The following is a 453,739-nucleotide window of genomic DNA, read 5'->3' on the forward strand; positions in this document are numbered from 1 at the left end:
CCGCGCCTGCGCTCGGCCGTCCGCCGGGATCTGTCGCTTCGCAAGCTCGAGAAGGCGAAGGCGGTGGCCTGCGCCGTCGCGCTCATCGACGCAGCACACATTCGTGTCGGCGAGGAAGCGTATCTCAACAGCAGCGGCGCGCGCGGCGCGGCCACGCTCCTGAAGCGGCAGGCGACGATCGGGCGGAGCCGGATCACGCTGTCTTTCCAGGGCAAAGGGGGCGCGAAGGTGGAGTGCGGGGTCGAATGCAGCATGCTGGCGCGCGCCCTCGGTCGCATCGCGAGCCTTCCCGGCCGTCGCCTTCTCCAGTACCGGGACGAGCAGGGCGCGATCCGGCCGGTTCAGGCGAGGGACGTCAACAACTATCTGAAGGCGGCGTCAGGCATATCGGTCAGCGCAAAGGACCTGCGCATGCTGGCTGCCAGCGCCGCGGCGGCCGGTCTGCTGTCGGAGCTGGACCCCGGCGAGAACGAACTGGCGCGCAGCAGGCAGATCGCGGCGGTCATGCGCGACGTCTCCGAGGATCTCGGCAACACGCCGACGGTGGCGCGCAAGAGCTATGTCCACGATATCGTGCTGGATGCCTTCGAGGCTGGCGAATTGAGGGAACTGCGCCGGAAATGCCGCGCCGGCCGCGCGCGCAGCCGCGAGGAGAACCTTCTGCGCGAGCTTGTGGGATCACTGCTTCCGCCTGCCAAGTGACCCCCGTGGCCGGACAAGGAATCCGTTATGCCTGCACCATGCGTGCGCGGAAGCAGGGAACGAAGCAGGGCCGGTTCTGTTCTTCGTGCTTCAACGAACCGGAGACGACAGATGCCGATGCTGAAGACGCGCGACGCGACGGAACTCTATGTCAAGATCTGGGGCGAAGGACGCCCGGTGATCCTCATGCATGGCTGGCCGCTGTCTTCCAGCAGCTGGGACGATCAGGCGCTGGCGCTTGCCGAAGCGGGCTTTCGGGCCATCGCCTACGACCGGCGCGGCTTCGGTCGCTCCGATCAGCCCTGGCATGGCTACGACTATGATACGCTGGCGGACGATCTGGCGGATGTGATCGAGCAGACGGGCGCCGGCGACGCCGCCATCGTCGGCTTCTCGATGGGCGGCGGCGAGGTCGCACGCTACATGTCGCGCCATGGCGGCAAGGGCGTCGCGAAGGCCGCGCTGATCGCGTCCGTCGTACCGTACATGCTGAAGACCGAGGACAATCGCTACGGCGTCCCGCAGTCGACCTTCGACGAGATGATGCAGGGCATGAAGGAGGACAGGGCCTATTTCTTCGACGGCTTCTTCAAGGATTTCTACGGTGTCGGCTGGTTCGAAAGCCCGGTCAGCACCGAAGTCGTGGAATGGTCGCGCCAGATTGCCATGATGGCGGGGCTGCGTCCTACGCTCGCTTGCGCCGAGGCGTTCGCCACCACCGATTTCCGCCCCGACCTGCCGGCCTTCACGGTGCCGACGCTGATCATGCACGGTACCGCCGACAAGACGGTTCCGATCGACACCTCGGCGCGGCCTGCCGCGGCGGGCATCGAAGGCGCGACGCTCATCGAGTATCCGGAGGCCCCGCATGGCCTGCTGGCCACGCACAAGACGCAGGTGGCGCAGGACCTGATCCGGTTCCTCTCGGCCTAGGCTGTAGTGACGATTTAGGGATTCCAGTTAAGTCGCAAATCAGATTCCATTCTGGCTTTTGGAGGTCAGTCATGGATGTGGATGGGCTGAGCAATGAACAGTGGCTGCGGATTGAGCCGTTTGTGCCGGGTGGTCGCAAGGGTCGACGTGGTCCACGCACCAACAACCGGCGCTTTGTCGACGCTTTGATCTGGATGGCCCGCTCGGGTGGACGCTGGCGTGATCTACCCGAGCGTTATGGCAACTATCAGACAGCCAAGCGGCGTTACTACCGCTGGATCGAGATGGGTGTGCTCGAAAAGCTGTTCGAGGCACTGGCCAAAGAAGCCGACCTCGATTGGGTCGCGATCGATTCCACCTCCATCCGCGCACAGCCCCAAGCCGCCGGGGCACGGCGGAAAAGGGGGGAGCGGACGCCCAGGGTCTTGGCCGTTCACGCGGCGGGCTAGGAACCAAGATCCATGCCGCCGTCGATGCGCTCGGCCTGCCGGTGCGCTTCGTGCTCTCGCCGGGCCACCGAGGCGATGTGATCTACGGCAAGGACCTGCTGGAAGGCCTTAAACCTCGCCACGTCATCGCCGACCGCGCCTATGACGCCGAGGCCTTCCACGACATCATTCTCGATGCTGGAGCTATCCCCGTCATTCCGCCAAGGCCCGAACGAAGGCGTCCTCACGCTTGCGACTGGCGCATCTACAAGGAACGAAACCTCATTGAGCGCTTCTTTGCCAAACTCAAGCAGTTCCGCCGCGTCGCAACGCGATACGACAAGCTCCTCGCAAACTTCCGAGGCTTCGTCCTCATCGCAGCCATAGCTATTTGGATCAGATAGTTAAATCGTCACTACAGCCTAGCGCAATTCCGGCGAAATCCGGATCGCTCTGCCGGAGGACATTTGGCACAAGGTCGAGGGTTTCGGCGAAGGTCGTGGTGGTGCCACGGCCGAGCCGAAAGCCGAAGGAATTGGGCCCAAATGTACCCGGCCCGCAGGGTTTCCCGCTGGCGGACGCCCGCTTCGTCAGGCCGCTTGCCCGATGCACCACATCGGGGCGGCGCGTCCTTCCTCGCGGATCGCCTCGCCATCGGAGAAACAGAGCGAACCGGATTTCGCCGGAATTGCTCTAGGAATTGCCGTTCAGGATTTTGGGCGTGACGCCGGCCGCGCCTCCTGTGGTCAGGCTCGTCACGGTCCGACGGGCAATCGCGAACCAGCGCGCCAGCGCCTGTCTCCGTTCCGCCGAACGCAGAAGCGCGGCCCGGCGCGCGTAGAAATCGATGTTGATCGAGCCGTCCTGCCTGCGGCGGATGGTGGCTTCGTGGTCATGGGTCATCGCCAGTTCCTCCGGTGATGATCCTGTCTACGGTGACGGAGCCGGCTCCGCTTGACGGGACCCTTGCGGTCTTCTTGCCTTTCTCTTGTTTTTTCGCCGCTCGCTGTCCGCCGCTGCGACCGCCGTGGTAGAAGCGGGCATGCGCTATCGGTTCGGAGCCTTCATGCTGGTGCCGGATACCCGCGAACTCCTCGCGGCGGGCACAGCGCTTCCGATCGAGCCGCAGGTCTTCGACCTCCTCCATCATCTGGTGAGGGAGCGGGACAGGGTGGTCTCGCAGGACGAGCTGATAGAGGCGGTCTGGAACGGACGCATCGTCTCGGACTCGGCTATCGGCGCCCGCGTCAGCGCCGCTCGCTCCGCCATAGGAGACGACGGCAAGCGCCAGCAATGGATCAGGACGCTGCCGCGGCGGGGCTTTCGCTTCGTCGGCCCGGTCGAAGTAGTGGATTCGCAACCGCAAGGCACGGTTTCATCGCCGGGCGGTGCAGCCGGCCCGGACCGCCAGCGCGTCGCCTTCTGCCGGTCGGCCGACGGGACGCGGATAGCCTACGCGACGAGCGGCAGCGGCCATCCGCTGGTGAAGGCGGGCCATTGGCTCACCCACCTCGAACACGACTGGCACAGTCCGGTGTGGCGGCCGTTCCTGGACAGGCTGAACGCGCAGTTCCATCTCGTGCGGTATGACCAGCGCGGCAATGGTCTCTCCGAATGGGACGTGTCGGACTTCTCGCTCGACCGCTTCGTGGAGGATCTAGAAGCTGTCGTCGATGCCTGCGGAGTCGAGCGCTTCGCGCTCTACGGCACCTCGCAGGGCGCGCCGATTGCCATTGCCTATGCCTGCCGCCATCCCGACAGGGTGAGCCATCTGGTGCTGCAGGGCGGCTACGAGAAGGGGCGCCTCGTCAGAGCCACGGAAAGCGACCGGGCGCAGGCGGAGGCCATCCTCACGCTGATGCGCCACGGCTGGGGCAAGGCGAACAGCCCGTTCATCAACGCCTTCGCCACACTGTTCATTCCCGACGGCAGCCGCGAGCAGATCGGCTCGCTTGTCGATCTGCAGCGGCTGACCACCTCGCCGCAGAACGCCGTGGCCATACGCTCTGCGGTCGACGGCTTCGATGTAAGCGACCTTCTGGAACGGATCGGCGTGCCGACGCTGGTGATGCATGCCCGCGACGACGGCGTGCAGCCGCTCGAACAGGGATATGCGCTCGCGGCCCGGATTCCCAACGCGGAATTCCTCATGCTTGAAAGCCGCAACCATGTCATCCTGCCCGAGGAAAAGGCATGGTCCGTGCTCTTCAACGGCCTTGCACGGTTCATCCTCGAAGCATCCTGAACGATGTGTGCCGCGCTGTCGCGTCGATAAAACATCGCGGTTGTCGGCATCGGCGGTGCTGGTACGTCCTTGGGCCGTCAGTCGCGCCGGCGCGCCGGAATGGCGTCTGGCGACTACGGTACATCCCGGAGGATTTCATGAACCATTCCTATCGCTGGGTGATCGTGGCGGCAGGCGGCCTGCTGGGTTGCGTGGCCATCGGCGCCATGTTCTCGCTGCCCGTTTTCCTGCGGCCGATATCGCAGGATACGGGCTGGTCCGTCACCGGCATTTCCACGGCGATGACGGTGGGCTTCCTCGCCATGGCGGCAGCCAGCATGGTCTGGGGCGGCCTTTCCGACCGGTTCGGCCCGCGCCCGGTGGTGTTGGCGGGATCGGTCGTGCTGGCGGCGAGCCTCGCGCTCGCCAGCCGGGCAGGCTCGCTGGTCGAGTTCCAGCTTCTGTTCGGGCTTCTGGTCGGTGCGTCGACAGCCGCCATCTTCGCGCCGATGATGGCCTGCGTGACCGGCTGGTTCGACACGCAACGCGGCCTTGCCGTCTCGTTGGTGTCCGCCGGCATGGGCATGGCGCCGATGACCATGGCCCCGCTCGCGGCCTGGCTGGTGACGGTCCATGACTGGCGCACCTCCATGCTTATCATCGCCGGAATCGCCTCGGCCCTGATGATCCCCGCAGCACTTCTCGTGCGCCGCCCGCCGGCGCTGGAGGGCGGGCAGGAGGAGATGGCGGCGGACGAGCCGCAACCGGATATGACGGTTGCGCAGGCGGTCCGCTCGCCGCAATTCATCACGCTGATGCTGGCGAACTTCTTCTGCTGCGCGACCCATTCCGGCCCGATCTTCCACACGGTGAGCTATGCGGTGACTTGCGGCATTCCGATGATCGCGGCCGTGTCGATCTACAGCGTCGAGGGACTGGCTGGCATGGGCGGCCGCATCGCCTTCGGTTTGCTCGGAGATCGCTTCGGCGCACAGCGCGTGCTGGCGATAGGGCTTCTGGCGCAGGCTTTCGGCGTGCTTGCCTATGTGTTCGTCTCGACGCTCGGCCCGTTCTATGCGGTGGCCGCGCTGGTCGGTTTCATCTATGCCGGCACCATGCCGCTCTACGCCGTCATCATCCGCGAGAATTTTCCGCTGAAGATGATGGGCACGATCATCGGCGGCACGGCGATGGCCGGCAGCCTCGGCATGTCGACCGGCCCGCTGCTCGGCGGCCTGATCTATGACCGGTTCGACTCCTACGCGCTGATGTATATCGGCTCGTGGGGCATGGGGCTGGCGGCTGTGCTGATCCTGATGGCGTTCCGGCCGTTCCCAAAAAGGCAGACGGAGCCGGCTGCCTACGGCATGGCGGCATAGGGACGGCCGGCGCGGATCGGGCGCCGGACGCAGGAGGCGCCCAAGTGCCGGATGGCGATCGTGTCAGAATCGCCTGCGGTTCCGGGTAAAACCCGGAACCGTCGGTCCGCCGGCTATACAAACAGCATCATGACCACGGCTCCGACGACGACAAGCGCCAGTCCCCATATGAGCATCGGCAGCAGCGTGCTGTTCTGATCGTTCATGCCTGTTTCTCCCACCGGACACCCGGACGGGACGATTTACCGGCTGCGGCCGGCCCGGTCTTTGCGTCGGCGCAAACAAATCGGCTGCGGTCGTCCGCCTCCGGGAACGGCCTGCGCGCCGACACGTTCAATGCAGATGGACGATATCGGGAGACCATCATGGCAGATCAGAACGACTGGCTCGACCCCGGTGACGAGCGCGAAGCTGCCATCCGCTATCTGGTGGAGAACACCGACCTTTCGCCGCTGCAGGCGAAGGAACTGGTGGCAAGGCATGGACCGGCGCGGGAACGGCTTCTCGAACTCGCCAGGACAATGAAGGCGGAAAGCTGACAGGCCTTGCTGCGACGGGGCAGCAACCCGTGACTGAGCAGCGGAGTCCTGCCCAGCGCCGGTCAGACCTTACGAATTTGGGCGTAGTGCCCGGAGCCTGCAAAGTGCTGCTCGGAATCCGCCTGCACCTGCGCCTCGGATATGCGCGGCTCGCCGCTCCACATGTCGTCGAGATAGCCCATTTCCTTGCAGGTCCAGCAAAACGCCACGTATTGCGATCCGGGAGGCGGCGGCGGTGGCTGGTAGGCTGGCTCTCCACCTGAAACGGGCGTGGACTCTTCAGCCCAGTCGTCGCCCATGGTCGACGCGCCGTCGGGCACCGCCTTGTCTTCGAGCATTTTCGGTATTTTCGGCCTGTATGCCATCGCGCCATCTCCTCCTGGCACAGGCCGACACAATAACGCAGCCACGGGCAGCTTTCCAGCATCGCAAGGAAACGGACCCGATCCCACTGGAGACTGGTTCTCAGAGTGCTGTCCCGGTGGGGAGCGGCCTCGGGCGTATCATCGCGCCACCAGCACCGGCACCTTTGCCCCTGCGAGGACGATTGCCGTCTGGCTTCCCAAAAGAACCTGATTGATGCCGGTTCTGCCATGCGACGACATGACGATGAGGGAGCATTTCCTTTCGTCCGCGGCATCGATGAGGGCGCGGCCGGGCAGTCGCCAGGGGATATGAACGACTTCGATCGGAACGCCCGCGGCTTCGGCCTTGGCCTTCACGGCAGCGAGGATCTGCGCGGCGACACGGCGCTGGGCTTCGTCGTAGACTGCAACCTCCGCCTCGTTTGGCGACCAGAGGTCATGGGCGAACGCGAACTGCCCGCCCATCGGCTCGGTGACGGTTATGGCGGTCACCCGGCCTCCATGCTTCCTCGCCAGAGCAAGGCCTTGATCCACGCCGATCTGCGCCACCTCGGAGCCGTCCGTGGGTATCAGGATGTGATCGTACATGGCTTTTTCCTTCCACTGATCCATCTTGCCTCAGGCAGACCGGAGCATCCTTGAGCCATGTCAAACGCATCTTCCCGCTTCGGCTTGCCGGTTTTCGCGCCGAAGCTGCTGCGTGGAGCGGAAGCGTGCGTCGGCGTCGCGAGCCCGCGTCGACCCGCGGACGAGCATGGACGAAATGATATGTTGCCGGCCTTGATCTGGCTAAGCCGAAGCGGGGGCCAGTTCAAAAAGCCGCGCGCCGTCCTCCCTGCCGATCTCCGCATAGCCGATCACGGCGAACCACCGTGCGACAGATGGATCTTCCAGCCAGCTTCTGGACCGGATCGGGAGGTTTCCGGCAAGCGCCTGTATCCGCCGGATGTGACGCTTGCAGAAGCGCACGGTCGACGCGCTGAAGAACTCGTCCTGAGCAGCGAACAGCGTGTCGACGTGTCCGTCGCGTTCGTGCCACGCAATGATGGCTACAGGCTCGTCGTCGTCCAGCAGCGCATGCGCGCGGCCTTCCCATAAATTCATCATGAGATTGTCATAGGCGACCTGCGTACCCTTGCCCGCGGCGGCATATTCGTCGGACATACGTTTTGACAGATCGCGGAAGACTAGTTCCAGATCACCAACCGTCGCTGGTCGTGCTCTCATCGCTCCTCCTGAAGCCCACAGCATTTTGCCTTCGGGTTGGCGCTCGACCAAGCAAAAAGTTTCCACAACCGGCGCCTCGCCGCGGAGATTCTTTCCATCGCATCCCGGAAGACGGACGCCCGGCCCTGGCGCGTGCGGGCATCGCGCTATGTCGCCACCCGACGGCAGACGACATTTGTACCGGCCGCCGGCCGAGTAGTCCAATCGGCCCTCGCCGTTATCAAATGTCGAAGTGTTTCAGATTGACTTTACACAGGAGCCGTCATCTCCTGCATCCGTTGGGAAAACAGGTAGAGGAGAAGGATATGACGCGTTGCTTCTGGCATCAGATGGACACGAGCACCGCCATCAGCGGTCTCATCAAGCCGCGCTGATCGTCGCATGACACATGGCCCGCTCCAGCAATGGAGCGGGTTGGTCTTGTGGTTTCAGATTGACTTTACTTCGCGGCGGACGTCTCATTCCGCCGTTGAGGATCTGCAGAGGAGACCACAATGACCCGTTGCTTCTGGAACCCGACCGTATCGAACATGTCGGTCAGCGGATTGATCAAGCCGCGCTGATGTCCGTGTGCGGTGAAGAGCCCGCTCCGGTCCTCCGGCGCGGGCTTTTCGTCAGATGACGCCGACCACGGCCGCGAATGTCGCCATGAGGCCCGCGACGAGCAAGGCGGTCGCCAGACGTGCTGCGTGAAACGCTGTCATAATCTACTCCTGAGTGAATGCAGTGAACAATGCTGCAGTGCACAAAAAGTTGCTGAGCTCCTTCCGGCCGCGGTCTCCTGACTCAGGCCCTGCCTGGGGGAGTCCATGACGAGCATGTCTTCGGTGCGGACGCGGATGTTGGCGCAAGGCAGCTTCAAGCGCCTTGAGCGTTCATGGACGTTCTGTTGGTCGGCAGGTTTGCTGGAGGTCCATAAAGTACCTAAAGCATGTCGCCCGAAAGTTAGAACCGGTTTCGGGACAACGACATGCGAAAAAACAATAACTTAACGCGTATCGCCTGATTCCGGTTCGATGCGACACGCTTTAACGGGCCTCTCCGCGGCAGTACGCCTGTAATTTCCCGGCCGTGACTTTGACTATAGGGTAATCCCTCGTTTTGTGCTGATATGCCCGTCACGTTTTCCGCTTGCGAGAAGCGCACGAGCTGGAGGCCTCCGATGAGTATCTTCGAGTCCGACTATTTCTCTCAACCTGAATACAAAGCCCTGGAACTATGTGCCGTGGACGACGGCAGCAATATCGGCATAGGCCGCCGGGACACAGGCAATCACATCAAGCGCATACAGGATGCGCTTCAGGTGATCATGAATGTTGACCTGTCATCGGAATACGGGACGTTCAGGCAAAAGACGGCCGAGGCGGTGCGCGCGTACAAGGAAAGCAAGACGCCGCCCATCCGCCAGCCATGGCAAACGGGGCCTGACGATCCGATCGTCGGCAAGCGCACGATAAAAGCTCTCGACCTCGATATGCTGTCGCGCGAGCGCAATGCCCCGCCGCCGCCGCCGCCCAAACCGGCCAACCCGAAATTCAATCTCCTTCTCTATTTCAGCGGCTTCGTCGATCCGGGCGGCGAAGATATCACCAACGAGACGCCGGGAGACGGATTCTGGATGCTGGCGCCCATGCGGGCGATGACCCTGCAGCCCGTCTCCCGGAACGTTTTTCGGGCATGGCAGGGCTCGCTGATGGTCGACAAGGGAATAGAAGCCGCGGCTGCATTCATACAGGAGGACGTCGATGAGGATCGCGCCGCGAAGGTGATTGTCTACGGTTTCAGCGCGGGTGGCTCCAATGCGCTGGATCTTGGCCGCAAGCTGGAACAACTCAACGAGGGCAGAAAGGGAAGCAAGCCCCTGCTGAAGATCGATCTCCTGGTGACGGTGGATGCGGCGGAACGTACCGATCGTCCGCGAAAGATCGATCGCAGAGTGGCGGGCTCGATCGTCAAAAACGTCAATTACTTTCAAAAGAGAGGCGCGCCATCCGGCGGTGCTCGGGGCGACCTGCACATTCCCGTGCCATCAACAACAAGCGATCGCACGCCCCAGGTCGTGAACATCGACAAAAGCAAGGAGGTGGATTTCTTCGACAGACATTCCCAACACGGCCAGATCGAGAAGGTGACCGTGCCCAACGCGACTGCTGATATGCTTGCCGAGTTGGCCGAGTAGGGCCATCTCACGACTGGATCAATGCCCGTTGGGTGATTCAGGCAGCGAGTAGCTCATGGCCCTGATTTTTCCGAAAGAAAACTGGTGCCGCTTGCGTGACTCGAACACGCGACCCCATCATTACGAATGATGTGCTCTACCAACTGAGCTAAAGCGGCAGCCTTCCGCCGGTTGCCCGGCGGTGCATGTGAGCGCCTGATAGCCGCATTGCGGTTCAAGATCAAGTCGCCGCCATGCATTCTCGATCGGCGCGCTTTCGACCCTTGCGCGCATCGGAGAATAGGCTAGATTTTCGCCCAAAGCGCTTTGGAGATGCCGGATATGGCGATCAGGACAGTCGTTTGGGGCGAGAACGTCCATGAACAGATGGATGAAAGCGTGCGGGCGCTGTATCCGGAAGGCATGCACGCGACCATAGCCGCGGCGTTGCGGGAGGATCCCGGTCTGCAGGTTTCCACCGCGACGCTGCAGGAGCCGGAGCACGGCCTTTCGGAGGCGCGCCTGGCTGAAACCGACGTGCTGACATGGTGGGGCCACAGGGCCCATCAGGAGGTCGGCGACGAGGTCGTGGAGCGCGTCCAGCGCCGTGTATGGGAAGGCATGGGACTGATCGTCCTGCATTCGGGCCACTATTCGAAAATCTTCCGCCGGCTGATGGGCACGCCCTGCTCGCTGAAATGGCGCGAGGCCGGCGAGCGCGAAAGACTGTGGGTGGTGAACCGTGGCCATCCCATCGCGGCGGGCCTTGGCGAATATGTCGAGATCGAGAACACGGAAATGTACGGCGAGCCGTTCGCGGTGCCGGAACCCATGGAGACCGTCTTCATCTCCTGGTACGAGGGCGGCGAGGTGTTCCGCTCCGGCCTGACCTTCCAGCGCGGCGCGGGCCGGATCTTCTATTTCTCGCCCGGTCACGAGACCTATCCGATCTATCACAACAGGGATGTACAGCGGGTACTCCGCAATGCCGTGAACTGGGCGCACAATCCAACGCCGCGCTGGACGTCCATAACCAGCGCACCGAACGTGCCGATCGAGAAGGCGCGGGAAAAGCTGGTCGAAAAGGGTGCTCGGCTGGAGTCCCACGGCGAGGGTTCCCGCTGATCATGCCGCGCATCCTGCTTCTGGGAACCGGCGGCATCGCCGGCCAGCATGTCGAGGAATTCGGGGCGGCGCCGGAATGCCGCATCGTCGCCTGCGTCGATGCCGTTCCCGGCCGCGCGTCGGCCTTTGCGGCGCTGCACGGCATCGAGCGGTCGTTCGAGAGCCTGGACGAGGCTTTGGCCGCCGGCGGCTTCGATGCGGCGATCAACGCAACGCCGGATGGAGCGCACAAGGCGACCACGCTCCGGCTGGTCGCCGCCGGCAAGCACGTCTTCTGCGAGAAGCCGCTGGCGCCGAACCATGCCGACGCGCTTGAGATGACGGAGGCGGCCGAGGCCGCCGGTCTTATCAACATGGTCAATCTCACCTATCGCAATTCGCCGGCGCTCCAGCAGGCGCGGTCGATGGTGCAGGCCGGCGAGATCGGGTCGCTGCGCCATGTCGAGGCAGGCTACCGCCAGAGCTGGCTCGTCGCGAAGTCGTGGGGCGACTGGCGGGTCGAGGAAAAATGGCTGTGGCGGCTGTCGAGCGAGCACGGCTCGACCGGCGTGCTCGGCGATGTCGGCATCCATATTCTCGACTTCGCCACCTATGGCGCCGCCGACGAGGTGGCGAGCCTGCAGGCGGATCTGGTCACCTTTCCCAAGGCAGCCGGCAATCGCATCGGCGATTACACGCTGGACGCAAACGACAGCGTCGCCATGCTGGCGCGCTTCGGGGGCGGGGCGCTGGCCACGATCGTCGCGACCCGCTACGCCACCGGCAATCTCAACGAACTGACGCTCATGCTGCATGGAACTAAAGGCGCGCTGCGCGTCGAGACGGACGGCAAGCGTTCCCATCTTGCGGCCTGTCTCGGCGCCGCCGTCGACAAAGCGGTGTGGAGCGCGCTGCCGCTGGAACCGGTCAGACGCAATGCCCGGCGCTTCGTCGACGCCGTGCTGTCCGGCGAGAACGGGGACCCTTCGTTCCGACGGGCGGCTGACATGCAGCGCCTGATCGATGCGGCGTTCCAGAGCGACCGGGTCGGCCGACGGGTGGAAACGGCTGTGCCGGAGGCCCGAATCGCGCCATAGGCTGATGACGCCGCGCTGCCGGACTCGCGAGATCCGTCATGGAGCCGATTGATCGCGACCCCGGCTGCGGCTAACCATCGTCCGGAGAGCCTGGCGGAGAAGCCTGCATTGGACCCGATCGAGAAAGCGATCCGCACCGCCCTCGAAAAGGGCGATGTCGAGAATCCGGAGTTCCGCTCGCGCGTCTACCGTTCGGTGGAGGCGGCGCTGGACCGCGTCATTCAGGGCAATCCCCAGATGACCGTGGAGAAGGCGATCGCCCGGCGCAGGCAACTCCAGCAGAAGATCGCCGAGATCGAGACGGAATTCGTGCCGGCGAGGTCGGCCGACAGCGCTTCCGACGACGATCTCGACGCGGCGCTTCTCGACATACTGGAACATGCGCCGGGGGAGACGCGCATGGATGCCGGGCGTTCGGCCCCGCCCCCTCCGGATTTCCCGGCGGCGCCCGCCGGTGAAGCGCCTCTGGTGGAACTGGCCGGGCGGCGCGAGCCGGGCTTTTCCGACCCGGCTTTCAACCACGAAACGGGAACGGGCCGGCCGGAGCCCACACTGACCGGCGACGGCCGCTTCAGCGCCGCGGCGCGGCGTGCCGCCGGCGAGGTGCCCGCCGTCGAACTTGGCATGCCCTCCGCTGGCGCGGGCCATGCCGGCCGGGTCGCCGACGTGCCGGAGCCCGTTGCACCGTCGGTGGATATTGGTGTCATTCCCTCGGTGTCGGGCCGCATGGAGCCTGATCTCGATTTTCCCGCGACCATGCCGCCGCCGCTCGACGAGCCGGATATTTCCGCGCCCGTGCCGCCTGCGCCGCTGGAGGTCGCCGCTGCCGACCGCCGCGCACGCAAACGCGAGCGCCGGCGCCCGTTCGCTGCGGTCTTCTTCGGCCTGACGCTTGTCGCTCTGGCTGTCGTCGGGCTGCTGTTCGCCGTCCAGACCGGGTTGCTGAAGTCTCCGGCGGAACGCGACACCTCCGTGCCGAACCCGCCGCCGCAACTCGGCAGCGAGGATTTCGATCCGGGTTCGGCCGGCCCGCCGGCACTGGGCGACCAGCCGGCGTCTCAGCAGGACTGGATCGACGTCTTCGTTCCCGCCGACCCTTCGACCGCCAACGCGCCGGGTGGCACGACCGCCAAGGCCATGCAGGACGACAGCGGCGCGTTCCTGCGCATCCGTTCCGGCTCGGGCGATGCTGCCGTGAGCTTCGACGTGGGGCAGGGCGTCCTGGAGCAGCTTGCCGGCAAAAAGGCCGTGTTCAACATCACCGCCCGCGGCGAGGACGGCCAGCAGACGGAGATGTCGATCGAGTGCAATTTCGGCGATCTCGGCGATTGCGGCCGCAAGCGCTACGAGGTCGGCTACGAGAAGGGCGACTTCCTGTTCGAGATCACTTTCCCGGACAAGCAGCCGGGCTCCAGCGGCACCATCGCCATCAACTCGGATTTCTCCGGACAGGGCCGCTCGATCGATATTTACGGGATCAGGGTCGCGGCGCAGTAGCAGGCTCTCAGTCGAGCAGTGCCTGCAGCGTCTCGATGCGGTCGGCTTCGGCGGCGGGTTTGTCCCAGCGCAGGCGTGAAATGCGGGGGAAGCGCATGGCGACGCCCGACTTGTGGCGTGTCGAGCGATTAAGACCCTCGAAGGCGATTTCCAGCACGAGGCCCTGCTTGCGGTCCGCGCGCACCGAGCGCACGGGGCCGAAGCGCTCCAGCGTGTTGTCGCGGATGTATTTGTCGAGCTGCTTCAACTCCTCGTCGGTGAAGCCGAAATAGGCTTTCCCGACCGGCACCAGCTCCTCCTCGCCCTCGGGACCGGTCCAGACGCCGAACGTATAGTCGGAATAGAAGCTTGAACGCTTGCCATGGCCGCGCTGGGCGTACATCAGCACGGCGTCGACCGTGTGGGGATCGCGCTTCCACTTGAACCACGGCCCTTTCGGCCGGCCGGCGAGGTAAGGCGAATCCCAGCGCTTCAGCATCACGCCTTCGATGATGGGATGCGGCGGCTCGCCGCGCAGGCGCTCCAGCGCTTCCCAGTCGGAAAACGCCACCAGCGGCGAAAGATCGAAGCGGCTCGGCGGGAGCGTCGCGACGAATGCCTCCAGCCGGTTGCGCCGTTCGCGGAAGGGCAGGGCGCGCAGATCCTCTTCGCCGTTGCGGAGGATGTCGTAGCAGCGGATGAAGGCCGGATAGTGCTCCCGCATCTTCGGCGACACCGTCTTGCGGTTCAGTCGCTGCTGCAGGTCCGAGAAGGTGCCGGTCGCCGTCTGCGGATCGCCGACCAACAGTTCGCCGTCGAGCGCGCCGTCGAAATGCATGGCCTCGACGAGATCGGGAAACGCGCCCGAAATATCGTCGCCGGTGCGCGAATAGAGACGGCGTATGCCGCCCTCGCACACCGCCTGCACGCGGATGCCGTCCCATTTCCATTCGGTGGCGTAGTCGGACGGGTCGAGCTTTTCGAGGTCCCGGTTCTCCACCGGATGCGAGAGCATGACCGGCGTGAACAGCGCCTTCGCCGCCTTCTCCGGCTTGGGCGCATTGCCTTCGAGCCACGCGAACAGGGAGGCGTAGGGCGGCGTCAGCCCGTGCCACAGTTCCTCGATCTCGGCGACATCGACCTTGCCGAGGTCGGCGACCGCCTGCTTGGCGAGGCGCGCGGAAACGCCGATGCGCAGGCCGCCCGTCACCAGCTTGATGATGGCGAAGCGGGCCGAGATGCCGGCGCTGTCGAGGAGCTTTGAGAGCACTGAAGGGCCGTCCGACCGGCTGGCGTTCTGCAATCTTTCGACGACTTCCGAGAGCGTCGGCTCCCGGTTGGCGCGCAGGCCATGCTCGGGCTCCGGCCAGACAAGCGAGACGGTCTCGGCGAGATCGCCGACATAGTCGTAGGAGTAGCCGAACAGCACCGGGTCCATGCGTTCGACCACCAGCATGCGCAGCATGGCCGGCTTCACCGAGGCGATGTCGAGGTCGCCGGTGATGGCCGCCAGCGCCAGCCCGCGATCCGGATCCGGCGTCTCGCGGAAATAATCGGTGAGCAGCGTCAGCTTGCCGTTGCGCGACGGCGTCAGCACGAGGCGGTCAAGGAGTTCGGCGAAGCGGTTCATGGGGTGGTCTCTCCCCCTTGCGGGGAGGGTGGCTCGCGAAGCGAGCCGGGTGGGGTAGTTGCCGCAATGCGCGGCGCTGTTGCGTCGACAGGAAAGGAAAGGGCGTGCCGGCGGAGGTTACCCCACCCGGCCCTTCGGGCCACCCTCCCCGCAAGGGGGAGGGATCGCAGCGTGCCCTTCACCATCAATCCCCCTCGTCCTCGTAGCCGACGAGATGCAGCGCCTGGGCGGCGATGCCGTTCAGCTCGCACCAGCGCACCAGCGCTTCCTCGCGGCCATGCGTGACCCAGACCTCGGAGGCGCCGGTCTCCTCGATCGTCTCGATCAGCTCGTCCCAGTCGGAATGGTCGGAGATGATGAGCGGCAGCTCGACGCCGCGCTGCCTGGCGCGCTGGCGGATGCGCATCCAGCCGGAGGCGAAGCTCGATACGGGGTCGGGGAAGCGCCGCGCCCAGCGGTCGGCGAAGGCCGAGGGCGGGCCGATGACGATCGCGCCGGCGAACTGATCCTTCGCGCCGCCCTCGATCGTCGCGGGCGCGAGTGGTCCGAGCCGGACGCCCTGGCTCTCGAAATAGTCCGACAGTTTCGCCAGCGCGCCGTGGATATAGATCGGCCGGTCGTAACCGGCGTCGCGCAAAAGGCGGATGACGCGCTGCGCCTTGCCGAGCGCATAGGCGCCGACGAGATGCGTGCGCTCGGGAAACTGCTCGACGGACTTGAGCAGCCGGCCGATCTCCTCCGAGGCCGGCGGGTGGCGGAACACCGGCAGGCCGAAGGTCGCCTCGGTGATGAAGACGTCGCAGGGGATCGTCACGAAGGGCGCGCAGGTAGGGTCGGCGCGGCGCTTGTAGTCTCCCGATGCGACGATGCGCATGCCGCCATGCTCGACCAGGATCTGCGCCGAGCCGAGCACATGGCCCGCGGGTTGGAAGGTGACAGTGACGCCGTTGATGGTGATCGGCTCGGCGATCGCCGCCGCCTGCGTCTGGCCGGCAAAATTCTCGCCGTAGCGCAGCGCCATGATGTCGAGCGTCTGGCGCGTGGCGAGCACATGGGCGTGTCCGGAGCGGGCATGGTCGGAATGGCCGTGGGTGACCAGCGCGCGGTCGACCGCCCGCACCGGGTCGATGAAGAAATCGCCCGGGGGGCAATAGAGGCCCTCCGGCCGTGGCTGTAGCAGGTCGCGTGCGCGCATCGCCTGAAGATAGGCGCTTCGCGGCGATCTGGAAGCCTGCCGGAGGCGGCAACTGACAGTTTCGCACGGTGGCCTCTTGCGCGATGGGCGCTCGGTGAAATATCGCTTCGACCAATCCCATCTTTCGCGCCCGCGTGGTCCCATGAAGCCGCTGCAAACCTCATCCGGCGACGTGCTTGCCGACCGCCGCGCCGATTATGCCGAAATGCTGTTCGCTTCCGGCGACCATGCGGCGGCGGCGGAACTGATGCTCGGCGCGCTGGAACTGGCGCCCGACTGGTCGTTCGGCTGGTTCCGCCTCGGCGAGTTCCACGAGGCCGCCGGGGCGGCGGAGGCGGCGAAGGAAGCGTGGCGCATGGCGCAAAAGCTCGATCCGGCCGACCGGGTCGGGGCCGCGCTGAAACTGCGGCTTGCCGGCGAGGCGGTGGAAGCATCCCCGAGCGGTTTCGCCGAAACCCTGTTCGACCAGTATGCCAGGACGTTCGACGAGTCGCTTGTGGGAAAGCTCGGCTACCGGGTGCCGGAACTGCTGTTCGCGGCGATCCGCGATGTGCATCGGCAGGATTTCGCGCTTGCGCTCGATCTTGGCTGCGGCACCGGCCTGATGGGCGAGCGGCTGCGGCCTGTCGCCGCGCGGCTGGAAGGCTATGACATCTCGGCCGAAATGCTGCGCAAGGCGGATGCCAAGAAGGTCTATGACCGGCTCGAAAAGGCCGACCTGCTCACCATGAATTATTCCGGTCCGCCGGCCGATCTGGTCGTCGCGGCGGATGTGTTCATGTATCTTGGCGCGCTCGATTCCGTGGTGGCGCTGGCGCGCTCGATGCTGCGGCCGACGGGGCTTTTCGCCTTCTCGGTCGAGAGGCACGAGAGCGACGAGGATTTCGTGCTGCGCGCGTCCCGCAGGTTCGCGCATTCGGAAGACTATGTGCTGGACGTGCTTGGCTGGGCGAAGTTCGAGCCTGTTTCGCTCCGCACCGAGATCATCCGCCACGATCGCGGCGAGGGACTGGAGGGGCTGATCGTCGTGGCGCGGGTCGGCGGGTGACAAGATTGTTTGCATACCCCCACCCCTAACCTCTCCCCACAAGGGGGAGGGGAATCCGGAAGCGCCGACGCCAAGTCCCCTCCCCCTTGTGGGGAGGGGTTAGGGGTGGGGGTATGGACCGCTGATCCGAACGCATCAAACTCCCCCTTCCCGCCAGGCATGTTCTGCTTTAGTTCTATGGCGTGAGCCGCCTTCCAGTCATTGCGGAACCTGACGGCGTTCCGCCAGCCACCCTGCCGCCGCAATTCCTGAAATGGTTCGCGGAGCGCGGCTGGTCGCCGCGCGCGCATCAGCTTGCGCTGCTGGCCGAGGCGCAGGCGGGCAATTCGGCGCTGCTGATCGCGCCGACCGGGGCAGGCAAGACGCTGGCCGGCTTCCTGCCCTCGCTGACGGAACTCGCGGTGCGCCCGAAGCGCAGGCCGGGCGAAGCCTATCGCGGGGTGCATACGCTCTATATCTCGCCGCTGAAGGCGCTAGCTGTCGACATCGAGCGCAATCTCGGCAAGCCGGTCGCGGAAATGGCGCTGCCGATCTCGATCGAGACACGCACCGGCGACACGCCGACCCACAAGCGCCAGCGCCAGAAACTCGTCCCGCCCGACATCCTGCTGACCACGCCCGAGCAGCTTGCCTTGCTGCTCGCCTCGTCGGATGCGAAGCGCTTCTTCGAGGATCTGCGCTATGTCGTGCTGGATGAGCTGCACTCGCTGGTGACGTCGAAGCGAGGCCATCTTCTGGCGCTCGGCCTCGCGCGCCTGCGCCGCTACGTGCCGGATCTGCAGATGGTCGGCCTGTCGGCGACGGTGGCGGAGCCGGACGAACTGCGCCGCTGGCTGGTGGGGCAGAACCCGCCCGGCGACATGGCCTCGCTCATAACCGTGGAGGGCGGGGCGAAGCCGCATATCACCATCCTCGATTCCGACGAGCGTGTGCCATGGGCCGGGCACTCCGCCCGCTACGCCATCCCTGAAGTCTACGAAGCCATCAAGCGCCACCGGACGACGCTGCTCTTCGTCAACACGCGCAGCCAGGCTGAGCTGCTGTTCCAGGAACTCTGGCGCGTCAACGAGGATTCGCTGCCGATCGCGCTGCATCACGGCTCGCTCGACGTCGCGCAGCGGCGGCGCGTCGAGAAGGCGATGGAGACGAACAGTCTGCGCGCCATTGTCGCCACCTCGACGCTCGATCTCGGCATCGACTGGGGCGATGTCGATCTGGTCGTGCATGTCGGCGCGCCGAAGGGCGCGAGCCGGCTCGCCCAGCGCATCGGGCGGTCCAACCACCGCATGGACGAGCCGTCGCGCGCCATCCTCGTGCCGGCGAACCGTTTCGAGGTGCTGGAATGCCGCGCGGCACTTGAGGCAAATTATCTCGGCGCGCAGGACACGCCGCCGCTCGGCGCGGGCGCGCTCGACGTGCTGGCGCAGCATGTGCTGGGATCAGCCTGCGCCGAAGCCTTCGACGCCGACGAATTGTTTGGCGAGATCCGTTCGGCCGCGCCCTATGCCGCGCTCGGCCGCGAGACCTTCGACCGCGTGGTCGATTTCGTCGCGACGGGCGGCTACGCGCTCAAAAGCTACGAGCGCTATGCCCGTATCCGCAAGACGAAGGAGGGCAGGTGGCGCGTGTCGCATCCGCGCATCGCCCAGCAGTACCGGCTGAATGTCGGCACCATCGTCGAGGCGCCCTATCTGACGCTGCGCTATGCCCGTGCCGGTCGCGGCGTGGCGACGCGCGGCGGGCCTGTGCTCGGCAAGATCGAGGAGGGCTTTCTGGAATCGATCGCGCCGGGCGAGACGTTTCTGTTCGCCGGCAAGGTGCTGCGGCTCGAAGGCATCCGCGAGACCGAGGCTTTCGTGTCGAACGCCGCCGGGCAGGATGCACGCGTGCCGGTCTATGCCGGCGGAAAGTTTCCGCTCTCCACCTACCTCGCCGATCAGGTGCGCGGCATGCTCGCCGATCCCGACCGCTGGCAGGCCCTGCCGGAACAGGTGGCGGACTGGCTGCGCATACAGCGTGACAAGTCGGTTCTCCCGCCGCGCGAGAACCTGCTCGTGGAGACCTTTCCGCGCGGCAACCGCTCCTACATGGTGGCCTATCCCTTCGAGGGGCGGTTGGCGCACCAGACGCTCGGCATGCTTCTGACCAAGCGGCTGGAGCGGGCCGGCGCCGATCCGCTCGGCTTCGTCGCGACCGACTATTCGCTGGCGGTCTGGGGCCTGCGCGACATGGGCGCGCTGTTCAGGCAAGGGCGCCCGTCGCTGGACGATCTGTTCGACGAGGACATGCTGGGCGACGATCTCGACGCCTGGCTGGCGGACAGCTATCTCCTAAAGCGGACCTTCCGCAATTGCGCCATCATCGCCGGGCTGATCGAGAAGCGGCATCCGGGACAGGAAAAAACCGGGCGGCAGATGACCGTTTCGGCCGACCTCATCTACGACGTGCTGCGCACGCACGAGCCGGATCATATCCTGCTGCAGGCGACGCGCGCGGATGCGGCGACCGGATTGCTCGATGTCAGGAGACTTGGCGAGATGCTCTCGCGCATCCGCGGTCGAATCATGCATAGGGACCTTGAGCAGATATCGCCGCTCGCCGTTCCGATCATGCTGGAGATCGGCAAGGAACGGGTGAACGGCGATGCCGGGGAGTCGCTGCTCTCCGAAGCGGAAGAGATGATCGAAGAGGCTATGGGCAGGCCGTGACTGCGCTTTCGGCGATTCCGGTGGCAAGGATGCGCGAGACGTTGACGCTCGCGGGCGAGCGCGTCGTCTGCGACGAGCGCGGCGTGCTGTTCTTTCCCGACCTGTCGCTCCTCGCCGTCTCCGACCTCCATCTGGAAAAAGGATCGTCCTTCGCCCGGCGCGGCGCGCTGCTGCCGCCCTACGACACCGCCGCAACCCTGGCGCGGCTCGGCGCGATCGTGGCGGAATACGCGCCGCGCATGGTCGTCAGCCTCGGCGACAGTTTCCATGACGGCGGCGGGGCGGAGCGCATGCCGGATATTTTTCGCCGGCAAGTGGAGGCGCTTGCCGCAGGCCGCGACTGGTTCTGGATCGCCGGCAACCACGATCCCGACGCGCCGGCCGGCCTGCCGGGTGACAGCGTGCGGGAACTGACGATCGGCGCGCTTTCCTTCCGCCACGAGCCGTCCTTGTCCATCGTCGACGGCGAGATCGCCGGGCATCTGCACCCTTGCGCGCGCATCGTGCAGCGCGGCCGCTCGGTGCGCCGCCGCTGCTTCGCCAGCGACGGACACCGCATCGTCATGCCCGCTTTCGGCAGCTATACGGGCTCGCTCAACGTTCTCGACCGCGCCTATGCGGCGCTGTTCCGCTGGGAGCGCTTCTTCGCCTACATGCTCGGCCGCGACCGCGTCTTCGCCATAGCGCGACCGATGCTCAGGCCGGGTTGAACCTTCAGGCCGTCGCCACGAAGGCGAGCACCAGCGTCGCCACCGCGACAATGGTGAGCCTCACCCGCATCCGGCCATACCATTCGGGCAATGCACCGTTGCCGGCCGACAGCGAATCCCACGCGCCCTGCGCGGCATAGGCGACCGCAAGTATCGCAAAACAGTAGGGCTGGAGCACGAAGGGCGCGAGCCAGCCGACAAGAGCGGGAACAAGGCTCGGCGCGAGCGCCCTTGCGCCGCCTTCGCGCGTCTGCATGGCGATACCCCATCGTATCCCGCCAAGGAAGGAGAGCACGATGGCGGAATAGGCGACGAGCAGCGCTATGGTGATCGTGTGCCAGGGATGATCTTCGGCGATGCCGTAGAGCCAGAGCGACAGCACCACGAACGGGACGAGGCCGGCATAGCCGAGCAAGCGCACCCTGCGCTGAAAATCGCTTGCTTCGGCATCGTCCTCGACTGTCATCGACTGCCTCAATCCTTGCGGAAGATGATGCGGCCGAGCCAGCCCGTGATCATGGCGAGGCAGACGGCGAAAACCCCGTAGAGGAAGCTGTACTGGTGCGCCGTGTCGAACACGCGCTGCTCGAAGCCGGATTTCAGGATGGCGAGTTGGGCCGATGTCTCGCGCACGAAGCCGCCGCTCTTGAAAAGGAAGGCGCGCGCCCGGTGCGTGCCCACCGGGACGTCCGGCGACAGCCGCAGCGTGGCGCGGAACAGGTTCTGCGACAGGAATTCGACGCCGCCGATGCGCTGGGTGTAGAGGCCGGTCGTCTGCTTGAGTTCGCGCAGCGCCGCCGTGAAACGCTCGATGGTCGCCGCGCTGCGGAAATCCTCGCCGGAAGGCTGCAGGTAGATGTTGGCCGCGCCGAGCGAGAGCTGCTTGTAGGTGTTGGGATCGGTGACGTCCTGGAAGGCGCGCGTCGTCGCGACCGAATAGGACATCGGGATGTTCAGGAACTTATAGGAATCGAGATTGATCCAGACGCCGAGCAACCGCTCCTTCTCGCGCACGACCACGGGCCGCGGCGGCCCTTCGAGCACGACGATCACGTCGTAGCGTCCCTGCCGGCTGACCAGCGGGTCCGCATTGTCGATGGCGCCGAAGATCGTCAGGTCGGTTCCCGAGAAGCCGGCCGTGATCATCACATGGTCCGTCGACAGGCCCATCTCGATGGTTTCGGGATTCGCCAGTTGCGCGAACCCCGTCGCCGATGCCGCCAGAAGCGCGGCGATCCCGGTGATTGCCGAAAGGAGCAGGCGGCGCATCTCAGCCCGGCTCCTCGGCGGTCAGCGAATAGATGTTGGCCGGCTCGACGAAAAGGTCGAAGGCCAGACGCAGGCCGACGGCGAGGACGAGCAGGGCGAGAAGCGCACGCAACTGCTCGCCGCGCAGCTTCTGCCCCGCCTTGGCGCCATATTGCGCGCCGGCCACGCCGCCCACCATGAGGCAGAAGGCGAGCACGACATCGACCGTCTGGTTGGCGGTGGCGTGAAGGATCGTGGTGTAGGCGGAGACGAAGATGATCTGGAACAGCGAGGTGCCGACGACGACGTTGGTCGGCACCTTGAGCAGGTAGATCAGCGCCGGCACCATGAGGAAGCCGCCGCCGACGCCCATGATCGCGGCCAGGAAGCCGATGGCCGCGCCGAGCACCAGCACGGGGATGATGCTCACGAAGAGTTTCGACGTGCGGAACCGCATCTTCAGCGGCAGCCGGTGAATCCAGTTGTGCTGGCCCGACTTCTTGAGGGCGGGCGCAACGCCGGCGCGCGTCTTGCGCATGGCGTTGACGCTCTCCACCAGCATGAGCCCGCCGACGGCGCTGAGGAACACCACGTAGAAGATCGAGATGAAGAGGTCGAGCTGGCCGACGCTTCTCAGCAGCGCATAGACATAGGCGCCGAGCGTCGATCCGGCCATGCCGCCGAGCAGCAGTATGGTGCCCAGCTTGAAATCCAGCGTCTTGCGCTTGATGTGCGACAACGCACCGGAAAAGGAGGACGCGATCACCTGATTGGCGCCGGTGGCGACCGCGATGGCCGGCGGGATGTTGTAGAAGATCAGCAGCGGCGTGATCAGGAAGCCGCCGCCCACCCCGAACATGCCCGACAGGAACCCGACTGCTGCGCCCATGGCCAGCAGGACGAAGACGTTCACCGCCATCTCTGCGATCGGGAGATAAATGCCCACCCGGATAACCCGATTTTGATCGCATGAACGGAAACGCTCCGCCCTCCCGCGACCTTTCCAGACCCTATGCGGTACTTGCGCCGACAATGCGGCGAAGTCAAACAAACGGCCTGAAATTCCGGGCGAATCCTGAGCGTTTACGGGCACATGCGGCATTTGCGCCGCATCATGACGCAATCGGAAAACTCACTTGCGCGCGAGCAGTTCCTGAACGAGCTTTTCGGTGACCTCGCCGTTCTCCGGCAGGCCGTTGTCCTTCTGGAATGCGATGATGGCGTTCCGGGTCTTCTGACCCATGACGCCGTCCGCGCCGCCGGCGTCGTAGCCGTTCTTGTTGAGGATCAGCTGGATGGTCTTCACCGCCTTCTTCATGTCGACGCTGGCGGTCTGCTCGGCGCTTTCCTGCCACTCGTCGGGAACGTCGACGACGTTGGCGGCAGGATCGACCGGCTGCGCCTTCCACAACTCGGCGGCGGCGCGCGCCTTGTCCAGTTGCTCGGGACGCAGCGAATTGGCGATCTCGTCGCGCTTCGCGGCCGCGTCGCGGTCGCCGGTCTTGGCGACCAGCGCGAACCACTTGTAGCTTTCTTCCAGATTCTGCGGCATGCCGACGCCCTTGGCGTTCAGGATGCCGAGGTTGAACTGGCTGTCCTTGACGCCGAGTCCGGCGGCCTTGTTGAACCAGCGCGCGGCGGACTCGTTGTCGGTCGTGCCGTCCGCGCCCATCGCATAGAGCACGGCAAGGTTGTGCATGGCGCTCGCATTGCCCTGCTCGGCCGCCATCTGGTACCAGGTCTTGGCCTTCTTCAGGTCGCGGGTGACGCCGACGCCCTTCTCGTACATGTTGCCGATGCGGTACTGCGCCGGCGCGACGCCGAGTTCGGCCGCGCGCTCGTACCATTCGGCGGCCTTGGCGTTGTCCGCCTTCGTACCCCGGCCCTCGGAATAGCGTGCGCCGATCTCGAACATGGCCTTCGGATCACCGGAGTCCGCCGCCTCGCGCAATGCGATCGGTCCGGTATCGGCAGGAGCGCTCGCCACGGTGGCGGCCGGCGCGGTGACGACCGGCTCGGGCTCCAGCGCAGCCGAAACGGTCGACGGATCGACATCAGCGGCCGGCTTTGCCGGCTCGACCGTCGTGGCGGGGCCGGCCATTGCCACATTCGTCTCCTCGGCCATCGCCGGGGCCGGCTGCTGCTCGGCTGCGACGGAAGCGGTGCTGCTCTCGTCCATGTCTTCGGCCGCGCCCGAAACCGCCGGCTTCGGCTCGGCGACCGGCAACGCGGTGCTCTCGAACGCATCGCCATCCGGTTTCGCGGCCGCCTTGTCCTCCGCGGGCTTCGCCGGAAGTTCGGCGGTCTTCGCCTTCGTCGACTCCACCACCGCATTGCCGCCCGTCACGACGTTCTTGTCCGACAGGAAGGCCTTGCTGAGCTGCAGGCCGGCGAGCGCGATCATCACGGCCGCCGCGCCCATCAGGATGGTCTTGCGCCGGGCCTTGAGAAGCTGGCCCAGGCTGAAGCCCCGGCTCGGACCGGCGATATCGGAGTGGCGCTTCAGCACCTCGGCTTCGGCCGCCGCCGCCTGCGCGGCGCGCCGCGCCGCTGCGATGAAGTCCGACTTGGCGGCGTCGGCATCCTCGCGCCTGGCCGGCTGCTGTGCGCGTTCCTCGCGCACGCGTTTCATGATCCGGGACAGATCCGGCGTACCGGAGCCCGGCTGCATCGGACGGTTGGCGATCTTGGGATCGAGCGGCTGGTCGAGATCGACCACAACCGTCTCGCCCTCGGTCTGCAAATCCGCGCCCTCGGCCGCTGGCGCATCGGCCGCCTTCTTCTTCTTGCGGGAGAAGGCGCTGCCAAGGCCGCTGAACATCGACCGCCGCTTGCCCGCGGATGCCGCTTTGGCTTCGTCGGCCGCCGGAGCCGCCACCAGTTCCGCCGTGGCGTTTTCCGTTTCCACCACGGGTGCGAGGCTGTCGCCGGTATCGGGCGCGGCCATGATTTCCGTCGGAACGATGGACGGCGCATCCTTCACCGACACCTTCGCAGCGACGGGCGCCGGCATGGGCTCAGACGAGGAAGTTGCCGAGGCGGCTTCCACCGAGCCGAGACGGTCGACGATCTTGAGCAGCGTGTCGTGGATCGCCTCGAAAGTCTTGGAATTGCGGTCGTCCGACCGCTTGGTGATCGCTTCCAGCGCCTTCAGGTCCTGCGCCAGCCCTTCCACCGCGCTTGTATCCGCCTGCGGCCCGGAGAAGGTGCGTGCGACATCCTCCGCCGCGCGGCGCGCGGCATCCATGACCACGTCGCGATTGCCGCGGATCGCCTTTTCCATCTCGTCGAGGCGCGGCGCGATGTCGTCCAGCGCCGGCATCGGCTGTTCCGGCCTGGACAGGAAGGCGGAGAGGCCGGCGATCTGCGATTCCAGATTGCGGATGACGTCGGGATCGACCTGGGGTGCGAAAGCCGGGGCGCTGTCGAAGCGGCTGGAAATGGTGTCGATCTTGGCTTCGAGCTCGCGCACGGCCCGGTCGTCCAAAATGTCCGCCTTGCGGTCTTCGAGCCGCTGGGAAAAATCGGCCAGCCTTGCGTCGATCGCGTCCATCAGGCCGCTATTGTCGACGGCCGGCGGCTCCGGGCGCTGGTCGAGCTTCGAGATCACGTCGTAGAGGCGCGATTCCAGATCGCGGAACATGGCGTGGCTGGCTTCCAGCGCCGTGTCCTGCCGCCGCTCCATGATGTCCGCGAACTGGTCGAAGCGGTTCTCGATGCCGCGCATCAGCTCGTCGGCGTTCGGCAGGGTCGAGCCGGTGTCGATGCGGTCGGCGATGATGGCGAGCTGGCCTGCGAGCTTCTCGACCGACTTGGCCGGAACCTCCGCCTGGCGGGCGACGTCGTCGATGCGCAGCGACAGCGCGTTCAGCCGGTCGATGATCTCCGTCGAGGCGCCGCGCGTCGCCAGATCGTCGAGCTGTTCGGCAAGCGAGGAGATGCGGCGCTCTATACGGTCTATCGGTTCGAAATCGAGTGTCGCGGCCGGCGCGGACGCTGAAGCGACGATGGCGCGGGATATTTCGTCGAGCCGCTGCTCGATCGCGGCAAGCAGTTGCGGAGCGCGTCCGTCCTGCTGCGAGAAATGGTCGACCGAACCGGCCAGCGTCCGCACCTTGTCCTCGAGCGAGCACAGCGACAGCGATTCCGGCAGGTTGTTGACGGCATCCGTGATCTGCTGAAGCCGATCGGCGAGCGCCTGCAAGGCAGGGTCGGAGGCCGATTTCGCGTCGATGCGGTGTTCGAGTTCGTTCCACCGGCGGTCGAACTGGTCCCAGCGGCTGTCCATGGAGCGCACCGTGTCTTCGCGGGCGAGCGAATCGAGCTCGGCGCGCAGCTGCTCGATGTCGAGCCTCAGCAGGTTGACGCCCTTGTCGTCGCTGCGGCTGGAAAGCGTCCGGATGGAGTCCGAGATGCGCTCCAGTTCGTCGGCCAGCTTGCCGCCATTGTTCGGGCCGGATGCCGAATAGGCGCGGGAAAGATCGCTGCGCAGGCTGTCGAATTCGCGCTGCAGGCCTGCCGTCATCTGGTGGCGCAGTTCGTCGCGCAGGCCTTTCACTTCCGCTGCGAGCCGGCCCGTCGTGGCCTGATAGGCGTCGTCGCGCGACATGTTCTTCTCCTCCCGCCAGGAAGGAAGCGTCTTCGGCGCCGCCACGGTTTCCTCGACCGAAGACCAGCCCGGCCGGGCGTGGTGGCCCTGCGAGCCGCCCCGGGGCGCATCACCGCCGCGCCGCTCCAGCCTTTCGCCGAGCAGTTCGAGCGAGCGGTTCAGATCGTCGAGCGTGGTCGCCGCGCGCCGCTGCCGCCCGGCATTGAGAGTATCGAGATAGGTGCGCCTGCCGTCCATCATAGCGTCCGTTCGCCGTTTTGCTGGCTTGCCAGCTTCGCTCTTCCCTGTCGGGACGGACGTGACCGCGCGTTGCGGCGGAAGGGCATTCTTCCGGGGCTTTTAACCCCCCGTCCGAAAAGCCGTGAACAATTCGATACAGGATAAACACGGAGGACCGACACGCACACATTTCGCCGAGTGTGGTAAACAAGCCGTTAACCAATCTTACCTGAGCCTTTCCGCCGTTCAGGTTTTTTGCCCTTTTGTCGCATGCGGCAAGGCTTGCAGCCGTCGCGGCGATGCTCTACCTTTACGTAAACGTAACATTTGGCTTGCCGTGGGCTGTGCGTCGAAGGATGTGCGGCCCGTGTGCAATTTGCCCCCAAGGAAAAGGACGCGGGCCTCGCTCGCGTGATAGCGCCATGACTCTCCTAGCTTCGGCCGGCGTCGAGCCGACCGCGCATAATGAGCTTGTTTCCGAAAACGCCGACGATCGCGATGCGTTCTTCCGGATCGGCGATCTTGCCCGCCAGTTCGGCGTGTCGCTCCGCACGCTTCGCTTCTATGAAGACAAGGGACTTCTCAATCCGAAGCGCGATGGCGTGACCCGCCTCTACACGCGCCGCGACAAGACGCGCCTTCAGCTGATCCTGCTCGGCCGCCGCGTCGGATTCTCGCTGCGCGACGTCAAGCAGATGATCGATCTTTACGATCCCTCGGGCACCAATGCGCGCCAACTGCGCCTGACGATCGAAAAGTCGGAAAAGCAGCTCGCGCGGCTGCACAAGCAGCGGCAGTCGGTCGACGAGGCAATCGAGGAGCTGTCGGCGCTCGTGGCACAACTGCGCGAGAAGCTCGGCGGCAACGGCGCGGCGCGGCTCGCAAGCTGAATGCGCTTTCGGGCGTGAATCCGGTCGGCCGCCTTTGCGCCGGAACCTGATTTTCGGCGCGTGCGGCAATTGACGTTTACGCAAACGTCAATTATTTAGGATGCAGCGCCACGACGCCTTCCGTCGTGACGCGTCTCACGTGGAGGAACGCATGCCGAGCTACCGCGCGCCGGTCGAAGATACCCTTTTCGTGCTCAAGGACGTGCTCGGCTACGAGCGCTACGCGAACCTTCCGGGCTTTTCCGACGCCAGTGCCGATATGCTCGACACGATCCTCGCGGAAGGCGCGAAACTCGCCGAGGAAGTGATCCAGCCCACCAATCGTATCGGCGACATCGAAGGCTGCAAGCGCGCCGACGACGGTACCGTGACGACGCCTGCCGCCTTCAAGGATGCTTATCGCCAGTATCGCGACGGCGGATGGCTAGGCCTCGCGGTGCCTGCCGAGCATGGCGGGCAGGGGTTGCCCTACACCGTGCACTCGGCGGTCGGCGAATATATGAGTGCCGCCAACATGGCGTTCATGATGTATCCGGGGCTGACCCAGGGCGCCATCGCCGCGATCATCGCGCATGGCTCCGACGACCAGAAGGCAGCCTACGTGCCGAAGATGGCCGAGGGCGTCTGGACCGGCACGATGAACCTGACGGAGCCGCATTGCGGCACCGATCTCGGCCTGCTCCGCACCAAGGCCGTTCCGAATGGCGATGGCAGCTACCGGATATCTGGCCAGAAGATCTTCATCTCGGCCGGCGAGCACGATCTCTCCGACAACATCGTCCATCTGGTGCTCGCCCGCATCGAGGGCGCGCCGGAAGGCACCAAGGGCATCTCGCTCTTCATCGTGCCGAAATTCCTTCTCGGGGCCGACGGCAATCCGGGCGAGCGCAACAAGGTGTCCTGCGGTTCCATCGAGGAGAAGATGGGCATTCACGGCAACGCCACCTGCGTGATGAACTACGACGAGGCGACCGGCTGGCTGCTCGGCGCGGAGAATGGCGGCCTCAAGGCCATGTTCGTGATGATGAACGAGGCCCGCCTCGGCGTCGGCATGCAGGGGCTCGCGGTCGGCGAGGTCGCCTACCAGAACGCCGCGGCTTACGCGAAGGAGCGCATCCAGGGCCGTTCTCTGTCCGGTCCGAAGGCTCCCGACAAGAAGGCCGATCCGATCATCGTCCATCCCGACGTGCGCCGCGCGCTGATGACGATGAAGGCTTTCAACGAGGCCGGACGCGCGCTGGTGCTGTGGACGGCCATCCAGTCGGACGTCGCGCATCGCTCCGGCGATGAGAAGGAGCGGCAGGCGGCGGACGATCTGCTCGGTCTGATGACGCCGATCATCAAGGGCGTGCTCACCGACAAGGGTTTCGAGCATGCGGTGATGGCGCAGCAGATTTTTGGCGGCCACGGCTATATCGAAGAGCACGGCATGAGCCAGTTCGTGCGCGACGCCCGCATCGCCATGATCTACGAGGGCGCCAACGGCGTGCAGGCGCTGGATCTCGTCGGCCGCAAGCTGGCGCAGAACGGCGGCCGCGCCGTGCAGGCCTTCTTCAAGGAGGTTGGCGAATTCTGCGAGGCGGGCCGTTCCGACGAGAAGATGGCGCCTTTCACCAAGGCGCTGAAGAAGGGTCTCAACGACCTGCAGGCCGCGACCATGTGGCTGGTGCAGAACGCCATGGCGAAGCCGGACAATGCCGGCGCGGCCTCGACCGACTATCTGCATCTTTTCGGCCTTGTGGCGCTTGGCTACATGTGGGGCCGGATGGTCAGCACGGCCGAGGCGAAGCTTGCCGAAGGCGCGTCGGGAACCACATCTCTGTATGAGAACAAGATCGTCACCGGCCGCTATTTCATGGAACGCGTCATGCCCGAGACCGCCGCGCATCTCGCCCGCATCTCGACGGGCGCGGACACGATGATGGCGCTTCCGGCCGAGGCGTTCTGAGCCATGGCGGCGCCTTCCGAAATCCTTGGTCTGCCGAAGCCCGCCTGGGTAACCGAAGACGTCGCCATGCTCTACGACATGGCGATAAAATTCCTCGAAACGGAGATCGCGCCGAAATACGAGGACTTCGAGAAGGCCGAGATATTCGACCGCGAAAGCTGGTTGAAGGCAGGCGCGAACGGCCTGCTCTGCGCCTCCATGCCGGAAGAGTATGGCGGCTCGGGCGGCACCTTCGCCCATGAGAGCGCCATCATCGAGGCGATCAGCCATGTCGGCACGGACGGCTTCGGCATCGGTCTGCACAATTCGATCGTCGCGCCTTACATTCTTCATTACGGCTCGGAAGAGCAGAAGAAGAAATGGCTGCCGAAAATGGCGACCGGCGAACTGATCGGCGCCATCGCCATGACCGAACCCGGTGCGGGTTCCGATCTTCAGGGCGTGAAGACGCGTGCCGAGAAGAGCGGCAACCAGTACACGTTGAACGGCTCCAAGACCTTCATCACCAACGGCCAGCTCGCCAATCTGATCATCGTCGTCACCAAGACCGACCCGGCGAAGGGCGCAAAGGGCACGTCGCTGATCGTGGTCGAGACCGACGAGGTCGAAGGTTTCGAGCGCGGCCGCAACCTCGACAAGATCGGCCTGAAGTCGAACGACACTTCGGAACTGTTCTTCAACGACGTGCGCGTACCGACCGCCAATCTGCTTGGCGGCGCGGAGGGCCAAGGCTTTGTCCAGCTGATGCAGCAGCTTCCGCAGGAGCGGCTGCAGATCGGTACGACGGCCATCGCCATGGCCGAGCGGGCGCTGGCGCTGACCATAGATTATGTCAAGGAGCGGCAGGCCTTCGGCCAAAAGATCATCGATTTCCAGAACACGCAGTTCAAGCTCGCGGAACTGAAGACCGAGATCACCATCGGCCGCGTCTTCTACAATGACTGCGTGGCGCGCCACATCGCCGGCTGCATCGATCCCGCCACGGCGTCCATGGCGAAATACTGGCTGTCCGATCTGCAGGGCAAGGCCGTCGACGAATGTCTGCAACTTTTCGGCGGCTATGGCTATATGAACGAATACCCGATCGCCCGGATGTACCGCGACGCCCGCGTCCAGCGTATCTATGGCGGCACCAATGAGATCATGAAGCTGCTGATCGCGAGAGGTTTATAATTGAACGTGGTAAGTATTATGATTGGCACATTTGCTACGATAGTATCTGGAGGGGAGATACATGCGTGGCCAATGGACCGAGATCTTTTCCATGGTAGTTACAGAGCCGCAATCGAGGCATTGTATCTGGACGTTGAGTTTCTTTCGCACATGGAATTCGAGCTGCCGATGTTTCCGAAAGGCGTTCAGGATGTCTATTTCAACGACTTAGTCGTGATCAACTTAACCGAACAAGGATGTGCTGCGTTCCGGAAAGCAAGCTTGAGTTGGCATCCCTCCACTCGCGACGGCATAATATCGGGACTCCAGGGCATCAACGCCGGAGACACGGCGAGCGTCGTCAAACGCTTGTATGGGCAGGTCGATACGTCAGTTGACGACGAATGCGAGCGGGAGCGGCAGGCTCTCTCCCGGAGAGAGAATATCCAGAAACTAAATGAGAACCTGCTCTGGAGCAGTTCGGCATTCGTCTGGACGACCGAATATGAACGCGATTCAGTCCTGGCGCTGATCATGGAAAAGCAGGCGCATAACAAAGACAGGAGCAAATAATGTCCGACGCCTATATCTACGACGCAGTCCGCACGCCGCGCGGGCGCGGCAAGAAGGACGGCTCGCTGCATGAGGTGCCGGCAGTGCGCCTCGGTGCGAAGGTCCTCGAAGCCGTCCGCGACCGCAACGGGCTGGACACGTCGCAGGTGGACGACATCATCTTCGGCTGCGTCGATCCGGTCGGCGAGGCGGGTTCCGTGATCCCGCGCTCCGCAGCCTTCGAGGCGGGCTATGCGATGAGCGCGCCCGGCATGCAGATTTCGCGCTTCTGCGCGTCCGGTCTGGACGCGATCAATCTCGGCGCGGCCAAGATCGCCAGGGGGCTGGACGAGATCGTCATTGCCGGCGGGGTGGAATCGATGAGCCGCGTCGGCATGGGCATGTCGGGCGGCGCGTGGTTCATGGACCCGTCCGTCGGCTTGCCGGCCTACTTCATGCCGCAGGGCGTTTCCGCCGATCTGATCGCCACCAAATACGGTTTTTCGCGCGACGACGTGGACGCCTACGCGGTGGAAAGCCAGAAACGCGCGGCCAAGGCGTGGGAGAAGGGATATTTCAGGAAGTCGGTCGTTCCCGTAAAGGACCAGAACGGCCTCACCATCCTCGACCATGACGAGCATATGCGGCCTACCACCGACATGCAGGCGCTGGCGTCGCTCAATCCTTCCTTCGTGATGCCGGGCGAGATGGGCGGTTTCGCCGCCGTCGGCATCCAGCGCCATCCGGAGGTCGAGGAGATCAATTACGTCCATCACGCCGGCAATTCGAGCGGCATCGTGGACGGCGCGGCGGCGGTGCTGCTGGGCTCGAAGAAGGCCGGCAAGACGATCGGTGCGAAGCCGCGCGCCCGCATCCGCGCCTTCGCCAATATCGGCTCCGATCCGGCGCTGATGCTGACCGGACCGGTCGACGTGACGGAAAAGCTCCTGAAGCGGGCGAAGATGAAGCTTTCGGACATCGACCTGTTCGAGCTGAACGAAGCCTTCGCCGCCGTGGTGCTGCGCTACATGCAGGCCTTCGACATCGATCCCACGAAGATCAACGTCAATGGCGGCGCGATCGCCATGGGGCACCCGCTCGGCGCGACCGGCGCGATCATCCTCGGCACGGTGCTGGACGAACTGGAGCGCCGCGATCTGAACACGGCGCTGGTGACGCTCTGCATCGGCGCGGGCATGGGCACCGCCACGATCATCGAGCGCGTTTGAGCGGGCCGGAGGAAACTGAAGAATGGCTGACTACAACAACTTCCGCATCGAAACCGATTCCGACGGCATTGCGCTGATCACATGGGACATGCCGGACCGTTCCATGAACGTCTTCACCGTCGAGGTGATGGATGAACTCGACGCCATCATCGACGCGGTTGTCGCCGACGCTGCCGTCAAGGGCGCGGTGATCACCTCGGGCAAGGAGAGTTTTTCCGGCGGCGCCGACCTCACCATGTTCAAGGCCCTCCAGCAGCAGTATCTGGACGAGGTCGCGAAGGACCCGCAGACCGCGATGAAGATGCTGTTCGACGGCATCGGGCGCATGACCGGCCTGTTCCGCAAGCTGGAAACCTGCGGCAAGCCGTTTGTGTCGGCGATCAACGGCACCTGCATGGGCGGCGCGTTCGAGATGTCGCTGGCCTGCCACGGCCGGGTTGCGGCCGATGGCGACAAGGTCACCATGGGACTGCCGGAAGTGAAGGTGGGACTGTTCCCCGGCGCGGGCGGCACGCAGCGCGTCATGCGCCTGACCGACCCGCAGGCCGGTCTCGAAATGCTCACCAGCGGCAAGTCGCTGTCGCCTGCCAAGGCGAAGCAGATGAACCTGATCCACCAGATCGCCGCGCCCGACCAGTTGATCGAGACCGCGAAGAGGATGATCCGCGACGGGCTGAAGCCGGTCGCGCCGTGGGACGAGAAGGGCTTCAAGCTGCCCGGCGGTCCCGTTTACTCGGCGGCAGGAGCCAATCTCTGGCCGCCGGCCATCGCCATCCTGCGCCGCGAGACGGCCGGCAATTATCCCGCCGCCGCGGCCATCCTGAAATGCGCCTATGAGGGCCTGCTGGTTCCGTTCGATACCGGCCTTAGGATCGAACAGCGCTACTTCACCGAGATCGTGCGGACGACCGAGGCGCGGACGATGATCCGCTCGCTCTTCGTCTCGCTGCAGGAGCTGAACAAGGGCGCGCGCCGTCCGGCCGATGTGCCTGCGACGAAGTTCAGGAAGATCGCCGTTCTCGGCGCGGGCTTCATGGGTGCGGGCATCGCCTACGTCACGGCGAAGGCCGGCATTCCGGTGGTGCTGCTCGACCGCGACGTGGCGTCGGCCGAGAAGGGCAAGGCGCATTCGGACAATCTCATGCTCGGCGCGATCAAGAAGGGCCGCGCAAGGCCTGAGGAGAAGGAAAAGCTTCTCGGCCTGATCACGCCGACCGCCGACTATGCCGACATAGAGGGCGCAGACCTCGTCATCGAGGCCGTGTTCGAGGATGCCGAGGTCAAGAAGGGTGCGACCGGGAAAGCGGAGGCGGTGCTCAAGTCCGCCGCGATCTTTGCTTCCAACACCTCGACCATACCCATCACGTCTCTCGCGCAGAACTCCAAGCGCCCGAAGAATTTTATCGGCATCCACTTCTTCTCGCCGGTCGACAGGATGATGCTGGTCGAGATCATCATGGGCAAGAAGACGGGCGACAAGGCGCTGGCCACGGCGATCGACTATGTCCGCGCGATCAGGAAGACGCCGATCGTCGTCAACGACACGCGCGGCTTCTACGTCAACCGCTGCGTGCTGCGCTACATGGCGGAGGCCTTCCAGATGCTGATCGAGGGTGTGCCGGCGGCGATGATCGAGAACGCGGCGAAGATGGCCGGCATGCCGGTCGGCCCTCTGGCGCTGACCGACGAGACGGCCGTCGACCTCGCGCAGAAGATCATGAAGCAGACCATCCGCGACCTCGGCGAGAAGGCCGTGGACAAGGAGCAGTTCGCGCTCATCAACACCATGGTCGACAAATATGAGCGTTTCGGCCGGAAGAACGGCAAGGGCTTTTACGACTATCCCGCGAAGCCGGCCAAGAAGAAGCTCTGGCCCGGCCTTAAGGACCTCTACAGGCAGCAGGACCCGGACACGATAGACGTCGGCGAACTGAAGGAGCGCTTCCTGTATGTGATCGCTCTGGAAGCGGCGCGGGTCATGGAGGAGAAGATCGTCACCGACCCGCGCGAGGCGGATGTCGGCTCGATCCTCGCCTTCGGCTTCGCGCCTTACACCGGCGGCACGCTCTCCTATATCGACGGCATCGGCGCCAAGGCGTTCGTCAAGCGCGCCAGGGAGTTGCAGAAGAAATACGGCGCGCAGTTCAAGGCGCCGAAGCTGCTGGTCGACATGGCCGAGAAGGGCGACACTTTCTACAGCCGGTTCGATCCCTACAGGTCGGCGGAAACGAAGAAAGCGGCGTGACCGGCTTTTTCGCGCGGGCGGCGAGCAGCCTCGCCGCTCACGTTTCTTCCGGCATCCGGCGCTGGGTGGCGATGACGTTGTCGGTGTTAGCCAAGAGCCGAAGCACGGATTTCCGGGCTGCCGCGGGCCGCTGCAGCCTGATGTTCTTTTCGATCTCCTCGTGCAGGTCCTGCGCATGACGCAGATTGTTGACCTCGCGCGTCACGAAGGTGAATAGCCCTTCCAGCGCGGAGTCGATGAGCGCCCCGAGCGGCAAAAGCAGTTCGTTGCCGGCGGCGCGCAGGATCGCCATGTGGAAACGCGTATCTGCGGCGGTGCGTTCGCTTAGCGTGCGCGACATGCCCATTTCCGCGCAGGCGCGGCTTATCGCCTGCATCTCCTCATCGCTCCTGCGCATGGCGGCCAGCGCCGCCGCTTCCGGCTCTATGATGTGCCGGAACTCCTGAACCGTTTTCAGGAAGGTCTCGCGGTTCGGAGACGATGCGTACCAGTTGAGCACGTCGGGATCGAGCAGGTTCCAGCGTTCGCGGGGTTCCACCCAACTGCCGATCCTCGGCCTTGACGAGAGCAGGTTCTTTGCCGTCAGCATCTTGACGGCCTCGCGCACCGCGGAGCGGCTCGCGCCGAACATCGCCGACCATTCCGCCTCGTTGGGCAGGATGGTGCCGGGCGGATAGTCGCCGCGCACGATCCTGAGACCGATCTCGTTCGCCAGCGCGGAATGCACGGAGCCACCGGTCATGCGCGGCAGCGCGAGCCGGGCGGCCGGGATTCTCGCGCCGGTCCCCGGCGTTTCCTGTCTTGCCGGAACGCCTTTTTCTATACTGTATCGTCGCTTCTGCGCCACGTCGCCCCGCACTGACGGATCATTCTCGCGATAGGCTCGAATGCGGCTGAAAGCAATGGCGGGATGCCACGCCCGACCCTCTCTGGACAAAGGCATAGGACCTGACGGATCGGACGGCGTCAATAGCCGGTCTGTCTGTATTTGTATTATTTGTCAGATAATATCTTGACGGCCCGGATGCGCCCGCGCTTTAGTGGGAACCGGGAGGATTGCGCTGTTCAACCGTTTTAAATCGCTGGCAATCCGCCTTCGGCTGGCGCAATATGCCTCTGATGGCCGACCGTCCCGCGGGAGGGGAAACGGCGAGGTGCGACCATCTCACGATCCGTGAACGGATGCAAAAGGAGGAGATACGCATGAGGTACAGACTTGTTCTGGCGGCAGCCGCAGCAACCGGTTTGCTGCTCGGAAGCTCGGCCTTCGCACAGGAAAAGAAGCAGCTCGCGTTCGTGGTGAACGCCTCGTCCGACTTCTGGAAGCTCGCGGAAGCCGGCGTCAAGAAGGCACAGGGCGAATTGCCCGACTACGAACTCCAGTTCCGTTATCCGGCGCAGGGTACGGCCGCCGCGCAGAATTCCCTGATGGACGATCTGGTCACGGCCGGCGTCGACGCAATCATGATCTCGTCGGCCGATCCGAAGAATTCGATCGACGCCTTCAACCGCATCGCCGGTCAGGTGCCGCTCTTCACGACGGATTCGGACGCGCCCGAGTCCAACCGCATCGCCTATCTGGGCTCGTCCAACACCGATGCCGGCGTGCAGGCGGGCGAGGAGATGGTGAAGGCGATGGGCGGCAAGGAAGGCAAGTGCATGGGCTTCGTCGGCTTCCTCGGCGCCGACAACGCCAAGGAGCGCATCGCCGGCTTCAAGCAGGCGATCGAGGGCAAGGGCATCGAATTGGTCGACGTACGTGGCGACGACGTGGACTTCACCAAGGCCCGCACCAATGTCGACGACGTGCTTGTGGCCAACCCCGAGATCAACTGCATGGTCGGTTTCTATTCCTACAATCCGCCGAAGATCTACGAGGCGCTGCAGGCCGCCGGCAAGCTCGGCCAGATCACCGTCGTGGCTTTCGACGAGGACCCGGTCACGCTCGGCGCCGTCAAGGAAGGCTCCTTTGCGTCGACGGTTGTCCAGCAGCCCTTCGAATGGGGCTATCAGGGCATGAAGCTGATGGCGAAGTATCTCGAAGGCGACAAGTCGGGCGTGCCCGAGAACAAGCTGATCATCGTGCCGACCAAGGTGATCAACAAGGAGAACGCCGACGATTTCGAGGCCGATCTGAAGGCCAAGATCGCGAGCGCCGGCTGACCGGCATGTCCTTCGAACCGGCGCGGCGGCAATGCCGCGCCGCTCCTTGACGCCTGTGCCATGACCGTCATGCCTGCCCAGCCAGAGCCTGCCCCTGGACAGCCTTTCCTGCGGCTCTCCGGTGTGCGCAAGTCTTATCCGGGCGTGGTCGCGCTGTCGGGATTCGATCTTGAGGTTTTCCCGGGGGAAATCATCGGCATCGTCGGCGAGAACGGCGCCGGCAAATCGACGCTGATGAAGATCCTGGGCGGCGTGGTGAGGCCGGAGCGCGGCACCATAGAGGTGGACGGCGTGCCGCACGAGGCGCTGACCGTCGCCCAGTCGATCGGCGCCGGCATCGCCTTCGTGCATCAGGAACTCAATCTCTTCGACAATCTCGACGTCGCGGCGAACGTCTTCATCGGCCGTGAGCCGCGCAAATACGGCTTTCTCAATCTGGTGGACACTGAGCGGCAGCGCGCGGCCGTCGCGCCGTTGCTCAAGCGGCTCGGCGCCAATTTCGGCCCGGAAGCTCCCGTCCGGAAACTGTCGCTCGCGCAGCAGCAGATCGTCGAGATCGCCAAGGCGTTGAGCTACGACGCGCGGCTCATCATTCTCGACGAGCCGACGTCGAGTCTGCCGTTGCAGGAAACGGAGAAGTTGCTTGAGGTCATCCGCGGGCTGAAGCAGGAAGGCATAGCGGTCATCTTCATTTCGCATCGCCTGAACGAGATCGAGCGCGCCTGCGATCGCGTCGTCGTGCTGCGCGACGGCGTGCTGGCCGGCAGGCTGGATCGCACCGAAATAAGCTATCAGAAGATGGTCAGGATGATGATCGGCCGGGACCTCAAGGTGGTCTACACCGCGCCGGCGGCGTCGAGGGGCGAGGTGGTGCTTTCCGCCCGCGACATCCGGACTGCCGCCTATCCGCGCCGGGCGGTGAGCCTCGACCTGCACCGTGGCGAGATTCTGGGTCTTGCCGGGCTGGTCGGCTCGGGCCGCAGCGAACTGGCGCGCGCCATTTTCGGCATCGATCCGGTCTTCGGCGGTTCCCTCACGCTGGACGGAGAGCCGCTTGCCGTGAAGAACACGCGGGACGCCACGGCGCGGGGGCTCTTCCTCGTGCCCGAGGACCGCAAGGGCGCCGGCGTCCTGCTCGACCTTTCGATCGCGCAGAACATCACGCTGCCGAACCTCGAAGCCTACTCCCGGAGCGGAATCGTATCGGAGGCGGCGGAGATCAGCCGCGCCGAACGCAGCAAGGCCGAACTCGATATCCGCGCCCCGAACGTGCAGGTGAGCACCGGCGCGCTGTCCGGCGGCAACCAGCAGAAGGTGGCGCTGGCGAAATGGTTGGCGATGAACCCGCGCGTCATCATCCTTGACGAGCCGACGCGCGGCATCGACGTCGGCGCGAAGTTCGAAATCTACCGGATCATGCGCGGTCTGGCCGACGCCGGCGTGGCGGTATTGATGATCTCCTCCGACATGGAGGAGGTGATCGGCGTATCGGATCGCATCGCGGTGATGCATGAGGGGCGCATTTCCGGCATGCTGACGCGCGACCAGTTCAGCGAGGAGAACGTGCTGATGCTCGCTGTGGGCCATACGGGGAAGGGCGGAGGAACGGCGGCGTGAACAAGAAAGACCTGGGTCTCCTGATCCTGATCCTCGTCGTCGGGCTCGGCGTCTACCTGCGCAACCCGCTTTTCCTGTCGCCGAACAACCTCGCCAACACGGCGAACCTCATCGGCCTGTTCGGTCTGTTCTCGATCGCGCAGGGTTTCGTCATCATCACCGGCGGCATCGAGCTTTCCGTCGGCTCGATGATCGCGCTGCTCGGCGTGCTTTTCGTCGACATGGTCGGACGGCTTGGCGTCCCCTGGCCGATAGCCGCGGCGATCGTCATGGCGCTCGGCCTGCTGCTCGGCCTCGCGCACGGGCTCCTGATCACCAAGCTCAGGATGCAGCCCTTCGTGGTGACGCTCTGCGGCCTTCTCATCTATCGCGGCGCCTCGCGCGGCTACACGGCCGACGCCACCGCCGGCTTCCCCTTCGGCAGCATCTATCCCGGTCTCGATTTCTTCGTCGCGCGGCCGTGGGGCATCCCGACCTCCGTCTTCGTCCTCGCCGTGGTCGCGGTGATCGCGTGGATCGTGCTGCACCGCTCCGTCTTCGGCCGCTATCTCTTCGCCGTCGGCAAGAACGAGGAAGCGGCGAAGTTTTCAGGCATTCGCACCACGGCCGTCATCACCGCCGCCTATGTCATCTGCGCCGGCCTGACGGCGATCGCGGCGATCTTCTTCGCCATGTACACGCGCTCCGTTTCGCCGTCCTCGCATGCGAATTTCTATGAGCTCTACGCCATTGCCGCAGCCGTTCTCGGCGGCTTCTCGCTGCGCGGCGGCGAGGGCTCTATCGTCGGCGTCATCCTCGGCACCATCCTGCTCCAGATCCTGCAGAACCTCGTGAACCTGCTCGGCATTCCCTCGTCGCTCAACTTCGCCGTGATGGGCACGGTGATTCTGGTGGGCGTGCTGGTCGATCAGCAATGGGGCTACATGCGCGAGCGCAGACGGATACGCGAAGCGGCGCGCGCGCCGGCGGAGCAGCCGGCCGAATAGCCGGGCAAAAACTCCTCTTCCTGTCTTTCTCCGCATGGACAGGCGCGCCGGCGCGGGGTAATAGAAAAGGCATATTTTCCTGTCGAAAGGACGACGCGATGCTCTCCCACGAGCGCGTTTGGGCCGCGATCGACGCTCTTGCCGCGCGCTACCAGCTTTCCGCTTCGGGCCTTGCCAAGCGCGCCGGGCTCGATTCCACCGCATTCAACAAGTCGAAGCGCATGTCGGCGGACGGCCGTCCACGCTGGCCCTCCACGGAATCGCTTTCGAAGATCATGGAGGCGACGAACGCGTCGCTGGACGAGTTCATGGACCTCGTCAGGGTTGCGGCTCCTGAAGCGAAGTCCGCGCCGCGCCGGCATTCCGTGGTGCCCATGGTCGGTTTCGCCCAGGCCGGGGCCAACGGCTTTTTCGACGATGGCGGCTTCCAGCCCGGCGACGGCTTCGAACTGGTGGACTTGCCGGAAAATGCCGGGGAGGGCACCTTCGCCCTCGGCATTCAGGGAGATTCCATGCTGCCGCTCTATCGAAGAGGTGACATCCTCATCGTCAAGCCCGACGCGGCGCTGCGGCAGGGCGATCGCGTCGTGGTGCGCACGGTCGGTGGCGAGGTGATGGCCAAGGTGCTTGAAAAGCGCACGGCCAAGGCGATCGACCTGAAGTCGCTCAATCCGGAACATCCCGACCGCCATATCGCCGTCGCCGATATTGAGTGGATGGCCCGCATCCTCTGGGCGAGCCAGTGATGAAAGCGCCTGTCGCCGCCGGCGCGGTTGCCGGTTTCGTGCTTTTGAGCGCGCTTGCCTATGTCGGCGGCCGCTCGCTGGAACAGCCGGCGGTCACCATCGACATGGACGACCTGCCGACCGAGATTCCGGCCGATGATGACGAGCAGGCCAGCGGCGAGGCTCCGATGGGCCCCTCGGCCACGACACCCGAATCCGGCACGACCGACAGCACCGGAGCGACACCGGACACGTCCGGTTTCGAACGCGTCGCGCCGCGCGAGCCGCTGAGCGAACTGTCGCTGGCGCTGCCGCCGAAACCGAAGCCGCCGGGCGAGTGGAAGGGCACCATCCTGCACCGCGCGGTCGCGCCGTCAGCCGGCGTGATCGAGGCGATGGGTTACCGCGTCGCGATTGCCGGGATCGACCCGGTGACGGCGGGCGAGAGTTGCAGCTACGAAGGCAAGGACTGGGATTGCGGCGTCTACGCACGCACCGCCTTCCGCGCCTTTCTGCGCGGTCGCTCGCCGACCTGCGTCGTGCCGCCCGAGCCGGACCGCGAAATGATCGCCGCGGATTGCCGGATCGGCAAGGAAGACGTCGGCGAGTGGCTGGTCTCGAACGGATGGGCGCGCGCCGCCGCGACCGGCCCCTATGGCGAAGCCGGCAAGAAGGCGGAAGAGCGGAAGGCCGGCGTCTTCGGCCCGCCGCCGAGCAAGGCCGGCCTGCCGGCGCTGCCGCAATCCTACCCGCCTATCGATGCGACGGTGCGCGACACGCCGTCGATCGAAATCCTCGTGCCGGACGACGGTGGCTCGTCCTTCGAGGCGCCTACGCCGCCAACTGACCAGCCAGCGCCTGCCCAATGAGCGCGCGCGTGTTGTCGATGCCGTAGAGCGCCGCGAAAGAGCCGAAGCGCGGGCCGCGTTCCTGCCCGATCAACACCTGGTAGATCATCTGGAAGAAGGCGACCGACACGCCGGGACCGCCTTCCGGGCTCTGCTTGGAATGGTCCTGATAGCGCTCGATCCTGCGGGCTACGTTGAGCGCGGCGTTCTGGATCGCCTCGCCATCGGCCTGCGCCGGCAGTTCTGCCAGAGCGTCCGAGAGCGCGGCCAGCGCCTCGCGCTCCACCTCGTCCGGCGCACGGTAGACCTTGGTCGGCCGCACGAAATCCTCGAAGTAGCGGATGGCGTAGCCTGCAAGCCTGTCCAGCTCCGGATGCGTGTCCGGCGTCACGCCCGGCGCATGGCGCGAGATGAACCCCCATAGCACCGACCGGTCATGCGCGTTGGAAGCGCTGACGAGGTTGAGCAGCAGCGCGAAGCTCACCGGCAGGTCGATCGCCGGCGGTTCACCGCTATGGATGTGCCACACCGGATTGCCGAGACGCTCCTTCCAGGCCTGCTTCGGATAGGCGGAGAGGAAGGAGTAATATTCGTCCACCGCCTTCGGGATCACGTCGAAATAGAGCTTCTTGGCCTGTCGCGGCCGCTGGAACATGTAGAGCGCGAGGCTTTCGGTCGTGGCGTAGGTCAGCCATTCGTCGATGGTGAGGCCGTTGCCCTTCGACTTGGAAATCTTCTGGCCGTACTCGTCGAGGAAGAGTTCGTAGACGAAGTGCTCCGGCGCGCGTCCGCCAAGAATGTTGCAGATGCGGTCGTAGACTGGCGCGTTGGTCTGGTGGTCCTTGCCGAACATCTCGAAATCGACGCCGAGCGCTGCCCAGCGCATGCCGAAATCCGGCTTCCACTGCATCTTCACCTTGCCGCCGGTGACGGGAAGCGTTGTCTCGGCGCCGTCCTCGTCGTCGAAAGTGACGGTGCCGGCCTTCGCGTCGACATGCTTCATCGGCACGTAGAGGACTCGCCCGCTCTTCGGCGAGATCGGCAGGAACGGACTGTAGGTGGCGCGGCGCTCCTCGCCCAGCGTCGGCAGCATCACCTTCATGATGTCGTCGTACTTCTCGGTGGCGCGCAGCAGCACTTCGTCGAAACGTCCCGACTTGTAGTAATCCGTCGCGCTGGCGAATTCGTAGTCGAAGCCGAACGTGTCGAGGAAACGCCGCAGCATCGCATTGTTGTGATGACCAAAACTCTCGTAGTCGCCGCCGAACGGGTTCGGCACGACCGTCAGCGGCATCTGGAGATAGGGCTCCAGAAATGCGCGGTCCGGCACGTTGTCCGGGATCTTGCGCATGCCGTCCATGTCGTCGGAGAAGCAGAGCAGCTTCGTCTTCACCTGATCCCTGGTCAGCACGCGAAAGGCGTGCCGCACCATGGTGGTGCGCGCCACCTCGCCGAACGTGCCGATATGCGGCAGGCCGGACGGCCCGTAGCCGGTCTCGAACAGGACGGTTTCTGGAAAATCGCGGCCCTTGTAGCGGTCGATGATCTTTTTCGCTTCCTCGAACGGCCAGGCTTTGCTCTCCGCGGCTGCGGCAAGCATATCGGGCGACAGGTCGATCAGGCTGGATCGCGACATTTCTGGATTCCTGGGCTGAATTCCCGGTGGATAGCCGGCTTTGCGGCACGGGCGCATGCTCTATGCGCCGAAGCGCCATGCGTCAACGACGACCGGGAATTTCCTTGAACCCCCGCCACCGCATTCCTAGAGTCTGGACCATTCCAATCGAGGGACCACCGTGCCGCTGCCCACCGCTCATGAAGCCATCATCAACCTGATGGTGATCACCTCCGCGTCCGACCGTGACATGACCGATGTCGAACTGGCGCGCATCGGCGAGGTCGTGAAGACGTGGCCGATCTTCGCCGACTTCGACCAGAACGAATTGCTCAAGGCAGCGCAGGACTGTCAGGCGCAGCTGCAAAAGAAGGGCGGGCTGAACAAGGTGCTGACGGAAGCCGCGCAGGCGGTCCCCGTGCATCTGCACGATACGGCCTATGCGGCGGCTTTCGAGGTTGCGGCCGTCGATCTGGAAATGCGCATGGAGGAAGCCCGCATCATGCAGATGCTGCGCAGCCATCTCGAGGTCGAGCCCGAAATCTGCACCGCCATCGAGCGCGCGGCAAAGGCGCGGCACCGCATGCTTGCCTGAACTGATCGGAAAGATTCCGATCAGAAGAAGCCGACCGGGAAGTAGCGCAGGTAAAGCTCGGCGAAAATGCCTTTGACGCCGATCTCGCGCAGCGCATAGTCGAAGGCCTGTGCGAGCTCTGCGTCTTCGGGCTTTACCGCGATCGCCAGGCCTCGCCCGAGATATTCGGCCGCGAGATAGGGGCCGCCCGCAAATTTGCAGCAGGCGCTGCCGTCCGGCCCGGCCAGCCAGAAGCCGAGCCGCATGCCGTCGCCGAAGACGGCATCGATCTTGTTTCCCTTCAGATCGTCGAGCATCCACTCGATGCGTGAATAGGTGACGGCGCGCGCTTCGGGAAAATAGTCCCGGAGCATCCTCTCATGCGACGATCCCGCCACAACGCCGACACGGCGGTCCTTCAGTGTTTCGGCCAGCGGTTCCCCGCCTGTCGACGCCTTGCCGACGATGAAGCGCGCGGGAAACTGCAGGTAGGGTCGCGTGAAGGCGTATTTCGCCCGGTTCTCGGCCGTGATGGCGATGCCGGCGATGATCGCTTCCCCCTGACGCGCCGCGAGAACGCCGTCGAGTTCGGCCCATGGCACGGCCTGTATCTGGCACCGGTTTGAAACCTTGAGTTCCTTGCAGATCGCCCGGGCGAGATCGACATGGAAGCCGGACAGGCGGCCGCCGGCGTCGAGGAAGTTGAACGGGGCGAAGTCGGTTGTCGTCAGGAAGCGGATGCGCTCGCGACCGCTAAGGTCGGGATTTGGAAGCTGCTCCTTGTCGTTCCAGAAAACAGGGACGTCGGGCGATTGGGCGAAAGCCGGCGCGACCGATGCCAGCACCGTTAACGCTAACAGGAAAATCAATCTCACGTCTTGAACGATGCTCGGCGAAACAGACGCCTATTCTTAGCGGGAGCCGGCGCATGGTTCAATCGATTGCCGGCGCCTGAAATCCGCGGGTTTCGCGTCTCGCCGCCGTCCGGCGGAAAATACGGGGCGCTCCGCGCTCGCCTTTGGGTTGCATCGTATGCGAACTACGGGCAATCGTCGGTTGCTTGAAATCGGTCTTAACAAATCAATAATAAAATGAAGAAAAAACAAAGACTAGCGGCGACGGGGGTAAGAATCTTGCAGAATACGCATGTGGAATCGCTCGGCCTGTCCGTGCGCGAGATCGAATGTCTTGCGTGGGCGGCGGTTGGCAAAACCGAGCGTCAGATATCGCAGATAATAGGCGTTTCGGAGCATACTTCGGAGAAATATCTGCTCAGCGCAAAGTCGAAGCTGGGCGCCGTGAACCGCACGCACGCAGTCGCGGAAGCAATTCGCAGAGGGCTCATCTAGCAGACGATCGCGTCTTCCTCTGTTGCGGGTGCCGGTTTCATGCAGCGGAAGAGCCGTTCGCGTCTTTCGATGCGTCACCCTCATATCGTCTCCTGTTTGATTTTTCCCGCCGCGCCCGCCATGCGCGGCGATCCATCCAGCGCGGACGTCGAGGGCGATGGGCAGGGGCGGCGCGCACGGCGGAGAACAGGGGTGCGGGTGTGCGGATGAGCGGGATCGGCTGTTGTCGGTCTCTTCCGCCGGCGGACAATGGATTGTAACGGAGAATGCGCAGTTCCGGTCCAGACGTCTTTGGCGATGAGCGACCGGGTGGCCGCGGCGCGCTCCATGGCTTCGCACCGCGCCCGGAATACTCGGCGGCGCGCCTCGCAGCCGACAGGATCTTTCCTGAACTCTCGCAATGGTGGGGCGTTTTCGAACGGCTCGGCATTCCCGACGAGGATGCCGTCAGGATCGCGGCGGCCGCCGAACGCAACGGCACCTCCATCAAGGCGAATGTTCTGGCGCTGGAATATTCCGGCGAGGAGAAGCTCGCGCAGGCGATGGCCGACGAACTCGGGCTTGAGGTGCAGAAGGAGGTCGACCCGGACTCGCTGGTGCTGCCCGACAGGCAGGCGGCGGCGCTGCTTGCGACCACGAAGCCGACGATCGTGGTTCGCCTCACCGACGGCGCCGACACCAGGGTTCTGGTCGAGACGAGCCAGTTCGGCACGCTTGCCGATTACGCTCGCGCCGTTCCCGAGGCTGCACGCCGGCTTCGCCTCGTCACGGCAGGCGCGCTGCGGCGGGCTCTCGTAGAACGCTCGAAATCACTGCTTTCGGACATCGCCACATTCGATCTTTTCACCCGGCATCCGGCCTATTCCGCCCGAACGGTGGTGAATGCCTGGCAGGGCTGCGTTGCCGGGGCTCTGGCGATCGGACTGCCGATCGCCATGTGGACGTGGCCGGCGGCGACCTTCGGTATTCTGCACATCGTCTTCACCTTCTTCTTCCTGTCCTGCGTCGCGCTGCGCTTCGCGGCGCTGGCCGGCGGCGGCGAGACCCTGAAGCCGGATACCGAGCGCCCCTGTCCGGCGGATCTTCCGATCTACTCGGTGCTGGTCGCTCTCTATAAGGAGGCCGAGATCGCCGGCGACCTCGTCGCGGCTCTGCGCAAGCTGGACTGGCCGGCGAGCAAGCTGGACGTCAAGCTCGTCTGCGAGGCGGACGACGCCGGGACGATCGCCGCCATCCATGCCGCCCGTCCGCCCTCCTTCATGCAGGTGGTCGAGGTGCCGAACCATGGTCCGCGCACCAAGCCGAAGGCGCTGAACTATGCGATGCAAACCTGCCGCGGCGCGTTCATCGTGCTCTACGACGCCGAGGATCGACCGCATCCACGGCAGTTGATCGAGGCATGGCAGCGCTTTCAGGAGGCCGGACCGGAGGTCGCCTGCCTCCAGGCTCCGCTCGAGATCACCAATGGCGGCAGAAGCTGGATCGCACGTTCCTTCGCCTTCGAATATGCCGCGCTCTTCCGTGGGCTGCTGCCATGGCTGTCGAAACGGCGGTTGCTGCTGCCACTTGGCGGAACATCCAACCATTTTCGGCGGTCGGCCCTGGAAGAGGTCGGCAGATGGGACCCCTTCAACGTCACCGAGGACGCCGATCTCGGCGCGCGCCTGCTGCGTTTCGGCTATCGCACGGAGACGATCTCGCTTCCGACCCTGGAGGAGGCGCCGGAGCGCGCGCGCATCTGGATTCCACAGCGCACCCGGTGGTTCAAGGGCTGGTGCCGCCTTTGGCTTCAAATTGACAACTATCTGAAATTAAACGTCTTTATCCAAAGAAATCGGCTCGGATCGCTTTCTATGCCAACGACATAGCAACAATGGGTTCAAAACTGAGCCACGCTGAATGCTCCGCTTCACATCCCCGTGAATGAAATCATTGGCTCATGTTCTCATCCCACCGCCTGGCGATATACGGCGTGTGGGTGAACAGTGTGCATCCAGTCGTGCTGAAATTGTGAACAGGACGAAACCGGCCAGCGCCTCGCTCTTTTAGGCGTCATGATGATTTCCTCAATACGCGACGTGATGTCAGAAAAGTCATCGCGCGACTCCGTGGTAGCCTGCTTTTTAGGGGGTGACACATCGCCTTACCGCAGTCTGCCGGTCATTGCTTTTGGAAGTGGATTCCGCGAATATCATCGCGCGCAGTGTGTTGAAGTTTCAGCACTGGCATGCAAACGGTTGCCAATGTTCTCGCTTCTGCCGCCCGATCTACAATTGGCCCTACTACGCCTGCTGCCGACTTTTCTTCTCACCGAAGACGAGAAGGCACGCCGTGAAAAGGCGATCTGGCGCCTGAAGTAGCGAAAGCCAAGCTTTTGGGCATGTCCGTTCTGAACAAGCCGTATTTCCACGACGAAGCCGCTGCTTTCGAATACGTCGAGCATACCATCTGGCCGGGTGGGATGGCTTGTCCTCACTGCCGCTCGATGAAAAGACACTACCCGATCAAAGGAGTCCGCACGAAGGCTTCTCAGAAGCACCCGAATGGCGTTGAGCGCTACGGGTTATTCACCTGCTCCGACTGCGGGGTGCAGTTCACCATCCGAAAGGGGACGATTTTCGAGGAAAGTCACACCCCGCTGCACAAGTGGCTTCAGGCCATTCACCTCCTCTGCTCGGCAAAGAAGGAGATATCCTCGCACCACCTCCATCGAATCCTGGAAGTAACCCGCCGGACAGCTACTTTCATGTCGCGCCGTATCCGAGGCGCGAGCCCCTTCGATTATGAGCCCCGCGCTGCACCTGACTCTCCCGGTGAAATGGGCCAGCCTCAAGTTGAAAGGTTCCGGACCGCCGCGTGCGAGTTGAAGACACGCAATTCCCAAGCTGCATTTGACGCCATCGTGCGGCGCGTTGCCGTCCAGCCGTTCGACACCGGCACCGGACGCTCTATTGCTTCAGGAGTGGCGCGGGAAAATGGCCTCACCCCTCATGACAAAATTGACTTAATTGACAGAAATCGGGTGTGTGGCCCAAGCGCATCCTAAATCCGCCACGGTGGCGGATTTGCCGCCGTTGTGCCGCTCCGGTGTGGATTCGTCTCGAATGACCTTGAGGCACGGCCGTCCCTCATAGCCACCGTTGACGTTTCGCGGCCTCTGCCCACATCCTTCTCCACGGAGGAGCGCCATGTCCAGCATCACGCCTCAGCAGAAGCTACCGAAGCTGATTGTCGTCGTGGCCTTCGATGACGACGAGGAAGGCACGCTGCAGGTAGCATTCGGCCCGGCGGAGCAGCAGAGCGAGGAACGCGCGATCCGCACAGCAAGGCGTTGATCAACAAGCATGCCGGCGTGCTGGCTTGGTCCCGCGAGGCGAATCCTGCAATCGGCGAGTACGGCGAGCCGACGATCCTGTTTCAGGAAGGGCGCATCGGCGAGATGGAGTGAGAGGGGAGGAATCTATGAAAACTGCTTGGCAGTTTATTTTCGCCATTGGCGTGGCAACCGGTACCGCGACTGCCTCATACGGGGGCGCGCAGGTCAGCGGCGCCAGTTACGGCGATGACTGGCCTTTTCCGTTCGACAGCGCTGAAGTTACGTGTGATCCGCCAGGCAGTTCAGTTGTTATGAAGGCTGACGGGAAGACGTACGCCCTCAATGGGAAAGCGCGAGGACAAGCGGCGGCACGTGGCTACTTAGACCACCAAGACCTGATGAAGAGAGATAAGTATGGAGCGTTTACAAAAGGCGTGACAACCGTCTCGGATCTGATCGCATTGGGCTTGAAGCAATGTCATTGACGCTTGCAGGCCTTTTCGCCGCAACCGTGCTGTCATGCTCCACTCTGGTTGCGGTCGACGGCGACACCGTCCGCTGCGGCACAGAACGCATGCGAGACATGGGGCCTGGCGCTCCGAACAAGTCGGGCTATGACGCCCCGGAGATCGGCAACGCAAAGTGCGCAAAGGAACGGCTGCTGGGTGAGCAGGCCAAGTTGCGGCTGCAAGAGTTGCTGGACCAGCGCGGCACACAGGTTGAGGACAGCGGCAAGCGAGACAGGTATGGCCGGCCGCTTGTCGTGGTCAGGCTCGGCAACGGCACGACCGCAGGCGAAGTGCTGATGCGCGAGGGGTACGCCGTGCGATGGAAACCGGGCTATCGGTCAAATTGGTGCTGATTGAAAGACGGGAAGCGGCGCTGCGGGGAGAGTGACATGAGGGTGGCGCTGCGCACCGGGGCGAATTTTCGCACAATCGCCAGAACAGGCACCCTCAAAACCTTCAAAATCCCTCCCGCCACGCCGAAATCAGGACCGGGGCCTGCTACAGTTGCTACGGTTGCTACACTTCTCGACCGATGAGGCCCGGAAGAGGCCTCACCCCATAATGACAAAATTGACTTAAATGACAGAAATCCCGGGGGGCAGGAGCTAGCGAGCGGAATCAGCGGCAGGATCGGCGGTAGCGAGTAGAGTTGGGACGGGTACAAGCGCGTCAATCAATTCGGATCCCGAATGGCCAAACCGCGCAAAGATATTGGAGCAGTCGATTGGCTTCGGCTCGTCTGCACTCGCTGCCCGCATCTTGGAATTTTGATTGATCTCCATAAGCATCGTTGGCGTGGCGTTCGACCCGGCCGTTGCCAGAACATTCATAAGCCTATGGTCGTCTGTGAGATAACCGGGGCAGGCTTTGGAAACTTCCATAACCAGAAGCACTTTCGCCTCAAGGCCCCGCTGCTGTCTCGCCTGCTTCAATGCCTTTAGATCGGGTTCCGGCAAACCCATTTTCTGGAACTGCTCAAGGATAAATTTGTCCTCCTGAGCGTTGGCCGCGGGTATCACAGCCATGAACAAGGCAAAGGCCAGAAGTATCCTGCGCGTTCCGTCCCCCATACCTGTTACTCTCCCATATCGTTCTGCTGGTGGCAATTCGTTACAAGCATGGCGTTCAGGAGAGGTCGCATGGAGTAAATTCAGACGCGGCCGTCATGGCGGTGGGCTCAGCCTACCGATGGTTGGGCGAAAGAATACTCAGGTGTCGTCATATGATGCCCGGCGGCTGGCGGCGGGCCAGTTCCTCAAGCTCCTCCAGCGTCGTTCTCTCCAGCCGGCGGACGGCGCGGAACACATAATCGGTGTCATCGCCGACGAGCGTCTTGAAGAACGAGCCGTCCGCCAGCAGTCGGCGCTTCTCTCCGATCATCCTCGGCTCCTTGCGCGGCTTGGCCTTGCGCAGTTCCTTCTTTGCAATCGGATGCCCGTCGCCCCGGAAGTCGAGCGAAGGACCATCAATTGCGTCGCCCGCCGGATCGATGCCGGGCGCCGGCTTGCTGCCGGCGTCGTACTCATCCTGGCCCTGCCCGCAGGTTTCAGGCCAGCCGAGGAAGAGATCCCCACTTTCCGCCACACCGCCCCGCACGAGCAGCGACGTGGCCTGGTTGATGTCCTCGGTCCAGCCAAGCTCCGGTTCGGCGTCGGCCTTGTCCGCCTCGGCGTCGTGGCCGTCTTCGTCATCCTCGCAGGCAGCGCCGAAGTTGGCCCCGCTGTACCCCTCTGGCCAACTGGCGTCGCGTTCGTCGCCGTTCGCCTCAAGGTCCGGATCGCCCTCCATCCTGTCCAGCAGGGCCAGCAGGCGTTCTATCGCATCCTCGATGCTGCGGCGGGTGGAAGGCGTCGGTATGTCGGCGCGGATGTTCATGTCGCGCCTCCCTTCGGCTGATAGAGGCCGATGACCTGTCCGACGAGGCAGGAGCACAGATGCTCGTAGCTCTGCCCCGCATCCTGATAAGGGCCTTCGACCCATGCGCCGACGCCGAGATTGGCGCGGATGAAATAGTGGTTGAACTCCACGTCCGACATGCCTGCCGGGCGTTCCGCCTGCATCCTCGCTACGGCGCGGCGAGCGGCATCGTTCGACACCGCCCCGACCGTCCAGCCTCCGGAGCCGTGGGACATATCGCACCAGCGGATATTCTCGCGGCGGCGGACCATGCAGATGTGATGATGACCAAGCTCAGGACCGAACTTCACCACGAACAGTTCCCCGGCAATGGGCGTCCGCACGGCGGTATCGACCACCACGAACTCGCCGGGCCTGACATGCGGCATGGAACTCACGTCCTTGCACTGGAAGCTGATGCAGCCGGCCGGGAGCCGGTCGAACATCATCAGGGCGCGGTATTCCGGGGCGGATGCGAGGGCGCTCATTGCTCACCTCCTTCCTCGCCCTCGCACTCCCGGAACTGCACCGCAACAAGGCAGTGCACCGCGAGCAACCGGCTCGCCGGGATGGCTATTGTCCGCTTCGGATCGACCGGACTGTTCAGGATGAGCACCGGCTCGCATTCGGAGTCCGGGTCTATGTCGAACGGCAGGACGAAGCCGGGCGGCAGCGGCATGTGAACCCGATAGATCGCGACCTGGGATCGCCCTTCGTGCACATGCTCGGGGCGGAGCCATATCGCGACAATATCGCCCGCTCTCGGCTTCTCGGCGCTGTCGAAGACGAGCGTGTCGCCGTCGCAGAACTCGGGCTCGAACTCGTTGCCGGAATAGGTAAGGCCATAGGTGGCCGACAGATCATCGAAGCTATGACGGAGGGCGGGAGTGGTCATGACACCCTCCTGCCGATGAAGGTGTTCAGCCGAGGCTCGGCCAGAACCATGCGATCCATGGAGGTCCGCACATCGAAGGCTCGGTTCCCGTCGATGCAGGTTTTCAGCAACCGGACATGATATTTGGTTCGCCTGCCGTGGAAGTTCTCCGACGCCCCTTCGTAGATGCCGTCACCTTCATAACGGCCCGTCACGCGATGCGCGGAAATGGCGAGAGGACAGTGCAGATCAGCATCTTCCGCGCGGGTGACTTGCCAAGAACCAATACGCGGGTCCAACTCCACGGCCGCAGCCTTCAACCCCTCCAGATGAAATTGAAAGCGCTCTGCTGCCGACATCGGCGCCGTGGCTTCGACTGAGGTCGCAAGCGCCACGCTGCCCCCCGCAACAGCCGAGGCGGTCGATACCGCCGCGATGCCGCCGAGCAGGCGGCGACGGTTGATTGCAGGCAAGCCTTGGGTGTTTGCCGGAACGGTGTTCGGCATCGGTATTCTCCTCGATTGTGATGGTGTCGAAAGGCTAGGAGACTGGCGGGTACGGCAGCGCCAGAAGGTGCCGCACGATCTGATGCGCAAGCCGAATGTCGGTCGTGTGCTCGTCCATCAACGAAATGGGGTCGTCGCCGTAGCACCACTGAATGCACCGGGCTTTGATCTGAAGGCCCCGAAGCGTCGTGGCGCGGACAGCTTCGATTTCACGCACCACGGCTGAGGTCTCGGCATAAGCCGCGTCCCATGCGTCCCAATCGCCTGTTTCGCGACCGACGATGCGTGCGGCCTCCTCGGTCGCGAAATGCTCCTCGAAACGTTCACCGAGCGCGAGCAATGCGGCGTCGTCTTCCGGTGCGGCCGAATGTACCGGCATGTGTTCCGGCGGATTGACTGCGCTTCCTGCCGCCAGCGCCAAGGGCGGAGTCGCAACGACAGATATTCCAGCAAGAACGGCACGTCTGGTGATGGCGTTCATCGTCATCGTCTCCTATGCCGCCAGCGCCTGAAGCTGAGCCCGCAACGCCTGCTCACGCCGGCCGATATCGATGCGGAAGGATTTGAACTTCAGCATCTCGATCTCGCGCTCGATCTGCTGGCGACGGCGCTCCACCTCGGTCAGCATCTTGGCCTTGGCGCGATCCCATGCGCAGGCGAGGTAGAAGCCGAAGGTCTTGCGGTTGAAGGGACGGCCAGCCTGAAGGCGGCGATAAGTGGCCCAGGCATCGGCGAGAATGGCGGAGCGGTTGAGCATGGTGACATCTCCAAGACAAAAGCTGTGCATTCGCTCGGGAATACGAGCGTTGGACTGCCTCAGCGGCTTGCTTCAATTCGGTTACGAGTGTATGTATCGCATACGCTTGTATGCCCGTCAATAAAAAGTTACAAGTGTACGCAAATTTTAAGTTGGAGTTGCAGATGGCTGATCTCACGCCCGAAGCGAACCGAGCCGCGCGCGCTATATTGAAGTGGTCAGTGCGCGAGTTGGCTGACCACGCTGGGATAGCCTTCACCACAGTTCACCGGTTCGAGACCACGGGGACCGCGACCGAGACCACCAAGGATAAGATTAAACGGGCTTACGCGGCTCACAATGTGGAGATTACGAACGGGCGCGGTACGGGTGCCCGACTGATCACAAAGCCTGATCTTTCAGAATGATAGGGTCTGGCTGCAAGTGAATTGCATTTTCAGACGCGATGCTGAGATTTGACATAGGGAAATCTGGTTGCTTTCATTCGGCTTTCCTTGGGAGAGGGCGATGGCAACCTACGCAGCTTATCTGGCGACTGACATGGTTTTCGGCAGTTTGCCTGCCGGATATGTTACGCGGCTGAGTTCAACAGAAATCGTCGCGGTCAACGGCGCTTGGACGTTCGTCATCGCTGGTTACGGGATCAGCTATTCGGGCAATTACGTCACAGGCGGCACGGTTACCGAGGTCGTGTATTACTATGGAAGCGGCGTCGCCTACGAGGCGTACAACCTAAACGCCTCGGCTCCGTATGTAATCGACCGCATAGCCTACGGCGACACGCCGGGGCTGGCATCATATGTCCTAAATGGGAGCGACGACATCTTCGGCTCGTCCTATGGTGACCGCCTAGCCGGTTACGCCGGCAACGATTTCATCGCGCCTGGAACTGGAGATGACGAAATCTACGGCGGCCCTGGATTTGACACTGTGGTCCTGCCCGGCCGGCTCAGTGATTATTTGGTCACATACATAAGCCCAGGCGTTTATGACGTCCAAGATGTCAATTTCGCGAATGGCAACGAGGGTATCGACCGGTACTTCGACGTAGAAGCGATGGCAACGTTAGCCGATGGTTCGATTGTCATCTCCGATCTGTTTGGCGCTCCAGCCTGGTACAAGCAGTCCGGCAACGTTGAAATCGTCGCAGCAACCTACCAGTTCTTCGTTGGATGGATTCCGAACTCGGGCGGCTTCGCCTACCTGATCAATTCGCCGCAGAACTCCGCCGATCTATCCGACCCTTATTACTCCGCCTTCAACACCGAGAACCGGTACATCAATTTCGCCAGTAATCTTGGCACGGAAGGCGCTGGCAAATCGTTTTTCGATGCCGCTTTCGGATCACTATCGTTCGAGCAAACCGTGCGGCTCGCCTATGAGGAAATCATGGGCAAGCCGTTGACCGGCGGCGCCTACAATTTCTTCATGGGCGCGCATGGGTACTATGAGGACGTTGCTGAGCAGCGTGTGGTACGGCCCGGTGTCGATCTGGATGACGCCACGAAGATTGTTGCCATAGGTTCGATCCTGAACGAGGCGGTGAAAAGCGGTGCCGGACCATATTCGGATGCGATCGATGATCTGGTAGCTGACGTCTATCCGGACGGCTATTCGGTGATGCTGGGCGGTGACCTGTTCGCGTTCGCATAAGTCCGACTTCAGCCCCGTGGTATTTCGTCCCGAGAACGGTGGGGCATCGGCGTGAGAATGGCGAAATCAAAGGAGAGCCGCGCCTAGATGCTGGATATCGTGCTGCCTCTACTGCCACTCGCAGTGGCGGGATACTGCATATGGCGGATGTTTCGGCCGCCAAAGGACGGTGGCGAGGGTTGAAGCCATCCCAATTCGCTACATTCCCGGTATTTCAAGACATTCAATGATCTCCACGGCATCACCGGGGAAGATAGTAAAATGAGGATGGTTTTCGAAAAGGCGCGCTGCGGCCTCGTGCGTGTCCGCTTCAACGATGACATAGCCGGTTAGACTATTTCGGCCGTCCTCAATTCCAGACCGTGAGGTCTGCTTGGTTTTGCCGAGGGGGCCGCCGCCATCTTTGATATGAGCAGCGTTTTGGTTCATCCACTCGCCCCACGCGGACATACCTTCCGACTGCTTCTCGGGGCTGATCGGTGAAGCGGCCTTCTCCGCATCCGTCGCCGAACCGATGTAGAGAGCGAGGAACTTCGCCATGTTAACTCCTACGGTGTGGTGGCACTGTAGTGCAGCAAGAGCCCGCTTTCCACCTCCGCCCGCCATTCATGATGGATTTCGGCCTAACCGGCAGGGCTCCAGCACCAGCGCCAGCATGACCCTGATGCCATCCAGGGCGTAGATCGCAAATCCGTTCTCTACGGTGTCGATGACCACGCCATCACGCCACGCAACGAAATGCTGGGCAGGACCGCTGAGTTCGTCCCTCTTCCAAACTTGCAGGATCGCCCGCCGGCCGGAAAGCAGGTTCGCGAGTTCCCGTTTCTGCACCGCGACGCGGGCGGCGGCCGGAGCGCTGGTGTCAGCAACCAGCGATATGCCGTCACAAAACAGCAGCGTTCCGGTCCATCCGTTCCGCAGCAGCGGAGCGCCAAGCTCCAGCATCATCATGCCGGTGTCTATGCCTAGCACGGCCCCGGTGACGGGATCGCGAGTCAAGCCGAACACGGCGGCCGCTTCCTCGTATGTGGCGTCCATCGCGCTCGCCAGCGCTGCAATCGCGCAATCGTGGCCGCAACGCTGTCTAACCCATTCCTTCGGCGCATCGGCAGCGGCAATGATGTGCAGCGGCGTTGCTTGGCGTGGTGGCTCTGCCGCTGTCATCGAAGCCTCACGCCGCTCGCTTGCGGTCATTGATGCGCCGTCGCGAGCCGTCTCACTTTTGTCGCAAGAAACGCCATGGCCTTGGCGCGGTCGGTGTCAGAGACTTCACGCGTTTCTATGGGGCCGCCGTCTGGACCGGAGTGCTCGATAGCCGCCAGCTTCGGATGCACATAAGGCGCAGCAGCCTTCGCCGCCTCGAACCGCAATTCGACGGGCAGTTCTTCATCCCGCATGATGCCGAGAAGGTATTCCAGCGGCGTGAGACCGGAGGCTGCGATTTCAACCTGTCGCGCGGTCGTCGCCCGATTGGGCGTGCCTTTCTGACGTCCGCCTGTCTTCCTGCCGATTGCCATCTACTCATCCTCTAGTTCAGATCGTCATCACCGACGATGCTATCGATGAACGGTTGCAGCAGCCCATCCAGCTTCCGTATGCGGTCAACGAGTTCCGCATCGGACATGCCTTCGGCCGGCGACGAGATGTTGATATCGCGTGGTAGCAAGGATGCGACCACCTTCAGGTAGACGTCGGGCTTCGTCTCCATGACGCGCCGGATGACCGAAGGGCCTTCGCGCTCCCATGATACGAGCAGATCCTCCAGAAACGCCTCGCTTAGGCGGCAGCGAGCGCCTTTCGGTCTTCCCTTGGGGTTTCCACTCTGTCCGGGGAGCCAAGGGTCCATAAGTCCGTGTTTTTGCCGTGTATCAACACCGCTCATGACGCTGGTCCCCATACTCCGGATTTGGCGATGACGCGCGGCTCGCGTGGTGCGCACGACTGGCCCGGATGCGCTTCCACGAGGCCGACGATGACCGCACCCTCCTCCGGCGACAGATCGCCATCCGCCACCTGCCGGTTGATGGCCTCGATTGCCGCAGGCATCTCATTCAATCGGGAGATGGGCGGTAGGTCGAACTGAATGCGCGCGCTCCTGCGGGCAGGCCAGACGCGATCAAGGATGGTCCTGGCGGCAACGGCGTCACCTTCCTTGGCCTTTTCGATCATTGCCTGAGCGATGGCATTCGCTTCGCCCTCCGCAAGGGCGTCCAATGCCCGGTTGACCTTGTTGCGACAACCGGTCGGGCGACCCTGGGGATTGCCCGATTCTCCCGGCTTGAAGCGATGCTCGCTCAAAGCTGCGGCCTCCCCTGTTTTTGCCTGTAATCATCAAGGGTCAATGCAGCGTCTCCGGCCTGTCATCGCCTTTGACGGCCCGTGCAGCCATATGGCCGATCTGGCTCGCGACGATGAACAGGTAGCTCATCGCCATGCTGCGCAGCCATCGGGCCATTGCACGCTCTTCCGGCTCATCGCCATACAGCTCGGCGGCCGACAGGACCGCATGAGCGGTACACACCATGTCGAACACCTCCACGCCCGCCTCGTGATCGGGCCGCGCGTCGTCGCGGGGACGGCCGGCGATGTTCACCAGCGTCGCCATCAGATCGCTCACCTTGCCCGGATCGCGAACCGCGTCATGGGTGAGCTTCGTGTATTCATCGATCAGGCGCGGGCCGAAGACGCGCCATTCGTCGGGACTGACGGGCATATCCATGATTTCGTCTCCTATCGATTTCCTGCATGGTCGCGATCAGCGCCGGGCGAACCGACACCGCCACCGCGAGAAGAACCACCACCAACGCGACCACCCGCATTGCCGGCCGAGCCGCTACTGTCGCCACCCCCGAACAGGCCGGATATGAAACCGCCCAATCCACCAAGACCGCCTGATTTTTGCCCTGTCTGGCCCGACGCCCGGTTGCCGAGCGCATACCCTGCGACCGCGCCGGGGAAGCCGGCTATCGCTCCACCCACGACGGCCCCGACCATGCCCGGTGAAATCCGGTCCATGGCCTTGTCGAGCGCGCTGTTGATGCCTTTGCCGAGGTCGCTCCAATTGCCCATTTGCCGCCCGCTCGGGTCCGTCACCGTCGTCACACCGAAACTGTTGGTGACATGGGTGTTGCCGAACTGATCCCGGCTGACGAGATTGCCGCCCGTCGCCGGAGCCTGATAGCCAGCCGGAGCCTTGCCGGAATAGACGTCGAAGGCACTGAAGGACGGACGCGGCGTCGGTATGGAGGCCGTCGTCTGCGGACTGACGGGCTGTTTCGCAACCGGCGTCACCATGGGCTGGACGGTCGGGGTCTTTACTGCCGGCGGCGCTAGCGGGACAACGCTGGTCGGAAGCGTCGTCACCGGCGCTGTCACGATCTGCCCCTTGTAGTTTGTCATCGAGATGCTTGGGGCCGGGTTGAACGTGGATGCCGGGCCGAGCGGTGCCGAATACTTCGACGGGAGCATCCCCATCGGGCTCAGCGAGGCGCTGGAGAACGACACGCTGTGCGGTGCGGCCATCGATACGTGCGGGTCCTGGCTGAGACCGGCCGTCATCGTGTCCCGCATGTTCGACATCGGCGTCGCCGTGGACGGCGTGACCGTGCTGGAGAGCCTACCGGTCTTTTCCGTGCTGGTCATTTCCGCAGGGCCGAAGCGGGCCGGATCGGGCGAGGCTCTTGCGGCGATACCGCCGAGACCTCCCAAGCCACCCGCCTTTGCCTGCGAAGCGGCGGCAGGCGCATAGCCAAACCGCTCCGGGCTCGGCATGGAGGCCGGGGCCATACTGCGGGAGGGTTGAGGCCCGGCAAAGGCCGCCATCTGCGACGAGGCGGGGGACGGTGCGCCGGACGATCGGGAGGGCATCACGTCGCCGGCAAAGCGCGCCGTGTCGAAGCCGGCAGGGAGCCCGGAGGATGTAGCGGTGCGGCCCACGCCGAGCACACCGGCATTCGCCATGGAGGCCGCCATGTTGCCATAAGCCGCCGCAGCGTTGCGCTGCTCGGTCGGCGACATGGGGCGCGAGGTAGGAGTTGCGGCAAGGTCGCGCCGGGTGAAGTCCACCACATCCCTCGGGTTGACCGGCTGTCCGAGCCGGTCGCGCATCTCGAAATGCAGATGCGGGCCGGACACGTTTCCGGAAGCTCCTACACGGCCAATCGGCGTTCCCTTGGCAATCTCGTCGCCGACAGAGACATTGATGTCCTGAAGATGCCCGTAGACGCTGCTGAAGCCGTTCGGATGCTCGACCGTGACCGCAAGGCCATACCCGCCGAGAGGACCGGCGTGGGTCACCATGCCGGGGCCGGCTGCGTTCGCGGCGTATCCCACCTGTCCGCGCTCCGCGAGGTCTATGCCGGCGTGGTTGCTGCTGCCGACGCCGAGCGAGGTGTTCGGAGCGTCGCGGAGGCCGAACCCGCTGGTGGTGCGATCCGTGACCGCGCCGAGCGGGCTGGAGAATGTCCCGTCCCACTCCGCAGTCGGGCCGTCGTCCAGCGCGCCGAGCGCGAGGCCGGTGCTCGCCGTCGCGGCGGCCGTCCCGGTGCGAGGCCCGAAAACATCATTGAGGATGCCGGGCCGTGCCGATGGCGTCCCCGAGCCGAAGACCTGATCCGTCACCGACTGCCGGGATGCCTGCGGGCTTCCGAACACCTCCGAGAGGATGTCACGGGAGGCGGCCGTCTCCTCCGGCACGATGTCGTAGGCCATCTGCCCCGGCTGCCGCACGCCGACTGCGGTACGGATGCCCCGGTTCTGAGGGTCATCGAAGTAGACATGTCCCTTCGTCGTACTTCGACGGACCTTTCATATCGATGGTCGTGGCGCCGGACTTCGCCTTCAACTGCTGCCACTCATCGAGCCGATACCGGGGCAGGCCCTGCGCGTCGCGCTGCTGGTTGATCGCGGCGAGTTCGCGCAGCGACTCCGTGGGCTTGATGCGCTCTTCCTCGCGCTCGATCTTCGAATCGATGTTGTCGATGAAGACCTTCAGCTTCGAAAGCTGCTCCGCGTTCTTGGTGTTCCGGGCCAGATTCACATAGGCATCCCGGCGGCTGTAGAGCTGATCCAGCGTTCCCGATCCAGCGCCCGGCAACGCGACATCATCTGCTTGCGCGACCTGTCGGCGCTCGGACGAAGGGTCCGTGGCAATGGAGGACAGAGGCCGCCTGTCGGTCAGCGCGCTCGGAACCGGGGGAACGACACTACCAGCGAAAGGGCCGCCGGGGGTTTCCGTACCTCCCTGCCCGATGCCGGCGAGGCTGTCGTTGAACGCCTTGTCCGCCTCAAGGCTCTTCTGGTTGGTGCGCTGCTTCAGCCACAGCTCGGCGGCATTGCTGTTGTAGGAAAGCTGCTCCGCCTCCTGCTCCGATGCGCCGTACTGCATCAGCACGCGCTTGATGGCGGTGCGGTCGCGAAGGCCTTCCTGCTGCTTCTGATAGCGCTGGTCGTACCGGTCGTAGAACTCCGCGAAGTTCTGGAGTGCGTTGTTGCGCGGGCTCGTCATCAGGCTCGAACCGATGGCCTGAAGCATGTTGTTCACGCCGGGCCGCTGCAACCAGCCTCGGAACCCGCCTCCCTGCTGCTGTGGCGCTCCACCGAGCCCGCCGAGGCCGCCCATGGTGTTGTTGGGCATGGACGGGGCCGGCGGGAAGTAGTTTAGCGCCTGGGCGTCGATTTCGTTCAGGGCGTCCATGAAGCTTGCCATCAGGCGGCATCCTTCTTCTTCAGCATGGCGGCGAGCGCCTGCTGGCGGTCGGTGACGATGAAACCATGACCGGACGGAGCCGGAGCGACACCGGGCAGCGCGCCGGAGCGGGCCTCTGCAACCAGCTTGCCGATAGGACGGCATTCGTTGCGGTGAAGACGCCAGACCTGCATCAGCGTGGCGGGAGGCGCGACGGTGTAGCTCATCAGGCGGCAACCGCCTATTGCGCAGCTTCGAACGAGGTCTGGCGGATGAGGTCACTGATTGTGACGCCGCGTCTGCGGGCGGCATCGGCGAGAAGACGCTTCTCGTCAGGCGTCACCCGGATCTGAAGCATTCCCGTCTTCGTAGGGCAATTGCACATGGGATCATCTCCGATTTGCTGCCTCGCAGCCTATCAGAATCCGCACGTCACGACAATTGCGACAGAACAGAAAGATTAGCAATATCAAATGGTTGAGAACTCTCTCCCAGGCTGTCCCAGCGTGTCCGTACGTGTCCACGGGTGTTCGCCACGAATCGGACAATCTCACGGCATCCCGCAAAGGATGATCGACACGCGAGACCAACAAGGATACTCTCCTCGTGGGGTTTTAGGGTTTTTGTCGTGCGTCTGCTGCGGGCGATTGTGTTCTGGGCGATGGCGATACTCGTGGGGACGAGTATCTCTGCCCACGCTCGCTTGACTTTCGAACCCATCAAGACCTCCTCCGGAACGACCGTCGTAATCGTGTCCGGCGACTTCGATGTCTCCCAACAATTGAAAGACTTTTCGGACGTGGTTCAGACGCACGGAGCGACCGTCGTCGCGTTCAATTCGTCAGGAGGAAACGTTCTAAAAGCCATGGAACTGGGGCGAGAGATTCGACGCCTCGGTTTAATAACATTCCAGCCAAAAGGGCTGGAATGTGCGTCGGCATGCGCATTGGCATTCTTCGGAGGCAGGCGCCGGTGTCGTGACAGTAGAGCAGGCGGTCGCGGAATTTCTCCGTGAATGCCAGCGCCGCCGTATCCTCGGTGACGATATCCGGTTTCGGTGGGGCAATACGCGGGTCGGTCTGGACGAGGGAGAGTTTAGGCCGCTTAGCCATCAGGCCACCTCGCGCAAAAGGTCGTTGAGGTCGTCGCCGGGCTTTTCCGATGCCGCGTGAGTGACGGGACGATCTGCGGCCATCCAACGGGCGGTTGTGGTGCGACAGGCCCGAATACCGGCGTCGTCGTGATCGACGGCGATCCAGAGTGCTTCTATTCCGGGCAGGACAGGAAACTCGCCGAGCGGTCCGGCAGATAGCAGCGACCACACCGGCAGGTTCGGGACATCTGCAACGATGGGGAGCGACAAGACGCTCTCGATGCCTTCGCCGATACCGAGCGCAGTGGACACGTCCTCGTTCGGCGTGAGCTTGACCACCCCGCCACGGATCGGCGCCAACGTCAGCCGGCCGTTGGAGCCAAGATGCGAGAGCTTCTTGCCGTCCCGGCCTATCGCCGTCCTGTGGATCGCCTGCGGCTCGTCGGTGACGATGTTGCGGACAAGGGCCACCATGCAGCCGACACGCATGCCGCGACCGAACGGGCATCTTGGATGCCAGCGCAGAGCAGCGCCGTCATAAGACAGGCCGCGACTTGCGAGATAGGTTTCGGCAGGCGTACCCCGGATCGGAATTGCTTCGCTCCAGATGGCGAGCGCACGTTCCTTGTTCCGCTTCGTGTCGTCTGTTGGTTCGTCCGGCCGCTCGAAACGAGGGCGACGAATTTCGTCGGGCTGGCGCTCGCCGGGCCGGAACTGATCCAGCCCGAGGAAGTGGCGAACGTGGTCCTTGCATTCCTGCCAGTCGTCATTTGCGAACGACTGCACAAGGAACCCGTCCGGGGCATTATTGGAGAACCGGACGGAGAGGCTTCGGTCATGACGGCTGTGGCCGGGACCGGGGCAGAGAATGCGCCCGGCCGAGACTTCACCGCCAAGAAGATGAGCAGCGTGGCGGAGGTCGATCAAGACGCACCTCCCGAATAGTCCTTCCGCTCGCGCAGCACCCGAATAAGCGGCCGTGCCAGCAGTCGGGTCAACGGCGACGTAGCCTTTCGCGAGGCCCCAACGATACATCGCGCCTATGGTCTGACGCCGCTTTTCGGCCTCGCGATGGTGTTTCTCTGCCAGATCATCGAGCATCTTGGAGATGTCCGAACGCCTTATGGCGTCGGCACGCTTCACCATGTGTTTAGCCAGCGCTCGGCGAAGGCGCCGGTCGATATCATCAGCAGTCCTGAGCGCGCCGCCTTTCCGTCTGATGCTCTTCACCGACTTGACATATGCGGTAATCAGTCCGTCAACCGTCAGAGCCTCGTCTTTCTCGGCTTTGGCCTCCGCCTCTTCCGCGAGCAGGTCGCGCCCTTCGCGGGCCGACTTCACAAGCTCGGCTGCGCGCGTCCTGGCCTCGGCGAGTGAGCGGCCCTCCTTCCCGACAGGATCGCAGACGCCGAGCGAAATGCTCCTTGGCTTCGTTTGCCCCTTGATTCGGTATGTCACGTTCCAAGTGAGCGTTCCCGCAGCGGCGACGCGCACCCGTAAGCCGACCGCCTGTACGTCGGACACATAGTAGGGTTGAGGCTTCGCCTTCAGCCCCTCCAGAAACTGTAACGCGCAAGTTCAGATGGCACCTGGCGGGATTAGCCGGGATTAGCCGGGATCAGGCGAGCGGGCGCGGAAAAAGCCGGGATTTGCAAGGCGTTGAAGGGCGCTTGAAGGATCAGAGGCCGGCGGCGGGCAAAACGGCGGCGCGCAACTTCACTTGGCACCAAAACGGCCGTCGGCGGGCGACGCGCGCAACTTCGGATGGCACCTGAAAAACGGCGCGCGGCCTTGTGCCACAAGGCTTTGCGCGGAAAACGGCTGCGGCGCGGAACGGCGCGAACTCCGAAACGCGTTCGGAGTTTCCCGGCGAGGCGGGAAATCGGTTGGAAACGGCGGAAATCCAAGGCGTTGCGGCCAGCGAGACCAGCGATGGTCGGCGGTCGAACTCCGAAATCCGCGACGCCGGTAAACCGCATACAACTGACACAGGTGGACTAACGCGTCGCGGTTGCGTGCTGCGTGCCGAGACGGCATCCTTCCGGCGGGGCCGTGTGTTGGGTTTGGGAGTGAAGATGATGGCGACGCTGAACGCGACGTAGCTGGACGCGGCTGTTTACCCGATCGCAGAGACTTGTTGCCCGGCGGCCTGCCGGCGCGCGCGGAGCTTTGCCGTAGCGAAGCCCTGCACGCCTTAGCGGACGATCAGGAAACCTCGCGTTTGCCGGTACCGGGCGCGGCTGCAGCCGCCTGCAATTCCCTTCTGACCCTGTTTTCCAGCCATGGCGCCAGCGCGCGCGCCTCGGCGGCATCGGCCGGATCGTCCATGCGGTCGATCATCGCCTGGGTGTGGCGCAGCGTTTCCGGCATCAGCGCGTCGGCCGGCAGCTTCACGCCCTCCTCGCGGTAGACGCGCCGAAGAACCTCGTCGGCAACGCGCAACGCCTCGGCCGGCAGCACCGCTCGGCCGCTCATGCTCTGGCTTTGCGTCTGCCGGGGCGGCTCGCCGGCCAACTCTGCAACTGACATCCCAGCAGCCTCCGCGATCTTCGCCGCCTTGTCGAAGGACGGCATCGACGTGCCCGCCGTGTACTTGTTGAGCGTGCCGACCGGGATGCCGGTCTTCGCTGACATGGCTTTCACGCCTCCCCCGTCACCGATTGCCTGCCGAAGCCGCTCCAGCAGCTGCTGATCCTTCGATGGTTCCATATTAGGACAAATTTTCCCCATCACGTTCCTAATATGGCTTGACTGGATTCCATATTTGGAACAAAGCTACGTTTGTGGCCGGTGTTGTTGGGCCACTTTTGTACTGCGTCGATCAACAAAAAGCGGACCGCTCCACGCTCCGCTTTCCAATCGGGAAGTCCGATGGCCAAGAAGAAATGGAACCGACACACTATTCTTGCCGAGCTGCGCAGCCGGGGCATGACCCTTGCGAAGCTCGCCGAGATTTACGGCATCAGCCCTCACTCCGTGCGCCATATTTGGAACCGGCCCAACGTCAAAGCCGAGGCCGCGATCGCCGCTTTCCTGGGCGAGCCGGTCGAGGAGCTTTTCGAGGACCGCTATCCAAAGCGGACTGCCACCATCCTCTCTAGCAAATACGAGAAGCTGGGCGCGAGTCCGATTTCCCCGGCGCGGAGCGCCGCATGAGCGCCGCCATGCCCGACCTTTTCGAGCGCGCGCTTGAGATCGTGCGGAAGGACCTTGCCGTCACGCAAAGCTTGAAGACTGGCGTCGACCTTCCCGCAACCGATCCGACAGATAGGTCTCAATCATCACAAGGCGCTTGCGCTGCGCCTCGTCCTCTGCCCGGTCGAGGTGGCCTGTGATGCCGTCTCGCGGATACAACTCGTCGAGGGCGGTGCGAAACCGCGCGCTCCGTGCGATCTCGCTGCCGAGCAGCGTTTCCACCAGCAATTCCAGACTGCCGACGCGCGCGGCCAGCGCCGCGATACGCTTTTCCAGTTCCTGTTCCATCGCATTTCCTTTGCCCGATGGGATGGGTGGTGCCGGGCCATGTCGCCGCACGGCCCGGCACCGCGTTGCCTCTGCATCTAACGACGCGCCCGCCGCGCTGCATAGGCCAAATCGACAGGCCGGTTTTGACACTGGAGGCCGGCCATGACGGCCAATCCGTCAACGAACGGCGTCGCCGCTGACATAGAGATCGCGCTCGTCGACGTGCTGCCGGGCCGGCGCAAACTCGATCCGGCGCGGGTGGAAGCACTCTCGGACCTTTTCGGTTCGCAGGGCCAGACGACGTCGATCGAGGTGATCGAGAAGGACGGCCGATACCGGCTGGTTTTCGGCGGGCATCGCCTTGCCGCCGCGAAGCTGATCGGCTGGCGCACGATCCGGGCGACCATCAAACAGCCCTCGGACTTCGCCAGCGAGGCCGAGATCACGCTGCGGGAGATCACGGAAAACCTCGCGCACCGCGCTCTTTCCGTGCTCGACCGGGCCGTTGACATCGCGCGGTGGCGCGAAATCTACGAGGCGACCCACCTGCTGAACAAGGGCGGGCGAAAGCGCAAGGATGTCGATCCAGAAGAACTGAGTACAAAGTTTGGACTGAGTTTTTCCGAAGCAGCGCAGAAGGCTTTCGGTCTTTCCCGGGGCAGCATTTTCAACGCCGTGAAGATCGCGTCGATCGACGCAGAGACCCGCGACCTGATCGCGCTGCTTCCGATCGCCGACAACCAGTCGGAGCTGCTGCTTCTGGCCGCGCAATCCGCCGCCCGGCAGGCCGAGGTCGCGGAGCTGCTCAACGCGGTGCCGGACGCTCCGGCGAGCGTGACCGAGGCGATCGCCATCCTCGACCGGCTGCCGAAACCGCAGGCCGAGCCGCGCTGGCAGAAGCTCGCGGCGTCGTTCTCGGCGATGAAGCCGGCCGAACAATTCCGTTTCTTCGACCTGCACGAGGCGGCGATCCGCCTCTGGCTGAAAGAGCGAGGCGCATGATGCCGCCGCGCCGCCGCGACAGTTTTACCGTCGACCTTTTTCGCGAGTACCAGCCCGCGCCCGTGGTCGAGCGGTTCGAGGACGAGGCCGTGAAGGCCTACTCGCTGTCGGGGCGGCTGTCGAAGGCGGTGGCGCTGACGCTGGACGAGGCGGACATGCCGCGCGCCGACATCGCCGCCGCCATGTCCGACATCCTGAAAAGCTCGGTCTCCAAAGCGATGCTCGATCAGTATGCCAGCCAGGCCAAGGACCAGCATTCGATCCCGGCGCTGCGTCTCGCGGCGCTCATCCAGGTCACCGGCGACGCGCGCGCGCTCAACGTGCTGCTCGAAGACACCGGGCTGATCGTCATCCCCCAAAAATACGAGGCGCTGCTGCGCCGCGAGAAGGCGCGCGAACTCAGAGAACGCGCCGAACGAGAAGAACAGGCGGCGGATGCGGAGTGGAGAGCGAAACGATGAAGGGAATTTCGCCTTGGACACTTTTCAGGATTGTTGCGCGCTGGTGGCGGTCGTCGTCTTCTGCGCCGTCGTCGGCTTCGGCCTCGACACACTCACCGCAGTCGTTCTCGCAGCCCGGATGCTGCCATGACGATCCTCGGCTGGCTGACGCTCTACACGATCGGCTGGGCAGCGGTGCTGACGCCGCTGCACTTCCTCTTCATCCGGCTGGGGCGGAAGCAGGCCCGGCGCGAGATCGAGCAGCATCGCCGGGTACAGAGGCACGTTTTCGGGCGGCGGTAGACTGCCCGGCCTGCAACGGCACGGGCAGCTTCTTCGACTGCCACTGCTGGCCCTATTGCGGCTGCCCCGGCGGCACGATCGCGCCGGGCTGCCCCGGCCATACGCGCCTCTGCACCGTCTGCGGCGGGGTGCGGTCATGATCGTCTACAACGTCCAGCGGCGGTTCTTCGACATGAAGGCGGACGCCGAGAAGTATCGGGTCGCGGAGGGTTTGCCTCCGGCCGCGACGCTCAAACTGGAGGTGTCCGACCGCAGGCAGCTCGCGGCGCTGCTCACGGAACTGTGCGAGCCTGCCGCCAGCGGCGTCAGACCAGAAGCGGTCTCGGCCGGCGTGACGCCCGCTCTGCTGGACCGCGCCTTTGTCGATGCGGGCAAGGATGTCCCAGCCTTCCTGCGGGAGAGCTGGCGGCGGTTCATGGGGCCGGCCGGCCTTGTCGATGAGCAGGCAGGGGTCGACGAAGCTGCGGGAGCGCGGCCATGATGCCGCATCGCTGCGCCATGCCGGACTGCGACGGCGACGCCACCGGCGTCTTCTGCAGCCGGCACTATTTCCTGCTGCCCGCCAAGGATGCGCGATGGCTCGCCCGGCTGCAAATCCTGATCGCGCGGAGCGACGACGACGAGACCCGGCGGCATCTCACCGAACAGCTCGCCGGCTACACGGCGATCGCCATCCGCACCCTCCAGAAAACCGAGGCGTCTACCTCCTCCCAGGCGACCCCGGACAGCGCCCGTCCATCCTCCTCCTCCCGATGGACGGGCGCCTTCAATCGCGAGGTCCGGCATGGCTGACAAGATCTCCATCGCCGGTCAGATCGCCGAGGTGCACCGCGAGCTGGCGCTGCGTCAGAACGTGTATCCGTCGCGTGTCGCCGCCGGAAAGATGCGCCAGTCCGAGGCCGATCTCTGCCTCACCCGCATGCGCGCCGTGCTCGACACGCTGATGTTCTGCCAGCAGCACGAGCCCGCCATCCGCGCCTACATCGCCGAGAGGAAGACCAGAGAATGACTGCCATGCGGGTGCCGAGCGAAACATCGCCGGCGCGGGGAAGGGACGGCGAATGGCTGACGGCGCGGGAGATCGCCGCCGAATGCCTGCCGGACATACCGTCGACGGAACGGGGCGTGCAGCTGATCGCCGAGCGGAACGGCTGGGACGGCACGTCGCTGGCGCGCAAGCGCGGCGGCCGGGGCGGCGCGACGGAATACCATGTCTCGTTGCTGCCGCTGCTGGCGCAGGTCGCGTTCACGCAGAAGCGCATGCGGGTCGACATGCCGGAGCCGGCTCTGCCCGAGACGCCGGCCACGCCGTCGCTTTCGGCTCCCTCCCTAAGTGCAAGGGCGCAGCTGGCGCGCGATGCGCGGCTGGCGATCGTCGCCGCCTTCGACCGCTTCAGCCGGTCGGTGCAGCTCAATTTCGCGACGCGGGTGCAGATCTTCGTCGACAAGTACAATGCCGGTTCCCTCGCGGTGGACGAATGGGTGCGCGAGGCGGTGCCTTCGCTGTCGAAGCGCACGCTGATGCGCTTCCGCGCCAAGAAGCGGGCCGGCGGCACGGAGGCGCTGGCGCACGATCCGGCACAGTCGCGAAAAGGCACCGGCATCCTCGACCAGGCCAATGGCGGCAGGGTGCGCGCCTTCATGCTCGGGCTGATCGCGCACCAGCCGCACCTGTCAGCCGATGCCGTCCGCGTGCAATGCCGCGCGGAGTTCGGCGACATCGTGCATGTCGTCTTGAAGGGCGAGAAGACCTACATCGAGCTGCCGCCTGTAAGGACGTTTCAACACGTCTTGAAGCGGCTGAAGGAAGAGCACAGGGTCGAGCTGATCAAGCTCACCAATCCCGACCAGTACCGCTCGACGCTCGCCCTTTCCGGCGTCGGCACGCTGCGCCACGTCACCGAACCGAACCAGCTCTGGCAGATCGACGCCTCGCCGGTGGACGCGCTCTGCGTCGACGGCCGGCATTCAATCTATGGCTGTATCGACATCGCCACGCGCCGAACCGTCTGGCTCGTCTCGCGGACGCCGCGCGCCTCCGCCGTCGCGCTGCTCCTGCGCAAGGCCGTGCTGGAATGGGGCGTGCCGGACATGGTGGTCACCGACAACGGCTCGGACTTCGTCGCTCTGGAAACGAAACGCCTCTTTGCCTCGCTGGGCATCGATCCCGACACGTCGAACGCCTACTCGCCCGAGGAGAAGGGGCATGTGGAGCGCGTTATCCGGACCTTCCAGCATCAGGTCGGCCCGCTGTTGCCGGGCTATGTCGGCCATTCCGTCGCCGACCGGAAGGCGATCGAGAACCGCAAATCGTTCGCGAAGCGCCTCGGGGAGACGGAGGCCGAGACTTTCGGCGTGACGCTGACCGGCGCGAAGCTGCAGGCGCATGTCGACGGGTGGGCGCGGGACATCTACCAGCATCGGCCGCATGGGGGGCTGAACAAGGAGACGCCGCACCAGATGGCGCTGCGCTCGACGGCCGCCATCCGCCGTGTCGACGAGCGGGCACTCGACGTCCTGCTGATGCCGGTGGTGGGCCAGAACGGCCAGCGCACCGTCACGAAGTTCGGCATCCGGAACGACCACCGTTTCTATCTCGCGCCGACGCTGCTGCCCGGCACTGTCGTCTTCGCTCGGCAGGACCCGAACGACGCCGGCCGCATCTACGCCTTCACGGAGGACGGCGCGACGTTTCTCGCCGAGGCGATCTGTCCCGAGCTTTCGGGCCTGCATCCGGAGACGCTGGTCAAGGCGGCGAAGGAAATCCATCGCGAGCTGCTCGACGAGCGGACGCGCGAGATGAAGGCGGAGATGAAGCGCATCGCCAAGGGCGCGCCGCTGATCGAGCGCGCCCTCGACGTCGCGCAGCGCGACGCGGAGAAGCGCGCTGCCGAGGCCGGCAACGTGATCGCGCTGCCGAAACGCGAGGAGACGCATTCCACCCCGCAGATCGCCGCCGCGATCGAGGCAATGTCGGAACGCCGGATCGAGACGCGGGCGCTTTCGGCCCGCGAGGAGGCCGAGCAGCTCCGCATCATCGCGGAAATGGACGCCGCCAGCGTGACCCGCATCCACGAGGATGCCGAGGCGGTCGCCGCCGCGCGTGTCGCCGCGATCGAGACCGCGCGCACCGCCCATCTGCCGAAGGGCGCCAACATCGTCGCCCTGCCGGAAACGCCGAAGGAGCGGTACCGCCGCGCCGTCCTGTTCGAGGCGCAGCTGCAGGCGGACACACTGTGCGCCGCCGACGCGGTGTGGCTCGGCGGCTACCGGAAATCGGCGGAGTACAGCGCCCACAAGGGCATGCACGAGGAGTTCGGGGACACCTGGCTGGAGCCCTGACGAAAAAGGCCCGGCGTGGGACCGCCGGGCCGGGAATGAAAGACCGCGAAACGCGGCTCAGAACACGAGGAAGATGATGGCGGATTACACCAATGTCAATCGGGCGGCACCGCTGAGGAACGTTGCGGCGTTCTCGACGCTGCTGACCAAGATGGTGGAGCGGGACGGGGAACTGCCGGGGCTCGCCTGCTTCTACGGCCCTTCGGGCTGGGGCAAGACCAAGTCGGCGGTCTACGGCGCGAACCGCTACCGCGCGACCTATGTCGAGTGCGGCCAGTTCACCACGGCGCGCTCGCTTCTCGAAAACATCCTGATCGAGCGCGGCAACCGTTCGCCGCGCGGCTCGATCGAGCAGATGAAGACCAAGGCCGTCGAGATGATCGCGGCCGAACCGCACCGGCCTCTGATCGTGGACGAGGCCCACTGGATCGCGCAGAAGCGGTTCGTCGACCTGTTGCGCGAGATCTCGGACAAGTCGGGCGCGGCCGTCATCCTGATCGGCGAGGAGATGCTGCCGCAGTCGCTGGAGCAGTTCGAGCGCGTGCACAACCGGGTGCTCGAATGGGTGGCGGCCGAGCCCTGCGACGCCGGGGATTTCGCCCTGCTGGCCAAGGCGCGCTGTCCCGGCATCACGATCGCGCCGGACCTCGCCGCCGCGATCCTGCAACGCACGGAAGGCAACACGCGGCGCATCGTCGTCAATCTGGAAAAGGCCTCCGGCATCGCGCAGCTCACCGGCGAGAAGACGATCACGCTCGATCTCTTCGGCGGGCCGCAGGCCATCGTCGGCCGCACCAGCCTCCAGCCGAGGAGGTACAAGTGAAGCTGCCGAAGGATTTTCTGTCACGGCTTGAGATCAAGGCGCGCTACGCGATCGGCTTCGACGGCATCTGGTCCGTCATGCTCGATCTCGACCGTGAGGGGCCGTGGACGGCCGGCGACGTCTGCGCGATGACGACGGGCAATCCCGGCACGCCGCGCGACTTCATCCGCATGCTGAAGAAGGCCGGCTTCGTCGCCGTCGTTGGCGAACGCGCCGCCGGCGCGGCAAGGGCGAAACAGAAGGCTCCGCTTTACCGGCTCACGCAACGGCCGCTCGATCCGCCGCGCGTGCAGCGCGACGGCCGTGTGCTGCCGGAGCCGCTGATCGAGACGATCTGGCGCTCGATCAAGATGGCGAAGCAGTTCACCGCCGACGAACTGGTCGCGGTCATGTCGAAGCCGGGCGAACCGGCGGCCAGCCGCAACACCGTGATCAGCTATTGCGACCGGCTGGCGTCGGTGAAGGTGCTGACGAAGGTCGCCAAACGCGGGCAGGCAAGCCGCTACCGGCTGGCAAAGAACCTCGGCGCGAAGGCCCCGAAGGTGCTCGGCACGAAGGTCGTCTTCGACCCGAATGCGGGCGTCGTGATGGGCGAGGCGGAACTTTCCGAGGTCGCGCCATGAACCGCGGCCCGGTGAAATCCAGCCGGCCGGCCGGCCCGACCTTCGTCGAGAAGGCGAGCGCCGCCTGGGGAGAGCCGCTGCCCGACTGGATCGAGGAGCTGGCCCGGCTCGCCGATCGCGACGGCCTCGCCGGAGCCGAACAGGTCACCAACTACAGCCGCTCGGCCATCTCCTTCGCGCTCAACGGCAAATACACCGGCGACATCGGCCGGCTGGAGGAAATGGTGCGCGGCGCGCTGATGCAGTCGAACGTCGACTGCCCCGTGCTCGGTGAGATCGGCCGCGACCGGTGCCTGACCGAGCAGAAAGAGCCGTTCCGCGCCACGTCCCGGCATCGCGCCCAGCTTTTCCATGCGTGCAAGACCTGCGCGAACCGGAGGCAGCCATGACTGCGGCGGCAAATACCGACGCAATCGTGCGTCGGCGCACCGTGTTGCTCATCGAGCAGCTGGAGCCGTTGCTGCAGCGGGAACTGGCCGCATCGGAGAAGCGCGCGGCGGAGGCCGAAGCCCGGACGCTCGCGATGCTGGCGGTTTGCCGCGAGGTCGGCAAGGCGACCGATCGTCTGCTGCAAGCCAAGCACACATCGAAGGAAGGACCGGCCCGCGCCGCACTGGAGCGCGCCGTGATCAGGCTGCGTCAGGAAATGAGGAAACGAGATGGCCGATGAACGCTTTTCGCAGGCCGTGGCCTCCGTCGACGTGCTCGACCTCTGCGGCCGGGTCATCGCCAATCCCGACCGGGCGATGGTGAGCCTCGCCGGCAAGGTGGCGCTCGCCATGGCGGTCGAGCGGATGTGGGAGGTCTGCCTGGAGGCCGAGCTGCTCGTGCGGGCGCTGGCGCTGCCGACCGAGACCTTCACCAGCGAGGAACAGTTCGCGCTGCGCGACCACGCCATCCAGACGCAGGCCGACACGGTCGCCCGCCTGATGGCCGCCCTGCGCGGAGAAACAAACACCGAAACAAACAAACAGGAGAGCGAGCATGGCGAAGGCCAAGGCTAAGGCGTTGAAGCGCGTCCCGCAGAGCCGGGAGGATGCGGTCTGGACGGTCGGCCGCATCGGCACGCTGCGTCGCGAGATCGCGGCGCGCAAGGCGGCGGCGGATGAGCAGGTCAAGTCGATCGGCGAAAAGATCGAGGAGGCGCTGGAGCCGCTCGCCGCCGAACTCCGGGAACTGGAAGAGGGCGTCCAGGTCTATTGCGAGGCAAACCGGTCGACGCTGACATCGGACAACAAGGTCAAGTTCCACGATTTCGGGACCGGCCGCGTCAGCTGGCGGCTGCGCCCGCCCAAGGTTGGCATTCGCGGCATCGATGCCGTGATCGAAGGCTGCAAGCGCCTCGGCCTCCAGCGTTTCCTGCGGGTGAAGGAGGAGATCAACAAGGACGCCATGCTGGCGGACGCGGACACCGCGCGGCAGATCGCGGGCGTGTCGATCTCGTCGGAGGGCGAGGATTTCGTCGTCGAGCCGGCCGAACTCGAAACCGCTGCGGGGCGCTGACCATGGCCGACCTGACCATTCTGCAAAAACAGTATGAGGCCGCGCTCCGCGAGCTAGCTTGCGCCGACATGATCGACGATTTCGCGCGGCGCGAGCGCGAAATGCGGCGCTGGAAAGAGGAGGTCGACCGCCTTGAGCGCGAACTCCAGGCGGCTGCCGATCCGATCAATCTGGCGGGCTCCGGCCCCGTACCAATCGAGCCAAGGGAGAATTGACATGGACGATCTGGCGATGACCGAGGAATTCGAGCAGGCCCTCAACGAGGTAGAGACAGAGGGCGGCGATCGGCCGCTCGGCGAGGAGGTCGAGCAGTTTCTCGACCAGCAGCAGCGCACCGTGATGCGCGCCATACAGCGCATCGTCGTTGCGCGCCGCAAGGGCAAGGCGGCGATCGCCGCGATCGACGCGGAGAAGAAGAGCGCGGAGGCCGAATATCTCGCCGTGCTCGCCCGGCTGAACGAGGCCGAGGCGAAGGCCCGCTCGGAGATGGAGGCGGAGATCGCGACGGCGCAGAAGCTGGCGGCAGGCGGGCGCGCGGCGCTCCAGGCGGTGCAGCCGTGAGCAAGCAGCCGACAAAAATGCGCCTCACCGACCTTGAGCTGATGATCCATCACCAAACCGAGAAGGCGGTGCTGGTTTCGGCCGACGACAATCGAGAGGGCGCGGTCTGGCTGGCAAAGTCGCAGGTCGAATTCGAAGAGGAGCCGATCGCCGGGCGCGCGCAGATAGTCACGATGCCCGAGCAACTGGCGTTTGAGAAGGGGCTGGTGTGATGACGGGGAAGCAGAAGATCCGCGACCGCATCCGGCAGCTGCGCGAGATGACCTCGGCGCGTGGCTGCACCGAAGCCGAGGCGCTGGCGGCGGCCGACAAGGCCGCCCAGCTCATGCGCGACCACGGGCTTTCCGAGGCCGACATCGTCATGGAGGAAAAGCGCTCAGGCCGGGCCGGTATGGGCAAGGCCATCCGGGCGAAGCTATGGCCGGTGATCGGCGGCTGTACCAACACCGCCGTGCTGATCACGCAGGACGGCACGGGCGCGACCGTCGCCTTCATCGGCGTGACGCCGGGTCCGGACATCGCGGTTTATCTTCGCGATGTCTGTGAGCGCGCCCTCGACCGGTCGATCCGCGATTTCAAAACCGGGAAATTCTATCGCCGCCGGCGCGGGCTTGCCTCGAAGCGCGCGGCCGTCGCAGATTTCGCCGACGGCTTCGTGAACCGGCTGTCCCGGCGTCTTGTCGAAACCTTCTCGCCGGTCATGGACCGCGATGCCTATGAGGCAGCGCTCGTGGCCCGCGACCAGCGCTATGAGGACAGCTTCGAGTGGAAGCCGACTGCGGCGCCGCTGCGGCACAACGAGGCCCGCGCGGCGGGCTGGATAGCAGGCAAGGACGTGACGCTGGCGCATGGCGTCGGCGGTAGCGCTGCGCCGTTGCAGATCGGGGGCGGATCATGAAATCCCGCATCCTTACCGCCACCGAGGTCCGCATCGCGCAGCGCATCTGCGAGGCGCTGGCCGGCGAGAAGACCGGCGACGCCCTCATGGCGATGAACTCGGTCATGGCCGCGACGATCAACGATCGCGCCAAGTCTCACGACGAGGCGCGGGCGGATGCCAGCTGGTACGCCGAGCTGCTCGAAACCACCGTGCGGGCAGGCCTGAGCGGCAGGCTGATCCGCAGCGACGAAGGCCCGATCGACATGAGGTTCATCGTATGAGCCTCGCGCCGTCGAACTGCCCATGCTGCGGTCAGATGCTTCCGCCGGATGACAGCCTCCGCGTGGACGAGGCCGGCATCGTCGTGCGCAACGGCCGGTTCGCGGTGCTGACCAAACAGGAAAGCGAGATTTTCGCGCTGTTGCGGGCGGCGCGAGGGAAGATCGTCACACGGGAGCAACTGCTTACCGGCCTCTATCCGATCGATGCCGACGAAGCCGAAATCAAGATCATCGACGTGTTCGTGTGCAAGCTGCGCGCGAAGCTGAAGCCACTGGATGTGACCGTCCAGACTGTGTGGGGTCGCGGCTATCGGTTCGTACCAACCTTTTCAGAAGGATCAAGCCAATGACCGAGATCAACCGCCAGATCGGAGAGCGCCCGACGCTCGACTGGATCGGCATCGACGCAATCGAAGTAGACAGCAACTATCAACGCGAGCTGAAGCCGAACCTCGTTGACAAGATCCTTCGAACGTTCTCATGGGCAAAGTTCGGCGCGATCGTGTTGTCCCGCCAGCCTGACGGCAAGTTCACCGTCGTCGAGGGGCAGCATCGCTGGAAAGCCGCCTCCCTTCACCCGGACGTGACCGAAGTGCCGGCCGTGATCGTCACACATGATGACATTGCCGGCGAAGCGCAGAGCTTCCTGGCCATCAACCGCGACCGCATGGCGGTAACGACGGTCGAGCAGTATTGGGCAGGCTTGACGGCGGGCGACGAGAAGGTCCTGGCGATCTCGCGCGTTCTGCACGCAGCCGGCTGCGATGTCGTACCGGCGCAAGGGCACTACCGTCCGAACCTCACCAACAGCATCACGGCAATCGACCGTTGCCTCCAGCGGTATGGCCACGGAGCGACCCGCCGGGCGCTTCTGGTGATCCGTGCGGCCTGGCCCGACGAGGCGAAGGCACTGCGCGGCGTACTCATCACGGCACTCGCGCGCATCATCCGCGCCAACGAAAAGACCCTTGTCGACGCCGAACTGGCGAAGGCCATCCGGCAGGAGAGCTTTGCGAAGCTGACAGCGCACGCCGAGGCGTTCCGCAAGCTTTCCGGCGGATCGTCGGAGACCGCGCTCGCCCGCACCCTGACGGAACTCTACAATCGCGGCAAGCGCACCAACACCATCATGATCGGCGAGGCGCGCTGATGAGAACGCGGCTCCTCCAGATCGAAGACGCTCTGGCCGACACCCTGAAATATCGGTGTGGCGGCCTCTGCGATATCGTCGTCAACGAGGCCGGCGACCGCGTGGCGCGCATCTACGATCCGAACCTTGAGAGCCGGAACGGTGGCTGGGAGATCGTCGTGGCGCTCAATCTCGCCGACGCGGCGGCAGACATCGAACGGGCGCTTTCATGACGTCGATCCTTTCCCTCGCCGCTGTCCGCAAGGAACGCGAGCCCGATGCCGAATGCGTCCATGAACTGGAGGACGGCCGCAAGATGTTTCTGTTCTCCGCCGTCTATCAGCACGGCGAGGAGGAAGAAGACATCTACATATGGGCGTTCGACCTGCTCGATGCCGAGCGGCGGGTGCTGTCGATGGCGCGCACGCTCGTCATAGTCGGCCAACTGTCGAGGATGCCGGAATGAGCGCGATCCCCGCCATCCATTCCGCCCGCCGCCAGCTCGGCCTCGACGAGGACGCGGCGCGCGACCTCTACGAACGCGAGACCGGCAAGCGCTCGCTGCGGCTGATGTCGGCCGGCGAGCAGGGCAAGGTGCTCGACGCCATGCGCCGGGCCGGTTTCAAGCCGGCGAAAAGCGGCCTTGAAGGGCCGTTCGCGAAGAAGCTTCAGGCGCTCTGGATCGACGCCTGGAACCTCGGCATCGTGCGCGATCGCCGCGACGCCGCGCTGATCGCCTTCGTCAAGCGCCAGACGCGCGTCGACCACACGCGGTTCCTGATCGACGGCGAGGACGCAGCCAAGGCGATCGACGCGCTCAAGGCGTGGATGACCAGGGAGGCCGGCGTCGACTGGTCGAGCGCTCTCGACCGGCCGGCCTGGCTGCGGCTGCCCGGCGCGCAGATCGCGCTGGCGCAATGGCAAATCCTGATCAAGGCGGGGATGGAGCCGGCCGCGATCGAACCGTTCCGGGCCTTCGTCGCCGAACATGCCAAGCCGGTCGACCGCATGGAAGCCAAGGACTGGCAACCCGTCATGAACCTGCTCGGCGAGCGCGTACGCAAGGCGGTGACGTGATGGTCGCCTACAACTTCAAGGCAGTTTTCGCGGGACAGGTAGCGGCGCTTGCGAAGCTTCAGACGGTGCGTGCAGACCGGCGGCGTCATGCGCGGCCGGAAGAAGGCGTCCAGCTCTATTGTGGCATGCGGACGGTTCAATGCCGCAAGCTGGTAGAGCCCGATCCGATATGCCGCGACGTGCGGCCGATCACGATCGTCACCAACCCGCTTGTAGAGGATTTCATCGCTTCGATCGTCATCGGCGCCCGGCCGCTGGACCGGAGCGAGATCGAGGCGTTTGCCCGCGCGGATGGTTTTGCGCCGGACGTCGTCGGAGACTGGCGGTTCGAACGGACGGGCCATATCGGCTCGGCGCGCTGGAACATGGGCGCCTTCTGGCAGGCATCACACGGCGCCGGCCGGTTCGACGGCGTGCTCATCACATGGAGGCCCGCGTGAGCAGGCGTCGTGTCGGCCGGGTGCGCGTCGCCTTCGACGTGATCGAGCGCTTCGCCGCCGAGTGGAAGAGGTCCGGCGAGCTTGCGCCGGAAGGCGACGGCTGGACGCTGTCGCGGAAATCCTCGCTGCATCGGCGCAAGGACGGGACCATCACGCTCAACCTGATCTGGAAAGCCGGCGACGGCCAGTTCGCGGTGACGGTGCGCGGGCTCAGGATGGAAGCGTCGTGATGCCGTCAGCCGGACACGCCCGCGATGAAGCCGGAGGCGAAGGCCGCGATCGGCTGCCAGTATTTCCAGATCAGGAAGACCACGATCACGGCAGCGGCTGTCAGGACGAAACGCTTCATCGCGGTCTCCTACTTCGTAAAACCGTAGCTCTTCGCCACGCGCTTGATCTGCGCGCAGTGCGCCGTCTTGGCCGAGGCGGACATGTCCCCGATCTGCGCCTCGGTGCCCATGACCATCATGTTGAGCGTCGAGGCGAAGCTCATATCGTCGGCGGAAACCTTCTTGGCGATGAAGGCTTCGATCGCGGCCTGATCATAGGAAAGGCCACACACTTCCTCCGAGGCGATCACAGTGCCGAGTTCGTTTGCGATCTGCATGCTTTCGAGGCCCTGGGCGCTCGCGGCGCCGGCCGAAAGCGCCGTCGCCACAATCACAACAACAAATTTCATGGTCATTTCCCCTCCCACAAGCAGCAGAGGCTAGCCGGTGGACCGCACAACGGCAAGGTCGGAGCAGCGCGATGACCATGCGCGGCCGCAACTCGTCACTGCCGGGCGTGCTCCGCGAGATCGCGGACGTCGCCGGCGTCGAGGCGGCCTGGGCGCTGGCGCGCGCGCATGGCGGCACAACCGTCTACATTCCGCGTGACGTCGACGAAAAGCACTGGCTCGCGCAACTTATCGGCCTCGAACCGGCGCGCAGGCTCTGTGTCCACTTCCGCGTGAGGGTCGGCGTAGATGTCCTGATCCCGATGGCGCGTCTCGGCCAGCAGCAGGAACGCCTGCTGCGTTCCCTGGAGGCAGGTCTGTCCGCTCAGGAAGCCGCTTCGGTCGCGGGCATGCACGAGCGCACCGCCTACAGGGCCAGAGCCCGGATGAAGAAGGACGTCGTCCAACCCGACGACAAGCAGTTCAAGTTGTTGTAGGGGTTCTGCGAGGGGAGACGGCAATGGGTGCAGGGAAGGCTCCGGATGAGGGCTGGCTCGAAATGTGCGGCGACCGGCCATGGTGCCGGCGGTGCGGCGGCCCGGCTCCGCTCTTCACCGTCGCCTATCCGACGAAAGTCCGGCGCGTGCCGTTCACCGAGGTTCTGGTAACGCGTCCGACCGGTGAGACGATCGCGAGGGCCGAATGCCATGGCGAGCGTATCGAATGGTCGAGCCGGCGCGGCGTCGTCATCTGCGAAAAGGCCTGAAGCGTTGTCCGGGCTCGCCGTCCTGCTGGCCGCAACGCTCGCCATCCAGGTTGTGGACGGCGACACGCTGTGGATCGGCGAAGAAAAGGTCCGCATCGCCAACATAGACGCCCCCGAGATCCACGAGCCGAAATGCGATGCGGAGCGGCGGCTCGGCCTTGTCGCGAAACGGCGGCTGGAAATCCTGCTGAAGTCCGGCACTGTCTCGTTAAAACGCGGCGATCCCAAAGACGGCAGGCTGAAGGATCGTCGCGGCAGGACGCTGGGCGTTGTCGCAATCGACGGCCGCGACGTCGGCGACATGCTGATCGCCGAGAACCTTGCCCGCCCCTGGACCGGGAAGCGCCAGCCCTGGTGCGATCCACCCCCCTGACACTGTCAGGGTCACTGCGCGGCGCGGCTTACGGCACATAGAACGGGAGATTTCTTCCCTGTTCAAGGTGTCGCCGTGCAACAGAATTTCACGCCCTCGCTCTCGGTGACGCTCGCCTATGAGGGTGGTTGGGCCGACCATCCGAAGGACCCGGGCGGCGCGACCATGAAGGGCGTCACGCTGGCGACGTTCCGGCGGTTTTATCCGAAGGCGACGAAAGCCGACCTGAAGGCGATCTCCGATGCCGACATCGCCCGCATCTATCGACAGGATTACTGGCAGCCGGTGAAAGGCGACATGCTGGCCGCCGGCGTCGATCTCGCCACCTTCGACGCGGCTGTCAATTCCGGCCCGGCGCGCGCACGGAAGTGGCTGCTGGCCTCGGTCGGCGGCGCCGCGCCCGACACCGTGAAGAAGCTTTGCGCCAAACGCCTCGGCTTCATGCGGTCGCTCGCGATCTGGTCGACCTTCGGCAAGGGCTGGTCGCGCCGCGTCGCTGCGATCGAGGCCAAGGGTGTGGCCTGGGCGCTGGCGGCGACCGGCGACAAGATGGTCGTGAAGGAAGTGCTTCGGGACGAGCAGGCCAAGGCGGAAAGCACCGCCTCGAAACAGACTGGCGGCGCGGCGACAGCCGGCGGCGGCGCCACCGTAGGCGGTGGGGATGTCGTCGCCAACCCCGAACATCTCGACGCGATCTCGGGCTGGCTCGTCGGCGGTTTGCTGGGGGTTGCTGCGCTGCTGGTCGCCATCCTCGTGATCCGCGCAATCATCAACAAGCATCGCGCCGAAGCTTACCGCGCCGAGGCGGCAGGGAGCATCTGACCATGGTCTGGATCGCGCTTTCCGTTCTGCTCTTCATCGTCGGCGTTCTGATGCTGCTGGCGGGTATCGTGATGGGTGTCATGGGCATTCTCGCCGCTGCCAGTCATCCGACCGGCGGCAATGCCGAGATCAGTTCCTGGTTGCGCGGCGCACGCCTGCTGATCGTGCTCGGCGGCCTGTCGCTGGTAGTGTTTTTCAATCTCCCGGCTTCGGCCGGCGCGCATGACGCGCCAGCCGGCTGGCACATCAGGAGCCTCCTCGCATGAGCCTGATCGGAGGCGCGATCGCGAGCGCCATAGCCGGCGCCGCCGCGAAGGTCGGCGCGAAGATGGTCGGCAAGGTGGTGTCGGGCGTGCTCGGCGAGCGCGGCGGCCAACTGGCCGAGGCCGTGGTGACCAGCGTCGCCGAAAAGCTCGGCGTCGAGCCGGAGGCGATACCGGACGCTGCTGAAAAGGACCTCGGCACCGCCGTCTGGAAGACCGAGGCGGAAATGCCGGAGATGATCGCGCTCTGGTCGAAGGGGCTCGACGGGCAGTTTGCGCTGCTGGAGGCCGAGACGAAGGAGGGCCTTCTGCAGAGCGCCTGGCGCTGGGGCTGGATGTACCTGCTGGCGCTGATCTGGAGCTGCTATCTGCTCGTCTTTCCGGTGCTCGCCGTGTTCGGCGTGCATGTCGAGCGCGTCGACCTCGCGGTGCTGCTGACGCTCACCACCTGGTTCATCTCTCTGTACATGGGCGGACACACCGTGAAGGCGCTGGGCGAAAGCGCCATCAATGCCGTCAAGACGTGGAAGGACGGCAAGTGATCGACGAACTGAAGAATTGGCTCGGGCTCATCTCGCTCGCGATCACGGTCGGCGGATGGGTGTGGGTGCATCTGACGTCAGGGGGCAGCAAGGCCCTGGCGGCAGTCAGCGCGCTGGGCAAATCGGTGGACGATCGCTTCTCGGCCGTTCACGCGGAAGTCGAAGCCCGGTGCGACAAGATCGAGGCGGAACAACGCATCCGCGCAGAAGCCATCAACCAGCGCTTCGCAATGCAGGAGCTTCAGTTCGCCCGCATGGAGGAGGCGCTGAAGCACCTTCCCGACCGGGAGCAGGCGCACAGGCTTGAACTCTCCATGGAAAAGCTCGCCGGCCGGCTGGAGGCGATGGACCAGCGCTTCACCGGGCGCATGGAAGCGATGAGCGAGCGGCTTCAGCCGGTAGCCGCGATCTCCGACAGGTTGCAGGAATTCCTGCTCGATCAGGCGAGCGCGAAATCATGAACATGGACACGATGATCCGCGAGCAGGCGCGTCTCATCATCATGAAGGCGCTCGCGGAACAGCCCGACGAGACACTGAACAGCGACATCCTCGAACCGCTGCTGCGGACCTTCGGCATCAGGAAGCCGCGCTCGTGGGTGCACGAGGAAATGGCCTATCTGGCCGAGCACGGCGCAGCCGTCGTTGTGGCGGCTGGGTCGGTTCATGTCGCGACGCTTACCGACAAGGGGCAGCGTCACCTTCAGCGCGAGATCGCGATCGAAGGCATCAAGCGTCCTTCTCGGCCGGGAGAGTGACATGACGCGCGGGCGCGGCAGGCTCACGGCGATCGACCTCCTGCCGGAGGAATGTTCCGAGGCGATCGCGTGGGCGAGCCAGGAGTTGGCCAAGCGCGAGCGGACGCAGATCGACATCTATGCCGAGTTCAAGACGAAGCTGATCGCGCTGCAGGGCGAGTTCGGCCTCGGCTTCGACATCCCGTCCTTCTCCGCCTTCAATCGGCATTCGCTTAAGCTCGCCCAGATGACGAGGCGGCTTGAGCAGACGCGCGAGATCGCAGCGACCATTTCGGAGCGCTTCGACGCCGGGGCGTCGGACGAACTGACGCTGATCTCGGCCGAGGCGATCAAGACGCTGATCTTCGAGCTGCTGCAAGGCGCGGGCGAAGGCGGCATTTCGCCGAAGGGGGCGATGGAACTCGCGAATGCGCTGCGCGCGGCGACCGCCGCCCAGACCGTTTCGAGCGCCCGGCGCGAGAAGCTTGAAAACCTGCACAAGGCCAAGACGGACGCCGCCCTGAAGAAGGTGGCGAAGGAGGCGGGCCTCTCGAAGGAGACCGTCGCCCAGCTGCGGCGCGAGTTCCTCGGTGTCCGGCCGAAGGGCGAGGCAGGCGAGAAGGCGAGCGACGCCAAGGCGGGTGAATGACACCGACGCCGGAAATCCCGCAGGGCAAGTGGGTCGATCCGCCCGTGCTGTCGCGCGATCCCGACGATCTGCCGGAGGAGCTGCCGCGCGGCGCGGAGATCCCGGAGGAGTTGGACCCGTTCGCTGACGGCATCCTGATGCGGCATCAGGCCGAGTGGCTTGAAGACGACAGCGACCTGAAGCTGGGCGAGAAGGGGCGGCGCACCGGCATCACCTTCGCCGAGGCGCTCGACGACACGCTGATCGCGGCGGCCAAGCGCTCGGCCGGCGGCGACAACGTCTTCTATATCGGCGACACGAAGGACAAGGGCCGCGAGTTCATCGGCTACGTCGCCCATTTCGCCAAGGTGGTGGCGAAGGAACTGGTCGCCATCGAGGAGTTCATGTTCTCCGACCAGAAGGCGGACGGTACGATCGCGCCGATCCCGGCCTTCCGCTGCCAGTTCGCCTCCGGCTACCGTGTCGAGGCGCTGTCGTCGCGGCCGGAAAACATCCGCGGCTTGCAGGGCGTCGTCGTCATAGACGAGGCCGCCTTCCACAAGGACGTCCGCGCCGTGCTGGACGCGGTGAACGCGCTGCTGATCTGGGGCGGCAAGATACGCGTCATCTCCACCCACAACGGCGTGCTCAATCCGTTCAACGAGCTTATCCGCGAGGCGAAGGCCGGCAGGACGCCCTTCAGCCTGCATTTCATACCCTTTTCAAAGGCCGTTGAAAACGGGCTCTACAAGCGCGTCTGCCTCACGAAAGGCAAGGAATGGACGGCGGAGGACGAGGCCGCCTGGGAAGCGCGCATCCGCAGTTCCTACGGGCCGCGCACTGCCAAGATGCGCCAGGAGCTGGACGCGATCCCGACCGAGGCGGAAGGCGCGGCGCTTACTCGAGTGCAGATCGAGCGCTGCATGAAGGCCGGCATCCCGATCGTGCGCTGGGCCTGCACCGACGAGTTCAAGAACGCGGAGGAACATATCCGCACGGCGGACGCTCGCGACTTCTGCGAGCGAGAGCTGAAGCCGCTGTTGGAAAAGCTCAACCCACGCCGGCAGCATGTGTTCGGCGTCGACTTCGCCCGCTCGGGTGACGCCAGCGTGATCCTGCCGATGGAGATCGGGGCCGACCTCGTGCGGCGCAGCGTCTTTTCCGTCGAGCTGCGCAACGTGCCTTTCGACCAGCAGCGCGAGATCCTCTACTACATCGCAGACCGGCTGCCGCGCTTCTCGGGCGGGGCGCTCGACGCCACCGGCAACGGCGCATATCTGGCCGAGAAGGCCGCGCAGAAATACGGCGCCACCATTGTAGAGGTGAAGCTGTCTGAGGCCTGGTATCGCACCGAGACGCCGGCCTATGTCGAAGCCTTCGTCGACGCGACCATCGTCCTGCCCATGCACGAGGACGTGCTGCGCGACCATCAGGCGCTGCAATACGTCAACGGCATCATCAAGGTGCCGGACGATCATCGCTTCAAGGGCTCGGACGGCTTCGACCGGCACGGCGACAGCGCGATCGCGGGCGCGCTCGCCTATTTCGCCAGCCGGGCCGACCTTGAGGAGTTCGCCTACATGCGGGCCACCGATGACACGGTCGACCGCGATCGCATGTTCGAGCGGCCGTCAACCAACTCCCTTTTCCCGACCATCAGAGGACGGCTGCTCTAATGGCGCGCACTCCCGTCATCATCGACCAGTACGGCAATCCGGTCAGGCCGACGCAACGGCCCCTGGCGCGCGCCGAGTTCGCCGCGCCGACCTCGGGCGGCTTCCGGCCTGTCTGGAGCGAGACGGTGCTCACCGGCCTCGATCCGGTCGGCATGGCCGAGGTGCTGCGGCAGGCGGCGCGCGGCTATCCCGACCGCTTCTTCATCCTCGCCGAGGAGATGGAGGAGCGCGACATGCACTATCGCTCCGTGCTCTCGACGCGGAAGCTGGCGATCACCGGCGTCGAGCCGATGGTGGTGGCGGCGTCGGAGGACGCCAGGGACCAGAAGATCGCGGAGGCGGTGCGCGAGATCGTCGAGGCCCCGCAGTTCACCGACGACTATCTTTCCGATCTGCTCGACGCCCTCTCCAAGGGCTATTCGCTGGTAGAGACGATCTGGGACCGGCAGGGCGCGGAATGGTGGCCGATGGCCTACAAGTGGCGCGATCCCCGGCATTTCGTCATCGACCAGGTCGACGGCCGCACGCTCCGGATGAAGGACGGCATGTCGATGAGCGGCGTCGACTTGCCGCCCTTCGTCTTCTCGATCCACCGGCCGAAGCTGAAGTCCGGCCTGCCGGTGCGCGGCGGTCTGGCCCGGCTCGCCGCCTGGGCGTTCCTCTTCAAGTCCTACACGCTGAAGGACTGGATGGCCTTCCTCGAAGTCTACGGAATGCCGCTTCGCGTCGGCAAGTTCGGGCGCGGCTCCAGCCTCGACGATCGCCGCGTGCTGCTGGAGGCCGTCCGCGACATCTCGACCGACGCGGCGGCCATCATCCCGAAGGAGATGGAGATCGAGTTCGTCGAGGTTTCAGGCGGCACCGGCAACGGCCTGTTTTCCGCCAAGGCCGAGTATCTCGACAAGCAGGTGTCCAAGGGCGTGCTCGGTCAGACGATGTCCACCGACGACGGCGCGTCGCTCTCCCAGGCGCAGGTGCACGAGAACGTCCGCCACGACATCGCCCGCGCCGACGCGCGGCAGCTCGCCGCCACCGCTAACCGCGATCTGATCCGGCCCTTCGTCGATTTCAATTTCGGGCCGCAGGAGAAGTACCCGACGCTGGTCATCCCGATCACCGAGGCCGAGGACATCAAGGCCCTGTCGGAGGTGATCGCCAAGCTCGTTCCGCTCGGTCTGGAACTCTCCATGCCGAAGACGCGGGAGCGGCTCGGCTTCGAGGACCCCGACGAGGATGACGTGCTGCTGAAAGCGCCGGCCGCGCCGAAGCCGACGGTGAACGATCCGGATGATGGCGATGATGGTGAAGCCGATCCGAAAAAGCGGGCGGGGAAGAAGAAGCCGAAGCCCGGCGAGGAAGACGCCGCCACCGCGCGCCTTCAGCCGCGCTGCCCGCATTGCGGCGGCTTCCATGCGATCGCGGCCGAGGAGGCTGGCGAGCGGGATGAGCTGGACCTACTGGTTGAGGAAGCTCTCTCGGACTGGCAGACCGACCTCGCTCCGATGTTCGACCCGATCCGCGACGTGATCATGCGCTCGTCAAGCTACGACGAACTGATTGCCGGGCTGGATCGGCTGCCCCCTGCCGCTACCGCCGCTGCCCGCACGGCGATCGTCGAGCGCGTCGCTATGCTGATGATGAAGGCGCGTGGGCTCGGAGATACCGGCAAGGGACGCTGACAGGGTGGCGGACGATCTGTTCAAGACCGCGCCGGAAGAAGTCCTCCGCTATTTCCGCGCCAAGAAGTCGGTCCCGACCTTCGACTGGCGCGACATAGCGCCGGAGGAGCACGCCTATTCGTGGACCGTCGCGAAGTCGATGGAGGGCGACGTGCTGGAGGACATCCGCGCGGCCGTCGACGACGCCATCGCGAACCGGGTGCCCTTCGAGGACTTCCAGAAGAACCTGACGCCGATCCTCCAGCAGAAGGGATGGTGGGGCCGGCGCATCCAGGAGGACCCGAAGGACGGCGTGCCGAAGGTGGTGCAACTCGGCAGCCCGCGCCGGCTGCGCACCATCTATTGGGCGAACACCCGCACGGCCCACGCGGCCGGGGAGTGGGAGCGCACCGAGCGCAACAAGCGCTTCCTGCCGTTTCTGGTCTACACGCTCTCGACGGCCGAGCGCCGGCGGCTGGAGCATGAGCGCTATGTCGGCATCGTCGCGCCGGTCGACGATCCGATCTGGAACCGGCTCTATCCGCCGAACGGCTGGGGCTGCCAGTGCGGCGTGCGCCAGATCTCGCAGCGCGAGGCCGAGCGGCTGGGCTGGCGTCCGGACAGGGAGCCGGTCCAGCTTGTCGAGCGGCCCTGGCGCAACAGGCGCACCGGCCAGACCGTGATGGTGCCGGAGGGCGTCGATCCGGGCTGGGACACCAATCCGGGCAAGAACCGGGGGCGCAACGTCGCGGAGTTCCTGCACGGCAAGGTCGCGGCCATGCCGGCGAACCGGCAGCGCGTGGCGATCGAGGACATTGTGAATTCGCCGGCCATGACCGCCATGGCGATGAAGCGCATGCCGAAATCCTTCCTGCCCGTGGCGCAACTGCCGGAGGCGGTGGTCTCGGCGTTCGGCGCGCGCAGCAATCTGGCGCTGCTGTCGGATCACAGCGTTGACCACATTCTGCGCGACCATCCCGAGCGGGCGCTGACGGTCGACGAGCTGAAGGCCGCGATCGGCGTGATCGCCGCGCCGGTCGCCGTTTCCCGAAAAGGCGCCGCCGCTCTCTTCATCGGCTTCATGTCCGGACGGTGGTGGCGCGTCGTGACGCGCTCGACCGGCGATGGCGGGGAATGGTGGCTGGAGAGCTTCCATCCGAAGAGCGAGAAGGACGTGCGCTCGTTCCTCCGCTCGCAGCGTCGCCAGGGCCGTCTCGTGATCGATCGGGAGGAGTAAGGGGCGTGGAGGACCGTCAATTCCTCGCAGGTCCGGTTGCCCGTCCTGGTGTAACGCGAATGGCTCACGCCCCAAGCAAATATGCGCCTTTGCCGCATCCGATACAACCTCCCAAATAAACGCCCGGAAAACGCGTTGGGCCGTCGTCGTGGCCACAGACACCGGCGAAGGGGCCAACGGCGCTCCTGCCCCCTTGAAAACTGCTTTCTGAGGCGGTTGGCGCTTCGACCGGGACGGTATTACGGCGATTTCGGGAAGTGCGCGCCCCTGACACTGTCAGGGTGACGCGCGGACGGCGCCACGGCCAAAAGTGTCGCCCATGAAATCCGCCACCGCAATAGCCATTCTGCGAGCCGAGCTGGCAAGCACCGACCAGGGTGCTCCGGCCTGGATCGAGCTGTTTCCGGCGGGGCCACGGATCGATGCGCGCGACGGCCGCACGTTCTACGCCAACACCGCCGCCGTGCTCGCCGCGTTCCAGGCCAATCGCGGCCCGCTGCCGATCGACTATGAGCACGGGCAGGACCTTCTCGCGGCCAGGGGCGAGGCCGCGCCGGCCGCCGGCTGGATCGTCGCCGTGGAAGATCGCAACGGCGCGGTGTGGGGTCAGGTCGAGTGGACGGCCAGGGCCGCGCAGATGATCGCGGCGCGCGAGTACCGCTTCCTCTCGCCGGCCTTCAACCACACCAAGGACTTCAAGATCACGCGCCTTCTCGGCGCCGCGCTGGTGAACCGGCCGGCGCTGGAGCTGACGGCGCTTTCCCGCGAACAACCCAACCAGGAGAACGAAACCATGAAGGCAATCGCCAAGGCGCTCGGCCTGGCCGACGGCGCGTCGGAAGACGCCATCGTCGCCAGCCTTAACGCCTCCGGGGAGGAGCGCAAGGCCATCTGCCGGGCGCTCAGGATCGACGAGGCGTCCGATGCGGCCGCGCTGACCGCCGCGATCGCGGAGCTGGCGACGGCGAAGGGCAAGGCGGATGCCGACGCCACCGCGCTCGCCGCTCTGCAGACGCAGCTGAAGGACGCGCAGACGGCGCTCGCCGGCCTGCAGACGAAGGACGCCGATCGCGAGATCGCCATCGCCCTGGATAAGGCTGCCGCCGAGGGCAAGATCACGCCGGCCTCGCGCGAGGGCTATCTCGCCATGTGCAAGGTCGAGGGCGGGCTGGAGCGCTTCAGGGCGCTTGCCGCGACGCTGCCGGTCATCTGCGCGCCGTCGAAGATCGGCGACCAGCCGGCGACCGACGCCGGCGACGACGTGGACCCCGTCGCGCTCGCCGCCAGGGCGCGCAAGTACCAGGACGAACAGGCCGCCGCAGGCCGGACGATTTCCATCTCGGAAGCCGTCTCCATCGTGAGGGACCAGAAGTGAACCCGCTTCTCATCAAAAGCTTCAAGGCGTCGGCCGCGATCGGCGCCTACCTCATCGCCAAGGCCTCCGGCGACAAGACCGTCGCCACCGCCGCCGGCTCGACCGACAAGCTTGTCGGCATCACCCGCGAGATGGCGACCGACAGCGGCGGCATGGCCGACCTGACGCTTGCCGGCGCGGCCGAGCTGATCCTCGGCGGCACGGTCGGCTTCGGCGACCGGCTGACCTCGGACGCCAACGGCAAGGGCATCGTCGTCGCCAGCGTCAACGGCACGGTGGTCAACACCATCGCGATCGCGCTGGCCGATGGCGTCGCCAACGACCGCATCCCGGTCCTGCTCGCGCCCGGCCTCCAGTCGAAGCCGGCCTCGTAGCGGCCGGCCTCATCCGATCCATACCCGTCTTCGGGCGGGCCGTCGTCAACAAGGAAAGCACCCGTGGCAACCAAGCGCCCGTTTCCGATCGATCCGTCGCTGACCGCGATCGCGATCGCCTACCGCAACCCCGCCCACACGCTGATCGCGAAACGCGCCCTGCCGCCGCTGCAGGTGCTTTCCGAGCAGTTCAAATGGTCGGAATTCCCACTTGAACAGGGCTTCAAGGTTCCCGACGCCAAGGTCGGCCGGCTCGGCCAGGTCAACCAGGTCCTGTTCACCGGCACCGAGGCGTCGAGCTTCGTCGAGGATTATGGCCTCGACAGCCCGATCCCGCAGTCCGACATCGATGCCGCCGCCCGCGCCCGTGCCGAGAAGCGCTCGACCTACGATCCCGAACAGGTCGCGGTGGAGGGCATCGCCAACTACATCGACCTGAACCGAGAGGCCCGCGTGGCCGCCGTGGTGCAGGACGCCGGCAACTATTCCAGCGGCCGCAAGATCGCGCTGACCGGCACCGACCGCTTCGATGACTACGACGACAGCGATCCCTACGGCGTCATCTCGGACGGCTTTGAGGCGACGCTCGTCTACCGGCCCAACCATATCGTCATGGGCTTCCCGGTCTGGTCGAAGCTGCGCCGGAACCCGAAACTGATCAAGGCGGTGAAGGGCGGGCTTCAGGATGAGGGCGGCATCACCCGCGCTCAGTTCGCGGAGCTGTTCGAGATCAAGCCGGAGAACTTCCTTGTAGGCGAGGCCTTCCTCAACACCGCCAAGCCCGGCCAGGCGGTTTCCCTGTCGCGTATATGGGGCAAGAAGATCGCGCTGCTCTACCTCGACAGCTCCAAGGGCTCTGCCCAGGACGGCACCATCACCTGGGGCTTTACCGCCGAATATGGCAACCGCGTTTCCGGCTCGATCGAGGACCCCGACATTGGTCTTCGCGGCGGCAAGCGCGTCCGCGCCGGCGAGCAGTGCCGCGAACTCGTCGTGGCGAAGGACGTCGGCTACCTGATCGAGGACGCCGTTTCGTAACGCGTGGGGCGGGTCAGTAGCTGCCGATCAGCAAGCGGCGGCGAATGCCCAAGTCCCGTCCCGCCACCGCAATGGCGGGACGGTTCTTCCTCAAGCGGCCGGCACAGGCCGCTTCGGCAAGAACCGGAGACGATCATGGAAAACCCCGACGACATGAAGACCGGCACCGATCAGGGCGCTGGGGCTGACGAGGACAAGGCCGCGAAGGCCAAGCCCGCCAAGGTAGCCAAGACCGAAACCGTGGCGGCCGAGACGGCGAAGCCTGCCAGGGCCGGCCGCGTCTGCAAGGAAACGGTGCGCTGGAAGAAGAAGACCTATGCACCCGGCGAGCCGCTCCCGGCCAACGTGCCGGCCGAGATCATCGACCGGCTGGAAGAACTGGGCTTCGTCTGACCGATAGGCTTCGGCCTGGCGGTATGACTGCGGGAGCGTGCCGGCGACGGAAACACTCGCGGACCCAGCCGCCGAAGATACGAGGGGAAGCCGCTGCGCCCCGATTTGAGCAAGAGGCCGGATCTGAGGATTGCGGCCTCCCAGCGGACAGCCGGGCGGGAGACCGGCATCTCGAATACCCAGAGAGGGCGGTCTGGTACGGCTCGCGAGGCTCCCAGCACTCTTTGAGGACCGGCGCCACGGTGCCGTGTAGGGGCGATAGCCCGCCGCCCGTAGCCATCTTGCGGAGAGCGCCGTGGAAATCATGATCCCGCTGACGCCCGAGGCCTTCGCCGCCGCGAACCTTCGCGATCGCCTCGCTTCCGACCTCGCGGCCGAGACGGCGCGGTATCGCACATTGTTTGAGGCCGGGGCGCTCTTCGCCGCGAGACGGGAGCTTCTAGGCGCCATTGCGAGGCTGCGTTGATGGCCTACGCGACGCGGCAGAATATCGAGGACATCTGGGGCGAGCAGTTCTCGCTCGACCTCCTGCGTCCGGACACCGACGCGGATATCGCCTTCGCCCGCGCGCTCGACCAGGCGTCGGGCGAGATCGACACGCATCTGTCGGCCCGCTACCGCACGCCCATCGATGGACAGCCGGCCGCGCTGGTGACGCCCTGCGTCAACATCGCCGTCTACACGCTGGCGATCAGCCATGCCTCGCTCACCCCGACGATCGAGGAGCGCTACAAGCAGACCATCGCGCTCCTGCAACGCATCGCGGACGGCAAGGCCGGCCTCGGCGCGGATGAGCCGAGCGTCTCGACCGATGGCGACGCCTCGGCCGGCGGCGCGTATTTCACGGCCAACGATCGAAAATTCTCGCGGAGGACCTTGCCGTGAGCGTCTCGATCGAGGTGACGCAGACGGGCCTGCCGGAGGCGCTGCTCAAGATCGAGGGCATGGCCGACGCGCCGAAGGGCGAACTGATGGAGGGCATCGCCCGCCTGGTGCAGGAGCAGACGCGCCGCCGCATCGAGGTCGAGAAGACGTCGCCGGCCGGCGAGCCCTGGAAGAAGAACTGGAAGGGCAGCTCCACGCTCTATGAGAGCGGCGCGCTGTCGCGCTCGATCGACTATGCCGCGACCGAGACCACCGCCGAGATCGGCACCGGCATCGTCTACGGCCGCATCCATCAGCTCGGCGGCACCATCAAGCCGAAATCGGCGAAGGCGCTCGCCTTCATGATGGGCAACCGCTTCGTCATGACGCGGCAGGTCACCATGCCGGCGCGGCCCTATCTCGGTCTGTCGGCCGAGAACGAGCGCGACATCATCCAGGACGCCGAGGACTGGCTCGAAAGGCTTGTCGAATGACGGCGCGGATCGACACCTTCCGGCAGGCGGTCGCCGCCTCGATCAAGGCCATGGCGCCCGAGCTGCGGTCCTGCGAGGCGCAGTTTGGCCGTCTCAACCTCGACGAGTTCGAGAAGCAGATGATCGGCACGCCCGGCGTCCGCGTCGCCGTGCTCTCGGCCGACGCGCCGAACATGGCGGACGGCCGGAAGGAGGCGGTGCTTTCCTGCGCGGCCTTCGCCGTCTGCGAGGGCCGCGACCGCGAGCAGGCCGCCTGGGCGCTGGCCGAGGCGATCGCCGTGCATCTCCATTCGGCCCAGCAGTTCGGGCTGGTGCAGATAGCCGCGCCCACGGCCGTCAAGCTTCAGCCCGTTCTCACCGCGACAATCATGAACCGCGCCGTCGCCATCATCGCCGTGGAGTGGAAGCAGACGCTGCGTGGGCTCGGCTCGGCGCTGTTCGACGAAGAGGGCGTGCTGCTCACGGAGTTCTACGTCAACGACGAGGAGATCGAGCTGCCGGAGCCGCAGCCGCCGGAGGGCGACGATGGCTAGGCTCCGACCGAACCGTCCCGGCCGCGACGCGCGCATCGTCACCCGCGAGATGCGTCGCATCTACAAGCAGATCGACGATCTCGACCGGCGCATGGCTGCCATGATGCTCGCCGGGCCGATCGCCGCCATCGATGGCGATCGCGTCCGGCTGGAGCTGCTGCCGCGGGACAGCCGAACCGGAAAACCGTTCCTGTCGCCATGGGTGCAGGTGCAGGAAGCGGCCTCGGCCGATGGCGCGAGCGCCACGCACTTCCCGGTCAAGATCGGCGATCCGATGCGGCTCTTCTCGCCGAACGGCGAGCTGGGCTCGTCCTCCTTCGCCGTGCGCGACAGCTACACGTCCAATGCCGCCAACCCCACGGACAAGAAGCAGCAGGCGCTGGTGATCAGGCATGGCGGCTGTTCGATGGTCTTCGACGGCGACGACATCGTGTTCACGAGCCCCGGCAAGCTCATCCACAACGGCAAGAATACCGGCCACACGCACATCCATGGCGGCGTCATCACAGGTCCCGCCAACACAGACGTCCCCGCAAACTGAAGGAAGCCACATGGACACCCAGCTGAAAGACTACCTCGTGACCGACAAGGCCGGCCATTTCGTCGCCAGCGTCCGCAATCCCGGCGAAGGCAAGACCGTCCAGCTCACCCCGGAGCAGGCTCTGTTCGCCCTGTCCATGGGCCAGTTGGTCGATCCGAACGCGCAGCCGCGCAAGGAAAAGAAGAAGGGCAAGGCGGCCCCGGCCGAAACGCCCTCCGGCGAAGGGGCCTGACCGCATCATGCGCGCCGGCGTCGACGCGGAGACGGGCATGCTGTTGACCGGCTGGGCGCATTGCGTCCAGTCGATCGACAAGTGCGTCCGCACGCGTCTCGCCTCGCGCGTCATGCACCGCCACCTCGGCAGCTTCGTTCCGCATCTACAGGACGAGAACGCCGATCCGGAGACCATCTTCCAGGTCTATGTCGCGATCGCCGAGGCGCTCAACGATCCGGACGGCGGCGAGCCCGGCTTCAGCATGCAGGCCATCCAGCTGGTGCGCGGCGGTCGCGACGGCCGCTTCGTCTTCATCATGGACGGCATCTATTTCCCGCTCGGCCATGTGGGCGACTTCTCGGTGCGCGAGCTGCGGTCGGCGCGCGTCGGCGTCGACGTGGTGCTGTCATGACCGACACGCTCGACCTCTCCCGCCTGCCGGCGCTCCAGCTCGTCGCCGTCGACTATGGCGCGCTGAAGGATGAGCACATGGCGCTCTACAAGGCCGCCTGGGCGACCGAGCGGGCGCGCTTCCCGAACCTGCCGGTCTACGACGTCGACCGGACGGCGTTCGATCCGATCGTCATCGCCATTCAGGAATACAGCCACGTCCGCATGCTCGACCTGCAGACGCTGAACGACGCCGGCAAGCGCATGACGCTGGCCTTCAGCGACAGCACCTTCCTCGACCATGTGGCCGTCACCTATCACTCGACCGAGCGCCTGACGCTGGTCGAGGCGACCGGCGACGCCGACGCCATCATGGAAGGCGACGACGCCTACCGGCTGCGCGCCCAGCTCGCGCCCGAGGCGACGCCGCGCTTCGGCATCACGCGCGGCGGCTACGTCTACACCATCCTGTCGAATTTCACGGCGATCAAGGACGTCCGGCCGATCAGGCGCGGCGGCGGCGCGATCGAGATCCGCGTGCTCGGCCGCGACGGCGACGGCGCGGTCGCAGACCCGACGATCGCGGCCGTCATCCGCATGCTGGAGCCGGAGGACGGCAGCCAGTCCACCGACATCGTCTCGGTCTTCGCGGCCGAGATCGACCGCGTCACGCTGCGGCTGAAGCTGCTCATCCCGCGCGGGCCGGACCCGGCCGCCGTGATCGCGGCGGCGCTGCCGAGGGTCATCGCCTATCGCGACGCCATCCATCGGCTCAACGGCCGGCTCTATCCGGACGCGGTGCAGGCCGCCGCCCATGTCGGCCCGGTCATCTCCGTGGTCATCATGGAGCTTGACGTGCCGGCGCAGCGTCCGGAGGCGGCGCCCTGGATCGAGACGATCGAGATCGTCACGGAGGTGGTCGGTGGCTGAAGCCGTCTCCCTTTTGCCGGCCAATTCAAAGGCGTTTGAACGGGCCTTCTCGATCTCGGTCGCCGAGCTTCGGCGCATGCCGGCCGAGCTGATCCTGACGCTGTGGGACCCGTGGACGATCCCGGCCGGGTTCCTGGCCGTCCTCGCCTGGGGCCTGCATCTCGACTACTGGCGCGAGTGGTGGCCGGAGTTCCGCAAGCGACAGGTGATCGCCGAGAGCCGGGCCTTCCACCGGCTCAAATCGACGATCGCCGCCGACCGCATGGCCTGCGCCTATGCCGACGCCGAGCTGATCTCCTATCATCTCCCGCGCGACGGTTTCGCCATCGGCCGGGGCGTGACGCCGGAGGCCTATGAGCGCTGGGTGGCCGGCCTGCCGGAGATCCGCGTCTACCAGCTGCCGCCGCGCGAGAACCGCTTCCCGCCGCTGGGCGGCGCGATCGGCCGCCATCCGTTCTGCCGGGGCGGCCAGATGCAGCGCGCCCGCCGCGCCGAGCTTCGCCAGGGCGACCGCATCGTGCCGCTCGTCGTTTCCGGCGAGACCACCGGCACGGACGGCGAGACGCTGTCCGACATCGAGCGCGTCTCCGTGCCGAAGCCGCCGGCCGCGACGCTCGCGGTCGGCCGGGGCGCGTTCTCGCTGCCGATCGGCAAGGTGCCGTCGTCGCGCCGCGTCTTCTCCTTCCGCTGGCAGCCGACCTCGCGCGATCCGTTCGACCTGGTGCCGGGCGTGCCGTCGCTGATCCCGGTCGAGGCCACGCCGCGCAAGGAAGGTCTGTTTCGGCCGCACCGGCCGTGGCGGTTCGTCGTCGGCCGCACGCCGGTCACCGGCTCCTTCGGCTGGCCGCGTCCTGACGACTGGTATCTGGCGCTCCGCGTCGCGGACGGCTCCGGCCCGTCCGGCGTGAGGCCGCGATCGGGCGCGATCGGCCGCGACCGGCTGCCGCGCGAGCGCTATTCCAAGGAACTGGCCGTGCTGCTCACGCGCCCCGCCCGGCGCGGCTTCCCGTTCTCGTCGGGCCGCATCGTGCCGTCGCCCGACGCCAAGGTCGCCGACGTGCTGGAGGCGATCGGCTCGGCGCAGTCGCTGCGCGATCGCGTCTCCGTGAACCTCAACGTCTACCGGCCGCTCACCGTGGCCGACCTCGAAACCGTCACCGACCGGACCCGCGTCGGCGACTACCGCCTCATGACCAGGAGATAGAGCATGTTCCGTCGCGTCGTCGCCGAGCAGGACCAGCATTTTCGCATTGACGATGTCACCAACCTCAATCTGTTCCCGCAGCAGGGCGCGGAGCAGACGACGAAGGACTGGCTGGGCACGCTGCGCTATCGCGGCCTCACCGTCGTCAAGGACAATTCCAATCAGGTCACCGTCGCGGTCGGCGCGGCCTATATCGACTATCGCCAGTTCGCGCTCACCGCGCCCTGGCAGGTGACGCTGACCGACGAGAAGCCGCTGATCGCCGGCCAGAAGCGCGTCGTCATCCTCTCGGCGCAGGGCAGCCCGGACATTCCGGCTCCGGCCGTCACCCGCGACAAGACCGTCGAGGTGCCGGACGGCAATGGCGGCTCGGTGGTGCAGGACACGACGCAGTCGACGGCGCCCTATGTCGAGAACAAGGTGCTGGTCGCCAAGATCGCCGGCGGCCTGTCGACGCAGGAGGTCGAGCCCTCGGTGCCGGCGAACGTGGTGCCGTTCTGCCGCATCGTGCTCGATCTCAACGGCATCGTCGGCGATCCGGTCATGCTGACCTCGCACCGCATCAACTCGGTCAGCGAGCTGGACGCGATGATCAACCAGCAGGGCCGCCGCATCGACAATATGTGGGACGAGGTGCTGGCGCTGCGCAGCGACCTCGTCGGCCTCCAGGGCTGGCTCCGCTCGACGGTCAGCCACGAGACGATCGGCCAGCTGATCTACGACGTCGCCACGCTCAAGGACATGCAGGACATCGACGATGCCGGGGCGCCCTACGCCATCGACCGTTTCGAGCGGGCGAGCGAGAGCGCGACGGGCCATCCCGACTTCAAGGGCCGCGTCACCGACCAGGGCTTCCAGCTGCCCTACGCCAATGAGAACCGTTCGGCGCTGGCGCTCTACAACGTCAACGACCCGCGCTACATGCACGCCAATGCCGGCGTGCTGTTCCCGGCCTACGATCCTGTCGTCGGCTTTGCCGTGCACTCCTCCGGCGACACCATGCCGCTCGGCGGCACCGTCACGCAGTCGCTCGAACTGGTGCAGATGACGAGGACGCGCGTCCGCGTCCGCTACGGCGGATACTTCCACTACCACTATCTCAACGTCGCGGCCTATCACCCGCTGCGCGGCACCACCGACGTCGTTCATCAGGTCTTCTGCAAGCACAACGAGGTGCTCGCCTATCCGGTCGGCTTCTTCGCCACGGCCTATCTGCTGTGGGCCTCGATCTTCCGGCCGCGCGTGATCGTCGACACCTATCAGGAGCCTTACGACGTCTGGCAGAAGACCGACGTCACCATGAACGGCGTCATCAAGGCGCAGTCCTGGCTGCAAAGCCAGGAGCGCTACGTGCCTGCGCTCAGGCTGGGCATCACGGCGTGGGAAGCGGGCTCCGAAGTGACCATCGCGGCATGCGAGTTCGGGGAAGACGGCATGCCCGACCCGAAGAAGGTGCTCGCCACCAAGACGCTGACCGCCGCCGCCTTCCAGAAGTACGTGCCGGGCGACGTCAGCACGATGACGCGTTTCGCCTTCGCGGTGCCGATATTCAACAAGCGGGCGCGCTTCGGCTACATCACCTCCGTCACCGGTCAGGTGACGATCGGCAAGGCTTCCGGCGACCGCTTCACCGGCGGCAACAGCTTCGAAAGCACGGACGGCAATCTGTTCGTCGCGTCGATCCTCAACGACCATGCTTTCGCGGTGGAGTATTGCAACTTCCGCATGACGTCGTTCGAGGCGCGGCTCGCCAATCTCAATCTCGACGGCGGCATCCAGAACGTCGACATCGTCGCGCCGGCGACCGTGCCGGACAATTGCAGCGCAAAATTCCGCACCTTCTCCAGCGGCGCGTGGAAAGAGGTCGCGCAGGTGCCGGAGGACCCGGCCGCCGTCGCCACGGAGACGGACGAGGTTTTTGGCAACGGCCTGACCGCGACCTACGATTTCCAGGTGCTGCTGTCGGGCAACGAATGGGTCATGCCGGTGCTCGACCTCGGCAATTCCGAGGTCACCGTCTTCCGCTCCGACGACGACTGGCACCATGTCGGCATCGTGCGGGACGTCCCGGCCGGGCCGACATGGGTGCGTGTCCGGGCGCGCGCCCGCATCGCCGGCTACGACGCTGTCCGCCACACGCTCGACGCCTGGATACAGCATGGCGCGACGCTGGCGACGCAGAAGCTGAAGGATGGAGCGCCGACCGTCACGCCGGTGCCGGGCAACAACGCGGTCGATGTCGAGTGGACGTTCACGGTCGACCCGACCGGCGACAAGTACCAGCTCCACATCACGGGCGCGACGAACAACATCGCCTTCCCGCTGGCGATGCTCCAGGTCTACTCGGCGGTCGAAGCCTGATGACGACGAACCCGGCCGACCTTTTCGACGACAGCAGCGCCAACCTTCGGCAGATGCTGAGGACGGCGTTCGGCAATGTGCAGGAGCGGCTGCTGTCCAGCGAGAACAGCGTGTCGCGGCTGCTCGCCAACCAGTCGGACGTGGTCGACAGTCTGGTCGGCCAGATCACGGCGCAGTTCTCGCAGCTGTTCACCGACGCCGACCAGCTGGTGACGGCGATCCGCAACGCCGAGTTCCTGTCGGCGGCGACGGAAACGCCGATCTCCTTCACGGTCGGGCTGGAGGCGACGCTGCTGCTCGACGCCGGTGCGAACTTCCCCTTCAGGCCGACCTCCGTCGTGGCGCTGACACTTGAGGGGAACAGCGACGATTACGCCTTCGCCAGGGTTTTGGGCTGGCAACCCTCGACCAGGGCGCTGTCGATCGAGATCTTCGCCACAGCCGGCGAGACCGGCCCGCACACCGGCGTCACGGTCGAGATCGCCGCGATCGACACGCTTGCCATCCAGACGATGCGCGACGACGTCGCGGACAAGCATGCCGCGATCGTGCCGATGCACGCGGCTGTTGCCGCTGCAACGCCGCTTGTCCTGCAGGCCGCCGACGAAGCCGGGCAGGCGCGCGACGATGCGGTTGCCGCCGCCGCCGCTGCGGCGACCTTCGACCCGTCGAGCTACTGGCCGAAGGCGCAATCCTACTCGGCCGCGCAGATAGACGCGCTGCGCAGCCTCGACCGCGATCCGCTCGACCGCATCGCCATGCAGCCGGTCAGCTATCTCGATTTTTCGGGCGACTATGCCGTCGCGTCCGGATGGCTCACGCGCGGCGGCACGGCGCTTTCGCGAAAGGTCAACGGCCTGCTGGCCTCGGTCGCCGCCAACACGCTGCGCATCGACCACGCCCAGGGCAAGGTCAAGGGCGCGCTGCTGGAGCCGGCCGCGACCAATCTGGCGCTGCACAGCCAGGACCTCTCCAACGCCGCATGGACGAAGGTGCGGTGCTCGATCTCGGCCAACACCGGCCTTGCCTCGGACGGCACCACGACGCTCGACAAGATCGTGGAGGACGGCACGGCCGGCAACACCCATGTCGCCGAGCAGAGCGTCAATTTCGGCGGCGCGGGCATGAAGACCATCAGCGTCGAGGCGCGGGCCGGCGAGCGCACATGGTGCTATCTCTCCGCCTATGACAGCACGGCGGCCGGCGTGTGCGGCGTCTACTTCGATCTCGCCAACGCGGTGAAGGGAACCATCGTTTCCGGCAGCGGCGACATCGAGCTGCTCGACAACGGCAACTGCCTGATCAGCGTGACCGGCAACTTTGCTGCCGGCACGGGCGGCGTCGACATCTTCCTTGCGGCCGGCGACGGCGCGGCCGTCTACACCGGCAACGGCGTGTCCGGCGCTTCCTTCGGAGAAGTACAGGTCGAGGAAGGCCGGGCCGCGACGTCGCGCATCCGCACGGCCGGCGCAACCGCGACCCGCAACGCCGATGTCCTGACGATCTCCGGCACCGATTTCTCCGAGGACTGGAATGCGCTGGAATGCAGCGTCGTCATCGACTTCGAAGTGCGTGCCGCGCTCGGTGCGTCCGTCGCCTACATCTGGTCGATCACGAACGGCACCGGCGCCAACGTGCTCGGCCTGCGCATCAACGGCGCGACCGGCAACCTTGAGCTGATCGTGCTGCTTTCCGGTGGCGCGGAAGCCTATCTGCCGGTCTCGGCCGTCGCGCCGGGCCAGCGCCATCGCGTCGCTGCGTCGTTCGCCAAGGACGCCTTCCGCGTCAGCCTCAACGGCGGGGCGGTCCAGTCCGACACGGCCGGCTCGATGCCGACCGGGCTCAGTCAGGAGTGCGTCGGCCACCTCAACGGCGGCTCGCATCTTTATGGCGGCGGCCATATCCGCCGCCGCGCCCGTTACGGCAAGGCCATCGCGTCTGCCGATCTTCCGAAGGTATCCGCACTATGAACCTGATCGCGACCGCAAAGCGTGCCGGGCTGTTTTCGCCCGGCTTGTGGCAGAGGCTGATGGACACCTACCGGAAGACGGAGACGTTCTCGCAGGCCGAAATCACCGCCATCGTGGCGGCGCTGCCAATCCTGCAAGTCAACGAGTTTCTGGCATCGGGAACGTGGAACAAGCATGCCGAGGCGACCATCATCCTTGCGGAATTGATGGGCGCGGGCGGGCCGGGGGCGGCGGGACAGGCGGGCAATAACTCCTCGCACCGGTTTGGCGGCGGTGGCGGCGCGGGGGGCGAGCGCGCGTTTCAGTTCTTTCTCGCGGCTGACCTGCCAGGCAGCGTTTCCGTCACAATACCGGCAGCGCCAGCCGGCGGTGTGTATGGCGTCGCGTCCGGGATTGGCACCACTGCGGGCGACGCCACGTTCGGCACGCTGCTCCGGGCCTGCAGTGGTAATCGCGGGGCCTACGGCACTGTCAACAACAACACCACAAGATACGATCCGGCATCCAAGGAGGGAGAAGGCCCGCAAGGCCCCAACAGTGACGCTTCGGGGAACGCCATTTATTTCGGCAAGTTCGGACAGCGCGGCGGCCCGAGCGGCGGCGCGGGTGCCGGCGTCAGCACGGCAAGCGCTACAGGCGCTGGCGCTCCAGGCGGGTCCAACAGCAATTTCGCCGATGGTTCCGGGGCGGCAGGCGGCGCCAGCGGCGGCGGCAACGGCGCTGACGCGGCCGGCCCGCTGATCGGTGGCGGTGGTGGCGGCGGCTCGACAGGCGCGCTCGGCGGCAAGGGCGGCAACGGCGGCAGGGGAGCTGGCGGTGGTGGCGGCGGTGCATCGCGAACCACCGGCGGCAACGGCGGCGATGGCGGGCCGGGATGGGGACGGGTGATCCAATGGTAGACGTGAAACGCAAGGCCGTCATTGACGGAACGTTTGTCGAGAACGTCATTCTCGCCGACGACGATTTCGAGCTTCCGGATCGTCTGCTTCTCACCCTGCCGGAAGGCTCGACCGTCGCGCCGGGCTGGACCTATGACGGCGAGGATTTCGCGCCGCCTGTGCCGACGACGCCGATCGTCATGGAGGTGACCATGCGCCAGGCGCGGCTGGCGCTACTCTATGCCGGCCTCGGCGCGCAGGTCGACGCGGCGATCGACGCCTTGCCCGAGCCGCAGAAGTCCGCCACCCGTATCGAGTGGGACTTCGCCAAGACCCTCCGGCGCGACCATGCCATGGTGCCGATGCTGGCGGCCGCGCTGTCGCTCACCGAGGAAGACCTCGACATCCTCTTTTATGAGGCCTCGCAGATCGTCTGATCGGAGCCAACAGTCCCTCAAAATCCACCGCTGCCCCTGACAGTGTCAGGGTGACGGGTGCCCGCGCGCGCGTCGTAAACGTCGCTCCACGCCATTTCACGCGGCCTGGAGAGCGCTTTCATGCCCACAGCTGAATTCAACCACGGCACGCGCGTCCTCGACGCCGGCAGCGAGAGCCGGCCGCTTGAGACAGCCGACCGTTCGTCGATCGCCCGCGTCTTCTGGGATGCGACGGCCGACAACACCAAATTCCCGCTCGACGAGCCGGTCGACTTCTTCACCCACGAAACCGACATGGTGACGGCCATCGGCACCGGTGCCGACAATGAGCTGCTGCACCAGGTCAACGCACTGAAGGCGCAGGGGATCGAGGGCCATATCGTTGCCGTCCGCGTCGCGCACTCCACCGAGACCGATCCCGAGGACAAGCGCGAAGACCAGATGGAGAAGGTCATCGGCTCGGCCGCGTCGATGTCCGGCGTCCACGCGCTCACCTATGCGCGCGGCCATGTCGGCGTCGAGCCGGACTTCGTCGTTCCCGGCGCGCTCGGCTGCGGGCGCGTCTCCAACGCCAAGAACCCGGTGGCCGACGCCTTCGCCCAGGTCGCCGCCAAGCTGAAGGCGATCAACGTCGTCGACACCGGCGGCCCGAACCGCACCGCGAGCCTCGCTTACCGCGCCGACTTCTCCGACCGCTTCACCTTTCTGGTCGACCCGTTCGTGCGCGTGCAGTCCGGCGTCTCCATCGTGGAGCGCCCGGCCGGCAGCTTCGCGGCCGCCATGTTCGTCAAGCGCGACAAGCAGAAGGGCGGGCCGTACTGGTCTCCCTCCAACCAGGAAGTGCTCGGCATCCTCGGCACCGCGCGGCCGATCTCCTATTTCGACGGCGAGACCGACCACGAGGCGAACTTCCTCAACGAGAACGGCATCGCCACCTTCATCCCGTCCCGCATCGTGCAGGGCGCGGGCGGCGCGTTCTCCCCGAACGGCCGCATCCTGTGGGGCAACCACACCACCTCCGAGGACCCGCTGTGGCGCTTCGTCAACGTGGTGCGCACGCGCTCCACGATCGAGAAGGCCATCATCAACGGCTTCCGGCCCTGGGCGATCGACGAGAACATGACGGCCCAGCACGTCATCGCCGTCATGCGCTCCGTGCAGGCGCTGCTCGACGAGCTGACCGCGATCGGCGCGATCCTCGGCGGCCGCGTCTTCTGGGACCGCGACATGAACTCCAACGCCAGCCTGCGGCTCGGCAAGCTGCGCGTGGAGTTCGACGCCGAGGAAGTGCCGCCGCTCGAAGACCTGATCTTCGGCTCGCGCCGCAACGAGGCCTATTTCGACAACCTCGCGGCCGACATCCAGCGCCGCGTCACCGTGGCCTTCGGCGGCACCATCGCCGACTACATGGCCGCCTAGGAGAGACCGATGGAAGAAGCGCTCCGCATTCTCCGGGGGTTTACCCTCGTCGCCAACGACAACATCAATCTCGCCCTTGAGATCGAGGAGATGGAGCTGGCGACGCTGGAGGAGCATGCCGAAACCTACCAGCCCGGCGGCTCCGATCTGGAGGTCGAGATCACAGGCACCGGCGTCAAGGCGCTGTCGGTGAAGTTCAAGCTCAAAAGCCACACGCCGGAGATCATCGGCCTGTTCGGCGGCGCTCCCGGCATCCGCCAGAACTGGACCGGCCGCAAGCTCGTCGTCTCGGAGGAGACCGGCAAGGAGCACGAGCACGCCATCGATATCCAGGGCCGCCTGTCCAAGGTCGGAGCCGAGAGCATGAAGGGCGGCAAGCCGACCGGCTACGATCACGAGATCAAGGGCATCTGGACCTATACCGAGTATTGGGACGGCAAGCCCATGCACCGCTTCGCCTTCAAGCGCGGCGGTTGGGACATCCGCAACTTCGTGCCGATCAACACGGCCCGCCGCCGCATCCTGTTCGGTTGAGGTGAGCGATGACGCCGAAAGCCTCGATCGAGATCACGCTCACCTACCCGGTACCCGTCAGGGACGCTGATGGAAAGGAGCGCGCCGTCACCAGGATCACGCTCGGCCGGCCGCGCACCAAGCATGCCAAGCGGCTGGCCGCCGCCATCGGCCCGGACCTGCTCAAGGGCTTCCTCGCCGACACGCCTGACGGCAACATCGACAAGGAGGCGCTGGCGGTCGACGTCGTCACCGCGCTCGCCTCGGCCGACCGCCTCGACGCCATCACGGCGATCGTCGCCGACATGTGCGGCGAGGACGTCGCGATTATCGACGATCTCGATCTGGTCGACCTTCTCGCGGTCGGGAAGGCCTTCGCCGGTTTTTTTCCGGCACTCCGGTCCTTCACGCTCTCCAGGTCTGCGCCGGAGTAGCGGCCTTCTACCGCTGGTCGCCGGCAGCGATCGACCGCACCGACTGGCACGAACTCATCGGCTACCACCGCGCCATAAGGCGTCTGGCCGGAACGCGTCAGCCGCAGTTTGGTGAGCCCTGATGGAAGCCTCCCTCCTCATAAGGCTGATCGACCAGTTCTCCGCGCCGGCGCAGACCGTGCGGGAGAAGATGCGCGGCCTCACCCAAGGCTTTCGCGAGTTTCGCGACGGGGTGAAACAGTCCATCCGTGACGGCTTTTCCGAGGCCAATATCGAGCAGGCGACGAAGAACGCCGAGGCGAAGCTCAATCAGGCCCGGCAGCGCATGCGCGGCGCGATCCTCACCGGACTGGCGCTCGCCGCGCCCCTGAAGTCGATCGGCGATTTCGAGGAACGGCTGACCGCCTTCGGCAACACAGCCGGCGTCTTCGGCGACGATCTGAAGAAGATGGAGGCGCAGATCCGGGCGCTGGGTCCCGATATCAACCAGACCGCGACCGAGACGCTCGGCGCGCTGGAGTATCTGGTCGGCAAGGGACTTTCGCCGGAACAGGGCATGGCCGCGCTCCGGGCGGTCGGCATGACGGCCACCGCCGCCGGCGCCGAGATCGAGGACACGGCCGCTTCCGGCTTCTCGGTGCTCGACAATCTGAAGGTGCCGGCCGATCAGCTGCAGCTCGCCTTCGACGCCATGGCGCAGGCCGGCAAGTCGGGCGGCTTCGAGCTGAAGGGCATGGCGCAGTATTTCCCGCAGCTCACGGCTTCCGCCCGCGCGCTCGGCATGGACGGCGTCGACGCCGTCGCCGAGCTGGCCGCCGCGCTCCAGATCGCCATGAAGGGCGCAGGCTCCGAGAGCGAAGCCGCCAACAACATGCAGAACTTCCTGTCGAAGCTGTCGTCGCCGGAGACGGTGAAGCGCTTCAAGGATTTTGGCATCGACATAAAGAAAGAGTTCGCAACGGCCGAGAAGAACGGCGTCTCGGTCTTCGAGCACATGCTGAAGCGCATCAACGAGGCGACCGGCGGCGACCAGTTCAAGATCGGCGAGCTGTTCGGCGACCAGCAGGTACTCAATTTCCTCAAGCCGATGCTCCAGAACATGGAGGAGTTCAACGAGATCAGGAACGCGGCGCTCTCGGCCGAGGGCGTGAACGCCGCCGACTATGCCCGCGTGATGGAGACGCTGAACGCGAAGCTGAAGGGCGCCGTGATCGAGATCGGCAACCTCGTCTCCGCCGGCTCGCCGCTGCTCGACATCGCGAAAGAGCTGGTGACGCAGTTCACGGCGCTGCTCAAGGCCGTCAACGACTTCGCCACGGCCAATCCGGAGCTGACGAGGAACATCGTCTACGGCGTCGCCGCGCTGCTCGCCATGAACGTCGCCGTCCGCACGCTCGCCTGGGGCTTTGCCGCCGCGCGCGTCGGCGCGATCGGCCTCTCCTCCTTCTTCCTGAAATTCGCGGCGGATGGAACCAACATCGCCGCCGGCTGGCGTCTGCTCTCCAGCGCCGGCTGGATGCTCTCCGGCGCGCTGGCGGCGGTAAAATTCGTCGCGGTCGGCGTCGGCTCGATCCTCGCCGGCATCACGGCGCCGGCATGGGCGCTGATCGCCGCGCTGATCGCCGCCGGCTTCGCGCTCTGGAAATACTGGGACCGGATCAGCTCCTTCCTCGCCGGCTTCGCCGCGCCGTTCAAGGAGCTGTTTTCGCCGGTGGTGCAGGGTGCGATCGACCTCGTCTCCGGCCTCATCGACACGATCGGGCGGCTGTTCGGCATCTCCCCGGAGAATATCGAGGGCTTCAAGGCCGCGATCGGGAAGATGTTCGACATCTCCACCCATATCGACGCGGCGAAGATCGCGCTCAACGAACTGTGGGATTGGATTTCCTCCTTCTTCAGCCAGGAGCAGCTGACCGGCGAGGAGAAGGCGGCGATGTACGCCTCCGGCCAGGCGCTCGCCCAGCAGCTGATCGACGGCATCAAGTCGATCTTCGACGCCTTCATCGGGCCGTTCAGGGAAGCCTTCAATTTCGCCGTCAGCATCGAATGGCCGGAGCCGCCGGCCTGGGTGAAGTGGATGATGGAACGCGCCGGCGCGGCCGCCGATGCCGCCGGCGGCCTGATCGGCGCCGGTCGCGATCAGGTGTCCGGCTGGCTGGGCGCTGGCGAGGGGGCGGAGCCGCCAGCCACTACTGCCGGCGCGGCAACCTCAGCACCATCTTCCGGGTGGCTTTCGAACCTCTTCAACTGGACCGGCAGCGCTTCGGAAGATCTCCAGCAGGGCGGTCAGGCCGTGGCCGATGGTGGTCAGGCGGCCGGCGCGGCGCTCAACGAGGCGGCCGCAGCCGTGCGCGGCGCGGCAAGCGCCATGTCAAGCGCGGCCGCCGGCATCAACACGGCAGTCAGTCGCGCCAACCGCAGTGGCGGTAGCGAAGGCGGCTACGGCCAGGCCATGCGCAACGCCCGCGCCGAAGCCCTTCACGACGGGACGGAATGATGCCGCTGCTTGCCCTTGGCCCGCACCGTTTCGAGATCGAGCCGCTCAACTTCCAGGCGATCGAGCAGGAGTTCGAGGTGAAGTGGCCGGCGATCAGCCGCTTCGGCGGCCGGCCCGGCCGGCAGATGACGGGTTTTGGCGAGGACCCGATCCGCATCTCCGGCCTGCTGCACACCCACGAGTTCGAGGGCAGCCGGGAGGCGCTGGACAGTCTAGTGCGTACCCACAAGGCGGCGAAGCCGCTGATCATGATGGGCTGGGCGGACGAGGAGAGCCTGAAGGCCGATGTCTATGGCCTCGTCGTCATCCTGAAGGTGACCCATCGGGGCACGAAGATCGGCGGGTCCGGCAAGCCTCGCCGCATGGAGTACGACATCGAGATCGCCCCGATCCCCGAGGCGGCCGGCAAGCCGATAGGCATCTTCCTGTGAGCGAGGCGAACACCATCCCTGCCGTGACCGTCGTTGTCGTCAAGGAGGACGTGACGGTCGAACTGCTCTGCTTCGAGCAGGCGCTGTCCGCGCTGGGAGACCGTCGCCGCGCGGGCAAGCTCTGGGCCTATGTGCAGGCGGCCCTCGACGCCAATCCCGGCCTTGCCTCGAAAGGCATCGTCCTGCCGCTCGGCACCCGCGTCTCGCTGCCGCTCTTCCGGATAGAGACCTCGGCGTCCAACAGCCGCAAGCTTTGGGACGGCGCTGCATGAGCGGGCTTTATCCCTTCATCAACGTGTCGATCGGCGGCCGGCCGGTCTCCGACTTCTTCTACCAGCGTCTCGTCAGCGCTTCGATCCACGACGCGCCCGGCCAGGACAGCGACAGCTGCGATCTCACCTTCGACGACGCCGGCAACGAGATCGAGCTGCCTTCGGCCGACGACATCATCGACGTGCATTTCGGCTACCGCGACGTGGGCGGGGCCGAGAAGATGGGCCAGTTCATCGTCGAAAAGCCGACCATAGAGGGCGGAGACGACGGCGAGTTCCTGATCGTGCGCGGCCGTTCGGCCAAGACGTCGGAGGCCGCCAAGGAAGCGCTCTCCGAGCATTTCGACGACATGACCATCGGCCAGATCGTGCGCCAGCTCGCCGGCCGCCACGGCCGTCAGGCGAAAGTGGATGCGGCCTATGCCAGCGAGCGGATCGAGTACGTCGCCCGCACCGGCCAGTCGACGCGCGACTTCCTCACCCGCCTCGCCGACCGCTACGGCGCGCTTTTCGCCGAGAAGAACGGCGCGTTCCTTTTCCTCCAGCACGGCCAGATGCCGACGCAGATCATCACGAAATCCGACTGCGAGAGCTGGAGCTTCGAGATCGAGCCGCGCCAGCGCTACGGCAAGGTCGAGGCCGGATGGTTCGACCGGGCGACCGGCCAGACGAAATTCGAGACCTTTTCAACGGGCCTTGAAGGGCCGGTGAAACGGGTGCGGACGCTGTTCTCGACGCCGGCGGCGGCGAAGGCCGCTTCGAAGGGTGAAGGCGAGCGACTCGGCCGCTCCACCGGCTCCGGCAGCCTGACGCTCGCCGGCCGCGCCGGCCTGCTCGCCGACTTCCCGATCGTCACGGCCGGCTTCCGGCCGGAATGCAACGGGCTTTGGCGCGTCGCGTCGATCGAGCACAGCTTCGAGGACGCCTACACCATGACGGTCGAGATCGAGGCTCCAGAGGAGGGCAAGGAACTATGACGAAGATCATCAACGAAACGAACTTCTGCCATATCGAGCAGCTTCCTGACGGCCGCCGCATCCTCTTCTATGCGGAGCATGACGGCGACAACATCGTCATCCATCAGGTCACGCACTGCGCGCTTGGCACGGTGGATATCAAAGTCGAGGGCGGCGCCGACTGGATCGAGGCCGCCTGGCCGCCGGATTTTTCTGCCCGCGCTGCGGATGTCGTGAAGAGCCTGCAGCAGATGGGCCTGGTCGGTTCGGTCGAGAGCGAGGGAGCGCCCATGACGTGAAGGCAGCGGAGGCCGCGTCAATTCGCGGCTGCGGGCTCGGTCGGCAAACTTCAACCCGCATGGCTAGCTGAACGCATCATCGCCACCCCGGCGGCAGAGCCGCAGCGACAGGGTGGATTGATTCGAGAGCATTCCACCATGACGAAATTCGAGATGCGGGACGTTGTCCCCGTCAAGCCGGCCGCACCGTGGGTCGGCGGCAAGAAGCAGCTCTCCAGGCGGCTCGCCTGGATGATCGAGGCCGCGCCTCACGACGCCTATGTCGAGGTCTTCGCGGGCATGGCGGGTGTCTTTCTCAAGCGCCGCCGCGCGCCCAAGACCGAGATCATCAATGACCTTAGCGGCGACGTCGCCACCTTTTTCCGCGTGCTCCAGAACCACTACCAGGCGCTTATGGATGAGCTGAAATGGAAGCTCACCAGCAGAGACGAGTTTGAGCGCTTGAACGGCATGGATCCGGAACGCCTGACCGACCTCCAGCGGGCGGCGCGCTTCCTCTATCTCCAGCGGACAGCGTTTGGCGGCAAGGTCGCCGGCCGTAGCTTTGGGACCAGTTCGACAGGCGGCGGCCGCTTCGACGTGACCAAGCTCACCCCGATACTCGCAGCCGTGCACGAGCGCCTCGCCGGCGTCATCATCGAATGCCAGCCCTGGCAGAAGCTGATCGACCGCTGGGACCGGCCCGGCACTCTCTTTTATATGGACCCGCCGTACTACGGCACCGAGCACTACTACGGCCGGGGCATGTTTGAGCGGTCGGAGTTCGAGGCGATCGCGGCCCGTTTAAGAGCCCTTGAAGGGACGTTTATCATGACCTTGAACGATGTCCCCGAGGTCCGCGCCATCTTCGACGGCTTCTCGATCGAGGCGGTGGACGTGACCTATGGCGTCGGCGGCGGCGACAATGCCAAAAGGGTGGGAGAGATCATCATCACAGGAGGAAGGGCGTGACCAAGATTTCCGAGCAAGGGCTGGCTGTCTACCGCCACAGGAGGCGCGGCACTGAATACCTGTTGGTGGGCTTCGGCCGCATGCAGGCAGAAAGCTGGCTCGACGGCAGTTCGCCGGAACGCAACGCCGGAGACCTCTACTCCATCGACATGCGCGAGGTCGCCATCTATCGCGGGGTCGCGGACGGGCGACTATGGGTCAGGCCACGAGAGGAGTTCGAGGGTCGATTTGATCTGGTAACGGCGCGCGAAACTGGTGCCAAGTGAAGTTGCGCGCAGGTGCCAAGTGAAGTTGCGCGCTACAGAAACTGCGCAGTCAGCTTGGCTTTCATTTGGGGATGGAAATTGTTGCTATGGGCATCTCGTGCCAACGCCATAGCAACATTTTTCGCGGCTTTAGGCAATCAGCGGCGAACAGTGGCGGACGAAATCCCCATAATAATCAAGGGGTATGGCTTCATAGGCGAATGACAGCGAACAGCTGAAAACACTGGTTCAAGGGCTGGTGCCAGACCTGGCTGGTCCACATGCGCAGTCCCGCCGCCTTTTACCGCGAGATCGGCCCGCGCTCGTTCATGATCGCGCAGATCCTGTTTGGTGGCATGGTGGTTTCGGCCGCCGTGCATCCCGTCTTCATCGGGACCCTGGGCTGGGTCGGCTACAACCTTGCGATCGGCAGCCCGCTGAGCACCTTCCAGTCGGCGCTGCTTGTGGTCGATACCGTCAACATCGTCGCCGGCTATGTGTCTTTCTGGCTCCTGGGGCGGCAGTCGACGCCGCCCGAGCGCCGCGGCGGAACGTGGAAGATCGTTCTCGCGACACCGGTCTACTGGATGCTGATGTCCTATGCCGCATGGCGTTCGCTCGTGCAGCTCTACCGGAAGCCGCATCTGTGGGAGAAGACGCCGCATGGCGCAAGCGCGGCGGCGCCCGACCGGCAGCCGGCGGCCGGACTGCCGCTGGGGCAGGCGGCGGAATGATCGCCGGACGCTATTCCTTCAGGAAAGCTGGCCCGTCGCCGATGATCTTCGGGTCCGCCTTGCCGATCGCATTGAGGTCCCGTCCGGCATAGGGAAGGCTTTGCAGCACACGGCGCATCGCCGCGATGCGGGCGCGGCGCTTGTCGTTCGCGCGGATCACGATCCATGGCGCATAGGCCGTGTGCGTGCGGCTGAACATCAGGTCGCGCATTTCCGTATAGGCGTCCCACTTGCTCATGCCGGCCACGTCCATAGGCGAGAATTTCCAGTTCCGCAGCGCGCTGTGCCGCCGGTCGTGGAAGCGCTTCAGTTGCATTTCCTGGCCGATGTTCAGCCAGAATTTGAAGAAGTGGACGCGCTCGTCGACGATCATCTTCTCGAAGGTCGGCGTCGCTTCGAGGAAATCGTGATGCTGCTCGGGCGTGCAGAAGCCCATCACCGGCTCGACGCCTGCCCGGTTGTACCAGGAGCGGTCGAAGGTGACGAACTCGCCAGCGGTCGGGAAATGCGTCACGTAGCGCTGATAGTACCACTGTCCCTGTTCGGTAGGGGTCGGCTTGGTCAGGGCGACATTGCGTGCCGTGCGCGGATTCATGTTCTGGCGAAGGGCGTTGATGGTGCCGCCCTTGCCGGCCGCATCCCGTCCTTCGAAAATCGCCAGCACGCGATGACCGGTCGCCTGCTGCCATGCCTGCACCTTCACCAGTTCGACCTGCAGCCGTTCCAGCGTCTCCTCGTATTCGTCCTTGTCCATCTTCTCGGAATAGGGATAGCCGCCCGACGTCAGCGCGCGTTTCCTGACCCAGTCCGGCAATACGGGGTCGTCCACGTCGAACACGCGTTCCTTGCCGTTGATCTTCAGCTTCAGCGCGGACGAGGGAGCCTTGCCGTCATTCCTGGGTTTCATTTTGTCACCTTTCGCACGACAAGCTCATGCTATTGGGTGCGCGGAGTGCGGTCCAGAGTGAAGTCGCGATGGTGTCTGGGAACGAGGTGAGTGCCGGGGAGACTCGGGCGGGAGGCAGGTTCCTCAACCGGGTTGGCACCGCCGCCTACCGCGAGCGCTACGTGCTTGCCCTCGCCGCTGCCGGCGTCGCCGTCGCAGCCGCTGTTCCGTCGCTGGCGGCGCTGATACTGGGAGCGACGGCCGCAGTTCTGGCCTGTCGGCTGCTGCTGGGCGAGGGGCCGGCTCGGGAGCCGGCGTCGCCGGCTGCGAACATGGATGCAGTGACCGCCCGCCAGATCTCGGCGATCGACCTTGCCGCGGCCATGCCGGAGCCGGTGATCATCTTCGAGGCGTCGTCCGCCGTGGCTTATGCGAACGCCGCCGCGCAAAGGTCCTTCGGTACGCTTCAGGACGGCATGCCGCTGCTCCTGAAATTCCGCGCTCCGGAGATGCAGGATCTGATCTCTTCCGTTGTGGCCTCCGATTCCGCGCCGCGCACGGCGGATTATTCGGAACGCGTGCCTGTCGAGGCGAGCTATAGGGTGACGGCCGGCCGCATCGGCGTGAACTCCGATCTCTTCTTCCTTCTGTTCAAGGACCAGAGCGAATCCCTTCGTATCGACCGCATGCGGGCCGACTTCATCGCCAATGCCAGCCACGAGATGCGGACGCCGCTCGCCTCGATCAGCGGTTTCGTCGAGACGCTGCGCGGTCCGGCGAAGGACGATCCCGCCGCACGCGAACGCTTTCTCAAGATCATGCAGGATCAGACGGCGCGGATGTCGCGGCTGATCGACGATCTCTTGTCGCTGTCGCGCCTCGAAATGAAGTCCCACAGCAAGCCGACGGCGGCGGTCGACGTGCTGCAGGTCGTGCAGGGCGTGATCGACACGCTGAAACCGCTTGCCGCCGACCTGTCGGTGAACATCGAGACGGAATTTGCCGTAGCCGACGCGATCGTTCCGGGCGACCGCGACGAGCTGTTCCAGGTCTTCGAGAATCTTGTCGAGAACGCCTGCAAATACGGGCAGTCCGGCGGTCGCGTCATCGTCTCGGTCGAGCGCGTCGAGACAGGCGCGCAGTCCGAGATTTGCGTCAGCGTGCGCGATTTCGGCCCCGGTATTCCGGAAGAGCATATTCCGCGCGTCACCGAACGCTTCTACCGCGTCGACGTTCAGTCCAGCCGGGCGCAGAAGGGCACGGGCCTCGGCCTCGCCATCGTCAAGCACATACTGACGCACCACAATGCGCGGCTGGTCATCAAGTCCGAACCGGGCGCCGGCGCCCGGTTTTCGGTCTACCTCCCGGCCCGTTAGCCGCGCTTCCTCCGAGGCTTTTTCCCGCAGGAAAGGCTTCTTTTTTCTGTCATGCCGGTGGCTTATGTATTGCTGGTGCGACTCCTTTCACCCGAGGTCGCCTCAAACTGCTCCGAGGAGCAAAAACGTGACTGCTACGCCGCACATCTACCGGGCTTATGACGACGAGCTGAAATTTCTCACCCGGCGTATCGCCGCCATGGGCGGGCAGGCGGAGCGTATGGTCGATCGCGCCGTCGCGGCGCTGGTCAACGCGGATGCGGAACTGGCGCAGCAGGTGATGGGCGACGACGCCATGCTCGACGCCGCGCAGCGGGAGATCGATGAGAAGGCCATCGTGATAATCGCCAGGCGCCAGCCGGTGGCGGGCGATCTTCGCGAGATCATCGGCGCCATCCGCATCGCGTCGGACCTCGAACGGGTGGGGGACCTGGGCAAGAGCATCGCCAAGCGCGTCGTCGCCGTGACTCAGGTGCGCCAGCCGGTGAGCCTTTTCCGCGGCCTGCGCGGGCTGGCGGAACTGGCGCTGACCCAGTTGAAGGATGTGCTGGACGTCTACGCTTCGCGATCCGTGGACAGCATCGCGGCCGTCCGCGACCGCGACGGCGAGATCGACGCCATGTACACGTCGCTGTTCCGCGAACTGCTGACCTACATGATGGAAGACCCGCGCAACATCACGCCCTGCACGCATCTTCTCTTCTGCGCCAAGAACATCGAGCGCATCGGCGACCACGCGACCAATATCGTCGAGACGGTCTATTATGTCGCGACAGGCGAGCAGATGCCCGCCGAACGACCGAAGAGCGACAAGAGCCACCGGGTGACGCTTGTGCCTGTTCCGCAGGCAAAGGGCTGACGCCCACTGCCGCTATACGATGATGCCGCTTTTCGGCGATCAGCGGTTGCGACGCCGCTCGGCCGCGGGCTGGAACGCCACCGAGGCATGGAACGAGCAATAGGGGCCGCTGTCGCCAACGTCGTTGCCGCAGAAGCTGAAATCTTCCGCCAGCGGGTCGCCGTTCGGCCACTTGCAGGTCTTTTCGCTGAGCTGGATGAGCTGCAGCTTGCGTGAAATAGGCACGACCACATCGGTGGACGGGCGCGGCTGATGCCGCAGCGTCGGCTCGGCGGCATCGAATTGCGCCTGGAGCGCGGTGGCGCCGATCGTTGCGGTGACGATGCGCGCGCTGGTCACCGGCTTCGCTGCGGGCTTGGCGCTTCCGTTGCCGGAGGCCTTCTTCGGCCGCGATCCGCTGCTGGTGGAACGGCCGCGACTCGACAGGTGGAGGCGGTGCACCTTGCCGATGACGGCGTTCCTGCTGACGCCGCCAAGCTGCGCCGCGATCTGGCTTGCGCTCAGACCTTCAGCCCAAAGCTTTGTCAAGAGTTCAACGCGTTCGTCAGTCCACATGGGACACGCTCCTTCGCCAGTAGCGTGCGCAATCGGAATCCAATCCCCAGCCCGGGCTTCCGCCAAGGCTGTGGCACCACATTTACGCAGTGATTTGGTCCGCCGCACGAAATCTTGTTTTCGTTGGCAAGAATCTAACTACCCCGTGACTCCGTGACAAGAGTCCCAAAAGCCACACGAATCGGTTTTTGCAGTTTTCCCCAACTTGCCGGACAGCGCCGGCATGGCGGGGGCGGTTCTGCGGGCGGCTGGTACAGCACGTTTTCGTTGACTTCATGGCCGAAAACCCCAATATGCCGCCCAAAGCCGCGGTCCAGCGGCTTTTTTAGTTCTCGCCGGCTGATAACGTCGCAACGGCCGATTTGTTCGGCGGGAGGGTTCTGGAGACGAAAATGAGTGGCTCGCCACTGTACGAGACTTTCGCGCGTGCGCCTCTTGCCTTCGAGCGGGGCGAGGGCTGCTGGCTGGTGACGGCGGACGGCGAGCGATATCTCGACCTGGCGGGCGGCATCGCCGTGAACTCGCTGGGCCACAGCCATCCGCATCTCGTCGCCGCGCTCACCGAGCAGGCCGGCAAGCTCTGGCATGTGTCGAACCTCTACCAGATCCCGGAGCAGGGCCGGCTTGGCGAAAGGCTCGTGGAAGCCACTTTCGCCGACAAGGTGTTCTTCACCAATTCCGGCGCCGAGGCGCTCGAATGCGCCGTCAAGACGGCGCGCCGCTATCATTATGTGAAAGGCCATCCCGAGCGCTTCCGCATCATTACCTTCGAGGGCGCCTTCCACGGCCGCACGCTGGCGACGATCGCTGCCGGCGGGCAGGCCAAGTATCTCGAAGGCTTTGGCCCGAAGGTCGACGGTTTCGATCAGGTTCCGTTCGACGACATCGATGCGGCGGAGAAGGCGATCACGCCCGAAACGGCGGCGATACTTCTGGAGCCGGTCCAGGGGGAGGGCGGCATCCGCTCGTTTCCGTCCGCTTCGCTGAAGCGGCTGCGCGAGCTGTGCCAGAAGCACGGCCTGCTGCTCATCTTCGACGAGGTGCAATGCGGCATCGGCCGGACCGGAAAGTTGTTCGCGCATGAATGGTCGGGCGTGACCCCCGACATCATGGCCATCGCCAAGGGTATCGGCGGCGGCTTCCCGATAGGCGCGTGCCTCGCCACCGACGAGGCAGCGGTCGGCATGACCGCGGGTGTTCATGGCACGACGTTCGGCGGCAATCCGCTCGCCATGGCCGTCGGCAACGCGGTGCTCGACGTGGTGCTGGCCGACGGCTTCCTGGAAGACGTGGCGCGCAAGTCGCTGCTCTTCAAGCAGGGTCTTGCCGCGATCGCCGACGAGTTTCCCGATGTGATCGCCGGCATTCGCGGCGAGGGCCTGATGCTCGGGCTGAAATGCGTCGTCCCCAACACGAAGGTCGCGGCGGCGCTGCGCGAGGAGAGGCTGCTCTCGGTCGGCGCGGGCGACAACGTCGTGCGCCTGCTGCCGCCATTGATCATAACCGATGCGGAAATCCGCGAAGGGCTGGACCGCATTCGCGCGGGCGTTGCGGGCGTCTCGCGGGCGCAGGCGGCAGCGGCGGAATAGCAATCATGACGATCAGACATTTCACCGATCTGTCGGCCGTTTCCGCCGTGGACCTGCGCGCCATGCTCGACGACGCGATGGCGCGGAAGAGCCGTCTCAAGGCAGGCGAGCGCTCGAAGCCATTCGAGGGCAAGGTGCTCGCGATGATCTTCGACAAGCCGTCCACGCGCACCCGCGTTTCCTTCGATGTCGCCATGCGTCAGCTCGGCGGCGAGACGATCATGCTGACCGGCGCCGAGATGCAGCTCGGGCGCAGCGAGACCATCGCCGACACGGCCAAGGTGCTGTCGCGCTATGTCGACGCCATCATGATCCGCACCACGGCGCACGAACGCCTGCTCGAATTGACCGAGAACGCGACCGTGCCCGTCATCAACGGCCTGACGGACGACACCCATCCCTGTCAGCTTATGGCCGATATCATGACCTTCGAGGAGCATCGCGGTCCGGTGAAGGGCAGAACCTTCGCCTGGTCCGGCGACGGCAACAACGTGCTGCATTCGATGCTGGAGGCGTCGGCCCGTTTCAGCTTCAACCTCAATGTCGCCGTGCCGGAAGGCAGCGAGCCACGCGCGGATTTCGTCAAATGGGCGCGCGACAATGGCGGCGCGGTCAATTTCACGCGGAGCGCCGAGGAAGCCGTCGAGGGCGCCGATTGCGTCGTCACCGATTGCTGGGTGTCGATGGGTCAGGAGCATCGGGCGCGCGGCCACAACGTCTTCCTGCCCTATCAGGTGAATGCCGCGCTGATGGCGCGCGCCAGGCCGGACGCGCTGTTCATGCACTGCCTCCCGGCCCATCGCGGCGAGGAGGTGACCGACGAGGTCATCGACGGCCCGCATTCGGTCGTCTTCGACGAGGCCGAGAACCGGCTGCATGCCCAGAAGGCGGTTCTCGCCTGGTGCCTCGGCGCTTGAATGCGATACCGGCGGCCCCTATCTGAGCCGCATCACGGAATGAACGATAAAGCGTCGTCCGGGCCGCCGCTCTTTGCGGTCGCCCGGACGACCGCGTTTTGGAGTCGCGAAATTGGCTGAAGCAGGAATAAAGCTCGGTGAATTCGGCTTTGCCGGAGACGATCACGTCGTGCCTTTCGAGGTCGCGGCGCTGGATATGCGCGGCCGTACCGTCCAGGTTGGGCCGCTGCTCGACCAGATCCTCGGCCGGCACGACTATCCGGAGCCCGTCGCGCGCCTGCTGGCCGAGGCGGTCGTCCTCACCGCGCTGCTCGGCACGTCGCTGAAGTTCGAAGGCAAGTTCATCCTGCAGACGCGGACGGACGGCCCGGTCGACATGCTGGTCGCTGACTTCTCGACGCCGGATGCGATGCGCGCCTATGCGCGCTTCGATGCCGAGCGTCTTGCTGCGGCGGTCGAGGCCGGCGAGGATGCGCCCGCCGATCTGCTCGGCAAGGGCGTGCTCGCGCTGACCATCGATCAGGGCGCACACACGCAGCGCTATCAGGGCATCGTGCAGCTCGACGGTACGTCCTTCGAGGACGCCGCGCGCAGCTATTTCCGCCAGTCCGAGCAGATCCCGACGGATGTGCGCCTTGCCGTCGCGCGGCAGCGCCTGCCGGGAGCCGGCGGCGAGCACTGGCGCGCCGGCGGCCTCATCGCGCAGTTCCTTCCCGATGCGCCGGAGCGCCTTCAGCGTCCCGACCTGCCGGGCGGCGACGGCGACAATGGCGATGACGACGGTCAGGTCGACGATTCCTGGCGGGAGGTTCAGGCGCTCATCAGCACCATCGAGCCGACCGAGCTGATCGATCCGACGACGGGCGCAGAGCGCCTGCTCTACAGCCTGTTCCACGAGCATGGCGTGCGCGTTTTCGAAGGCGTGCGCATTGCTGACCGCTGCAGTTGCTCGCGCGACAAGATCCGCGGCATTCTCGACGGCTTTTCGGCCGAGGAGATCGGCGACAGCGTGGAGGACGGACGGATCAAAGTCGACTGCGAGTTCTGCTCGAAGTCCTACGAGTTCGATCCGGCGGAATTCGTGGCGGCCGAATAGGCCCGCTCAGTTGACCGTCCGGGAGTCGCCCGGCAGATCGAGCGAGAAGGCGGGGATGGCGACGTCGAAAAGCTCGCCCTGCTTGTTGCGCATCGTGTAGCGCCCGATCATGATTCCCGACGGTGTCGAGAGCGGACAGCCGGACGTGTACTGGTAACTGTCGCCCGGATCGAGTTCCGGCTGTTCCCCGACCACGCCCGGCCCGCGCACTTCCTCGATGCGTCCGTGCCCGTCGGTGATGCGCCAGTAGCGCGTCAGCAGCTGCACGAAATCGTCGGACTGGTTGTCTATCGTCACGCGATAGCCCCAGAAATACCGGCCTTCTCCCGGATCGGAGCGGTCCGGGAGATAGAACGGCTCGACCGTGACCTCGATCTGGCGCGTGACGGCGCGATACATGCCAGCTCCTTTCGTGGAAGAGTAGCAGGTTCCCCGCCCGTCGGTCGAGACGGCGCTACGACTTCAGGGCCGCGTCGAGGTCGGCGATCAGATCGTCGGCATCCTCCAGCCCCACCGAAAGGCGCAGCGTGCCGGGCCCGATGCCGAGTTCGGCGCGCGCGGCGTCCGCCAGATTCTTGTGCGTTGTCGTTGCCGGATGGGTTATCAGGCTCTTGGCGTCGCCGAGATTGTTGGAGATCTTGATGATGCCGAGACCGTTCTGCAACCGGAACGCCGCCTGTTTGTCCTTCATGTCGAAGCAGATCAGCGTCGAGCCTCCGGTCATCTGCCTCTTCACGAGATCGGCCTGCGGATGATCCGGCCGTCCGGGATAGATCAGGCGCGTGACGGTTTTTTGCCCCGCGAGGAAATCCGCGATCTTCGCCGCGCTTTCCGTCTGCTGCTTCACCCGGATCGGCAGGGTCTCCAGCCCCTTCAGCAGCGTCCAGGCGTTGAAGGGCGAAAGGCTCGGCCCCGTGTGCCGGAAATAGTCGTGCAGGTTCTCGTCGATCCATTTCTTGTCCGACAGCACGATGCCGCCGAGACAGCGGCCCTGGCCGTCTATGTGCTTGGTCGCCGAGTAGACGACGACATGCGCGCCGAGTTCCAGCGGCTTCTGCTGCAGCGGCGTCGCGAACACATTGTCCACCACCACGCGCGCGCCGATGGCGTTTGCGATCTTCGTGACGGCCGCGATGTCGATCACTTCGAGCGTCGGGTTGGTCGGGCTTTCGAGGAAGAACAGTTTCGTGTTCGGCCGCACCGCCCTTTCCCAGTTGGCGATGTCGGTGCCGTCCACCAGCGTGGATTCAATGCCGTATTTCGGCATCAGCGTCTCGACCACCCAGCGGCAGGACCCGAACAGGGCGCGCGCCGCCACCACATGGTCGCCGGCCTTGACGCTGCAGAGCAGCGCCGCGCTGACCGCCGCCATGCCCGACGCCATGGCGCGCGCGTCTTCGGCCCCTTCCAGCGCGCACATGCGCTTCTCGAACATGTCGACGGTCGGATTGGCGTAGCGCGAATAGATGAAGCCCGGCTCCTCGCCCTTGAAGCGCGCTTCAGCCGCTTCCGCCGTGTCGTAGACATAGCCCTGGGTGAGATAGATCGCTTCGGAAGTCTCGCCGAAGCCCGAGCGTAGCGTGCCGCCATGAACCATCGCGGTCTGCGGCTTCCAGTTCCTGTCGTCAGTGCCCATCGCCATATCCAAAACAAAAAAACCGGCCGCGAAAGTCGCAACCGGTCCATACGGCCTTGCGGCCCACGGTCCTTTAGCGACTTGTTTAACGTGGCTGCAAGCCGACCGGCCAAATCACCACGGGATAAGCTTCCCTTAGACCTCGGCCGGGCTTGCGTCAATTCCCGTCATCATTAAACGTCCCTCCGCATTGGACGTCCCGGCCGGGACTGGAGTTCGCGTTGCGGCAGACAGGCATTCTTCCGGACGAACATATTGCGGCGCTCTTCTCGAAGGGCGCGCTGGCGTCCGCGCGGTCGCTGGATGCGGACCAGATCCAGCCCGCCAGCCTCGACCTGCGCCTCGGAGAGAAAGCCTATCGCGTCCGCGCCAGCTTCCTTCCAGGCCCGGACAGCCTCGTCGCCGACAAGCTCGACCGGCTGAAATTGCACGAGATCGACCTGACGCACGGTGCGGTGCTGGAGACGGGTTGCGTCTACATCGTCCCGTTGCTGGAGACGCTGGCTCTGCCGGCAGATGTTTCCGCTTCCGCCAATCCGAAAAGCTCCACGGGGCGCCTCGACATATTCACCCGCGTCATGACCGACCGGGGAGGTGAGTTCGACAAGATCGCCGCGGGCTATCACGGCCCTCTCTACATGGAGGTCAGCCCGCGGACCTTCCCGATCGTGGCGCGCACCGGTTCGCGCCTCTCGCAGATACGCTTCCGCACCGGGCATGCGCTGTTGTCGGAGGGCGAGCTTGCGGATCTGCATCGCACCGAGACGCTGGTGGCCGTCGATCCGCCCAACATCAATGGCGGCGGCATCGCGCTGTCCATCGACCTGCGCGGAGGCGCGGACGATCTGATCGGCTATCGCGGCAAGCATCACACATCGGTCGTCGACGTCGACAAGCGCGCCGCCAACGACTTGCTCGATTTCTGGGAGCCGCTTTACGGTCGAAATCGCGGCGAGCTGATCCTCGACCCCGACGAGTTCTACATTCTCGTCTCGCGCGAAGCCGTGCACGTGCCGCCGCTCTACGCCGCGGAGATGACGCCCTTCGATCCGCTGGTGGGCGAATTCCGCGTCCACTATGCCGGCTTCTTCGATCCCGGTTTTGGCCACTCCGCCGCCGGCGGCACCGGCAGCCGCGCGGTGCTTGAGGTGCGCAGCCACGAAGTGCCTTTCATTCTCGAACACGGGCAGATCGTCGGCCGTCTGGTCTACGAGCATATGCTGGCGCGCCCGAAGGCGCTTTACGGCAGCGACCTCGGCTCGAACTACCAGGCGCAGGGCCTGAAGCTCTCGAAGCATTTTCGCGCGTCCTGACATTCTTTCCGGCTGGATTTGGCACTGGCGTCCTGGCGGCTTTCGCCGTATCAAGCCGCGCGTTCTCACGAGGTGCACTGATGTTCGAGACATTGCAGCCGGCCGCGCCCGACAAGATCCTCGCCCTCATCGGCATGTTCCGCGACGATCCGCGCCCGAACAAGGTCGATCTCGGCGTCGGCGTCTACAAGGACCCCGAAGGCCGCACGCCGGTCATGCACGCGGTGCGCGCCGCCGAACAGCGCCTCTATGGCGAGCAGACGTCCAAGGCCTATCTCGGCCTTGCCGGCGATCCGGCCTTCAACGCCGCAATGATACGCCTGACTTTCGGCGGTGACGCCGACACGTCCCGTCTTCGCGCAGCGCAGACGCCGGGCGGTTCCGGCGCGCTGCGCCTGATCGCGGAACTGCTGCACCGCTCCCGGCCCGACGCCACGGTGTGGATATCCGATCCCACCTGGCCGAACCATGTGCCGATCATCGCCGCGGCCGGTCTGAAGACCGCGACCTATCCCTATTTCGATGCCGCCACGGGCGGATTGCGGTTCGACGCCATGCTGGCGGCGCTGCGTGGCGCCAGGCGCGGTGACGCCGTGCTGCTGCATGGCTGCTGCCATAACCCGACCGGCGCGAACCTCCATGAAGGGCAATGGAACGAATTGGCTGACCTGCTCGTCGAGCACGGCCTCTTTCCCTTCGTCGACATCGCCTATCAGGGTTTTGGCGACGGGCTGGATGCCGACGCCGCCGGCTTGCGCCTGCTGGCCGGCAAGGTGCCGGAACTGGCGGCTGCTTCCAGTTGCTCGAAGAACTTCTCGGTCTACCGCGACCGCGTTGGCGCGGCGATGCTGCTAGGGTCTACGCCGGCCGAGGCGGATGTCGCGCTGAGCCAGATACTCTCCGTGGCGCGTTCCATGTATTCGATGCCGCCGGACCACGGCGCGGCCGCCGTGCGCATCATCCTTTCCGACGAGGCGCTGCGCGCCGACTGGGAAGCGGAGCTCGACGCCATCCGCGATCGCATGATCCGCCTGCGCGAAGGTTTTGCGGAAGCGCTCCGCCGGCAGTCGAACTCCGACCGTTTCGACTTCGTCGCGCACCATCGCGGCATGTTCTCGCGGCTCGGCCTGACGGTCGAGCAGGTACGACGCCTGCGCGACGAACACGCCGTCTACATGGTCGATGACAGCCGCATCAACGTCGCCGGCTTGCCCGAAGACCGGCTGGACGACCTCGCCAAGGCGGTCGTTTCGGTTCTCGGCTGAGCCGACGCTTCCTCCTGCACATCCGCGCGGGGACGGCCGAGTGCGGGAAGGAACGCTGGCGGAACAGCCACTGTAAAAGTGCTGTAAAATCGCCTATCCCACGAAGCTCTGAAAATGAGCGCAAACCCGCGTGCGGCAAGGTGGAGCGGGTAGCGGGAATCGAACCCGCGCGTTCAGCTTGGGAAGCTGACAGGCTACCATTACATCATACCCGCGTCGGCGACGTGGTTAGCATGGCGACCGTCAACCGGGCAATTGCAAAAGAGGGCAGGCGGGACTGCTGGGACAACGGATCAAGACGGTTGTCGAAGGCGCCTCTCAAGCCATTGGACGCCTGTGGCCCGTTTCCGATCTTTGCCGCTCAATTCTCGGCGGGATAGCGCGTGTAAGCGAGACGGGATTTGCCCGCGGACTTCCCGTGGGTCGTACGTCCGACCAGCCTAGCACTGCATATTGGACGGAGAGTGTCAGTATTTCGCGGCAACAAAGCCGTAGAAGTGGTCAAGGAAATTCTGTTTGCTAAGAGCCATTTTCTTTGACCGGTCTCCCAGTTTTATCACATGCGCCCAGGTGAACACTTTTAGTTCGACGGTCTCTCTCGCTATCCGAATTGGTGATTCAAGCACAACCCAGTGGTTCGGCCAGACGGACCATGAACTGTTTTGGTCGTTGAGGATGGCTGAGTGAATGCTTAAGAACACGCGATGCTTTTGCATGTAGTAGGCGTGCGCCCCGTGGAGAAGGTCTTCTTTTCCGCCGTAAAAGGCCGTTCGGTCCACTACCTGTTGATAGCCGCCGATCCGCCTCAGCCAATGGGCGATGTCCGGCGAATATGTGCCGCCGGCAAATACGTTGTCCGTAGGCGTTCCGTAGTCCAGGAAGGAATTTGACGAATCCCTCAACGAAGCCATGGCGATCCAGTCGGCCGGCTGAAACGGGTCGGGTGGCCGGTAGTTCTTCAGATGGACGCCCGGTCTGATCCAGACCCCTACCGCGAGCTGAGGCCATTCACTGCTGTATGTCGCGCCGGTATCATAGAGTTCCGTGACAAGCTTTGCGTATTTGTCTGGGTGATCGCCGAGCAACACGTACATGAACGCCGCAGGACCACAAACCCCCGCCGTGCGCTGGTTCACGCCGCTAGGATCACTGACCCGATGTCGGATCGCCAACGCTACTTCATCCCGTGAGAAGGCCGTGAACCAGCCGGGTGTCTTTTTGGATGCAAACGTCTCGACTATTTGAAGTGCGCGATCCTTCCGATGCTGTGAAGCCATTTTCGCCTCCCAAGCCCTCGTCCGCATACCAATACTAACACATTTCGAAAGAGACGGTATTCGTTCTTCAGACCTTCAGAGATAGACCAAACGAACTTATGCAGGTAACCTGGAACCGGGTTGGCCGTCTGTGAAAAAGTTGCCCGGTGTCCGGCGGGCAGAGGGGCAGGGCGGCTGGACGACCAGGAATAGAGATCAGCAATTCGATACGGAGATCAGGTCCTCTATCGCAGAGCCGATCTTCAGAACCTGTAGATCGCAATATCGGCGTCCCACGATCTGCAGTCCGGTTGGAAGGCCGGAGCGCGTGGTGCCGCTCGGGATCGACAAAGCCGGACATTGTCCAATGAGATTGAAAGGCGCCGTCATGTCCAAGCCATGATACCGGCCATTGGAGTCGATCGTCCCGAAATCACGATCTGTCATGGTTGCCGCCGGGGCGGGGATGGCAGTCGTCGGGCAAAGCAGCGCGTCGTAATTCTGCAGAATGGGGCGAAAACCGTTCCAGAATTTGGTGCGCGCGATTTCCAGTTGCTTGTAGTGCACTGCGGAAATCCCGCGCCCCTGTTCGATCAGCTTGCGTACCGCCGGATCGAGCAGGGAGGCCCTTTCATCATAGGCTTCCTTGAAATAGGCCGCCATGAAGACGCGCCAATAGTTCATCCAGACTTCGAGAATTTGCGTTGACCACCCCAATTCGATCTCGTCGACGATCGCACCTGCCTGCCGCAGTCGATCGACGGCGCGTCGAGTGTTGCATTCGACTTCCGGATCTATCGCGTAAAATCCGAAATCCAGCGAAAGGGCGAGCCGAAGCCCTCGCGCGTCTATTTCAAGCGAGCCGTCATAGCCGAAGGGTATCGGCAGCGACTGGATATCGCAATCGTCCGGACCCTGGGTGGCTCCGACGAACAGCGCGGCGTCGGCACAACTGCGCGCCAGCGGGCCGAAATGGGAAATGTTGTCGAAACTGCTCGGCAATATATCGAATGGAATTCTGCCGAGACTGGGCTTGAGTCCGACGACGCCGCAAAGAGCTGCGGGGATGCGTACGGACCCACCCATGTCGGTTCCCTCCGCCAGGAAAACCGCTCCGGTTGCGACAGCGACGGCGGAGCCCCCCGAACTGCCGCCGGATGTACGGCTTTCGTCGTGCGGATTGCGCGTGATTCCGAATAACGGGCTCTGGGTAAAGCTGGAGAAAGCGAATTCGGGCGTTGTCGTCTTGCCGACGATGATCGCTCCCGCCCGCCGCAACGCGGATACGATCCACGCATCGTCCGTCGCGATCTGATGCTCGAAAACACGCGAGCCCAACGTTGTCATTTTGCCTTTTACAGGCGTCATGTCCTTGATGGCGATTGGAACGCCGTGCAGCAACCCGGCTTTGTCCCCCCTGTGAATTGCCGCGTCTGCGGCCGCAGCCTGCGCAAGAGCATCTTCACGGTAGATCGCGGTGAAGGCATTATAGCGAGGATTGATCTCTGAGATGCGATGAAGGCTCGCTTCGACAGCCTCGCGGGCGCTGAGTTCTCCGGAGCCGGTCAGCCGTGCCAGTTCGCCTGCGGAGAGCGAGAGAATCCGATCTTGATGCTCTGGACTCATGGTTTCCTCGTTCACGCGCCCAGACCGAGCCGATCACGAAGCCGGTAGTAGCTTATCGCTGCCGCCAGCATCGGCTGCCGCACGGAACGCCACGGTATGCCTGAGAGCTTTGTCACAGGAATCGCATCCGCCAACGCACCACCAGCGATCCGATCCGCGATAACCTTTCCCATCACGGTTGCCGCTGCGACGCCACGACCATTATAGCCCAGACCTATGTGAAGCCCCGGCTCGGGTTCGTGGAGGTGGGGGAGTTCATCAGAGGTGAGCCCGACTTTCCCTTGCCAGCGGTATTTGACTTGCAGGTTGCGGACAGCCGGGAAAATTTTCACCAGTTGACTGTGGATGACTCGATACAGCGAGTCCGGCCTTCGATTGCCGACCGGCCCACGACCGCCGATCAGAAGCTCGCCCCGAGGCCCCTTGCGCATATAGACCGCGACCTTTCTGGTTTCGGACAGACAGGCTCCGGCCGGAAGGATCGCGGCATCGATTTCGGCAGGAAGGGGTTCCGTCGCGATTTGCAAGCTGCTGACCGTCAACAGCGACCGTTCCAGCGCTGGAAGCAGCGACCCCGAATAGGCGTCGGTCGCGATCACTACGCGCTCCGCGCGTATGTCGAAATCGCTGCCTCCTAGCCGCCACGCTCCGCCTTCCCGGAGAAGGGAATGCGCTCTGGAATTTTCGAACAGGACGACTCCATTTGCCTGTGCGGCACGTGCCAGGCCGCGCGCATAGGCAAGAGGCTGAATCGAGCCGGCTCTGCGATCGATGAGACCGCCGGCATAGGCATTGCTCCCCGTCAACATCTTTATGTCGTCGATGGAAAGGAGTTCGACGTCGGCGCCGCGCGAATGCCAGTCGCGCCAACGTGCGCCTATCATGGACAACGCGCCCGGCGAGTGGGCGGCGAGAATCCAACCCTTTCTTGACGGCGCACATCGAATGGAATGGCGATCTATGAGAGCGAATACCGACTGGGCCGCATCGCCGAAAAGCTCGATCAGGGAGGAGGAGGCTGCGCCAAAAATCCTCTCCAGATCCCGAGGGTCCTGCTTCAGCCCCGGAATAACCTGTCCGCCATTGGCACCGGATGCCCCACTGCCGACATCTCCGGCCTCGACGACAGTCACGTCAAATCCTCTCTCTGCCAAGTGCAGGGCGGCGCTGAGGCCTGTATAACCTGCTCCCACGATCGCAATGTGGGTGTGCAGCGCTCCTTTCGCTGCCGACGCGTCGAGCGGAGGTTCTTCGGATGTCGCTGACCAAAGGGACTGATGACGCTGCAAGGTCACGGAGCCCACCATCGAACGACCTCAATTGCAAAAGACTCGTTGCATTTTGAAAACGTGATTGCAATAAGACTAAAAGATAGCGGAGTCAATTTAATGGACGGCGACATGACCCCCAAACCAACGCAAGCCAGAGAGGAGGGGGCGGCGAAAGAGGTATCCGCTGCCGATCTCTGGCTGGGCCTCCAGTTGCGCACGTTGCGGAAAGCCGCCAAGCTTTCGATGAGCGAACTTGCCCAGAAGGCCAATCTGTCCGTTGGGATGATCAGTCAGATCGAACGCGGAGTCGCTTCGCCTTCTATCCGCTCGCTTCGCCAGATCAGCGATGCGCTTGGTGTCGCTCCCGCCGAGTTCTTTCACGACGGTTTGCAGCCGCCATTGGAGGAAATGGGCAAAATCGTGCGGAAAATGGCCCGCCGGCAACTCACTTTGCCGCGAAATGGCGTTTCCAAGCAGTTGCTGACACCCGATCTGGATGGCGCCACCGAAATGCTGCTGGTGATCGTCGAGCCCGGCGGAACATCTGGTCCCGAGCATTATGTTCACAAGGGTGAGGATGCGGGCCTAGTGCTTTCCGGCTCGCTGGAGTTGTGGATCGAAGGCCGCATGCATCTTCTCAATGAAGGCGACAGCTTTCGTTTCAAAAGCACCTTGCCACACCGGTTCGCCAACCCGACCGAGTCCGAGACGCAGGTCCTTTGGGTGATCACCCCGCCCTTGTACTGATCCAGATCACTAAAAATTATGCCATAAATTTAAATGGTGTTGCAATTATCTCGGCTCCGTGCAACGAGTCTCGATGACTAGGAGAATTGATGATGGACTATCGGGACGACGTCTATTTCAACAGCAAGCCGGAAAACGAGGCGCCATTCAGCGTTGAGGAGTTCGCGGGCAGGCTGAATCGGCTTCGCCGTAAAATGGCTGAAGCCAAGATCGACATGCTCTATCTGATGGCGCCGGAAAGCATGTATTACCTCTCCGGATATCAGAACGAGTGGTATCAGGCCCAGTCGCCCCAGCAATGGCCGGCCAGTTCCGCCATCGCCGTTCATGTCGATCACGACCACTACATTCTGTTCGATAGCGAGCGCGAGGCGGTGCTCGGACGGATATTCACCAAGTCTACCGATACGCGCTATTTCCCGCGCGAAGCGCTGCGCGGCAGCGCGGATTTCATCGCCACGGAACTCAGGCGGGAAGGCTGGCTGGATGGCACGGTGGGTATGGAATTCTGGAGCTACCGCCCCAATCGTGTGATCAGCCATCGACTGGAGGATGCGTTCGTATCGGCTGGCGCCAAAGTCGTCGACGGAACCCAGCTTCTGCGTGAACTGCGTTGGGTGAAGTCGCCGGCCGAGATCGAATGCCTCAGGGAAGCGGCACGCATCGCCAATATCGGCATGGCTGCGGCAAGGGCGACAATAGGCTCCGGCGTCACCGAACTCGAAGTTTACGGCGAAATGGTGTGCGCGATGGCGCGCGCCGGCGGCGAGAATCCTGGCATCACCATGCCCGTCCTGTCCGGTACCAAGACCAACGCGCTGCATGGCCTCGCCACGCGCCGCAAGATGCAGCATGGCGAAATGGTCCTCGTGGACCTCTCAGGCGTATTCAAGCGCTATCACATCAACATGGCGCGGACGTTCTCGATTGGCGAGCCAAGCGCCGACGTGCGTGATCTGACCGATCGCGCGGCCCGCTCGATGCAAATCATAAAATCCATTTTGCGACCGAATCTGCCGGTGAGCGAGTTCAACGCGACGGTGATGAACTATTTCCGCCAGGAAGGCCTATGGGAGCGCCGCGGGTGGGTCGGCGGCTACGAAATGGGAATCGCCTTCCCTCCGGACTGGGTCGGAAATTTCGTTGTCGATCCGCTGTCGGAAACGAATGCCGACAAGGTCCTCGAACCCGGCACGGCGATCAACTACGAGAACCAGTTCTTCATGCCCTCGCATCAGGGGCAGTATTTCACGATCGATTCCTTTCTCTTCGAGGAAGAGAAGGCCAGCATGCTTTCCGAGCAGCCGTTCGAATTGATCGTAATCGATTGATATGCCGAATCTCAAACCGAATGGGGAACGTAAAATGAACGGACTGAAGCTTTCCGCCTGGAGCCTGGCTCTTTGCCTGCTGGGGTCGACGGCAATGGCGCAAGCAGAATGTCTGCCCGCCATCAAATCCGCCGGCGTGCTCAAGGTCGGCGTCGGCATCATGGGGCTTAAGCCCTGGATCTGGCAGGACGACAAGGGCGCCTATACCGGCCTGGAAAAGGAAATTCTCGACTTCGTTGCCAGCGATATCGGCGTGCCGAAGTATGAGTATGTGGTGACCGAATGGTCCACTCTCATTCCCGGACTCAAGGCCGAACGCTGGGATGTCGTGATGTCGGCGATGTCGAAGACACAGCAGCGTATGCAGGAAGGCGGAGTCATCTTCTCCGACCCCTACTTCATGTACAACGACCGCATCATCGTGCTCAAGGACTCCGCCTACAAGGAGCCGGCCGATCTCAAGGGTCAGATTGTCGGTTCGGTGATGGGATCGATGGATTCGATCGTGGCTCACTCGCTGTCCGAGAAGGGTGAAGTCGGCGAAGTGCTCGACTTCAACAATTTTGGCGAACCGTTCCAGGCGCTGCGCAACGGACAGGTGCAGGCGGTGATTCTGGATCAGGCCACGCTGTTGGGTCAGATGTCCGAGAACTCCGATCTGCGTGTTGTCGGCGAACCTCTGTTTTACGTTCCCGGCAAGGAATGGGAGGATGCTGAAAGCAAGGCCGACTACAAGCTAGGCGCTGTCGGCGTGGCGATGCGTCCGGAATGCACCGATCTTCAGGCTGCCATCGATCAGGCTTTTGAAAAGCTCGACCAGCAGGGGCTGCGCAAGGAAATTCTGGAGCGCTACGGCCTGTGGGACAACACCCAGGCGCAGCTTCTCAAGTAAGGGCACGCCAATCGGTTCGGCCGGCTTCCGGCCGGACCCGTTCTGGCCACGGTGATACGTATGTACGAGCTATTCTTTGTCCTGGTGCCAAGGTATTTGCCGCGCCTGCTCGACGGTGCGTTGGTCACGATCCAGCTTTCGATAGTGAGCATGGCGATCGCGACCGTCCTCGGTCTGTTGGTGGCACTGGGAAGAATGGGTCGGTCGCGGCTGCTGCGTATCTTGCTGAACGCTTATGTCGAGATTTTTCGTGATATCCCACTCATCGTGCAGCTTCTCGTCATCTATTTCAGCCTGCCGAGTATCGGAATTTCCCTGCCGGCGTTCTGGGCAGGTGTTCTTGGGCTCAGCCTGAATCTCGGAGCCTACATGTCCGAAGTATTTCGGGCGAGTATTCTGTCAATCGATCCCGGCCAGCGCGAGGCGGGGCTCTCGATCGGCATGTCCGGTGCTGCCATCCAGAGACGCATCATCCTGCCACAGGCGTTTCGGGTCGCGCTTCCCACCATGGGCGGATACTTCATTGCGCTTCTGAAGGACTGTTCCTTGGTGTCCTTCATCGCCGTCAACGAATTGCTTCGGGAAGGCAGCATGATCATCGCCTCGACTTTCAGGAGCATGGAAATATATCTCCTTGTCGCAGCAATATATTTCGTGATGAGTTTCGTGGCCTCGCGCCTCGTTGGCCTTGTCGAGTGGTGGTTGACGCCGGCCTATCTGCGAACGCCATCGCTGGTGGCACGCGTGGCTGATGGACGGGTGCGCCAGTGACGACAGCGCGCGACGAGACCCTGATAGAGATCAGTAACCTTGAAAAATCGTTCAAGGGCGTTCCTGTCCTGCGCGGCGTCGATCTCCGTGTGCGGAAGGGCGAGGTCGCCTTCGTCATCGGCCCCAGCGGCGGCGGAAAATCCACACTGCTGCGATGCATGAACTTTCTGGAAACGCCTGATTCAGGCACCATTGTCTTCGGCAATCAGAAGTTGTGTGAAGGCAGCAGGGAGAATTTCCGGCGTGCTTCTGACTCCGAGTTGCGGAAAGCCCGGGCCAGGATGCCTATGGTTTTCCAGCACTTCAACCTGTTCAATCACATGACGGTGCTGGGCAACGTCATCGAAGGGCCGGTGATCGTGCAGGGCCGCGACAAGGCGGAGGCGACGGCGAATGCAAGGCGCCTGCTCGCTCAGTTCGGATTGGCTGAGCACGAGAGCAAATATCCGGCGCAGCTCTCCGGTGGACAGAAGCAGCGCGTGGCGATCGTGAGGGCCCTTGCCCTGCAACCGGATGCTATACTTTTTGACGAGCCGACATCGGCGCTTGACCCCCAGCTTGTCGGCGACGTCCTCGAAGCCATGCGCGAATTGGCCGGGTCAGGCCTCACGCTCGTGGTAGTATCCCACGAAATGGCCTTTGCCCGCGCTCTGGCAGACAGCGTGCATTTCGTCAGCGGCGGCCTCATTGCCGAAAGCGGCGACGCCGAACAGATCTTCGAGCGGCCTCAGACAACCGCATTGAAGCAGTTCATGGATGCGATTCAGCGCTCGCGCTGAAATGTCATCCCAGCGCCATGCATATCATTGGAACTGCCCGGCGTGATGACTGCTGTTTGAGCAATGGAGCGGATAAGCATCACATTTGGCCGTGACCTTTCAGGTGAAAATCCTGGCGGTCTTTTGGCGTGCACCTGGTCGTTGTGGATACATCCAGCAGCCGGGCGACGAGCGACAGACCGCCGAACAGATACGCCAGCGCGCCGTATATCGCTTAAAGAAACGGACGCTTCCGATTGTCAGTTCTCAGCTAGTAGTCGACCATAGAGGCAAGCGTTCCCCCAAGCTAAAAGCTGGCATTCTGTTTGGTGAACCCAAAGGGGCATGGATTCGCCCGACATCGGGAGAAGGAGGATTCCGTGAAGAGGTCGAAGTTTTCGGAGGCACAGATCGCGTTTCGCGCGGACTGCAGCGTTGAATGATGGTCTGAAGTATCGATCAGGCCGCCAGCATCCACACCGCCGTCACCGCGATGACGGCGGCCGTTGCCCGGCTGAGCATGCCGGATGATCTGGGGGACGCGATGATCCTGTTGAACTGCCGGGCCAGCAGGATCGCTCCGAAGAAGACGACGCCAACCGCGGCGAACGTGACCAGAAGCACGACGGAGAGCTGCTGTGCGCTGCGAATGCCAGCCGGCGCAACGCTCGGCAGCAGGAGCATATAAATCAGAACCGTCGAAGGATTCCCCAGGCAAAGCGCGACACCAGCGCCGGTCGAGGCGAGCCATCCTCCGTTTCGCGTCTGTTTCGCGCTCATCATGGAATTGTCGCTCCAGATCCGGATGGCCAGCCAGAGCAGGTAGGCGATGCCTGCGTATTTCGCCGCGGCAAACCATTCAGGCCTACTTTCGGCCAAGCCTCCGACGCCCATCGCGATCGCGCAGACCGCAAGCACGTCGCCGAGGCACAGGCCCGTTGCGAAAGCGGTCGCGCCCCTTGCGTCGCTGCCGAGAGAACGCGCCACGAGGACGGCGACAATCGGACCAGGGGCCGCGGTCAGCGCCGTCAACGCTGCGAAATAGGCCATCAGAGCCGTATAATCCATGCTCCCCTCCCAGGCACGACCGGCCGTCCAAGGCCGTCGACATGCGTGAGTTGAGCGGAAAGCGACCGTTCGTCCCATCAGGCGATCACCTGAATTGCCGCTGCGTCATGTGCGGAGAGTTGAGAAACAGGATGCAGCTCAGCGGATGCTTGCGGGGTCCAGAAGCCCCGCCTTGACCGCAGCGAGAAGAAGGCTGGCCGACGTGCTGACGTCGAACTTGCGCATCAGGCTGGTGCGGTGGCTATCGACCGTCTTGGGGCTGATGCCGAGGCTTTCCGCGGCGCTGGCGTTGGTATGGCCGCGCGCGATTGCCTGCAGGACGGCAAGTTCGCGGTCCGTGACCGCGACAGTTTCGACGGGCAATTTCATCAGAAGGCGCGCGCTGGCGCCGATCGCGGTCTTTCCGGCGCAGACCTGACGCACGATCTCGACGATCTCGGATTCCGTACCGTCCTTGAGAGCGACGCCGTGAATGCCGGCGTCGACCAGCGCGTTGATGGTCTGCGTCGTCGCCGAGCCGGTCAGGAGCACGAAGCGGGTATCGGGCGACCAGCGCTTGGACTCCAGGAAGACTTCCAGACCGTTCGCACCTGGCATATTGTAATCGAGGATCGCGCAGTCCGGCTTGGCCTTTCGGATCTCGACGATCGCTTCGATGCCGTTTGCGACTGATTTAATCACTTCGACGTCTTCCAATGCCGAAAGCGCCTTGGCGAGCCCCCAGGAGACGAACGCATGGTCGTCTGCGATCAGGACCCTCTTCGTCACCGAAGGGCTCTCGATACGCGCATGCGCGAAGCATTGCTCCGCTGTGCCGTGTTGATCCTCATCCTGGTCATGACGCTCCCCCTGGCGCCAGTGCATGCCGCCGGCGGAGGCCCCCTGATCCTGACCGGCCCCGCGAGCATCGAGCTTCTCGGCAATCATTTTGAATACACGACTGATCCCGATTGGCAACTGAAGGTGGAGGATTTCACCGGCGCTTCACCGGTCGCGATGGCGCCGATCCCCGGCCCGGTGCCCGACTTCGGGTACACGGGAGCGAAGATCTGGCTGCGGCTCGACATGGTGAACCGGACGGCCGACGTGGATGCGTGGCGCTTCTTCATCCACTCCAATTTCACGCAGCAGATCGCCATCTACCGGATTGGCGCGGACGACCCCGTCACCACGCTGCTCGACCTTACCGAAGACACACCGTTCAGCGCCCGGCCGATCGACAGCCCGCAGATGGTCGCGCCGTTCAGTCTGGCGCCGGGCGAGACCGCGACGCTGATCGTCGCCTATTACTCACAGGGAGCCTCGCGACTTTCCATGTCGGTGGAGACGCCGGAGAGCCTCGTGACCCAAACGCGCGTCAGCGAGGCGAAGAGCTATGCTTTCTACGGCATGATGCTGGTGATGATCGCGCTGGCGACCGTGGCGCTTGCCGTGCTCCGACAGCCGGTCTTCGCGGCATATGCCGCCTACATCCTGTCTGTCCTGATGTATGTCGCACATGCCGATGGCGCCGCGTTCCAGTACATCTGGCCGAACTTCCCGCGCTTCAACTCCATGGCTTCGGTTGTGGCGGGATCAGGCGTCATGGTGTTCGCAGGCCTGTTCGCGATCACCTTCCTGCAAACCGCGCGTTATCATCCGATCATGCATCGCGTGCTCCAGGCGATGATCGCCTCGGTGCTTGCAATCGACGTGGTCCTCTGGTCGACCGACCCGCAACTGCTGAAGCGCCTTCTGGTCATCATGATCTCGGTCAGCGCATTGTGCTGTCTGACCGCGGGGCTGCTCGCCGTAAGGACGCGGTTTCGCGAGGTCCGTTTCTACGTTTTCGCCTGGCTCGCAGGCCTCATACCGGCAATTCTCTTCACCGGCCGCTACGGCTTCGGTTTCGAGCCGACGATCATCACCACCTATGACGCGATCCGGCTCGCACTGCTCTTCGACGCGATGATGATGGGGCTCGCCATTTTCGACCGTTACAACCATCTGCGCCAGTCGGCGATGGAGGAAACGCTCGCGCATGCGCAACGCAATCTTGCGCTGAGCCAAAGGCTTGCCTCGCTCGAGGAAAGCTACCAGCAGGTGACCGCGAATGCGCGCCAGCGCGAGGAAAGCGTCAAGGACACCGTCCACGATCTGCGTCAGCCGATGCATGCGCTCAGGCTCTCGCTTCGGCAGATGTTCAGCGCCGACGCCGGCAAGACGGCAGATGCGGGGCAGATCGAGTCGGCGCTGGGCTACATGGAGAGGCTGGTCGCCGAGCGACTGGCCGATCAGCCGGCGCCTGGCGCGGGGACCATCGGGCAGGCGGCATCCGTATCGGCCGGCGTCTCGCATCGCACCGGCAGCGCGGAAGCGGGCAAAGGCGGCAACGAGACCGGGGAACCCGGCCTTCACGGCGTCTTGCGCGGCATCGCCGACATGTTCGCGCCCGAAGCGGCGGACAAGGGTCTCGACCTGAGGCTAGTGCTGGCCGCGCCGGACGCGGGGGTTGCGGCCTATCCCCTGATGCGCGTCGTCGCCAATCTCGTCTCCAACGCGATCAAGTATACAACCGAGGGACGGATCGTGGTCGCGTTGCGCAGACACGGGTCGGGACATCGCGTCGAGGTCCACGATACCGGTCCGGGCCTGAACGGCGCGGCGTTCGAACAGGCGCTGATACGCAACCAGCGCCTCGAACGCGACCGCGTCGCCGCTGACGGGAGCGGACTCGGACTCTCGGTCGTCAAGGAGACCGTCGAAGCCAATAACTGGCGGCTTAGCTCATGCGCGGGCCGCCGAACCGGCGCAAGCATCCTGATCGAGTTGCCCGGTGCGTCTGCGGAACCGTCATTGGGCGAGCTGGGTGGGCGTTAGTCTCCCAAGACTTCATACAATGCAAGGCTCGTTGAGTGGCGCAAATAGCGTTCAAGCGTCCGCTTTGGGAAACAGCATCACTGGCTTGAATGACCACCTTGAGGGCGCTAAGCGGATGGCCAATATCGTCAACGTCACATGGTCAGATCGCAAAGCGAGACGCGAACATTATCGTCGAGGTGCTGAAAACAGCGATCCCGCAAAGGCTGCCCTTCGCCGGTTGACAGAACCGGCGAAGGGCTTCCGCTAAGGCAAATTAAAAAGACGCGCCGGCTTTAATCAGCCATTATTTCCAGTACATCTTGCTCATCAGATGGTTTTTCGGGGTCCTCATCGAGGCGATCGCTGACTGTTGGTCGAAGGATATAAATGTACTAACATCGGACCACACTGGCAGGGGGGTGGTCGGATGCAGCAAGCGGAAGGTCCTGCGCGTCCCGAGGAGGACATCGTCGCACGCCGGGAATGGCGCGGCCCCATGCTTGCGAACGGGACGTTGACGCCCGAACTCGCGGCCTTCTGCCAGAGAGGCGTGGCCGTTATCCTCGCCACCTGCGTCGACGGCAGACCGATGGCCGGGCGCGGCTTCGCATGCCGGGTCGACGAGGCCGGCACGGTGCGCATCCTGTTGCGCCGGACGGGGCACGGAGCCTTTCTCGCGGCTCTGCGCGGCGGCGCAGCGATCGCCGCCACTTTCACCCAGCCGCCCGAACACCGATCGATCCAGCTCAAGGGAAAAGGCGCGACCGAGAGCGCGGCCACCGTCGCCGATGGCATGGCGCTGGCCGTGCGGAGCCGCGAGTTCCGCGACCGGATGATGATGATAAAATTCACCGAGGCCTTGTCGAACGGCTACTGCTTCGCCGATCCCGAGGACATCGTCGCGATCGACTTCATGCCCGAGGAAGCCTTCGTGCAGACGCCGGGACCGGGCGCCGGCAGCGAGCTCAAGGGATGAAGCCGCTGGCGCTCGACCTGCTGCGGGATTGCCTGGAAGGCGTCGTCCCGGGCGTGCTCGCGACCTGCGACGGGACTGGCAAGCCGAACGTCATGTTCATCAGCCAGGTCCACTACGTCGGTCCTGAGCGGGTCGCGCTCAGCTACCAGTTCTTCAACAAGACGCGCCGGAACCTGCTCGCCACGGGACGGGCGTCAGTGGCCATATTCGATCCGGTCAGCTTCGGCGAGTATCGCCTGGAGCTCGACTACGAGGAGACACGCACCGCAGGGCCGCTCTTCGAGACGATGAAGGCGAAGCTTGCCGGCATCGCCTCGCACAGCGGCCTTGAGGGCGTGTTCCGTCTGCTCGGGTCCGACATCTGCCGCGTCCTCTCCATCGAGACGATCTTCGAACCGACTGCCGCGCCGGCTATGGCCGAACGCAACCTGCTTTCGGCCGCCCGCCGCACCAGCGCGGAGATGGCTGAAAGCCGCGGTTTCGGCGAACTCGTCGACCGTACGCTGACATGTCTGCAGCGGCACTTCGGCATCGGACATGCGATGATCCTGATGCTCGACGAGGAGGGACGCCGGCTCTACACGGTGGCGTCGCTCGGCTATCCCACTTCCGGTGTCGGCTCGGAAATCGAGGTCGGTCACGGCGTCATCGGCGTGGCCGCGCGCGAGCGGGCGCCGATCCGCATCGGCCACATGACGATGGACTACAGCTATGGCGCCGCGATCCGCGATAGGGCGCGCAGCATCGGTATGAACTGGTCCGAGGCGACCGAAATTCCCTATCCCTGCCTGCCGGCGCCGGAGAGCCAGATCGCCCTGCCGATCCTGTCGGGGCGAACCGTGGTCGGCGTGCTTTTCGCCGAGAGCCCGGAAGCCCTGCGGTTCCGCTACGACGACGAAGACGCGCTGTCGCTGATCGCGGACCGGCTCGCAGCGCTCATCCCGCAGGTCCAGGAGGGCGAGGCGCCCCGCCCCCTGCCTTCCGCCGAGGAGCCTGCCGCCGTTGCGGAGCCGATCGTCATACGCCACTACGAGGCCGACGACAGCGTCTTCCTCAACCACGACTATCTGATCAAGGGCGTGGCGGGCGCGATCTTCTGGAAGCTCGTCCGCGAGTTCACCGGCACCGGGCGCGCGGAGTTCACCAACCGCGAGCTGCGGCTCGACGCCTGCCTGCGCCTGCCCGCATATGCGGAAAACCTCGAGGCGCGCCTTCTCCTTCTCCAGCGCCGCCTGTGCGACCGGATGAGCCCCATCCGCATCGAGAAGACCGGCCGCGGCCGCTTCCGCCTCAACGTGCCGTGCGTTCTTGTCCTCAAGGAGATCGGGCGCAGCGAGGGCAGCGGCCCTTTATGAAACTTTTAGGGTTCCTTGCGGGAACACTTAACAAGCCCGCCAGACCAAGCCCGGCTATTGTCATTCCGTCAGCCGGAGCAACCGGCGTCAACCACTGAAGTTCCCGCGGGGCATTGCTCCCGGGCGTTCCGAACGATCTGAGACAGGCAATCGGCCAACAAGCCGCCTTTGGCGGCTGCGGCCCCGTATTGCCTGGACTCCGACCCTCGGCAGCCGTCCGCGCACCGCACCCAAAGCCTTCGCCAATATCCATAGCTGGAGTTGATCCCATGACGCGCATAGCCATCAAATGCCTTGCACCCCTTCTCGCTCTTGCCGCACCCGTCGCGGCGCTCGCACACCCGATCTCCGCCGAGATCGCAGCCCGGATCGACGCTTCCTCGGTGCCTCAGCCCGGCGAGCCGTCGCTTGCCGAGGTCCGCGCCGCCACCGAGCGGTTCCGGCATGTCGAGCAGGCGTTGGCCGAAGGCTACATCCGCGATCCCGCCAATGTGTGCGACGACGCCGCGATGATGGGCAAGCCCGCAAACCTGGGGGCGATGGGCATCCACTACTTCCGTCCCGATCTGCTCGGGATCACCGCGCCGCCCAATCCGCGGGTGGACGGCGTCGGCACCCATACGGACTTCAACCAGCCTGCCGTGCTGATCTACGAACCGCAGGCGGACGGCGCGGTTGAGCTTGTCGCCGTCGAAAACCTCGTCTTCATCAAGGCCTGGGAAGCAGCCGGCAATGACGCGCCGCCTAGCTTCCACGGCGTCGCCTGGGACAGGATGGTCGACGACCCTGCCACGGCGCTCGACGAGGCGCACAATTTCGAACCGCACTACGACCGGCACGTCTGGCTGTACCGCGAGAATCCGAACGGGGTCTTCGCTCAATACAACCCGATGGCCACCTGCGCCAACCACGACGCGGCGCCCCACATGCACGGCGACGATTCCTGATCCGACGCCCCAAAAGGTGGCGGCCTGCTCGATTGGGAGCCGCCCCTGACCATCAACTCCAGGAGATATACCATGCAGATCGAAACTCTGCGCGCCGCCATGCGCGGCACGCTCATCGTCCACGACGAGGCGAGCTACGACCACGCCCGCAAGGGCCTGCTCTTCAACGGCAGCAAGCCCGACCGCCATCCTGTGCTGATCGTCAGGGCGGCGGACGTCAAGGACGTGCAGACCGTGGTGCGCTTCGCCGCGGCCGAAGGGCTCGCCGTCTCGGTCCGCGGCAGCGGGCACAACTGGTCCGGCATCGCCTTGCAGGACGGAATCGTTCTTGACGTCTCCGCGCTCGACACTGTGTCGATCGACGCCGCCGCCCGAATCGCCGAGGTCGGACCTGGCGCGACTAACCGGACGGTTGCGCGCATCCTGACCGAAAACGGCTTCGCCTTTCCCTTGGGCCACTGCGGCACCGTCGCGCTGAGCGGCTACCTGCTCGGCGGCGGCTTCGGCTGGAACTCGGGCGCATGGGGCATGGCCGCCTTCAGCGTCGAGAGCGTCGACGTGGTCACCGCCGACGGCATGCTCCGCCATGCGAGCGAGAGCGAGAATGCGGACATCTTCTGGGCCGCCCGCGGTGCGGGACCTGCCTTCTTCGGCGTCGTCACCGGCTATCGTCTGCGTCTGCAGCCGCTTCCGCGCGCGATCACGACCAGCGTATGGACCTACTCGCTAGACCGCATCGCCGAGGTCGAGCGCTGGATGACCGGGGCCATGCGCACCGGTCCGGCCAATGTCGAGTTCACCGCCGCGATGACCAGCGCGCCTCCGCCGCTTGCCGGAGCCGGCAAGGTCGTTTCCGCCATCGCAACCGTCTTCGCTGACAACGACACGGACGCCGGCGACGTGCTGGCGGCGATCGCGGCCTCCGCGCCAAACGGCGCGCTCGATATCCAGCAGGGCATGCCGACGCCCTTCGACACGCTCTACGACATCATAGCGCAGTTCTTCCCGGAAGGCGCGCGCTACGCCGTAGACTCCTTCTGGAGCAACGAGCCGGACAGCCTGCTCGGCAGCCTCGCCGCCGGGGTTGCGGCCAGCCCGTCGCCCATGAGCTTCGCCCTGGGCGTGGTCATGCCGCCCGACCGCCCTTCGGCACCCGCCGCCGCGCTCTCGGTGACCGGACGCGCCTTCGCCGCCGCCTACGCAATCTGGACGGACCCATCCGATGACGAGCGGCACCGGGCGTGGCTGCGCGCTACCGCGGATACCGCGGCCCCTGTGACCCTCGGCCACTATGTCGGCGAAGCCGATCTCGATCGACCGGGGCGCATGGCCGGGTGCTTCAGCCCGGCGGCCTGGAATCGGCTTTGCGCGTTGCGGCAGTGGCACGACCCCGCCGGTCTCTTTGCCGGCGAAACGCGGAAGCGCGCCTCCCGTGCTGCCTGAACCCGCCTCGAGGGCGGCTGCGCACGGCGGTTGTCCTCCGCCTTTCTTACCCTCAACCCAAGGAGATTCCACCATGGAAACCAGAATCGACGAGGTCGCCGATGGCATCTACCGATTGTCTACCTTCGTTCTCGGCATCGCTCCGCCGGCCGAGTTCACCTTCAACCAGTTCCTCGTCCTCGGCGACGAGCCGCTCATGTTCCACACGGGACTGCGCAAGATGTTTGGCCTCAATCGCGATGCTCTTGCCCGCATCATCGCTCCCGAGCGGCTGCGCTGGATCGCCTACGGCCATTTCGAGGCGGACGAGTGCGGCGCGATGAACGAATGGCTGACGGTTGCGCCCCAGGCGACCGCCGCGCACGGGGCGACCGCCTGCCTGGTCTCGCTGAACGACTTCGCTGACAAGCCGCCGCGGATACTCGCGAACGGCGAGGTCATCGATCTTGGCGGTGGCAAGCGCGTCCGCTTCATCGATACGCCCCACACGCCGCACGGCTGGGACGCGGGCGTGCTCTACGACGAATCGACCTGCACGCTGCTTTGCGGCGATCTCTTCACGCAGCTCGGCGACGGACCTGCCCTGATCACAGGCGACATCGTCGGTCCGGCGATCGCAGGCGAGGACGCCTTCGGCTATTCGAGCCTCAATCCGGGCATGGGCGCTACGCTGCGCGGTCTTGCAGGGCTCGCACCGCGAACGCTTGCCCTGATGCACGGCCCTTCCTTCGAGGGCGACGGCGGTGCCGCGCTGCATGCGCTCGCCGACGACTATGACCGACGCGTGACCGGCGCGCTCCGGGAAGCCATTCAGGAAAAGGCTGCGGCGTAGCCTGCGGAAAGGGACCAGCAGTGAACGGCACCATCGACACAGCAGACCACCATGATCCGTATATTCTCTCGCGGGGCTCTTGCCGTCGCAATGGCGACCGCTGTCTCATCCCCAAGCCTTGCCCATGTCACGCTCGAGATCGGGGAAGCCCGGACGACGGCGGCGACCACCCTGCGCCGGGCCTGAAGCTCTTGCGCGGAAACTGACGGCCATCAGATTCACGAATGTCGACTGCCGTGCACGAATTTCGCATCCAGCAGCCGGGCGACGAGCGACAGACCGCCGAATAGATACGACAGCGCGCCGGCGAGCAGCATGATCACGCCGCCAAGCTGCTGGTCCTGCCCGGCATCCAGCAACACCCCGAAACAGGTCACGTCGCCGACGCCGAAGAGAGGGCGCGGGCTGAGCGCGAGCAGGGCGCCGAGCAAAGTCATGTGAATCGACGTCAGCAGCAGCGCGGCTGCACCGGCGGCCGCATGCGTCCGCTCGCGGGGCGCGGCGAAGCTCGTCGTCCAGAGAAGCACACCGACGATAAGGAATGTCGCCTGCTCGGCGATCGTGACAGCCACCGATGCCTCGGCGGCGGCGCGCATGACCGGTGCGTGCCAGCCCCAGACCGCGAACAGCTCAAGCACCGAGGCCAGCACCGGCAGTCCGGCAGGCATGGACGGTCCGGGCCGCCATCGATCCGGCATGCCGATGGCGATGAGCGGCGCGGCGACGGCGATCACGCCCATATGGGCGACCATTCCGGCCGCGAAGGAAGCCCGCCAGGAGCCGAGCAGCGGGCCGAACCAGACCGCGACGAGGACGAGCATGCCGGCTGCCAAAGCCGCGCGCTTCATCGCAGGCACTCCGTCATGAAGAGCGCGGGGAGCGCGGTAAAGACGACGGCGACAAGGCTGAGGCCGGAGAGAAGCAGCGTCGCATAGCCCTGGAACAGCAGCCTGTCGCGTCTGGTCGGATCGTCATGCGGCGGGTCGCCTGTGCCGAACCCCCATTGCCGCCAGGCCAGCAGTGCCGAGATCACGATCATGGCAAGCGCCAGGACCGTTGCCGCGCCGATGGCGATGCGCAAATTGTCGAAGTCGGTGCCGAGAAAACCCGGCTTTTCGCAGAAGACCGCCGCGCCCACATAGCAGGCGAGGAAATGCAGCGCCCAGACGACCGGGGCCGTGAACAGGGTCCACAGCGACTCGACCTCCCTGGGCAGGACGCGCCACATCAACGCGCCTCCGGGAAAAGCCCGACGACGGCGCATGTGATCACCGCCGTCACCAGCATGAAGTGCCAGTAGAGCGCAACATTGTGCAGTTCCATGTCATGGCGAGGCGTGAGGCGGCCGGCAAGGCTGCGCGCAAGGCAGTAGAGCTGCATGATGACGCCGACGACGCCATGGACCGCGCACCAGATGAGAAGGAGCCAGACGATGGCAGGATAGACGTGAGTGGTGGGGTTCATGCCCGTCGTCCACGGGCCGGCGAGCGCGGCGAGGCAGCCGGCGGCCGAGAGCAGGGCGCCACCAACCAGCAGGAGGCGCGCGATCGCCACGCCGCCCCGCCGGTTGGTTTCGCATGCTCCGACGGTCGCCGCCCATGACGCCACGAACAGCGCCAGCACAATCATCGGCCAGAACGCGCCCGGCCCGGCGACCCCGCCCGTGAAATCCTCGTGGATGGTCCAGAAGAAGAAATAGCCGAAAACGAGACTGGCGAAGGCCGTCCCGTCGCCGGTCATGGTTATGAACATCGCCCACCAGCCGGTGGATTTCACGCCGGAAGCATAGAGCGGCAGGCTGATGCCGCGGCCGATGTCTTTCTCCTCCTTCTCGGGGATTTCGCCGGTTCCGGTCCAGAGCCACCAGATCACCGCCGCGATGAATGCGAGACCTGAGACAAGGGAAACCAGCCACCATTTGAACGTCAGCGCGACGAACACCGTGCCAAGCGTCGCGGCGCTGACGATGGTGACATAGGCCGTTCCCCGGACCCGCAGGACCTGTTCGGGCTCGGCGTCCAGCACGGATGTGACCAGCGTTTCCCGCCGGCCTTCGCTGGCGTCGGACAGATACCATTCGCCGGCCTGGACCTCGGACGCCAGATGCTTCTGGTCCCACAGCGGGTAGCGGCTCTCGACGCGCGGGATGGAGCGCACGCCCCAGTTCTCCTCCGGCTCGCTGATCCACTCCAGTGTTCCGGCGTTCCACGGATTCTGCTCGCCGCGCGGCTTCTTGCGCCGATACAGGGTGACGTCGACCACCACGGCGAACATGCCGATACCCAGCACGATCGCGCCCATCGTCGAGAGAAGGTTGAACCAGTCCCAGCCGATGTCGGCGGGATAGGTATAGACCCGCCGCGGCATGCCGCGCAGGCCCGCCAGATGCATCGGAAAGAAGGTCAGGTTGAAGCCTACGAACATCATCCAGAAGGCGAACCGGCCGACCCGGTCCGACATATGCTGTCCGTCGATCAGCGGATAGTAATAGTAGAGGCCCGCGAACACCGGAAACAGCATGCCGCCGATCAGCACGTAGTGCAGGTGGGCGACGATGAAGTAGGTGTCGTGCGCCTGCCAGTCGAACGGCACGAGCGCCACCATCACGCCGGTCAGGCCGCCCATCACGAAGATGGCGATGCCTCCCGTCGCGAACAGCATCGGCGTGGAAAAGATCACCCGGCCGGCGAGCATGGTGGCGATGAAGACGAAGATCTGCACCGCCGTCGGTATGGCGACGGCTTCGGATGCGGCGGAGAAGAAGGCGAGCGAGATCTGCGGCAGGCCGGTCGCGAACATGTGGTGCACCCACAGGCCGAATGACAGAAAGCCCGTGCCGACGGCAGCCAGCACGATCCATGAATAGCCGACGATGGGCCGCTGCGCGAAGGTGGGGATGATCATCGCCAGTAGCGCGATGGCCGGCAGGAAGATGATGTAGACTTCCGGATGTCCGAAGATCCAGAACAGATGCTGCCAGAGCAGAGGGTCGCCTCCGCGCGACGGGTCGAAGAACGGCCAGTCGAACATGCGTTGCATCTCGAACAGCAGATCGCCGGCGATCAGCGGCGGGAAGGCGAACAGGATCATCCCGGCCACGATCAGCAGATACCAGGCGAAGAGCGGCATCAGGTTCACGCGCATGCCTGGCGCGCGGCACTTCATGATGCCGACGATCAGTTCGACCGCCGCCGCAAGGGAGGCGACCTCGATGAAGGAGAGGCCGAGCAGCCAGATGTCTGCGCCGATGCCCGCCTGCTCGCTGGTCGCCAGCGGCGGATACATGAACCAGCCGCTGTTCGGCGCCGCGCCGAAGAAGATCGAGCCGCAGACGAAGACGCCGCCGATCAGGAAACTCCAGAAGCCGAAGGCGCCCAGCCGGGGGAACGGCAGTTCCCGTGCCCCCAGCATCGGCGGCAGCAGGAAGATCGCCACCGCCTCGAAGATCGGCACGGCGAACAGGAACATCATCACCGTGCCGTGCAGGGTGAAGACCTGATTGTACATCTCCGGCGACAGGAGGTCATTCTCCGGCACGGCGAGCTGAGCCCGGATCAGCAGGCCCAGCAGACCCGCGAACAGCATGAAGCCAAAGGCGGCGGAGCCGTACCACAGGCCGATCTGCGTGTTGTTGACGGATGTCCAGTAGCGCCAGCCGCTCGGATTGGCCCACACGGCGCGAAGCTGGGCCTCCTCCGCGGCCTTGTCGGGTCCGGGCTTCGGCGCGTCACTCATTGCAGCCCCTTCAGCCATGCGGCGATGGCGCCAAGCTCGCCTGCCGAGAGATGAGGATAGGCCGGCATCCGCGCACCCGCCTTCACGGAGCCCGGATGGGCGATGAAACGCGCCAGCATCTCCTCGTCATTGTCCAGCAGGCCGGCCCCGATGGTCAGCCGGGACCCGAGATGCGAAAGGTCCGGCCCGGCAGTACCCTGCGCCTGCGTTCCGTCGATGCGATGGCAGTCGGCGCAGTCCTCGCGCATGAACAGCGCGCGTCCCTCGCCACCTGCGTCGACACCTGTCGACGGCGCGCCCCGCGCCTCGAGCCATGCAGCGAATTCGGGCTGCTCCATGGCGATCGCCGGAAACGCCATCAGCGCATGCGACGTGCCGCAGAACTCGGCGCACTGGCCGCGATAAGTGCCGGCCGTCGTTGCAAGCAGCGACAGGCGGTTCGTGCGGCCGGGAAGGAGATCCATCTTGCCGCCCAGCGCCGGTATCCAGAAGGAATGGATCATGTCGGCGCTGGTCAACGAGAACTCGACGCGCTCGCCGACCGGCAGCCTGACCTCGTTGGCGGAGACGACGCGTGAACCGTCGGGCCGGTGGTAGACCACATGCCACCAGAACTGGCTAGCGACCACCTCGATTTTCAGGCTCGCCTGCTGGTTTCCGGCGAAGGGCCGAAGCGAAGGCATCAGCCATAGCGCATAGGTGAGAAGCGCGGTCAGCACGGCGACCGGGAACACGACTCCCGCCCAGAAGATGACCTTGGCTGCGGCTTCCTCGCGCATCGGGCGGCGCTTCCAGCGCGATGCGTAGAGAGAAAGCGTGACGACCAGAGCCCAGATAATCAGCCCGCCGCCAGCCATCACCCAGAACAGGGTTGCGACCTGGCCCGCTTCCTCGCCAGCCGGATCGAGCGCGGACTGGATGCCGCTGCAAGAGGCGAGCAGAGGCAAGGCCGGTACCAGGGCGACGGCGCGATACGACCCGGGGCGCCTTGCGGCACCCGTATGGTCAGGCCTCAATCGTAAGGCGCAACGGATGCGCGTCTCCGTGGTTCAGGTCAGGCAGGTGTCTCCGTCTGCTGGTAATATCGTATGACGCATAAGGTTCCAGAGACGGCTGGCTATTCGCCGTCGAACTGGCGTCAATCGCTGCGGAACGGCATGGCGCGCCGACGCTTCAAAGCCTTGCGCGGATGTGAAGAGACGACGCACAATGGAATCTCGCAATCTGTCCGTCCGACAGATACGGATGCGGTTGCTGATCAACACCGGACCGGCTGGATCGAAGAATGGCGTCTGACAGGAATGTGACCGGTTATTCACCGACGCAAGTCGCATTGCACTGGATCGTCGTCGTGCTGGTCGCGTTCCAGTTTCTTGCGCATGATGGCATCGAGGAATCGTGGCGGGCTTTCACGCGCGGCCAGCCGCTTCCCGGCGACGCGGCGCCGTTGACGTTCCTCCATATTGCCGCCGGCATCCTCGTGCTGCTTCTTGCGCTTGCCCGCATCTATCTTCGCGTGACGCGCGGAGCGCCTCCTCCGCCTGCCGACGAACCGCGATTGTTGCAGATAGCGGCGGAAGCGGTTCACGGCTCGATTTACGTGCTGCTGCTGTTGTTGCCGATCTCCGGCTCCGCCGCCTGGTTCTTCGGCGCACATGCTGCCGGCGACGCGCATGAGGTGCTCAAGAACCTGCTGCTTGGCGCCATCTTCCTGCATGTCGCGGGCGCGCTGTTCCAGCATTTTGTCCACCGCTCGGAGGTGCTGATGCGCATGTTCCGGCCGGAGCGTTCCGAGGGATAATCCCACAATTTTTCCGGCCACGCGCCTTTCGCCGACGAATTGAAACGACCCGGGAGAGTGCTCCCGGGTCGTTTTTCGAATCAGGCGGCCTTCTTTGTCTTTGCTCGGTCGTTGGCTCCGGCGTCGGCAAGCTTGGTCAGGTCGCTGTCGGTCCTGGATTCTTCCTGCAACGTGGCGTCGAGCAGCCTGGCTGCGTCCGCCATTCCGAGTTCGGTGGCCCAGCGCTTCAGTGTGCCGTAGCGCGTGATCTCATAGTGCTCGACGGCCTGAGCGGCGGAGATCAGCCCGGCGTCGAGAGCCGCCGTGCTCTTGAACTCGTCCATGATCTCCTCGCCTTCTGCGATGATGCCCTCGATCGCATCGCAGGTCTTGCCCTGGGCGCGCTTGCCGATGATCTCGAACACCTGCTGGAGGCGCTCGACGTGACCTTCCGTTTCTTGCTGGTGCTTGTCGAAAGCTGCCTTCAGATCGTCCGACTGCGCTGCGCGCTTCATCTTCGGCAGCGCCTTCAGGATCTTGCGTTCGGCGTAGTAGATGTCCTTGAGCGTGTCGTGGAAGAGGTCTTCCAGAGTCTTTTCCTTGGCCATTTTTATGTCCCTTTCGAGGAATTCCGGGGTGGGGCGATGGATCACTCAGGCGTGATCGACGCACTTCAACGAACGACCGGCGACGCCGTTCCGTACAAAATTCGATGGTCGGAAGAGAGGTGACACACGCCTCTCGGAAGGTCCGGAAATCCTGCCTTGCGCAAGGGGCTCAGGGAAATCTGCGACTGAGGAAGGCCGAGCCCGCAAGGCCAAAACGCCATGGCTGCTCGACTGCCCGCGTGATGCCGATGCGCGGTCCTGAAACGACGTCGGAGACGGCGTTCGTCCGACGAAGCCGGAAAGGAGCCTCCAGCAGCGAGCGACCGTCGAAAGCGGCGTCGATGCCGAGGGCCTGGCACAGGCGGCCGGGACCCGCGGACAACACACGCGGTGACGTCATGCCCCGCCGCGCTATCATCGTGTTGACGCCGGATGTCGGTTCGATCGCGCGGATGAGTACGGCGCTGCCGGGAAGGCAGACGGCATTCAGGCACCAGTGCAGACCGTAGGAGCGATACACATAGGCGGTCCCGGGATCGCCGAACATCGCTGCGTTGCGAGCCGTGCGTCCCCGGAAGCTGTGCGACGCCGGGTCGTCCGGCGTATAGGCTTCAGTCTCCACGACGATGCCGCCCACGCCGGCGAGCAGGAGTTCGACGCCGATCAGGTCGCGCGCGACAACGGCCGCGGGGCGGTCGAAAAAGTCGGCGAGTATGCGCGACGATCGTCTGACGCCTGTCAGTGTCGTGTCCCCTGTTTCTCTCAGCCCGGACTTTTAAGGCCCGACATTCGGTTGTGAAAGTGCAGCCTCGCCGGTATCGCATCGAGAAGCGAATGCCGCGCATCTGGCGCGCGTGCTCAAGGCTGCCGCTTACCCCCGGATCGGATTATATTTCCGGGATCTTCAGAACGAGGGGTGATCCCGGGCAATCGGATCACATCCCTGGGTGTGCCGGTCTCAGTTGGCGTCATCCGGCGCCGGCGCCCCGTCTTCAGGGCCGACCGCAGGCGCGACATCGGTCTGCGACGGTTCAGGATTGTTGCCCGTCGCCGGTTGTGCGCCACTGGTCCCCTGAACCGGAGGCGCTGCCGCATCGTCTTCCACCGTCCGGGTCGTGACCCGATCGGTGGGAATCGGTTGCGGGCTCACCGAACCGTCGGCGGCCGCCACACGCCAGACAGTGTTCCCTGCGTCGTCGGCGATGAGAAGCGCCCCGGTTCCGTCGATAGCGAGACCGACGGGCCTGCCGCGCGTCTGGTCTCCGTCGAGGAAGCCGGTCACCACATCCTGTGGCATCCCGTACGGTCGTCCGTTTGCGAAAGGGATGTATATGACCTTGTAGCCGTTGAAGGCGTTCCGGTTCCAACTGCCCCGGTTCCCCACGAATGCGCCGTTGCGGTATGCTTCCGGCATCGCGGAATCGTTGGTGAAGGCGAGGCCCAGCGCCGCCACGTGACTGGACAGCGCGTAGTCCGGCGGGATCGCCTTCTGAACAAGGTCCGGGCGCGGCGGCTGCACGCGCTCATCGACATGCTCCCCGTAGTAGCTCCAAGGCCAGCCATAAAATCCGCCTTCGCGCACCGACGTAAGATAGTCGGGCACGAGATTGGGCCCGAGTTCGTCCCGCTCGTTGACGACCGTCCAAAGTTCCCCGGTCTCGGGGTGGAAGTTCAGTCCGTTCGGGTTGCGCAGACCCGACGCGAAGACCCGCGACGCGCCGGTCGCGCGGTCGACCTGCCAGATCGCGGCGCGGCCCTTTTCAGCCTCGAGCCCACGCTCGCCGGCATTGGAATTGGAGCCGACGGACGCGTAGAGGAAACGGCCGTCCGGGCTCAGTGCAAGGTCCTTGGTCCAGTGATGGTTGATCGGCCCGCCCGGAAGCGGCGTGAGCACGGCAGGCTCGGCATCGATCTGCGTCTGGCCGAGTTGATAGGGATAGGCAAGGATCGCATCGGCCGCCGCGACATACAGCGTGCCTTCGTGCCAGGCTACGCCGAACGGCGACGTCAGGCCGGTCAGAAGATCGCTGCGCTCGTCGACCTCTCCATCCCTGTCGGTGTCGCGCAATAGCGTGACGAGATTGGTTTCCCGCTCTTCGCCGCCGCCGGACGCGGCCATCGCCATGATGAAGCCGCGGATGATGTCCTTTGGACGGTTGAGGGGCTTGCCGGGCGGCGCCTTCGACTGCACCACGAGGACATCGCCGTTCGGCAGCGTGTGGACCGTCCGCGGATTCGCCAGATCTTTCGCGTAGGCGGTGATGACGAGGCCCTCGGGGACGGTAGGTGCCTGCCCGTCCTGCCATCCGACCACTTCCGCAACCTTGAGGTCCGGGATCAGGCCTTGCGTCGGGGCCGGAAGCACGGGATCGGGACCGTACTGCCGGGAGACGTCGAAATCGTCATTGCCGCAGCCTGCAAGCAGGAGGCAGCCGCCGGCGAGAGCGGACATCGAAAGGGATACGATCCTAGACATGACGCGCTCCCATCCTTCCGAACCATCCGGTGACGATCATCGCGAGGACGGTCAGGGCCGAGGCGGTGAGGCCGTAGGGCATCACGGCCGTCCATCCGTCCGCCGTGTGGATGAAGCTGTTGATGGTCGCCAGCAACAGCACGACGATGCCGCCGATGACAGCCGGCCAGGAATGTCTGACCCTGCGTATAAGGTAGTCGATGATCCGGGCCAGCGCCGCAACCACACCGAAAACCAGACCGGCCAGCAGAAGCCATTCCGAGAAATGCAGCCAGAGCAGGTTCAGCGTGCGCCAGTAGGCGACGTCGGTCAGCACGGTGAGGGTGAAGCAGGCGATGGGAAATGCAAGTAGTGTTGTGTGCAGGCAATTCGCGGCCAAGGCCCGGTCCGGCCAGGGATGGTCGTAGGTCATGGATCTCGCGCCAGATGAGTTGTCTAAAAATTCAATACGATTGTAAGGCCTTTTTGTTCCAGGCCGCGCGGCATCGAGATCGGCGGCGGGGCCGTCATGACCGAATAGGAATTGCAAGCATCGGCCGCACCGCAGCGGCCGCCGGCGCGATCAGGCCTTTTTCGCCTCGTGGCTGAGCAGTTCCGCCAGCGGATAGCCTTCGTAGCGCTTGACCACCTTGGTCACGACATAGGTGAAGTAGACCGAGATGCCGATCTCGCGCGACAGCAGATCGTCGATGATGTCCTGATAGTGGCTGATGCTCAGCGCCACGATCTGCAGTATGTAGTCGATACCGCCGCCGACGGCGTGGCACTGGATGATTTCCGGTATGTTCTTCACCGCCTGCTCGAAGCGCGCGAAATGCGCCTGCGTGTGGTATTGCAGCGAGAGCGTGGTGAAGATCACTTCGGACTTTATCATCCGTGTCAGGTCGATCTCGGCATAGTAGCCGCGCACGAAGCCGGCCTGTTCCAGCTTTTGCAGCCTGTCCCAGCAGGAGGACAGCGAAAGCCCGACCGCCGAGGCGAGTTCGACCTTCTTCGTCCTGCCGTTCTTCTGCAGGAGCGACAGGATGCGCACGTCGATTGCGTCGAGCTTCTGGCCCTGTTGCATCGGCAGCCTAGGCCGTGGCCCGGCCGAACGTCGCGTCCAGCCAGTCGCGGGGAAGCGCGGGCACGAAATTGCCGTCCCGGCCCGTCATGTCGGCATTGGCGACCATCGCGTTGAGGATCGCTTCCTCGACGCTCTGCACGACGGCGTCGAAGAAGACGTCGATGTCGCTGTCGGGTATGTAGCTGGCCTGCGCCAAGTGACCTCCCGGTGCTGCGGCGGCTCGGCGATTCGCCGTGGAGAAGGCGAGGAAGATGTCGCCCGAACTATGATAGCCGATGCCGCCCGTCCACGCCACGCCGAGCGGAACGCGCCGCGCGAGGCGTCTGAGCTGGTGCGGCAGCAGCGGCGCATCCGTCGCCACGACGGCGATGATGGAGCCTTTTTCCTTCCGTTCCGTCCGCTCAATCATGCGCGGCTCGGTGAGTTCCGGACCGACGCGCCGGCCTCGGATGGTCAGATTGCGGCGCGGCCCGAAATTAGCCTGCACGAAGCTGCCGACCGTGTAGCTCCGCCCTTGCTCCTCCTTCGGCCACGAGACGAGACGCGAGGCCGTGCCGGAACCGGCCTTGAATTCGAAGGCGATCATGCCGGTGCCGCCGCCGACGCTGCCTTCCTCGATGGCTCCGCTGGAAGCGGCGTCGATCGCCGCAGCCACGTGCTCCGCCGTCAGGTGATGCCCGTTGATGTCGTTGAGGAAACCGTCATAGGTCTCGGCCGCGACCGGCAGACCCCATGTCGCGTCGAGCGCGTCAGGCGCGTGCTTTCCCATCCAGCGGATGGTCGCGTCGCGCGCCACGCCGCAGGAATGGGTGTTGGTGATCGTCACCGGGAAATTGAAGACGCCGATCTCCTCGATGATGTGCGAGCCCGTCATCTCGCCATTGCCGTTGGCGCTGAACAGGCCGGCGAAGACCGGCGTCGCGAGTTCCCCCTTCGGGCGCGGCAGGATGGCGGTGACGCCCGTCCGCACAGGGCCTTGCCCAACGACCAGCGGCCCGTCGCCGGAGATCAGCGTCGCGTAGCCGACCGAAACGCCGGGAACGTCGGTGATGGCGTTGTTCGGGCCAGGCGTCCCGTCGAACGGGATGCGATAGAAGCGGGCGCGCGGCCGGCCGGAAGGAGTGGAACGATGCGAAGGCGGGGTGGTCATGTCTTCCGTCCGAGAACCGGCGTCGAATAAAAGGGGATCGTTTCGGTGCGCGGCTGCCACTTGCCGGCGGCGATGAGGCCGTTGACGTGATCGGCGATTTCGCCGAGCGTGGCGAACCACACGCCGCCCCTGGCCTGCATGTGATCGATCAGGCTTCTTATCGCCAGCGCCTGCGCCGGACGGCCGCTGACGGCGGGGTGCCAGACGGAGACCCAAAGGCCGCCGAATTCCCACAGCGCGTCAAACTCTGCCTGATAGACTTCCAGCGCCTGCCGGGGAGGCGAGATCTTCATCAGATAGTCGAAGGCGCGGCTCGACACATACTGGTTGTAGTCGTCGACCGAGGCAGGCACGGGCATCTCGATCAACCGGCCCTTGCCATTGTCGAGCAGGATCGGCACGTCGTCGGCGAAGAGCGAGGAGTCGTAGTCGAAACCCATCTCGATCAGGAGATCGTAGGTCGCGGCGGACAATCCGTAATAGGGCGCGCGATAGCCGCGCGGCCGCTTGCCGGAAAGCTTCGTCAACACTTCGGTCCCGCGTTGCAGGCTCTCGCGCTCGGCTTCTACGCTCTGGCTGCTCGGCCATTCATGGAAATGCCCGTGATGGCCGAGTTCGTTCCTGCCGCTTTCGAGGATCGCCTCGACGGCCGAGGGATAGGTTTCCGCCACCCAGCCGGGCACGAAGCAGGTGATCGGCACCTCGCGCTCGGCGAACATCGCCGCCAGCCGCGGCGTCGCCACGAACGGATCGTAGCGCATATGCGCCAGTGCATGCGGCATGCCGATCGCGGCCGGACCATGCGCCGCATGGACCACGCTGTCCGCATCGACGTCGAAGCTGAAGGCGACCGCACACCGCGCGCCGCCGGGCCATGGTGGCGGGTTCTTGATCATGCCTCGTTCCCGAGAGTTCTCATGCAGTTCCGGGCGCAAAACCGCTCCACGGAATTGCTCTAGCTGGTACGCACGCCGCCGTCCATGAAGAGGTCGTGCAGGTGCCGCGTATCGATCTCGCCGGCCGGCGCGTCGAGCGCCTGGCGTCCGCGCACCAGCACGCAGACGCGGCTGGAGATTTCGAGCGCCTTGTTGACGTTCTGCTCGACCAGCAGGATCGGGATGGACAGCGTATCGTGCACCTCGGCGATGGACTGGAACACCTTGTCCACCGTGGAGGGCGCGAGGTCGCTGCTCGGCTCGTCCAGCAGCAGGATCTTCGGCTTGAGCAGCAGCGTCAGCCCGATCGAGAGCATGCGCCGCTCCCCGCCGCTGAGGTTGCCGGCCTTTTCGTTGCGCCGTTCCTTGATACGCGGGAAGAGCGTGAACACCTCCTCGACGTCCCGGCTGAACTCCCTCGGCCGCAGGAAGGCGCCCATGCGCAGATTGTCGATCACCGTCATGTCGGCGAATACGTTGCGCGTCTGCGGCACATAGCCGAGACCGTTCGCGGCGCGCAGATGCGCCGGCATCGTCGTGATCTTCTGTCCGGCAAGGTTGAGTTCGCCGCCGGTGACGCGCGTCAGCCCCATCGCCGTCTTCAGCACGGTGGACTTGCCGCAGCCATTGGCGCCGAGCACGGCGAGGATCTCGCCGGCGCGCAGCGTCAGCGACAGGTCGTTGAGCACGGTGATCAGCCCGTAGCCGGCGGTCACGTTCTTCAGCGTCAGGACGTCCGTCATGATGCTTCCTGCGCGTTTGCGGGCTGCCCCAGATAGGAGCGGATGACGGTTTCGTTGGCGCGGATCTCGGCCGGCGTGCCGGTGGCGATCAGCGCGCCCGCGTCGAGCACGAAGACCCGGTCGCAGACATTGGCGATCATGTCCATATTGTGCTCGATAAGGATGATGATGCGGCCTTCGGCGCGCAGCGTCTTCAGGAATTCGACCTGCTGCTCGATGAGCACCGGATTCACGCCGGCCGCCGGCTCGTCCAGCAGCAGCACCGCCGGATCGGCCATCAGCAGCATGCCCATGGTCAGGAGCTTCTGCTGGCCGCCGGAAAGGCTGCCGGCAAGGTCGTTCGCCTTGTGGCGCATGCCGAGCCGCGTCAGGATGGAGACGGCGCGCTCCGTCGCGTCGCGTTCCTGACGCGCGACCTTTCCCGACGCCAGGAACAGGTTGGAAAGGTGCTCGCCGCAATGGTCGCGCTCGCCGGCCAGCATGTTCTGGAACACGGTCAGCCTGTGCGCCAGCTTGGGCACCTGGAAGGTCCGGCCGATGCCGCATTTGGCGACGCGGTCCGGCCGCCCGAGCGGCAGCGGCACGCCGTTGAGGGTGACGCTGCCGGAATCCGGCACATAGACCCCGCCGATCACGTTGAGCAGCGTCGACTTGCCGGAGCCGTTCGGGCCGATCAGCCCCGTCACCGCGCCGGGCTCCGCCTCTATGCTCACCCTGTCGAGCGCCTTGAGGCCGCCGAAGGAGAGACTGACGTCAGTTGCGTTCAACATCGTGCACCTCCCGTCTTTCGGGAATGAGACCCTGCGGCCGGTAGATGAACATGACGACGAGGATCAGGCCGAACGACGCCAGCCGGAGATTGGCGATCAGGTCCGACGGCAGGTCCACCCATTGCGCGACGAAGCGCGAGGAGACGCCGAGAAGCTGGATGATGACGGCGCCGACGACCACGCCGATATTGCGCCCCGGGCCGCCGACGATGACCGCCGTCCAGATGATGAAGGTCTCGGTCACGGTGAAGCTGGTCGGCGCGACATAGCCGCTGAAATGCCCGTAGGCGAGCCCGGCGGCGGCGGCCATGATCCATGCGACGGCCGAGACCGACGCCTGATAGCGGATCGGATTGCGCCCGAGCGTGGAGGCGAGCACCTCGTCTTCCCGGATGACGCGCAGCATGCGGCCGAAGGGCGAGCCGCTGATGCGCTGAGCGAACAGGAACGAGACGGCGAAGAGGCCGAGCGCGACGCAAAGCGCGACGGTCGGGCTCGGGAAGCGCGGCACGTTGAGGCCGTCGGCGCCGCCCGCGAAGGACGGCGTGTTGAGCATTGTCAGACGGAAGATTTCCGCCGCGCCGAGCGTGATCAGCGCCCAGTAATCCTGCGAGAGCCGCTGCGCGGGCAGGATGACGACAAGCGAGAAGACCGGCGCGACCACCAGCGCCGCCAACGCGCCGACCCACCAGGAATAGCCGAGCGAGGCGCTGATGCCGGCTGCGTAGCAGCCGATGGCGAAGGGCAGGATCTGGCCGAAATTGACGAGCCCTGTCATGCCGAACTGCAGATTGAGGCTCAACGCCAGCACGGACCAGATGGCGATGACGGTCAGCGAATAGATGGCGAAATCGAGCATGCGCCTACCTCTTCGCCCCGGCGCGGCCGGATTTCATCAGGAGCACGATGAGCAGCGCCAGCACGGCGACATAGTCGCGGAACTGCGTCGGTATGTGCCAGGGCTCGCCGCCGAAGATGCTGCCGAAATCGATCCAGATCAGGAAATTCTGCGCGAAGGACAGGACCAGCGCGCCGATGACGGCGCCGAAGACGTTCGACATGCCGCCTATGGTGACGGCGGCGAAGACCGGCAGCAGGATGACGAGGTCGAGGCTGGGCTGCAGGCGTGTCTGCATGGCGAAGAGCGAGCCGCCGACCGCGGCCAGTGCGCCGGACAGGAACCACATCAGGCGGATCAGCCGGTCGCCCGGTATGCCGCGGGTCACGGCGAGTTCGTAGTTGGAGGCGAGCGCGCGCAACGCTGAGCCGGTGCGGGTGCGGTAAAGGAAGACGTGCAGCGCGATCATCAGCGCCAGCGTCGTGGCGACGACCGTGATGTCCAGCGTCGTGAACACGGCATCTTCAAAGACGATGACCTCCGCCGGCACGTCGAACACACGCGCGGAGCCGCCATAGATCGCGGCCAGCACCGAACGGATGAAGAGCGCGACGCCCCACGACACGATCATCTTGCCTTCCGCCGAGATGTCGCGGATGCGGCTGAACACGATGACGTCGATCAGCACCGCGATCAGCCCCGTCGCGATGGCCGCAAGCAGCACCGCGAGCGGCAGCGGCAGGGTCAGGCCAGGCAGCGTGGCGAAAGTATAGGAAAGGTAGCCGCCGACGATGGCGAGCTGGATATGCGCGAAATTGGCGAAGCGCAGGATCGAATAGCACAGCGACACACCGACGGCGATGACGGCGATCTCACTGGCATAGACGATCGAATTGACGATGACCTGAAGCACGAACTTTCCCGAATCCCCACCTGAAAACAATAACAGCCGTCACGGCGAACCGTGACGGCTGATTCTTTGGGTTCGGATCAGTTCCGGGTACCGGTGATTTCGAACTTGCCGTCCTTGTAGGTGATGACGTCGAGCGGCGGATCGATGCGCTGGCCGCGATCGTCCCAGACGATCTTGCCGCTGGCGCCTTCGTAGGTCTTCACGACTTCCGGCATGGTCTTGGCGATCGAGGCCGCGTCCGTGCCGCTCTTCTTCATCGCCTCGGCCAGCACCATCATGGCGTCATAGCCATAATAGACGTGGGCCATGACCTCGTCCTCGTTGTACTTTGCCTTGTACTTGTCAAGCACGGCCTTGCCGACGCCCTGCGAATAGCCGCCATTGTCGACGCCGGAGAGCTTGCCGTTCATCCAGTCCTTGTTCTCGACCTCGAGGATCGACGGATAGGCCGCGTACCACGGAGCGTCGATGCCGAGCTCGCGCACGGTGCGCAGGATGGTGCGGGAATCGTCGCCATAGCCGCAGGTGATGATGGCGTCCGGCTTCTTGCTGGCCAGCACCTGGATGTCGGCACGGTAGTTCGGCTGGCCTTCGGTATAGGCGATGGTCTCGACGATCGTACCGCCCTTTTCCTTGAAGGCAGCGGCGGCGGCGTCCGCGACGCCCATGCCGAAGGCATTGTTCGGGACGACCACGGCGGCCGTCTTGGCGCCGCTGTCGGCGACGAGGTTGCCGAGGTCCTTGGCGAGGATGTCGTCCAGTGGCAGGATGCTGAACAGCGTGCCCGGATATTCTCCGAGCTTCGGCGACGACGAGGAGGTGTTGAGCAGCACCTTGCCCTGCTCCTTCGCCAGCTGGGCGACCGGGATCATCAGGCTGCTGCCGCCGAACATGATGGCGGCCTCGACCTTGTCGACGGTGTAGAGCTTCGTCGCCGCGTTCAGCGCTTCCTGCGCGCGATACTCGGAATCCTCCACGATGAGCTTGATCGGCTGGCCGTTGATTCCGCCGGCAGCGTTGATGTCATCGGCAGCGAGCTCGACGCCGCGTGACATCTGTACGCTGGTCTTGACGTCCTGGCCCGTCAGATTGGCGATGACGCCGACCTGGATTGGATCGGCTGCGAGCGCCAGACCCGGCATGCCGACCGTCGCGAATGCGCCCGCGAGCGCTAGGGAAAGCCATTTTTTCATTGTCGTCGTTCTCTCTGGGGGTTGAAACGGAGCGTTTCTCTTTCTGTTTTTGGTGCCTCGATGCCGCGCGTGGGAGCATTCCGCGGCACCGCGAGACACGACAAAACCGTAGTTGGCACAGGGCGGAAAAACAATCGAACCAGCAGACCCTGCGCCGAATAACTTTCGGCGTTGGCCGGATGTTTCGGAGATGATGCGATGCAGCATCTGTGACAAACAGGACATATGGCGAAACGTCGAGCGAGCGGGCGCAGTCCGCCGTCGGCTTTTCATTCTCCTGACAGCACGAAAGCGTTCAGGCAGGTGTCACGGTGCCGATCTTCTCGGCTCACCGAAAGGTCCTGTCGCGATCAAAAAAGGGTAAAGAGGCATGGCTCCGCGAAAAATTCTCATCGACACCGATCCCGGCCAGGACGACGCCTTCGCGATTCTTCTGGCGCTCGGCTCGCCGGAGGAACTGGAGGTGGTCGGGCTGACGGCGGTAGCCGGCAACGTTCCGCTGTCACGCACGGCGCGCAACGCGCAGATGGTCCTCGAACTGGCCGGCCGCGGCGACATCATCGTCTATCCCGGCTGCAAGCGGCCGATGGTGCGCTCACTCTTCACGGCGGAATATGTGCATGGCGACAGCGGCCTCGACGGCTGCGACCTGCCGGAGCCGACGAGCGCGCTCGGCGAGAAGCACGGCGTCGATTTTATCGTCGACACGATCATGGCCACCGAGCCGGGCGAGATCACGCTCTGCCCGCTGGGGCCGATGACGAACATCGCCATGGCCATGGTCAAGGAGCCGGCCATCGTGCCGCGCATCCGCGAGATCGTATTCATGGGCGGCGGCTTCTTCGAGGGCGGCAACACCACGCCGGCGGCGGAGTTCAACATCTTCGTCGACCCGCATGCGGCGCATGTCGTCTTCACCTCGGGCGTGCCGCTGACCATGGTGCCGATCGACTGCACCTACAAGGCGCTGATGACGCCGGAATGGCTGCAGAGCCTGCGCGCCGTCGGCACGAGAACCGCCGTGGAGTCCGCAGGCATGGCGGAATTCTACCAGAAATGGGGCAACCGGAAATTCGGCACCGACAGGTATCCGCTGCACGATCCCTGCGTGATCGGGTATCTGCTGCGGCCTGATCTGTTCAAGGGCCGTAACTGCCATGTCGAGATCGAGATCACCTCGCCGACGACGATGGGCATGACTGTGGTGGACTGGTGGAACGTCACCAAGAAGACGCCGAACTGCATGGTGCTGCGCGATCTCGACAATCCGCCCTTCTACGCGCTGATGCTCGAGCGCCTGTCGCGACTGCCGTAAGCTGGCCTCTCAGGCTGCAAGGCCACGCTTAAGATGCGCGGCCGTTCCGTTCAGCCCTTGACGACCAGATCGCGCGCGAAGGACGTCAGGATTTCCGGCGCGCCGCTCTCGCGCACGCAAAAAGTCTCGCTGAGCTCGTAGCCCCAGTCGTCCATCCACATGCCGAGTATCATGTGGAAGCACATGTTCGGCTCCAGCACGGTCCGGTCGCCCTCGCGCAGGCTCGCCGTGCGCTCGCCCCAATCCGGCGGATAGCTCATGCCGATGGAATAACCGATGCGGGATGCCTTGTCGTAGCCGGCGCGGCGGATCACCTTGCGCCATGCCGCCTCGACGTCGTGGCAGGTGACGCCGGCGCGCGCGGCTTCGAGCGCGATGTCGAGCCCTTCCGCCACCACCTTGGCCATGTCGGTCAGCGCCTGCGGCGGCGTTCCCATATAGAGCGTGCGCGCCAGCGCTGCATGATAGCGATGGTGGCAGCCGGCCAGTTCGAGATAGGCGACGGTGTCCTTCTCGTAACGGTCTCCAGACCAGGTCATATGCGGTGCGGCGCTTTTCCGGCCGCTCGGCACCTGCGCAAGCGCGGCCGGATAGTCGCCCCAGAACTCGGTGGTGCCATGAAATTGCGCGGCAGTGATCTTCGCCACCGCGTCGCATTCGCGCACGCCCGGCTCGATCGCCGCCATTCCGGTTTCCATGGCCTTGCCGACGATTGCCGCAGCGCCGCGCATCAGCGCGACCTCGGCGGGCGACTTGACGAGCCGCACCCAGTTCACCAGCCCCCTGGCATCCGCGATGCTCGCCTCAGGCAGCGCCTTGCCGAGTTCGAGATAGTCCCGCACCGTGAAATAGAAGGCGTCGAGGTCGGTGCCGATGCGGGCCGCCGCAAAACCCTGCTCCCGAATAATCCCGCCGAGGAACCCGGCCGGATGGCGGCTCTCCGAATCCACATAGGTCTCGGGATAGGCGACGATATTCTCAGGCTTGAGAAAGGCTGTCAGCCGCGCTCCCGGCGCGTCCATGGCGCGTCCGATCCACAACGGCTCCTCCGCGTCCAGCCCGAGGATCGCATATTGATGGACATAGAACGACCAGCCGTCATAGCCCGTGAGATAGTTGATGTTGGCCGGGTCGGCGACGACCAGCATGTCGATGCCGGCCGCCTTCATTCGCGCCTTGACGCGGGCGACGCGGCCGAGGAACTCCGCGCGGTCGAACACGCTCATGTCTGCACACCGGCCGGATCAGAAATAGTCGGGCAGAGCGTCGCGGAAGCGCCGCAGGGCGTCGACATGCGCCTTCGGATCGGAGAGGCCGCCAATGTCGGCCTTGTTCCAGCGCTTCTCTTCCTCGACCCAGCGTTCCGGCATGGTGTTGACGGTGATGTGGGTGGCGCCCATGGCGCGCCATTCCTCCATCTCCTCGCGCAACTCCGGATAGGTGCGGTCGATGATGGTCATCGTCGCCTCGATCCCGATCCTGTCGGGGTCGCGTCCGTGGCTGATCGCCACCTCGCGCATGGCCTTGATGGCGCGCCGGCCCGTATCGTCGGCCTGGAAATTGGGCAGCCAGCCGTCGCCGATCCTGCCGACCCGCCTGATCGCGGCCTCGGAGACCCCGCCGATCCAGATCGGGATGGGCCGCTGCACCGGCAGCGGGTTGATGCCGCCGTCGCGCACGCGGTGATACTTGCCCTCATAGGTGATGAGGTCGGCACACCAGAATTTGCGCAGCAGGTCGATCTGCTCGTCCATGCGCTTGCCGCGATTGGAGAATTCCTCGCCGCACGCCTCGAACTCGTCCGGCTTCACGCCGACGCCGACGCCCAGCACCAGCCGGCCGCCGCTCAAAAGGTCGACTTCCGCCGCCTGCTTCGCCACCAGCGCCGTGCCGCGCATCGGCAGGACCAGCACGCCGGTCGTCAGCTCGATCTTCGTCGTCAACGCGGCGAGATAGCCGAACAGGACGAAGAGTTCGTGGAACATGTCTTCCGCGTCGTGGACGTAGGTCCAGTCCGGACGGCTCGCCTTGTTGAGGCCGACGATCTGGTCGAAGGCGGTCAGGCGGGCATAGCCCAGTTCCTCGGCGGTCACGGCGAAATCGCGGATATTTCGCGGATCGGTTCCGATCTCGAACTGGGGAAACAGGGCGCCGATCTTCATATGCTTGTCACTCCTGGTGTCGAAAGAATGCGAGGCGAGATGTCGCGCGCGACCGGCGTCAGGCTACCGGAACCGTGTCGATGGGTATGACATGGCATGCCGCGTTTCCAAGAAGGAAATCCGCGCCTCGAACGGCTGATCGAATTTTCTTCGTGCCGCAGAAGCGCCTGGACGCGAGGCGAGTCCGGGGCACCTCAGAGCGTCGCGGCGACTTCCTCGATGGCGCCCTTGGCGGCGGCGACAATGATGTCGGCCTCCTCGCGGCTCAGACAAAGCGGCGGTGCAAAGCCCAGAATGTCGCCCTGCGGCATGGCGCGGCCGATGACCCCGCGCTTCAGGAGAGCCGCCGCGATGCGGATGCCCACTTTCTCCGACGCGTCGAAGAACACGCGGTCGTCACGGTCGCGCACGAATTCAACGGCCGCAAGCATGCCTTCGCCGCGCACCTCGCCGACGATCGGGTGATCGCCCACCGCCGCCTTCAGCGCTTCGTTCAGATAGGCGCCCACCGCGCCTGCATTGCGTACGAGATCGTGCTCGTCGATATAGTTCAGGTTGGCGATGCCGGCGGCCGTGCAGAGCGGGTGCGAGGAATAGGTCCAGCCATGGCCGATCGACCCATATGTATCGGAGCCCTGCTCGAGGATGCGCCAGATCTTCTCCGACACGATGACGCCCGAGAGCGGCGTGTAGGCGGAGGTCAGGCCTTTTGCGATGGTGATGAGGTCCGGCTTCATGCCGTAATGGGCCGAGCCGAACATGGAGCCGAGACGCCCGAAGCCGGTGACGACCTCGTCGGCGATCAGCATGATATCGTATTTGTCCAGGACGGCCTGGATCGCCTGCCAGTAGCCGGCCGGCGGCGGCACGATGCCGCCCGTGCCCAGAACCGGCTCGCCGATGAAGGCGGCGATGGTGTCCGGGCCCTCCGCCAGGATCAGTTCCTCGAGCTTTTCGGCGCAGTGGCGGGCGAATTGCGCCTCGTCCATGGAGCGGTCGGGGCGGCGGTAGAAATGCGGCGCCTCGGTGTGCAGCACCGGCGGCTTTGGCAGGTCGAACAGATTGTGGAAGGCGGCGAGCCCGGTCAGGCTGCCGGTCATGATGCCGGAGCCGTGGTAGCCGCGCCAGCGGGAGATGATCTTCTTCTTCTCCGGCCGGCCGAGCACATTGTTGATATACCAGACCAGCTTGAGGTTGGTCTCGTTGGCGTCGGAGCCCGAGAGGCCGAAGAAGACGCGGCTCATGCCTTCCGGCGCGCGGTCGATCACCATCTTGGCGAGCCGGATCGACGGTTCAGATCCATGGCCGGCATAGGCGTGATAATAGGCCAGTTCCGCCGCCTGCGCGGCGATGGCGTCGGTCACTTCCTTGCGGCCGTAACCGATGTTGACGCAATAGAGGCCCGCAAAGCCGTCGAGGCTGCGCTTGCCCTCCCGGTCGACGATGTAGACGCCTTCAGCCTGCCTGACGATGCGGTTCGGCGTTTCGCCGCGCGCGTGCTGGCCCATATCCGTCGAGGGATGGAAGAAATGGTCCCTGTCCCAGGCGTGGAGTTCATTGTCGGAATTGGAGACGTTCAGCATTCGCGATTTTCCTCGTTTCGCCGCGACGACGCGGAAGCGCCGGCAGTATCCCGCCGTCGCGCCTCGCAACGTTTCAGGCATGACTGCCGTCAAGTCTAGCGTGGGCCGGCCCGGTGCATTGACTGGCGAAAGTCCATTTGAGGGATGGACTTTCGCGTCGGCGCGTAAATTCCGGGACTTTTTCGGCAGTCGGGGAAAGACGCCATCCCCGTATACGCCCGCGCCCTCGATTGATTGCGCCGGTCTGAAAGGATTTGCTGCCTTTCGACAATGGCCGGGCCGATTGCCAATGCACGAGCTTTGGGCTACCTGCAAATATGATGATCGCGATCATGTTTAGCCGGCGAGACCAGCCTTGCTCCTGACGTCCACCCGGGTTGTATCGGCGGAGATCCTGCACGATGCGCTTCGCTCGTGTCAGTGCTTCTGGCCGTCGCCTGAACTGGTGCTGGATGAACGGGACGAAAGGCACTGGATGCCGTGCCGGCGGCTGTCCGAAGATGCCCAGGTCGACGACCTGCTTGCCTATCAGCGGAGCTTTACGCCCGATCTCGACCGCAAGGGGCAGGCGGCCTATGCCATAGGCGACGTCAGCCATATGCTGGCGACCGCCGTCGTCCCGCTGTTCGTAGGGTTTCGGATGGTGCCCTCCCTCTCGCTCTCGGCTTTACGGATCGGATTCGACACCAGATCGATCAAGCACAGGGACGCATCGGCGATCGAGCGCCTCTGGCGCATTCGCTTCGGCCTTGCGGACCTCGAAACGGATGACGGGGGCCTTGCCGACAAGCTTGGGATTGAGGCAACCCCCGACCTCGCCTGCGTCCTTCGACGGAACATCGAGACGTTGCTTGCACCGCTCGTGCAGGCTCTGCATCGCAGGTCCGGCCTGTCGCGCAACGCGCTCTGGCGTCTCGTCACCGACTCCTTCTCCCAGCTTTTTCTGGATGCAGGCCGACGGTTTGGCCGTGTGGAAAAGGCGAAAGCGGATGCGATGCTGGTTCTGAAAGCGCCTGGTTCGCCGCTGGCAAACCGGCAGATGCACTTTTTCGACATCGAGATTTGCGCCAGCGAGAAGCCTGGGCGGGTTCTTGCCAGCGTTGCCTTTCGCGCGCGTGGCGGCTGCTGCCGTTATTATACCGTCGAGGGCGGCCATCTCTGCGCGACCTGCGTCCTGCAGAACCCGGCGGAGCGGGATGCGAAGCTTCGGCAATATCTCAGGGGGCGGTTCGGCCAGGCACAGACGGCTGCCGCCGCCATCGATAATCCAACCGCCTGACAAAGATAAAGATGAAGTCTCTCTGATGCTGTTGCGTCCTGCCTTTCTGCTCCTGGTCTTCTTTGCAGCCCTGATATGTGGAACGCCTGCGCGCGCGGAATGCGCCGGCCGCACTCTGGAAGGCGAAACAATCTACAGAGCGCCTGTCTGTGTGCCGCAAACGCCCGGCAGGATCGTCGCTCTCGATTCGACCTACAATCTCACCATGGCTCTGGAACTGGGTCTTCCGGTGGTCGGCGCGCCGCTGTTCGACGTGCAGGACAAGGAACTGCTCGCCATGGCGAAGGCCGCCGGCGTGGAGGACATAGGCGGCGCGTCGGAGCCGAGCATCGAGCGGATCATCGCGCTGCAGCCGGATCTGATACTCGGTGATGCTTTCATGCATGCGCCCGCCTACGATCTGGCGAGCCAGATAGCGCCGACGCTGCTGGTGCAGGCGCAGAACTGGAAGACCTTCTACATGACGCTGGCGTCCGCGACCGGCGCGGAAGACAAGGCCAGAACAGCCTTCGATGGCTATGAGAAGCGGGCCGCCGACGTCCGGTTGCGCATGCCGGACGTCGACGTCTCCGTGCTGCGGATCACGCCTTTCGGGTTCCAGGTCTATGTCGACGGTCCCGCCGCCTACGCGCCGTTCGCGGTGCTGGGCGACGCCGGCGTGAAGCGCCCTCCCTATGAGACGGCAGCCGACGCGACCATTCTGAAGCGCCCGGACTGGGAGGGCCTGTCGCAGCTCGATGGCGATGTGCTGCTCTACATGGTCGGCAATCCATACGATGACGAGAGCAAGACGACGCTCGAAGCCGATACGCTCGCAAATCCGCTCTGGAAGACGATCCCGGCGGTGGCTTCGGGACGTGTTCACAAGGTGGACGTGACGACGTGGATGGGGTTCGGGGGGCTTCGTTCCGCCAACAAGGTTCTCGACGACGTTGAGCGTTTCGTCCTGCCGGCGCCGTGAAGGCTTCAAGTCACCCGCAGGTCTTCGCTGCGGCGGGCTTGCTCGCCACAGGGCTCGTGCTCACCTCGATGGCAGCACTCGTCGTCGGAACGACGGCCATCCCCGTCGATCACGTCTGGTCCGCGCTGGTCGGATTCGACGGTTCCCGTGATCATCTTGTGATCTGGACCCAACGTCTGCCGCGCGTGCTGATCGGCGCCATGGTCGGGGCGGCGCTGGCGAGCGCCGGCGCGATCATGCAGGCGGTAACCAGCAACCCGCTCGCCTCGCCCGGCCTGCTCGGCATCAATGCCGGCGCGGTCCTCGCCGTTGTCCTGGCCATTGTCGCTTTCGGCACGCAATCGGGCGGGATTCTCGTCTGGTACGCTTTTTTCGGTGCGGCTACGGCTGCCGTGATCGTCTATGCGCTTGGCGCGGCGGGACGCGGAGGCGCGACGCCGCTGAAGCTCGCCCTTGCGGGGGCGATCTTCACCGCTTTCACCGGCTCCGTTACGACTGCCATCCTTCTCTTCGACCAGAGCACGCTGGATCAGGTCCGCCTGTGGACCGCCGGTACCCTTTCCGGCCGCACGATGTCCGACGCGCGGGCGGTGGCGCCCTATGTCTGCCTCGGCCTGATCGGGGCGATCCTCTTCAGTCCGCAGGTTATGACGCTTTCGCTCGGCGGCGAGATCGCCCGCGCCGTCGGCCAGAACCAGACCGTGTGGCGCGCGGTCGCTGCTATCGTCGTTGTTCTTCTGGCCGGAAGCGCCGTCGCGCTGGCCGGTCCCATCGGCTTTGACGGCCTAATCGTGCCGCATATCGTACGCCTTGTCGTCGGTATCGATTACCGCCGCGTCATTCCGCTGTCGATGCTGGGCGGCGCGCTGCTTGTCGTCAATGCCGATACGTGCGTGAGGCTGGCGATGCCCGAGCAGGACCTGCCCGTCGGCGTGACGATGGCGATACTCGGCGCGCCGTTCTTCATATGGCTGGCGCGCTTCAGGGTGAGGGCGGCCTGACGATGCGGATCGTCCTTGCGTCCATCGCGATCATGCTGGCATGTGTGCTTGCAGGGCTTGCCTACGGAGATTTCGCTCTTTCGGTCGCGGATCTTCTGCGCGCCCTTTTCCGCAGTCCCGACGCGCCGCCCCAGGCCCTGATGATCGTCTGGTCGATCCGGCTGCCACGCGTGCTGCTGGCGGTTCTCGTGGGCATGGCGCTCGCGGTTGCAGGCGCAATCGCGCAGGCGGTGCTGCGCAATCCTCTCGCCGATCCCGGCATCATCGGCATAAACAGCGGCGCGGCACTCGCCGCCATGGTGGTGCTGGTCGGGCTCGACGACGTCTCGCCCGCCATTCTGCCGGTTGCCGGGTTTGCCGGCGCGAGCGCGATGGTGGCAGCCATCTTCCTGCTGTCCTGGAAAAACGGGACGTCCTCGTTGCGCCTTCTGCTGATCGGTATCGGCCTCGGCGCGCTCGCCAGCGCGGCGACGACCTTTCTGACGGCGGTCGGGGATATCGGCGATGTCCAGCGGGCCATGGTCTGGATGGCGGGCAGCCTCTTCGACAGCAACTGGACGAAAGTCGCCGTTCTTGCGGCATGGTCGGTGCCGGTGATGGTCGCGGCATGGCTCGTCTCCCATCACCTCGACGCGACCCTGCTTGGCGATGGCATAGCGGCGAATCTCGGCCAGAGAGTTCAGTTGACCCGCACGCTCCTGATCCTCGGCTGTACGCTGCTTTCGGGCGCGGCGGTGGCCGCCGCCGGTCTGGTCAGCTTCGTCGGCCTTCTGGCTCCGCACATTGCGCGCCGTCTCTTGGGTCCGTTGCATCGCGCGCTGCTGCCGGTGGCGGCGCTCACCGGCGGCACGCTCGTCGTCATCGCCGATGTGGCGAGCCGGATGGTGATAGCGCCGGCGCAGCTTCCGGTCGGTCTCACCATCGCGCTTGTCGGCGCGCCCTTCTTCGGGTGGCTCATGTGGAATCGCCGGAATGCATGACGCTGGATCGACGCTGCGGCTTTGCGCAAGGGACATCGCCGTCTCCTATGGCGACAATCCCGTCCTCGACGGCGTCAGTCTCGCGATACCCGATTGCTCCTTCACCGTGCTGCTCGGTCCCAATGGCTGCGGCAAGTCGACACTTCTCAAGGCGCTCGCAGGCGCGCTGCCCGTCCGCCGCGGAGTGATCGAACTGGACGCTCTGCCGATCGGCAAGCTTTCCGTGAAGGAGATCGCAAAACGTATCGCGGTTCTGCCGCAGGGACCCGCGAGTCCCGAAGGGCTCACCGTGCGCGGACTTGTCGAACAGGGCCGCTACCCGCATCGTGGCGTCTTCGGCCGCTGGTCCGACGCCGATGAAGCAGCCTGCGCCGGCGCGCTTTCGCTCACGGCTCTCGTCGATCATGCCGAGCGGCGCCTCGACACTCTGTCAGGCGGTCAGCGACAACGCGCATGGATCGCGATGACGCTGGCGCAGGAAACCGGCACGTTGCTTCTGGACGAGCCGACGACGTTTCTCGACCTCGCGCATCAGATCGAAATCCTCGATCTTGTACGCGACCTCGTCCGTTCGCGGGGAAAGACCGTCGTCGCGGTGCTCCATGATCTCAATCAGGCCGCCCGCTACGCCGATCGCCTCGTATTGCTCAAGGCAGGCACGATCATCGCAGAAGGCAGCCCCGCCGAGGTGCTGACGGAAAGCAGCGTGCGCGAGGTTTTCGGCGTGGCATGCAGCATCATCACCGATCCGGAGAGCGGCGGTCCCCTCTGCATTCCGCTGATGGCTTCCCGCAAAGTGTAGCCAAAACGCCACAGTCGGGAATCTGAGGCGCGGTAATCCCATAAACATGATAGCGACAGTCATGATTAAATGGCATTGTCGCTGCGGTTAGGGGACAACATCATGCGTTCAAACATCTTTTCCCGCGAGAAGCTGCGGTGCTCGACCGCGCTCGCGGCCGCTCTGGTGATTTCAGCGGCGGTGCCGGCATTCGCTCAGGAGGGCAATACCGAAATCGTTCTCGAAGGCATCACGATCTATGGCGCGAAAGATGCGAACACGCTGAAGGACACGTCTTCGAGCGTCGGCGTCGTCACGGAACAGGCGATCCGCGACAACATGCTGCGCACTTTCCGCGACGCGTTCCGGCGGCTGGCGAACGTCATGGACGCCGACTGGAACGATGCCGGCTTCCTCATTCGCGGCGTGAATTCCGAGGGCTTCGTCCCGGGCGGCGCGCCGCTTGCCTCCGTCTATATCGACGGCGTCCAGCAGACGGTCTACGGCGCCCGTCGCGGCGCGCGCGGTCTCTGGGACGTCGAGCAGGTGGAAGTGTATCGCGGACCCCAGTCCACGCTGAGCGGCCGCGCCGCACTCGCCGGCGCCATCTACATCAAGACGAAGGACCCGACCTTCGAGCGCTCTGCCGAGATGTCCGGCACGATCGGCAACAACGATCTCTGGAACACGGCCTTCATGGTCAACATGCCGGTGGTCCAGGATCAGCTCGCGGTACGGTTTGCCGGAGAGTTCGAGCGCTTCGACAGCGACCTGAACTATGAGAACTATGCCGGGTTCGACCGTTATGACGACCTGACCACCGCGGAATACTACAATTTGCGCGGAAAGGTTCTCTGGACGCCGGCCGAAATGCCGGGCACCCGCGCCCTCTTCAGCTACTCCTTCGCCCATGACCGGCCGACTATCGACGACATTGCCGGACCCGGGCTGGGCTTCGACTTCGATGAACGCCGCGGCGATTTCAACGACCCCGTGTTCATGGAAGTGCGTTCGAGCGACGTCCACAATGTCGGCCTCGAAGTCACGCATGAAATCTCCGATGCTTTGCGCTTCACCTCGCTGACCGGCTATACGCACACCTTCCTCGACCGGCCCTCGGTGAACGAGGGGACCGCCGGAGAGATCAACGTGCTCGCCGGCGATCGAATCGATGTTCTCGGCACCCAGGAGTTCCGGCTGAACTACGAAGTTGACCGGCTTTCATGGATCGCCGGCATCTATGGGTCCTATGAGGAAGTGGACTCCGCCTACGACCGCACCAGTTTCAGCTCCAGGAACGACATCAGCCGCTCCAGCGTCGAGACGGCCAACGCGGCGGTCTTCGGCGAGGTCACATATGAGTTCGTCCCTACCTGGAAGGCCACGCTCGGCGGCCGCGTCGACTATACCAGCGTCGATCAGACGGAGTTCTTCTCGCGCCAGCAGCCGCTTGGCGGCGCGACCCGGGTGATCACGGATTACGCGAGCAGCACGGACGACGTGAACTTCGTGCCGAAGATCGGCATCTCGAAGGATTTCGGCGAGAACCAGACGGCCGGATTCGTCTTCTCGCAGGGCTTCCGCACCGGCGGGGGCGGCTTCGACCGGTCGGCGGGCGTCACCTATACCTACGAGCCGGAATGGGCCAGCAACTACGAACTCTTCTACAAGGGAAGTCTGCTCGACGATCGCCTGACCCTCAACGCCAATGTGTTCTACACGGACTTCTCCAACCAACAGGTGGAGATGCGGACCGATCCGCTCGATACGCTGTCCAACCGGATCGTGAACGCGGCTTCCGCGCACTCCTACGGTTTCGAGTTCGAGCCGAGCTTCGCGTTCACGGAACAGTTCACCGCCTTCGCCTCGGTCGGCTATGTCTATTCCCGCTTCGACGAGTTCGACGATGCGAATCTCGGGGACCTCAGCGGCCTGCCTTTTCCCGAGGCGCCGGAATGGAGCGTCGGCATCGGCGGCACGTATAATTTCCTCAACGGCATCTATGTCGGCGCGGACGCGAAATACACCTCCAGCTATCTCGCCCGCTTCGGCACGCCTCCGCAGGACGAGATCGATTCGCGTGTGATCCTCAATGTTCAGGCCGGCTATCGCACGGAAAGCTGGGAGCTGAACGCGTTCGCCGAGAACCTGCTCGACGAGGAGTACTTCGTCTACAACGACAACGACATCGCCGCGACGCTCGGCAAGCGCCGCACATTCGGCGTGAACGTGAAGGCCAGGTTCTGAGGAAAGGTCCCGGCCAACCCGCTCGACGGGAGTCTTCCGGCCTGTAGCGACGCGATCAGGGACCCTTTCCCGATCGCCGCGTCGTTTCCTTCCTGCTATTTCCTGGGTCGGTAGGTGAGCAGGCGAAGCGCGTTCGCGGTGACCAGCACGGTGGCGCCGGTGTCGGCCAGGATCGCCATCCACAGCGTCGTCACGCCGAACAGCGTCGTGGCGAGAAAGACCATCTTGAGGCCGAGGGCGATCGCGATGTTCTGCCGGATGTTGCCCAGCGTCGCCTGAGACAGCGCAACCAGATCCGCGACGCCTCCCACGCGGTTCCCGAGCAGCGCCGCATCCGCCGTCTCCAGCGCGACGTCGGTTCCGCCTCCCATGGCGATGCCGACGGAAGCGGCGGCAAGCGCGGGCGCATCGTTGATGCCGTCGCCGACCATGGCGATCGGACCAAGGTCCTTGAGCCTGCCGATCTCCGCCAGCTTCGCATCCGGCAGGAGTTCTCCGCGCGCTTCCAGCCCGAGCCTTGCGCCGATGGAGTTCGCGGTGCGCTGATTGTCGCCCGAGAGCATGAGGACGTTGACGCCGCGATCCTTCAGCCGCCGCACGCCTTCCACGGCATCGTCGCGCGGTTCGTCGCGCAGCGCGATCAGACCTTCGATGGTCTTGTCCGCCATAAGCACCACGACGGTCTTGCCTTCGCTTTCCAGGGCCAGGATGCGCTCGCCGACATCCGCAGGAACATCGGCCGCCTCGGCTGCATGGCGCGGAGAGCCGACCGATGCGAAGCCCGACTTCAGCCGCGCCGTCACCGCCTTGCCGGGAACCGCGATGCCGCCGCCGAAGACCTGCGGAAGTTCAAGCGCACGCTCCGTTGCGGCTTCGACGATCGAGACGCCAAGCGGATGGCTGACGTTCTTCTCCACCGCCGCCGCCCTGGCGAGCACATCGTCTTCCGATCCGACGAGCGCGACGACATCGGTCACCCTGGGATGGCCGCGCGTCAGCGTGCCAGTCTTGTCGAAGGCGACCGTAGCGACCTTGCCAAGCGCTTCCAGAGCCGCGCCGCCCTTGATGAGAAGACCCTGTCGCGCGCCGGCCGCCAGTCCCGATGCGATCGCCGCCGGAGTCGAGATGACCAGCGCACACGGACAGGCGATGAGCAGTGTCGCAAGGCCGCGATAGATCCAGGTCATCCAGTCGCCGTCGAAAGCGAGCGGCGGAATAAGGATCACCAGCGCCGCCACCACCATCGCGCCCGGCGTGTACCACCGCGAGAAGCGGTCGATCATCCGCGCCGTCGGCGCCTTCGATTCCTGCGCCTCCTCGACCATGTGAATGATGCGCGCGATCGTGTTGTCGGCGGCGACATGGGTGATCCTGACCCGCAATTCGCCATTGGCGTTGATCGAGCCGGCGAAGACCCTGGCCCCGGCCTCCTTGAGCACGGGAACGGACTCGCCCGTCACCGGCGCCTCGTTCACCTCCGACGAACCGCTCTCGACGATCCCGTCGGACGGAACCCTGTCGCCCGGCCGCACGACGACGCGATCGTCGACCGCAAGCGCCTCGACGGGCACGCTTTCGGTCTGTCCGGAACCGGTGACCCGCAACGCCCGCCGCGGCACGAGGTCGATCAGCGCCTCTATGCCCGCCCGCGCCCGTCCCGCCGCCACTGTCTCCAGAAGCTCGCCAATGGCGAACAGGAAAACGACGACGGCGGCTTCCTCCGCCTCGCCGATGGCGATGGCCCCGAGCGCGGCGATGGACATCAGGGTCTCGATGGTGAAGGGAGAGCCTTCCAGCGCGCCGACGACCGCCCGGCGCGCGAAGGGAACGACGCTGGCCAGGGCGGCAGCCGCGAAAAGCCACGTGTCCCATTCGGGCAGGAAGAGGGCGGCCACGAAGGCCGCCGCGAACAAGGCTCCCGTCAGGAAGACGAGTCGCGCCTTCGCGCCTTTCCACCAGGGTTCTCTGGTCCGCTTCGCAGGCAAGGGCTGCTTCGAGCCCGGCGCCGGCCCGGAAGGTTGATACCCGAGCGCGCGTACCTTGTCCTCGATGATGCGAAGCGAGGTCCTGTCCTCGTCGACCTTCAGCGCAAGCGTGCCGGCGGTATAGCTGACATCGATCTCGCTCACGCCCGGCAGGCGCTGCATGGCGGTTTCGATCTTCAGCGCGCATGCCGCGCAGTCCATGCCTTCTATCTGCAGTCTGATCCGGGTTGCGGCGGTCATTGTCTCATCACCTCGACATTCGGGACGTGACCACCTAGCTAGGGGCTGTAGTCACTACAGGGTCAAGCGACGAACATGAAAATTCTGACGATCGGTCATCTCGCCCGCGAGACGGGCACGAAGGTCGAGACGATCCGCTTCTACGAGAAATCAGGATTGTTGCCCGCGCCGTCGCGAACGGATGGCAACTACCGTTCCTACGACGAGGCGCATCTCAACCGGCTGAGCTTCATTCGGCGGGCGCGCGAGCTTGGTTTCTCGCTCGATCAGGTCCGGGCTCTTCTGACTTTGTCCGACGACCGCGGCCAGCCCTGCGCCGCTGTCGACACGATCGCCACGGAGCATCGCGCCGAGGTGGAACGGAAAATCGCCGACCTGCAATCCCTGAAGGCCGAGCTCGACAGGATGATCGACCAGTGCGGATGCGGCGTCGTCGCCGACTGCCGCATCATCGAATCCCTGTCGCCCCGGCGCAAAGCCATGAACTGATCCGGCGTCCGGTTTCCGTCATCGCACGACCAGCACCGGAACGGAGCTATGAGCCAGCACCTCCGACGTCTGGCTGCCGAGGATGAGGCGACCGAGTCCACGGCGCCCATGCGAAGCCATGACGATCAGGCTGCAGTCCTTCGCCTTCGCCGTGGCGACAATGGCTTCGGCAGGCTGGGCATCGGGGACGTGGAGCACGGCTGCTTCGACGCCGAGCTTGTCGGCCGCTTCCTTGACCGGTTTCAGAATGCCGTCGGCATGTTCCTTCTGCACGTTTTCGTAGCGGTCGACGTCGGATTTCGTCGGCACCCAGCCGAGCCCGCTCGGACTTGCGGTAAATGGAAACGGCTCGGTGACGGTCATCAGAGTGACCCTGGCGCCCAGGTTCTTCGCCAGGGAAAGGCCATGGTCGACGCCCTTCTGGGCGGTTTCCGATCCGTCCGTGGAAATCAGTATATGTTTGTACACGATCCTCTCCTCTGCCGTCCTGTGCGCTGCGTCGCGCCATCATGCGCAACGATCAGACATGTTTCGAAATCGCGCAAGCATCCTTTGCCGTGCGACATGGCTATCCTGACGGCCGTCTTCCGAACTTGATCGAGGTCAAGGGTGGCGGTTATTGCTCGCGCTTCGGTATGATCATCAACGACGGCAAGCTGAGGCCGGGCACAGAATCGGGGCAAGATGCAGATACTCGTGTTCAATGCAGGCAGCTCCAGTCTCAAGTTCGGGGTCTTCCGCCTTGATGAAGAGATGAAGGAGATCTTCAAGGGCTCCTACGACCGCTTTCGTGACGGCGGATGCGACTTCCGCTTTCGCAAGGACGAGATCGACGAGCGGGGCAGGGCGGAGCATGCCGACATAGGCGCAGCGATCGCCGCGATACCGGCGGTGCTGGAGCGCTTCGGGCTGGACGAAATCGACGCGATCGGTCACAGGGTCGCGCATGGCGGCGGCAAATTTCCCGCGCCGGCTGTCCTCGACGACGCGACCGTTGCAGAGATCGAGACACTTACCCCTCTCGCTCCCCTCCATAATCCGGCGAATCTCACGGCCGTGCGCTTCTGCCGCTCGCTGTGGCCCGAGCTCGCGCAGGTGGCCGTTTTCGACACGTCCTTCCATCTGACGAATCCACCTTTCGCGACCACCTACGCCGTGCCGAAGTCATGGCGCGACGCCGGGCTTCGCCGCTACGGCTTCCATGGCACCTCGCACAAATACGTCGCGCTTCGGGCCGCCGAGGAGATCGGCCGCCCGCTGGCGGACCTCCAGATCGTGAGCGTGCATCTCGGCAACGGCGCAAGCGTCTGCGCGATCAACCGGGGCAGGAGCCTCGACAGCTCCATGGGCATGACCCCGCTGGAAGGCCTGGTCATGGGAACGCGCTCCGGGGATGTCGATCCCGGAGCATTCGGCTTCCTCAACCGGCAATTCGGGCTTTCGGTCGCGGACATCGAGACCGCGCTTTACAACGACAGCGGCCTGAAAGGGCTGACCGGCTCCTCCGACATGCGCGATCTGGAAGACATGGCCGCCAAGGGCGACCCCGACGCGCAACTCGCCATAGAGATCTACGCCTACAGGGCCCGCAAATATATCGGCGCCTACGCCGCGGCGATGGGCGGGCTCGACGCCGTCGTCTTCACCGGCGGCATCGGCGAGAATTCACCATCGATGCGGCGGCGCATCTGCGACGGGCTGGACTTCATGGGCCTGCAACTCGACCACGATCGCAACCAGTCTCTCGATCTCGGCAATCACGCCGCGCCGCAGATACAGGCCTACGGGTCGCGCGTGCGGGTGTTCGTCACCGAGACCGCCGAGCAGCTCATGATCGCGCGCGAGACCGCCGCCGCGCTTGCGAGACCGGAGCCGGTCGCCGAGCCTATTCCGATTGCGGTTTCGGCGCGGCATGTTCACCTGTCACGGGATGCCGTGGACGTTCTTTTCGGGAAGGACCATGTGCTGAAGCCGATGCACCCGCTGCGGCAGCCCGGCCATTGGGCGGCGGAGGAGCGGGTGACGCTCGAAGGTCCCAAAGGCATGCTGGAACGTGTCGCGATCCTCGGCCCCTTGCGTTCGCGCACGCAGATAGAAGTATCCCGGACCGACAGTTTCGCGCTCGGCATCGACGTGCCGGTTCGCGACAGCGGCAAACTGGATGGAACGCCAATCGTCACCATCGTCGGGCCCGCAGGCAGCGTCACCACCGACGGGCTGATCGTCGCGGCGCGTCACATCCACACCAATCCGGAGGACGCTGCCCGGCTCGGGCTCGAAGACGGCGAATTCGTCGACGTCCATGTCGGCGACGAGCACAGGGGCCTGACATTCGCGCGTACGCTGGTGCGCGTCGCGAAAGGCTCGTTCACCGAGATGCACATAGACACCGACGAAGCGAATGCCGCCGGCATCGGCATTGGCGGCGAGGGTGAGATCGTGCCCGACAAGGTGGCGTCGGTCCGCCCCAGGGTTTCGGGCTGAAAGGACCGGAAACCGCCGCGTCAGGATTTTCCGGGCCATTTCCAGTCGCGGATTTCGGGCAGGTCTTCGCCATGCTCGCAGACATATGATTTGTGTTCGCGCAGCCTCTCCTCCAGCGACGTCTTCAGCGCGGCGGAGCGCTCGGCAAAGGCCGGCAAACGCCGGATCGCGGCCAGCGCGAGGTTGAAGCGGTCGAGCTGGTTCATCACTGCCATGTCGAAGGGCGTCGTGGTGGTTCCCTCCTCGCGAAAGCCATGGACATGCAGATTGTCATGGTTGTTGCGCCGGTAAGTCAGCCGGTGAATGAGGTACGGATAGCCGTGATAGGCGAAGATCACCGGCCGGTCCTTCGTGAACATCCGGTCGAAGACGTCGTCGGTGAAGCCGTGCGGATGCTCCGTATGCGATTGCAGGGTCATCAGATCGACCACGTTGACCACCCTGATCTTCAGTTCGGGTAACGCCGAATGCAGTATGTCGACGGCAGCGAGCGTCTCCATGGTCGGCACGTCGCCCGCGCATGCCATGACGAGGTCGGGCTCTTCCGCCGCAGCGCAGGTGCAGGCCCATTCCCAGATGCCGGCGCCCGCCTTGCAATGTTCCTCCGCTTCGTCTGCCGTCAGCCACTGGAGCTGCGGCTGCTTGCCCGCAGTAATGACGTTGATGCGGTTCCATGTTCTGAGGCAGTGGTCGGTCACCCATAGCAGGGTGTTGGCGTCCGGCGGGAAGTAGAGGCGCACCGTGTCGGCCTTCTTGTTGGCGACAAAGTCGGCGAATCCCGGGTCCTGATGGCTGAAGCCATTGTGGTCCTGCCGCCAGACATGCGACGTCAGCAGGTAGTTGAGCGAAGCGATCGGCTTTCGCCAGGGCAGTTCCGAGGCGGTCTTCAGCCACTTTGCATGCTGGTTCACCATCGAATCGACGATGTGGATGAAGGCTTCGTAGCAGGAAAACAGCCCGTGCCGGCCGGTGAGCAGGTAGCCTTCCAGCCAGCCCTGGCACAGATGCTCCGACAGCACCTCCATGACGCGTCCCTCGCGGGCGAGATGCTCGTCATAGGGTTCGATCTTCTCCATCCAGACGCGATCGGTGACGTCGAAGACGGCGTCCAGACGGTTCGAGGCGGTCTCGTCCGGTCCCATCAGTCGAAAATTTCTTGTCTCGGCGTTGAGCCTGATGACGTCGCGCAGATAGGCGCCCATGGCCCGCGTGGCTTCGCCGACAGTGGTGCCTGGGCCATGGACGGCGAGAGCGAAGCTCTTCCAGTCTGGCAGGACGAGGTTCTTGCCGAGCATGCCGCCATTGGCGTGAGGCAGCGCGCCCATGCGCTTCCGGCCCTCAGGCGCGAGCGCCGCCAGTTCGGGAAGCAGCTTGCCGTTTGCGTCGAACAGTTCCTGCGGCCTGTAGCTTCGCATCCAGTCTTCGAGAATCTGCCGGTGCGCGGCATCGCCCCGCGCGTTGGACACCGGCACCTGATGGGACCGCCAGAAATCCTCGACCTTCTTCCCGTCGACCTCCTTAGGTCCCGTCCAGCCCTTCGGGCTGCGCAGCACGATCATCGGTCAGCGCGGCCGTCCGCCGTCCCGATCGTTTCTCCGGGCGTCTTTCTGGATGGCGTGAATGCGATCGAAAGCCTGGTCGAAGGCGGTCGCCATGGTTTCGTGCATGGCGAAAGGCTCGTGGCCTTCCACGAAGATCGGCTCATATCCATAGCCGACAAAGAGGCTGCGCAGTTCATCGTCGTCCATCCGCGCCAGCACGGTCGGATTGGCGATCTTGTAGCCGTTGAGATGCAGGATCGGCAGCACCGCCCCGTCGATCTTCGGGTTGAGGAACTTGTTCGAGTGCCACGCGGCCGCCAGCGGACCGGTCTCGGCCTCGCCGTCCCCGACGACGCAGGCGACGACGAGATCGGGATTGTCGAAGGCCGCTCCGAAGGCATGGACCAGCGCGTAGCCGAGTTCACCGCCCTCGTGAATGGAGCCCGGCGTTTCGGGCGCGACATGGCTCGGCACGCCGCCGGGAAAGGAGAACTGCTTGAACAGTTTCTTCATCCCCGCGGCGTCCCGGCCAATTTCGGGGTAGATTTCGCTGTAGCTGCCTTCGAGCCAGGTGTTGGCGACCATGGCCGGGCCGCCATGTCCGGGTCCGCATATGTAGAGCACGTCGACGTCGCGTGCCCTGATGATGCGGTTCAGATGGACGTAGATGAAGTTCAGTCCGGGCGTCGTGCCCCAGTGCCCGAGAAGCCTTGGCTTGACATGCTCGGCCTTCAGGGGTTCGGCGAGCAGCGGATTGTCCATGAGATAGATCTGACCGACGGACACGTAGTTGGCCGCACGCCAGTACCGGTCGAGAAGGGTGAACTGACGGTTCGGGGTCGCCTCGGACATAGCGTTTTTCCTTTTTCCATCTGCGGCGGATGACGCCACTGCGCGGCGGCGCGTTCATGGCAGATATCCGGCCGATGGCCGGAGCTTTTGACGGGTTCGATTCGCCGGCCTCGCGAAGAGCGTTCCGGAAATCCTTCTTGCCATGCGGCTTTCGAGCCGGGCACCGCTGTCAGGATGGCATATCTTTGCGGACGCGGTCCACATGGTCGTCGATTGACATCCGCACGGGTCGATGTCCGAACGGAACATTGACAGCAGCCCGGCTTCACTTCTAACGTATCAGCTATTGGTTGGGCTCGCGGCAATGGTGCCGTGGCAATGAAGGCAGTGTTGCCTCCCGTCACCCGGAAGTATCCGGGTTGGGAGGCTTTTTTGTTTTGAACGGCTGAAGGAAACACGAAGAGAACGCCATATCGAAACGAAAGGACGCTCAGGCCACGGCGACGAAGCGCCAGACTTCGCGCCCAAGCAGCCGGTCCGCAAAAAACAAGAAGGAACGAAGCGGGATAATGGGAGCTTTGAACCACAACCAGCGCACGTCGGAGCCATGGCGCGTCGGCGTGCTGTTCTCAAGGACCGGCTTCATGTCGGTCATCGAGGAAACCCAGTTGCGCGGCACGTTGATCGCCGTTGACGAGATCAATGAAAGCGGCGGCATAAACGGCAGGCCGATCGAGACCATCATTTACGATCCGGGGTCCGACGCCAGGTCCTACGGCCAGTATGCCAAGCGGCTTATGGTCGAGGACGGCGTCAGCACGATTTTCGGTTGCTACACGTCTTCCAGCAGGAAAGCCGTCCTGCCGGTCGTCGAACGGCTGGACGGGCTGCTCTGGTATCCGACGCTCTACGAAGGGTTCGAGTTCTCGCCGAACGTCATCTACACGGGTGCGACGCCGAACCAGAACTCGGTCCAGCTCTGCAAGGCGCTGATGGAGCAGTTCGGTCCCCGCTTCTTCTTCGTCGGATCGGACTACATCTATCCCCGCGAATCCAACCGCGTCATGCGCGAACTCGTGCGCAACAATGGCGGCTCGGTTGTGGGGGAGCGCTACTTCAGGCTGGAAGCGGACCGCAGCGAATTCGTGCCGCTGCTGCGCGACATCAAGCGGGCGCAGCCCGACGTGATCTTCTCGACCGTGGTGGGAGAATCGACCACCTTTCTCTATCAGGCCTACCACGATCTCGGGCTCAATCCGAAGACGGTCCCGATCGCCAGCCTGACGACCACCGAGGCCGAGATTCAGGCGATGGGCTACGATGTCGGCGAGGGGCACTACACCGCCGCATCCTATTTTCAGGGCGTGGCGACGGAGCGAAACAGCAGTTTCGTCGCCCAGTATCACAAGCGATACGGCGGCGATCAGCCGACCAACATGTGTCTCGAGGCGTCCTACTTTCAGGTCAACCTGTTTGCGCGGACCCTGGAGCAGACGAATTCGCTCGACACCCGCCAGTTGCGGAGTTCGGTGATGGGTGCGGAGTTCAACGCGCCCCAGGGCTGCGTCTCGATAAATCCCGTCTGGGGGCATGCCGACGTCTGGACGCGGATCGGCCGCGCCAACCGTCAGGGCCAGTTCGACATCGTCTTCCAGTCCGGCGCCAGCGTGAAATCCGATCCCTACCTGATCAGCTACGGTCGTTCCCTGGAGTACTGCTGAATGCGTCCTGGTTCGTTGTCGAGACGCGGTGAACCGCCCCAGATGCCCAGACCGGATTACGGGCATGATCGCTGGGTCGGTGGACAGCGGTCCGAGCTGCGGCCGGCCGGCGGGGAAAAACCCGGCAGGCACGGCGGTCCGGCCCTGGAGTTGAACGTCGCCGTCATGGTTGAGCGGGACGATCATGGCGAGTTCCTGATCCGCGAACTGCAACGGCAACGCATCGGCGTACGGCACATCTGGCCGCTTCCGGCGCAGATACCGCTACAATACGATGTGCTGTTCTGCGCCCTGTCCGACGACCTGCCGCAGCGCATTCCATGGGTGCCGGGCGAGCCGTCGGCTGCGCTCATCCTTGTCGATGACGGCAAGGCGCCGCTCAATCTGAAGCTGATCCACAACTGCGCGGCGCATGGATTGCTGCACTATCCGGCGACGTCGAGAATGATCCAGGGCATCCTCATGCTGGCGCGCGAGCATTTTCAGTACGAGCGGCGGCTGAGGGGGCGCATAGAGAAGCTTGATGAGAACCTGCGGACGATGCGCCTCGTCGAGCGGGCGAAGACGCTCCTCATCCGCCTGAAGAACCTCAGCGAGGAAGAGGCCTACAACTTCCTGCGCAAGCAGGCGATGGAAAAGCGCGTGACGATCGGCGCGGTGGCTGCGGCGGTTATTGACTCGCACGAACTTCTTAGTTAACAATTTACAAATTGTACGCGGCAAGGGCGCCGCGCACATAACGGGTAACGAAACCCCGCGGGTCCGCGAGAGCGGAACGTGGGGTTTTTGCATTTTGCCCAGCGCATGACGCATTCGCGGCGAGGACGCCGCGACCAAATCCAGAGGCGACGAGGCCCCCGGAACGATCCACCGCCAGGTGGAGCGGCGCGGGGCCTTTTGTTTTTCAAGGGAGATAGAGGGTGAACAATAACAGACGCACATTTCTCAAGGCTTCGGCGGCGGCGGGCGCTTTCACGCTGGTCGGCTTTCCTCACATCTGGTCAAAGAACGCATCGCTCGCTTTCGCGCAGGACGGCGAGATCAAGGTCGGCGTCCTGTTTTCGCTGACCGGCACGACGGCCATCATCGAGGAGTCGCTGAACAAGGCGACGCTGATGGCGATCGAGGAGATCAATGCCGCGGGCGGCATCAACGGCATGAAGATCACTCCGGTGGTCGAGGACCCTGCTTCCGATCCGGCGACCTTCGCCGAGAAGGCGCGCAAGCTCGTGCTGAGCGACAAATGCGTGTCGGTCTTCGGCTCCTACACGTCGGCGAGCCGCAAGGCGGTCCTGCCCGTCTTCGAGAAGCAGGAGAACCTTTTCTGGTATCCGACGCTCTACGAAGGACGCGAATGCTCCAAGAACGTCATCTACACCGGCGCCGTGCCCAACCAGCAGCAGGACGACTTCGTGCCGTGGCTGGTCGAGAAGTTCGGCAAGCGCTGGTATCTGATCGGATCGAACTACATCTATCCGAAGGAAGAGAACAACTACTGCAAGAAGCTGCTTGAAGGCCTCGGAGCGGAGGTGATCGCCGAGGAATACGTACCCCTCGGCCATTCGGAATTCTCTTCGGTCATCAACAAGTTCCGTTCGGAAAAGCCGAACGTCATCTTCTCGACCGTCGTCGGCGACTCGGTCGTCGCCCTGCATCGCCAGTATCGCGCGGCCGGCCTGGACCCGGCGACGATGCCGATGGCGAGCCTGACGACGTCCGAAAACGAAGTGGCGGCCATGGGTGGCGACGCCGCCGCCGGACACTTCACCTCGGCGCCCTATTTCATGGTCTTCGATTCACCGGAGAACCAGAAGTTCGTGGAGGCCTACAAGGCCCGCTGGGGCGGCGACAAGGTCACGCACTTCGTGTCGGAATCCTCCTACTTCCAGGTCCACCTCTTCAAGCAGGCGGTGGCCAAGCTGGCGGCGGGCGACATCGGTCCGCTGACCATCCGCGATGCGGTGAAGGGCGAGGAGTACAAGGCGCCGCAGGGGCTCGTGAAGGTCGAGCCGGAGAACCTGCATTGCTGGCTGCGCCCGAAGATCGGCCAGTGCAAGGCCGACGGACAATTCGAGATCCTCAAGCAGTCGGCAGACTGGCTCGAACCCAATCCGTACAGCGCCTATCCGAACCAGAAATGCACCGCCGAGGGCCTGAAGGAAAGCTGAGCCCAGGATTGCCGACGGCGGGTCCGCCGCCGTCGGCGCCAGCTGCGGAGAAGGTGCCAATGGATTTCGTCGTATCGCAGATTCTGACCGGGCTGAGCCTGTCGTCGATCCTGCTGCTCGTCGCACTGGGTCTCGCCATCATCTACGGCGTCACCGGTGTCATCAATCTCGCGCATGGCGAGTTCGTCATGCTCGGTGCGTATTGCGCGTGGCTGCTTCAGACCCAGCTCGGCTGGAGCCTGCTGGCGAGTCTCGTGCCCATCTTCATCCTTGTGGCGTTGCTCGGCTGGCTCATCGAAGCGGCGGTGATCCGCCATCTCTACGAGCGGCCGCTCGACACCATCCTCGCGACCTGGGGACTGGGCGTGATGGCGCAGCAGATCGTTCGCCTCGCTGCCGGCGGCGAGCTTCGCTACGTGCAGATGCCGCCCTCGCTCTCCGGCAGCGTCAACATTCTCGGCGCCACGGATTCGGCCTACCGCCTTTTCGTCCTCGGCGTCGCACTCGGCCTGTTCGCGCTCACCTGGTACATCTATCGCTACACGTCCTTCGGCCTGCAATTGCGCGCGATCACGCAGAACCGCGGCATCGCGTCGGCCTTCGGCATCAATGCGGCGCGCGCCTATCGGCTGACCTTCGCCTACGGCGCGGGCATTGCTGGGCTCGCCGGTGCGCTGATCTCGCCCCTGAAGAGCGTCTCGCCCGAAATGGGCACGACCTATGTCGTCGACGCCTTCATGGTGGTGGTGCTGGGCGGCGTGCAGAGCCTGCTCGGGACGCTCGCCAGTTCGGGCGTGCTCGGCGAGATCTCCGGCCTGATCGCCTATTACAGCAACGACACCATCGCCAAGGCGCTCGTGCTGCTCGCCATCGTCATCATCATCCGTTTCCGCCCGCAGGGCCTGTTCGCCCCGCGCGTCCGCGCCTGAGCCAAGGAGAGGAACTCCAAAAGTGTCTGGAAAGACCGCCCCTCAACTGCTCGTTTACGGCGTCGTCTGCCTTGCCATCCTGCTCGTGCCGCTGGTGGTCGACGACGCCTTCCTGCTCAACAAATACGCCCGCTACCTGATCTTCGGCATGCTGGCGATCGCGCTCAGCCTGTCCTGGGGCTATGCGGGGATACTGAACCTCGGCCAGGCGATGACCTTCGGCCTGGGTTCCTACTGCATGGCCATGTTCCTGAAGCTGAAGACCGTGCCGATCCACACCGGCAGCGACGGCCTTCCCGACTTCATGGTCTGGAACAACGTCACCGAACTGCCCTGGATATGGTGGCCGTTCTATTCGATGCCGTTCGCGCTCGCGGCGGGCATCCTCGTGCCCGCGCTCTTCGCCGCGCTGCTCGGCTGGTTCATGTTCGGAGGCCGCGTCGCCGGCGTCTATGCGGCCATCATCACGCTCGCCGCAATGGTGGTGGTCAATCTCATCATCATCGACCAGCAGAGCTACACGGGCGGCTTCAACGGCATCACCGATCTGGCGCAGTTCGACATCTTCGGCCTGACGTTCGACGCCTATTCCGCCTCCACCTACTACCTCGTCGCCATCTGCCTGACGTTCTCGCTGTTTCTCGCGCTGACGGTTTCCCGCAGCAAGACCGGGCTGATCCTTCAGGCGGTCCGCGATCAGGAGGAGCGCGTGCGCTTCTTCGGCTACGACGTGGCGCGCTACAAGACCTTCGTCTTCGCCTTCTCCGCCGCCATCGCCGGTCTGGCGGGCATGCTCTACACGATCGTCATGGAGTTCGCGTCGCCGACCTTCCTCGGCGTGCCGCTCAGCCTCTCCATCGTCATCTGGGTCGCGGTCGGCGGGCGGCAGAGCCTGCTCGGCGCGATGCTGGGCGCGCTACTCGTCACCGGCGTCCAGGGCGCGCTGTCGGAGTCCGAAACCTTCCTCGAAACCTGGACCCTCATCATGGGTGCGCTGTTCGTGCTGATCGTGCTGTTCATGCCGAAGGGGCTGGCCGGCGCGTTCGAGATCCTCGCGCGTCGCGCCGGTTTCAGGGCGCGGCCGGCGACCGCGCGGGTTTCCAAATCCACGGCGCATGCGGGGGGCGCGATATGACCACGCCGCGCGAACGCCTGTTGGCATTGAAGGACGTGACCGTTTCGTTTCAGGGCTTCGTCGCTGTCGACCACCTCGATTTCGAAGTGGCCTCGGGCGAACTGCGTTGCCTGATCGGTCCGAACGGCGCCGGAAAGACCACGACGCTCGACCTGATCTGCGGCAAGTCGCGGATCACCTCCGGCGAAATCTCCTTCAAAGGACAGCCGATCCACGAACTGAAGGAGTTCCAGATGGCGCGGCGCGGCATCGGCCGCAAATTCCAGGTGCCGAGCGTCTTCCGCGAATTGACGGTACGCGAAAACCTCGATATCGGCTGTTCGCGCGAGCCGGGCGTGCTGCGCAACCTGTTCCGGTTCGGCGGCAGCGCCGAAGCCGACCGGCTGGAGCGACTCGCGGCTCTTGTCGGGCTGGAAGATCAGCTCGACACGCAGGCGGCCCACCTGTCGCACGGCCAGACGCAATGGCTGGAAATCGCGCTCGTGCTTGCCCAGGACCCCGCGCTGATCCTGATGGACGAGCCTACCGCCGGCATGACGGCGCACGAGACCGACAAGACGGCGAAACTCTTCAACCAGCTTCGCGGTCAGCACACGCTGATCGTCGTCGAGCACGACATGGGTTTCGTGCGCGACATCGCCGAAACCATTTCGGTCATGCACCAGGGCAGGCTGCTCGCACAGGGCACGGCGGACGAGGTGTCGAAAGACGAGCGCGTCCGCGAAGCCTATCTCGGATCGGGAGGCATCGGCCATGCTTGAGCTCACGAATGTTGACGGCTTCTACGGTCGCAGTCGCGCGCTCCAGTCCGTATCCCTCACCGTCGGTCAGGGCGAGTTCCTGACCGTTCTCGGCCGCAACGGCGTCGGCAAGACGACGCTGCTGCGAACTATTCTGGGACTGATGTCGCGCTGCGCCGGCTCGATCCGCCTCGACGGCGGCGAGATCAACAACCTGCCCACGCACAAGCGCGCCAAGGCGGGACTGGGATACGTTCCGCAGGGCAGGGGTATCCTGCCGAACTTCACGGTGCGCGAGAACCTGCTGCTCGGGACCTTCGCCGCCGAAAACGGATCGGGGACCATACCCGACCACATCTTCGAGCTATTCCCGATCCTGAAGGAGTTTCTGGGCCGGCGCGGCGGCAACCTGTCCGGCGGACAGCAGCAGCAGCTCGCCATCGGCCGCGCGCTTCTTTCCCAGCCCAAGATCCTGCTCCTCGACGAACCGACCGAAGGCATCCAGCCGAACATCGTCGAGCAGATCGAGGACGTGCTGATCGATCTCAACCGCAAGCACGGCCTCGCGATCATCCTGGTCGAGCAGAACATCAAATTCGCGCGGCGTGCGTCCCACCGCTTCGCGATCCTCAATCGCGGCAGCGTGGCGGTGTCGGACGACATCTCCGCGCTCAGCGATGAACTCATCCACCGCCATCTCGTCGTCTGACGCATCGTTTCCAGAAGGAGGACTGAAATGTACCATGGCGATATCACCAGCAGCAAAGACACGGTCGGCGTTGCGGTCGTGAACTACAAGATGCCTCGCCTTCACACGAAGGAGGAGGTGCTGGCGAATGCCCGCAACATCGCGTCGATGATCGAGGGCATGAAGGTCGGCCTGCCCGGCATGGATCTCGTCATCTTCCCGGAATACTCGACGCACGGCATCATGTATGACTCCAAGGAGATGTACGAGACCGCGTCGCAGGTCCCGGGAGCCGAAACCGCGATCTTTGCCGAGGCCTGCAAGAAGGCCAATGTCTGGGGCGTGTTCTCGCTCACCGGCGAACGGCACGAGGAGCACCCGAACAAGGCGCCCTACAACACGCTCATCCTGATGAACAACAAGGGCGAGATCGTCCAGAAATACCGGAAGATCATGCCCTGGGTGCCGATCGAGGGGTGGTATCCCGGCGACTGCACCTACGTGTCGGAAGGGCCGAAGGGGCTTAAGATCAGCCTCATCATCTGCGACGACGGCAACTATCCGGAAATCTGGCGCGACTGCGCGATGCGTGGCGCCGAACTCATCATCCGCTGCCAGGGCTACATGTACCCGGCCAAGGAACAGCAGGTGCAGATTTCCAAGTCCATGGCCTGGGCGAACAACGTCTACGTGGCTGTCGCCAATGCGTCCGGCTTCGACGGCGTCTACTCCTACTTCGGCCATTCGGCGATCATCGGCTTCGACGGCCGCACGCTCGGCGAATGCGGCACCGAGGAGAACGGCATCCAGTATGCGCAGCTTTCGGTCTCCGCGATCCGCGATGCGCGGCGCAACGGCCAGTCGCAGAACCACCTCTTCAAGCTGCTGCACCGCGGCTATACCGGCATGATCAACTCCGGCGAAGGGGACAGGGGTGTCGCATCCTGCCCGTACAATTTCTACGCCAAGTGGGTGAACGATCCGGACGGCACGCGCGAGATGGTCGAGGCGCTCACGCGTTCCACCGTCGGCACGGACGAATGTCCGATAGACGGAATCCCGCACGCATCCGCTCACCGCTGACGGACCCGCGAGGCCTCTAGCGCCCAGGCGCTGGAGGCCATGCAGAATAGATACGGTCGACGAGAGACGTTGCGGCGGCAAGCTCAGGAAGCCGCCGGAACGGTGATGCGCGCTGTCGCACCTCCCGGCGTCCATTCAGAAGTGAGACGTGACCATGCTGGATGCCTATCGCATCACCGGCGAGCCGTATTATCGCGCGGTCGACCGGGAAATCGAGCTCTTCGAGGCGGCCTACCGCAGCCGTATGCCGATCATGCTGAAAGGTCCGACAGGCTGCGGCAAGACGCGGTTTGTCGAGCACATGGCCTGGCGGCTCGGGCGTCCCTTGATCACCGTATCCTGCCATGAGGACATGACGGCGTCCGACCTTGTCGGCCGCTATCTGCTCGATGCCGACGGAACGGTATGGCACGACGGTCCGCTCACGCTGGCGGTGCGCTACGGCGCGATCTGTTATCTCGACGAGATCGTCGAGGCCCGGCAGGACACTACCGTCGTTATTCACTCCCTGACCGACGACCGCCGCATCCTGCCACTGGAGAAGAAGAACGAGGTGGTCGCCGCGCATCCTGATTTTCAGGTCGTCATCTCCTATAACCCCGGCTACCAGAGCGTGCTCAAGGATCTGAAGGAATCGACCAAGCAGCGCTTCGGCGCCATCGCGTTCAGCTATCCGGACCCAGCGGTCGAAGCCGAGATCGTGATGCGGGAGGCCGGCGTCGGAAAGCGCGTTGCCGAGACGCTGGTGCGTATCGCTGAACGTTCCCGCAACCTGCGCGGGCAGGGACTGGAGGAAGGCGCTTCCACCCGGATGCTGATCAATGCCGGACACCTGATCGCAAACGGCATTCCGCCGGCTCAAGCGTGTCAGGTCGCCATGGTGGTGCCGATCACGGACGATCCCGACCTGCGCGACGCTCTCACCGGGGCGATCGCTGCCTGCCTGTGACGATGCCGCGATGAACACCGTCACCGGCCCCGGCGTCACGGCCATCCCGTCCGAACGGGACGCGGGATTGCAGGCTGCGCTGCGCCGCATCGAGCAGGCCGGCTACGGCGATAATGTCTATCAGGCCTATGCGCGCGCCGCGCCGATCCTGACGAGTCAGGCCGGGTCAGCCATCGCCGCCGATCTCGCCTCCTCGATTTCCCATGTCGCGATACGCGGCGGCCGTCGCGCGGCGGCGCTGCTCCCCTCCGCCGCGCTGGAGGCGGCGCGGCAATTGCCCGATGCTGCGCTGGTGGCCCGTTGGCTGGAGGTGGTCGAGACCATTGCCAGACAGGCGCCGGACATTCTCACGCTGCTGTTCGAACACACCGGCCGGCTGCTCTCCAGCCTCGACATCGCCTCGTTCACGGCCTTCGTGCGAATGGGGCTGAACATTGGACGCGACGATGCCGCGCGACGCAATGCCTTCTTTTCGTTGCAGAGCGCAGAGGCGCTCCGGTTCCTCGACCGGCGCGTAGGAAACGGCTTCGCGGATCTGCGCCCGGGCCTGAAGCCCTATCTCGGAGCGCTATGGAACATCCATCCGCCTCTTGTCGAGACACCGGCGGACGCGCCGGAGCATCTGCGTCGCCGGACGGGTTTCAGCGGTGGCGCCATACGCGTGCCGGCGTCTTTTCCGGGTTTCACGCTGGAAGACGCCAAGATGCTGTACCGGGCGGCGCTCGCCCATGTCGGCGCGCATCACCGCTTCACCCGCGCGAAATTCCCGGCCGCCGGCCTGAAGCCGCTGCAGATAGCGCTGGTCTCGCTCGTCGAGGACGCCCGCGTCGAACGCCTCGCCATCGGCATGATGCCCGGTCTGCGTCGGCTATGGGCGAGGTTCCATGTCGCGCGCCCGGAAGGCCCGCCGGTCGCGATCTCGCTCATGGCGCGCCTCTCGCGGGCGCTGCTCGATCCGGACTATGCCGATCCGCATGGCTGGGTGGAGAAGGGACGCATGCTGTTCGAGGAAGCGGTCTCGACGGATGGCGGGGACCAGCAGCTCAGCCGCAGGATCGGTGGCCTGCTCGGCAACGACATCGGCCAGATGCGGCTGCAGTTCGACGCGAAGACGTATGTCGTCCAACCCGCCTATCGCGATGACAATCTCGGCATCTGGGATTTCGGCGCGGAGGAGCAGTCTCCCGTCGAACTCGAAGCCATGGTCGACGGCGCGGTCATGCGGCAGGAGGCTGGCGAGGACGGTCGGCGCGAGGAGAGCGACGATCCCGGCGCGGCGGCCGGTCGTCTGCGCCCGGCGGACGAGGACGACGGCGTCACCGTCGCCCGCTATCCCGAATACGATTACGCGACGGGCCAGTACCGGCCGGAATGGTGCACGGTGCGGGAACTTCCCGCGCGGATGGGATCGGCAGGCGCGGTCGCCATGTTGCGGGACACCCGTTCAGACCTTGTCGAACGCCTGTCCGCATTGATCCGGGCGTCCCGCGTCAGCCGCCAGCAGCGGGTGAGGCGTCAGCCGGAGGGCGAGTTCCTCGACATGGATGCCAGCATCGCGGCGATGATCTCCCGCCGCGCCGGCGAGCCGCCGGACACGCGCGTCTACGGCCGTTACGAACGCCGCGCGCGCGACATCTCGGTGCTCTTGCTGATAGATGTGTCGCGGTCGACGGTAGATCGGGTCAGAGGTTCATCGGCCGGCGTGCTCGACGTGGAGCGTCTCGCGGCGTCGTTCCTCGCGCGGGCCATGGATGGTCTGGGCGATCCTTTTGCCGTGGCCGCGTTCTGCTCGAACACGCGGGAAGACGTGCGCTACACACGGATCAAGGATTTCGGACAGCCTTTCGGCGATCTCGCCCTTGGCAGGCTGGCCGGCCTGACCGGCGATCTTTCCACCCGTCTGGGTCCGGTGATCCGCCACGCGCGCAACGATCTCGCCCGGCAGAAATCCTATCGTCGCCTGCTGCTGATCGTCACGGACGGCGAACCATCCGACGTCGATGTGGACGACCGCCGGTATCTGGTCGAGGATGCGCGGGCGGCCGTGCATGAACTCCGGCGCGAAGGCGTCGACGTGTTTTGCGTCGCGCTGGACTCGGATGCGGAATCCTATGCGGAGCGCATTTTCGGGCGGCGCGGTTCGCTCCACATCAATTCCATCGACAGCCTGCCGGAAAAACTGCCGGCGCTCTATCTGCGCCTGCGCGGATAGGAGTGGCGAAACGGCCTGGACGATCGGCCGCCGGTCGCATGCTCACAGCGCCCTGACCTCGATCCTCGCCTCGGGTTCTCTCGCCAGGATGTTGCGCAGGGGCAGGCCGAAGATATCGGCTTCGATTTCGAACACGTCCCCGACCGCCGTCCGGATTCCGTCCGTGAAGGACATTGCGCCGGCTCCGAACATGTGGACGTGAATGTCGCCCGGCCGTCGGAACACGGCATATTTGAAGTGGTGGTGCTCCAGATTGGCGATCGAATGGGCCATGTTGTCCTCGCCCGAGCGAAACGGCTTCTCCCAGATCGTGCGGCCGCCGCGTGAGATGCGTGATCTGCCGCGGATGTCTGCCGGCAGAGCGCCGACAAGGATTTCAGGACCGAACGAGGCGTGCCGCAGTTTCGAATGCGCGAGCCACAGATAGTTCGCCTTTTCGATGACATGGTCGGAAAACTCGTTCGCGAGCGCGAAGCCGACACGGAACGGGGTGCCGTCGTCGCCGATGACGTAGATGCCCGCGATTTCGGGCTCCTCTCCCGCGTCCAGCGCGAAATGGGGTGACGGCAGCGGCCCGCCCGGCGCGACCGTCATATGGCCGTTGCCCTTGTAGAACCATTCGGGCTGAACGCCCACCGAACCGTCGGCAGGCTTGCCGCCGTGAAGCCCCATATGGAACATCCGCATGGAATCCGTCGGCGCGCCGTCCGCGCTCTCGCTGACCTGCCTGTGCATGGTGTCGCGGGCTTCCGCAGAGTCCGCGTGGGTCAGCCCGGTCCCGGTGAGGTGCAGATGGGTCGGATCGGGATGGATGATCGGCGAGGCGAGCCTTCCGTCGCGATAGGCTGCATCGAGATCCACGACGCGCCCGACGCCGATCCTGTCGATCAGCGCGGCGAGAGGAACGCCGCTGCGGGCCGCCTCCAGCGCCAGCGAGTAGACGGTACGCTGGCCATTGAGGATGCGGGCCTTGCCCGCTTCCCGTACCGCGACCAGAAGGGATTCACCCTCGATCACCTGTGAGATGAGCATATCTTCCTCGTCACCGGCCGCGCGTCTCCTGTCGACGTCGGGCCGCTCGAACTTCTCCTCCAGCCGCAGTTCGGGCGCACAGATGCACCAGCCCGCCCGTCGCCGGACGGAGCCAAACCGGTCGAATTTTTCGTCGGGCCGCTGAAATGCGCGGCGGTCGGGCCTGTCAGGCCTTCTTCTTGTTGTAGAGATCGAAAGCGACGGCGCCGAGCAGCACCAGGCCCTTGATGACCTGCTGCCAGTCGATGTTGATGCCCATGATGCCCATGCCGTTGTTCATCACGCCCATGATGAAGGCGCCGATGACGGCGCCCGCCACCTCGCCGACGCCGCCCATGGCCGACGCGCCGCCGACGAAGACGGCGGCAATGACGTCGAGTTCCATGCCGGCGCCCGCCTTGGGCGTCGCCTGGTTGAGGCGCGCGGCATAGATGAGGCCGGCAAGACCCGCCAGCGCGCCCATGATGGAGAAGACGTAGAAGGTCAGCCTTTCGGTGTTGATGCCTGAAAGCGCCGCCGCCTTGATATTGCCGCCCATGGCGTAGATGCGTCGCCCGAAAGTCATGCGCTTGGTGACGAAGACGAAGCCGGCGATCAGAAAACCCATCACGATCAGCACGTTCGGCAGGCCCTTGTAGGACGCGAACTTGTACATCAGGAACAGGATGATGCCGCCGAGCACGATGTTCTTGACGATGAAGAAGCCGAACGGCTCGGCCTCGTAGCCGTGGCTCTCGCGGTTGCGCCGGCTTTTCAGGGCAAAGAAGATCATCAGCGCGACGATGAGGACGCCGATGATCATCGTTGTCGCATGCAGCACGATGCCGGTGCCGGGCGTGGGTCCGCCGGAAGCGTTGAGCGTAGGCTCCACGATCGTCCAGGGTCCGAAGAAATCAGGGATGAAGCCTGCCGAGAGCATCTGGAATTCGGTCGGGAAGGGGCCGAGCGACCGGCCGCCGAGCAGCCAAAGGAGCAGGCCCTTGAACACCAGCATGCCCGCCAGCGTCACGATGAATGACGGGATCTTCATATAGGCGACGAAGTAGCCCTGCACACCGCCGATGACGGCGCCGAGCGCGATGCAGAGGACCGCCGCCACGAAGGGATTGAAGCCGTAATCGACCATCAGCACGGCCGCCGCCGCTCCGATGAAGCCCGCTACCGAGCCGACCGAAAGATCGATGTGCCCGGCCACGATCACCAGCAGCATGCCAAGCGCCATGACGATAATGTAGGAGTTCTGGAGCACGATGTTGGTGAGGTTCACCGGGCGGAAGAGCACGCCGTTCGTCGTGAACTGGAAGAACACCATGATCGCGATAAGCGCGATGATCAGGCCGTATTCCCGCAGGTTGGCCTTGATCGCATCGCGCGCCGACGCCTTGGCGGCGCTCGTCATGGGAGCGGCGGTATCGGTGCTCATGAAGCTGCCCTTTCCAGCTGTTCGTCGCGCCCCTCGCCCCGCACGATGGCCCGCATGATCTTTTCCTGGCTCGCCTCGGCCGCCTGCATCTCGCCGACGATGCGGCCCTCGTTCAGGACATAGATGCGGTCGCAGATGCCAAGCAGTTCGGGCATCTCGGACGAAATCAGCAGGATGCCCTTGCCGTCCTCGGCCAGCTTGTTGATGATCGTGTAGATTTCGTATTTTGCACCGACATCGATGCCGCGCGTCGGCTCATCCAGAATGAGCACGTCCGGATTCGAGAACAGCCATTTCGACAGCACGACCTTCTGCTGGTTGCCGCCGGACAGGTTGCCGGCGATCTGGTAGACCGAGGACGACCGGATATTGGTCTTGCGGCGATATTCGTTGGCGATCTTCAGCTCGGCCATGTCGTCGATCACGCCGAGCTTCGACGCGACGGCAGGCAGGTTGGCGATCGTCACATTGTGCTTGATGTGGTCGATAAGGTTGAGGCCGTAGACCTTGCGGTCCTCGGTCGCGTAGGCGAGCCCCGCCGCCACTGCCTTGTTGACGGTCGAGGTGTCGGCCTTTTTGCCGTGCAGGAAGATCTCGCCGGTGATGTTGACGCCATAGCTCCTGCCGAACACGCTCATCGCGAATTCCGTGCGGCCGGCTCCCATCAGCCCGGCGATGCCGACGACCTCGCCCTTCCGGACGCTGAGGTTGACGTTTTTGATGACTTGCCGCTCGGGGTGGATCGGGTGGTGGACCGACCAGTTCTTCACCTCGAAGATGGTCTCGCCGATCTTCGGCGTGCGGGGCGGATAGCGGTTTTCCAGCGTCCGGCCGACCATCGAGGTGACGATGCGGTCCTCCGTGATGTCCGCCTTGTCCATCGTCTCGATGGACTGCCCGTCGCGGATGACGGTGATCTGGTCGGCGATGCGGCGGATCTCATTGAGCTTGTGCGAGATCATGATCGAGGTCATGCCCTGCGCCTTGAATTCGAGCAGCAGGTCCAGAAGCGCCTGGCTGTCCTTCTCCGAGAGCGAGGCGGTCGGCTCGTCGAGGATGAGCAGCTTGACGTCCTTGGCCAGCGCCTTGGCGATCTCGACCAGCTGCTGCTTGCCGGTCCCGATATTGGTGACGAGCGTATCCGGGTCCTCGCGCAGCCCGACCTTGCGCAGCAGTTCGCCGGCGCGGCGGCGGACCTTGTTCCAGTCGATGATGCCGGCGGTTGCCTGCTCGTTGCCGAGGAACATGTTCTCGGCGATGGAAAGCATCGGCACCAGCGCCAGTTCCTGGTGAATGATGACTATGCCGAGCTTTTCGCTGTCATGGATGCCGGTGAAGCGGCACTCCTTGCCCTCGAAATGGATGTCGCCCGAATAGGTGCCGTAAGGGTAGACGCCGGAGAGAACCTTCATCAGCGTGGACTTGCCCGCGCCGTTCTCGCCGCAAATGGCGTGGATGTCGCCGCGCTTCACCCTGAGATTGACGTTCTCGAGCGCCTTCACGCCCGGAAACGTCTTGGTGATGCCGCGCATCTCAAGGATGATGTCCTCGGTCAAGACTGCGCCTCCCGCTCAGCCGGCCGCCCTATCGACGACGAAAACGGCGCCGGCGTTGCGTGGTGACCGCGCGCCCGCGGTCACCACCGTTCGTTCAGCCTCACCATCTCCCCGGGACCGGGAGGATGGCAAGTCCTGATTGCTTACTGAAGTTCTTCGGCCTTCACGTAGCCGGAGTCGACCACGATCGCCTGGTAATTGGACTTGTCGACAGAAACCGGGACGAGCAGGTTGGACGGAATGACCTTGACGCCGTTGTTGTAGGTCTTGGTGTCGTTGATCTCCGGCTCCTTGCCCGACAGCACGTCGTCGACGAGCTTCGCGGTCACCTTTGCCAGCTCGCGCGTGTCCTTGAACACCGTCGAATACTGCTCGCCGGCGATGATCGCCTTGATCGACGGCGTCTCGGCGTCCTGGCCGGAGATGATTGGCCAGGGCTGGTCGGCGGTGCCGTAACCGACGCCGCGCAGCGACGAGATGATGCCGCGCGACAGGCCGTCATACGGAGCCAGAACCGCGTCGACGCGGCTGCCGTCGGAGTAGTTGGCGGACAGGATGTTGTCCATGCGGGCCTGTGCGACCGCCGCGTCCCAGCGCAGCGTACCGACCTTCTCCATGCCGGTCTGGCCCGACTTCACGACCAGCACGCCCTTGTCGATCAGCGGCTGCAGCACACTCATCGCGCCGTCGTAGAAGAAGAAGGCGTTGTTGTCGTCAGGCGAGCCGCCGAACAGCTCGATGTTGAACGGACCCTGCTTCTCCGGGTAGCCGAGGCCCTTCAGCAGCGATTCCGCCTGGAGCACGCCGACCTTGAAGTTGTCGAAGGTGGTGTAATAGTCGACATTGGCGCTGTCGCGGATCAGGCGGTCATAGGCGATGACCTTGACGCCATTGTCCGCCGCCTGCTGGAGCACGGCCGAAAGCGTCGTGCCGTCGATCGAGGCGATGACCAGAGCCTTGGCGTCCTTGGTGACCATGTTCTCGATCTGCGCGAGCTGGTTCGGGATGTCGTCTTCCGCATATTGCAGGTCGACCGTGTAGCCCTGCGCTTCAAGCGCGCTCTTCAGCGAGTCGCCGTCCGAGATCCAGCGCAGCGACGATTTCGTCGGCATGGCAATGCCGATCAGGCCCTTGTCCTGCGCGAAGGCTGACACGGACATCGCGCCGAGGCCGACGGCGGCGGTAAGCGCGAGGATGGTTCTTCTGGTAAGGTTCACTGTGGTTTCTCCCTGTGGATGTCGAAATTGAAGACGAACCAGCGCGTCGCGGTCGTGCCGCCGCGGCTGATGTTCGTTTGCATGTGCAAGATTTCGCGATCGCGCCGATTGATCCTCCTGCTGGCGCGTACGCTTCTCCTCGCGGGGACAGGCGTCCCTCGCGTGGCCGCAAATTGGCTCTCCGACTGGCGGGGAGTCAAATGCAAAGATCAGTTTCCGCTATATCAGGATTGGTATATCAAATCGATTTGAACATCGAATAGAGTGATCGTATGAAGACCGCCCTGCAGGCCCGTCGACGCAGTGCCGACGACCCGTTCCTCAAGCCGAGCATGGCCCTGAAGATCGGGCACATGCGCATGATGGTGGCATTGGACCAGCAGGGCAGCATCAGCGCCGCTGCGGCGACCCTGAACATTTCCCAGCCTGCGGCTTCGCGCATGATCGCGGAGATGGAGGAAATCGTCGACGCGCCGTTGGTCGAGCGGTTGCCGCGCGGCGTCGCGCTGACCAGCTACGGCATGGCGCTGGCCCGCCGCGCGCGTTCCGTCCTGATCGAGTTGCGCGAGGCGGATCGCGAGATCGCCGACCTGCGCAGCGGCAGGGGCGGGGCCGTCCATCTTGGCGCGGTCACCGCGCCGGCTGTCGATCTTGCCGTTCCAGCCATCGAGGAGTTGCGGCAGCGTTATCCGAGGCTGGAGGTGAACGTCCAGGTGGATGCGAGCAACGTGCTGGCGCGCGAACTGCTGGCGTCCCGCCACGACTTCATCATTGCCCGCATTCCCGAGGAACTGAATCCCAATCTTTTCGAAAGCCGGGTCATCGGCATCGAGAAGGCCTGCCTCATCGTGCGTCGCGGGCACCCGCTATCGGGCAACGGCACGGTGGAACTTGGCGCGACGGCCGGCTTCGACTGGGTCCTCCAGCCGGCCGGAGCGCTGCTGCGGCGCACCTTGGAGCAGCTCTTCGTCAGGCGCGATGTCGACCTGCCCGAGCGGGTGCTCTACACGAGTTCGCTGCTGCTGACGCTGGTCATGGTGGCGCGTTCGGACGCCATCGCCGCAGTGTCGGTGGAAGTCGCCCGTTTCATCAACCGGGAACTCGCCGGCGGCATCGAGGTGCTGCCGCTCGATGTCGACATCGAGGTGCAGCCTTACAGCCTCATCACCGCCCGCAACCGTACGCTGACGCCCGCCGCACAGACGCTCTATGACGCCATTCTGGAACGGATACGCTGACGCCGGCCTACGCCAGCGTGTAGGCGGTCTTCACCGTCGTGTAAAACTCGGCGGCGTAGCGGCCTTGTTCGCGCGGGCCGTAGCTCGATCCCTTGCGTCCGCCGAACGGCACGTGGAAATCCACGCCCGCGGTCGGCAGATTGACCATCACCATGCCGGCCTCGGCGTTGCGCTTGTAATGAGTCGCGTGCTTGAGGCTCGTGGTGCAGATGCCCGACGACAGGCCGAACGGCGTGTCGTTCGCGACGTGCAGCGCTTCCTCGTAATTCTTCACGCGGATCACCGAGGCGACGGGGCCGAAGATTTCCTCGCGCGAGATGCGCATATCGTTCGAGGCGTCGGTGAACAGCGCCGGCTGGAGGTAGAAGCCGGGCGTCTCGCGGTTCAGCCGCTCGCCGCCAAAGGCCAGCGTCGCGCCTTCCTCGCGGCCGATGGCGATGTACTTCTCGTCCTGTTCCATCTGCCCCGCGTCGACCACGGGGCCGATATGCGTGCCGGCCTTCAGCGCGTTGTCGACCACGACGCCCTTCAGTTTTTCAGTGACGGCGCCGACGAATCTGTCGTGGATGCCCTCGGTTACGATCAGACGCGAGGACGCCGTGCAACGCTGGCCGGTCGAGAAGAAGGCGCCGTTGACGGCGCAATCCACCGCAATCGCCAGATCGGCGTCGTCCAGCACGACAAGCGGGTTCTTGCCGCCCATTTCGAGCTGGAACTTGCGATTGTGCTCGATCGAGGCCGCCGCGACGCGCTTGCCCGTGCCGACCGAGCCCGTGAAGGTGAGGGCCTGTATGTCGGGACTGTCGAGCAGCGCCTGTCCGACTACCGAACCCTTGCCCATGACGAGGTTCAGGACGCCGTCCGGCAGGCCGGCGCGCTTGAGTATGTCGACGATGGCCCAGGTGCAGCCAGGCACCAGATCGGCCGGCTTGACGACGACCGTGTTGCCGTAGCAGAGCGCCGGCGCGATCTTCCAGGCCGGAATGGCGATCGGGAAATTCCACGGCGTGATGATGCCGACCACGCCGACCGCTTCGCGCGTCACCTCGACGCCGACGCCGGGCCGCACGGACGGAATGGTCTCGCCAGCCAGCCGCAAGGCCTCGCCGGCGAAGAAGTCGAAGATCTGCGCAGCGCGCACGGTTTCGCCGACGCCTTCCGCCAGCGTCTTGCCTTCCTCGCGCGACAAGAGCTTGCCAAGCTCGTCCTTGCGCGCCAGGATTTCGTCGGACGCCTTGCGCAATACGGCGTGGCGCTCCAGCGGGCCTGAGCGCGACCATTTCGGAAAAGCGGCTTTCGCCGCCGCGATTGCCGTTTCCGCGTCCGCCTTGCTGGCGCGGGCATATTCGCCGACCACTTCGTTCGTATCCGACGGGTTGATGTTCGGCACCGCGTCGCCTCCCACCCATTCGCCATTGATGAGGTTGCGATGCAGTTCGGTCATGTCGGTCAACTCCGTATGCGCTGGTTGCCGGCCGCGGCCGGCTGAAAATTTCTGGCGCGGGATCTCATGCTGTCGACCCCGCCAAGGCGCGGCACCATATCCGAAACTCGGGAAAAGGGCAGCCTTGTCGTGATACGATCGAAGGCTTGACGGTATGTTCCGTGCAGCAAGGAGCCGTCTTGAAGCCGCAGCCCGGCGCACGTATCTCCATGCGGACGACGAGCGGAGACGCGACAGATGCAGGCACTGACCCGGTTTCTCGGCGACTCGCCGCTGAAAGTGCTGATAAAACTCGCCGTCGTGTCGTTTCTCGTCGGTCTGGTGATGAGCGCCTTCGGCTGGACGCCGTTCGACATCCTCTACGGCATACAGGCGTTCTTCGAGCGAATCTGGCGCATGGGCTTCGCCACCGTCGACCGCTTTCTCGGCTACATGCTTGTCGGCGCGGCGATCGTTGTCCCGGTGTTCCTCATCATTCGCCTGACGCGCCTGCGCAGCTGACGTCGTCAGTCGGAGTATCGCGCGGCGACCTCGAACAGGATCGCATGGCGCGCGGCGAGTTCCGCCATGTCGTGCGAGTATCCGCCGCCGATGACGCCGCAAAGCGGAATGCCGCGCGTGCGGAAATGCCCGATCACCATATCCTCGCGACGTCTGAGCCCGTCCGTCGTGAGCGAGAGCCGTCCGAGGCGGTCGTGCTCGTGGGGATCGACGCCCGCATTGTAGAAGACGAGGTCCCATGCACGCCCGGATGAAAGCGCCGGCAGGATTTGCGCGAGCCTCTCGAGATAGGCGTCGTCGCGCAGCCCGTCCGGCAGCGGCACGTCGAGGTTGGAGACGGCCTTGCGCACGGGATAGTTCTTTTCCGAATGCATCGAGAAAGTGAAGACACGCGGTTCGTCGGCGAGGATTTCCGCCGTCCCGTCGCCCTGATGCACGTCGAGGTCGACCACCAGTATATTGTCGATACGCCGTTCCGCCAGCAGAACGAGGCTAGCGACGGCGACGTCGTTGAAGGTGCAGAAGCCGGCGCCGTGCGCGCCGCGCGTGGTGGCTGCCGCCGGCCGTGTTGCAGGCGATGCCGTGCTCCAGCGCAAGGCGGGCGGCGAGCACGGTGCCCGCGCCGGCAAGCTGGGCGCGCCGCGAAACCCGCTCCACGATGGGAAAGCCGATCTCGCGCTCGATCTTCGGCGACACGCGGCAGGCAAGCACCTGTTCGACATAGGCCGCGTCATGCGCGAGCTTGAGCCAGTCGGGCGAGGGGAGGTACGGCCGGCTTACGGCCCGCATCAGGCCGCGCGCGGAGAGCGCGGCGACGAGCGCGCTGTATTTTCCCATCGGGAAACGGTGGGTGACAGGAAAACCCGCGTCATAATCGGGATGGGTGACGATCCGGAGAGGCACGCGTCGGGTTTAGAGCAATGTCCGCCGCCGGGAAATACCGGTCCGTTCAGGCGTCGAGCGGCTTGCCCGCCCATTCATCCAGCCGCGTGTCGCGCAGCGCGCGGATGTTTGCGCTGCCGGAGCTCTCGACGGCCCTGAGCAATCCGTGAACGATCCGGCGCGGCAGGCCGGGGCCGCCATAAATCAGGCCGGTGTAGAGTTGAACAAGGTCCGCGCCGGCACGGATCTTGTCGAGCGCGCGTTCCGCCGTATCGACGCCGCCGACGCCGATCAGCACCATGTCGGGACCGAGCAGCTTGCGCATTTTTGCCAGAACGATGGTTGAGCGCCGGAACAGCGGCCGTCCCGACAGGCCGCCCGTCTCGCGCGCGGTGGTGCTTTTGAGCCCGCTGCGCGACAGCGTGGTGTTGGAGACGATGACGCCGTCCATCCGCTTGTCGAGAACTTCGGCCGCGATGTCGGCAAGTTCCTCCTCCGCGAGGTCGGGAGCGATCTTCAGGAACACCGGCACCCTGCGGACTGCTTTTTCGCGCGCTTCCGTGACGCGTGTCAGAAGCTCGGCCAGCGCCTCGCGCGCCTGCATGTTGCGAAGGCCGGGCGTATTCGGCGACGAGATGTTGACGGTGAGATAGGATGCGAGAGGCGAGAACCGCTCCACGCCGCGCGCATAGTCGCCGACGCGGTCCTCGCTGTCCTTGTTTGCTCCGATGTTGACGCCGACGATGCCGCCGCGCCCGGCACGCGCCCTGAGCCGCCTTTCGGCCGCGTCATGCCCCTCATTGTTGAAGCCGAGGCGATTGATGACCGCTTCGTCCTCGATGAGCCGGAAGATTCGCGGCTTCGGATTGCCGGCCTGCGGGAGCGGCGTGATCGTGCCGACCTCCGCGAAACCGAAGCCAAGGCCGAGCAGGGCGTCCGGCACTTCGGCGTTCTTGTCGTAGCCCGCCGCCATGCCGAGCGGGTTCGGGAATGTCAGGCCGCAAACGGAAACGGCGAGACGGCTGTCCGCGCGTGCGGGCGAGCCGGTCGCGACGCCGCAGCGAAGCGCGGCGATCGACAGGCCGTGCGCCGTCTCGGGATCGAGGGAAAAGAGGGCGCGGCGGCCGACCGCATCGAACAGGCTCACCGTTCGAGGTCCGGGAAGAGGTGATTGCCATCCGTGCCCAGCGGCAGCGACCGGACCCATTTCACGGCGTTGAGCCCAAGCGCCGCGTAGAGATGGGGGAACAGGGCTCCGCCGCGCGACGGCTCGTATTTCAGCGCGGGGCCGAGCGCCGCCGCATCTATCGCGATCAGCAGCAGATTGTCTTGCCCGGCAAAGTGCTTCGCCGCCGTCTCACGCACCTGATCCGCCGTCGAGAAGTGGATGTAGCCGTCCTGAATGTCGATCGGCGCGCCCTCGAAACGCCCGGCCTTTTCGGCCTCGCGCCACAGCGGTTCCGGGCAGATCTTGTAGATGATGTCGCGCATGCCCCGCGCTATAGTCGCAAAGCCGGGACCACGAAAGGGCGGCATCGCATTTCCGGCACAAACGCGTGGCATGATGATGGCCCGTTCAAGGAGAAGTCCATGCGAACCCTGAGCTTCGCGCTTGTCGCCGCCGGCCTTCCTGTTCTTGCCTCCGTCGCCTCCGCCGGGGAGCAGCAGCGTTACGAGCTGCGCGAAACGGATAACGGCTACGTCCGCCTGGACACGAGCACCGGGGAAATGTCGATCTGCGAGCAGCGTGGAAGCCAGCTCGTCTGCCGCATGGCGGCCGATGAACGCATGGCGCTTCAGGACGAGATCGACCGGCTGAACGAATCGCTTCGCGCTCTCGATGAACGCGTCGCCGCGCTCGAAAAGGCGCCTCCGGTGGCTGTCCTCCCGAGTGAGGAGCAGTTCGACAGGACGCTTGGCTATATGCAGCGTTTCCGCGGCTTCATGGACATCATGAAGGAATATGACCGGGATCAGGAACCGTCGGCGACCCCGCAAAGAACCTGAAAATTCCTATTCTCGCCTTTTGGCTCGCTTTCATGGGATTTTACCTTGAAAAGCGCGGTCCGGCCCGCATAATCCGCTACAGACTCTACGCCGACAGCAGAACTGGCGAGAGCGGGAGGGCCATTTGCCGCAAGGCTACAAGTTCGTCATCGCGGATGACCACCCGCTGTTTCGCGGAGCGCTCAAGCAGGCCATCGGCGGCATGGCCGATGACGGAGTCGTTCTGGAAGCCGGCGATTTCGAAGCGGCGAAGAAGATCGTCGCCGAGAACGAAGATCTGGATCTCGTGCTTCTCGACCTTTCCATGCCGGGCGCCAGCGGCCTGTCGGGATTGATTTCGCTGCGTGGCGTCCATGCCGAGGTGCCTATGGTGGTGGTGTCGGCGCATGACGATCCGGAGACGATACGCCGCGCGCTGGAACTGGGCGCGTCCGGCTTCATCTCGAAATCGGCGAGCATGGAGGATATCCGCAAGGCCGTTCAGACCGTGCTCGACGGCGGCATATCGGCGCCCGGCGGCATCGACCTCGGCGTCGAGCAGGACCCCGAGATTTCCGACCTGATCCGCCGCCTGCAATCGTTGACGCCGCAGCAGACCCGCGTGCTCGGCATGCTCGCCGAGGGCCTGCTGAACAAGCAGATCGCCTATGAGCTCAATGTCTCCGAAGCCACGATCAAGGCCCATGTCTCCGCCGTGTTGCAGAAGCTCGGCGTCGACAGCCGCACGCAGGCGGTCATCCAGCTGAGCAAGATCGGCTCAGACGCGGTGCAGTCGCCGGGGTAGCATATCCTGACCCTGACTATTCGGCGGCAGGCGCCATGCGGCGCACCCGCATCATGATCGTCCGCAGGATCGCCGGCTTGAGCGGCTTGTTGATCACCGGCACGTCGATCGCCTCGGCCGAGTCGCGCACTTCCTGAGAGCGGTCGGCGGTGATGAGAACCGCCGGCAGCGCCCTTCCGTAGATCTCGCGCAGCCGTGCAATGGCTTCGAGGCCCGTTTCGCCATCCAGATGATAGTCGGCGAGCACCATATCCGGCATCTCGGGCCGCTGCCTGCGGTTCACGAAGGCGGCAAGCCCGGAAAACGTGTCGACCCGGCAGCCCCATCCCTCAAGCAGCAAGCGCATGCCGTCGAGAATGCGCGGGTCGTTGTCGATGGCTATGACCTGCAATCCGCTGAGCGCGATCTGCGGCGCCTGCTGCGGCCTGATTCGCCGCACGACGCGCGGCTCCTCGGCGCTTGAAACGGGCAGGAGCACGGAGGCGGTCGTCCCCTTGCCCTTTTCGGACCGCATCCTGATCTCGACGCGCAGCACGCGCGCGATGCGGTCGACGATGGAGAGCCCCAGGCCCAGACCCTCGGCCTCCCGAATGCCGTCGTCCAGCCGCCGGAATTCCTGGAAGACGGAGTTGAGCTTGTCCGCCTCGATGCCGATGCCGGAATCGAGCACCTGGATTTCGGCGAGATCGCCACGTCGCCTGACGCCAACGATGATCTTGCCGGCGCGCGTATATTTGATCGCGTTGGAAACGAGGTTCTGGACAAGCCGCCGCAAAAGGTTGCGGTCTGTTTCCACCACCAGCGAGGAGGGCACGATGCGCAGCTCCAGGGACTTGGCCGCGGCCAGCGGCATGAAGTCCGTGCCGATCTGGCGGAGCATCTCCTCCAGACGGAAGACGCTTTCCTGCGGCTTCATCGCCCCGGCGTCGAGGCGCGAGATGTCGAGCACCGCACCGAGGATCGTTTCCACCGACTCCAGCGAGGATTCGATGCTGCCGACGGCATCGCGGATCGGTCCCTTCGGAGCCTTCTCCATGAGAGACGAGGTGTAGAGGCGGGCGGCGTTCAGAGGCTGAAGAATGTCGTGGCCAGCCGCCGCGAGGAAGCGCGTCTTGCCGAGATTGGCTTCCTCCGCCAGCATCTGCGCCTGCGCCAGTTCCTCGTTCACCCTGGTCAGTTCGGCCGTGCGGCTCTGCACCCTGAGTTCCAGCGATTCGTTCGCCTGCTTGAGCGCCTTGTCCGCGGCGACGCGCGCCGAAATATCGGTATAGGTCGCGACGAGGCCGCCGTCGGGCATCGGGTTCGACCGCAGTTCGATGGTCCGGCCGCTGGTCTTGAGTTCCAGTTGCCACGGGCTGCCGAATGTCGTGAGGCGGTTAAGCGTGCTCACGATCTGGTCGCTGGAAATATCGCCGCGCCGGGCGAGGAAGCGCAACACATGGTCGAGCGAGACGCCGACCTGTCCCATCTCGTCGGGCAGGTCGAAGAGCATGCGGTACTGCCGGTTCCAGCAGGTCAGGCGGAAATCCTTGTCGAAGACGGTGATACCCTGCGCCATCTGGTCGAGCGCGATCTGCAGGAGGTCGCGGTTGTATTGCAGCGCTTCGGTGGCGTCGTCGAGCAGGCGGAAGGCGTCCTTGGCGTTCGGGTCGTTGCGCTGGAACAGCAGCGACAGGATGAGCCGCGCCGAGGACGAGCCGACCGCGCTCGCCAGAAGCTGCTCGGAAAAGCGGATGACGCCGATATTTGCCTGATCGCCGCCGTTCAGCTTGCCGCCCAGCGTCGAGGCGAAGGTCTGGAAGGAGCGTTCGGTGCGCTCGACGCCGAGATAGCGGGAAATCGTGTCCTTGAGCTCGTTCACCGTCACCGCCGTGCGGAAACGGCGCAGCATCGGCAGCGGGCTAGTGTCACGCGGCACGAAGATCGCGGCCTGGATGCGTTCCAGCGGCATCGCCGTGCGGGAGAGCGAGCCCAGCACGAAGAACAGCGTGTTGATCGACAGGCTCCACAGCACGCCGTGGTTCAACGGCTCCGCGACGGTCCCGAACAGCGATTGCGGCTTCAGCGTGTCGATGCCGAACGGCCCGTTCACGATGATCGACAGGTCCGGCGAGGCCAGGGAAGGAAAAAGCAGCGTATAGCCCCAGACGGCGAAGCCCGCCGTCATGCCGATGATCGCGCCGCGCGCGTTTGCGCCGCGCCAGATCAGTCCGCCGAAGAAGGCGGGCGCGAATTGCGCGATTGCGGCGAAGGACATGAGGCCGATCGACGCCAGCCGGGCGTTGTTGGTGCTCTCGCGGTAGTAGAGGAAGGCGGCGAACAGGATGACGAAGATCGCCGCGCGGCGCACGTTGAGGATCAGCCGCGTCCAGTCTTCGGTTTCCCCCGGCTCGGACTTCAGCAGACGCCGGACGAAGAGCGGGATCACCAGATCGTTGGAGATCATGATCGAGAGCGCGACGCTTTCCACGATCACCATCGCGGTCGCGGCGGAGAGCCCGCCGATGAAGGCGACCATCGCCATCGTGTCGTTGCCGGCGAGCAGCGGCACCGAGAGCACGTAGAGATCGCTGCTCGTCCTGTCGCCGATCAGAGTCAGGCCGGCGAAGGCGATGGGCAGCACGAAGAAGTTGATCGCGACGAGGTAGAGCGGGAACACCCAGCTTGCGTGCCTCAACTCGCTGACGTTCCGGTTCTCGACGAAGGTGACGTAGAACTGGCGCGGCAGCATGATGATGGCGAAACCGCTGATCACCGTCATGACCAGCCATGTGCCGAGCGAGGTGCGGTGGGAGAGCGCCGCCTCGATATGCCGGTTGCCGCTGAAGGACTTGAACAGGTCGCTCGGTCCGCCGAAAAGGATGAAGAAGACGCAAAGGCCGATTGCGAGGAAGGCCGCGAGCTTGATAATCGACTCGACCGCGACCGCCAGCACCAGCCCGTCCTGATGTTCGGTGGCGTCGGCATGGCGCGTGCCGAACAGGATGGCGAACAGCGCCAGCATGCCGGCGACGACGAGCGAGATGTCGCTGACGAACGGGTCGAAGGTGAAGGGCGCGCCAGTGTGATGCTCGACGATCAGGCTCATCGAGCCGGAGATCGCCTTGAGCTGCAGCGCGATGTAGGGCACCGCGCCCACCGTCGCGATCAGCGTGGCGATGGAAGCGACGCCGAAGCTCTTGCCGTAGCGCGCGCCGAGGAAGTCCGCGATCGAGGTGATCTTTTCCGCCTTGGCGAGCCTGATGATGCGGCTGAGCAGCGGGAAGCCGAAGGTGAACACCAGAACGGGCCCGATATAGATCGCGAGGAATTCGAGCCCGCGCTCGGCCGCCAGTCCGACAGAGCCGAAGAACGTCCAGGACGTGCAATAGATGCCGAGGCTGAGCGCGTAGATGTTCGGGCGGGTGAGGCCGCTGGCGCGGCCCGCCGCGCGGCGGTCGCCATGACTGGCGATGCCGAACAGCAGCGTGACATAGGCGACCGCCACGATGGCGACGAACCAGGCCTGCAAGCCCGCTCTCCTTCTTTTCCGGGATCGAGGCAATCACAGCTTTCGTCCGCTGTCGATATGACTCGGGACAAACCAAATTGGGACTTCAAGCCACGTTGACTTTTGATAATGTGCTGATCGACCGGCAACCCGAATGGCAGTGCGGTCGGGGACAGCAGAGGAGAATGCCTGTGATCAAGGAATTCCAGGAGTTTATTGCCAAGGGCAACGTCATGGACCTCGCGGTCGGCGTCATCATCGGCGGCGCGTTCGGTCTGATCGTCAATTCGCTGGTCGGCGACATCATCATGCCCATCGTGGGCGCCATCTTCGGAGGCTTCGACTTCTCCAACTACTTCCTGCCGCTTTCCTCCTCGGTCACGGCGACCTCGCTGGAGGAAGCCCGGAAGCAGGGAGCGGTGTTCGCCTACGGCAACTTCCTGACCGTCGTCATCAACTTCCTGATCCTCGCCTGGATCATCTTCCTGATGGTCAAGGCGGTGAACGGACTGCGCAGGAAGCTGGAAAGCGAGAAGCCTGCACCGCCCGCCGCTCCGCCGGCTCCGGAAGTGGGGCTGCTCACCGAAATTCGCGATCTGCTCGCCCGCAAGTAGCATCTGCGGCCGATTTCCCCGGATTGCGCCAATCCGGGGAAATTGCTTGGCGTGCGAAACGCACGCCTCGCATTCGTGCGGCGAAACGGCTATGCGCCAAGGCGTTTCGCAACCGGATGCGCCATGTCCTTCCTTTCCCACGTCCAGCCCGCCGCGGCAAAAGCGCCGGCCAGCGGCATCATCTCCGTCGTCAACTACGGCCGCGACAGGCCCGGCCTGATCCCGCTATGGGCGGGGGAGGGCGACATGCCGACGCCCGACTTCATTTCCGACGCGGCGGCCAAGGGCCTGCGGGACGGCGAGACCTTCTACACCTGGCAGCGCGGCATCCCCGATCTGCGCGAGGCGCTGGCGCGCTACTATCAGCGGCATTTCGGCAAGGTGTTTCCGGCGGACGAGTTCGTCGTCACCGGCTCCGGCATGCATGCCATCCAGCTCGCGATCCAGCTCGTCGCGGGCAGCGGCGACGATCTCGTCTACCTGTCGCCGGCCTGGCCGAATTTCGCTGGCGCGGCGATCGTGGCCGGCGCCAATCCGATCCCTGTTCCGCTATCGCTCGGCGGCAATGGCTGGACGATGGATGTCGAGCGGCTTGAGGCGGCGATCACGCCGAAGACCCGCGCCATCTTTCTGAACAGCCCCTGCAATCCGAGCGGCTGGACGGCGGATCACGCGACGCTGAAGTCGGTGCTCGACCTCGCGCGACGGAAGGGGCTCTGGATCATCGCCGACGAGATCTATTCGCTGTTCTACTATGACGGCGCGCGCGCTCCCTCCTTCCTCGACATCATGGAGCCGGAGGACCGCATCCTCTTCGTGAACACCTTTTCCAAGAACTGGGCGATGACCGGCTGGCGCGTCGGCTGGCTGCGCGTGCATCCCTCGCTCAATGCCACGCTGGAAAACCTCATCCAGTATTCGACCTCAGGCGTTGCGCAGTTCATGCAGCGCGGGGCAATCGCGGCGCTCGACTTCGGTGACGCGTTCATCGCCGAGCAGGTGACGCGCGCTCGCGTAGCGCGCGATCTGGTCTGTGGCATCATCGGCAGCACGGGGAAGGCGCGTTTCGCCGTGCCGCAAGGCGCGTTCTACCTGTTCTTCGCGGTCGACGGATTGGATGATTCCATGGCCGCCGCCAGGGAGATCATCGACAAGGCCAATGTCGGCCTCGCGCCCGGCACGGCCTTCGGCGCCGGCGGCGAGGGTTTCCTGCGGCTGTGCTTCCACCGCCGGCTGGATCAGGTCGAGGAAGCCGCTCACCGCGTGGCGAACTGGCTGAACGGGAGCTAGGCGGGCACCCCTCGTCGCCGGCACGCCTGCTTTCCTTCGTCATCCTCGGGCTTGACCCGAGGATCCATGCCTGAACGCCAATGAAGGCGCGGCGGCGCAGGAACAAGCGCCCGTTGCCCGCCGTCTCATCCTTCCGCAGCGTTCAGGCTTGGATCCTATGGTCGCGCTCCACTTCGTTGCGCTTGCCATAGGATGACGAAGGAAGCGATATGCCAGGATAACGGCGAGTAAGTACCGCTGCGCGTGCCAGAGGACGACGCGGAGAAACGGAAACCGTGCGTCTGCGGCCGCTTGTCACCCGCCGGATTTGGGCACCAGCAGCGGCACGATGCGGTCGCTCTTGACGACGGCCGGCTGGCCGGCGGCGCCATAGGGGATGCCCAGCGAGTCCCACGTCTCGATCAGCGCGTCGCGCAGGCCGTCGATGAGCGCGTCCGAGTGGAAGGGCGTCGGCGTGATGCGCAGGCGCTCCGTGCCGCGCGGCACCGTCGGATAGTTGATCGGCTGGATGTAGATGCCGTGCTTGCCGAGCAGTCGGTCGCTCGCCATCTTGCACAGCTCCGGATCGCCGACCAGCAGCGGCACGATGTGCGTGACCGACGGCATGACCGGGAAGCCTGCGGCCGACAGCACGTCCTTGGTGCGCGCCGCCTGGTGCTGCTGCGCTTCGCGCTCGGACTGCGATACCTTCAGATGGCGGATCGATGCCGTCGCCGCGGCCGCGATGGAAGGCGGCAGGGCGGTGGTGAAGATGAAGCCCGGCGCATAGGAGCGCACGGCGTCGATGACGGTGCGCGTGCCGGTGATGTAGCCGCCGAGCGTGCCGAACGCCTTGGCCAGCGTGCCCTCGATCACGTCGATGCGATGGGCCAGGCCCTCGCGCTCGGTGATGCCGCCGCCGCGCGCGCCATACATGCCCACCGCATGGACCTCGTCGATATAGGTCATGGCGTTGTACTTGTCGGCGAGATCGGCGATCGCCTCGATCGGCGCGATGTCGCCGTCCATCGAATAGACGCTCTCGAACACGATCAGCTTGGCGCGCTCGCGGCCCGCCTGCTTCAGCAGGCTTTCGAGATGCGCGACGTCGTTGTGGCGGAAAATCTTCTTCTCCGCGCCGGAGCGCCGCACGCCCTCGATCATCGAGGCATGGTTGAGTTCGTCGGACAGGATCAGGCAGTTCGGCAGCAGCCGGCCGATCGTGGAGATCGCGGCCTCGTTCGACACGAAGCCGGAGGTGAAGACAAGCGCTGACTCCTTGTCATGCAGGTCGGCGAGCTCGGCCTCGAGCTCCACCAGCGGATGGTTGGTGCCGGAAATGTTGCGCGTGCCGCCCGCGCCGGAGCCCATGCGGCCCGCCGCGTTCTGCATCGCCGCGATGACGTCCGGGTGCTGACCCATGCCGAGATAGTCGTTGGAGCACCAGATGGTGATCTCCTTGGCCTCTCCGTTGCCGCGCCAGATGGCGCGCGGGAAAGCGCCGACGATGCGCTCGAGGTCTGCAAAGACGCGATACCGTCGCTCGGCATGGACCTGATCGACGGCTTCCTCGAAGAAACGCTGATAGTTCATGTTGCCTGCTCTTTGGGTGGGCGGATCATAGTGGCGCGCTGGCGACGCGTCCATTCTCCGCTTTCGGTCAAAATGCCACGCCCTTTGCACCACAACGCGCGGCCGGCATCCTTGATTTCGATCAAGGCCGGCGACGACCGATTTCCGCCGCCGGGCCGGCATCCGCGAGGTATGGCCGCGACACCACGGAATGTTAGCGGTTTCGCGCTAGAACACGGCCGGTCAATGGAGACAGCGAATGGCGGTCCTCGTCACGGGCGGCGCCGGCTATATCGGCAGCCATATGGTGTGGGAACTTCTCGACGCCGGCGAGGAGGTGGTCGTGCTCGACCGCCTGTCGACCGGCTTCGACTGGGCGGTGGCGCCGGAGGCAAAACTCTATCGCGGTGACGTCGGCGACGCCGAGCTTGTTTCAGGCATTCTCCGCGACCACGCCGTCGACGCCATCATCCATTTCGCCGGTTCGGTCGTGGTGCCTGATTCGGTCTCCGATCCGCTGGGCTATTACGAGAACAACACCGGCCGCACCCGCACCCTGCTGGAGACGGCGGTGCGGGCAGGGGTGCCGCATTTCATCTTCTCGTCAACCGCGGCCGTCTATGGCTCGGTCGGCATGGAGCCGGTGCGCGAGGATGCCCGGCTTGCGCCCGAATCGCCCTATGGCCGCTCCAAGCTGATGAGCGAATGGATGCTGGCCGATGCCGCGCGAGCCCATCAACTCCGCTACACGGCGCTGCGCTATTTCAACGTGGCCGGCGCCGATCCGCGCGGCCGCACCGGACAATCGACGGCCGGCGCGACGCATCTCATCAAGGTTGCCTGCGAGACGGCGACCGGCAAGCGCGCCTCGATGGAGGTGTTCGGAACGGACTATCCGACACCGGACGGCACCTGCGTGCGCGACTACATCCATGTCAGCGATCTCGTGGCGGCGCATCGGCTGGCGCTGGCGCGGCTGCGGGCGGGCGGGAATTCGCTGGTCGCCAATTGCGGCTACAGCCACGGCTATTCGGTGCTGGAGGTGATCGATGCCGTGCGCCGGGTCAGCGGCTGCGATCTTACGGTGAACACCGGACCGCGCCGGATCGGGGACGCGGCCTCGGTCATCGCGGATTCGGCGCTGGCGCGGCGCGAACTCGCCTGGGTGCCCCGCCATGACGATCTGGAACGGATCGTCTCCGACGCGCTTTCCTGGGAGGCCATGCTGACGCGCAAGAACTCGCCGTCGCGCTGAGTCCTCGCAAACGTTTGGTTGCGCTACCATCTACCAAACGGACCGGTCGCCATGCTAAGAGGGACGACCGGAAGCGACCGCCGGAAACGGCATATTCTTGAATCACGAACAGGGGCGAACGCGGATCGCACGGTGCGGACGCACGCCCGCCGAGGCAACGATCCATGGACACAGCCCCCCATCATTCCGCGCGCAGCCTGCGGCTGAGCCCGCAGGACAACATCGTCGTGGCGGGCGAGAAGATCGAGAAGGGCGCCGAGAGCGCCGGCGTCACGGCCCTGCAGCGCATCCCCTTCGGCCACAAGATGGCGACGGTGGACATCGCAAGGGACGAGCCGATCGTGAAATTCGGCCAGATCATCGGCTTCGCCAAGCAGCCCATCGCGAAGGGCGACTGGGTGCACGAGCACAATGTCTACATGCATGATTTCGAGCGCGACTATCGGTTCGCCGAGGCCGCGCGGCCCGAAAACATTCTGCCCGTTTCCGAGCAGGCGACGTTCGAGGGCTATCGCCGCGCCAACGGCAAGGCCGGCACGCGCAACTATATCGGCGTGCTGACCAGTGTGAACTGCTCGACCACGGTCGCCGGCTTCATCGCGAAGGAGATCGAGCGCTCCGGCATCCTCGACGACTATCCGAACATCGACGGCATCGTCGCGCTGAAGCAGGCGAATGGCTGCGTGATCGACTATCGCGGCGTTATCTTCGACACGCTGAAGAAGACGACATGGGGCTACGCGACCAATCCGAACATGGGTGGCGTCATCATGGTCGGGCTGGGCTGCGAGGGCTTCCAGATCCCGCGCTTCAAGGAAGCCTATGGCGTGCAGGAGAGCGAAACCTTCCGCACCATGACCATCCAGGAGACGGGCGGCACGAGGAAGACGGTCGACGCGGGCGTCGAGGCGGTGAAGGCGATGCTGCCCACGGTGAACAATGTCCGGCGCGAGACCCTGCCGGCCTCCGAACTCATCCTCGCGCTGCAATGCGGCGGCTCCGACGGCTATTCCGGCATCACCGCCAATCCCGCGCTGGGCGTCGCGGCCGACATTCTCGTGCGGAATGGCGGCACCGCGATTCTGTCGGAAACGCCGGAGATCTACGGCGCGGAGCATCTGCTCACCCGCCGCGCCCGCAGCAAGGAGGTCGGCGAGAAACTCGTCGACATCATCCACTGGTGGGAGGACTACACCAGGCGCAACAATATGGAGATGAACAACAATCCGTCTCCCGGCAACAAGCTCGGCGGCCTCACCACGATACTGGAGAAATCGCTCGGCGCGGCGGCCAAGGGCGGCTCGACAACGCTCAACGCCGTCTATCACTATGCCGATCCGGTGACGGAAAAGGGCTTCGTCTTCATGGACACGCCGGGCTACGACCCGGTGGCGGCGACGGGGCAGGTGGCCGGCGGCGCCAACATCCTCGCCTTCACCACCGGCCGCGGCTCGGCCTATGGCTGCAAGCCGACGCCGTCGATCAAGCTTGCGACCAACACGCCCATGTACGAGCGCATGAAGGACGACATGGACATCAACTGCGGCGACGTGCTCGACGGCGTGACGCTGCAGGAAAAGGGCGAGGAGATATTCAGGGAGATTCTCGAAGTCGCCTCCGGCAAGAAGACGAAATCCGAACTGCTGGGCTATGGCGACAACGAGTTCGTGCCCTGGCAGATCGGCGCGACGATGTAGGCCCGCGCTGGCCAACTTCCAAAAAGAAAGCCCGCGCCGTCGATGACGGGCGCGGGCTTTTCCTTGCAGATCGCTCAGTAGCGTTCGCAGGGCGCGGTGTAGACGCGACCGTAACGGTCGCGGTAGCGGCACTGCTGCTGACGGTTCGGGTCGGTCGCAGCCGCCACGCCCGTGCCGATGACCGCGCCCGCGGCCGCGCCGATCAGCGTGCTTTCCGTATTACCGCCAATGGCCTGCCCGAGGAGCGCGCCGCCGGCGGCGCCTGCCAGCGCACCGGTTCCCGCGCGCTGCTCAGACGGCGTGGCCGAGCAGCCGGCGAGCATGGCTGCAAATCCGACGACGATGACGATGTGGCGTCTCATTCTCTGATCCTCTCTCTACTCCGGCCGTCCGGCCCCTGCGTTCCGGCCTGTATCCGGATTACGGCCGAAACGGGGCGGCTGCCGCTTTGTTCCGACACACGCAGCTCATATCGCCCGAACGGTGAACGCCCGGTTGTCAACACGAGAGCCGCGCGGCAACTGCCGGAAGGTCCGTCTGAGCGGAAAATCCGCTCAGTATAACCGCAACAAGAGTCGACGGGATTCCGGTGTCTTTGCCAGGTCCTCAGCCTTGCGAAGCCTCCAGAATCTTCTGCCGGGCGATCACCGCGCTTGCGGCGCCCGCGGCGGCTGGACTGTCCTCGCTGCCGACGCTGACGCTCGGGCGCGCGAACTCGATGCCGTTGGCGGCAAAGGAATCGCGGATCATCGAGTAGGCGCGGCGGCGGACGGTCGTTTGATAGCCGGGCTTCGTCATCACCCCGAAGCTCAGCTCCATGCCGTAATCCCCGAACTGCTCGACGCCCTTCATCTTCACGGTCTGGAGGATGTCGGGAGCGATTTCGGGATCTTCCAGCAGGGCTGCGCCGACCCCCTTCGTAAGCTTCTTGACGAGCTTGATGTCGGTGTCGAAGGGAACGCGGATGATAAACTTGTCGATCGCCCAGTCGCGGCTCATGTTCTGGATCGCGCCCAGCGAACCGAAAGGAACCGTGAAGACGGGACCACGGTGATGCCGCAGCCTGATGGAACGCAGGCTGAAGGATTCGACCGTGCCCTTGTAGTTGCCGCTCTGTATATATTCGCCGACGCGGAAAGCATCGTCCATCAGGTAGAAGACGCCGCTCACGATATCCTTGACCAGGGTCTGCGAGCCGAAGCCTATGGCCACGCCGAATATGCCGGCGCCTGCGATGAGGGGGCCTATTTCAACCCCCAGTTCCGACAGCACCATCAGACTCGCGATCGTGATGATGAGCACGGCGAGCGCGTTGCGGAAGATGGGAAGCAGCGTATGCAGGCGGCCTCGGCGCGACGCCTCGGCTGTCGCCTCCGGGTCGCTGCCTCCATTGACCGCGATGGTGCGGTCGACATAGGTCTTGATCAATTGCCAGATCAGGTCGGCGACGATCAGGATGACGACGCTACGCAGCAGGCCGCGTATGATCTGGCTGCTGACCGTATCGGCGCTGGTCAGAACGCCGGGATTGATACTGAGCACGAAGCCCAGCCAGAGCACCGCGAGCAGGACGACCGCCGCGCGGACGCCGCGGACGACGAGCACGTCGCGCACCGAGACGGCGTCCGTCCGGGGCTTCCAGCGCGCCACGATGGATTGGGCGACCTGCCCGGCGACCGAAAGCACCTTCGGCAGCAGGAGCGCATAGATGCCGAGCCAGAGCGCTATGCTCAGCCCGATGCACCAGAGAGCCCACAAAGCGACGAGGTAGATCGTCAGCAGCCACTTTCGTGCGACGCTGCGCGTGCCGACGGCCTGAGGCGCACGCCAGACGCTCTCGATCGCGAGCGCCAGCAGTCCGATGCCGGCGAGATAGCTGAGCAGCTGCGTGGCGTCGTCGGAGAAGCCGACGGCCGGCAGCAGGCTGAGCGTCGCCCAGGCTGCCATCAGATAGGCGGCGAAAAGAACGATGCGCCGCTGCCAGAAGGCGGCCGGACCCGCGGCGAGCGCGGCTGACGTCGAACTCGCGTCAGGCATCGGCTCCCGTTCCGCGCGAAGGCGGTCGAGCAGCAATATCGAGAGCACTGCGACCAGCCGCACGGCGATGAACGCGACCAGATAGGTCAGCACGACCTTGCGCAGTAGCGGAGGTCCGCCGGAAGCCAGGAACACCCCGAGACTGACGACCGTGAAGACGAGCACGGGAGCAAGTGCCGACAGCGCCTGGGCGGCGAAGTCGTCGGCCGCTGCGACCGGGTTCTTCTGGCGTTGCAGGCGCGCGCCGGACACCATGCGTTTGACCAGCCACTCGGCAGCGTAGCCGGCGGCCACCAGCCCGAGAAGCAGGATGATCGCAGTTCCGGGAGTGCGGTCGCCGCTGTCTGCGGCGAGCCTTTGAACGGCCCCCCCTGCCTCTGCGGGCAGGCGCTTGAACGCTGCGGTCATTGCAGCCAGATGGTCGCGCAATGCGTCGTCCCAGCCGGCCAGCCGGCCAGCGACCGACGTAGGAGCCGTGGATTTGGTCTGCGGTGCGGTGTCCAGCCATGCGCGGATCTCCGGATCGTCGAGAAGCTTGACGAATTCGCGGATCTTCGCCTGCTGGCTGTCCTCCGTTGTCGCGGCTTCCTGCGCGGCGCCCGGACTGACAAATGCAATGCTGGATACTGCAATCCCTGTCAAAAGAAGGGCAAGCCTTGCCAAACAGGCAAACTGTCGAAAAGCCATTTCAAGTCCGCTCAACTTCTTCTCCGTTATCAGATCGCGGTGATCGCGCCGACCTTGCCCTGATCATCGACGGTGCAGGTGATTGTCGAGCCGCCTGCGTTGAGATCCACCTGATAGGTCCTGGCATCGAGCTTGCGCGAACCCGTGGGCAGCACCTTGCTGCTGTCGATGCCGCGCGAGCGCGCGGCTTCGCTGGCGCAGAGGAGTTGAAGGTCCGCCGGCGCCGTCTCGGTGGCCGTCCTCGACATCTGATCCGGCGTCGGCGCGCTCTGGCAGCCGCTGAGCGCGGCCGCGAGGGACAAGGCCAGGCCAATTGCACGACCTCGCGTTCCAGGGGCTTGCATGTTGATCGACATATCGCTTTTCCCTCCCGATCCGCCCCTCACATGCCCTTGTAGAGCGCCGCGCCCTGCATCAGCACGATGACCTTGGCGCCGACCACGATGCGCGAATGCAGGTCGACGATGTCGTCATTGTTCATCCGGATGCAGCCCGACGACACGTCGAGCCCGATGGTCCACGGCTCCGGCGTGCCGTGGATGCGATAGATCGTGTCCTGATCGCCCTCGTAGAGATAGAGAGCCCGCGCGCCGAGCGGATTGTCCGGCCCGCCCGGCTGGCCGTTGGCCCATTTGGCGGCGTTGGGGTCACGCGCCACCATCTCGGCCGGCGGCGTCCAGGTCGGCCACTCGGCGGTGCGCCCGACACGCACGATGCCGGCCCAGCCGAAACCCTCGCGGCCGACGCCGATGCCGTAGCGGATGGCCTGCTGGCCGGGCTGCACGAGGTAGAGGAAGTGCTGGTTGCCGTCGATGATGATGGTGCCCGGCTTCTCGGCCGTGCGGAACTTCACCACCTGTGGCCGGAAGGCTTCCGGCACCTGCTTGTGCTGACGCCAGTATTTGTAGGCGGCGGTGCGGTCGTAGCTCACCCAGGTCCGCGTCTTGGGATTATAGACCTGCGTTCCCGCGGCGATGGCGACGGTGGAGAAAGCGACGCCGGCTGCGATCAGCCCCGCGGTCCCCGCCGCACGAAGACGCCATAGCCTGCCCGAACCTGCCCCCGTGCCGAGACAGGCCGTGATCTCCTTCAGATACGCGGTCATGGCCTGGCCCACCCTCTGACACGAGCCTCGTTTGCCGCCACCCATTGCCGGGCGAACGCGTACGGGTCCTGGTGCTCGACCTGAAGGGCATAGCTCATCTCGGTCGCTTCCTCCGGCGTGAAATCCACGCGCTCGAGGAACTGCGCGACCTGGGGATATTTGCTGCGCAGCGACGTGGCATAGGCGATGTGGTAGCGGGCCGTGTCCCATCCGACCGCCGCGCTCGACTTCGACAGCCAGGCCGGATCCTCCGACGGCAGCACGATGTTCCACTTGGCCGGGTCATAGGGCGGTTCGGTCAGCCGCACGATGTCGTGCAGCTTGAACACCGCATGAGGGGCATAGCAGCCGAAGATGAGCGGCGTGCCCGTGGCCTCGGCTGCATCCACCGCCGCCATGCCGACATCCTCCGGCATCTCCAGCAGCGTCATGGTTCTGGCATAGCCGTAGCTGTTGGCGCGAACGCGCTCGATCGAGGTCGACGACCAAGTCTGCGCGCCGATCCAGATCTCGCCCTTGCCGTCGCCGTCCGTGTCGAAGATCGCCGTCTTGGCGGGATCGTTGAGATCGGAAATGTCGCGAATGCCCTTGTCGGCCGCCGCGCGCGTCTCGCAGATGCCTTGCCAGGCCGGCACGCCGATCGAACTCAGCGCGACCGTGCCGGCCTCCGTGACGTAGCGCTTGACGAGATTGTCGAGATTGGGGAGCCAGACCTCCGGATGGATGTCGACCGTGCCGGAGTCCAGGCCCGCAAACGCGATCAGCGTGCCCATCTCCACCGCATCCGCCGTCACCCCGAACTCCTTCTCCAGCGACACCTTGAGAATGTTCGCGCTCGCCTGACCCGAAAACCAGTTCGGCATCGCGATCACCAGATCAGCCGCGTGGGCACCGGCAGGCGCGACGGCGGCCCACGACGCCATCAAGGCGATCCTGCAGAACGATTTCATTGTATCTGCCATTCGAGTTCCCTCAGCTTGCCCGCCGTCCGCAAGGTCCTGCTTCAGTATCTCTCTGGCCGCTCAATCGTTGACGACGCTCCAACTGTCGTCGGGATTGAAACGGTCGATATACTTGACGATCGTTTCGGTCTCTGGGCCGAGATCGGCTTCGTAAACAATGCCGTGCTGGTTCACTATGAAGGTGTTGACGCCCGTCTCTACATATCTCACCGGCCAAGCGATAAGCGCGTAGCCGGGATCATGTTGCCATTGATGACATAGTCATAAGCACCTCCGGCAACGTTGTCACCTTGACTGCCGAGGATCTTGAAGCGATAGCCGAAATAGCCTTCGTCACCTTTCGCATCCTCAAGCTCTGTCTGGTTGATGGCGTTACCGGCAGGGCTCTCGCCGTTCAGATCGTCGGCCGGCCAGTAGAGCCCGTCCGTCATGCCCTCTGCGCTGATCAGCTTCTGCGCGAATTCATCCACACCGTCACCGTCGCGATCTTCGGTGGCATAGTCTTCCTGCGCCTCGAAATAGACGCGCATGGTGGCCACCGCCTCCAGCTCGTTCTCGCCGCCGCCCATAGACTCGTGACCGCGGTTCGAACTCACGCGAGAAACCTTGCCGCGATCGACGTTGCCGAGCCCGGACGGCTTCTTCGGCCGGTTGTTGATCCCAGTCGATTTCTTGACGCCCGATCCAACTGCGTCGCGCTGGCCTTCCAAGGAAATCCTCACCGGCCGCGAGCAGTCGATCGTCGAATTTATCGTCAATGGCCAGTCCAACAAGCAGATCGCTCGCACGCTGGACGTGACACCGGAAACGGTGAAAACGCATGTGAAGCGTATCTTCATGAAGCTGTCGGCTGAGTCACGCGCCTAGGCGGCCGTGCGCGCGCAAAGCCTCGGCCTTTTGCGCAACGCGCAAGCGCTTTAGCCAGAATGCCGCGAACTGGCGGTTGTGGCTTTCAGAAGGAGTCTGACAATAGCTGTTGTGCAAACAGTAGCAATCAAGCTTGCGACTGCCTGATATTATGGAGTTTACCCCTCCAGCATTCGCACAACCACTTTACCCTTGGCCCGGCCAGCCTCCAGATATGCAAACGCATCGGTGATTTTATCAAAAGGGAACACACGGTCGATAACCGGTTCAAGTTCCTTGCTTTCGATCAGTTGTGCGAGTTCTGCAAGTTCAGGGCCGCTCGGATGCATGAACAGATAGCGATATGAGACACCATGCCTTCTGGCCTCGGCGCGCAAGCTATAGGATGCAAACCAGAACAGCGCAGCAAGGAACGCGCCTCCTTGCAGGTCCTTTCGTGCTGTTTCCGGCTCGGGCATGCCGGCAATGGAAACCACTTTGCCGCCTCGCTTCACCACGCCGAATGATTTCTTGAGCGTCTCGCCTCCAAGCAGATCGAAGACTCCATCCATATCGTGCAGATGGTCCTCAAAATTCTGTGCGGTGTAGTCGATCACCGCATCGGCTCCCAGCCGCTCGACCAGCGCTCTGCCGCGCGGCGATGCGGTGGTCGTCACCTCTGCCCCAAGCCACTTCGCCAACGGGATGGCGAAGGTGCCTACGCCGCCGGCGCCTCCCGGTATGAATATCCGGCTGCCCTTCTCTACGTTGAGTTCGTCGCGCAGCGCCTGAAGGGCGGTGAGCCCGGCGAGCGGGACACCGGCAGCAGTGTCGAAATCGAGCGACGCGGGCATTTTGGCGAGGAGGTTTTCGGGGATGACCGCATATTCCGCAAAGGCGCCCATGGAGGCCTTCGGCATCCGGGCGAAGACCCAATCTCCCCTCTCGAATAGCCTTGCGCCGTCGCTGGGCTCCTCCACCACGCCTGCAAGTTCATTCCCCATGATGGTCGGCAAGGAATAGCGCTGGACCACCCTGAGCTTGCCTTCGCGCGTCTTGAAATCAACGGGGTTGAGACCCGCCGCGTGGACACGCACCAGGACCTCTCCCCGCGCCGGGCGCGGGCGCGGTACCTCACGCAACTCCGCGGCTTCAGGGCCGCCGTACTTGGTCAAAACAAATGCTTGCATCTTCATTTTTTTGTACACAACAATCCTTTGGTTTCGTCTGAATTCCCAAGGTGTGTCGCTGTGGGCTGTCGCCCAAAATCAGCAGGCAACTTCCATGCAAGCAATCTATGCGTCGCCCGCGATCCTGCAATGCCAACGGTTGGTGGCAAGGTAATCTGAAAGAGGGCATTAACGCGCAGGACACTCCAGAGGGACAAGCCGGCATGCTATTCAGCGGTCAAGCTGTCCCACCACGGGCCGGAAAAGCTCGATCCCGACGTCTACAGGAGCAGCGTCCTTTGGATGCAGGCGTTTCTGAATTACGCCATTGACCCCACACAGCCTCCACCGCGTCTGCGGGGCGACGGCGTGATGGGCAAAGGATTTATCGAGGTGCGCTGCCGGCAAGGTTCGGATTGCCTCGTTCGAAACCCCGATCCTACACCGTAGCCTCCGAAAAAAGTGATCATTCCTTGAGGACGCGATGCAATTGCGTTCGCGAGCAGCCCAGCGCGCCGGCGATCATCGATACCGGTGCGCCGGAAGCGGCCATTTCCCCGGCATCGAGCCAGCGCGGCACGGGAAGACTTGAGAACTATGATCCCGCGCGGGCCAGAATGCGAGCTGGGTTGTCGAGAAAGAAGCGATCGATCGCGGCCTGTCCTAGACCCGCCTCGAGCATGTGGTGGGTGAAGTCAGTTAGTACGTGGGCGTAGCCCCAGCCGCCGAATTCCCGCAAATAGTGCTTATGGCCAACATCCTGCGACAGCATAAGCTGGCCGCCGAAGCCGCGCTTAACCAGCAGCGCAAGTGCCTTGGCCCGCTCGCGGTCCGAGGGCATCCACCAAGAATGCTCAGGCGTGATGAAATAGTAGGAATTGCCGCATAGATCGAACTCGACATTGGCTCCCCGGTCGAGCAGGCTGGCGACATAGTCCACACTCTGAGCGAACTCGACGTCGAGATGGGCGAGCGAGGCGTCGATGTGGTCGAGGATGATGCGCTCCGGCGCGACGCCTTCGCCGATCAGGATATCAAGCACCTCGTTGCCGCGACGACCCGGCGAGTGGACATGGATGGTGATTGCCAGGCCCGACTCCATTTGCGCTCGCGCCGCTGCTCGCAGCACCTTCTTCTCGCGCGGATGGATCGGGTGGAAGGTGCCGATCTCACCGATGATGCCGGGCTTGATCCCCGTGCCGTCTATGCCCTCGTTGATCTCCTTCAGAAACGCGGCGGCCAGCTCCTTCTCCGACATGTCCTCGACATAGGCAGGGTGGGCGGAGTGGATGTAGTGGCCAAGCCCGGCCAGCACATGCACGCCGGTTCGCCGTGACACTTCCGCCAGCCCCGTCACGTTGCGGCCGATGTCCACAAGCGTAACGTCCACAATGGTGCCGCCGCCCGCCTTCTTGAACAGCTCAACCTCACGAACCGCCAGATCGACATCGTCGAGGATGCAGTTGTCGCGGTTGCCATAGGGGTCACGATGCAGGTGGTGCAGCGCCTTCATCGTCACCGGATCGTAAAACGTGCCGGGGTCCTCTCCCTCTGCCGGCGGGTGCAGGTAGCAGCTCAGATCGATGAAAAGATGCTCGTGCGAAATCGTCTTGCCGAGCTCGGAGGCATCCACCGGCCCCAGCACCGTCATCACTTCACCCATGCTTCTCTCCTGTCAGCCTGCGCCCATCGCGGAGATAAGCTCCTCCCGCGAAAGGGTTCTTGTATCGAGTTCACGGACGATGCGTCCGCGCAACATGACGAGCACGCGGTCCGACATCAGCATTGCCTCATCAAGGTCGTCGGTCGCCAACAGGATTGCGCTGCCGCGATCCGCCAGCTTGAAGATCTCGTTGTGCAGTTCCACGGCCGCTTTGACGTCGACGCCGACCGTCGGCGCCTCGATCACGTAGAAAGACGGGTTCGACACCATCTCGCGCCCGAATACGGCCTTCTGCTGGTTGCCGCCGCTCAGTTGGCCGATCTTCTGGCTGATGCCTTCCGTCTTGATCTGCAGACGCGAGACCACTTCCTCACCGGTCGCCCGCATCCGATCCCTCGGCAGGCGGGCAAAGATGGAGCGCTCGCGCAGGAAGCCGAGCGAGATGTTGGTGCCGACGCCTAGTTCGGGAAAGATGCCTTCTGCGCGGCGGTTCTCCGGCACGAAGCCGGCCTTGGCGTTGCGCCCGCCGGTGGCGCGCACGCTCACCTCACCCCTGGCCGGGCGCAGGCCGAGAATGGAACGCGTCAGTTCGTGGCGACCGGAGCCAAGATGGCCCACCAGCCCGACTATCTCACCTGCCGCGACGTCGAGTGAAACGTCCTCGAAGGTTGATCCGTCAGATAGACCCTTCACAGAGAGCACGCGTTCGCCGAACGATGACTCGGCGCGTCGCGTGGCCCCCTTGACGTCGGAGCCGACCATGAGACGGCTGAGTTCGGCCACGCTGGTCTCGGAGATGTCGCGCGTCGTCATCATGCGTCCGTCGCGCATCACGCTCGCACGGTCGGCGACCGCCATCACCTCGTCCAGATAGTGCGTGACGAAGACGATCATCTTGCCGGACTTCCGAAGCGTGCGGAACACCTCGAAAAGCCGGTCGCGGTCGCGTTGGCCGAGGCGCGCGGTAGGCTCGTCGAAGATCATCACCCTGCTTCCCAGAGCGATCACCCGTGCGATTTCGGCGATCTGCTGCGCGCCGGCGGGCAGCTTGCGTATCACAGCGTCAGGCTGCACGCCGAGGTCGTAATGCTTCAGGAGCTGGCCCGCCGCCCGGACCATCGCCTTGCGGTCGATCCGGCGCCACAGCGCACTCCCGGCTTTCAGGCTCAGCGTCTCGAAGCCCAGATAGATGTTCTCGGCGACCGTCATTTCCGGCACGAGGTCGAATTCCTGATGCACGATGCCAATCCCCGAATGCAGCGCCGCCTTTGGGCTCGAGATATCCACTGGACTATCGTCCAGCAGCGTCTCGCCGTTCGCGTCGGGATATTGTCCTCCCAGGACCTTGATCAGCGTCGACTTGCCAGCGCCGTTCGCGCCGAGAAGAGCATGGACCTCGCCGTCACGAACCTCGAAATCGACGGCGTCCAGCACCTTGACGCCGCTGAAGCCCTTTGAGATGCCATGCATCGACAGCATGACGCGCTTACCGAACTACCGCACGGGCGTCGCGATTGCCCCAGGTGCTGAAGCCGACGGCAAGCAGCAGGATCAGCCCCGTTACGCCAGTCTGCCAGAATGGCGAGACATTGTAGAGATTAAGCCCGTTGCCGATCGCGGTCAGCAGCAGCACGCCGAGCACGGTGCCGACGATGGAGCCCTTGCCGCCGCCGAGCGCCGCGCCGCCGATCACCGCCGCGGTGATCGCCTGCAACTCGTAATTCACGCCGGCATTGGGAAGCGCGGAAGCTGTGCGGGAGGAAAGCAGCAGCCCGCCTATGCCGGCGAGAACGCTGCACAGCGCATAGGAGAGGATCTTGACAGTGTTTACCGGCAGGCCGGCGAGCGCCGCAGCCTTCTCATTGCCGCCGATCGCGAATACATATTGCCCGAACACGGTGCCGCGCAGCAACAGCGCGAGAAGCACCGCGATCACCAGGAAGATCAACCCCGCCACCGGCATGCCGAATGCCGAGCCCTGCAGGAATTCCGCGAAGGAATAGCCGGGTCCTTCGGCATAGACGAGCTGGCCGTCGCTGACGATCAGTACGAAGCCGCGAACCAGACTCAGCATGCCCAGCGTGGCGATCAGCGGCGTGATGTTAACCTTGGTTATCAACAGGCCGTTGATCGCGCCGACGACCGCGCAGCCAGCCAGCGCGGCGACGACACCGAGGAACACGATGCCGCCGCCGTCTCCCATTCCGAATAACATGTAGCAGATAACCCCGGATAGGGCGGCGACCGTGCCTACCGATAGATCAAAGCCGCCGAGTATGATGACCAGCGTCTGACCTATCGCCAGTACGCCTATAATGGAGGCCTGCTGCCAGAGGTTGAACAGGTTGCCCGGCTGCCTGAACACAGGATTGACGACGAAAAGCACGATGATAGGCAGCAAAAGGATCACGAAGATCCCCCATCTCTGCCAGTAGTGAAGCGCCTTTTGAGACGTCACGCGGGAACCTCCTCCGGAGCGAAAATCGTCTGCCGGCATTGCCGGCAGACGAGATGGCGCGCGCCATTCATCAGAATGGCGTGAATTCGGCCAGATTTGCCTTAGTGCAGGTCGGCAGCGGCACTACGGCGTCGGCTGGCACGGTCTTGAACTCTGGCGCCATTTTCGGCATCGCCGTCATCACGACGGTTCCTAGCCTGCCCGGGTCTTGGATAATGACGCCGTACTCCCAGCCGTTCTCAATGGCTTCCTTGGTCTGCACCGTGAGCTCGCCGCCGGTGAAGATCACGTCCGAGCGGCCCGCAGTCTTGTGCGCGTAACGAGCGGCCGGAACCTCGACCATGCCTCCCCATCCGTGGATGAGGTGGAGTTGGCCAGGACCAAACTTCTGCAGGAGATCCTGCGTGCCTGACAGGCCCTTGTCCGGGCTCCATTCGGTAACGATCTCCGCCACCACCTCGATATCCGGACGCGCCGAAATCACCGACAGGATGCCTTCGCGGCGCAGCCGGTCGGGAGCGCCGCCGGGGAGGCCCCGCAGGAAGGCGATCTTGTAGGGGCCTTCCTTTCCTGACTTGTCGAGGGCCTCGACAATCAGCTTGCCCATGTTGACGCCGAACTCCGTGTCGTCCGCGCCGATATAGGGGTAGCCTTCCACCTTGCCACCGACCGCGACGAAAGGAACGCCTGCATCCGTCGCCTGCTTCGCCGCCGGCACGATACCGCGCACGTCGATCGGCGCGACGCAGACCACGTCGACCTTCTGTACGATGAACTCGGCAACCTGCTGCGCCTGCACTGCGGCGTCCCACTTTGCCTCTACCAGCTTAAGGTCGATGTTGTTGGCCGCCGCCGTCTCCTTCAGCGCCGCCGCCAGCGGCACCGCGAACGGAATCGACAGGTCCCACAGCGTGAAACCGATGGTCAGCTTGCCGGCTTCCGCGATGGCATTCGATGCCGCCATTGCAGCGGGCAGGCTCAGCCCTGCTGCGACGGCCCTCATGAACAGGTCTCGACGAGTCATCCCGCCAGTGATCTTCGTGTGTCTCATAGGTTCCTCCCTTTATGCCGCAAGCATCGCATCGCCGCCGGCGGCTTCGCGCAGCGCATTCACAGCCGTTTAGCGTCTACCTCAACGGCGGGACGAATGTTACTTGAACGATTAAGTACTCTCAAGAGGATGTCTGTCAAGGCCAAATTATAGCCAAAGAGGGCTACAAGGACGGTTCTCGACCGATATGCTCCGAACCGTGGAGAGGGGTTCTCTCCTTCAGCAAAGGAATTAAAAAAGATAAAGGCATATATATTATAATTTTTTTCCGGTAAATTTATATAAATCACCGTATATAAAAGAACTTTACTAATACTTAATCGTTAAAGGTATCAGAGATATATGAGTGTATATAACAAAAATCTAATAGAATTGGCTCATAAAGGGAAAAAGTAAGGAGTATTACATAAGGAGCTGAATGTAACTGATGGCAGAGAAGGGTAATAGCCGCTAGCCACCGAGGTCAGATCGGATGAAGCTCATAGGTCCGACAGCGCTGCCTTTGTTGACGCAAGCGCCACCGAGCATGAGACTAAGGCGGTCACAGGCCACCAGACTCTCAGGGATATCTCCGAGGGCAACCCATCCAAGGAAGCTTGTCGTTGGCCCGTTGGAGACGGCCGAGAAAAGCCCCACTTTGTGACGACCAAACGAAAAGAGGGACTAAATTCCCGCTAAGTCATTGAAAGATATAGGGAGAGATATAAATGGTGCCCAGGGGCGGAATCGAACCACCGACACGCGGATTTTCAGTCCGCTGCTCTACCAACTGAGCTACCTGGGCATCCAACGGAGACCGGATTTTCCGGCGCCCGCAGCCGCGACGGCGCCAAAGGCACCTGCGAAAGCGGCTGCCTTATAGCACGCAAAATCGGCCTGTCCAGCGCCGAACGGCAATTTGCAGACGGTCTGTTTCAAGACATTCCAATTGTCCGGCGGTCTTCGGCCCGGTGTCGGCATCGAGCGCCTGTGACGCCGTCCGCATGGACGCGGAGGACAGCACGCCGGATGCGTTCAGTCGTCGCTACGCGACGTTTCGGGCGCGGCGTTCTCGTCGTCTTCCTCGGGGCGGCCGGGAATGACATAGGCGCCGGAAAGCCAGCGGTTGAGGTCCACATCCTTGCAGCGCGCCGAACAGAACGGATAGTGCTCGCGCGACGAGGGCTTGCCGCATTCGGGGCAGGGGCGTCTTGCGCGCAGCGGCGTGACCTTTTCGGCGTTTCCGCTCATGGGCCGCGCCCCGCCAGCCAGCCGTGATGCACGCGGAACCCTTCGCCGGAAAGCAGCGCGGTGGTCTCGTAGAGCGGCAGGCCGACGACGTTGGTGTAGGAGCCGACCAGCTTGACGACGAAGGCTCCCGCGAGGCCCTGAATGGCGTAGCCGCCCGCCTTGCCGCGCCATTCGCCCGAGGCGATGTAGCTTTCCATGTCCTCGCGCGACAGTCGCTTGAAGCGCACGCGGCTCTCGACCAGCTTCTGCCGGAATTTTCCAGACGGCGTGACGAGGCAGACCCCCGTATAGACGCGGTGCGAGCGGCCGGAGAGCAGGCCGAGGCAGTTGGTGGCTTCCTCGATGACCTCGGCCTTGGGCAGGATGCGGCGGCCGACCGCGACGACCGTATCGGCGGCAAGGATGTAGCTGCCCGAAAAATCGGGCTCCGCGCGCAACGCCGCATACGCCTTTTCCGCCTTGGCCAGAGCCAGGCGCTTCGCCAGCGATCGCGGATGCTCGGCCTTCAGCGGCGTCTCGTCGACTTCCGCTGGGAAGAGGTGGTCCGGTTCGATGCCGGCTTGCTGCAGGAGTTCGATCCGGCGCGGCGAACCCGAGGCAAGCACGAGCTTCTGGAAAACGCTCATCGCTGTCGCGCCGACGCTCGCCTTTCCGCCTTACTTGAAGCGGTAGGTGATGCGGCCCTTGGTGAGATCGTAGGGCGTCATCTCGACCAGCACCTTGTCGCCGGTGAGCACGCGGATGCGGTTCTTGCGCATGCGGCCGGCAGTGTGGGCGATGATCTCGTGGTCGTTCTCGAGCTTGACGCGGAACATGGCATTCGGCAGCAGTTCGGTCACAAGACCGGGAAATTCGAGGACTTCTTCCTTCGGCATTCGTTACCTTTGACTTGGGGACGGCGGGGCAAGCCCGAAATTTTGGCGGAACCTATATGAAGACGCCTTCTTTGGAAACACGCTTCTTGTCTATTGCGGCGTATCCTGCGCAAAACGCGTCCTGATGCGCGCCTTGAGGCGGTCGCGCATGTCGCGATAGCCGTGCATGATCTGCTCGCGCGTGCCGGTCGCCACGGTCGGATCGAGCGTCGGCCAGTATTCGACGTCGACCGCCATGGAGCGCGTCAGTTCGAGCGCGGCGTGATGGGCTTCCGGCGCCAGCGTGACGATGAGGTCGAAATAATCGTCCTCCAGTTCTTCCAGCGTGCGGGGCGTGCGGTCGCCGAGGCTGAGTCCTTCCTCCGCCAGCACCGCTTCGACGAACGGGTCCGGATCGCCAGCCCTGACGCCGGCGGAGGCGACGAAGACTGTAGGCGGCAGGAGCTTCTTCGCCAGCACCTCGGCAATAGGCGAGCGCACCGCATTCATCCTGCACATGAACAGGATCGATTTCGGAATCTTCGCCCCGTTCTCCAGCTTCAACCCCGCCAGTGAAGCACGCAGACCAGCGTGAAGAGGCGCCGCGCCGTGTCGAAATCCATCTCGATCTTGCCCGACAGACGATCCATCAGCGTCTGCGAACCTTCATTGTGCAGGCCGCGCCGCCCCATGTCGATCGCTTCGATCTTGCTCGGCGTGGAGGAGCGGATGGCCTCGTAGTAGCTCTCGCAGATCATGTAGTAGTCGCGCACGATGCGCCGGAAGGGCGTCAGCGACAGAATATGCGTGGCGACCGCATCGCCGCCTTCGCGCGCGATGGCGAAGACGAGGCGCGATTCGACCAGCGACAGCTTCAGCCGGTAGGGGCCTGCGCCGCTGTCGCCCACGGGCAGGAAGCTGTTCTCCTCGATCAGGTCGAAGATGGCGACGGCGCGCTCATGCTCCACGTCAGGCGTGGAACGTCCGATCGACTCGTCCAGCTCGACGTCGATGAGCCTGTTGCCGTCGCGACCGCTGCCCATCGTGGATCACAAATTGAGACGGATGGAGACGGAACGCGCATGGGCATGCAGGCCCTCCGCCTCCGCAAGGGCGATTGCCGCGGGCGCCAGCGCGGCGAGCTGGTCCGTGCCGAGCCGCAGCACCGACGTGCGCTTCATAAAGTCGAGCACGGAAAGGCCAGACGAGAAGCGCGCGGAGCGGGCGGTGGGCAGGACGTGGTTGGAGCCGCCGACATAGTCGCCGATGACTTCAGGCGTCGAACGGCCGACGAAGATGGCGCCGGCATTGCGCACGCGCTCCAGGAACACCTCGGCATCGTCGAAGGCGAGTTCGAGATGCTCCGGCGCGACACGGTCGACGATGGGCAGCGCATCGGAAAGGTTTTCGACGAGGATGATCGCGCCGAAATCGCGCCAGCTCGCGGAGGCGGTCTCGCCGCGCGGCAGCGTCGCGATCTGGCGCTCCACGGCCGCCTCCACGGCATAGGCGAAGGCAGCGTCATCGGTGACGAGGATCGATTGCGCCGCGACGTCGTGCTCGGCCTGCGCCAGAAGATCGGCGGCGATCCAGTCCGGATCGTTGGCGGCGTCGGCGACGATCAGCACCTCCGACGGGCCGGCGATCATGTCGATGCCGACCGTGCCGAACACCTGACGCTTGGCCGCCGCGACATAGGCGTTGCCGGGGCCGACGATTTTCGCCACCGGTCGGATGGTCTCCGTTCCGTAGGCGAGCGCGGCGACGGCCTGCGCCCCGCCGACGCGATAGATCTCCGACACCCCCGCAAGGTCGGCCGCGACCAGCACCAGCGGGTTGATGCGGTTATCGGGCGCCGGCACCACCATGACGACGCGCTCGACCCCGGCGACCGTCGCCGGAACCGCGTTCATGAGCACGGAGCTCGGATAGCTCGCCGTGCCGCCCGGCACGTAGAGCCCGACAGCCTCGACAGCAGTCCAGCGCGAGCCGAGCTCGACGCCGAGCGTATCTGTGTAGCGGTCGTCATGCGGCTTCTGGCGGGCATGGTGGGATTGGATGCGGTCGCGTGCGAAGGCGAGCGCATTCACCGTTTCGGGATTGGCATCGGCATAGGCGGCCTCGATCTCGGCGCGGGTCACGGCGATGCCCTGCGCCGCGAGGTCTGTCCGGTCGAAACGCCGCGTGTAGTCGATCAGCGCCGCATCGCCTCTCGCCAGCACCGTCGCGATGATCTCGCGCACCGCCGCCTCGACATCCGGCGAGGCTTCGCGCTTGGTCGTCAGGAAGGCGGCGAAGCGCGCTTCGAAATCGGCGTCCCGGTGGTTCAGTCGAATGGCCATGGCGTCTCAGTCTTCGTGCTTCGGACGGGAGCCCGCCTGCCACGCCGCGCCGAGATCGGCAAGCCTTGCCTCGATGCATTCCACGTCGAGCCTGATCGCGCCGCCGCCGGAGAAATCGAGTTCAACCGTGCCGGCCGGCGTCTCGCCGGGCGCGAAGCGGATGGCGAGCAGCGACAGCACCTCATCGGCCTTGCTCCGGTCGATGCGCGAAATCCTCGCCCCGAGCACCCGGTCGAAATGCAGCACGCTCAGCCTGCGTTCGTCGTGGCGGCGGAAGAAGCCGCCCGGCGCTTCCCATACGAAACGGTTCATCGGCATTACGAACCGCCGTGCCGCCCGCTGATAGGCAAGCTCGCCCACTTTCGTCACGGCGTCCTGCGTGTGCGCCGAGACGATTTCGAGGTCTTTTTCGTCCAGGGCGACCAGCTTCAGCGGGGTCATCGACAGGGATCACTCGGGATTGTCTTCCCCGGAGTGTTAGGCGGTCTTTTCCGGAGGCGCAACCCGAAGGCGCGACTGCGCAATGTCGGTGTCAGGCCGAAATCCGCTCGATCGTCGCGCCACAGTTGGAGAGTTTTTCCTCCAGCCGCTCGAAGCCGCGGTCGAGATGGTAGACGCGGCTGACCATGGTCTCGCCCTCGGCGGCGAGGCCGGCGATCACCAGCGACACGGAGGCCCGCAGGTCCGTCGCCATCACCGGCGCGCCTTTCAGCACGGGTACACCCTCGACATGCGCGGTCTGGCCCGACAGCGTGATGTGCGCGCCGAGGCGGGCAAGCTCCTGCACGTGCATGAAGCGGTTCTCGAAGATCGTTTCGGTGATGTTCGAGCGGCCCTTGGCGCGCGTCATCAGGCCCATGAACTGCGCTTGCAGGTCGGTCGGGAAGCCCGGGAACGGCTCGGTGGTGATGTCCACCGGGGAGATGCCGGCGCCGTTGCGCTTCACGCGGATGCCGGAATTGACGGGGATGATCTCAGCGCCCGTCTGCTGGAGCACGTCGAGCGCGGTCTGCAGCAGGTCCGGGCGTGCATTCTCCAGCACGACGTCGCCGCCGGTCATGGCCACGGCCATGGCGTAGGTGCCGGTCTCGATCCGGTCCGGGATCACCGCATGGCGCGCGCCGGAGAGCGAATCGACGCCCTCGATGACGATGGTCGGCGTTCCCGCGCCGCTGATCCGGGCGCCCATGGCGTTGAGGCATTCGGCGAGGTTGACGATCTCGGGCTCGCGCGCGGCGTTTTCCAGCACCGTCTCGCCCCTCGCCAGCGAAGCCGCCATCAGGAGCACATGCGTTGCGCCGACCGAAACCTTGGGGAACACGTAGCGGCCGCCGACCAGCCCGCCCTTCGGCGCTTTCGCGATAACGTAGCCGCCTTCGATGTCGATCTGCGTGCCGAGCTTCTGCAATCCCTCGATGAAGAGGTCGACGGGCCGCGTGCCGATGGCGCAGCCGCCGGGCAGCGACACCTTGGCGACGCCCATGCGGGCGAGCAGCGGGCCGATCACCCAGAAGCTGGCGCGCATCTTCGAGACCAGCTCATAGGGCGCGGTGGTGTCGACGATGTGCCGCGCGGTGAAATGGATGGTGCGCGAATAGCCTTCGCTCTGGCGCTCGCGGCGGCCGTTGACGGAATAGTCGACGCCGTGATTGCCGAGGATGCGGATCAGCTGCTCGACATCGGCCAGATGCGGCACATTCTCGAGCGTCAGCGTGTCGTCGGTGAGCAGCGACGCGATCATCAGCGGCAGAGCGGCGTTTTTGGCGCCGGAGATCGGAATGCGGCCGTTGAGTTCGTTGCCGCCGACGATCCTGATGCGATCCATGAGTTCTCTTTCGATGCTTTATGACCGGGTCAAACCGATTTGAAGGCCGCCTCTAGTTCATTTGCCGGTGGCGCACAAGCAAAGCCGGCCAAAGCCGCCATGTGCGCGGGATTCGTCTTTCTGACAGTTTTCACTGGTCCGAGGCTGACTTTCCCGCTTCAAGCCCCTCGGGCCGCTCGTCGGCGCTCCCGCTGCGGCGCGCCCGCGTCTGGGCCTTCCGCCGCTGGAGGTTGGCGCGGAGCTGCTCGCGCAGGCGCTGTTCGCGGCTCTCCTTGCCGGTGTCCTTCGGCCGTGTCCTGTCGTCCTGGTTCATGTCCGTCTTGCGCTTCGAATGGCTGACCATGGCACATTTTGCCGGGAATGTGGCGGCCGGAAGGCTCGAAAATTGAGTTTTCGATGGCCTAACTCACAACTTGCACTCGCGGAAACGATGTGGCAGAAGCCCGCCACATCGTGCTGCCGTAGCTCAGTGGTAGAGCACTCCCTTGGTAAGGGAGAGGTCGAGAGTTCAATCCTCTCTGGCAGCACCATCTTTCTCCCTTATATCGATGTTTGCACATACCGTTGACCTGTGGACGCGGCGCCTGACCGTGCGGACGGGTTCCATTTTGCGGCAGGCATGCTTAGAAGGCGGCTGAACGCGAGGATAGCAAGATGACGAAGTTCGTTCCGCTCCAGAAGGGCGATCACGCAAACCGGGCCTGGAAGCGTCCGGCGAGTTACGGGTTCGCGGCGAAGGACGCCGTCGTGCCGATCGTCGGGATGGAGGCCGCGACGGCCGGCGTGAACATGCCGCTCGCCTTCGTCCGCCAGCAGAACCTGACGCAGCTCGTCGCCATCACCGGGCCGGTGGCCGGCGAAAACGTCTTCGTCGCCAAGGACGGCCGCTGGCTCGGCGCCTACATTCCGGCGGTCCTGCGTTCCTATCCCTTCCGTCTCGCCCGCATCGAGGGGCGCGACGAGATGGCGCTCTGCATCGAGGAAGGCTCGCTCGCGGACAGCGGCGAGCCGCTCTACGATGCCGAGGGCAATCTCGCGCCGCAGGTGAAGAACAGCGCGACCATGCTCGAGATCCAGGAGAAAAGCCGGCAGCAGACCATGTTCGCCGCCGCCGCGCTGAGCGAAGCGGGCGTGCTGACGCCATGGGAGATCAAGTTCAAGTCTTCCAAGGACGGCGCCGAAGTCGCCATGAAGGGCCTGCTCAAGGTCGACGAGAAGGCGCTGTCGGCCATCGATGACGCGGCGTTCCTCAAGCTGCGCAAGATGGGTGCGCTGCCGCTCGCCTATGCCCAGCTGATCTCCATGTCGCGCCTGTCGAGCCTGTCGCGTATGGCCGAGATGCGGGAGAGGCTGGCAGCCGCCTCGCCCGCGCCCCAGAAGCAGGAGTCGAAGCTCGACTTCCTGCGGGTGGAAGACGGCAGCATCGTCTTCTGACGCCGCATCCGGCGGACGGCAGGCGGGCGTTGCCAGCCGGGGCGATCTTCCGCTATGTCGCGCCAACAGCCATCGGATCGAGAGCCAATGACGAATGTCGCATTGACGGGCCTTGCGCGCGACCTCGCCCGTCGTGCGGACGAGGGCAGGCCGGTGCGGATCGGCGTGATCGGTTCCGGCGAGATGGGCACCGACCTCGTCACCCAGTGCATGCTGATGAAGGGCGTCGAACTGGTGGCGATGTCGACGCGCCGGCCGCATACGGCACGCGACGCCGTGCGCATCGCCTATGGCGACGACGGCAGGGCCGCCGAGGCTGATACGCCCTCGCGGCTGACTGCGGCGATCGAGGCGAGGAAGATCGCCATCACCTCCAACGAGATGCTGGTCACCAACCCGCTGGTCGACGTCGTCATCGACGCGACGGGCAAGCCCGGCGTCGCCGCCGATTTCGACCTGATGGCGATGGAGCACGGCAAGCACGTCGTCATGATGAACGTCGAGGCCGACGTCACCATCGGCCCTTATCTCAAGCGCGAGGCCGACCGGCTGGGCGTCGTCTATTCGGTGGGCGCGGGCGACGAGCCGTCTTCCTGCATGGAACTGATCGAGTTCGCCACCGCGCTCGGCTACACCATCGTCTCGGCCGGCAAGGGCAAGAACAATCCGCTGAACCACGACGCGGTGCCGGACCAGTATCGCGAGGAAGCGGAACGCCGCAACATGAATCCGCGTATGCTGGTCGAGTTCGTCGACGGCTCCAAGACCATGGTGGAGATGTGCGCCATCGCCAACGCCACCGGTCTCGTGCCGGACGTCCCCGGCATGCACGGTCCGAGCGCCGGACGCGACCAGCTTGCCAGGGTGCTGATCCCCGAAGCCGATGGCGGCGTGCTGAAGAAGAAGGGCGTCGTCGACTACACGATCGGCAAGGGCGTGGCGCCCGGCGTCTTCGTCGTCGTGGAGGCGACGCACCCCCGCATCATCGAGCGCATGGACGACCTGCATGTCGGCCATGGGCCATATTATGCCTTCCATCGGCCCTATCACCTGACCTCGCTGGAAGTGCCGCTGACGGCGGCCCGCATCATGCTCTACGGCAAGCCGGACATGGTGCCGCTGCCGGCGCCGGTGGCGGAGGTGTGCGCCGTCGCCAAGCGCGACCTTGCGCCCGGTGAGAGCTTCGACGCGATCGGCGAGACCTGCTACCGCTCCTGGACCATGACGGTGAGCGAGGCGCGCGCCGCCGGCGCCGTCCCGGTGGGTCTGCTGGAGGGCGGCAAGGTGCTGAAGACGGTCCGCAAGGGCGAGTTGCTGACGGCCCACAATGCCGCGCCCGACGCATCCACCAATCTTTTCCGGCTCAGACGGCTTCAGGAAGAGATGCTCGCCGCTGCCGTTCGGGCTCCCGCTGCGTAGAGGCGTTCAACGATTCCCTAACCTGGCATGGATGATGCTGTTTCCTATCCCATGCGGCGCTGCCTGCCCGTCGGGCGGCATGAAATGGCGGGGGAGTCCGAATATTGGCCCATTCCGGCACAGTTCGCCGTTCCGATTCGGCACAGGCTGACGGCGCGCGACCGCGTATCCGCTTCGAGACGCTGGATTCCTGGCGCGGCATCTGTGCGCTCCTCGTCGCCATGATGCATTTTCCGGCCTCGGGCTTCCTTGCAGAAAGCCCGGTCGTGCGCGGCGGCTATCTCTTCGTCGATTATTTCTTCGTGCTCTCAGGCGCGGTGATCATGCACGGCTACGGCCACAGGATCGCCGACGGCGCGAGCTATCTGCGCTTCATGCTCCTGCGTTTCGGGCGCGTCTATCCGCTGCATGTCGCGGTGCTGCTGCTGTTCGTCGCCTTCGAGGGCCTGCGCCTCGCGGTGCCGGCTTTGCGCGGCGATGGCGCCGCGCCCTTCACCGATGGCAACAGCCTGTCGGGTCTGGTCTCGTCGCTGCTGCTGCTCAACGGCGTCGGCCTGGAGGACCAGCTCGTCTGGAACGGGCCGAGCTGGAGCATTTCCAGCGAGTTCTGGACCTATCTGCTGTTCGGCGCCGTCGTTCTCTTCCTGCGCGACCGTCTCTGGCTGGCGCTGGTCGCGGCTGTGGCGGTCGCTCCCGTGGTGCTGCTCGCCACGGCGACGCCGGAATACATGGACACGACCTATGCGATGGGTTTTGTCCGCTGCATCTACGGTTTCTCGCTCGGCGCGCTTATCTACCGTCTGTTTCGCCGCGAGGCCACGCCGGCCTCCGGCGACGCCGCGCCGTCGCGCCTGCTTTGGACCGCGCTCGAAGTCGGCGCCATGCTGATGGTCGCCGCTTTCGTCAGTCTCGCGGCGCGCAACGTCTGGAGCTTCGCGGCGCCGTTCGTGTTCGGTGCGGCGCTCTTCGTCTTCATGCACGAGTGCGGGCTGGTGAGCCGGCTGCTGCGCATGCGGCTGTTCCTGTGGCTCGGCACGCTTTCCTACGGCATCTACATGGTCCACATCTTCGTGCAGTCCCGCATCATCAACGCGGGAACTCTGGCCGGAAAGGTGCTGGGGCAGGATTTCGTGGGACCGTTCGACATGGCCGGCGAGAGCTTTTACGGCTTCGGCGTCAACGGCGCGCTGTTCGGCACTCTGATGATGCTGGTGATGGTCGTCACGGTGGTGATCGCCGCATGGATCGGCAATCTGCTGGTCGAAAAGCCGTTCCAGGCGCTGACGCGGCGATTGGTGGACGGGCGCGACGCCGAGACAGGCGAAGGCCAGCGGCGCTATGCGGAGGTCGCTTTCCGGCCGGCGCGGGAGGCGATGTCCGCTGCCGCGCCGGTTGCCGACATGCCCGGACGCTGAGGCGTCAGCTCCGGCCGAGTTCTTCCGAGCGCAAGCGTGCCGCCGCCACCGCCTCGGTGACCAGCGTCTGTAGGCGGTCGCCGCCCATCAGCACGGAGAGCGCCGCCGCCGTCGTCCCGTTCGGGCTCGTCACCTGCTCGCGCAGCACGCGCGGCTCCTCGCCGCTCTCGGCCGCGAGGGACGCCGCGCCGAACACCGTCTGCATCGCCAGCAGTTTCGCCGTCTCGGACGGCAGGCCGGCCGACTGCGCGGCGGCCGTCAGGCATTCGATGAAGTGGAAGATGTAGGCCGGACCCGATCCCGACACGGCCGTCACCGCGTCCATCAGTTTCTCGTCGTCGATATGCGCCACGGCGCCGCTGGTGCCGAGCAGCGCGTCGATGAAATCGAGCGCCGGCCTGGCAACCCGATCGTTGGCATAGACGACCATCATGCCCTTGCCGATGGCGGCGGGCGTGTTCGGCATGCAGCGCACGACAGGCGTGTTCCCGCCGAGAATTTCCGTGAGGGTGGCGATCGACGTGCCGGCCGCGATGCTGAGGAATGTCGTGCCCTTGTCGGCGAAGCGCTTGTATTCGGCCGTCACGGCGCGGATGACCTGCGGCTTCACCGCTAGGATGATCAGTTCCGGCGCGGCGTCGCTCGGTAGATCTGCGGCGCTGCCGCCCGTCGCCACGCCAAGCGCCGCAGCGCGGGTCCGCAGGGCGTCGGCAGGTTCGACGACGAAGACTTCCGACGGCGCGAGACGGCCGGCCTTCAGCCAGCCCGCGAGCATGGCGTGGCCCATATTGCCGCAACCCACGAGAACCACCTTGATCGCCATCTCTTCGCTCCAGCTTCACCCCGATGCGAGCCGTCTAGCGGGTCTGATCGGTCAGGGAAAGATGGAAAGGCCGTCTAGCGATCCGAGGAGCCGGGAATGATGCGCCGCGCCACCATCCTCAGGCCCATCACGCTCATCACGAAGAACAGCCATACCGGATCGACGCGCCGGAAGAAGAAGCTTTCGAGGAAGGCGTTCAGCGCGGTGAACATGAACGTCATCATGAAGAAGTCGCCGAGCAGCACGTTTTCCCGGCGCAGCGGCACGCGCAGATAGTCGCGCATGGGCTGGATCAGAAAGGTGACGATGGCGACCGCGAGGGCGGGCAGACCCATGCCGATGGCGATGTCGATATAGCCGTTATGGCCGTGCACGGAACGCCGCACGTCCCACGCGCGATCGAAGGGATGGTCCGTGGTCGCGACGGAAATCTTGCCCCAGAAGCTTTCGAGGCCGTAGCCTGTCCATGGCTGCCGGGCGATCATCTCTCCGGCGAACTCCCAGATATAGGTGCGGCCCGTATAGGTGAGTTCCGGGAAATAGTGGAGCATGACCGCCTTCACCGGCGGCAGGAACACCATGCCGAACGTGGCTACTCCGGTGCCGACCAGCGCGGCCGTGACGAGCGCGACGGTCAGTATGCGCATTCCGAACAGGCCGGGGATCATCACGGCGAGGATGGCAAGCGGCACGAGGCCGGCCGACGTCTTCGATCCCGTATGCGCGACGAAAAGCATCGCGGTGGCCAGAAGCAGGAGGCCACGGCGCTTCCATCCCCGCCGGTAGAGATAGATGCCGGCGAAGCTGAAGCCGGCCATGACCGGACCGGCGATGTTCTTGTGCGCGAAGACGCCGCGCCAGAGACCCGCGAACTCCGACTCGATCTCGCCGGCATTGTGCATGGCGACGTTGGGCAGGAGCACGAGGCCGGCATAGCTCAGCCCGACGACGATCGCGCCCGCCGTGACGAGCATCGCGGAGAACGCATCGGCGTCGCGCGGCAGCGACAGGATCGCCACGACGCTCACCAGTCCGATCAGGGTGAACAGGCCCGCGCGCGCCGCCGAGGAAGGGTCGAGCGCGTGCATGATCGATAGCGCCAGGAAGCCCAGCATCAGCAGCCACCAGGGACTGAAGAAGATGGCGATGACGCGCGGGTTGACGTAGGTGAGAAGGCCGAAGACGGCGAGGCCGCCGACCATGCTGAAGCCGAGCTGGTTGACGATGTCGCCGCCGGAGTCCGGGCCGAGCACCGCGCCCTGCGGCTGGAACGGCCGAAACGATACGAAGATGACCGTCAGCAGGATCGTCGCGATGACCGTCGGGACGATGCGCGAGTTCAGCGTCCGCGCAAGCCAGGCGCGGTCAGTTCTTCTCAGGCTGGCGGTATTGTTCGTTGGCATAGCCGAATTCCGCCATGACGCGGCCGAGCGCCACGTAGATCGGATAGGCCGCGACCTGCGGCGACCAGGTTTTCAGAAGCCGCAGCGCGGCCCGCAAAGGTGCTGCGCCGAGCAACGCGAGGCTTTTGGCGAAAACCTTCAGGTTCGCGAACGGCGTGCCGGCGCGGCGCTTCTTCTCGACCAGCGTCGAGATGACGCCGTTGCGCAGGCTGCGCGCCCTGATCCAGTCGGCCTCCGTGCGTCGTGCCGGAACGGTTTCGCGCACCGGCGCCTCGGCGCACCAGCCGAGCCGGAAGCCCGCCTGCGCTGCGCGGCTGAGGAAGTCGGAATCGCCGCCCCCCATGAAGTTGAAGCGCAGATCGAGGAAAGGCGGCCCCATGCGCTCCAGCACGTGACGTCCGACGAGCAGATTGCCGGAGGAGTAGAGCACCGGCACCGCGCCGGTAGCGGAATAGGGCGGCGCGAAGACGGGATGCGCTTCCCAGTGCTGTTGCGCGCGGTCGGCGAAGACCGGCACCTGCGGGCCGCCGACAATGTCCACGCCGAGCCGTTCGGCGGTCGAGCACATGCGCTCCAGCCAGTGCGGATCGGCGATCTCGTCGTCGTCGATCACCAGCAGATGACGGAAGTTCGGGAAGGTGCCGAGCGCGGTTTCCCATCCGGCGTTGTAGGCGCTGCAATTGCCGCGTTCATGCGCGACGATCACCAGCCCCGTCATGGCGCCGTGCTCGAACAGCGGCGCGGCGGCGGACGCGCCTTCCTGCTTCTCGGCCTCGTTCTCCATGACGATGACGGCGAAGCGGCGCGCGGTGACCTGCGCCGCCAGCGATGCGAGCGTCTCCAGCACCTGCTGCGGCCGCTTGAAGGTCGGCAGCGTCACCACGGCTTCCATCGCCGTGACATCCATGTGCGGCGTGGCCGCGACGATGGTGACTGAAGGGGTGCGTTGCAACATGGAGGGCCTGGTTCCGGACATCCGCGAAATAGCATCGGCCGGCATAAGGATTCGTTAAACCTGCGGTAAAGAATCCTTTGAAAGGCCGCGCCTGACCGGCTTTCGCCTTAAGCAAAGGTTCATGCCGGCTTGCTATCCGGGCATGAACACGGGCAGGCTATGAAACTGGTTTTCGCAACGTCGATCGTCCCGGACGGCCGGCAGACCTCCGGATACGAGATCGCCAATGCGGCGATCATCGATGCCCTTCGCCGCGCCGGCGTCGATGTGACCGTCGTCGGCTTTCTCTGGCCCGGCCGCAAGCCTGCCGATCCCGAAAGCACGATCGTGCTGGGCGCAGTCGATGTGCGCACCGATGCGGCTCCGCTGCCGACCAGGCTTCGCTGGCTCGGCAAGGCGGTGCTGTCGGGTCTCACTTTCTCATCCGCCAAGCTTCGCGAGGTGACGCCCGCGACCCTGCACGAGACGCTCTCGGCACTGGAGCCGTTCGACGGCTACGTGCTGAATTCGGTGCAGTTCGCCGGCGCCTTCGAGGAGTGCTTTCGCGACAAGCCGTCGCTTTTCGTCGCCCACAATGTCGAGCACAAATCGGCGGAGGAGAACGCCTCCGCCTCCGCCAGCATGTTCCAGCGGTTGCTGTTCCAGCGCGAGGCCGGTCTTCTCAGGCATCTCGAAACCCGCCTCTGCGCGCGGGCGCGATTTGTCTACACGCTGGCCGACGAGGATCGGGCCGCGCTCGGGGTCGCCTCCGACGACCGCTCGGCGACGCTGCCGCAGGTGACGCGCGCCGCGCCGCCGCCCGCGCCCGCGCCGCGCGACGTCGGTTGCGAGGCCGCGCTGATCGGCACCTGGACGTGGCAGCCGAACCGCATCGGGCTCGACTGGTTCCTCGGCAAGGTCGTGCCGAATCTGCCCGGCGATTTCCGCATACGAATTGCCGGCAACGTGCCGGCCGGGCTGACGAGCGAGGCTGCGAATGTGGAGTTCGTGGGCCGCGTTCCGGACGCCACGGACTTCGTGCGCAGCGCCGCCGTCGTGCCGTTGATCAGCACCGCCGGCAGCGGCGTCCAGCTGAAGACGATCGAGGCCTTCGAACTGGGCCTGCCGACCGTGGCGACGAGGCATTCGCTGCGCGGCATCGACCATATGCCGGCAAACTGCCGCGTCAGCGACGATCCGCAGGAATTCGCGAGGCTGCTTGTCGAAACCGCGCGTTCCGGGCGGGACGTGGACGGCCGCGACTTCTACGCGCGGCAACGCGAAACGCTTGATCTGCGCATCCGGCGCGGGCTGGCGGCGATGGGAGACACAAGGCTGGGGAAGGTTGCTTGAACGCGCACGCCAAACCAGGCCCTGAAATCGTCGTGCCGCGGCGGATCATCGCCGGCGTGGCCGTCGCCGCGCTCCGTCAGGCCGAGGCGATCGCCCTTTTGCAGCAACGCCTCAAACACAGGCATTTCACCAGGGTGGGCTTCCTGAACGCCCATATCTCGAACATCGCCTGCGCCGACGGCCGGCTGATGGCGGCGCTTGCCGATTTCCTCGTGCTGCCGGACGGCGTGGGCGTCGACGTCGCCTCGAAGATTCTTTACGCCGAGCCGTTTCCCGACAATCTGAACGGTACGGATTTCGTCCCGGCGCTGCTGAAGGCCACCGGCCGGAGCCTGTCCGTGGGGCTGCTTGGCGCCACGCCGGAAAACGTCTCCGGGGCGACGAAGGCGCTGGCAACGATGGCGCCCCAGCACCGCTTCCACCTGATTTCCGACGGCTTCTATTCTCCGCTCGACGAGCCGCGCATCCTGGCCGACCTCGCTCGGATCAGGCCTGACATCCTGCTCGTCGCCATGGGCGTGCCGAAGCAGGAGCTTTTCATCGCCCAGCGCATCATGGCGGAGCACACCACCATGCCTTTCGCGGTCGGCGCGCTGTTCGATTTCCTCTCCGGCGCGGTGCCGCGCGCGCCGCTCTGGATGCGCGACATGAGGATGGAATGGCTGTTCCGGCTGGCGATAGAGCCGGGCCGCCTCTGGCGCCGCTATATACTCGGCAATCCGGTGTTCCTGATCCATGTGATGCGCCAGAAGCTCACCGGCGCCTGGAGCACGCCATGAGCCGGCATTTCGTTCCCGCCGGCCCGCTGGAGGGCATGGAGGCGACAGTTGCAGCCGGTCATTCCAATGCGCTGGTAACCGCCAGCTACGCACCCGACTTCGAGCGCTGCCGCCTGCTGTGCGAGACGATCGACCGTCACGTGACCGGCTTCGGGCGTCACTACATCCTTGTCGAAAGCCGCGACGTGGCCTTGTTCCGGCAACTGGAAAACGCGCGGCGCATCGTCGTCGACGAGCGCGACCTGCTGCCGTCCTGGCTGCGGCCGTTCGACGACCCGACAAGCGGCGGCCGCCGCCGCGTCTGGCTGAGCTGGCGCTCGGCTCCGCTGCGCGGCTGGCACGTCCAGCAACTGCGGCGCATCGGCATCGCCGCTCATATCGGCGAGGATGCGCTGGTGTTCTGCGATTCCGACGTGGCGTTCCTGAAGGCTTTCGACTGCGCCGCCTTCTGGCGCGACGGAAAGCTGAGGTTGCTGCGCCGCGACGGCGCGCTGGCGCGACTGGAGACGGGCGACCATGCGGTCTGGTCGCGCAATGCGGGTTTCGTGCTCGGCATCGACCCCGCGCAGCAATCCGCACACGATTACATCTCGACCGTGATCGCCTGGAAGCGGTCCACCGTGATCGACATGTGCAGGCGCATCGAGGCCGTCCGGGGCACCGGCTGGGCCGCGGCCATCGCGGCGCGGCGCAAATTCTCCGAATGCCTGATCTACGGGCGCTACGTCGACGAGGTGATCGGCGGCGAGGGGCATTTCGCTTCGCCCACCGAGTTCTGCCGCGTTCACTGGACCGGCGGCGCGATGGATGACGGCGAGTTCCGCGCCTTCGTTTCCGGCATGGCGCCAGAGCAGGTCGCCATCGGCATGCAATCCTTCATCGGCACCGATCTTGAGCGCATCCGCAGGTTGATCGGCGAAAGCGCCTGACCGATCCGGCCGCTCAGAAGGTTCGTGCGGGGCGGCCGAGCGCCGCGTAGGTGAAGACGGCCGATGCCAGATAGAGCGTCAGGAAGGCCGCGTTGAGCCACAGGACGAGGCCGTCCGCCGCCATCGACGGCTGGATCAGCAGATAGAGCACGAGCGCCTTGATCGCCGCGAGCATGCCGAGGCTGACGATGCGCAGCAAGGTCTGGCCGCGCGCGTAGAGCAGTTCCGCCTGATATTCGATGAGGTTGCGCAGCCCCGGCACGAACAGCGCCAGCCCGATCAGCGGCGCGGCCTGCGAAACGTTGCGGCCGAGCGCGTTCGGGAAGAAATGCAGGACGACGGCCATGGCCAGGAGGCCGCATGTGGAGACGGCGAATATGCCGGCTTCGATGCCCGCCTTCCGTGCCAGGCTGCTCAGCATCTCAGGCGAGCGCATCATTTTCTGCACCAGCATCATGGAGAAGGTGCGCACCGGTATCGCCGTCAGGTCTACCAGCCGCATGACGATGGCGTAGATGCCTGCCAGCGCCGGCCCGCCGAAAGCGAGCACCAGAAGCTTGTCGAATTCGGACTGGAGATAGAAGAGCACTTCGCTGGCGCCCACCGTGACCGCGTCGCGCATCCGGCGCCAGTAGAGACGCGGCCGGATGCGTATGCGCTGGCGCGGGTAGGAGGTGACGACGCCAGCCGCCAGCGTCGCGGCGTTGGCGATGAGGTAGAAGACGGACCATGTCGCCAGATCGTGAGCCGGCCAGAAGGCGAAGGCGGCGGCGGCGAGCGTCCTGAAGCCTGTCCCGGCGACGACCAGCAGCGCGCCGCGCCCGAAGCGGCGGATGCCGTTGTTCACGATCACCACCGCCTCGAACGGCCGCCACAGGAGCGCTTCCGCCACGATCACCGTCGCGAATACCGCAAGGGCGAGTTCCTTCGCGAAGAATATCCCGTATGTCGCGAGCGACGCGGCTGCGAGCAGCGGCAGCGACGCCAGAGACATCAGGAGGAAGCCGCCCGTATAGGTTCCGATCAGGCGCGGCTTGACGCTGGCCGCGCGGTAGAGCGGGGATATGAAGCCGAAGGCGAGCAGCCGGGAGAGCATGACGCCGGCCGCGCTCGCCGTCGCGAACAGGCCGAAATCCTCGATGGTCAGCGAATTGGCGAGCGCCACGAAGTAGACGAGCGAGAAGACCAGCCGTCCGGCCGAACCGCCGAGCGCCGAGAAATAGCCGCGCAGAACCTCCCGCCGCTCGGCGATCAGCGTGCCGATCCGGCTCATTGTGCGCGCCGCCGCGGTGTTTGCGACATCGGTCATGGTCGAAAACCGCCTACACCAGAAAGTTTAAGGCGCGGTGTGCGAACACCCGCATTTCGACCGCTCGTTAACCATTTGTTTCCTACGCCTGTTTAGCGTGCCTTAACGAATGGCCATCTGAGTCCCGGATGGCGGCATAGCCATTGGCATCCCGGATGGTCGAAAGCGGAAAGGCAGGCGCGACGAAGGAGCGGAAATCGCTCCTCGCCTTCAGCCGTGGCCGCGATGCCGAAGCAGCTGAAGCCGATCCTGTCTCGAACTTCGCCGAGGATGCCCAGGCTCGCCACCGTCTGGCGCGATCCCGTCGCGAGGCGCGGCGCAGCCCCATACTCGAGGCGCTCGCGGTCGGCGAGGAGGATACGGACGGGCATGGGCGGGAGGTCGATGCCGACAGAGAGCCGCAGGTCTCAATCCCGGATTCCGCGCCGGCGGCGGAGGCCGTCAGCGCCGGCCCACGGCGGGAGACGGTGTCTCTCGAGCCCGTGTCGCAACCGGTTCGGCAGGAAGGCATTGCCGACCGCGTCAAGTCGTTCGTATCCGGCTGGCGCGAACCGGACCCGGACGCGCCCGCGAAGCAGTTCGCCGTCGATCCCGTCTCCGATCACGACCATTTCATCGGCCGCGACGATCTCCGCGAGCGCGAAACCGCGCCGCGCGAGGGCGAGACGGAGATCTGGACGCCGCTGATCGACCCCTTGAAGGTGATCGGCCGGGTTGTCGATTCCAAGCTGCTCATCGTCTCGACCACGATACTGGGCGCCCTGATCGGCGTCGCCATCGCGCTGCAGACGCCGAAGAAGTACGAGGCCATAACCGAGCTGCTGGTCGACCCGCGCGACCTGAAGCTGTCCGAGCGCGACCTGACCGTGCAGGGCCTGCCCTCCGACGCGACACTGGCTATCGTCGAGAACCAGGCGCGCATTCTCACCTCCGGCACGGTGCTCAACAAGGTGGTCGGAGACCTGAAGCTCGACGCCGATCCCGAATTCAACGGTCAGCAGAAATCCTTCGGACTGGGTGCCTTCATCGCCGAATTGCGGTCGATCCTGTCGCGCGGCGATGGCGCCGGCGACAGCGTCGACTACCGCCGGACCATCGCCATCGAGAACCTGGCCCGCGCGCTGACGGTGGAACGCGGCGGCAAGACATTCGTGATCACGATCGGCGTCGCGACTCTCAGTCCGCAGAAATCCGCGCTCATCGCCAACACGATGACCGACGTGTTCCTCGAAACCTACGGCCAGATCCAGTCGCAGACCGCAGGCCGCGCCGCCGACGAACTGACCGCCCGTCTCGACGAGCTGCGCAAGGGCGTCGAGGACGCCGAACGCAAGGTCGCGACGTTCAAGGCCGAAAACGACATCATCGATCCGCAGGGCCGCCTGATCACGGACGATGAGATCATCAAGCTGAACGACCAGCTTTCGACGGCCCGCGCCCGCACGCTTGAACTCAATGCGCGGGCAGCGTCCGCGCGCGATGTCGATGTCGATTCGGTGGTCGCGGGAGCCATTCCCGAAAGCATCAATTCCAGCGTTATCGGCGAGCTTCGCTCGCAATACGCATCCCTGAAGAACGAGGCCGACCGCATCGCGGTGCGGCTCGGGCCGCGCCATCCGGAGCGTCAGGCGATGGACGCGCAGCTGGCCGGCGCGCGCGACCAGATCGCGACCGAGCTGCGCCGCATCGCCTCGTCGGTCCAGGTCGAGCTGAAGCGCGCCGTCGAGCTGGAGCAGCAGCTTGCGCAGCGACTGGCGCAGCTCAAGGTCCGCCAGGGCGACATGAGCGGCGAGCTGGTGCAACTGCGCGAACTGGAGCGCGAGGCCTCGACCAAGCGGGCCGTCTACGAGGCCTATCTCCTGCGCGCCCGCGAGACCGGCGAGCAGCGCGACATCAACACCGCCAATATGAGCGTCATCTCAAAAGCCTATCCGCCGCTCGATCCGAGCGGACCATCGCGGTCGATGATCGCGCTTGCCGGCATGTTCCTCGGCTTTGCCTCCGGCGTCGGATTCGCCATGATGCGCGGCGCCTATGAGAGCCTGCGCGACCGGCGGCGAGCGGTGCAAGGCGCGCGACCCCAGCCACCGGCGCCACGCGGCGATGGACCCCGTCCCGCAAGGCGCATGCCCGGTGGCGGCGCGGCGGTCGCCGAGGGCGGCCTGCGGGAAAATCTCCGCAGCGCGGCAGGCGCCCGCGCCACCTCCGACGATAGCCAGCCCGTCAGCGCCGAAAACAAAGACACGACATCCAGCGAGGATAGTTCGATGCACACCCGTCCCGTGGACTTCCATTACCCCTACGCAGGCGAACCCGTGTCGCCGGCAACTCCCGCATGGGCTCAGGAGGCCCCGCCGGCGCCTTATGCCGAGCAGATGCCGGCCTATGCCCATCCGGCTCAGCCGCCCCTTTATCAGCAGCAGGCCTATGCCCAGCCGCAGCCGGCATCCTATCCGGCGCCCTATGCAGGCTATGCCCCTCCGGCCTATCCACAGGTTTCCGCGCCGTCGGCCGCCTATGCGCCGCCTATGCATCCGGCGCACGCCTATGCCCCGCAGCCCGATCCGCGCATGCATCCCGGGCATTGGCAGGGCTACGGCGCGCCCGCCGCGCCGCAGCACGCGCCGGTCCATGGCGCGGCGCCGGCGGCACCCTATCCGCCATCCCGCGCCTATCCGCCGCAGGCCTACGCACCCGCTCCGCAGCCGCGCGCGGCCAACCAGCCGATTCCGTTCCCGGTCCGCAACGTGCAGGCAGTCGACGCGCCGCAGCCCGCCAGTCAGACGCTGACCGAGCAGGAGACCTCCAGCGCTATCGCCGATATCCGCGCCAGTCTGGCGGAGTTCCGCGAGGCCGTCCGGGACTTCACCGAAAGCCGTCAGCGCCGCCGCTTCTTCTGAGCGATTTCGTCGCGGTTGCGAGTTTACGGCACGGGACGGCGCAATGACGTGATTGCGCCGTTCGTTTTTGGTGGATATGCCGGCCTCAACAGTGGTCGCGAGGACAGAGCATGGCCGAGATCATCGATGGCAGGCGTATAGCCGACGACGTCGTCGAAACCGTCAGGAAGCGCACAGCGGAACTCGTCGCCGCCGGCCACTCCGCGCCCGGTCTGGCCGTGGTCATCGTCGGCGAGGACCCCGCCAGCCAGGTGTATGTAGCGTCCAAGTCGAAGAAGGCCAAGGAGTGCGGCTTCCATTCCGTGCAGCACACGCTGCCGGCAGAAACCTCGGAGGAGACGCTGCTCAGGCTGATCGGCGAGCTGAACGCCGATCCCGCGATCCACGGCATTCTGGTGCAGCTGCCGCTGCCGGCTCATCTAGATTCCGGCAAGGTCATCCAGACGATAGCGCCCGAGAAGGATGTCGACGGCTTTCATTTCATCAATGTCGGCAAGCTCGGCACCGGCGAGACGAAGACCGCTTTCGTGCCCTGCACGCCGGCGGGCTCGATGATCCTCATCGAGCGCGTGCGCGGCAAGGATCTTTCCGGCCTCAATGCCGTCGTGGTCGGACGCTCCAACATTGTCGGCAAGCCGATGGCGAATCTGCTGCTCGCCGCGAACTGCACGGTGACGATCGCCCACAGCCGGACGAAGGATCTGCCGGCGGTCTGCCGCGGCGCCGACATTCTCGTCGCCGCCGTCGGCCGGCCTGAGATGATCAAGGGCGACTGGGTGAAGCCGGGCGCCACCGTCATCGACGTCGGCATCAACCGCGTTCCCGCGCCGGAGAAGGGCGAGGGCAAGTCCCGTCTCGTCGGCGACGTGGATTTCGCCGGCGCCTCCGGGCGGGCCGGGGCCATCACGCCCGTTCCGGGCGGCGTCGGCCCGATGACGATCGCACTGCTGATGGCGAACACGCTGGTATCGGCCAGCCTCGCGGCCGGCCTCGACCGTCCGACATTTTGAGGGCTAGGATCAGGACCGGCTGATTTGACTGGAATGGCTGTCGAGATGGCGAGAGATGCGAGGAAAGGCCTGAGAAGCGGGGTAGGCGCCCCCGTCGAAGGCTTTGACGCGGCGGGTCGACGCCAGGTCGACAGCCATTCCAGTCAAATCAGCCGGTCCTGACCTAGATGGTACATCGGACGGCGCTGCGTGATTTTGCCGTTCCGATGGAGGCGTCGGCCATGACCGAGCCGCAGCAATCGGGCCGGCAGTTCGCCTTCCTGCTGGTCGACAAGTTCTCCATGTTCTCGCTGGCCGCCGCCATCGATACCGTGCGCTCGGCCAACCGCCTGCTCGGCCGCGACTTCTATTCCTGGACGACGGTCTCGGCGGATGGCGACGCGGTGATGGCGTCCAACGGTCTGCCGTTGAAGATCGACTACAGCGTCGCCGACATTCCGCCCGTCGACATTCTCTTCGTCTGCGTCGGCCTGACGACGGAGTTTCCCGGCAAGAGCAAGGTTCTGGGCGCGTTGCGCAGCTGGGGCCGCCGGGGCGGGGCGCTGGGCGCTCTGTCCGTCGGCTCCTATCTGCTCGCCGAGGCCGGCCAGCTCGAAGGCCATCGCTGCACCATCCACTGGGAGAACCGCGCCGGCTTCATGGAGCGGTTCCCGGAGATCGAATGCACCGGCAACGTCTTCGAGATCGACCGCAAACGCTATACATGCGCCGGCGGCACCACCTCCATCGACCTGATGCTGGAGATCGTGCGTTCGGATTTCGGCGTCAACCTCGCCAACGGCGTCGCCAACCAGTTCCAGCACGAGCGCATCCGCTCGGCCGGCGACCGCCAGCGCGTCGGCCCCGAGCGCGACCTGACCGGCAAGTCGGAGAAGCTCAGGAAGATCGTCGAGCTGATGGCCGACAATCTCGACGAGCCCTATTCGGCGGTGGAGCTCGCCAAATCCGCCAAGCTCTCCGTCCGGCAGGTCGAGCGGCTTTTCCTGCGGCATCTGAACGTCACGCCGGGGCGCTATTACATGCGCCTCAGGCTGGAGCGAGCACGCGAACTGCTGCGCCAGACCAACATGCCGATCCTCGACGTGGCCATCGCGACGGGCTTCACCTCGCATTCCTATTTCGCGCAGAGCTACCGTCTGCAGTTCGGTCGCCCGCCGAGCGAGGAACGCCGCACGACGTATTGAGCGCGTTCCTTCCGCAGCGTCAACATTTGCTTGTATCCTTACGGTTGCGCCGATAGCCTGCATTGCACGCGTCAAGCGAGCGGGGGAGCATGTTGGCAATTCTGCGCACTGTAGGAATGTTGCTGGCGCTTCTGCTGGCGACGGCGGCTTCGCTGGCAGGCGAACGGGCAATCATCGTGCTGGATGCCTCGGGCTCGATGTGGGGCCAGATCGGCAGCAAGCCAAAACTCGAAATCGCGCGCGAAACCCTGCGAACGGTGCTGAAGTCCATACCCGCCGATATGGAACTGGGCCTGATCGCCTATGGCCATCGCGAGAAGGGAAGCTGCGAGGACATAGAGCTGGTGGTTCCGCCGGCAACCGGCACCGCCGCCACCATCATCGATGCGGCCGAAAAGATGCGCTTTCTCGGCAAGACGCCGCTGACCGCCGCGGTCAGGCAGGCGGCGGAATCGCTGAGATTCACGGAAGAGAAATCGACCGTCATCCTCATCACCGACGGGCTGGAGACCTGCAACGCCGATCCCTGCGCGCTGGCGACGGAACTGGAGCAGGGCGGCGTCGACTTCACCGCTCATGTGGTGGGATTCGGGCTATCGGAGGAGGAGGGCAGGCAGGTCGCCTGCCTCGCCGAAAACACCGGCGGCAAGTATCTGCCGGCGGCCGATGCCGGCCAGTTGACCGACGCGCTCGAACAGGTGGTGCAGGCTGAGCCAGCCCCCGCGCCGCAGCCTGCGCCCGAACCCGCGCCGGATTTCAACTTCGCTCCATCCGCCACCATGTCGGAAGGCGGGCCGGAACTCGGCCGGGACGACAATTTGGTCTGGGAGGTTTATGCCGCTAATGCCGATGGCTCGCGCGGCGAGAACGTCGTCACCGACTACTATGGCGGCTGGAAAGGCAGGCTGGAGCCCGGCGACTATATCGTCAATGCGCGGCTCGATCATGCCGCTGTCGAACAGAAGGTCACGATCGAGCCTGACAAGGTTGCCACGCCGCATTTCGTACTCGATGCCGGCAGGCTGGTGATCCGCGCAAGAGCCAGCGAGGGCGCCGCGATCGCGGACAATGCCGCCATCAACGTCCGCTATCCCAGTGACGGCGACACCACATATTACGGCGAGATGAAGGCCGTGTTTCCAGCTGGAGAACAGGTCCTGACGATCAAGCTCGGCGACGGCGCGGTGACGGAGACGATTGCGCTCAAGGCCGGCCAGACGATCGAGAAGGACGTCATCGTCGGCGTCGGACGCGCGGTGGTCAATGCGCTCTATGCGGCCGGCGGCGACAGGGTGGATTCCGGCAACATGTTCACGCGGATATTCAAGGCGAAGAAGAAGATCGACGGAACGCGGGAGGAGCTCAGCTACGCCTACGGTCCCGACGCCGCTTTCGATCTTCCGGCGGGCGATTATGTGGCGCTGGTCGCAATGGACCAGGCGGCAGTCGAACAGCCGTTTTCGATCAAGGTCGGCGAGCGTCAGGACGTGACCGCGGTGCTCGATGCGGGCGTCCTGGCGATCTCCGCGCCGGGCGCGAAATATATCGAGGTGTCCGGCGCGGCGAAGGACATACAGGGCAACCGCAAGCAGTTCGGCTATGCCTTCGCCGAAACGCACCAGACGACCCTGCCTGCGGGCGACTATGCGGTCTCGGCGGAGCGGGGCGATCCCGCTGTGAAGACCGAGGCTCCCGCCACGGTCAAGGCCGGCGAGAGGACCGAGATCACCGTCCCCTAGGCATCTCAGACGCCCTACGCCGCGAAGGCGGTCGCTCCATGATCGGCGCGGCCGGCGAGCTGGCGGAAGCCGGCGAAGAGTTCGCGGCCCATGCCATGCGCATTGGCGGCGAGGTCCGGCACGAGACTGGGCCGCGCTTCAAGCTCCCCTGCCGGCAGCAGCACCTCCAGCGTGCCTTCCTCCGCGTCGAGCCGGATGAGGTCGCCGTCGCGGATGCGGCCGATCGGGCCGCCCTCCACCGCTTCCGGCGTGACATGGATCGCCGCCGGCACCTTGCCGGACGCGCCCGACATGCGGCCATCCGTGACCAGCGCCACCCTGTGTCCGCGATCCTGCAGCACGCCGAGCACCGTCGTCAGCTTGTGCAGTTCCGGCATGCCGTTGGCCCGGGGACCCTGGAAGCGCACCACGGCGATGAAATCGCGGTCGAGATCGCCCGCCTTGAAGGCGTCGTTCAGCGCCTGCTGGCTGTCGAAGACGATCGCCGGCGCTTCCACCAAGCGCCGCTCCGGCTTCACCGCTGACACCTTGATGATGGCGCGGCCGAGATTGCCGCCGAGCACCTTCAGGCCGCCCGTCGCCTGGAATGGCTTCGCCGCCGTCGAAAGCACCTTTTCGTTGCCGCTTTCCTTCGGCGCGGGCCGGCGTTCCACGGTGCCGTCCGCGCCGAGCAGCGGCTCGATGGCGTAGGGGCGCAGCCCTTCGCCCCAGACCGTCTGCACGTCCTCGTGCAGATAGCCGGCGTCGAGCAGTTCGCGGATCAGGAAGCCCATGCCGCCCGCCGCATGGAAGTGGTTCACGTCGGCGAGCCCGTTCGGATAGACGCGCGCCAGCAGCGGCACATGGTCGGAGAGGTCCGAAATGTCCTGCCAGGTTATGGTGATGCCGGCGGCCGCCGCCATGGCGATCAGATGGATCGTATGGTTGGTCGAGCCTCCCGTCGCGTGCAGCCCGACAATGCCGTTGACGATGGAGCGCTCGTCGATCATCCGGCCGACGGGCGTGTAGGCGTTGCCGAGCTGCGTGATGGCCAGCGCGCGCTTCGCCGCCTCGCGGGTGAGAGCATCGCGCAGCGGCGTGTTCGGGTTGACGAAGGAAGCGCCCGGCGTGTGCAGGCCCATGATCTCCATCAGCATCTGGTTGGAGTTCGCCGTGCCGTAGAAGGTACAGGTGCCGGGGCCGTGATAGGACTTCGATTCCGCCTCCAGCAATTCGGCCCGACCGACCTTGCCCTCCGCATAGAGCTGCCGCACCTTCGCCTTCTCGTCGTTGGGCATGCCGCTGGTCATCGGCCCGGCGGGAATGAAGACGGCCGGCAGGTGGCCGAAGGTCAGCGCGCCGATGAGGAGGCCCGGCACGATCTTGTCGCAGACGCCGAGATAGACGGCGGCGTCGAACATGTTGTGCGACAGGCCGATGGCGGTCGCCATGGCGATGACGTCGCGCGAGAACAGCGACAGCTCCATGCCCGGCTGGCCCTGCGTGACGCCGTCGCACATTGCCGGCACGCCGCCCGCCACCTGCGCCATGCCGCCGGCCTCGCGCGCGGCCTGCTTGATGAGCGCCGGAAAGGTCTCGAAGGGCTGATGCGCCGACAGCATGTCGTTGTAGGAGGTGACGATGCCGAGGTTCGGCACGCGGTCGCCGGCAAGCATCTGCTTTTCGGCCGGCGAGCAGACGGCAAAACCGTGGGCGAGGTTGCCGCAGCCGAGCACGGCGCGGTTGGCGGTGGTGCTCGCCGCATGCAGGATGCGGTCGAGATAGGCCTCGCGCCCCAGCCGGGAACGCTCGCGGATGCAGCGGGTAATGGCTTCGATCTCCGCGCGTGCGCTCATCGTCATGATCCTTCCTTGCGTCGCGGGCGCATGGCCGCCGTGCGGCGCGCGATCCGCTGCGTCAGCCGGTCGACGGACCTCCGAACCGTCACCCGGCCGTCCAGAAAACCTCCACTTGGGGTGCGCTGCCGATCACCGTGGCGATCGGCTTGCGCGGCTCGCCGCTCTTCTCCAGAGCGGCGTCCAGCGCCTCTTTCTTTGCCGGGCCTTCGATGTGCAGGACCAGCGCGCCGGCCGAGACGATCGCCGGCAGCGTCATTGTCAGGCGCGGTTCGCCCGCGCTTTCCGCATGGACCGAGGCGACCTTCCGCTGGCCCTTCGGATCGACGAGGGCCGCGAGGTTGGGGGCATCCGGGAACATGGATGCCGTATGCCCGTCATTGCCCATGCCGAGCACCGCCACGTCGAGCGGCCACGGAGCCTTTGCGAGGGCCTCGCCCGCAAGCCGCGCGCCTTCCTCCGGATCGTCCGCGCCATTGTAGAGCGGCACGAATTTCGCCCGCCGCGCCGCGTTCTGAAGCAGATTCGACTCCACCAGACCCTGATTGGAGCGCGGCGAGGAAGGCGCGACGAAGCGCTCGTCGATCAGCGTGACGGTGATCTTCTCCCAATCCAGCGCGCGCTTCGACAGCACCTGGAAGAAAAGTTTTGGCGTCGAGCCGCCGGAGACGGCGAGGAAGCCCGCGCCTCGTGCCGCAACCGCTGCCGTGAGGCGAGCGCTCACCAGATCGGCGAGTTCCTCGGCCAGCGCGGCGGATGATGCGGCAATGTGCCAGTCGAGTTCGGCCACGGCGCTCACTCGCTCTCGTGCCATGTCCTGCCGTCGCGCTCAATGAGCGCGATGGCCGATGAAGGCCCCCAGGTGCCGGCCGTATAGCCCTGCGCCTCCTGCCGGTTGTCCTCCCACGACTTCTGGATGGGATCGATCCATTTCCACGCCGCCTCGACCTCGTCTCGGCGCATGAACAGCGTCTGGTTGCCGCGCACGACATCCATGATGAGGCGCTCATAGGCATCCGGATTGCGGCCGGCGAAAGTGTCGGCAAAGCTGACGTCGAGCGGGATGGGTCTGAGCCGCATGCCGCCCGGTCCCGGATCCTTGATCATGATGAACTGCTTGACGCCTTCATTCGGCTGCAGCCGGATGACCAGCTGGTTGGCCATGATGTTGCCGGCGCTGTCGCCGAAGATGTTGTGGGGAATCTGCTTGAATTCGATCACGATCTCGGAGACGCGCGAGGCGAGCCGCTTGCCGGTGCGCAGGTAGAAGGGAACGCCTGCCCAGCGCCAGTTCTCGATCTCCGCCTTGATGGCGACGAAGGTTTCGGTGCGGCTTTCCTTGTTGCCGAGTTCCTCGAGATAGCCCTTCACCGCGCCGTTGGCCGATGCGCCGGCCTTGTACTGGCCACGCACGGTCGTTTTCGGCGCCTCGTTCCCGTTGATGCGCTTCAGGGAATTCAGGACCTTCAGCTTCTCGTCGCGCACCGCATCGGCGTCCATGGACGAGGGCGGCTCCATGGCGACGAGGCAGAGAAGCTGCAGCATGTGGTTCTGCACCATATCGCGCAGCGCGCCGGCCTTGTCGTAATAGGTGATGCGGTCTTCGAGACCCACGGTCTCGGCGACGGTGATCTGCACGTGATCGACATGGGCGGAGTTCCACAGCGGCTCGTAGAGCGCGTTGGCGAAGCGCAGCGCCATCAGGTTCTGCACGGTCTCCTTGCCGAGATAGTGGTCGATGCGGAAGATCTGCTGTTCCGCGAAATTGTGCCCGATGACGTCGTTGAGCTCCTTTGCCGAGGCGAGATCGCGGCCGATCGGCTTCTCGACCACGATGCGCGACTGCGGCGTCACGAGCTGGTGCTCCCGCAGATGCTGGGAGATGTCGCCGAAAAGCTGCGGCGCGACCGCCATGTAGAAGACGCGCACGCGGTCGCTCTGGCCGATCTCCTTCTTCAACGCCGCGAAACCGTCGCCCGACATGGCGTCGACGGTCACATAGGTGAGGCGCTTGAGGAACGCGTCGACCTCCTTCTTGTCCAGCTCGTCGGCCTTGACGAAATCCTTGAGCGCCTTGTGGGCAAAGTCCCGGAACTGCTGGTCGGTCAGCTTGCTGCGCGACGCGCCGATGATGCGCGTCGGTTCGGAAAACTGCCCCGCCACCTGACGGTGATAGAGCGATGGCAGCAGCTTCCTCTCGGAAAGGTCGCCTGTTCCGCCGAAAACGATGAAGTCGAACGGGTCAACGGGTATTGTCTGGCTTGTCATCGTGTTTCCAGTGCCGAGCTGGCTGCGGCGTCGCCAACATATCTAATCGATTTAAAATTGCCAGTGCCAAGGTGTCGCATCTGCGCCCTTGACACTGTTCCCACCGAAAGCTTTGTGAACTGCGATGGTCGATCCGCATTTTGCGCGGCACCATAAAGCGCCGGTTTGGCGGCACAAGGGAGAATTCCATTGAGCGAGCTTTACGTCCCCTTTTTCCGCGAGGTCGCGCAGTGAGCAGGCTGAAGGACAAGGTCGCCATCGTCACCGGCGGCGCGTCGGGTTTCGGCGAAGGCATGGCCCGGCGATTCGCGGAGGAGGGCGCGAAGGTGGTGGTCTGCGACCTCAACGCCAGAGGCGCCGAGCGCGTCGCGGCCGACATCGGAAAGAGCGCCGTGGCGGTGACGACCGACGTCTCGCAGAAGTCCGAATTCGTGGAAATGGTCGAGGTCGCCATGAGCACGTTCGGGCGCATCGACATCATGGTCAACAATGCCGGCTACACGCATCGCAACGGCGACATGCTGGCCGTGTCGGAAGAGGCGTTCGACCTGATCTACGCCGTCAACATGAAGGCGATCTACTACGCGGCGCTGGCGGTGGTGCCCATCATGGAGAAGCAGGGCGGCGGCTCGATCCTGACGACCGCGTCGACGGCCGGACTGAGGCCGCGTCCGGGTCTGACATGGTACAACGCCTCGAAGGGCTGGGCGATCACCGCGACCAAGTCGATGGCGGTGGAACTCGCACCGAAGAATATCCGCGTCAACTGTCTCTGCCCCGTCGCCGGCGAGACCGGCATGCTGGCGCAGTTTATGGGCGAGGATACGCCGGAGCTCCGTGCCAAGTTCCGCGCCTCCATCCCGCTCGGCCGCCTTTCGACGCCGCTCGACATCGCCAACACGGCCCTTTGGCTGGTGTCGGACGAGGCGGAATTCATCACCGGCGTGGCGCTGGAAGTCGACGGCGGGCGCTGTATCTGATCAGGCTGGCGGACAGGGAAGAGTCCTTCCCACTGCGGCACAACGACAAGAAGACGGGAAACGCCATGCACAAGGTCGCCATCAGCGGAACGGGCGTTTTCACGCCGGACGAGATCATCACCAACGCCGAACTCGTCGCGGCCTACAACGCCTACGCGCATCGCCAGAACACGCTGCATGCCGCGGCGATCGAGGCGGGCGAGCGCGAGCCGCTGCAGATGTCGTCGGAGGAATTCATCGTCAAGGCGTCCGGCATCGAGCGGCGACACGTCATGGACAAGGCCGGCGTGCTAGACCCCGGCATCATGCATCCGATGCTGCCGGAGCGCGCCGACGAGGAACTGTCCATCATGGCGGAGATCGGCGTGAAAGCGGCCGACGAGGCCATGCGCAAGGCAAACGTCACCGCCGCTGACATCGACGCGGTGATCTGCGCCGCCTCGAATCATGAGCGGCCCTATCCGGCCATAGCCATCGAGATCCAGCAGGCCCTCGGTATCGAAGGTTTCGCCTTCGACATGAACGTCGCCTGCTCGTCCGCTACCTTCGCCATGCAGGCGGCGGCCGACATGATCCGGTCGGGCTCCGCCCGCGCCATTCTCATCGTCAATCCGGAAATAACCTCCGGGCATCTGGAATGGCGCGACCGCGACTGCCATTTCATCTTCGGCGACGTCTGCACGGCCTCCGTCCTCCAGCGCGGGGATCTGGTGACCAGCGACAACGCCTGGGAAATCGTCTCCACCCGCTGCCTGACCGAATTCTCCAACAACATCCGCAACAACAACGGCTTTTTGCGCCGTTCGCATGAGGGCCACATGGCCGACCGCCGCGACATGCAGTTCCGGCAGGAGGGCAGAAAGGTCTTCAAGCAGGTCGTGCCGATGGTTGCCGGGATGATGCTGGCGCATCTTTCGGACGAGAAGATCGCGCCCGAAAACCTGTCGCGCATGTGGCTGCATCAGGCCAACAAGGGCATGAACGACCTGATCGGCGCCCGCGTTCTCGGCCGCGAGCCGAGCCGGGCCGAGCAGCCGAACATACTTCAGGACTACGCCAATACATCCTCGGCGGGGTCGATCATCGCCTTCTCGAAGTTTTCGGACGACCTGCCTTCAGGCGCGCTCGGCGTCATCTGCTCCTTCGGCGCAGGCTATTCCGTCGGCAGCGTCATTGTCCGGAAGGTGTAGCGGTTCAGATACGATCCCTCAGCGCATACCAGTTGAGCGCGAGGAAGAGCAGCGGCGCGCGGAAACGCCGGCCGCCGGGAAAGGCGGGGATTTTGATATCCTCGAACAGTTTGAGCCGGTCGCGATTGCCTGAAACGGTCTCGGCGTAGAGTTTCCCGACGAAGTTGGAGAGCATCACGCCATGGCCGGAATAGCCGCCGACCGAAATGACGTTGGGCATCACCTCGCGCACGAAGGGCTTGCGCGGCATGGTGATGCCGACATAGCCGCCCCAGCCATGGGTGATCTCGACATCCTTCAGCGCCGGGTAGATTTCCGCGATCTGTCGCCTGATCTGGTCGGCAATGTCCTTCGGGTCGCTGACGGCATAGATCTCGCGGCCGCCGAACAGCAGGCGACCGTCCTTCGTCTTGCGGAAGTAGCGCACAACGAAGCGGGAATCGTCCACCGCCTCGCCGCCGGGCAGCACCGGGCTGTCCGCGCCGAGCGGCACCGTCGCGCCGATGAAGGAGCCGATCGGCATGACATGCGCGGCGCTGACCGGCTCCAGATCGCCGCCATAGGCGTTGACGGCGACGAGGCATTTGTCGGCCGTGATGATGCCGCGCGGCGTGCTGACCAGAACCTTGCCGCCGTCCGACGCGATGCCGGTCGAACGCGTGTTCTCGAAGAGATGCGCGCCGGCGGCCGCCGCGACGCGCGCAGTCCCCACCACCAGTTTCATCGGATGGATATGGCCGGTGCCCATGTCGCGCGTGCCGCCATAGTAGCAGGTCGAACCGAGCCGCTCGGCCGTCTCCTTCGCGTCCATGAAGCTGATGTGCGGATAGCCGAAGCGCGTCGCCATGATCTCGGCATGCGCCTGATAGTGCTTCAGATAGCGTGGCTTGTGCGCCACCGACATCTGGCCGGGCACGTACTCCATGTCGATGCCGTTCGCGGCTGCGAATTCCAGCACATGCGCCTTCGCTTCCTCGGCGAGGTCGAATAGCGCCTTGGCGCGGGTGAAGCCGTACTCGGCTTCCAGTTCCTCGGCCCAGGCGCGCTGCCCGGTGCCGAACTGGCCGCCATTGCGTCCCGACGCGCCGTCGCCGAAGCGGTGCGCCTCGATCAGCGCCACGTCGACGCCGGCCCTGGCGAGATGCGCCGCCGCCGAAAGCCCGGTGAACCCGCCGCCGATTATGACGACATCGGCTCGCCGGTCGCCGTCCAGCGCCGGGTATTCGGGCCGTTCGCCTGTGGTCGCCTCGTACCACGAGTAGCCGGGGGAGATAGGGGATTGGTAGGGCATGGTGCTAGGGGAGTAGGGGAGTAGGGGAGTAGGGGAGTAGGGGAGTAGGGGAAGATTAGGTCTTGGCGAGTTTTCGCAATAGCAGACGTAATAGCTTGCCTACACTTTCACTGCTTGTCAGGAGTGGCGCTATCGAGCCGTTGGCGGCTACCCCGACACGGTCGGCAATCAGCAGATGCGTTTCGAGCTCCTTGAGAGATCCTTGAGCAATCCTGAGAAACTGAAGGTAGGAACCGCGATGCTCGCGGCCGTAGCCTTCTGCAATGTTGGCCGGCACGGAAGTGGCCGCCCGTCGAACTTGACTGGTCAGACCATACAGTTCTTCCTTGGGCCAGGATCTGGTCATGGAGTACACGCCAACTGTCAGATCCATCGCCTGCTGCCAGACCACAAGGTCTTGATAAGAACCGGCTCTGCTGGTCATTTCCCCTACACCCCTACTCCCCTACTCCCCTACACCCCTACTCCCCTACACATTCAGCAACAAATACTCCCGCTCCCACGGGCTGATCACTTCCATGAACGTCTCGAACTCGGCGCGCTTGATGGCGACGTAGGTGGAGACGAAGCCGTCGCCGAGCATGTCGCGCAGTTCCTGGTCGGCCTCGAAAAGGTCGACCGCTTCCAGCAGGCCGCGCGGCAGGTCGATCTCGTCCTCGTTGGCGGTGGTCAGCACCGGTTCTTCCGGCTGCAGCTTGTTCTTCAGGCCGATGAGGCCACAGGCGAGCGAGGCCGCGAGCGCCAGATAGGGATTGGCGTCGGAGGATGGGATGCGGTTCTCGACGCGCCGTGCCGCCGGGTCCGAGCGTGGCACGCGGAAAGCGGTGGTGCGGTTGTCGTAGCCCCATTTGTTGTTGACGGGCGCAGAGGCGGCCTGCGTCAGCCGGCGATAGGAGTTCACATAGGGCGCGAACATCACCAGGGCGTTCGGCACATGCGCCTGCATGCCGCCGATGAAGTGGCGGAACGCATCCGTCTCCACGCCGTCCTCTCCGGAAAAGATGTTCTTGCCGGTCTTCTTGTCGATCACCGACTGGTGGATGTGCATGGCCGAGCCCGGCTGGCCCTGGATCGGCTTCGCCATGAAGGTGGCGTAGGTGTCGTGCTTCATCGCGGCTTCGCGGATGGTGCGCTTGAACATGAACACCTGATCCGCGAGCTCGACCGGATTGCCGTGACGCAGATTGATCTCGAGCTGGCCGGCGCCTTCCTCGTGGATCAGCGTGTCGATCTCGAGGCCCTGGCTTTCGGAGAAATGGTAGATGTCGTCGATGAGTTCGTCGAACTCGTTGACGCCGGCGATCGAATAGCCAGCGCCGCCCGCGATCGGGCGTCCCGAACGGCCGACCGGCGGAGCAAGAGGATAGTCCGGGTCCGGGTTCTTGCGCACCAGATAGAACTCGATCTCCGGCGCGACGACAGGCCTGAGGCCGGCCTTGTCATAGGCCGCGACGACGCGCTTCAGCACGTTGCGCGGCGTGAAGCCGACGGAGCGGCCGTCCTGATGGACGAGGTCGCAGATCACCTGCGCCGTCGGGTCCTCCTCCCACGGCACGACGGATAGGGTGGAAAGGTCCGGCACCAGCTTCAGGTCGCCGTCGTCCTCGGGATAGGAGAAGCCGTTGCCGTCTTCCGGATAATCGCCGGAAATGGTCATCATGAAGGGCGCGGAGGGCAGCGCCAGCGAGGTGTTCGAGGTGAACTTGCTCGACGGCATCATCTTGCCGCGCGCCACGCCGGCCTGATCCGGCGTGATGCATTCGATGTCCTCGATGCTGCGCCATTCCAGCCATTCGGCGGCTTCGCGCCAGTTTTTCACACCTCGGAGGTTCTTGACGAATTGGGGCGTGCGCGAACGCCCCCCACGTATCGACGGGCGCACTTCCTTCTTCGCGGGCGGCATCAATCACCAGTTCGTTGCAGATGCAGGACTATAACCTTCGCCGGCAGCGAAAGGGAAGGGCGTCCCCCCGCCGAGCTTATTGCCCGCGCCGAACCAGCCGGTCGATGACCGGCTGAAGCCGTTCCGGCGTGATCGGTTTGGCCACGACCGCATCGACGAACGAAGGCAGCGACAGGCTTTCGACCGATCCATTGCGGTTGGACAGCATGATGACGCGCGGCGTGCGCGTCTCGCTCGTCCGTTGCAGAGCGGCGATGTCCTCCATGAGGCAATCGCAATCGCGGTTCTCGACGCCGCCGTCGAGGATGATGAGGCGCGGCCGGCTGGACCGTAGGTGTCCGGATGCCTTTTCGATGCTTTCCGACTGCGCACGCAATCCGCATCGGTGCACGATCTCGGAAACGACCACCTGGTTGATGCGGGAGCGCGCCACGACGAGCACCTGGCCGTTGTCGGTTTCGAGACGCGAGCTCATTGCCACCAACCTCGCGTGGTGCACCGGATTTTTCCCGCGGCGCCTTGCCGACGAAATGCAACGAGCGCTGCCACGGTCCGGTTCATGCCGCAAGGCTATGCGAGCCCCGGAATGAACTCAACGGGCAGTTTGACGCGCGGTCGGAGGCGGGTGGAAAAGAAACCGCGGGCCGGTGTCTCCGGCCCGCGGCTGAGGAAGCGATCGTCTGGTGCGATCAGACGGCCTGCGGCTGGGCGACGACCACCGGGATCAGCAGGTCGCCCCAGTTGCCGTTGCCGCCGTGGTGCCGCGCCGAGCGCACGAGTTCGATCGAGACGCCGGCGTCGACGGCCTTCATCACCGCCTGATTGAGTCGATGCAGGTCGTTCGCCACCATGCGGATCATTGCCTGCTGATCGTCCGACATCGAGGAAGCCTGCTCCTCGGCGCGTTCCTTGACTCGTGTCCTTGGGGTCATCTCCAGTCTCCTTTCCGGGATTTGCCTGATGCGCCGGAGGCCGCCGCGCGGCCTCCGTCACATGTCCTTTATTCCGCCGCGTCCTTGTATTCCGCCGTGTCCTTGAACTGGGCGTGTTCGGTCGATTCATGCATGGCGGTGGTCGACGACTTGCCGCCGGTGATCGCCATCGACACGGCATCGAAATAGCCCGTGCCAACCTCGCGCTGGTGCTTGGTCGCGGTGTAGCCGTTGGCCTCGGCGGCGAACTCCGCTTCCTGCAGCTCCGAATAAGCCGCCATCTGGCGGTCCTTGTAGCCGCGCGCCAGTTCGAACATGCCGAAGTTCAGCTGGTGGAAGCCGGCCAGCGTGATGAACTGGAACTTGTAGCCCATCGCGCCCAGCTCGCGCTGGAACTTCGCGATGGTCGCGTCGTCCAGATTCTTCTTCCAGTTGAACGAGGGCGAGCAATTGTAGGCGAGCAGTTTTCCAGGATGCGCCTTGTGCACGCCTTCCGCGAAGCGGCGGGCCTGTTCGAGGTCGGGCTTGGAGGTTTCGCACCAGATCAGGTCGCAATAGGGCGCATAGGCGACCGCACGCGCGATGCACGGCTCCAGCCCGTTCTTCACCTGATAGAAGCCTTCGACAGTGCGGCCCGCATCGTAGTCGACGAAGGGCTGGTCGCGCTCGTCGATGTCGGAGGTGAGCAGCTTCGCCGCTTCCGCGTCGGTGCGGGCGATGACCAGCGTCGGCGTGCCCATCACGTCCGCCGCCAGACGCGCCGCATTGAGGTTGCGGATATGCGCGGCGGTGGGGATCAGCACCTTGCCGCCGAGATGGCCGCACTTCTTCTCCGAAGCGAGCTGGTCTTCGTAGTGGACGCCGGCCGCGCCCGCCTCGATGAAGGCTTTCATGATCTCGAAGGCGTTGAGCGGGCCGCCGAAGCCGGCTTCGGCGTCCGCGACGATCGGCGCGAACCAGGTGTCGACCGAAAGGCCCTTGCCTTCGGAGGTCTCGATCTGGTCGGCGCGTTGCAGCGTCTTGTTGATGCGCTTGGCGAGTTCCGGCGCGGCATTGGCCGGATAGAGCGACTGGTCGGGATACATTGCGGAAGCCGTGTTGGCGTCGGCCGCGACCTGCCAGCCCGAGAGATAGATCGCCTTCAGGCCGGCGCGGACCATCTGCATGGCCTGATTGCCGGAAAGCGCGCCCAGCGCGTTGACGAAGTTCTCCTCGTGGATGAGCTTCCAGAGCCGGTTCGCGCCCATCTCGGCCAGACTGTATTTGATCTCCACGGAGCCGCGCAGACGCTTCACATCCTCTGCCGTGTACGGACGCTCGATGCCGTCGTAGCGGCCCTTCGGCGCATTGGGAACGAGATTGTAAAAATCGGTCATATCGGTCTGCCTGCTCTCTGGTACGTGTCTATGACTACGGTTCAGCCGCTGCGATTGCCGCGTTGGCTTGTGACGCAATTTACATTGCAGCGCAAAAGAGGCCAGATTTTCTTGCGATATTGCCCGAAAAATCGGGAAAGCCTGTATTGAGTTTGACGAGAGGCTGCTGTAAAAATGTCAAAAATGTAAATTGCCACGCAGCACCAAATGTGTCACGGTTTGTAAAGAGCGGTTCGAAGTGGCTGAGCAGAAGATTTTCGCCGGTCCCCGCGTCCGCCGCATCCGCAACGGTCTAGGCCTGACCCAGACCGCCATGGCCGAGGGGCTTGGCATATCGCCCTCCTATCTGAACCTGATCGAGCGCAACCAGCGTCCGCTGACGGTCCAGCTCCTGCTGAAGCTCGCCTCCACCTACAAGGTCGATCCGGCCGATCTCCAGGGCGAGGCGAAAGGTTCCGTCGCGGCGTTGAAGGAAGCCTTCGCCGATCCGCTGCTTGCCGGCGAGCTGCCGGGGGATCAGGAACTGATCGACCTTGCCGATTCCGCGCCCAATGCAGCGGCGGCGGTCGCAAAGCTCTATCGGGCCTATCGCGAGCAGGCGCGGCGGCTGTCGGACCTTTCCGAACTGATGGCGCATGAGGGCAGGGGGGCGCCGCTGGCATCCGCGCATCTGCCCATCGACGAGGTGCGCGACGCGCTGGAAGGCCGCCCGAACCATTTTCCGGCCATAGAGAGCGAGGCGGAAGCTTTCGCGAAACTGCTCGATCCGGGCGAGGATCTGTCCGGCGCGCTGAAGGCATGGCTGAAGCGCGACCACGGCATCGTCGTCCGCGTCCTGCCCGTCGCCACCATGCCGAACTGGCGTCGCCGCTACGACCGCCACTCGCAGCGGCTGTTCATCTCCGAACGGCTCTCGCCTTTCGACCAGTTGCGGGAGGTGGCGATGGAGGCGTCGCTGATCCGCATGTCGGTGGCGATCGCGGCCGAGGTGCAGGCGCTGAAGCTCTCCTCCGACGAGGCGCGGCGGCTCGCCCGCTTCGAGCTGGCTCGATACGCCGCCCATGCCCTCATGATGCCCTATGCCGCCTTTCATCAGGTTGCGGTGCGCGCGCGCTACGACGTCGACGTGCTGCGCTCGCGTTTCGGCGTTTCCTTCGAGCAGGCCGCGATACGCCTCACCACCCTGCGGCGGCAGGGAGCGTCGGGCGTCGCCTTCTTCCTGCAGGAGATAGACAGCGCGGGAAACCGTATCCGGCGCGCCGGCGCATCGGGTTTTCCGCACAACAGCTTCGGCGGCGCCTGTCCCAAGCTCGCAGTCTACGCAGCCTTCTCGCAGCCGGGCCACATTCTGGTGGATGCGGTGGAATCGCCGGACGGGTCGAGATTCCTGACCGTCTCGCGGACGCTGGAAGGCCCGCAGGGCGCGTTCACGGAGCGCCCGCGCCGGACCGCGATGCTGCTGGGTTGCGACATGGCGCAAGCGGTCGAGACGGTCTACGCCGTCGCTTTGCCGGCCCCTGTTTCCGTCCCGGCGCAGCCCGTGCGGAGCGACGCCGCCGTCACCGCCATCGGCCCTGCCTGCCGGTTGTGCGAGCGTGTCGGCTGCCTGTCGCGCGCCGAGCCGCCGGTCACACGCCCGCTCGGCCTCGACGAGATGGTGACCGGGCTGAGCGCGTTCGACTTTCAATAGATGCAGCGCCAACGGCGTCCGGGCGCATTCGCCCTTCCGTTGACACAACATCGCCGCGACGCTGGATCACGCGCATCCCGCGGGGATTGGCTACGCGGTGACGACAGAGCGTGTCGCGCCCGGCAATGCCTGTCGGTGCATCTCCATTCAAAGTCGAGCCATGGCAGACCTCGCCACCAGCGACAGCACGGACAATCCCGCCGCCGGCGGGGAGCGCATCGGCGCGCTGTTCGTCTGCCTGTCGGCGCTGTGCTGGAGTTTTGGCGGCGCGATCGGGCGCTTCATCGAGGACGCTGACGCCTGGACGGTCGTGTTCTGGCGCTCCGCATGGGCGGCTGCTTTCATTTTCGGCTTCATGCTGTGGCGCGACGGTTTTCGCGGCACCATGCGCATCTTCCGTGGCATGGGCGTGCCGGGGATCGTCGTCGCAGCCTGCTTCGCCATAGCCTCGACATGCTTCGTCGTCGCCCTGGGCTACACCACCGTGGCGAACATCCTGCTGATGCAGGCGGGCGTTCCCCTGTTCGCGGCGCTGCTGGCCTGGGCGGTCTTCCGCGAAAAGGTGAGCGGCAAGACCTGGCTGGCCATCGCCGCCGTAATCGCCGGCGTGGGCATCATGGTGTCGGAATCGCTGAGCGGCGCGGTCTCCCCGATCGGTGACGGCCTGGCGCTGCTGATTGCCTGCGCATTCGCCGTCGCCACCGTGACCACGCGCCGCTTCGCCCATGTGCGGATGACGCCGGCCACCTGCCTAGGCACGCTTTTCGCCGCGCTTTTCGGCGCGACGCAGGCAAGCGCCTTTGCAGTTTCGGTTCCGGAAATGGCGCTGCTCTTCGCCTTCGGCGTCCTCAATCTCGGGCTGGGCCTTGCCCTCTTCGCCACGGGCGCGCGCCTCATTCCCGCGGCATTCACCGCGCTACTCGGCACCTTCGAGCCGATCCTGGGACCGGTCTGGGTGTGGCTGATCCATGGCGAGATACCGTCCGGCGCCACCATGCTCGGCGGCACCATCGTGGTCGTCGCGCTGCTCGTCTATCTCGCCTTCGAGTTCCGCCGGCAGGCCATGCCCGCCCGCCCCGGCGTGACCGGCGTGTCCACGCCCCTCTAGGGACAGGCGGCAAGGCGCCGGATACCCCTGTCTATATTGTTGGCATCGCACAATTTTCGCGCTTGTCGCCATCCGCAATCGTTAATAGGCTTGCCTTCAAATCCGGCCGTGAAGGACCGCTGTGCGAGCCGGGAACGATTGAAACAGAGGAGAAACGAATGATCCGCACCGCGCTTCGGCTTTCCGCCGCGACGGCTTTCGCGGCGCTGTTCACGCTGGCCGCCAACGCCCAGGAACGCGTCGTCAACGTCTTCAACTGGTCGGACTATATCGATGACTCGATCCTTGCCGACTTCACCAAGGAAACCGGCATCAAGGTCGTCTACGACGTCTTCGATTCCAACGAGATCCTCGAAACCAAGCTGCTGGCCGGGGGATCGGGCTACGACATCGTCGTGCCGACCGCCAACTTCCTGTCGCGCCAGATCCAGGCTGGCGTCTTCCAGAAGCTCGACAAGTCCAAGCTCCCCAATCTGACGAATATGTGGGACGTGGTCTCCGAACGGACCGCGCGCTACGATCCCGGCAACGAATACTCGATCAACTACATGTGGGGCACGGTCGGGCTCGGCTACAATGTGAAGAAGGTCAAGGACGCGCTCGGCGTCGACTCCATCGACAGCTGGAACGTCCTGTTCGACCCCGAGAACGCCGGGAAGCTCGCGGATTGCGGCATCTACGTCCTCGATTCCCCGAGCGACGTATTGCCGACGGTTCTCAAATATCTCGGCATCGACCCGGACTCGAACTCCCCGGACGATTTCGCCAAGGCCGAAGAGGTCATGATGAAGGTCCGGCCCTACATCCGCAAATTCCATTCCTCCGAATACATCAACGCGCTCGCCAATGGCGACATCTGCCTGGCGGTCGGCTGGTCCGGCGACGTCTTCCAGGCGCGCGACCGCGCGGCCGAGGCGGATCAGGGCGTCGAGGTGGCATACGTCGTGCCGAAGGAAGGCGCGGAAATGTGGTTCGATCAGATGGCCATTCCCGCCGATGCGCCGCATGTCGAGGAGGCGCACGAGTTCCTGAACTACATCATGAAGCCCGAAGTGGTCGCCAAGGCGTCCAATTTCGTCTTCTACGCGAACGGCAATCTGGCCTCGCAGCAGTTCATCGACAAGGAAATCCTCGAAGACCCGGCGGTGTATCCGGATGAAGCGACGCTGAAGAACCTGTTCACGGTCGGCGCCTACGACCCGAAGATCCAGCGGATCGTCACCCGGACCTGGACGAAGATCACCACCGGCCAGTGAGACGACAAAGGCCCGGCTTCTCGCCGGGCTTTCTTCTTGGGACTGAGGGGACGTCATGCAATCACTCGGAAGCATCCGCAGAAGCTTCGCGCCCTGGACCGATCCGGCAGCGAAGCCCTACATCTCCTTCGAAAACGTGACGAAGAAGTTCGGCGACTTCACCGCCGTCAACAACCTGTCCCTGACCATCTTCGAGCGGGAGTTCTTCGCCCTTCTCGGCGCGTCCGGCTGCGGCAAGTCCACCCTGCTCCGGATGCTCGCGGGCTTCGAGGAACCGAGTTCCGGACGCATCCTGCTCGACGGGCAGGATTTGCGCGGCACGCCGCCCTACAAGCGGCCCGTCAACATGATGTTCCAGTCCTATGCGCTGTTCCCGCACATGACGGTCGAGGCCAACATCGCTTTCGGCCTCAAGCAGGAAGGCATGCCCGCCGACCAGATCAGGGCGCGTGTCGCCGAGATGCTGAAGCTCGTCAAGCTGGAGCCCTTCGCCAGGCGCAAGCCGCACCAGCTTTCAGGCGGCCAGCGTCAGCGCGTGGCTCTGGCCCGATCTGTCGCCAAGCGCCCCAAAGTGCTGCTGCTCGACGAGCCGCTCGGCGCGCTCGACAAGAAGCTGCGCGAGGAGACGCAGTTCGAACTGATGGATCTGCAGCAGAATCTCGGCCTCACCTTCGTCGTCGTCACGCACGACCAGGAGGAGGCGATGACCATGGCCGACCGCATCGCCATTCTCGACAAGGGGCAGGTGATGCAGGTGGCGACGCCGGCCGAGATCTACGAGGCTCCGGGCTCGCGCTTCGTCGCCAACTTCGTCGGCAACGTCAACATGTTCGAGGGGAAGGTCGCCGCGCGCGACGCGGACACCGCGCGCATCACGGGGGCGACCGGCGCGGAGATCGTCGTCGCGAACGCCGGCGACGCGGCCGCCGGCAACACGGTGGCTTTCGCGATCAGGCCCGAAAAGATCAGGGTGTCCTCGAAGAAGCCGGACAATGCCGGCGTCAACGCCATGGAGGGCGAGGTCTACGATATCGCCTATCTCGGCGACATGACCATCTACCATGTCAGGCTCTCCGACGGGCAGGTGGTCAAGGCCGCCGCCCTCAACGCCGCACGCGTCACCGACGATCCGCTCACCTGGAACGACCGCGCCTGGATCTCCTTCCAGCCCGATGCGGGCGTCGTGCTGACGCGTTAGAGACATTGCTCTAGGAGGGAAGAATGGCCGAAGCAGCGATCTCCGCGCGCGAGGCGCAAGCCGCACCGGGCGCCTTCAGCAGCATCGTCTCCGCCGTCACCGGCCGGCTGGTCATCGCCATCCCCTATGTGTGGCTGCTGGTGTTCTTCCTCGTCCCCTTCTTCATCGTCTTCAAGATTTCGCTGTCGCAGACGGCGATCGCCATGCCGCCCTATACGCCGGTCATCGGCGTCACCGATTTCTTCGAGAAGATCGGGGAACTGTCCTTCGACAATTATGTCTGGCTGACCGAGGACGCGCTCTACTTCAACGCCTATCTGTCGAGCCTGTGGATCGCCGCCGTCTCGACGCTGCTGACGCTGCTCATCGGCTATCCGATCGCCTACGGCATGGCGCGCGCGCCGGCCACCTGGCGGCCGACCCTGCTGATGCTCGTCATCCTGCCTTTCTGGACCTCGTTCCTCATCCGCGTCTACGCGTGGATCGGCATCCTGAAGCCGGAGGGCCTGCTCAACCAGCTGCTGCTGTCGCTCAACGTCATCGACCAGCCGCTGATCATCCTCAACACCAACACGGCGATCTTCATCGGCATCGTCTATTCCTACCTGCCCTTCATGATCCTGCCGCTCTATTCGGCGCTGGAGAAGATGGACTACACGCTGATCGAGGCCGCCAACGATCTCGGCTGCCGGCCGACCTCGGCGTTCTGGAAGATCACTTTTCCGCTGTCGCTGCCGGGCGTCGTCGCGGGCTGCCTGCTGGTCTTCATCCCTGCCGTCGGCGAATTCGTCATTCCCGATCTGCTCGGCGGCTCGGAGACGCTGATGATCGGCAAGACGCTGTGGAACGAGTTCAACGCCAACCGCGACTGGCCGGTGTCCTCGGCCGTGGCGATCATCCTGCTGCTTCTGCTGGTCGTGCCGATCATGTTCTTCCAGCACTTCCAGGCCAAGGCGCAGGAACAGGGGAGGTGAGGCGATGAACCCGACTTGGAGCCGTTTCAACATCGTCTCGATCGTGCTCGGCTTTGCCTTCCTCTATTTGCCGATCGTCATCCTCGTCGTCTTCTCCTTCAACGAGTCCAGGCTCGTCACCGTCTGGGCGGGTTTCTCGACCAAGTGGTACGTCTCGCTGATGCAGAACCAGGGGCTGCTCGACGCCGCCTGGGTGACGGCGCGGGTCGGCCTGCTGTCGGCAACCTTCGCCACCGTCCTCGGCACGCTCGCGGCGCTGGCGCTCACGCGCTACACCCGATTCCGTGGAAGGGTGCTGTTTTCGGGCATGGTCTTCGCGCCGCTGGTCATGCCGGAGGTCATCACCGGCCTGTCGCTGCTCCTGCTCTTCGTCGCCGTCGGCCTCGACCGCGGCTTCGTCACCGTGACGCTGGCGCACATCACCTTCACCATGTGCTTCGTCGCGGTCGTCGTGCAGTCGCGCCTGATGACCTTCGACCGTTCGCTGGAGGAAGCCGCAATGGACCTCGGCGCGACGCCGGTGAAGACCTTTTTCCAGGTTACGCTGCCCGTCATCCTGCCGGCCATTATTTCCGGCTGGATGCTGGCCTTCACCCTGTCGCTCGACGATCTCGTCATCGCCAGCTTCACGTCCGGTCCGGGCGCGACGACCCTGCCGATGAAGATTTATAGCCAGGTGCGCCTCGGCGTGACGCCGGAGATCAACGCCGCCTGCACCATCCTGATCGGCATCGTCGCGGTCGGCGTGCTGGTCGCTTCGGTGGTCAACAAGCGCCGCGAGGTGCAGCGCGCCCGTGACGAGCAGGCGGCACAGCGCGGATAGCTTTCCAGCGGGCCTGTTTCAGTCGATCTTGCGGGGCAGTGCCGGCGAGATGAACGGTTTCGACCACGTGCCGCCGACGAAGAAGCCGGGCGGCTGTGCGGTCGGCTCCGTCTGGCTGCTGTTCATTATCGTTCCGGTCAGCGCAAGGCCGCGTCCCGCATAGGAAACGACGCCCGAAAGCGCGATCGTGTTCTGCCCCGACCTGATTTCCGCCTGGTCGAGCCGCGCGACATTGGCGGCGATGGTTGCCTTGAGGTCCAGCCGGTCCACGGCGAGGGTGCCTTGCGCGACCTCGTCGAGCGCGAAGAAGCCGCCCTGCTGCGTCTTGGCGACGAATGCCGCGAGATCGATTCCGGGCAGGGTGCCTGCACCGAAATTCGCGGCGAGCGTGCCGCCGAGCGCATCCGTGAAATGGTCCCAGTCGCTCACCGGGCCTTTCAGCATCAGCGAGAAGCCGCCGCGGCTCGCCGGCACCGCGCGAGAAAGGCCGAGCGCCTGCGCGAATGCGCCACCGTCGATATCCGTGGCGCGTATGCTCGTTTCCACCTCGACCCCGTTATCCCGGCGGTCGAAGCGCATTCCCGCCTGGATAGATCCGTCGAATGCGCGCGCATCCGAGACGTCGAAGACGGCCAGACCGTCGCGGATCTGCGCCGTCGCAGCGACGTCCGCGAGCGCGATCTGGCCGGCATTGGCCTGTGCGGCGGACATTCGCAGGTCGAGATTGATCGGGGGGGTGAAATAGGGATCGATCGCGCCTGTCGAGCGCGGATCTCCGTCCGGCGCGAAGGCGGCGAACAGCGCGCCGAGATTGGCCTGCTGCAGCGCAAGCGTGCCGGACAGGGCGGGCCGTGGCGCGTCGAGAACGAGTTCGGCGGCCCCCGTGCCGGTGCTGCCGTTCGCCGTCATCTGCAGGCCTTCGAACTTGATGCGATGGTAATCGCCCTGCACCTGTCCGCGTATGCTCACGGCATCGAGGTCGGGCGAGCCGACGATGCCGGTCTGCGACCATTCCAGCATGCGCCGCAGCGACGAGGTGGAGAAGGCTGCCTCGCCCTGGAAGAAGGGCTGGCTGGACAGGTTGATCGTGCCGTCGAAGGTGGCATTGCCCGGCGCGCCCGCAAAGGCGACATTCGTGCGCGCAGTGCCCCCGGCCAGCAGCAGCATCGGCTCGGTCGAGGACAGTTCGACGATCACCGACTCGCCGCGCCATACGCCCGAAGCGCGCAGCGACCCGCTGCGGTCGAGCCGCGGCCATGAGATGACGCCTTCAAGGGAGCCGACGATCGTCGCTTCGTCCCGCGCGTCGACGATGCTGCCGCTGAAGAACTCGACATCGCCGAAGGGATCGCCCGGCAGGTTCGTCGCGTCGCGGTCATCGGCGTTCTGGGCCATCAGCACCTGTGCGTCCTTGACGGCGTTCGCCATCCTGCCGCCGCCGGGCAGGCGCGGCAGGTAGATGCCGGAGGCGTCGGGCTCCACGCGCAGCACCGGCTTCAGCAACCTCACTTTGGTGAAGTAGATGTCGCCGGTCAGCGCGGCCATGGGCGACAGGCTGATCAGCATCTGGTCGGCCGTCATCACCGGCGGGCCGGGCTGCGTCCACTGCGCCAGCTTCACCCCGTTGAGCACGGCGCGGAACGGAAAAAGCCGGACCTCCGGGTCCGAATCGATCGAGACCTGATAGCCGCTCCAGACGCTGAGCTCGAAGGCGATCCGCTCCTTGACGATCCGCGTCGAGGCGACGAACGGCACGATCACATAGAGGAAGATCGCGACGATCAGCAGGGCGCCTGCGCCCCACAGCGCCGGGCGCGCATTGGATCGGGCAAGCCGGACGATATCGAGAAGCTTCTTCTGCACGCGCGCACACGAGAGCGGTTTGTCGCCGCAGTCAAGTCTTTCAAGGCAATATGGTCCGGCGAAGGCGTGTCCATGCTTCATGCGCCGGGGCGCGCGCATGTCTTGCGGATGGCCGTCGCGCTATGCATAAGGACGCGGCCTAACAGGAGTTTCGCGATGTCAGACACGCCGCTTTGGAGTCCTTCTCAGGAAAAGGTGGCGCAAAGCAATCTGACGGCCTTTGCCGCGAAGGCAGAGCGGATCGCGGGCAGGCCGCTTTCTGACTATGCCGATCTCCACCGCTGGTCGATCGAGGAGCGTGGGGCCTTCTGGTCGCTCGTCTGGGACGAGTTCGGCGTCATCGGCGAGAAGGGCGGGCGCGATCTGGTCGACGGCGACAGGATGCCCGGTGCGCGCTTCTTCCCCGACGCGACGCTGAATTTTGCCGAGAACCTGCTCAGGAAGACCGGGCCGGAGGATGCCATAGTCTTCCGCGGCGAGGACAAGGCCGGGAAGCGGCTGTCATGGGACGAGCTTCACGCGCTGGTCTCGCGGCTTCAGCAGGCGCTGATGGCGGCCGGCGTGAGGGCCGGCGACCGCGTCGCCGCGATGCTGTCCAACAGGCCGGAAGCCGTCGCCGCCATGCTTGCGGTCACGTCGCTGGGTGCTGTCTGGTCCTCCTGCTCGCCGGATTTCGGCGAGCGCGGCGTGCTCGATCGTTTCGGCCAGATCGAGCCGACCGTGTTCTTCGCGGTCGACGGCTACTGGTACAACGGCAAGCCTGTCGACGTATCGGAAAAGGTTGCCGCCGTCGCTTCGCAGCTGCCGGGCGTCAGGAAGACGATCGTCGTCGATTATCTGGGCAAGGCTGATGCCGTGGCGGCGTCGACGCCGCGCGGAGAGTCGCTGGCGGCCGCGATCCGGCCTTTCGCCGCGAAGCCCGTGACCTTCGCGCGCGTCCCCTTCGGCCATCCGCTCTATATCCTGTTCTCCTCCGGCACGACCGGAATCCCGAAATGCATCGTGCATTCGGTCGGCGGCACGCTGCTCCAGCACATCAAGGAGCACCGCCTGCACGGCGACATCCGCGAAGGCGACCGGGTCTTCTACTTCACCACCTGCGGCTGGATGATGTGGAACTGGCTGGTGTCGGGCCTCGCATCCGGCGCGACCCTGCTGCTCTTCGACGGCTCGCCTTTCGCGCCGAACGGCAATGTCCTGTTCGACTATGCCGACGCAGAGAAGATGACCTATTTCGGCACCTCGGCGAAATTCATCGACGCGCTGCGCAAATCCGGGCTGGAGCCGAAGAAGACACACGATCTCTCCACTGTGCGCACGATCTCGTCGACCGGCTCGCCGCTGGCCCCGGAAGGCTTCCGCTTCGTCTATGACGGCATCAAGGAGGACGTGCATCTGGCCTCGATCTCCGGCGGCACCGACATCGTGTCGTGCTTCGTCCTCGGCATCCCGACCCTGCCGGTGTGGACGGGCGAGATTCAGGGCGCGGGCCTCGGCATGGCCATGGACGTCTGGGACGACGACGGCAAGCCGGTGCGCGGCGAAAAGGGCGAACTGGTCTGCACCAGCGCCTTCCCGTCCATGCCCGTCATGTTCTGGAACGATGCGGACGGCGCCAAGTATCGAGGGGCCTATTTCGAGCGCTTCGACAATGTCTGGTGTCATGGCGATTTCGCCGAGTGGACGGCGCATGGCGGCATGATCATCCACGGGCGCTCCGACGCCACGCTGAACCCCGGCGGCGTGCGCATCGGCACGGCGGAGATCTACAATCAGGTGGAGCAGATGCCGGAGATCGCTGAAGCGCTCTGCATCGGGCAGGATTTCGACAACGACGTGCGCGTCGTCCTGTTTGTGCGGCTGGCGGACGGCGTGACGCTCGACACGGATCTGGTGGAGCGGATCAAGCGCAAGATCAGGACCGGCGCCAGTCCCCGCCACGTGCCGGCGAAGGTGGTCGCCGTGCGCGACATTCCTCGCACCAAGTCCGGCAAGATTACCGAGCTCGCCGTGCGCGACGTGGTGCATGGCCGCGCGGTGAAGAACAAGGAGGCGCTCGCCAATCCCGAGGCGCTGGAGCTGTTCCGCGATCTGCCGGAGCTTGCCGGCTGACGGGCACCGGCATGGTTAGGAAAGCGTCACCTTCGAATTTACCGAGATTTCACAGGTGATACACATTCCTAAATTTTCGCGGCGGACGTTAACCGGTCGGTAACAGATGCGTCCGATATTCGTGCGTGAACTTAAGGAATTCTTGCTTTGGCTTGGAAACCTTTCGCCGACCGCGTGACAGCATTCTGACTCCAGGCGCCTCTTGCAGGCGCCTTCTTTTTTCGATGGCTGCGTCGCCCGCGTCAAAGCGAGGATGTCTGATCCTTCGCCAGTGCGCTGGACAGGATGATGACCGGCACCGTCGCCGTGGCGATGATGACCAGCGCCGCCGCTGCGCCGTCCTGCGGCGCGGCCCGCGACGCCTGCTCGTAGACATAGGTGGCGAGCGTGCCGAAGCCGAACGGCCTTAGCAGGATCGTCGCGGAAAGCTCCTTGACGGTGTCCACGAAGACGAGGACCAGCGCCGTCAGGATCGCTGGCTTCAGCAACGGCAGGATCACGGTCGCCGCGCTTGCTCCGGGCGAGCGGCCGAGGCTGCGCGCCGCCTCGTCGAGATTGGGCGGAAGCTTTTCCAGCCCCGAACGGATTGCGCCTTCGGCAAGCGCGATGAAGCGTATCGTGCAGCCAAGCACGACGGCTGCCGCCGTGCCCGAGGTCAACAGCCCGGTCGAGAGGCCGAACTCCGCCCGCATCAGCGCATCGAGCCCGTTGTCGAAGCGGGTGAGGCCGATGAAGAGACCGAGGCCCAGAATGCCGCCGGGCAGGGCGTAGCCGACCGAGGCCAGCCGCACCAGAAGGTTCATGCCCGCGGAGCGCGCGACGCGCATGCCGTTCACCAGCATAAGCGCGGCGCAGACGGTCAGTACCGCTGTCGCCGTCGCCGTCGCCACGGAGGTCACGAAGGCTGAGGCGAGTTCGGGCGCCGCGAACTGCTCCAGGCGGCGCAACGCATACTGTCCGAAGACGAAGACGGGGATGCCGAAGCCGACGAGGATCGGCGTCAGCGTCGCGGCCAGCACGGCGAAACCGCGCCAGCCGGCGAGCCGGACGCGCGGATGACGCGCCTTGAGCTGCGTGGCGCGGGTGTTGTGAAAGCGCTGCCGTTTGCGGCTCTGCTGCTCGATCAGCATGAGAAAGACCACGAGCACGAGCAGCAGCAGCGCCACCTGCGCGCCGCCTTCCAGACTGCCGCGGTTGAGCCAGGTCGAATAGACGGCGAAGGTCAGCGTGCGCACGCCCAGATATTCCGAGGCGCCGATGTCGTTGATCGTTTCCATGAGCACCAGCGCGACGCCGGCAATGATGGCGGGCCGCGCCACCGGCAGCAGAATCCGCAGGAACACGCGCATCGGCCGCGCGCCGAGCGTTCGCGCGACGTCGCCTATGTTGCGTCCCTGCATGAGGAAGACGATGCGGGTGGTGAGATAGACATAAGGGTAGAGCACCGAAATGAGCACCAGCGCGGCGCCCCCGGTCGAGCGGATGTCGGGGAACCAGTAGTCGCGGATCGTCTGGAAGCCGAACAGGCCGCGGATCAGGCTCTGCACCGGACCTGAATAGTGAAAGAACTCGGCGAAGGCATAGGCCGCGAGATAGGCCGGAACGGCCAGCGGCAGCACCAGCGCCCACGAGACGACCCTGCGCAATGGAAAATCGAAGGCGACCACGGCCCATGCGGCAAGGACGCCGATGAAGGCCGTCCCGATCGCCACCAGCGCAAGCAGCACGATCGTCGTCATCGCGGCGGCGGGCAGCACGTTGCGGACGAGATGCGGCCAGTCGCTTCCCGAGCCCGTCAGCGCGATTGCCGCGAGCGACGCCAGCGGCAGAAGCACGATCGCGGCGATGACGACGGCGATCGCCACGCTCCCGCGATGCGCGCTGCGCCGCGCCGGCGGCCGGCGGTCGATCGCGTCGCCCGGCGGCGTCCCCGCATCTGTTGTCCGCGATTGCGCGATCATGCCACTGTTTCAAACGGCAAAGGCCGGACCCGAAGGCCCGGCCTGGATTGGCTGGATGATGGCGCCTCGCTCAGCTGCTCGGGCCGTCATCGAGGCCGACGCGGTCGACCATTTCCGACGCCGCCTTGCGGTTCTTGGCGATGTCTGCCAGCGACAGCGTGTCGGCCTTGAGTTCGCCGAAGCCCTTGACCGTCTCAGAGGCTTCGAGACCCGGCTCCACCGGATATTCGTAGTTCTTCTCGGCGTAGATCTGCTGCGCCGCGTGGCCGGACAGGAATTCGATGAGCTTCACCGCATTGTCCTTGTTCGGAGCGTGCTTGGCGAGCGCGGCGCCGGAGATGTTGACATGGGTACCGCCGGTTTCCGTGAAGGTCGGGAAGAGCACGTTGATGGCGTTGCCCCACTCCTTCTCCTTCGGGTCCTTCTCGTTGTTGCGCATCAGGCCGACATAATAGGTGTTGCCGAGCGCGATGTCGCATTCGCCGGCCGCGATGGCTCCGGCCTGCGGGCGGTCGCCGCCGTCGGGCTTCTTGGCGAGGTTTGCCTTGAGGCCCTTCATCCACTCCTCGGTCTTCTCCGGACCCCAATGGGCGATTGCCGCCGAGAACAGGGCGAGGTTGTAGTCGTGCTGGCCGGAGCGCATGCAGATCTTGCCCTTCCACTTCGGATCGGCCAGATCCGCATAGGTGATCGCGGTGTCCGTCACGCGGTCCTTCGAGGCGTAGATGACGCGGGCGCGCTTGGTCAGGCCGAACCAGTGGCCTTCCGGATCGCGATATTCGGCGGAGATGTTCTTGTTGACGATCTCGTCCTCGAGCGGCTGGGTGATGCCCTTCTCCTTGGCGGCCGTCAGGCGGCTGATGTCGACGGTCATGATGACGTCGGCGGGGGAGTTCTCGCCTTCAGAGGCGATGCGCTCCTCCAGCCCCTTGTCGAGGAACAGCACTTCCGTCTGGATGCCGGTTTCCTTGGTGAACTCGTCCAGGACCGGCTTGATCAGTTCCGGCTGGCGATAGGTGTAGATGTTCACCTTGCCGTCCGCCAACGCCGCGCCGGCGGTGGTGCTGGCCAATGCCAGCGCGACGAATTGCAGGAGCCGTTTCATGTTTATTCCACCTCCTTGGGCCGTAGCCTTGAAACCTTCGGTTTCCATTCAGGAAACACGGGGCTTATTGCCGAACGACGCATGAGGGTCAAGTGAAAGTCCAATGATTTCAACTGTTTAGAAGAATTCCAAACTGGATGAAATCATACAGCTTATCAAAGGCTTAATACTCGCCCCCGGAACCCGGCCTCCGGCGTTCACGAGAAGGTGTATGCATTATGTCGTTATTCCGCGAGAACGCGCGTTGACGGGAAGGTCACTTCGACCAGCGTGCCTTCGCCGGGTGTCGAATAGATCGAAAATTTCGCGCGATTGGCCTCCACCATCGCCTTGGTCAGCGGCAGCCCGAGGCCGGTGCCATCGCCGCGGCCGCGTTTCAGCGCGTTGACCTGCTTGAAGGGTTTCAGCGCCTGCTCGATCTCTGCCTGCGTCATGCCGACGCCGGTGTCGCGCACCCGCATCACCACCTCGCCGTTCGGCTCGTGCGCGGTCGAGACGATCACCTGCCCGCCGGCCTGCGTGTAGCGTACGGCGTTCGAAAGGATGTTGAGCGCGATCTGGCGCACGCTGCGCAGGTCGGCCACGACTTCCGGCAGTTTCGAGGCGAGCGTGGAGCGGATGATGACGCGCTCGCGGTTGGCCTGCGGCTGCATCATCGCGACCGTCTCGGCCAGCGCGTCGTTCAGCGCCACCGCCTGATAGTCCATTTCCTGCTGGCCGGCCTCGATCTTCGAGATGTCCAGCAGGTCGTTGACCAGATCGAGCACATGGTTGCCGGAGCGATTGATGTCGCGCAGATAGTCGCGGTAGCGATCATTGGCGACCGGCCCGAACTTCTCATCCAGCATCAGTTCGGAAAAGCCGATGATGGCGTTGAGCGGCGTGCGGATCTCGTGGCTGACGCGGGCGAGGAAATCCGACTTCTGGGTGGATACGCGCTCGGCTTGCGCGCGGGCCTGCGTCAGCTCCTCTTCGGCCCGCTTCCACGGCGTGATGTCGCGCAGCACCGCGCAATATCCGCCGTCGCCCGGCAGCTTGCCGATGGTCATGAACAGCGGGATGAAGCGCCCCTGCGCCTCGCGGCCGATCACCTCGCGCCCGTCATTCAGCACGCTGGCGACGCCGTTGTCGGAAAGGCCGGAAAGATAGTCGCGCGCCGCCCGCTGGCTTTCGATGGCGAAAAGCGAGGCGAAGGGTTTTCCGACGATCTGGTCGTCGTCATAGCCGAACAGCGCCTCGGCCGGCCGGCTGATCGAGCGCACCATGCCGTCATTGTCGATGAGAACGACGCCATCGGTCGCCGTGTCGAGGATGGTCCTCAGCTCGGCGAGCCGATCCTTGAGCTGCTGCTGTTCGGCATCGGGCGCGGCGGGCGCGGGCACGGGCTGGCGCACGAGCGTCAGAAGCAACGCCTTGCCGCCGAGCCACGGCACGGATTGGAGATGGGCGTTGACCGGAATCTCCTCGCCGCCGCGCGTCCTGAGGGCGACGCTGCTGTCTCCCTCCGAGCGGTCTTCCGCCGGGCCGGAGAGCAGCACGTCTATGCCGCCGGCCTCTGCCAGTTCCCCGATCGAGCCGTAGCCGGTGAGGCTGAAGAAAGCGTCGTTTGCATAGTGCAACATGTCGCCGGCATGGATGAGCACCGGGATGGGCAATTGCGCGAGAATGGACGTATCCGCGCGCCTTTCGGCGAAGGCTGACGGCGTGAAGCCGTCGAGCTTCAGCGGCGGCGCAGCGACGGACTGCGGAACCGTCTCCGTCGTCGCCTGCGTCTCCGACGCCGTCTCGGCCGTTGCCGATTCCGGCGCGGCCGCGGCGAGGGTCGCTTGCGATGCAGCGGATTCGTCCCCGGCGTCCTGCGCCTCCGGCGCGGCGGCGAAATCAAGCAGCGAGCGTGAGGCACGGTCCTTCGGGACGGTCACTTCCGGCTCGCGCGCCGTGCTGTCCTCGCGCGAGACGGCTTCGTCCGCCATGGTCGGCGCGGCTTCGTCCAGCGCGCTCTCCGTTGCCGGCTCTCCTGTTTCGTGATCGTCGCCCAAAGCGTCGAGGTCGGCGGTGGTGGCGTCGGGATCGACAAAGGTTCCCGTGTCCGTTGGTTGCGCGTCCGGCCCGACCGTGATCGTCGTTTCGTCGCTTTCAGCCCCGGCCATGCGCTCATCGGTTCCGGCGACGTCCACGGGGGTTTCGACCGTCTCGTCGCGCTCGATCCCGACCGGCGCCTGCGCGGCAAACCACTGGGGCGCGTCGGTCGCGGCGACGGTGCGGACAGGCGTCTCGTCGGAGACGGGTGGTGTCGCTTCCGTCTGTCCGAGGGGAGTTTCACCCAGTTCCGACAAAGCGGCCGGCTGAATGTCGTCTTCCTGGAGCACGGCGGCATCAAAAGTTTCCGGGACACCCGAAACGGAGGTTCCCGCACCATTCATCGTGTCCGCGGACACATCCTCAGCGGCGGTCGCGTCGCCCGTTTCGATCTCCGCCGGCGCGCTCGCGCGCTTCAGCTGTTCGCCGATCTCGCGGAAAGCGTTGCGCTCCACCGGCGTCAAGCCCTTGTCGGACGGAGGCTGGCGATGCTCGGCCAGGCGGATGACCTTGTCGCTGTAGCGGCGCTCCTGCTTCGGCGCGATCTCCAGCGCCGGCACTTCACCCTGGAACGGATCGGCCGGGAGATCGGCCGCAGCCGGGGCCGGCGCCTCGGGTTCCTGCGCGGCTTCGGGCTCCGCCGATCCCTTGCCGGCGAGCTTCAGTCCGACCGCATTGGGATCGATCACCGCGTCGGCCACGCGCACGACGCCGAAGCCGCGAAATCCCTCGAACTGCCGTTCGCGGCCATAGGCCGGAAGGGCGGCGAGATCGACGGGCGCCTTCAGATCCGTCCCGGCGATCGGCCAGAAGACGGAACGGCCCGACCATGTGTCGCGGCGCTCCAGCAGTCCGGCGATCTCGCCGTCCGGATCGAGCCCGAGACGCGCGGCGATTTCTGCAAAGCTGCTGCCCGTGACGTCGCCCGCGGCGGCGCCGACGGCGGCTATGAACTCCGGCGAAATGGCGCTGAAACGGCCTTCTGCATCCGTGCGCCAGACGAAACGCACCGGCGCCGAATCCCGGTCGATGGCGATCGGATCGGTCTGCGCGCCCGGCGCGGCGCGGTCGCTGAAATACCAGCTGTCGTGCTGGGAGCCTGTGCCTGCGACGCCGTCGGGTTCGGTTGGCGCGGCCGTATCCGCAGCGGCGTCGGCCTCCTCCCGATCGTCTTCCTGTCGTTGCGCTTGGTCATCGGACAGGATGAGCGCCGGCGACGGCGGTTCTGCGTGATCCTCCGCATCCTCGACCGCCGGCTGTTCGGGCGGCGGCGCCACCGTCGTCGTCTGCTCCCAACCAGGCAGGTCGCCGCCGGTTGCCTCTCCCGCCATGCCCTGCGAATCGTCGATCGCGGCGAGCGGCACGTCGTCGTCCTGTTCGGCCGTGCCTTCGTCGACGGTGATCAGCAGATAGCGCGCCGGCTCTTCGGCGAGCCGCGCGAAACCCACCGGCATGGCGCGGCTGCCAGCCCGGACGATGCGCTTCAGCACGCGTTCTCCCCGGGCATCGGTCACGAGCTTCCCAAGCAGTTCCGGTCCGAGCCCGAGATCGCCAAAACCTTGCGTCGCCGCCAGAACCCCGCCGCTTCCGTCGAGCATCGCGACATAATTGCCGGGCTCCTCGAAGCCGCCGATCGCCCGCGCGGCGCTTTCCGCCTCATCGCGTGAGGAAAACTTTGGCGCCGGTGAGACCAGCATGATCGCCGCCTCGCCGCCGGGCAGGGTAAGACTTGTGGCGCGCAATGCGGTCGTCTGGCTGATCATGCCGGCTGCGAGCCGGACGGTGACCGGCCGGTCGCTTCCGATCGAGGGGTATCCCGATATGCCTTCGATCTGGCGTTTCGCCGAACGGCTGAGACCGGAGCCCGCGCCAATCGCCGCTTCGATGCCCGAAAAGCCCAGCAGCGCGCCGCCTGCGCCGTTGCACCAGATCACCTGCCCGAGGTCGCTCGTCAGGATCACGATGCCGTCGCCTGCGGCAAAATGGCCACGCACCTCGTCGATGGCGGCGATGTCGATGAATGAATGCGTTTCCGCAGTCATCGGGCACGTCCCCTGGTCCGGGTCCAACCGGCTTTAACGCATTGTTAATAAAACGGGCAGCGCCCAGCGTCCACAAATCCGCACGCCGTGCATCCTCAAAATGGGCGTTTGGTTAATCGCGCCACAGGCCGGATACTGCATCGCACAAAAAATGTTGCAATGCACAATAACCTGCGCTATATGGTGGCCATACCACAATGAGAGGGTCCTTCAGGGCCGCCCCAAGCCAAGGATAGGAAAATGTCCAAGACCGTGAAGATTGCCGATACCTCGATCGAGTTTCCGAGCTTCGACGCCTCTAAGGCGACCGACCAGTTCCGCGCTTTCGCCGAGAAAGGCGTTGAGCAGTCGAAGGAAGTCTATGCCAAGGTGAAGGCCGGCGCGGAAGATACGCAGAAGGCGCTTGAGTCCACCTTCGAGACCGCCAAGTCGGCCGGCAGCGCTCTGTCGCTGAAGACGATCGCGGCGATGCGCGCCAACTCCGAGGCTGGTTTCTCCCACCTTGAGTCCCTGCTGAACGCCAAGTCGCTTTCCGAGATCGTGGAATTGCAGACCGCCTTCTTCCGCAAGGGTTTCGAGACCTCTGTCGAGCAGGCCAAGGAATTCCAGGCGATCGCATCCAAGACCGCCGAAGAGGTTGCCAAGCCGCTGAAGGACGTTTTTGAGAAGACCGTCAAGGAACTCAAGGTCGCCTGACGCATTGTAGGCATCAAGCATACCGGCAGGCGGTTCCTCCTCCCTCCGCTTGACGGGTTACAGGCCGGCACCTCCTCCCGCTGGCTCGCTAAAGCAAAAGGCCGGGTCCTCCCCCGGCCTTTTCTTTTGCCTGAAGTTGCCTTTTGCATCACAGCCGCGCTTGTCGAAGCAAAGCGGGCCGCCGGGCAAAGGTTGGCCTTGAAATGTCCGCCGTTTGTCCGTATGGACCCGGCAGCGAACGCGACATGCGGTTGTAGCTCAGCTGGTTAGAGCGCCGGATTGTGGATCCGGAGGTCGCTGGTTCGATCCCAGCCAACCGTACCACCCGTTTCCCCTTTGGCGTGACGCCTTTCCCGCAAAGCCGGTTTCGGCTCGCTACGCCCTGTGGCGGCACTCTCCGTTTGACAAGCGCGGCATCCGGGTGCCATCCGCACGCTGGCCGGAGGAGTTGCGCCATGACCGAGACAGTCACCGTTTCCCGAAACGACGGCATCGCGATCGTCACCATCGACAATCCCCCGGTGAATGCGCTGGGCTTCAATGTCCGCGAGCCGCTCGCGGCCGCGCTGAAGGCGCTAGCCGATGACGCCGCCGTCGCCGGCATCGTCCTGACATGCGCCGGTCGCACCTTCGTCGCCGGGGCCGATATCACCGAATTCGGCAAGCCGATGAAGCAGCCGGAACTGCGCGACATCATCGCCATCCTCGAAGCCGTCGCCAGGCCGACCGTCGCCGCGATCCACGGCACGGCGCTGGGCGGCGGGCTCGAACTGGCGCTCGGCTGCCATTTCCGCATCGCCGATCGCGACGCGAAGCTCGGCCTTCCCGAAGTCAAGCTCGGCATCCTGCCCGGCGCGGGCGGCACGGTGCGCCTGCCGCGTCTCGTCGGGCCTGCGAAGGCCATGGCGATGATCGTGTCGGGAACGCCGATTTCTGGGGACGAGGCGCTGGCTGCCGGCCTTGTGGATGAAATCGCCGATGGCGACCTTGTCTCCGCTGCGGTGTCCTTCCTGAAAAGGCGCATCGCGGATGGTGCGAGGCCGCTGCCGGTGCGTGCGCGCTCCGACAAGCTGGCGGTCGAGCCGGCGGCGCTGGACACTGTCGCGGCCGACCTCCTGAAGAAAAGCCGTGGGCTGGAGGCTCCCGTGGCCTGCGTCGAAGCCGTCCGCAACGCCGTCGCGCTGCCTTTCGACGAGGCGCTCGCCGCCGAACGCCGGCTGTTCGAGAGGCTCGTCGCCGGCGACCAGTCGAAGGCGCAGCGGCATCTCTTCTTCGCCGAGCGCGAAGCGGCCAAGGTTCCCGGCATCGGCAAGGAGGTGAAGGCGCGCGACGTGAATCGCGTCGGCATCATCGGCGCCGGCACCATGGGCGGGGGCATCGCCATGTGCTTCGCCAATGCCGGCATTCCGGTGACCCTCTTGGAAACCACGGACGAGGCGCTGCAGCGCGGCCTGGGAGCCATCGGGAAGAACTACGCGGCCTCCGTCTCTCGCGGTTCTCTGGACGAGGCGGAGAAGAGCCGCCGCATCGGGCTGATCGAGGGCACGACCGAATATGCGCGGCTCGCGGATGTCGATCTGGTCATCGAGGCAGCCTTCGAGGACATGGCCGTGAAGCGCGAGATTTTCGGCAGGCTCGGCGCGGTCGCGAAGCCCGGCGCGGTGCTGGCAACCAACACTTCCTATCTCGACGTCGACGAAATCGCGGCTGCGTCCGGACGTCCGGCGGATGTGCTCGGCCTGCATTTCTTCTCGCCCGCCAATGTCATGAGGCTGCTTGAGATCGTACGCGCCGCCGCGACCGCGCCCGACGCGCTGGTGACGGCGCTCGCCGTCGCCAGACGCATCGGCAAGGTGCCGGTGGTGGTCGGCGTCTGCCATGGCTTCGTCGGCAACCGCATGCTGCGCGCCCGCAACGCCGAGAACGAAAGCCTGCTGCTGGAGGGCGCGACGCCGCAGCAGGTCGACAAGGCTTTCGTGGATTTCGGCTGGCCGATGGGGCCGTTCCAGATGTCGGACCTCGCCGGCCTCGACATAAGCTGGCGCATGCGCAATGTGCGCGGCGAGACGGCTGCCATCGCCGATGCGCTTTGCGAGGCGGGTCGCCTCGGCCAGAAGACCGGCAGCGGCTATTATCGCTACGCGCAGGGAGCGCGAACCGCCGAGCCCGATCCGTATGTGCTGGAATTGATCGAGGCGAAGGCGCGCGAACTGGGCGTTCCGCGCCGCGATGTTTCCGCCGACGAGATCATCGAGCGCACGCATCTGCCGCTCGTCAACGAGGGCGCGCGCATTCTGGCCGAGGGCATCGCTGCGCGGTCCTCCGACATCGACATCGTCTGGACGAACGGTTACGGCTTCCCGATCGGCAAGGGCGGGCCGATGTTCTGGGCAACCCTCAAGGGCGTTCGCAACGTCATCGATCGGCTGGAACATTGGCATGGCAAAACCGGCCGGCCGGCTTTCGAGCCGACGCCGCTGCTGCGCGCAGCGGTCGAATCCAACGCGTTCGGCGGCCGCTGACGGCGGCTGACCTGCAATCCATATCCTGAAAGCGCAGCTTCGAGGCCGCTCCGCGACCTGCGAGCGGAAGCTGCTGCGATCGCGTCTCCCGCAAGACGTTTACGCACCCGCAAACCCATCTGGCACCGTGCGCACTGCCGAGGAATTCGCTTGCCTCGCCATGCGCGCGAAAAGAGTTGCACAACCTGTGATTTTAGTATGCCAAGAATACGGCATAAAATTATCTCATAAGTTGCAAAACGCAATTGATATGCGGATAAATCGCCTATAGGTTGTAGTTTAGGCAGACGTCAGATGATTGAAGGTTGTACCGCTCGCGGTCGCGCGAGCGAATGGCGGCGTCTGTCCTGAAACGGGCGGAGTGCCCTTCGAGCGACAAGGAGCCGCGAAATGGCAGTGAAGGTGATCTCTTACGGTTTCCTCAGCGATTACGAGCAGGACGCTGACGGTTTTACGTATTTCGGGGCGGGCAATACCGCGGCCGGATGGCACAGCAAGCAATCCTGGTCGGCGCCCGGGCTGATCGAGACGCTGTTGTCGAAGATCTTTCGTTTACCTCTCCGGCAGCCGGAGCTTGAAGCCACCGTCGGGCTGAAGGTTCACTACCGCACGGGCGAGGATGCGTCGCCGACCAATGCCAGCGGGGACAAGTACAAGGTGGACGGCGGCTACCAGCAGGACGGCGTGCACAATGCCAGCGGCACGAACACCAACCGCGCTTCATGGAACGTGGATTTCTCGCTCTACGACAGGGACGGGGATTTCACCGGCGCCTATGTGTGGGTGGATATCAACCCGACTATTGCGACGGACTACCTGAAGTTCAAATATGACAAGCAGAGCAACGCTTTCGTCGCCGAGGACAGGAACGGCAATCTGCGCGTGCTTGGCGTGGGAGACGGCAATGGCGGCGAACCGGGAGAGGTTCTGCAGGATTCCATCAACCTGCTGTTCTTCAAGGATCTTATCGACAATGACGGAAACGCGAGGAACGGGTTTCAGGAATGGGACCTCGAACACGGCACCTTCGACTTTGTCGTTGGCCAGTTCGACAATGGCTCATTGAAGACGAACGTCACGGTGAATGTCGGGGAAATGCTGATTCCCGACGTCGCGTAGAGGCTGGTCGGGACGGCGATCGGCACTGACCTCCGTGCGGTATCCTGCTGTCCGGCTGGTTGCATGCGCGACACGGCCGCGATCAGAACAGCGATCCCTGACCGCCCGTTTCCTTCGCCTTCAACGATTTCGCGCGGGATGGCGCATCGGGCTTCGGAGCGGGTTGGGAAGTGCCGCCGCCCGTTGCGGTCGCGGCGGCCTTGCCGTCCGCGAAGGTGAGTTGCAATGCCTGTCCGGCGGCGATCTCGGCCGCGCGCCTGATGACGTTGCCCTCACCATCGGCGACCAGCGAATAGCCGCGTTCGAGGATCGATTCGTGGGAGGTCCGCAGCGTGGCGAGCATGCGGTGCGCCTGCGCAAGGCGGTTGCAGAGGCGCTCCAGCCGCGCGCCTTCGGCGAGATCGAGACGGCGCTCGAGGCTGGTGACGGATGTTCGCAACATTATGTTGCGACGTTGCAGGGCATCCGGCCGGACGCGAGCGGAGAGGCGCGAAAACGCCTGCCGGCAGGCCGCAAGCCGCCGCGCGAGCGCCTGAAAACTGCGCAAGCCGTCGCGCTCGGCGCGTTTGCGCGTGTCCGCGATGCGCAGCATCAGCGTCGCCGGCGTCAGCCGCGCCGCGTTGAGCCGCGCCCGGCGGCGCTCGGTCCCGGCCGTCAGCCCGCGCGAGAGGCGGCTTGCCGCTTCGTCGAAACGGCGGCGCGGCAGCGCCAGAAGCTGGTCGGGTGAGGGCAGGGCGCGGGCGGCCGAGCGCAGCGCCTGCCGCCTTTTGTCGAAATGCCTGACGACGCAGTTACCGAGCCGCGCATGCAGGCTCACGATCGTCGCCTGGAGATCCGCCTTCACCGGCACGGCGAGTTCGGCGGCGCCCGTCGGCGTCGGCGCGCGCACGTCGGCGGCATAGTCGACCAGCGTCCAGTCGGTTTCGTGGCCGACCGCCGAGATCACCGGAATGTCCGAGGCGGCGACGGTGCGCGCCAGCCCCTCGTCGTTGAAACCCCAAAGATCTTCGAGGCTGCCGCCGCCGCGCGCGACGATCAGCAGGTCGGGCCGCGGAATCGGCCCGCCATGTTCCAGCGCATTGAAGCCGGCGACGGCCGCCGACACTTCCGCGCCGGCCGTCTCGCCCTGCACGCGCACCGGCCAGACCAGCACATGCAGCGGAAAGCGGTCGGCGATGCGGTGCAATATGTCCCGGATGACCGCGCCGGTGGGCGATGTCACCACGCCGATGACGCGCGGCATGTAGGGCAGGAGCTGCTTGCGGGCCGGATCGAACAGGCCTTCCGCCTGCAGCCGCCGCTTGCGTTCCTCCAGCAGCGCCATCAGCGCGCCGGCGCCGGCCGGCTCCAGATTGTCGATGACGATCTGGTATTTGGAGGAGCCGGGATAGGTCGTCAGCCGTCCTGTCGCGATCACTTCCATGCCCTCTTCGGGCCGGAAGCGCAGCTTCGACATGGTGCCTTTCCAGATCACGGCTTCCAGCCGCGCCCGCTCGTCCTTCAGCGCGAAATAGGCATGGCCGGAGGAATGCGGCCCGCGATAGCCGGAAATCTCGCCGCGCACGCGCACATGGCCGAAGGCATCCTCGACCGTGCGTTTCAGCGCATTGGAGATCTCCCTGACCGTGAATTCGGCCGCGTTGCTGCGCGATTCGGGAAGGAGATCGTCCATCGGATCATTGAAGGCACGTCGGCCGGCGGGTCAAGGCGTGGAGCGCCTGCCTGCGTCGGCAGCGCCTACCATCCGGGAGAAACCAGCGCCGGCTTGCCGTGCCGGCCGCGTCCCAGCCCGATGGCCGAGATCGCCGGCAGGTCGATCGCCGCCACCGCTTCCGGCACGGTGATGTTGTCCAGGCTTTCGGAGATGTGCCGCGCCAGCGCCTCGACGAGATCGGGCCGGTCGGTCGGGCCGCGCATGATGCCGATCATGCAGTCGGGCAGTTCGCCAAACCCGTCGGCGTCGCCCAGCACGCGCATGCCGGGCCTCAGCGCGCATTCCGGCAGCACGGATATTGCGAGCCCGGAAAGCACCGCCGCCGTGATGACGGTAGCCGAGAAGCTGGTGAAGAGCACGCGATAGTCGCGGCCCATTCGGTCGAGCACGTCGCAGGCAGCGCGCCGCCAGATGCAGGTCGGCCGGCCGAAGGCCATCGGCAGCTGCTTCTGCTCGTGCACCACATGGTTGGCGGAGGTCACCCAGAGAAGCGGCTCGCGCCGCACGATCTCGGACGGCGCGTTGGCGTCGTTGTGCGTGACCAGCGCGATGTCGAGATTGCCGCGCTTCAGGTGCTCGCGCAGGCCCGGCGTCGGCTCGCAGATCACCGACAGTTCCACGCGCGGATTGGAACGCGAGAAGCGCGCCATGATCTCCGGCAGGAACCGGTCGGCATAGTCGTCCGGCGTGCCAATGCGGATGTGGCCTTCGAGGCTGTTGTCGTCGAAGGCGGCAAGCGTCTCGCGGTTCAGCCGGATCATGCGGCGCGCGTAGGTGAGCAGCTTTTCGCCTTCCTCGGTCAGCCTGTTGCTGCGTCCGTCCTTCTCGAACAGCGGCTTGCCGATGCGTTCCTCCAGCCGCCGCATCTGCATGGAAACGGCCGATTGCGTGCGGTGCACCTCCTCCGCCGCGCGGGTGAAGCTGCCTGTATCGGCGATGCTGATGAAGGTCTGCAGCTGATCGAGATCGAGCGGAGCGGCGGGCATGGACATAATCCATCAGGATTGTTGATGCTGAAGATTAAAAACATTCGTTGGATTAATCAATCGCTTTTGGCGATATTGCCGGCGTCACCAACGGACGCAGGTTCCGCGCGCGGGCGGCTCTGGATCGAGAGCGCCGCGACGGGAAAACCGCGTCGATACGACATGGAGAAAGACGATGACCACGATCGAACACAGCCATTTCGCGATGCCTTCCGCGCGCCCGGCGATTTCGACGCGCGTCGTCAATCTCGTATGGAAAGCGCTTCGCGCCTATCGCAACCGCCGCGCGATCTACCACCTCGGCGAGATGACGGACACCGAACTCGCCGATATCGGCCTGCGCCGCGCCGATCTCTATCTTGCCCATGCCTCGCCCTTCGGCGTCGATCCGACGGAACGGCTGGGCATCATCGCAGAGGCACGCGCCACCGAAGCGCTCGCCCGTCAGGTCAGCTGATTGCCGACAACAGGATTTGCAGGCGTTCCCTGACTCTCCTGCCGGTTTTCCCCTCCCGGCTGCCTGCATCGAGCCCGGTCCGTTCCCCACGGATCGGGCTTTTTCTTGCGTCAAAGCTGATTGACGAATGAAATAATCCAGTCCCGGCATACAAAGACTACGGCAGCGGCTGCAGATAGAACTATCAAAAGGATGTAACCACTCGTGTTTTCTTTTGTGGTCGGTTTCCACTGAGAGTGTATCGGCTCGCCATATCTGAGTGCACGCCAAGCTTGACTGAAGTCTGGCGCTCCTCCGGGGTCAATGAGATCGTAGGATGCTACAACCCAGACGAAGCCGGCTATTATGCCCAAGAGCAAGATACAGACGAACCATTCACCCAGACTGAGCGCAGCGAGATCAATCACCGAAACCTCTCCACGCCGTTCCTCCCGGGGTTACACCCGGCCGGTTCATTCCTCCGTGGACCGGGTTTTTCTTCATAGCTGGTTGATCAGGTCGATAACCCAGGAATGGCCGACCACCAATGCCATTGCAGTCAATATCAGAAGAACGCGCAAGACGTAGCCGGGGGCGTTGTCTGCGTTTGACGTGTTCCAGAACGGCGTTTCGAGCGGCTCGCCGTGCTTCAGCGCGCTCCAGACACCCCTTGGACCCAGTGGGGTCTTGGGATTTATGAGATCGTACTTCTCCTCCGTCCACCATATCGCCAGCGCTAAAGCAATAAATGCCAGAATAACGAACCACTCACCCAGACTGAGCGCCGCGAGATCAATCACCGAAACCGGTCCATGCCGCGCGTGAACTGCTCGAAGATCGACTCCATGCCCTTCTGATAGTCGTCGCGCTGTTTGCGGCCGGACTCGAACATGTCGCCAAAGATGTCGTCATAGGGGTTTTTCTGCCGGCCGCCCGGTGCGCGCTGTTGGCGCTGGCGCGGCTGCGGTTCCGGCTCGGGCGCCTGCGGCTGGCCGCCGCCGCGCATCATCTCCTCCAGAATCTTGCCCCACGGATTGCTGCCCATCGGGTTCTGGCCGCCTGAGGGGGCTTGCTGGCCCGCGCCGCCGCCGAACATATCCTGCAACACCTTGCCGAAGGGGTTGTCCATCGGCCCTGACGATTGCGGCGAGGATGTCTGCTGGCCGCCGCCCATCATGTCCTTGAGGATCTTGCCGAACGGATTGTCGAGCGGATCGGCCGACTGAGGCGTCTGGCGCTGCTGCGGCTGCCCGCCACCCATGCCCTGCTTCATCATCTGCTCGATGATCTCGCCGAGCGGATTGTTCGCCGCGCCGAAGCCGCCGGCCTGCGCCGCCTGACCGGTGGATTGCCCGGTGGACTGCCTGAACATGCCGCCCATCAGCATCGTGGCCAGCGCCGGCAGCATCTGCTTCAGCACCTCCTGGCCGATGCCGGTCGCCTGCGCCGCCTGGCTGGCGACGGCGCGCGAAAGTTCCTTCGAGCCGAAGAGGTGCCCCAGAATGCCGTTGCCCTCGGCCATGCCCTGCGGCGTGAAGGCGGCGGCGGGATTGTCGAAATATTTCGCGTGCTGGCCGCTCGCCAGCGCCGTCAGGAAGTTGCCGATGCCGTAGGGGTCGGAGGCGTTCTGCCTAAAACCCTGGCTGAAGGCCGGCATCAGCGCCTCGACGGCCTGCTGCGCCTGCGCCTGCGACAGGCCGAACTGTCGCGCCAGCATCTCCATACCCTGGCCGTTCTGGTTGAGCATGTCATACAGGCTGGGCATGGCTTTCCTCCGAGAGACGCACCAATCAACCTAGGGCTGATCGATGCGATCTTGAAGAGGAAAACGATCGGATTGGCTAATAGGCGTATTCGAGGAACGCCGGTTCGATCGAACCGCCCCAGCGCGTATTGTAGGCGCTTACCATTTCCTCTGCGCTGGTGGTGCCGCGCGCGACCACTTCGTCGAGCGTGTTGAGAAAACCGGTTTCGTCATAGCCTTCGCGGTTCTTGCGGCTCCGAGCCTTGAGGCCGTCGCGCGATATAGCAAGCACTTCGCGCGCCACGTCGCGCAGGCCGCGGTTGCGGAACGGCGCGCCGAGCCCCTCGGCCGGCACCGCGTCGCGCATGGCGAGCACTTCCTGGTAGCTCCAGTCGGCGGTCAGCGTTTCGGCCGCGTCGAGCGCTGCCTCGTCGTAGAGAAGGCCGACCCAGAAGGCCGGAAGGGCGCAGATGCGCCGCCACGGACCGCCATCGGCGCCGCGCATTTCGAGGAAGTGCTTCAGCCGCACATCGGGGAACAGCGTGGAAAGATGGTTCGCCCAGTCGCCCATGGTCGGCACGCCGTCCGGCACTTCGTTGCGCGCCTGCCCGGCCATGAAATGGCGGAACGTCATATGCGTCATGTCATGATAACGGCCGTCGCGGATGACGAAATACATCGGCACGTCGAGCGCCCATTCGACATAGTCGGCGAAGCCGAGGTCGGGCGAGAAGCAGAATTCGAGAAGGCCTGAGCGCTGGTTGTCGGTGTCGCGCCAGATCTCGCCACGCCAGCTCTGCAGCCCGTTCGGCCTGCCTTCGGTGAAGGGCGAGTTGGCGAAGAGCGCCGTCGACAGCGGCTGCAGCTTGAGCGACACCTGCATCTTGCGGCGCATGTCGGCTTCCGAGGAGAAGTCGAGATTCACCTGAATGGTACAGGTGCGGTACATCATGTCGAGGCCGTGACTGCCGACCTTCGGCATGTAGGCGGTCATGATCTCGTAGCGCGACTTCGGCATTCTGGGCGTTTCGGCCAATGTCCATTTGGGGCTGCCGCCAAGGCCGAGGAAGCGGATGCCGAGCGGCTCGGCGATCTCGCGCAGCTGCGCCAGATGCGCGTTGCCCTCGCGGCAGGTCTGGTGGATCGTCTCCAGCGGCGCGCCGGAAAGCTCGAATTGTCCGCCGGGCTCCAGGCTGATCGCGCCTTGTCCGGTCGGCTCGACCAGCCCGATGATGCGGCCGTCGTCGATGATCGGGTCCCAGCCCAGCGTCTTCTGCATGCCCTCCAGCAGCGCGCGGATGCCACGCTCGCCGCCATAGGGCACGGGCGCGTGTCCATCGACATAGAAGGGGAATTTTTCGTGCTCGGTGCCGATCCGCCACTTCTCGCGCGGCTTGTTGCCGGCGGCGAGATAGGCGACGAGTTCGTCGACGCTCTCGACCGGCCGGAAATCCGTTGTGTCCCGCGCCATATGCGCCGCCCTTCCTGACAAGTCCTGACTGCGCGCGTGTGATGGACGACAGGCGCGGTCGCGATCAAGCGAAATCTGTTGAGCCTCGATTCAATAGGAATTGAGTACGCAATGCTGCCGGCGGGCGGAATGATCGTCCCGGATCGCCTTTTTCCGGGAAACGAAATCGTCGCCGGACTTCATGCCGCTGGCGTGGGGAGCCGGGCTACCAGTCGCCGATTGTGGCCTGGATGACGGCGAGCGCCGCGACGGCGGCCGTATCGGCGCGCAGGATGCGCGGGCCGAGCGGAATCGCGGTGACGAAGGGCAGGGCGCGCAGCATGCGCCGCTCCTCTTCCGAAAAGCCGCCTTCGGGGCCGACGAGCAGGCCGAGCTTTTTCTCGCCGATGCCTGCAAGCTTGCTCATGGGATTGTTCGTGTCGGCGTCCTCGTCGCAAAAAATCAGGCGCCGGCCGTTTTCCCAATCGGCCAGCAGGCGATCGAGCTTTACGGTCTCCCGAACCTCAGGAACCGCGAGGATGCCGCATTGCTCCGCCGCCTCGATGACGTTGGCGCGCAACCGGTCGCTGCCCGGCCTGGCCACCTGCGTATGCTGCGTGGCGACGGGCTGCAGCACGCCTGCGCCCATCTCCACCGCCTTCTGCACGAGATAGTCGAGCCGCCCCTGCTTCAGCGGCGCGAAGCAGTAGATCAGATCGGGGAGTGGCGGCTGCGACCGCGTCTGCTCGACGGCGGCGAGCCGCACGGCCTTCTTCGTCTTTGCCGCGATCCGCACGAGCCATTCGCCGTCGCGGCCGTTGAAGGCCAGCAGTTCCGCCCCTTCGGCGAGCCGCAGCACATGCAGCAGATAGTGGCTCTGCTGCGGATCGGTCTCGAACTCCGCTCCGGCCGAAAGGGCGTCCGGCACGAAAATCCGCTGCATTCTGTAGTTGGCGCGCATCGGCGAGCAATGCGCGGGCCGTTTCCGGCAGTCAAGCCGGGCTGCGACCGCATTGGTCGCGTCCGGGAACGCGACCTGTATCATCCGGGCACAAATTGCATGGGAAGCGAGAGGACGAGCATGAGCGATTCAATAAAGACCGGAGGCTGCCTGTGCGGCGGCGTTACCTACACGCTGCGTGGCCCTTTGCGGCCCGTGGTGGCCTGCCACTGCGTGCAATGCCGCAAGACCTCCGGCCACTATGTGGCGGCCACGCAGGTACCAGCCGCCGACGCGACCATTTCCGGCGACTCGCTTCGCTGGTATCGCTCATCGGACATTGCGGAGCGCGGCTTCTGCTCGGTCTGCGGCAGCAATCTGTTCTGGCGCAGGTTGGGCGGCGACCGCCTCTCGATCTTCGCCGGCACGATCGACGGCGCCACCGGCCTGCGGATGCAAAGCCAGCTCTATGCCGAATCGGCCGGCGATTATTACGACCTGCCGGACGCGCCCGTCATTGCGCAATCGACGCTCAGGTGACGTCCTTCCATACCGGCGCATAGCCTGCGCGCAGGATCGCGACGGTCGTCGGCGGCGTGATGAGACGCGCCTTGCCGGCCAGCGCATCGGCGCCGCCGGCAGGTTCATAACCGTCGAACGTCCAGCGCAACGCCACGCCGTCCCGGATCGCGAACGCATCGTCCCCGACGGAGACCATCGCCCCGTCCGGTAGCGTCGCCGGTTCCTCTATGGAAATGGGCTCTCCGGAGTTGCGCGACGCCAGCCGCTCCGCGTGGAGTCGCGCGTCGATCTGCGGCGCCTTGGGGTCATCGATGCCGAAGGCGCGGCCAAACGCACCGAGGAAACGAGCCGCCGCCTCGCGCCGGCACAGGAAGCAGGGTCGGTGGCCGGCTGCCAGCGCCGTCACCTCGTCGAGGAAGAAGAGTTCCGTCCAGCCGGTTCCGCCGTCGCGGCCGTTATGGCCCATCACGTCGCGCGGCGGCCGGTCCTTGTAGGAGCAGGTGCAGATGATCCACGCCTTCGTCGTCCAGCGTCGCCTGAGCAGGGTGCGCGTCACGGGATCGTGAATGACGCCGCGATTGCCGGTGAACATGCCCCTCGCGGCCACTGCGTGGATGTCGCCGAACGGATCGACACGATTTTGCAGTGGCATGCTCGATCCTCCTTTTTGGCCGGGCCGCGCTTATGCTAAGCGGCATCGGATCGAAAGACATTCCGGAACTTGCCATGGCAGCGAAGCGTGCACTGATTGTCCATAATTTCGAGAAGACCGGGCTGGGCAATGTCGGCACGGCGCTCGCCGAAGCCGGTGTCGAGGCCGACACCGTCATGGCGCATCTGGGCGAGGCACTGCCGCAGCGGGCCGATGGCCACGACGCGCTGGTCGTGCTGGGCGGCGGCCAGAACGCGCTGGACGACGCCGGCTATCCCTATTTCCCGGCACTGCTGGACCTGATCCGGGATTTCGAGCGGCAGGATCGCGCGATCCTCGGCATATGCCTCGGCAGCCAGTTGATGGCGCGCGCCTTCGGCGGCGAGAACCGTATTGGCGGCGCGACCGAATTCGGCTGGAACAAAGTCGGCTTGACGGAAAAGGGCGCTGGCGATCCGGTTCTCGGAGCGCTGCCCAAGAGCTTTCCGATCTTCCAGTGGCACGACGATACTTTTGTCCTGCCGGAACAGGCCGAGCATCTCGCCGCGAGCGATGTGGCGAGAAGCCAGGCGTTCCGCGTCGGCCGCGCGGCCTATGGCTTCCAGTTCCATTTCGAGGCGGACCGCAATCTCGTCAGCCAGTGGAATGCCGATTTCGCCGACTGGCTCGCCCTGAACAAGCCCGGCTGGAACGAACGCCATGCCGTCGATGCCGAAACCCTCGGGCCGGCTTCCGACGCGGCCGGTCTCGCCATCGCGCGCAACTGGGTCGCGGTGATCTGAGGGAACTGGCCACGCCCGATTTGCCTGTCTGACGACGCCGTCTCGCTCGTTCCGACCCCTCTCCGGCCCTTCGGGCCACCTCTCCCCAGAGGGGCGAGGAACTTGGGTCGCGATCTGCCGCGACGTTGAGGCTTTTTCGGCTTGGCTTCGGCGCTTCTCCAGCTTGGGTTCCTCGCCCCTCTGGGGAGAGGTGCCGAGCGCAGCGAGGCGGAGAGAGGTCCCTTCAGCCGTGGCATTTTTGACACGCTCGCGAAAAGACATGAGCGAACGCGGCACAACCCCTCGATTCTGCGCGTTCTTAACCATAGAAGGCCGCCGCGCCGCCGTTTTCGGCAAGGAATTGGTAACTCCGACCGCCTCAATTTGTCAGGATCGAAACTCCGAGATGACTCCCTTGAAATCCGTTCTCCTGACAGTTGTTATGGTCTCCGGTATCGCTGCCTGGGCGGCGGGAATCTATGCCGCCGACGCGTCCGCCGGCCACGTCGCGATCGACGGATATGGGGTCACGGCAGCGGTTCGCTGAACCTATAGCGCCACAGTCAGGAAACGCTTCTCCGCGCCGTCGACGACGAACGCGGTGAGCACGCCGGTCCTGTAGCATCCCGTATCGATATTGACGCGGTTGGACATCACTTCCGGCCGCTCAGTCGGCGTGTGTCCGTGCACCACCACCTTCGGGTGAAGGGTCGGGCAGTCGAGGAATTCGTCGCGAATCCAGATCAGTTGTTCCGCCTGTTGCCTGTCCAGCGGAATGCCGGGCTTGATGCCGGCGTGGCAGAAAAAGAAATCTCCGAAGCAGACCGACAACGACAGCTTTGCGAGGAAGTCGATATGGCTTCTCGGCATTGTCTTCGTCAGCGCCGCATGGCCCCTCTCAAGGGCGGCAGGATCGCCGAAATTCACGCTGACCCCGTAGGACGCTGCCGTCGTCTCGCCGCCGAAGCGGGCGAACAGACCATGATGGGTCGGTTCGGCGAGGAAATCGAGGAAGCCTGCGTCGTGGTTGCCCAACAGCGCGATATGCCGTGCGTCCCGCGCCTTCGCCTCGATGAGCCGCGCCAGCACGCCTTTCGAGTCCGGACCCCGGTCGATATAGTCGCCGAGATGGACGATGCGCCAGTCGCGCGGCCGGTCGCGCTCGATCTCGGCGGCGATCAGCCTGTGCATCTCGGCCAAATGCTCCGCGCAGCCGTGCACGTCGCCGATCGCGTAAAGCCGCATGCCTTCCGGCGCGCGCGCATGGGCGAAATCGATCGATCCGCTCATGCCGCCGCCCGCCGCATCCTGCCAGCTTCGAGCCTTGCCGTCACCGGCACCGCCTATTTCTCGACGGGATGATAGATGAGGTTCGGCCCGACATCCTTGATGTTGCGCTTGCCGCACAGCGCCATGGTGATGTCGAGTTCCTTGCGGATGATCTCCAGCGCCAGCGTGACGCCTTCCTTGCCCATCGCGCCGAGCCCGTAGAGGAAGGGCCGGCCGATATAGGTGCCCTTGGCGCCGAGGCAGAGCGCCTTGAGCACGTCCTGGCCGGAGCGGATGCCTCCGTCCAGATGCACCTCGATCCTGTCGCCCACCGCGTCGACGATCGCCGGCAGCGCCTCGATGGAGGACGGCGCCCCGTCGAGCTGCCGCCCGCCGTGATTGGAGACGATGACGGCGTCTGCGCCGGTCTGTGCCGCCATTTTCGCGTCCTCGGGGTCCAGCACGCCCTTGAGGATCAGCTTGCCGCCCCAGCGTTCCTTGATCCAGGCCACGTCGTTCCAGGAAAGCCTCGGATCGAACTGCTCCGCGGTCCACGAACTGAGCGACGACAGGTCGGACACGTTCTTGGCATGCCCGACGATGTTGCCGAAACTTCTCCGCCTGGTTCCGAGCATGCTCATGCACCAGCCTGGCCGCGTCGCCATCTGCCAGATATGCTTCGGCGTGAATTTCGGCGGGGCGGAGAGGCCGTTGCGCAGGTCCTTGTGGCGCTGTCCGAGGATCTGGAGATCGAGCGTCAGCACCAGTGCGGAGCACTTCGCCGCCTTGGCGCGGTCGATCAGGTTCATGACGAAGTCGCGGTCCTTCATCACATAGAGCTGGAACCAGAAAGGTTTTTTGGTCGCCGAGGCGACGTCCTCGATCGAGCAGATGCTCATGGTGGAGAGCGTGAACGGCACGCCGAAGGCCTCGGCGGCCTGCGCGGCCAGCATCTCGCCGTCTGCGTGCTGCATCCCGGTGAGCCCGGTCGGGGCCAGCGCCACCGGCATCGACACTTTTTCGCCGATCATGGTGCTTTCCAGCGACCGGTCGGTCATGTCGACCAGCACGCGCTGCCTGAGCTTGATCTTGCGGAAATCCTCCTCGTTGGCGCGGTAGGTCCCCTCCGTCCATGCGCCGGAATCGGCATAATCGAAGAACATCTGCGGCACGCGCCGCTTTGCGAGCGCCTTCAGGTCGGCGATTTCAACGATGGAAGTCATGGTCACCCCATATGCGGAAACGGTTGGCCGCCTTGCTATCGGGCGGCGCGCTGCTGAGAACTGTTCGACTGGTCAAGACCGGTCCCCGGCGCTGCGCGCCCGGCCCCCTTCCGGTTCGGCGCGCTGCTTGAGTCTCAGCCGCGACACGCGCTGCCAGTCGCCGGAGCGGGCGGCGTCCACCATCGCGCGCTCGACATAGGTGATGTGGTCCATCGCCGCCTTGCGTGCCGCGGCTGGATCGCCCGCCGTCACGGCGCGGTGGATCGCAACATGCTGCGCCAGCAGATGCTCGCGCGCCTCCGGCAGGTTGAAGATCATCTGGCGGTTGAGGAACACGCCGTCGGACAGCAGGCGATAGCAGGCGCGCAGCGTGTGCAGGAGGATGATGTTGTGGGCGCATTCGCCGACGGCATTGTGGAACTCGACGTCGATCGCCGTTTCCTCCGCGAAGTCGCCTCTCTCATGCGCTGTCTGCATGCGGCCGACGATCTCGTCGAGCAGGGCGCCATCCTCGCGCGTCGCCCGCCGCGCGGCATATTCGGCCGCCAGCCCTTCGATCTCGCGGCGGTATTCCAGATAGTCGGCCGACGCTTTTGGATGGGTCGCGATCAGGTCCATCACCGGCTTGGAGAACACCTGCCCGATGACGTCGGCGACATAGGTGCCGCCGCCATGGCGCGAGACGACGAGCCCGCGCGCTTCGAGGTCCTTCAGCGCGTCGCGCAGGATCGGCCGCGACACGCCGAGTTGCTTGGACAGTTCTCGCTCGGCCGGCAGCCGGTCGCCGACGCGCAGCACGCCTTCGAGGATCAGGCTCTCGATCTGCTGCATGGCCTCGTCGGCCGTGCGCGAATGTTCTATGGGCGTGAAAATCTCGGTCACAGGCGTTAAGCCGGGGCGTTCGACGATGCAGGCGACGTGCAAAATACCTGTCAAGCTCGCAATTGGTCAACAAACTTATCCAAATTCCTCTGATGAACGCGCAAATCAGAGGGCGTGACCCCGAAAAGCACGCCCTTTTGCGAACATGATTTCCCGAGCAAACATCAGCGTGCTCGTTGGAGAGGGATATGATGGTCGAGCCGCCGAACGACGAATTTCCGTCGCTGTCTGCCGGCAGCGTGCTTGGCTTTCCCGCTCATGAAGGGCGTGCCGGCGCACTGGGCGAGGTGCATGCGCGGCCGCATCCGCTGATCGATGCGCCGCGCATCCTGATCCAGTTGTCGTTCATGACCGACGGCGGCTCCGGCGTCGATCAGGCCGTGCTCGCCGAACTGTCGCGCCGGCTGGGCATTGCCGCTCCGGACCGGCAGGCGCGGCACTACGCGATGAAATGGGGACTGGGGTCGCTGCGCTGGGAGCGGCACACCGAGTTCTCGACCTATCTCTGGGAAGGGCCGTTGCAGGAGAACGCCCGCGCGCTCGGGGATTCTCCGTTCGGCAACGGGTTCTCGCCGCCGGGCACGGTCATTTCCGGCATACGCCTTGAAATACGCGCGTGGGACGCCGCCAGCGAGTCGCTGATCTCCGGCTTCGATCCGACCAGCCTCTGCTATTCGCTCGTTGAGGGCGGCAAGGCCGCCGTCGTCACCGACTTCCGTCAGGACGGCGACGGGCTGACGCGCATTCTCGTGCTTGATCGCGGGCTCAATCCCGCCCGCCGCGGCGCCCTGTCACAGCGCCTCATCGATATCGAGACCTACCGGACGCTGGCGATGCTGGGCCTGCCGCTCGCGCAGGCGCTGTCGGCCCGCGTGCGGCGCATCGAGGATCGCCTGGCGGTCATCACGCGCGAAATGAAGGCGCCGGAGACCCGCCGGAGCCCGGTGCTGCTGGCCGATCTCACCGAACTCGCGGCGGAACTGGAGGCGGATGCGGCGGCCAGCCTGTACCGCTTCGGCGCGAGCCGCGCCTATGACGGCATTGTCAGGGAGCGGTTGAAGGCGCTCGACGAGGAACTCGTGCCGGGCCACGACAGTTGGGCGGGGTTTCTGGAGAGGCGGGTGGCGCCCGCCATGCGCACCTGCCGTTCGGTCGAGGAGCGCCAGGCCAACCTGTCGCGCAAGCTGACCCGCGCCACGACGTTGTTGCGCACATGGATCGACGTCGAGGTCGAGAGCCAGAATCGCGACCTGCTCGCCTCCATGAACAACCGCGCCAAGCTTCAGCTTCGTCTGCAACAGACGGTCGAGGGCCTGTCGGTCGCCGCCGTCTCCTACTATATCGTCGGCCTCATTGGTTACCTCGCCAAGGGCAGTTTGCTCTTCGACGTCGAGATCAAGCCCGAACTGGTGACCGCATTGGCTGTTCCCGTCGCGATCCTCGCCGTCTGGTGGATGGTGCGGCGGGTGAGAAGCAGACATTCGGAACCGAAAGCGGCTGGAGAATAGCCGTCCTTCCAGTGTCAAATTGACGCTACGTCAGCTTCGTTCGGCATCCTCTTGTCATACGGCGGATGCGAGGTTTGCATGCTGCTGCCTAAACTGGTAAATCGTCTTTACCAGTCCGGGAGGTTTCATGTCGCGGCTTCTGATGCCGAAGGCGGATGAGAAGACGCTCACGCGCCGCGCCGAGATCGTGGCCGACATGCGCACGATCGTGCCGGGCGAGGGCGTGGTCGATGCCGTGAACGGCATGCGCGTCTTCGAGAGCGACGCGCTGACGGCCTATCGCCAGCTTCCGTTGGTGGTCGTCCTGCCGGAAACCGTCGCGCAGGTCTCGCGCATCCTCAAATATTGCGACGAGCGCAACATCCGCGTCGTTCCGCGCGGCTCCGGCACGTCGCTCTCCGGCGGCGCGCTGCCGCTCGAAGACGCGGTGCTGCTCGTCATGAGCCGCTTCAACCGCATCCTGGAGATCGACTACGCCAACCGCGTCGTGGTGGCCCAGCCCGGCGTCACCAATCTCGGCATCACCACGGCGGTGGAGCAGGAGGGCTTCTACTACGCGCCCGATCCGTCCTCGCAGATCGCCTGTTCGATCGGCGGCAATGTCGCCGAAAATTCCGGCGGCGTGCACTGCCTGAAATACGGGCTCACCGCCAACAATGTGCTCGGCATCGAGATGGTGCTGATGAACGGTGAGGTCGTGCGGCTCGGCGGCAAGCATCTGGATGCGGAAGGCTACGACCTGCTCGGCCTGATGACCGGCTCCGAAGGGCTTTTGGGCGTCGTCACCGAGGTCACCGTGCGCATCCTGCGCAAGCCGGAGACGGCGCGCGCTTTGCTCATCGCCTTCCCGACCAGCGAGCAGGGCGGCCAGTGCGTCGCCGACATCATCGGCGCCGGCATCATCCCCGGCGGCATGGAGATGATGGACGCGCCGGCGATCCGCGCCGCTGAGGATTTCTTGCATGTCGGCTACCCGCTCGACTGCGAGGCATTGCTCATCGTCGAACTCGACGGCCCGCAGATGGAAGTCGACCATCTGATCGGCGAGGTCGAGGCGATCGCCAGGCGCAACGGTTCGACTCTTTGCCGCGTCTCCACCTCGGAAGAGGAGCGGATGGCGTTCTGGGCTGGCCGCAAGGCGGCGTTTCCGGCGGTCGGCCGCATCTCGCCGGACTATCTCTGCATGGACGGCACGATTCCGCGCAAGGAACTGCCGCGCGTGCTGGCCGGCATGCGCCAGCTTTCTGAAAAATACGGACTGCGCGTCGCCAACGTCTTCCATGCCGGCGACGGCAATCTGCATCCGCTCATCCTCTACGACGCGAATGTCGGCGACGAATTGCAGCGCGCGGAGGACTTTGGGGCAGACATATTGCGCCTTTGCGTCGAGGTGGGCGGCGTCTTGACCGGCGAGCACGGCGTCGGTGTGGAAAAACGCGACCTGATGCCGGAGATGTTCAACGAGACGGACCTCGACCAGCAGATGCGCGTCAAATGCGCCTTCGACCCGAACCACCTGCTCAATCCCGGAAAGGTGTTCCCGCAACTCAGACGCTGCGCCGAACTCGGCCGCATGCACGTCCATCGGGGCCAACTGGCCTTCCCGGACATTCCGAGGTTTTGAGGTATGGAGAGATTCTGCTCGCGACCTCGCAGAACTTCACGGGTCCGGCCTTCGGTCGGCCCGAGGACAGGCTTCGTAAGCCGGGGGGAGAATGGTTGAGAGCCGCAGCCGTCGCAGATTGGGCACTACCGCCAGGGCGCGATCGCTACGACACGGTGACAACATGGCGGAGGCCGTGCTGTGGAATGAGCTTAAGGGCAGGAAACTGAGCGATCACAAATTTGTCCGACAGTTTCCTGTTGGTCCATATTACGCCGACTTCTATTGCCGCGAACGGCGTCTGGTCGTCGAACTTGACGGAAGTCAGCACACGGACAGCCCCTATGATCGCGAACGGGATAATTTCATGCGGGATCAGGGCATCTCTGTGATTCGTTTCTGGAGCGCTGACGTGCTGAGGGAATTGCGGAGTGTATGTGAGACGATTCTCGCCGCCTTGGAGAATCGCCTTGAGGAAACAATTGCGCCGGATCTGCGGTATGTGAAGGGGCGTCGCGGATGACGTCGACTTCCCCCTCACCGCCTCGCTTCGCTCGGCACCTCTCCCCCATTTCATGGGGGCGAGGAACCCAAGCTGGACTAGCGCCGGCATTGCCGCAACGGTTCCTCTCCCCCGGGCAGGGGGAGAGGTGCCGAGCGAAGCGAGGCGGTGAGGGGGTGCTCTGCGGCGCTGCCGCATCGAGGGGCGATGCCCCATGATCACCTTCACTCCGTCCACCTCCGACGATGTCCTCTCCGTCGTCAGCTGGGCGGCCGCCGAGGAAACGCCGCTGGAAATCGTCGGCCACGGCTCCAAGCGCGCCATTGGCCGGCCGTTGCAGACCGAACACACGCTCGACCTGTCGGGCCTCACCGGCGTCACGCTCTACGAGCCGGAGGAGCTTGTGCTGTCGGCGCGCGCTGGCACGCCCATGGCCGATATTGAAAGGCTGGTCGCCGAAAAGGGGCAGGAACTCGCCTTCGAGCCAATCGACTACGGCCGGCTGCTCGGCGGCGAAGCCGGGCGCGGCACCATCGGCGGGACGCTCGCCGCCAATCTCGCCGGTCCGCGCCGGATCAAGGCGGGTGCGGCGCGCGATCACGTGCTCGGCATCCACGCCGTTTCCGGGCGCGGCGAAGCCTATAAATCAGGCGGGCGCGTGGTGAAGAACGTCACCGGCTACGATCTCTCGAAGGGTCTCGCCGGCTCGTGGGGCACGCTCGCCGTCGCCACCGACGTCACCTTCAAGGTGCTGCCGGCGGCCGAGACCGAGATCACGCTCGCCGTCCGCGATCTGCAGGACGCTGGGACGGCGGCCGCGCTTGCCGTCGCCATGGGGTCGAGCTGCGAGGTGTCGGGCGCGGCGCATCTGCCCGAGGGCATCGCCGACAAGGTGGCCGGCGGCGTGCTCGGCAACCGCCCGGCGACATTGATCCGCGTCGAGGGTTTTGGCCCATCGGTCGCCTATCGCGTCGCCAGGCTGAAGGAGCTTTTGGCGAGCGCGCCGGAGATCGATGAGATTCCGGCCGAGACCTCTCGCTCTATCTGGCGCGACATTCGTGACTGCATCCCCTTCGCCGACGGCACGCAAAAACCGGTCTGGCGTATCTCGGTCGCGCCGTCGGAGGGCTGGAAACTCGCGCTCGCGCTGCGCATGGAAGCGCCGGCCAGCGCCTTCTTCGACTGGCAGGGCGGGCTTGTCTGGTTGCGCATCGAAACCGGCGACGACCCGGAAGCGGACCTCGTGCGCCGTCTCGTCGTCAAATGCGGCGGCGGACATGCGACGCTGGTGCGCGCCAGTCCGACCTGGCGCAACACCATTGCCGTTTTCGAGCCGCAGCCGGCGCCGCTTGCCGCGCTCTCGCGGCGGCTGAAGAACGAGTTCGACCCGAAAGGCATCCTCAATCCCGGCCGCATGGCGGCAGGCTGAAACCCATGCAGACGACATTCTCCCCCGACCAGCTTGCCGATCCGCATGTCGCGGAATCGGAAAAGATCCTGCGCAAATGCGTGCATTGCGGCTTCTGCACGGCGACCTGCCCGACCTATGTGACGCTCGGCAACGAGTTGGATTCGCCACGCGGGCGCATCTATCTCATCAAGGACATGCTGGAGAACGACCGGCCGGCGGATGACGAGATCGTCACCCATATAGACCGCTGCCTCTCCTGCCTGTCCTGCATGACGACGTGCCCGTCTGGCGTGAATTACATGCATCTGGTCGATCACGCCCGCGCCCATATCGAAAAGACCTATCGTCGGCCGCTGATGGACCGGCTGGTCCGTTCGATCCTGGCGATGACGCTGCCCTATCCGGCGCGCTTCCGCGCCGCGCTGAAACTCGCCGCGCTCGGCCGGCCCTTTGAAAGGCTGCTCGGCTCGATCGGCGCGCTGAAGCCGCTATCGGCCATGCTCAGGCTCGCGCCGCGTGCGGTGCCGCCGGCGTCCGCGCTTACCGTGCCCGGTTCGCACGCCCCGAAGACGACCCCGCGCGGCCGCGTCGCCATCCTCACCGGCTGCGCCCAGCCGGTGCTCGATCCGGCCATCAACGACGCGACAGTCTCGCTGCTCAACCGCCTCGGCATCGAGGTGGTGTTCCCGGAAGGCGAGGGCTGCTGCGGCGCGCTCACCCATCATATGGGCCGCGAGGAGCAGGCGCTCGCCTTCGCGCGGCGAAACGTCGATGCGTGGACGTGCGAGATCGACAAGGGCCTCGACGCCATCATCATCACCGCGTCCGGTTGCGGCACCACAATCAAGGATTACGGCTTCATGCTCCGCCTCGATCCCGCCTATGCCGAAAAGGCCGCGCGCGTCTCGGCGCTCGCCAGGGACGTCACCGAATATCTGGCGACGCTCGACCTGCCCGAGCCGACGGTGAAAAGCGGCCTTGCCGTGGCCTACCACTCAGCCTGTTCCATGCAGCATGGCCAGAAGATCGTGCGCCAGCCGAAGGAGCTGCTGGCAAAGGCCGGTTTCGTCGTGCGCGAGCCGCGCGAAGGGCATCTGTGCTGTGGCTCGGCCGGCACCTACAACATATTGCAGCCGGAGATTTCCGCAAAACTGCGCGACCGCAAGGTGAGGAACATCGCCGCCACCGGCGCGGCCGTCGTCGCCACCGGCAATATCGGCTGCATCACGCAGATCGCCGACCGCGCCGGCATGCCGATCGTGCATACGATCAAGCTGCTTGACTGGGCCTATGGCGGCGAGAAGCCGGCCGGGATTGTCTGATTCCCCTTTCGCCGCAGGGCTTCTCAGGCGGCCGCGGGCCGTCCCGCCTCGGCGCGATTCCGCCGCCAGAGCATGAAGGCCACGCACATCCCGTACATGGTGATGCCGTAGACGCCGGAGGGCACGCTGATCGGCGAAACCTCGCCGCCGTGGTTGACGATCATCGAGCCGACCGTGACGCCCAGCGCGCCGTTCTTGATCCCGGTTTCGAGAGAGATCGCAGTCGCCTGACCCTCGTCGAGCGAAAACAGCCACGCCAGCACCAGGCCGCCGGCGAGCACCAGCGCGTTGAGCGTGATGACGCTCGGACCGAGGACAGGCAGGTTCTCGACGAACATGTTCCAGTTGATGGCGAGCACGACGCCGATCACCCCGATGACCAGCGCCAGCGCCAGCCGCGCCACCGCGCGGTCGATGGCAATGGCGAAGGCCGGCGCAAAGTGCCGGATCGCCATGGCTCCGCTCACCGGAAGGACGGCGAGCCCAAGCATCGACAGGGAAAGTCCCGTCACGTCGACATGCTCGGCTTCGACGCCCAGGAAATGCCCGGCGGCCATCTGCGCCAGCAACGGCATGGTGACGACGCAGAGCAGCGTGCTGACCGACATGACCGAGATCGACAGGGCGACGTCGCCATGGGCAAGGCGGGTGAAGATGTTCGCGGTCGCGCCGCCCGGGCACAGCGTCAGGATCACCAGCCCCAGCGCAAGTTCCGGCGACAGGTTCAGGCTGCGCGCCAGCAGGAAGCCGATCAGCGGCAGCATCACCATCTGCGAGAACAGGCCGACGGCGAACGCCTTGGGATGCGTGATGATCCGGCGAAAGTCGCTCACGACAAGCCCCAGGCCGAGCGAGAACATGATGACGAACAGCGTCAACGGCAGGAAGACGGTCACGAAGATGTCCAAGGCGGCCTCCCGGTGCGGAGTGGGTGATCTGTATCGTTACCGGAAAGCACTTGACTAAGTGTGAAACGGCCGGTTGCCGCCCGGAATGTGGAAAAGGCGGCCGCAGTCTCCCGCGCCGCCTTTCCGTCCGCCCGGCCCCATCCCCTGCGGCCGGCCGTATCCCCCTTTCGGGATCGAAGCTACATCACGACGACCTTCGCACCGACATTCACGCGCTCGTAGAGGTCGACCACATCCTCGTTACGCAGCCTTATGCATCCTGACGACACGTTGGTGCCGATCGTCCAGGGCGCGTTGGTGCCGTGGATGCGGTAGAGCGTGTCGCCGAGATACATGGCGCGCGCGCCGAGCGGATTGGCTGAACCTCCCTCCATGAAAGCCGGCAGGCTGCGGCCCTTGGCGCGTTCGCGCGCGATCATTTCCGCCGGGGGCCGCCAGTCCGGCCATTCCGCCTTGCGCGTGATGTTCTGCGTGCCCGTCCAGCCCATGCCTTCCTTGCCGACCCCGACGCCATACCGGCGCGCCTTGCCGTCGCCCTGCACGAGGTAGAGGAATTTCTGCGTGCTATCGATAACGATGGTGCCCGGCGCATAGCCGCTGTCGTACTCGACCTGCTGCGGCAGGAATTTCGGGTCCATCGCATGTTTCGCGGGCCGCTCGGCCGGCGCGCCGACAGCGGCGAGCGCGCGGTAGCTGCCGGCGCCCTGCCGCTGGCCCGAACGAGCCGTCGCCGAACGGGTCTGGCCGAAGGGCTGCACGAGCACCTCGCGATTCTGGCGGCGGACAGCCGTCGGCACGGTGCGCCGCGTCTGCCTGTTCTGCAACTGCATCACCCATGGCGCGGAAAGATCCGGGCTCACGAGCACCGGCGGGCGCGTGGCGTAGCGATCGCTCGCTTCCGCACCGCCTGCTGACATGACGATGGCAGCAATGGCTGCCGGCAACAGCATGGAGACCTTCATCATTCCGACCCCAACTCGTATGCTTCGGCGCTTGTGGCGCTGGCTCGGTTTTGCCGTTTCAGGGGAATCCAAATGGTGAATCGGGTTCCATAAAAGGCCGCCTGAGGCGTAAACCTTTTGGTGTGGTTACCGGCGCGTTCACCGGCGTGGTAAAGGCGGCGTAAAGGGCGTGACGGATTGGGTTGTCGATGGCGGACAAGACATTGATTGAAGGCGATGACGGAAAAATGCGTTGCCCGTGGCCGGGCAGCGACCCTTTCTACCGACGCTACCATGACGAGGAATGGGGCCGCCCCGTCACCGACGACATCCGCCTTTTCGAGAAGATATGTCTCGAAGGTTTCCAGTCCGGCCTTTCTTGGATCACCATCCTGCGCAAGCGCGAAAACTTCCGCGCCGCCTTCGACGGCTTCGATTTCCGCAAGGTCGCGCTCTATGGCGAGGCGGATGTCGAGCGGCTGGTGCAGGACGCCGGCATCGTGCGCCATCGCGGCAAGATCGTCTCGACCGTCAACAATGCCAAGCGCGCCATCGAACTGGTGGACGAGGCCGGCTCGCTCGCCGCCTTCTTCTGGAGTTTCGAGCCGGGCGCGCATGAACGGCCCGACACATTCTCATGGGAAGTGTTGTCCCGCCTCGGCAAGACCGAAATCTCGACGACCATCTCCAGGCAGTTGAAGAAGCGCGGCTGGACCTTCGTCGGTCCGACCACCGTCTACGCCTTCATGCAGGCGATGGGTCTGGTCAACGACCACATCGAAGGCTGCGTGTGCCGCGCCGAAGTGGAGACGATGCGGGCGCGCCTGAATAGGCCAACGCGGTAGGCTTTCATCGATCCCGGCTCTGCATTACATTCAATGCAGGAGCGACCATGACCAGACTGGAACGATTGCAGCGCGAGATCACCGAACTTCCGGCGGAAGAGCGCGCCCGCATACGCGAGTGGTTCGCGGAGCTCGATGGTGCCGATTGGGACGCGCGTTTCGAGACCGACGCCCTATCCGGAAAGCTTGATGCGCTTGCTGACGCAGCGCTTGCGGCTCATCGGGCCGGCAAGACGCGGCCGATGTGAAGCATTTCGCCACGCCTGAGTTCTGGGCGTCGCGGGAGGCACTTCCCGCTGCGATAAGGCAATTGGCCGACCGCAGTTTTGAGCGCCTGGAACGCGATCCGTCGCACCCCGCGCTGCGGCTGAAGAAAGTCGGGCGCTACTGGTCCGTACGCGTCGGGCTTCACTATCGCGCCCTTGCCGTCCGGGACGAGGACGATCTCATCTGGATCGGCACGCATGCCGAATATGATCGCCTGACCCGCTAAATCCCGCAGAGCGGATAACCCTTGTCGAGCAGTCCGCAGCGGCCGCCGGGCCCGCCGCAGGCGCTGACCAGAGCCGCGAGCGCGATCGCAACGAAGATCCCTCCGAGCATAATGCCTCCCCGGCGCGGCGAATGCGGCAGATGCTGCGCGTAACCCTTGCCGCTGCCACCCCTATCGTCTAGGACACGCCCGCTTCCCTACCACAGCCCGCGAGTACCGATCCATGGCCGAAAAATCGCAGAAGACGCTGGCGCGGCTGCCGCGCGGCTTCGTCGACCGCGGGCCGGAGGATATCCGCGCGGCCGAGAAGATGATGGCGAAGATCCGCGAGGTCTACGAGCTTTACGGCTTCGAGCCCGTCGACCAGCCGATGATCGAGTTCACCGACGCGCTGGGAAAGTTCCTGCCGGATCAGGACCGCCCGAATGAGGGCGTGTTCTCCTTCCAGGATGACGACGACCAGTGGCTGTCGCTGCGCTACGACCTCACCGCGCCGATGGCCCGCTACGTGGCGGAAAACTACGAAAAACTGGCAAAGCCCTATCGCAGCTATCGCGCGGGTTGGGTGTTCCGCAACGAGAAGCCGGGGCCGGGCCGTTTTCGCCAGTTCATGCAGTTCGATGCCGACACGGTCGGCACCCCGGGCGTCGCGGCCGATGCCGAGATGTGCATGATGATGGCGGACGTCATGGAGGCGCTGGGCATTCCGCGCGGCCAGTACGTCATCCGCGTCAACAACCGAAAAGTGCTGGACGGCGTGCTGGAGGCCATCGGCCTCGGCGGCGAGGAAAATGCCGGCCGCCGGCTCACCGTGCTCCGCGCCATCGACAAGCTGGACAAGTTCGGGCCGGAAGGCGTGCGCCTGCTGCTGGGCAAAGGCCGATGGGACGGCGGCAAGGAAGGCGAGGGCGATTTCACCAAGGGCGCTGGGCTGGATGAAAGACAGATCAAGCCGTTAATGGAGTTGGCCAAGTTCGAGGAGACCTTAAACGGAATCCGCTACAGTAACGCACTTGATTCGAAGATAGAGTTTCCTTTTCCCTTCAGAAGTCACCCCCGCGATTGGAATATCTATTCGGTGAATTCCCCTCATGATTCAGATCGCGTCAACGAGAAAGCAAAATCTCTTCTAGGCCTGATTGATGTGCCAGCCAATCTGGGAGAAATCTGGAATTTGGACAACCTGAGTCTTTTTGCGCTAACTTTTGAAGCGAATGATAAGATTGTCCAAGGCCTTAATGAACTCGCGGAAATTGCAGTACTTGCCGAGACCGCAGGTTATGGGGCAGATCGCATTCTCATAGACCCCTCCGTTGTGCGCGGCCTCGAATACTACACCGGCCCGGTCTTCGAGGCCGAACTGCTCGCTGAAATCCCCAACGAGGACGGCCAGATCGTGCGCTTCGGCTCGGTCGGCGGCGGCGGACGCTATGACGGGCTGGTCTCGCGCTTCCGGGGCGAGCCGGTGCCCGCGACGGGCTTTTCCATTGGCGTCTCGCGCCTGCTGACGGCGTTGAAGAACCTCGGCAAGCTCTCGGACGCCGAGACGGTCGGTCCGGTCGTGGTGCTGGTGATGGACCGCGATACGAAAAGCCTCGGCCGCTACCAGAAGATGGTCGCCGATCTCCGGCAAGCCGGCATCCGCGCCGAAATGTATCTCGGCGGCTCCGGCATGAAGCCGCAGATGAAATATGCCGACCGCAGGAAGGCGCCATGCGTCGTCATCCAGGGCGGCGACGAGCGCGCGAAAGGCGAGGTGCAGATCAAGGACATGATCGTCGGCGCAGCCCTTGCCGCCGAAATTTCCGGCCACGATGCCTACAAGGAGGCGCGGCCTGGTCAGGTGACCGTGCCGGAAAGCGAGCTTGTCGCCACCGTGCAGGGAATGCTCGCCGCGCAGAAGGCGGAACGCGGGTGATGATCGCGGATTTGACGATAGCGAAGGGTGGCGCTCTACGTTGCCCCCCTCTGTCCTGCCGGACATCTCCCCCGCAAGGGGGGAGATCGGCAGTTTTGACCTTATCGCCCGCCTCTCGACGTTGGCGATTGGCGAAAGCCGGGATAACGGCTGATCTCCCCCCTTGCGGGGGAGATGTCCGGCAGGACAGAGGGGGGCAACGTAGAGCGCTGTCTCTGCAAACGTCTCATTATAAAGCATGACCCTCCGCTATCCCGCCTCCGCCGACGCCATCCTCGCGCTCTTCGCCGAGCGCGAGGCGGAGCTTGTCGACGTGCCGATCATCCAGCCGGCCGATCCGTTCCTCGACATGGCGGGTGAGGATCTGCGCCGCCGCATCTTCCTCACCGAGAGCGAGACGGGCGAGACGCTTTGCCTGCGCCCGGAATTCACCATTCCCGTCTGCCTCGACCATATCGCCAAGCGCGCGGCGACCCCGCACCGCTATGCCTATCTGGGCGAGGTTTTCCGCCAGCGGCGCGAGGGCGGCAACGAATTCTTCCAGGCGGGCATCGAGGATCTGGGCGAAACCAGCACGGCGGAAGCGGACGCTCGCTCCATCGCCGACGCGCATGCGCTGCTCGCCGGCGCACTGCCCGGTCGAAAACTGTCGGTGACCTTGGGCGATCAGGCCGTGTTCGAGGCGGTGCTGGCCGCGCTCGGCTTGCCGCGCGGCTGGCAGAAACGCCTTGCCCGCGCCTTCGGTTCGCCGGCGCAGCTAGAGGCGGCGCTTGCCGATCTCGCCAACCCGCCGCGCAACGGCGTGCTGTCCGACGAGGCGGCGGAGCTTGTCGCCCTGCGCGACCACGAAGCCCTGTCCGGCGAAATCGCCGTCGCCATGCAGCGCGCCGGCCTGTCGGAGAGCTCCGGACGCGCGCCGCAGGATATCGCGCGTCGCCTCATCGAGAAGGCGGAACTGCGCAGCGTGCGCCTGTCGTCGGAAGCTTTTGAAGCGTTGCGGGCCTTCCTCGCCATCAAGGTGCCGCTGGCCGGGGCGGCTGCCGCCTTGTCGGATTTCGCGAAGGCGTCGGGCCTCAGCCTCGTGCGTTCGCTCGACGCCTTCTCGCGCCGTGTGGAGGCCATCGGCCGTCACGGGCAGGCGAGCGACGACATCGCCTATGACGCCGCCTTCGGCCGTCCGCTCGACTATTATACGGGCCTCGTCTTCGAGATATACGCCGGCGATGCGGCGCGGCCGCTGGCAGGCGGCGGACGCTACGACCGCCTGTTGACGCTCCTCGGCGCGGAAAGGCCGATCCCGGGCGTCGGCTTCTCCGTGTGGCTCGACCGGATTGAGGCGCTGCGGAAATGAGCGGGCGGTTTTATCCTTCGACCCCCACCCCTCACCCCTCCCCACAAGGGGGAGGGGAATTCGGCAAAGTCAGCGCCAAGATCGGCGAGCTGACGATACGGCTGACGTCCCCCTCCCCCTTGTGGGGAGGGGTGAGGGGCGGGGGTAGCTCCCGATCCATATGCAACGAGACGGCATCATGACCATCACGCTGGCATTGCCGTCCAAGGGCCGGCTCAAGGAGCAGGCGAGCGAACTCTTCGCGCGCGCCGGCCTCGCCATCGTGCAGACGGGCGACGAGCGCTCCTATCGCGCCCGCGTCGAGGGGCGCGACGACATCGAGGTGAAGCTGCTTTCGGCCTCCGAGATCGCCGCCGAGCTTGGCGCGGGCACGCTCGATCTCGGCGTCACCGGCGAGGACCTGATCCGCGAGAAGCTGACCGATTGCGACGCCCGCGTCGAGATCGCGGCGCGCCTGCCGTTCGGGTTCGCCGATGTCGTGGTGGCCGTCCCCGACTGCTGGTGGGACGTCGACACCATGGCAGACCTCGATGACGTGGCCGCCGATTTTCGCCAGCGCCACGGTCGCCGCCTGCGCATCGCGACCAAATACTGGCGGCTGACGCAGCAGTTCTTTTCGGGCGCGCACGGCATTCAGGTCTACCGCATCGTCGAAAGCCTCGGCGCAACGGAAGGCGCGCCGGCCTCCGGCTCCGCCGACGTCATCGTCGACATCACGACGACCGGGTCGACGCTGAAATCCAACCATCTCAAGGTGCTGTCGGACGGCGTCATCCTGCGTTCGCAGGCCTGTCTTGTCGCTTCGCGCCGCCAGCGCGATGCTACCGATATGCAGGCTGTGGCCGATATTTGCGGGCGTCTTCGCGCGGCTGCGTCCTGACACGCCGATCCTCGAACAAGCTCTGTTGTTTCAAAGGCTTGCGTCGAACCCCGGAATCGATGTTCGAGCCGGTTGAATCACTCTCGCAAGCACTTGAATCAGTTCCTGAGCGCGCGAGCCGGCAAAGAAAAAGCCCGGATAATTCCGGGCTTTAGGAAAGGTTACTAAACGTTTATCAGCGCCTGTTGATGGCGAATGCGCCGGGGCCGAACACGGCGAGCAGCAGGAAGCCGCCGGCGATTCCGAGGTTTTTCTGGAAGAACAGGGCCTGCGACATATCCGAGAAGTCGGTGTGGGCGATGAGGCTGGCCGCGATGGTGAAGATCGCGAGTGCCACGGCTGCGATGCGCGAATAGAAGCCGGCGAGCACGGCAAGGCCGCCGAAGAATTCCAGCAGGCCGACGACGACGGCGACGACCGTGGGGGCCGGCAGGCCCATCGAGCCGAACCAGCCCGCCGTGCCGCCGATGGCGGTCAGCTTGCCGAAGCCGGCGAGGATGAAGAGAACGGAAAGAAGGATGCGGCCGACGAGGACGGCGGCGGAGCCGGCGCCGCTGGTCGAGGCGGCAGGAGCGGTGGTGGAGAGGGACATGGGAGAACTCCGATGGATGACGGTCGCGATTGACTAGCGAATCCCGTCATTCATCGAAAGAGCACGCAAGACGACAGATCGTTCGCTGAAATCGAACGATGATCGCCTGTACCTCAGCCTCAGCCGGGGCGCGTCATGTCCCCCGGCACGACCAGCCGGTCGAAATCCGCGTCGCTGATATAACCGCCGCCGACCGCTTCCTCGCGCAGCGTGGTGCCGTTCTTGTGCGCCGTCTTGGCGATCTTGGCGGCGTTGTCGTAGCCGATGGTCGGCGCCAGCGCCGTCACCAGCATCAGCGAGCGCTCGAGCGCGGCCTTGATGTTGTCCTCGCGCGCCTCGATGCCGGCGACGCAATTGTCGGTGAAGGAGACTGCGGCGTCCGCCATCAGTTGCACCGACTGCAGGAAGTTGTAGGCCATCAGCGGGTTGTAGACGTTGAGCTCGAAATGGCCCTGACTGCCTGCGAAGGTCAGCGCCGCATTGTTGCCGAACACCTGCACGCAGACCTGCGTCAGCGCCTCGCACTGCGTCGGGTTGACCTTGCCGGGCATGATCGAGGAGCCCGGCTCGTTCTCCGGCAGGGAGAGCTCGCCGAGGCCGGAGCGCGGCCCGGAGCCGAGGAAGCGGATGTCGTTGGCGATCTTGTAGAGCGCGGCCGCCGCGGCGTTGATTGCGCCATGCGAGAAGACCATCGAATCGTGCGCGGCCAGCGCCTCGAACTTGTTCGGCGCGGTCTTGAAGTCTAGTCCGGTGATCGCGGCGATCGCGGCGGCCACCTTCTCGTCGAAGCCGACCGGCGCGTTGAGCCCGGTGCCGACCGCCGTGCCGCCTTGCGCCAGTTCCATCAGGCCGGGCAAGGTCATCTCGATGCGCTTGATCGAGGATGCGACCTGCGCGGCATAGCCACCGAACTCCTGGCCGAGGGTGAGGGGGGTCGCGTCCTGCGTGTGGGTGCGACCGATCTTGACGATATGGTCGAAAGCCTTGGCCTTGGCGTCCAGCGCGGCGTGCAGGTGTTTTAGCGCCGGCAGCAGGTCGTGCACGATGCGCTCGGCGCAGGCGATATGCATGGCCGTCGGATAGCTGTCGTTCGACGACTGGCTCATGTTCACATGGTCGTTCGGGTGGACCGGCTTCTTCGAGCCCTTCTCGCCGCCCAGCATCTCGATGGCGCGGTTGGAGATCACCTCGTTGGCGTTCATGTTGGACTGCGTGCCGGAGCCCGTCTGCCAGACGACCAGCGGAAAGTGGTCGTTCAGCTTGCCGTCGATCACTTCCTGCGCGGCGTCCACGATCGCCTTGCCGATCTTCGGATCGAGCCGGCCGAGTTCCATGTTCACTTCCGCGGCGGCGCGCTTGACGATGCCCAGCGCCCGCACCACCGACAGCGGCTGCTTTTCCCAGCCGATCCTGAAGTTGCCGCGCGAGCGTTCGGCCTGCGCGCCCCAATAGCGGTCCGACGCGACCTCGATCGGGCCAAACGTATCGGTTTCGGTTCTCGTCGTCTTGGTCACCGCAATCTCCAGTCCTGAAAATATGGCGATGCCGTATCGCGTCGCACAATGGCCTTCAAGCGGAGATTGGCGGGTGAGGGAAGCCTAATCGTTTGAAGTATGGAGCCTGTCAGGTGCCGCGCCGGCCGAAGCCGCCGGGAGAGGTCGGGCGGCGGCTGGAGAGCTGGGCGACCGGCACCGGCGCCGTGGTTCGCGCCGCCGGCGCGGTGCTCTGGCGGGGCATGCGCTCGGCCTGCATCTTCGCGATATGGGCTTCCAGCTCGTCGGCGAAACCGTCCATGCCGCCGGGCGGCGGGCCGAAGCGGTTGCCGCCGCGCGTTCCTTCGAGCACGCCGCATTCCACGATCTGCCAGATCGGCCCGATGATGGGCACGAAGATCATGAGGAACCACACCCAGGACTTGTCCCGGTCGTGGAGTCGCTTCACCGTGCCGGCAAGGTTGATCCAGACCGAGAGCACGACCGCGCACAGTATCGCGATGCCCACGCTCAAGCCGCCATTGGAGAGTTCGCCGGTGGCGTGCTCGACGGAGGGATCGACCGCCTCGACGAAGATGGCGAACGCCCCGATCACGACCACCCACACCATGAGGATGGCGAATTGCGACAGCCACCATTTGGCGCGGCCGATCCGGCCTGAAAAGCTGAAGAGAATATCCATGGATGCACCCCTTGCCAGAGGGGCCATCCTGCGCATGCCAAGGTAAATCGCCGTTCAAGGACGGCCCGCATCCGACGCGTCGAGGCAATGTCTTTGCGGTGGCGGTTAATGGCGAGGGAATGAAATAGGTGCAATGCGCGCCGATTGTGCCTCACAAACAGCAAGGGCGGCTGCCGCCGCCCTTGTCCGGAAGATCAGGCCTCGACCGTCAAAGGGAGTCCTTGATCTTCTGCTTTGCGTTGCCAAAGCCTTTCTGGACCTTGCCGGCGGTCTTTTCGACCGCGCCTTCGGCTTCCATCTGCCGGTTGCCTGTCGCCTTGCCGGCGGCCTCCTTGACGGCGCCCTTGACCTGTCTGGCTGCGCCCTTGATCTGATCCTTGTTCACCATGACGAACGCTCCGTGGACGGCGATGCTGTTTCTGGAAATCGGGGTCGCCGACAATAAAAAGCCTCCCGTTCCACATGAATGGACAGGAGGCTCTTTGTCTTTGCTGTCTTTCCTGATTTCTCGTTCCAGACTGCTTCGACATCCAGAGAACCCACCAGCTCGCGATAGGTTCCGACTTTCCGGAAAAAAATTTGCGGGCAATCGTTTCCAGTGTCCACCGAGGGAAACGAGCTTCCGCCCTGCCTGTCCGGGCCTCGTTCACAACGCCTCGGCTGCCAGCCGCTCGCACCAGTGGGCAAGGCGTTCCTTCAGCTTCTTGCCCTGGATGTAGCTGTCCTCCTCCGGCAAACGTTCGATTTCCTCGTAGGCAAGGGAAGTTCGGCCATGCTCGCAATATGCCGCCTGGAGGCTGGGCCGGTGCATGCTCCCGAGACGCAGGCTGAACCACAGCCGGGCCTCGACCGTGCTCAGATCCGGCGCGGCGCCCGCCCAGCATTGCCCGGTTGCACTGCAGCGCACGGCATAGATGCCCGCGACGACCTTGCGTTCCTTATAGGCCGCGATCGCAGCCTTCCGTTGCTCGCCGCGCATCGGCTTTCTCCTGTTCTTGCGGTTTGGAAACAGATCTCCTATTATCATCCGGGTAATAATCGTTCAATAGTTTTACCCGGATGATTTCAGGAGTGGTCTCATGTCCGATCTCGCAGCCTTGCCGGCAACGGCGTTTCGGGCGGAAAAAATGCTTGCGGCAGGTCCGCTTCACCGCGTCGCATTGGCCGTGAAGAGCGCGACCGAGGCAGCGCCCGACCTGCCGGTGCTGGTCTTCGATGACGGCACCGGAAAGGTGATCGATCTCGATCTTCGGGGCGACGATGCGGAAATCCTCGCGCGGCTCCGGGAAGGGAACGATATCGCGGAAGCGGAGGTCTTGCCCGGCCAGCCGCCGTCAAGGCGCGGAAGGCCGAAACTCGGCGTCGTGGCCCGCGAGGTGACGCTTCTGCCGCGCCATTGGGAATGGCTGGCCGAGCAGCCGGGCGGAACCTCAAACGCATTGCGGCGGCTGACCGAGTTGGCGATGCGCGCCGATCCCGGCGAGGGGAGGCTGCGCGCCCGCCGGGAGGCAGCCTACCGCTTCATGTCCGCGATGGCCGGCAATCTTGCCGGTTTCGAGGAAGCGATCCGCGCCCTGTTCGCTGGGGATCGGGACCGTTTCGCAACATACGCCGAAAGCTGGCCCGCGGATATTCGCGCCTATGCGGAACGGCTGGCGTGGGGCGAACCGCTCCTGACCGACACAAACGGCTGAGCACAAAGAAAAAGGGCGGTCTTTCGACCGCCCTCGCATGATCCATCCGGATCGGCGTGCTGATGGATTTCCTTAGAAATCCATGCCGCCACTTCAGCCCGCAAGCGGGCTGAAGCAACTTTGTCCGATGGGCGTGCTAATGGATTTCCTTAGAAATCCATGCCGCCCATGCCGCCCATGCCGCCGCCCGGCATAGCCGGCATCGGGGCGTCCTTCTTCGGAGCCTCGGCGATCATGGCCTCGGTGGTGACCAGCAGGCCGGCGACCGAAGCCGCATCCTGAAGGGCGGTGCGCACGACCTTCACCGGGTCGACGATGCCCAGCGCGATCAGGTCGCCATACTCGCCCGTCTGGGCGTTGTAGCCGAAGTTGGCGGCCTTGTTCTCGAGGATCTTGCCGGCCACGATCGAGGCTTCCGCACCGGCGTTGGCCGCGATCTGACGGGCCGGAGCCTGCAGCGCCTTGCGCACGATGTTGATGCCGGCGGTCTGATCGGCATTGGCGCCCGAAGCCTTGATGGCGGCCGTGGCGCGCAGCAGGGCGACGCCGCCGCCCGCAACGATGCCTTCCTCGACGGCCGCGCGGGTCGCGTTGAGGGCGTCGTCGACGCGATCCTTCTTCTCCTTGACCTCGATCTCGGTCGCGCCGCCAACGCGGATGACGGCGACGCCGCCAGCCAGCTTCGCCAGACGCTCCTGCAGCTTCTCGCGGTCGTAGTCCGAGGTGGTCTCCTCGATCTGCTGCTTGATCTGGGCGACGCGGCCCTGGATCTCGGCCTTCTTGCCGGCGCCGTCGACGATCGTGGTGTTCTCCTTGGCGATCGACACCTTCTTGGCGCGGCCGAGCATGTTGAGCGTCGACGTTCTCGAGCTTGATGCCGAGGTCTTCCGAGATCACCTGGCCGCCGGTGAGGATCGCGATGTCCTCGAGCATGGCCTTGCGGCGGTCGCCGAAGCCCGGAGCCTTGACGGCGGCGATCTTCAGGCCGCCGCGCAGCTTGTTGACGACGAGCGTGGCGAGCGCCTCGCCCTCGACGTCCTCGGCGATGATGAGCAGCGGCTTGGAGGTCTGCACGACGGCCTCGAGGACCGGCAGCATGGCCTGCAGGTTGGACAGCTTCTTCTCGTGGAGCAGGATGTAGGCGTCCTCGAGCTCGGCGACCATCTTGTCCGGGTTGGTGATGAAGTACGGCGACAGGTAGCCGCGGTCGAACTGCATGCCCTCGACGACTTCCAGCTCGGTCTCGGCGGTCTTGGCTTCCTCGACGGTGATGACGCCCTCGTTGCCGACCTTCTGCATCGCCTCGGCGATCATCTTGCCGACCGACTCGTCGCCATTGGCCGAGATGGTGCCGACCTGCGCGACCTCGTCGGAGGTCTTGATCTTCTTCGCGGCCTTGGAGAGGGCGGCGACGACTTCCGTCACGGCCAGGTCGATACCGCGCTTCAGGTCCATCGGGTTCATGCCGGCGGCGACGGCCTTGTGGCCTTCCTGGACGATCGCCTGGGCGAGAACGGTGGCGGTGGTGGTGCCGTCGCCGGCGATGTCGTTGGTCTTCGAAGCGACTTCGCGGACCATCTGCGCGCCCATGTTCTCGAACTTGTCGGCAAGCTCGATTTCCTTGGCGACGGTCACGCCGTCCTTGGTGATGCGCGGAGCGCCGAACGACTTGTCGATGACGACGTTGCGGCCCTTCGGACCGAGCGTCACCTTCACCGCGTCGGCGAGAACGTTGACGCCGTGCAGCATGCGCTCACGGGCGTCGCGGGAGAATTTTACGTCTTTGGCAGCCATTTTCTACTCCTGGGCCGGAGGCCCGAATTTGCTACGGATGGTGCGGATGGAGGGAATCGATCAGCCGATGATGCCCATGATGTCGGATTCCTTCATGATCAGAAGGTCCTCGCCATTGAGCTTCACTTCGGTGCCCGACCACTTGCCGAACAGGACGCGGTCGCCGGCCTTGACGTCCAGCGGAACCAGCTTGCCGGCCTCGTCGCGAGCGCCCGAACCGACGGCGACGACTTCGCCTTCCTGCGGCTTTTCCTTGGCGGTGTCCGGGATGATGATGCCGCCTTTGGTCTTCTCTTCGGAATCGACGCGCTTGACGACCACGCGGTCATGAAGCGGGCGGAACTTCGACTTTGCCATGTGAAACTGTCCTCGACACGGATGATGAAATCGCTTTTTCCCGGTCTCGCCGGGGCGTTAGCACTCACTTGTAAAGAGTGCTAACGCGGCGCTGACATAGGCGGGCGGGAAAAATCTGTCAAGGGCGGGAAGGGCGGTCGGCAGGCAAAATTTGCTATGTCGCGGTGCCGTTACGAACCGTTGTTCCGCTGGCCACCCGCACTTAGGAATGCGGACGCGGATCTGCAAGGGCCGGGCCGAGACATTGCGGATGGGCGGCGTCGCCCTCCGCCCGCTGCTGGAGGATCATCCGACGATGCGGAGATTCGACAGCTCGTCCGCGATTTCCTTGAATTTTTCCGACAGGTTGCTGCCGGTCGCGTTCCAGAAGAGCTTAGCGGGTTTTGACGCGTCGGTCGGGTCCTTGCGGAAGCGCGAGTCCGACGAGCAGTTCTTGAGACCCTGGATCTGCGCCGCATCCGCCGTCTTGGTGGCGTTGAGATCGAGCGCGACCGTCATCACCAGCACCTTGCTGTCCTTGGCGTTGGCGCAGACCTTCGCCATCTGCTCGTTGAGGGCGTTGGTGTAGTTGCCGTTCGAATAGTCGAACTGGCCGATCGAGCCCGACGTGCCCATGAAAAGGCGCGGCGTGCTGGTGCCGTTGTAGCCCGGCTTCAGATAGCCGTAGGCCGAATAGGTCGACTTCGAGTCGGCGGGGTCCGAATAGCCGAGCGACGACGGCGTATAGTAGGTGTTCGCGCCGTCGGTCAGCACGATGATCACCTTGTCGTTGCCGCGCTCGGTTTCGGCGCGTCCGCCGGTGAACGGCTCCGTGCTGGAAAGCGTCCGCCAGCCCCATGCGAGACCTTCGGGCACGTTGGTCGCGCCATTCGGCGCCATGGCGTCGATGGCGGTCTTGATGGCGCTCAGGCCTTCCGGCTTGGTCACGTCCACCAGTTCGGTGAGGGGTGCGGTGGTGCAGCTGTAGTTCGGACCGCTGCCCTGCGGCGAGGTGGCGCCATAGGGGCGGACATCGAAGTATTTGCCCATGTTCTTGAGCCGGGTCGTGCCCGTGCTCTCGGTGCCGTCATTCCACCAGTTGTTCGAAGCGCTGAAATTGTCGGGCGTGCTGTCTTCCGCCGTGGCCCAGCGGTCGCCGGGCTCGTCGGGCCCGAACATCGGCACAAACATGGTGGCCGCATCGCCGCTGATGGCGCCGCCCTCGTTCAGTGCCGCATTCGCCGGCTCGTCGTTCACATTGTAGGGGTAGGGTCGTGCCTCCACGCATCCCTGCCAGCTGGCGAAGCCGGTTATCGTCTCGTCGTAGTAGCCAGTGTCCTGCCAGCGGCCCTTGGTGCATCGGCCTCTGCTATCGTAGTTCGTGCAGACATATTCCTGTCCCGTCACCACCCACTCGCGCGAGCTGACGTGCTTCATGTCCTTGTAGAGCGTGAAGCGCGACAGGATCTCGCCTTCCTCTCCGCCCCAGCCGGTACCGACCTTGCGCCAGACGCCGTTCGACTTCACCGCGCGCCTGTCGCCGCTCGACATCGACGCCCAGTTGAAGTTTTCGTGGTGGACGGGCGAGATGCCGTTGGTGTCCATCCACGCCTTGCCGGCGTTCTGCGGGCCTACATTCACCGACGCCGCGAACGGCACCAGGCTGAACTGCACCGGCTTCTCGATCTGCTTGATCAGGTTGGCCTGCAAGGCGAGCGTGTCGACGAGCTGCTTGGCGGCCGTCTTCAGAAGGTCGATGCGCTTCTGGCCGGAACCCGAACCGAGGTCACTCATCGAGCCGGAATTGTCGAGCACGAGCGCCACTTCCAGCGTGTTCTTCAGGCGGATTTCGGTGCTGGCGGCGATAGCGATATTGTCGGTGCCGCCGCCCTCTCCGCCGTCCAGCATGTCCGTGAAGATATTGTAGAAGTACGGCTTGTAGTTGAGATGAGCCGAGAGTTTCAGCGTGCCGCCGCCAGCCTGGTTCGAGGGCAGCCTGACATTCAGCGTCACATTCGCCGGATCGACGGCATTGGCGAGATTGGTCTTGAAGAATTCGTTGGCGTACTGGACGACCTGCGTGTCCGTTGCGCCGGAAACGATATAGCGCGCCGTCGCGATGCCGGCCGCGTCGAGCGCGTTGAGCGTTGCCTGTCTCTGGCTGCTGATCTCGTGATAGTCGACGGCCATGGCGAGGCCGCCCATGATCGGCACGAGCATGATGGCGAACAGCATGCCATAGTTGCCGCGCCGGTCCTTCCAGAACTTCCGCATTTGTGCTTTCGCCCTTCGACGGCGATTGTCGCCGCAAGCCCGCAGCGAACCTTAGAGCAAAGGGCTGAAAGGCTGGTTTTCGCGGATCGTCGCATTGTGTTGCGCGATTTGACCGGCCGTTAACCAAGGCGCGGCTCTTACCGGAGTCTGCGGCCCAAAAAGAAACGCCCCGCCGGAGCGGGGCGCGTCTGGATTCTGGGAAGGATCAGCCGACGAAGCGCAGGTTGGCGAGTTCGTCCGCGATCTCCTTGAAGGTCTGCTGGAGCGTTGCGCCCGTGGCGTTCCAGAACAGCTTCTTGCCCTTGCTCAGATCCGCCGGATCGCGGGCGTAGCGTGACCGCGACGCGCACTGCTTGAGCATGTCGAGCTGCTCCTGGGTCTGCTTCTTCTCGGCGGCGGTGGCCGTTTTCGAGGGGTCGCTGGGTTTCTTGTTCGGGTCGAGGTCCAGAGCGACCGTCATGACGATGATGTTCGCTCCCGTGCCGCCTGTATCGCCGCCATTGGCGTTCTCGCAGGCTTTCAGGAACTGCTCGTTCATCGCATTGGTATAGGTCGCGTTGGTGTAGTCCTTGGTGACCGAACTGGTCGTGCCGGAATAGATGCGGCCGGCCGTGTTGTCGGCGAGACGGGCATAGCCGTAGGCCGAATAGGTCGACCTGTTGTCCGCCGTGTCGGAAGCCCCGAGGGAGGACGGCGTATAGTAGGTGTTGGCGCCGTCGGTCAGCACGATGATGACCTTGTCGTTTCCGCGCTCGGTTTCCGAACGGCCGCCCGTGAACGGCGCCTGGCTCGACAGCGTGCGCCAGCCCCAGACGAGACCCTCCGGCACGTTGGTGGCGCCGTTGGCGGCCATCGCGGTGATGGCGTTCTTGACCTTGGTCGCCCCGGCTTCCGTGGTAACGTCGGTCAGCTCGGTGATCGCGGTCGTGGTGCAGCTCGCGTTCGGTCCCTTGTCGCCGCTTGGAAGCGACGCATCCTTGGGCAACGGCACGTAGTATTTCGCGGCGCTCCGCTGGCGGCCCTTCGCCTGCGTGCTATTGACGGTATTGTTGGACCACTGGTCGTTCCACCATGTGTTGTAGGCGCTGAAATTGACGAGATTGTCGTTGCTGCTGGCGTTGTAGTTGTAGTCGCCTGCTTCGTCGGGCGCGAACATTGGCACGAAGAGTGTCGATGGAACTCCGGAGGTGGCCGCCTCGTCATTCGTGTTGTAGGGACTGGGCCGGGTTTCGACGCAGCCCGCCCATGGCACGTCGAGTGCCTGCAACGTCTGTGAAGAACAGTTCCTGCCGCTGCAGACATAACGCTGCATGTCGTCGAACAACGTGAAGCGGGAGACCGTCTGACCGGCCTGACTTCCCCAGTCCGAGCCGACCTTGACGTACTTGCCGCTCGCGTCCTTCTGCACCTTTTTGTTGCCGGTCATCGTCGACCAGTCGAAGTTTTCATGATGGATCGGCGATATACCGGTCGTGTCCATCCACGCGGCATTCTTGTTGCTCGATCCTACATTCACCGACGCGGCGAACGGCACCACCGAGAACTGCACCGGCTTCTCGACCTGCTTCATGATCTGGGCGGTCGCGGCAAGCTTGTCGACAAGGTCCTTCGCGGCGGATTTCAGCAGGTCGATGCGCTTCTGGCTCGAGCCTGTGCCGTAATAGTCCATCGAGCCCGAATTATCGAGCACCAGCGCCACTTCCACCGTGTTCTTCAGCTGCACTTCCGAGGAAGCCTGGAATTCGAGCGGACCGTTGTCCACCACGCGCGTCCGGTCGAGCAGCGCCATGAAGGGCGGCAGGAACTGGGCCTTGTAGCGGAGATGCGCCACCATCTTGACGCGCCCGCCGCCATTGATGTTGGTGGGCAGATAGACTTCGAGATCGACATCCTCCGGCTTCACGCCGCCGAGATTCGCGTCGAAGAATTCGCGGGCGTATTCCCGCACCACGGTTTCGGAGGCGCCTTCGAGGATGCGCCGGGCCGTGGCCATGTTCGCCGCGTCGAGCGCGTTGAGCGTGTCCTGCCTCTGCCGCGACATGTCGGTATAATCGATGGCGAGCGCCAGTCCGCCCAGGATCGGCACCATGGCGATGCCGGTGAGCATGGCGAAATTGCCGCGAGTATCGCGTAAAAATCTGCGTAACATGGGAGCTGCCCCTGCCAGCTTTTGAAAACGATGGGACAGGTTGACACGGAATCTTTAAATTCCCGCTTCCGGAAAGCGTTAAAACGAGCTGAACGCAGGCGATGAACCGTTTACCAAGATGCCGGCGCCCGGAAGCTCGTCCTGGCGCCGGACGGAGCGCCGTCTACTGACGGGCTTCGGCCAGCCGCTCCGGTCTGATGCGGCGCGGCGCCGAGAAGCGGTCGCCCACCATCACGTCGATGCCGAGATCGAGAAGAGCCATGGCCTCGCGGTCGTCCGCCACCCCGGTTGCGATGATCGGCACGTGATCATTTTCCGGATGGCCCGGGAGCGCGGCGACGTCGTGCGGGCGCGCCGCGCCTGTGCGCAGCAGCCGCTGCGCCGGTATCCGGATATAGCGCAGGGCCGGATGCGCAAGCGGGAATCCTGGCTGGCCTCCCGCCATGTCCGCTGCGAGCCCGAAGCCGCCCGCCGCAAGCCGCGAGAGCGAAGCATAGGCGGCGCATCCGGGATCGAACGATCGCGCATCCGCGCACAGGATGATGACCTTGCCGACCAATGGATATTCCCGCGCCATGGCGAGAATCCGGTCGACCTCGCCGGCGGACTCCAGGAGGGCTCCCGACAGCGCCACATGCAGCGCCTGTCCCGGCATGTTGCCCAGCCTTCTGCGCGCCACGGCCACGGCCGCCGCGACGGTCTGCGCATCGAACGCTGCGGCGTCGAAGCCGACCGGCGGCTCGGCGATGTCGCGCAGATGGACCGGACGCCCGTCGCACTCGACCGATCGGAAGACGTCGAAGCCTAGGGTTGTTCCGTGCGACACCGACATGATCGGCTGCAGGCTGATTTCCGCATCCCCGACGGCCGCCGCCGCAAGCACCGACGCGGGTGTCGCGGCCGGCTCCCTCGACATACGTTCCTGCGCCGGGCTGCGAAGCGGGACGACATTGGTCGCTGCGTCCGTTCCGTCCGCCGGCGGTCCGTCATGGGACGCCGCCGCCGCGACGGCATCGGCCGCGGGCTTCGGGCCGTCCTGCGTGCCTGACGCAGGCGCCTGTTCCGGAAGGAGAGCCGTCGGCCGGCTTCGCAACACCGATTCCACCGAGGCCTCGAGCCTGCGCATGTCGGCGGCGGTCGAGCGGGCGCTGCGCAGGGCGGCGAGCGCCATCAGCGCTGCCGCGGCCGACAGCAGGAGCGCCAGCCCCGAGGCGGACAGCATCGCCCCGTCGACACCCGACATGACGGCAGGGCGGCCGAGCAAGGTCATGGAAATGGCGGCGAGGCCGGCAAGCAACGCTGCCGCGACCAGGCCAGGTAACAGGCGTCCCAACGATGCTCCCCGGATCGCGAACCGGTCTTTCGCAATCCTGCCGATCGTACGTCTACGGAACGGACATAGGGCGACCGACCGCCGCTGTTAAGCGAAAGCTGGTGACAGGGTGAATGCCTTGGGTTAATTCCGGTCGCGGACGCAGCCCGGCTCGCGTCCGCTTTCCGGTCTCACAGGGGAAGGAAGAACATGGCGGGTTCGCCCAAGATGATATCGTCGCTTGCCGAACTCGACGGCCGCTACGCCGCTGTCTTCTGCGACGTTTGGGGAGTCATCCACAATGGCGAGCGCTCCTTCCCGGATGCGGCGGTGGCGCTGACGCGTGCCCGCGAGAACGGCGTCGCCGTGGTGCTCATCACCAATGCGCCGCGCCCGGCCCCGCCGATCGTCAAGCAGATGGGCAGGCTCGGCGTGCCCGAAAGCGCCTGGGACCGCATCGTCACCTCGGGCGACGTGACGCGTGGCCTGGTCCGCAACGGTCCCCGGAAGATCTTCCATCTCGGGCCGGAGCGCGACCTTGTCCTTTATGAAGGTCTTGACGTCGAGGTCGTGGAGGAGTTCGAGGCGTCCGGCGTCGTCTGCACCGGCCTCTACGAGGACACCGTCGAGACGCCCGACGACTATGCCGATCTGCTGCTGCGGCTGCGCGCCCGCGACCTGCCTTTCATCTGCGCCAATCCGGACATCGTGGTCGAGCGCGGCGAGACCATCATCTGGTGCGCCGGGGCGCTGGCGCGCGACTATGCGCAGCTCGGCGGCCGTACCCTGATCGCCGGCAAGCCGCATCGGCCGATCTACGAGGCGGCGCTCGAAGCGGCAGGCGAGGTTCTCGGCCGCGCGGTGTCCCGCGACGAGGTGCTGGCGATCGGCGACGGCGTGCTGACCGACGTGAAGGGCGCCGAAAACAATGGCATCGACGTCCTCTACGTGTCGGGCGGCATTCACGCGCGCGAATATGGAGACGATGCGGACCTGCCGGATTTCGATCGGATGGCGACTTTTCTGGCCAGGCACGGCCATCATCCCGTCGCCATCATCCCGAAACTGCGCTGAGGACCACGGTGGCCGCGTCGACCATATTGCGCGTTTGCGGCGCCGACAGGCTGCCGCCGCAGCTTCGCGGCGGCGTCGTGGCCATCGGCAATTTCGATGGCGTGCATCGCGGCCACCAGGCCGTGCTCGGCAAGGCGCTGGACGAGGCGAAGCGGCTCGGCGTCCCCGCGCTGGTGCTCACCTTCGACCCGCACCCGCGCAGCGTCTTTCGCCCGCAGGACCCGCTTTTCATCATCACGCCGCCGCCGATGCGCGCGCGGCTGCTCGGGGAACTGGGCTTCGACGCCGTCGTCGAGCAGCCGTTCGACCGCGAGTTCGCCGCGCATTCGGCGGATCGCTTCGTCGACGAGATTCTGGTCGCGCATCTGGGCATCGCCGGCGCCGTCACCGGCTTCGACTTCCACTTCGGCAAGGATCGCGCGGGCGGACCGGCCTTTCTGATGGCGGCGGGGGAGACGAGAGGGTTTGACGTCACGCTCGTCGACGCTTTCCGTGACGAAGGCGCGGAAGTCGTCTCGTCGAGCCGCATCCGCGCATTGCTCGAAACGGGCGACGTCAGCGGCGGCGCCGGTCTTCTCGGCTACCGCTACACGGTCGAGGCGGAAGTGGCTTCCGGCCGACAGTTGGGCCGCAAGCTCGGCTATCCCACCGCGAACATGGCGCTGCCGGACGACAACCGGCTGAAGCACGGCATCTATGCTGTCCGGCTCCGGCGCCCGGACGGCTCCCTCCATGACGGCGTCGCGAGCTTCGGCCGCCGGCCCACCGTCGAATCCGACGGCGTGCCTCTGCTGGAGACCTTCGTGTTCGATTTCTCCGGCAGCCTGTACGGCGAGACCTGCGCCGTATCCTTCTTCGGCTATCTGCGGGGCGAGGAGAAGTTCGACGGTCTCGACGCGCTGCTTGCCCAGATGAAGCGGGACGAGGCGGAAGCTCGCGCGCTGCTCGGCGGCGTCACGCCGCTTTCCGCGCTGGACGCGGCCATCGCATTCTGACACTCTCACTGGAGAGGGGTGCTTCAATTTTAAGCGATTCTTCACTGCGTTGTCGGAAAACGATCCGGCCAGCGCAAGTGTCTCGTATGACTGGAGCAGCCACTTCATGATCCGCATTCTCACCGTCGCGAGCCTTGTGCTCCTCAGCGCAGCCGCTCATGCAGCGGACATGCAGGAATCTGCCGGGGAGGGGGGTCTTCTCTCCGGCGGCTGGTCGCTGACGCTGGGTGCTTCCGGCTATTTCGCACCGGAATATGAAGGCGACGACAAGATGGTCTTCATGGCGGTGCCGCTCGTCTCGCTGGGCCGCACGGGCACGATCACGAAATTCTCCTCGCGCAACGACAATATCTCGCTCGGCCTGATCGACAACGGCACCTTCCGCGCCGGCATCGCCGGAAAAATCCTTTTCGGGCGCGACGAGGACGATTCGGATGACCTGATCGGCCTCGACCCGGTGCGCTGGGGCGGCGAACTCGGCCTGTTCGCGGAAGTCTATCCGACCGACTGGCTGCGCCTGCGCGGCGAACTGCGCCATGGCATCCGCACCCACGACGCCTTCGTCGGCGACGTCGCGGCCGACGCCTTCTACGATGTCACGCCGACCATCCGCGTGTCGGGCGGACCCCGCGCCTCCTTCGCCTCGGAGGATTATTTCGACACCTATTACGGCGTGAACGCGGCCGAATCGGTGGCCTCGGGCCTTGGCGCCTTCGATCCGGACGGCGGCGGGCTGAAATCGCTCGGCGTCGGCGGCGCGGTCACCTGGCAGGCGACGGACAAGATCACCACCAGTCTCTTCGGCGAATATGCCCGCCTGCAGGGTGACGCCGCCGGCTCCACGCTGGTCAAGGAGCGCGGCTCCACCGACCAGTTCACCGTCGGCGTCTCGGCGACTTATCGCTTCGATTTCAGCTTTTGACTAAGGGTGAGTCACCGCCATCTCAAGGCCGAGCACCTGCACGAACGGTGTGAAGTCGCGGTCGCTGTGTAACAGTGAATGCCCGTGTTCGATGCAGAACGTCGCGATTACGAGATCGACTGTCTTTCGAATAGATATTCCGCGTGATCTGAGCAGCCGGTAATTTGCCGCAGCTTTCACTGCAAGCACGGGATTCAGCAGTTGAACTTGGAAAAAACGTGCGAAATATCGCCGAAGCTTCTCCGCTTGGCTCTCGTCTCGCGCACCCCGCAACACTTCCAGAAGCACCAGATCCCCGACAATGATGTGTGCGGGTTTGATATGGTGTCTTAGAGCAAGAACCTCGGGTGTCGGCCTGTCCCGCAGATTGTCGATCCAGACAGAACTGTCGACGACAATCATATGAGTTCGGGAGTCCCATCGGTTCGCATCTCATCGAGATCGCCCTCCCATCCGAGACCGATCATGTCGTGAATCGCTTGCCGCCGGAGGCTGTTCTGGACCAACTGGCGCAAAGCCTCCTCGACCGTCGCCTTCTTGGTCTTCAATCCGGTTGCCTTCATCGCTTCCGCGATGAGTTCGTCGTCGAGTTCGATATTGGTGCGCATGATGCGATCGCCTGATGTGTATGGAATGCCATAAATATACACATTGAAGATCGCCGCTTCAATGACGCTTCAGCCGCGCTGGCCTCTTTATTCTCCGCCGTTCCTCCGCTAAAAGCGCCGGCCATGAGACGGCTCGGGTTTTTCGCGTCGGCGATACGAATTATGTGCCCGGTCTTCCGGACGGCCTGAGGGCTGACGGAGGGTCCGGGCTTTGCGCGTTTTCCGCGCCCTTCCACCAGATTGATCCTTGGCGCCCGGAAATGCCTGCCGGGCCACCGTTGATGGCAGACCGATGACCGATACCGCTGAAAAGCTCGATTATTCCAAGACGCTCTATCTGCCGCAGACCGATTTTCCGATGCGCGCCGGCCTGCCCGAGAAGGAGCCGCATATCGTCAAGCGCTGGCAGGAGATGGACCTCTATCGCGCCCTGCGCGAGGACGCCAGGGGCCGGCCGCTCTATGTGCTGCATGACGGCCCGCCCTATGCCAACGGCAACATCCATATCGGGCACGCGCTGAACAAGATCCTCAAGGACATCATCACGCGGTCGTTCCAGATGCGCGGCTACGATTCCAACTACGTGCCGGGCTGGGACTGCCATGGCCTGCCGATCGAGTGGAAGATCGAGGAAGAGAACTACCGCTCCAAGGGCAGGCAGAAGCCGGACCTGTCGGACCCCGCCGCCATGGTCGAGTTCCGGCAGGAATGCCGCCGCTATGCCGAGCACTGGATCAGGGTGCAGGGCGAGGAGTTCCAGCGCCTCGGCGTCGTCGGCGATTTCAAGAACCCCTACACGACGATGAATTTCCACGCCGAGGCCCGCATCGCCGGCGAGCTTCTGAAATTCGCCGCGTCGGGCCAGCTCTATCGCGGCTCCAAGCCGGTGATGTGGAGCGTGGTCGAGCGCACCGCGCTCGCCGAAGCCGAGATCGAGTATCATGATTATGAGAGCGACACGATCTGGGTGAAGTTCCCGGTTGTAGGTTCGATAGAGGACAAAGCTGCAGCGTGGATTTTTGAGAACGAACTCAAACAGAAAAAAGAATCATTCGTTCCAAGGTTTCAAGGCGCTTCCGTCGTCATCTGGACCACCACGCCGTGGACCATCCCCGGCAACCGCGCCGTCGCTTACTCGCCGCGCATCGAATACGGACTTTATGAAGTCACTGAGGTGGAGAACGATTTCGGCCCGTGTCCGGGCGAGAAACTGATCTTCGCGCAACGGCTCGCGCAGGACGCGGCCGACAGGGCGAAGCTCAAGTTGAATCTCATCCGGAGCGTCAGCACGGAAGAGCTTGCTTCGATTCAGCTTTCCCATCCCTTTAAGGGTCTCGACGGCGGTTACGAGTTCACGGTCCCCATGCTCGCAGGTGACCACGTCACCGACGACGCAGGCACGGGCTTCGTGCACACCGCGCCGGGCCACGGCCGGGAAGACTTTGACGCGTGGATGGATGCCGCCAAGGAATTGCGCGAGCGCGGCATCGACCCCGCCATCCCCTTCACCGTGGACGACGCCGGCTACTTCACCAAGGACGCGCCGGGCTTCGGCCCCGACCGTGAGGGCGGGCCGGCGCGCGTCATCGACGACAACGGCAAGAAGGGCGATGCCAACAAGGCGGTGATCGACGAATTGATCTCCCGCAACATGCTCTTCGCGCGCGGCCGGCTGAAACACCAGTATCCGCATAGCTGGCGGTCGAAGAAGCCGATCATCTTCCGCAACACGCCGCAATGGTTCGTCTATATGGACAAGGAACTGGGCGGGTATGGCCTTCCGGCGGGGGCGTCTGCGAAGCAGGCTGCCGTGAGCGATAAAAAAGGCGACACGCTCCGCACCCGTGCGCTCGCGGCCATTGATGCCACGCGCTTCGTGCCGGCGGCCGGCCAGACCCGACTGCGCGCCATGATCGAGGACCGTCCCGACTGGGTGCTGTCGCGCCAGCGCGCATGGGGCGTGCCGATCTGCGTCTTCGCCGACGAGGATGGCAATGTGCTCGATGATCCCGAAGTGAACGCCCGCATCCTCGACGCCTTCGAGAAGGAGGGCGCCGACGCCTGGTTCGCGGAAGGCGCCCGCGAGCGCTTCCTCGGCTCGCGCGCCAACGAGCCGTGGCAGATGGTCAAGGACATCCTCGACGTCTGGTTCGATTCCGGCTCGACCCACACGTTTACGCTGGAGGATCGCCCGGACCTGAAATGGCCGGCCGACGTCTATCTCGAAGGCTCCGACCAGCATCGCGGCTGGTTCCACTCCTCGCTGCTCGAAAGCTGCGGCACGCGCGGCCGCGCGCCTTATGACACGGTCGTCACCCATGGCTTCACCATGGACGAGGAAGGCCGCAAGATGTCGAAGTCGCTCGGCAACACGGTCGTCCCGCAGGACGTCATCAAGCAGTCGGGCGCCGACATTTTGCGCCTGTGGGTCGCGACGACCGACTATTGGGAAGACCAGCGGCTCGGCAAGAACATCCTGCAGACCAACATCGACGCCTACCGCAAGCTGCGCAACACGCTGCGCTGGATGCTGGGCACGCTCGCCCATGACGACGGCGCGAACGTGACGCAGGAGGACATGCCGGAACTGGAGCGGCTGATGCTCCATCGTCTGTCGGAGCTCGATGACGTCGTGCGCGCCGGCTACGACGCCTTCGACTTCAAGCGCGTCGCCAAGGCGCTGCTCGATTTCATGGTGGTCGACCTCTCCGCCTTCTATTTCGACGTGCGCAAGGACGTGCTCTACTGCGACGCCCCGTCGAGCGTGCGCCGCAAGGCGGCGATGCAGGTCGTGCGCCATCTCTTCGAGAACCTGACCGTGTGGCTGGCGCCCCTGCTGCCCTTCACGACGGAAGAGGCGTGGCTTGACCGCCATCCGTCCGCGCGTTCGGTGCATTTCGAGCAGTTCCGCAGGATTCCGGCCGCATGGCGCGACGAGGCGCTGGCGGAAAAGTGGCGCAAGGTGCGGCAGGTCCGTCGCGTCGTCACCGGCGCGCTGGAGATCGAGCGGGCGAAGAAGACCATCGGTTCCTCGCTGGAGGCTGTGCCGGTCGTCTACATCGCCGATCAGTCGCTGCATGAGGCGGTGCTGGGCGTCGACCTCGCCGAGGTCGCCATCACCAGCGACCTGAAGCTCGCCTCGGGAGCCGCGCCGGCCGACGCCTTCACCCTGGACGAGGTTCCCGGTGTCGCTGTCGTCATCGGCAAGGCCGAGGATCGCGGCCTGAGGAAGTGCGCGCGTTCCTGGCGTTATACGGACGATGTCGGGTCCGATCCGGAATTCCCCGACGTGTCCCGGCGCGATGCCGAGACCTTGCGGGAGTTGCAGGCGCTCGGCCGGCTCTGAGCGGCTGTTGCGGAAAGGGCGCGGCGGCTTGCTCACGACATTGTATGAGGCCGCCCGCGTTGCCCTTAATCGGCGGTTAAGCTAAACACCGGATCATCCGCGCGCCATGTTGTCGCCGGATTCCAATCGGATGACCGACATGAGCCGGATTCTGGCTCCGGGGAAACGAGAGGCATTGGCTGTGAAATTGATTGGCATGAACGGCGGCATCGGACTGCGGCTTGCCCTTGGCGCACCGCTGGTCGCGTCGACCTTCCTGCTCGCGGGCTGTATGTCGGACCCCACCTACGGCACCGGCAAGGGCCAGAGCGTGCAGCTTGCCGAGGATCTGTCGGGCATGTTGTCGCTGGCGCCGAAGCAGCGCGAGGCGATCGCCTACGAGCCGCGTCCTGACCTCGTGCGTCCTGCGCCGGGCGCCGACAAGAATCTGCCCGCTCCGCAGCAGAAGCTCGCGACGGCGGAAAACCCCGACTGGGTTGAAAGCCCGGAGGCGCGGCGCGCGCGGCTGAAAAAGGAGATCACGGAGAACCGGGATAATCCGGATTACGATTCTCCGATCGCGGGAGCCGTCGCGACCGTCGAGACCGGACGCCGCCAGGCGAGCGCGGATGTGGGTTCGCCCCGCGCCCACGATGCGGGCCGCCGCTATGGCGACCAGATGAACAACGCCGCGACGCGCGAGGCCTTCAAGAAGAGGCTCGCCGAGCAAAAGCAGGGCAGCCCGACCTCACGCAAATATCTGAGCGAGCCGCCGCTCGACTATCGCGAACCCTCCGCGACGGCGTCGCAGGACGATGTGGGCGAGGATGAGCTGGTGAAGGAGCGTCGCCGCAAGGCCGAGGCCAGGAAGGCCTCCGGCGGTGGCCGCAGCTGGCGGGATCTCGTTCCCGGTCTCTGATCTGCCTTCTCAGCGTCGTAGTCTGAAGAAGTCTTTGAGCAGTTCCGCGGCGCGCGTTTCGCCAATTCCGGGATAGATTTCCGGCGCGTGGTGGCATGTCGGCGCGGCAAAGAAGCGCACGCCGCTCACCACCGCGCCGCCTTTCTCGTCGGCGGCCCCGAAATAAAGCCTTCGGATGCGGGCGAAGGAGATCGCCGCCGCGCACATGGTGCAGGGTTCAAGCGTGACGTAGAGGTCGGCGTCGGTCAGCCGTTCGGCGGAAAGCCGGTTCGCCGCCTCCCGGATCACCAGCATTTCGGCATGGGCGGTTGGGTCGTTCAGCTCGCGGGTGCGGTTGCCGGCGGCTGCGACCACGTCGCCGCCGAGCGCCAGCACGGCGCCGATCGGCACTTCTCCGCGCAGGGCGGCGGCTTCGGCCTCGGCCAGCGCGAGACCCATGAAATCGGGGCGTTTCATCCAACCCTCAAAGGAACCTGCGCGCGCCTCATATTGTTCTCGCAAGCATCGGGCGCGCCTGATATTGAGCCGCCTCATTCCTACCCGCCAGATTGGGCAAAGGCCACATGGACGACGACAGCAGAAAATCGGACAAGCCGAAAGGGCCGCGCGGTCCCCGCCCTGACGGCGGGCGCGGCGGACGTCCGGCCGGCAAAGGCTTTGGCGGAGGCAAGCCGGGCGGCCGATCCTTCGGCGGCAAGCCCGGCGGAAAGTCTTTTGGCGCGAAACCGGGCGGCAAATCGTCTGGCGGCGCCCGTTTCGCCAAGGATGGCGCAGCCCCGCGCAGCCGCGACTTCGCGCGCGGCGATCGCCCCGAGGGCGAGCGGGCAGAGCGTCCGTTCCGCAAGGGCCTGCGTCCGGAGCGCGACGACGGCGACCGGCCGCGTTTCGAGGGAAAGCCGCGCTTTGAAGGCGGCAAGCGTCCCTTCGCGAAAGACCGGGCCGGTGACGGCGAGAAACGCTCCTTCCGCCCGCGTCGCGAGGAGTCTTCCGGGGATGCGCCGCGCCGCCGCGAGTTTTCGCCGCGTCGCGAGGGCGAGGAAAGCCCGCAGCAGGACCGTCCATTCCGCAAGCCCCGCGAGTTTTCCGCGCGCAACGCTCCGTCGGAAGGATTTCGCGAGCGCCCGCCGCGCCGTGAGTCCGGCGAAGGTGGTGAAAGCCGCTCCTTCGACAAGCCGCGCAACCAGCGGCCGGGCCGCTTCGAGCGCGAGCAGACGCGCGGCGAGGGTGGCGACAGGCCGCGTTCCTTCGGCATGAAGCGCCATGCCGGCCCCCGCGAGGAAGGTGCCGAGCGTCCGCGCTCCTACGGCCAGAAATCGCATGGCGATAAATCGTTCGGCGACCGCCCGCGCGGCGATCGATCGGTGTCGCGTCGCGCCGAAGCGGTCGAGGAAAGCGGCGAGCGCATCGCCAAGCGCCTGGCCCGCGCCGGCATCGCCTCGCGCCGCGAGGCCGAGGATCTGGTTGCCGCCGGCCGCGTGCGGGTCAATGGACAGGTGCTGACCTCGCCGGCCTTCAATGTCGAGGCGGGCGACCGCATCGAACTCGACGGCAACGAGATTCCGGCGATCGAGCGCACGCGGCTCTTCCTGTTCCACAAGCCGGCCGGCGTCGTCACCACCAATCGCGACCCCGAGGGCCGCAAGACCGTCTTCGACGTCCTGCCGCAGAACCTGCCGCGTCTGATGACGGTCGGCCGGCTGGATATCAACACCGAGGGCCTTCTGCTCCTGACCAACGATGGCGGGCTGGCGCGCGTGCTGGAGCTGCCGGCCACCGGCTGGCTGCGCCGCTATCGTGTCCGGGTGCATGGCGAGGTGGACGAATCCGCGCTTGCCGGCCTCAGGGACGGCATCGCCGTGGACGGCGTCTTCTACGGCGCCATCGAAGCGTCGCTGGAGCGCATTCAGGGCACCAATGCCTGGCTCACCATCGGCCTGCGCGAAGGCAAAAACCGCGAGGTCAAGAACATTCTGGGCGCGCTCGGGCTCGAGGTCACGCGCCTCATCCGCGTTTCCTTCGGCCCGTTCCAGCTCGGGGAGCTGCCGGAAGGCGAGGTGCAGGAGCTGAAGGGCAGGACGCTGCGGGACCAGCTCGGCGAGCGCCTGATCGCCGAGGCGGGCGCCAATTTCGAGGCGCCGGTCACAAAACCTTTCTCGAACCGCGCCGAGCAGGTCCGCGCACCGGAGGAGCGCACCGTGCGCGGTCCGGCGCGCGTCGCCATCGAGCCCGGCGAGGGTGGCCTGATCAAGAGCCGCAAGCGCCGCCGCGAGGAGGCGCGCGACGACGCGCTCGGCCGGCTTTCCACCCGCCCCGAACGCTTCGGCGACAGGGGCGACCGGCCTGCCTTCCGCGACAAGCCATTCGGGAAGCCCGGCTTCGGCAAGGGCGGCGAGCGTGGCGAGGGACGCGAGAAGCGCGCGCCGGAACCGCCGAAATCGCGCAAGTCGAATGTCTGGATGGCGCCCGGCGCCCGGCCGCAGGGCAAGAGCGAGACGAAGCGCACGCCGTCGAAAGGCGGGAAGGGCTCCGGCCCACGTTCCTCGTCTCCCCGTCGTCCGCGCAAGGACTGATCAATGCGCATCGTGGGAGGCGAGTTCGGCGGCCGTCCCCTGGCGACGCCGCGCGACAATCGTATCCGGCCGACCAGCGACCGCACGCGCGAGGCCGTGTTCAACGTGCTCGCCCACGGCTTCGACGGTCTGCCGGAGGGTGTTCGCGTCCTCGACCTTTTCGCCGGCACCGGCGCGCTCGGCATCGAGGCCGTTTCGCGCGGCGCGGCGCACTGCCTGTTCATCGAGGAATCGGCGGAGGGACGAGGCCTGATCCGCGACAATATCGAGGCGTTCGGCCTTCAGGGCCGCACGAAGATTTTCCGGCGCGACGCCACCCGGCTCGGCGACGCCGGGACGATCCAGCCCTTCGACCTGCTTTTCGCCGACCCGCCCTATGGCAAGGAACTGGGCGAACGCGCCCTGAAGTCCGCGCGCGAAGGCGGCTGGCTGAAGCCCGGCGCGCTTTGCGTGGTCGAGGAAGCAGCATCCGCGCCGTTCGATCCGGGTGCGGGCTTCCGGCTTGAGGACCAGCGCGCTTACGGCGACACCGTCATCCGCTTCCTGCGTCTTGCCTGAATTCAGAAGGGCTTGAATTCAGCCGTTCTTGAACGCGACAGACGGCCTTCCTAGCTGCTACACGTCGCGGAAGCAGCTGTGAGCGAGCCCTTGAAGTCGTCCGTTTCTCCGATGCCCGACCCCGCCGGGCCGAGCTTCGCCCTTGCCCTTGGCGGCGGCGGGGCGCGTGGTCTGGCGCATATCCATGTCATCGAGACGCTGGACGAGCTTGGCATCCGCCCCGTCGCCATCGCCGGCTCGTCGATCGGCGCCATCATGGGCGCGGGCATGGCCGCCGGCATGACGGGTGCGGATATCCATGCCTTCGCGCGATCCGTTCTGGGCCGTCCGAGCAGCGTGGCGAACCGCATGTGGCAGGCGCGCCCCGGCAGCGTCCGCGAGGCGCTGGGCATGGGGGTCCGCTTCGGCCAGTTCGACATCGAATGGATCGTCAAGGCCTTCCTGCCCGAACAGGTGCCGGACAGTTTCGAGGCGCTCGGCATCCCTTTGCGCTGCACCGCCACGGACTACTACGCGCACAGTCTTGCCGTTTTCGAGGCGGGCGACCTGAACAGCGCGCTTGCCGCCTCCGCCGCCATTCCCGGCGTCTTCCGCCCGGTCATGCGCGACGGCCGGCTTTATGTCGACGGCGGCTTCTACGATCCGGTGCCGTTCGATCTCCTGAAGGGCCTGGCGGATATCGTGATCGCCGTCGATGTCGTCGGCACGCCGACCGAGAACGGCAGGCCGCCCTCCACGCTGGACCTCATGTATGGCGCGAGCCAGCTGATGATGCAGTCGATCATAGCCGCCCAGTTGAAGCATCACGGACCTCCGGACATCTATCTGAAACCGGCGGTGTCGCGCTTCCGCGTTCTCGACTTTCTCAAGATCGACCAGATCATGCGTGAGACGGCCCATATCAAGGACGACCTGAAGCGCGGCATCGAGCGGGCGGTGGTCCGCCTTGAAAGCGGCGGCGGTCCGTCCGCGGGATCGTGATGACGCGGGCCATTGCACAGCTCCGGTCGGGACAATAGATGGATGGCGCGGCCCGTGAACGCTTCGAAGCCGCGTCCCTGCAAGTTTCCCGGACCCTGTGAATGACCGATAGCCTCGACTCCACCCGATTGACCGACCGCGTCGCAGCGCTTGTCGAAGCCGCGCGGAAGGCCGGCGCCGATGCCGCCGACGCCGTCGCCGTGCGCGGTCGCTCCTCGTCGGTGACGGTGCGGCAGGGCAAGGTCGAGAAGACGGAAGCCTCCGAAAGCGACGACATGTCGCTCCGCGTCTTCGTCGGCAAGCGCGTGGCGAGCGTTTCCGCGACGGCGGCGTCCGATCCGAAGGTGCTGGCCGAGCGCGCCGTGGCGATGGCGAAGGTCGCGCCGGAAGATCCCTATCAGGGCCTCGCCGATCCCGCGCTTCTGGTGAAAGAGCCGAAGGACCTCGACCTCTTCGACCCGGCCGAGATCGGCGCGGAGCGGATGAAGGCCGATGCGCTGGCCATGGAGGAGGCCGCGCTCGCGGTGCCCGGCGTGACCAATTCCAGCGGATCGAGCGCCAGCGCGGGTTTCGGCGGTCTGGTTCTGGCGACCTCCACCGGTTTCGTCGCCCAATATGTCGCCTCGCGCTTCTCCCGTTCGGTGAGCGTCATTGCCGGCGAGGGCACCGGCATGGAGCGCGACTATGAATATTCCTCGCGCCTGCATTTCGCCGACCTCGACGCGCCTGCCGGGATCGGCCGCAAGGCGGGCGAGCGCGCGGTGAAGCGTCTCAACGCCCGCAGGGCCGAGACCGGACCGGTCACGGTGATCTTCGACCCGCGCGTGGCGCGCGGGATCGCCGGGCATCTTGCCGGCGCCATCAACGGCGCATCCGTCGCGCGCAAGACCAGCTTCCTGCGCGACATGATGGGAAAAAAGGTCGCTTCCGCCGCCATCACCGCCACCGACGAGCCGCTGAAGCTGCGCGGTCAGTCCTCGCGGCCGTTCGACGGCGAAGGTGTCGAGGGGCAGAAGCTGGAAATGGTGTCCGGCGGCGTGCTCAACCACTGGTTCCTGTCGACCTCGGCGGCGCTTGAGCTCGGCCTGACGACCAATGGCCGCGGCGTGCGCGCTGCCTCTTCCGTGTCGCCGTCCTCCACCAACTTCGCCATCGAGCCGGGGGATACGAGCCCGGAAGACCTCATCCGATCGCTGAAATCCGGCTTCTATGTCACCGAAGTCTTCGGCCAGGGCGTCAATATGGTGACGGGCGAATACAGCCGCGGCGCCTCGGGCTTCTGGATCGAGAATGGCGAGCTCGCCTGGCCGGTCTCGGAAGTGACCATCGCCTCGAATCTCAAGGACATGTTCCTCAATCTGGTGCCGGCGAGCGATCTCGACCGCAATTACGGCACCGCCGCCCCCACGCTGCTGGTCGAAGGGATGACCCTTGCCGGACGCTGACCCCGCGCTGACCGACGACCTCGTCCTGCTGAAGGACGTCGCGCGCGAGGCGGGCGGCATCGCCATGCGCTATTTCGGGCGCAGCCCCGAAGTGTGGATGAAGGGCGGCCATTCGCCGGTGAGCGAGGCCGACTATGCCGTCGACCGCTTTTTGCGCGAAACCTTGCTGGCCGCGCGCCCCGATTACGGCTGGCTTTCCGAAGAGACCGCCGCCGACGAGAGCCGGCTGTCGGCGCGCCGCACCTTCGTCGTCGACCCGATTGACGGCACCCGCGCCTTTCTCGACGGCCGCTCGACATGGTGCGTCAGCGTGGCCGTGGTGGAGGATGGCGTCCCGGTCTGCGGCGTGCTGGATTGCCCGGCGAAGCAATCGATTTTCTGGGCGGGGCAGGGCGGCGGCGCCTGGCAGGACGGCCGCGCGATCCATGTGCGGACGCCGCCCGGCCGGCCCGTTGTCGGCGGGCCGAAATCGCTGATCGGCGCCCTGCCGCAGCAGTTGCGCGCCCGCCTGCCGGACGTGCCTTACATTCCTTCGCTCGCCTACCGCATCGCCATCGTCGCCAATGGCGAGTTCGACGCGACCTTCGTGAAGCCAAATTCGCATGATTGGGATCTGGCGGCTGCGGACCTGATTCTGCGCGAGGCCGGCGGCGGCATCCGCAATCATCTGGGCGGGCCGCCGCGCTATGCCGGACGCGAGACGCGGCACGGCGCGCTGGTGGCGGGCAGCGGCGCGCTTCTGGATGAGATTGCCGGCGTCATCCTCGAATTCGAGGCTTGACGAACGATTATCCGGGTTCCAAACCGCGTTGGGACATCCGGGTACTGACAAACAGATCGGGGCGATGATGGCCGAGGAAGATTCGAAGAAGCAGCTTTTGCATCTGGTGTTCGGCGGCGAGCTGAAGTCGGTGAACGGCACCGAGTTCCGTGATCTCAACGCGCTCGATATCGTCGGCATTTATCCCAGCTATGCGGCTGCGCAGACGGCGTGGAAGGCGAAGGCGCAGCAGACGGTCGACAATGCGCATATGCGCTATTTCGTCGTCCACCTCCATCGGCTGCTCGACCCGGAAGCGGCCGGCAGCAAAGGCTGAGCCTTGGACGACACCACCGCACAAGCGCCTGCCGGGCCTGGCGGCCGCAAGCCGTCATTCTGGCGTTCGATCCGGCAGCCGATCAAGGATTCGAGGTTCTTCAAGAATTTCGTCGCCTCGGTCGCGGCCAACTATATCCGGCTGGTGCGGCTGACAAATCCGATGGCGAAGGGCTCGGACGACCCGACCGAAGGTTTTGTGCGCAATGCCAATTCCATCTTCGGCATCTGGCACGGCCAGCACATCTTCCTGCCGGGCTATCATCCGCGCCACGACCCGATGGCGACGATGATCTCGCGCAGCGCCGACGCCGAGATCAACGCGTTGTGCACGGAGAAGCTCGGCCTCAAGGTGTTCCGCGGCTCGGGCGGCCGCGAGCGCGAGCGGGCGATCGAGAAGGGCGGCGTGCGCGGCCTGATCTCCATGAAGAAGGCGCTCGACGCCGGCATGTCGGTCGGCACCGTCGCGGACATACCGAGCGGCACGCCGCGCCAGGCCGGCATGGGCATCATCACGCTGGCAAAGCTCTCCGGCCGCCCGATCGTGCCGATCGCGCTCAACACCAGCCGCCGCAAGGTGCTTGAGAAGACCTGGGACAAGACCACGATCAACCTGCCTTTCGGCCGCAGCGCCATTTTCTTCGGCGAGCCGATCCATGTCGCGCGCGATGCCGACGATGCCGAGATGGAGCGCAAGCGCCGCCAACTGACCGACGCCCTGAACGCGGTCGCCGCGCGCGCCATCAAAGTCGCCGACGGGGCCGCATGAGCGAGCGCTGGGCACGCCGCATGCTCGGCGCCTACAGCCTCGCCGGCTCGGCGGCCTACCCGCTTGTCGGCGCTTATGTGACGTGGCGCGCCACCCGTGGCAAGGAAGATCCGAAACGCCGCAGCGAGCGCTATGGCTACGCCAGCCGCCACCGCCCGCCGGGACCGCTGATCTGGTTCCATGCCGCGAGCGTCGGCGAGACGCTGGCCGTCATTCCGCTGGTCGAGAGCATCGTCGCCTATGGCGTCAACATCGTGCTGACCACCGGCACGGTCACCTCCGCCCGTCTCGTCGAGGAGCGCCTCGGCAATCGCGTCATCCATCAATACGTGCCGCTCGATCTTCGGCCTGCCGTCCGCCGTTTCCTCGATTTCTGGCGGCCGGATCTCGTCATCATCGCCGAGTCGGAGATCTGGCCGATGACGATCCTGGAACTCGGCGCCCGGCGCGTGCCGCAGATCCTCGTCAACGGCCGCCTGTCGGATCGCTCCTTCGCGGCGTGGCAGAAGCGCCATCACATCGCCGAGGCGCTGTTCGAGAATCTCGCCCATGTGGTGGCGCAATCTGACGTGGACGGCGAACGCTTCCGCGCCCTCGGCGCCCGGCCGGTCACCGTGTCGGGCAATCTCAAGGTCGATACGCCGCCGCCGCCGGTGGACGACAAGGCGCTGGCGCAGCTTCAGCGCCAGATCGGCAAGCGCAAGACATGGGCCGCCGTCTCCACCCATGACGGCGAGGAAGCGGTCGCGGCCGAGGTTCACACCATGCTGCGCGGCCGCCATCGCGGCCTCCTGACCATCATCGTCCCGCGCCATCCGGACCGCGCGCAGGCCCTTGCGGAGGAATTCCGCGCGCAGGGCCTCGTCGTGGCGCGGCGCAGCCTCGGCGAGAAGATCACGCCCGAGACGGACATCCTGCTCGGCGACACGATCGGCGAGATGGGGCTTTATCTGCGCCTCACCGAGATCGCCTTCGTCGGCCGCTCCCTGACCTCCGAGGGTGGGCAGAATCCGCTGGAGCCGGCCATGCTGGAAACCGCCGTGCTTGCTGGCCGCAACGTGCAGAATTTCCGGGAATCCTACCAGCGGCTGATCGAGAGCGGCGGCGCCAAATTCGTGCGCGACCGCGACATGCTCGCCGGCGCCGTCAACTTCCTGCTCAACAACGAGGTTGCGCGGCAGGAAATGATCTCGGCCGGCGCGCAGACCGTCGAGGAGATGCGCGGCGCGCTCAACCGCACGCTGAAGGCGATCGATCCGTTCATTCAGCCGCTCAAGGTGCAGGCGCGGCTGGGAGAGGGGATCGAGGGCGGCCGGTAGCCATGCCCGCGCCTTCCTTCTGGTGGAGGCGGGCCGGCTGGCAGGCGGCGGCGCTGTCGCCTCTGGCGTCCATTTACGCTGCAGTCGCGGCCAGCCGTCTGCGCAATGCGCCGCGCGAGAAGGTCGGGATACCGGTGCTCTGCGTCGGCAATTTCACCGTAGGCGGTTCGGGCAAGACGCCCGTGACCATCGCGCTCGCCGGGGCGGCGAAGGCAATGGGGTTGAAACCCGGCATCCTTTCGCGCGGCTATGGCGGCAGCGTGAAAACGCCGCGCATCGTGGAGCCGGGGCGCGACACGGCTCGCGATGTCGGCGACGAACCGTTGCTCCTGGCCGAAGCCGCACCCGTCGCCGTGTCCGCCGACCGCGCGGCCGGCGCGGGGCTGCTCGCCGCGCGGGGCCGCGATCTCGTCATCATGGACGATGGCTTCCAGAGCGCGCATATCCACATGGACTTCGCCCTGATCGTCACCGACGCCCGCTACGGGATCGGCAACGGCCGCGTGCTGCCGGCCGGCCCGCTGCGCGCCCCGGTCGCCGACCAGATGCGCTTTGCGTCGGCGCTGCTCATCATGGGCGAAGGGAACGCAGCCGACGATCTTGTCGCGACGGCGCAGCGCCTGCCGTTCTACCGCGCCCGGGTCCGTCCGCGCGAAAAACTCGATGGCCGCCGCTTCCTCGCCTTCGCCGGCATCGGCCATCCTGAGAAGTTCTTCGACACGGTGAAGGCGGCGGGCGGCGAGGTAGTCGAAACCCGCTCCTTCCCCGACCATCATGTCTTTACGCAAGCCGAATTGCGCCAATTGGCGGAGACGGCGAAAGCGCGCGATCTCGAAATCGTCACCACAGCCAAGGATGCGGCGCGCATCGGCCGGGAGAAATTTGCCGCGCTGCTGCCCGACCGGACATGCGTGCTCGACATCGCGGCCGCGTTCGACGATGCCGACACCCCGCGGCGCATCATCGAAGCGACGCTCTCCGCCGCCCGTGGCATGTGACGCGACCCCTCTCCGTCTCGGGCTGCGCCCTCGCCACCTCTCCCCAGAGGGGCGAGGAACTTAGGTCGCGATCTGTCGCGAGGCCTGCGCTTTTCCAGCTTGGGTTCCTCGCCCCTCTGGGGAGAGGTGGTTCGCGAAGCGAACCGGAGAGGGGTCTTGGCCGAGCGCGCGACCCCACCGATGTCAGACTATGCCCGCTTGCGCAGGTCCGGATTGAGCTGAAGCTCGCGTTCGAAGGAAATCTGTGCGCTGGCATAGGGTTCCTGCCGCGCCACGCTCCAGTATTTCAGTTCGTCGAGCGGAATGGATTCGCCCGTCACCGCGCAGCGCACGAAAGCGCCCGGGCTGGTGACCTGGAAGTCGCCATCCTGATAGCGGATTCGCGCCTCGCGCGCGCCGGGGCCTTCAAAGCGGTTCATCATGGTTTTCTCTGATTGCACGTCTACCGCCACAATTGCGGCGCGAGGTCAAGGCCGGAGAGCTTCACCGCCGCCCGAACAGGCGCTCGATATCGGCGAGCTTCAGCTCGATATAGGTCGGCCGGCCGTGATTGCACGTGCCGGAGCCGGGCGTCGCCTCCATCTGCCTGAGAAGCGCGTTCATCTCCTCCGGCTTCATCAGCCGGCCGGAGCGCACCGAGCCGTGGCAGGCCATGGTCGAGGCGACCCGGTCGAGCCGCGCCTTCAGCGCCTCGGTGGTGTCAGTGTCGGCCAGTTCGTCGGCGAGGTCGCGCACCAGCCGCGCCACGTCGGTCTCGCCCAGCATGGAAGGCGTCTCGCGCACGATCACCGCCCCCGGTCCGAAGCGTTCGAGCCCCAGCCCGAAGCGGCGGAACGTTTCGGCGTGCAGTGCCAGCCGCTCGGCGTCCTCCTCCGGCAAATCCACGATCTCCGGCAGGAGCAGCATCTGCGCCGGCACGTCGCGGCTTTCCAATGCCTGCTTCAGCGCCTCGTAGACCAGCCGCTCATGCGCCGCGTGCTGGTCGACGATGACGAGCGATTCCTGCGTCTGCGCCACGATGTAATTGCCGTGGATCTGCGCCCGCGCCGCGCCCAGCGCCAGCCTTTGCATGTCTGCGGGCGCTTCCTCCAGACCGGCGCGCATGTCGGCGCTCTCCAGCGGCCCGGCGTCGAAAGCCGCCTGCTGCGGCTCGGTCATGCCGCCGAGCGGCCTTTGCGGCGATTGCCACATATCGTAGCCGCCCGCCTGCGGCACGCGGTAGCCGCCGAAAGAGCTGCGTGCGGCCGGCGGCGCATAAGGTTGCCGGGCCGGTCCCGGCCGGAACGCGCCCATCATCGCGGCGGCACCCGTGGAGGCTGGCCTTATGCCGGCATTGGCCAGCGCCTCGCGTATGGCGCCGACGATCAGCCCGCGCACCAGCCCGGGATCGCGGAAGCGCACGTCGGCCTTGGCCGGATGCACGTTGACGTCGACGTCCTGCGGCGAAAGCGTCAGGAACAGCACTGTCACCGCGTGGCGGTCGCGCGGCAGCACGTCGGCATAGGCGCCGCGTATGGCGCTGGCGATCAGCTTGTCGCGCACCGGCCGGCCGTTGACATAGACATATTGCTGCAGCGCGTTGGCCCGCGTGTAGCTCGGGATCGACACATGCCCGGCCAGCGCCACGCGCTCGCGTAGCGCGTCGATGGTCAGCGCGTTGTCCGGGAATTCCTTGCCCATCACCTGAGCGATGCGCCGCAGCCTCCCTTCCGCATCGGTTCCGGCCGCCTCGAAGTCGAGCGGGCCGCGATCTGTCCCCGACAGCGAGAAGCGCACGGCGGGGAAGGCGATGGCGATGCGCTTCACCACGTCGGTGATCGCCGAGCTTTCCGCCCGCTCGCCCTTCATGAATTTCAGCCGGGCCGGTGTCGCGAAGAACAGATCGCGCACCTCCACCATCGTGCCGCGATTGGCCGCCGCCGGCCGCGTGGCGGAGACGCGACCGCCATCCACCGCGATCTCGGCCGCCGCGTCGCCTTGCTCGGTGCGCGAGCGGATCGTCAGCTTCGCCACCGAGCCGATCGACGGCAGCGCCTCGCCGCGAAAGCCCAGCGAGCGTATGTCGTGGATGTCGTGGCTGAGCTTCGACGTGCAGTGCCGCGCGACCGCCAGCGTCAGCTCCGCCTGCGGAATGCCGCCGCCGTCGTCCGAGACGCGGATGAGGTTCAGCCCGCCACCCGCCGTGACGATCTCGACATGGGAGGCGCCGGCGTCGAGAGCGTTCTCGACCAGTTCCTTGACCACGCTCGCCGGCCGCTCGATCACCTCGCCGGCGGCGATCTGGTTGATCATCGTTTCGGAAAGCTGGCGGATGGGCATGGCCGCATCATACCGGGATTCGGCGCGGATCGAACAGGGTGCGACGACGTGGCTGACGCGATCGTGTCACGCCTTCGCGCCGGCCACCACCGTCAGCTTCGGCGGCTTGGGCGCGCGCTGTTGCAGCCATTCCAGCGTCTGCGCGCCGGGCATAGGGAAGGCGATCGAATAGCCCTGCACCTGGTCGCAGCCGAGCGATTGCAGCAGGTCGAGCTCGGCCTCGGTCTCCGCCCCTTCGGCGATGATCGAGATGCCCAGCCCGCGTGCGAGTTCCGTGATGGCGCGCACGATCTTGGTGTTGTCGCCATTGGCGTCGATGTTCTGCACGAAACGGCGGTCGATCTTGAGGCGGTCGATCTCGTTCGGGTTGACGTGGATGAGCGAGGCGTAGCCCGTGCCGAAATCGTCGAGCTCCAGATGCACGCCCGTCGACCGGATTTGCCTGAGCTTGGCCGCTATCCCGGTCTTGGCGTCGTCCAGGATCACGGATTCCACGATCTCCAGCGACAGTTTTTCGGGCGGCAGGCCGGCGCTCTCCAGCATCCTGAAGAGGAACACGTCGAAATCGTTCTCGCGCAGTTCGGTGCCGGAGACGTTGAGCGCGAGCCGTCCGAACTCCACGCCGGCGCGATGCCATTCGGCGGCCTGCCGGATCGCCTTGCGCATGACGATGCGGCCGATAGGCGGCATCAGCCCGGCCTTCACCGCCACCTGCAGGAAGGAGGCGGGCGAAACCATGCCGCGCTCGGGATGGTTCCAGCGCACGAGCGCTTCCAGCCCGGTGATCCTGCCGCTGGAGAGCGAGATTTGCGGCTGGAAATAGACCTCGAACGCTTCCAGCTCGATCGCGAGCTTCAGGTCACTCTCCAGCTTGGTCCGGTAGTCGAGTTCCTGCCGGAGTTGTTCGGAGAAGAAGGAGATGCCGCCGCCGCCGAGCCTCTTCGCCGCATAGAGCGCCAGATCCGCGTGGACGAGCAGGTCGTCCGCCGTGTCCCCGTCCACCGGATAGACCGCGATGCCGGCGCTGGCGCCCGGCATGATGGTGATGCCCTGATAGACGATTGGCTCGTTGATGCGCGTCAGGATGCGCTTGGCGAGGGCGTCGATGTCCTCGGTCGTTCCCGCGGCGTTGAGCACCATCACGAATTCGTCGCCGCCGAGACGGATGCACACGTCGGAGGCGCGGCAGGAACCCAGCATGCGCTGGGCCGTCGCCACCAGCACGTAATCGCCGGCGGCGTGCCCGAGCGTGTCGTTGATCTGCTTGAACTTGTCGAGGTCTAGCTGGATCACGGCAAGCCTCTCGCGTCTGCGGTGCGCGCCCTTGATCATCGTGTCGAAATGGCCGGCGAGGAAGGCGCGGTTGTAGAGCCCGGTGAGCCCGTCATGATTGGCGATGAAGGCCATCGAGTTGCGGGCGTCGGTCAGCTCGTACGTCTTGCGCAGGATGGCGTTCGACATGGGCCGGAAGATGAACAGCGCCACCAGCACGATCACCGCGATGGTGCCGTAATAGAGCGCGCTGTGCAGCCGCAGCATGCTTTCGAGATTGGCCTTGGCGCCTGCTTCGATGCGCCGTCCGAGTTCGGCGTAGCCGGTCAGCGTGGCGTTGGCGACGGTGAAGTCGGATGCGGCCTCTCCCGCGCCCGCTTGTATGGGTTCTTTCCCTTCATGCGCCGCGAGGAAGCGTCTGGCGTTGGTGATCAGCAGTTGCGAATGGAGATCGAGCTGGAACGGCTCCGCATGGAGCACGTCGCTGGCGCTGCCCGCGCCGCCCGGAACTTCCTCGAACGGGTTGTCGGCCAGGTATTTCGTCAGTTGCCGGTAGCCATGTTCGAACTGCGCCGTGCGCGAGTGCAACTCCTCGATCAGCCGGGGCCGCCAGCTGTCCGGCGTGTTGCCGATATTGTGCTGGAGGATCAGGATGCGCTGGGAAAGCGCCATCTGGGAGCCGTTGAGCTGGACGGCGGCCGCGTCCACCTGTTGGCGCACCATCATGTTGCTCAGCGTCATGAAGGAGATCATGGCGACGATCGCGATGATCAGCAGTCCGACCCAGTAGGCCGACTTGATGAGAACGATCAGCCTCGCCGATCCCGCGAGTTTGACGAGCCCCTGCGCCATCCGCCGTTGAAATCCGTTCTTCTTGTTTGGGACCGGACTACGCTTGCATCCTTAACGGCTGGACAATCGGCGGCCGTCGGTTGCGGGAAGCGCCCGGAATTGTGTCGTAAAGGTTACCGGGACGTTGCGCCGCAGCAGGCCCGTTTCAGGCACAACGGAAATCGCTTCAATCTCCGGTCGCGGCGCTCTAAAATGCGCGGCTACTGGGAACCCGAGAGAGATTCATGAATATTGCCACGAAGCCGTCCAGGACGGCCGCCAATTTTGTCTGGAACGACCCCTTTCTGCTGGACGACCAGCTTTCGGAGGATGAGCGTGCCATTCGCGACGCGGCTGCGGCTTTTGCCGCCGACAAGCTCGCGACGCGCGTCGAGGATGCATATCTCAACGAGAAGACTGATCCGGCGATCTTCCGCGAAATGGGCGAGGCCGGCCTTCTCGGTGTCACCGTGCCGGAGGAATATGGCGGTCTCGGCGCCGGCTATGTCACCTATGGCCTGATCGCGCGCGAAGTCGAGCGGGTCGATTCCGGCTACCGCTCGATGATGAGCGTGCAGTCGTCGCTGGTCATGTTCCCGATTCATGCCTACGGCTCGGAAGAGCAGCGGAAAAAATACCTGCCGAAGCTCGCCTCAGGCGAATTCATCGGCTGTTTCGGCCTGACCGAGCCCGAAGCCGGCTCCGATCCGGGCGGCATGAAGACGCGTGCCGAGAAGACGGCAGGCGGTTATCGCCTGAACGGCTCCAAGATGTGGATCTCCAACTCGCCGATCGCCGATGTTTTCGTGGTGTGGGCGAAGCTCAGGAACGCCGAGGGCAAGGACGAGATCCGCGGCTTCGTGCTGGAAAAGGGCATGAAGGGCCTCTCTGCGCCGAAGATCGAGGGCAAGCTTTCGCTGCGCGCCTCGATTACCGGCGAGGTGGTGATGGAGAATGTCGAGGTCGGCGAAGACGCGCTGCTGCCGAACGTGAAGGGCCTTTCCGGCCCGTTCGGCTGCCTCAACCGCGCCCGCTACGGCATTTCGTGGGGCGTCATGGGCGCGGCGGAGGATTGCTGGTTCCGCGCCCGGCAATATGGTCTCGACCGCAAGCAGTTCGGCAAGCCGCTGGCCGGCATGCAGCTCTACCAGAAGAAGCTGGCCGACATGCAGACCGAGATCGCGCTCGGGCTTCAGGCGTCGCTGCGCGTCGGCCGCTTGATGGACGAGCACAAATTCGCGCCGGAGATGATCTCCATCGTCAAGCGCAACAATTGCGGCAAGGCGCTCGACATCGCGCGTCAGGCCCGCGACATGCATGGCGGCAACGGCATCCAGATCGGCTACCACGTCATGCGCCACGCGGCGAACCTGGAGACGGTCAATACCTATGAGGGCGCGCACGACGTGCATGCGCTGATCCTCGGCCGCGCCCAGACGGGACTTCAGGCGTTCTTCTGAGGCAAGGCCCTCTGATCCTCGATCGCCCTGACCCCTCTCCGTCTCGGGCTCCGCCCTCGCCACCTCTCCCCAGAGGGGCGAGGAACTGAGGTCGTGGCCTTCCGCCAAGCTAGCGCTTTCCAGCTTGGGTTCCTCGCCCCTCTGGGGAGAGGTGGCGAGGGCGGAGCCCGAGACGGAGAGGGGTCACGACAGAGAGCAGCTACCAGCGAAGAGGGGTTGAGACGGGCGAGACGGTGAAGGGCATCCACCCCTTCCTGTGATGATCCTCTTCCGGTAGGAGTTCGCCGCATGACCGCATCAGCCGATCCGCGCGCCGAAATCCTCGAACTCGCCACCCTGCGCGACGTGCTGCGCTATGCGGTCAGCGTCTTTTCGGCGGCCGATCTCCACTACGGACACGGCTCCGCCACCGCGCTCGACGAGGCCGTGTTTCTGATCCTCGAATCCCTCCATCTGCCGGTGGACGATTTCAATGCCTTCGCCGACGCCCGGTTGACGGCGCGTGAGAAGGCGCTGCTCGGCGAGCGCATCGCGCTGCGTATCGAGAAGCGACTGCCTGCCGCGTATCTCACCGGCCGCTCCTGGCTGGCCGGCGTGCCGTTCCGCTCGGACGCGCGGGCGCTTGCGCCGCGTTCCTTCATCGCCGAACTGCTGCGCTCGCCATTGTTCGACGGTTCGGGCCAGGGCATGGCGCTGGTCGAGGACCCCGAAAGCGTCACCTCCGTCCTCGACCTCTGCACCGGCGGCGGCTCGCTGGCGATCCTCGCCGCCTACGCTTTCCCGAACGCCGAAATCAACGCGGCCGACCTGTCTTCCGATGCGCTGTCGCTTGCCGGGGAGAATGTCGCCGAGCACGGGCTGGAGGACCGCATCCGTCTGGTGCAGGGCGACCTGTTCGCGGCGGTCGACGGGCGCAGCTACGACCTCATCATCACCAATCCGCCCTATGTCGGCCGCGAGACCATGGAAAACCTGCCGCCGGAATTCCGGCATGAGCCGGAGATGGCGCTGGCTTCCGGCGAGGACGGCTTCGACATCGTCCGCCGCATCCTCGCGGAGGCAAAGGCGCATCTCAACCCCGGCGGCGGGCTCATCTGCGAGATCGGCGCCGACCGCGAGATTCTGGAAGCGGACTATCCGGACATTCCCTTCCTCTGGCTGGATACGGAAGGCAGCGAGGGCGAGGTCTTCTGGCTCGAACAGGATCAGTTGCCGGAATAGCGGCATCGTGTAGCGCGTCGAATTTTCGCTAGAGTTTCGCCCCCTCCGGCGCTACGCCTTGGCCGACAGAGCGGAGTGCAGAAATGTCGGATTCCTTCCTCGCCCATATCGCTTCCGAGCTTGAGGGGCTGAAGGCTGCCGGCCTCTACAAGACGGAACGCGTCATCACCTCGATGCAGTCGGCCGAGATCGAGGTCGCCGGCGGCGCGCGGGTGCTCAATTTCTGCGCCAACAACTACCTCGGTCTCGCCGACAATGCCGAATTGCGCGAGGCGGCGAAGAAGGCGCTGGACCGTTACGGCTACGGCATGGCCTCGGTTCGCTTCATCTGCGGCACGCAGGAGGAGCACAAGCAACTGGAGGCGCGGATTTCGACGTTCCTCGGCTTCGAGGATACCATCCTCTACGGCTCCTGCTTCGATGCCAATGGCGGCCTGTTCGAAACCCTGCTCGGCGAGGAGGACGCGGTCATCTCGGACGCGCTCAACCACGCCTCGATCATCGACGGCGTCCGCCTCTCCAAGGCAAAGCGCTTCCGCTACGTCAACAACGACATGGCGGCGCTTGAGGAAGAACTGAGACGAGCCGAAGGCAGCCGCTTCAAGCTGATCGCCACCGATGGCGTCTTCTCCATGGACGGCATCATCGCCAATCTCGGCGGTGTTTGCGACCTCGCGGAAAAATACGGCGCGATGGTCATGGTCGACGACAGCCACGCCGTCGGTTTCGTCGGCAGGCATGGCCGCGGCTCGGCCGAGCATTGCGGCGTCGAGGGCAGGGTGGACATCGTCACCGGCACGCTCGGCAAGGCGCTCGGCGGCGCGTCGGGCGGCTATACGTCGGGCAAGCGCGAAGTGGTCGACTGGCTGCGCCAGCGTTCGCGCCCCTACCTCTTCTCCAACACGCTGATGCCGGCGATCGCCTCCGCCTCGCTGAAAGTGTTCGACCTGATCGGGAATGGCGACGGCCTGCGGCGCCGGCTCTACGACAATGCCGCGCGCTTCCGCGAGAAGATGACGCAGGCCGGCTTCCGGCTTGCCGGCGCGGACCATCCGATCATCCCGGTGATGCTGGGCGACGCGGCATTGGCGCAGGAGATGGCGGCGCGGATGCTCACGCGCGGCATCTATGTGATCGGCTTCTCCTTCCCGGTCGTGCCGAAGGGGCAGGCCCGCATCCGCACCCAGATGTCCGCCGCCCATTCGAGCGCCGATGTCGACCGCGCTGTCAAGGCGTTCGTCGCGGTCGGAAAGGAACTGGGGGTCGTGTGACGGCTTTCCGCCAAAACGCCGCAGAGGAGATGCTTATGATCATCACCGAGATGGACCGGTCCGCCTGCCTCGCGCTGCTCGATTCCGCGCGCAGCGGAAGGCTGGCCTGCGCCAGGGAGGATCAGCCTTACGTCGTGCCGATCACTTTCGCCCGTGACGGCGGATATCTGTACAGCTTCTCGCTGGTGGGCCAGAAGATCGCCTGGATGCGGGACAATCCGAAAGTGTGCGTGCAGGCCGACGAATTCATCGGTCCGCGCGAGTGGAAGAGCGTGGTCGTCACCGGGCGCTATGAGGAGTTGCCGGACCGCATCGGCTCGAAGACGCAGCGCGAGCGTGCGTGGTCGCTGCTCAGCCAGCACGCCAACTGGTGGGAGCCCGGCGGGCTGAAGCCGGTCGCGGACGCGCCGACGCCGCACCTCTTCTATCGCGTGAGCATCGATGAGCTGACCGGTCGCCACGCCCGGCCCGCCGAATAGTCAGCTCCTGCGCCGAAACATCGCCTCGATGCGCTGCCGCAATTCGTCGGCGGATCGTTTCGTCGAGAAGTCCGATGTCTGGAAGCGTTCCGCCGCGGTCGTCAGTTCGACGAACCATGTGTTATCGCCTTCCATCGCCTCGCGCTCGATCGTCCTGATGCCGAGGACGTCGCGCTCGTCGAGACGCAGCAGCCGCCGCTTGAACGGATTGCTGAGCGCGATGCTGATCAGGCCGGGCGTCACTTCCCAGGTCGCCGCCCAGCCGAACAGCCCGCCACGGATGATGGGCACGCCCACCGTGCAGGCGCCGAAGATCATGAACAGGAAGAAGAGGCTGCCGATATTAGGCGGCCAGACGCCGCGCCAGAGCTCGTAGACGGTGATGCCGATGACGAACAGCCCCATCGCGACAAACAAGACTCTGATTGCGGAAGGGGCCGGTATTTCGATGCGCAGGGGTTCTGCCGGATCGTCCATTTCTGTCGGTGCGGGAAAGGCCTTCGGTTTTTCCCGGGCATCCTACCTTCAAAACGATGGAAATTCCGTTCAGAGTCGGACTCAAACTGTCTGGAGGTTTCGATGTCCAACATGATGCGCGCCCTCGTCAAAGCCCGCTCCGAGCCCGGCATCTGGATGGAAAACGTGCCGGTCCCGGAGATCGGGCCTAACGACGTGCTCATCAAGGTGCGCAAGTCGGCCATTTGCGGCACCGACGTCCATATCTACAACTGGGACCGGTGGGCTGAGAAGACCGTGCCGGTGCCGATGGTGACCGGCCATGAATTCGTCGGCACCGTTGCCGATTTTGGCGCAGCCGTCACCGAGTACAAGGTCGGCCAGCGCGTGTCCGGCGAAGGCCACATCGTCTGTGGCCATTGCCGCAACTGCCGCGCTGGACGCGGCCATCTCTGCCGCAACACGATGGGCGTCGGCGTCAACCGGCCGGGCTCCTTCGCCGAATATGTCGCCATCCCGCAGCACAATGTGGTGAAGATCCCCGACGACGTGCCGGACGAGGTGGCGGCCATCTTCGACCCGCTCGGCAACGCCGTCCACACCGCGCTCTCCTTCGATCTCGTCGGCGAGGACGTGCTAGTCACCGGCGCCGGCCCTATCGGCATCATGGGCGCGCTGGTGGCGCAATGCGTCGGCGCGCGGAAGGTCGTCATCACCGACATCAATCCCGTCCGCCTCGCTCTGGCGAAGAAGCTCGGCGTCCAGCATGTGGTCGACGCCTCGAAGGAGAAGCTGCGCGACGTCATGGACGGGATCGGCATGACCGAAGGCTTCGATGTCGGCCTGGAAATGTCGGGCGCGGCCCCCGCCTTCCGCGAAATGATCGACACGATGAACAATGGCGGCAAGATCGCCATTCTCGGCATCGCGCCGACCGGCTTCGAGATCGAGTGGAACAAGGTCATCTTCAAGATGCTGCATCTGAAGGGCATCTACGGCCGCGAGATGTTCGAGACCTGGTACAAGATGATCGCGCTGGTGCAGGGCCCGCTCGATGTCTCCGGCCTCATCACCCACCGCATCGGCATCGACGATTACATTTCCGGCTTCGAGGCCATGAAGAGCGGCAATTCCGGCAAGGTGGTGATGGACTGGTGAGGCGACGGCCTCTGCGTGAGGGCGCTACGCCGTCGGGTTGACGGGGACACCTTCGGCCTCCGCCGCTTGCGCCAGTTTTCGGTCGAGCGTCGCCAGCGGCGCGCTGATCCGTTTGGCCAGTTCGAGATAGGCGGCGTCGTAGGCGGAAAGCCCGTGCTGTCGACCGAGTGCGAGGATCGCGCCGGTGTCGATGATCTTGTCAGTCGAGGGAAGCATCTTTTCGACAAGTTGTATCGCCTTGCGCGACAGTTCCGGCGTGATCCGTCCGCGCCGCTCGTTGACCAGCATCACATTGGCGAGTTCGTGCCAGAAGAGAGCGGGCACCTGCATCCCTTCCTTGCCGGCGATCGTCAGGGCAGTGTCGGCGAGAGAGGAGACTTCATCCGGCGTTCCCCAGCAGACAGCGATCGAACTGTCGATGACGATTGCCACTACGGCCGACCCGCGTCCCGGGCTGAAAGTATCTCTTCGACCGTAATGCCTGTCCTGATGCCCGACTTCTTGTAGTCCCTGATGGCCTGCACCGCGTCTTCCCGCCGCTTGCGGTCGTCGTCGATAGGCACGATCTTGCCAACCGGCTTCCCATGACGTTCGACGATGATCGTCTCGCCGCGCTCGACATCGCCCAGGATCGCCGAAAGTTTGGCCTTTAACTCGGTTGCTTGAATCGTTCTCATATTATGACCGGTCATTTTGACTGGTCAGAATTAAGACGTCACGCGACAAGGGTCAAGTCTCTCGTTCCCCAGCGACGGAATTTCAACTTGCGCCGCAAGATTGGAAAATCCGACCAACCTCCGGCTTCCGTGATCTGCTAGACAGCGCGCCTCCTTCAGGCGGGATCTGCATGCGTCATCATATCCGGACATTCACCGCGCGTCATGAACCGGCGGGCCGGCTGACGTCGCATATCAAATCCGCGCTCGGCGCCGCCGCAGGCATCGCGACTGTCGGCGGCTTCTCCGCCATGACCGAACTGCCGCTGCTGATCGCGCCCCTTGGTGCGACGGTCGTGCTGCTGTTCGGCCAGCCTGCCAGCCCGCTGGCGCAGCCGGTCAACATTTTCGGCGGCTATCTCCTCGCGACGATCATCGCCGTCTCGACCGCGCACGCGTTTCCCGGTGTCTGGCTGGCCGCCGCGCTGGCCGTTGGATTCGTGATCGCGGCAATGCAGGTGCTGCGGGTCACGCACCCGCCGGCCGGCGCCGTGCCGCTGGTGACGCTCTCCGCGCCGCTCCAGAGCGCTTCCCTTTTCGTGACGATCCTGCTCGCCTGCCTCAGCCTGATGGTTCTGGCGCTCGTCCACCATCGCATCCCGCCGCACGTGCCCTATCCCCGTCCGCTGGGTTGAAGGGCGCCCGGCCGCTGATTTTCGCGGAGCCTGTCGGAACCGTCGTTCCTCATACGTCTTCCATGTGTTGAACACGCAAGGAGACTTTATCATGAGCTATGTGGACGGTTTCATTCTTCCCGTGCCGAAGGCCGAGTGGGAGGATTACAGGAAGCAGGCCGAACTTGGCGCGAAGGTCTGGATGGAGCATGGGGCCCTCTCCTATGTCGAGGCCGAGTCCGATGACGTGCCGGATGGCGAAATCACGTCGTTCCCTCTTGCGGTGAAGAAGGAAGAAGGCGACACAATCGTCTTCTCCTTCGTCACCTACAAATCGCGCGAGCATCGCGACGAGGTGATGAAGAAGGTGATGGCCGATCCGCGGCTGCAGGAAAGCATGCAGAGCATGCCGGCCTATATGAAGCGGATGATTTACGGAGGCTTCAAGGTCTTCGTGGAGCGTTGAGGAGGATGAATGAAGCTTGCAACGGCGAAGAACGGAACACGCGACGGCCGGCTGGTCGTAGTCTCGCGGGATCTGACGCGATGCACGGATGCGTCCTTTCTCGCGCCGACGTTGCAGGCGGCCCTCGATGACTGGCGCAGGATCGCGCCACATCTTGCAGCGCTGGCTGAATCGCTTGAGGTCGGAGCAGTTCCGTCGAGCCGTTTTCACGAGCACGACGCGCATTCGCCGCTGCCGCGCGCCTATCAGTGGGCGGACGGCTCGGCCTATGTGAACCATGTCGAACTGGCCCGGAAAGCGGGAGGCTCGGACACGCCGGCGGATTTCTGGACCGATCCGTTGATGTATCAGGGCGGTTCGGACACTTTTCTCGGGCCTCGCGATTCGATCCCGCTGGCCGACCCCGAATGGCGGCTGGATTTCGAGGGAGAACTCGCCGTTATCGTGGACGACGTCCCGCTTGGCGCTTCCGTCGATGTAGCGCGCGATGCCATTCGGCTCGTTGTGCTCGTCAACGACATCTCGCTGCGTGGACTGGCGGCCGCCGAGCTTGCCAAGGGTTTTGGCTTCTTCCAGGCAAAACCGTCCTCTGCCTTTTCGCCGGTGGCGGTGACGCCGGACGAGCTGGGCGACGCATGGGACGGCGGCAAGGTGCATCTGCCGCTTGCCGTCGATCTCAACGGAAAGCCGTTCGGGCGCGCCAATGCCGGCGTCGACATGGCGTTCGACTTTCCCCGGCTCATCGCCCATGCGGCGAGGACACGTCCGCTGGCGGCGGGCAGCATCATCGGCTCCGGCACGGTGTCGAACAAGCAGGAGGGCGGGCCGGGTCGTCCGATCGCGGAAGGCGGCGTCGGCTATTCCTGCATCATGGAACAGCGCATCGTCGAGAAGCTGGTTCACGGCTCCGCCGGAACCGCATTCCTCAAGGCTGGTGATATCGTGCGAATCGAGATGAAGGACGCGTCCGGCCATTCGATCTTCGGTGCGATCGAGCAGACCGTCGCCGCGCCGTAGGAGGAAATCCGGTGCCCTGGTTCGCGATACTCACCGGACTTTGGGGCCTTGCGATGCTGGCGGTCTTCATTGCCGCCATCCGCCTCAGCTATCGCATCGAGGCGCGCTCGCCCGACCTGAAGAACAGATCCGGTGTGCCGCGCAAGGCGATGATCTTTCATACGGTCACCAATCTTGGCGTGGCGCGGGATGATGAAACGCAATCGATGCGCCGCCGCATGAACCGGCTTCTGCTGGTCAATCTCTTCGGCTTCGCTGGCCTCGGCGCTTGGCTGGCGATGATGGAGCAGGGGCCGTGATGGATCTCTGCGGCCATTTCCGCCGCATGGCGGAAAACAACCTCTGTGCCAACGACCGGCTCTGCCGCGCTGTGCTCGCCCTCTCGCCCGGCGAGTTCGAAGCGCCGCGCGTGAGTTTCTTTCCGTCGATCGCGGCGACGCTCAACCATATCCTGTCTATCGACCTCTTCTATCTCGACATGCTGGAAGAAGGCGGCGTCGGCCTTCGCATCTTCGATAGCTGGACGGATTTTGACGATCCGGTGAGACTGGCAGCCGCGCAAGGCGAATGCGACAGGCGCTATCTGGCTTTCTGCGAACGCCTTTCCGCGCCGGACCTCGAACGGCGTGTCGCCACGGATCGCGGCGAGGAGGGGCGGATACTGGAACGCATCGGTGACCTGCTCGTCCATATCTTCCAGCACGACATCCACCATCGCGGGCAGGTGCACGCCATGCTGTCCGGCACATCGGTCGCGCCGCCGCAACTCGACGAATATTTTCTGGACTTCGATCTGCCCCGCCGGCGCGACGAGATGCGGCGGCTGGGCCTGTCAGGCTAGAGTGTGCGAACGTCGTAGCGCGTGATGTGACTATCCGCCGTCACTAAAGTCATCTTCTCGATCTGCGCTTGGGCAATGATCAGGAGGTCGAACGGATCGCCGTGAAAGTCCGGCAAAGTCGCTACATGCAAGGCGTGCTCCGGCGCTATCGGCAACAATTGCACGTCGCTTGCAGAAAGTATGTCGAGCAGGTTGTCCGGCACAACGAGTTTTTTCTTCCTTACCTTGAGCGCGATTTCCCAAAGTGAGGCGACGCTCAGGAATTTCGGATAGTCGCCAAGCAGGATCTCATCGTGTCGAGGCTTAATCCTCGGATCGTCGCCGAGGTCCCAGAGAACGATTTGTGTGTCGAGCAGAAACCGCTGCTCGCTCACTTTACGTATTCATCCCATTCGGGACCGAGTTCGTCGAAATCGGGTGCGATCCAGATTTGCCCTTTCAGGGCTCCGCGAAGCTTTTGCTTAGGCTTTTGGTTCGCGCCCGTAATCTCGACGATGGGACGTCCGTGCCGCGTCACCGTCAGACGCTCGCCTGCTTCGGCTCGGCTCAGAAGTTCCGAGAACTTCGCCTTGGCTTCCGCAACGCTGAAGACTGTGGGTTTGCTTTCTATGTTCACCGTATCGCTCCTATGACCATAATTTAGGTCATATTTGCGAAAATCGCAAACGATGCCGTCTCGCAGTCCTGATGGGAAACCTATCCCCTCAGCTGCTGCACGCCCGTAAAGAGATTGGCGCAGCGCGTGCCGGAACGGCAGTAGGCGAAGACAGGTCCTTCCAGCTCGTCCAGCGCCTTGGCCTGCGCCTCGACGTCGTGAGGCGTCATCTGGCCGCTGATGACCGGGACATGGCGGAATGTAAGGCCTGCCGCCTCGACCGCCTTGCGAATCGTGTCGGCGGAAGGCTGGCCGGCATCTTCATTGTCCGGACGGTTGCAGATCACGCTTTTGAAGCCGGCGGCCTTGATCGCCGCGACATCCTCGACGGAAATCTGGGGGGAAACGGTGTAGTCTTCGGAAATCTGGCGGGGGTTCATCAAGGCTTCCTTGCAAAAGACGGGGCGTTATAGCGCATTGCCCGGAATATGGAACGCGGCCCGTCTCACTTGGGTGGCCGCATCTTTGCGGTCAAGCGTAGCGTGCGCCTTTCAGGAACGTGGCGATCAGGTCGGCCACCTCGTCCGGCTGCTCGACGCAGGGAATGTGACCCGCATCGGCGATGACGCGAAACTGCGAGCCCTTGATGAGGTTCGCCATCGACCGGACCAGATCGGGGGGTGTCGAGCCGTCGTGGTCGCCGACGATGCAGAGCGTCGGCACTGCCAGCGCAGCGGTCGATTCCGTCAGGTCCGCGTCGCGGATTGCCGCGCAGGTGGCGGCATAGCCGCTGGCCGGCGAGCGGACCAGCATCGCCGTATAGCCTGCGAAATCCGCGTTTTCCGGCGAGCGGAACTGCGGGGTGAACCAGCGCTCCATCACCATGTCGGCGATGGCCGCGATACCCTCGTTCTGAACCGTCGCGATGCGGTCGTTCCAGACGGCCTCCGTGCCGATCTTGTGCGCGGTGTTGGAGAGGACGAGCGCCGCCACCATGTCCGGATGGCGCGCGGCGAGCCCCTGCGCGATCAGTCCGCCCACCGACAGCCCGACCACGGCCGCGCGGTCGAGCGAGAGATGGGCCATCAGCGCGGCGAGATCCTCGACATGGTCGACGAGGCTGTAGGGTCCGGGCGGCGCTTCGGAAAGCCCGTGGCCGCGCTTGTCGTAGCGCAGCATCCGGTAGCGGCCGGCCAGCCGCTCGACGACATGATCCCATATGCGCAGGTCGGTGCCCAGCGAATTGGAGAACACGATCAGCGGCAGCACCCTGCTGCCGGAGAGTTCATAGTGAAGGACGACGCCGTTGACTCGCGTAAACTTCATGAAGCCTCCTGACCTTCGGCACTTCCGGCAAAAGCCGATGGCTGTCAATCGCTTGAGAGGATCATCATGTCTTTTTGGCGTCGTCTTCCTCACAAGTGAATGTCCACATAGCCTCTGAGCCAATCGATGGGCATTTGCTTTTCGGCGCCGCCATGACATTGGTGGCGCCCGGCCGGATTGGAACAGCCGGTGATATGGAGAAGGCCGTGAGCGACGAAATCGCGGTGGACGTTGCCATCGTCGGAGCTGGTATCGCGGGTGTCGGCGTTGCCGCGGCGATTTCCGGTGATTTGTCCTGTGTCGTCCTCGAGCAGGAGGAGCGGCCGGCCTATCATTCGACGGGCCGCTCGGCGGCGCTTTTCCTGCGCAACTACGGCAACACGGTCATCCGCACGCTGACCGCGGCCAGCGCGCCGATCTACGAAGTCCGCGACACCACGCTTTTTCCCAATCCGCTGCTGACACCGCGCGGGCTGCTCATGGTCGCCAACGAGGACGGCCGGGCAAGTCTCGCCGAGAGCGTGGCAAGCGCGGTGACGATGCGGGAAATCAGCATCGGTGAAGCAGTGTCCCGCGTCCCGATCCTCAACCGCGATTGGCTGGTGGCCGCCGCCTACGATGCGGACGGTCAGGATATCGACGTGGCGGCGCTCCACGAGGGTTTTTTGAAGAAGGCGCGCGCCAACGGTGCTTCGATCGTCTGCCGCGCGCCGGTCGCGCGCGCCGAACGAAAGGATGGCGTCTGGCTTGTGGAGACGCCGGCCGCGCGTATCCGGGCGCGAACGCTGGTGAATGCCGCCGGCGCCTGGGCCGATCGCGTCGCCGCGACCGCCGGGGTCGCGCCGATCGACCTGCAGCCGTTGCGCCGCTCCATGGCCGTGCTGCCGTCGCCGGAAGGTTTTGACACGCGCAACTGGCCGGCCTTCGAGGATGCGCGCGAGACGTGGTACTGCAAGTCGGACGGCGGGCGCTTCTTCGTCTCGCCGGCCGACGAGGACCCGGTCGATCCGCATGACGCCTTCGCCGACGACATGGTGCTGGCCGAGGGGCTCCATCGCTATGAGCAGGCGGTGACGACGCCGGTCACCCGCGTCGAGCGGAGTTGGGCCGGCCTGCGCACCTTCGCGCCCGACCGCACGCCGGCCGTCGGTTTCGACCGGACTGCGGAGGGATTTTTCTGGCTGGCGGGGCAGGGCGGGTACGGCATCCAGACGGCGCCGGCCCTGTCGAAGCTCGCCGGCGACATGATAAGGGGTCTCGCCCCCGCCGCCGATGTCGAGAGCGCCGTCGAGGCGCTTTCGCCCAACCGTTTCCGTTGACCATCAAAAGGAGAGAAAAATGGCAACTTCCATCAAGCGCCTTCATGCAGGCCCGCGCATGAGCCAGGCCGTCATCCACAACAACACCGTCTATCTCGCCGGTCAGGTCGGCAGGCCGGGCGGCACGGTGGCCGAGCAGACGAAGGATATTCTCGAGGCGATCGACAAGCTGCTGGCGGAGGCCGGTTCGCACAAGTCGAAGCTCCTGCAGACCATCATCTGGCTTGCCGACATGAAGGACTTCGCCGAGATGAACGCCGTGTGGGACAAGTGGGTCGACGGCCCCAACGCGCCTGCCCGCGCCACCGGCGAAGCCAAGCTCGCGGGTCCGGAATATCTGGTCGAGATCATCGTCACCGCGGCGATCTGAACACCGTTCAATCGCAATTGAACACTGTTCAATCGACCTGAAACAGGCGTCGCCGCCCCTCGCGGCGGCGCTTTTTCATTCCCGCGCGGGCGCGAAGCGGGCCACCAGCATATGGCTCTCGGCCGCATAGGTGAGGCGCACCTGAGTGATCGCCTTGCCTCCGCTCCACGTCCGGCGTTCCACCACGAGGCATGGCGTTCCCTTCGGAATGACGAGCGCCTTCGCCGTCTCGCGATCGGCCGATGCCGCCATGATCCGATGCTCGGCGTCGCTCCACGGTACCCGGGCGATCAGCCATGCGCTGGGCGATTCCACCGAGAAATCGACAATCTTCGATTCCGGCACTGTCTGCTGGTTGATCAGTCGCCGTTCGAGGCAGAACGGCCTCTCGCCCGCGAAATGCACGCAGGTGAGTTCGAGCAGCGGCGTGCCTTCCTCGACATCGATCCGGTCGCAATCGGCGGCGGCTGCGGCAGAGGTCCGCCGTTCGAGCAACTGGTAGCGATAGGAAAAGCCGAGGGCCAGAATCTCGGTCTTCGTGTCATGGATTTCGAGAATCGCCGCCTGCGATTGCGGCCGGCGCACGAAACTGCCGGACCGCCGCCGCCGCTCGATCAGGCCGACCCTGACGAGTTCGGTCAGCGCCTTGTTCACGGTCATCCGCGAACAACCGTACTGCTCAGTCAGCACATGCTCGAACGGAATCCTGTGACCGGGCGGCCATGCGCCGGAAACGATCTTTTCCGTGATATCGGACAGGATGCGCTGGTGCAGCGATCCTTGCGACCGGCCGTCCTCGGCCGGAATGGCGTGTGCGTCCAAGGCGGTCTCCCCGGCCGTCGTCATAGTCCTTTGCGGACCTGCGTCACACGCCTGAAACCAGTTCGGACATGGTCTCGCGGAAGCGCTGCGCCACTGCGTCCCGCACCGTGTGGCGACCATCGGCGACCAGTTTCCTGCCGGCGACCCAGACGTCTTTCGGTTTCACGCGGCCGGCAAAAATCCATGCGTCGAGAACGCCGTCATGCGCGGTCGTTTCCAGTCCGGGCCAGGACAGATCGAGCGAGACGAGATCGGCCGCCGCGCCCGCTTCGATGGCGGCAGGCGGCGCGCCGAGCGCCTGTGTGCCGCCGGCAAGTGCTGCATCGAACAGAGCGCGTCCGGTCGATCCGCCGGGCTCGGCGATCACGTTGCGGGCGCGATGGGCCAGACGCTGCGAGTATTCGAGCTGCCGCAATTCGTCGGCCACGCCGATCAGCACGTTGGAATCGGAACCGATGCCGAACCGCCCGCCATGCTCGCGGAAAAGGGGGGCGGAAAAAGTGCCGTCGCCGAGATTGGCTTCGGTCACCGGGCAGAGGCCGGCAACGGCACCGGCGCGCGCCATGCCGATGGCTTCTTCATCGGTCATGTGGGTCGCATGGATCAGGCACCAGCGCCGGTCGACGGGCGCGTTGGCGAGCAGCCACTCTACCGGCCGCCTGTCGGCCCATGCGATGCAATCCTCAACCTCCTTCACCTGCTCGGCGATGTGGATGTGGATCGGTCCCGCGCCGGCCAGTCTTTCCAGTTCGATCAGTTCCTGAGGCGTGGCGGCGCGCAGGCTGTGAGGCGCGATGCCGACGACGCCTTGATTCAGAACGCGAACGGATTCGCGGCATTTCTCAACGAGGACGCCGAACCGATTCAGATCGTTGATGAATCGCCGTTGGCCTTCATTCGGCGTCGCGCCGCCGAAATTGGAATGGGCATAAAACACCGGCAGCAGGGTGAGCCCGATGCCGCTCATCCGCGCGGCGGCGACGATGCGCTCTGCCATCTCGGCGAGATTGGCGTAGGGCTGTCCGTCGCGGTCGTGATGCAGGTAGTGGAACTCGCCGACACGGGTGAAACCCGCCTCCAGCATCTCGACATAAAGCTGCGCGGCGATGGCCTCGGCCTGCTCCGGAGTCATCGACAGAGCGAAGCGGTACATCACCTCCCGCCACGACCAGAAACTGTCGGCGGTCGTGCCGCGGACTTCCGCCAGCCCTGCCATGCCGCGCTGGAAGGCGTGGCTGTGCAGGTTCGGCATGCCGGGGATGAGCACGGCGTGACGTTCGTCGCCAGCCGCCGCCACCGCGTCTTTTGTCACCGAGCCGACACGCCCATCCACGATTTCGAGGCGGACGCTGTCGGCCCAGCCGGAGGGGAGGAGGGCCTGTTTCGCGAAGAGGATGGTCACGACTGCTGCTCCGTTCCCGTCAAAATCCGACTTGCGATGATCTCAATTATGTATATACATATCAGCGCCGAGTTGAGATGGGAAGACGATGCCGGCGAGCAAAAACACATCACCGAAAAAAGTCTGGCGCAATGCGCGGCTGGCGACGCTGGACGAGGCTTTGCCAGGACTCGGGCTGGTCGAGAAGGGCGCCGTCGTCGCCGAGGGCGGGCGGATCGTCTTTGCCGGTCCCGAAGCGGATTTGCCCGCCGGCCTGAATGGCGCGGAAATGGTGGACTGCGAGGGCCGTCTCATCACGCCCGGCCTTGTCGATTGCCACACACATCTGGTTTGGGCCGGCAACCGCGCCAACGAATTCGAGATGCGGCTGGCGGGCGCGAGTTACGAGGAGGTCGCACGGGCCGGCGGTGGCATCGTGTCCTCGGTGGCCGCGCTGCGGGCCGCGAGCGAGGACGAGCTGGTTCGCGAGTCGCTGCCGCGTCTGGATGCCCTGATCGCCGAAGGCGCGACGACGGTCGAGATCAAATCCGGCTACGGGCTCGATCTGGAGAGCGAGGCAAAGTCGTTGCGGGCGGCGCGCAGGCTTGGGTTTGGAAGGAATGGCTTTGCAGCAGTACCCCCACCCCTAACCCCTCCCCACAAGGGGGAGGGAGGCGTCGACGTCTCAGAATCCCCCTCCCCCTTGTGGGGAGGGGTTAGGGGTGGGGGTCATTTTGATACCTCGCGAAGACCAGTCGCCATCGCCACGACCTGCCTCGCCGCGCACGCACTGCCTAAGGAGGCGGCGGGGGACAAGGACGCCTATATCGCCAAGGTCGCCGACGAGATTCTTCCGGCGGTCGCGCAATCGGGTCTCGCCGACGCGGTGGACGGCTTTTGCGAGGGCATCGCCTTCTCGCCGGAGCAGATCGCGCGCGTCTTCGACAAGGCGAAGGCGCTCGGCCTGCCGGTGAAACTGCATGCCGACCAGCTTTCCAACCTGCATGGCGCGGAACTGGCCGCCCGCTACGGCGCGTTGTCGGCCGACCATCTGGAATACACCGACGAGGCGGGCGCGGCGGCGATGGCGAAGGCCGGCACCGTGGCCGTGCTGCTGCCGGGCGCGTTCTACTTCATCCGCGAGACGAAGAAGCCGCCGGTCGATCTCTTCCGCAAGCACGGGACGAAGATGGCGCTTGCCACCGACTGCAACCCCGGCACCTCGCCGCTGACCTCGCTGCTTCTGACGATGAACATGGCGGCGACGCTGTTCGGCATGACGGTGGACGAATGCATCGCCGGCGCGACGCGCGAAGGCGCGCGGGCGCTCGGGCTTGCCGGCGAGACCGGCACGCTCGAAGCCGGCAAGCGCGCCGACCTCGCCATCTGGGACGTCGAACGCCCGGCGGAACTCGTCTACCGCATGGGTTTCAACCCGCTCCATGCGCGCGTGTGGAGGGGGATGTGATGCGTTTGACCTTGATACCCCCACCCCTAACCCCTCCCCACAAGGGGGAGGGGGACTTGGCATGCGGCAGCTTCCCCTCCCCCTTGTGGGGAGGGGTTAGGGGTGGGGGTATCTTTTCTTCTGATCTGCTGGGGTTTCCTCATGCCTGACATCATTCTCCATCCCGGCAACGCCACGCTCGCCGACTGGCGCGCCATCTACCGGGGGGCGACGCCAAAGCTCGACCCGGCCTGCAAGCCCAAGGTGAAGGCCAGCGCGGATGCCATCGGCCGGATTCTTGCGAAGGGAGAACCCGTCTACGGCATCAATACCGGCTTCGGAAAGCTGGCCAGCGTTCGCATTCCGGCCGAAGACCTCGAGACGCTCCAGCGCAACATCGTTCTTTCCCATGCAGCCGGCACGGGCGAGCCGATGCCGGTCGCCGTCGCGCGGCTGATGATGGCGCTGAAGATGGCCAGCCTCGCGCAGGGCGCCTCCGGCGTGAAGCCCGAGACGCTGGAAATGCTGGAGGCGATGCTCGCCGCCGAAATCGTTCCCGTCGTGCCGGCCCAGGGCTCGGTCGGCGCGTCTGGCGACCTCGCGCCGCTCTCGCACATGACGGCCGCCATGATCGGCGTCGGCGAGTGCTTTACGCCGCATGGCCGCGTGCCCGCGCAGGTCGCGTTCGTCACGCATGGGCTGAAGCCGCTGACGCTGGGTGCGAAGGAAGGGCTGGCGCTGCTCAACGGCACGCAGTTCTCCACGGCCTATGCGCTGGCCGGCCTGTTCGAGGCGGAAGTGTTGTTCCAGTCCGCGCTTGTGACCGGTGCGCTTTCGACCGATGCGGCGAAGGGCTCGGATGCGCCGTTCGATCCACGCATCCACCTTCTGCGCAGGCACAAGGGCCAGATCGCGACGGCGGACGCGCTGCGCAACCTCATGGCTGGCAGCGCCATCCGGGAATCGCATCGCGTCGGCGACGAGCGCGTGCAGGACCCTTATTGCCTGCGCTGCCAGCCGCAAGTGATGGGCGCCGCGCTCGACCTACTGCGCAAGGCCGCCGACACGCTGGAAACGGAAGCCAATGGCGTCACCGACAATCCGCTGATCTTCCTAGCGGGTGAATCCGGGGACGACACCGCGCTTTCGGGCGGCAATTTCCACGCCGAGCCGGTGGCTTTCGCCGCCGACATGATCGCGCTCGCGGTCTGCGAGATCGGCTCGCTGGCCGAACGCCGCATCGCCATGCTGGTCGATCCGGCGCTTTCCGGCATGCCGGCCTTCCTGACGCCGAAGCCGGGACTCAATTCGGGCTTCATGATCCCGCAGGTGACGGCCGCGGCACTTGTGTCGGAGAACAAGCAGAAGGCCTATCCGGCGAGCGTCGATTCCATCCCGACCTCGGCCAATCAGGAGGATCACGTGTCGATGGCCGCGCATGGCGCGCGCCGGTTGGTTGGCATGATCGAGAACGCGACCGCCGTGGTAGGCGTAGAGCTTCTGGCCGCCGCGCAGGGCTGCGACTTCCACCGTCCGCTGGCGTCGAGCGCGTCGCTGGAGGCCGTGCGCACCCTGCTGCGCGCCGAGGTGCCGCATCTCGACGACGACCGCCATTTCCATCCGGACATGGAGAAGGCGAACGCGCTGGTGCGGAGCGGAAAGGTGATCGAGGCGGCGGGCACGGTGAGCCTGCCGGGTGTGACGGAGACGGCCCTATGACTTCCTGGCTCACCGTCCGTCAAAACACCGCGCCGCTGATCGTCTCGCTGCCGCATACCGGCACTGATCTGGCGGATATCGAAGGCGCCGTGGTCTCGCCGTGGCTGGCGCGCAAGGATTGCGACTGGTGGATCGACAGGCTCTACGATTTCGCCGACGATCTCGGCGCGACCGTCATCCATACGGCGATCTCGCGCACGGTGATCGACGTGAACCGCGATCCGTCAGGCGTCTCGCTCTATCCCGGCCAGACGACGACGGGATTGTGCCCGACGGAGAGTTTTGACGGCGAGCCCCTCTACAAAGCGGGATTCGAACCGAGCCCGTCCGAGATCGACCGGCGGCGGGCGGTCTGGTTCGAGCCGTACCATGCGGCGATCGGGGCGGAGATCGCGCGGCTGCGCGGGCTGCATGAGCGGATCGTTCTCTATGACTGCCACTCGATCCGCTCAGTGCTGCCGCGCCTCTTCGACGGAACGCTGCCGGTGTTCAACCTCGGCACGAATGACGGGCGGGCCTGCGATCCCCTGCTGCAGGAAAAGGTGGCGGGCATCATGGCCGCGACCGGCGAAAGCTGGATCGTCAACGGCCGCTTCAAGGGCGGCTTCATCACGCGGCATCACGGCCGGCCGGAAAGCGGCGTTCACGCATTGCAGATGGAACTGTCCAATCGCGGCTATATGCGCGAGCCGGCGGAGCCGGGACGGCCGGACAACTGGCCGACACCCTACGACGAAGCGTTCGCCGCGCCGATCCGCGCGACGCTCAGGACGATTCTGGAAACCGCCCGGGACTGGGCGGGGAACTGAGTTTCGGGAGATACGCATGACCACGCACACACGCATCGACAATGCCCGCATCATCCGCGCCGCGACCGGCACCGAGCTTTCGGCGAAGAGCTGGCTGACCGAGGCGCCGCTCCGGATGCTGATGAACAATCTCGATCCGATGGTCGCGGAAAAGCCGTCCGAGCTCGTCGTCTATGGCGGCATCGGGCGCGCCGCGCGCGACTGGGAAAGCTTTGATCGCATCGTTGCGGCGCTGACGGCGCTGGAGGACGACCAGACGCTGCTCGTCCAGTCCGGCAAGCCGGTCGGCGTTTTCCGCACGCACAAGGACGCGCCGCGCGTTCTGATCGCCAACTCCAACCTCGTGCCCCATTGGGCGAACTGGGACCATTTCAACGCGCTCGATAGGAAGGGCCTGATGATGTACGGCCAGATGACGGCCGGCTCCTGGATCTATATCGGCAGCCAGGGCATCGTTCAGGGCACCTACGAGACCTTTGTCGAAATGGGCCGCCAGCACTATGGCGGCGATCTTTCCGGCCGCTGGATCCTGACCGCCGGCCTCGGCGGCATGGGCGGCGCGCAGCCGCTGGCCGCGACCATGGCGGGCGCCTCCTGCCTCGCGGTCGAATGCCAGCCGAGTCGCATCGAGATGCGGCTGAAGACAGGCTATGTCGACGTGCAGGCGAAGGACCTCGACGATGCGCTGGCGATCATCGACAGAGCGGTCAAGGAGGGGAAGGCGATTTCGGTCGCGCTGCTCGGCAATGCGGCCGACGTTTTTCCCGAACTTGTCAGGCGCGGCGTGAAGCCGGATGCGGTGACCGACCAGACGTCGGCCCACGATCCCGTCAACGGCTATCTGCCGCAGGGCTGGACGGTGGCCGAGTGGGAAGAGCGGCGCGAGCGCGATCCGAAGGCGGTCGCGGCGGCGGCGAAGAAGTCGATGGCGGTGCATGTGCGCGCCATGCTCGACTTCCACAGCCAAGGCATTCCGACGGTCGACTACGGCAACAACATCCGCCAGATGGCGCTGGAGGAGGGGGTGGAGAACGCCTTCGATTTCCCCGGTTTCGTGCCGGCCTATATCCGCCCGCTGTTTTGCCGGGGCATCGGTCCGTTCCGGTGGGCCGCACTTTCGGGCGATCCGGAAGACATCGCGAAGACCGACGCCAAGGTGAGGGAACTGACCCCCGGCAACCACCATCTGCACAACTGGCTCGACATGGCCGGCAAGCGGATCAAGTTCCAGGGGCTGCCGGCGCGCATCTGCTGGGTCGGTCTCGGCGACCGCCACCGGCTCGGCCTCGCCTTCAACGAGATGGTGGCGAAGGGCGAGCTGAAGGCGCCGGTGGTGATCGGCCGCGACCATCTGGATTCCGGTTCCGTCGCTTCTCCGAACCGCGAGACGGAGGCGATGAGGGACGGCTCCGACGCCGTGTCGGACTGGCCGCTGCTCAACGCTTTGCTGAATTGCGCGAGCGGCGCGACCTGGGTGTCGCTGCATCATGGCGGCGGCGTCGGCATGGGCTTCTCGCAGCATTCCGGCATGGTGATCGTCTGCGACGGCACCGAGGACGCCGCCCGCCGCATCGGGCGTGTGCTGTGGAACGATCCGGCGACGGGCGTCATGCGCCATGCGGACGCCGGGTATGATATCGCCATCGATTGCGCCAAGGAGCACGGGCTCGATCTGCCGGGCATACTGGGGTAGCACCGAGTTGATCCGCATCCTCCGCGCCGCCGATCACAAATCCATGCCGTGGAAGAATGGCGGCGGGGTGACGACAGAGATCGTGGTCCATCCGGAGGGCTCTGCCCTCGACGCGTTCGACTGGCGCGTGTCCATGGCGAGGGTGGAGAGCGACGGGCCGTTCTCGGCGTTTCCGGGCATCGACCGGACGCTCGCCGTGCTGGAAGGCGCGGGCATCTCACTGACGATCGGAGGAGGTGAACCCGTGCTGCTCGGCAGGGAAAGTGCGCCACTGACCTTTCCGGCCGACGAACCGACACAAGGCGCGCTGGCTGCCGGTCCCATCCTCGACCTCAATGTGATGGTGCGACGGGGGAGCGTGCGCGCGAGCGTCGAGCGCCATGTCGTTTCCGGTACGCTCGACCTCTCTCCCGAAACCGGCTGGACATTGGTGCTGGTCAATCATGGCAGCGCCCTGCTGCGCCATGACGGCAGCGTGGAAAATCTCGATGCGCGCGATTGCCTGCTGGTCGAGGATGGCGGGCCGCCACTACGGATCGAGGCGTCGGAAGCCTGCGAATGCTACATCATCCGACTGGCGCGGGATGCGTGAGCGCAGTTGTTGCGAGGACCGCCTCCGCATAAGCCGAAGCGGATTCATCGCATGAAGCGGCGGCGGAATGCGATTCAGGAACAGGCCGTTAGCGGCTTGACGTGAATCGCTTCCCGAAGCGCCGGACTCTCTACTTCAAGCGGTAGAAGCGCGTCGCAGTGCCGCCGAAAATGGCAGCGCGGTCCGCTTCCGGCAGATGCGCGCAGAGCTTCTGCGCCGCGCCGTGCCAGTCGCCATACTCGCCGCGCAGGCGGCTGACCGGCCAGTCCGAACCCCACATAACGCGCTCAGGCCCGAAAGCTTCCAGCACGACATCGGCGTAGGGTTTCAGATCCTCGACGGTCCAGCCGGGGTTGGATTCGGTGATGATCCCCGACAGTTTGCAGAAGGCGCCGGTCTCGCCGGCGATGCGCCGCATGCCTTCCGACCAGAAGGCCAGTTCGTCCTTCGCCGTGCCATGGTCGCGGATCTGCGGCTTCATGCAGTGATCCACCACCACGCGCAGCTTCGGGTAGCGCTTGAAGATGGTGAGGAAGTTCGCAAGATGGCGCGAGAAGCCGAGCGCGTCGAAGGTGAGGTCGAAATCGGCAAGCGCCTCATAGGCCCATTGCACGTCGGGCCTCAGCATCCATTCGTCATCCGGAATGTCCTGGATCATCGGGCGCACGCCGGCGAATTTCGGATGGTTCCTCAGCCGCTCCAGATGCTTGAGATGGTCGCGGTTCTCGAAATCCACCCAGCCGACGACGGCCGCGACGGATGGCGAAGCATCGGCAAGACCGAGCATGTATTCCGTTTCCTCGACCGTGGGCGCGGCCTGCACAATCACGGTGCGGTCGATCCCGGCGGCCTTGAGGAAAGGTGAAAGATCATCCGGGAAATAGGGACGGGTGAGGATCGGATCGTCCTTCGGCATCCAGCCATAGTCGCCACGCGCCGGCTGCCAGTAGTGCTGATGGGAATCGATCTTCATGGTTGGGTTCCCTTGCTTGGTGGGGCTCGGCTCGACAGACGACCTTGCCCCCTCACTGTCCCGCCGGGATGCCTTCTCGCGGCAGGGCTATGATACTGATTTTGGCGGGGCAGTACCCCACCCCTAACCCCTCCCCACAAGGGGAGGGGGATTCCGGTGCGACCAGTCTTGTTACACTTCCAGTGTCTGCCGCGGCTGAAAGGCACTTCCGGATTCCCCTCCCCCTTGTGGGGAGGGGTTAGGGGTGGGGTATCTCCGCATGCGATTGTTCCGCCGGTCACGGAAAGGTAACGGCGGCCGGATGAGGGGTAATCCCACCTCACCCCGTCGGAGCGTCTTCGCGCATCAGGCCCGCCTTCTTCAGGTCGGCCCAGAGCGCTGCGGGGATCTTCACGTCGAGGATCGCGCGGTTGGCCTTCACCTCTTCCGGCTTCTGGCCGCCGGGGATCATCGAGACGACGCTGGGATGCAGCAACGGGAACTGCAGGGCAGCCTCGATCAGCTTCACGCCGTGCTCCTTGCACACCGCCTCGATCCTGCTGACGCGGTCCAGGATTTCCTGCGGTGCGGGGTCGTAGTTGTAATACGCGCCCGGCTTCGCGCCGGTCGCGAGGATGCCGGAATTGTAGGGGCCGCCGAGCGCGATGCCGATGCCGCGCTTTTCGCAGAGCGGCAGGAAGCTGGTCAGCGCCTCCTGTTCCAGCAGCGTATAGCGGCCCGCGAGCAGGAAAAGGTCGAAGTCGCCGCGCTCGGCCAGCGTCTGGCACACCTGCCATTCGTTGACGCCTGCGCCGATGGCTTTGACCACGCCCTGGTCGCGCAGGGAGATGAGCGCTGCATAGCCGGAATTCGGCTTCATCAGTTCCTCGATGCGCGCATCCGAAGCGGCCTTGCTGCCATGCGTGAAGATGTCGAGGTCGTGCGCGAAAAGAATGTCGATGCTGTCGACGCCGAGGCGTTCGAAGGACTCTTCGACCGAACGCATGACGCCGTCATAGCCGTAGTCGTAGACTTCCTTGCGGGACGGAACGTCGAAGAATTTGCCGATGCCGGTGCGCTGGTCGGGCGGGCAGACGCGCAGCAGGCGGCCGACCTTGGTCGAAAGCACATAGTCGCTGCGCTTCCTGCCGCGCAGGAATGGATTGAGCCGCGTTTCGGAGAGGCCGAGGCCATAGAGCGGCGCGGTGTCGTAGTAGCGCACGCCCGCTTCCCATGCCGCGTCGAGCGTGGCGATAGCCTCCGCGTCGGGGATCGGCCGGTAGAGGTTGCCGAGCGGTGCGGTGCCAAATCCGAGCTCCGTGAATGTAAGCCCGCCATTGCCGATGCGGTCGAAATGCCTCGTCTTCATCAAACCTCCCATGCCGACGCCGGGCCGGCTTCATGCGATTCTGGCGCAGCCGAAACCAGCCGCAGCCATTGGACTTGATCCGTGCCAATTGCTACGACAGCACGCCATATTAAAAAAGCCGAAGAGCAGGAAATGACTGAAAAATTCCGTCGCGTGTTTGGAAACAGGAAGCCGGTGATCGCCATGGTGCATTTCGGTGCGCTGCCGGGGTCTCCGCTCTACGATGCCGAACGCGGCCTCGACGGCATTCTGGCCGGCGTGACCGCCGACCTCGACGCGCTGCAGAAGGCCGGCGTCGACGCCATCATGTTCGGCAACGAGAACGACCGCCCCTACGAATTCAACGTCGATACGGCCTCGACCGCGACCATGGCCTATGTGATCGGCCGTGTCCGCGAGAAGATCAAGGTGCCGTTCGGCGTCAACGTGCTGTGGGACCCGATGTCGACCGTGGCGCTGGCCGCCGGCACCGGCGCCTCCTTCGTTCGCGAGATTTTTACGGGCACCTACGCTTCCGACATGGGACCGTGGACGCCGAATGCCGGCAAGGCGATGCGCTACCGCGACCGTCTGCATCGCTCCGATCTCGCCATGCTCTACAACGTCTCGGCCGAGTTCGCGCATTCGCTCGATCAGCGCCCGCTGAAGGACCGCGCCCGCTCGGCGGTGTTTTCCAGCATTCCGGACGCCATCCTCGTTTCGGGCCAGATCACCGGCGAAGCGGCGGAGATGGGCGACCTCGAAGCGGTGAAGAAGACGCTGCCTGATACGCCGGTGCTCGCCAATACGGGCGTGAAGCACGCGACCATCGCGGATGTGATGCGCATCGCGGATGGCTGCGTGGTCGGCTCGTCGCTGAAGGTCGACGGCAACACATGGAACGCGGTCGATCCGGAGCGGGCCGCCGAGTTCATGGCGTTGGCGCGCAAGGCGAGGGGCGAGTGATGGCGATGCGCGATCGCCTCAAGACACTCCTTACCGACATGATGCGCATTCCGGGCCTCAGCGGTTATGAAGGGCGCGTGCGCGCCTATCTCAAGAAGGAGATGATGAAGCTCGGCCTTGCCACGTCCACGGACGGGTTGGGCAATCTGATCGCCACGATGGAAGGCGACGAAGGCGCGCCGAGCGTCATGCTCTTCACCCATATGGATCAGCTCGGCTTCGTCGTGCGCAAGATCGAGCCGACCGGCCTGATCCGCGTCGAGCGGCTGGGCGGCGTCCCGGAGCGCGCGCTGGCGTCGCAGGCCGTCATCCTGTGCGTCGGCGAGGGCAAGGACGTGCCGGGCGTGATCGCCAACAAGAGCCATCACGCGACGACGCCGGAAGAGAAATACAAGGTCGTCCCCTATATGGACCTCTACATCGACGCCGGTTTCGCCAGCGCCGACGAGGCGCGGGCGGCGGGCGTGGATATCGGCACGCCGGTCGTCTACCGCCCGAACGTGATCGAGCTGGCGAACGGCCGCATTGCCGGCACCGCCGTCGACGACCGCGCCGGCTGCGCCGTCATCGTCGAGGCCGCAGCCAAGCTTGTCGGAGCCAAGCGGAAGCCGACGGTTCACTTCGTCTTCTCGGTGCTGGAGGAATTCAACCTGCGCGGCGCGCTGACGGCGGCGCAGATCCTGCGGCCCGACATCTGCATCCAGCTCGACCTGCTGCTCGCGGCCGACACGCCGGATATGGGCTATCGCGGCGACGTGACGCTCGGCGGCGGCGCGGCGATGAGCATGTATTCCTTCCATGGGCGCGGCACGCTGAACGGCACCATTCCGCATCCGGCGCTGGTGTCGCTGTTCGACAGGACGGCGAAGAAGCTCAAGGCGCCGTTGCAGCGCAGCGCCCATACCGGCTGCCTGACCGATTCCTCCTATGTGCAGCTTGTCGGCGGGGGCGTCGCCTCGATCGATCTCGGCTTCCCGATGCGCTACTCCCACTCGTCGCTGGAAGTCGTCGATCTCTCCGATCTGGAGGCGCTGACGCGGTTGCTGGTCGCCGGCATCGGCGCGATCGACAGGGATTTCAGTCTGGATCGGGACGACTATATCGGATGAGCTACTATCTCGGCATCGACGTCGGCACGTTCGAATCCAAGGGCGCGATCGTCGACGACACAGGCTATGTGATCGCCACGGCCGCGCGGCCGCACAAGATGCTGGTGCCGCAGCCGGGCTGGGCCGAGCATCGGCCCAAACAGGACTGGTGGGGCGATTTCTGCTTCATCGCCAAAAAGATGCTGGCCGACAGCCGCATCGACCCCAAGGCGATCAAGGCGGTGGGATGCAGCGCCATCGGTCCCTGCATGCTGCCGGTCGACAAGGACGGCGAGGCCATGTCGAACGCCGCGCTCTACGGCGTCGATAACCGCGCCGTGGTCGAGATCGAGGAGCTTACGCGGCAGATCGGCGCGGACAGAATCCTCGACCGCTGCGGCAACGCGCTGACGACGCAGTCCGTCGGGCCGAAGATCCTCTGGTTGCAGAAAAACCGGCCCGAGCATTTCGAAAAGGCGGCGAAGATCGTCACCTCCACCACCTATCTCGTGCAGAAGCTGACCGGCGAATGCGTGGTGGACCATTATTCGGCCGCCAATTTCTCGCCGCTCTACGAGATCGACGTGAAGGGGTGGAGCAATGCGCTCGCGCCCGACATCATCGATCTGGAGCGTCTGCCGAAGGTGCTGTGGACGACCGACATAGCCGGGCAGATCACGAGGAAGGCGGCGAAGGAGACGGGCCTGGCCGCCGGGACGCCGGTCATCACCGGCACTATCGACGCCGCTGCGGAGGCGCTCAGCGTCGGCATGACGAAGGCCGGCGACATGATGGTGATGTACGGCTCGACCATCTTCATGATCATGCTGTCGTCGAGGCGGATACAGGATGCGCGCCTCTGGTACGCGCCATGGCTCTTCCCGGGCGAGCATGCGTCCATGTCGGGGCTGGCGACCAGCGGAACGCTGACGCACTGGTTCCGCGACCAGTTCGCCCGCGACCTGCCGTTCGAAAGCGCCTTCAGGACGCTCACGGAAGAAGCGGAAGGCTCGCCGCCCGGCGCCAACGGCGTCATCATGCTGCCGCATCTGTCAGGCGAGCGCACGCCAATTCATGATTCCAACGCCAAGGGCGTGATCTTCGGGCTCAATCTCACGCATACGCGCGGCGACCTCTACCGCGCGGCGGTGGAGGGCATCGCCTTCGGCACCAACCGCATTTTCGAGACCTACCGCGAGATCGGAGAGGCGCCGAAGACGCTGCTGGCGGTCGGCGGCGGCACCAAGAATCCGGTCTGGCTGCAAGCGACGTCCGACATTTCCGGACTGCCGCAGACGGTGCGCGAGCGCACGCTCGGCGCGAGCTACGGCGACGCCTTCCTCGCCGCGCTCGCGGTCGGCGACGTGAAGAAAAGCGACATCGGCCTGTGGAACCCGTCCGCGCGCAAGGTTTCCGCGCGGCCGAAGCATCGCGCCGTCTACGACAGGCAGTATCGCATCTTCAAGGCGATCTACGCGCAGACGAAGGATTTGATGGCGGAACTGTCATGAGTTCGCTCTTCCGCACCGCACTTGATGAGTTGGGGTTGGTGCTGGACCGCGTCGACGAGGCGCGGGTCGACGAGGTGTGCCGCCTGCTGGCGAAGGCGAAGCGCGTCGGCATCCACGGACTCGGCCGCGAGGGGTTGCAGATGCGCGGCCTCGCCATGCGCATGTTCCACCTCGGCATGCCGGTGGGTGTCGTCGGCGACATGACCATGCCGCCTCTGGGCGAGGGCGACGTGTTCTTCGTCTCGTCGGGGCCGGGCGAGACGACGACCGTGCTGACGCTCATCGGAGTCGCGGAGGAAGCCGGGGCGACGGTGATCGTCGTCACCGCCGAGCCGGACGGAAGCGCCGCCAAGCTGGCCGATGTGACGCTGCTGGTGCCGGCACAGACCATGGCGAGCGATCAGGGAACGGCGAAAACCTCCGTGCTGCCGATGGGCTCGGCCTTCGAGGGCGCGCTGTTCGTGCTGTTCGAGGTGATGGTGCTCAAGCTGAAGGCTCTGCTCGTCGCCTCGCCGGAAGATATGCGGGCCAGACACACCAATATGGAATAGCGGTTCGCGGGCAACGCGTGCGGTCGGCGGATGAGGGATCGAAGCTCACGGCGGAGCCGCACTGCGCCGGCCGGCACGTCTTCCTGTCAGCCGCGCTCGATCCAGCCGATCGGGTCGCCTTCCTGCATCGCGCCGTCTTTCGGGGGACGGCGGGCTTCGCGGTCGGCCTTGATGGCGTTTACGCATGCCTGGACGATGGCGAAATGATCGCAATGGCCTTCGAGATACTGCCAGCGCAGCCGTGGATCGGCGACACTGGCCGCCGCCTCGCGGGCGATTTCCAGAATGTCGTCAGCCGCCTGTTCCGGCCGGGGGACGCTCCAGTGCAGCATTCCAGATTACCCTGTTTGCGTGAAGGCGCAGCCTGAGGTTGTGCGCCGAAGCGCATATAATCTAAAGTTGCATTACACCGCAAGGACTACCTTGGATTGTATTCATGTGCAGCCGTGGTGAGGTCGGGACTGTCGGCAAGGGAGCCGGCGCGGATTGCAGCGATAATTGGCGCGGTGAGCCTTCTCAGGTCCTGCCGGAGCCGGCGTTGCGCTCGCGGACCACATAGAGGCCGGAAGCGACGATCATCACGATGCCGAGCAACGTCCAGACGTCGAGCGATTCACCGAAGATGGCGACGCTGAGGATCGCGGCCGAGACTACCTGAACATAGCTGAGCGGCGCCAGCAGGCCCGCCGGCGCGAGCGCGAAACCGCGGATCATCAGAAGCTGCGCGATGCCGAAAACCGTACCGAGCGACAGCATCAGCAGCCAGCCGCGCGTCTCGAGCGGCTCCCAAAGAACCAGCGCCAGCGGCGTGGAGATGACCATTCCGGTCATCAGCGTCCATGCAAGCGTCGTCTGCGACCGCTCGCCCGCAGCGGCGACGCGCCGCGTGACGATCTGCATGATCGCGTAGAAGAACGCGCCGACGAGCGGGATCACGGCCAGATGCGAGATCTGGCCGACGCCGGGGCGGGCGACCACAACGACTGCGGCGAAGCCGACGCAGACCGCGATCCAGTGCGAGATCCGGACGGATTCGCCGAGCAGCGGCGCCGACAGGGCGACGACGAAAAGCGGCGCGGCGAACAGGATGACCGTCGCCTCTGCAAGCGGCATGTAGCGCACCGCGAACACCATGGAGATGCTGACGCCGATGGGCGTCAGGCCGCGCAGGATCTGCAATCCCGGCCTCTTCGTCCGGAACAGGTGGCGCAGCGCGGATGGTGGGGTGCCCAGAAGCAGCATCGGCAGGCCCAGCGCATAACGCGCCCAGACGATCTGCGCGAAGGACTGGTGCTCCGTGAGCAGCTTGCTGATGGCGTCGACCAGACCGAAGAGCGATGCCGAAAGCACGATGAGGAGGATGCCCGTCAGCCGCTCGCGCGACCTTGCGCGATCGTCCGCGACAGGATGAAGGCGGTCCATGATGCGTCGCCGGCCCCTACTTCACCGCGCCGGCGGTCATGCCCTTGATGAGATAGCGTTCAAGAACGACGCCGATGACGATCAGCGGCAGGATGGCGGCGAAGGAAAGGGCGGCCATCGACCACCAGCTGATGCCCTGGCTGCCCGTCTGCGAGGCGACCATGACCGGCAGCGTGTTGGCGTGGGTCGATGTCAGCAGCGCAGCGAAGAAATACTCGTTCCATGTCAGCACGAGGCTGAGGATGAAGGCTGCAATCATGCCCGGCAGCGCGATCGGCAGTATGACGCTGAAAAAAGCGCCCCAGATCGACAGGCCGTCGACAAGCGCCGCCTCCTCCAGCTCGGTCGGGATCGATTCGAACTGGTCGCGCATGATCCAGATGACGATCGGCAGCACCGTCAGCGTGTAGAGCAGGATGAGGCCGATACGCGTGTCGAGCAGCGCGAGCTGCTTGTAGAGGACGAGGAAGGGCAGGGCGAGGACGACGGGTGGCAGGATGAGCTGCGACAGGAAGAAGAACAGGATGTCCGAGTTCCGCATATAGCCGAACTTGTAGGAAAAGCGCGACAGGCCGTAGGCGGCGAGCGAACCCAGCATGACGGCGATCGTCGAGGATGCGACGGCGGTGATGGCGGAGTTGAAGAACCGCTTCAGGAACTCGCTGCGAACGGTGCTTTCCGCGCCGATCGTGTCGGGCGACAGGCCGAGCGAGCGCCATCCGAGCCAGGCGGGCGTGTAGTCGACCCATGGAATGAGCGCCCCCTGCATGACGTTGGGCGCCATCTTGAAGCTGGTCGTGATCGTCCAGTAGATCGGGAACAGGCAGATGATCGCCCACAGGATCAGCAGCGTATAGATCAGGAATTTTCCGGTGAACCGCCTGGTGCGGAACGCCAGATCCGTCTCGGTGTCGCGGAAGATCGCTTCGCTCATGTGCGCGGCCTCGCGAACCGTTCAGCCAGCTTCATCAGGATGGTCATGGCGATAATGATGATGACCAGATAGACCATGGCCAGAAGCGTGCCGTATCCGACGTTCGACCGGTCCCGGTACTCGCGGAAGATGAACGACGTGACGGTGTCCGTCGCGCCGCCGGGGCCTCCGGCCGTCAGGTTGATCACGATGTCCGCGAGCTTGAGCTTGAAGATGATGCGGATCAGGATCGCGGTGATCGAGACCGGCAGCATCAGCGGGAACACCACGCCCCAGAAAGTCTGCCAGGCGCTCGCTCCGTCGACGCGCGCCGCCTCGTTCAGTTCCCTCGGAATGGCCTGCAGTCCCGCCAGGATCATGATCATCATGAAGGGAATGAAGGTCCATGCGTCGAGCAGCATGATGGTGAAGCGGGCGATCTCGGGCGAGCCGAAGAAGGAGGGATTGTCCCAGCCGAGCCAGCGGGCGAAGCGCGCGATCGGCCCGAAACGGATCTCCAGCATGGACTTGCCGATCATCCAGCTCACCGCGACCGGCGACAGCATCAGCGGCAGCAGGAAAGCGACGCGGAAGAATTTTCTGGCGCGGATTTCGGCGTTGAGCAGCAGGGCCAGGCCGAAGGCGATCGCGTATTCCACGAGGATCGCCAGGCTGTACCAGACCATGTTGCGCAGCGCGTTCCAGTAGAACGGATCGCTCCACATCTGCCGGACATTGTCGAGTCCGTTGAACTGGCGGCCGAGGGGCGACGAGAGATTCCAGTTCGAGAACGCGATGATGAGCCCGAACAGCAGCGGGAAGACGGTGAGCGACACGACGAACAGCGCGGCCGGCAGCACGAAGAGCGTGCGCTTGCCCTGCTCGCCGCGGATCAGCACCTGACTCCAGCAGAGGCAGACGGCCCACAATATGTAGGCGAAGAGCGTGGGGCGCCATGTCCGGAAGCCGAAATCGGCGATGCCTGTCTCCTGCGCGGCCTGCGCGGCGGCGACAAGGGCCACGATGAGCGCCGACCCCCAGACGATCGCCCGACCAAAGAGCCGGCGCCGGTCGGAGATGTCATCCGCCGTGACGACGTGAAGAAGATCCCCCTCACTCATGCGCCTGCGATCACCGCTTCTGGATTTCGTATCGCCGCCGGCCCATGCGTCACGGACCGGCAACCGAAGGGGACGGGGCGCCCGCCCGAGCGGGCACCCCGATATTGCTTACATGCCAAGCGAAGCCTTGTAGAGCTTGATCTGGCTCTCGCGGCCGATCTGGTCCGTGATCTTCTCCCAGGCGGCGGCGATGGCGTCCGCCGTTTCCTGCGCCGACTTGTACTGGCCGGCAAAGCCCTTCGCCAGTTCGTCCTCGGCAACGGAATAGTACTGGAAGATACCGGGGATGCGGGGTTCGATCGCGGCGTTCGGATGGTTGTAGCTGTCGAGGTTCGAGCCCAGATAATCCTCGACGAAGGCGCGGTCGTAACCCGCCTTCTCCCATTCCTCATAGTTGAAGTGCGAGTTGCGGTAGGGCTGGAAGCCTGAGGGATAGGCCGAGGTCCAGAGGCTCAGATCCTTGCCGCCGAGATGCGCTGCCGCCGACCATGCGGCCTTGCGCTTCTTCTCGTCGCCGGAGACCCGGCTGGTGACGTAGACGCCCCAGCCGATATAGGCCATGTTCGGCGCGAAGTTTTCCTTCTCTTCCCAGGCGCTGGTCTTGGAATTATAGACCTTGTTCGAGCCGGGATTGATCGAGAAGCCGGCCACATCGCCGACGACGGAGGTGTCCGACGTGCGGGCGTTGGAGCCGACATCGCCCCACCAGCAGAGCGCCATGCCGGTGCCGGCGAGGAACTGCTGGAATGCGGTGGTGCCCGGATCGGCGTTGATCTGGTCCGGCGGATAGGCGCCGGCCGCGATCAAATCCATCACATCCTGGATCGCCTGAACCCAGGCCGGATTGTTGACGCGCGGCTTCATCGTCTCCGGATCGAACAGCCATGCCTTGTCGTCGGGATGCTTGGCATAGGCGGATGCGCGGTCTTCGAGGAAGTAGAAGCCGAAGCCGCCCCAGCCCTTCAGCGGGTCGAGGAAGCCATAGGCGTCGAGACCGGTCAGCGGGTCCTTCTTGCCCTTCAGGTTCTTCGAGATCTCGTCGATCTTCTGCCAGGTCGTCGGCACCTCGGCCTCGCCGGTGATGGAGCCCTCGCCGAAATAGTCCTTGCGGTAGGCGAAGGTGTGGCAGTCGCCGTCGACCGTGATGCGATAGGTCTTGCCGTCCCAGGTTCCGACCGGCGGCTGCAGGTAGCCGACGAGGTCATCCGCCTCGATCTGTGTCTTCACCCAGTCCGGCATCTCGTCGAGCAGGCCCTTGGAGGCGGTGTCGCCCTCGAACGGCGCGCCCATCTCGATGATATCGAAATCAACCGTGCCGGTGGCGATCGACTGTTGCAGACGGCCGTTGTAATCGGCCTGCGCGAGATCGATCCAGTTGATCTTGGCGCCGGTATAGGCCTCCCACGGCTTCAGGAAGCCGCGGAAGAGGAAGTTGTGCAGGTTCTGGTTGTTCAGACCCATGAAGGTGAGCTCGACGCCGGCGAACTCGCCTTCCTTGATGCTGGCTTTCGTCGCGCCGAGACAGAGCTCGCCGACCTTCTGCCAGTCGGCGTCCGTCGGCGATCCCTTGCCGACGCCGGGGATCTGCAGGATCTGCGCGCGCACGTCTTCCTGCGCCGAAGCGCTGCCCACGAGAGCGCCGAGGCCGGCGCCGCTGGCTGCGCTGAGCGCGGCGAGGCTCGCCGCCCCGCGCAACACGTCGCGCCGGGTGGCGCCGGCGCGGACGAGTTGGTTGTAGAGTTCCACTTTCATTCTTGATACCTCCCAATGAGAACGCGTGAACTGCCGGATATGTATGGATAAATCGATTCGATCGAGGCGCAGGCCACGGTGCTGAAAGCTGCCTTCTGCTGGAGCCTCCCCCGCTCCGGTCTTTTCGAGTGCGCGTCGAAAGATGGCCAAGTCTATGCGGCAGGCCCACGAAGTGTCAACGACGCGCAATCGTTTGCCACCTTCACAATGGGGTGGACTCGGCATCGGCGCTTGGCTAGCTTCGAACCGAACCGGGGAGGATCTTTCGGTCCATGGCGCAAGTTGCAATCCGCGACGTCTCGAAGGACTTCGGGACGGTCAAAGTCCTGCACGGAGTGAGTGTCGATATCGCCGACGGGCAGTTCGTCGTGCTTGTCGGCCCGTCCGGCTGCGGCAAGTCCACGCTGCTGCGCATGGTGGCGGGGCTGGAGCACGTCACCGGCGGCGACATCCGCATCGGCGAGCGCACGGTGAACCATCTGCCGCCGGCCAAGCGCGACATCGCCATGGTGTTCCAGAACTACGCGCTCTACCCGCACAAGACCGTGCGGGACAACATGGCCTTCGCGCTGAAGCTCAGGAAGACCGATCCGAAGATCGTGGCCGAGCGCGTCGAGAAGGCGGCCGAAATCCTTGATCTCAAACCCTATCTCGGCCGCTACCCGCGCCAGCTTTCCGGCGGCCAGCGCCAGCGCGTCGCCATGGGCCGCGCCATCGTGCGCAATCCGCAGGTGTTCCTGTTCGACGAGCCGCTGTCGAACCTCGACGCCAAGCTGCGAGTGCAGATGCGCACCGAGATCAAGGAACTGCACCAGCGGCTGAAGACGACGACCATCTACGTCACCCACGACCAGGTCGAGGCGATGACGATGGCCGACAAGATCGTCGTCATGCAAGCGGGCCGCATCGAGCAGATGGGTGCGCCGCTCGAATTGTTCGACAGGCCCGCCAACACCTTCGTCGCCGGCTTCATCGGCTCGCCGTCGATGAACATGCTGAAGGGCACGGTGAAGAACGGCGCGGTCGAGGTCGACGGCGTCGCGCTGCCGCATGCGGGCGGCGTGCAGCTCACGGAAGGTCAGCAGGTGATCTACGGCATCCGGCCGGAGCATTTGCAGATCGCACCCGACGGCTTTGCCACGACCATCTCGGTGATCGAGCCGACCGGCTCGGAGACGATGGTGTTCCTGCGCTTCGGAAGCCACGAGATGACGGCGCTGTTCCGCGAGCGCCACGAGTTCAGGCCGGGAGACACGCTCCATCTGAAGCCGCGCACGGATGTCGTCCACCTGTTCGACGCCGCGACGGGCAAGCGCCTGTAGGCACAAGAAAAAGCACGGAAAATTTCGGGAGGAAAATGTGCTGAAGGGAATTCATCCGCTGCTGAACGCGGACGTGCTCTACGCGTTGCGCGCCATGGGCCATGGCGATGATCTCATCATCTGCGACACCAATTTCCCGGCCGACTCGGTCGCGCGGCAGACACGCCTCGGCAAGCTCCTGCGTATCGACAACACGACGGCGGCCGAGGTGGCGGCGGCCGTGCTGTCCGTCTACCCGCTCGACACTTTCGTCGACGATTCCGCTGCCCGCATGGAGATCGTCGGCAAGCCCGACGAGGTGCCGCCGGTGCAGGCCGAGGTGCAGAAGGCGGTCGATGCGGCCGAAGGCAAGAGCTGGCCGATGATCAGCGTGGAGCGCTACGCCTTCTACGAGCGCGCCAAGCAGGCCTACGCGGTGATCCAGTCGGGCGAGCGCCGCTTCTACGGCTGCTTCGCCTTCCGCAAGGGCGTCGTTCCGCCGGATGCGGAGTAAGGCCTTGGCGAAACCGATCGTCATTCTGGGCGTCTTCGTCGCCGACACGGCCTATCGCGCGCCGCGCGCGCCGCGCATGGGCGAAACCATTCTGGGCTCCTCCTTCAAGCTCGGCCCTGGCGGCAAGGGCTCCAATCAGGCGGTGGCGGCGGGCAAGGTCGGCGCGGACGTCGCCTTCATCACCCGCCTCGGGCGCGATCCCTTCGCCGACATGGCGCTGGCGACGTGGAAGGAAGCGGGCGTGAAGCCGGCGGTGATCGAGACGCCGGAAAGCTACACGGGCGCGGCCTACATCTTCGTCGAGGAGACGACAGGCAACAACGCCATCATCGTCTGTCCGGGCGCGGCGACGCTGATCTCGCCGGCCGATATCGACGCGCATGCCGAACTGATCCGCAAGGCGGGCGTGTTCGTGACGCAGCTCGAACAGCCGATCGATGCTGCGTTGCGCGCGCTTCAGATCGCGAAGGCGGCGGGCGTCACCACGATCCTCAATCCGGCTCCGGCGGCGGAATTGCCGGCGGGAATCTATCCGCTCTGTGATTACGTCACGCCGAACGAGACCGAGGCCGAGGAACTGACGGGCGTCAAGGTCGAGAGCGTCGAGGGTGCGCGCAAGGCGGCCGAGGCGTTGATCGCCAAAGGCGCGAAGGCGGCGGTGATCACGCTCGGCGAAAAGGGCGCGCTGCTTCACGCCGACGGCGTCTCGGAACTGGTGCCCGCCTTCTCCGCCGGCCCCGTGGTGGAGACGACTGGCGCCGGAGACGCCTTCAACGGCGGCTTCGCCGCTGCTCTGGCGCGTGGAGACACGCCGCTCGACGCGGTGAGGTTCGCCTGCGCCGTCGCCGGCATTTCGGTGACGCGGGCGGGCACCGCCCCTTCCATGCCGACCCTGCCGGAAGTCGAGGCGTTGCTGCGCTGACGAAACGGCTTCTTCAAGGAACGATCATCCGATGGCCGACAAACCGCTTCTCATAAGCTGCCCCGAGCCGCGCACGCTGGACCTGATCTTCACGCCGGACCAACTCGCGAAGCTGAAGGCCACCTATCGCATCGTCGAGACGACCGATCCCGAATTCGCCTCGCTGCCGGAGGACGTCCTGGCGGAGGCGCGCTACATCATCGGCCAGCCGCCCATCGCGCCCGAGACGCTGGCGAGGTTGAGGTCGCTGCGCTGCGTCGCCAATGTCGAGACCAATCTGCTCAACAACATGCCGTACGAGACGCTGTTCGAGCGCGGCATATACGTCATCACGCCGGGCTCGGTGTTCGCCGAGCCGGTGGCCGAACTCGGCCTTGCCATGGCGCTCAATCTCGCGCGCGACATTGTCGACGCGGACCTCGCTTTCCGACGCGGGGAGGAGCTTTGGGGCGGCGACGGCAATCAGGCGGCGCGGCTGCTCTCGGGCGCGGATGTCGGCATCATCGGCTTCGGCGATCTCGGCAAGGCGATCAATCGTCTGCTCACCGGCTTCCGCACGCGCACGAAGGTCTACGATCCGTGGCTGCCGCCATCGATCCTGCGCGACCATGGCGTTGAGCCGGCCTCGCTGGACGAGGTGCTGGGCGAGAGCGATTTCGTCTTCGTCATGGCTTCCGTGACCAGCGACAATCAGGGTTTCCTCGGCGCCGAAGCCTTTGCGAAGATGCGCAAGGGCGCGGCCTTCATCCTGCTCAGCCGCGCCGGCGTGGTCGATTTCGACGCGCTGATGGCGGCTGTCAGGAGCGGCCATATCGTCGCCGCCAGCGACGTGTTCCCTGAGGAGCCGTTGGCGAAGGATCATCCGGTGAGGGCGATCCCGCATTTCCTGCGCTCCGCCCACAGGGCCGGCGCGCTCGACATCGCCTTCAAGCGCATGGGCGACATGGTGCTGGAGGATTTCGACCTTATGGATCGCGGCCTGCCGCCGATGCGCTGCAAGAGAGCCGAGCGCGAGACCGTGTCGCGGATGCGCTCGAAGCCGGTGAGCCGCAACTAAACGTGTCCCGGGAGGCGGTTATCAATTTCAGGTTCCAGTCGTCGCCGGGCCGTTGGCTGCTGGTCATCCTGCTGCTGATCGCGATGGCCCTCATCGGCATGATTGTCGGACTTCCCTGAAGACGGGGATGCCAGAACGATTTGCCTCGTTCCGCGCTGGTCGCTATAGCGATTGCCTATAGGCATGTACCTCCGGCGCGAAGGCGAAACGTGGATCTGCGGCAGCTCAGATATTTCGTGCAGGTGGTGGAGAGCGGTTCCTTTTCTCGCGCCGCCGATGTGCTGCATGTCGCGCAGCCGGCGCTTAGCCAGCATGTGAAGCGGATGGAAGACGAACTCGGCGTCGCGCTCCTGCACCGCAATCCGCAGGGCGTGCAGCCGACCGAAGCCGGCAGCCGCCTGCACGCGGAGGGGCGGCAGATCCTTTCCGGGTTCTCCGAACTGCCGGACCGTGTGCGCGGCGCGCAGACGCTGCCGCGCGGGGACGTGCGTGTCGGCTTGCCGGGAACGGTGAGCGAATTGCTGGCCGTGCCGCTGATCGAGGCCGTCCGCCAAAATTATCCGGATGTCCGCATCCGCATCATAGAGGCCATGAGCGGCTATATCTTCGACTGGCTGCGGCGGGGCGAGGTCGATCTTGCGATGCTGTACGCCACCGCCGATCCGCGCGGGCTCGCCTTCCATCTCGGTCTGTCGGAGGAAATCTGCCTGTTCGCCCGCGCCGGGCAGCCTGCTCCAGCCGGGATGGGCAAGCAGGCGGTGCGGCTGGCGGATGTGGACGGCCTGCCGCTGATCGCGCCGGGGAAGGGGCATGGGCTGCGGGAGCTGATCGACACCGCCGCCGCTGCATCCGGCATCGCGCTCAGGCCCGAGATCGAGATCGATTCCTATAGTCAGATCAAGCGGCTGGTGGAAAGCGGCGCGGGCTATGGCATACTGCCGCGCATGGCGATCGACCGGGAGGCGGAGGAAGGGCGTTTCCGCATCTGGCGTTTCGACCGGCCGGCGATCACGCGCAAGGTGTATCTCGCCTATTCGACCGAACGGCCGCTGACGCTGGCGCAACGCGCGGTCGGGCAACTGAGCTGGGACATCCTGCGCGGGCTGGTGCGCGAGCGCGCATGGATCGCTTCGCTGTCGGACGAGGCGAACCGACCGACGCTTTATCCCTGAGTGTTGCGGAGGGCGTTCGCTGGTTTCACTGGGCAGTACCCCATGCGCTTTGCCTGTGCGGGTATCGCCCCGGCCTCGAAGTCGATCACGTCGCTTGATTATACCCCTCATTGCGAAACGGTATTGGACCGCCGGCGGCCGGCATGGTCTTTCGCGGCGGTCAATTCACGGAGAACGGCATGACGGGCGCGCTGGACGGCATTCTGGTCGTGGCGCTGGAACAGGCGGTGGCGGCACCTCTGGCGAGCGCGCGTCTTGCCGATGCCGGCGCGCGCGTCATCAAGCTCGAACGGCCGGAGGGCGATTTCGCCCGCGTCTACGACGCCTTCGTGCACGGCCAGTCGAGCTATTTCGTCTGGATCAATCGCGGCAAGGAATCCTGCAACGTCGACCTCAAGCAGCCGGAAGACATGGCGCTGGTGCGGCGGCTGCTGGCGAAGGCCGACGTCTTCATCCAGAACCTCGCGCCGGGAGCGGCGGAACGGCTGGGCCTCGGCAGCGCGGCGCTCTGCCGGGAATTCCCAAGGCTGATCGCCTGCGACATAGCCGGTTTCGCGGCCGGCACGCCCGATCACGAGCGCAAGGCCTACGACCTGCTCATTCAGGCCGAGTCGGGTCTTGCCGGGGTGACCGGCTCCGACACATCCGGGCCGACCCGCGTCGGCATCTCGGTTTCGGACATCTCCACCGGACAGGCCGCCTATGCGGCGATACTGGAAGGGTTGTTCGCGCGGGAGCGGACTGGCCGGGGCCGCCACATCCAGCTCTCGCTCTTCGACACGATCGCCGAGTTCATGAACGTGCCCTATCTCGCGCATCGCTATGGCGGCAAGGAGCCGCCGCGCATCGGGCTGGCGCATCCCTCGATCGCGCCTTACGGTGTGTTCCGCGCAAAGGACGGCGACGTGCTGATCGCCATCCAGAACGAGCGGGAATGGGCCGTTCTTCGCGATACGCTGCTCGGAGGCATCGCGGACGCCGACGATCAGCGCTTCGGCTCCAACAATCTGCGCGTGAAGAACCGTGAGGCGCTCGACGCGCTCGTGCAGGAGAAGATCGGCGCGAGGCCCGTCGGCAAAATCATGGAAATGCTCGACACGGCCCGCATCGCCTATGGCCGCGTCTCCACCATGGCCGAACTGGAGGCGCACCGGAGCCTCGCCACGACGGAGGTCCAGACGCCGGAAGGTCCTGTTACCGTCATCGCGACCACTGCCGTCATCGATGGCAGGCGCGCGGAACTCGGCCGCGTGCCGGCATGCGGCGAGCACAGCGCCGCGATCCGCCACGAGTTCCGCGCCGGCGAGCAAACACGGAGTAAATGATGTTTCCTGACCGCGACCACGCCGAAATCCGCGAGGCGGTACGAAAACTCTGCGAGCGCTTTCCGGGCGAATACTGGCGCAAGCTCGACGCCGAGCGCGCCTATCCCGCCGAATTCGTCAAGGCGCTGACCGAGGCGGGCTATCTCGCCACGCTGATCCCGGAGGATTATGGCGGGGCGGGGCTGACGCTTACGGCGGCGGCGGCCGTGCTGGAGGAGGTGCAGCGCTCCGGCTGCAACGGCGGCGCCTGCCACGCCCAGATGTACACGATGGGCACGATCCTCCGTCATGGCAACGAGGCGCAGAAGCAGAAATACCTGCCGGGCATCGCGTCCGGGGAACTCAGGCTGCAAGCCTTCGGCGTGACCGAGCCGACGAGCGGTACGGACACGACCTCGATCCGCACCTTCGCGCGGCGCGAGGGCGACCATTACATTGTCGACGGCCAGAAGATCTGGACTTCGCGCGCCGAGCATTCCGACCTGATGCTGCTTCTGGCCCGCACCACGCCGAAGGATCAGGTGGCGAAGAAGACCGACGGGTTGTCGGTGTTCATCCTCGACATGCGCGAGGCGCTGGGGAACGGCCTGACCATCCGGCCGATCCGCACCATGATGAACCACGCCACGACGGAAGTGTTCTTCGACAAGGTAAAGGTGCCAGCCGAAAACCTGATCGGCGAGGAAGGCAAGGGCTTCCGCTACATTCTCTCCGGCATGAATGCCGAGCGTATCCTGATCGCGGCCGAATGCGTCGGCGACGCCAAATGGCTGATCGAGAAGGCTGCGACCTATGCCAGGGAGCGCGTTGTCTTCGGCCGCTCGATCGGGGCCAATCAGGGCATCCAGTTTCCGATCGCGCGCGCCTATGCCAACATGCGGGCGGCCGAGCTGATGGTGAAGGAGGCCGCAAGGCTCTACGAGGCCGGCAAGGATTGCGGCGCGGAGGCGAACATGGCCAAGATGCTCGCCGCCGATGCATCGAACGAGGCGGCGAACGCCGCGATCCAGACGCATGGCGGCTTCGGCTTCGCGGAAGAGTACGATGTGGAGCGCAAGTTCCGCGAGACGCGGCTCTATCAGGTGGCGCCGATCTCGACCAATCTCATCCTTTCCTACCTGTCCGAGCATGTGCTCGGCATGCCGCGTTCCTATTGAGGCAGACCATGGACGAGACGCAATTCGCAGAGTGGATCGGCCGCAAGAGCGAGAGCGAGGATATCGTCACGCCACGGCTGGCGGCGAGCTATCGCGCCATCTTCGGCGACCGGCTGGCGCCCGTGGGGGCGGACGAGGCGCCGCTCGGCATCCACTGGTGCCTGTCGCCGGCCATCGCGCCGATGGAGGCGCTGGGGCCGGACGGGCATCCCGCCAAGAACCGCGACCTGCCGCCGATCCCCCAGCCGCGCCGCATGTGGGCCGGTGGCGCGCTGGAGACGCTGGCGCCGATCAGAGTCGGCGACACGGTGAAGCGCATTTCCACCATCGGCTCGATCACGAGGAAGGAAGGCCGCAGCGGCGAACTCTGGTTCGTCGCCGTCCACCACGACTACGTCACGCCGCGCGGAACGGCGATCCGCGAGCGGCACGACATCGTCTATCGCGAGGCGGCGAAGCCCGGAACGGCGAGAACGACCGCGTCCGAGCCCGCACCGGCGGCTGAACCTATCGAGGGCGAATGGCTGGTGGAGACGCCGTCGACGCTGCTCTTCCGCTATTCCGCGATCACCTTCAACGGCCACCGCATCCACTATGACCTGCCCTACGTGACGGGCGTCGAGGGTTATGCCGGTCTGGTCGTGCACGGGCCGATCCAGGCCACGCTGCTGCTCAACTTCGCCACCGCGTCGCTCGGCCGTGTGCCGGAACGCTTCTCCTATCGCGGCGTTGCGCCCGCCATTGCCGGTAGCCCTGTGCGGGTGCGCAAGACGCCGGATACCGAAGCCGGCTTCCGTACCGAAAGCGTTTCCGGGACGGTGCATATGGAGGCGACCGCAGGCTGAGCGGGGTTGGGAGAAGAACTGCTCCCGGCCTTGCTTGCCCAACCCCCGCCCCGGAAGATCAGGTCGAGATCATCTTCTTCTCGATGCCGACGCCGGCTTCCATGGCGCGCTTGTATTCGAGCGGCACGGTCGCCGAGTCCTGCAAGGCGATGCCGGTGGAATCGAAGAGCGTGATGTCGTCGTCCGAGGTGCGGCCTTGCTTCTTGCCGGTGATGACCTCGCCGATCTCGCCGGCAATGTCGGCTTCCGTGATCAGCCCTTCCGACAGCGGCACGTTGATCTCACCGTCAGTGCGGCACTGGCGGATGTCGTCGACGAAGATGCGGGCGCGCTGCAAGATCCTGCCTTCCAGCTCCTGATCGCCCTTCTTGTCGGCGCCGACCGCCGCGATATGCATGCCGGGCGTGATCCACTCGTCCATGACGATAGGCCCGCGCGCCGGCGTCAGCGTCACCACGACGTCAGCGCCGCGCACGACCTGTTCCAGATCGGTCGAGGGCTTGATCTCGAAGCTCTCATATTTCGGCTGCTGCTCCTTCACGAAATGGTCGAGCGTACCCTGGCTGCGGCTCCAGACGCGCACCTCCTTCCACTTGAACACCTCGTTGCAGGTGGCGAGTGCGCCCTCCGCCATGTGGCCCGCGCCCACTATGGCCAGTTTCGTGGAGTCCTTGCGCGCCATCCACTTGGCCGAGACCGCGGCGGCCGAGCCGGTGCGCATCACCGTGTGGTAGCTGCCGTCCACGATCGCCAGCGGGAAGCCGGTTTCCGGATCGGTGTAGATGAGAATCGAGAAGACGGTCGGCAGGTTGAAGCGCTCGCGGTTCTTCTCGCGGATCGACACCCATTTGCAGGCGGCGGCGTGCGGCTCCTCGATATAGGAGGGCATCGCCTCCCACTCGCCGGGGAAGCGGTCGAGCACGATATGGCCTTTCGGGTCCATGTAGAAACGGCCCTCGCCATGCATGCGATAGGCCTGCTCCACGCAGTCATTGTATTCGCCCGGCTTCAGCAGGCCGATCATCTCGCTGCGCCCGAGGATCAGCGTCTTCCGGTTGGCCCAGTTCTCCACGAGGTTCTCCAGTATGGTCGTTGCGTCAACGTCCATAATGAGGCCTTCAAAGCGGATGGCGTCAACCGGAATCGGCGTCGCGGGCGATGCGGCGGGCGATGTCGACGAAGCTGCGCACGCTCACCGTGCGGTTGGTGCGCTTCCAGACGAGGATGGTTTCGACGCGGAAACGCGAATCCGACAGGGGCCGCACGGTGAGGCCCTCGCCGAGGATCGACTTCAGCCGGCCGGGATAGATGGTGACGCCGAGCCCGGCGCGGACGAGGCCGATCAGCGCCAGCGTGTTTGACGCTTCCAGCGCGGGCGCGGCCTTGACGCCCACCGAGGCGAACATCTCGTCCAGCCGCCAGCGATAGGCCTCCCATTCCGCCATGTCGCCGAGGACGAGGGGCACGTCGGCGAGTTCCGCCGGATCGATCGTTTCGCGCGCGGCCAGAGAGTGGTCGGACGGCATGATCGCGCAGAGCGGATCGGCAGCCACGGACAGACTGTGGAATTCGCTATGGTCGAACGGCCCGATCATGTAGCCGACGTCGAGGCTGCCGTCGGACAGGGCGAGTTTTTGCCCTTGGGTGCGCATATAGGCCATGCGCACGTCGACATCCGGGGCGGATGCGCGGAATTGCGCCACGGCCTGCGGCATGGCGTCGAGTGCCGCGAAGGCCATGTAGCCGACGCGCAGCGTGCCGGTCTTGCCCTCGGCGACGCGCCTGGCGGCCCGCACGGAGGCCGAAAAGCCGTGCAGAAGTCCGGCATTGGCTTCGTAGAAGGAACGGCCGGCAGGCGTCAGCGAGACCTCGCGCGTCGTGCGCTCGAACAGCGGAAAGCCCAGCGACTGTTCCAGCTTCTGGATGCGGCGGGTGAGCGCCGACTGGTCGACGGCAAGCCGCTGCGCGGTGCGGCGGAAATTAAGCTCCTCCGCCAGCACGAGGAACGACTGCGTGAGTTCGAGTCCGACTGAAATGTCCATCGCGGTCGCGGTCCGCTATTGATGCAGAGAGTTCAACAATAATTGGCAAATCGTCACTTCAGGTCAAGGATGGAAGGTGGGAAGCTCCGCCCACATCCCAGCCAACAGGATCAGGAGCGAAAGCGATGAGCGGAGTGGACGACAAGGAACTCGATCGCATGCTGCAGGCGGCGTTCGACGCCTCGACCAAGATCTATCAGGAACGCGGCTTCCAGCGCCGCATCGGCTTCGGCAAGCGCCCGGCGCTGGTGTCGATCGATCTCGCCAATGCGTGGACGCGCCCGGGCAATCCCTTCACCTGCGACCAGGAGAAGATGGACAACGAGATCATCCCCGGCATGCAGCGCCTGCTCGAAGCCTGCCGCCGCCACGGCCATCCGGTCATCCATGTGACGACCGCCTACGAGATCACCGACATGGACGCCGAGTTCACCGATATGGGGCTGTGGCATCGCAAGATCCCGATCGACGTGGTGAACCTGAAGGACAAGGATCTCTGGGCGATCGACTCGCGCATCGCGCCGGTCAAGGGCGAGCATGTGCTCCTGAAGAAGCGCGCCAGCGCCTTCCACGGCACGCCGCTCGCCGGCATCCTGCGCTCGGCCGGCGTAGACACCATTCTGGTGACCGGCGTCACCGCCACGGCCTGCGTCCGCACCACGATCTGCGACGGTCTCGGCGAAGGCTTCCGGACCATTGCGCCGCGCGAGTGCATCGGCGACCGTGTGCCGGGAGCGGTGGCCTGGAACCTCTACGACATCGACGCGAAGTTCGCCGATGTGGAGAGCGTCGACACCTGCGTCGCCTATCTCGACCGGGTCGGCAACCGGGCGGCGGCGTAGCCATGACAGACCGGCGGGCGAGGGGCGGTTCGTGAGCGGCGGGCGGCGCGACGGTTCACCTCGACGCGCCGCGTACCCGGCCCGGCCAAACCCGCCTGCCTCGACCGCACTGACGTCACATATAGTGCTCGCTGACGCGCTTGCTCGTGTCGGCGAAGCGGCGCATGGCGTCGCTCATGCCCTTGCGGCGCCAGGCGAGATGCGTCTCGACGATCGTGTCGGTGACGATCGGACGCGCGGCGATCGCGCCGCGTCCGCAGAAGCGAGGCACGCCGCAGAAGACGGTCATGCCGACACCCGCCGTGACCAGCCCGAGGATGCCGGTGAGGCTCGACGCTTCCTGCGCCACCGACATGACATGCCCTGCCTCCTGGAACATCTGGATGACGATCCGGCGAAAGGTCGGCCATTCGAAATCCGTGCCCATGACGAGCTTTTCGCGCGCAAGGTCCTCGATGGTGATCGAGGTCTTGGTCGCCAGCGGATGCTCCGGCGGCATCAGCGCCATCAGCCTGTGACGCGCCACCGGCCGCGACTCGATCTCCGAGCTCTGGAAGTGGCCCTCGATGAAGCCGAGGTCGATCTCGTCCTGAAGGATGCGGTCCCGCTGCACAGGCGAGGTCATGTAGGTGAGTTCGAGCTTGACGTCGGGATTGGAGCGGCGGAACTCACGAGCAATGTCCGGCACCAGCGAATGGCCGGTGATCGTCGTATAGCCGATGCGCAGGATCGCCTTGGTGCCGGATGCCAGCAGGCGCACCGTGTTTTCGGCCGTCTCGACGCGGCCGAGGATGGTCTGCGCCTCCTCCAGAAGATAGCGGCCGGATTCGGTCAGCCGCACGCGGCGCGTCGTGCGCTCCAGCAGCCTGACGCCCAGCCGCTCCTCCAGTTCCAGCACGATGCGGCTGACGGCCGGCTGCGCCATGGTCAGCCGCTCGGCAGCCCTGTGAAAGTTCAGTTCCTCAGCGACCGCGACGAAGGTGGAGAGATGCTTGAGATCGTAGCGCATACTGATACCGAATTCATATCAAACGGTGACAAAATGATTATTTCACACGCCGCACATGCGTGTCTAGAAATTACATCCAATAGAAAAAGAGCCGTTTCGACGGTCATTCCAGAGTGGATCAATGATGGGTTTCGTACCTCCCCAAATTCGCTGCGGAGCGTCCCGGCCGTGAGGTTTGGTCGCCCTGAATCCCGTGCGCCGCGTGCCGGCGGTGTTCTTCCCACCGCGAAGCATGAGGTGCGCACATGATCCGCATTGGTGTAGACGTCGGCGGAACCTTCACCGACATCATTCTCGAGCGTGTTGCCGGCAGCGACCGGCAGGTCGTGGTCACCAAGGTGCCGAGCACGCCGCATGACCAGTCCGAAGGCGTGGTCAACGGCGTCCTGAAAGTGTGTGCGCTGGCCGGCGTCGAGCCGGGGGCGGTCGACGCCGTCTTCCACGGCACGACGGTCGCGACCAACATGATCATCGAGCGCGCCGGCGCCAAGGTCGGGATGGTGACGACGCGCGGCTTCCGCGACATCCTGCATATGGGGCGGCACAAGCGCCCGCATAATTTCTCGCTTCAGTTCGACGTGCCGTGGCAGTCGAAGCCGCTGGTGAAGCGCCGCGACCGGCTGGCCGTGACCGAGCGCATCATGCCGCCGGACGGCAGCATCGAGGTGCCGCTGGCCGAAGACGAGGTGAAGCAGGCGGCGGAACTCTTCGCCAAGCGCGGCATGGACGCCGTCATCATCGCCTTCCTGTTCTCCTTCCTGAACAACGAACACGAGCTGCGCGCCAAGGAGATCGTCAGGTCGATCCTGCCCGACGCCTTCATCTGCGCATCGTCGGAGGTCGTGAACACCATCCGCGAGTACGAGCGTTTCTCCAGCGCCGCGATGAACGCCTATATCGGGCCGAAGACGTCCGCCTATCTGCGCAATCTCGAAGGGCGCCTGCGCGCCAACGGCGTACGCGCCATGGTCCGCATCATGCAGTCGAACGGCGGTATCTCGACCGTCGAGAACGCTTCCGAACTGCCGATCGGCCTGCTTCTTTCCGGCCCGGCCGGCGGCGTCATCGGCGGCCGCTGGACCGGCGAGCATTGCGCCAAGGACAACATCATCACCATCGACATAGGCGGCACTTCCGCCGACATCTCGGTGATTGAGGGTGGCGAGCTGCGCATCAAGAACCCGCGCGACACCGAGGTCGCCGGCCTTCCCGTCCTGGTGCCCATGATCGACATCGACGCGATTGGCGCCGGCGGCGGCTCCATCGCCTATCTCGATCCGGGCGGCGCATTCCGCGTCGGCCCGCGCTCCGCGGGCGCGGTGCCGGGTCCCGCCTGCTACGCCAAGGGCGGCGAGGAGCCTACGGTGACCGACGCGCAGGTCGTGCTCGGCCGCATGGATCCCGAGCACTTCCTCGGCGGCGACCTCACCATCGACGCCTCGCTCTCGGCCAGGGCGATCGAGAAGCACATCGCCAAGCCGCTCGGCCTCTCCGTAGAGAAGGCCGCGCTCGGCATCCTGAAGATCATCAACAACAACATGGCGCTCGCCATCAACGCCAACTCGGTGGCCAAGGGCGTCGACCCGCGCAACTTCTCGCTGGCCGGCTTCGGCGGCGCGGGGCCGCTGCACTCGGTCTCGCTGGCCGAGGCGATCTACGCCAAGGACGTGATCTCGCCGGTGCATCCTGGCATCACGGCCGCGACAGGCCTCCTCGTCACCGACCTGCAATACGAATACACGCAGTCGACGCTGATCGTGCTCGACAAGGCGAGCAAGGACGAGTTCGCCCGCGTCAACGCCGTGCTGCAGGATTTGAAGGCGCGCGCCGACAAGCAACTCGATGCGGACGGCATTCCCGCCGCCCAGCGGCGCTTCCGGCAGGTGGCGGAATGCCGCTATGTCGGGCAGGGGTTCGAGCTGCGCGCGGAGATTCCGGACGGGCTGCTGAACGAGACCAGCGCCAAGGCGGTGATCGACCACTTCTACGACGTGCACAAGCAGGTCTACGGCCACGCCTTCCGCGACCAGTCCTGCGAGATGGTCACGGTGCGCCTGATCGCGACGGTCGCGGTGGACACGCTGACCCTGCCGAAGCTCGACAAGGGAGGCCGCAAGAACCCCGAGGACGCGGTGATGTATACGCGCCGCACGGTCTTCGACGACGGATCGTCGCTCGACACCCCGCGCTACCAGCGCGGCAAGCTGCTCGCTGACGACATTGTGGAAGGACCCGCACTCATCATCCAGCACAACTCCACGACTCTCGTCCCGCCAGAATGGGTGGCGCGCGTCACCCCCCATGGCGATATCGTGATTGCGAAGGAAGGAGTACGCTGATGACCAGGGAAGTCGATCCGATCACGCTGCAGGTCATCGGCGGCGCGCTGCATTCCATCGCCGAGCAGATGGGCAACGTGCTCTACCGCATGAGCTATTCGTCGATCATCCGCGAGAGCCAGGATCTCGGCGCGGGCCTGTTCGACCGCGACTACAACACGCTGTGCGAGTCCGACTCGACGCCGATGCATATCGGCTCGCTGCCGGGCTATCTGCGCGGCATCGAGAAGACGGTGCCGATGGACGCCTGGAAGCCGGGCGACTGCGTCATCCACAACCATCCCTATTACGGCGCCAGCCATTCGCCCGACATCGGCATCGTCATGCCGGTCTTCTTCGAGGGCGAGCTGGTCGGCTTCTCGGCCAACACCGCGCACCATGTCGACATCGGCGCGGCGACGCCGGGCCTCGTCATCGACATTCCGGATATGTACGCCGAAGGCATGCTGCTCAACGGGCTGAAACTCTACGAGGAGGGCAAGCGCAACGAGTGGCTGTGGAAGTTCATCCGGGACAACACCCGCGTGCCGGGGCTGGTGATGGGCGACCTCGAGGCGCAGATCGCCTCGGCCGAGCTCGGCGTGCTGCGCTTCCAGCAACTGATGCAGACCTACGGCAAGGACACCGTGCTGCAGGCCACCCGCCAGTTGATGGACTACACCGAGAATATGCTGCGCCGGGAAATCGCCAAGATCCCCGACGGCGACTACGTGGCCGAAGGTTTCCTGGACGACGACGGCCGCACCCGCGGCGTGACGCTGCCGCTCAAGGTGACGGTGAAAGTGCGCGGCGACGACGTCGAGGTCGATCTCACCGGCTCCTCGCCGCAGGTGCCGACCGCCTTCAACGTGCCTTTCGAGGGCTCGACCAAGGTGGCCTGCTTCTTCGCCTTCCGGGCGCTGCTGCTCGACACCTATACGCATGAGGAATACATCCCGCAGAACGAGGGATCGTTCCGCCCGGTGAAGGTGACGGCGCCGCTGGGCTGCATCTTCAATCCCATCGCGCCGGTCGCGGCCGAGGCGCGCTTCAGCCAGATCCAGCGCGTCGTCGACCTCATCATCAAGGCGCTGGCTCCGGTGATCCCGGAAAAGGCGACCGCCGGCAACGCGGCGGTGCTCTCCTTCGCGGCCTATTCGGGCGTGCGCCCGAGCGGCGACTACTGGGTGTTCCTGGAAGTCAACGAGGCGGCGATGGGCGGCCGCCCGAACTCGGACGGGCCGGACACAATCGAGGAATTGATGCGCAACACGCGCAACAATCCGCTGGAGGATCTCGGCATGCATCTGCCGCTGATCTGCGACCGCTACGAGGTGCGCGACGACGTGCCTCCCGGCGCCGGCAAGTTCCGTGGCGGCGCCGGCGTCGTCAAATCGCAGCGTTACCTGACCCCGGGCTATATGACGCACGAGGCCGACCGCCATGAGGATGCGCCGTGGGGCGTGTTCGGCGGCAAGCCGGGCCATGTCGGCAAGGTCGAGCTGCGCAACGACAGGACCGGCAAGCTGGTCTACCAGCCGGCAAAATTCTCCGGCCTCAGGACCGAAGCCGGCGACACGATCACCTACCTCTCTCCGGTCGGCGGCGGCTACGGCGATCCGCTGGAGCGCGATCCGCGGAAGGTGCTCGACGACGTTCTCGACGGCTTCATCACCGTCGATCACGCCCGCGACGACTACGGGGTCGTGCTGGACGAGGTGGATGACGGGTACGGCTGGGCGCTCAACGCGGCGGCCACCGACAGGCTGCGCTCCGAGAAGGGGCGTGGCCCGGCCACTGCGGGATAAACTTGGTGCAGACGTTCGGTCGCCTAGCGGCGGCTGGACAGTTGCGCTAGTGAGGACGAACGAGGATAGTGGGTGGCAGCGAAACGCACTGTAAGCAGACCGTAATCCGAGCGGCGGCAGGGCGTGGCGATTGCCAAGGCGAATAGGCGCAGAAAACGAGCAATGGGAGTTATTGCGATGAAGAAAGCAGGCGGAATTCTCGGGACGAAAATCTCGCGGCGCAATGTGCTGAAGGGCGGCGCGGCCGTTGCCGGCGTGACGGCGGTGACCGGCTTCCCGATGGTCTGGGCGCAGAATCTCAAGGACGTCACGATCAATCACACCGGCATGTCCTATTCGACGCTGCCGGATATCGGCAAGCAGGCGAGCCAGGACCTCGGCTTCAAGGTCGAGATGTCGGTGGTCGACCATCCGGGCCTGCTGAACCGTCTGGTTCAGGACCCGAAGTCGCTGGACGTCGCCGATCTGGAGATCTGGCAGAGCAAGATCGCGGTGCCGCAGGGCGTTCTGCAGGGCATCGAGATCGCCAAGATCAAGAACTGGGCGGATCTCACCCCGCTCTATACGGAAGGCAAGTTCGCCGGCAAGGACGTCTCCACGCAGGGCGACTCGCCGTTCGAGTTCATCTATCGCGACGCCGCCGACAGCAACAATTTCGCCAAGGGCAAGACCGATTTCGTGAACTTCGTGCCGGGCGTCTATAACGCCGACACGCTGGGCATCCGGCCGGACCTCGTCGGCCGCGAGATCACCACCTGGGCCGACCTGATCTCGCCGGACTTCAAGGGCAAGACCGCGATCCAGAACATCCCGACCAACGGCATCATGGACGCCATGATGGCGTTCGAGGCGGCCGGCATGCTGACCTATGGCGACAAGGGCAACCCGACGCAGGACGAGCTGACCGCGACCATCACCAAGCTCATCGAGCTCAAGAAGGGCGGTCACTTCCGCGCGCTCTGGAACACCTTCGACGAGAGCGTGAACCTGATGGCCTCGGGCGAAGTCGTGATCCAGTCCATGTGGTCGCCGGCCGTGACGGCCGTCCAGACCCAGGGCATCAAGTGCGCCTACCAGCCGCTGAAGGAAGGCTATCGCGGATGGGGCAACGGCCTTGCGCTGCTGTCGCATCTCGAAGGCCTGAAGCGCGACGCAGCCTACGAGTACCTGAACTGGTACAATTCCGGCTGGGTCGGCGGCTTCATCGCCAAGCAGGGCTACTACAGCTCCAACCCGAAGACGGCGATGGAGAACCTCAGCGAGAACGAGCGCGGCTTCTTCTACGAGGGCAAGGCGGCCACCGCCGACATCACCAGCCCGACCGGAGAGAAGACCAATTCGGCCGGCGACGTGCGCGACGGCGGCTCCTACGAGGAGCGCTTCTCCAAGGTCGCGGTCTGGAACAACCTCATGGACGAGGCTGAATTCCTCTACGGCAAGTGGAACGAATTCAACGCAGCCTGATGAACTGACGACCGACGGCGCGGCGGCATTCCACCGCCGCGCCGACCGGCGTTGCGGCCAGCCCGGCCGGCAACGCTTCAATGAGCCTTTGGAATCCGAGATGACGCCAACGCCTGCCAAGAAATCGTCGCTCACGAACTATCTTCAGGTCGCGCCGCTGACGCTGGTGCTGATCTGCTTCTTCATCGTGCCCGTGGCGCTGGTCGTCGTGGTGAGCTTCTTCCGCTACCAGATGCTCGTCGGCATCGTGCCGGACTTCACCTTGCGCAACTATGTCGACCTTCTGAGCAACCCGACCACATGGTCGCTCTATTTCTCGACGCTGAAATTCACGCTGATCGTCCTCGTGATCACCTTCGTGCTGGGCTTCTGGATCGCGTATTTCCTCGTCTTCCATGTCCGCAACCTGCTCACCGCGATCGGCCTGTTCCTGCTCTGCACGGTGCCGTTCTGGACGTCCAACATCATCCGCATGATCTCCTGGCGGCCGGTTCTCGGCAAGGAAGGCCTGATCAACAGCGGCCTGATCAATGCCGGCATCATCGACCAGCCCTATGAGTGGCTGCTCTATTCGGATTTCTCCGTGGTGGTGGCCTATGTCCACCTGTTCACGCTGTTCATGATCGTGCCGATCTTCAATTCGATGGCGCGCATCGACAAGTCGCTGCTGGAGGCCGCGATCGACGCCGGCGCCACCCGCTGGGGCGTCGTCTGGAACGTCGTGCTGCCGCTCTGCAAGACGGGCGTGGCGCTGGGTGCGCTGTTCGTCGTGACGCTGGTTATGGGCGATTTCTTCGTCGTCACCGTGATGAGCGGCGGCCTGTCGGGCTCCGCGACGTCGGGCATCTTCAACGATCTGCAGTTCCTGAACTATCCGCGCGCCGCGGCGAGCGCGGTCATCCTGCTGATCGTCGTGCTTTTGATCGCCACCGCCATCTTCCGGCTGGTCGACGTCCGCAAGGAACTGGTGAGGTAGACATGTCATCAGGCTCTCCATCCTACGGCTCGCGTCCCTGGACCTTCTACGCGCTGGCGGCGCTGTTCACGCTGTTTGTCATCTTCCTTTACGGGCCGATGATCGCCGTGCTCGTCCTGTCGTTCCAGGGTCCCTCGGCCTCGCTGGTCTTCCCGCTGCGCGACCCCTCGCTGATGTGGTTCGATGAACTGTTCAATCCGCGCCGCGTGGGCGACGTGGCGGGCGCGTTCCGCCGGTCGCTGCCGCTCGCGCTCATCGTCATGGTGCTGACGGTTCTGATCTCGGTGACGGCCGGCTTCGCCTTCCGCCGCCGCTTCAAGGGCGCGACGGCGATCTTCTACATGGCGATCGCCAGCCTGATCGTGCCGGGGCTGGTGCTCTCCATCGGCATTCTGGTGACGTTCCGCTATCTCGGCCTCTCGGCGAGCTGGTACACGTCGGCGCTCGGCGCGCATCTTTCCTGGGCGCTGCCCTTCGGCCTGCTCATCATGTTCGCCATCCTCGGCCGTTTGAGCCCGTCCTACGAGGAGGCGGCCTACGACCTCGGCGCCAGCAAATGGCAGACCGTCAAGGACGTCGTGGTGCCCATCGTGTTCCCCGGCATGATCGCCGTGGCGCTGTTCGGCTTCACGCTCTCCTATGACGAGTTCCCGAGAAGCTGGCTCACCGTCGGCACAAAGAACACGCTGCCGCTCGAAATCTGGACGATGACCACGAACGTCACCTCGCCCGCGCTCTATGCGCTCGGCACGGTGACCACGGTCGTCTCCTTCATCGTCATCGCGATCGCGCTCGGCTCGATCGTCATCATCCAGAGAAAACGGTCGCGAGGGAAATGAGCAATACGGCGACGAATATGGCGGCAACGGCTGCCTCACCGGCTCAAGGCTCCGGTGAAATCCGACTGGTCAACGTGACCAAGCAGTTCGGCAGCTCCTATGCCGTCCGGGACATCAACCTGACGATCCCGCACGGGTCCTATTGCTGCCTGCTCGGCCCGTCCGGCTGCGGCAAGACGACGATCCTGCGCATGATCGCGGGGCATGAGACGCCGACGTCGGGCGAGATCTGGATCGGAGACCAGATGGTCGTCGGCAGGCCGCCGGTCGAGCGCGGCACGGCGATGATGTTCCAGAGCTACGCGCTCTTCCCGCATCTCTCCATTCTCGACAACGTTGCCTTCTATCTGAAGATGCGCGGCGTGGGCAAAGAGGAGCGCCGTTCCCGCGCCGAGGAGATGCTGAAGCGCGTGCAGCTTCACCATCTGAAGGATCGCATGCCGGCGCAGCTTTCCGGCGGCCAGCAGCAGCGGGTGGCGCTGGCGCGTTCGCTGATCACCAATCCGAAGGTTCTGCTTCTGGACGAGCCGCTGTCGGCGCTCGACGAATTCCTGCGCCTCAGGATGCGCGGCGAGTTGAAGAGCCTGCAGAACGAACTCGGCATCACCTTCGTGCACGTCACCCACACCCAGCCCGAGGCGATCGCGCTGGCGGACATGGTTGTCGTCATGGACACCGGCCGTATCGATCAGGCGGACACGGCGAACATGATCTTTGACAAGCCGAAAACGCCCTATGTCGCGCGCTTCATGGGCGGCCAGAACGTGCTGACCGGCACGATAAAGGAAAGCGGCGGCGGCAGGCTACGACTGGAAGGCACCGGCGGCTCGGCCTTCGAGGTCCTGTCGGATGCTGCGGAGAAGGGTTCGAAACTTTCGGTGGCCGTGCGCCGCGACCGCATCGGCCTAGCCCGCCGCAGCGCCGCCGCCGAAGGCGCGGTGAACACGCTGGCCGGGCGCATCGTGGCGACCGAATACCAGGGCAGCTACGTGAAGATCACAATCGATATCGGCAGCGACCTCTTCGTGGCCAACGTATCGGACGCGGCATATTTCGTCGATCCGGTCGATGTCGGCGACGATGTCGTCGCGACGTGGAAGGCCGAGGACGTTCATGTGCTCAGCAAGGTTGATACCGGAAGCGCCGGCGATCCTTACCTGGAAAATGGACACTAAGGTTCGGGCGAGATCATCTGACGCCCGGTTAAGACAATTCAGGCGGTGGCGATCCGCCGCCTGAGCAAATGCGAAGACTTCAGGCAACGTTCCGGCAGAAGAAGCCGGCGCGATAGGAAGTATTTTGCACCTTGAAGGGAGTTCGTTTCGCGGCGAAAGGGAGATCGCGGACGCATTGAAAACGAGATCATTATCAATCGACTTACTGCCGCGTGTCAATGGAGGATGCGCTGCGTCGGGACCTGGCAGGAGCACAATGCTGTGAGTGACATCGAAGAAATCGCCGACCGGACCGCAACCGGAATCGCGCTCGCCTATCGCAGCGGCGAGGCTGACCCCGTCGAGGTGACGCAATGCCTCCTGTCGCGCATCGAGAAGAGCATGGACGACCGGGTCTTTCTCGAAGTCGTCCCGGAGCGGGCTCTGGCGGAGGCCAAGACGGCCGCGGCGCGCTACAAGGCCGGTCGGCAGCTATCTCCGCTGGACGGCGTGCCCGTCGCCTGGAAGGATCTCTACCATGTGGCGGGGACGCGTACGACGGCTGGCTCGATCCTGCTGAAGGATTCCGCGCCGCAGACGGCGGACATGCCCTGCGTGGCCAATGCCGTGGCGGCCGGCACCGTCACCATGGGCAAGCTCAACATGACCGAGTTCGCCTATTCCGGTCTCGGTCTCAATCCGCATTTCGGCACGGCCTTCAACCCCAACGACCGCGAGACGCCGCGCTCGCCGGGCGGTTCGTCTTCCGGTTCGGGCGCGGCTGTCGCGTCGCGGCTGGTGCCGATCGCCATCGGCTCGGACACCGGCGGATCGGTTCGCGTGCCGGCTTCCTACAACGGCACCGTCGGCTTCAAGACGAGCACGGGCCGCATCGACAAGACAGGAATCGTTCCGCTGGCCGCCACCTACGACACGATCGGTCCCCTGGCGCGTTCCGTGGAGGACTGCATCCTCGCCGACATGGTGATGCGGGGCGCGGCAATGTCTCCGGTCCGTCGCGCCGACCTGTCGGAATTGAAGCTCTTCGTTCCGACGAATATCGTCCTGAACGATGCCGAACCGGCCGTCATGGAGAATTTCGAGCGCTCGCTGCGCGCGCTGGAAGCCAGGGGTGTCAGGATCGCACGCGGCCGTTTCGAACTCCTGGACGTGGTTTCGAAGCTCACCGCCGACCACGGCACCATCATCGCCGCCGAATCCTACGCGGAGTATCATGAGATCGCCGACGGTGAAGACGGTAAGCGGATCGATCGCCGCGTGCTGGCGCGCATGCTGATGGGCAAGGCCATGTCGGCACGCAGCCTGCTGGAGATCCAGCGCACCAGGGCGAAGGTCGTTCCGCAGGTGTCGGCCGCGCTCGATGGCGCGTTGCTCGTCATGCCGACCACGGTGATCACGGCCCCGGCCATCGCGCCGCTCGAAGCCGGCGACGACGTCTTCTTCAGGATCAACACGCTGACATTGCGCAACACGGCGCTGACGAACGTGCTCGACATGTGCGGCGTGGCGATGCCGAATGGCCGCGACGAGAAGGGCCTTCCGACAAGCTTCCTCGTCTCGGCTCCGTGGGACGAGGACGAGCGGCTGCTCGGGGCGGCTCTGGCAATGGAAGCGATTGTTGGCGACGGCTTCGTGCCGCTGCGCTGAAGGGAGAAGACCATGGCAGTGAACAAACCACGTTCCGAGCGCTTCGAGCGCGGGTTGAGGACGCGCCGCGAGGTGCTGGGCGCCGACTATGTCGACAGCTCGCTGGAGAAGGCCGACGAGTTCAACTGGGCCATGCAGCAACTCACCACCGAATGGTGCTGGGACGGAACATGGAACCGTCCCGGCCTCGACCGCCGCTCGCGCTCCATCCTCAACCTCGGCATGATCGCGGCGCTGAACCGGCCGCACGAGCTGAAGCTGCATATCCGCGGCGCGGTCAACAACGGCCTGACGAAGGACGAGCTGAAGGAGATCTTCCTCCAGATCGGCACCTATTGCGGCGTGCCGGCGGCGATGGATTCGTTCCGCATCGCCAAGGAAGTCTTCAAGGAGATGGGCATTGACTGAGACGGCCACGGTCGGGCCGGTCGCCTTCATCGGCCTCGGCATGATGGGCGGGCCAATGGCGGCCCGGCTCGCAGCCGCCGGCTTCGAGGTATGCGGGGCTGACCCTGTCGCCGCGGCGCGGCAGGCTTTGGCGGGGGCCGGCGGCAAGGCGTTCGAGACGGCGCGCGAGGCCGCGACAGGTGCGTCGGTCGTCATCACCATGCTGCCGGACGGCAAGGTCGTCCGCGACGTGCTGCTCGGGAGCGGCAAGGCGGCCGAGGCGCTGGCGCCCGGCGCGCTGGTGGTCGACATGAGTTCGTCGGCGCCGATGGAAACCCGCGACCTGCATCGCGATCTGTCTGCCATGGGGCTGAAACTGATCGACGCTCCCGTTTCGGGCGGCGTCCGCCGCGTTCTCGACGGCACGCTGACGATCATGGCGGGCGGCGACGCGGCCGACGTCGAGCGGGCGCGGCCGCTCTTCGAGGCGATCGGCAAGGCGATCATCCCGACCGGACCGATCGGCTCCGGGCACGCCGTGAAGGCGCTGAACAACTATGTCTCGGCGGCGGGACTGGCGGCTGCGTGCGAGGCGGCTTTGATCGCCGAACGCTTCGGCGTCGATCCCGCCGTGCTGGTCGATGTGCTCAACGTCTCGACCGGCAAGAACAATTCGACCGAAGTCAAGATGAAGCCATTCGTGCTGTCGGGCAGCTTCGCTTCCGGCTTCGCCATGGCGCTGATGGCAAAAGATCTGCGCACCGCCGCCGACCTTGCCCGTCAGCTGGGTATCGGGGAAAGTGGAACGGGCGCGGCCGCCGGCCTCTGGACGGAGGCTTCGTCGGCTCTCGGCAAGAGCGCCGATCATACCGAGATACACCGTTTTCTCGCCCGTCAGGAACGCAAGGAATAAAGGGAGGATCAGAGATGTCCCGTATCGTCCACACAGCGGCCGCCCAGATGGGGCCGATCTCGAAGTCCGAGACGCGCAAGGACACGGTGAAGCGGCTGATCGCGCTGATGCGCGAAGCCAAGGGCAGGGGAGCCGAACTCGTCGTCTTCACGGAGCTGGCGCTGACGACTTTCTTCCCGCGCTGGCTGATCGAGGACGAAGCCGAACTCGATGCCTGGTATGAAAGCGAGATGCCGGGACCGGACACGCAGGCGCTGTTCGACGAAGCGAAGAAGCTCGGCGTCGGATTCAATCTGGGCTACGCGGAACTCGTGAACGAGGGCGGACGCAAGCGCCGCTTCAATACCTCGATCCTCGTGGACCGTTCCGGCAACATCGTCGGCAAATACCGCAAGGTGCATCTGCCGGGGCATTCCGAGCCGCAGTCCGGCCGCACGCACCAGCATCTGGAGAAACGCTATTTCGAGCCGGGCAATCTCGGCTTCGGCGTCTGGCGCGCCTTTGGCGGCGTCATGGGCATGTGCATCTGCAACGACCGCCGCTGGCCCGAAACCTACCGCGTCATGGGCCTTCAAGGCGTCGAGATGGTCATGCTTGGATACAACACGCCTTACGACCACACTGGGCACAAGGACATCGATAGCTTGACGCAGTTCCACAACCACCTTTCCATGCAGGCCGGCGCCTACCAGAATGCCACCTGGGTGGTCGGCACGGCGAAGTGCGGCGTCGAGGAAGGGTCGAACATGTGCGGCCAGAGCGTCATCGTCGCGCCTTCGGGCGAGATCGTGGCGCAGGCCTATTCGCTGGAGGACGAGATCATCACGGCGCGGTGCGACCTTGACCTTGGCAAGCGTTATCGCGAAACCATCTTCAACTTCGCGAAGCATCGCGAGCCGGAAGCATACCGCCTGATCGTCGAACGCAAGGGCGCCATACCGCCGGCCGAGTGATGCGCCGGCCGAAGACAGAGGAACAGAAGGGAGCACCAGCATGTCGACAGTGATCAAGGGCGGCACCATCGTCGCCGCCGACCGGACCTACGAGGCCGATATCCTGATCGAGGGCGAGAAGATCAAGGCGATCGGCGAGAACCTGTCGGGCGAGAAGACGCTCGACGCTGCCGGCGCCTATATCATTCCGGGCGGCATCGATCCGCACACCCACCTCGAAATGCCCTTCATGGGCACCACGGCGGCCGAGACCTGGGAAAGCGGCACCTTCGCGGCGCTTTCGGGCGGCACGACGCTGGTGGTCGACTTCGTCATTCCCGGGCCGGACGGCATGCTGGCGGCGCTGGACGATTGGGAAGCCAAGGCGCGCCGCTCTGCGTCCTCCGACTATTCGCTGCATATGTGCGTCAACGGCTGGTCGGAAAAGCACTTTGACGAGATGGAGAAGGTCGTGGCGCGCGGCGTCAACACCTTCAAGCATTTCATGGCCTACAAGGGCGCGCTGATGGTGAACGACGACGAGATGTTCGCCTCCTTCCAGCGCTGCGCGGCTCTCGGCGCCTTGCCGCTGGTGCATGCGGAGAATGGCGACATCGTCGCCGCGCTCCAGCAGAAATATCTGAACGAGGGCGTCACCGGCCCCGAGGCGCATGCCTATTCGCGTCCGCCCGAAGTGGAAGGCGAGGCGACCAACCGCGCCATCATGATCGCCGACGCGGCGGGCGTGCCGGTCTACATCGTGCACACCTCCTGCGAGCAGGCGCATGAGGCGATCCGCCGCGCCCGCCAGAAGGGCATGCGCGTCTATGGCGAGCCGCTGATCCAGCATCTGACGCTCGACGAGAGCGAGTATCAGAACAAGGATTGGGATTATGCGGCCCGTCGCGTGATGAGCCCGCCCTTCCGCGACAAGATCAACCAGGACTCGCTCTGGGCCGGCCTTGCCGCCGGCTCGCTGCAGGTCGTGGCGACCGACCATTGCGCCTTCACCACGGAACAGAAGCGTTTCGGCAAGGACAATTTTGTCAAGATCCCGAACGGCACCGGCGGTCTCGAGGATCGGCTTTCTGTGCTCTGGACGAAGGGCGTCGAGACGGGCCGCATCACGCCGAACGAATTCGTCGCCGTGACCTCGACCAACATCGCGCAGATCCTCAACATCTATCCGCAGAAGGGCGCAATCCTGCCGGGTTCCGACGCCGACCTCGTCATCTTCGACCCGAAACTGTCGAAGACCATCTCGGCCGCCAACCAGAAGTCGATCATCGACTACAACGTCTTCGAGGGCTTCAAGGTGAACGGCCTGCCGCGCTACACGCTGTCGCGCGGCGAGGTGGTGTGGGCGCACGGCCAGAACTCGCAGCCGCAGCCCGGCCGCGGCAAGCTGGTGAAGCGCAACGCCTTCCCGGCCGTCAACAAGGCTCTGTCGGTGTGGAAGGAACTGACCGCGCCGCGCGCCGTCACCCGCTCGGCGGAGCACATGCCGATCGGCGTCTGACGTTCCATGACGGGCGGCGAAAGCCGCCCGTTTCGTTTCCGGGAGTTGCGAAATGGCCGAGACCGTATTGCTGACCGGCGCGTCCGGCCTGATCGGGCGCTATGTCCACCGCATGCTGCGCGAACGCGGCGACAAGGTCGTCGCCATCGACCGCATAGCGGGCGACGACGTGCTGGCCTGCGATCTCTCCGAAGTGCACCGGCTGCATGAACTGGGAAGCGAAGCCGCCGCGATCATCCATTGCGGCGCGATTTCCGGTCCGATGGTGGCGCGCGACAATCCCTACCTGATCGTCCAGTCCAACATCGTCGGCACCGCCAACGTGCTCGAACTCGCGCGCGTGAAAGGCATGCGGCGCGTCGTCTACTGCTCCTCCGTGAGCGCCTTCGGCAACACGCCGGCCGGCCTCGACCTCGTGCCGGAGGATGTGGTGCTGAAGCCGACCAGCGTCTACGGCGCCAGCAAGGCCGCCGGAGAACAGTTGCTCGAAGGATATCGGCAGCAGCATGGGGTGGACAGCGTGAGCCTCAGGCCCGGCTGGGTCTACGGACCGGGCCGCACCACCGACTGCGCCATCCGCACGATGATCGAGGACGCGCAGGCGGAACGGCCGACTAGTTTCCCCTTCGGACGCGATTTCTATCGGCAGTATGTCCACGTTCAGGACGTGGCGGACGCGATCCTGCTGGCGCTGGACGCGAAGGAACTGCCGAGGCGCAGCTACACCATCAACGGCGGCACCTATCTGACGCTCGGCGATGTCGCCGCGATCGTCCGCAAGGTGCTGCCGTCCGCGCGCATCGAGATGGGGCCGGGCGGCGATCCGATCGACGACATGCAGGCCCGCTTCGACCTTTCGGCGGCGGAGCGCGACCTCGGCTTCCGGCCGAGGATCGGACTGGAAGAGGGGATCAGGAGCTACGCCGGGTGGCTTGCCACCCGGCGCTGATGCTCAAGCCGCTTCGAAGCGGATAGTCTGCGCGCCCTTCCATAGCGCCAGCTTGCCAATCTCCGGAAGCTTCTCCAGCCCCGACGTCAGCGTGATGAAGTGGTTTCCGGCAAGCTGTCCCATCTTGCTGGCGAAATGCACGCCGCCATAGGCGAGCAGGATCTCGGTTTCGGAGATGCCGCCGGGATAGAGCAGGATCTGACCGGGCGCGGGATAGGAGGTATGGTTCTCGTAGCCGACGCCGAACTGCATGTCGCCAAGCGGAATCCAGACCGCCTCGCCGCTCCAGCGCACATGCACGATCTTGCTCTCGAAGGGCAGGCGTGCCTGGAAGGCCGCGCAGGTGGCGGGTGCCGCCTTCGTCTCAAGCCGCGCGTCGAAAACATGGTCGGCGATGTGGATTTTCAGGTTCAAGATAGGTCCTCCGTCTTCAGTTGCCTTGCCTGCTCGCGGCTCTCCGATACCAAAATCGGATTTATTGATGCCGAAATCAGATTTATGAGTGATTTCATCAATCTAACTCCTTCTCTTTCATAAAGAAAGCGCTGGATTTCTCATATTTGCCATGGTCCAATAAGCTCGAAATTCAGGGCAGCCGGAGAGGCCGGCAGCTTCAGATGGGAGAACGGACATGGCGAAAAAGGAAATCATCTGCGCGTTCGGCACCGACATCGATTCGGTGGCCGGCTGGATCGGTTCGTATGGCGGCGGCGACTCGCCGTCGGACATCCAGCGCGGCGTTTTCGCCAGCGAGGTGGGCAACATCCGTCTGCTGCGCATGTTCAAGAAATACGGCCTGAAGACCACCTTCTTCATCCCCGGCCACTCGCTCGAGAGCTTCCCGGACCAGGTGAAGATGATCGTCGACGAAGGCCACGAGATCGGCGCGCACGGCTATCTGCACGAGAACCCGATCGCCATGACGCCGACGCAGGAAGAGGCGGTGCTGGTCAAGTCGATCGAGCTGATCGAAAAACTCTCCGGCAAGAAGCCGCGCGGCTACGTCGCGCCGTGGTGGGAGATGTCGGCCTCGACCGCCGCGCTGCTGCAAAAATACGGCTTCAAATACGATCACAGCCAGGGCTATCGCGACTTCCAGCCCTTCTACGCCCGCGTCGGCGACGAGTGGAACGTCATCGACTACTCGAAGAAGGCCGAGGAGTGGATGCACCCGATGAAGCACGGCAAGGAGATCGACCTCGTCGAGATCGGCGCCAACTGGTATGTCGACGACCTGCCGCCCATGATGTTCATGAAGAAGTCGCCGAACAGCCACGGCTTCGTCAATCCGCGCGACATCGAAGACCTGTGGCGCGACGCGTTCGACTGGGTCTATCGCGAGATGGATTACGCGGTCTTCGCCTTCACCATCCATCCCGACGTCTCGGGCCGTCCGCAGGTGCTGCTCATGCTGGAGCGCCTGATCGAGCACATCAACGGCCATGACGGCATCAAGTGGATGACCTTCGAGGAGATCGCCGAGGACTTCCGCAAGCGCTATCCGTTTGGCAGCGGCAAGCGTCCGGAAGTCATCTGACCTACCTTTGGAGGCGGCGCGGCTGAACCGCTGCGCCGTCGCCATCTGGGAGTATTGCAATGTGTTCGGCCTGCGGATTTCCTGCGGCTCCCGGTCATTGGACGGAAACAGGGGGCGCCTCGCCCACGGATCGCCTGCGTTTCCGCTTCCGGCGCGTGCAGGTGCTCAAATCCGTGCTGAAGGAGTTCGGGCTCGCCGCTCATGACGACGGGCTGGTGCCCGGCCTCCAGATCGGCACGTTGTCCGGCAACACGACCATGGCGCAGGATCTCGACGAGGTCTGGTGCGCGGTCGAGCGGCTGCTCGGACAACCGGTCGATCCGCTCGACGTCCGCTTCATCGGCGATGACGATGGCTGAGAAACGTGCGGACGGGCGCATGCGGCTGACCCTGCTGGGCGGCTTCCTGGGCTCCGGAAAGACGACCTGGCTGCGTCATCAACTCCATGCCGGCGTCTTTTCGGGCGCGCATGTGATCGTCAACGAAGCCGCCGAAACGCCGGTCGACGATGCGCTTCTCGCGCGCGCTTCCAGCATCGAGGTGCTAGCCGGCGGCTGCGCCTGCTGCGAGGCGAGAGCACAACTGGTCGATCGCTTGCGGAGCCTCTGCGACCTGCGCAGCCGTTCGTCCTCCGATACGGCGCGCCTTGACCGGATCGTCCTCGAAACGAGCGGGCTCGCCGATCCGGGCGAAATCCTCGACGCGATCCGTACCGATCCCATGCTGGTGCATCACATCGTCGTCGGCGAGACCATCGTCTGCGTCGATGCCCTGCATGGGCTGGCGCAGCTTGCCGGCGAACCGCTCGGCAGGCGGCAGGCGGAGACGGCGGACCGGCTGGTGGTGACGAAGCTCGACGAGGCCGAGCACGCCGATATCGGCAGGCTTGTCGCGACGCTGAAGACGCTCAATCCCGGCGCGGAGATCGGCGGCGCGGTCAAGGGGTCGCCGGTGCCGCCGCCTTCCGACGGGGGAGAGGTGCCGATCGAATTGCCGGCGCTGGAAGGTCGCTCGGCCGCGCCGATCTTTCCGACGCGGCTTTCGCTGGACGAACAGATCGACTGGACCGCCTTCGGCGTATGGCTTTCGGCGCTGCTCCATGCGCGCGGCGACGACGTCATGCGCGTAAAGGGCGTGGTCCGCACGCCGGCCGGCCGGCTTTTGCTGCAGAGCGTGCGCAAGGTGGTGCAGGCGCCGGAAGTGCTGCCGCCGCAGGAAGAGCGTGAGGACGACACCATCGTCGTCATCGGACGCGGTTATCGCGGCGAGGACCTTGAGCGCTCGCTGGCGCGGTTCGCCGGGGTCAGGGAACGGGAAGTTGGCTCGCTTTTCAGGAGGAGCTCGTGAGCGGCGAAGACATCTATGCCCGGCAGCAGTTCGGCCAGAAGACAGGAATCGGAAACAAGCCCGCGCTTCTCGTCATCGACTTCGTCAACGGCTTCCACGATCCCGAAATCCTCGGCGGCGGCAACATTCCGGACGCCGTGATCGCGACCGCGCCATTGCTGGATTTCGCGCGCGGGCATTCGATTCCGGTGATCTTCACGCGGATCGTCTATGCGGCCGACGGGTCCGACGCGAGCCTATGGTGCCAGAAGGTGCCGCGGCTGCGCGACCTCACGGAAGAGGCCCCGGCCAGTCAGGTCGTGGACGCGCTGACGCCGCGGGATGGCGAAATCGTCATCCGCAAGACGCAGGCTTCGGCGTTCTTCGGGACCCATCTCGCAGCCTGCCTCGTGGCGCACGGAACCGACACGCTGATCGTCACCGGATGCACGACGAGCGGCTGCGTGCGGGCCACCGTTGTCGACGCCATGAGCCTCAACTATCGCACGGTCGTCGTCACCGATTGCGTCGGCGACCGCGCCATAGATCCCCATCGGGCCAATCTCTTCGACATGGGCCAGAAATATTCCGACCTGATGCGTGGAAGGGAAATCATCGCCGCGCTCGAACGCCGCGTCTGAACGGCAACGCGACTGGCGATTCAGGGACGCTTTTCAAGGAATGAGCGCCGATTCTTCGGCGTTTCCGATATGATCGCAACCGGCGCCTGTAGATGAATCGACCGGCGCTGCCCGCTGGCCATCCCAATACATGAGTGATATACTCATATTTTATTCGATGGTTGGGGCAATCGAAAAATGTCGGATCAGCCTGGCGTCACGACGCTCGACGACGTCGCCAAGGGCCGATCGGGGCGGTCGGATGGCAACGCCGTCATCGAGATTCAGCCGGGATTCTACCTGGGACGCACCGACATCGCGATCGCCGAAGGTGTATCGTATTCCTCCCGGTCGTTTCCGTTCGCAGGGCTGAGCATCCTGCTGGAGGGGCGTATCGCCACGGATGCGCCGGGCCTGTCGGCGATCGAGCCGAACACGGTGCTCTGCATATCTCACAATGAGAGCCGGGAACTCACCTCCTACTTCCATGGGGCCGAGCGGCTGCGCAACGTCGAGATCTTCCTGCTGCCCGACTGGTACGAACAGCCGGGCAACCACCTCGTCGACGATCCGACTTTCCAGGAAATCCGCGAGGCGATGGACCGTCCCCTGCGGCAGATGCGCCGGCCGCTCGATGCGCGGTTCCGCGAACTGGCGCTGTCCACGCTTAACCTTGGAGAGAGCGGCGCCATCGCGGCGCTGCGTCTGGAAGCACAGGCTCTGGATCTGCTCGCGGGCCTCGTCGGCTCTTTCCGCGACGCGCATGCGCCGTCGAACCTCTCGCGGCGCGACTTCGACCGCATGATGGCCGTGCGTGATGCGATCGAAGGCGATCCCGCCTCGGTGGAATCGCTTACAGCGCTGGCTGCGGCCCACGGCGTCAGCGCGAGCAAGCTGAAGCGCGATTTCTTTCTCGCTTTTTCCACCTGCGTCGGCGGCTTCGTCAACGAGCAGCGGCTCGTACTGGCACGGCGGCTGCTGGAAGAGGGAATGAACGTCTCGCAGGCGGCCTATCGGGTCGGCTACGCCCATCCCACCAATTTCTCCACCGCGTTCAAGCGCCGCTACGGCGTCGCGCCGCGCGATATCCGCGGCTGAAGCGGAATTCCGGCGCATACGTTTTTGAGCCGAATCCATACGTCGACGAAAATGCAATCGGCCTCTGTCTTTTCGACAACCGGCCAGCCGCTTCGGGCGCGGCGGGGCATGGGGACCATCGGCATGAAGATACGGCGCTTTCACACTCTCCTTCTGGCTTCGGTGTCGCTGGTCACGGGCGCGAGCGCCCAGGATGCCCCCGACGGCGCCACGATCGTGCTGGAGGAGGTCACCGTCACCGCGCAGCGCCGCGAGCAAAAGGCGAAGGACGTGCCGGTGAGCCTGCGCGTGCTGTCGCGCGAAGACCTCGAAGGCCGTATCGCAAAACGTCTTGAGGATGCCTTCGCCGCGACGCCCAATGCCAGCATGACCAGCCAGCGCGGCGGCAACGACGCATCGGATATCTCGATTCGCGGCGTCAGCACCACCGCCTTCGGCGCCGATCCGAGCGTCAGCGTCTATGTGGACGATGTCTATGTCGGCAACGACAACGGCTTCAACGCGCGCATGTCGGACCTTGAGCAGGTGGAGATCCTGCGCGGTCCGCAGGGCACGCTTTACGGCAGGAACGCTGTCGGCGGCGCCGTCAATGTGCGGACCGCTTCCCCCGAGCTTGGCGTGAACAGCGCGACGATTCAAACCGGGGTGGGCACCGACGGGCTGGTCTTCGGCAGCGCCACGGCAAATGTCGCGCTCGGCCAGAACGCCGCCGCGCGCGTCTCCCTCTTCGGCGATCGCAGCGACGGCTGGGTGTCCAACGCGCAGGGCGGCCCGGATTTCATGAACCTCGACGATTTCGGCGGCCGGGCAAAACTCCTCTACAAGCCGGCCGAGGACTGGGAGGTGGAGTTCTCAGCCGATTACGCCAGGGACAAGGGACGGAAGGGCGCCTACGGGCCGTTCGGGACCGTCTGGGAAGACGGCGTCGACATCGCGGTGCCGTTCAACGACGAGACGGAGAACTATGGCGTTGCGCTGAAATCGACGTGGCAGATGGATTTCGGCGAGCTTGTCAGCGTGACCGCCTGGCGCGGCGCGGAAGGCGCCGGCGCCGGAGGCGCTTACACGCCCGTCGCCTTCCAGCAGGCCGCCTATTCGCGAGACTACGACCAGTTCACGCAGGAAGTGCGCGCCAACGCGGAAGGGGAGCGGTTCGACTGGACGCTGGGCGGCTTCGTGCTCTCGTCGCGGCAGAACCGCTACGAGGACACCGGCTTCTTCCCGGCGCTTCCGGAGGACTTCCTGTTTCCGGGCCAGCCGGCGCTTGCCGCGAACTACCGCGAGGGAACCACGACCGATACCGACACGCTGAGCGTCGCGGCTTTCGGCGATCTGACCTGGCATGCGACGGACCGTCTCGACGTGATCGCCGGCGCGCGGCTCAGCTACGACAGGAAATCGATCGATTACGAGCATGGCTCCGTGCTTGGTCCGGTCGCCTTCTTCGCGCCCGCCATTTCAACCAGCCAGTCTGTTGACGGCGTCGACATCTCGCCGCGCGTCGGCGTCACCTATGCCCTGACGGACGATGCCAAGCTCTATGGAACCATCTCGCGCGGCTACAAGCCGGCGGGCTTCAACATCTCCTTCGCGCCGTCCGAGGACATCGGCTACGATGCGGAAAGCGCCATCAACTACGAAGTGGGCATCAAGGGCGAGGCGCTGGACGGGCGGCTCGGCTATGCGCTGTCCGCCTTCTATTTCGACTGGCGCGACCAGCAGGTCTACAGCTTCGTCAACAACCAACTCTTCATCGGCAACGCGCCGAAGTCGCGCAGCTACGGCGCGGAAGCCGAAATCAGCTACGAGGTGACGGACGGGTTCCGCCTCTATGGCGGCATCGGCCTGCTCGACGCGCGGTTCACGGACTATCCGAATGCCATGTCGGGCACGGACGAAAGCGGCAATTGGCAGCCCTTCGCGTCGAAATTCTCGGCCAATTTGAGCGCAGAATACAAGAGGCCGATCAGCGAGGGCATCGATCTCGTGGCGCGGGCCGACTACAACTGGCGATCTGCCTTCTATTGGGACACGGCGAACCAGATCCGCGAGCCCGGCTACGGCATCGTCAACGCGCGGATCGGCATCGAGACCGAACGCTGGGCGTTCAGCGTCTTTGCCCAGAACCTGTTCGATCAGGAATACCGCATTCGCGCAGCGGTCTATTCGGGTGGCGTCAAGGCCATACCCGGGACGCCGCAGACCTTCGGCGTTCTGGCGCGGGTAAGCTTCTGATGCAAACGCCGCATGCAGTGGGGGCGAGGGCGGTTTATCTCGCCGTCGCGCCGCTCTATGCGGGGTTCGGCCTTTGCCTCGGCCTGATCCAGGTGGCCCTGCCGACGGTGTTGCAGCGGCAGGGTATGCCTATCGAACACGCCGGTTATTTGGCGCTGCTGTTCGTGCCGTTCGGACTGTCGGCGCTCTGGGCGCCCATGGTGGACAGGTTCCGCCTGCTCGGTCTGGAAAGGCGGCTGGGCTGGGTGACCGTGTCGCAGTCGCTGGTCGTCGCAAGCCTCGTCGTGATCGCTTTCGCCGGACCACAGGGCCTCGTCGTGCTGGTGCCGGCGCTTGCCGTTCTGGCCATCGCCGCCGCCACGATGGACGTGACGCTCGACGGCTATCTCTCCGAGACGTCGTCGTCGGAAGGCCGCGCCGTTCGCGGCGGCCTGAAGGTGTCATGTATGTATATCGGCACGATCGCCGGCGCGACGCTCGCGCTCTTCCTGTTCGAACGCCTGGGCTGGACGATCGTCCTGTTGCTGGCAGCAGCCATTTGCACGGGCATGCTCGGTCTTTTCCTCGCCTTCTTCGAACCGGCTCCGGCGATCCGGCAACGGCAAGGGGCGGGCTTCAGGCGCTTCCTGTTCGAGCGCGGCATGTGGGACAGGGTGCTTCTGGTCGCCGCCGCGGGCATGCTGCTCGGGGTCGGCCTTTCGGCGCCCCGGCTGCTTCTTGTCGAACGCGGCGCATCCTTTGAGGCGATCGGCATTCTGTTCGGCCCGGTTTCGATGCTGATCGGACTGCTTGGAGCCCTGTCAGGAATGTTCCTGGGCAACAGGCACGGCAGCGGCAGCACGCTCGTTTGCGCAGGCGCTCTGTTCGCCGCCGGCATGCTGGCGATGAGCGTCGCGCCGGACCTTGTCTTCGGCCGTTTCGAGATGACGGCGCTTGCGATCGGATGCGCTGCGCTCGCCTACGGTGCCGCCTATGGCGGTGTCAGCGCCGTCGCTCTTGGCTGGACGAGCCGCGACCGGGCAGCGACCGACTATTCGGTCGTGCAGAGCGTCTGGAATTCGTCGATCATCCTCGGCGGTGCACTGGGCGGTCTCGCGCTCGGCCTTGTCGGCACGGTGTTGTTCGGTCTCGTCGGCTGTTGCGTCTTCGTCTTCTTCTGGCTGCTCGCGCTTCGTCCGGCTGCGTCACTGGCGCTCGGTGCGCGCTGATCATGAAAGACGCGGAAACAACGGTGCCGGCCGGGATTCCCGAGAGTCCTCTTGCCTTCATCCGCCATTTCGCGCGGCCGTACAGATTTCTTTTCATCGGATCGCTGGCTGCCGCCGCCGCTTCCGGCATCCTTTCGCTCGGGCCGGCGCTCGTCATATACGCCATCGTCGCATCCGCCGGCTCGGACGATGCGACGACCGGCGGTATGGCGATGACAGCGCTCGCAGGTCTGTGCGCCGCGCTCGGCCATCTCGTCCTTGCCGTTGTGTCCACGCTCGGCGGACACAAGACCGCCTTCGCCATCCAGCGCGACCTGCGACTGAGGCTGGTCGGCAGCATCGTCGAGGCGCCGGTCAGCCGCGTCGAGGGAAGAGCCGGGGAGATCAAGAAGACGGCGCTGGCCGATGTGGACCGGCTCGAAGGGCTTCTTGCGCATGTACTGCCGGACATGGCTTCGGGTCTCGCTGCGGCGGTTGCAGGAAGCATCGTGCTTGTTATGGTGGACTGGCGGCTGTTTCTGGCATCGCTCGCGCTGCTTCCCATCGCCGTGGTCGCGCAGATATGGATGTATGGCGGGCGCTCGGAACTGTTCGAGCGTTGGAACGCTACGGAAGCGAAGGCCAATGCCGCGCTTCTCTCCTATGTCAGGGGAATCGCGACGCTGCGTGCCTTCAACCGGCAGGCCAGCACGCTGGAGAATGTCCGAGCTGCGATCCACGAACTGCGTGACCTGGCCGTCATCATCACGCAAAAATCCCGATACTCCTATTCGCTCTTCGACGGTGTGCTCTCGACCAACCTTCTCGTCGTGCTGCCGGTGGCGCTTCTCCTGCATGGCGCCGGGACCATTGGAGATGCCGGCTTCGTTCTGGCCGTCACGCTCGGCGCTTCGCTGATCGCGCCGCTTCACAAGGTGGTCTTCGCAACGATGATCGCGGCGCGTTCGGCCGTCGCGGTGTCGCGCATTCGCGAATTGCTGCAAACGCCGCCCCTGCCGGGCGAAGGCACGACAGGCGCGCCGGCCGGGAACGCGATCACGCTTGAAGGCGTGGCGTTCTCCTATCCGGATGGGCGGGAAGTGCTGCGGGGCATCGACCTGCGTATCGCCGAGGGCGAGACGGTGGCGATCGTCGGACCCTCGGGAACTGGCAAGTCCACGCTCGCGCGCCTCCTGTTGCGGCTGGAAGATCCGACATCCGGCAGGATATGCCTCGGCGACATCGACATGCGCGAGATCGAGCCGTCCGCATTGCGGTTGAAACTCGCCGCTGTCTTCCAGGATTCCGTCCTGTTCCACGGGACAATCGGCGACAACATCGCCCTGTCCGCGACACGGGCGGATCATGGCGGTCTTTTGCGCGTGCTGCGCGACGCCCGTGCCGACGATATCGCGGGCGATGGCGAGGCGACGCTGCGTCTCGCCATCAGCGATCGGGGCCAGCGCCTGTCGGGCGGCGAGAAGCAGCGGGTCGCCATTGCGCGCGCCTTGCTCAAGGATGCGCCGGTGCTGCTGCTCGACGAGGCCACGGCCTCCATCGACGCCGCCAGCGAGGCCGCCATTCAGGAGGCGGTGGAACGCACGGCGCAGGGCAGGACGGTGATCGTCATCGCGCACCGGCTGCGGTCGATCCGGGATGCCGACCGTATCGTAGTGCTCAATGGCGGAACGGTCGAAGCCATCGGAAAGCATGACGAACTGCTCGGCCGCTCGGCCACCTACAGGCGTCTCCATGAGGCGCAGCAGCGCGCCGCGGGATGGAATCTCGCCGGCCCGCGCGGCATCGCCGGTCGCGAGGAAACGGCATGAACAGGATGCTGCGTCTTCTCGGCCTCGACCTGGCCGGCCGGCGCTTCGAGGGCCTGCATGCGGCTTTGGCATATGGGGCCGCAACCGCTCTCTTCGAGGCGATTCCCTACGGCGTGCTGGTCTGGGCGCTGCATTCAGTCCTTACGGGCATTACCGAGCCCTGGCAGGCGCCTGCATCCGCCGGACTGCTTCTGATCGCCTTTTTCGGCGCATGGTTCTGCAAGGCGCAGGCGCTTCTGAAAAGCTTCAGCGCTACTTACTGCATGGTGGCCGAAATGCGGCTCGCGGCGGCCGACCGGCTTGGACGGATGTCGCTGGGCCGCATCCAGCGCGGACGCGGGGCAACGCTTGCCGATCTGTTCACGGATCGCTTCACGCTCTATCAGGACATCGTCACCCACATGTGGTGGCAGGTATCGTCCACACTGGGATTTCCGGTCGTCATCTGGATCATGCTGATGCTTGTCGACTGGAGGATCGGCACGGTGATCGCGCTGTTCATCCCGCTCGCGCTCTGGGTGGTGCCGTGGAGCTTTCGCCTGCTCGACCGCGCCACGGACAAGGTGATCCCGGCGCGCAACGATCTCGCCAACCGCATCGTGGAACTCGTGGAGGGCATCAAGGACGTCCAGCTGATGGATGCCGAAGGCGTCAGGGCGGATGCCGCGCGCCGTTCCGTGCGGACGCTGGAAGAGCGCGCGCTCGCCACGGAACTTGCGCCTTCGCCGGCCATACTGGCATTCGGTTTCGTCTGGTCCCTTGCCGTGTCGGCGGCTATCGTGATCGGCGCCTGGATGTATCTCGACGGGACGACCAGCGTTTTTGCGCTGGCTGCGAGCCTCGTGCTGAGCGCCAGACTGTGCGCGTCGCTGTCCGATCTCGGCATTTTCCTGATCGAGTTCCGCTTCGCGCGACGTGCGCTCATGTCGATCCGCGAATTCGTGGATCAGCCTTTGCTACCTGCCGCCGCTTCCCCGCTGGAACCGCAGGGTGCCGGGATCGATATCGACCACGTTTCCTTTTCACATGACGATGAACAGACGCTTTCGGATGTCTCGCTGGCTTTGCCGGCGGGAGGCATCCTTGCGCTCGTCGGGCCTTCCGGCTCCGGCAAGAGCACACTGGCGGGGCTGATCGCGCGGCTTTGGGATGTCGATGCCGGGGCGATCCGGATAGGCGGCGTCGACCTCAGGAACATGAGCCCGGATGTCCTGAACGCCACCGTCAGCATGGTGCTTCAGGAGGTCTCGCTGTTCGAGATGCCGGTCAAGGAGAACATCCGCCTCGGACGGCCGGGCGCTTCCGATGCCGAGGTCGAGGCTTCGGCCCGCGCGGCGCGAATCCACGATCGCATCCTCGACATGCCGCAGGGTTATGACACGATCCTCCAAGGCGGCGGCGTCGCGCTCTCGGGCGGCGAGCGCCAGCGGATCGCGATCGCGCGCGCTCTTTTGAAGGATGCGCCGGTGCTTGTACTTGACGAGGCTTCGGCGAGCGTCGATCTGGAGAACGAGTGGCTGATCCAGGACGCGCTGGACGAACTCACGCGCGGCCGCACCGTCATCGTCATCGCGCACCGGCTCTGGACCGTCGCGGGAGCGGATCGCATTGCCTTCATGCGCGACGGGTGCGTCACCGAAACGGGTTCGCATGACGAGCTGATCGCGCGGAACGGCGACTATGCGAGCCTCTGGAAACAGCAGGCGCAGGCCCGCGGCTGGCGCGGGCGTGCTTCGGTGGACCAAACTCTCATCCTCTAGACGAAGACAGCAGATTCCTCGCGAATACGCACCATATGCCGGCTTTCGCGTAGGCCGATCCACGTTGACGACCAGCGCCCGGGGTAGCGCAGCGATCCGGCGATCCCGCAGGCGGGCCTGTCCGTCGAGGATACACAGCTTCATTCAAATTATTGTTGAACAAAATTATTTCATAGGCTAGCCATATGTTGACAATTTGGGCTATCATAGCCGGGTATTGTTCAACAAAAATGCGCGACGCTCTGCGAATAGCGCAAAGTCGGAGGTTTCATTGTCGGCTATCGGGCAGGCGCAGTTCGGTAGGGAGGAGGCGGATGCGACCTCTGTCGCCGCGTCCGTACGCGCCGCCGATATCCTGCGCGCCCGCATCCTGGGCGGCGAGCTGCCGGCGGGAACGGCGCTGCGCGAGAGCGCGTTGGCGACGTCGCTGGACATATCCCGGAATACGTTGCGGGAAGCGCTGCGCCAGCTTCTCAACGAAGGCCTGATAGAACAGGCCCTCTACAGGGGAGCCACGGTTCGCAGGATGTCGCATGCGGATGTGCGGGACATCTTCACGGTGAGACGTACGTTGCAGTTCCGGGCCGTCGAACTGAGTGCCTATGCATCACAGCAGCATCTCGACGACCTGGACCGCTGGGTGAGCGACGGTGAAACCGCGGCGGTTGCCGGCGACTGGCTGGCCGTTGGTACCGCGAGCCTGCGTTTCCATCTGGCGATCGTGTCCCTGATCGGCAGTCCGCTCCTCGACCGTTTCTTCGAGACGATCATGGCCCAGCTCAGTCTGGCTCTGGAGGGACGCCGCGCCGAGCGCGAGTTCCAGTCGCAATGGGTCTCGCGCAACCGCGAGATATGCAGCCTGCTGAGCGGCGGCAGAAGGCAGGACGCCATGCGTGCGCTCGCTTCCTTCATCGGCGATTCGGAGAGGATCGTTCTGGATATCGTCAGGGCGAACGGCAAGCCGCGTCAGGCGGACGGCGCGCGGGACCGGCGAGCGATCGCCGTCGCCGATGCGAATGCCGCGAACGGTACGGCGCGGGATTCTGACGAGGGAGGTGGCTGAGACAGGGTGGCGCCGACCGGACCCGCCGGTCGCGCAATGGCCGGAACCCGGTTTTCTGGTGAGCTTCGCCGCAGCCAGCAACAAGACCGCCGGAGAAAGGCGGCAACACCACATGGATGGCTTCGCGCACCCTTCGCCTTGCGGAGGGCGGGAGGTCTTTGCGTCAAAAAGTCCAGAGGAGAAGGACGTTGGTTTCTATCAGAAAAGCTCTTTATACCTGTTCGGCATTCGCCGTGGCCGCGCTGCTTTCCGTCGGCGCTGCTTCGGCCCAATCCTGCGAGCCGGAGAAGGTCGCCGAAAAATATCCCGGGCTGGCCGGCCGGACGATCAAGATAGGGGCCGACCCTCAGACGCCGCCCTATGTGATGCGGGACGCCCAGAACTTCGAGAATCTGGTCGGCATCGATGCCGATGTCGCCCGCGCGGTCTTCGACTGCGCCGGCGTCAAACATGAATTCGTCGCGGGCGCCTGGTCCGGCCTCCTTCCGGCGGTCATGGGCGGCCAGATCGACGTCCTTTGGGACAACCTCTATTACAATCCGGAGCGGGGCAAGAAGCTCGACTTCGTCATCTACATGCAGGCCGGCACGGGAGCGATGACGCAGGCCGGCAACCCCAAGGGCATCACCAGCAAGGACGCCATGTGCGGCGCGACCGTCGGCGTCACGCTCGGAGGCTATGAAGAGGGGCTGGTCAAGGAGGCCGATGCGGCCTGCACCGCGGCGGGCAAGCCGGGCATCACCATGATGTCGTTCCAGGACGTCGCCGCCGGCATCCGCCTCATCGAGAGCGGCCGTGCCGACATCATGATGTGGGACGCTGGCCTGATCGACACGCTCGTCGCCGAGAATCCCGGCAAGTATGCGCGGGCGTTCATGACGCTGAGCGGCATCCAGATCGGACCCGCCGTCCGCAAGGATGATCCGGATCTGCTCAAGGCCATCCTCGATGGCATGCTGGTCCTGCAGGCCAAGAACGAACAGGCCGAGATCTTCAAGAAGTACAATGTCGATCCGGCTTCCCAAGTCCCGGCCGTTGTGAAGAACGAGAAGTAGATTGTCCCTGCACGCCAAAAGCCGGCCGCCGGCCGGCGCGAAATCACGAAGGGCCGCATGGCCCTTCGCATTCCTTCCGGCAGCCCTGTTTCCTGCATCGCAGGCATTCGCGCAGGTGCCGGCCGTCGACCCCGACGCATCATTTGCCGCTCTGAGGGAGCTTTGGGGCTACGCCTCGTCGGGCTTCCTCTGGCAGGGCGCGCTCATTGCCGTCGAGATCACGGCGCTGGCGATGGTGCTGGGCCTCGCCTTCGGGCTTGGACTGGCGCTGATGCGGCTGTCCAGCTTCTGGCTGCTATCGGGAACCTCGGCTCTCTACATCTGGCTGATGCGCGGCACGCCGCTCCTGCTGCAGCTTGTCTTCATCTATGACGCGCTGCCTCTGGTCGGCATACGCTTCGACAGCTTCACGACCGCCGTCATCGGCTTTGCGCTGAACGAGGCGGCCTATTGCGCGGAGATCATCCGCGGCGGCATCCTCTCGGTGAACCGTACGCAGTCCGTTGCCGCCTCCGCGTTCGGCATGGGTCATTTCCTGACCTTGCGGCGCATCATCCTGCCGCAGGCCATGCGCGCCATCCTGCCGGCGGTCGGCAACAACGTCATCAACATGCTCAAGATGACATCGCTCGCATCCGTCATTTTCGTGTCGGAACTCACCTACAGGTCGCAGCAGATCGTCGGCCAGAACTTCAAGTTCTTCACCGTGTTCGGCGCGGCGGCGGCGATCTATCTCCTGATGACGACTCTGATCACGCTGGCGCAGCAGAAGCTGGAGCGCTTCTTCAACTACGAACATGTGGCTGAGCCCGCATCATCCGGCATGCTGTCGCGGCTCCTCGGCATGCGGCCGGCTGTCGTACCCGCGCGGAAGCAGGAAAAGGCGTCGCCCGTGCCGCGCGATGACGACGAGGGCTCGCCGACCAATCTGGAATGGCTCCGGTCGCTGATTTCCGCCGCTGACGGCCCGGACGGACGCGATAGGCCGTTCGTCGAATGCGTCGGCGTAAAGAAGAGCTATGGAACCCTCGCGGTGCTCGACGGCGTCGACCTCACCGTCAAGAAGGGCGAGGTGGTCGTCATCCTGGGCCCAAGCGGTTCCGGCAAGTCAACTCTGCTTCGGATGGTCAACCATCTGGAAACGCTCAACGACGGCGAGATCAAGGTGGATGGCAAGCATGTCGGCTACCGCCGCGCGGCCGGCGACAAGCTCGTGCCGGTGCGCAATGTCGCCAAGGCGCGCGCCGACGCGCAGGTCGCGATGGTCTTCCAGCATTTCAACCTGTTCAATCACCTGACCGCGATCGAAAACGTCATCGAGGCTCCGATCCGCGTGCACGGCATCGATCCCGCGGAGGCGCGCGAGCGCGGCATGCGCCTGTTGACGGCAGTGGGCTTGCAGAACCATGCGGACAGCCTGCCGCACAGGCTCTCCGGCGGTCAGCAGCAGCGCGTAGCCATCGCGCGCGCCCTGGCCATACGCCCCCGGCTTATGCTTTTCGACGAGCCGACCTCGGCGCTCGATCCGGAGCTCGTCCGCGAGGTGCTGCTGGTCATGCGCGCACTGGCCGATGCGGGCATGACGATGATGGTCGTCACCCACGAGATCAGCTTCGCCCGCGACGTGGCCGATCGCGTCATCTTCATGGATGACGGGCAGATCGTGGAACAGGGCACGCCGGCCGAAGTGATCGACAATCCCCAGCACGAGCGAACGCGCCGCTTCCTGCGGCTCGTCGAAAACCTCTAACCAAAATCCCTTCCGCCACGGCATCGCCGTGCAGGAGAGCTCAACATAGGACGGGCAATCATGTCCATCAGTACCCGTGCGGCCGTTCTGGTCGAAACAGGAAAGCCGCTCCAGATCCTGGATGTCACGCTGCTCCCACCGAAGGCCACCGAGGTCGTGGTGCAGATGGGGGCGTCCGGCGTCTGCCACACCGATCTGATACTCCAGCATAGCGCCTACGCGCCCAAGCCTATGGTGCTGGGGCATGAAGGCGCGGGCACCGTCGTCGAGGTCGGCAGGGAGGTCACCGGCGTCAAGGTCGGCGACAAGGTGGCGCTGAACTGGAGCCCGGCCTGCGGCGCCTGCTACTGCTGCGTACGCGGCCAGACCTTCCTGTGCGAGGAAGTCGAGAACGCCATCGTCAAGGGCACCATGCGGGACGGGACGAACCGTATCGAATATCGCGGAGAGCCCGGATACCACGCCTCGCTGCTTTCGACGCATGCCGAGTTCGCCGTCGTCGACCAGGCCTCCTGCGTAAGGCTCCCCGGCGACATGCCGTTCGCCCAGGCGGCTTTGCTGGGTTGCGGCGTCCCGACGGGCTACGGGGCGGTGGTTCATGCCGGCGGCGTGGAGGAGGGGGCAACTGTCGCTGTGTTCGGCTGCGGCGGCATCGGGGTCAATTCGATTCAGGGCGCGAGACTCGTCGGCGCGAGCCGCATCGTCGCCTGCGACATCAAGCAGTCGAATCTCGACCTTGCGCTTCTCTTCGGCGCCACCGACGTGGTGAATGTGGCGAAGACCGATCCGGTGGAGGTCGTGCGCGAACTGACGGCCGGTCGCGGGGTGGATTACGCCATCGACACCACGGGGGCGCCAAGGGCGACGTCCCAGGCATGGGACTGCACCCGGGCCGGCGGCACAGTCGTCGTGCTGGGGCGTTACACGGATTCGCAGATGTCGCTCGATGCGCGTCTCTTCCATCGCAAAGGCAAGACGATCAAGGGAAGCCTCTATGGAGACATCGTGCCGGAGAGGGACATCCGCCGACTGGCGGAACTCTATTTGGATGGCAAGATCCTGCTGGACGAACTCGTCCTTGGCCGGATCGCGCTCGAGGATGTCAACCTTGCGCTGGAAATGTTCGACGATCCGTCGAAGCCGAATGTCGGGCATAATGTGATCATGTTCGGCTGACAGGCGCGGACGCCGTCGCCGTCCCGCGCTGCGGGCGGGCTCTAGCCGAAGGCGCGGCCGAGCAGCTTGCCCTGTGTGAGCAGGTCGCCCAGGCGGGCTTCGAGGTCCAGCCGGGCGGGCGCCAGCAAGGACTTGCGATAGGCGCGGTTTGCCGGGCCGATACCGTGCTCCGCGCTGAAGCTGCCGCCGAAGCGATCGACCAGCATTTCATAGAGACGCTTGCGCACGAGGCCGGCGACGCCGGCGTCGTAGGCGGGCGCATCCCGATGCGGCCAGACGAGGTTGAAATGGTCGCCGCCATCGCCGCAGTGGCCGAAATCGCAGACCAGCAGCCAGGGATAATCGCGGGCGACGAGCGCCTTCGCCTCCACGCGGAAGTGTTCGAGATCGCCGCGGCGCGCGGAGATATCGAGGCCGATAACCTTGCCCTCCTCCCGCAGCGCCTCGGAGATCGAATGGCGGATCTTCCACAGCGAGGCGGGGTGATCCGTCACCCCGTTGACGATCGCTCCCGCTTCCAGCTGCTGTTCGAGAAAGTCGCCGAGATGCGTGGCGAGACGATCCTGAGCCTCGGCTTCGCCTGTCGAACGGGTCAGTTCGATCATCACAGCGTAGTCAGGCACGGGCTCTGGCGCAAACGGGTTGCGCGTGTCGGGTATATGCCTGAATACGCAGGCGATCGCTTCGCCCGACATGCCCTCGAACGACGTCAGATCGCTGCCGAAAGCGGCTTCGGCCGCCAGCAGAAGCGGCATGACGGCGCCACGGCTTTCCGGGACTACCAGCGCGGTTGCCGATTGTCGCGGCAAGGGCTGGACCTCAAGATCCACGCGGGTGACCACGCCGTAGGCGCCGCCCGTTCCGATGAAAAGCTGCTTCAGGTCGAGACCGACATTGTTCTTGCGCAACCCGCCGCCGAGATCGAGGATCGTGCCGGCCTCGTCGGCGAGCACGACCTCCAGCCCCAGAACGCTTCTGCGCACGTCGCCATAGCGGATGAAGCGCGCGCCGCCGGTATTGGTGGCCACCATCCCGCCGATCGACGGATCGGCGCCCAGATCGATGGGATAGGCAAGGCCGTGCCTGCCGAGTTCCTCGTTGAGGGTGGAGAGCAGGACGCCGGCCGAGACGCTTACCGACCTGTTCGCCGTATCGACCTCAATCTCGCGCGCAAGCCGGTCGAGGGACAAAATGCCTTGCGAGCCGGTTGCGTCCGGTACGCCGGCGCCCACGAGTCCGGTGTTGGCGCCCTGCGGTATGAGCGTGACGCCGTGCCGCCGGCATATGGCGACAGCAGCCGAAACCCCATCGATGTCACGGGGGCGTGCGACGAATGCAGCCTTGCCGCCGTCATAGCGCGCTGCGGTCTGATAACGCGTCATCTCGCTGTCGTCGGTGACGACGGCCTCCGCCCCGAGCGCAGCACGCAATTCCTCGATGCAGCGGGCGGCAGACGTCGGCGTCGTCATCCGGCTGCGGCCTGCTGGGCAGGTCTCCAGGTTGCCGTTGCGTGGACGGCGAGACGGCCCTCGGCGTCCCACATGCGGGACTCCAGAAAGGAGATGTTGCGTCCTTTCCGCAGGAAGCGTCCTTCGCATGTGGCGCTGGGCGGCAGGATCGGCCGCATATACTGGAGCTTCATCTCCAACGTGGCCCCGCCGGCGCCGAAAGCGTGCTTCAGGAGATGGCCCATGGAGATGTCCATGACGGTCGCGATGATGCCGCCATGCAGGGACCCTTGCGGATTGAAAAGAAAGTCGCGCACGGGGAAGGCGATGCGACAGGCATCGTCCGGATAGGTGATGTCGAGATCCAGCAGGCGCGCCAGAAAGAAGGTGCCGAAGGCAGGTTCATGCGTTTCGATCGCGTTCTCGAACGCCCGTCGTGCTGCCTTCTCATCCATCCCGCTCATCTCTTTCACCCGCTACCGCCTGTCAAGCCAACGCCGTCCCGATGCCGCATCCGGTGACGATGGCAAAGGTGCAAACCGTATACAAAGAACGTAGTGTGCGGACAAGGCAATTCCTTCATAAGTGGCTCATGCGATGGTATGGAGACAATTCGTCTCCGCGTTCACAGGCGATCCCGGCTATTGCAGCAATCAACACGGGGAAGTCGTGTCATTGACGAAAAAATTTGGATACAATACACAGCAAAGGCTAGCGGTGAGGCGGCCGAAATCAACCCGGGTCCCGGCCAGTCATCCAGCGAGCTGAACAGCGAGGGTGTCATTTGCGCGATCCCAGATACGATATTCTGTTCGAGCCGGTGAGGATCGGACCGGTCACGGTCAAGAACCGGTTTTATCAGGTTCCGCATTGCAACGGCCTCAGCGCGACGCTGCCGCGCGGTCATGCCGCCATGCGCGCGGTGAAGGCCGAGGGCGGTTGGGGGGCGGTGTGCACCGACATCCTTTCCATCCACCCGAGTTCCGACTCGACGCCGTTTCCGCAGGTCAAGCTCTGGGAGAGCGGCGACGAAAAATCGCTCCGCCTGCTCACCGAGGCGATCCATGCGCATGACGCGCTTGCAGGCGCCGAACTCGCGCATGGCGGATGGGCCGTCGCGAACCGCTACACGCGCGAGCCACTGCTTTCGCCGACTGATTTCCCGTCGCGTCGTGACCCGATCCAGGCCAAGGCGATGGACAAGGCCGACATCAAGGCCTATCGCGGCTGGCATCGCCGCGCCGCCTTGAAGGCGAAGGAAGTCGGCTTCGACATCGTCTACGTCTATGCGGCCGACGATCTGGAGCTACTGCAGTTCTTCCTCTCCCGGCGGCGCAATCACCGGATCGACGAATATGGCGGGTCGCTCGAGAACCGGGTGCGCCTGCTGCGCGAGGTCATAGAGGATACCAAGGACGCCGTCGGGGACAAGTGCGGCGTCGTTGTGCGCTATACGATCGACGAATTGTCAGGACCTGACGGCATTGTCGCAGAAGAGGAGGGCCGCGACATCATCGCCATGCTCGCCGAACTGCCGGACGCCTGGGACGTGAAGGTCAGCGGCTGGTCCGAGGACAGCCAGACCAGCCGTTTCGCCAAGGAGGGCTACCAGGAGCCCTATGCGAAATACGTCAAGCAGGTGACCACCAAGCCGGTGATCGGGGTCGGACGCTTCACCTCGCCCGACAGCATGGTGTCGCAGGTCAAGCGCGGCATTCTCGATCTGATCGGCTCTGCAAGGCCGTCCATCGCCGACCCCTTCCTGCCGCGCAAGATCGACGAGGGCAGGCTGGAAGACATTCGCGAATGCATCGGCTGCAACATGTGCGTGGCGTCCTACAATGTCGGCGCGCCGATCAACTGCACGCAGAACCCGACGATCGGGGAAGAATACAAGCGCGGCTGGCATCCCGAGCGCTACCGGCCGGCAGTATCGGCAACGGCGGTTCTCGTTATCGGAGCGGGGCCGGCCGGCCTTGAATGCGCGCAGGCTCTCGGCAATCGCGGTTACGAGGTGCATCTGGCCGAGGCGACGCGGGAACTCGGCGGACGCGTCACACGCGAATCGTCGCTGGCCGGACTCTCGGAGTGGGCGCGCGTGAGGGACTGGCGCGTCGGCCAACTCGCCAAGATGACGAACGTCTCGATCTATCGCGAGAGCGAGATGACCGCCTCCGACGTCCTCGACATGGGGATGCCGACGGTCGTGATCGCCACCGGAGCGAACTGGCGTCAGGACGGTTTCGGCCGCAGCAACCATAAGGCGATACCGGTGCGTCCCGGCGTGCGGATCTACACGCCCGACGACGTCATGGCCGGCACACGGATCGAAGGCCCGGTGCTCGTCTTCGACGACGACGACTTCTACATGGGCGGCGTCGTTGCGGAGACGTTGAAGAATCGTGGCGCGGACTCGGTGGCGCTTGCTACGCCGAATACGATGGTTTCCGCGTGGACGGCGAACACGCTGGAACAGTTCAAGATCCAGCGCAGGCTTCTCGAGGCGGGCATAGACATCCACGTCACCCGCAATCTCGCGTCGGCAGGCGAGGGGGAGGCTGAATTGGCATGCGTATTTACCGGCCGTCGCCAGATGGTGCCGGCGGCGTCCATTGTGATGGTGACGGCGCGTCTGCCCCGCATGGGACTCTATGAAGACATAGCCGATCGGCTGGGCTCCGATCCCGATGCCCCGGTGAAGACGCTTGCGCGTATCGGCGACTGCATCACGCCCGGAACGATCGCGGCCGCGGTCTTTTCAGGACGTCGCTTCGCGGAGGAGTTCGAGGTTCCGCAGGAAGGGCTGCTGCGCATCGTGACGGAACCGGTCGAGATCGACAATGTCGAGCGCTTCCGCTCGCTTCATGCCGATCGAACGGCAGCCGCCGAGCCTTTCTGACAGCGCGCCGAAGTCGGACGGGCTGCGGTGTTTCGAGGATGCCGCAGCTCCCGCCGTTTCATATCCGGATATCTGAAAGAAATTCACCGTGTGAATGTCATAAGTTCAATTATCGATTTGGCAGATGACGAGCGATCTGCGATTCCATGGCCGAAGTCTTACGAAGGATTGCTACCGATGGCCGACATCAACGAGATCAAGAACACAGTAAAAGTCTGCATGTTCGATCAGTATGGAACCGTGGTCGACATGCAGGGCGGCCTCACCAAGATCGCAGAGCCCTACCTGAAGTCCAAGAATTCAACGCTTGCGCCGCATCGCTTCGTGACCTGGTGGCGGCGGACCCACTTCGAGAACTCGATGATCGACGCGCTGCTGCATCGCGCGCATACGCCCTATCGCGAGATCGGTCATATGTCCGTCGCGCATGTCCTCGATCGGGCTGGCATCGACTACACGATGGACGAGGTGAGGGCGCTGGTTTCAGAGATCGAGAAGCTGACCTGCTTCCCCGAGGTCCCGGCCGCGCTGGCGAAGCTGCAGACGAAGTACAGGATGGTCGTGCTGTCGAACGGCGATCCGGACATGCTGCAGGAAGCGCTGAAGTGGCACAAGTTCCCGTTCGATCAGGTGATTTCGGTGGCCGAGGCGAACGCCTTCAAGCCGCATCGCGCCACCTATGAGAAGGGCGCGGAACTGGCCGGCGTGAAGCTGGACGAGGTCCTCTTCGTCGCGAACCACACCTTCGACTGCATCGGCGCGAAGGCAGCGGGAATGCGCGCCGCCTTCATCAACCGGCGCAACCGGCCGTTCGAGCGCACGCCCTACCAGCCCGACATCATCGTGCCGAGCATGACGGATCTGGCAAATGCCATGGTCTGACGCGCGGCCGCTGGAAGGCATCCGCGTCCTCGACCTGTGCAGGGTCGTCTCGGGTCCGTTCGCCACCATGCAGCTCGGCGACCTCGGCGCCGACGTGGCAAAAATCGAGGCGCCCGATCAGGGCGACGAATCGCGCAGCTACGGCCCGCCCTTCGTGGCGGGCGAGAGCGCCTATTACATGTCGGTCAACCGCAACAAGCGCAGCATCGCCATCGATCTGAAGTCGAAGCACGGCAAGCAGCTTGCGCTCGACCTCGCCGCGAAAGCCGATGTCGTGATCGAGAACTTCCGGCCGGGCACGATGGAGCGGCTGGGATTGGGCTATGACGATCTGTGCAAGCTCAATCCCCGGATCGTCTATTGCGGCATCTCCGGCTTCGGCCGTTCCGGCCCCGAGGCCGGTCGTCCGGGCTACGATCTGATCCTGCAGGGCGAAGGCGGCGTCATGTCGATCACCGGCGAGGCCGGCGGCCCACCGATGAAAGTGGGCACGTCGATCGCCGATCTCGTCACCGGCCTTTACGCCGCGCAGGCAGTGCTGGCCGCGCTGGCGCAGCGTACGCGCACAGGGACCGGCGGCCGCATCGACGTGTCCATGCTCGACTGCATGGCGTCCCTGCTGACCTTCAATGCCGGCATGTATTTCGCATCGGGGAAAAGCCCGGCGCGGCGGGGCAACGCGCATCCGACGATCAGCCCCTACGAGGCTTTCGAGGCCGAGGACGGCTGGTTCAATCTCGGCGTGGCGAACGACAAGTTCTGGTCCATCTTCTGCCGGACCATCGGACGCGAAGAGCTGCTTACCGATCCGGATTTCGCGACAGCGCCGAAGCGCGCGGAGAACCGCGTAAGGCTGCGCGATCTCCTGACGCCGATGTTCCGCGCGAAGCCGAGGGATCATTGGCTGCGGATGTTGACCGAGAACGCCGTGCCCTGTGGCGCGATCCGTTCCGTCGGCGAAGTGTGCGAGGCGGAAAATCTCAAGACGCGGGGCGTCTCGCGGACCATGCAGCACCCCAGGGCCGGAGACCTCCGCTACATCGCCAGCGCCTTGCGCTTCGACGACATGCCGCCGCCCGATCCGGCTCCGCCGCCGCTGCTCGGAGAGCATGGGGAGGCGATTCTTGCCGACTGGCTGAACCTTGCGACGGATGATGTCGAGCGCCTCGCGCGCGCCGGCGCGTTCGTGCGTCCGGCGCAATAGGGCTTCGTCAGGAAACGGCCCGGCGCAAGCTGTCGCGGAGCCAGCGGATCGCGGGATTGCGATCCTGGCGACGATGCCAGTAGAGCGACCAGGCGAAGGCCGAACTTGCAAAGGGAAGCTCGCAAGCCGCGAGCCGATCGTCGGCCAGAGCGAGGAACAGCCGCTCCGGCATGACCGCGACGAGGTCCGTCTCATGCAGGATGCGCGGCACCACCAGCCAGTGAGGAAGGTTCAGCGCCACCGTGCGTTTGTTGTCGCCTGTGACGAGCACGTCGTCCACGAAACGCAGATCGGTGGGCGACATCGACACGCGGACATGCTTCGCGGCGAGGAACGCCTCGATCGACGGTCGGCTGGCCGCGAACGGATGATCCCGCCGGACGACGCAGACCATGCGATCCTGCATCACCGGTTCGGCAAGGATCGTGCTTCCATGGGCAAGCCCGAAACTGACCGCCATGTCGATCTCGTCCCGTTCAAGCGCGTCGACGGTGCGCTCCGGCGACAGATGGACCACATCGAGCGAAATCCGGCTGCCGGGCAAATCGAAGCGCCTGAGCAGCGACGGCAGGACCAGCGTCGCCAGCACGTCTGACAGACGAAGACGGAAAGTTCGCTCCGTCGTCGAGGCGTCGAAGTGCTGGTCGGGCTCCAGCACGCGCTCGATCTGCCGCAGGACCGCCCGCACCGGCTCGACGAGTTCCATGGCGCGAGGCGTCGGCTGCATCCCCCCGGGGGTGCGCACCAGCAACTCGTCGCCAAAGACGGCGCGCAGCCGGCGCAGCGCATTGCTCATCGCCGGCTGGCTCAGCCCGACCTTCTCGGCGGCCCGGGTCACATGACGCGTCGACATCAGCGCGTCGAAGACGACCAGCAGGTTGAGGTCGATGCTGCGCAGGTTCATGGGTGAAGCGACCAGCAGTCATGCCGTGAATGAATGGTTGCCTGTCATGCGGCAAGCGAATGGGCAAGCTCTTTCGGCGGACATACGCCTGAAAAAGCCCGTGTCGACGCGCCGGCGTCCACTCGACTGCGTCAGCGGATCAGAACTGTCGATCCGCAGTGTCCTCCACGGTCCATCTTTCGGTGATCCCCGGCGCTGCATCGATGCCGTCGAGCGTCAGGCGGATGCGGGGGCTGAGCACCTTGGCGCCAATCCGGACGAATTCGAACAAGGCGGCGTAGATCTCCACCGCAGGCGGATCGGAACGCAGGATGCGGTTGGCGCGGCGAACGACGTATTTGCCGTCTTTCTCCACCGAAACCGAAATCTCGTCGCCCGCCAGCGTCGCGAGCGCTTCCGCGATCGCGACGAGGTCAGCGGCCTTGCTGCCACCCACTCCGAACGTCGTCCTGAATTCGTGGAAGAACTGGATCGCCGTCATGCGCGCCGCATGGCCTATCAGGGACGCGGCCGCCTGCACGCCGTACATCTCCTGAGCCGTGACGATTGCATCCTCGACATAACCCAGCGCGAAGTTGCGCCGCGCTTTCGCCAGACGTTCCTCCGGCCATTCCTGGGGCGACAGCTTCGGCGCCTTTTCAGGGTCGAAGTCCGGCGATTTCGTGACCGGCTCGAAACGCAGATGTTCGTCCGGATCGAGATCGCGATCATGTTCGATGAAATAGCCTTCATCGTAAGGCTCGCCCTGCTGGTAGACCTTGGTCACGACGAAGGCGAGGCGCTTCGTGCCGAGCGATGCGCCGTTGAAGGGGTGCCAGCCTGCGAACATCGCGTGTTCGACGGCAGGCGGAACGGCAAAGAGGCTTTGACCCGGGAAGCTCCAGGCGGGCGGCAGATAACGTATCCACACCTTTTTCGGAGATTCCTCCACATATTCCATCGTCAGGCCGCCGATGGCGTTGGAGAAATAGTGGTAGCGGCCGGCAACAATGGCCGGCGGCAGGCTCCGGTCGATGCCGAGCTTGTCCACACCCTCGAGGAAGTGGCTGCGTTGGTGCCTTCGCAGGATCAGATATTTGAGACGTGCAAGATCGTCGCCGCCTTTTTCGCGAAGCACCGTCAACTGGATGGCGCTCCAGTGCAGCCCCCAGAAGCGTGCAATCGTCTCGCACCGCCTGCGGGTGCTCCATCCTTCAAGCTGCTGCGTCACGGCTGCATCCATTGGTTGCTCTTTTTGGTATACAAAAAACGTCCTCTTGGCCGCACGATAAGCGCGTCTCCCGTGGAGATCAAGAAGGAACGGAGATTGACGACCCTATATCTTTGGAATATTGAATACAGTGTTCTTCAACATGAAAGGCGCTTTGCCTAGGGTGGAAATCGTGAACATTGCCTCAACCCCCAATCCCGCTGCTCACGTGCTGGGTCGCCATGGAAATTTCTCGGACGCCGAACTCGCCGAAATAGCGGAGGCCAAGCGATTCTTCCCTGGCGGAGCCTTGGGTGGCAATGCGCTGCCGGAAGGCACTGGCTTCGTGTTCAGCCATGGCGATGGCTCGCGCTTCTGGGATGTGAGCGGCAACGAATATATCGACTACGTGCTGGGGTCCGGCACGCTCTTCGTCGGGCATGCCCATCCGAAGATCCGGGACGCCGTCGCGGACCAGGCTGGGCGCGGCACGCATTTCTTCGCCTATCTCAACGAGCCGGCGGTGAAGCTGGCCCACCGCGCCATGCCGCACATCCGTTGCGCCGAGCGCATCCGTTTCACGACGGCGGGATCGGATTCCACCTTCCATGCGATACGGCTGGCGCGCGGTTTTACCGGCCGTGAGAAGATCATCAAGTTCGAGGGCGGCTATCACGGCGTTCACGATTATGCCCAGCTCAGCACGGCTCCCAAGACGCTCAACAATTTCCCGGCGCCGCAGCCCGACACGGCGGGCATTCCGGAAGCCGTCCGCGATTTGATGCTGGTTTCGCCGTTCAACGACATCGACACCTTCGCTGCGCTCTGTAAGGAGCACGCGCATGAAGTGGCGGCCGTCATCATCGAGCCGATCCAGCGCATCATCTCGCCGAAGCCGGGCTTCCTGCAAGCGGTGCGCGAGATCACCCGCAAGCATAACATCGTCATGATCCTCGACGAGGTCGTCACCGGCTTCCGCTACGGCCTCGGCGGTGCGCAGGCATATTTCGACGTCGTTCCCGATCTCGCCACCTATGGCAAGATCTTTGGCGGCGGATTGCCGATGGGCGCGGTGGCCGGTCGCGCGGATATCATGGATCAGGCCGACCCCTCGAAGAAGGGTACGCCCGGCTATGTCTACCAGAACGGGACGTTGCAGGGGCATCCTCTGGGCTGCGCCGCCGGTCTGGCTACTCTCGACATCCTTGAGGAACCGGGCCTTTATGACCGCGTCTTCGCCATGGCCGACAGGCTGCGCGCCGGCCTTCAGGACGTGTTCGATCGCAACAGCATGGGAATCACCGTCTTCGGCGAAGGGCCGATGTGGCACATGCTGTTCACCGATCGGGTTCCCACCAACTGGCGTGAATACATCGCCTCGGACCTGAAGAAGCTAAGCGCCATGGAAGCGCAGATCATCAAGCAAGGTCTGTTCGTTCTGCCGCAGAACCGCCGCTTCATCTCGATCCGTCATACCGACGGTGATCTGGAGGACACGTTCGAGGCGATGGACCGCGCCTGCCACGGCTTCAAGGCCCTGAGCTGACGGGAACCGAAAAGATACGTCGCCGGGGAGGGAATCTCTTCCCCGGGGGACAAATGAGAGCAGACCGATGAGCGACTACGAATCCATCAATCCGGCACAGCTTATGACGCCGACGGGTCCGTGGTCGCACGGGCTGCGCATCGATGCCGGCAAGGAAATGCTGTTCGTCACGGGACAGGTCGCCATCGGCGCCGATGGCGTCATTCCGGAAGGGGCCGAAGCACAGGCCGAACTGGTCTGGGCCAATCTCGACGCGGTCCTCGCCGCCGCCGGCATGGAACCGAAGCATATCGTCAGGACCGGCGTCTATGCGACGTCGCCGGAATATCTTCCGATCATGAACGCGGTGCGCAACCGTTTTCTGGGCAGCGCCCGACCAGCGACGACGGTGCTCGTCGTGCCCGCACTGGCCAATCCGAAATACCTTGTGGAAGTGGACGCCATCGCGGCACGCTGACCGAAGGCGGCTTCGGAAGCCGGGATTTTACCGGCTGCCCTTCGTGATGATGCGCGCATCGACGATGATGAGCCCGTCGCTGTTGGCGATGAGCGGGTTCACATCGATCTCGGCGATTTCCGGCTCTGACGCCATCATGTGCGACAGGCGCGCCAAGGCGTCGGCGAGCGTGTCGCGGTCGACTTTCGCCGCGCCGCGGTAGCCGTCAAGCAGGGTCTGCGAGCGCAGACGCCCGACCATCCGAAGCGCATCTTCGCGGGAAAGCGGCGCAAGGCCGAAAGTCACATCGCCCAGAACTTCTACCAATACGCCGCCGATCCCCAGCATCACCACAGGCCCGAAATTCGGATCGCGGAAGCCGCCCATGACGAGTTCGACGCCGCGCCCGACCATCGGCGAGACGATGACCCGGCTGTCCGTATCGCCTGCTTTCCTGCCGATCCCGGCGAGGCGTTCGAAAGCATCGGCCGCATCGTCCGGGCCGATGTTCAGCAGAACGCCACCGACGTCGCTCTTGTGCACGACCCGTGGCGTTACGATCTTCAGTGCCGCAGGTTCGCCCAGTTCTGCGACCGCAGATGCGCACTCCGCCGCAGTCGCGACCACGGCCCCGGCCAGGACGGGCAAGCCGTAGGCGCGCATCGCCTCGCGTGCGTCCGGCTCCAGCAGGAAGCCGTCGCCGGTGGCGCGCCCGAGGATTTTTCCACAGGAGACTTTGCCCGGAAGATCGTATTCCGCGACGTGCCCGGCTCGGGCCACGGTCTCTCCGAAGCGCGCCATGCCTTGCAAAACGCGGGCCGCTTCGGGAAGCGTCCGCACGACCGGGATGCCATGCGAGCGCATGGCTTCGACCGCCGGCTCCGGCGCATGCGCATAGACCGAGTGAACGACGATCGGCTTGCCCAATCTGTGCATGGCTTCGCCCATGGCGTGAGCGGCCGCGATCTCGGCTTCTCTTACGCTTGCGCCGGCGAGATGGTGATAACCGCCGAAATGCCCCGCCAGAAGCGCGCCGCCCACTTCAGACGCCGCAAGGCAGGCTTCCAGCGACGAGGCGACCACTGCAGGCTCCTCTTCCGCGAAGCCTGCATAATCCACCGGATTGGAAACCGGGCAGCGCTCCGGCAGCAAGCCGCGCAATGTGTCTTTCAGGGGCTCCGTGAAGGTTGCGATCTCGAGGCCTGCGAGCGCCGCCGCATCGCAGCCCAGCGTCGCATGGCCACCCCCGTCCGACGCCACCGCGATTGCCGGCTTGCGCAGGAGCGGTGTGCCATAGAGCGCCAGCGCCACGTCCCACGCTTCGTCGATCGAGGCCGCTTTGATGATGCCCGCCTGGTCGAACGCGCCGTCGGCGACGCGCATTTCGCCGGCAAGCGATCCCGTATGCGACATGACGGCACGAATGCCTGCCTCGGTTTCGCCGGGCTTCACCACGATGACAGGCTTGCGTGGGCCGCTTTTGCGCACCACGTCGCAGAACCGGCGGGCCTCGCCTTCGATCCATCCCTCGACATAGACGATGACGGCTCTGGTGCTGTCGTCCTCCAGCATGAAGGAAAGAAGTTCAGGCGGCCTGACGTCAACGCCGTTGCCGGTGCTGATTGCATGACTGAAGCCGATACCGACCGAACGTGCCTTGTGCGCCGTGTCGAGCAGGATGTTTCCGCTTTGGGTAATGAGTCCGATCGGCCCCTTCGGCAGCACCATGCCGGTGACATTGACGGCGCCGGATGCGGAAAAGATGCCCGCGCAATTCGGTCCGATCATCCGCGCGCCGACAGTGGCGAGGCGCGACGCGAAATCCCGTTCGAGCGCGCGGCCTTCCTGCGAATGTTCGCCGAAGCCCCCTGTGATGACGACCACGCCGGCGACGCGCTTCCTGGCGCAATCTTCGATCACCTCCGAAACCGCATTCGGCGGAATGGCGACGACGACGAGATCGACGTCGCCCTCGATCGCCGCGACCGAGCGCACGGCGTCGACGCCCGCGATCGACTTGCGGCTTGGATGGACCGGATAGAGCGGGCCGGAAAAGCCGGCTCCGATCATGCTCAGCCACCGCCGCCCTCCGACTTTGACCGGAGACTCCGAAGCGCCGACGAAGGCGACGCTGCGGGGCTGCAAAAGTCTCGAAATGGAGTTCATGCGATACGTCTCGTGTATGTCGCCGCCGACCGGGAATGTGCGGGGCGCCCCGGACTGAAGGGCGGGTTGCATGCCGGGGCGATGCTGCGGATGGTTTTCGCGTTCAGATCGGAATCAGACGGGAAGAAGCGAAGCCCGCGCGAGATCGAAGCTCAGCGTGACCTCGTCTCTCACGACCAGCGTATCCGTGGAGGGACCGGCGGGCGCGGCGACGAGAAGAGCGTCGAGACCCGGCGCAGCGAGCACTACATGCGTGAAGCTGCCCTGATAGCTGCAAGCGACGACGGTGGCCTTCAACTCGTCCGCCCCTGTCGAATGGCCTGCGAGAAGCATGACGTCTTCCGGCCGTACGTAGAGTTCGGCCTCGCCGCCGACAGCAATTCCGTCGGATCGTCCCCGAAACAGCAGCCGAAGACCTCCCGGCCCTTCAAGCTGCATCGCATCACCCGACGTGCCGAGATTCCTTACCGGTATCCGGTTGATCTCGCCGACGAACGAGGCCACGAAGCGCGACTGCGGATGGCGATAGATATCCTGCGGAGCGCCGATCTGCTCGATGTTCCCCTTGTTCATGACGGCTATGCGGTCCGACATGCTGAGCGCTTCGCTCTGATCGTGCGTCACGAAGACCGTGGCGACCTGGGCTTTCTTCTGGATCTGCTTGATCTCGATCTGCATCTTGGTCCGAAGACTCTTGTCCAGCGCCGAGAACGGCTCATCGAGCAGCAGGACCTGCGGCTCGGTAACGAGGGCCCGGGCCAGCGCGACACGCTGCTGCTGGCCGCCCGACAGCTGCGACGGTTTGCGGTCTTCAAAGCCGGGAAGATTGACCATCGCCATCATCCGGCTGACACGCTGACGGATCTGTTCCTTGGGCAGCCGCCGCTCCTCCAGCCCGAAAGCGATGTTCTGGGCCACGTTCATGTGGGGAAACAGCGCGTAATTCTGGAATACGATGCCTGTGTTCCGCTGATGGGGCATCAGGCGGGTCACATCCCGCCCCTCAATCAGGATGCTGCCCGCGGTCGGCGGAAAGAACCCCGCGATCATGTTGAGCAGCGTGGTCTTGCCGCAGCCGCTCGGACCAAGCAGGGTCAGGAACTCGCCCTTCGCCAGCGACAGCGAGATGTCATCGACGGCGTTGACCGAGCCGTACGACTTCGAAACGTTTCGAAGCTCGAGCGTGAGCGATCTATGGACGTCGCGCTTCGAAACAGGAGGGTGTTCCATGGTCAGGCCCTGGTCCATTCGTGCTCCGTTGCGCGTTTAACGTCGGCCATCAACCGTCCAGCCCCAGAAGACGTGCCGCGTTCGCGTACATCCATTTGTGCTGCACCTCGGGCTTCAGCGAAAGTGCCTTCGTCTCTTCTATCGTTCTCTGGATCGGCTGGAGCGGATAGGAGGTGCCGAAGATCATGCGGTCCTGAAGGACGCTGTTGCCATACTGGACGAGCGGTCCATAGCCCGATTCGGGGACTTCCAGATATTTCGGCCGGACGGGCGTCAGCCCTATATGCACGTTCTTGTGACGCCAGGCGACGCCGATGAGCTCCTGCACCCACGGCCAGCCGGGCGGAATCGCGACGGCCTTGAGTTCGGGAAAGTGCACCATGACTTCGTCCAGAGCGAGAGGACGGCCATATTCCATCAGCGTCCTGGTGCTGAAGTTGATGCTGGCGTGAATGCCGACCGGAATGTCGAGCTCGATGCATTTGGCGTAGAGCGGATAGAACTTCTTGTCGTTGATCGGAATGCAGTGCTCGAAGCATTGCAGGTTGAGGCCGCGAAGGCCGAGATCGTTTACGGCGCGCTTCAGATCTTCGATCGCCTTGAAGCCCTTGTGAGGGTCGACTCCCGCAAAGCCGAGGAAGCGTTTGCCATGCTCCCTGCAGAAGGAGGCGACATCCTCGTTGCTGATCTTGACGCCGAAGGTTGTCTCGACATCCTTGGCGTGGATGACGACGTAGCGGACATCATTGTCGTCATACGCCTTCAGATAGGCGTCCAGCGCCTTTGTTTTGTCCTCTCCGACAATATCGGCCCGTGCGGATTCGCTGCTGGCGCTGTATACGCGGTCATAATTCGCCATGTGATGCGCATTGGAAGGATTGAACGCCGGAAGGGGCGGACGGCTGCCAAAATCGATGATCATTATGTGTCTCCTTCTGGATACAAAACACAGCTTATGGGTAGCTGCAAGGTCGATACCTTGGCCAAGGCGCAAAAAACGCACTTTATTGACGTGATGAGCATAGACAGAGACGGCTTGATGAACTTAGTATACAAAATGTGGGAACCAAATTCATATCGGAGAAATGACATGGGAGCCGTTCGCTTTAAAACGCTTGGCCTGGCCTTCGCCCTTGTGGGAGCGGCAAGCGCCGCTGATGCGCGCGACCTGACCGTCGTATCGTTCGGCGGGGCGCTGCAGGATGCCATACGCGCGGCGTTCATCGAGCCTTTCACCGCGTCGAGCGGTACGAAGATCGTCGAGGACACCTATGACGGCGCCCTCTCCAAGATCAGCGCGCAGGTGGAAACGGGTGCTGCGAAGTGGGATGTCGTTGACGTCGAATCGAACCAGCTGATCCAGGGCTGCCAGGAGGGCGTGTTCGAGGAGATCAACTGGTCGAGCCTTGGCGACACGAGCAAATTCCTGCCGGCCGCCAAGGATACCTCGCCCTGCGGCGTGGGCTTCCTGACGGGCGCAATGGTCCTGTCCTACGACAAGGCCAAGCTGGCGGAAGGTCCGCAGACCTGGGCCGATTTCTGGGACGTCAACAAGTTTCCCGGAAAGCGGGGGCTGCGCTTCACGCCGAAAGGGACGCTCGAGATTGCCTTGATGGCGGACGGCGTTCCCGCGGCGGATGTCTACAAGACGCTTGAGGACCCCGCAGGCGTCGATCGCGCCTTTGCCAAGCTCGATCAGCTCAAGCCGAACATCACCTGGTGGAAGCTCGGTGCGGAAAGCATCCAGCAGCTCGCATCCGGCGAAGTGGCGATGACGGCATCCTTCAACGGCCGTATCGTCGCCGCCAACCGCGGCGAGAAGCGCGAGTTCGATATGGTATGGAACGCCGGCTCGATCTATTTCATGGACTATTTCGCGATATTGAAGGGCAGCGAGAACAAGGAAGCCGCGGAAAAATTCATTGCCTTCGCCCTTGGCGCGGATGCCCAGCGGGAATTCCCGAAGCATGTCGGCTACGGCCCCACCAATCTGGCGGCCTTCGAAGGCATGGATGCTGCTATCGTCGCCGAGTTGCCTACGCAGGAGCGCCTGGATGCTTCGACTTTCCGAAACGATCAATTCTGGCTCGACCACAACGATGAGCTGACGCAGCGTTTCAACGTCTGGGCTGCCCAGTAATCCGGCGCCCGGTCATCCACAATGGCGGGAGCTGCACTTCGGATCGGAACACATGGTGCTTCGGCCAGGCCTGGCAGGCTGATGCCCCGGATCACGCGATCCGGCATCGCTGCCGCCTGGCTGCTCACGCCCGCCGTGCTCGCCGCAGTGGTCTGTCTGATCGTTCCCTTGGCGATGTTTCTCGTTCGAGGCGTCTCCAACGCGGAAATCGTCAATGCTTTGCCCCGGACATTGACGAGCCTGACGGCCTGGAACGGCGAAGGTCTTCCGCCGGATGAGGTCTATGCCGATCTGGCGTCCGACCTACGGCATGCGGCGGGGAGCGGCAGCCTTGGCGAGCTCGCCCGGCGCATGAATTTCATGGTGCCGGGCTACCGCACCCTGGTAATGAAGACCGGCACGCAGCTGAAGGGGGATGTGCCGGAGTCGAGGCCGGCACTGATCTCCATCGACAAGCGTTGGGGCGAGCCGGAGGTCTGGCAATTGCTTCGGCTGGAGTCCGGCCGCTGGACCGATTCCTATTTTCTCGCGGCTCTCGACCGCAAGCGGTCGGCTGACGGCGATGTCGTCACGGTTCAGCCCGACCAGCGGATATTCGTCGACCTGTTCATTCGCACTTTCGTCATCAGCGTGTCTGTGACGGTTCTGTGTCTGCTGCTGGGATATCCGGCCGCGTATCTGCTGGCGCTGGCTCCGCGGCGGTGGCTGGGCGTGTTGCTCGTGCTGCTGCTGCTGCCGTTCTGGACCTCGACGCTCGTTCGGAGCACCGCCTGGATCGTGCTGCTGCAGAACGAAGGGTTGATAAACCGCATTCTGCAAGGGATCGGGATAGTCGATGCCCCGCTGCCCCTTTTCGCCAATCGGTTCGCCGTCCTCGTCGCCATGACGCACGTGCTGCTGCCATACATGATCATGCCGCTCTATGGGGCGATGAAGGCTGTGCCGCCTGATCTTGTCCGCGCGGCGGGGAGTCTCGGCGCGAACCCCGTTCGTGCATTCTTCCGCGTGTATCTTCCGCAGACCTATGCCGGCATTGCGGCTGGCGTGCTGCTGGTCTTCATCCTCGCCCTCGGCTACTACGTCACGCCAGCCTTGGTCGGCGGACCGCGCGACCAGATGGTCAGCTATTTCATCGCGCTCTATACGAACGAATCGCTGAACTGGGGCCTTGCATCGGCGCTCGGCACGCTGCTGCTGTTCGCGACTGCGCTTTTCTATGTCGTCTTCAGCCGTTTTGCCCGTGTCGGGGCGGAGGCCAGATGATGGATTCCTCCTCCCTCTATCGAGCCGGCGGCCTCCTTTTCCGTGGTTTCGGCCTGCTCGTGCTGTTGTTTCTCGCCCTGCCGATCGTCGCGATAATCCCGCTGTCGTTCACGGCGGGCGTGGAACTGGTCTATCCGGTGCCGGCCTACTCGCTGCGCTGGTACGAGGACTTCTTTACCCGGTCGGAGTGGCTGCTTTCCTTCCGCAACAGCATGATCGTCGGCTTCGCGGTGACGATCCTCGCAACCGTGATCGGCACGCTCGGCGCGCTCGGGCTTTATCGGCTGCCGACGAAGATCCAGTCCGTCATTTCCGCATTGATCATCCTGCCGATGGCGATCCCGGTGGTCGTCGCGGGTGTTGCGTTCTTCTACTTCTATGCGCGTCTCGGTCTGGCCGGCTCGTTTGCCGGACTTATCCTGGCCCACACCACCATGGCGGTGCCCTTCGTGGTCATCAGCGTGCGCGCAGCGCTTGCGGGGCTTAACCCGGATCTCGCCAAGGCCGCGGCTAGTCTCGGCGCACCGCCGCATCGTGCTTTCATCAGGGTTGTCATGCCGATCATCCTGCCCGGCGTGCTGACCGGCGGACTGTTCGCGTTTGCCGTGTCGTTCGACGACGTGGTGATAGCTATGTATCTCAGCGGCCCCGAACAGGTGACGCTGCCGAGACAGATGTTCGCGGGGGTGCGGGAAAACATAAGTCCGACCGTGCTTGCCGCCTCGACCCTGATGGTTGCCTTCTCTGTGGTCCTCATGGCGACGACGAGCCTGCTGACGCGGCGTGCGCAAGCTCTGCGGGCATCACCACACCCGGATGTCTGATGGGGCATCCTTCAAGGTTCTAAACTTATCACTGGAGCATTTGATATGACGAAGAGCGGCACCCGTTGGGAGAACTACATCGGCGGTGAATGGCGCAAGCCGACCGGCGCGAAGGACATCGTCGTCAAGGACCCTGCCACCGGCGGAACCTACAAGACCGTTGGCGCCGCCTCGGCGGCCGATGTCGATGCGGCTGTCGAAGCGGCCCGCGCGGCCTTCAAGACGCGTGCGCTCTATGAGATGCATCCTCACGCGCGCATGTTGCTGCTTTTCCGTATCGCGGCCGAAATCCGTGCGATGGCGGACGAGATCGTTCCTGTGCTTGTTCACGAGAACGGCAAGAGCGTCGGCTTCGCGAAGGACGAGATCGAGTGCGCCGCGCAGTATTTCGAGTATTATGGCGGCATCGCCGACAAGGTTCATGGCAAGTCGATCCCGCTCGGCGGCGGCTTTGTCGACTATACGCAGCTCGTGCCCTTCGGCGTCAGCGCGCAGATCGTCCCGTGGAACTTCCCGCTTGAGATCGCCGCGCGTTCGATCGCTCCGGCGCTTGCCTGCGGCAATGCGGTGATCACCAAGTCGCCCGAACTGTCGCCGCTCAATATGTGTTTCCTCGCAACCGCCTGTGAACGCGCAGGCGTCCCGAAGGGCTACTTCAATCTGATCAACGGCTACGGCAACGAGGCGGGCGAGGCGCTCGTCAATCACGAAGGCGTGGATCAGGTCGTCTTCACGGGATCGGTGGAGACGGGCCGCCGCATCCTCATCAACGCCGCGCAGCGGATCGTGCCTTGCGTCGTGGAACTCGGCGGCAAGTCGGCAGGCATCGTTTATCCGGATGCCGATCCGGCAGCCGTCGCCAGCAGCGCTGCTATCGGCATCTTCGCGCATGGCGGGCAGGTGTGCTCCGCTGGCTCCCGCCTCATCGTGCACCACTCGATCCACGACGCCGTCGTCGAGGAGATGCAGTCCTGGATCAAGAGCAAGACGATGGGGCCGGGCGAGGAAGATCACTTCTTCACGCCGCTGATCTCGGAAGCGCAGCGCGACAAGGCCGAACGTTTTGCGATGACGGCCGTCCAGGCCGGCGCCACGGTGGCGGCCGGCGGTCGCCGCGCCGATCGCGAGGGCTATTTCATGCAGCCTACCATCCTGACGGACGTGACGCCGGATATGGAGATCAACCAGCGGGAGGTGTTCGGTCCCGTGCTTTCCGTGACCAGGTTCTCGGAGCCGGAAGAGGCGCTGGCGATCGCCAACGGCACCGAATACGGCCTTGCGGCGGGCGTCTACACGAAGGACCTTTCCCGGGCTCACTGGACGGCGGACCGGCTGGAGGCAGGCACAGTCTTCGTCAACCAGTGGTTCGTCGGCGGTAACGAGACGCCGTTCGGCGGCTTCAAGAAGTCGGGCTACGGCCGCGAAAAGGGTGTCGAGGCGATGGCCAACTATCAGCAGGTACGAAACATCGGCATCAAGCTCTGATGGCGGGTTCATGATCGACAAGGTCTTTGCCGATATCGCCGACGCGGTTTCCTGCGTCGGCGATGGGCAAACGCTGCTGGTTGGCGGCTTCGGCGAATCCGGCGTGCCGAACCGGCTGATCGAGGCCCTGGTCGATCGCAGGCCCCGCGAGCTCGTGCTCGTTTCCAACAATGCGGGAAGCACCACCGCAGGACTGGGCGCGCTGCTGGCGGTAGGCTGTGTGAGGCGGATCGTATGCTCCTATCCGCGCTCACGCGGATCTGTCGCCTTTGAGGAATTGTACAGGGCCGGCCGCATCGAACTCGAACTGGTGCCGCAGGGGACCCTGGTCGAGCGGCTGCGCGCCGGCGGCGCGGGCATTGGCGGCTTCTATACGCCGACTTCCGTGGGCACGCTGCTCGCGGAAAACAAGGAAACCCGTGAATTTGACGGCCGGCTGCACGTCCTCGAACTGCCGATACGCGGGGATGTCGCGCTTGTAAGGGCCCACAAGGCAGATCGCTGGGGCAATCTGGTCTACCGGCGCGCCATGCGCAATTTCGCGACCGTGATGGTGGCTGCGGCGGGCACGACAATTGCCGAAGTCGACGAAATCGTTCCGCTCGGAGCCATCGATGCGGATGCGGTGCATACGCCGGGCGTCTTTGTCGACCGCGTCGTTTGCCAGGATCGGGGCTGATGGAAACGGACGCGGCAAGACATTTCATAGCCTGGCGGGCGGCGCAGGATGTCGAGGACGGGATGGTGGTCAATCTCGGCATCGGCATACCGACGCTCGTCGCCGACTTCGTACCACGCGACCGTGAAGTGATCTATCACAGCGAAAACGGACTGATCGGGCTTGGTCCCGCTCCGGCGAAGGGGCAGGAAGATCCCGATGTCATCAATGCGAGCAAGGACCCTGTCACGCTGCTCGCGGGCGCTTCTGTCTGTGACAGCCTGACAGCCTTCGCGATGATGAGAGGCGGCCATATCGATCTGGCTCTCATGGGAGCCTATCAGGTGAGCGCGGACGGTTCGCTGGCCAACTGGACGCTCGGCCGGGAAGGGGTGCCGCCCGGCGTCGGCGGCGCTATGGATCTCGCGGCCGGCTCCCGCAATCTTTGGGTCCTGATGAGCCACACCGATCGGCAGGGCCGCCCACGCATCGTTCCGGAACTGACGCTGCCTGTAACGGTCATGCGGCGGGTGACGCGAATCTACACGGAACTGGCGGTTATTGACGTCACCGCCGACGGTCTGTTTGCCCGCGAGATATATCGCGCGCCTGATGAGATAAGGGCGCAAACCGGCGCCCCGATCGATTTGTCCCGGGCCTTGCTGATGAACTCCGCCGGCCCGACCATCAGCGCATGATGAACGGGTCGGCGACATCCGACTTCGTGCAGATCCAGACCGACTTCACTTCCATGAAGGATTTTACGGCGTCCACGCCGCCTTCCCGACCGAGGCCGCTGCGCTTGAAGCCGCCGAAGGGCGAGGAATAGCTCAGGGCGCGATAGGTGTTCACCCATACCGTGCCGGCCCTGATCGCTTCCGTAGCGCGAAAGGCCCGTGCAATATCCCTGGTCCAGACGCCCGCACCGAGCCCATAGGCCGTATCGTTCGCAATCTCGTAGGCTTCCTCTTCCGAATCGAACGGAATCACTGCCAGGACTGGTCCGAAGACCTCTTCCTGCGCGATGCGCATCTTGTTCGAGACTCCGGTGAAGATCGTCGGTTCGACGAACTGGCCGCCGGTCACACCCTTCGTGTAGGGCCGCCCGCCAAGCACGCAGGTCGCGCCTTCGGATTTTGCGATTTCGATGTAGCTCAGCACCTTGTCGTATTGGGGCTTTGTCGCAATGGGCCCGACATTCGTGGTTTTTTCCATCGGATCGCCGATGCGGGCGCGGCCGGCGACCTCGAGAAGCCGCTCCATGAAGCGGTCGTGAATGGAGCGTTGCAGAAGCAGTCGCGAGCCTGCAATGCAGGTCTGGCCGCTCGCTGCAAATATGCCTGAGATGACGCCCATCACGGCGGCCTCGAGCTCCGCATCCTCGAACACGATGTTGGGAGACTTGCCGCCGAGCTCCAGGGTGAGTTGCTTGAGCGATCTGGCGGAGGCGCCGTAGATCTTCTCGCCTGCAATGTCCGAGCCAGTGAAGGCGATCTTTGCGACATCCGGATGGTCGACGAGCGCGGAACCCGCCTCCGCGCCGAAGCCCGTCACAACATTCACCACGCCGTCCGGAAAGCCGGCCTCGGTGAAAAGGCGGGCAAACTCGATGCTGGAGGCCGAGGTAAATTCCGACGGCTTGATCACGGCGACATTTCCGGCGGCCAGGGCAGGCGCCAGCTTCCATGTGAGCAGGAGAAGAGGGGAGTTCCAGGGCGTGATCATACCCACGATGCCGATCGGCTCGTAGCGGGTGTAATTGAAGATATTGTCCTTGTCGGTGGCGATCACGCTGCCTTCGATCTTGTCGCAAAGACCGGCGAAATAGCGGAACCATTCCGCTATGTATGACATTTGCGGGCGCATCTCGGCGTAGAGCTTGCCGTTGTCCCGAACTTCCATCGTCGCCAGTTTATCGGAATCCCGCTCGACGAGATCGGCGAGCCGATGCATGAGGCGCGCCCTGGCCGCGCCCTTCATGGCGGTCCAGCGCGCCAGCCCTGCCTTCGCGGCATCCACCGCCGCCAGCACATCCTCTGCGGAACCCCGCGCTATTTCCGCCCAGCGTTGCCCGGTGCAGGGGTTCTCGGTGAAGAAATACTCCCCGCCCGACGGCTTCATGCTGCGGCCGCCAACATGATGATCGAAGCGCGTCAGCGTCGTCGAGACGGCGTGCGTATTCATGACGTGATCCTTGGCAACACAATGAGCTCTAGTAGCGGACTTTGTATACTATATGCGTGAATGCGGTCAACCGCGAGCGACGCGACGCGGCAGACGACATGCAGGCTGTGGAAATCGTTGGCGCAGCGGCGAGAGGCTTGCGTCAAGCTCCGCCGGCGTTCGGATTGTCGGTGAATAACTGCCGGATCACCGTCCAGGAACGCTGAATCAGATCTTCCATCAGGATGCGCGCATGACGCGCATTCCGCTTTTCGATCGCGGCGATTATCTCGCGGTTGCCTTCGACCGAAGCGCTCATCATCTCCGGCGCATGGGAATAGGCAAGATAGCGATACCGCAGGGATTGCTTTCCGACACTGCCCAGCAGACGCTTCAGCGTCTTGTTGTTCGCCGCCGAATGGATGCGGCCCGAAAGCGCCAGGTTCGTGCGGAAGAACTCGCGCATGTCATTGGCATTCCGTGTCGTTTCAAGCGTCGCGAAGGTCGACTTGATCGCCTCAAGATCCCGCTCGGAATGGTTTTGCGCGGCCAGTTCTGTTGCCAGTCCTTCAAGGACGATACGGCAAGTGTAGACTTCTTCGAGATCTTCCAGCGCCAGCGGACTGACCCAGACTCCGCGTCGCGATTCCCGGATAGCCAACCCTTCCTGTTCAAGCGCGCGCAGGGCCTCGCGGACCGGCGATCGGCTGACATTGTAGCGCTGCACGATCTCCTCTTCCACGAGGCGCGTATTGGGCTGGAGGTCGCCGAAGATTATCTGGTCTTCGATGTGGCGAGCCAGGTCCTTGGCAATGATATCGGGAACCCGGAACTCGGTCCCCTCTCTCTTGTCTATATCGGCCATTTCGCTCCTTCACCGGGCGAGAAGCATACGCTTCGTGAAGTGTTCGGATACCAAGTACAAAGCGGCCCAGAAATTTGCGTTAGCACAGCCTGCTACATGTCACAACTCCCACGGCGCGAGCGAATATTTGCGGCGAAAGGTGCGCTACCATCGCAAAAAATCGCGCCTGCAAGCGCTTGAACCTCGATTTTTTTTGTGTATTGTATACGAAATCGATTGAAGCATAGAGGAGCAATTGATGCCCCAAGCAAAAGTTTTCGGGATTCGCGAGCATATCGACGGATGCCGCGACGCATTGTCGGATGCACTGAACGAAGCGATCTCCATCGGTCTGCAATTTCCGCGCGAGCGGCGGCTTCAGCGTTTCTTCCCGATGGCGCGCGAAGACTTCATCTATCCGCCGCATGAGCGGACGGAGCGCTACACGATCATAGAAATCAGCACGTTTCAGGGGCGGAGCGCGGAAGTGCTGAAGGGACTCGTGCGCGAAATCTACAAGCGCGTCCCCTCGGCGATCGGCATAGAGCCGCGGGATCTCGATGTGATCATCACGGAGCAGCCGCGGCACGCGTGGGGCCTCATGGGCGAACCGGGCGACGAGATCAAGCTCACCTACAAGGTCGAGATCTGAAAGCGCGGGACTTTCTCGCCCGTCGCAATTTTCGACCGTTATTCGCTGCGGGCGATTCTGTTTCTGACGGGGCGGCCGAGAGCCCGCCTCGTGGCGTGGAATTCCGGCTCCCTGCGGCGCTCTGCTAATCAGAATCCGCGTGTGCCGTGAGGCTGGTGCATGCGTGGTGGAGCCGCACGCAGCGTCTGTCGATCCGCCTCGTCAGGCCGGCGGCAACAGCTTGCCCGGGTTGAACAGCCCTTCCGGATCGAACAGATTCTTGACGGCGTGCAGAAGCTTGAGTTCGGTCCGCGACTTGTAACGGCCGACTTCCGGTATCAGTGTCTGCCCGACGCCATGCTCGGCGCTGAAGCTTCCGCCGTGATGGCGCACGGCGATGTCGTTGATGCTCTGTCGCACCTTGAAGGCATAGCCGGCCTTGTCCTCCATGCCTGACCAGATGTCGGCCGATACCATTACGATGTAGTGGACGTTTCCGTCGCCAAGATGCGAGACGATCACGGGCCGGGCCTCGGGGAAGTGCTGGCGAACCGCGGCATCGGCCTCGTCAACAAAAGCCGAAACCCTGCCCACGGGCACGGACGCATCCATGGTGATGCCCATCCCCTCCGAACGATTTGCGTGAGCAACGCCGTGGCGGACCTCCCAGAAAGCCGCAGCCTGGGCAAGGCTCGCGGCCTGCACGGCATCCTCGATCATCTCCGCAGCGAAACAGTCGGCGAGGAACTGCTCGAGATTCCTGGCTGCCGATCCGTCCGCCTGCATGGATGAGACTTCCAGCAACACGAAGAAGGGATGATCGGCGTCGATGATCCGGCGCGTATTGGCCACGTGCTTCAGCACCAGCCGCACCTGCTCGGCGTTCATGAGTTCGACGGCCGTGATCGCGGTGTCGAGTCGCGCACGTGCTCGCGAGGCGAGGCGGACGGCGTGTTCGGCGGATGCGACGGCCACCCAGGCGGCCGCTGTTTCCGCCGGACGGGGGAACAGCTTCAGCGCCGCCTTGGTCACTATGCCGAGCGTGCCCTCTGCGCCGATGAAGAGATGCTTCAGATCGTATCCCGAATTGTTTTTCCGAAGCGACCTCAGTCCGTCCCAGACATCTCCATCCGGCAACACGACTTCCAGCCCGAGAACCAGATCACGGCAATTGCCGTAGCGCACGACGGAGGTGCCGCCGGCATTGGTCGATATGTTGCCGCCGATCTGGCACGACCCCTCCGCGCCGAGGCGCAACGGAAACTGCCAGCCCGCGGCCTCCGCCGCCGCGTGGATTTCGGCCAGCACGCAGCCGGCCTCAACCACGATCGAGCCTTCGAGAGCGTCGATCGAAAGGATGCGGTTCATTCTTCGCGTCGAGACGACGACCGTGCTTCCGGTGGCGGGAATCGAGCCTCCGCTCAGGCCGGTATTGCCGCCCTGAGGCACGATCGCGTGTCCGTATCGGCTGCAGATCGATACGATCTCGCTGACGTCCTGCGTGGTTCGCGGCAGCACGACGCAGACAGCGTCGCCGCGATATCGACCGCGCCAGTCCTGCTCGTGAGGAGCCATGTCCTGCGCGTCGGTCAAGACCGCGTCGCGTCCGAGGCGGTCGACAAGAGCTTGAACGACAGCTGACATCTTTAACGGGACCCCGGTTGGCGATGCGTCATGCGTCTCTGCGATATCTGCAATGTGTTAGGGCAGACCCAAGCACGCACCGTATTTGTATACGATAGTCGGGCTTCAGCAAGCGACGATATGCGGGAACCACCGAGTTTCTTTAGGTTTTCGGGTCTATAGACCGTAAACGAGCGCCTCAATATCCCGTTTCTGTATATTGTATTTTCAAAAGTGCAGCCTAAAATGGATCAGGATACGAGAGCGAGATCAGGAGAACGCATGCCTTCCTACCTAAAATTCAGCGGTCTTCTGACCGCTCTGCCGACCCCGACCAAGGCTGACGGCTCGGTTGCGACGGACGTGCTGGCGCGTCTGGTTCGCATTCAGGTGGAAGCTGGCGCTGACGGCCTCGTGCCGATGGGCGGGACGGGCGAATATACTGCGCTTGCGCCGAAGGCCCGCGTTCAGGCCGTCGAGACGGCGATCGCCGCGGCAGGCGACGTACCGGTGGTGCCCGGCGTTCTCAGCCCGGGCTTCGGCGAGGCTGTCGAGACAGGATTGGAGTTCATGCGCCGGGGCGCCGCCGGTTTGATGGTGATTGCGCCTTTCTACGCGACACCCACGCAGCAAGGCATTCGAGAGTATTTCAAAGCCTATCGCGACAAGATCGACCTGCCCATCATCCTTTACGATATTCCCCGTTTCACCAACACCTATGTCGAAGCAGACACCATCGCGCAGATGGTCGAAGACGGCACGGTCAACGGCATCAAGGCCTGCAACACGGATTTCAACCATTTCATGCGCCTAGCGCATCTCGTCGGTGATCGCATGTCGCTCCTGAGCGGCGAGGATCGTCTGTGTCCGCTACACATGACGCTCGGCGCGACGGGCGGCGTGCTCGCATCGGCGACGCTGGTGCCTCAGCACTGGAAGAAGATCATAGCGCTGGTGACCGAAGGTCGTCTGCACGACGCGCTGGCGGAACAGAAGCGTCTCTGGCCGCTTTTCGACGCCATATATCGCGAAACCAATCCTGCGCCTCTGAAGCAGGCGCTCGCGCTTCTTGGCTATGACGCGGGCGAGCCGAGGCTGCCGCTCAGGCCGGCAACGCCTGAGACACGGAGCAGGATGGAAGAGGCGCTTTCCTATCTTCGCAACGAGAAGCTCCTGCATCTGTAGGAGCAGACTCGTCGGGCAAATCCGGAGGTCAGCCGGCGAAGCGCGGCTCAGGGACGCCCTTGATGCCCAGTCCATGGATGGCGAACAGCGCGCCGCGCAGCACCCCGTCGCCGGGGAAGCGCGGCAGCGGTGGCTTGGCCATGGAGGTGACGTAGAGGATGTCGAGGTTCGGGCCACCGAACATGACACTGGTCACTTTCTTCACCGGCATCTCTATGACGCGCTCGACCTTGCCGTCCGGCGTGTAGCGGATGACCTTGCCGTCATAGACCTGCGCGTTCCACAGGCAGCCCTCAGCATCCACGGTCGAGCCGTCGGCTGCGCCGCCGCGCGACGTATCGATCTTTGTGAAGGTGCGTCGGTTGGAAACGCTGCCCGTCTTCTGGTCGTAGTCGTAGGCCCAGATCTCGCCGGACCAGGAATCGGCGAAGTAGAAGATGCTCCCGTCGGGACTCCAGCAAGGACCGTTGGAGACGATGATGCCGTCGTCGAGCTTGTGGACGGACAGGTCGGGATCGACGCGGTAGAGTGCGCCGTTCGGGCCGCTTTCCTGCGTGTCCATCGAGCCGGCGACGAACCGGCCCTGCTTGTCGACCTTGCCGTCATTGATGCGGTTTGCATCCTTGCCCGGCTCCGGATCGTGGATCAGCTCGACGTCTCCGGTCTTGAAGTCGAGAAGGTGGAAGCCGCGCGCGAGACTGACGATCGCGCCGTTGCCGTCCTTGCGCAACGCCATGGAACCGATCTTCATCGGCACGTCCCATGATCGCACCTCGCGCCCGTCATGCGTGGCGCGGAAAACGCGACCGTCGAAACTGTCTATCCAGTAGAGGCGCTGCTGCTCGACATCCCAGAGCGGTCCCTCGCCAAGCGTGGTTTTGACGTCGATGACGACTTCGATCTTCATGTCTTTCCTCCGAAGTTGCGGATTGCGGCCGTCTGTCTGCCGACGTTCCGGAAACTGCTCATCCCCTGAAGCGCGGCTCCTCGATCCCGCGCACGCCTAGGCCGTGGATGGCGAACACGAAGCCGGCCTCGCGCTCGTGATGGTAGCGGTAGCCATGGGGACGCGCCATCGACGTGACGTAGGCGATGTCGAGGTCCGGGCCGCCGAAGATCAGGCTCGTGGTGGAGTTGACGGGCAGGCCGACGATACGGTCCACGACGCCGCGCGGATCGAAGCGGATCAGGCGGCCGGAATAGACCTCGCAACTCCACACGAAGCCTTCGGAATCGACCGTCGCGCCGTCGGGCAGGCCGCGTTGATCCGCGAAGGAGGTGAAGACGCGGCGCGAGCGAACGTCGCCGGTAGCCGTGTCGTAGTCATAAGCCCAGATGAGCTTCTTGCCGGTGTCGGCGAAATAGAAGGTCCTGCCGTCGGGACTCCAGCATGGGCCGTTCGAGCAGATGATGCCGGTGTCGAGCGTATGCACCGAAAGGTCCGGATCGAGGCGGAAGAGCTTGCCCACAGGCTCGCTTTCCTCGAAGTCCATCGAGCCGGCGACGAAGCGCCCCTGACGGTCGACCTTGCCGTCGTTCATGCGCGGCCGGAGTTCTCCCGGCTGCGTTTCGGCGATGCGCGCTGCCTGACCCGTGCCGAAGTCGAAGCTGTAGAAGCCGTCGCGGAGCGAAAGGATCGCGCCGCCGCGCTCGCGGAGCGCCATGGAGCCGATGGGCTCCGGCATGTCCCAGCTTCTGCGGTCGCCGCCGTCCGCATTGCAGGAGTGGATCTTCGGGCCGTAGGAATCGATCCAGTAGAGCCGCTGCTCGCGTACGTCCCACAGCGGGCCTTCGCCGAGTTGGTCGGGCCGGTCGCTCAACACCTCGATGCGCAGCATGGTCTTCTCCCGTGTGCCTTCAGAAGGCGACCTGATCGCCGCCCTTCAATTCGAGGATGGCGCGGGCGTCCTGCGGTGTGGCGACCTCGAGACCGAGTCCCTCTATGATCTTGCGGGCAAGCTGCACCTGCTCGGCGTTGGACCGGGCGAGCCTGCCCTTGCCGGCCCAGAGCGAGTCCTCGAGCCCGACACGGACGTTGCCGCCCATCGCGGCGGCCTGGGCGGCGATGCGCAACTGGGCGGCGCCCGCGCCGAGCACGGACCAGCGGAAGCTGTCGCCCAGCAGCCGGTCGGCCGTGCGCTTCATATGGATCACGTCCTCGGGATGGGTGCCGATGCCGCCGAGCAGGCCGAACACCGACTGGACGAAGAAGGGCGGCTTGACCAGACCACGATCGGCGAAATGCGCGAGATTGTAGAGATGAGCGATGTCGTAGCACTCGAACTCGAAGCGCGTTCCGTTGTCGTAGCAGGTGGCGAGAATGTACTCGATATCCTTGAACGAGTTGCGGAAGACGAGGTCGCGGGTCGCCTCGAGATGCGGCTTCTCCCAGTCGAACTTGAAGGTCTCGTACTTGTCGGCGAGATGGTAGAGGCCGAAATTGATCGAACCCATATTGAGCGAAGCGACTTCCGGCTTGAACTGCGCGGCGGGCCTCACGCGTTCCTCGACGCGCATGTAGGGACTGCCGCCGGTGGTGATGTTGATCGCGGCGGCCGTCGACTGCTTGATGCGCGGCAGGAAGCGGGCGAACGCCTCGGGCGTCTGGTCGGGCTTGCCGGTCTCGGGGTCGCGGGCATGGAGATGCAGGATCGCGGCCCCGGCCTCGGCCGCCGCTATCGCCTCCGCCGCGATCTGGTCCGGCGTGATCGGCAGATAGGGCGACATGGTCGGCGTGTGAATTGCGCCGGTGACCGCGCAGGTGATGATGACCTTGCCCTTCGCGGTCGAACCGCTCGACTTGCGGGTGGTCTCGCTCATTTTCCGAACTCCTCGTCAGATTTTTTCTTGTGCGCGGCGAGCGCCATCAGCCGGCGGTCCCGCCATACCTGCCGGTCCACCAGTTTCTCCCTGGGCACCGCCCGGCGCCGGTCCGCCTCGACCGTGTCCAATACCTCGCCGCCCCAGTCCACCCGGCGCAGCATCTGCGGAAAGATGTTGGAATAGATCGACTGGTAGCGGTCGACATAGTCGCGCACGCCGCCCGGCGCGTTGAGATCGATGGTCTCGAACGGACCCATGAAGGACCAGCGCAGAGCGAGGCCTTCGCGGATGCCGGCGTCCACGTCCTCAACGGTGGCATACCCGTCCGCGACGAGGCGGAATGCTTCCTCGAGCAGCGCGCCCTGCATGCGGTTCATGATGAAGCCGTCCAGCTCCCGCTTCATGACGAGCGGAGCATGGCCGGCCGAGATCAGGAATTCGCGGGTCCGTTCCACCGTCTCGGGCGACGTCCATGGCGCCGGCACGACTTCGGCGGCCGGAATGAGGTAGGGCGGGTTGATCGGGTGCACGACGATGCAGCGATGCCGGCCCGTCACGTGATCGGTGAAGGTGGACGGCAGCAACGCCGACGTGGAGCTTGCAATCACGGCATCGGCGGGCACAAGGCCATCGATGCGGGCGAAGATGTCGCGCTTGATATCCCGGTTCTCCGGCGTGTTCTCCTGTACGTAGACGACCCCATTGAGGGCTTGCGCGAGATCAGGTGTGGTCGAGATGCGCGCGAGCACGTCCTCGGGTTTCTGCCCGCGCAGCAGATCATTGTCGGCGAGGTCGCCGAGCACGCCCGCAATATAGTCGCGGGCACCTGCCGTCGCTTCGGGCAGGTGGTCCCACATGGCGACCTCATGGCCGGCACGCGCGAAACTGATCGCCCAGCCGCGTCCGATGAACCCGCTTCCGACGATGGCTACCTTGGGCATTGGAATGTGCTCCCGGAAAAGTCTGAGGCCCCTGGGCCTTTTCTTGATGACAAGATCGCCACCGCGCGTGCGCTACAGCGTCTCGACATTGCCGTCGACGCCGAGCGACTGGCCGGAAATGTTGTAGCCGGCATCGGAGAGGAGGAACGCGACCATCGACGCCACGTCATAGGGGCTGGTCATGCGCCGGAGCGAAATGTTCTGCAGATAGCGCTGTTTCATTTCGTCATGGCTGACGCCGATCTGTTTCGCGCGGGCGCCGATGACGCCTTCGATGCGCGGGCCTTCGATGATGCCGGGCAGGATGGCGTTGACGCGTATGCCGGACGGGCCGAGTTCCTTGGCGAGGCTCTGCGTGAAGCCAATCACGCCGAACTTCATTGCAGAATAGGGCGTGCGATAGGCGTAGCCGTGCCGGCCCGCCGCCGATGACATCGAAACGATCGAGCCTCCGCCGGCCTCCTTGAGCAGCGGCACGGCCCGTCTTGCGCAAAGGAACTGGCCGGTCAGGCCGACATCGAGGCAGCGCCGCCAATCGGCCGGCGAAATCTCCTCGACACCGCCTGTCGGCCCGGCGATGCCGGCATTGTTGATCAGCGCGTCGAGGCCTCCCAGCGTAGTCTTCGCCACATCGAAGAGCCGGTCGACGTCCTCCTCGATGGAGACGTCCGCCTTGATCGCCGCTTCGACCTTGAGCTTTCCGCTGGCGGCGGCGAGCGCCTCCTCGGAGATGTCGCAGATCACCAGCCTCGCTCCGAGCGCGGCAAGCGTGTCCGCAATGGAAAAGCCGATACCGGCCGCGCCCGCCGTGACGATGACGCGTTGGCCTTTCAGTCCGCCGAGGAAGTCTTCGGCCGAGATGGGTGCTCGTGAACTCATTGGAAACTCCTTAGAGCAATGTCCGATCAGATTGAAACATTCTGCCGGCGATGGTTTGAGACAAGGTCGAGGGCTTCGGCGAAGGTTCGCACTGGTGGTGCGGACGAGACGAAGGCCGAAGGATTTGCCTCAAACCAGCCCGGCCCTCCGGGTTTCCGTTTGGCGGGCGCCCACGGCGTCGGACGGCTTGCCCGATGCACCACATCGGGACCGCGCCGCCCTCCTGGTGGATCGCCTCGCCAAACGAGAAACAGAATGATTCAATCTGAACGAACATTGCTCTAGTGTATGCGTCGCTCGCGTAGCGCCATGACGGCGCCCAGCACGACAAGTCCATAGAGGATGGCGCGGGTTGCGTAGGGAAGCGTGGTGCCTGCGAGCAGCATCTGCAGCGCCGTGAGCAGCAGGACGCCGCCGAGCATGCCGAGATAGTGTCCGCGTCCGCCGGTGATGAGGGCGCCGCCGACCACCACAACTGCGATCGAGGGAAGCAGGTAGTCGTCGCCCATGCCGAGACTCGCCTGGCCCGAGAAGCCTGTGAGCATGACACCCACCAGTCCGGCGCAGAAGGCCGACAGCATGTAGACGAGGATCAGCGTCTTCTCGACGGCGATGCCGGAGAGCCGGGCCGCACGCATGCCGTTGCCGATGCCGTAGACGCGTCGTCCGAATGCCGTGCATCCGAGCAGCAGCACGGCCAGCCCCACGAAAGCGACGAGGAAGAAGACGACCGGCGTGATGCCGGCAATCCTGCCGGTCATGAACCAGCGCAGCAGGGGCGAGGAGAAGCCGGCCGGCGTTCCCTGCGAATAGAGCAGCGCGAAGCCCTGCAGGATGCCGTTCATGGCGAGCGTCATGACGATCGGGGAAATGCCGAGATAGACGATGCCGACGCCATTGAAGAAGCCGATCGCCAGCGCCATCAGGAGCACGAGCGGCAGGGCATAGGCGAGCGCGGCGTCGGAGCCGTTGACCGTGCCGGCAAGGATGATGCCGCAGATGCCGATCGTCCACGGCACGGAGAGGTCAAGCCCGCCGGTGAGGATCACCGTGCCCTGGCCGAGCGCAAGCACAGCGAGGAACGACGAGAGCACGAGCAGGGAATTCCAGTAGCCGGGATTGAAGATCGCCCGGCCGAGCCAGAACTGTGTCACGACGACGACCGCAACGAGGCAGATATAGGCCGGTATGGCATAGCGCAGCGTTTCGGCGTGGCGGATGTGGAACGGCGGGCGTTGCACCCCGCCGCGCTCGCGGATGGGTGACGCGATGCGCAGCCGGCGGTCCTGGCGGTCGAGTTGCGACGGCAGCATGCCGGCCCGCCAGGCGGAGAAGCGGGCGCGGGCTGCGCGCAACTGCGTGGCGAGGATGGAATCGCGTGACATCGAGCCGGCCAGTACGGCCAGCACGAGGATCACGCCCTCGGCGATGGTCGAATAGTAGGCCGAGACGTTGAGGACCAGGAGGATGTTGACGACCATCATCAGAATGTAGGCGCCGAAAACGGTTCCGACCGGCCCGCCCTGACCGCCGCCGAGGCGCGTTCCGCCGACCACGACGGCGGCGAACATCGACAGCAGCAGCGGATTGCCGACCAACGGATCGCCGCTGCCGGTCTGGGCGCTGATGAAGACGCCGGCGAGGCCGTAGCATCCACCGGCGATCACATAGACGAGGAAGCGGGTGAGAACGACGTTGACTCCGACGGCGGCCGCCGATTCCGGGTCGCTGCCGACCGCGTAGATGGCGGTGCCGAAGCGCGTTCCCTTGAGCCACAGCCAGAGCAGCAGCACGGCGATTATGACGACGATTGGCATCGGCAGCCAGCCGGGAATGGCGTCGCCGAGATAGAAGTTGCCGAGATCGGCGCCGACATAGCCGCCGGGCTTGTCCATGACGAGCAGCGTCACGCCCTGCAGGATGAACATGGTGGACAGCGTCACCACGATCGGCTGCATGCGCAGCACGGCGATGAAGAAGCCGTTGAAGGCACCGACGCCCATGCCGATCGCGATGCCCGCGAGGGTCCATGCGACGATGCTCGCCGTCGGCGCCGCCGGGTCCATGCTGGAGGCAAGCACCACATTGACCAGCGAGATGACCGCCCCTGCCGAAAGGTCGAAGCCGCCCGAAAGGATCACGATCGTCTGGCCGACGGCCGCGAGCGCCGACGTGGCGCCGCCGGACGACAGGAAGGAGACGTCGAAATAGGTGAGGGGACCCGCGCTCACCCAGTCGATCAGAAGAAACAGCAGCAGGAACACGGCGCCGGCGATCAGCGTCCCTCTGTTGCGCGAGAGGAAACGGCGCATTGCAACGCCGCCGCCCGCGGCCGGATAGGCGGAGACGCTCATGCCGCCACCTCGTCGCGCGCCGGACCATGGCCGAGTGCAGGCCGCATGATAGCCGGTTCGGTGATCTCGTCACCGGTCAGCTCGGCGGCGACCCGGCCGTCATAGAGGACCAGCACCCTGTCGCTCATGTGGACGAGCTCCGGGATTTCGGTCGAATGGAAGAGGATGGAGCCGCCGGCCGCCACATAGTTGCGCATCATCACATAGAGCTCGTGCTTGGTGCCGACGTCGATGCCGCGCGTGGGGTCGAAGAGCAGGAGGATGCGGCTTTGCGCGACCAGCCACTTGGCGATGGCGATCTTCTGCTGGTTGCCTCCGGAAAATGCGCCGGCGCGCGTCCACATGGCGCGCTCGTCGACCTCGACGGTTGCAAAAGCCTCGCCGACGGCCTGCCGTTCCGTCGCGCCGTCTATGAAGCCGCCGCGCGTGAAACGGGATACGACCGGGATCGATGCGTTCTGGCGTCCGGAGAGCTTCAGGAACAGTCCTTCCGCCTTGCGGTCCTCCGGCAGCAGCCCGATCGCCATATTGGGCCGCAGCGCGTCGGCCGGCGAACCCAGCCAGACCTCGCGGCCGTCGACCAGTATGCCGCCGCGCTCGATCTCGGTCATGCCGAAGCAGGCGAGAAAGACGTCCTGCTGGCCCATGCCCTGCAATCCCGCGATGCCGAGGATTTCGCCTTGCCTCAGGTCGAAGCTGACATTCTCCACCTTGCGCCCGACCTTCAGGTTGCGCACGCCGAGCACCGGAGCGCCGAAGGCGGTCGCCGATTCCGGCCGCGCCGGAAATGTCTGTTCGAGCGAGCGGCCGATGATCTTCTCGATCACCTCGCCGTCGGAAATCCCGTCGACCGCCCCGGTGACGATATGGCGGCCGTTGCGCAGGATGGTCAGCGTGTCGCAAAAGGCGCGGACCTCGCGCATGCGGTGGGTGATGAAGACCACCGTCGTGCCGCGCGCCTTCTCGCGCGCGATGATGTTGCCCAGCCAGTCGATGTCGCGACCCGCGAGCGTCGAGGTCGGCTCGTCCAGCAGCAGGATGCGCGGCTTGCGATAGACGGCGCGCGCGATCTCGATCTTCTGGCGCACGGAAAGCTCGAGATTGGAGATGATTGCATCGAGGTCGACGCTGAAGCCGAGATCGGCGATATGCGCCTCGACGCTGCGTCGCGCGTCACGCTTGCTGATCAGCCCCGTCGGTCCAATAGGCGCGTAAGGCAGAAGCATGTTGTCGAGGACGGTGAGATCCGGGACGAGCGTCATTTCCTGAAACGCGGTCTGGATGCCGAGCGCATGGGCGGCGCGAGGGCTGCCGAGGCTGGCCGGACGGCCGAAGATGGAAATGCTCCCGGCGCTCGGATGCACCAGACCCGACATCAGCTTGACCAGCGTCGACTTGCCGGCGCCGTTCTCGCCGAGCAGCGCGTGGACACTGCCGCCCGCGATCGAAAAGGTGACGTCGTCAAGGGCAACGGTCGGCCCGTAAGCCTTGCGGATGCCCTCGATCGCGACGGCTGGTGCCGAAGAGGTGACGCTCATTGTGGCAGGCGCTTTCGGTTTCGTGCGGAATGCGGCGCGCGGAAGGCTCCGCGCGCCGTGACGAAAGCCTGCTGGCTCAGTCTTCAGGCTGGCCGACGAGCGCCGCGTTCAGGCCGACCTCGGGAGTCTTCTCCGAGAAGATGGAGGCGAACCAGCCGGGGTTGCTGACCAGAGCCGGCTTGAAGGCGTTGCAGCCGGCCTTCATCTCGTCCCAGGTGCCTTCCTCGCAGAGCTTGATGGTTTCGTTGGTGACGACAGGCAGGGGCAGGACGGTCAGTTTCGACACTTCCTTGCCTTCGAGCGCCTCGACCGCGAGCTTGAGCGCCAGCGCGCCGGAATAGGGCGGCGAGGCGTAGGAGATGCGCGGCGCGCCCATCGGCGCATAGGGCGAGGCAGCGCCCTCGACGTCGGTTCCTTCGGGCAGCATCTGGATGCGTCCGCCATTCGAGCCTTCGCCGGCGCAGGGCAGGAGTTCGCTGGTCTTCTTGCCAGCTTCCAGCTGCATGGAGTTGGCGGTGAAGCAGCCGACTTGCATCCAGAGGCCGTCGATCTCGTCCCACGAGCGGGTGCCGAGGATCTTCGACAGTTCGGTGCGCGCCACCGCCTGGCTCCACATGCCGACCGCCTCTCCGACGATCTTGATGTCGGGATGCTTGGCGAATACCTCCTTGGCGGCCTTGGTGCGCTGGTCGTCGACGGACGTGCCGGGGACGCCCGTGATCGCCACGATGTCACCCTTGCCGCCGAGTTTCTCGACCAGCCACTCGGCGGTCACACGGCCGGCTTCCTCCTGATCGATATGCACATTGTAGGCACAGGGCTCCGTGATCTCGGCGTCGTAGGCGAACACCTTCACGCCCTTGTCGCACGCGCTCTTCACCACCTGATTGAGCGCGGTCGGCGAGATCGGATAGACGACGATGGCGTCGGCGCCGCCCTGAACCATCGCGTTGATCTGCTGGATCTGCCGCTGCGCGTTCGGTCCGGCGACCTGCACCTGAAGATCGACCTTGTCGGCGAAATCCTTATGCGCGGCCATCGCCTTGATCATGTTGGCGGCCTCGGCCTGCCAATCATTGCCGATGTAACTCATGCTCAGGAAAATCTTATGCTTTTCAGCCGCTTCTGCGATCGAGCCCATTCCGAGGCCGC

440 protein-coding genes, 5 tRNA genes, 7 pseudogenes and 1 riboswitch (1 of these 453 running past the window's edge) are annotated in these 453,739 nt (G+C 64.8%); of the genes and pseudogenes, 270 read left to right on the forward strand and 182 right to left on the reverse strand.

All coding sequences use genetic code 11. The features are described from left to right. From M9955_12900 to M9955_12910, 3 genes and pseudogenes are all read left to right on the forward strand, one after another. Positions 1–702, forward strand: the 3' portion of a protein-coding gene (locus tag M9955_12900) for a DNA topoisomerase IB (protein MCO5082540.1). Its footprint begins 369 nt before the window's first position; the window shows 702 of its 1,071 coding nt (coding positions 370–1,071); its start codon lies off the left edge, out of view; its stop codon occupies positions 700–702. 111 nt (positions 703–813) lie between these two features. Continuing rightward, positions 814–1,635, forward strand: a complete 822-nt coding sequence (locus tag M9955_12905) for an alpha/beta hydrolase (protein MCO5082541.1) — start codon at positions 814–816, stop codon at positions 1,633–1,635. A gap of 71 nt (positions 1,636–1,706) precedes the next feature. Beyond that, positions 1,707–2,467 (forward strand): annotated as a pseudogene (locus M9955_12910) (IS5 family transposase). A 289-nt stretch (positions 2,468–2,756) separates the two neighbouring features. Here the strand turns inward: M9955_12910 and M9955_12915 are convergent. Beyond that, the gene (locus M9955_12915; GenBank protein ID MCO5082542.1) at positions 2,757–2,966 is read right to left on the reverse strand and encodes a hypothetical protein; all 210 of its coding nucleotides are present in this window, start codon (positions 2,964–2,966) and stop codon (positions 2,757–2,759) included. 139 nt (positions 2,967–3,105) lie between these two features. On the opposite strand from M9955_12915, the gene M9955_12920 reads away from it, so the two are divergent. From M9955_12920 to M9955_12930, 3 genes are all read left to right on the forward strand, one after another. After that, positions 3,106–4,308 carry an alpha/beta fold hydrolase gene (locus tag M9955_12920; GenBank protein ID MCO5082543.1) on the forward strand — a complete coding sequence of 401 codons (1,203 nt, stop codon included), beginning with the start codon at positions 3,106–3,108 and terminating at the stop codon, positions 4,306–4,308. A gap of 137 nt (positions 4,309–4,445) precedes the next feature. Further along, a complete protein-coding gene (locus M9955_12925) occupies positions 4,446–5,666 on the forward strand; it encodes an MFS transporter (protein MCO5082544.1) in 1,221 nt (406 codons plus the stop codon). A 365-nt stretch (positions 5,667–6,031) separates the two neighbouring features. After that, entirely contained in the window at positions 6,032–6,205 is a 174-nt protein-coding gene (locus tag M9955_12930; GenBank protein ID MCO5082545.1) for a hypothetical protein, read from the forward strand. Between the two features lie 62 nt (positions 6,206–6,267). Here M9955_12930 and M9955_12935 read toward each other — a convergent pair whose 3' ends face one another. The 3 genes from M9955_12935 to M9955_12945 all read right to left on the reverse strand — a co-directional run bounded on the left by M9955_12935 (position 6,268) and on the right by M9955_12945 (position 7,797). Then, entirely contained in the window at positions 6,268–6,570 is a 303-nt protein-coding gene (locus M9955_12935) for a hypothetical protein (protein ID MCO5082546.1), read from the reverse strand. A 138-nt stretch (positions 6,571–6,708) separates the two neighbouring features. Continuing rightward, positions 6,709–7,158, reverse strand: a complete 450-nt coding sequence (locus M9955_12940) for a universal stress protein (GenBank protein MCO5082547.1) — start codon at positions 7,156–7,158, stop codon at positions 6,709–6,711. Positions 7,159–7,359: 201 nt separating this feature from the next. Then, the gene (locus M9955_12945) at positions 7,360–7,797 is read right to left on the reverse strand and encodes a hypothetical protein (protein MCO5082548.1); all 438 of its coding nucleotides are present in this window, start codon (positions 7,795–7,797) and stop codon (positions 7,360–7,362) included. 1,162 nt (positions 7,798–8,959) lie between these two features. Here M9955_12945 and M9955_12950 point away from each other — a divergent pair. After that, the gene (locus tag M9955_12950) at positions 8,960–9,976 is read left to right on the forward strand and encodes a hypothetical protein (GenBank protein ID MCO5082549.1); all 1,017 of its coding nucleotides are present in this window, start codon (positions 8,960–8,962) and stop codon (positions 9,974–9,976) included. A gap of 82 nt (positions 9,977–10,058) precedes the next feature. On the opposite strand, the gene M9955_12955 is transcribed toward M9955_12950, so the two are convergent. Beyond that, positions 10,059–10,134 (reverse strand) — tRNA-Thr (locus M9955_12955). A gap of 163 nt (positions 10,135–10,297) precedes the next feature. Here M9955_12955 and M9955_12960 point away from each other — a divergent pair. From M9955_12960 to M9955_12970, 3 genes are read left to right on the forward strand one after another with little or no spacing between them, the layout of a single operon-like run. Next, positions 10,298–11,080 carry a ThuA domain-containing protein gene (locus M9955_12960; protein ID MCO5082550.1) on the forward strand — a complete coding sequence of 261 codons (783 nt, stop codon included), beginning with the start codon at positions 10,298–10,300 and terminating at the stop codon, positions 11,078–11,080. 2 nt (positions 11,081–11,082) lie between these two features. Further along, the gene (locus M9955_12965; GenBank protein ID MCO5082551.1) at positions 11,083–12,156 is read left to right on the forward strand and encodes a Gfo/Idh/MocA family oxidoreductase; all 1,074 of its coding nucleotides are present in this window, start codon (positions 11,083–11,085) and stop codon (positions 12,154–12,156) included. Positions 12,157–12,204: 48 nt separating this feature from the next. Beyond that, positions 12,205–13,653, forward strand: coding sequence for a hypothetical protein (locus M9955_12970; GenBank protein ID MCO5082552.1), 1,449 nt, complete (start codon positions 12,205–12,207; stop codon positions 13,651–13,653). Positions 13,654–13,660: 7 nt separating this feature from the next. Here the strand turns inward: M9955_12970 and M9955_12975 are convergent, their stop codons facing one another. Then, positions 13,661–15,262, reverse strand: a complete 1,602-nt coding sequence (locus M9955_12975; protein MCO5082553.1) for a cisplatin damage response ATP-dependent DNA ligase — start codon at positions 15,260–15,262, stop codon at positions 13,661–13,663. Between the two features lie 184 nt (positions 15,263–15,446). Beyond that, positions 15,447–16,457, reverse strand: coding sequence for a ligase-associated DNA damage response exonuclease (locus tag M9955_12980; GenBank protein MCO5082554.1), 1,011 nt, complete (start codon positions 16,455–16,457; stop codon positions 15,447–15,449). Positions 16,458–16,599: 142 nt separating this feature from the next. Here M9955_12980 and M9955_12985 point away from each other — a divergent pair, with 142 nt between their 5' ends. The 3 genes from M9955_12985 (at position 16,600) to pdeM (ending at position 20,923) form a co-directional block, all read left to right on the forward strand. After that, the gene (locus M9955_12985; protein ID MCO5082555.1) at positions 16,600–17,505 is read left to right on the forward strand and encodes a methyltransferase domain-containing protein; all 906 of its coding nucleotides are present in this window, start codon (positions 16,600–16,602) and stop codon (positions 17,503–17,505) included. A 200-nt stretch (positions 17,506–17,705) separates the two neighbouring features. Further along, positions 17,706–20,213, forward strand: a complete 2,508-nt coding sequence (locus tag M9955_12990) for a ligase-associated DNA damage response DEXH box helicase (GenBank protein ID MCO5082556.1) — start codon at positions 17,706–17,708, stop codon at positions 20,211–20,213. 29 nt (positions 20,214–20,242) lie between these two features. Next, complete coding sequence (pdeM, locus tag M9955_12995; GenBank protein ID MCO5082557.1) at positions 20,243–20,923, forward strand: ligase-associated DNA damage response endonuclease PdeM; 681 nt, start codon at positions 20,243–20,245, stop codon at positions 20,921–20,923. A gap of 4 nt (positions 20,924–20,927) precedes the next feature. Here the strand turns inward: pdeM and M9955_13000 are convergent, their stop codons facing one another. The 4 genes from M9955_13000 to M9955_13015 form a co-directional block, all read right to left on the reverse strand. Beyond that, entirely contained in the window at positions 20,928–21,389 is a 462-nt protein-coding gene (locus M9955_13000; protein MCO5082558.1) for a DUF3429 domain-containing protein, read from the reverse strand. An 8-nt stretch (positions 21,390–21,397) separates the two neighbouring features. After that, entirely contained in the window at positions 21,398–22,192 is a 795-nt protein-coding gene (locus M9955_13005) for a TIGR02186 family protein (protein ID MCO5082559.1), read from the reverse strand. Between the two features lies 1 nt (position 22,193). Continuing rightward, complete coding sequence (locus M9955_13010; protein ID MCO5082560.1) at positions 22,194–23,117, reverse strand: sulfite exporter TauE/SafE family protein; 924 nt, start codon at positions 23,115–23,117, stop codon at positions 22,194–22,196. Between the two features lie 186 nt (positions 23,118–23,303). Continuing rightward, the gene (locus M9955_13015; GenBank protein ID MCO5082561.1) at positions 23,304–27,017 is read right to left on the reverse strand and encodes a peptidoglycan-binding protein; all 3,714 of its coding nucleotides are present in this window, start codon (positions 27,015–27,017) and stop codon (positions 23,304–23,306) included. A gap of 404 nt (positions 27,018–27,421) precedes the next feature. Here M9955_13015 and M9955_13020 point away from each other — a divergent pair, with 404 nt between their 5' ends. The 6 genes from M9955_13020 to M9955_13045 all read left to right on the forward strand — a co-directional run bounded on the left by M9955_13020 (position 27,422) and on the right by M9955_13045 (position 35,015). Beyond that, a complete protein-coding gene (locus M9955_13020) occupies positions 27,422–27,889 on the forward strand; it encodes a MerR family DNA-binding transcriptional regulator (GenBank protein ID MCO5082562.1) in 468 nt (155 codons plus the stop codon). 151 nt (positions 27,890–28,040) lie between these two features. Further along, positions 28,041–29,837, forward strand: a complete 1,797-nt coding sequence (locus M9955_13025; GenBank protein MCO5082563.1) for an acyl-CoA dehydrogenase — start codon at positions 28,041–28,043, stop codon at positions 29,835–29,837. A 3-nt stretch (positions 29,838–29,840) separates the two neighbouring features. Then, positions 29,841–31,010 carry an acyl-CoA dehydrogenase family protein gene (locus M9955_13030; protein MCO5082564.1) on the forward strand — a complete coding sequence of 390 codons (1,170 nt, stop codon included), beginning with the start codon at positions 29,841–29,843 and terminating at the stop codon, positions 31,008–31,010. 150 nt (positions 31,011–31,160) lie between these two features. Further along, positions 31,161–31,562 carry a hypothetical protein gene (locus M9955_13035; protein ID MCO5082565.1) on the forward strand — a complete coding sequence of 134 codons (402 nt, stop codon included), beginning with the start codon at positions 31,161–31,163 and terminating at the stop codon, positions 31,560–31,562. After that, a complete protein-coding gene (locus M9955_13040) occupies positions 31,562–32,770 on the forward strand; it encodes an acetyl-CoA C-acetyltransferase (GenBank protein ID MCO5082566.1) in 1,209 nt (402 codons plus the stop codon). Before M9955_13035 ends, M9955_13040 begins: the two co-directional genes overlap by 1 nt. Positions 32,771–32,792: 22 nt before the next feature. After that, on the forward strand, positions 32,793–35,015 hold the full coding sequence (locus tag M9955_13045; protein MCO5082567.1) for a 3-hydroxyacyl-CoA dehydrogenase NAD-binding domain-containing protein: 2,223 nt from the start codon (positions 32,793–32,795) through the stop codon (positions 35,013–35,015). A 37-nt stretch (positions 35,016–35,052) separates the two neighbouring features. Here M9955_13045 and M9955_13050 read toward each other — a convergent pair whose 3' ends face one another. After that, on the reverse strand, positions 35,053–35,757 hold the full coding sequence (locus M9955_13050; GenBank protein ID MCO5082568.1) for a FadR family transcriptional regulator: 705 nt from the start codon (positions 35,755–35,757) through the stop codon (positions 35,053–35,055). 461 nt (positions 35,758–36,218) lie between these two features. Between M9955_13050 and M9955_13055 the strand changes: the two genes are divergently transcribed. The 5 genes from M9955_13055 (at position 36,219) to M9955_13075 (ending at position 41,375) form a co-directional block, all read left to right on the forward strand. Then, entirely contained in the window at positions 36,219–37,178 is a 960-nt protein-coding gene (locus M9955_13055; protein ID MCO5082569.1) for a sugar-binding protein, read from the forward strand. Positions 37,179–37,238: 60 nt separating this feature from the next. Next, positions 37,239–38,795 (forward strand): sugar ABC transporter ATP-binding protein, encoded by a 1,557-nt coding sequence (locus tag M9955_13060; protein MCO5082570.1) that lies wholly within the window; start codon positions 37,239–37,241, stop codon positions 38,793–38,795. Beyond that, entirely contained in the window at positions 38,792–39,781 is a 990-nt protein-coding gene (locus M9955_13065) for an ABC transporter permease (protein ID MCO5082571.1), read from the forward strand. Before M9955_13060 ends, M9955_13065 begins: the two co-directional genes overlap by 4 nt. A gap of 98 nt (positions 39,782–39,879) precedes the next feature. After that, positions 39,880–40,527: a helix-turn-helix transcriptional regulator gene (locus tag M9955_13070; protein ID MCO5082572.1), complete on the forward strand. Its 648-nt coding sequence runs from the start codon at positions 39,880–39,882 to the stop codon at positions 40,525–40,527. Next, positions 40,527–41,375: a thermonuclease family protein gene (locus tag M9955_13075; protein MCO5082573.1), complete on the forward strand. Its 849-nt coding sequence runs from the start codon at positions 40,527–40,529 to the stop codon at positions 41,373–41,375. The genes M9955_13070 and M9955_13075 overlap by 1 nt, the downstream gene beginning before the upstream one ends. Here M9955_13075 and M9955_13080 read toward each other — a convergent pair. Further along, entirely contained in the window at positions 41,338–42,990 is a 1,653-nt protein-coding gene (locus M9955_13080) for a lysine--tRNA ligase (GenBank protein ID MCO5082574.1), read from the reverse strand. The two genes, M9955_13075 and M9955_13080, sit on opposite strands and share 38 nt — an antisense overlap. A 160-nt stretch (positions 42,991–43,150) precedes the next feature. On the opposite strand from M9955_13080, the gene M9955_13085 reads away from it, so the two are divergent. Next, a complete protein-coding gene (locus M9955_13085) occupies positions 43,151–43,564 on the forward strand; it encodes a tellurite resistance TerB family protein (protein MCO5082575.1) in 414 nt (137 codons plus the stop codon). 20 nt (positions 43,565–43,584) lie between these two features. On the opposite strand, the gene M9955_13090 is transcribed toward M9955_13085, so the two are convergent. Then, positions 43,585–44,418 carry a transporter substrate-binding domain-containing protein gene (locus M9955_13090; GenBank protein MCO5082576.1) on the reverse strand — a complete coding sequence of 278 codons (834 nt, stop codon included), beginning with the start codon at positions 44,416–44,418 and terminating at the stop codon, positions 43,585–43,587. 216 nt (positions 44,419–44,634) lie between these two features. Here M9955_13090 and M9955_13095 point away from each other — a divergent pair, with 216 nt between their 5' ends. The 7 genes and pseudogenes from M9955_13095 (at position 44,635) to M9955_13125 (ending at position 49,070) form a co-directional block, all read left to right on the forward strand. Next, entirely contained in the window at positions 44,635–44,892 is a 258-nt protein-coding gene (locus M9955_13095) for a helix-turn-helix transcriptional regulator (protein ID MCO5082577.1), read from the forward strand. A 266-nt stretch (positions 44,893–45,158) separates the two neighbouring features. Then, positions 45,159–46,760 (forward strand): glycosyltransferase, encoded by a 1,602-nt coding sequence (locus tag M9955_13100; protein MCO5082578.1) that lies wholly within the window; start codon positions 45,159–45,161, stop codon positions 46,758–46,760. Positions 46,761–46,946: 186 nt separating this feature from the next. Continuing rightward, positions 46,947–47,252, forward strand: coding sequence for a hypothetical protein (locus M9955_13105; GenBank protein ID MCO5082579.1), 306 nt, complete (start codon positions 46,947–46,949; stop codon positions 47,250–47,252). A gap of 20 nt (positions 47,253–47,272) precedes the next feature. Continuing rightward, positions 47,273–47,938, forward strand: a complete 666-nt coding sequence (locus M9955_13110) for a transposase (GenBank protein ID MCO5082580.1) — start codon at positions 47,273–47,275, stop codon at positions 47,936–47,938. A 142-nt stretch (positions 47,939–48,080) separates the two neighbouring features. Continuing rightward, positions 48,081–48,340 (forward strand): annotated as a pseudogene (locus M9955_13115) (hypothetical protein). Positions 48,341–48,354: 14 nt separating this feature from the next. Further along, entirely contained in the window at positions 48,355–48,693 is a 339-nt protein-coding gene (locus M9955_13120) for a YebY family protein (protein MCO5082581.1), read from the forward strand. After that, the gene (locus tag M9955_13125; protein ID MCO5082582.1) at positions 48,684–49,070 is read left to right on the forward strand and encodes a thermonuclease family protein; all 387 of its coding nucleotides are present in this window, start codon (positions 48,684–48,686) and stop codon (positions 49,068–49,070) included. Before M9955_13120 ends, M9955_13125 begins: the two co-directional genes overlap by 10 nt. Before the next feature lie 252 nt (positions 49,071–49,322). On the opposite strand, the gene M9955_13130 is transcribed toward M9955_13125, so the two are convergent. From M9955_13130 to M9955_13160, 7 genes are all read right to left on the reverse strand, one after another. Continuing rightward, on the reverse strand, positions 49,323–49,787 hold the full coding sequence (locus M9955_13130) for a hypothetical protein (GenBank protein MCO5082583.1): 465 nt from the start codon (positions 49,785–49,787) through the stop codon (positions 49,323–49,325). Between the two features lie 148 nt (positions 49,788–49,935). After that, positions 49,936–50,592, reverse strand: a complete 657-nt coding sequence (locus M9955_13135; GenBank protein MCO5082584.1) for a hypothetical protein — start codon at positions 50,590–50,592, stop codon at positions 49,936–49,938. Further along, entirely contained in the window at positions 50,589–51,101 is a 513-nt protein-coding gene (locus M9955_13140) for a hypothetical protein (GenBank protein MCO5082585.1), read from the reverse strand. Before M9955_13140 ends, M9955_13135 begins: the two co-directional genes overlap by 4 nt. Beyond that, positions 51,098–51,508, reverse strand: coding sequence for a S24 family peptidase (locus M9955_13145; GenBank protein MCO5082586.1), 411 nt, complete (start codon positions 51,506–51,508; stop codon positions 51,098–51,100). Before M9955_13145 ends, M9955_13140 begins: the two co-directional genes overlap by 4 nt. Continuing rightward, on the reverse strand, positions 51,505–51,993 hold the full coding sequence (locus M9955_13150; GenBank protein ID MCO5082587.1) for a hypothetical protein: 489 nt from the start codon (positions 51,991–51,993) through the stop codon (positions 51,505–51,507). The genes M9955_13145 and M9955_13150 overlap by 4 nt, the downstream gene beginning before the upstream one ends. 34 nt (positions 51,994–52,027) lie before the next feature. After that, entirely contained in the window at positions 52,028–52,474 is a 447-nt protein-coding gene (locus tag M9955_13155) for a hypothetical protein (protein MCO5082588.1), read from the reverse strand. A 12-nt stretch (positions 52,475–52,486) separates the two neighbouring features. Further along, complete coding sequence (locus M9955_13160; protein ID MCO5082589.1) at positions 52,487–52,750, reverse strand: hypothetical protein; 264 nt, start codon at positions 52,748–52,750, stop codon at positions 52,487–52,489. Between the two features lie 164 nt (positions 52,751–52,914). On the opposite strand from M9955_13160, the gene M9955_13165 reads away from it, so the two are divergent. Beyond that, a complete protein-coding gene (locus M9955_13165) occupies positions 52,915–53,157 on the forward strand; it encodes a transcriptional regulator (GenBank protein MCO5082590.1) in 243 nt (80 codons plus the stop codon). Between the two features lie 100 nt (positions 53,158–53,257). Beyond that, positions 53,258–54,403: a hypothetical protein gene (locus M9955_13170; protein ID MCO5082591.1), complete on the forward strand. Its 1,146-nt coding sequence runs from the start codon at positions 53,258–53,260 to the stop codon at positions 54,401–54,403. 198 nt (positions 54,404–54,601) lie between these two features. Here M9955_13170 and M9955_13175 read toward each other — a convergent pair whose 3' ends face one another. The 12 genes from M9955_13175 to M9955_13230 form a co-directional block, all read right to left on the reverse strand. After that, positions 54,602–54,943, reverse strand: coding sequence for a hypothetical protein (locus tag M9955_13175; GenBank protein MCO5082592.1), 342 nt, complete (start codon positions 54,941–54,943; stop codon positions 54,602–54,604). A 66-nt stretch (positions 54,944–55,009) separates the two neighbouring features. Further along, complete coding sequence (locus M9955_13180; protein ID MCO5082593.1) at positions 55,010–55,597, reverse strand: hypothetical protein; 588 nt, start codon at positions 55,595–55,597, stop codon at positions 55,010–55,012. After that, positions 55,594–55,920, reverse strand: coding sequence for a hypothetical protein (locus M9955_13185; protein MCO5082594.1), 327 nt, complete (start codon positions 55,918–55,920; stop codon positions 55,594–55,596). The genes M9955_13180 and M9955_13185 overlap by 4 nt, the downstream gene beginning before the upstream one ends. Positions 55,921–55,931: 11 nt before the next feature. Continuing rightward, a complete protein-coding gene (locus M9955_13190) occupies positions 55,932–56,285 on the reverse strand; it encodes a DUF5681 domain-containing protein (GenBank protein MCO5082595.1) in 354 nt (117 codons plus the stop codon). Beyond that, positions 56,282–56,701, reverse strand: coding sequence for a DUF5681 domain-containing protein (locus M9955_13195; GenBank protein ID MCO5082596.1), 420 nt, complete (start codon positions 56,699–56,701; stop codon positions 56,282–56,284). Before M9955_13195 ends, M9955_13190 begins: the two co-directional genes overlap by 4 nt. A gap of 40 nt (positions 56,702–56,741) precedes the next feature. Then, positions 56,742–57,122: a hypothetical protein gene (locus tag M9955_13200; GenBank protein ID MCO5082597.1), complete on the reverse strand. Its 381-nt coding sequence runs from the start codon at positions 57,120–57,122 to the stop codon at positions 56,742–56,744. Between the two features lie 11 nt (positions 57,123–57,133). After that, positions 57,134–59,113 (reverse strand): peptidoglycan DD-metalloendopeptidase family protein, encoded by a 1,980-nt coding sequence (locus M9955_13205; GenBank protein ID MCO5082598.1) that lies wholly within the window; start codon positions 59,111–59,113, stop codon positions 57,134–57,136. A gap of 52 nt (positions 59,114–59,165) precedes the next feature. Then, a complete protein-coding gene (locus M9955_13210) occupies positions 59,166–60,110 on the reverse strand; it encodes a hypothetical protein (protein MCO5082599.1) in 945 nt (314 codons plus the stop codon). Further along, complete coding sequence (locus tag M9955_13215) at positions 60,110–60,316, reverse strand: hypothetical protein (protein ID MCO5082600.1); 207 nt, start codon at positions 60,314–60,316, stop codon at positions 60,110–60,112. Before M9955_13215 ends, M9955_13210 begins: the two co-directional genes overlap by 1 nt. Before the next feature lie 606 nt (positions 60,317–60,922). Then, a complete protein-coding gene (locus M9955_13220) occupies positions 60,923–61,201 on the reverse strand; it encodes a hypothetical protein (GenBank protein ID MCO5082601.1) in 279 nt (92 codons plus the stop codon). Then, positions 61,201–62,676, reverse strand: a complete 1,476-nt coding sequence (locus M9955_13225) for a toprim domain-containing protein (protein ID MCO5082602.1) — start codon at positions 62,674–62,676, stop codon at positions 61,201–61,203. Before M9955_13225 ends, M9955_13220 begins: the two co-directional genes overlap by 1 nt. Before the next feature lie 711 nt (positions 62,677–63,387). Further along, on the reverse strand, positions 63,388–63,816 hold the full coding sequence (locus tag M9955_13230) for a helix-turn-helix domain-containing protein (protein ID MCO5082603.1): 429 nt from the start codon (positions 63,814–63,816) through the stop codon (positions 63,388–63,390). A 237-nt stretch (positions 63,817–64,053) separates the two neighbouring features. Between M9955_13230 and M9955_13235 the strand changes: the two genes are divergently transcribed. Further along, positions 64,054–64,338 (forward strand): helix-turn-helix domain-containing protein, encoded by a 285-nt coding sequence (locus M9955_13235; GenBank protein MCO5082604.1) that lies wholly within the window; start codon positions 64,054–64,056, stop codon positions 64,336–64,338. Between the two features lie 60 nt (positions 64,339–64,398). Here the strand turns inward: M9955_13235 and M9955_13240 are convergent, their stop codons facing one another. Continuing rightward, positions 64,399–64,665 carry a hypothetical protein gene (locus M9955_13240; GenBank protein ID MCO5082605.1) on the reverse strand — a complete coding sequence of 89 codons (267 nt, stop codon included), beginning with the start codon at positions 64,663–64,665 and terminating at the stop codon, positions 64,399–64,401. Between the two features lie 144 nt (positions 64,666–64,809). Between M9955_13240 and M9955_13245 the strand changes: the two genes are divergently transcribed. The 25 genes from M9955_13245 (at position 64,810) to M9955_13365 (ending at position 77,281) form a co-directional block, all read left to right on the forward strand. Next, on the forward strand, positions 64,810–65,649 hold the full coding sequence (locus tag M9955_13245) for a ParB N-terminal domain-containing protein (protein MCO5082606.1): 840 nt from the start codon (positions 64,810–64,812) through the stop codon (positions 65,647–65,649). After that, on the forward strand, positions 65,646–66,110 hold the full coding sequence (locus tag M9955_13250) for a hypothetical protein (GenBank protein MCO5082607.1): 465 nt from the start codon (positions 65,646–65,648) through the stop codon (positions 66,108–66,110). Before M9955_13245 ends, M9955_13250 begins: the two co-directional genes overlap by 4 nt. Before the next feature lie 126 nt (positions 66,111–66,236). Next, positions 66,237–66,392 (forward strand): hypothetical protein, encoded by a 156-nt coding sequence (locus tag M9955_13255; protein ID MCO5082608.1) that lies wholly within the window; start codon positions 66,237–66,239, stop codon positions 66,390–66,392. Between the two features lie 136 nt (positions 66,393–66,528). Then, positions 66,529–66,873 carry a hypothetical protein gene (locus tag M9955_13260; GenBank protein ID MCO5082609.1) on the forward strand — a complete coding sequence of 115 codons (345 nt, stop codon included), beginning with the start codon at positions 66,529–66,531 and terminating at the stop codon, positions 66,871–66,873. Then, complete coding sequence (locus tag M9955_13265) at positions 66,870–67,184, forward strand: hypothetical protein (protein ID MCO5082610.1); 315 nt, start codon at positions 66,870–66,872, stop codon at positions 67,182–67,184. The genes M9955_13260 and M9955_13265 overlap by 4 nt, the downstream gene beginning before the upstream one ends. Next, on the forward strand, positions 67,177–67,401 hold the full coding sequence (locus M9955_13270; GenBank protein MCO5082611.1) for a hypothetical protein: 225 nt from the start codon (positions 67,177–67,179) through the stop codon (positions 67,399–67,401). Before M9955_13265 ends, M9955_13270 begins: the two co-directional genes overlap by 8 nt. After that, positions 67,398–69,734, forward strand: a complete 2,337-nt coding sequence (locus M9955_13275; protein ID MCO5082612.1) for a DDE-type integrase/transposase/recombinase — start codon at positions 67,398–67,400, stop codon at positions 69,732–69,734. Before M9955_13270 ends, M9955_13275 begins: the two co-directional genes overlap by 4 nt. Before the next feature lie 76 nt (positions 69,735–69,810). Continuing rightward, on the forward strand, positions 69,811–70,557 hold the full coding sequence (locus M9955_13280; protein ID MCO5082613.1) for an ATP-binding protein: 747 nt from the start codon (positions 69,811–69,813) through the stop codon (positions 70,555–70,557). Beyond that, positions 70,554–71,180 carry a hypothetical protein gene (locus M9955_13285; GenBank protein ID MCO5082614.1) on the forward strand — a complete coding sequence of 209 codons (627 nt, stop codon included), beginning with the start codon at positions 70,554–70,556 and terminating at the stop codon, positions 71,178–71,180. The genes M9955_13280 and M9955_13285 overlap by 4 nt, the downstream gene beginning before the upstream one ends. Further along, positions 71,177–71,569, forward strand: a complete 393-nt coding sequence (locus tag M9955_13290; protein MCO5082615.1) for a transcriptional regulator — start codon at positions 71,177–71,179, stop codon at positions 71,567–71,569. The genes M9955_13285 and M9955_13290 overlap by 4 nt, the downstream gene beginning before the upstream one ends. Then, positions 71,566–71,850: a hypothetical protein gene (locus M9955_13295; protein MCO5082616.1), complete on the forward strand. Its 285-nt coding sequence runs from the start codon at positions 71,566–71,568 to the stop codon at positions 71,848–71,850. The genes M9955_13290 and M9955_13295 overlap by 4 nt, the downstream gene beginning before the upstream one ends. After that, positions 71,840–72,184 (forward strand): hypothetical protein, encoded by a 345-nt coding sequence (locus tag M9955_13300; GenBank protein ID MCO5082617.1) that lies wholly within the window; start codon positions 71,840–71,842, stop codon positions 72,182–72,184. The genes M9955_13295 and M9955_13300 overlap by 11 nt, the downstream gene beginning before the upstream one ends. Continuing rightward, entirely contained in the window at positions 72,165–72,683 is a 519-nt protein-coding gene (locus M9955_13305) for a host-nuclease inhibitor Gam family protein (protein ID MCO5082618.1), read from the forward strand. The genes M9955_13300 and M9955_13305 overlap by 20 nt, the downstream gene beginning before the upstream one ends. A 2-nt stretch (positions 72,684–72,685) precedes the next feature. After that, positions 72,686–72,898 carry a hypothetical protein gene (locus tag M9955_13310; protein MCO5082619.1) on the forward strand — a complete coding sequence of 71 codons (213 nt, stop codon included), beginning with the start codon at positions 72,686–72,688 and terminating at the stop codon, positions 72,896–72,898. A gap of 1 nt (position 72,899) precedes the next feature. Beyond that, entirely contained in the window at positions 72,900–73,244 is a 345-nt protein-coding gene (locus M9955_13315) for a hypothetical protein (GenBank protein MCO5082620.1), read from the forward strand. Further along, positions 73,241–73,456, forward strand: a complete 216-nt coding sequence (locus tag M9955_13320; protein ID MCO5082621.1) for a hypothetical protein — start codon at positions 73,241–73,243, stop codon at positions 73,454–73,456. The genes M9955_13315 and M9955_13320 overlap by 4 nt, the downstream gene beginning before the upstream one ends. Beyond that, entirely contained in the window at positions 73,456–74,142 is a 687-nt protein-coding gene (locus M9955_13325; protein ID MCO5082622.1) for a DUF2786 domain-containing protein, read from the forward strand. The genes M9955_13320 and M9955_13325 overlap by 1 nt, the downstream gene beginning before the upstream one ends. Then, positions 74,139–74,405 carry a hypothetical protein gene (locus M9955_13330; GenBank protein MCO5082623.1) on the forward strand — a complete coding sequence of 89 codons (267 nt, stop codon included), beginning with the start codon at positions 74,139–74,141 and terminating at the stop codon, positions 74,403–74,405. The genes M9955_13325 and M9955_13330 overlap by 4 nt, the downstream gene beginning before the upstream one ends. Continuing rightward, positions 74,402–74,755, forward strand: coding sequence for a winged helix-turn-helix domain-containing protein (locus M9955_13335; GenBank protein MCO5082624.1), 354 nt, complete (start codon positions 74,402–74,404; stop codon positions 74,753–74,755). The genes M9955_13330 and M9955_13335 overlap by 4 nt, the downstream gene beginning before the upstream one ends. Beyond that, the gene (locus M9955_13340; protein MCO5082625.1) at positions 74,752–75,555 is read left to right on the forward strand and encodes a ParB N-terminal domain-containing protein; all 804 of its coding nucleotides are present in this window, start codon (positions 74,752–74,754) and stop codon (positions 75,553–75,555) included. Before M9955_13335 ends, M9955_13340 begins: the two co-directional genes overlap by 4 nt. Further along, the gene (locus tag M9955_13345) at positions 75,555–75,767 is read left to right on the forward strand and encodes a hypothetical protein (protein MCO5082626.1); all 213 of its coding nucleotides are present in this window, start codon (positions 75,555–75,557) and stop codon (positions 75,765–75,767) included. Before M9955_13340 ends, M9955_13345 begins: the two co-directional genes overlap by 1 nt. Further along, a complete protein-coding gene (locus tag M9955_13350; GenBank protein ID MCO5082627.1) occupies positions 75,764–76,000 on the forward strand; it encodes a hypothetical protein in 237 nt (78 codons plus the stop codon). Before M9955_13345 ends, M9955_13350 begins: the two co-directional genes overlap by 4 nt. After that, positions 75,997–76,611: a regulatory protein GemA gene (locus M9955_13355; protein MCO5082628.1), complete on the forward strand. Its 615-nt coding sequence runs from the start codon at positions 75,997–75,999 to the stop codon at positions 76,609–76,611. The genes M9955_13350 and M9955_13355 overlap by 4 nt, the downstream gene beginning before the upstream one ends. Beyond that, complete coding sequence (locus M9955_13360) at positions 76,611–77,051, forward strand: ASCH domain-containing protein (GenBank protein ID MCO5082629.1); 441 nt, start codon at positions 76,611–76,613, stop codon at positions 77,049–77,051. The genes M9955_13355 and M9955_13360 overlap by 1 nt, the downstream gene beginning before the upstream one ends. After that, positions 77,048–77,281, forward strand: a complete 234-nt coding sequence (locus M9955_13365; GenBank protein MCO5082630.1) for a hypothetical protein — start codon at positions 77,048–77,050, stop codon at positions 77,279–77,281. Before M9955_13360 ends, M9955_13365 begins: the two co-directional genes overlap by 4 nt. A 128-nt stretch (positions 77,282–77,409) precedes the next feature. On the opposite strand, the gene M9955_13370 is transcribed toward M9955_13365, so the two are convergent. Beyond that, positions 77,410–77,730 (reverse strand): signal recognition particle, encoded by a 321-nt coding sequence (locus M9955_13370; GenBank protein MCO5082631.1) that lies wholly within the window; start codon positions 77,728–77,730, stop codon positions 77,410–77,412. A gap of 71 nt (positions 77,731–77,801) precedes the next feature. On the opposite strand from M9955_13370, the gene M9955_13375 reads away from it, so the two are divergent. The 40 genes from M9955_13375 to M9955_13570 all read left to right on the forward strand — a co-directional run bounded on the left by M9955_13375 (position 77,802) and on the right by M9955_13570 (position 109,157). Then, complete coding sequence (locus M9955_13375) at positions 77,802–78,206, forward strand: helix-turn-helix domain-containing protein (GenBank protein MCO5082632.1); 405 nt, start codon at positions 77,802–77,804, stop codon at positions 78,204–78,206. Positions 78,207–78,229: 23 nt separating this feature from the next. Further along, the gene (locus M9955_13380; GenBank protein ID MCO5082633.1) at positions 78,230–78,475 is read left to right on the forward strand and encodes a hypothetical protein; all 246 of its coding nucleotides are present in this window, start codon (positions 78,230–78,232) and stop codon (positions 78,473–78,475) included. Positions 78,476–78,479: 4 nt separating this feature from the next. After that, the gene (locus M9955_13385; protein ID MCO5082634.1) at positions 78,480–78,848 is read left to right on the forward strand and encodes a thermonuclease family protein; all 369 of its coding nucleotides are present in this window, start codon (positions 78,480–78,482) and stop codon (positions 78,846–78,848) included. A 75-nt stretch (positions 78,849–78,923) separates the two neighbouring features. Then, entirely contained in the window at positions 78,924–79,670 is a 747-nt protein-coding gene (locus tag M9955_13390) for a secretion activator protein (protein ID MCO5082635.1), read from the forward strand. A gap of 2 nt (positions 79,671–79,672) precedes the next feature. Then, the gene (locus M9955_13395) at positions 79,673–79,936 is read left to right on the forward strand and encodes a hypothetical protein (protein MCO5082636.1); all 264 of its coding nucleotides are present in this window, start codon (positions 79,673–79,675) and stop codon (positions 79,934–79,936) included. Continuing rightward, on the forward strand, positions 79,933–80,475 hold the full coding sequence (locus M9955_13400; GenBank protein MCO5082637.1) for a hypothetical protein: 543 nt from the start codon (positions 79,933–79,935) through the stop codon (positions 80,473–80,475). Before M9955_13395 ends, M9955_13400 begins: the two co-directional genes overlap by 4 nt. After that, complete coding sequence (locus tag M9955_13405) at positions 80,472–80,936, forward strand: hypothetical protein (GenBank protein MCO5082638.1); 465 nt, start codon at positions 80,472–80,474, stop codon at positions 80,934–80,936. The genes M9955_13400 and M9955_13405 overlap by 4 nt, the downstream gene beginning before the upstream one ends. Next, positions 80,933–81,232, forward strand: coding sequence for a hypothetical protein (locus M9955_13410; GenBank protein ID MCO5082639.1), 300 nt, complete (start codon positions 80,933–80,935; stop codon positions 81,230–81,232). Before M9955_13405 ends, M9955_13410 begins: the two co-directional genes overlap by 4 nt. 1 nt (position 81,233) lies before the next feature. Then, on the forward strand, positions 81,234–81,860 hold the full coding sequence (locus M9955_13415) for a DUF3486 family protein (protein MCO5082640.1): 627 nt from the start codon (positions 81,234–81,236) through the stop codon (positions 81,858–81,860). Beyond that, positions 81,857–83,515 (forward strand): hypothetical protein, encoded by a 1,659-nt coding sequence (locus M9955_13420; protein MCO5082641.1) that lies wholly within the window; start codon positions 81,857–81,859, stop codon positions 83,513–83,515. Before M9955_13415 ends, M9955_13420 begins: the two co-directional genes overlap by 4 nt. Further along, positions 83,515–85,194 (forward strand): DUF935 domain-containing protein, encoded by a 1,680-nt coding sequence (locus M9955_13425; GenBank protein MCO5082642.1) that lies wholly within the window; start codon positions 83,515–83,517, stop codon positions 85,192–85,194. The genes M9955_13420 and M9955_13425 overlap by 1 nt, the downstream gene beginning before the upstream one ends. Before the next feature lie 4 nt (positions 85,195–85,198). After that, entirely contained in the window at positions 85,199–86,410 is a 1,212-nt protein-coding gene (locus M9955_13430; protein ID MCO5082643.1) for a phage minor head protein, read from the forward strand. A 319-nt stretch (positions 86,411–86,729) separates the two neighbouring features. Then, on the forward strand, positions 86,730–87,785 hold the full coding sequence (locus M9955_13435) for a phage protease (GenBank protein ID MCO5082644.1): 1,056 nt from the start codon (positions 86,730–86,732) through the stop codon (positions 87,783–87,785). Then, positions 87,782–88,159, forward strand: a complete 378-nt coding sequence (locus tag M9955_13440) for a hypothetical protein (protein MCO5082645.1) — start codon at positions 87,782–87,784, stop codon at positions 88,157–88,159. Before M9955_13435 ends, M9955_13440 begins: the two co-directional genes overlap by 4 nt. 63 nt (positions 88,160–88,222) lie before the next feature. After that, positions 88,223–89,197: a capsid protein gene (locus tag M9955_13445; protein ID MCO5082646.1), complete on the forward strand. Its 975-nt coding sequence runs from the start codon at positions 88,223–88,225 to the stop codon at positions 89,195–89,197. A gap of 135 nt (positions 89,198–89,332) precedes the next feature. Beyond that, positions 89,333–89,590, forward strand: a complete 258-nt coding sequence (locus M9955_13450; protein MCO5082647.1) for a hypothetical protein — start codon at positions 89,333–89,335, stop codon at positions 89,588–89,590. A gap of 295 nt (positions 89,591–89,885) precedes the next feature. Then, positions 89,886–90,056: a hypothetical protein gene (locus tag M9955_13455; GenBank protein MCO5082648.1), complete on the forward strand. Its 171-nt coding sequence runs from the start codon at positions 89,886–89,888 to the stop codon at positions 90,054–90,056. Beyond that, a complete protein-coding gene (locus tag M9955_13460) occupies positions 90,056–90,475 on the forward strand; it encodes a DUF1320 domain-containing protein (GenBank protein ID MCO5082649.1) in 420 nt (139 codons plus the stop codon). Before M9955_13455 ends, M9955_13460 begins: the two co-directional genes overlap by 1 nt. Then, positions 90,472–90,948, forward strand: coding sequence for a phage virion morphogenesis protein (locus M9955_13465; protein ID MCO5082650.1), 477 nt, complete (start codon positions 90,472–90,474; stop codon positions 90,946–90,948). Before M9955_13460 ends, M9955_13465 begins: the two co-directional genes overlap by 4 nt. Beyond that, positions 90,945–91,481, forward strand: a complete 537-nt coding sequence (locus M9955_13470; GenBank protein MCO5082651.1) for a hypothetical protein — start codon at positions 90,945–90,947, stop codon at positions 91,479–91,481. Before M9955_13465 ends, M9955_13470 begins: the two co-directional genes overlap by 4 nt. Beyond that, positions 91,474–92,022 carry a phage baseplate protein gene (locus M9955_13475; GenBank protein ID MCO5082652.1) on the forward strand — a complete coding sequence of 183 codons (549 nt, stop codon included), beginning with the start codon at positions 91,474–91,476 and terminating at the stop codon, positions 92,020–92,022. The genes M9955_13470 and M9955_13475 overlap by 8 nt, the downstream gene beginning before the upstream one ends. 10 nt (positions 92,023–92,032) lie before the next feature. After that, positions 92,033–92,254 carry a hypothetical protein gene (locus M9955_13480; GenBank protein MCO5082653.1) on the forward strand — a complete coding sequence of 74 codons (222 nt, stop codon included), beginning with the start codon at positions 92,033–92,035 and terminating at the stop codon, positions 92,252–92,254. Positions 92,255–92,261: 7 nt separating this feature from the next. Beyond that, a complete protein-coding gene (locus tag M9955_13485; GenBank protein ID MCO5082654.1) occupies positions 92,262–92,648 on the forward strand; it encodes a baseplate assembly protein in 387 nt (128 codons plus the stop codon). Next, entirely contained in the window at positions 92,645–93,556 is a 912-nt protein-coding gene (locus tag M9955_13490) for a baseplate J/gp47 family protein (protein ID MCO5082655.1), read from the forward strand. The genes M9955_13485 and M9955_13490 overlap by 4 nt, the downstream gene beginning before the upstream one ends. Further along, a complete protein-coding gene (locus M9955_13495) occupies positions 93,549–94,760 on the forward strand; it encodes a phage tail protein I (GenBank protein MCO5082656.1) in 1,212 nt (403 codons plus the stop codon). Before M9955_13490 ends, M9955_13495 begins: the two co-directional genes overlap by 8 nt. A 3-nt stretch (positions 94,761–94,763) precedes the next feature. Next, positions 94,764–97,121: a hypothetical protein gene (locus M9955_13500; GenBank protein ID MCO5082657.1), complete on the forward strand. Its 2,358-nt coding sequence runs from the start codon at positions 94,764–94,766 to the stop codon at positions 97,119–97,121. After that, positions 97,121–99,091, forward strand: a complete 1,971-nt coding sequence (locus M9955_13505) for a hypothetical protein (protein ID MCO5082658.1) — start codon at positions 97,121–97,123, stop codon at positions 99,089–99,091. Before M9955_13500 ends, M9955_13505 begins: the two co-directional genes overlap by 1 nt. After that, a complete protein-coding gene (locus M9955_13510) occupies positions 99,088–99,990 on the forward strand; it encodes a hypothetical protein (GenBank protein MCO5082659.1) in 903 nt (300 codons plus the stop codon). Before M9955_13505 ends, M9955_13510 begins: the two co-directional genes overlap by 4 nt. Continuing rightward, the gene (locus tag M9955_13515; GenBank protein MCO5082660.1) at positions 99,984–100,406 is read left to right on the forward strand and encodes a hypothetical protein; all 423 of its coding nucleotides are present in this window, start codon (positions 99,984–99,986) and stop codon (positions 100,404–100,406) included. Before M9955_13510 ends, M9955_13515 begins: the two co-directional genes overlap by 7 nt. A gap of 120 nt (positions 100,407–100,526) precedes the next feature. Further along, complete coding sequence (locus M9955_13520) at positions 100,527–101,825, forward strand: phage tail protein (GenBank protein MCO5082661.1); 1,299 nt, start codon at positions 100,527–100,529, stop codon at positions 101,823–101,825. Between the two features lie 9 nt (positions 101,826–101,834). After that, positions 101,835–102,359 (forward strand): phage major tail tube protein, encoded by a 525-nt coding sequence (locus tag M9955_13525; protein MCO5082662.1) that lies wholly within the window; start codon positions 101,835–101,837, stop codon positions 102,357–102,359. Between the two features lie 8 nt (positions 102,360–102,367). Continuing rightward, on the forward strand, positions 102,368–102,772 hold the full coding sequence (locus M9955_13530; protein MCO5082663.1) for a hypothetical protein: 405 nt from the start codon (positions 102,368–102,370) through the stop codon (positions 102,770–102,772). Between the two features lie 121 nt (positions 102,773–102,893). Next, positions 102,894–105,269, forward strand: coding sequence for a phage tail tape measure protein (locus M9955_13535; protein ID MCO5082664.1), 2,376 nt, complete (start codon positions 102,894–102,896; stop codon positions 105,267–105,269). Then, entirely contained in the window at positions 105,269–105,700 is a 432-nt protein-coding gene (locus tag M9955_13540) for a phage tail protein (protein MCO5082665.1), read from the forward strand. The genes M9955_13535 and M9955_13540 overlap by 1 nt, the downstream gene beginning before the upstream one ends. Continuing rightward, complete coding sequence (locus M9955_13545) at positions 105,697–105,972, forward strand: tail protein X (GenBank protein MCO5082666.1); 276 nt, start codon at positions 105,697–105,699, stop codon at positions 105,970–105,972. Before M9955_13540 ends, M9955_13545 begins: the two co-directional genes overlap by 4 nt. Next, a complete protein-coding gene (locus M9955_13550; GenBank protein MCO5082667.1) occupies positions 105,969–106,949 on the forward strand; it encodes a contractile injection system protein, VgrG/Pvc8 family in 981 nt (326 codons plus the stop codon). The genes M9955_13545 and M9955_13550 overlap by 4 nt, the downstream gene beginning before the upstream one ends. Then, on the forward strand, positions 106,946–107,227 hold the full coding sequence (locus M9955_13555) for a hypothetical protein (protein MCO5082668.1): 282 nt from the start codon (positions 106,946–106,948) through the stop codon (positions 107,225–107,227). The genes M9955_13550 and M9955_13555 overlap by 4 nt, the downstream gene beginning before the upstream one ends. A 138-nt stretch (positions 107,228–107,365) precedes the next feature. After that, a complete protein-coding gene (locus M9955_13560; GenBank protein MCO5082669.1) occupies positions 107,366–108,178 on the forward strand; it encodes a DNA adenine methylase in 813 nt (270 codons plus the stop codon). After that, the gene (locus tag M9955_13565) at positions 108,175–108,444 is read left to right on the forward strand and encodes a hypothetical protein (protein ID MCO5082670.1); all 270 of its coding nucleotides are present in this window, start codon (positions 108,175–108,177) and stop codon (positions 108,442–108,444) included. Before M9955_13560 ends, M9955_13565 begins: the two co-directional genes overlap by 4 nt. Before the next feature lie 260 nt (positions 108,445–108,704). Further along, entirely contained in the window at positions 108,705–109,157 is a 453-nt protein-coding gene (locus M9955_13570; protein MCO5082671.1) for a hypothetical protein, read from the forward strand. Positions 109,158–109,167: 10 nt separating this feature from the next. On the opposite strand, the gene ppk2 is transcribed toward M9955_13570, so the two are convergent. Beyond that, the gene (gene ppk2 / locus M9955_13575) at positions 109,168–110,064 is read right to left on the reverse strand and encodes a polyphosphate kinase 2 (GenBank protein ID MCO5082672.1); all 897 of its coding nucleotides are present in this window, start codon (positions 110,062–110,064) and stop codon (positions 109,168–109,170) included. Between the two features lie 68 nt (positions 110,065–110,132). Between ppk2 and M9955_13580 the strand changes: the two genes are divergently transcribed. Together M9955_13580 and phoU are read left to right on the forward strand one after the other, a co-directional pair. After that, on the forward strand, positions 110,133–111,419 hold the full coding sequence (locus M9955_13580) for an ATP-binding protein (protein ID MCO5082673.1): 1,287 nt from the start codon (positions 110,133–110,135) through the stop codon (positions 111,417–111,419). Positions 111,420–111,546: 127 nt separating this feature from the next. Then, positions 111,547–112,278: a phosphate signaling complex protein PhoU gene (phoU, locus tag M9955_13585; GenBank protein ID MCO5082674.1), complete on the forward strand. Its 732-nt coding sequence runs from the start codon at positions 111,547–111,549 to the stop codon at positions 112,276–112,278. Positions 112,279–112,317: 39 nt separating this feature from the next. Here phoU and M9955_13590 read toward each other — a convergent pair whose 3' ends face one another. Next, the gene (locus tag M9955_13590; GenBank protein ID MCO5082675.1) at positions 112,318–112,833 is read right to left on the reverse strand and encodes a GcrA family cell cycle regulator; all 516 of its coding nucleotides are present in this window, start codon (positions 112,831–112,833) and stop codon (positions 112,318–112,320) included. A gap of 392 nt (positions 112,834–113,225) precedes the next feature. Here M9955_13590 and M9955_13595 point away from each other — a divergent pair, with 392 nt between their 5' ends. The 3 genes from M9955_13595 (at position 113,226) to M9955_13605 (ending at position 116,435) form a co-directional block, all read left to right on the forward strand. After that, entirely contained in the window at positions 113,226–114,422 is a 1,197-nt protein-coding gene (locus M9955_13595; protein MCO5082676.1) for an aspartate aminotransferase family protein, read from the forward strand. A gap of 5 nt (positions 114,423–114,427) precedes the next feature. Continuing rightward, positions 114,428–115,339: an ornithine carbamoyltransferase gene (argF, locus tag M9955_13600; protein MCO5082677.1), complete on the forward strand. Its 912-nt coding sequence runs from the start codon at positions 114,428–114,430 to the stop codon at positions 115,337–115,339. A gap of 112 nt (positions 115,340–115,451) precedes the next feature. Further along, on the forward strand, positions 115,452–116,435 hold the full coding sequence (locus M9955_13605; protein ID MCO5082678.1) for an Hsp33 family molecular chaperone: 984 nt from the start codon (positions 115,452–115,454) through the stop codon (positions 116,433–116,435). 6 nt (positions 116,436–116,441) lie between these two features. On the opposite strand, the gene apaG is transcribed toward M9955_13605, so the two are convergent. Continuing rightward, on the reverse strand, positions 116,442–116,834 hold the full coding sequence (apaG, locus tag M9955_13610; protein ID MCO5082679.1) for a Co2+/Mg2+ efflux protein ApaG: 393 nt from the start codon (positions 116,832–116,834) through the stop codon (positions 116,442–116,444). Between the two features lie 55 nt (positions 116,835–116,889). Next, complete coding sequence (locus tag M9955_13615; GenBank protein ID MCO5082680.1) at positions 116,890–118,071, reverse strand: O-succinylhomoserine sulfhydrylase; 1,182 nt, start codon at positions 118,069–118,071, stop codon at positions 116,890–116,892. Positions 118,072–118,124: 53 nt separating this feature from the next. After that, a riboswitch (SAM riboswitch) is annotated at positions 118,125–118,202 on the reverse strand. A gap of 90 nt (positions 118,203–118,292) precedes the next feature. Here M9955_13615 and M9955_13620 point away from each other — a divergent pair. Then, positions 118,293–119,384, forward strand: coding sequence for a 2'-deoxycytidine 5'-triphosphate deaminase (locus M9955_13620; GenBank protein MCO5082681.1), 1,092 nt, complete (start codon positions 118,293–118,295; stop codon positions 119,382–119,384). An 80-nt stretch (positions 119,385–119,464) separates the two neighbouring features. Further along, a complete protein-coding gene (locus M9955_13625) occupies positions 119,465–120,649 on the forward strand; it encodes an aspartate/tyrosine/aromatic aminotransferase (GenBank protein MCO5082682.1) in 1,185 nt (394 codons plus the stop codon). A gap of 141 nt (positions 120,650–120,790) precedes the next feature. On the opposite strand, the gene M9955_13630 is transcribed toward M9955_13625, so the two are convergent. The 4 genes from M9955_13630 to M9955_13645 all read right to left on the reverse strand — a co-directional run bounded on the left by M9955_13630 (position 120,791) and on the right by M9955_13645 (position 124,838). Next, a tRNA-Gly gene (locus M9955_13630) sits at positions 120,791–120,864 on the reverse strand. Positions 120,865–121,116: 252 nt separating this feature from the next. Continuing rightward, positions 121,117–121,926, reverse strand: coding sequence for a hypothetical protein (locus tag M9955_13635; protein MCO5082683.1), 810 nt, complete (start codon positions 121,924–121,926; stop codon positions 121,117–121,119). 195 nt (positions 121,927–122,121) lie between these two features. Next, positions 122,122–123,546 (reverse strand): amidase, encoded by a 1,425-nt coding sequence (locus M9955_13640; GenBank protein MCO5082684.1) that lies wholly within the window; start codon positions 123,544–123,546, stop codon positions 122,122–122,124. Next, positions 123,543–124,838, reverse strand: a complete 1,296-nt coding sequence (locus M9955_13645; GenBank protein MCO5082685.1) for an FAD-binding oxidoreductase — start codon at positions 124,836–124,838, stop codon at positions 123,543–123,545. The genes M9955_13640 and M9955_13645 overlap by 4 nt, the downstream gene beginning before the upstream one ends. Positions 124,839–124,919: 81 nt before the next feature. Here M9955_13645 and M9955_13650 point away from each other — a divergent pair, with 81 nt between their 5' ends. From M9955_13650 to M9955_13670, 5 genes are all read left to right on the forward strand, one after another. After that, complete coding sequence (locus M9955_13650) at positions 124,920–125,549, forward strand: cupin domain-containing protein (GenBank protein ID MCO5082686.1); 630 nt, start codon at positions 124,920–124,922, stop codon at positions 125,547–125,549. An 89-nt stretch (positions 125,550–125,638) separates the two neighbouring features. After that, positions 125,639–126,880, forward strand: coding sequence for a Xaa-Pro peptidase family protein (locus tag M9955_13655; protein ID MCO5082687.1), 1,242 nt, complete (start codon positions 125,639–125,641; stop codon positions 126,878–126,880). Positions 126,881–126,914: 34 nt separating this feature from the next. After that, entirely contained in the window at positions 126,915–127,772 is an 858-nt protein-coding gene (locus M9955_13660) for an ABC transporter substrate-binding protein (protein MCO5082688.1), read from the forward strand. Between the two features lie 60 nt (positions 127,773–127,832). Next, on the forward strand, positions 127,833–128,543 hold the full coding sequence (locus M9955_13665; protein MCO5082689.1) for an amino acid ABC transporter permease: 711 nt from the start codon (positions 127,833–127,835) through the stop codon (positions 128,541–128,543). Then, positions 128,540–129,322, forward strand: a complete 783-nt coding sequence (locus M9955_13670) for an amino acid ABC transporter ATP-binding protein (protein MCO5082690.1) — start codon at positions 128,540–128,542, stop codon at positions 129,320–129,322. The genes M9955_13665 and M9955_13670 overlap by 4 nt, the downstream gene beginning before the upstream one ends. Before the next feature lie 438 nt (positions 129,323–129,760). On the opposite strand, the gene M9955_13675 is transcribed toward M9955_13670, so the two are convergent. Together M9955_13675 and M9955_13680 are read right to left on the reverse strand one after the other, a co-directional pair. Continuing rightward, positions 129,761–130,369 (reverse strand): LysE family translocator, encoded by a 609-nt coding sequence (locus M9955_13675; protein MCO5082691.1) that lies wholly within the window; start codon positions 130,367–130,369, stop codon positions 129,761–129,763. Positions 130,370–130,507: 138 nt separating this feature from the next. Beyond that, positions 130,508–131,137 (reverse strand): response regulator transcription factor, encoded by a 630-nt coding sequence (locus M9955_13680; GenBank protein MCO5082692.1) that lies wholly within the window; start codon positions 131,135–131,137, stop codon positions 130,508–130,510. A 21-nt stretch (positions 131,138–131,158) separates the two neighbouring features. Between M9955_13680 and M9955_13685 the strand changes: the two genes are divergently transcribed. The 6 genes from M9955_13685 (at position 131,159) to M9955_13710 (ending at position 138,763) form a co-directional block, all read left to right on the forward strand. Then, a complete protein-coding gene (locus M9955_13685; protein MCO5082693.1) occupies positions 131,159–133,228 on the forward strand; it encodes a sensor histidine kinase in 2,070 nt (689 codons plus the stop codon). A 409-nt stretch (positions 133,229–133,637) separates the two neighbouring features. Further along, positions 133,638–134,186, forward strand: coding sequence for a hypothetical protein (locus M9955_13690; protein MCO5082694.1), 549 nt, complete (start codon positions 133,638–133,640; stop codon positions 134,184–134,186). Next, the gene (locus M9955_13695) at positions 134,183–135,541 is read left to right on the forward strand and encodes a GAF domain-containing protein (GenBank protein ID MCO5082695.1); all 1,359 of its coding nucleotides are present in this window, start codon (positions 134,183–134,185) and stop codon (positions 135,539–135,541) included. Before M9955_13690 ends, M9955_13695 begins: the two co-directional genes overlap by 4 nt. A gap of 269 nt (positions 135,542–135,810) precedes the next feature. Then, positions 135,811–136,488 (forward strand): hypothetical protein, encoded by a 678-nt coding sequence (locus M9955_13700; protein MCO5082696.1) that lies wholly within the window; start codon positions 135,811–135,813, stop codon positions 136,486–136,488. A 72-nt stretch (positions 136,489–136,560) separates the two neighbouring features. Beyond that, positions 136,561–137,931: an FAD-binding oxidoreductase gene (locus M9955_13705; GenBank protein ID MCO5082697.1), complete on the forward strand. Its 1,371-nt coding sequence runs from the start codon at positions 136,561–136,563 to the stop codon at positions 137,929–137,931. Positions 137,932–138,004: 73 nt separating this feature from the next. After that, a complete protein-coding gene (locus M9955_13710) occupies positions 138,005–138,763 on the forward strand; it encodes an MBL fold metallo-hydrolase (protein MCO5082698.1) in 759 nt (252 codons plus the stop codon). A gap of 218 nt (positions 138,764–138,981) precedes the next feature. Here M9955_13710 and M9955_13715 read toward each other — a convergent pair whose 3' ends face one another. From M9955_13715 to coxB, 4 genes are read right to left on the reverse strand one after another with little or no spacing between them, the layout of a single operon-like run. Then, a complete protein-coding gene (locus M9955_13715; protein MCO5082699.1) occupies positions 138,982–139,611 on the reverse strand; it encodes a cytochrome c oxidase assembly protein in 630 nt (209 codons plus the stop codon). Beyond that, entirely contained in the window at positions 139,608–139,991 is a 384-nt protein-coding gene (locus tag M9955_13720; protein ID MCO5082700.1) for a hypothetical protein, read from the reverse strand. The genes M9955_13715 and M9955_13720 overlap by 4 nt, the downstream gene beginning before the upstream one ends. Continuing rightward, positions 139,991–142,498, reverse strand: coding sequence for a cytochrome c oxidase subunit I (gene ctaD, locus M9955_13725; protein ID MCO5082701.1), 2,508 nt, complete (start codon positions 142,496–142,498; stop codon positions 139,991–139,993). Before ctaD ends, M9955_13720 begins: the two co-directional genes overlap by 1 nt. Continuing rightward, positions 142,495–143,445, reverse strand: coding sequence for a cytochrome c oxidase subunit II (gene coxB, locus M9955_13730; protein ID MCO5082702.1), 951 nt, complete (start codon positions 143,443–143,445; stop codon positions 142,495–142,497). The genes ctaD and coxB overlap by 4 nt, the downstream gene beginning before the upstream one ends. A 338-nt stretch (positions 143,446–143,783) precedes the next feature. On the opposite strand from coxB, the gene M9955_13735 reads away from it, so the two are divergent. Continuing rightward, on the forward strand, positions 143,784–144,299 hold the full coding sequence (locus tag M9955_13735; GenBank protein MCO5082703.1) for a cytochrome b/b6 domain-containing protein: 516 nt from the start codon (positions 143,784–143,786) through the stop codon (positions 144,297–144,299). Positions 144,300–144,379: 80 nt separating this feature from the next. Here M9955_13735 and M9955_13740 read toward each other — a convergent pair whose 3' ends face one another. From M9955_13740 to M9955_13795, 12 genes are all read right to left on the reverse strand, one after another. Continuing rightward, positions 144,380–144,886: a ferritin-like domain-containing protein gene (locus tag M9955_13740; protein MCO5082704.1), complete on the reverse strand. Its 507-nt coding sequence runs from the start codon at positions 144,884–144,886 to the stop codon at positions 144,380–144,382. Between the two features lie 169 nt (positions 144,887–145,055). Continuing rightward, on the reverse strand, positions 145,056–145,601 hold the full coding sequence (locus tag M9955_13745; protein ID MCO5082705.1) for a DNA-3-methyladenine glycosylase: 546 nt from the start codon (positions 145,599–145,601) through the stop codon (positions 145,056–145,058). Between the two features lie 243 nt (positions 145,602–145,844). Further along, positions 145,845–147,362, reverse strand: coding sequence for a sorbosone dehydrogenase family protein (locus M9955_13750; protein MCO5082706.1), 1,518 nt, complete (start codon positions 147,360–147,362; stop codon positions 145,845–145,847). Further along, entirely contained in the window at positions 147,355–147,774 is a 420-nt protein-coding gene (locus M9955_13755) for a DUF2231 domain-containing protein (protein MCO5082707.1), read from the reverse strand. Before M9955_13755 ends, M9955_13750 begins: the two co-directional genes overlap by 8 nt. A 150-nt stretch (positions 147,775–147,924) precedes the next feature. After that, the gene (locus M9955_13760) at positions 147,925–148,428 is read right to left on the reverse strand and encodes an Lrp/AsnC family transcriptional regulator (GenBank protein ID MCO5082708.1); all 504 of its coding nucleotides are present in this window, start codon (positions 148,426–148,428) and stop codon (positions 147,925–147,927) included. A gap of 7 nt (positions 148,429–148,435) precedes the next feature. After that, complete coding sequence (locus tag M9955_13765; GenBank protein MCO5082709.1) at positions 148,436–149,578, reverse strand: P1 family peptidase; 1,143 nt, start codon at positions 149,576–149,578, stop codon at positions 148,436–148,438. Then, positions 149,575–150,474: a polysaccharide deacetylase gene (locus M9955_13770; GenBank protein ID MCO5082710.1), complete on the reverse strand. Its 900-nt coding sequence runs from the start codon at positions 150,472–150,474 to the stop codon at positions 149,575–149,577. Before M9955_13770 ends, M9955_13765 begins: the two co-directional genes overlap by 4 nt. 59 nt (positions 150,475–150,533) lie before the next feature. Next, positions 150,534–151,256, reverse strand: coding sequence for an ABC transporter ATP-binding protein (locus M9955_13775; protein MCO5082711.1), 723 nt, complete (start codon positions 151,254–151,256; stop codon positions 150,534–150,536). Then, on the reverse strand, positions 151,253–152,026 hold the full coding sequence (locus M9955_13780) for an ABC transporter ATP-binding protein (protein MCO5082712.1): 774 nt from the start codon (positions 152,024–152,026) through the stop codon (positions 151,253–151,255). Before M9955_13780 ends, M9955_13775 begins: the two co-directional genes overlap by 4 nt. Continuing rightward, the gene (locus M9955_13785) at positions 152,010–152,885 is read right to left on the reverse strand and encodes a branched-chain amino acid ABC transporter permease (protein MCO5082713.1); all 876 of its coding nucleotides are present in this window, start codon (positions 152,883–152,885) and stop codon (positions 152,010–152,012) included. Before M9955_13785 ends, M9955_13780 begins: the two co-directional genes overlap by 17 nt. Before the next feature lie 4 nt (positions 152,886–152,889). Further along, positions 152,890–153,777, reverse strand: coding sequence for a branched-chain amino acid ABC transporter permease (locus M9955_13790; protein ID MCO5082714.1), 888 nt, complete (start codon positions 153,775–153,777; stop codon positions 152,890–152,892). A 77-nt stretch (positions 153,778–153,854) separates the two neighbouring features. Further along, complete coding sequence (locus M9955_13795; GenBank protein MCO5082715.1) at positions 153,855–154,970, reverse strand: ABC transporter substrate-binding protein; 1,116 nt, start codon at positions 154,968–154,970, stop codon at positions 153,855–153,857. A gap of 370 nt (positions 154,971–155,340) precedes the next feature. Between M9955_13795 and M9955_13800 the strand changes: the two genes are divergently transcribed. Continuing rightward, a complete protein-coding gene (locus M9955_13800; protein MCO5082716.1) occupies positions 155,341–156,285 on the forward strand; it encodes a nucleoside hydrolase in 945 nt (314 codons plus the stop codon). Between the two features lie 50 nt (positions 156,286–156,335). On the opposite strand, the gene M9955_13805 is transcribed toward M9955_13800, so the two are convergent. The 3 genes from M9955_13805 to M9955_13815 all read right to left on the reverse strand — a co-directional run bounded on the left by M9955_13805 (position 156,336) and on the right by M9955_13815 (position 160,030). Continuing rightward, entirely contained in the window at positions 156,336–157,511 is a 1,176-nt protein-coding gene (locus M9955_13805) for a M24 family metallopeptidase (GenBank protein MCO5082717.1), read from the reverse strand. Positions 157,512–157,529: 18 nt separating this feature from the next. Continuing rightward, positions 157,530–158,447, reverse strand: coding sequence for an LLM class F420-dependent oxidoreductase (locus M9955_13810; protein ID MCO5082718.1), 918 nt, complete (start codon positions 158,445–158,447; stop codon positions 157,530–157,532). A gap of 194 nt (positions 158,448–158,641) precedes the next feature. Further along, complete coding sequence (locus M9955_13815) at positions 158,642–160,030, reverse strand: aspartate aminotransferase family protein (protein MCO5082719.1); 1,389 nt, start codon at positions 160,028–160,030, stop codon at positions 158,642–158,644. A gap of 355 nt (positions 160,031–160,385) precedes the next feature. Here M9955_13815 and M9955_13820 point away from each other — a divergent pair, with 355 nt between their 5' ends. From M9955_13820 to M9955_13845, 6 genes are all read left to right on the forward strand, one after another. Beyond that, positions 160,386–161,309, forward strand: a complete 924-nt coding sequence (locus tag M9955_13820) for a (2Fe-2S)-binding protein (protein ID MCO5082720.1) — start codon at positions 160,386–160,388, stop codon at positions 161,307–161,309. Between the two features lie 151 nt (positions 161,310–161,460). After that, entirely contained in the window at positions 161,461–162,270 is an 810-nt protein-coding gene (locus M9955_13825; GenBank protein MCO5082721.1) for an iron-siderophore ABC transporter substrate-binding protein, read from the forward strand. Next, complete coding sequence (locus tag M9955_13830) at positions 162,267–163,271, forward strand: iron ABC transporter permease (GenBank protein ID MCO5082722.1); 1,005 nt, start codon at positions 162,267–162,269, stop codon at positions 163,269–163,271. The genes M9955_13825 and M9955_13830 overlap by 4 nt, the downstream gene beginning before the upstream one ends. After that, positions 163,238–164,251 (forward strand): iron ABC transporter permease, encoded by a 1,014-nt coding sequence (locus M9955_13835; protein MCO5082723.1) that lies wholly within the window; start codon positions 163,238–163,240, stop codon positions 164,249–164,251. Before M9955_13830 ends, M9955_13835 begins: the two co-directional genes overlap by 34 nt. Beyond that, the gene (locus M9955_13840) at positions 164,244–165,053 is read left to right on the forward strand and encodes an ABC transporter ATP-binding protein (GenBank protein ID MCO5082724.1); all 810 of its coding nucleotides are present in this window, start codon (positions 164,244–164,246) and stop codon (positions 165,051–165,053) included. The genes M9955_13835 and M9955_13840 overlap by 8 nt, the downstream gene beginning before the upstream one ends. Before the next feature lie 102 nt (positions 165,054–165,155). Continuing rightward, positions 165,156–167,279, forward strand: coding sequence for a TonB-dependent receptor (locus M9955_13845; GenBank protein ID MCO5082725.1), 2,124 nt, complete (start codon positions 165,156–165,158; stop codon positions 167,277–167,279). 95 nt (positions 167,280–167,374) lie between these two features. On the opposite strand, the gene cadA is transcribed toward M9955_13845, so the two are convergent. Continuing rightward, positions 167,375–169,504 (reverse strand): cadmium-translocating P-type ATPase, encoded by a 2,130-nt coding sequence (gene cadA / locus M9955_13850; GenBank protein ID MCO5082726.1) that lies wholly within the window; start codon positions 169,502–169,504, stop codon positions 167,375–167,377. A gap of 75 nt (positions 169,505–169,579) precedes the next feature. Between cadA and M9955_13855 the strand changes: the two genes are divergently transcribed. Next, a complete protein-coding gene (locus M9955_13855; GenBank protein MCO5082727.1) occupies positions 169,580–169,993 on the forward strand; it encodes a helix-turn-helix domain-containing protein in 414 nt (137 codons plus the stop codon). An 18-nt stretch (positions 169,994–170,011) separates the two neighbouring features. On the opposite strand, the gene M9955_13860 is transcribed toward M9955_13855, so the two are convergent. Then, entirely contained in the window at positions 170,012–170,461 is a 450-nt protein-coding gene (locus M9955_13860; protein MCO5082728.1) for a universal stress protein, read from the reverse strand. A 216-nt stretch (positions 170,462–170,677) separates the two neighbouring features. Here M9955_13860 and M9955_13865 point away from each other — a divergent pair, with 216 nt between their 5' ends. Continuing rightward, positions 170,678–172,477: an acetate/propionate family kinase gene (locus M9955_13865; protein ID MCO5082729.1), complete on the forward strand. Its 1,800-nt coding sequence runs from the start codon at positions 170,678–170,680 to the stop codon at positions 172,475–172,477. A 20-nt stretch (positions 172,478–172,497) separates the two neighbouring features. On the opposite strand, the pseudogene M9955_13870 reads toward M9955_13865, so the two are convergent. Then, positions 172,498–174,870: pseudogene (locus tag M9955_13870) on the reverse strand (phosphoketolase family protein). Positions 174,871–175,300: 430 nt separating this feature from the next. Continuing rightward, a complete protein-coding gene (locus M9955_13875) occupies positions 175,301–175,465 on the reverse strand; it encodes a hypothetical protein (GenBank protein ID MCO5082730.1) in 165 nt (54 codons plus the stop codon). Between M9955_13875 and M9955_13880 the strand changes: the two genes are divergently transcribed. The 10 genes from M9955_13880 to M9955_13925 all read left to right on the forward strand — a co-directional run bounded on the left by M9955_13880 (position 175,455) and on the right by M9955_13925 (position 186,435). Next, complete coding sequence (locus M9955_13880; GenBank protein MCO5082731.1) at positions 175,455–176,531, forward strand: transporter substrate-binding domain-containing protein; 1,077 nt, start codon at positions 175,455–175,457, stop codon at positions 176,529–176,531. The two genes, M9955_13875 and M9955_13880, sit on opposite strands and share 11 nt — an antisense overlap. A gap of 42 nt (positions 176,532–176,573) precedes the next feature. After that, on the forward strand, positions 176,574–177,230 hold the full coding sequence (locus tag M9955_13885) for an ANTAR domain-containing protein (GenBank protein ID MCO5082732.1): 657 nt from the start codon (positions 176,574–176,576) through the stop codon (positions 177,228–177,230). Between the two features lie 221 nt (positions 177,231–177,451). Then, complete coding sequence (locus M9955_13890) at positions 177,452–178,699, forward strand: transporter substrate-binding protein (protein ID MCO5082733.1); 1,248 nt, start codon at positions 177,452–177,454, stop codon at positions 178,697–178,699. A 59-nt stretch (positions 178,700–178,758) separates the two neighbouring features. Beyond that, positions 178,759–179,628: an urea ABC transporter permease subunit UrtB gene (gene urtB / locus M9955_13895; protein ID MCO5082734.1), complete on the forward strand. Its 870-nt coding sequence runs from the start codon at positions 178,759–178,761 to the stop codon at positions 179,626–179,628. A gap of 22 nt (positions 179,629–179,650) precedes the next feature. After that, positions 179,651–180,763, forward strand: coding sequence for an urea ABC transporter permease subunit UrtC (gene urtC, locus M9955_13900; protein ID MCO5082735.1), 1,113 nt, complete (start codon positions 179,651–179,653; stop codon positions 180,761–180,763). Continuing rightward, positions 180,760–181,524: an urea ABC transporter ATP-binding protein UrtD gene (gene urtD / locus M9955_13905; GenBank protein MCO5082736.1), complete on the forward strand. Its 765-nt coding sequence runs from the start codon at positions 180,760–180,762 to the stop codon at positions 181,522–181,524. Before urtC ends, urtD begins: the two co-directional genes overlap by 4 nt. Next, positions 181,517–182,212: an urea ABC transporter ATP-binding subunit UrtE gene (gene urtE, locus M9955_13910; protein ID MCO5082737.1), complete on the forward strand. Its 696-nt coding sequence runs from the start codon at positions 181,517–181,519 to the stop codon at positions 182,210–182,212. Before urtD ends, urtE begins: the two co-directional genes overlap by 8 nt. A 27-nt stretch (positions 182,213–182,239) precedes the next feature. Continuing rightward, on the forward strand, positions 182,240–183,274 hold the full coding sequence (locus M9955_13915; protein ID MCO5082738.1) for an aliphatic amidase: 1,035 nt from the start codon (positions 182,240–182,242) through the stop codon (positions 183,272–183,274). A gap of 154 nt (positions 183,275–183,428) precedes the next feature. Next, the gene (locus tag M9955_13920) at positions 183,429–184,223 is read left to right on the forward strand and encodes a CbbQ/NirQ/NorQ/GpvN family protein (GenBank protein ID MCO5082739.1); all 795 of its coding nucleotides are present in this window, start codon (positions 183,429–183,431) and stop codon (positions 184,221–184,223) included. A 10-nt stretch (positions 184,224–184,233) separates the two neighbouring features. Then, complete coding sequence (locus M9955_13925; GenBank protein MCO5082740.1) at positions 184,234–186,435, forward strand: VWA domain-containing protein; 2,202 nt, start codon at positions 184,234–184,236, stop codon at positions 186,433–186,435. Positions 186,436–186,477: 42 nt separating this feature from the next. Here M9955_13925 and M9955_13930 read toward each other — a convergent pair whose 3' ends face one another. The 4 genes from M9955_13930 to M9955_13945 form a co-directional block, all read right to left on the reverse strand. After that, complete coding sequence (locus M9955_13930) at positions 186,478–187,467, reverse strand: GguC protein (GenBank protein ID MCO5082741.1); 990 nt, start codon at positions 187,465–187,467, stop codon at positions 186,478–186,480. Positions 187,468–187,633: 166 nt separating this feature from the next. Beyond that, positions 187,634–188,890, reverse strand: coding sequence for a sugar ABC transporter permease (locus M9955_13935; GenBank protein MCO5082742.1), 1,257 nt, complete (start codon positions 188,888–188,890; stop codon positions 187,634–187,636). Beyond that, a complete protein-coding gene (locus M9955_13940) occupies positions 188,887–190,422 on the reverse strand; it encodes an ATP-binding cassette domain-containing protein (protein MCO5082743.1) in 1,536 nt (511 codons plus the stop codon). Before M9955_13940 ends, M9955_13935 begins: the two co-directional genes overlap by 4 nt. 167 nt (positions 190,423–190,589) lie before the next feature. Next, on the reverse strand, positions 190,590–191,606 hold the full coding sequence (locus M9955_13945; GenBank protein MCO5082744.1) for a sugar-binding protein: 1,017 nt from the start codon (positions 191,604–191,606) through the stop codon (positions 190,590–190,592). A gap of 329 nt (positions 191,607–191,935) precedes the next feature. Here M9955_13945 and M9955_13950 point away from each other — a divergent pair, with 329 nt between their 5' ends. Then, positions 191,936–192,901, forward strand: coding sequence for a LysR substrate-binding domain-containing protein (locus tag M9955_13950; protein ID MCO5082745.1), 966 nt, complete (start codon positions 191,936–191,938; stop codon positions 192,899–192,901). Between the two features lie 7 nt (positions 192,902–192,908). On the opposite strand, the gene M9955_13955 is transcribed toward M9955_13950, so the two are convergent. Next, positions 192,909–194,345, reverse strand: a complete 1,437-nt coding sequence (locus M9955_13955; protein ID MCO5082746.1) for an aldehyde dehydrogenase family protein — start codon at positions 194,343–194,345, stop codon at positions 192,909–192,911. A gap of 237 nt (positions 194,346–194,582) precedes the next feature. Between M9955_13955 and M9955_13960 the strand changes: the two genes are divergently transcribed. Beyond that, a complete protein-coding gene (locus tag M9955_13960) occupies positions 194,583–194,846 on the forward strand; it encodes a DUF6460 domain-containing protein (GenBank protein ID MCO5082747.1) in 264 nt (87 codons plus the stop codon). Between the two features lie 5 nt (positions 194,847–194,851). On the opposite strand, the pseudogene M9955_13965 reads toward M9955_13960, so the two are convergent. The 3 genes and pseudogenes from M9955_13965 to M9955_13975 form a co-directional block, all read right to left on the reverse strand. After that, positions 194,852–195,749 (reverse strand): annotated as a pseudogene (locus M9955_13965) (histone deacetylase). Positions 195,750–195,795: 46 nt separating this feature from the next. Then, positions 195,796–196,875, reverse strand: coding sequence for a quinone-dependent dihydroorotate dehydrogenase (locus M9955_13970; protein ID MCO5082748.1), 1,080 nt, complete (start codon positions 196,873–196,875; stop codon positions 195,796–195,798). Then, positions 196,872–197,219, reverse strand: a complete 348-nt coding sequence (locus tag M9955_13975; protein MCO5082749.1) for a DUF952 domain-containing protein — start codon at positions 197,217–197,219, stop codon at positions 196,872–196,874. Before M9955_13975 ends, M9955_13970 begins: the two co-directional genes overlap by 4 nt. 99 nt (positions 197,220–197,318) lie before the next feature. Here M9955_13975 and M9955_13980 point away from each other — a divergent pair, with 99 nt between their 5' ends. Both M9955_13980 and M9955_13985 read left to right on the forward strand, forming a co-directional pair. Further along, the gene (locus M9955_13980; GenBank protein ID MCO5082750.1) at positions 197,319–197,735 is read left to right on the forward strand and encodes a hypothetical protein; all 417 of its coding nucleotides are present in this window, start codon (positions 197,319–197,321) and stop codon (positions 197,733–197,735) included. Between the two features lie 124 nt (positions 197,736–197,859). Further along, positions 197,860–198,519 (forward strand): response regulator transcription factor, encoded by a 660-nt coding sequence (locus tag M9955_13985; GenBank protein ID MCO5082751.1) that lies wholly within the window; start codon positions 197,860–197,862, stop codon positions 198,517–198,519. Between the two features lie 16 nt (positions 198,520–198,535). Here M9955_13985 and M9955_13990 read toward each other — a convergent pair whose 3' ends face one another. Next, positions 198,536–202,030: a hybrid sensor histidine kinase/response regulator gene (locus M9955_13990; GenBank protein MCO5082752.1), complete on the reverse strand. Its 3,495-nt coding sequence runs from the start codon at positions 202,028–202,030 to the stop codon at positions 198,536–198,538. Between the two features lie 170 nt (positions 202,031–202,200). Here M9955_13990 and mscL point away from each other — a divergent pair, with 170 nt between their 5' ends. Both mscL and M9955_14000 read left to right on the forward strand, forming a co-directional pair. Next, positions 202,201–202,623, forward strand: coding sequence for a large conductance mechanosensitive channel protein MscL (gene mscL, locus M9955_13995; GenBank protein ID MCO5082753.1), 423 nt, complete (start codon positions 202,201–202,203; stop codon positions 202,621–202,623). A 123-nt stretch (positions 202,624–202,746) separates the two neighbouring features. Beyond that, positions 202,747–203,913, forward strand: a complete 1,167-nt coding sequence (locus M9955_14000) for a pyridoxal phosphate-dependent aminotransferase (protein ID MCO5082754.1) — start codon at positions 202,747–202,749, stop codon at positions 203,911–203,913. Positions 203,914–204,207: 294 nt separating this feature from the next. On the opposite strand, the gene hemA is transcribed toward M9955_14000, so the two are convergent. Further along, on the reverse strand, positions 204,208–205,485 hold the full coding sequence (gene hemA, locus M9955_14005; GenBank protein ID MCO5082755.1) for a 5-aminolevulinate synthase: 1,278 nt from the start codon (positions 205,483–205,485) through the stop codon (positions 204,208–204,210). A gap of 238 nt (positions 205,486–205,723) precedes the next feature. Here hemA and galE point away from each other — a divergent pair, with 238 nt between their 5' ends. Together galE and M9955_14015 are read left to right on the forward strand one after the other, a co-directional pair. After that, positions 205,724–206,719 (forward strand): UDP-glucose 4-epimerase GalE, encoded by a 996-nt coding sequence (galE, locus tag M9955_14010; protein ID MCO5082756.1) that lies wholly within the window; start codon positions 205,724–205,726, stop codon positions 206,717–206,719. A 164-nt stretch (positions 206,720–206,883) separates the two neighbouring features. Beyond that, positions 206,884–208,416 carry an altronate dehydratase family protein gene (locus M9955_14015; GenBank protein MCO5082757.1) on the forward strand — a complete coding sequence of 511 codons (1,533 nt, stop codon included), beginning with the start codon at positions 206,884–206,886 and terminating at the stop codon, positions 208,414–208,416. Positions 208,417–208,490: 74 nt separating this feature from the next. On the opposite strand, the gene M9955_14020 is transcribed toward M9955_14015, so the two are convergent. The 6 genes and pseudogenes from M9955_14020 to M9955_14045 all read right to left on the reverse strand — a co-directional run bounded on the left by M9955_14020 (position 208,491) and on the right by M9955_14045 (position 213,767). Continuing rightward, the gene (locus M9955_14020; protein MCO5082758.1) at positions 208,491–208,778 is read right to left on the reverse strand and encodes a glycine zipper 2TM domain-containing protein; all 288 of its coding nucleotides are present in this window, start codon (positions 208,776–208,778) and stop codon (positions 208,491–208,493) included. Positions 208,779–209,022: 244 nt separating this feature from the next. Continuing rightward, the gene (locus M9955_14025; GenBank protein ID MCO5082759.1) at positions 209,023–211,095 is read right to left on the reverse strand and encodes a mechanosensitive ion channel family protein; all 2,073 of its coding nucleotides are present in this window, start codon (positions 211,093–211,095) and stop codon (positions 209,023–209,025) included. Between the two features lie 74 nt (positions 211,096–211,169). Then, positions 211,170–211,496, reverse strand: a complete 327-nt coding sequence (locus tag M9955_14030; protein MCO5082760.1) for a hypothetical protein — start codon at positions 211,494–211,496, stop codon at positions 211,170–211,172. Positions 211,497–211,522: 26 nt separating this feature from the next. Further along, complete coding sequence (locus M9955_14035) at positions 211,523–212,245, reverse strand: L,D-transpeptidase (GenBank protein MCO5082761.1); 723 nt, start codon at positions 212,243–212,245, stop codon at positions 211,523–211,525. Further along, the gene (locus M9955_14040) at positions 212,242–213,207 is read right to left on the reverse strand and encodes an amino acid-binding protein (GenBank protein ID MCO5082762.1); all 966 of its coding nucleotides are present in this window, start codon (positions 213,205–213,207) and stop codon (positions 212,242–212,244) included. Before M9955_14040 ends, M9955_14035 begins: the two co-directional genes overlap by 4 nt. A gap of 60 nt (positions 213,208–213,267) precedes the next feature. Then, positions 213,268–213,767 (reverse strand): annotated as a pseudogene (locus M9955_14045) (DUF2950 domain-containing protein). A 46-nt stretch (positions 213,768–213,813) separates the two neighbouring features. Between M9955_14045 and M9955_14050 the strand changes: the two are divergent. Beyond that, entirely contained in the window at positions 213,814–214,074 is a 261-nt protein-coding gene (locus tag M9955_14050; GenBank protein MCO5082763.1) for a helix-turn-helix transcriptional regulator, read from the forward strand. Positions 214,075–214,232: 158 nt separating this feature from the next. Here M9955_14050 and M9955_14055 read toward each other — a convergent pair whose 3' ends face one another. The 15 genes from M9955_14055 to M9955_14125 all read right to left on the reverse strand — a co-directional run bounded on the left by M9955_14055 (position 214,233) and on the right by M9955_14125 (position 226,958). Beyond that, a complete protein-coding gene (locus M9955_14055; protein ID MCO5082764.1) occupies positions 214,233–215,261 on the reverse strand; it encodes an NADP-dependent oxidoreductase in 1,029 nt (342 codons plus the stop codon). A 556-nt stretch (positions 215,262–215,817) separates the two neighbouring features. Then, positions 215,818–216,885, reverse strand: coding sequence for a hypothetical protein (locus M9955_14060; protein MCO5082765.1), 1,068 nt, complete (start codon positions 216,883–216,885; stop codon positions 215,818–215,820). A 12-nt stretch (positions 216,886–216,897) separates the two neighbouring features. Further along, positions 216,898–218,364, reverse strand: a complete 1,467-nt coding sequence (locus M9955_14065) for a sugar ABC transporter ATP-binding protein (protein ID MCO5082766.1) — start codon at positions 218,362–218,364, stop codon at positions 216,898–216,900. 7 nt (positions 218,365–218,371) lie between these two features. Next, a complete protein-coding gene (locus tag M9955_14070) occupies positions 218,372–219,343 on the reverse strand; it encodes an ABC transporter permease (GenBank protein MCO5082767.1) in 972 nt (323 codons plus the stop codon). A 70-nt stretch (positions 219,344–219,413) separates the two neighbouring features. Next, positions 219,414–220,394 (reverse strand): sugar ABC transporter substrate-binding protein, encoded by a 981-nt coding sequence (locus M9955_14075; GenBank protein ID MCO5082768.1) that lies wholly within the window; start codon positions 220,392–220,394, stop codon positions 219,414–219,416. Between the two features lie 708 nt (positions 220,395–221,102). Then, positions 221,103–221,178, reverse strand: a tRNA-Phe gene (locus M9955_14080). A 230-nt stretch (positions 221,179–221,408) separates the two neighbouring features. Beyond that, complete coding sequence (gene yacG / locus M9955_14085; GenBank protein ID MCO5082769.1) at positions 221,409–221,624, reverse strand: DNA gyrase inhibitor YacG; 216 nt, start codon at positions 221,622–221,624, stop codon at positions 221,409–221,411. Beyond that, positions 221,621–222,250: a Maf-like protein gene (locus M9955_14090; protein MCO5082770.1), complete on the reverse strand. Its 630-nt coding sequence runs from the start codon at positions 222,248–222,250 to the stop codon at positions 221,621–221,623. Before M9955_14090 ends, yacG begins: the two co-directional genes overlap by 4 nt. A gap of 30 nt (positions 222,251–222,280) precedes the next feature. Further along, a complete protein-coding gene (gene infA / locus M9955_14095) occupies positions 222,281–222,499 on the reverse strand; it encodes a translation initiation factor IF-1 (GenBank protein MCO5082771.1) in 219 nt (72 codons plus the stop codon). A 90-nt stretch (positions 222,500–222,589) separates the two neighbouring features. Then, on the reverse strand, positions 222,590–222,988 hold the full coding sequence (locus tag M9955_14100; protein MCO5082772.1) for a low molecular weight phosphatase family protein: 399 nt from the start codon (positions 222,986–222,988) through the stop codon (positions 222,590–222,592). 50 nt (positions 222,989–223,038) lie between these two features. Beyond that, positions 223,039–223,521, reverse strand: a complete 483-nt coding sequence (locus M9955_14105) for a UPF0262 family protein (GenBank protein MCO5082773.1) — start codon at positions 223,519–223,521, stop codon at positions 223,039–223,041. A 6-nt stretch (positions 223,522–223,527) separates the two neighbouring features. Then, positions 223,528–224,820, reverse strand: a complete 1,293-nt coding sequence (gene hisD, locus M9955_14110; GenBank protein ID MCO5082774.1) for a histidinol dehydrogenase — start codon at positions 224,818–224,820, stop codon at positions 223,528–223,530. A gap of 6 nt (positions 224,821–224,826) precedes the next feature. Further along, positions 224,827–225,261, reverse strand: coding sequence for a DUF2948 family protein (locus M9955_14115; GenBank protein MCO5082775.1), 435 nt, complete (start codon positions 225,259–225,261; stop codon positions 224,827–224,829). A gap of 91 nt (positions 225,262–225,352) precedes the next feature. Continuing rightward, on the reverse strand, positions 225,353–226,645 hold the full coding sequence (gene murA, locus M9955_14120; GenBank protein ID MCO5082776.1) for a UDP-N-acetylglucosamine 1-carboxyvinyltransferase: 1,293 nt from the start codon (positions 226,643–226,645) through the stop codon (positions 225,353–225,355). Between the two features lie 130 nt (positions 226,646–226,775). Next, complete coding sequence (locus M9955_14125; protein ID MCO5082777.1) at positions 226,776–226,958, reverse strand: hypothetical protein; 183 nt, start codon at positions 226,956–226,958, stop codon at positions 226,776–226,778. A gap of 142 nt (positions 226,959–227,100) precedes the next feature. On the opposite strand from M9955_14125, the gene M9955_14130 reads away from it, so the two are divergent. The 4 genes from M9955_14130 to M9955_14145 all read left to right on the forward strand — a co-directional run bounded on the left by M9955_14130 (position 227,101) and on the right by M9955_14145 (position 230,913). After that, positions 227,101–227,175, forward strand: a tRNA-Thr gene (locus M9955_14130). 124 nt (positions 227,176–227,299) lie between these two features. Further along, on the forward strand, positions 227,300–228,079 hold the full coding sequence (locus tag M9955_14135; GenBank protein MCO5082778.1) for a SapC family protein: 780 nt from the start codon (positions 227,300–227,302) through the stop codon (positions 228,077–228,079). An 87-nt stretch (positions 228,080–228,166) separates the two neighbouring features. After that, positions 228,167–229,498 carry an NAD(P)H-dependent oxidoreductase gene (locus M9955_14140; GenBank protein ID MCO5082779.1) on the forward strand — a complete coding sequence of 444 codons (1,332 nt, stop codon included), beginning with the start codon at positions 228,167–228,169 and terminating at the stop codon, positions 229,496–229,498. A 104-nt stretch (positions 229,499–229,602) separates the two neighbouring features. Next, positions 229,603–230,913 (forward strand): acyltransferase, encoded by a 1,311-nt coding sequence (locus M9955_14145; protein MCO5082780.1) that lies wholly within the window; start codon positions 229,603–229,605, stop codon positions 230,911–230,913. 4 nt (positions 230,914–230,917) lie between these two features. On the opposite strand, the gene proC is transcribed toward M9955_14145, so the two are convergent. The 3 genes from proC to M9955_14160 all read right to left on the reverse strand — a co-directional run bounded on the left by proC (position 230,918) and on the right by M9955_14160 (position 234,094). Then, a complete protein-coding gene (gene proC, locus M9955_14150; GenBank protein ID MCO5082781.1) occupies positions 230,918–231,736 on the reverse strand; it encodes a pyrroline-5-carboxylate reductase in 819 nt (272 codons plus the stop codon). A gap of 74 nt (positions 231,737–231,810) precedes the next feature. Continuing rightward, positions 231,811–233,139: an O-antigen ligase family protein gene (locus M9955_14155; protein ID MCO5082782.1), complete on the reverse strand. Its 1,329-nt coding sequence runs from the start codon at positions 233,137–233,139 to the stop codon at positions 231,811–231,813. Continuing rightward, positions 233,102–234,094 (reverse strand): glycosyltransferase family 2 protein, encoded by a 993-nt coding sequence (locus M9955_14160; GenBank protein MCO5082783.1) that lies wholly within the window; start codon positions 234,092–234,094, stop codon positions 233,102–233,104. The genes M9955_14155 and M9955_14160 overlap by 38 nt, the downstream gene beginning before the upstream one ends. Before the next feature lie 159 nt (positions 234,095–234,253). Here M9955_14160 and M9955_14165 point away from each other — a divergent pair, with 159 nt between their 5' ends. From M9955_14165 to M9955_14175, 3 genes are read left to right on the forward strand one after another with little or no spacing between them, the layout of a single operon-like run. Continuing rightward, positions 234,254–235,426 carry a glycosyltransferase family 4 protein gene (locus M9955_14165; GenBank protein MCO5082784.1) on the forward strand — a complete coding sequence of 391 codons (1,173 nt, stop codon included), beginning with the start codon at positions 234,254–234,256 and terminating at the stop codon, positions 235,424–235,426. Beyond that, positions 235,423–236,205, forward strand: a complete 783-nt coding sequence (locus tag M9955_14170; protein MCO5082785.1) for a WecB/TagA/CpsF family glycosyltransferase — start codon at positions 235,423–235,425, stop codon at positions 236,203–236,205. The genes M9955_14165 and M9955_14170 overlap by 4 nt, the downstream gene beginning before the upstream one ends. 35 nt (positions 236,206–236,240) lie before the next feature. Beyond that, positions 236,241–237,134, forward strand: coding sequence for a DUF6492 family protein (locus M9955_14175; protein ID MCO5082786.1), 894 nt, complete (start codon positions 236,241–236,243; stop codon positions 237,132–237,134). A 13-nt stretch (positions 237,135–237,147) separates the two neighbouring features. Here the strand turns inward: M9955_14175 and M9955_14180 are convergent, their stop codons facing one another. Then, positions 237,148–238,443 (reverse strand): lipopolysaccharide biosynthesis protein, encoded by a 1,296-nt coding sequence (locus M9955_14180; protein MCO5082787.1) that lies wholly within the window; start codon positions 238,441–238,443, stop codon positions 237,148–237,150. 155 nt (positions 238,444–238,598) lie between these two features. Here M9955_14180 and M9955_14185 point away from each other — a divergent pair, with 155 nt between their 5' ends. The 4 genes from M9955_14185 to M9955_14200 all read left to right on the forward strand — a co-directional run bounded on the left by M9955_14185 (position 238,599) and on the right by M9955_14200 (position 245,276). Then, positions 238,599–241,343: a Wzz/FepE/Etk N-terminal domain-containing protein gene (locus M9955_14185; protein MCO5082788.1), complete on the forward strand. Its 2,745-nt coding sequence runs from the start codon at positions 238,599–238,601 to the stop codon at positions 241,341–241,343. 110 nt (positions 241,344–241,453) lie between these two features. Continuing rightward, on the forward strand, positions 241,454–242,353 hold the full coding sequence (gene folD / locus M9955_14190) for a bifunctional methylenetetrahydrofolate dehydrogenase/methenyltetrahydrofolate cyclohydrolase FolD (GenBank protein MCO5082789.1): 900 nt from the start codon (positions 241,454–241,456) through the stop codon (positions 242,351–242,353). Between the two features lie 221 nt (positions 242,354–242,574). After that, positions 242,575–243,537 (forward strand): GlxA family transcriptional regulator, encoded by a 963-nt coding sequence (locus tag M9955_14195; protein ID MCO5082790.1) that lies wholly within the window; start codon positions 242,575–242,577, stop codon positions 243,535–243,537. A 116-nt stretch (positions 243,538–243,653) separates the two neighbouring features. Then, positions 243,654–245,276 (forward strand): VWA domain-containing protein, encoded by a 1,623-nt coding sequence (locus tag M9955_14200; protein ID MCO5082791.1) that lies wholly within the window; start codon positions 243,654–243,656, stop codon positions 245,274–245,276. Positions 245,277–245,290: 14 nt separating this feature from the next. On the opposite strand, the gene edd is transcribed toward M9955_14200, so the two are convergent. The 3 genes from edd to zwf form a co-directional block, all read right to left on the reverse strand. Further along, positions 245,291–247,111: a phosphogluconate dehydratase gene (gene edd / locus M9955_14205; GenBank protein MCO5082792.1), complete on the reverse strand. Its 1,821-nt coding sequence runs from the start codon at positions 247,109–247,111 to the stop codon at positions 245,291–245,293. An 88-nt stretch (positions 247,112–247,199) separates the two neighbouring features. Beyond that, the gene (gene pgl, locus M9955_14210; protein MCO5082793.1) at positions 247,200–247,925 is read right to left on the reverse strand and encodes a 6-phosphogluconolactonase; all 726 of its coding nucleotides are present in this window, start codon (positions 247,923–247,925) and stop codon (positions 247,200–247,202) included. After that, positions 247,907–249,379 carry a glucose-6-phosphate dehydrogenase gene (gene zwf, locus M9955_14215; GenBank protein ID MCO5082794.1) on the reverse strand — a complete coding sequence of 491 codons (1,473 nt, stop codon included), beginning with the start codon at positions 249,377–249,379 and terminating at the stop codon, positions 247,907–247,909. Before zwf ends, pgl begins: the two co-directional genes overlap by 19 nt. Before the next feature lie 230 nt (positions 249,380–249,609). Between zwf and M9955_14220 the strand changes: the two genes are divergently transcribed. Continuing rightward, positions 249,610–250,359: an SDR family oxidoreductase gene (locus M9955_14220; GenBank protein MCO5082795.1), complete on the forward strand. Its 750-nt coding sequence runs from the start codon at positions 249,610–249,612 to the stop codon at positions 250,357–250,359. Positions 250,360–250,424: 65 nt separating this feature from the next. Next, positions 250,425–251,549, forward strand: coding sequence for a beta-ketoacyl-ACP synthase III (locus M9955_14225; GenBank protein ID MCO5082796.1), 1,125 nt, complete (start codon positions 250,425–250,427; stop codon positions 251,547–251,549). Positions 251,550–251,553: 4 nt separating this feature from the next. On the opposite strand, the gene M9955_14230 is transcribed toward M9955_14225, so the two are convergent. The 6 genes from M9955_14230 to aceA all read right to left on the reverse strand — a co-directional run bounded on the left by M9955_14230 (position 251,554) and on the right by aceA (position 257,051). Then, positions 251,554–252,840: an FAD-binding oxidoreductase gene (locus M9955_14230; protein MCO5082797.1), complete on the reverse strand. Its 1,287-nt coding sequence runs from the start codon at positions 252,838–252,840 to the stop codon at positions 251,554–251,556. A 55-nt stretch (positions 252,841–252,895) separates the two neighbouring features. Next, positions 252,896–253,264 (reverse strand): four helix bundle protein, encoded by a 369-nt coding sequence (locus M9955_14235; GenBank protein ID MCO5082798.1) that lies wholly within the window; start codon positions 253,262–253,264, stop codon positions 252,896–252,898. A gap of 45 nt (positions 253,265–253,309) precedes the next feature. Next, positions 253,310–254,743: a glutamine synthetase family protein gene (locus M9955_14240; GenBank protein MCO5082799.1), complete on the reverse strand. Its 1,434-nt coding sequence runs from the start codon at positions 254,741–254,743 to the stop codon at positions 253,310–253,312. Between the two features lie 76 nt (positions 254,744–254,819). After that, positions 254,820–255,218 carry a response regulator gene (locus M9955_14245; GenBank protein ID MCO5082800.1) on the reverse strand — a complete coding sequence of 133 codons (399 nt, stop codon included), beginning with the start codon at positions 255,216–255,218 and terminating at the stop codon, positions 254,820–254,822. A 214-nt stretch (positions 255,219–255,432) separates the two neighbouring features. Beyond that, complete coding sequence (locus tag M9955_14250) at positions 255,433–255,675, reverse strand: hypothetical protein (GenBank protein MCO5082801.1); 243 nt, start codon at positions 255,673–255,675, stop codon at positions 255,433–255,435. A 68-nt stretch (positions 255,676–255,743) separates the two neighbouring features. Beyond that, positions 255,744–257,051, reverse strand: coding sequence for an isocitrate lyase (gene aceA, locus M9955_14255; protein ID MCO5082802.1), 1,308 nt, complete (start codon positions 257,049–257,051; stop codon positions 255,744–255,746). 238 nt (positions 257,052–257,289) lie between these two features. On the opposite strand from aceA, the gene M9955_14260 reads away from it, so the two are divergent. The 6 genes from M9955_14260 to M9955_14285 all read left to right on the forward strand — a co-directional run bounded on the left by M9955_14260 (position 257,290) and on the right by M9955_14285 (position 264,100). Next, on the forward strand, positions 257,290–258,741 hold the full coding sequence (locus M9955_14260; protein MCO5082803.1) for a short-chain fatty acyl-CoA regulator family protein: 1,452 nt from the start codon (positions 257,290–257,292) through the stop codon (positions 258,739–258,741). Positions 258,742–258,901: 160 nt separating this feature from the next. Continuing rightward, a complete protein-coding gene (locus M9955_14265; protein ID MCO5082804.1) occupies positions 258,902–259,849 on the forward strand; it encodes a DMT family transporter in 948 nt (315 codons plus the stop codon). A 158-nt stretch (positions 259,850–260,007) separates the two neighbouring features. Next, on the forward strand, positions 260,008–261,105 hold the full coding sequence (locus M9955_14270) for a polyamine ABC transporter substrate-binding protein (protein MCO5082805.1): 1,098 nt from the start codon (positions 260,008–260,010) through the stop codon (positions 261,103–261,105). A 55-nt stretch (positions 261,106–261,160) separates the two neighbouring features. After that, on the forward strand, positions 261,161–262,303 hold the full coding sequence (locus M9955_14275; protein ID MCO5082806.1) for an ABC transporter ATP-binding protein: 1,143 nt from the start codon (positions 261,161–261,163) through the stop codon (positions 262,301–262,303). A 23-nt stretch (positions 262,304–262,326) separates the two neighbouring features. Continuing rightward, entirely contained in the window at positions 262,327–263,277 is a 951-nt protein-coding gene (locus M9955_14280; protein ID MCO5082807.1) for an ABC transporter permease subunit, read from the forward strand. 4 nt (positions 263,278–263,281) lie between these two features. Continuing rightward, positions 263,282–264,100, forward strand: coding sequence for an ABC transporter permease subunit (locus tag M9955_14285; GenBank protein MCO5082808.1), 819 nt, complete (start codon positions 263,282–263,284; stop codon positions 264,098–264,100). Positions 264,101–264,118: 18 nt separating this feature from the next. On the opposite strand, the gene M9955_14290 is transcribed toward M9955_14285, so the two are convergent. Next, positions 264,119–265,963, reverse strand: coding sequence for an AsmA family protein (locus tag M9955_14290; GenBank protein MCO5082809.1), 1,845 nt, complete (start codon positions 265,961–265,963; stop codon positions 264,119–264,121). 156 nt (positions 265,964–266,119) lie between these two features. Between M9955_14290 and M9955_14295 the strand changes: the two genes are divergently transcribed. Then, positions 266,120–268,075, forward strand: coding sequence for an acetoacetate--CoA ligase (locus tag M9955_14295; protein ID MCO5082810.1), 1,956 nt, complete (start codon positions 266,120–266,122; stop codon positions 268,073–268,075). Positions 268,076–268,317: 242 nt separating this feature from the next. Here M9955_14295 and M9955_14300 read toward each other — a convergent pair whose 3' ends face one another. The 3 genes from M9955_14300 to M9955_14310 all read right to left on the reverse strand — a co-directional run bounded on the left by M9955_14300 (position 268,318) and on the right by M9955_14310 (position 275,262). Then, entirely contained in the window at positions 268,318–270,036 is a 1,719-nt protein-coding gene (locus M9955_14300; protein MCO5082811.1) for an iron ABC transporter permease, read from the reverse strand. Positions 270,037–270,106: 70 nt separating this feature from the next. Beyond that, positions 270,107–271,141, reverse strand: coding sequence for a Fe(3+) ABC transporter substrate-binding protein (locus M9955_14305; GenBank protein ID MCO5082812.1), 1,035 nt, complete (start codon positions 271,139–271,141; stop codon positions 270,107–270,109). 224 nt (positions 271,142–271,365) lie between these two features. Beyond that, positions 271,366–275,262 carry a PAS domain S-box protein gene (locus tag M9955_14310; GenBank protein ID MCO5082813.1) on the reverse strand — a complete coding sequence of 1,299 codons (3,897 nt, stop codon included), beginning with the start codon at positions 275,260–275,262 and terminating at the stop codon, positions 271,366–271,368. Positions 275,263–275,502: 240 nt separating this feature from the next. Between M9955_14310 and M9955_14315 the strand changes: the two genes are divergently transcribed. The 4 genes from M9955_14315 to M9955_14330 all read left to right on the forward strand — a co-directional run bounded on the left by M9955_14315 (position 275,503) and on the right by M9955_14330 (position 279,599). Next, the gene (locus M9955_14315; GenBank protein ID MCO5082814.1) at positions 275,503–275,958 is read left to right on the forward strand and encodes a phasin; all 456 of its coding nucleotides are present in this window, start codon (positions 275,503–275,505) and stop codon (positions 275,956–275,958) included. Between the two features lie 247 nt (positions 275,959–276,205). Next, a tRNA-His gene (locus tag M9955_14320) sits at positions 276,206–276,282 on the forward strand. Positions 276,283–276,413: 131 nt separating this feature from the next. Further along, positions 276,414–278,480, forward strand: a complete 2,067-nt coding sequence (locus M9955_14325) for a 3-hydroxyacyl-CoA dehydrogenase NAD-binding domain-containing protein (GenBank protein ID MCO5082815.1) — start codon at positions 276,414–276,416, stop codon at positions 278,478–278,480. Between the two features lie 390 nt (positions 278,481–278,870). Beyond that, complete coding sequence (locus M9955_14330; GenBank protein MCO5082816.1) at positions 278,871–279,599, forward strand: hypothetical protein; 729 nt, start codon at positions 278,871–278,873, stop codon at positions 279,597–279,599. Positions 279,600–279,681: 82 nt separating this feature from the next. Here the strand turns inward: M9955_14330 and xseA are convergent, their stop codons facing one another. Next, the gene (xseA, locus tag M9955_14335) at positions 279,682–281,271 is read right to left on the reverse strand and encodes an exodeoxyribonuclease VII large subunit (protein MCO5082817.1); all 1,590 of its coding nucleotides are present in this window, start codon (positions 281,269–281,271) and stop codon (positions 279,682–279,684) included. 65 nt (positions 281,272–281,336) lie between these two features. After that, entirely contained in the window at positions 281,337–282,299 is a 963-nt protein-coding gene (locus M9955_14340; GenBank protein ID MCO5082818.1) for a LysR substrate-binding domain-containing protein, read from the reverse strand. Between the two features lie 175 nt (positions 282,300–282,474). Between M9955_14340 and M9955_14345 the strand changes: the two genes are divergently transcribed. Beyond that, entirely contained in the window at positions 282,475–282,756 is a 282-nt protein-coding gene (locus M9955_14345) for a DUF1127 domain-containing protein (protein MCO5082819.1), read from the forward strand. 479 nt (positions 282,757–283,235) lie between these two features. Here M9955_14345 and M9955_14350 read toward each other — a convergent pair whose 3' ends face one another. The 4 genes from M9955_14350 to M9955_14365 all read right to left on the reverse strand — a co-directional run bounded on the left by M9955_14350 (position 283,236) and on the right by M9955_14365 (position 286,890). Continuing rightward, a complete protein-coding gene (locus tag M9955_14350; GenBank protein MCO5082820.1) occupies positions 283,236–283,535 on the reverse strand; it encodes a hypothetical protein in 300 nt (99 codons plus the stop codon). Then, a complete protein-coding gene (locus tag M9955_14355; GenBank protein MCO5082821.1) occupies positions 283,532–284,500 on the reverse strand; it encodes a DUF937 domain-containing protein in 969 nt (322 codons plus the stop codon). Before M9955_14355 ends, M9955_14350 begins: the two co-directional genes overlap by 4 nt. A 76-nt stretch (positions 284,501–284,576) precedes the next feature. Next, positions 284,577–285,950: a glutamate--cysteine ligase gene (locus M9955_14360; protein MCO5082822.1), complete on the reverse strand. Its 1,374-nt coding sequence runs from the start codon at positions 285,948–285,950 to the stop codon at positions 284,577–284,579. Positions 285,951–286,155: 205 nt separating this feature from the next. Next, the gene (locus tag M9955_14365; GenBank protein ID MCO5082823.1) at positions 286,156–286,890 is read right to left on the reverse strand and encodes a 16S rRNA (uracil(1498)-N(3))-methyltransferase; all 735 of its coding nucleotides are present in this window, start codon (positions 286,888–286,890) and stop codon (positions 286,156–286,158) included. A 120-nt stretch (positions 286,891–287,010) separates the two neighbouring features. Here M9955_14365 and M9955_14370 point away from each other — a divergent pair, with 120 nt between their 5' ends. Beyond that, positions 287,011–287,409: a GFA family protein gene (locus M9955_14370; GenBank protein ID MCO5082824.1), complete on the forward strand. Its 399-nt coding sequence runs from the start codon at positions 287,011–287,013 to the stop codon at positions 287,407–287,409. On the opposite strand, the gene M9955_14375 is transcribed toward M9955_14370, so the two are convergent. Next, positions 287,402–288,043: a hypothetical protein gene (locus M9955_14375; GenBank protein MCO5082825.1), complete on the reverse strand. Its 642-nt coding sequence runs from the start codon at positions 288,041–288,043 to the stop codon at positions 287,402–287,404. The genes M9955_14370 and M9955_14375 overlap by 8 nt on opposite strands. Before the next feature lie 74 nt (positions 288,044–288,117). Between M9955_14375 and M9955_14380 the strand changes: the two genes are divergently transcribed. Next, positions 288,118–288,825, forward strand: coding sequence for a type 1 glutamine amidotransferase (locus tag M9955_14380; protein ID MCO5082826.1), 708 nt, complete (start codon positions 288,118–288,120; stop codon positions 288,823–288,825). Between the two features lie 259 nt (positions 288,826–289,084). After that, the gene (locus M9955_14385) at positions 289,085–289,351 is read left to right on the forward strand and encodes a hypothetical protein (protein ID MCO5082827.1); all 267 of its coding nucleotides are present in this window, start codon (positions 289,085–289,087) and stop codon (positions 289,349–289,351) included. A gap of 2 nt (positions 289,352–289,353) precedes the next feature. On the opposite strand, the gene M9955_14390 is transcribed toward M9955_14385, so the two are convergent. From M9955_14390 to M9955_14400, 3 genes are all read right to left on the reverse strand, one after another. Beyond that, positions 289,354–290,094, reverse strand: a complete 741-nt coding sequence (locus M9955_14390) for a serine/threonine protein phosphatase (GenBank protein ID MCO5082828.1) — start codon at positions 290,092–290,094, stop codon at positions 289,354–289,356. Positions 290,095–290,147: 53 nt separating this feature from the next. After that, complete coding sequence (locus tag M9955_14395; protein ID MCO5082829.1) at positions 290,148–291,296, reverse strand: alpha-hydroxy-acid oxidizing protein; 1,149 nt, start codon at positions 291,294–291,296, stop codon at positions 290,148–290,150. Positions 291,297–291,368: 72 nt separating this feature from the next. Then, entirely contained in the window at positions 291,369–292,178 is an 810-nt protein-coding gene (locus M9955_14400) for an FCD domain-containing protein (GenBank protein MCO5082830.1), read from the reverse strand. Between the two features lie 188 nt (positions 292,179–292,366). Between M9955_14400 and M9955_14405 the strand changes: the two genes are divergently transcribed. From M9955_14405 to glcF, 5 genes are all read left to right on the forward strand, one after another. Then, complete coding sequence (locus M9955_14405) at positions 292,367–293,686, forward strand: DUF3422 family protein (protein ID MCO5082831.1); 1,320 nt, start codon at positions 292,367–292,369, stop codon at positions 293,684–293,686. A 127-nt stretch (positions 293,687–293,813) separates the two neighbouring features. Next, complete coding sequence (locus M9955_14410; GenBank protein ID MCO5082832.1) at positions 293,814–295,310, forward strand: FAD-binding protein; 1,497 nt, start codon at positions 293,814–293,816, stop codon at positions 295,308–295,310. Positions 295,311–295,401: 91 nt separating this feature from the next. Further along, the gene (locus M9955_14415; protein ID MCO5082833.1) at positions 295,402–295,812 is read left to right on the forward strand and encodes a DUF559 domain-containing protein; all 411 of its coding nucleotides are present in this window, start codon (positions 295,402–295,404) and stop codon (positions 295,810–295,812) included. 193 nt (positions 295,813–296,005) lie between these two features. Further along, positions 296,006–297,220, forward strand: a complete 1,215-nt coding sequence (gene glcE / locus M9955_14420; GenBank protein MCO5082834.1) for a glycolate oxidase subunit GlcE — start codon at positions 296,006–296,008, stop codon at positions 297,218–297,220. A gap of 5 nt (positions 297,221–297,225) precedes the next feature. Then, a complete protein-coding gene (gene glcF, locus M9955_14425) occupies positions 297,226–298,524 on the forward strand; it encodes a glycolate oxidase subunit GlcF (protein ID MCO5082835.1) in 1,299 nt (432 codons plus the stop codon). A 23-nt stretch (positions 298,525–298,547) separates the two neighbouring features. On the opposite strand, the gene M9955_14430 is transcribed toward glcF, so the two are convergent. Both M9955_14430 and M9955_14435 read right to left on the reverse strand, forming a co-directional pair. Then, a complete protein-coding gene (locus M9955_14430; GenBank protein ID MCO5082836.1) occupies positions 298,548–299,432 on the reverse strand; it encodes a bile acid:sodium symporter family protein in 885 nt (294 codons plus the stop codon). Between the two features lie 179 nt (positions 299,433–299,611). Then, positions 299,612–300,394: a L,D-transpeptidase gene (locus M9955_14435; GenBank protein MCO5082837.1), complete on the reverse strand. Its 783-nt coding sequence runs from the start codon at positions 300,392–300,394 to the stop codon at positions 299,612–299,614. A 188-nt stretch (positions 300,395–300,582) separates the two neighbouring features. On the opposite strand from M9955_14435, the gene M9955_14440 reads away from it, so the two are divergent. The 6 genes from M9955_14440 (at position 300,583) to hisG (ending at position 305,860) form a co-directional block, all read left to right on the forward strand. After that, positions 300,583–301,218: a DNA-3-methyladenine glycosylase I gene (locus M9955_14440; GenBank protein ID MCO5082838.1), complete on the forward strand. Its 636-nt coding sequence runs from the start codon at positions 300,583–300,585 to the stop codon at positions 301,216–301,218. Between the two features lie 47 nt (positions 301,219–301,265). Further along, positions 301,266–301,466 carry a hypothetical protein gene (locus M9955_14445; protein ID MCO5082839.1) on the forward strand — a complete coding sequence of 67 codons (201 nt, stop codon included), beginning with the start codon at positions 301,266–301,268 and terminating at the stop codon, positions 301,464–301,466. Further along, a complete protein-coding gene (locus M9955_14450; GenBank protein MCO5082840.1) occupies positions 301,463–301,711 on the forward strand; it encodes a hypothetical protein in 249 nt (82 codons plus the stop codon). Before M9955_14445 ends, M9955_14450 begins: the two co-directional genes overlap by 4 nt. Before the next feature lie 223 nt (positions 301,712–301,934). Beyond that, positions 301,935–303,629, forward strand: coding sequence for a histidine--tRNA ligase family protein (locus M9955_14455; protein MCO5082841.1), 1,695 nt, complete (start codon positions 301,935–301,937; stop codon positions 303,627–303,629). A gap of 238 nt (positions 303,630–303,867) precedes the next feature. Beyond that, on the forward strand, positions 303,868–304,980 hold the full coding sequence (locus tag M9955_14460) for an ATP phosphoribosyltransferase regulatory subunit (protein ID MCO5082842.1): 1,113 nt from the start codon (positions 303,868–303,870) through the stop codon (positions 304,978–304,980). Positions 304,981–305,158: 178 nt separating this feature from the next. Then, on the forward strand, positions 305,159–305,860 hold the full coding sequence (hisG, locus tag M9955_14465) for an ATP phosphoribosyltransferase (protein ID MCO5082843.1): 702 nt from the start codon (positions 305,159–305,161) through the stop codon (positions 305,858–305,860). A 175-nt stretch (positions 305,861–306,035) separates the two neighbouring features. On the opposite strand, the gene M9955_14470 is transcribed toward hisG, so the two are convergent. From M9955_14470 to M9955_14490, 5 genes are all read right to left on the reverse strand, one after another. Next, complete coding sequence (locus M9955_14470; protein ID MCO5082844.1) at positions 306,036–306,452, reverse strand: DoxX family protein; 417 nt, start codon at positions 306,450–306,452, stop codon at positions 306,036–306,038. A 119-nt stretch (positions 306,453–306,571) separates the two neighbouring features. Continuing rightward, positions 306,572–307,972 carry a class II fumarate hydratase gene (gene fumC / locus M9955_14475; protein ID MCO5082845.1) on the reverse strand — a complete coding sequence of 467 codons (1,401 nt, stop codon included), beginning with the start codon at positions 307,970–307,972 and terminating at the stop codon, positions 306,572–306,574. 103 nt (positions 307,973–308,075) lie between these two features. Further along, a complete protein-coding gene (locus tag M9955_14480) occupies positions 308,076–308,627 on the reverse strand; it encodes a DUF805 domain-containing protein (protein MCO5082846.1) in 552 nt (183 codons plus the stop codon). A gap of 208 nt (positions 308,628–308,835) precedes the next feature. Further along, positions 308,836–309,015, reverse strand: a complete 180-nt coding sequence (locus M9955_14485) for a CsbD family protein (GenBank protein ID MCO5082847.1) — start codon at positions 309,013–309,015, stop codon at positions 308,836–308,838. A 258-nt stretch (positions 309,016–309,273) separates the two neighbouring features. Continuing rightward, on the reverse strand, positions 309,274–309,606 hold the full coding sequence (locus M9955_14490; protein MCO5082848.1) for a GIY-YIG nuclease family protein: 333 nt from the start codon (positions 309,604–309,606) through the stop codon (positions 309,274–309,276). A gap of 100 nt (positions 309,607–309,706) precedes the next feature. Between M9955_14490 and M9955_14495 the strand changes: the two genes are divergently transcribed. Further along, a complete protein-coding gene (locus tag M9955_14495) occupies positions 309,707–310,321 on the forward strand; it encodes a DUF2239 family protein (protein MCO5082849.1) in 615 nt (204 codons plus the stop codon). A 149-nt stretch (positions 310,322–310,470) separates the two neighbouring features. Here the strand turns inward: M9955_14495 and groL are convergent. The 5 genes and pseudogenes from groL to M9955_14520 form a co-directional block, all read right to left on the reverse strand. Continuing rightward, positions 310,471–312,115: pseudogene (groL, locus tag M9955_14500) on the reverse strand (chaperonin GroEL). A 60-nt stretch (positions 312,116–312,175) separates the two neighbouring features. Then, positions 312,176–312,472, reverse strand: a complete 297-nt coding sequence (groES, locus tag M9955_14505; protein ID MCO5082850.1) for a co-chaperone GroES — start codon at positions 312,470–312,472, stop codon at positions 312,176–312,178. 285 nt (positions 312,473–312,757) lie between these two features. Beyond that, on the reverse strand, positions 312,758–314,725 hold the full coding sequence (locus M9955_14510) for a pilus assembly protein (GenBank protein MCO5082851.1): 1,968 nt from the start codon (positions 314,723–314,725) through the stop codon (positions 312,758–312,760). A gap of 205 nt (positions 314,726–314,930) precedes the next feature. Continuing rightward, complete coding sequence (locus M9955_14515; GenBank protein ID MCO5082852.1) at positions 314,931–316,874, reverse strand: pilus assembly protein TadG-related protein; 1,944 nt, start codon at positions 316,872–316,874, stop codon at positions 314,931–314,933. Positions 316,875–317,037: 163 nt separating this feature from the next. Then, the gene (locus M9955_14520) at positions 317,038–318,207 is read right to left on the reverse strand and encodes an EAL domain-containing protein (GenBank protein ID MCO5082853.1); all 1,170 of its coding nucleotides are present in this window, start codon (positions 318,205–318,207) and stop codon (positions 317,038–317,040) included. 189 nt (positions 318,208–318,396) lie between these two features. Here M9955_14520 and M9955_14525 point away from each other — a divergent pair, with 189 nt between their 5' ends. The 3 genes from M9955_14525 (at position 318,397) to M9955_14535 (ending at position 321,177) form a co-directional block, all read left to right on the forward strand. Further along, entirely contained in the window at positions 318,397–319,260 is an 864-nt protein-coding gene (locus M9955_14525; GenBank protein MCO5082854.1) for a TIGR01459 family HAD-type hydrolase, read from the forward strand. Between the two features lie 8 nt (positions 319,261–319,268). Continuing rightward, a complete protein-coding gene (locus M9955_14530) occupies positions 319,269–320,255 on the forward strand; it encodes a bifunctional riboflavin kinase/FAD synthetase (protein MCO5082855.1) in 987 nt (328 codons plus the stop codon). 106 nt (positions 320,256–320,361) lie between these two features. Next, on the forward strand, positions 320,362–321,177 hold the full coding sequence (locus M9955_14535) for a MipA/OmpV family protein (protein MCO5082856.1): 816 nt from the start codon (positions 320,362–320,364) through the stop codon (positions 321,175–321,177). Here the strand turns inward: M9955_14535 and M9955_14540 are convergent, their stop codons facing one another. After that, positions 321,178–321,579 carry a PIN domain nuclease gene (locus M9955_14540; GenBank protein MCO5082857.1) on the reverse strand — a complete coding sequence of 134 codons (402 nt, stop codon included), beginning with the start codon at positions 321,577–321,579 and terminating at the stop codon, positions 321,178–321,180. It lies immediately after the preceding gene. Continuing rightward, a complete protein-coding gene (locus tag M9955_14545) occupies positions 321,576–321,785 on the reverse strand; it encodes a type II toxin-antitoxin system VapB family antitoxin (protein ID MCO5082858.1) in 210 nt (69 codons plus the stop codon). Before M9955_14545 ends, M9955_14540 begins: the two co-directional genes overlap by 4 nt. Positions 321,786–322,077: 292 nt before the next feature. Between M9955_14545 and ileS the strand changes: the two genes are divergently transcribed. Together ileS and M9955_14555 are read left to right on the forward strand one after the other, a co-directional pair. Beyond that, positions 322,078–325,131, forward strand: a complete 3,054-nt coding sequence (gene ileS / locus M9955_14550) for an isoleucine--tRNA ligase (protein ID MCO5082859.1) — start codon at positions 322,078–322,080, stop codon at positions 325,129–325,131. Positions 325,132–325,270: 139 nt separating this feature from the next. Further along, complete coding sequence (locus M9955_14555) at positions 325,271–326,029, forward strand: hypothetical protein (GenBank protein MCO5082860.1); 759 nt, start codon at positions 325,271–325,273, stop codon at positions 326,027–326,029. 9 nt (positions 326,030–326,038) lie between these two features. Here M9955_14555 and M9955_14560 read toward each other — a convergent pair whose 3' ends face one another. Next, on the reverse strand, positions 326,039–326,485 hold the full coding sequence (locus tag M9955_14560; protein ID MCO5082861.1) for a nucleoside deaminase: 447 nt from the start codon (positions 326,483–326,485) through the stop codon (positions 326,039–326,041). Between the two features lie 107 nt (positions 326,486–326,592). On the opposite strand from M9955_14560, the gene M9955_14565 reads away from it, so the two are divergent. The 9 genes from M9955_14565 (at position 326,593) to lpxK (ending at position 335,765) form a co-directional block, all read left to right on the forward strand. Further along, positions 326,593–328,599 carry a pseudouridine synthase gene (locus M9955_14565; GenBank protein ID MCO5082862.1) on the forward strand — a complete coding sequence of 669 codons (2,007 nt, stop codon included), beginning with the start codon at positions 326,593–326,595 and terminating at the stop codon, positions 328,597–328,599. 3 nt (positions 328,600–328,602) lie between these two features. Further along, positions 328,603–329,157 carry a 16S rRNA (guanine(966)-N(2))-methyltransferase RsmD gene (gene rsmD / locus M9955_14570; GenBank protein ID MCO5082863.1) on the forward strand — a complete coding sequence of 185 codons (555 nt, stop codon included), beginning with the start codon at positions 328,603–328,605 and terminating at the stop codon, positions 329,155–329,157. A gap of 111 nt (positions 329,158–329,268) precedes the next feature. Continuing rightward, positions 329,269–330,138: a patatin-like phospholipase family protein gene (locus M9955_14575; GenBank protein MCO5082864.1), complete on the forward strand. Its 870-nt coding sequence runs from the start codon at positions 329,269–329,271 to the stop codon at positions 330,136–330,138. A gap of 101 nt (positions 330,139–330,239) precedes the next feature. Next, positions 330,240–331,583 carry a TldD/PmbA family protein gene (locus tag M9955_14580; GenBank protein MCO5082865.1) on the forward strand — a complete coding sequence of 448 codons (1,344 nt, stop codon included), beginning with the start codon at positions 330,240–330,242 and terminating at the stop codon, positions 331,581–331,583. Then, a complete protein-coding gene (locus M9955_14585; protein ID MCO5082866.1) occupies positions 331,570–332,364 on the forward strand; it encodes a 3'(2'),5'-bisphosphate nucleotidase CysQ in 795 nt (264 codons plus the stop codon). Before M9955_14580 ends, M9955_14585 begins: the two co-directional genes overlap by 14 nt. A gap of 67 nt (positions 332,365–332,431) precedes the next feature. Next, a complete protein-coding gene (locus M9955_14590) occupies positions 332,432–332,680 on the forward strand; it encodes a DUF4170 domain-containing protein (GenBank protein ID MCO5082867.1) in 249 nt (82 codons plus the stop codon). Positions 332,681–332,683: 3 nt separating this feature from the next. Continuing rightward, positions 332,684–333,448: a lysophospholipid acyltransferase family protein gene (locus M9955_14595; protein MCO5082868.1), complete on the forward strand. Its 765-nt coding sequence runs from the start codon at positions 332,684–332,686 to the stop codon at positions 333,446–333,448. Then, a complete protein-coding gene (gene waaA / locus M9955_14600; GenBank protein ID MCO5082869.1) occupies positions 333,445–334,767 on the forward strand; it encodes a lipid IV(A) 3-deoxy-D-manno-octulosonic acid transferase in 1,323 nt (440 codons plus the stop codon). The genes M9955_14595 and waaA overlap by 4 nt, the downstream gene beginning before the upstream one ends. 2 nt (positions 334,768–334,769) lie before the next feature. Further along, positions 334,770–335,765 (forward strand): tetraacyldisaccharide 4'-kinase, encoded by a 996-nt coding sequence (gene lpxK, locus M9955_14605; GenBank protein ID MCO5082870.1) that lies wholly within the window; start codon positions 334,770–334,772, stop codon positions 335,763–335,765. A 188-nt stretch (positions 335,766–335,953) separates the two neighbouring features. On the opposite strand, the gene M9955_14610 is transcribed toward lpxK, so the two are convergent. The 3 genes from M9955_14610 to M9955_14620 all read right to left on the reverse strand — a co-directional run bounded on the left by M9955_14610 (position 335,954) and on the right by M9955_14620 (position 340,208). Then, entirely contained in the window at positions 335,954–336,187 is a 234-nt protein-coding gene (locus M9955_14610) for a DUF2093 domain-containing protein (GenBank protein MCO5082871.1), read from the reverse strand. Between the two features lie 61 nt (positions 336,188–336,248). Further along, entirely contained in the window at positions 336,249–338,084 is a 1,836-nt protein-coding gene (gene mutL / locus M9955_14615; GenBank protein MCO5082872.1) for a DNA mismatch repair endonuclease MutL, read from the reverse strand. 66 nt (positions 338,085–338,150) lie between these two features. Continuing rightward, positions 338,151–340,208: an EAL domain-containing protein gene (locus M9955_14620; GenBank protein ID MCO5082873.1), complete on the reverse strand. Its 2,058-nt coding sequence runs from the start codon at positions 340,206–340,208 to the stop codon at positions 338,151–338,153. 224 nt (positions 340,209–340,432) lie between these two features. Between M9955_14620 and M9955_14625 the strand changes: the two genes are divergently transcribed. The 4 genes from M9955_14625 (at position 340,433) to M9955_14640 (ending at position 344,618) form a co-directional block, all read left to right on the forward strand. Then, positions 340,433–341,647 (forward strand): acyl-CoA dehydrogenase, encoded by a 1,215-nt coding sequence (locus M9955_14625; protein MCO5082874.1) that lies wholly within the window; start codon positions 340,433–340,435, stop codon positions 341,645–341,647. A 288-nt stretch (positions 341,648–341,935) separates the two neighbouring features. Beyond that, positions 341,936–342,868 (forward strand): 50S ribosomal protein L3 N(5)-glutamine methyltransferase, encoded by a 933-nt coding sequence (gene prmB / locus M9955_14630; GenBank protein ID MCO5082875.1) that lies wholly within the window; start codon positions 341,936–341,938, stop codon positions 342,866–342,868. An 83-nt stretch (positions 342,869–342,951) separates the two neighbouring features. After that, positions 342,952–344,139 carry a glycine C-acetyltransferase gene (locus M9955_14635; protein ID MCO5082876.1) on the forward strand — a complete coding sequence of 396 codons (1,188 nt, stop codon included), beginning with the start codon at positions 342,952–342,954 and terminating at the stop codon, positions 344,137–344,139. A 35-nt stretch (positions 344,140–344,174) separates the two neighbouring features. Then, positions 344,175–344,618 (forward strand): pyridoxamine 5'-phosphate oxidase family protein, encoded by a 444-nt coding sequence (locus M9955_14640; protein ID MCO5082877.1) that lies wholly within the window; start codon positions 344,175–344,177, stop codon positions 344,616–344,618. Here the strand turns inward: M9955_14640 and M9955_14645 are convergent, their stop codons facing one another. Beyond that, the gene (locus M9955_14645) at positions 344,619–345,035 is read right to left on the reverse strand and encodes a hypothetical protein (protein MCO5082878.1); all 417 of its coding nucleotides are present in this window, start codon (positions 345,033–345,035) and stop codon (positions 344,619–344,621) included. It lies immediately after the preceding gene. Positions 345,036–345,197: 162 nt separating this feature from the next. Between M9955_14645 and tdh the strand changes: the two genes are divergently transcribed. Next, positions 345,198–346,232, forward strand: a complete 1,035-nt coding sequence (tdh, locus tag M9955_14650; protein ID MCO5082879.1) for an L-threonine 3-dehydrogenase — start codon at positions 345,198–345,200, stop codon at positions 346,230–346,232. A gap of 24 nt (positions 346,233–346,256) precedes the next feature. Here tdh and M9955_14655 read toward each other — a convergent pair whose 3' ends face one another. Both M9955_14655 and M9955_14660 read right to left on the reverse strand, forming a co-directional pair. Then, the gene (locus M9955_14655; GenBank protein ID MCO5082880.1) at positions 346,257–346,664 is read right to left on the reverse strand and encodes a type II toxin-antitoxin system VapC family toxin; all 408 of its coding nucleotides are present in this window, start codon (positions 346,662–346,664) and stop codon (positions 346,257–346,259) included. Then, entirely contained in the window at positions 346,664–346,909 is a 246-nt protein-coding gene (locus M9955_14660) for a type II toxin-antitoxin system Phd/YefM family antitoxin (GenBank protein MCO5082881.1), read from the reverse strand. Before M9955_14660 ends, M9955_14655 begins: the two co-directional genes overlap by 1 nt. 170 nt (positions 346,910–347,079) lie before the next feature. Here M9955_14660 and M9955_14665 point away from each other — a divergent pair, with 170 nt between their 5' ends. The 5 genes from M9955_14665 to M9955_14685 all read left to right on the forward strand — a co-directional run bounded on the left by M9955_14665 (position 347,080) and on the right by M9955_14685 (position 349,886). Then, complete coding sequence (locus M9955_14665; GenBank protein MCO5082882.1) at positions 347,080–347,583, forward strand: HPP family protein; 504 nt, start codon at positions 347,080–347,082, stop codon at positions 347,581–347,583. A 91-nt stretch (positions 347,584–347,674) separates the two neighbouring features. After that, on the forward strand, positions 347,675–348,028 hold the full coding sequence (locus tag M9955_14670; GenBank protein ID MCO5082883.1) for a DUF1428 domain-containing protein: 354 nt from the start codon (positions 347,675–347,677) through the stop codon (positions 348,026–348,028). 9 nt (positions 348,029–348,037) lie between these two features. Beyond that, positions 348,038–349,045 carry a fumarylacetoacetate hydrolase family protein gene (locus M9955_14675; protein ID MCO5082884.1) on the forward strand — a complete coding sequence of 336 codons (1,008 nt, stop codon included), beginning with the start codon at positions 348,038–348,040 and terminating at the stop codon, positions 349,043–349,045. A gap of 11 nt (positions 349,046–349,056) precedes the next feature. Next, a complete protein-coding gene (locus M9955_14680; GenBank protein ID MCO5082885.1) occupies positions 349,057–349,344 on the forward strand; it encodes a hypothetical protein in 288 nt (95 codons plus the stop codon). Then, positions 349,344–349,886 carry a DinB family protein gene (locus M9955_14685; protein MCO5082886.1) on the forward strand — a complete coding sequence of 181 codons (543 nt, stop codon included), beginning with the start codon at positions 349,344–349,346 and terminating at the stop codon, positions 349,884–349,886. The genes M9955_14680 and M9955_14685 overlap by 1 nt, the downstream gene beginning before the upstream one ends. Here M9955_14685 and M9955_14690 read toward each other — a convergent pair. The 4 genes from M9955_14690 to pcaD form a co-directional block, all read right to left on the reverse strand. Then, the gene (locus M9955_14690) at positions 349,883–350,260 is read right to left on the reverse strand and encodes a type II toxin-antitoxin system VapC family toxin (GenBank protein MCO5082887.1); all 378 of its coding nucleotides are present in this window, start codon (positions 350,258–350,260) and stop codon (positions 349,883–349,885) included. The two genes, M9955_14685 and M9955_14690, sit on opposite strands and share 4 nt — an antisense overlap. After that, on the reverse strand, positions 350,257–350,502 hold the full coding sequence (locus M9955_14695; GenBank protein ID MCO5082888.1) for a type II toxin-antitoxin system prevent-host-death family antitoxin: 246 nt from the start codon (positions 350,500–350,502) through the stop codon (positions 350,257–350,259). The genes M9955_14690 and M9955_14695 overlap by 4 nt, the downstream gene beginning before the upstream one ends. Before the next feature lie 80 nt (positions 350,503–350,582). Beyond that, positions 350,583–350,921 carry a TIGR01244 family sulfur transferase gene (locus tag M9955_14700; protein ID MCO5082889.1) on the reverse strand — a complete coding sequence of 113 codons (339 nt, stop codon included), beginning with the start codon at positions 350,919–350,921 and terminating at the stop codon, positions 350,583–350,585. A gap of 91 nt (positions 350,922–351,012) precedes the next feature. After that, positions 351,013–351,807 carry a 3-oxoadipate enol-lactonase gene (gene pcaD, locus M9955_14705; GenBank protein ID MCO5082890.1) on the reverse strand — a complete coding sequence of 265 codons (795 nt, stop codon included), beginning with the start codon at positions 351,805–351,807 and terminating at the stop codon, positions 351,013–351,015. Positions 351,808–352,013: 206 nt separating this feature from the next. Here pcaD and M9955_14710 point away from each other — a divergent pair, with 206 nt between their 5' ends. Together M9955_14710 and M9955_14715 are read left to right on the forward strand one after the other, a co-directional pair. Further along, positions 352,014–353,126 carry an FAD-binding oxidoreductase gene (locus M9955_14710; GenBank protein ID MCO5082891.1) on the forward strand — a complete coding sequence of 371 codons (1,113 nt, stop codon included), beginning with the start codon at positions 352,014–352,016 and terminating at the stop codon, positions 353,124–353,126. Positions 353,127–353,145: 19 nt separating this feature from the next. Then, entirely contained in the window at positions 353,146–353,496 is a 351-nt protein-coding gene (locus M9955_14715) for a RidA family protein (GenBank protein ID MCO5082892.1), read from the forward strand. Between the two features lie 75 nt (positions 353,497–353,571). Here M9955_14715 and hutC read toward each other — a convergent pair whose 3' ends face one another. Together hutC and M9955_14725 are read right to left on the reverse strand one after the other, a co-directional pair. Next, positions 353,572–354,318 carry a histidine utilization repressor gene (hutC, locus tag M9955_14720; GenBank protein MCO5082893.1) on the reverse strand — a complete coding sequence of 249 codons (747 nt, stop codon included), beginning with the start codon at positions 354,316–354,318 and terminating at the stop codon, positions 353,572–353,574. Between the two features lie 43 nt (positions 354,319–354,361). Continuing rightward, the gene (locus tag M9955_14725) at positions 354,362–355,720 is read right to left on the reverse strand and encodes a formimidoylglutamate deiminase (GenBank protein ID MCO5082894.1); all 1,359 of its coding nucleotides are present in this window, start codon (positions 355,718–355,720) and stop codon (positions 354,362–354,364) included. 88 nt (positions 355,721–355,808) lie between these two features. On the opposite strand from M9955_14725, the gene M9955_14730 reads away from it, so the two are divergent. The 5 genes from M9955_14730 to M9955_14750 all read left to right on the forward strand — a co-directional run bounded on the left by M9955_14730 (position 355,809) and on the right by M9955_14750 (position 361,959). Continuing rightward, positions 355,809–357,167: an imidazolonepropionase gene (locus tag M9955_14730; GenBank protein ID MCO5082895.1), complete on the forward strand. Its 1,359-nt coding sequence runs from the start codon at positions 355,809–355,811 to the stop codon at positions 357,165–357,167. A 141-nt stretch (positions 357,168–357,308) separates the two neighbouring features. Next, a complete protein-coding gene (hutH, locus tag M9955_14735; GenBank protein MCO5082896.1) occupies positions 357,309–358,865 on the forward strand; it encodes a histidine ammonia-lyase in 1,557 nt (518 codons plus the stop codon). Continuing rightward, positions 358,862–359,674, forward strand: coding sequence for an N-formylglutamate deformylase (gene hutG, locus M9955_14740; GenBank protein ID MCO5082897.1), 813 nt, complete (start codon positions 358,862–358,864; stop codon positions 359,672–359,674). Before hutH ends, hutG begins: the two co-directional genes overlap by 4 nt. 16 nt (positions 359,675–359,690) lie before the next feature. After that, positions 359,691–361,367: a urocanate hydratase gene (locus tag M9955_14745; protein MCO5082898.1), complete on the forward strand. Its 1,677-nt coding sequence runs from the start codon at positions 359,691–359,693 to the stop codon at positions 361,365–361,367. A 10-nt stretch (positions 361,368–361,377) separates the two neighbouring features. Beyond that, positions 361,378–361,959 (forward strand): HutD family protein, encoded by a 582-nt coding sequence (locus M9955_14750; GenBank protein MCO5082899.1) that lies wholly within the window; start codon positions 361,378–361,380, stop codon positions 361,957–361,959. 130 nt (positions 361,960–362,089) lie between these two features. On the opposite strand, the gene M9955_14755 is transcribed toward M9955_14750, so the two are convergent. Both M9955_14755 and M9955_14760 read right to left on the reverse strand, forming a co-directional pair. Continuing rightward, the gene (locus tag M9955_14755) at positions 362,090–362,932 is read right to left on the reverse strand and encodes an amidohydrolase family protein (GenBank protein ID MCO5082900.1); all 843 of its coding nucleotides are present in this window, start codon (positions 362,930–362,932) and stop codon (positions 362,090–362,092) included. A gap of 319 nt (positions 362,933–363,251) precedes the next feature. Next, positions 363,252–364,280 (reverse strand): aldo/keto reductase, encoded by a 1,029-nt coding sequence (locus M9955_14760; GenBank protein MCO5082901.1) that lies wholly within the window; start codon positions 364,278–364,280, stop codon positions 363,252–363,254. A gap of 132 nt (positions 364,281–364,412) precedes the next feature. Here M9955_14760 and M9955_14765 point away from each other — a divergent pair, with 132 nt between their 5' ends. Genes M9955_14765 through M9955_14780 form a run of 4 tightly spaced genes read left to right on the forward strand, consistent with a single transcriptional unit; the run spans position 364,413 to position 368,375 of the window. Next, positions 364,413–365,225, forward strand: coding sequence for a BtpA/SgcQ family protein (locus M9955_14765; GenBank protein MCO5082902.1), 813 nt, complete (start codon positions 364,413–364,415; stop codon positions 365,223–365,225). After that, positions 365,225–366,334: a M42 family metallopeptidase gene (locus M9955_14770; protein ID MCO5082903.1), complete on the forward strand. Its 1,110-nt coding sequence runs from the start codon at positions 365,225–365,227 to the stop codon at positions 366,332–366,334. Before M9955_14765 ends, M9955_14770 begins: the two co-directional genes overlap by 1 nt. Next, positions 366,331–367,824 carry an FGGY-family carbohydrate kinase gene (locus M9955_14775; protein MCO5082904.1) on the forward strand — a complete coding sequence of 498 codons (1,494 nt, stop codon included), beginning with the start codon at positions 366,331–366,333 and terminating at the stop codon, positions 367,822–367,824. The genes M9955_14770 and M9955_14775 overlap by 4 nt, the downstream gene beginning before the upstream one ends. After that, the gene (locus M9955_14780) at positions 367,821–368,375 is read left to right on the forward strand and encodes an SIS domain-containing protein (protein ID MCO5082905.1); all 555 of its coding nucleotides are present in this window, start codon (positions 367,821–367,823) and stop codon (positions 368,373–368,375) included. The genes M9955_14775 and M9955_14780 overlap by 4 nt, the downstream gene beginning before the upstream one ends. Positions 368,376–368,461: 86 nt before the next feature. Here the strand turns inward: M9955_14780 and M9955_14785 are convergent, their stop codons facing one another. The 5 genes from M9955_14785 to M9955_14805 form a co-directional block, all read right to left on the reverse strand. Next, positions 368,462–368,707 carry a hypothetical protein gene (locus tag M9955_14785; protein MCO5082906.1) on the reverse strand — a complete coding sequence of 82 codons (246 nt, stop codon included), beginning with the start codon at positions 368,705–368,707 and terminating at the stop codon, positions 368,462–368,464. Positions 368,708–368,891: 184 nt separating this feature from the next. Continuing rightward, positions 368,892–369,797 (reverse strand): DMT family transporter, encoded by a 906-nt coding sequence (locus M9955_14790; protein ID MCO5082907.1) that lies wholly within the window; start codon positions 369,795–369,797, stop codon positions 368,892–368,894. A 16-nt stretch (positions 369,798–369,813) separates the two neighbouring features. Then, positions 369,814–370,731 carry a carbohydrate ABC transporter permease gene (locus M9955_14795; protein ID MCO5082908.1) on the reverse strand — a complete coding sequence of 306 codons (918 nt, stop codon included), beginning with the start codon at positions 370,729–370,731 and terminating at the stop codon, positions 369,814–369,816. Next, positions 370,728–371,831 (reverse strand): sugar ABC transporter permease, encoded by a 1,104-nt coding sequence (locus M9955_14800; protein ID MCO5082909.1) that lies wholly within the window; start codon positions 371,829–371,831, stop codon positions 370,728–370,730. The genes M9955_14795 and M9955_14800 overlap by 4 nt, the downstream gene beginning before the upstream one ends. A gap of 108 nt (positions 371,832–371,939) precedes the next feature. Continuing rightward, positions 371,940–373,583, reverse strand: a complete 1,644-nt coding sequence (locus M9955_14805; protein ID MCO5082910.1) for an extracellular solute-binding protein — start codon at positions 373,581–373,583, stop codon at positions 371,940–371,942. Between the two features lie 272 nt (positions 373,584–373,855). Between M9955_14805 and ugpC the strand changes: the two genes are divergently transcribed. The 8 genes from ugpC to M9955_14845 all read left to right on the forward strand — a co-directional run bounded on the left by ugpC (position 373,856) and on the right by M9955_14845 (position 381,876). After that, positions 373,856–374,905 (forward strand): sn-glycerol-3-phosphate ABC transporter ATP-binding protein UgpC, encoded by a 1,050-nt coding sequence (gene ugpC, locus M9955_14810; GenBank protein MCO5082911.1) that lies wholly within the window; start codon positions 373,856–373,858, stop codon positions 374,903–374,905. 37 nt (positions 374,906–374,942) lie between these two features. Beyond that, a complete protein-coding gene (locus tag M9955_14815) occupies positions 374,943–375,398 on the forward strand; it encodes an RbsD/FucU family protein (protein MCO5082912.1) in 456 nt (151 codons plus the stop codon). A gap of 4 nt (positions 375,399–375,402) precedes the next feature. Further along, the gene (rbsK, locus tag M9955_14820) at positions 375,403–376,320 is read left to right on the forward strand and encodes a ribokinase (protein MCO5082913.1); all 918 of its coding nucleotides are present in this window, start codon (positions 375,403–375,405) and stop codon (positions 376,318–376,320) included. 31 nt (positions 376,321–376,351) lie between these two features. Next, positions 376,352–377,377, forward strand: a complete 1,026-nt coding sequence (locus tag M9955_14825; GenBank protein ID MCO5082914.1) for a hydroxyacid dehydrogenase — start codon at positions 376,352–376,354, stop codon at positions 377,375–377,377. 209 nt (positions 377,378–377,586) lie between these two features. Further along, entirely contained in the window at positions 377,587–378,549 is a 963-nt protein-coding gene (locus M9955_14830; protein MCO5082915.1) for a LysR substrate-binding domain-containing protein, read from the forward strand. 179 nt (positions 378,550–378,728) lie between these two features. Then, positions 378,729–379,874 (forward strand): CoA transferase, encoded by a 1,146-nt coding sequence (locus tag M9955_14835; protein ID MCO5082916.1) that lies wholly within the window; start codon positions 378,729–378,731, stop codon positions 379,872–379,874. Next, positions 379,871–381,031 (forward strand): acyl-CoA/acyl-ACP dehydrogenase, encoded by a 1,161-nt coding sequence (locus M9955_14840; GenBank protein MCO5082917.1) that lies wholly within the window; start codon positions 379,871–379,873, stop codon positions 381,029–381,031. Before M9955_14835 ends, M9955_14840 begins: the two co-directional genes overlap by 4 nt. An 8-nt stretch (positions 381,032–381,039) precedes the next feature. After that, a complete protein-coding gene (locus tag M9955_14845) occupies positions 381,040–381,876 on the forward strand; it encodes a MaoC family dehydratase N-terminal domain-containing protein (GenBank protein ID MCO5082918.1) in 837 nt (278 codons plus the stop codon). Positions 381,877–381,934: 58 nt separating this feature from the next. Here the strand turns inward: M9955_14845 and M9955_14850 are convergent, their stop codons facing one another. Beyond that, a complete protein-coding gene (locus tag M9955_14850) occupies positions 381,935–382,984 on the reverse strand; it encodes a hypothetical protein (GenBank protein ID MCO5082919.1) in 1,050 nt (349 codons plus the stop codon). 25 nt (positions 382,985–383,009) lie between these two features. Further along, the gene (locus M9955_14855) at positions 383,010–383,918 is read right to left on the reverse strand and encodes a LysR family transcriptional regulator (GenBank protein MCO5082920.1); all 909 of its coding nucleotides are present in this window, start codon (positions 383,916–383,918) and stop codon (positions 383,010–383,012) included. 125 nt (positions 383,919–384,043) lie between these two features. On the opposite strand from M9955_14855, the gene M9955_14860 reads away from it, so the two are divergent. Then, the gene (locus tag M9955_14860) at positions 384,044–384,760 is read left to right on the forward strand and encodes an isochorismatase family protein (GenBank protein ID MCO5082921.1); all 717 of its coding nucleotides are present in this window, start codon (positions 384,044–384,046) and stop codon (positions 384,758–384,760) included. Between the two features lie 115 nt (positions 384,761–384,875). Here the strand turns inward: M9955_14860 and M9955_14865 are convergent, their stop codons facing one another. Continuing rightward, the gene (locus tag M9955_14865; protein MCO5082922.1) at positions 384,876–385,769 is read right to left on the reverse strand and encodes a LysR substrate-binding domain-containing protein; all 894 of its coding nucleotides are present in this window, start codon (positions 385,767–385,769) and stop codon (positions 384,876–384,878) included. Positions 385,770–386,014: 245 nt separating this feature from the next. On the opposite strand from M9955_14865, the gene M9955_14870 reads away from it, so the two are divergent. From M9955_14870 to M9955_14925, 12 genes are all read left to right on the forward strand, one after another. Beyond that, the gene (locus M9955_14870) at positions 386,015–388,108 is read left to right on the forward strand and encodes a hydantoinase/oxoprolinase family protein (protein MCO5082923.1); all 2,094 of its coding nucleotides are present in this window, start codon (positions 386,015–386,017) and stop codon (positions 388,106–388,108) included. Then, positions 388,108–389,895 carry a hydantoinase B/oxoprolinase family protein gene (locus M9955_14875; protein ID MCO5082924.1) on the forward strand — a complete coding sequence of 596 codons (1,788 nt, stop codon included), beginning with the start codon at positions 388,108–388,110 and terminating at the stop codon, positions 389,893–389,895. The genes M9955_14870 and M9955_14875 overlap by 1 nt, the downstream gene beginning before the upstream one ends. Positions 389,896–390,072: 177 nt before the next feature. After that, the gene (locus M9955_14880) at positions 390,073–391,359 is read left to right on the forward strand and encodes a substrate-binding domain-containing protein (protein ID MCO5082925.1); all 1,287 of its coding nucleotides are present in this window, start codon (positions 390,073–390,075) and stop codon (positions 391,357–391,359) included. Between the two features lie 100 nt (positions 391,360–391,459). Then, positions 391,460–392,335 (forward strand): ABC transporter permease, encoded by an 876-nt coding sequence (locus M9955_14885; protein ID MCO5082926.1) that lies wholly within the window; start codon positions 391,460–391,462, stop codon positions 392,333–392,335. 2 nt (positions 392,336–392,337) lie between these two features. Further along, positions 392,338–393,174 (forward strand): ABC transporter permease, encoded by an 837-nt coding sequence (locus tag M9955_14890; GenBank protein MCO5082927.1) that lies wholly within the window; start codon positions 392,338–392,340, stop codon positions 393,172–393,174. A 17-nt stretch (positions 393,175–393,191) separates the two neighbouring features. Further along, entirely contained in the window at positions 393,192–394,349 is a 1,158-nt protein-coding gene (locus M9955_14895; GenBank protein ID MCO5082928.1) for an ABC transporter ATP-binding protein, read from the forward strand. A 261-nt stretch (positions 394,350–394,610) separates the two neighbouring features. Further along, positions 394,611–395,996 carry an amidase family protein gene (locus M9955_14900; protein MCO5082929.1) on the forward strand — a complete coding sequence of 462 codons (1,386 nt, stop codon included), beginning with the start codon at positions 394,611–394,613 and terminating at the stop codon, positions 395,994–395,996. A gap of 12 nt (positions 395,997–396,008) precedes the next feature. Next, positions 396,009–396,404, forward strand: coding sequence for a carboxymuconolactone decarboxylase family protein (locus tag M9955_14905; GenBank protein MCO5082930.1), 396 nt, complete (start codon positions 396,009–396,011; stop codon positions 396,402–396,404). Positions 396,405–396,447: 43 nt separating this feature from the next. After that, positions 396,448–397,296, forward strand: coding sequence for an NAD(P)-dependent oxidoreductase (locus tag M9955_14910; protein MCO5082931.1), 849 nt, complete (start codon positions 396,448–396,450; stop codon positions 397,294–397,296). 14 nt (positions 397,297–397,310) lie between these two features. Further along, entirely contained in the window at positions 397,311–398,249 is a 939-nt protein-coding gene (locus M9955_14915; GenBank protein ID MCO5082932.1) for an N-carbamoyl-D-amino-acid hydrolase, read from the forward strand. Between the two features lie 40 nt (positions 398,250–398,289). Next, positions 398,290–399,747: a dihydropyrimidinase gene (hydA, locus tag M9955_14920; protein MCO5082933.1), complete on the forward strand. Its 1,458-nt coding sequence runs from the start codon at positions 398,290–398,292 to the stop codon at positions 399,745–399,747. A gap of 52 nt (positions 399,748–399,799) precedes the next feature. Next, positions 399,800–400,696: an NAD(P)-dependent oxidoreductase gene (locus M9955_14925; protein MCO5082934.1), complete on the forward strand. Its 897-nt coding sequence runs from the start codon at positions 399,800–399,802 to the stop codon at positions 400,694–400,696. 3 nt (positions 400,697–400,699) lie between these two features. Here M9955_14925 and M9955_14930 read toward each other — a convergent pair whose 3' ends face one another. Next, positions 400,700–401,110 carry a DUF3830 family protein gene (locus M9955_14930; protein ID MCO5082935.1) on the reverse strand — a complete coding sequence of 137 codons (411 nt, stop codon included), beginning with the start codon at positions 401,108–401,110 and terminating at the stop codon, positions 400,700–400,702. A gap of 217 nt (positions 401,111–401,327) precedes the next feature. On the opposite strand from M9955_14930, the gene M9955_14935 reads away from it, so the two are divergent. The 14 genes and pseudogenes from M9955_14935 to M9955_15000 all read left to right on the forward strand — a co-directional run bounded on the left by M9955_14935 (position 401,328) and on the right by M9955_15000 (position 417,332). Beyond that, positions 401,328–402,233 carry a polysaccharide deacetylase gene (locus M9955_14935; GenBank protein MCO5082936.1) on the forward strand — a complete coding sequence of 302 codons (906 nt, stop codon included), beginning with the start codon at positions 401,328–401,330 and terminating at the stop codon, positions 402,231–402,233. Positions 402,234–402,292: 59 nt separating this feature from the next. Beyond that, entirely contained in the window at positions 402,293–402,592 is a 300-nt protein-coding gene (locus M9955_14940) for a hypothetical protein (GenBank protein MCO5082937.1), read from the forward strand. Next, positions 402,585–403,580: a GTP-binding protein gene (locus M9955_14945; GenBank protein MCO5082938.1), complete on the forward strand. Its 996-nt coding sequence runs from the start codon at positions 402,585–402,587 to the stop codon at positions 403,578–403,580. The genes M9955_14940 and M9955_14945 overlap by 8 nt, the downstream gene beginning before the upstream one ends. Continuing rightward, positions 403,577–404,200: an isochorismatase family protein gene (locus M9955_14950; GenBank protein MCO5082939.1), complete on the forward strand. Its 624-nt coding sequence runs from the start codon at positions 403,577–403,579 to the stop codon at positions 404,198–404,200. Before M9955_14945 ends, M9955_14950 begins: the two co-directional genes overlap by 4 nt. Before the next feature lie 177 nt (positions 404,201–404,377). Further along, positions 404,378–405,277, forward strand: a complete 900-nt coding sequence (locus tag M9955_14955; protein ID MCO5082940.1) for a helix-turn-helix transcriptional regulator — start codon at positions 404,378–404,380, stop codon at positions 405,275–405,277. A 123-nt stretch (positions 405,278–405,400) separates the two neighbouring features. Next, positions 405,401–407,512, forward strand: a complete 2,112-nt coding sequence (locus M9955_14960; protein ID MCO5082941.1) for a TonB-dependent receptor — start codon at positions 405,401–405,403, stop codon at positions 407,510–407,512. Next, the gene (locus M9955_14965; protein MCO5082942.1) at positions 407,512–408,720 is read left to right on the forward strand and encodes an MFS transporter; all 1,209 of its coding nucleotides are present in this window, start codon (positions 407,512–407,514) and stop codon (positions 408,718–408,720) included. Before M9955_14960 ends, M9955_14965 begins: the two co-directional genes overlap by 1 nt. A gap of 2 nt (positions 408,721–408,722) precedes the next feature. Next, entirely contained in the window at positions 408,723–410,528 is a 1,806-nt protein-coding gene (locus tag M9955_14970; protein ID MCO5082943.1) for an ABC transporter ATP-binding protein/permease, read from the forward strand. Further along, the gene (locus M9955_14975) at positions 410,525–412,288 is read left to right on the forward strand and encodes an ABC transporter ATP-binding protein/permease (protein MCO5082944.1); all 1,764 of its coding nucleotides are present in this window, start codon (positions 410,525–410,527) and stop codon (positions 412,286–412,288) included. Before M9955_14970 ends, M9955_14975 begins: the two co-directional genes overlap by 4 nt. A 271-nt stretch (positions 412,289–412,559) precedes the next feature. Continuing rightward, positions 412,560–413,351 carry a GntR family transcriptional regulator gene (locus M9955_14980; protein MCO5082945.1) on the forward strand — a complete coding sequence of 264 codons (792 nt, stop codon included), beginning with the start codon at positions 412,560–412,562 and terminating at the stop codon, positions 413,349–413,351. A 188-nt stretch (positions 413,352–413,539) separates the two neighbouring features. Further along, positions 413,540–414,406, forward strand: coding sequence for an ABC transporter substrate-binding protein (locus M9955_14985; GenBank protein ID MCO5082946.1), 867 nt, complete (start codon positions 413,540–413,542; stop codon positions 414,404–414,406). 232 nt (positions 414,407–414,638) lie between these two features. Next, positions 414,639–415,127: pseudogene (locus tag M9955_14990) on the forward strand (amino acid ABC transporter permease). A 312-nt stretch (positions 415,128–415,439) separates the two neighbouring features. Beyond that, a complete protein-coding gene (locus tag M9955_14995; GenBank protein ID MCO5082947.1) occupies positions 415,440–416,156 on the forward strand; it encodes an amino acid ABC transporter ATP-binding protein in 717 nt (238 codons plus the stop codon). A 60-nt stretch (positions 416,157–416,216) separates the two neighbouring features. Then, a complete protein-coding gene (locus M9955_15000; GenBank protein MCO5082948.1) occupies positions 416,217–417,332 on the forward strand; it encodes a Zn-dependent alcohol dehydrogenase in 1,116 nt (371 codons plus the stop codon). 41 nt (positions 417,333–417,373) lie between these two features. On the opposite strand, the gene M9955_15005 is transcribed toward M9955_15000, so the two are convergent. Together M9955_15005 and M9955_15010 are read right to left on the reverse strand one after the other, a co-directional pair. Beyond that, positions 417,374–418,801, reverse strand: coding sequence for an FAD-binding oxidoreductase (locus M9955_15005; protein ID MCO5082949.1), 1,428 nt, complete (start codon positions 418,799–418,801; stop codon positions 417,374–417,376). Then, complete coding sequence (locus M9955_15010) at positions 418,798–419,244, reverse strand: PaaI family thioesterase (GenBank protein MCO5082950.1); 447 nt, start codon at positions 419,242–419,244, stop codon at positions 418,798–418,800. Before M9955_15010 ends, M9955_15005 begins: the two co-directional genes overlap by 4 nt. Positions 419,245–419,564: 320 nt before the next feature. Here M9955_15010 and M9955_15015 point away from each other — a divergent pair, with 320 nt between their 5' ends. The 3 genes from M9955_15015 to M9955_15025 all read left to right on the forward strand — a co-directional run bounded on the left by M9955_15015 (position 419,565) and on the right by M9955_15025 (position 423,765). Continuing rightward, positions 419,565–421,679: an NAD(P)-binding protein gene (locus M9955_15015; protein ID MCO5082951.1), complete on the forward strand. Its 2,115-nt coding sequence runs from the start codon at positions 419,565–419,567 to the stop codon at positions 421,677–421,679. Between the two features lie 177 nt (positions 421,680–421,856). Continuing rightward, positions 421,857–422,561, forward strand: a complete 705-nt coding sequence (locus M9955_15020; GenBank protein MCO5082952.1) for a haloacid dehalogenase type II — start codon at positions 421,857–421,859, stop codon at positions 422,559–422,561. Next, positions 422,548–423,765, forward strand: a complete 1,218-nt coding sequence (locus M9955_15025) for a CoA transferase (protein ID MCO5082953.1) — start codon at positions 422,548–422,550, stop codon at positions 423,763–423,765. Before M9955_15020 ends, M9955_15025 begins: the two co-directional genes overlap by 14 nt. A 7-nt stretch (positions 423,766–423,772) precedes the next feature. Here the strand turns inward: M9955_15025 and M9955_15030 are convergent, their stop codons facing one another. Both M9955_15030 and M9955_15035 read right to left on the reverse strand, forming a co-directional pair. Continuing rightward, positions 423,773–424,669 (reverse strand): LysR family transcriptional regulator, encoded by an 897-nt coding sequence (locus M9955_15030; protein ID MCO5082954.1) that lies wholly within the window; start codon positions 424,667–424,669, stop codon positions 423,773–423,775. A gap of 139 nt (positions 424,670–424,808) precedes the next feature. Further along, positions 424,809–425,891, reverse strand: coding sequence for a hypothetical protein (locus M9955_15035; GenBank protein MCO5082955.1), 1,083 nt, complete (start codon positions 425,889–425,891; stop codon positions 424,809–424,811). A gap of 160 nt (positions 425,892–426,051) precedes the next feature. Here M9955_15035 and M9955_15040 point away from each other — a divergent pair, with 160 nt between their 5' ends. After that, on the forward strand, positions 426,052–427,404 hold the full coding sequence (locus M9955_15040; protein MCO5082956.1) for an aminotransferase class III-fold pyridoxal phosphate-dependent enzyme: 1,353 nt from the start codon (positions 426,052–426,054) through the stop codon (positions 427,402–427,404). A 67-nt stretch (positions 427,405–427,471) separates the two neighbouring features. Next, the gene (locus M9955_15045) at positions 427,472–427,861 is read left to right on the forward strand and encodes a RidA family protein (protein ID MCO5082957.1); all 390 of its coding nucleotides are present in this window, start codon (positions 427,472–427,474) and stop codon (positions 427,859–427,861) included. A gap of 27 nt (positions 427,862–427,888) precedes the next feature. Here the strand turns inward: M9955_15045 and M9955_15050 are convergent, their stop codons facing one another. The 3 genes from M9955_15050 to M9955_15060 form a co-directional block, all read right to left on the reverse strand. Then, entirely contained in the window at positions 427,889–430,006 is a 2,118-nt protein-coding gene (locus M9955_15050) for an acetate--CoA ligase family protein (protein ID MCO5082958.1), read from the reverse strand. A 114-nt stretch (positions 430,007–430,120) separates the two neighbouring features. Then, positions 430,121–431,254, reverse strand: coding sequence for an ABC transporter ATP-binding protein (locus M9955_15055; GenBank protein ID MCO5082959.1), 1,134 nt, complete (start codon positions 431,252–431,254; stop codon positions 430,121–430,123). A 31-nt stretch (positions 431,255–431,285) separates the two neighbouring features. After that, entirely contained in the window at positions 431,286–432,095 is an 810-nt protein-coding gene (locus tag M9955_15060; protein MCO5082960.1) for an amidohydrolase family protein, read from the reverse strand. A 3-nt stretch (positions 432,096–432,098) separates the two neighbouring features. Between M9955_15060 and M9955_15065 the strand changes: the two genes are divergently transcribed. The 6 genes from M9955_15065 (at position 432,099) to M9955_15090 (ending at position 438,304) form a co-directional block, all read left to right on the forward strand. Then, complete coding sequence (locus M9955_15065) at positions 432,099–433,376, forward strand: ABC transporter substrate-binding protein (GenBank protein MCO5082961.1); 1,278 nt, start codon at positions 432,099–432,101, stop codon at positions 433,374–433,376. 81 nt (positions 433,377–433,457) lie between these two features. Beyond that, positions 433,458–434,639: an ABC transporter permease gene (locus M9955_15070; GenBank protein ID MCO5082962.1), complete on the forward strand. Its 1,182-nt coding sequence runs from the start codon at positions 433,458–433,460 to the stop codon at positions 434,637–434,639. Next, positions 434,639–435,463, forward strand: coding sequence for an ABC transporter permease (locus M9955_15075; protein MCO5082963.1), 825 nt, complete (start codon positions 434,639–434,641; stop codon positions 435,461–435,463). Before M9955_15070 ends, M9955_15075 begins: the two co-directional genes overlap by 1 nt. A 45-nt stretch (positions 435,464–435,508) precedes the next feature. Further along, complete coding sequence (locus M9955_15080) at positions 435,509–436,948, forward strand: aldehyde dehydrogenase family protein (protein MCO5082964.1); 1,440 nt, start codon at positions 435,509–435,511, stop codon at positions 436,946–436,948. Positions 436,949–436,958: 10 nt separating this feature from the next. Then, entirely contained in the window at positions 436,959–437,627 is a 669-nt protein-coding gene (locus M9955_15085) for a 3-oxoacid CoA-transferase subunit A (GenBank protein ID MCO5082965.1), read from the forward strand. Beyond that, on the forward strand, positions 437,627–438,304 hold the full coding sequence (locus tag M9955_15090) for a 3-oxoacid CoA-transferase subunit B (protein MCO5082966.1): 678 nt from the start codon (positions 437,627–437,629) through the stop codon (positions 438,302–438,304). Before M9955_15085 ends, M9955_15090 begins: the two co-directional genes overlap by 1 nt. On the opposite strand, the gene M9955_15095 is transcribed toward M9955_15090, so the two are convergent. Together M9955_15095 and M9955_15100 are read right to left on the reverse strand one after the other, a co-directional pair. Continuing rightward, the gene (locus tag M9955_15095; protein MCO5082967.1) at positions 438,294–439,790 is read right to left on the reverse strand and encodes an aldehyde dehydrogenase; all 1,497 of its coding nucleotides are present in this window, start codon (positions 439,788–439,790) and stop codon (positions 438,294–438,296) included. The genes M9955_15090 and M9955_15095 overlap by 11 nt on opposite strands. Before the next feature lie 142 nt (positions 439,791–439,932). After that, positions 439,933–440,634, reverse strand: coding sequence for a GntR family transcriptional regulator (locus M9955_15100; protein ID MCO5082968.1), 702 nt, complete (start codon positions 440,632–440,634; stop codon positions 439,933–439,935). Positions 440,635–440,872: 238 nt separating this feature from the next. Between M9955_15100 and M9955_15105 the strand changes: the two genes are divergently transcribed. Then, positions 440,873–441,265 carry a tautomerase family protein gene (locus M9955_15105; protein ID MCO5082969.1) on the forward strand — a complete coding sequence of 131 codons (393 nt, stop codon included), beginning with the start codon at positions 440,873–440,875 and terminating at the stop codon, positions 441,263–441,265. Between the two features lie 201 nt (positions 441,266–441,466). Here the strand turns inward: M9955_15105 and M9955_15110 are convergent, their stop codons facing one another. Next, positions 441,467–442,888 (reverse strand): FAD-binding oxidoreductase, encoded by a 1,422-nt coding sequence (locus M9955_15110; GenBank protein ID MCO5082970.1) that lies wholly within the window; start codon positions 442,886–442,888, stop codon positions 441,467–441,469. Between the two features lie 261 nt (positions 442,889–443,149). Between M9955_15110 and dapA the strand changes: the two genes are divergently transcribed. Further along, positions 443,150–444,052, forward strand: coding sequence for a 4-hydroxy-tetrahydrodipicolinate synthase (gene dapA / locus M9955_15115; GenBank protein ID MCO5082971.1), 903 nt, complete (start codon positions 443,150–443,152; stop codon positions 444,050–444,052). Positions 444,053–444,080: 28 nt separating this feature from the next. On the opposite strand, the gene M9955_15120 is transcribed toward dapA, so the two are convergent. The 8 genes from M9955_15120 to M9955_15155 form a co-directional block, all read right to left on the reverse strand. After that, positions 444,081–444,959, reverse strand: a complete 879-nt coding sequence (locus M9955_15120; GenBank protein ID MCO5082972.1) for an SMP-30/gluconolactonase/LRE family protein — start codon at positions 444,957–444,959, stop codon at positions 444,081–444,083. Positions 444,960–445,017: 58 nt separating this feature from the next. Continuing rightward, entirely contained in the window at positions 445,018–445,890 is an 873-nt protein-coding gene (locus M9955_15125) for an SMP-30/gluconolactonase/LRE family protein (GenBank protein ID MCO5082973.1), read from the reverse strand. Positions 445,891–445,909: 19 nt separating this feature from the next. Next, the gene (locus tag M9955_15130) at positions 445,910–446,872 is read right to left on the reverse strand and encodes a 3-keto-5-aminohexanoate cleavage protein (protein ID MCO5082974.1); all 963 of its coding nucleotides are present in this window, start codon (positions 446,870–446,872) and stop codon (positions 445,910–445,912) included. Next, positions 446,869–447,816, reverse strand: coding sequence for a 3-hydroxyacyl-CoA dehydrogenase (locus tag M9955_15135; GenBank protein MCO5082975.1), 948 nt, complete (start codon positions 447,814–447,816; stop codon positions 446,869–446,871). The genes M9955_15130 and M9955_15135 overlap by 4 nt, the downstream gene beginning before the upstream one ends. A gap of 72 nt (positions 447,817–447,888) precedes the next feature. Then, a complete protein-coding gene (locus M9955_15140; GenBank protein MCO5082976.1) occupies positions 447,889–448,695 on the reverse strand; it encodes an SDR family oxidoreductase in 807 nt (268 codons plus the stop codon). Between the two features lie 281 nt (positions 448,696–448,976). Then, complete coding sequence (locus M9955_15145) at positions 448,977–451,049, reverse strand: ABC transporter permease (GenBank protein ID MCO5082977.1); 2,073 nt, start codon at positions 451,047–451,049, stop codon at positions 448,977–448,979. Further along, complete coding sequence (locus tag M9955_15150) at positions 451,046–452,587, reverse strand: sugar ABC transporter ATP-binding protein (GenBank protein ID MCO5082978.1); 1,542 nt, start codon at positions 452,585–452,587, stop codon at positions 451,046–451,048. Before M9955_15150 ends, M9955_15145 begins: the two co-directional genes overlap by 4 nt. A 76-nt stretch (positions 452,588–452,663) precedes the next feature. Continuing rightward, complete coding sequence (locus tag M9955_15155) at positions 452,664–453,680, reverse strand: sugar ABC transporter substrate-binding protein (GenBank protein ID MCO5082979.1); 1,017 nt, start codon at positions 453,678–453,680, stop codon at positions 452,664–452,666. Positions 453,681–453,739 lie beyond the last annotated feature (59 nt).

The organism is Rhizobiaceae bacterium (assembly GCA_023953845.1).
Taxonomy (GTDB): Bacteria; Pseudomonadota; Alphaproteobacteria; order Rhizobiales; family Rhizobiaceae; genus Arvimicrobium.

Excerpts from the sequence above, each read along its gene's own strand:
- M9955_12905 (MCO5082541.1), top strand. The coding sequence starts at position 814 with ATGCCGATGCTGAAGACGCGCGACGCGACGGAACTCTATGTCAAGATC.
- M9955_12915 (MCO5082542.1), bottom strand. The coding sequence starts at position 2,966 with ATGACCCATGACCACGAAGCCACCATCCGCCGCAGGCAGGACGGCTCG.
- M9955_12920 (MCO5082543.1), top strand. The coding sequence starts at position 3,106 with ATGCGCTATCGGTTCGGAGCCTTCATGCTGGTGCCGGATACCCGCGAA.
- M9955_12925 (MCO5082544.1), top strand. The coding sequence starts at position 4,446 with ATGAACCATTCCTATCGCTGGGTGATCGTGGCGGCAGGCGGCCTGCTG.
- M9955_12930 (MCO5082545.1), top strand. The coding sequence starts at position 6,032 with ATGGCAGATCAGAACGACTGGCTCGACCCCGGTGACGAGCGCGAAGCT.
- M9955_12935 (MCO5082546.1), bottom strand. The coding sequence starts at position 6,570 with ATGGCATACAGGCCGAAAATACCGAAAATGCTCGAAGACAAGGCGGTG.
- M9955_12940 (MCO5082547.1), bottom strand. The coding sequence starts at position 7,158 with ATGTACGATCACATCCTGATACCCACGGACGGCTCCGAGGTGGCGCAG.
- M9955_12945 (MCO5082548.1), bottom strand. The coding sequence starts at position 7,797 with ATGAGAGCACGACCAGCGACGGTTGGTGATCTGGAACTAGTCTTCCGC.
- M9955_12950 (MCO5082549.1), top strand. The coding sequence starts at position 8,960 with ATGAGTATCTTCGAGTCCGACTATTTCTCTCAACCTGAATACAAAGCC.
- M9955_12960 (MCO5082550.1), top strand. The coding sequence starts at position 10,298 with ATGGCGATCAGGACAGTCGTTTGGGGCGAGAACGTCCATGAACAGATG.
- M9955_12965 (MCO5082551.1), top strand. The coding sequence starts at position 11,083 with ATGCCGCGCATCCTGCTTCTGGGAACCGGCGGCATCGCCGGCCAGCAT.
- M9955_12975 (MCO5082553.1), bottom strand. The coding sequence starts at position 15,262 with ATGAACCGCTTCGCCGAACTCCTTGACCGCCTCGTGCTGACGCCGTCG.
- M9955_12980 (MCO5082554.1), bottom strand. The coding sequence starts at position 16,457 with ATGCGCGCACGCGACCTGCTACAGCCACGGCCGGAGGGCCTCTATTGC.
- M9955_12985 (MCO5082555.1), top strand. The coding sequence starts at position 16,600 with ATGAAGCCGCTGCAAACCTCATCCGGCGACGTGCTTGCCGACCGCCGC.
- pdeM (MCO5082557.1), top strand. The coding sequence starts at position 20,243 with ATGCGCGAGACGTTGACGCTCGCGGGCGAGCGCGTCGTCTGCGACGAG.
- M9955_13000 (MCO5082558.1), bottom strand. The coding sequence starts at position 21,389 with ATGACAGTCGAGGACGATGCCGAAGCAAGCGATTTTCAGCGCAGGGTG.
- M9955_13005 (MCO5082559.1), bottom strand. The coding sequence starts at position 22,192 with ATGCGCCGCCTGCTCCTTTCGGCAATCACCGGGATCGCCGCGCTTCTG.
- M9955_13015 (MCO5082561.1), bottom strand. The coding sequence starts at position 27,017 with ATGGACGGCAGGCGCACCTATCTCGATACTCTCAATGCCGGGCGGCAG.
- M9955_13020 (MCO5082562.1), top strand. The coding sequence starts at position 27,422 with ATGACTCTCCTAGCTTCGGCCGGCGTCGAGCCGACCGCGCATAATGAG.
- M9955_13025 (MCO5082563.1), top strand. The coding sequence starts at position 28,041 with ATGCCGAGCTACCGCGCGCCGGTCGAAGATACCCTTTTCGTGCTCAAG.
- M9955_13030 (MCO5082564.1), top strand. The coding sequence starts at position 29,841 with ATGGCGGCGCCTTCCGAAATCCTTGGTCTGCCGAAGCCCGCCTGGGTA.
- M9955_13035 (MCO5082565.1), top strand. The coding sequence starts at position 31,161 with ATGGAATTCGAGCTGCCGATGTTTCCGAAAGGCGTTCAGGATGTCTAT.
- M9955_13040 (MCO5082566.1), top strand. The coding sequence starts at position 31,562 with ATGTCCGACGCCTATATCTACGACGCAGTCCGCACGCCGCGCGGGCGC.
- M9955_13045 (MCO5082567.1), top strand. The coding sequence starts at position 32,793 with ATGGCTGACTACAACAACTTCCGCATCGAAACCGATTCCGACGGCATT.
- M9955_13050 (MCO5082568.1), bottom strand. The coding sequence starts at position 35,757 with ATGACCGGTGGCTCCGTGCATTCCGCGCTGGCGAACGAGATCGGTCTC.
- M9955_13055 (MCO5082569.1), top strand. The coding sequence starts at position 36,219 with ATGAGGTACAGACTTGTTCTGGCGGCAGCCGCAGCAACCGGTTTGCTG.
- M9955_13060 (MCO5082570.1), top strand. The coding sequence starts at position 37,239 with ATGACCGTCATGCCTGCCCAGCCAGAGCCTGCCCCTGGACAGCCTTTC.
- M9955_13070 (MCO5082572.1), top strand. The coding sequence starts at position 39,880 with ATGCTCTCCCACGAGCGCGTTTGGGCCGCGATCGACGCTCTTGCCGCG.
- M9955_13075 (MCO5082573.1), top strand. The coding sequence starts at position 40,527 with ATGAAAGCGCCTGTCGCCGCCGGCGCGGTTGCCGGTTTCGTGCTTTTG.
- M9955_13080 (MCO5082574.1), bottom strand. The coding sequence starts at position 42,990 with ATGTCGCGATCCAGCCTGATCGACCTGTCGCCCGATATGCTTGCCGCA.
- M9955_13095 (MCO5082577.1), top strand. The coding sequence starts at position 44,635 with ATGAAGAAAAAACAAAGACTAGCGGCGACGGGGGTAAGAATCTTGCAG.
- M9955_13100 (MCO5082578.1), top strand. The coding sequence starts at position 45,159 with ATGCGCAGTTCCGGTCCAGACGTCTTTGGCGATGAGCGACCGGGTGGC.
- M9955_13105 (MCO5082579.1), top strand. The coding sequence starts at position 46,947 with ATGATGATTTCCTCAATACGCGACGTGATGTCAGAAAAGTCATCGCGC.
- M9955_13110 (MCO5082580.1), top strand. The coding sequence starts at position 47,273 with ATGTCCGTTCTGAACAAGCCGTATTTCCACGACGAAGCCGCTGCTTTC.
- M9955_13120 (MCO5082581.1), top strand. The coding sequence starts at position 48,355 with ATGAAAACTGCTTGGCAGTTTATTTTCGCCATTGGCGTGGCAACCGGT.
- M9955_13125 (MCO5082582.1), top strand. The coding sequence starts at position 48,684 with ATGTCATTGACGCTTGCAGGCCTTTTCGCCGCAACCGTGCTGTCATGC.
- M9955_13130 (MCO5082583.1), bottom strand. The coding sequence starts at position 49,787 with ATGGGGGACGGAACGCGCAGGATACTTCTGGCCTTTGCCTTGTTCATG.
- M9955_13135 (MCO5082584.1), bottom strand. The coding sequence starts at position 50,592 with ATGAACATCCGCGCCGACATACCGACGCCTTCCACCCGCCGCAGCATC.
- M9955_13140 (MCO5082585.1), bottom strand. The coding sequence starts at position 51,101 with ATGAGCGCCCTCGCATCCGCCCCGGAATACCGCGCCCTGATGATGTTC.
- M9955_13145 (MCO5082586.1), bottom strand. The coding sequence starts at position 51,508 with ATGACCACTCCCGCCCTCCGTCATAGCTTCGATGATCTGTCGGCCACC.
- M9955_13150 (MCO5082587.1), bottom strand. The coding sequence starts at position 51,993 with ATGCCGAACACCGTTCCGGCAAACACCCAAGGCTTGCCTGCAATCAAC.
- M9955_13155 (MCO5082588.1), bottom strand. The coding sequence starts at position 52,474 with ATGAACGCCATCACCAGACGTGCCGTTCTTGCTGGAATATCTGTCGTT.
- M9955_13160 (MCO5082589.1), bottom strand. The coding sequence starts at position 52,750 with ATGCTCAACCGCTCCGCCATTCTCGCCGATGCCTGGGCCACTTATCGC.
- M9955_13165 (MCO5082590.1), top strand. The coding sequence starts at position 52,915 with ATGGCTGATCTCACGCCCGAAGCGAACCGAGCCGCGCGCGCTATATTG.
- M9955_13170 (MCO5082591.1), top strand. The coding sequence starts at position 53,258 with ATGGCAACCTACGCAGCTTATCTGGCGACTGACATGGTTTTCGGCAGT.
- M9955_13175 (MCO5082592.1), bottom strand. The coding sequence starts at position 54,943 with ATGGCGAAGTTCCTCGCTCTCTACATCGGTTCGGCGACGGATGCGGAG.
- M9955_13180 (MCO5082593.1), bottom strand. The coding sequence starts at position 55,597 with ATGACCGCAAGCGAGCGGCGTGAGGCTTCGATGACAGCGGCAGAGCCA.
- M9955_13185 (MCO5082594.1), bottom strand. The coding sequence starts at position 55,920 with ATGGCAATCGGCAGGAAGACAGGCGGACGTCAGAAAGGCACGCCCAAT.
- M9955_13190 (MCO5082595.1), bottom strand. The coding sequence starts at position 56,285 with ATGAGCGGTGTTGATACACGGCAAAAACACGGACTTATGGACCCTTGG.
- M9955_13200 (MCO5082597.1), bottom strand. The coding sequence starts at position 57,122 with ATGGATATGCCCGTCAGTCCCGACGAATGGCGCGTCTTCGGCCCGCGC.
- M9955_13205 (MCO5082598.1), bottom strand. The coding sequence starts at position 59,113 with ATGGCCTACGACATCGTGCCGGAGGAGACGGCCGCCTCCCGTGACATC.
- M9955_13210 (MCO5082599.1), bottom strand. The coding sequence starts at position 60,110 with ATGGCAAGCTTCATGGACGCCCTGAACGAAATCGACGCCCAGGCGCTA.
- M9955_13215 (MCO5082600.1), bottom strand. The coding sequence starts at position 60,316 with ATGAGCTACACCGTCGCGCCTCCCGCCACGCTGATGCAGGTCTGGCGT.
- M9955_13220 (MCO5082601.1), bottom strand. The coding sequence starts at position 61,201 with ATGGCTAAGCGGCCTAAACTCTCCCTCGTCCAGACCGACCCGCGTATT.
- M9955_13230 (MCO5082603.1), bottom strand. The coding sequence starts at position 63,816 with ATGTCAGCGAAGACCGGCATCCCGGTCGGCACGCTCAACAAGTACACG.
- M9955_13235 (MCO5082604.1), top strand. The coding sequence starts at position 64,054 with ATGGCCAAGAAGAAATGGAACCGACACACTATTCTTGCCGAGCTGCGC.
- M9955_13240 (MCO5082605.1), bottom strand. The coding sequence starts at position 64,665 with ATGGAACAGGAACTGGAAAAGCGTATCGCGGCGCTGGCCGCGCGCGTC.
- M9955_13245 (MCO5082606.1), top strand. The coding sequence starts at position 64,810 with ATGACGGCCAATCCGTCAACGAACGGCGTCGCCGCTGACATAGAGATC.
- M9955_13250 (MCO5082607.1), top strand. The coding sequence starts at position 65,646 with ATGATGCCGCCGCGCCGCCGCGACAGTTTTACCGTCGACCTTTTTCGC.
- M9955_13255 (MCO5082608.1), top strand. The coding sequence starts at position 66,237 with ATGACGATCCTCGGCTGGCTGACGCTCTACACGATCGGCTGGGCAGCG.
- M9955_13260 (MCO5082609.1), top strand. The coding sequence starts at position 66,529 with ATGATCGTCTACAACGTCCAGCGGCGGTTCTTCGACATGAAGGCGGAC.
- M9955_13265 (MCO5082610.1), top strand. The coding sequence starts at position 66,870 with ATGATGCCGCATCGCTGCGCCATGCCGGACTGCGACGGCGACGCCACC.
- M9955_13270 (MCO5082611.1), top strand. The coding sequence starts at position 67,177 with ATGGCTGACAAGATCTCCATCGCCGGTCAGATCGCCGAGGTGCACCGC.
- M9955_13275 (MCO5082612.1), top strand. The coding sequence starts at position 67,398 with ATGACTGCCATGCGGGTGCCGAGCGAAACATCGCCGGCGCGGGGAAGG.
- M9955_13280 (MCO5082613.1), top strand. The coding sequence starts at position 69,811 with ATGGCGGATTACACCAATGTCAATCGGGCGGCACCGCTGAGGAACGTT.
- M9955_13290 (MCO5082615.1), top strand. The coding sequence starts at position 71,177 with ATGAACCGCGGCCCGGTGAAATCCAGCCGGCCGGCCGGCCCGACCTTC.
- M9955_13295 (MCO5082616.1), top strand. The coding sequence starts at position 71,566 with ATGACTGCGGCGGCAAATACCGACGCAATCGTGCGTCGGCGCACCGTG.
- M9955_13300 (MCO5082617.1), top strand. The coding sequence starts at position 71,840 with ATGGCCGATGAACGCTTTTCGCAGGCCGTGGCCTCCGTCGACGTGCTC.
- M9955_13305 (MCO5082618.1), top strand. The coding sequence starts at position 72,165 with ATGGCGAAGGCCAAGGCTAAGGCGTTGAAGCGCGTCCCGCAGAGCCGG.
- M9955_13310 (MCO5082619.1), top strand. The coding sequence starts at position 72,686 with ATGGCCGACCTGACCATTCTGCAAAAACAGTATGAGGCCGCGCTCCGC.
- M9955_13315 (MCO5082620.1), top strand. The coding sequence starts at position 72,900 with ATGGACGATCTGGCGATGACCGAGGAATTCGAGCAGGCCCTCAACGAG.
- M9955_13325 (MCO5082622.1), top strand. The coding sequence starts at position 73,456 with ATGACGGGGAAGCAGAAGATCCGCGACCGCATCCGGCAGCTGCGCGAG.
- M9955_13330 (MCO5082623.1), top strand. The coding sequence starts at position 74,139 with ATGAAATCCCGCATCCTTACCGCCACCGAGGTCCGCATCGCGCAGCGC.
- M9955_13335 (MCO5082624.1), top strand. The coding sequence starts at position 74,402 with ATGAGCCTCGCGCCGTCGAACTGCCCATGCTGCGGTCAGATGCTTCCG.
- M9955_13340 (MCO5082625.1), top strand. The coding sequence starts at position 74,752 with ATGACCGAGATCAACCGCCAGATCGGAGAGCGCCCGACGCTCGACTGG.
- M9955_13345 (MCO5082626.1), top strand. The coding sequence starts at position 75,555 with ATGAGAACGCGGCTCCTCCAGATCGAAGACGCTCTGGCCGACACCCTG.
- M9955_13350 (MCO5082627.1), top strand. The coding sequence starts at position 75,764 with ATGACGTCGATCCTTTCCCTCGCCGCTGTCCGCAAGGAACGCGAGCCC.
- M9955_13355 (MCO5082628.1), top strand. The coding sequence starts at position 75,997 with ATGAGCGCGATCCCCGCCATCCATTCCGCCCGCCGCCAGCTCGGCCTC.
- M9955_13360 (MCO5082629.1), top strand. The coding sequence starts at position 76,611 with ATGGTCGCCTACAACTTCAAGGCAGTTTTCGCGGGACAGGTAGCGGCG.
- M9955_13370 (MCO5082631.1), bottom strand. The coding sequence starts at position 77,730 with ATGAAATTTGTTGTTGTGATTGTGGCGACGGCGCTTTCGGCCGGCGCC.
- M9955_13375 (MCO5082632.1), top strand. The coding sequence starts at position 77,802 with ATGACCATGCGCGGCCGCAACTCGTCACTGCCGGGCGTGCTCCGCGAG.
- M9955_13380 (MCO5082633.1), top strand. The coding sequence starts at position 78,230 with ATGGGTGCAGGGAAGGCTCCGGATGAGGGCTGGCTCGAAATGTGCGGC.
- M9955_13395 (MCO5082636.1), top strand. The coding sequence starts at position 79,673 with ATGGTCTGGATCGCGCTTTCCGTTCTGCTCTTCATCGTCGGCGTTCTG.
- M9955_13400 (MCO5082637.1), top strand. The coding sequence starts at position 79,933 with ATGAGCCTGATCGGAGGCGCGATCGCGAGCGCCATAGCCGGCGCCGCC.
- M9955_13410 (MCO5082639.1), top strand. The coding sequence starts at position 80,933 with ATGAACATGGACACGATGATCCGCGAGCAGGCGCGTCTCATCATCATG.
- M9955_13415 (MCO5082640.1), top strand. The coding sequence starts at position 81,234 with ATGACGCGCGGGCGCGGCAGGCTCACGGCGATCGACCTCCTGCCGGAG.
- M9955_13420 (MCO5082641.1), top strand. The coding sequence starts at position 81,857 with ATGACACCGACGCCGGAAATCCCGCAGGGCAAGTGGGTCGATCCGCCC.
- M9955_13425 (MCO5082642.1), top strand. The coding sequence starts at position 83,515 with ATGGCGCGCACTCCCGTCATCATCGACCAGTACGGCAATCCGGTCAGG.
- M9955_13435 (MCO5082644.1), top strand. The coding sequence starts at position 86,730 with ATGAAATCCGCCACCGCAATAGCCATTCTGCGAGCCGAGCTGGCAAGC.
- M9955_13450 (MCO5082647.1), top strand. The coding sequence starts at position 89,333 with ATGGAAAACCCCGACGACATGAAGACCGGCACCGATCAGGGCGCTGGG.
- M9955_13460 (MCO5082649.1), top strand. The coding sequence starts at position 90,056 with ATGGCCTACGCGACGCGGCAGAATATCGAGGACATCTGGGGCGAGCAG.
- M9955_13470 (MCO5082651.1), top strand. The coding sequence starts at position 90,945 with ATGACGGCGCGGATCGACACCTTCCGGCAGGCGGTCGCCGCCTCGATC.
- M9955_13475 (MCO5082652.1), top strand. The coding sequence starts at position 91,474 with ATGGCTAGGCTCCGACCGAACCGTCCCGGCCGCGACGCGCGCATCGTC.
- M9955_13480 (MCO5082653.1), top strand. The coding sequence starts at position 92,033 with ATGGACACCCAGCTGAAAGACTACCTCGTGACCGACAAGGCCGGCCAT.
- M9955_13485 (MCO5082654.1), top strand. The coding sequence starts at position 92,262 with ATGCGCGCCGGCGTCGACGCGGAGACGGGCATGCTGTTGACCGGCTGG.
- M9955_13490 (MCO5082655.1), top strand. The coding sequence starts at position 92,645 with ATGACCGACACGCTCGACCTCTCCCGCCTGCCGGCGCTCCAGCTCGTC.
- M9955_13500 (MCO5082657.1), top strand. The coding sequence starts at position 94,764 with ATGTTCCGTCGCGTCGTCGCCGAGCAGGACCAGCATTTTCGCATTGAC.
- M9955_13505 (MCO5082658.1), top strand. The coding sequence starts at position 97,121 with ATGACGACGAACCCGGCCGACCTTTTCGACGACAGCAGCGCCAACCTT.
- M9955_13510 (MCO5082659.1), top strand. The coding sequence starts at position 99,088 with ATGAACCTGATCGCGACCGCAAAGCGTGCCGGGCTGTTTTCGCCCGGC.
- M9955_13515 (MCO5082660.1), top strand. The coding sequence starts at position 99,984 with ATGGTAGACGTGAAACGCAAGGCCGTCATTGACGGAACGTTTGTCGAG.
- M9955_13520 (MCO5082661.1), top strand. The coding sequence starts at position 100,527 with ATGCCCACAGCTGAATTCAACCACGGCACGCGCGTCCTCGACGCCGGC.
- M9955_13525 (MCO5082662.1), top strand. The coding sequence starts at position 101,835 with ATGGAAGAAGCGCTCCGCATTCTCCGGGGGTTTACCCTCGTCGCCAAC.
- M9955_13530 (MCO5082663.1), top strand. The coding sequence starts at position 102,368 with ATGACGCCGAAAGCCTCGATCGAGATCACGCTCACCTACCCGGTACCC.
- M9955_13535 (MCO5082664.1), top strand. The coding sequence starts at position 102,894 with ATGGAAGCCTCCCTCCTCATAAGGCTGATCGACCAGTTCTCCGCGCCG.
- M9955_13540 (MCO5082665.1), top strand. The coding sequence starts at position 105,269 with ATGCCGCTGCTTGCCCTTGGCCCGCACCGTTTCGAGATCGAGCCGCTC.
- M9955_13550 (MCO5082667.1), top strand. The coding sequence starts at position 105,969 with ATGAGCGGGCTTTATCCCTTCATCAACGTGTCGATCGGCGGCCGGCCG.
- M9955_13555 (MCO5082668.1), top strand. The coding sequence starts at position 106,946 with ATGACGAAGATCATCAACGAAACGAACTTCTGCCATATCGAGCAGCTT.
- M9955_13560 (MCO5082669.1), top strand. The coding sequence starts at position 107,366 with ATGACGAAATTCGAGATGCGGGACGTTGTCCCCGTCAAGCCGGCCGCA.
- M9955_13570 (MCO5082671.1), top strand. The coding sequence starts at position 108,705 with ATGCGCAGTCCCGCCGCCTTTTACCGCGAGATCGGCCCGCGCTCGTTC.
- ppk2 (MCO5082672.1), bottom strand. The coding sequence starts at position 110,064 with ATGAAACCCAGGAATGACGGCAAGGCTCCCTCGTCCGCGCTGAAGCTG.
- M9955_13580 (MCO5082673.1), top strand. The coding sequence starts at position 110,133 with ATGGTGTCTGGGAACGAGGTGAGTGCCGGGGAGACTCGGGCGGGAGGC.
- M9955_13590 (MCO5082675.1), bottom strand. The coding sequence starts at position 112,833 with ATGTGGACTGACGAACGCGTTGAACTCTTGACAAAGCTTTGGGCTGAA.
- M9955_13595 (MCO5082676.1), top strand. The coding sequence starts at position 113,226 with ATGAGTGGCTCGCCACTGTACGAGACTTTCGCGCGTGCGCCTCTTGCC.
- argF (MCO5082677.1), top strand. The coding sequence starts at position 114,428 with ATGACGATCAGACATTTCACCGATCTGTCGGCCGTTTCCGCCGTGGAC.
- apaG (MCO5082679.1), bottom strand. The coding sequence starts at position 116,834 with ATGTATCGCGCCGTCACGCGCCAGATCGAGGTCACGGTCGAGCCGTTC.
- M9955_13615 (MCO5082680.1), bottom strand. The coding sequence starts at position 118,071 with ATGGGCACTGACGACAGGAACTGGAAGCCGCAGACCGCGATGGTTCAT.
- M9955_13625 (MCO5082682.1), top strand. The coding sequence starts at position 119,465 with ATGTTCGAGACATTGCAGCCGGCCGCGCCCGACAAGATCCTCGCCCTC.
- M9955_13635 (MCO5082683.1), bottom strand. The coding sequence starts at position 121,926 with ATGGCTTCACAGCATCGGAAGGATCGCGCACTTCAAATAGTCGAGACG.
- M9955_13645 (MCO5082685.1), bottom strand. The coding sequence starts at position 124,838 with ATGGTGGGCTCCGTGACCTTGCAGCGTCATCAGTCCCTTTGGTCAGCG.
- M9955_13650 (MCO5082686.1), top strand. The coding sequence starts at position 124,920 with ATGGACGGCGACATGACCCCCAAACCAACGCAAGCCAGAGAGGAGGGG.
- M9955_13655 (MCO5082687.1), top strand. The coding sequence starts at position 125,639 with ATGATGGACTATCGGGACGACGTCTATTTCAACAGCAAGCCGGAAAAC.
- M9955_13660 (MCO5082688.1), top strand. The coding sequence starts at position 126,915 with ATGAACGGACTGAAGCTTTCCGCCTGGAGCCTGGCTCTTTGCCTGCTG.
- M9955_13665 (MCO5082689.1), top strand. The coding sequence starts at position 127,833 with ATGTACGAGCTATTCTTTGTCCTGGTGCCAAGGTATTTGCCGCGCCTG.
- M9955_13675 (MCO5082691.1), bottom strand. The coding sequence starts at position 130,369 with ATGGATTATACGGCTCTGATGGCCTATTTCGCAGCGTTGACGGCGCTG.
- M9955_13685 (MCO5082693.1), top strand. The coding sequence starts at position 131,159 with ATGCGCGAAGCATTGCTCCGCTGTGCCGTGTTGATCCTCATCCTGGTC.
- M9955_13690 (MCO5082694.1), top strand. The coding sequence starts at position 133,638 with ATGCAGCAAGCGGAAGGTCCTGCGCGTCCCGAGGAGGACATCGTCGCA.
- M9955_13695 (MCO5082695.1), top strand. The coding sequence starts at position 134,183 with ATGAAGCCGCTGGCGCTCGACCTGCTGCGGGATTGCCTGGAAGGCGTC.
- M9955_13700 (MCO5082696.1), top strand. The coding sequence starts at position 135,811 with ATGACGCGCATAGCCATCAAATGCCTTGCACCCCTTCTCGCTCTTGCC.
- M9955_13705 (MCO5082697.1), top strand. The coding sequence starts at position 136,561 with ATGCAGATCGAAACTCTGCGCGCCGCCATGCGCGGCACGCTCATCGTC.
- M9955_13710 (MCO5082698.1), top strand. The coding sequence starts at position 138,005 with ATGGAAACCAGAATCGACGAGGTCGCCGATGGCATCTACCGATTGTCT.
- M9955_13715 (MCO5082699.1), bottom strand. The coding sequence starts at position 139,611 with ATGAAGCGCGCGGCTTTGGCAGCCGGCATGCTCGTCCTCGTCGCGGTC.
- M9955_13720 (MCO5082700.1), bottom strand. The coding sequence starts at position 139,991 with ATGTGGCGCGTCCTGCCCAGGGAGGTCGAGTCGCTGTGGACCCTGTTC.
- ctaD (MCO5082701.1), bottom strand. The coding sequence starts at position 142,498 with ATGAGTGACGCGCCGAAGCCCGGACCCGACAAGGCCGCGGAGGAGGCC.
- M9955_13735 (MCO5082703.1), top strand. The coding sequence starts at position 143,784 with ATGGCGTCTGACAGGAATGTGACCGGTTATTCACCGACGCAAGTCGCA.
- M9955_13740 (MCO5082704.1), bottom strand. The coding sequence starts at position 144,886 with ATGGCCAAGGAAAAGACTCTGGAAGACCTCTTCCACGACACGCTCAAG.
- M9955_13750 (MCO5082706.1), bottom strand. The coding sequence starts at position 147,362 with ATGTCTAGGATCGTATCCCTTTCGATGTCCGCTCTCGCCGGCGGCTGC.
- M9955_13755 (MCO5082707.1), bottom strand. The coding sequence starts at position 147,774 with ATGACCTACGACCATCCCTGGCCGGACCGGGCCTTGGCCGCGAATTGC.
- M9955_13760 (MCO5082708.1), bottom strand. The coding sequence starts at position 148,428 with ATGCAACAGGGCCAGAAGCTCGACGCAATCGACGTGCGCATCCTGTCG.
- M9955_13765 (MCO5082709.1), bottom strand. The coding sequence starts at position 149,578 with ATGACCACCCCGCCTTCGCATCGTTCCACTCCTTCCGGCCGGCCGCGC.
- M9955_13770 (MCO5082710.1), bottom strand. The coding sequence starts at position 150,474 with ATGATCAAGAACCCGCCACCATGGCCCGGCGGCGCGCGGTGTGCGGTC.
- M9955_13775 (MCO5082711.1), bottom strand. The coding sequence starts at position 151,256 with ATGACGGACGTCCTGACGCTGAAGAACGTGACCGCCGGCTACGGGCTG.
- M9955_13780 (MCO5082712.1), bottom strand. The coding sequence starts at position 152,026 with ATGTTGAACGCAACTGACGTCAGTCTCTCCTTCGGCGGCCTCAAGGCG.
- M9955_13785 (MCO5082713.1), bottom strand. The coding sequence starts at position 152,885 with ATGCTCGATTTCGCCATCTATTCGCTGACCGTCATCGCCATCTGGTCC.
- M9955_13795 (MCO5082715.1), bottom strand. The coding sequence starts at position 154,970 with ATGAAAAAATGGCTTTCCCTAGCGCTCGCGGGCGCATTCGCGACGGTC.
- M9955_13800 (MCO5082716.1), top strand. The coding sequence starts at position 155,341 with ATGGCTCCGCGAAAAATTCTCATCGACACCGATCCCGGCCAGGACGAC.
- M9955_13805 (MCO5082717.1), bottom strand. The coding sequence starts at position 157,511 with ATGAGCGTGTTCGACCGCGCGGAGTTCCTCGGCCGCGTCGCCCGCGTC.
- M9955_13810 (MCO5082718.1), bottom strand. The coding sequence starts at position 158,447 with ATGAAGATCGGCGCCCTGTTTCCCCAGTTCGAGATCGGAACCGATCCG.
- M9955_13815 (MCO5082719.1), bottom strand. The coding sequence starts at position 160,030 with ATGCTGAACGTCTCCAATTCCGACAATGAACTCCACGCCTGGGACAGG.
- M9955_13835 (MCO5082723.1), top strand. The coding sequence starts at position 163,238 with ATGGCTGGCGCGCTTCAGGGTGAGGGCGGCCTGACGATGCGGATCGTC.
- M9955_13840 (MCO5082724.1), top strand. The coding sequence starts at position 164,244 with ATGCATGACGCTGGATCGACGCTGCGGCTTTGCGCAAGGGACATCGCC.
- M9955_13845 (MCO5082725.1), top strand. The coding sequence starts at position 165,156 with ATGCGTTCAAACATCTTTTCCCGCGAGAAGCTGCGGTGCTCGACCGCG.
- cadA (MCO5082726.1), bottom strand. The coding sequence starts at position 169,504 with ATGACCGCCGCAACCCGGATCAGACTGCAGATAGAAGGCATGGACTGC.
- M9955_13855 (MCO5082727.1), top strand. The coding sequence starts at position 169,580 with ATGAAAATTCTGACGATCGGTCATCTCGCCCGCGAGACGGGCACGAAG.
- M9955_13865 (MCO5082729.1), top strand. The coding sequence starts at position 170,678 with ATGCAGATACTCGTGTTCAATGCAGGCAGCTCCAGTCTCAAGTTCGGG.
- M9955_13880 (MCO5082731.1), top strand. The coding sequence starts at position 175,455 with ATGTCGGTCATCGAGGAAACCCAGTTGCGCGGCACGTTGATCGCCGTT.
- M9955_13875 (MCO5082730.1), bottom strand. The coding sequence starts at position 175,465 with ATGACCGACATGAAGCCGGTCCTTGAGAACAGCACGCCGACGCGCCAT.
- M9955_13885 (MCO5082732.1), top strand. The coding sequence starts at position 176,574 with ATGCCCAGACCGGATTACGGGCATGATCGCTGGGTCGGTGGACAGCGG.
- urtB (MCO5082734.1), top strand. The coding sequence starts at position 178,759 with ATGGATTTCGTCGTATCGCAGATTCTGACCGGGCTGAGCCTGTCGTCG.
- urtD (MCO5082736.1), top strand. The coding sequence starts at position 180,760 with ATGACCACGCCGCGCGAACGCCTGTTGGCATTGAAGGACGTGACCGTT.
- urtE (MCO5082737.1), top strand. The coding sequence starts at position 181,517 with ATGCTTGAGCTCACGAATGTTGACGGCTTCTACGGTCGCAGTCGCGCG.
- M9955_13915 (MCO5082738.1), top strand. The coding sequence starts at position 182,240 with ATGTACCATGGCGATATCACCAGCAGCAAAGACACGGTCGGCGTTGCG.
- M9955_13920 (MCO5082739.1), top strand. The coding sequence starts at position 183,429 with ATGCTGGATGCCTATCGCATCACCGGCGAGCCGTATTATCGCGCGGTC.
- M9955_13925 (MCO5082740.1), top strand. The coding sequence starts at position 184,234 with ATGAACACCGTCACCGGCCCCGGCGTCACGGCCATCCCGTCCGAACGG.
- M9955_13930 (MCO5082741.1), bottom strand. The coding sequence starts at position 187,467 with ATGCTCATCTCACAGGTGATCGAGGGTGAATCCCTTCTGGTCGCGGTA.
- M9955_13935 (MCO5082742.1), bottom strand. The coding sequence starts at position 188,890 with ATGAGCACCGATACCGCCGCTCCCATGACGAGCGCCGCCAAGGCGTCG.
- M9955_13940 (MCO5082743.1), bottom strand. The coding sequence starts at position 190,422 with ATGCGCGGCATCACCAAGACGTTTCCGGGCGTGAAGGCGCTCGAGAAC.
- M9955_13945 (MCO5082744.1), bottom strand. The coding sequence starts at position 191,606 with ATGTCCGTGTCAGCCTTCGCGCAGGACAAGGGCCTGATCGGCATTGCC.
- M9955_13950 (MCO5082745.1), top strand. The coding sequence starts at position 191,936 with ATGAAGACCGCCCTGCAGGCCCGTCGACGCAGTGCCGACGACCCGTTC.
- M9955_13955 (MCO5082746.1), bottom strand. The coding sequence starts at position 194,345 with ATGACCGAACTGCATCGCAACCTCATCAATGGCGAATGGGTGGGAGGC.
- M9955_13960 (MCO5082747.1), top strand. The coding sequence starts at position 194,583 with ATGCAGGCACTGACCCGGTTTCTCGGCGACTCGCCGCTGAAAGTGCTG.
- M9955_13975 (MCO5082749.1), bottom strand. The coding sequence starts at position 197,219 with ATGCGCGACATCATCTACAAGATCTGCCCGGAACCGCTGTGGCGCGAG.
- M9955_13980 (MCO5082750.1), top strand. The coding sequence starts at position 197,319 with ATGCGAACCCTGAGCTTCGCGCTTGTCGCCGCCGGCCTTCCTGTTCTT.
- M9955_14000 (MCO5082754.1), top strand. The coding sequence starts at position 202,747 with ATGTCCTTCCTTTCCCACGTCCAGCCCGCCGCGGCAAAAGCGCCGGCC.
- hemA (MCO5082755.1), bottom strand. The coding sequence starts at position 205,485 with ATGAACTATCAGCGTTTCTTCGAGGAAGCCGTCGATCAGGTCCATGCC.
- galE (MCO5082756.1), top strand. The coding sequence starts at position 205,724 with ATGGCGGTCCTCGTCACGGGCGGCGCCGGCTATATCGGCAGCCATATG.
- M9955_14015 (MCO5082757.1), top strand. The coding sequence starts at position 206,884 with ATGGACACAGCCCCCCATCATTCCGCGCGCAGCCTGCGGCTGAGCCCG.
- M9955_14020 (MCO5082758.1), bottom strand. The coding sequence starts at position 208,778 with ATGAGACGCCACATCGTCATCGTCGTCGGATTTGCAGCCATGCTCGCC.
- M9955_14030 (MCO5082760.1), bottom strand. The coding sequence starts at position 211,496 with ATGTCGATCAACATGCAAGCCCCTGGAACGCGAGGTCGTGCAATTGGC.
- M9955_14035 (MCO5082761.1), bottom strand. The coding sequence starts at position 212,245 with ATGACCGCGTATCTGAAGGAGATCACGGCCTGTCTCGGCACGGGGGCA.
- M9955_14040 (MCO5082762.1), bottom strand. The coding sequence starts at position 213,207 with ATGGCAGATACAATGAAATCGTTCTGCAGGATCGCCTTGATGGCGTCG.
- M9955_14060 (MCO5082765.1), bottom strand. The coding sequence starts at position 216,885 with ATGGGTGAAGTGATGACGGTGCTGGGGCCGGTGGATGCCTCCGAGCTC.
- M9955_14065 (MCO5082766.1), bottom strand. The coding sequence starts at position 218,364 with ATGCTGTCGATGCATGGCATCTCAAAGGGCTTCAGCGGCGTCAAGGTG.
- M9955_14075 (MCO5082768.1), bottom strand. The coding sequence starts at position 220,394 with ATGAGACACACGAAGATCACTGGCGGGATGACTCGTCGAGACCTGTTC.
- yacG (MCO5082769.1), bottom strand. The coding sequence starts at position 221,624 with ATGAGCGGAAACGCCGAAAAGGTCACGCCGCTGCGCGCAAGACGCCCC.
- M9955_14090 (MCO5082770.1), bottom strand. The coding sequence starts at position 222,250 with ATGAGCGTTTTCCAGAAGCTCGTGCTTGCCTCGGGTTCGCCGCGCCGG.
- infA (MCO5082771.1), bottom strand. The coding sequence starts at position 222,499 with ATGCCGAAGGAAGAAGTCCTCGAATTTCCCGGTCTTGTGACCGAACTG.
- M9955_14100 (MCO5082772.1), bottom strand. The coding sequence starts at position 222,988 with ATGAATGCGGTGCGCTCGCCTATTGCCGAGGTGCTGGCGAAGAAGCTC.
- M9955_14105 (MCO5082773.1), bottom strand. The coding sequence starts at position 223,521 with ATGGGCAGCGGTCGCGACGGCAACAGGCTCATCGACGTCGAGCTGGAC.
- hisD (MCO5082774.1), bottom strand. The coding sequence starts at position 224,820 with ATGGCCATTCGACTGAACCACCGGGACGCCGATTTCGAAGCGCGCTTC.
- M9955_14115 (MCO5082775.1), bottom strand. The coding sequence starts at position 225,261 with ATGACCCCGCTGAAGCTGGTCGCCCTGGACGAAAAAGACCTCGAAATC.
- murA (MCO5082776.1), bottom strand. The coding sequence starts at position 226,645 with ATGGATCGCATCAGGATCGTCGGCGGCAACGAACTCAACGGCCGCATT.
- M9955_14125 (MCO5082777.1), bottom strand. The coding sequence starts at position 226,958 with ATGAACCAGGACGACAGGACACGGCCGAAGGACACCGGCAAGGAGAGC.
- M9955_14135 (MCO5082778.1), top strand. The coding sequence starts at position 227,300 with ATGACGAAGTTCGTTCCGCTCCAGAAGGGCGATCACGCAAACCGGGCC.
- M9955_14140 (MCO5082779.1), top strand. The coding sequence starts at position 228,167 with ATGACGAATGTCGCATTGACGGGCCTTGCGCGCGACCTCGCCCGTCGT.
- proC (MCO5082781.1), bottom strand. The coding sequence starts at position 231,736 with ATGGCGATCAAGGTGGTTCTCGTGGGTTGCGGCAATATGGGCCACGCC.
- M9955_14155 (MCO5082782.1), bottom strand. The coding sequence starts at position 233,139 with ATGCCAACGAACAATACCGCCAGCCTGAGAAGAACTGACCGCGCCTGG.
- M9955_14160 (MCO5082783.1), bottom strand. The coding sequence starts at position 234,094 with ATGTTGCAACGCACCCCTTCAGTCACCATCGTCGCGGCCACGCCGCAC.
- M9955_14165 (MCO5082784.1), top strand. The coding sequence starts at position 234,254 with ATGAAACTGGTTTTCGCAACGTCGATCGTCCCGGACGGCCGGCAGACC.
- M9955_14175 (MCO5082786.1), top strand. The coding sequence starts at position 236,241 with ATGGAGGCGACAGTTGCAGCCGGTCATTCCAATGCGCTGGTAACCGCC.
- M9955_14180 (MCO5082787.1), bottom strand. The coding sequence starts at position 238,443 with ATGACCGATGTCGCAAACACCGCGGCGGCGCGCACAATGAGCCGGATC.
- M9955_14185 (MCO5082788.1), top strand. The coding sequence starts at position 238,599 with ATGGTCGAAAGCGGAAAGGCAGGCGCGACGAAGGAGCGGAAATCGCTC.
- folD (MCO5082789.1), top strand. The coding sequence starts at position 241,454 with ATGGCCGAGATCATCGATGGCAGGCGTATAGCCGACGACGTCGTCGAA.
- M9955_14195 (MCO5082790.1), top strand. The coding sequence starts at position 242,575 with ATGACCGAGCCGCAGCAATCGGGCCGGCAGTTCGCCTTCCTGCTGGTC.
- M9955_14200 (MCO5082791.1), top strand. The coding sequence starts at position 243,654 with ATGTTGCTGGCGCTTCTGCTGGCGACGGCGGCTTCGCTGGCAGGCGAA.
- edd (MCO5082792.1), bottom strand. The coding sequence starts at position 247,111 with ATGAGCGCACGCGCGGAGATCGAAGCCATTACCCGCTGCATCCGCGAG.
- pgl (MCO5082793.1), bottom strand. The coding sequence starts at position 247,925 with ATGGCACGAGAGCGAGTGAGCGCCGTGGCCGAACTCGACTGGCACATT.
- zwf (MCO5082794.1), bottom strand. The coding sequence starts at position 249,379 with ATGACAAGCCAGACAATACCCGTTGACCCGTTCGACTTCATCGTTTTC.
- M9955_14225 (MCO5082796.1), top strand. The coding sequence starts at position 250,425 with ATGCACAAGGTCGCCATCAGCGGAACGGGCGTTTTCACGCCGGACGAG.
- M9955_14230 (MCO5082797.1), bottom strand. The coding sequence starts at position 252,840 with ATGCCCTACCAATCCCCTATCTCCCCCGGCTACTCGTGGTACGAGGCG.
- M9955_14235 (MCO5082798.1), bottom strand. The coding sequence starts at position 253,264 with ATGACCAGCAGAGCCGGTTCTTATCAAGACCTTGTGGTCTGGCAGCAG.
- M9955_14240 (MCO5082799.1), bottom strand. The coding sequence starts at position 254,743 with ATGCCGCCCGCGAAGAAGGAAGTGCGCCCGTCGATACGTGGGGGGCGT.
- M9955_14245 (MCO5082800.1), bottom strand. The coding sequence starts at position 255,218 with ATGAGCTCGCGTCTCGAAACCGACAACGGCCAGGTGCTCGTCGTGGCG.
- M9955_14250 (MCO5082801.1), bottom strand. The coding sequence starts at position 255,675 with ATGACCCCAAGGACACGAGTCAAGGAACGCGCCGAGGAGCAGGCTTCC.
- aceA (MCO5082802.1), bottom strand. The coding sequence starts at position 257,051 with ATGACCGATTTTTACAATCTCGTTCCCAATGCGCCGAAGGGCCGCTAC.
- M9955_14265 (MCO5082804.1), top strand. The coding sequence starts at position 258,902 with ATGGCAGACCTCGCCACCAGCGACAGCACGGACAATCCCGCCGCCGGC.
- M9955_14270 (MCO5082805.1), top strand. The coding sequence starts at position 260,008 with ATGATCCGCACCGCGCTTCGGCTTTCCGCCGCGACGGCTTTCGCGGCG.
- M9955_14275 (MCO5082806.1), top strand. The coding sequence starts at position 261,161 with ATGCAATCACTCGGAAGCATCCGCAGAAGCTTCGCGCCCTGGACCGAT.
- M9955_14280 (MCO5082807.1), top strand. The coding sequence starts at position 262,327 with ATGGCCGAAGCAGCGATCTCCGCGCGCGAGGCGCAAGCCGCACCGGGC.
- M9955_14285 (MCO5082808.1), top strand. The coding sequence starts at position 263,282 with ATGAACCCGACTTGGAGCCGTTTCAACATCGTCTCGATCGTGCTCGGC.
- M9955_14295 (MCO5082810.1), top strand. The coding sequence starts at position 266,120 with ATGTCAGACACGCCGCTTTGGAGTCCTTCTCAGGAAAAGGTGGCGCAA.
- M9955_14300 (MCO5082811.1), bottom strand. The coding sequence starts at position 270,036 with ATGATCGCGCAATCGCGGACAACAGATGCGGGGACGCCGCCGGGCGAC.
- M9955_14305 (MCO5082812.1), bottom strand. The coding sequence starts at position 271,141 with ATGAAACGGCTCCTGCAATTCGTCGCGCTGGCATTGGCCAGCACCACC.
- M9955_14310 (MCO5082813.1), bottom strand. The coding sequence starts at position 275,262 with ATGACTGCGGAAACGCATTCATTCATCGACATCGCCGCCATCGACGAG.
- M9955_14315 (MCO5082814.1), top strand. The coding sequence starts at position 275,503 with ATGTCCAAGACCGTGAAGATTGCCGATACCTCGATCGAGTTTCCGAGC.
- M9955_14325 (MCO5082815.1), top strand. The coding sequence starts at position 276,414 with ATGACCGAGACAGTCACCGTTTCCCGAAACGACGGCATCGCGATCGTC.
- M9955_14330 (MCO5082816.1), top strand. The coding sequence starts at position 278,871 with ATGGCAGTGAAGGTGATCTCTTACGGTTTCCTCAGCGATTACGAGCAG.
- xseA (MCO5082817.1), bottom strand. The coding sequence starts at position 281,271 with ATGGACGATCTCCTTCCCGAATCGCGCAGCAACGCGGCCGAATTCACG.
- M9955_14340 (MCO5082818.1), bottom strand. The coding sequence starts at position 282,299 with ATGCCCGCCGCTCCGCTCGATCTCGATCAGCTGCAGACCTTCATCAGC.
- M9955_14345 (MCO5082819.1), top strand. The coding sequence starts at position 282,475 with ATGACCACGATCGAACACAGCCATTTCGCGATGCCTTCCGCGCGCCCG.
- M9955_14355 (MCO5082821.1), bottom strand. The coding sequence starts at position 284,500 with ATGCCCAGCCTGTATGACATGCTCAACCAGAACGGCCAGGGTATGGAG.
- M9955_14360 (MCO5082822.1), bottom strand. The coding sequence starts at position 285,950 with ATGGCGCGGGACACAACGGATTTCCGGCCGGTCGAGAGCGTCGACGAA.
- M9955_14365 (MCO5082823.1), bottom strand. The coding sequence starts at position 286,890 with ATGCGCGCCAACTACAGAATGCAGCGGATTTTCGTGCCGGACGCCCTT.
- M9955_14370 (MCO5082824.1), top strand. The coding sequence starts at position 287,011 with ATGAGCGATTCAATAAAGACCGGAGGCTGCCTGTGCGGCGGCGTTACC.
- M9955_14375 (MCO5082825.1), bottom strand. The coding sequence starts at position 288,043 with ATGCCACTGCAAAATCGTGTCGATCCGTTCGGCGACATCCACGCAGTG.
- M9955_14380 (MCO5082826.1), top strand. The coding sequence starts at position 288,118 with ATGGCAGCGAAGCGTGCACTGATTGTCCATAATTTCGAGAAGACCGGG.
- M9955_14385 (MCO5082827.1), top strand. The coding sequence starts at position 289,085 with ATGAGCGAACGCGGCACAACCCCTCGATTCTGCGCGTTCTTAACCATA.
- M9955_14390 (MCO5082828.1), bottom strand. The coding sequence starts at position 290,094 with ATGAGCGGATCGATCGATTTCGCCCATGCGCGCGCGCCGGAAGGCATG.
- M9955_14395 (MCO5082829.1), bottom strand. The coding sequence starts at position 291,296 with ATGACTTCCATCGTTGAAATCGCCGACCTGAAGGCGCTCGCAAAGCGG.
- M9955_14405 (MCO5082831.1), top strand. The coding sequence starts at position 292,367 with ATGATGGTCGAGCCGCCGAACGACGAATTTCCGTCGCTGTCTGCCGGC.
- M9955_14410 (MCO5082832.1), top strand. The coding sequence starts at position 293,814 with ATGTCGCGGCTTCTGATGCCGAAGGCGGATGAGAAGACGCTCACGCGC.
- M9955_14415 (MCO5082833.1), top strand. The coding sequence starts at position 295,402 with ATGGTTGAGAGCCGCAGCCGTCGCAGATTGGGCACTACCGCCAGGGCG.
- glcE (MCO5082834.1), top strand. The coding sequence starts at position 296,006 with ATGATCACCTTCACTCCGTCCACCTCCGACGATGTCCTCTCCGTCGTC.
- glcF (MCO5082835.1), top strand. The coding sequence starts at position 297,226 with ATGCAGACGACATTCTCCCCCGACCAGCTTGCCGATCCGCATGTCGCG.
- M9955_14435 (MCO5082837.1), bottom strand. The coding sequence starts at position 300,394 with ATGAAGGTCTCCATGCTGTTGCCGGCAGCCATTGCTGCCATCGTCATG.
- M9955_14440 (MCO5082838.1), top strand. The coding sequence starts at position 300,583 with ATGGCGGACAAGACATTGATTGAAGGCGATGACGGAAAAATGCGTTGC.
- M9955_14445 (MCO5082839.1), top strand. The coding sequence starts at position 301,266 with ATGACCAGACTGGAACGATTGCAGCGCGAGATCACCGAACTTCCGGCG.
- M9955_14455 (MCO5082841.1), top strand. The coding sequence starts at position 301,935 with ATGGCCGAAAAATCGCAGAAGACGCTGGCGCGGCTGCCGCGCGGCTTC.
- M9955_14460 (MCO5082842.1), top strand. The coding sequence starts at position 303,868 with ATGACCCTCCGCTATCCCGCCTCCGCCGACGCCATCCTCGCGCTCTTC.
- hisG (MCO5082843.1), top strand. The coding sequence starts at position 305,159 with ATGACCATCACGCTGGCATTGCCGTCCAAGGGCCGGCTCAAGGAGCAG.
- M9955_14470 (MCO5082844.1), bottom strand. The coding sequence starts at position 306,452 with ATGTCCCTCTCCACCACCGCTCCTGCCGCCTCGACCAGCGGCGCCGGC.
- M9955_14480 (MCO5082846.1), bottom strand. The coding sequence starts at position 308,627 with ATGGATATTCTCTTCAGCTTTTCAGGCCGGATCGGCCGCGCCAAATGG.
- M9955_14485 (MCO5082847.1), bottom strand. The coding sequence starts at position 309,015 with ATGGTGAACAAGGATCAGATCAAGGGCGCAGCCAGACAGGTCAAGGGC.
- M9955_14490 (MCO5082848.1), bottom strand. The coding sequence starts at position 309,606 with ATGCGCGGCGAGCAACGGAAGGCTGCGATCGCGGCCTATAAGGAACGC.
- M9955_14495 (MCO5082849.1), top strand. The coding sequence starts at position 309,707 with ATGTCCGATCTCGCAGCCTTGCCGGCAACGGCGTTTCGGGCGGAAAAA.
- groES (MCO5082850.1), bottom strand. The coding sequence starts at position 312,472 with ATGGCAAAGTCGAAGTTCCGCCCGCTTCATGACCGCGTGGTCGTCAAG.
- M9955_14510 (MCO5082851.1), bottom strand. The coding sequence starts at position 314,725 with ATGCGGAAGTTCTGGAAGGACCGGCGCGGCAACTATGGCATGCTGTTC.
- M9955_14515 (MCO5082852.1), bottom strand. The coding sequence starts at position 316,874 with ATGTTACGCAGATTTTTACGCGATACTCGCGGCAATTTCGCCATGCTC.
- M9955_14525 (MCO5082854.1), top strand. The coding sequence starts at position 318,397 with ATGGCGGGTTCGCCCAAGATGATATCGTCGCTTGCCGAACTCGACGGC.
- M9955_14535 (MCO5082856.1), top strand. The coding sequence starts at position 320,362 with ATGATCCGCATTCTCACCGTCGCGAGCCTTGTGCTCCTCAGCGCAGCC.
- M9955_14540 (MCO5082857.1), bottom strand. The coding sequence starts at position 321,579 with ATGATTGTCGTCGACAGTTCTGTCTGGATCGACAATCTGCGGGACAGG.
- M9955_14545 (MCO5082858.1), bottom strand. The coding sequence starts at position 321,785 with ATGCGCACCAATATCGAACTCGACGACGAACTCATCGCGGAAGCGATG.
- ileS (MCO5082859.1), top strand. The coding sequence starts at position 322,078 with ATGACCGATACCGCTGAAAAGCTCGATTATTCCAAGACGCTCTATCTG.
- M9955_14555 (MCO5082860.1), top strand. The coding sequence starts at position 325,271 with ATGAGCCGGATTCTGGCTCCGGGGAAACGAGAGGCATTGGCTGTGAAA.
- M9955_14560 (MCO5082861.1), bottom strand. The coding sequence starts at position 326,485 with ATGAAACGCCCCGATTTCATGGGTCTCGCGCTGGCCGAGGCCGAAGCC.
- M9955_14565 (MCO5082862.1), top strand. The coding sequence starts at position 326,593 with ATGGACGACGACAGCAGAAAATCGGACAAGCCGAAAGGGCCGCGCGGT.
- rsmD (MCO5082863.1), top strand. The coding sequence starts at position 328,603 with ATGCGCATCGTGGGAGGCGAGTTCGGCGGCCGTCCCCTGGCGACGCCG.
- M9955_14575 (MCO5082864.1), top strand. The coding sequence starts at position 329,269 with ATGCCCGACCCCGCCGGGCCGAGCTTCGCCCTTGCCCTTGGCGGCGGC.
- M9955_14580 (MCO5082865.1), top strand. The coding sequence starts at position 330,240 with ATGACCGATAGCCTCGACTCCACCCGATTGACCGACCGCGTCGCAGCG.
- M9955_14590 (MCO5082867.1), top strand. The coding sequence starts at position 332,432 with ATGGCCGAGGAAGATTCGAAGAAGCAGCTTTTGCATCTGGTGTTCGGC.
- waaA (MCO5082869.1), top strand. The coding sequence starts at position 333,445 with ATGAGCGAGCGCTGGGCACGCCGCATGCTCGGCGCCTACAGCCTCGCC.
- lpxK (MCO5082870.1), top strand. The coding sequence starts at position 334,770 with ATGCCCGCGCCTTCCTTCTGGTGGAGGCGGGCCGGCTGGCAGGCGGCG.
- M9955_14610 (MCO5082871.1), bottom strand. The coding sequence starts at position 336,187 with ATGATGAACCGCTTTGAAGGCCCCGGCGCGCGCGAGGCGCGAATCCGC.
- mutL (MCO5082872.1), bottom strand. The coding sequence starts at position 338,084 with ATGCCCATCCGCCAGCTTTCCGAAACGATGATCAACCAGATCGCCGCC.
- M9955_14620 (MCO5082873.1), bottom strand. The coding sequence starts at position 340,208 with ATGGCGCAGGGGCTCGTCAAACTCGCGGGATCGGCGAGGCTGATCGTT.
- M9955_14625 (MCO5082874.1), top strand. The coding sequence starts at position 340,433 with ATGAATATTGCCACGAAGCCGTCCAGGACGGCCGCCAATTTTGTCTGG.
- prmB (MCO5082875.1), top strand. The coding sequence starts at position 341,936 with ATGACCGCATCAGCCGATCCGCGCGCCGAAATCCTCGAACTCGCCACC.
- M9955_14635 (MCO5082876.1), top strand. The coding sequence starts at position 342,952 with ATGTCGGATTCCTTCCTCGCCCATATCGCTTCCGAGCTTGAGGGGCTG.
- M9955_14640 (MCO5082877.1), top strand. The coding sequence starts at position 344,175 with ATGATCATCACCGAGATGGACCGGTCCGCCTGCCTCGCGCTGCTCGAT.
- tdh (MCO5082879.1), top strand. The coding sequence starts at position 345,198 with ATGTCCAACATGATGCGCGCCCTCGTCAAAGCCCGCTCCGAGCCCGGC.
- M9955_14660 (MCO5082881.1), bottom strand. The coding sequence starts at position 346,909 with ATGAGAACGATTCAAGCAACCGAGTTAAAGGCCAAACTTTCGGCGATC.
- M9955_14665 (MCO5082882.1), top strand. The coding sequence starts at position 347,080 with ATGCGTCATCATATCCGGACATTCACCGCGCGTCATGAACCGGCGGGC.
- M9955_14670 (MCO5082883.1), top strand. The coding sequence starts at position 347,675 with ATGAGCTATGTGGACGGTTTCATTCTTCCCGTGCCGAAGGCCGAGTGG.
- M9955_14675 (MCO5082884.1), top strand. The coding sequence starts at position 348,038 with ATGAAGCTTGCAACGGCGAAGAACGGAACACGCGACGGCCGGCTGGTC.
- M9955_14685 (MCO5082886.1), top strand. The coding sequence starts at position 349,344 with ATGGATCTCTGCGGCCATTTCCGCCGCATGGCGGAAAACAACCTCTGT.
- M9955_14700 (MCO5082889.1), bottom strand. The coding sequence starts at position 350,921 with ATGAACCCCCGCCAGATTTCCGAAGACTACACCGTTTCCCCCCAGATT.
- pcaD (MCO5082890.1), bottom strand. The coding sequence starts at position 351,807 with ATGAAGTTTACGCGAGTCAACGGCGTCGTCCTTCACTATGAACTCTCC.
- M9955_14715 (MCO5082892.1), top strand. The coding sequence starts at position 353,146 with ATGGCAACTTCCATCAAGCGCCTTCATGCAGGCCCGCGCATGAGCCAG.
- M9955_14730 (MCO5082895.1), top strand. The coding sequence starts at position 355,809 with ATGCCGGCGAGCAAAAACACATCACCGAAAAAAGTCTGGCGCAATGCG.
- hutH (MCO5082896.1), top strand. The coding sequence starts at position 357,309 with ATGCCTGACATCATTCTCCATCCCGGCAACGCCACGCTCGCCGACTGG.
- hutG (MCO5082897.1), top strand. The coding sequence starts at position 358,862 with ATGACTTCCTGGCTCACCGTCCGTCAAAACACCGCGCCGCTGATCGTC.
- M9955_14745 (MCO5082898.1), top strand. The coding sequence starts at position 359,691 with ATGACCACGCACACACGCATCGACAATGCCCGCATCATCCGCGCCGCG.
- M9955_14755 (MCO5082900.1), bottom strand. The coding sequence starts at position 362,932 with ATGAAGATCGATTCCCATCAGCACTACTGGCAGCCGGCGCGTGGCGAC.
- M9955_14760 (MCO5082901.1), bottom strand. The coding sequence starts at position 364,280 with ATGAAGACGAGGCATTTCGACCGCATCGGCAATGGCGGGCTTACATTC.
- M9955_14765 (MCO5082902.1), top strand. The coding sequence starts at position 364,413 with ATGACTGAAAAATTCCGTCGCGTGTTTGGAAACAGGAAGCCGGTGATC.
- M9955_14770 (MCO5082903.1), top strand. The coding sequence starts at position 365,225 with ATGGCGATGCGCGATCGCCTCAAGACACTCCTTACCGACATGATGCGC.
- M9955_14775 (MCO5082904.1), top strand. The coding sequence starts at position 366,331 with ATGAGCTACTATCTCGGCATCGACGTCGGCACGTTCGAATCCAAGGGC.
- M9955_14780 (MCO5082905.1), top strand. The coding sequence starts at position 367,821 with ATGAGTTCGCTCTTCCGCACCGCACTTGATGAGTTGGGGTTGGTGCTG.
- M9955_14785 (MCO5082906.1), bottom strand. The coding sequence starts at position 368,707 with ATGCTGCACTGGAGCGTCCCCCGGCCGGAACAGGCGGCTGACGACATT.
- M9955_14790 (MCO5082907.1), bottom strand. The coding sequence starts at position 369,797 with ATGGACCGCCTTCATCCTGTCGCGGACGATCGCGCAAGGTCGCGCGAG.
- M9955_14795 (MCO5082908.1), bottom strand. The coding sequence starts at position 370,731 with ATGAGCGAAGCGATCTTCCGCGACACCGAGACGGATCTGGCGTTCCGC.
- M9955_14800 (MCO5082909.1), bottom strand. The coding sequence starts at position 371,831 with ATGAGTGAGGGGGATCTTCTTCACGTCGTCACGGCGGATGACATCTCC.
- M9955_14805 (MCO5082910.1), bottom strand. The coding sequence starts at position 373,583 with ATGAAAGTGGAACTCTACAACCAACTCGTCCGCGCCGGCGCCACCCGG.
- ugpC (MCO5082911.1), top strand. The coding sequence starts at position 373,856 with ATGGCGCAAGTTGCAATCCGCGACGTCTCGAAGGACTTCGGGACGGTC.
- M9955_14825 (MCO5082914.1), top strand. The coding sequence starts at position 376,352 with ATGGCCGACAAACCGCTTCTCATAAGCTGCCCCGAGCCGCGCACGCTG.
- M9955_14835 (MCO5082916.1), top strand. The coding sequence starts at position 378,729 with ATGACGGGCGCGCTGGACGGCATTCTGGTCGTGGCGCTGGAACAGGCG.
- M9955_14840 (MCO5082917.1), top strand. The coding sequence starts at position 379,871 with ATGATGTTTCCTGACCGCGACCACGCCGAAATCCGCGAGGCGGTACGA.
- M9955_14845 (MCO5082918.1), top strand. The coding sequence starts at position 381,040 with ATGGACGAGACGCAATTCGCAGAGTGGATCGGCCGCAAGAGCGAGAGC.
- M9955_14850 (MCO5082919.1), bottom strand. The coding sequence starts at position 382,984 with ATGGACGTTGACGCAACGACCATACTGGAGAACCTCGTGGAGAACTGG.
- M9955_14855 (MCO5082920.1), bottom strand. The coding sequence starts at position 383,918 with ATGGACATTTCAGTCGGACTCGAACTCACGCAGTCGTTCCTCGTGCTG.
- M9955_14860 (MCO5082921.1), top strand. The coding sequence starts at position 384,044 with ATGAGCGGAGTGGACGACAAGGAACTCGATCGCATGCTGCAGGCGGCG.
- M9955_14865 (MCO5082922.1), bottom strand. The coding sequence starts at position 385,769 with ATGCGCTACGATCTCAAGCATCTCTCCACCTTCGTCGCGGTCGCTGAG.
- M9955_14870 (MCO5082923.1), top strand. The coding sequence starts at position 386,015 with ATGATCCGCATTGGTGTAGACGTCGGCGGAACCTTCACCGACATCATT.
- M9955_14875 (MCO5082924.1), top strand. The coding sequence starts at position 388,108 with ATGACCAGGGAAGTCGATCCGATCACGCTGCAGGTCATCGGCGGCGCG.
- M9955_14880 (MCO5082925.1), top strand. The coding sequence starts at position 390,073 with ATGAAGAAAGCAGGCGGAATTCTCGGGACGAAAATCTCGCGGCGCAAT.
- M9955_14885 (MCO5082926.1), top strand. The coding sequence starts at position 391,460 with ATGACGCCAACGCCTGCCAAGAAATCGTCGCTCACGAACTATCTTCAG.
- M9955_14890 (MCO5082927.1), top strand. The coding sequence starts at position 392,338 with ATGTCATCAGGCTCTCCATCCTACGGCTCGCGTCCCTGGACCTTCTAC.
- M9955_14895 (MCO5082928.1), top strand. The coding sequence starts at position 393,192 with ATGGCGGCAACGGCTGCCTCACCGGCTCAAGGCTCCGGTGAAATCCGA.
- M9955_14905 (MCO5082930.1), top strand. The coding sequence starts at position 396,009 with ATGGCAGTGAACAAACCACGTTCCGAGCGCTTCGAGCGCGGGTTGAGG.
- M9955_14910 (MCO5082931.1), top strand. The coding sequence starts at position 396,448 with ATGGGCGGGCCAATGGCGGCCCGGCTCGCAGCCGCCGGCTTCGAGGTA.
- M9955_14915 (MCO5082932.1), top strand. The coding sequence starts at position 397,311 with ATGTCCCGTATCGTCCACACAGCGGCCGCCCAGATGGGGCCGATCTCG.
- hydA (MCO5082933.1), top strand. The coding sequence starts at position 398,290 with ATGTCGACAGTGATCAAGGGCGGCACCATCGTCGCCGCCGACCGGACC.
- M9955_14925 (MCO5082934.1), top strand. The coding sequence starts at position 399,800 with ATGGCCGAGACCGTATTGCTGACCGGCGCGTCCGGCCTGATCGGGCGC.
- M9955_14935 (MCO5082936.1), top strand. The coding sequence starts at position 401,328 with ATGGCGAAAAAGGAAATCATCTGCGCGTTCGGCACCGACATCGATTCG.
- M9955_14940 (MCO5082937.1), top strand. The coding sequence starts at position 402,293 with ATGTGTTCGGCCTGCGGATTTCCTGCGGCTCCCGGTCATTGGACGGAA.
- M9955_14945 (MCO5082938.1), top strand. The coding sequence starts at position 402,585 with ATGGCTGAGAAACGTGCGGACGGGCGCATGCGGCTGACCCTGCTGGGC.
- M9955_14955 (MCO5082940.1), top strand. The coding sequence starts at position 404,378 with ATGTCGGATCAGCCTGGCGTCACGACGCTCGACGACGTCGCCAAGGGC.
- M9955_14960 (MCO5082941.1), top strand. The coding sequence starts at position 405,401 with ATGAAGATACGGCGCTTTCACACTCTCCTTCTGGCTTCGGTGTCGCTG.
- M9955_14965 (MCO5082942.1), top strand. The coding sequence starts at position 407,512 with ATGCAAACGCCGCATGCAGTGGGGGCGAGGGCGGTTTATCTCGCCGTC.
- M9955_14970 (MCO5082943.1), top strand. The coding sequence starts at position 408,723 with ATGAAAGACGCGGAAACAACGGTGCCGGCCGGGATTCCCGAGAGTCCT.
- M9955_14975 (MCO5082944.1), top strand. The coding sequence starts at position 410,525 with ATGAACAGGATGCTGCGTCTTCTCGGCCTCGACCTGGCCGGCCGGCGC.
- M9955_15000 (MCO5082948.1), top strand. The coding sequence starts at position 416,217 with ATGTCCATCAGTACCCGTGCGGCCGTTCTGGTCGAAACAGGAAAGCCG.
- M9955_15005 (MCO5082949.1), bottom strand. The coding sequence starts at position 418,801 with ATGACGACGCCGACGTCTGCCGCCCGCTGCATCGAGGAATTGCGTGCT.
- M9955_15010 (MCO5082950.1), bottom strand. The coding sequence starts at position 419,244 with ATGAGCGGGATGGATGAGAAGGCAGCACGACGGGCGTTCGAGAACGCG.
- M9955_15020 (MCO5082952.1), top strand. The coding sequence starts at position 421,857 with ATGGCCGACATCAACGAGATCAAGAACACAGTAAAAGTCTGCATGTTC.
- M9955_15025 (MCO5082953.1), top strand. The coding sequence starts at position 422,548 with ATGCCATGGTCTGACGCGCGGCCGCTGGAAGGCATCCGCGTCCTCGAC.
- M9955_15030 (MCO5082954.1), bottom strand. The coding sequence starts at position 424,669 with ATGAACCTGCGCAGCATCGACCTCAACCTGCTGGTCGTCTTCGACGCG.
- M9955_15035 (MCO5082955.1), bottom strand. The coding sequence starts at position 425,891 with ATGGATGCAGCCGTGACGCAGCAGCTTGAAGGATGGAGCACCCGCAGG.
- M9955_15045 (MCO5082957.1), top strand. The coding sequence starts at position 427,472 with ATGAGCGACTACGAATCCATCAATCCGGCACAGCTTATGACGCCGACG.
- M9955_15050 (MCO5082958.1), bottom strand. The coding sequence starts at position 430,006 with ATGAACTCCATTTCGAGACTTTTGCAGCCCCGCAGCGTCGCCTTCGTC.
- M9955_15055 (MCO5082959.1), bottom strand. The coding sequence starts at position 431,254 with ATGGACCAGGGCCTGACCATGGAACACCCTCCTGTTTCGAAGCGCGAC.
- M9955_15060 (MCO5082960.1), bottom strand. The coding sequence starts at position 432,095 with ATGGCGAATTATGACCGCGTATACAGCGCCAGCAGCGAATCCGCACGG.
- M9955_15065 (MCO5082961.1), top strand. The coding sequence starts at position 432,099 with ATGCGCATTGGAAGGATTGAACGCCGGAAGGGGCGGACGGCTGCCAAA.
- M9955_15070 (MCO5082962.1), top strand. The coding sequence starts at position 433,458 with ATGCCCCGGATCACGCGATCCGGCATCGCTGCCGCCTGGCTGCTCACG.
- M9955_15075 (MCO5082963.1), top strand. The coding sequence starts at position 434,639 with ATGGATTCCTCCTCCCTCTATCGAGCCGGCGGCCTCCTTTTCCGTGGT.
- M9955_15080 (MCO5082964.1), top strand. The coding sequence starts at position 435,509 with ATGACGAAGAGCGGCACCCGTTGGGAGAACTACATCGGCGGTGAATGG.
- M9955_15085 (MCO5082965.1), top strand. The coding sequence starts at position 436,959 with ATGATCGACAAGGTCTTTGCCGATATCGCCGACGCGGTTTCCTGCGTC.
- M9955_15090 (MCO5082966.1), top strand. The coding sequence starts at position 437,627 with ATGGAAACGGACGCGGCAAGACATTTCATAGCCTGGCGGGCGGCGCAG.
- M9955_15095 (MCO5082967.1), bottom strand. The coding sequence starts at position 439,790 with ATGAATACGCACGCCGTCTCGACGACGCTGACGCGCTTCGATCATCAT.
- M9955_15100 (MCO5082968.1), bottom strand. The coding sequence starts at position 440,634 with ATGGCCGATATAGACAAGAGAGAGGGGACCGAGTTCCGGGTTCCCGAT.
- M9955_15105 (MCO5082969.1), top strand. The coding sequence starts at position 440,873 with ATGCCCCAAGCAAAAGTTTTCGGGATTCGCGAGCATATCGACGGATGC.
- M9955_15110 (MCO5082970.1), bottom strand. The coding sequence starts at position 442,888 with ATGTCAGCTGTCGTTCAAGCTCTTGTCGACCGCCTCGGACGCGACGCG.
- dapA (MCO5082971.1), top strand. The coding sequence starts at position 443,150 with ATGCCTTCCTACCTAAAATTCAGCGGTCTTCTGACCGCTCTGCCGACC.
- M9955_15120 (MCO5082972.1), bottom strand. The coding sequence starts at position 444,959 with ATGAAGATCGAAGTCGTCATCGACGTCAAAACCACGCTTGGCGAGGGA.
- M9955_15125 (MCO5082973.1), bottom strand. The coding sequence starts at position 445,890 with ATGCTGCGCATCGAGGTGTTGAGCGACCGGCCCGACCAACTCGGCGAA.
- M9955_15130 (MCO5082974.1), bottom strand. The coding sequence starts at position 446,872 with ATGAGCGAGACCACCCGCAAGTCGAGCGGTTCGACCGCGAAGGGCAAG.
- M9955_15135 (MCO5082975.1), bottom strand. The coding sequence starts at position 447,816 with ATGCCCAAGGTAGCCATCGTCGGAAGCGGGTTCATCGGACGCGGCTGG.
- M9955_15140 (MCO5082976.1), bottom strand. The coding sequence starts at position 448,695 with ATGAGTTCACGAGCACCCATCTCGGCCGAAGACTTCCTCGGCGGACTG.
- M9955_15145 (MCO5082977.1), bottom strand. The coding sequence starts at position 451,049 with ATGAGCGTCTCCGCCTATCCGGCCGCGGGCGGCGGCGTTGCAATGCGC.
- M9955_15150 (MCO5082978.1), bottom strand. The coding sequence starts at position 452,587 with ATGAGCGTCACCTCTTCGGCACCAGCCGTCGCGATCGAGGGCATCCGC.
- M9955_15155 (MCO5082979.1), bottom strand. The coding sequence starts at position 453,680 with ATGAGTTACATCGGCAATGATTGGCAGGCCGAGGCCGCCAACATGATC.